This is a genomic window from Sphaerisporangium rubeum, assembly GCF_014207705.1.
GTDB classification, from domain to species: Bacteria; Actinomycetota; Actinomycetes; order Streptosporangiales; family Streptosporangiaceae; genus Sphaerisporangium; species Sphaerisporangium rubeum.
In genome coordinates this window covers 6645557-7104904 of record NZ_JACHIU010000001.1, presented here as the reverse complement: position 1 = coordinate 7104904, position 459348 = coordinate 6645557, and the positions used below count along the sequence as shown (strand labels likewise).

Genomic DNA, 459348 nt, shown 5'->3' with positions numbered 1-459348 from the left:
TCAAATACGCCGACGGCGGCCGCAACGCCGAAGGAATCATGGTGCATCCCCGCACCGGACGGCTGTACGTCGTGAGCAAGGAGTTCGCCGGTTCGGTCTACCGCGCACCCGCGCGGCTGCGCACCGACCGGGTGAACATGCTGAAGCGTGTCGGTCCCGCACCCATCATGGCCACCGACGCCGCCTACGCGCCTGACGGGTCGAGCTTCGTCATCCGCACCTACCTGTCGGCGTCGCTGTACCGTGCCCCCGGCGAGCTGATCAGCCGCGTCACAATGCCGTCCCTGCGGCAGGCGGAGTCCATCGCCTACACCCGCGACGGCAAATCCCTGCTCACCGGCAGCGAGGGTGTGAACAGCCCGGTGTACGAGGTGCCGTTGCCGACCCGCGCGGCCCCGCGCCGCCTGACCGCCGAGCCGCCGCGCACCCCGGCCGCGCCGAACGGCACGGCCGGTGAGGCGTCGGCCGGTCAGGCGGACGGGGACACCGGCGGCGGTGTCCCCGGTTCTCTGATCGCCTTGTGGCTCGGCATCGCGCTCGGCGCGACCGGCATCATCGCGTTCATCGCTCGCCGCGCTCAGTGACCCGTCCGGTCAGCCCGATCCGGTGCCTGCGGGTTTGTCCACGGCTGCCGGAATCGGTGTGCCTGGCTGCACAGCCGAGCTCGGCGGCACCGGCGGTCTCGGCGGTCCAGGTGGCGTCGGCGGCCCTGGCGGCGTCGGGATCGGCGGGTGCGGTGGTGGGGGAAGGATCGGCAGCCGGGTGCAGGAGATCGACACCGCGTCGATGAAGTTGCCGTACGTCGGGCCGCCGACCGAGGACACCGACTGGATGGCGAACCGGGTGGTGTGCTGGCCAGGAGGAATCAGGTACAGGCCGGTCCTCGTGCCCCACGCGGTGCCGCCGTCGGAGATCAGGGGAGTGAGCTGGCCGAGCGGCACCTGCGCGGTCGTGTTCCCCGGCGGCCCGATGCGTACCCGGATCACGTCCTTCAGTGCGCCGCTGGTGGTTCGGGCCCGGTGGCGGAGCCGCCACACCATATAGGACCCTGGGACGGTCGCCAGGTCCTGGTGGACGGTGGAGGGCCCGGTGCTGTTCAGCTCGGCGAACTGCCGTCCCGCCGCGGCGGGCACCTCTAGGCCGCCGTTGGCGCCGGCGTTGCCGGGGCCCCACAGTTCGATGATGCCGCCTGGCGCGCTGCTCTTCCAGGGCAGGACGTCGTTCCTGAGGTGACCGGGTCCGATGAGCGGCCCCGGCGACTCGAAGCTGCCGTTGCCGAGGTAGCAGGGCCGGACGATCGGCGGAGGGATGGTGTCCGCCACAGCGGAGGCGGTGACACCGGACGCGGCCGTCACGGAGGTGACGGCGGCGAGGAAGAGGACACGCTTCGGCAGGGACGCCGGAGCATGGCGGTGGGTCATGGGTTTCCCTTCGATCGACGTGTCACCCCAGAGACATCTGGGGCCGAGCACGCCGGGACCACCGGATCATGGAGGCGTGCAGGTCGATGTATGCCCTGATCATCCGCGGGCCCGTGGATGGAGGAAGAGATTTGGACCCGGTGCTCCGCCACCTTTACCGAGGGGGTCTCCTATTTCCTGACGTGTCCATCCGCGGGGTGAACGGCTCGCCGCGCAGCGCCTGCTCGACCAGCTCGACGGCCGCCGCGAGCTGTACGAGCCGGGGTCCCTCACGGCGGTAGGTCGCGAGCACCGCCTCGACGGCGTGCGGCGGCAGGTGCTCCTTGAGGTCCACGGCCGCGCCGCGGTACCCGGTGCGTGCCGCCTCGACCATGGCGTTGACGTGGTGGCGTGCCATGCGGGCCAGGGCCAGCGGGTGGCGGCGCAGCACGCCGTACGCGCGGTAGTCCGGTGGCACCGCGTCGAGCAGCCAGGCCACGGCGGACGCCTCCCAGTCGGGGCTACCCGGCGGGTGGACCTCCGGCGGCCATCCAGGTGGCAAGTACACAGGAGAATCCTACCCGAATGTCTGTTCGATAGACTGATGTCACCTGTGGGGTAATTTGCAGGTCAGGTGACCCGAGTGATAAAGCCGTGTGGCGCACCGCGGGTCAACCATGGGAGATTTCCTTTGTGAGCAAGCGAATCGGGGTCGTCGGCGCCGGCATCGTCGGACTGGCGGTGGCGCGCGAACTGGCCGAGCGCGGCGCCGACGTCACGGTGCTCGACAAGGAGGACCGCGTCGCCGCGCACCAGACCGGCCACAACAGCGGCGTCGTGCACGCCGGCATCTACTACACCCCCGGTTCGCTCAAGGCGCGCCTGTGCCGGGACGGTGTCGCGATGCTGCGCGAGTACTGCGCCGAGCACCGCCTGCCGTACGAAGAGGCAGGCAAGCTCGTCATCGCCTCCACCCACGCCGAGCGCGCCGGGCTGCGGCGCATCGCCGAGCGCGCCAAGGAGAACGGCGTGCCGGACATCGCCGAGCTGGACGCCATCGGCCTGCGCGAGGTCGAGCCGCACGCCGTCGGCGTGGCCGCCGTCCACTCACCGCGCACCGCCATCGCGCACTTCCCCGCCGTCGCGCGCCGCCTGGCCCGCGACCTCATGGACCTCGGCGGCACCGTGAAACTCGCGCACCCGGTGCGGGCCGTACGCGAGACCGCGAGCGGTGTGCGGGTGCTGGCGGGGGACGACCGGCTGACGTTCGACCGGCTGGTGTGCTGCGCGGGCCTGAGCTCCGACGACGTCGCCGCCATGGCCGGCCGGTCGGGGGACGTGCGCATCGTGCCGTTCCGCGGGGAGTACTACCGGCTGGCCGGCACCGCCAAGGGGCTCGTGCGCGGCCTGGTCTACCCCGTGCCGGACCCGCGTTACCCGTTCCTCGGCGTGCACCTGACCAAGCGCATCGACGGCGAGGTGCTCGCCGGCCCGAACGCCGTGCTGGCGCTCGCGCGCGAGGGGTACCGCTGGCGCGACGTGTCCCTGCGCGACCTGCGTGACATCGCGACGTGGCCCGGCACGCGGCGGCTCGCGGCCCGCCACTGGCGTACCGGCGTCGCCGAGGTGTACGGCTCGATGGCGAAACGAGCCTTCCTGTCCGCTGTGCGGCGTTATGTACCGGCGCTCACCGGGGCCGACCTCGTCCGCACGGAAGGCGGGGTGCGGGCCCAGGCCGTGGCACGGGACGGGAGCCTCGTGGACGACTTCGTGGTGGACGTGCACGGGCCGGTCATCCTGGTGCGCAACGCGCCGTCACCCGCGGCCACGTCCAGCATGGCGATCGCGCGGCACATCATGGGATTTATCCCGGCCTGAGGTGAGCAGGGCCACTATAGGGTGCGTGACCGAAGTGTCAGAGGCGCGCCTGCTGATCGTCGAGGACGATCCGAACATCCTGGAACTGCTCGCCGCCAGCCTGCGGTTCGCCGGGTTCGAGGTGACCCCCGCGTCCGACGGGGCCGAGGCCGTCGCGGCGGCGCGGCGGCACCGTCCCGACCTGATCGTGCTCGACGTCATGCTGCCGGACATGGACGGCTTCGACGTCGTACGGCGGCTGCGCGGCGGCGGCGCGCGCACACCGGTGGTGTTCCTCACGGCGCGGGACGCCACAGAGGACAAGATCCGCGGGCTGACCCTCGGCGGGGACGACTACGTGACCAAGCCGTTCAGCCTGGAGGAGGTCGTGGCCCGCATCCGCGCGGTGCTGCGCCGCACCGCCGGCGACCCCGCGGTGCCGCCGCCACGCCTGACGTTCGCCGACATCGAACTGGACGAGGAGAGCCACGAGGTGTGGCGGCACGGCACCGTGGTCTCCCTGTCGCCGACCGAGTTCAAGCTGCTGCGGTACTTCATGGCCAACGCCGGCCGGGTGCTGTCCAAGGCCCAGATCCTCGACCACGTGTGGGACTACGACTTCCGCGGCGACGCCGGCATCGTCGAGTCGTACGTGTCCGTGCTCCGCCGCAAGATCGACAACTCCACGCCACGGCTCATCCACACCCTGCGCGGCGTCGGCTACGTCCTGCGCACCCCACCGGCGACGTGATCGCGCGGCGGCTCCCCGGCGGACGGCTGGTGCGGCGCACCCCGCTGCGGGTGCGGCTGATCGCCGCCATGCTGGCGCTGGTGGCCTTCGCGCTCGCCGGCATCGGGATCAGCAGCGTGTCCGTGCTGCGCGGCTACCTGGTGGACCGGGTGGACCAGCAGCTCGGCATGTTCACCAGGGACGTCGGCCGGTCCGTGCTCCGCGGCGGCGGCCCGGCCTCGCGCGTGCCACCCAACGGCCTGATCCAGGTACGCGGCCCCGACGGCAAGGTCCTCGTCACCTTGGCCGGCCTGGACGCCGAACGCATCCCCGGCCCCACGCTTCCCCGGCCAGAGGTCCGCCTCATGGAACCCGTCACGGTGCCGGCCGAGTCAGGCGGCGGAAGCTGGCGCACCCGGGTCGTCTCGGTGAACGGCGAAGGCAGCGTGCTCATCGCCATCGACCTGTCCTCCGTCGACCAGATCACCACCCGCCTCGCGCTCACCGAACTGCTGGTCGGCGGGGTCGTGATAATCGTCCTCGCCGTCCTCGTCGTGGTCATCGTCCGCCGCAGCCTGCGTCCCCTGGTCGAGATGGAACACACCGCCGCCGCCATCGCCGCCGGAGACCTGGCACGCCGCGTCCCCGACGCCGACCCCCGCACCGAGGTCGGCAGCCTGGCCGCGTCCCTGAACGGCATGCTGGCCCAGATCGAGGCCGCCTTCCGCGCCAGGGAGATCTCCGAGTCCGCCGCGCGGACCTCCGAGGAACGCATGCGCCGCTTCATCGCCGACGCCTCCCACGAACTGCGCACTCCTTTGACGTCCATCCGCGGCTTCGCCGAGTTCTACCGCCAGAACCCCGCCGGCGACCCCGTCCGCCTCATGCGCCGCGTCGAGGACGCCGCGGCCCGCATGGGGGTGCTGGTGGAGGACCTCCTTCTGCTGGCCCGCCTCGACCAGCAACGTCCCCTGTCGGTCCACCCCGTCGACCTGCTGGCCCTCGCCGCCGAAGCCGTACAGGACACCCGCATCCTCGCCCCCGGCCGCGACATAGCCCTGGAGATCACCGGCGACGTGGCCCCCATCGTCCCCGGCGACGACATCCGCCTCCGCCAGATCCTCACCAACCTCCTGAGCAATGCCCTGACCCACACCCCGGAGAAGACCCCCATAACGGTCCGCGTAGGCACCACCGGCCCGACCGCCTACCTGGAGGTCGAGGACAAGGGCCCCGGCCTGACCGAGCAGGAGGCCCGGCAGGTCTTCGAACGCTTCTACCGCGCCGACCCCAGCCGCACCCGGACCACCGACACCACCGGCACCGGCCTCGGCCTCGCCATAGTCGCGGCCCTGACCGAAGCCCACAACGGCCAGGCCACCGTGACCTCCACCCCCGGCGCCGGCGCGACGTTCCGGATCACCCTCCCCCTGACCCCCGACCTCCACCCCCCTCACCCGGAACCCGGCGCCTCGTACGGCTGAGGTTTCTCGTTGCCAGGAAACCTTCAGGGACGGTGGAGGTTGATCCAAGCGAGGCTTGCCAGGCTTCGGTGTCGTGAAGTTGTCGACGAAACGCAGAGCGCTGGTTGTGAACGGCGTGCTGGCGGTGCTGCTGATAGGTGGCGCGGGTGTCGCGTTCGCCTCATTGACCGGCGGACCGGCGCAGGAGGCCGCGCCGCCGGCGGCCCGGGTGAGCCGGGGGAGTGTCATCGCGACGGTCTCGGCGTCCGGCGCGGTGGAGAGCGCGCGGACGCGGTCGCTGTCCTTCGGCGCCACCGGCACGGTCAAGAAGATCTACGTCGAGGCCGGGGAGAAGGTCGCCAAGGGCAAGGTGCTGGCCCGCCTGGACGACACCGCGGCCCGTGAGGCGGTGGACGCCGCCGAAGCGAGCCTGAACGCGGTGTACGACACCGACACCTCGACGGCGCAGGGCTACTCGCAGTACATCCAGGCGAGGAACGCCTACCGCGAGGCCCGGCGCACCCTGGACGGCACCGTCATCAAGGCCCCGTTCGCGGGAACCGTCACCGCGGTGAACGGCACGGTCGGCGGGGGTTCATCAGGCACCGGCACGTCGAGCACCGGCGACGCGGCGTCGTCCGGCGGCTTCATCGACATCGCCGACACCGGCAGGCTCCAGGTCGTCGGGGACTTCACCGAGTCCGACGTCACCAAGCTGAAGACCGGCGGACCCGCCACCGTGACCTTCGACGCGCTCCCAGGCGTCTCCGCCTCAGGCAAGGTCACCCGTGTCTCCCCGGTGCCGCAGACCACCGACAACGTCGTCCAGTACGCGGTCACGATCTCCCTCACCGGCGTGCCGAAGACCGTACGTCTCGGCCAGACCACCAGCGTGCAGGTCGTCGTGGCCAAGGCCGACGGCGTGCTCACCGTCCCCACGTCGGCCGTCACCACCGCAGGCGGCCAGAGCACCGTCACGGTTCTCCGGAACGGCCGGCGCGTCCCCACCCGCGTCGAGGTCGGCGTACGCGGCGACGGCACCACCGAGATAGTCTCCGGCCTCGGCGAAGGCGACCAGGTGGTGCGCACCGCCACGACCACCGACAGCGGCCGGCAGAACGGCTTCCCCGGCGGCGGGTTCCCCGGAGGCGGCGGCATTCGCGTCGGCGGCGGAGCCGGCCGGTGACCGCCGTGACCGACGCGCCGGTGCTCGACGTGCGGGCCGTCACCAAGACGTACGGCACCGGTGACACGGCTGTGCGCGCCTTGCGCGGCGTGTCCCTGACGGTGCGGCGAGGCGACTACGTGGCCATCATGGGTGCGTCCGGCTCAGGCAAGTCGACCCTGATGAACATCCTCGGCTGCCTGGACGTCCCCACCGGCGGCGGCTACCGGATCGACGGCACCGACGTCGGCGCGCTGGACGAGCGTCAGCTCGCCATCCTGCGCAACCGCAAGATCGGCTTCGTGTTCCAGTCGTTCAACCTGATCCCGAGGATGAGCGCGCTGGCGAACGTCGAGCTGCCGCTGGCGTACGGCGGGGTGGGGGCCGCGGTGCGCCGCCGCCGGGCTCTCGCCGCGCTCGGCCAGGTGGGGCTGTCCGACCGGGTGCACCACGAGCCGAACGAGCTGTCCGGCGGCCAGCAGCAGCGGGTCGCCATCGCCAGGGCCCTGGTCACCGCGCCGGCGCTGCTGCTGGCCGACGAACCGACCGGCAACCTCGACACCCACTCGACCGCCGACGTGCTGCGCATCCTGGACGACCTGAGCGCAGGTGGCCGCACCATCGTGCTCATCACCCACGAGGACGACGTGGCCGCGCACGCCGGACGCGTCATCCGCCTCGTCGACGGCGAGGTCGTCGAGGACCGCCGCCGGACCGGCGTCCCCGGAGCGGCGCGGTGAACGCGCTGGAGGTCATGCGGTTCGCCGTGCGCGGCCTGACCGCCAACAAGCTGCGCAGCGCGCTCACCACACTCGGCATCCTCATCGGTGTCGCCGCGGTCATCCTGCTGGTCGCGGTCGGCGAAGGCACCTCGCGCGCCATCCAGGAGAACATCCAGCGCCTCGGCTCCAACACCCTGACCGTGACGCAGTCCCTGTCCGGCAACGGCAGAGGCGGCGGTGGAGGTGTCTTCGCCGGTGCGGCACAGGAGCAGCAAGGCACCGGCCCCCGCACGCAGGCCAAGGACCTGAGTCTCGACGACGCCAAGGCCCTGGCCGACACCGCCGCCGCACCGTCGGTGAAGAGCGTCTCGCCGGTGGTCGCCGCGGCGGCGCAGACCCTCACCTACGAGGGTGCGAGCCACACCGTGAGCCAGTTCGTCGGCACGTACCCGAGCTACTTCGAGGCGTCGAACAAGCCGGTCGCCACGGGGTCGTACTTCTTCGAGGATGACGTGCTGAACGCGCGCAAGGTCGTCGTGATCGGCCACACCGTGGCGGAGGAACTGTTCGGCGCGGTGGACCCGGTCGGCAAGAAGATCGCTGTCGGCGGTGTGCCGTTCACCGTGCTCGGCGTGCTCAAGGAGTCAGGCTCGTCCGGTTTCCAGGACGCCGACGACGTCGCCGTCGCACCGCTGCAGGCCGTGCAGCAGAGCCTGACCGGTTTCGGACCGCTCGGACAGATCATCGTGCAGGCCAAGGACGCCGCCTCGGTCGACGCGGCGCAGGCCGAGATCACCTCGGTGCTGGACGAGCGGCACGGCATCACCGGCACCGCCGCCGCGGACTACCGCATACTCAACCAGGCGGCGCTGCAGGAGACGGTGGCCACCGCGACCGGCACGTTCACCGTTCTGCTCGGCGCGGTGGCGGCGATCAGCCTGCTGGTCGGCGGCATCGGCATCACCAACATCATGCTGGTGACGGTGACCGAGCGGACCAGGGAGATCGGCATCCGCAAGGCCATCGGCGCGCCTCGTGGCGCGATCCTCGGCCAGTTCCTCGCCGAGGCGACGATGCTCAGCCTCGTCGGCGGGATCCTCGGCGTGATCATCGCGGTGGTCGGCGCGTCGTTCACCGTCGCGGGATTCAAGCCGGTCATCGTCCCCGGTTCGATCGTGCTGGCCCTCGGGGTGTCGGTCGCCATCGGGTTGTTCTTCGGCAGTTATCCGGCCAACCGTGCCGCGAAGCTGCGTCCCATCGAGGCGCTGCGGCACGAGTGACGACAGGAGTGGGTATGGGTCTGAGCAGGCGTAAGGCGTCTGAGCCTGACGGCGGCCTGGGTGACTCGCCGTTCGGCGGCGACCTGGCGGCCGAGCTGACGCCACGGCCGCAGGCGGCGCGCACGCCGAGGCTGACGATGGTCCTCGGCGCCGGTGTGCTGCTGGTGGCCGGCATGATGATCGGCATCCAGGCGCAGAAGACGTTCGGCGGCGGTCGCGCGGCGGCGGCGCAGGCACTGCTCGCCGGCGGCGCGAGCGGCGGGCCTCTCGGGGCCGGCACACAGGGTCAGGAGGCCGGGGGCTCGGGGGCCGGCACGCAGGGCCAGGGGGCCGGGGGATTCGGCCGGCGCGGTGCGGCCCCGGGTCAGCAGGCCGGTGAGGTGACGTTCGGCACGGTGCAGCTCGTGGACGGCCGGAAGATCTACCTGCGGACCATGGCCGGCGAGACGGTGGTCGTCGCCACCACAGGCGACACCAAGGTGCGGATCACCGAGGAAGGAGCGGTCAAGGACATCAAGCCCGGCAGCGCCGTCGTCGTACAGGGAAAGCGGGGCCAGGACGGCACGGTGGCCGCCACCACGGTCGACCAGGGTGGCCTCGGCGGCCGTGGCCCCCGGAACGGTGGGTGAGCGATGACCGGAGAGGCGCGGCTGCTCGTCGTGGACGACGAGCCGAACATCCGTGAGCTGCTGTCGGCGTCCCTCAAGTACGCCGGCTTCGACGTGGTGACCGCCTCGGACGGCCGGGAGGCGGTGCAGCTCGCCGAGCGGGTGCGGCCCGATCTCGTGCTGCTGGACGTCATGCTGCCGGACATGGACGGCTTCACGGTGGCGAACCGGCTCGCCGCGTCGGGCCGGCGCGTCCCCGTGCTGTTCCTCACCGCACGCGACTCCACCGAACACAAGATCACCGGTCTTGGTCTCGGCGACGACTACGTCACCAAGCCGTTCAGCCTGGAGGAACTGCTGGCCCGCATCCGCGCCGTCCTGCGCCGCACCCGCGCCGACCTCGATCTGCCGACTCGCCTCCAGGTCGCCGACCTGGAGATGGACGAGGAAGGCCACCAGGTGTGGCGCGCGGGACAGCGGGTGAAGCTGTCCCCCACCGAGTACAAGCTGCTGCGCTACTTCATGGTCAACGCGGGCCGTGTGCTGTCCAAGACACAGATCCTCGACCACGTGTGGAACTACGACTTCGGCGGCGATCACAACGTCGTCGAGTCGTACGTCTCCTATCTCCGCCGCAAGATCGACACAGTGGACCCCCGCCTCATCCACACCCTCAGAGGAGTCGGCTACGTGCTCCGCGCACCCGCACGCCTTCCATGAGCTGATTGTCCACAGCCTGTGGACGGCCCTGCCGGACCCCTTGGGACTCCGTCGACCCCACGACGACCGCATCACGCTCACCACGACCCCATGTGCCGGCTGACATGGCCTTCCACCTGCGGAAAGTTGACAGCGGACGCTCAGGTTCGCCGAATGTTCCACGGAGATTGGTGAGGTTTGATGGAGCGTGCCGGAATCCCCGGATGTCTTGAGGAGCCGACATCATGATCAACTCGCGTGCGCTGGGTGCCGCCGCCGCGGCATCGGCCGTCCTGCTCGCCTCCGGTTGTGCCGGAGTCGCGAACGGTGCCGCCGGTGCTCCTCCGTCACCGTCACCGTCCTCGTCTCCGTCCGCGTCCGGTGACGGACGCGCCGCCTTCGCCGAGTGCATGCGCGAACACGGCGTCACCCTCCCACCCGGCCACCGGGACGGCCCCCCGACGGCACGGCCGAGCGCGCCGAGCGCCGTACCGCCAAGCGCCGCGCCGTCAGCTCCGCCGAGCGCCGCACCGCCGAGCACCACCCCTTCGGGTCCGCCGAGTGCCGCGCCGCCGGACACTCCGGGTGCCGCTCCGACGGCACGGCCGAGCGGTCCGCCGTCCTCGGCCCCTGGTGGCCCGCCGCACAGGGAAGGCAGAAGAGGCGGCTTCGGCCCCATGAGCCCTGAGCTGCGCGAGGCGCTGGAGGCGTGCCGTTCGCTGCTGCCGGAACCCGCGCGGGGACCGTGGTCGCACGGCCGCATGGACGCCGAAGCCTTCAAGGCGTTCCGCGCCTGCATGAAGGACAACGGCGCCGAGATCACCGGTGAGAACCTCCGCGACCACCACAAACGTGACGACCCCAAGGCGGCCGAGGCACTGAAGAAGTGCCGCACCCTCCTGCCGGCCCCCGGTCCGGGCCACGGAGGACCAGGAAAGCACTGGCACGACGGCCGTCGTGGACCCGGCGCACCCGGCACCAGGCCAGGTGGCCCCGGCGCCACCCCGGCCCCCGGCGCACCCGGCACGACACCAGGCGGCCCCGGAACTCCTGCGGACCCCGGCACCACTCCAGGCGGCCCCGGCCCCACCTCCGCACCCGGCGTTCCCGGCGCCACGCCGAGCCCCGCGAGCGCCGCCGCCGCGTGACCGGTGTGCCGCCTGTGTGCCTCGTTCAGGTGGCATAGTGATCGGTAGGGGTCGTTCACCTGGGGGAACGGCGCCGATCAGATGACCGGCGGATAGCTCGCGGCGGGTGGGGCATGACCGTTCGTATGGTGGGGCACAACGGGCTGCACGCGGCACTCGAAACCCTGCGACGCCGGCTCGATCACGATCTGTTCCCCCTCGCGATCGGCGACGTCGAGGCGCATCGCCGTGACCTGAGGGAGCTCAGGGGCCAGCTCGACGACTATCTGCTGCCGCGGGTCGCGGCCATGGACGCGCCGCTGCTCGCCGTGGTCGGCGGATCCACGGGGGCCGGCAAGTCCACTCTGGTCAACTCGCTGGCCCAGGCCGACATCACCGAGCCGGGGGTGCTGCGGCCGACGACGCTGGCCCCGACCCTGGTGGCCAACCCGGCGGACGAGGCGTGGTTCGGTCGGCCGAACGTCCTGCCGGGGCTCGCCAGGCGCACCGGCGGCGGACGCGGCGAACCCGGCACGCTGCGTGTCGTCACCACCGACACGCTTCCACCGGGCCTGGCCCTGCTGGACGCTCCGGACATCGACTCGGTGGTCACCGCCAACCGCGAGGTCGCGGCGCAGCTCCTCGCCGCCGCCGACCTGTGGCTGTTCGTCACGACGGCGGCCCGCTACGCCGACGAGGTCCCCTGGGGTTTCCTGCGCGTCGCCAGGGAACGCAGCACGGCCCTCGCCGTCGTGCTCGACCGGGTGCCGCCGGAGGCCAGAGGCCCGGTGACGGCCCATCTGCAGCGCCTCCTCGACGAGAACGGCCTCGCGGGGACGCCGCTGTTCCCCGTACCCGAGGTGGCTCTGCCGCACGACAACGCGCGCCTGCCGGGTGAGGCGGTCCGCGCCATCCGCGACTGGCTGTCGAGCCTCGCCGCCGACGCTCAGGCCCGCGCCGAGGTCGTCCGCCGCACCCTCGCGGGTGCGCTGGACAGCCTCGCGGTCCGGGTCCCCGCGCTCGCCGACCAGGTGGAGCGGCAGCGAGCGGGCCTCGCGGACCTGCGCCGGTCGGTCGACTCGGCGTACGGGTCGGCGATGGCCGTGTTCGACGACGGCATCAGGGACGGCTCTCTGCTCCGCGGCGAGGTGCTGACCCGGTGGCAGGACTTCATCGGCACCGGCGACTTCATGCGGTCGCTGGAGTCGCGGGTCGGCCGGTTGCGTGAACGGCTCGTGTCGGTCTTCACCGGCCGTCCCGCCTCCGACACCAGGCTCCGCGCGGCGCTGGAGTCCAGCGTGGAGGCTTTGATCCGCTCCGCGGCGGACGGCGCGGCCGAGCGCGTGCTGGAGGCGTGGTCCGGCATGCCGGCCGGCCGTGACGTCCTGGAGAAGGCCGGGGTGGTGACGGCCGGACGGCTCGGCCGTGCCTCGTCCACACTGGCGGCGCGCGCTGAGGCGGCGATCCGTGGCTGGCAGGGGTACGTCCTGGAGCTGGTCGCCAAGGAAGGCGCTGAACGGCGCACCACGGCCAGGGTCGCGTCGTTCGGCGTGAACGGCGCCGGCCTGCTGCTGATGCTGGCCGTGTTCGCCTCCACCGGCGGTCTCACCGGCATCGAGGTCGGCATCGCCGGCGGCACCAGCGTCCTCAGCCAGAAACTCCTCGAAGCCATCTTCGGCGACCAGGCCGTACGCTCCCTGACCCAGGCCGCACGTGAGGACCTGCGGCACCGCGTCGGTGTGCTGTTCGAGGAGGAGTCCGCACGCTTCACCGACCTGCTCACCGGCGTGGAGCCGCCTGCCGACACCGCGGCCGGCCTGAGAGAGGCGGCTCTGGCCGTACGGAACCGGCGCGACGAGGTGAACGGAGCCGCACCGCCGGCGCCGGTGGACGCTCCGGCCGATGCCAAGCCGGTGGACACCGGTTCGACGCCGGCCGGCAGGCAGATCGGCCCCGGACCTGCGGACGCTCCGGCCGACGCGAAACCGGCGGGTTCTCCCGCCGACTCCAAGCCGATGGACCGGTGATGAGGACGATGCGGCGGCCACGGGCCGTGTCACTGGACGATCGGCTGGAGGCGTTGGCCGAGGCCGTGGAGCTCGCCGAGGGGCGGCTGGATCCGGCGGCGGTGGCGCGAGCGCGGGCCGTGGTGGACCGGGCCGGGGTGCGGCGCGGGTTGTCGGTGGACCACACGGTGGTGGCGCTCGCGGGGGCCACAGGCAGCGGCAAGTCGTCGCTGTTCAACGCGCTGTCCGGCACGTCGCTGTCCCCGGTCGGCGTGACCCGTCCGACGACGTCCACGGCGCAGGCCGCCATGTGGGACCCCGAGGGGTCGGCCGGTCTGCTCGACTGGCTGGAGGTCCCCCGCAGGCACGAGGTCGAGTCGGGCCCCGACGCGCTGTCCGGCCTGGTGCTGCTCGACCTGCCTGACCACGACTCCATCGAGCTCGCGCACCGCCTGGAGGTGGACCGGCTGGTCGCGGTGGTCGACCTGCTCGTGTGGGTCCTCGACCCGCAGAAGTACGCCGACGCCGCCGTCCACGAGCGTTACCTGCGGCGGCTGTCACGCCACCAGGACGTCATGGTGATCGTCCTGAACCAGGCGGACCGGCTTTCCCCCGCCGCCGCCGACCGCTGCCTGTCCGACCTGCGCCGCCTGCTGGAGGAGGACGGCCTGTCCCGTGTCCCGGTGCTCGCCACCTCCGTCACCACCCGCGCCGGTGTGGACGAACTCCGCACGACCCTAGCCAAACGCGTGGCCGACCGCCGCTCCTGGTCGGCCCGGCTGGCCGCCGACGTCGGTGCCGCCGCGGACGTCCTCGCGAACGCCGGCGGCGCGGACACCACGTCCCCGGAGGCGCGAGAGGTCCTGGCGCTGCCGGACGGCCCGCGTGTGAAGGACGCCGGCGAGCTTTCCAAGGAGCTGACCGGCCAGGTGCGTCCGCTGACGGCGGCGCTGGCCGAGGCGGCCGGGGTGCCGGTGGTGGTCGCGGCGGTGGCGAAGGCGCACCGGCATCGCGCGGTGACGGCGACCGGCTGGCCGGTGACCCGGTGGGTCCGGCGCCTGCGTCCCGACCCGCTGCGGCGGCTGCGCCTCGGCGGCCCCACGGGACAGACCCCCGCGCTCACCTCGATCCCGCGCGCCGACATCGTCCAGCGTTCCCGCATGGACCTGGCGATCAGGGACACCGGAGCCGCCGCCTCGGCCGGCCTCGCCGAACCCTGGGCCACCGCCGTACGGCACTCGGCGCGGTCCCACGCGGACGAGCTGGCCGACCGCCTGGACCGCGCCGTCGCCACCACCACGGCCGGCGCCGGCCGCCGTCCCCGCTGGTGGCGCGTCGCAGGCGTCCTGCAGTGGCTGCTGTTCGCCGCCATGGTGGCAGGCGCGCTCTGGCTCGCCGGCCTGTTCTTCGTCGACTACCTGCGTCTCCCCGAGGTCCCCACCCCGACGGTCGGCGACCTTCCCCTCCCCACCACCATCCTGGCCGGCGCCGCCTTGGCCGGTCTGCTGGTGGCACTGCTGTGCCGCGTGGCCGCCGCCATCGGCGCTCGCCGCCGCGCGAGGAAGACCCGCCGCGCGCTCACCACCGCCATCGAGGCGGTGGCGCACGACCTGGTCCTCACCCCGGCCCAAGAAGAACTCTCCCGGGCCCACCGCTTCGACACTCTCCTCGCGACGGCCCGCGGCTGAGCCGGCGGGCCGTGCCAGGCGTCCTCAGGGACGGGTGTCGGGCTTGGCGGCGGGTTCGGGGTTCTGCACGGAGCTCAGACCGGCCAGCGGGTCGGGGACACCCGCGCTGAGCTGGCGCGGAGTGGCCTCGGCGTCGGCGATGGCCTCCTCGGCGGCCTTCGCGGCGGACGACGCCTCCGAGTGGGCCCTGTCCTTGCGCGGCGCCGTGTCACGGGTGGCGTCCGACGGCGGCAGCGACTCGGTGAAGGCCCGGGAGACACCCTGGAGAGCCGAGGTCACCTCGCTCGGGATCACCCAGAAGGTGTTGCCTTGACCCTTGGCCAGCTCGGGAAGCACCTGGAGGTACTGGTACGCGAGCAGCTTGGGGTCGGGGTCGTTGCGGTGCACGGCCTGGAAGACCTCGTCGATGGCCTGCGACTGACCTTCGGCACGCAGGATCGCGGCGGTCCGCTCACCTTCGGCGCGCAGGATGGAGCTCTGCTTCTCACCTTCGGCGGTGAGGATCTGCGACTGCCGTGAACCTTCGGCGGTGAGGATGGCGGCGCGCTTGTCGCGTTCGGCGCGCATCTGCTTCTCCATCGCCTCCTTGATGGTCCGCGGCGGGTCGATGGCCTTGATCTCGACCCGGTTGACCCGGATGCCCCACTTGCCGGTCGCCTCGTCCAGCACGCCGCGCAACTGGCTGTTGATGGTGTCGCGCGAGGTCAGCGTCTTCTCCAGGTCCATGCCGCCGACCACGTTACGCAGCGTGGTCACGGTGAGCTGCTCGACACCCTGGATGAAGTTGGCGATCTCGTACGCCGCGGCGCGCGGGTCGGTGACCTGGAAGTACAGCACGGTGTCGATGTCCACCACGAGGTTGTCCTCGGTGATCACCGGCTGCGGCTGGAACGACACCACCTGCTCACGCAGGTCGATGAGAGGACGTACCCGGTCGATGAACGGGATCACGAAGTTCAGGCCGGGCCCGAGGGTGCGGTGGAAACGGCCGAGCCGTTCGACGTTCCCCGCACGGGCCTGCGGCACGATGCGCACGGACCGCAGAACGATGATCACCGCCAGTATGGCGATCACGATTCCGGCGATGGCTGCGGTGTCCATTACTCACTCCCCCTGAGCTGCTCGCGCGGATAGACCAGGGCCGTCGCACCCTCGATCTCGATGACGTCCACCGTCGCGCCGGCCGGGATGACCTGCGTCTCGTCGTAGCAACGCGCGGACCACTCCTCGCCGTTGATGCGGACCCGGCCGTCATGGCCGGTGACCTCGCGGGTGACGAACGCGGACCTGCCGACGAGCGCGGATATGCCGAACCGCTGCGGCGGCGGCTGCTTGAGGTACCGCTGCGCGATGGGCCGCAGCAACACCAGGCTGGAGATCGACGACACGATGAAAACGGCGAGCTGCACCCCGACCGGCAACCCGATCGCGGCGACCACCGCTGTGAGCAGCGCCGCCGCACCGAGCAGGCCGAGGGCCGCGGTCAGGGTGAAGATCTCCGCCACCCCGAGCACCGCGGAGAGGATCAACCAGAAGATCCACGAGTCCATGCGGCCCTCCTTCAAAAAGAAGAACGCGTTACAGGCTCCGAAGGTTCCCCTGAACCAACCTGAACCCCCGCGTCAGTGACGTGAGGTGACGAACGTCTCACTGCTTCTCACCGGACCCGTTCGGGCCTGCCGGACTGTCTCACGGACCCGTACGGACCGGCTCCTCACGGACCTGTAAAGCCCGGCCGGACCGTCTCTCACGGACCCGTTCAGGCCGGCCGGACCGTCTCTCACTGACCTGTACGGGCCGGCTGGACCGTGCCGGAAACCTCCCCGAGCGCGATGCGCGTGCCGTCCGGCCCCGGAGCGGTCGCGGTGACGGTCACCGTGTCGCCGTCCTCCAGGAACGTCCGCGTGCGGCCGTCGGCGAGCTTCAGCGGCTCGGCGCCGTTCCACGTCATCTCGATGAACGACCCCCGCTGACCCGCGTCCGGCCCCGACACCGTGCCGCTCGCGAACAGGTCACCGGTGCGCAGCCGCGCGCCGTTCACCGTCATGTGGGCCAGCATCTGGTCAGGCGTCCAGTACATCTCCCGGTACGGCGGCCGCGACACCACCTCACCGTCCAGCAGCACCTCCATGGCGATGTCCAGCCCCCACCGCTCCCTGCGCCGCAGGTAGTCAAGCGGCTCGGGCTCCTGCGCGCGGCCCGGCAGCCGCGCGTGCGCGAGCGCCTCGAGCGGAGTGACCCACGCCGACATGGACGTGGCGAACGACTTGCCGAGGAACGGCCCGAGCGGCACGTACTCCCACGCTTGGATGTCCCTGGCACTCCAGTCGTTGACGAGCGCCACCCCGAACACATGCTCGGCGAAGTCCCCCGCCGGCTCCCCGAGCCCCGTCGGAGTGCCGACGACGAACCCGAGCTCCGCCTCGATGTCGAGTTTCACCGACGGCCCGAACACCGGCCGCTCACCACCGGCCGCCGGCGGTCGCTGACCCCGTGGCCGCACCACCGGCGTGCCGGACACCACGACGGTCCCCGACCGGCCGTGGTACCCCACCGGCAGGTGCCGCCAGTTCGGCTTCAACGGGTTCTCGTCCGGCCGGAACATGCGGCCGAGATTGGTGGCGTGCTCCAGCGAACAGTAGAAATCGACGTAGTCCCCGACCTCTATCGGCAGATGCATGCGCACTCGCTCAAGCGGTACCAGATGCGGTTCGAGCGCCGCGCGGTTGGCCGCCGCCTCCGGCGCCTCGGCGTCCAGCAGCCGCTGCACCCGCCGCCGCGTGTCGTGCCACGCCGTACGACCCCGCGCGATGAAGGCGTTGAGGCTGCCGCTCGCGAACACCTCGTCATGCAGCACCGGCGCCAGATCGAGCACCTGGTCACCGACCCGCACCCCCACCCGGGCCCGCTCCCCAGGCAAGGAGAACACCCCGTACGGCAGGTTCGCCGTGGTGTACCCCGAAGAGTCGGCCCCCGGCACCCACGACGACGGCCGCGCGGTGGCCGTGGCCCGGTGACCGTCCACCAGCCCCAGCGTCCGCAGATCCGCGACCGGCGTGCGCGTGTTGCACGACCCGTACGAAACGAACAGCTCCCTGGCCCGCCGTGCCGTCTCCACCGGCACCGCGCCGGCCCGCCGCGCCAGCTCGTGCCGGTCCATGCTCTCCAGCACCGGCACCGGATCGCGTCCTTCCACGGCCGCGCACACCGCGAGCAGCAGATTGAGGAACCCGTGCCGATAGGCGCCGATCGACGGATCGGGATGCCGTACGGCGTGATGCAACCCCGCGGTCGCCTTGAACGGAATGCCGTTCTCCACACAGTGGACGAAGAACCCCGCCAGCTCATGCGCCGTAGGAGTGTGATCGGCCGTCACCCCACCACAACGCACCTTCAACCCCACACCGGCCGGCACATGATGCGTCTCCCCGGCCGGCACCTCCACGAACAACCGCGCGTCCTCAGGAACCTGAACCAGCCGCACGACATCCTCGACACTGCTCCCCGCAGGCAGCCGCACCTCGATCAGCTCGACCTCGATCAGCGGCTCCCCGGCGATCACGTCGAGCCGCACCGGCTCCGGCGCGTCCAGAATGACCCCGAGCCGCACCGGCCGTATCGCCGTGGCCCGCAACTCGTCCAGTCTCCCCGCCGGACAAAGGAACCGATGCGTCAGCACCGGACTCCCTCCGTCCTCATCCTCGGCGTGCCTCCGCACCGCCGCCGACATAGGCAGCAATGACGGCGGGAACAACCCCGCGTCGTCCACCAACGACTCCAGCAGCGGCCCGACCCCACCGACCCCGCCGAACCCCGCGGCCTCTGGCATGATCATCGGGCCCACGTCCACGCATAGTCCGGATCCTCGCAGGCCAGCGCCGCGTCCCCGAGATCCAACGGCCGGAAGGTGTCCACCATCACCGCCAGCTCACTGGTGACCGTGTGCCCCTTCTCCACCGCCGCCACCGCCGCCTCGACGGCCCCCGGCTGCGGTCCGTGCGTGAACCCCGCCGGATGCAACGACACCGACCCGACGTCGATCCCCGACCCCTTACGCGCCGTGTAGTCCCCACCCACGTAGAACATGAACTCGTCGGAGTCCACGTTGTGGTGGTTGTACGGAATCGGCACCGCCTCAGGATGGAAGTCCAGCGGCCGAGGACAGAACGAGCAGATCACGAACCCCGGCCCCTCGAACGTCTGATGCACCGGCGGCGGCGCATGCGTCCGCTTAACGATCGGCTCGAAGTCGGAGATGTTGAAGGCGTACGGATACAGACACCCGTCCCACCCGACCACATCGAACGGATGATGCGCGTAGGTCAGCCGGGTCAACCCACCCCGGGTCCGCACCAGCACCGTCGTCTCCCCGTCCTCCACCAGCCACGGCTCCGACGGCACCCGCAGATCCCTCTCACAGTACGGCGCATGCTCCAGGAACTGTCCGTACTGCGACAGATACCTCCGAGGCGGCCGGATGTGCCCCGAAGCCTCGATCACCAGCCCCGTGACCGCCCCCTGAGGCACCCACCGATGAATCGTCCCGGTGGGAACGACGACATAGTCCCCCTCACCGACCTCCAGCACCCCGTAAGTGGACTCCAGCCGCGCCGACCCCGACGCGATGTAGACACACTCGTCCCCCTTGGAGTCCCGATAAAGCTCACTCGCTCGATCGGCCCCCACGTACGACATGCGGACATCCCCGTTCCCCGCCAGCGGCTGCCGCGAGGTGACCATGTCCCCCCCGACGGGAAGCCGCGAAGTCCGGAAATGCCGAGGAGAAAGCGGCATGTTCGCCGACAGCCCCACCCGAGCTCCTTCGGTGACCGCCTCCGCCTTCACGATCGCCGTAGGCAGATACCGGTGATAGAGCAAGGAGGAGTCCGAGGAGAACCCTTCCTCCCCCATCAACTCCTCCGCGTACAGCCCCCCATCAGGCTTCCGGAACTGCACATGCCGCTTCCGAGGCACCTCACCCACACTGCGGTAGTACGGCACGGCCCACTCCCTCCGTACGCATATCGGACAACGTTGTCCTCTATACGTACGATCCGCCATCCATCAGACGATGTCAACCTCGCCACCGCCATGACCTCGGCCGCCGGCTGAGCGTGGGTTCGGCGGGTGGTGGGGGTCAGGTGGCGGCGCATAATCGGATATGTGGATCACAAGGGGGGGCCGGAGTCGGCGCAGACGTTGGAGCGGGGGTTGCGGTTGTTGCGGCTGCTCGCCGATGGTCATCGGGCTCGTACGCCTACCGAGTTGGCGTTGGAGCTGGGGTTGAGCCGGCCGGTGGTGTATCGGCTGCTCACCACCTTGCAGAACGAGGGGTTCGCGCGGCGGGATGCCGAGGGGAGGGTGCATCTCGGGTTCGGGGTGTTGGCGCTGGCGCGGGCCGTGCAGCCGTTGTTGCGTGCGGCGGCGTTGCCGGCGTTGCGGCGGCTGGCCGAGGAGGCGGGGGCCACGGCGCATCTGACGGTGGCGGAGGGGGACGAAGGGCTCGCCATCGCCGTCGTCGAGCCGAGTTGGACGGACATGCATGTGGCCTATCGGGAAGGGGCCCGGCATTCGTTGTCGCGGGGAGCCGCAGGAGTGGCGATCCTGGCGGCGCGGGACGCGGCGTACGACGGGGGGTACACGGTGACGGAGGGACAACTTCAGGAAGGGGCCCGGGGGGTCGCGGCTCCGTTGACCGGGGTGCCGTGGCTGGAGGCGTCGGTGGGGATCGTGACGTTCGGCGCGCTCGACGCCGCCGCTGTCGGTCCGCGTGTGGTGGCTGTGGCGGCGGAGATCGGCGCGGCGCTCGTCTGAGTGACGCCGTGCACGGTTGAGTGGTGCGGGACCGGCTGCGCGCGGCGTGCACGGTCGAGTGGTGCGGGTCCGGTTGTGTGCGGCGTGCACGGACGAGTGGCGTGAGAGCGGCGGTGCTGCATGAAGGGTCGCGTCACCGCGCTACGTGCACGGGGATTCATGGTGGCCGGTGTGGTGGTGTGGCGCTCATGTCAGGTGTGTCTGAGTGGTGGTGTGCCTCGTTGACGCACGGTTCGGGGCTCACTTGTGAGTGGTGTGGTGGGTGAACTCGGCGGGCCGTGTCGGTGAGGAATCCCTGTGAGTCTCTGGCCGAGTAAAGAAACGGCCGATACAGTCGTTACGCTCGATTCGGACGATCACTGCTTAATCACGACACTGCCGTACGAGGAGACGCTTGATGCGCATCAGGAGAGCCTTCGCCATGGGTGCCGCACTCACCGTGCTCGCGGTGGGTGTGCCGGCCGCTACGGCGTTCTCCGACGACGGCGACGGTGACTGCAAGAACGTCACCAACGGGGCCAAGGAGACCGACCCGCAGTGCTTCTGGATGGCGCCGACCCCGAAGGAAGCGCTCGACATCGTGCGGTTCTGGGCCAAGGACGACGGGGCCAAGCTCAAGGAGGCCACCGAGTACCCGGTCGGGTGGATCGACTGCACCGTCGAGACGTGCAGCGCCGAAGGCGAGGGTGACGGCCAGGCGCACGACGAAGGCGACCCCGCGCCTGAGGGGTACGTCGAGGACGACACGCCGCCGGCCTGTCCGACCGCCGGGGAGACGTGCTCGGTGACGCCGGAGGAGGTCGCCGCCGCCGCGCGTACGGCCGCCGGTCAGGCGATCGCCGCGGCGACGGCCAAGGGCATGCGGGTGTGGGTGGACACCGAGCTGGTGGACGACTACGCGGCGGGGAGCGCGGCACTGGCCGCCGCCGCCAAGCGGGTCGGGGCCCTCGCGGCGCAGCCCGGAGTGGTCGGCATCCGGTTCAGCTCGCAGCTCGGGTACAACGGCGCGGTGAAGACGCCTGAGGAGATGCGGTCGTTCGTGACGGCCGCCGCCGCGGCGCTGCACCAGGTGGCGCCTGGCAAGAAGCTCGGCGTGCACACCGTGGTGCCGGAGTTCGGCTGCGGCGCCAACGAGCTGTGCTCGGCGGAGATGAAGAAGCGGTTCCCGCTGCTCACCGCCGAGAACATCGAGCCGCTGCTGACCTCCGGGTCGGTGGACCAGCTCGTGCTGGACAGCGGGCTGCTCGGCGGGTCGTACGCCGACTGGAAGATCGGGCTGGCCGAGGCGCAGCGCAACCAGTGGACCAAGGTCAAGGCGCTGGCGTGGGACACGCTGGCGATGATCGGCGCCGAGGACGCGAGCCTCGCCGGCAAGGCCGACGCTCCGCTGACCGCCGAGCAGGCCGCGGCGGTCGCGCAGGACCGGGTCGCGTCGCCGCTGAAGGACGGCGCGGCCACCGTCAACCTGTGGACCCGCTGGCAGGACGGCAAGGGTGGCACGTACAGCGTGCTCGGCGCGAAGCTGGCCGCGACCCCGGCGTGGCAGCAGCTCGACAAGCTGGAGCCGCTGCAGCGGCGGTTGTCCACGATCTTCGACCCGGCGGCCCCCGCGGTCGGTGTCACGCAGGACGTGGAGAAGCTGTCCGAGGTGTTCAGCCAGATCTACGTCACCGGCTGACCAGGACGCGGCGAACCCGCCCGGCGGTGCCGGGCGGGTTCGTCATATCAAGGGGGAACCTCAGGCGCCGGTGGCGCTCAGGTAGCGGGAGAACTCGTCGAGCGAGATCAGACCGTCCCCGTCCATGTCGAGCCGTTCCACCGCGGCCTCGGCGGCCTCGGCGGTGACCGGCTGGCCGAGCACCTCCATCAGACGCAGCAGTTCCTCGGCGGAGATGAGCCCGTCCTTGTCGGCGTCGATCAGATCGAAGGTCACCGCGTACTCGCTCATTGCCACTCCTAGGTTCATCGTTCGCCAGCACGATAGCGGTTCCTTATCCCTACATATCGGCTTTTAACGACGCTCTTTCTGGCTCAGTGACCGGTGAACCCAGGGTTAGTCCCCGGTAAGGGGGTATGTGCGCCGTAGGGGATCGATCGCGAGGAGGGGAGAGCCGATGGCCGGGGAAACCGGGACGAACGCCACCTACAGTGAGGACGAACTGCGCGAGAAGCTGCGCGAGGTCGACGAGGACCTGGAACGGCTCCGGGAGTCGGCCAGAGAGCTGCGCGAACGCATCGGCGACCGCTCCGACGCGCCGACCGACGCGGTGGAGATGGCCGCGCTGATCACCATGGCCGAGGAGCAGGAAGGGATCGTGGGGACCCTGGAAGCCCGCAGGGAAACGCTCCGTGAGCGGCTTGAGCAGGTCTGACCCGCCTCTGCTCGGGGATCACCCGACCAGGATCCGAGAAAGGGACGCCGCTCGGGGACCGCTCGACCACGACCTGAGAACGGGACGCCTGGGGTCCTGCACCTGAGAACGGGACGCGGCTCGGCTCAATGCGCGGTCAGGGTCTCCCCGGCCGGGATCGCGGGCTCCTCCTCCGGCTCGGGGGCCGTGGGGAGCGTGCCGGCACGCAGGCGGTTCAGGCCCGCGACCAGCGTGGCGCCGTACACCACGTGCGCGGCGGCCATCACGGCCTGCCGCTCCGGCCTGTCGCGGTGGATCGGCGGCACGACACCGAGCTTCGGCACCCAGCCCTGGTAGCTGACCCCCCAGATCGCCAGGCCGTACACGACACCGGTCGGCAGGCGCGCGTGCCGCCGGTCGGCCAGCAGGCTGAACAGCGCACCGGCCGTGGCGCCGAAGCCGACGTGCGCGACCGCGCCGAGCAGGCCCTCGCCTGCCTTCGGCCGGCGGTCGTGGCCCGGCAGGACGGCGCGGACGATGCGCCTCGGCGGCTGGCCGCCTTTCATCAGGCCCGCACGTTCACCCGCGACCATCGCGGCGCTCATCACGGCCGTGGCGAGCACTCCACTGAGGGCTCCTTGCATAGCATCGCGGATCATTGCCGCATACTGCCCTGGCATTCCCCACGGGAAACCGCCGGTCTCCCCAAGGCTCACGACAGGTGCTCGTCCTCGGCCACGACGTTCAGCACGCTGTCCAGCCCCGACAACGCGGTGACCAGCTCGGTGACCTTTCCGCCACCCCGCACGGTCATGCGCAGGAAGATGCTGAGCGCGCGCTGCCGGTGCGCGGGATGTTCCGCCTCCAGCTCGGCCACGGTGAACCCCCGGCGCGTGCACTCCTCAAGCACTTCACGCAGCGCACCGGGCCGGTCCACGTAGATGAGCCGCAGATGCGAAGGCGCGTACTTGGAGCGCGGCAGGCGGTCCGCGAGCGGCGTGAGCAGCGTCATCGCGACGAAGTGCCCCACGGTCACGGCCACGGCCGGCAGCCACAGGCCCGCGCCGGCCGCCATGCCGACCGCCGCGGTCAGCCACACCGCCGCGGCCGTGGTGAGCCCCTTCACGGCGTCCCGCCGTACGAAGATCAGCCCGGCGCCGAGGAAACCGATGCCGGACACGACCTGGGCCGCGACCCGGGACGGGTCCAGGGTGATGTGCTCGCCGAGCACGTCGTAGAAGCCGTACTTCGACACGATCATGAAGAGCGCGGACGCGAACCCCACCAGCGTGTGCGTGCGCAGCCCCGCCGACTTCTGCCGGATCTCACGTTCCAGCCCGATGGCCGCCGACAGCAGGAACGCCAGGCCCAGGCAGGCGAGCTGAGCCCAGACCTGCCCGTTCATCAGCCCGTACGCGGCCGTCATCGATTCAGGGTAGAACGAAAATGACCATGATGACAGAACGTGACAGGTCAGCGCGCCAGGCGCAGCGCCTCCGACAGCACGGCGGGGGCCTCGGCCAGGGACGGGCCGTACCAGGTCAGATACCGGCCGCTGACCAGTGCGGCGGGGACGCCGGGGAAGAAACCGGGACCGTCGTCACGGGTGAACCGGTACGGCTCGTCAGGTAGCACGACCAGATCCGGAGCGGACGCCAGCAGTTCAGCCAAAGCGATCTTCGGGTAACGCTCCGGATGACCGGCGTAGATGTTGCGCACGCCGAGGCGCAGCAGCACGTCACCGGCGAAGGTGTCACGGCCCGCGACCATCCACGGCTTGCGCCACACGGGGACGACCGCGCGACGTTCCGCGACCACGCGACCTTCCGAGATCCCGCGACCTTCCGAGATCCCGCGATCTTCCGAGATCCCGCGATCTTCCGAGATCCCGCGATCTTTCGCGACCACGCGACCTTCCCCATCCCCGCGACCTTCCACGGCCGCTTGACCTTCCGCGGCCGGAGAGGGCTCGGCCCAGGCTCGCGCGGCGGCCGTCAGCCACGCCGGGTCCGGACGGGACAGGGCCGTGCCGATCATGCGGCGCAGCGAGGCGATCGCGCCGTCGACGGTACGGACGACCGTGACCCAGACCGGCACCCCCGCGGCCCGTAGCGCGTCGAGGTCCGGCACGCGGTTCTCCTCCTCGTTGGCGAGCACCAGGTCGGGCCGCAGCGCCGTGACGGCCGCGAGATCCGGGTTCTTGGTGCCGCGCACCCGTGGCACGTCGAGACCGGCGGGGTGTGAACACCAGTCGGTGACCCCCACGAGCAGCTCAGGCGCGGTGGCCGCCACCGACTCCGTCAGCGACGGCACCAGCGACACGACCCGCCGTACCTCACGCGGCAGCTCCACAGGCAGCCCGAGGTCGTCACGTACGGCCGTCATCGCGTCGTCCTCCTCGTGGCGCGGCCCCAGATGAGCTCGCGTCGCTCCTGCGGCAGCAGCACGCAGTCCTCGCACAGCCCCCCGCCGGGGACCCGGTAGTACAGGCAGCAGCTTCGCCTGACGAAGAAGTACGCGCCAGGCGCCGGCTCGGCGACCTCACCGGTGCCGTGCAGCTCCCCGAGCGCGATCACGTCCGCGACCAGCGCGCTCGCGCGGCCCGCCAGTGCGGACGGCACGGTCTTGAGCACGCCGGCGAGCGCCGCCGACGCGTTGCCGCGCAGCAGGCCCGGAGCGACCCTGGTGAGCCGTCCGACGGTCTCGGCCAGCGGCGTGAGCACGTCGGCCATCACCGCGCGGTACACCGCCGCCGCGAGCCCGGCCGGCGCCTCCTGCCGCCACCGCGCCGAAGGCGGCGACCACAGCGGAAGCGGCCCCGTGGCGGCCGGTCGCCATCGCAACCCCGAGGCGACCGGCACCAGGCCGTACGCGACGGCCGTCCCGACGACAGGGGACCACAGGCGCGCGGCGAGCCCCTGGTACAGGATCGATCCCGCCACCCGGCTCTCACCCGTGCCGAGCCGCCGTCCGTACCCCGCGATCCATTCCCGCAGTCCCGCCTCGTCGGCGGCCAGTCCGTCGAGAGGCCGCCACCCGGGACCCGGTTCGTCCTCCGTGGTGACGGCGAAGTACGGCCCGAACCCCGACACCTCGGCCAGCGCCTCGGCGATCTCCTCGCTCCGCGCGGTTCGCGCGTGGTCGTCGGATGCGGTCACGTCTCCATGATGCCTGGGACGGCTCGCGTGGCTCCGCCGGGTTCCTGAGAGCAGCTTTGTTACTCACAGGTAAGTAACTAGTAATGTGCGCTTGTCAAAAGAGTCAAGCGGGCCGACAGTATGCGCAGTATCGGCGATCGGGGGAACGTCCCTGGAGGCTCGCTTGCACATCCGCCGCACCCTCGTTCTCCTCGCAGCAGTCATCTCCTCCCTGGCCGTCGCGTTCGTCCCTTCCGTGGCGTTCGCACAGGCCCCACCCGTCCCGAGCTCGATGGCGTCCATGGGTGACTCCATCACCCGCGGCTTCAACGCCTGCGGCTTCTACGTCGACTGCACGTCCCGTTCCTGGTCCACCGGCTCCAGTTCGAGCGTCCGCAGCCACGCCGAACGCATCAGGGAGGTCAACTCGTCCCTGCTCACGTACAACGACGCCAAGTCCGGCGCGACGGTGTCGGACATGGCCGGCCAGGCGCAGAAGGCCGTCTCCCAGGGGGTCGGCTACGTCACCATCCTGATCGGCGCCAACGACGCCTGCGCCTCCTCGGAGAGCGGCATGACGTCCGTCGGCGACTTCGAGTCCCGCTTCCGTGCCGCGATGGACATCCTCAGCGCCGGCCTGCCGGATGCCGCGATCTTCGTGGCCAGCATCCCCGACATCAAGCGCCTGTGGGAGGTCGGCAAGGACAACTCCTCCGCACGCACCGCCTGGTCCCTCCTCAGCATCTGCCAGTCCATGCTGGCCCGGCCCCGCTCCACCGACCCGTCCGACACCCAGCGCCGCGACCGCGTACGCCAGCGCGTGGCCGACTACAACACCGTCCTGTCCGGGGTCTGCGCCGAACACGCCAACTGCCGGTACGACGGCGGCGCCGTCTTCGGCTACCCCTTCGCTCTGTCCCACCTGAGCACCTGGGACTACTTCCACCCCAACACCACCGGCCAGCGCATGCTCGCCGACGTCACCTACCCCGCCGGCTTCGGCTGGTGAGACGGCAGGACCGCGAGGACACCGTCACGGCACGAGGTACGCGCTGTCGCGAGCGTCCGTCACCGCCATGTGGCCGGGTGCGTGACCGATCGCGAACGCCGGCCGCGACCTCATGACCGCGGCCTGAGGCGTCACACCACAGGCCCAGAACACCGGCGTCTCACCCGCACGGATCTCGACCGGCTCGCCGAAGTCGGGCCGGTCGAGATCGGTGATCCCGAGCCCCGCCGGATCCCCCACATGCACCGGCGCACCGTGCACCGCCGGATACCGCGCCGTCACCCGCACCGCGTCACCCACCTGCCGGGCCGGCACCGGCCGCATCGACACCACCAACGGCCCGGCGAACCTCCCCGCCGGCGCGCACTCCCGATTCGTCAGGTACATCGGCACATTCGTCCCCGCCTCGATGTGCCGCACCGGCACCCCCGCCTCCAGCAAGGCCCCCTCGAACGTGAAACTGCACCCGATGAGAAAACTCACCAGGTCGTCCCGCCAGTACTCCCGCACCTCACCCACCTCCGCCACCGGCTCCCCGTCCCGGTAGACCCGGTAGGCAGGCAGATCCGTCCGCAGATCCCCGTCGAAGATCGAAGCCGCCACCTCCCCCGCGAGCGCGACGTCCAGCACCGGACAGGCCCGGGCGTTCCGCTGCGCGAACACCATGAACTCCAGCGCCATCTCCCGCGGCAACACCAGCAGATTGGCCTGCGTCCACCCGGCCGACCACCCCGCCGTAGGGGTGATCAGCCCACCCCTGAACAGGCTCCGCGCTTCCCGAGGCGTCAACGCCGCCGGATCCGTGACCGTCGTACCCATGTGATCGTCCTTTCGCGGGGGACCGGCGCGTTCAGCGGCCGATCCGGAAACGGATGTGGTCGCCGGGCCGGGCCTGTGCGGCGCGGTCCACGTGGGAGGTGCGGACCACGGCGATCACCGGGTAGCCGCCGGTCACGGGGTGGTCGGCGAGGAACAAGGTCGGCTGACCGGAGGGGGGGACCTGGAGGGCTCCGGGGACCATGCCTTCGGTGGGGAGTTCGCCGGGGTTGGCTCTGGCCAGGTGGGGGCCGCGCAGGCGCATGCCGATGCGGTCGCTTTGGGTGGTGACCTCGTACGGGGCCGAGCAGAGGGAGTCGAGGGCCTCGGGGGAGAACCAGTCGTGTCGCGGGCCGGGGAGGACCTCCAGGATCGTCTCGCCGGACGGCGGACGGGGGACGGGGGCCAGGTCGATCAGGGGGAACGCGGCCGGAGGCGGGCCCACGGGGAGCAGGGTGCCGGTGGTGGGACGGGGTGGGCCGAGGCCGGCCATGGTGTCGGTGGAGCGGGACCCGAGGACCTCCGCCACGGCGAGGCCACCACGGACGGCGAGGTAGGTGCGCAGGCCGTACGGCGGATGGCCGAGCCGGAGCACCGAGCCCGGCGGCAGGCACTCCACCGCGCTGTGGCCGACACCCCGGGTACGGCCCTCGGCGGTCGTGAGCGACGCCGGGCTCGGCGCGCCGGTGAGCGCCACCAGCAGATGGCAGTGGGACCGCACGACCAGCCCTCCCATCGTCACCTCGAGCCCGGCCGCGCCTTCGGGGTTGGCGAGCAGCCGGTTGGCCAGCCGCAACGCCTCCCGGTCGGCGGCGCCGGACCGTCCCACCCCGAGGTGCGCGAGCCCGGGCCGGCCGAGGTCCTGCACCGTGGTCATCGGCCCAGGAGCGAGCACTTCGAGAACTCTGCGATCGGTCACGGCCCGGCCTCGGTGAAGTGGACACGCGTGCCGGGACGGAGGAGGGCCGGCGGTGAGGCGGTGAGGTCCCAGATCTGGAGGGTCGTGTGGCCGAGGAGGCGCCAGCCGCCGGGGGACTCCCGGGGGTAGACGGCGCTGAATCCGGCGGCCAGGGCCACCGAGCCGGGGGGGACGCGGACGCGGGACTCGGGACGGCGGGGGACGTCGAGGCGGGGGTCGCCGCCGGTCAGGTAGCCGAAGCCGGGGGAGAAGCCGCAGAAGGCGACGATCCAGGGGGTGCCGGTGTGCGCGGCGATCACCTCACGGGTGGTGAGACCGGTCAGGCCGGACACCTCCGCGAGGTCGGCGCCGTCGTACACCACGGGGATCGTCACCTCGCCGCTCACGGCACGCCGTCCGGTGCGCGGCCGTACGGCCAGGACGGCGGCCTCCACCGTCTCCGGCCGGACGCCGTCGAACCGGACGAGCAGTGTGCGCGCGGCGGGAACCAGGTCGGTGACCCCCTGCGGCGGCGCGGCGGCGAGTGTGTCGTACAGCGCGACGACCTCCTCCACCCCGCCGAGCTCCACCAGCAGCGCACCGTCCCCGAACCGCCGCACCCGCACCGTCATCGCGCACCCCCGGACCGGCGGGCCGTCACGCGGCCCCCGGAGACGATCCCGGACCGGCGGGTCGTCATCCGGCCGCCGCGAACGGTGCTCATCTCGGCTCCACGAACGGCGCGGGGGTCACCCCGTGCGCGACGAGGGTCTCCCGTACGGCGCGGGCCGTCTCGACCGCGCCGGGGCTGTCGCCGTGGACGCAGACCGATCGCGCGCGGACCACCAGGAGCGACCCGTCCACGGCCTTGATCGGCTCGCCGCGTGCCATCTGGACGGTGCGGCGTGCGATCTCCTCGGGGTCGTGCAGGACCGCTCCGGGGTGCGAGCGTGGCACGAGGGTGCCTTCAGGGGTGTAGGCCCGGTCGGCGAAGCACTCGGCGACCGTGGTGAGGCCGGCTTCGGAGGCCAGCCGCAGCCACACCGACCCCGGCAGGCCGAGGACCGGCAGTGCGGGGTCGTAGGCGCGGACGGCGGCGACGACGGCGCCTGCGTGGTCCTCGTGGTGGACGATCGCGTTGTACAGCGCGCCGTGCGGTTTGACGTACGCCACCTGGGACCCGGCGAGCCTGGCGAAGGCGTCGAGCGCGCCGATCTGGTACACGATCTCGTCGGCCAGGATGTCAGGCGGCACCTCGATGAAGCGCCGTCCGAACCCCGCGAGGTCCCGGTACCCGACCTGCGCGCCGATCGCGACGCCGCGTTCCACGGCGGTCCGGCACACCCTCCGCATGATGGAGGGGTCGCCGGCGTGGAACCCGCAGGCCACGTTGGCGCTGGTGACGATGGACAGCAACGCGTCGTCGTCACCCAGTTCCCAGCGTCCGAACCCTTCTCCGAGGTCGGAGTTGAGGTCGATGCTCAAGGTCGGTTCATGCACCGTCGTCTCCGTCGAATGTGTCGTCGCGGTTCAGGAGAGGTCGCGTGCGCGGGTCTCCGGCAGCCACAGGAGCGCGGCCACCGCGAGCCCGTACGCCGAGGCGCCGAACGCCATGGCGCCACCCACGCTATAGGTCGTCGCGAGGTACCCGATGACGGCGGGGAAGAACGCTCCGAGCCCCCGCCCCAGGTTGTACGTGAACCCTTGCCCGGTCCCTCTGATGTGCCCCGGGTACAGCTCCGCGAGGTACGCGCCGAACCCGGAGAAGATCGCCGACGAGCAGAACCCGAGCGGGAACCCGAGGATCATCACGTACGTGCCGGCGGACTCGGGAAGCGAGGTGTACAGCACGATCAGGCTTCCGCTGAGCACCGCGAACACCGCGAACGTCGCCTTGCGTCCGATCCGGTCGGTGAAGTACCCGCCGGTCAGATAGCCCGCGAATGCGCCGGTGATCAGGAAGGCCAGGTAGCCGCCGGTCCCGATCACCGTCAGCCCCCGCTCGGTCTTCAGGTACGTCGGCACCCACGTGGCCAGCGTGTAGTACCCACCCTGCACCCCCGTGGCGAGGAGCGTCGCGAAGAACGTGGTCTTGCCGAGCCCGCCTGCGAAGATCCCGAGCAGTGAGCCGTGTCCGTCCCGCCTGCGCCGTTCGGCGTGCGCCGGCGCGTCGGTGACGTTGCGCCGCACCCAGATGGCGAGCAGCGCCGGCAGCGCGCCGGAGAAGAACAGCACCCGCCACGCGACGTCGGGGCCGGCCAGTTCGAACACCACCGCGTAGGCCACGACCGCGAGGCCCCAGCCGACGGCCCAGGAGCTCTGGATGACGGCGAGCGTACGTCCCCGGTGCCGCGCGGCGGCGTACTCGGCGACGAGGACGGCCCCGGCGGCCCACTCGCCACCGAACCCGATGCCCTGCAGCGCGCGAAAGATCAGCAGGGTCGGGTAGTCCGGCGCCAGCCCGCATAAGGCGGTGAAGACCGCGTACGTGACCACCGTGATCATCAGGGTGATGGCCCGGCCGACGCGGTCCGCGAGCACCCCGGCGGCGATGCCGCCGATCGCGGAGCAGACCAGTGTCGCGGTGGCGAGGAGGCCGGTCTCGCCGGTGCCGAGGCCGAAGGTCGCCGCGATGGCGGCCAGGCCGAGGGGGAGGACCCAGAAGTCGTAGGAGTCCAGGCTGTACCCGAGGAACGCTCCTTTGAAGGCGCGGCGGCCGTCCGTGCCGAGCGTGGTGTACCAGGCGAAGGCCCGGGGTCCCCGGTCCTCGGTGGTGGCGTGTTGCGGCGTGCTCGATGTCGTCATGTCACACCTCGATTGCCGTGTGCCCGATCGGAGACGGCTGTCGGGTTCCCCGGCGTCTCCCGGACCCCGGCGGGGTCTCAAGGCAAACGGTAGAGGATCGTTCAACAATCTGACAATACTCTCGTAGTCGAATTCTCGTGAAGGATGAGAAGGTGATACTCGGATCCGACATGCGGATCGGCGGACACAAGGTGCTACGATGCCGGGACCGAGGGCCGCTGAGCTGGCCTTCTGATGCCGTACGGCAGTCGAGTGAAAGGCCACCCGGTCGTGGTTGATGGTGTGGCGGAGGCCGCCGAGCTCCTCGTGCAGGACCGCGGGCTGCTGCGAGGCAGCAGCTCCGCCGAGCGGACCGCCGCCATCCTGCGCAGGCGCATCACCGAGGGCCTGTTCCCGCCGGACACGCGCCTCGCCGAGGACGTCATCGCCGGCGCGCTCGACGTGTCGCGCAACACGCTGCGCGAGGCGTTCCGGCTGCTGTCCCACGAGCGTCTGCTCGTGCACAAGCTCAACCGCGGCGTCTTCGTCCGCGCTCTCACCGCCGCCGACGTGCGCGACCTCTACCGCGTCCGCCGCGTCGCCGAATGCGCGGCGCTCAGGGACGCCGGCTCCGTCGCCGAGGAAGGGCTGGCCGGCCTGCGCGCGGCGGTCGCCACCGGCGGCGAGGCGGCGGCCGAGGGCCGCTGGGGGGACGTCGGCACAGCCAACATGGCGTTCCACCAGGCGATCGTCGACATCATGGGGAGCCCGAGGATGTCGGAGCTGATCTCACAGGTGCTGGCCGAGCTGCGCCTGGGGTTCCTCGCGGTGACCGACCCCCAGGGCTTCCACGGCCGTTACCTGCCGCTCAACCGCGAGATCCTCGCCTTCGTGGAGGCCCGCGACACGGCCAAGGCCCTCGAAGCGCTGGTCCGCTACCTCGACGACGCCGAGAGCACTCTGCTGGGGTCGTACGCCTGAGGTGTCGCCACACAGGTCGCCGGGCATCCCCGTGGGGTGGGGGAGTGGGGGAAGCGCGACGACATGTGCGTGCACAGCACGCATCCGTACAACGCCGAGCCGCCACCGTCCGCGCTGGCCGGCCATCTGATCACCCCCCTCGACACGTTCTATGTGCGTGACCACGGCCCGATCCCGGACATCGACCCGGTCATCTGGCGGCTCACTGTGGACGGACTCGTGGACCGGCCGCTGTTCATCACCCTGGAGGACCTGCGCACCGGCTTCCACGAGCGGACCATGGTGGCGACCCTCCAGTGCGCCGGCAACCGCCGCGCCGGGTTGCTCACCGTGTGCGACCTCGCCGGTGAGGAGCCGTGGGGCCCCGGCGCCACGTCCACGGCGTCCTGGACCGGCGTCGCGCTGAAGGACGTCCTCGCTCGCGCGGGGTTGAGGCCGCAGGCCGCGCACATCGCCTTCCAAGGCGCGGACGTCTCCGGCGACACGACGCCTCCGCAGCCGTTCGGCGGCTCGATCCCGATTCACAAAGCCGTCGCCGATGAGGTGCTGCTTGCCTGGGCCATGAACGGCGAACCGCTGACGCCGGTACACGGTGCGCCGCTGCGGGTCGTCGTGCCGGGCTGGATCGGCGCGCGCAGCGTCAAGTGGCTCACGCACGTCACCGCGCGCCTCACCCCGTCCGACAACTACTACCAGGCCGTCGCGTACCGCCTGCTGCCGGCCGGCGCCGCCGTGGACGACCTCGCCGGCATCCCACTCGGTCCCGTCCCGCTGAACTCGGCGATCCTCAGCCCCGTCGACGGCGCGCGCGTCCCTCCAGGCCCCACGGAGATCACCGGGTACGCCTTCAACGGCGACGGTCGCGCGGTCGCCAGGGTCGAGATCTCGCTGGACGGCGGACACGACTGGCGGCCGGCCACGCTCCGCGCCGCATCCGGCCCGTGGGCCTGGCGGCTCTGGCACGTCACCGCCGACCTGCCGGAAGGCGAGACCGTCATCGCGGCGCGCGCCTGGGACGACGCCGCCGCCACTCAGCCCGAGGACCCGCACACGGTGTGGAACCCCAAGGGCTACGTGAACACCTCCTGGCACCGGGTCACCGTCGCCTGCGGCGCCTGATCAGCTCTCGGGGATGGCGCACTCGACGTACGACAGGCCGCTGAGGTCCAGCCAGGCCCGGCCGGGCCCGCGCACCAGGCGCAGCACCACGGCCGTGCAGTGCGGACACCGGCCCACGAGCCCCGGGGCCCGGTCGTACACCTGCAGCTCGGCGAGCACCCCTGTGCCGCCGCATCCCGCGCAGCGGCAGCGCGCGGCCGTGATGTCCACGGCGAAGACCTCGCGCAGCGGCCCGGCGAGCTCGTTGCCGTCGACACGTGGGTCGGTCATGATGCTCCTCCGGTGGGTCCGAAACGTTCGGTCCTGATGCGGCCGGCCGGATGTCCCTGGTCGACCAGAAGGTCCGCCACGGCCTCGACGAACCCCGTGGGCCCGCAGACGTAGCACAGCGGCATGCGCTCGGGCCCCCATCCGCCGAGCAGCGTGGCGTCCACCCGGCTCGGCGGCCGGGCCGAGCCCGGCGGCGCCTCGCGGGTGTAGGCGAGGACGATCTCCACACCGGTCGCGGCGGCCAGTTCGTCGCCGTACAGCAACGTGGCGGGGGTGCGCGTCGAGTACACCAGCCGGAACGGAGCGAGCCCGTCGCCGGCGGCGGCGCGCGCTCTGATCATCGACATCAGCGGCACCACGCCGGACCCGCCGCCGATCAGCAGCACCGGCGGCGAACCGGCCGCCTGCCAGGTGAAGTACCCGCCGACCGGTCCGCGCAGCTCGAACACGTCACCGGGTTCGGCGACGTCCACGAGGTACGACGACACCTCGCCGTCGTCGACCCGCTGCACCGTCAGCTCCAGCCGTCCCGTGCCAGGCGCCGAGGCGATGGAGTAGCTGCGCTGCGCCGAGTACCCGTCCGGCGCGGTGAGCCGGACGTCCACGTGCTGGCCCGGCACGTGACCCTGCCAGCCGGGGACGTCCAGCACGAGGGTGCGCGCCGTGGCGTTCTCCTGCCTGACGGCCGCCACCGTGGCGGCCCGCCAGGTCAGTCGCCCCAGTACCGCTGCTCGCGCCACGGGTCACCGTAGTTGTGGTAGCCGACGCTCTCCCAGAACCCCGGCTCGTCCTCGTCGGTGAGCCGGATGCCGTTCACCCACTTGGCGCTCTTCCACAGGTAGAGGTGAGGAATGAGCAGCCGGGCCGGGCCACCGTGCTCGGGGTCCAGTTCCTCGCCGTCGTAGCGGTAGGCCACCCACGCCTTGCCGTCCACGAGATCCTCGACGGGGACGTTGGTCGTGTACCCGCCGTAGGAGTGCGCGAGCGCGAAGTCGGCGGCGGTGTCGACCTCGTCGAGCAGCGCCTCGACCGGCACGCCTTCCCAGGTGGTGCCGAGCTTGGACCACTTGGTCACACAGTGCAGGTCCACGGTGAACGTCTCCGACGGCAGCGCGCGGAACTCGTCCCAGCTCCACTCGCGCCGCTCGCCTGACTCGGTGGTGAGGGTGAACGTCCACCGGTCCGGGTCGACCCGGGGTGTCGGCCCGGCGGACAGCACAGGGAAGTCCCTGGTCAGGTACTGTCCCGGCGGGAGGTTGGCGTCGGGTCTGCCTCGTCCGCGAAAGCCGCGCGAGATCACGCTCACGGCGATCACCGTCCTGTTCACTGGTCGCACCGCGCCGGACGACGGCGCCAGAGCCCCAAGGCTAGGACACCATTGTTACGGGCCGGGTAGGGGAGACGGAAAAGGAGGGGCGGCATGAGGATCGTGGCGATCTCCGACACCCATGGCCCGCGCCGCTGGAAGTCCTGTCCGCCGGCCGTGGCCGAGCACCTGCGCGGCGCCGACCTGATCCTGCACGCCGGCGACATATGCACGGCCGCCGTGCTGGACGAGCTGGCGGCCTACGCTCCGGTGCGGGCCGTCAAAGGCAACAACGACGGCCCGGACGTGACGGCCCCCGAGACGCTGGAGCTGGATCTCGGCGGCCTGCGGGTCGCGATGATCCACGACAGCGGCCCGGCGGCCGGCCGCTGGACGCGCCTGCGCCGCCGTTTCCCTGACGCGGACCTGGTGGTGTTCGGCCACTCGCACATCCCGCTCGACCACGAGGAGCAGGGCCTGCGCATCTTCAACCCCGGCTCGCCGACCGACCGCCGCCGCCAGCCGCACGGCACCGTCGGCCTGCTCGACGTGGCGGACGGCCGCCTGCTCGCCGCGCGTATCGTCCCGGTCACCTGAAGAAGCTCAGCTCACCGGCCTGCGGCCGATGACGCCGACCGTCGCCATGCCGGGCTCGCGGAAACCCGGGTCGCGCAGCCGCACCAGCGTGTCGGCCACCATGTCGGGGGTGATGCCGTCCATCTCGCACAGCACCGGCGCGAGCTGCTCCACGGTCAGCTCCCAGAACCGGCCCATGGGCCGTCCGCCACCCGCGAGCGAGTACGCCACATCGGAGTCCAGCTCGGTGAACCCGGCCCGGCTCAGGTGACCTTCCAGGTCACGCGGCCAGTCGCAGTCGGTGCCGATGCGTTCCTCGAGCGCCGCGAACACCCCCATGCCGGTCGTGCGGTAGGCGTGGTCGGGTGAGGCGTCGATGGGGAACCGCGCCGGCTCCTCCAGCACCAGCCACCCGCCGGGGGTCAGCCACCGCATGACCCTGGCGAGGTCGGTGTCGCGGCTGCGCAGGTGGCAGAACAGGTACCTGGCGTGGATCAGGTCGAACGAGCCAGGGGGGAACTCGTCGCGCGTCAGGTCGTGGTGGGTCCAGGTGACCCCGGCGTCGCCGTCGTTGCGGCGCACCAGTTCGAGGTCCAGGTCGGTGGCGACGACCCCGCCTTCGGGGCAGCGGGCCGCCATCCACCTGGCGACGCTTCCCGTGCCGGCGCCGAGTTCCAGGCAGCGCCAGTCGCGCTGCATCGGCAGGGAGCCGAGCCGGCGGAACGTCACGGGGTCGAGCTCGGCGGCCAGCGCGCCGAGGCGCTCGTCCTCGGAGGCGGCGGCGTGGTTGAAGATGTGGTCGCCGTACCGCTCCACGATCTGCTGCGTCATGACTTGAGACCTTCGGCTAGGTGGGTTTTCCTCGGTGCCTCATGCAAGACTCGCGAAATCACCGCGCCTCATCTTCTTCGAGAAAGCCGTTTGACCGGCTGCGGACACGGAAATAGGAAGCGCCGGTATTCCGGTATTCTCACCGTTCTGTTACGGCCGCATGACACCTCGGATAACTGTTTATCCGAATATGAGGCGAAGTCGTGCGCACCCGCATTCTGGAAGATGATCCCGCCGCCGTTCCAGGCCGATGCTTGAGATCCGCGTCTTCCCGGATGGAGCCATCATGATCAGTGCGTTCTCTGTGGCGGATCTCGAATGCCGGTTGGAGCCGCCGGCCGGCGTGCGCGACGGCGGGGTGCTCGGCGCGGTCGAGTACTGCGACCGCGTCGCGGGGCCGATCGTCCGGGACGGCCACCCGTTCATGGCGATGCCGATGGGTGACGAGGACATGCCGCCGTTCGCCGAGGTGTGGCGGGCCGGCGCGAGCGTGGTCACCGGCCAGCACCGGGGCCTCGCGTACGCGTGCGACGGCGAGCACCTGTTCCTGTGCGGCCGCGCCGGTGAGGACTCCGACCTGCTCACCGCCACCGAGGAGGCCTACCTCGCCGCGTTCGAGGTGGTCAGGCTCCTCGGCTACCCGCATCTGGCGCGCATGTGGAACATGGTGCACCGCATCAACGAGCCCGACGGCCGCGGCGGCGACGTGTACGGCCGGTTCTGCCAGGGCCGCGCCATGGCGTTCGAGCGCGGCGGCGTGCCGGCCGAGATGCTCCCCGCCGCGACCTGCGTCGGCAGCCACGGCGGCGGGGTGGCCTTCTACATGCTCGCCACCCGCACCACCCGTCCCGTCCACATAGAGAACCCCCGCCAGACCCCCGCCTACCGCTACCCGCCGAAGTACGGCGTGCGGGCCCCGAGTTTCGCCAGAGCGACCTATCTCGCCGAACCCGGCGGCACGGGACGGCTGTTCGTCTCAGGCACCGCGAGCATCGTCGGCAGCGAGACCGTGCACATCGGCGACATGGCACGGCAGACGACGACCACACTGGAGAACATCGCCGTTCTCGTGGGCCGCGAGAACCTTCTCAGATACGGAATAGACGCCGATCTGTCGCTGCGCGACCTGGACGGCGTGAAGGTCTACGTCAAGCACAAGGCCGATATCCCGGTGGCGAGAAGAATATGCGAGGAGGCTTTCGGCCCCGGCGTGGCGTACGTGAACGTCGACATCTGCCGCGACGACCTGCTCGTGGAGATCGAGGCCGTGGCCCCGATGGTCCGCGCCGCCTGACCGCACCTCTTGCCTCTTCTCGTCTCGTGACCCCAAGGTTGACCCCAAAGTCACCGGAAAGGCGACATACTCCATCGAGACCGTCTGTATCCGCCTGCGGCCGTCACAGTAGGCGGCGACCGTCGAGCCACCGGTGAGGCGAGAGAAGAGAGGCGCGCGTGAGCGGCGGCGCGGGCTGGAGAACGGACGTCGGCGGCTTCGCCGGACGGGAACGTGAGCTCGGTGCGCTCCACGCCGCCTGGGACGCGGCACTCGCCGGTGCGCCACGTGTCGTCGGCGTCGAAGGCGACCCCGGCATCGGCAAGACCACCCTGGTGCGGCGGTTCCTCGAACGGGCCGCGCCGCACGCCGTCCTGTGGGCCGACGCCGACGAGGACGAGGTCCGCCTGCCGTGGTCGCTGCTCACCCAGATCACCCAGAGCCTCGGGCCACCCGCCTCTCATCGAAGGAGCCCCCTCGATGAGCACCGCGACCCCCGGGTGCCGGAACCGGCGGACGCCGACCCGTGGCTGGTCGCGCGGTCCCTCGCACTGGAACTGCGCGCGCGTGGTCCGCTCGTGCTGGTGGTCGACGACGCGCACTGGGGTGACCAGCAGTCCATGACCGCGCTGCGGCTCGCGGCCCGGCGGCTCGCCGACGCGATGGTCCTGCTCGTCCTGGTCCACCAGACCCCCGGTGAACTGTCCCGCGCGCTCACCCGGGGGCCGTCCCGCGACATCGGCGACGGATGGCGGCGGCTGCTCGACACCGGTCGCGGCACCAGGCTGCGGCTCGACGGCCTGGACGCCGCCGACCTGGTACGGCTGGCCGCGGCGTGCGGCCATCCCCGGCTGTCCCCCGCAGGCGCGGCACGGCTGCACGACCACACCGGCGGCAACCCGCTGCATGTGCGGCACCTGCTCGACGAGGTGCCGATGCGCTCCATCGTCTTCGGCCACGGCCCGCTGCCCGCGCCGCGCGGCGTGGCCGCCGCCGTACGCGCCAGGCTGGCGGCCTGCGGCCCGGCCACCCGGGAACTGGTCGCGGCCGGCGCGGTGCTCGGCCGCCGGTTCGGCCTCGCCAGGGTCCGTGAGATGACCGGACACGGCGACCTCACCGCGGCCGCCGTGGAGGCGATCGGCGCGGGGCTCCTCGTGGAGGTGCCGGGTTCGGCGGGCCACGAGCTGGCGTTCACCGGCACCCTGGTGCGCGGCCTCGCCTACCACGACCTGGACATGGCGGTCCGGCGCGGCCTGCACCGGCGTGCCGTGCCGCTCGTCGGCGGTCCCGCCGCGATCTGGCACCGCATCGCCGCCGCCGACGGCACCGACCCCGGCCTCGCCGCCGACGTCGAACACGAGGCACACGTGCAGCGCGCACGTGGCCGTCCCGCGCTCGCCGCCGTCCACCTGCGCCAGGCCCTGGACCTCACCCCGGCGGGCCCCGAGCGCGTGCCACGGCTGCTCACCACCGTCGAGGCGCTGCTGGTGGCGGGGGACGCCGCCACCGCGCGCGAGTACCAGGCCGAGGTGTCCGCACTCGGGCCCGGCGCCTGGCCCGACTACGTGTCCGGCTACCAGCACCTGCTGAACGGCCGCATGGCCGACGCGCGGCGCCTGCTGAAGCGGTCGCTCGCGGCCGTCAGGGACGGCGGACCGGCCGACCTGGAGGACGGAGGACCGGCCGAGCAAGGACGGATTACCGACCTGGAGGACGGAGGACCGGCCGAGCGGGAACGGCCCCCCGACCTGGAGGCCCGGGTGGCGACCCAGCTCGCGATCATGGCGGTGCTCGCCGCCGTGCCGTCGGAGATGATCGAGTACGGCGCGGTCGCCGTCGCCGCCGCGCGGGAACCCTGGGTCGCGGCGTTCGGCTGGTTCGCCGAATGCGTCGGGCTCGCGCTGTCCGGCCAGGCCCCCCGCGCGCTCGCCGCGCTCACCCGCGCCGACGCACCCGGCGCGCCGTCCGGCCTCGAAGGCCTCGTGGCGCGCGGCGTGATCCGATTATGGTCCGACGACCTGCCAGGCGCGCGTGACGACCTCGGCGCCGCCGTGGAGCGCGCCGCGCGCGGCGAGCCGCTGCGCGTCGGCCAGGCACTCGGTTTCCTCGCCGAGACCGAGTACCGCATGGGTGCGCTCGGCGACTCCGTGCTGCACGCCGAACCGGCGGTCGGCGACGCCGAGGAGTACGACCGCGTCTGGGACTACGCCATGGTGCACGCGCTGGCGGCCTACCCCCTCGCCGCGCAGGCGTCGTGGGAACGCGCCGAGGCGCACGCCGCGCAGTCCGCGCGCTGGGCCCGCCACGTCGGCACCGCCGCCGGCCTGACGTACGCCGCCGCGGCCGAGGCGGCGCTCGCGCAGGCACGCGACGACGCGACCCGCCTGCTCGCCGCCGCCGAGGACCTGCCACCCGAGTACCCGTCCCCCGAACCCGGCACCCACCTGCTCGGCCCGCTGCGCGCCGACGCGCTCTCCCTGCTCGGCCGGCCCACCGAGGCGTGCGAGGCGCTGGAGGAGTTCCTGCGCCGGCCCATGCCGCCGGGACGGCTGTCGGTGCAGGTGTGCGTGGCGCGGGTACGCGCGCAGATCGCCGCCGCGTCCGGCGACCTCGCCGAGGCCGTACGGCACTGCCACCGCGCCGTCCCCCTGGCCCGCGCCGCCGGTCTGCGGCTGGAGGAGGCCAGGCTCGACCTGCTCATGGGGGGCTACCTCGACGCCTCAGGCCGGCGCGCCGCGGCCGAACGCGCGCTGCGCGCCGCGTACCACCGCTTCACCGCAATGGGGGCCGCCGCGTACGCCGCGCGCACCCGGCAGGCCGCCGAACGCGCCGGCCTCAGCCTGGACGGCCCTCCGGCGGCGCTCGGCACGCTCACCCCCGCCGAACGCGCCGTGGTCGCGCTGGTCTGCGAAGGCCTGTCCAACCGTGAGATCGCCGAACGCATGGTGCTGAGCCGCAAGACGATCGAGTTCCACCTCACCAACGTGTTCCGCAGGCTCGACGTCCCCACCCGGGCCGACCTGCGCCGGGTCGTCGCCGACGGCACCTGACCTCCTCCCGGGGTGGTGGCCGCGCGATCCCAGGGTGGCCGGCCGGAATGTCACGGGACCGACCCCGAAGCACGCGAGGGAACCGGCGATCTACGCTGGCGCGCGCCACCTCGGAACCCCCACAGGAAGGCACGGTCCGTCATGCGAAAAGGCGTGAGGTACGTGATCTCCGTGCTCGCGGCCGGCGCGCTGGCCCTGGCCGGCGGCCCCCCGGCGGCGTACGGCGCCTCCACGCCGGTCAAAGGCGGCCACGACCCCGGCAGGCCCGCCAACGGCTTCGCCAGGAACGGCCCGTGGAACACCAAGCTGCCGCGCCACGTCCCCCTGGCCCCGAACTCGAGGGCCGTCGTCGCCAACATCAAGTACGACAAGGACAACAACTGGCAGACCTGGGCCGTCAACACCGACACCTACTCGACCCCCGTCTACCAGGTGGACCGGCACACCCCGCGTAAGCGGTGGCGGTTCTCCGACTGCCTGAACCTGCCGCACCTGGCCCCCGTCATCGCCGGCAGCCTCGCCGCCGTGCCGACCCCACCCGACATGATCACCTCGATCGGCACCGACGCGGCCGTCACCATCTACCAGCCGTCCACCGACACCTACTGGGACTTCTGGCGTGCCGAGAAGGACGCCGACGGCAACTGGTCGGCCTGCTGGGGTGGCAAGATCGAGCACTACTCGCGCAACCCCGGCATCTTCGACAACCCCCTCGGCGCCACCGCCACGGGCCTGCCGATGGGGGCCTTCACCATCAGGATCGACGAGCTGCGCCGCGGGTACATCGACCACGCGCTCAACATCGTGACCGTCCGCACCCGCGCCGGCTGCCACTCCTGGCCCGCCACCCGCGACGACGGCTACGTCGAAGGCGCCGACATCCCGTGCGAGGGCCAGCGGTTCCGCCTCGACCCGGCGTTCGACGTCAGCACGCTTACCAGCCCCGCCGCGCGCACCATCGCGCGCGCCATGCAGGAGTACGGGCTGATCATGACGGACAAGGGTGGCGCGCTGGTCACGTACGCCGAGGACCCACGCCTTGAGATGGCGCGCAACGGCGGCGTCGACCCCTACATCAAGCTGTTCGACCCCGACGACCTCGTCCCCGACGGCGCCGAGAAGTACTACGTGCTCAGCGAGATCCCCGTGGAACGGCTCCAGGCGCTGCCGATCGACTACGGCAAGCCCCGGTAGCCCCGCGGTCACCCCGGTGGGTCCCCGGCGGTGGGGCCGGGCTCACCGGGGTTCCGAGAGGCATGGCTGCACACGCCTCATCGGAAAGCCCCGCGGACGGAGGGCCTCACGGGCCGCGGCCCTCCGTCCGCGCCGGAGCGATTGCTCTGGTGAAGTCCAGGGTGAGCCGGGTGCCGAGCGCCGGGTTGTCCACGGTGACGTACCCGGTGCGGCCCCGGCTGTTGACGATCGTGCAGGCCGCCAGCGGCCCCGTGCCGCCGACGCGCGCCGACCACGGCACCCTGTCGATCGACGGCACGCCGGTGGACACCACCGAGTGGTTCCACCAGGTGACCTGCGCGCTGCCGGTGTCCCTGGCGAACACCACCTCGGTGCCGTCCCACTTGGCGTACCGCGAACCCGCGAGACCGAACGTCCGCTTCTCGTTGCGCTCCAGGGTGCGTGCCGCGAAGTCCGCCAGCGGCACCCCCGCGATCACGGCTTTCGGCACCGCCTCGAAGAACGCGATCTCCTTGTCGCTCGCGGCCTTCCGCGCGGCCACGTAGAACCCCCGGTCGCCTCCCGTGCAGGCGGCCGTGGCGGCGTCCACGAACACCCACTGACCCCGCACGATCGAGCAGCCCGGCGTCCGCAGGTAACTCTCGGGGATCACGACCCCCGCGCCGCACGCGAACCCCGGCGCGACGCAGCCGTTGTTGAGCCACGTGGCGATGCGGATCATCTGCTCGGTGCTCACCAGGTGACCCGTCGGCATCAGCGTCGTCGGCACCACCGTGCCGGTGTCCACACTCCTGCCCCGGCCGACCACCCGGTACGCCGGCCGGCTGTGTGCGCCACCCGCTGTGATCAGGAAGTCCGGCGTGGCGGAGTAGGCCTCGATGCCGGCGTGCGAGAACCGCTGGAAGAAGTTCCTGTGGTCGTGGTTCACCACCAGGTCCGCGATCAGGTCAGGCGGCCGGTACCCGCTGATCCCGGCCAGCATGATCTCCCCGGCCGACGACGCCGGCACGAACCCCGGCGGGTCCAGCTCGGTCAGCACGGCAGGCGGCCCGAAGTACGCCAGCATGCGGTCACGCAACGCGTCGCTCTGCGAGTGGAACAGGTCGGGATGCCAGTCGGTCGTCAGCCGGCGGAACGGGCTGTCGCGCCTGCCGTCGTTCGCCGACACCGCGTACTTGGCGCTGACGTAGTCGAGCACCATCTGGGCCGCCAGCCTGACCCGCTTGTCGTCCGCCAGGTCGTACAGGTTCTGGATCGCGGCCAGGCTGTACCGCTGGTAGGGACGCGCGTTGTACTCGATGAAGTCGCCTCTGAGGAAGCTCTGCAGCCACTTCAGCATGAAGGTGTTCATGCCGTTGCGTTCGTTGTCGTACCTCGCGCTGCTGTCGGTGCGGGCCAGGAGCTGGTTGGTGAGGTAACGGGACGACTCGATGAGCAGCCGGTGGTTCTCGCTCTCGTCGACGTTCAGCACACCGCAGATGGTGTCGTCGTCGGTGTCGTGCGGCCCGCGCTTGTTGAGCAGGTGCAGCAGGCGGTACCGCACGTCCGGGTCGAGCAGGCGCTCGAAGGCGTAGTACATGAGCACGTAGCCCTTCAGCGCCACGTCGTACTCGCCTTCACGCTTGCACGGGAAACCCGACTCGGTCCCCGCGTTGCTCTTGATCGTCTGAAGCCGCAGCGCGTTGTTGACCTCGGTCCGCAGCGTGAACCTGATGCCTTCGCAGCGGCGCGGCGCGTCGCTGAAACCCTCGTCGTGGTGCAGGTACAGCTTGGCGAGCGCCGTGGTGACGAACCCGTCCTCGTTGTTGTAGACCTCCAGCGGCATCGGCGCGGGACACGCGAGGTGCGCCGCCGCGATTCGCACCCGTTCCTCCAGGTAGGTCCGCTCCACGCCGGCTCTGCGGACCGGTGAGACGCCGTACGCCTCCGCCGCGGTCCGCGGCACCGGTATCGCGCTGAAGTCCAGGTCCCCCTTGGCGACGTACGGCACCTGCGCCGGCACCGTCCACCCCTGCAGGCAGGGGTCCTTGCCGAGCCCCCCGCCGTCGCACCCCTCCACGACGACCGAGTACATCCCGACGCTGTCCACGATCGGGTCGTCCTCGTCCTTGTCCTCGTAGTGCCGCGGCCGGAACACCCGCGTCCCCCACCGCTCCTTGACGTCGTCGTCCGGGTCGACCTTCACCTGACCGAGGTCCCGGCCGCCGCGGCTCACCCGCACCAGGAAATGGTCGTACATGAACGGATAGGCGTCCCCCCACTCCACCACCACGTCCACCCCCCGCTGGTACGCCGCCACCGTCATGTTCGTCCCCTGCCGGGGACTGGTGACGACGCTGCCGTGCTCGAACGGCATGAACCTGCCGTCCGCCACCTCCCGCTCGTCCCCCGTGGGACACCCGAGCGGCCCCGCCTTGGCCCCCGTCATCACCCACCGGTCGAGCAACAGCTTCGTCACCGGCCGGATCGGACAGTCCTGCGGCGGCACGACCTCGGGGAACGACACCTGCACCGACGCCGGCACCGTCCACTTCTGCTTGCACGACGACGACCGCAGCGTCCTCCCGTCACACCCCTCCACGATCACCGTGTACCGTCCCGGCTTCCCGACCGGCGTGCTCCAGTGCCCCGACCAGCTCTTGGCGTACGTGTCCGCGTCGATGTCCGTCTGGCCCACGTTCCGTCCGTCCAGATCCCACCGCACCAGGAACCTGTCGTAGTGGAACGGCCGCGTGTCCCCCCAGTCGGCGTGCAACGTCCTCCCCTGCTGGTACACCGCCACCGCCATGTCCGGCCCCTGCGCCGGCGAGTGAACGATCTCCCCATGCGCGAACGACATCGCCTCCCCACCCGCGACCTCCCGCGCACCCCCCGCGGGACACCCCATCGGCCCTTCCCTGCCGCCGACATAAGCCCATCGCTGCCCCATGGCCCCCGAAGGCACCCCGTTCTCACAGAACCCGCGCGGCAACGGCGCCTCGTGATCCACGAACACCGGCACCGTCCACCCCTGCCGGCACCTGCTTCCCCCGACGGTGCCGTCACACCCCTCCACCACGACCCGGTACCGTCCCTTCGCCGACACCGGAATGGCGTAGAACCCCCGATCCCTGTCGACATACGAATCGACCGTCACCTGACCGATGTTGAGATCCCCCCGATCCCACCGCACCAGGAACTTGTCATAGTGGAACGGCGCGGTGACCCCCCAGCTCACGATGATGTTGTCGTCCTGCGAATAGGCCGCCACCACCATCTCCGCACCTTGCCCCGGCGAATGCGCCATCTGACCGTTCTCGAACGGCATCACCGCACCCCCCGGCACACTCCCCGCCACTTCCTTCGGGCACCTCATCGGCCCGAGCCACCCGTCCAGCTCCTCCCACCGCTTCGCGAACACCCCGGCAGGTGTGACATCACACCGAGGCTCGCCGGCGCCTCTCCGGCCCTGCACCCCACCGGCCGGCCCAGCCGGGGCCGTACTCTCCCGTGCAAGAACCCCGGCTGGAACCCCCATCGCCCCGGCCGCGGTGGCGCCAGGCGCCACACCAACAGCCAGACAGACGAAGAAGCACGAAGCGGCGATCAGCCGCGAACTCCTGCTCAATGCGACATCCCCGTAGTGATCTCCGCCTCGTAACTCTTCCCGTCTCACGATGGACCGCTGCGACCGACCGGTTCATGAGTAACCCCCTACTCAATCTCTCGCCGTCCCATGGTGTAGAGCTGAAGGGAGGACGAACCTCCGGCACCCGACGTCATCCCGCTGACCGCTCTCGGCCACCATCGACGCGAGCCCGGAGTCACCACCTCTGCCTCTCACCGAAGGAGCCTCCTCGATGAGCACCGCGACCCCCGTAGCGACCCCCGTGGACTTCGAAACCCACGGCGACTACGTCATCAAGTCCTCCACCAGCCGGACCGGCGCCTTCAACCGGCCCAAATACAGCTTCCAAGGCCGCATAACCGCCGACGGCTCAAGCGGCTTCAAAGCCGAACCCGGCCGCTACCACCTGTACGTCTCCTACGCCTGCCCCTGGGCCCACCGCGCCGTCATCGTCCGCGCACTGAAGGGCCTCGAAGACGTGGTGACGATGTCCGCCGTCGACCCCGTACGCGACGGCCGAGGCTGGGCCTTCCGCGAAGGCGACAACCACGGCCCCGACCCCGTGAACGGCTTCCGCCTCCTGCGCGAGGGCTACGAGGCCAGCGAACCCGGCTACGACCGCCACGTCTCCGTCCCCGTCCTGTGGGACCGCGAGACCCACCAGATAGTCAGCAACAACTTTCCCGACATCACGTTGGACCTGAACTCCGAATTCAACGAATGGTCCACCTCGGATCTCGACCTCTACCCCGAACCCCTCCGCCCCGAGATCGACCTCCTGAACGACCTCATCTACCGAACCGTCAACAACGGCGTCTACCGAGCCGGCTTCGCCACCACCCAACAGGCCCACGCCGACGCCGTGACCACCCTCTTCCAAACCCTGGACACCCTGGAAACCCGCCTCGCCGACTCCCCCTACCTCCTGGGTGAATCCCTCACCGAAGCCGACATCCGCCTATGGGTCACCCTGGCCCGCTTCGACACCGTCTACCACACCCACTTCAAGACCAACCTCCACCGCCTCACCGACTACAAGAACCTCTGGCCCTACACCCGCCGCCTCTACGCCATCCCCGCCTTCCACACCACCACCGACTTCACCCACATCAAGACCCACTACTACACGACCCACCCCAACCTGAACCCGTCCCGCATCGTCCCCCTGGGCCCGATCCTCGACTGGTGACGCCGTCCTGCCGAAGCTGCCACCGGCTTCCAGACATGCGCGGACAGGCAAGCATCAAGCACCCGTAGGCAACGATCTCCACCCGCCGCCGCCACAGGTTGGAGTGGTGCGAGTGGCGGAAATTCCGCCGGATCGCGGTAAGGAGATCGCACATGTTCAGGATCAGTCACGCCTTGTCCGCTCTCGTCGTCGGCCTCGTGTCCGTTCCCCTTGTTTTCATGTCGGCCTCACCGGCCGCCGCCGACACCAACTGCGGCTCAAGCAACACCGGCTGGTTCCCCTACGACGTCCGCAGCAGGGTCGTGATCGTCAACCAGTACCAATCCAGTGAACGCGCGGTGAAACTGAACCTGACGAACGACCAGGTGTCCGATCACTCGTACTCGTCATTCAGTTACGGCTACAAATCAGGCGACCAGACCTGGGTGGACCGCAGCTACGACGGCGGCAGCACCTGGACCCAGTGCGGCCCCTTCACCCGCAACTACTCCAACACCTTGAAGAACGTCGGCAACTGGATGCGCGCCTGCTTCCGCCCCGTCGACTACCCCCAGTCATACTGCACCACCTGGTATTACGACAACGACTGACAGAACCCGCCGGCCCAACCCCGATAACCAGCCGACATGACACTCCCAGCCTTCCTTCTCGTGCCGTGCCGACCCTTACGCCGTCGGCACGGCACGAACCGGCCGGAGGAAGAGCACCCGGCAAAGACGTCAAAAGCAAGATGTCAGCTCGAACCAAACGACCCTCCCCGCGCCGTTCCGTTCCCACCCCCATGCCGAGGACAGTTCCCGCACCAGCCACAGACCTCGTCCGCACTCGCTCATCGGATCGACCTGTGCGGGGATCTGCGGAATATCTCCCTCGGAACCCTGGTCGATCACCTCAAAACGCATGGTGCAGCCGTCGCCGTACACCTGAAGCGTCACCACACCCCACGTTCACGTCCCGACCTCGAGTGTTTGATGGCGTTGGCGACCAGTTCCGCGACCAGCAGTTCGGCGTCTTCCACGGCTTCTCGCCTCGTTGCCACGAGGACCGTGTGTATGTACATCCGGGCCACCGTGACCGAGCCCGGCTCTCCTAGGAGATGGACCTTTCCGAGTAGGTCCATGCTCTTCGCCTCCATGCGACGTCTGGCGTCCGCCGGTGCGTGACGGTCGGGTCCACGGGTCATGCTCAGCCCTTCGTCCGGCCGGATCTGTGAACGGTACGAGCAGATTTCTTTCGCCTACATATTTGGACGCGGCGCTTGTGATGTCAGAAAGACCATCGCGCGGAGCAATGAGAATCGCGTTCGCCTTTAATCGCTCAGAGTGATAATCCGCTGGCCGCTCTTCGCGCTCGGCGATACGCTCAGGTGATGGAGGCGCGGACTCTCCCCGAGGCACTTATGAAGATCATGGAAGAGCACGGGTGGACGCAGCTCGACCTGGCACATGAACTGGGGGTTTCCCAGTCGTGGATCTCCGAGGTGTCACGAGGCCGCAAGGACACCGGGATGGCCAAGGCCATCGCTTTGCTGGCGCGTGTGGGATGGGAAGTCCGTATATCGCCGAAAGCGGAGGATCCCGTGAAACGCAGAGAATTCCTGACGGCAGCGGCATCGGTGATTTTTCTGCCGTCCGCACGGACCAACCCCTATCAAGACCCCCAATACGTCGGCACGTTGACCGCGACCATGGCGAGAAACCGGTACGAACTCGGCGGGATCCCCCTGGCTTCGTCCGCTCTTGGACACATGCAGCGAATGGAGCACGTATTGGCCGGAGGCGGTGACCGCCTTCTGCAGGCGGCGTCGTCCCGGCTCGTGGAGCAGGTGACGTTGGTTCTGTACGACGCGGGAAGACTCCCTCAGGCCGAGCGGGCGGGTCGTGTCACTCTCGATCTGGCGACTCGTGCGGAGGACCACGAGGGACGCGCTCGGGCCTATGAGACGCTGAGCCGGGTCGTTCTTGAAGCAGGTGACCACGCGCGGAGTGTCGCGTACGCACAACAGGGGCTGAAGGTGCCGGAGCTCGGGACCGAGCAGCGAGCGACGTTGCACATGAGGCTGGGACGGGCCCTCGCCTCTGTTCCAGGCAATGAGACGGCGTCACGGGACGCGCTCGATCGCGCTCTCAACACCGGCGCTCTTTCTCCGTTCGGCGAGGCCGCTCTACTGGGAGACGTCGCCATCGGGTTGGGTGCCCTCCGGGTGTACAGGGAAGCCGCCGACATGCTCGATACGGCGGCTGAAGCCATCGGGCAGTGGTCGCCGCTGTTCCGTGCGCAGTTCCTGGGGCGCCAGGTCCTGACGGCGTTGCGTGCGTCCGATGCGTCGTTGGCGTCCGAACGCATGCATGAACTGGCGCGAGCCCTGCCGTTCGTGGCCTCGGCGAGGGTCAACAAGCGGGCTGAGGAGATCTTGCGAGCGTCCTTCGACTGGCAGAAGGTCCCGGAGCTCCGCCAAGCTCGCGAGCACGTGGGGGCGATGCTCGTTCCAGGAAACCAGACCTGATCGACGCGACACGGGGGGACCAATGGCAGGTGTGTCGATCCGGGACATGACGGTGAACGATGTCCGGCAGGTGTCGTCGATCCGGATCGCGGGGTGGAGATCGGCTTATGTCGGAATGCTTCCGCAGGATTATCTGGACGGGCTCAGCGTCGAGGAGGACGCCGAGCAGCGGAGGAAGCAGTTCGGCAGGAATCCCAAGGTGCGCAATGTCGTCGCCGAGCGGGACGGCGCGGTGGTCGGGTGGGTCGTCACGGGGCCCTGCCGGGACGTTGGGGCGACCGGCCTGGACGGCGAGATCTACGCCTTGTACGTGGCGCCTGCCATGATCGGGACCGGTGTCGGCCGTGAGCTGGTGCGTCACGTCATCGCTCGCGCGCGGTCAGCCGGACTGGAATCCATGTACCTGTGGGTCCTTGAGGAGAACCACCGGGCCAGGCGCTTCTACGAAGCCGCGGGCTTCGTGCCTGACGGTGAACGGGGCCACTGGCACATGGGAGGAGCGTCCGTGCCGGAGCTGCGGTACATGCAGGTGCTCAGCGGGGTGCCGACGGCAGGGCAAGGAGAGCGAACCGGCTTGTGATGCGCCTGCCAAGCCTCCGACGCTCGCTCAGTGGCAGTGCTCCTGGTGGTGATCACTGGACGAGGTGCCGAGGTCGTCGCTGTGTCCCGCCTTGAGCCGTGGCCACTGTGCGGTCGGCCGGCCGTCCAGCCGGAACTGGCCGCCCCTGGTGTCCCAGTGCTGCGGCCGGCCCGCCGGTGAGTCCTCCCAGAACTCCTGCCGGCCGTAGGCCGTCAGATCGAGCAGCCCGTACGACGGTGCCAGCAGTTCGTTGCCGCGGCCGGTGGTCCAGTAGGTCTCGTAGACCTTGTCGCCGTCCCTGAGATAGGCGACCAGGATGCCGAAGTGCCGGTCGGCGACCAGCCGCTCCACGGCTTCCTCTGTCACCGAATACCAGGGAACCGTCCACCCCATGAAGTCCCGGTACCGCGAGCTCTCCTCGTACGGCCCCTCACAGAAGGTCGCGTAGCTGACGTCCCGCGAATGCAGGTAGGACAACTCGTTGATGTGCGCCGTGGAAAAGGTGCACCCCTCACACTGCTCCGCCGCGGGCCGACCCGTGTGCCACATCTGGTAATAAGCGATCAACTGCGACCGCCCCTCGAAGACCTCGATCAACGGCACCGGCCCACCAGCCCCCACCAGCGGCGTCTGCGCGTCGACCTCGACCATCGGCAGCCGCCGACGCTCCGCGGCCAGCGCGTCCCCGGCCCTGGTGTGCGCCTTCTCCCTGACCCGGAGGCCATCGATCTCCGCCTGCCAGGTCCGCCGATCGACGACCCGCGGAAGGGACTGCTCAGTTGCCGGCGTCTCTGTCATCCGACCTGTATAGCCAAGTCGAAGAGCACGACACAACACCTTGCGGCTGATCGCGTAGTGACGCGGGTGTGGGGTTTTCGGTTGGCGGTCGAGGGGGTCGGGGTTGTGGCCGGATGTGGACGTGGACGGGTTGGCACGGTCCAACGTATGTTCGGGGCCGCAGGAAATTTGGTGATTGTTCGCCATCGGGGTGGATTTGTTAGGGGGCCTTGGTGGCTGATTCCGCGCGCCTGGAGATTCACATCATCAATGTGAGCCAGGGGGACTCGGTCCTGATCATCAACCGGGATCTGGACAAGGTGGCGGCGGCGATCACGAAGGTCGGGTGGAAGGTTCCGGACAAGCCGATCGACTATGTGCCGTTCGCGGTGGCGAAGAACGTGTCGTTGCTGGGGACGGTGAAGAAGGCGCTGCTCATCGACGGGGGGGACAGCTCGTACGGTGAGGACGTCGTGAACATGCTGAAGCGGCACGGGGTGGTGGACGGGCCGGGGTTCTACAAGGACCTCTACATGATGGTCAGCCACTTTCACGCCGATCACCAGGCGGGGCTGCACACGGTGCTGATGGACAAAGAGGTGTCCAAGGTCAAGGGGAAGAAGACGCAGATCGTGCCTCGGTTCATCCCGGGGAAGATGTTCGTCAACCCCCTGTACGACAAGGCCTCGGTGCCGAAGAACCAGATCTTCCCGGCGTTCCGGCGGATCCTCGAGGAGATCAGCTCGCTGTCCCGGAAGTCGAAACGGACCGAGATCGTCGAGGTCCAGCCGGGAGGTACGGAGGCGCACCCGACCCTGATCACCCCGTTGGAGATCGGGCTCGGGGACGGTGTGTCCGACAAGGACGGCAAAGCCATCCCGATCACGATCAAGATGGTGGCCTCGGGGCAGCAGGTGTACGTGCCGGCCACCGTCAAGAGCGGTGTGACGGCCGCCTACCTCAAGGACGTGCCGCAGAAGGCCAGTGCGGTGGACATGAACGACCGGTCGCTCTGTTTCGTGCTCACTTATGGATCGTTCCGATACTTCGGTGGCGGGGACATCGCGGGGGACGGACGAGCCCTTGGCGGTAACGAAGGCACCAAGGCGATGCCTGATCCGCCGAAAGGCAAGAAGAACAAGAAAAAGAAGAAGAACAAGAAGCTCGGGTCGTCCAACAGCCATGGGGACGTCGAGACGGTGCTCGGGCCCTCGCTCGAGTGGGGTTTTCCCGCGACGAAGCTCGGGGACTACGTGGCCGGTGTCGACAAGTATCCGTACTCCGGTGGCTGCACCGTCATGAAGGCGAGTCACCACGCGAGCGCGTCCAGCGTGGACACCTATTTCCTCGCGACGGTCCGGCCGTTCGTGGTCGCCATCTCCTGCGGGTTCAAGGCCAGGCCGCACGACCACCCGACGCAGCAGGTGCTCGACCGGCTCGACAAGACCCTCTCCGCTCAATGGGGTGTGCGCGGTTCGAAGAAGAAGGTCGACAACTCGGTCAAGGGCCTCTATCTCACCGAGGTGATCCAGAAGCGCAAGGGCCGCACGTACGACACCGACGTGCACGACGGATTGTTGCTCGGTGACATCGTCATCCGGCCCGTGGACGAATCGATCGTCGATGCCCGCGCCTCGTCCACGGTCGTGCCGGGACCCGAAGTGATCAAGGTCCAGGTGTACGGGACGGGGGACAAGACCGACACCGTGGACACCGACAACCGCCTGTTCGACGGGGTGACGGTGAGCAAGACCGGCCACTACCCGATCGGCCCTTACTTCCACCCTTCGAGCTGAGGAGCCCGCGAAGTGCCGATCACGACGGTCGAGGACAACGGACGGTTCTACGTACGCGGTGTTACCGGGGAAACGGACACGGCCTACGCCGGCACGAAGGTCATCCCGGTCGGGGGCCATCTGGTCGGGTTCGACGACAGTTTCGCCGACCCTCTGGTGATGCGTGCGTTCTACGACCCGTCACGAATCTCTCTTCCCTCCGGTTTCGTCACCATCGGTTACCTGCAGTACATGCGGATCACCTTCGGCGGCCAGGCGATCCCACCGTCCGTCTTCAGCCCCCGGCTGGCGTCCCGGCAGCTCTACGCCACGGCGAACCAGACGTTCATCGACTTCATGGACCCCAGGGAGGCCAAGGAGAAAGAGATCGAGGTGCCGTACTACGCGCGCAACGGCGCGCTGCTGAACGACCGCCTGTCCGTGGAGTCGGATTTCTACGATCATCCCCTGCCGAACGGGTCGCTGTATTCGATCGACCCGGCGTACCGGGTGAGCCGGTACGCCTCGATCGTGGCCGAGGTGTCGGGTGACCTCGTCGTGGAGTCGGACGTGTTCACGCTCATCGACGGGCTGGCGCCGCTCGCCGAGATCCCGATCACCTCCGGCGACCAGCGGGAGGCGTACCAGATCGCGATCGCCTACCTCACCGACAACAACGTGGACAGCGACGACAGCGAGGACGCGCCGTTGCTGGACTCGATCACCAACTCGGACATGTCGGCGAAGGTCGTCGGGAAGTACGTTCTGCTCACGCTGCCTGACGAGGAGGGTTTCGGGCCGACCCTGGTCATCCAGACATCACAGTCCGGCCCACGGCGAGTGATCGTGCATCTGGTCGGTCAGCACGAGATGGCGACGCTCAACGCCGGGTTCGCGACGGACGCGTTCTGGCGGATCTACGAGTGGCTCAAGGACAACGACCGGCTGACCACCGCGCAGCGGAAGGCGGTGGCCAACACGCATCGGGGCCGGGGACGCGGCGGCCTGGACGCCGATCCGTTCGACCTGAAACCGACGGACGTCGCGGTCGAGGTGAACTACGCGACCGTGCTGGCGGCGTCGAAGCCGCGGCTGCTCCGGGAGGCGCCACGTTTCCTGAACGGTTTCACCTGGTCTGTGCTGCTGCGGTACAACGACGACACCCAGATCATGCAGGCCACGGCGATCCGCGGGCCGAAGGAACTGACGAGCTTCGACGCCAAGCCCCCCACGTCCGCCTACTTCGACGCTCGGACGTCGCCGCTGCTCAAGGACTATCGCATCGACACGAGCAACTTCACCAGAGCCGCCATGCTCCGGGAGAACTTCGCGGCCGGCACCAAACTCACCTACATCTAAGGCGCGAGCATGACCACACCCCCCTCCGAGCCGGATCCGCGGCTCGCGCTCCAGCCTGTCGTGACGTCGCGGTACGCCGGTGGACGGCTGATCGTGTCGTGGACCCCGGTGGCCGCGGCGTACGGCTACCGCGTCGTGGTGACCGGCGGCGACGGCTCCGACTACCGTGCCGAGGTCACCGAGTCACCGTTGACCTGCGACTTCGTGCCACGGCACGGGGTGACGTACACGGTCACGGTCGAGGTGCTCGGGATTCCGGGGGAGGCGGCGGCGCTGACCGTCCCGGACGCGGTGGCGATGCTGCGCGGGCTCGGGGAACGGCTGGTGGCGGCCAGAACCCCGGAGGGGGTGTACACGTTCGGCGAGGACGTGGTCCTGGCGGACGCGGTGCGTGAGCTGATCGGCGCTTACCCGCTGACGGCGGCGGCCGATCCGGTGCTGGACGACGAGGCGGTGCGGCTGAGCCTCGCGGGTGCGTCCACCGGCCTCACGGTGGTCGAGGGTCCGGTCGAGCTGGTGTTCACGGTGTCGGACGAGTACGAGCTTCAGGCGACCTGGACGGCGAGGCCCGGCGACGGGTACCGGCTCGCCGACACCTTCGAAGAGCTCGCCGGGGGGCCGTACGAGTATCTGGACCTGGCGGGGCCGGTCTTCGTGGCGACGACGTACGCGCACACCGAACCGGGGGTGTTCTTCGAGGTCCAGCCGGGGGTGTCGTTCCAGGCCGGGGTCTCGGTGCCGCAGGAGATGTCGGGTGCGTCCGTTCTGGTCGGTGGTGCGCTGCGCGAAGGGCCCGTGTTCGCGTGGCCCGGCGAGCGGGCCTTCGAGGCGCTGACGATCGATCCGATCGGACGGGACGCGCTGACACTGACCGGCGGGCTGGTGAGCCTGACCGAGGACCGGCTGGAGATCAGTGGCACCGTCACCTTGGACGGGATCGAGTTGCCGGCTGTGCTGGACTTCCCGACCGCGATCACGCCGGCTCCGGTGCTGAGGCTGATTGAGCCGCCGCTGACCGGGACCACGTCCGGCGCGTTGCTGACCGCCACCGGTCTGGTGGACGTCGTCGGCGAGCGGCTGCCGGCCACGCTGCTGGACCTCGCGGGGGTCCGGGTGCGTGAGCTGGACATGGCGTTCTCCCCGGCGGGGACCGAACCCACGGTCACGACCGTCGTGCTCGACTTCGGCACGGCCACCTGGACCCTTGTGCCAGGGCTGACGCTGTCGGGATTCCGGCTGGAGACCACCGTGCGCGCGGCCGAGGGGTACGACCCGGCCGGCTCCGTGCTCGTCGCGGGATCCGTGGCCGTGGGGGACGGGGTGTACGAGGTCACGGCCGGCTCGGTCGGCGACGGCACCTGGTACCTGGAGATCGAGCAGGAAGGCGTCGCGGCCGGTGACGTGACGGGGCTGGCCGGCATGGACGTCGCGACGGCCACCGGCATGCTGCCGCGTGCGCTGCTCGACGGTTTCCCACTGACCTTGACCCGTGCGTTCGTGCTCGCCGACCCGGCGGCGGCCGAGATCGCCGAGGTCGAGTTCACGATCGCGCAGACCACGCCGTGGAGCATCGCCGGCGGCACGGTCACGGTGACCGGCTGGACGGCGGACATCTCCGTCGCGCGCGACAAGGACGGCGAGTGGCACCCGAGTGCCGTGCTGTACGGCACCGTCGCCGTCGGCGGGACCGGCTTCGCCGTCTCCCTCGCGATGCCGCCTGGGGAGAACGGGCTGTGGATGCTGGAGATGAACGACGACGCCGTGGTGCGGCTGCCGTCCCTCGGCGAACTGCTCGACCTGTTCGGCGGCACGGCGACGGGTCTGCCGGCGAACGTCGCGGACCTCGGCGACCTGGAGATCACCGGGTTCAAGGTCGGCTTCGACACCGGGCTCAGCCGGGTCGCGTTCATGTTCGTGCGGATCGCGCAGGCCTCCGACTGGGTGATCATCCCGGGTGCCGGTGCGGACCTGCTGGCGCTGCACGACTTCACCGCCGCGCTGTCGGTGACACCGGAGGGATCGGCCGGATTCCTGGAAGGCACGCTGGTCGTCGGCGGGGTGCCGGTCGACACGGGGCTCGTGAAGAACGGCCCCACAGAGGACTGGGTGCTGCGCGCCGGGTGGAACACCAAGGTCGCCGTCCCCGGGTGGAACGCGCTGGAGGGATGGCTGTCGCCGTCGCTGGCCGGCGCGACGCTGCCGGTCGAGATGCCGCTTTCGGATGGGTTCGACGTGTCCCGGGTCTGGCTGCGGCTCAGCGGGACGAGCGGTGCGCTGACCGAGCTCGGGTTCACGCTGTACACGGACAAGCTGTGGAAGCTGAGAGAAGGGTTCTCGCTCACCGAGGTGCGGGCCCAGCTGCGGATGCCGTGGCCGGTGCGGGCCGACGCCATCGACGCCGTGCTCGGCGGGGTCCTCACGCTCGGCGGGGTGGAGATCGCGATCGTGGCCGTCAAACCGGCCGGAGGGCCGTGGGAGTTCGGCGGGTCGTTGCTGTACGGCCTCACGATCGACCTGGTGGAGGCGGTCAACGGCATCACCGGGGGGCACGCGCTGCCGGGGGACGCGGCGGCGTACGGACTGCCTGCGGAGATCACCATCGAGAGCGCCGAGGTGCTCGCGGTCCCCGAGACGGGACGGTTCCACTTCCAGGGGGAGGCGGGGTTCGACTGGGAGTTCCAGATCGCGGGGGTCGATGTCGCGGTCCGGTCCATCGGCGGCACCATCGACATCCCCGCCGCCGGTGAACCGGCCGTCGACGGCACCGGCGAACCGGCCCCGTCCGCCGGCACCGAGGCACCGCTGTTCGCCAGGCTCACCGGAGTCGTCGACGTCGCCTCGATCCGCGCCACCGTGTCCGCCGAACTCGGCACCGTGGACACACCGACCGTCCTGACCGGCACCCTGGAACCCGCCGAGCTCGCCGCGCTCGACCTGGCCTCGGTCACGGCGATGGGTGCGGCGGACGGCGGCTGGCGCACGGTGGCCCCGGAACTCGCCGACGATCTCGCGTTCTCCGGCGCGGCGTTCGCGCTGAACCTGACCGAGCGGCGATTACTCCTGTACGGCGAGATGGCCCACGGCGACGAGTGGACGGTCGCCGGACTCGTCCACTGTGTGCCGAGCGGCGACGGCTGGTCGTACGTCGTGGCGCTGGCCCTCCCCGGCGGGTTCCGGTTCGGGGACCTGTTCGGCGCGCTCTCGGTGGTGGACGACTACCTGTCGGTGGGGGACGCGCGCCTCGTGGTCTGCGACCTCCCCGGCACCACCCTCGGCGACGCGGCCACGCGGACCACCGGCGCGCTCCTGGCGATCGACCCCGAGGCGGAGTCCCCGCTCGACGATCTGGACGGCGACCCGCGCGGCCTGTCCACCGGCGTGTACGTCAGCGCGGACCTCGTGTTCGCCGGGCCGCTGTTCTCGAAGGTCCTGCAGATCGGCCGGGACGGCACGCCGCCGGTCGTGCGCCTGTTCGCCGTGATCGACCAGAGCGTCCCCGGCGACGGCGACGTCCAGAACACGACGGTGTTCGGCGCCACGCTCCCCGACATCGTGGTGCTCGACAGCATCGCCTTCACCGGCCTTGAGCTCACCTACCGGCCCGACCCGGCCGACCGCCTGGAGATCGCGGGGAACGTCGCGCTGACCGGCGTCTTCGGCGACGACTACAGCTTCGGCGTGACCCTGGTGGTGGACAGCACGCGGCTGACCGCCGCCGTCGAGCAGACGAGCCGCGAGATCGTGAACCCGTTCCTGCTCCCCGGCATCGTGCTGTCCGGCCTCAGCATGGACATCGCGTACGTCTGGGCCCAGGGCTCGGTCCCGGCGTCCTCGACGTTCGCGCTGACCGGTCACGTGCTGCTCGGCCGGGCCCCCGCGGCCGGCGAGACCGACGAACGGGTGTCCTGCCTGGCGCGGCTCGCGCTGATCGACGGGTCCCCGGCGCTGTTCGCCGTGACACTGGACCGAGACCTGTCCGTCGGCGGCCTGCTGGCGTCCCTGGTGACCGGACACGGCGCGGACTGGCCGTCCGACTTCGTGGACGTCGTGTTCCGCGCCACCAGCCGGGTCTGCTACGCCACGGCGGACGGCGTGTCGGCCGATCCGACGTTCATCGCCGGGCTGATGGTGGACGCCACGGTACGGCTGACGCTGCTGGTTTCCCTGGAACTGCACGTCGTCGTGACGTTCCTGCGGGTCGGTGACCGGTACGTCGGCATGCGCATGGACGTCGCGCTGCTTGAACCCCTGGACTTGGCGTTCATCACCTTCTCCGGGCCGGAGTTCGGCGGCGGCCCGGTGCTCGCCGTCGAGACGGGGGACAACGCGAAGTTCGAGCTGTCCACCGGCATCAGCTTCCTGCACGAACGGTTCGTCAGGTGGGACGTCACCGTGCGGCAGGGAGCAGACGGCGGGAACGTGTTCGGCGGCCACCTCAAAACCGACGTCGAGCTGGAACCGTTCGGAAAGCTGGCGTGTGACTTCACCTACACGACGCACCCCGGCCGGGACAGTGAACTCGAACTCATCGGCTGGCCCGAGTTCGACTGGGTCCTCGACCTGTTCGACATCTTCGCGGCGATCCGGTCCCTCGGCAGCCAGTCGTCCATCTGCGGCGCGCTCGCGGCCCTGGTGCCGCTCATCGGGTACGACACGACGTTCCGGCTGACCCCCGACGTCGCGATGGAGGGAGACAAGCTCGTCTTCCTGCTCACCGGCACGTACGACTTCACGGTGGAACTCGCCGACGACCCGTTCCTTGAGGTGACGCTGCCGCCGCTGCGTGTGGAGATCGCCGCGGACACGCACTACGACCAGCTTCCCGGCCGGCTGGCGGAGGAACTGCTGCTGGCCGGGCCGAGGTTCGCCGCCGACCTGCTCCGACAGCCGGAGAAGATCGCCATCCTGACCGGCATGCTGATCACCGAGAAGGCCGTCGAGGCGGCGATGCAACTCGCCTGCGAGGGACTGGTCGAAGGCGCGGTCGCCGCGGCGGCCGAGGCCGCGGCCGGTCTCGTCGCCACCACGGTCGGCGGCGCGGCGGCCGTCACCGCGAGTGCGGTGCTGTCGGTGGTGACGGGGTCGCTGTCGGACTCACGGTCGCACTCAGGCGGCGGTGGTGGCGGTGGCGGTGGCGGCTCCGACGACGATGACGACGGCGGCTCCAGCTCCGGTGGCTCCGGCGGCGGCTCCTCCGGCGGCGGGTCCGGGACGGCCAGGCCGGACGTACCCGTGCTCAAGAGCCTCACGTACGCGGAAGGGAACGTCACCGCCAAGTGGGACGCCGCCGCGCGGGCCAGTGCGTACACGTTCGAACTGCTCGGCCCGGACGACGCCGGCCTCGGTTCGGCGGACTTCGCCGCCAGGCTCGACGGGACGCTGCCGCTGCGCGCGGAGGCGTTCGGCGTCTACCACGGCAGAGTGCGGTCCTCCCGAGGCGACGTCCTGAGCGGATGGGCCACGTTGCCGCTGGTCAGGACGGCTCCACCGGAGGCCGCCGTCACACTCGCCGACACGGGTCTCGTGGTGAGCTGGACCGACGCCACCGACGCCGACCGGTACCAGGTGCGTCTCGGCGACGTGGTGACCGAGGTGGCCGGGACGCTGCGTGAGGTCGAACTGCCTGTCCCCGAGCCGGGGACGGTGACCGTGGAGATCCAGGCCGTACGCGCCGGAGAGATCCCCGGCGGGTGGAGCGCGCCGGCGTCCCTGGAGGTCCTTCCCGCGCCGGACGGCGTGACGGTGCGCCAGGAGGAGAGCCGCCTCGTCGTGAGCTGGCGTCCTCTGACCGGCCGGGACGACGAGATCCGCTACGCCGTCGAGATCGCCGGTACCGGGGAACCCGTCGTGCGGCTCGGCGATACGGCGATCTCGATGTCCCTCGACGGGCCGTTCACCGAGCACGTCGTCCACCGCCTGCGTGTCCGTGCGTCCGCCGACGGCGGGCTCGGCCTCTGGAGCGCACCCGCCGAGTTCGTGTACATCGCGATGCCTGGTCCCGAAGGACTGCGGGTGAGCCAACGGGGGGACATGTTCCACCTGAGATGGTGGACACCTGTGGTCCTCGACGAGCCGATGTCGTACCAGGCGCAGACGTACGTCGGGTACGGATACGCGTGGGTGAGCGTCGACGAGGACGGCAACATCGTCGAGAGCGGTTCCCGGTCGTGGGAGGAGATCAGGAGCGAGGCCACCGGCCTGAACACCGGCGAGGCGGACCTCGCGCTCGGCGGATACGGCGTCCGCGTGCGTTTCACCACACCGGTCAGGACGGGCCCGTGGGCCGTCGAGACACCGCGGCTCCTGGAGGTGCCGAACGTCCAGGAGGCGCGTTACGCGTCCGAGGCCATCGGCGTGACCTGGTGGCCCGTCGAGGGTGCCACCTACGAGGTCTCGGTGTCGCCGGGTGACCTGGTGCTGACGTCGCAGGAACCCGCGCTGGAGATCTCCACCGACATGCTGGCGCAGGGCACGCTGTACGAACTGCGGGTGCGGTCCGTCGCGGGGGAGGACTTCGGCACCTGGAGCGACCCGCCGGTCCGGGTGGTCACGGTCGACCCGCCTGCCGGGGTGACCGCGTCGTACGCGGACGGAACGCTGGAGATCGGCTGGCAGCAGGTCAGCGGGGCCGAGCACTACCGGGTCACCGTGCTGGACGCCGACGGCGGGGTGCTCAAGGTGGCGCAGGAGGACGGGCCGGTCACCTGGGACGCCGCTGACCTGCCGCGCGGCGCCGGTTTCGCCGTCCGGGTCGCGTCGATGATCGAGGACGTGGCGTCCGCCGACTCGGCCCCCGTGACGTTCGCCATGTTCGACCCCCCGGCCGGCCTGACCGCCGACCACGACGGCGTCGGCACGCGGCTCTCCTGGTCCGCCGTCCCCGGGGCCGACCAGTACCGGGTCCGGCTGCTCAACAGCCAAGGCACCGTGGTGAAGGCCGTCGTGACCCGGCAGACCACCGCCGAGATCGCCGCGCTCGGTGTCACCGCGCAGGTCAGGGTCGTCGGCCAGGCCTGGTCCGCGGCCGTCCCCGTGGCCCGGTACACGTGCCTGTCCTTCACCGGCGACCGGCCCACCGTGCCGCGCGTCTCGCAGCGTGAGCTCGACACCGTGTACAAACCCACGCAGACCCCCACGAGAACCGGCTGGGTGGCGACGATCCTCGGCGCCGGCGGACCCCTGTCGGTCCTCACGTTCCTCACCGCCGCCGTGGTCAGGAGCGGTCCGATCACCCAGCCGCAGCTCTACCCGGCGCTCAACGGCGGCGACCTCCAGGACCTCCCCGCCGTCCCTGCCGACGACTACACCACCCCTGTCGGCGTGCTTGAGGCGATCCTCCGTCTCGACCGAGTCCTGGCCGCCAAGGGAGTGCTGACCGCCAACGCGCCGTACCACGCCTTCAACGGCAGCCTCACCGTGCCGTTCGCTCGCGAAGGCACCGGCCCGCTGGTCGCCGTCGCCTTCGGCACCGCCACCGACCTGCCTGGCGCCGCGCTTCCCGGCGCCAGAGGAAGCGTGGTCTTCGGCATCCCCGAGGGCCGGGCCACCGTGTACACGCCGAACCCCGAGAACAAGAACTGGCTGGTCTTCACCGACGACCCCGGCCTGCCGCTGACCCTGCTGCGCCGCCTGGTCAAGCTCCTCGCCGACCGGGAGGTGCTCACCGCCGCGGAGGCGGCAGCCGTCCTCTAGTCGTGGCGAGGACCGCCGGACAGCTCGTGGTCGGCGTGCGAGAGGGCCTCGGCGATGAGGGCACGGACGTGGGAGTCGCGCGCGCGGTAGCGGACGCGCCGTCCCTCTCTGCGGGTGTCCACGAGACCGGCGAGCCGGAGCTTGGCGAGGTGCTGCGAGACGGACGGCCGGGGGACGTCGAGTGCTTCGGCGAGAGAGCCGACGTCGTACTCGCCGGCGGAGAGCAGCCACATCAGGCGCAGGCGGGTGGGGTCGCTGAGCATGCGGAACGCCTCCACGGCCGTGGCGACCTGAGCGGCAGTGGGTTGCTCCTGCGAGTGGTTGGCACCTGATACGTTGTCGCGTGCGCACATGGATACATATGATGGGGTCACTGGGACGCCGAAGGCAAATTCGAGGGACCCCTCATGCATGGTCACGGACATGGTCAGGGACATGGTCAGGGACATGGCCACGGACACAGTCACGGTCACGGACGTGTGCGGCGGTTGTTCGTGCCGCACAGCCACGACAGCAAGGACAAGACCGACGCCGCGCTGGAAGCCAGCGCACGAGGCATGCGTGTGCTCGCCGTGTCGTTCGCGGTGCTCATGGCGACGGCGGCCGCGCAGGCCGTGGTCGTCGCCATGTCCGGCTCGGTGGCGCTCCTCGGCGACACCCTGCACAACGTCGCCGACGCGTTGACGGCCGTCCCGCTGGCCATCGCGTTCTCCGTGGGCCGGCGCGCAGCGACCCGGCGGTTCACCTACGGGTACGGCCGAGCCGAGGACCTCGCCGGCATCGTCATCGTGCTCGTCATCGCCGCCTCCGCCGGCTTGGCCGGCTTCGAGGCCGTCACCCGACTGCTCCATCCACAGGATGTGGACGCACTCGGCTGGGTCGCCGCAGCCGCCGTGGTCGGCTTCGCCGGAAACGAATGGGTGGCCCGGTACCGCATCCGCGTAGGCCGCGACATCGGCTCCGCGGCCCTCGTCGCCGACGGCCTCCACGCACGCGCCGACGGCTTCACATCCCTGGCCGTCCTACTCGGCGCCGCAGGCACCTGGCTCGGCTTCCCCTTGGCCGACCCCCTGGTCGGCCTGCTCATCACCCTCGCCATCTGCTACGTCCTGCGAGACGCCGCAAGAGAGATCTACCACCGCCTGATGGACGCCGTAGACCCCACCCTGGTCGAAACCGCCGAACGAATCCTCCTGAACGTCCCCGGCGTCCGCCACACCGGTTCCCTCCGCCTCCGCTGGATCGGCCACGCTCTCCACGCCGAAGCAGAGATCTCCGTCGACCACGACCTCCCCCTGACAGAAGCCCACGCCATAGCCGTCCAAGCCGAACACCACTTGATCCACAACCTCCCCCGCCTACGCACCGCCACCATCCACACCGACCCCCACGACCCCACCGGCCCCGACCACCACGCCGTCCTCTCCACCCACCACTGACCAACCGTCTCATCTGCGACCGACCGTGTGATCTGCGCACGAACTCCGCCTCCCTGGCGCCCCTTCCCGGCGCCGCGTCGGCCGGCACCGTCTACGGCGAATTCGGCGCCGCCGTGCGGTGAGGTAGGTGGGGAACGGGCCGCCGTCGTCATGGTCCTTGCGAAGGAGGCGCTTCGCGCGCGGGCCGCAAGGGCTGTCTTATGTGGGGGACACCCCCACACCCCCGGGCCTGCCGGGCTCATTCTCGCCGCGCCGTTCGGGGCGGTAGTCAAGCAGGCCAGCGGTGATCGTTGATGAGCTCCCGGACTCGTCGAACGTCGCGGTAGGGCTTGAGCCGGTCGAGAACCACGCGTGCGCGGTGGGCGACTCGGTCGCTGGCCACGTCTGCGGACAGCGTCAGCATTCGTACGGCTACGTCGGCCGCTTCCTCGGGCTCGTTGGCGTCGGCCAATGCGACGGCGAGCCATGACAGGTACAGGGCCAGCTCGCGGCTGTGGGTGGCGTCGTATCGACTGAGGATGTCGGTCAGGATCGGGACGGCGCGTAGTGGCCGCCGTAGTTCGGTGTATGCGCGGGCCTTCATGATCTGGAGTTCACCGGTGTTCACCCAGTACAGATATGCGGGTTCGGCCTCTCCGCTGGGGTGAGCGAGTGCTTCGTCCGCTTCCGCGAGTGCACGAATGGCTTCTTGTGCTTGTCCTGCTCGTGCGTGAGCCCATGCGACGCGATCCCAGCACAGCGCGCGCGCTCGGGGTGGAGCATGCGGCCCTGCGGCGTTCAAGGCTGTGTGGGCGAGTGCCACGCCTTCGGCTGGGTCGGCAGAGTTGGTCACCTGGTAGGCGAGCGCGCCGATGAGGTGCCCTGCGAGGGTCCCGTCTCCGGCTTGATGAGCGGCACTTATGCCGAGTCGGTACGTTCCGGCTGCTTGGTCGGATTGTCCTGCGTCGCCGGCCACCCATCCGGCGATGTGGGCGAACTCGCCGATGGTCACGAGGAGACCCCGGCCGACGTCCTCGGTGAAGATCGACTCGCGGTACATCCGTACAGCCGCATGGAGCTCGCGGAACGCGGGTTGGATCAAATCTCGTCCGGCGAGTACGTCGTCGGCGAGCCGCAAGCTGTGGACTCGTGCGGACATGTCGGCAAGTGTCCCGGCGCCGATCCGCCGACCTCTGCGGCTCCGCTCAGGCACCAGAGGGTTTTCCCTGCCGAGAAGCTCCTTCAGGACATCGGCGGGGGGTCGGCGTGGCGAAGCTGCTGCATCGCTGAACAGTTCGTCTTCCTCCATTCCGAACACTCGACAATAAAGCATTGGATAGGGGTCTTTCGGCCGGTGCCTGCCTGCCTCCCAGTATTTGATCATACGGAGCATTGAGTCCCGTTCCGGCAGATACGCGCGGGTGTGTTCGTCGGCTGCTTCCGCGAGTCGCTTGGCCATTTCCCGCTGGGTCCACAGCCTCTCACGTCGTGCGATACGCAGGCGTACGGCCCAGGCGGGCACATCGCTCATCGAATACTCCTCACGGGAAAGGACGGGACGCGAGCCTTTCCTCCAGTTTCCCCCGTCCACTCTGTCGGCGCATATCAATTGACATGTGTGATGGAAGCGGATCACAGAAAAGCGACCCGGAGGCGTTGGCAGTCCGGTACGGGTCCCTGAACCGCGGAGGTGCGATCTATGGCAGATTCTCGGGCCGTGTCCCTATCTGGTCGCGACGCGAGACCGGGGAGGCTGTTCGGCGTCATCGAGTTGGAGGCGGTCCCTGAGTCCGTGTCTGTGGCACGGCGGTTCGTGCGGGAGATGCTGGGCGACGGTCACCCGGCGTTGGACGACGTGACGCTTGTGGTGTCGGAGCTGGTCGGTAACTCGGTGCGTCATTCGGACTCGCGGTGCGGCGGGACGGTGGCGGTCGCGCTCGCCGATGCCTTCGACCGTATTCACGTCGATGTCCTGGACGCCGGAAGCGCGGACGTTCCACGTGTATGTGCCGTTGTCGCAGAAGCGGACGAGAGCGGGGAATTGCCGGTGAGCGGTCGTGGTCTGTGGCTGGTTGCGGAACACTCGCTGGCGTGGGGGGTGTCTGATGACGTGACCGGGCGGACGGTGTGGTGCCAGGTCGGTTACAAGTGGGCGAGTTCGGTCATGTTGGGAGTCCCGGCTCGTACGTGGGCTTGGTGATCTCGGGGAGTTAAGTGCGGGCTCTGGGGGTTGACCTTGACGCCGGTGTCAGGGGCTACGTTGCAGGTGGTCATGGGTCAGGGAGGGTCTGTGCGGATCGGGGAGCTTGCGGCGCTCGCCGGGACCAGTGCGCGGGCCGTGCGGTATTACGAGCAGCAAGGGTTGCTCGCGGCGCGGCGGTCGGCGAACGGGTACCGGGAGTATGACGAGGGTGACCTGCGGGTGGTGCGGGAGATCCGGTCGCTGATGGCGGCGGGGTTCTCGCTGGAGGACGTGCGGCCGTTCGTGGCTTGCCTGCGGGACGGGCATGCGACGGGGGACGCTTGTCCTGAGTCGGTCGCGGTGTACCGGCGGCGGCTCGCGGTGCTCGACGCGGAGATCCAGGCCCTGGTCAGGCAGAGAGCCGAGGTGGCGGAGCAATTGGCACGGGCCTGTCCGGGCTGTGCCGTGGAGGGACACAATGATCACGTTGACGAGCGAGAACTTCGACGAGCGGGTGCTGCGCGCAGGCAAGCCGGTACTGGTCGACTTCTGGGCGGAATGGTGCCCTCCGTGCCGCATGATCGCGCCGATTCTTGAGGATATCGAGAAGGAGTACGGCGATCGGCTCACCATCGGCAAGCTCAACGGCGACGACCATCCGCAGATCGTGGCGAGGTACGGGGTCATGGGGCTGCCGACGCTGAACCTCTACCGGGACGGCGAGGTCGTGCGGCAGGTCGTCGGCGCGCGGACCAAGCGCATGCTGCTGGCCGAGCTGGAAGGCTGTTTCTAGGTCCCGGTGGGTACGGAAGGACGAGGAATCACTCGGAGAAGAGATCGAAAGGTCACGGACGCGTTGGCCGTGACGGTCGTGCGCGCTCCGGCGGGGGAGGCGCTGCCGTAAGGTATCGCCATCTTTCGTGTACTCGGCGCACGAAACTCTTCGCGGGTGAGGAGACACCGATGAGTGGCACGGGGGAGTTGGCCGTACCGGACGTGGTGGACAGTCCGGTACGGCAGAGACCGCCGGAGAGCCGGGCCGGCCGGTGGCTGCTGGAGCACCGCGTGCAGCCGGTGGGGCCGGAGGCGGACGAGGGCCACGCGCATCCCCAGGCCTGGTGGAAGATCATGTGCCTGACCGGGGTGGACTACTTCTCCACGCTGGCCTATCTTCCCGGCATCGCGGCGCTGGCCGCGGGGGTGTTGTCGCCGCTCGCCACGTTGCTGATCGTGGCGCTCACCCTGTTCGGCATGCTGCCGATGTACCGGCGGGTGGCGCGGGAGAGCCCGCACGGCCAGGGCTCGGTGGCGATGCTGGAGGACCTGCTGCCGTTCTGGCAGGGCAAGCTGTTCGTCCTTGTCCTGCTCGGCTTCGTCGTGACCTCGTGGATCGTCACGATCACCCTGTCGGCCGCGGACGCCTCGGTGCATCTCTTGGAGAACCCCTACGCTCCGGGCTTCCTGCACGGCAACGCGGTGCCGCTGACGATCGTGCTGCTCCTGGTGCTCGGCGGGGTGTTCCTGCTCGGCTTCAGCGAGGCGGTCGGCGTCGCGATCCCGCTGGTGGCGCTGTTCCTGGTGCTGAACGCCGTGGTGGTCGTCGTGGGGATCGGCGACGTGCTGGCCGAGCCGGAGGTCCTGTCCCGGTGGTCGGAGGCGCTGACCCACACCGGAGGCGGGGTCGGCGGTGTGCTCGGCCCGGCGGTGCTGGCGTTCCCCCTGCTGGTGCTCGGCCTTTCGGGGTTCGAGACGGGGGTCAGCATGATGCCGCTGGTGGCGGCCGAGGGTGAGGACGCCGCGGCGCGCAGGGAGTCGCGGGTGCGCAACACACGCAAGCTGCTGACCGTGGCCGCACTGATCATGAGCATCTATCTGATCGCCACCAGTTTCGTGACCACGCTGCTCATCCCGCCGGAGCGGTTCGGGCCCGGTGGCGAGGCCAACGGCCGCGCGCTGGCGTACCTGGCGCACGAGCGGCTCGGCGAGGTGTTCGGCACCGCGTACGACGTCGGCACCATTCTCATCCTGTGGTTCGCGGGTGCCTCCGCCATGGCGGGGCTGATCAACATCGTGCCGCGGTACCTGCCGTCGTACGGCATGGCGCCGGAGTGGGGCCGCGCGGTACGTCCGGTGGTGATCGTCTATACGGTGATCTGCGTCGTCCTCACCATCGTCTTCGGGGCCGACGTCAACGCGCAGGCCGGCGCGTACGCCACGGGGATCCTCGCGATGATGGTGTCCGGCGCGGTCGCGGTGGCCATCTGGGCCGTGCGCAGGCGGCGGCGTGCCGCCGCGGCGGGTTTCGGCGTGCTGACCCTCGTGCTGCTGTACGCGCTGGGGGACAACATCAAGGAGAAACCGGACGGCATCGCGATCTCGGCGATGTTCGTCCTCGGCATCGTGGTGGTGTCACTGATCTCCCGGGTGTCGCGCACCACCGAGCTGCGGGCCGACCGCATCGAGTTCGACATGCCGGCTCGCCGTTTCGTCACCGATTCCCTGGCTCACGACGGCGCACTGAACATCATCGCCAACCGCAGGCAGGCCGGCGACGTCGCCGAGTACGCCGCCAAGGAGGCCGAGCAGAGGAGCATGAACCCGGTGCCGAACCCGGCCGACGTGGTCTTCCTGGAGATCGATGTGGTGGACCCCTCCGAGTTCAGCGACGTGCTGCGTGTGAGCGGCGTCGAGGTCGGCGGCCACCGTGTGCTGCGCGCGCAGAGCCCCGCCGCGCCGAACGCCATCGCGGCGATCCTGCTCGCGTTGCGCGACGCGACCGGTGTACGGCCGCATGCCTACTTCGAGTGGTCGGAAGGCGCTCCGCTGACCCATCTGTTCCGTTACCTCCTCCTCGGCCGCGGTGACACGGCACCGGTGGTCCGTGAGATCCTCCGGCAGAGCGAGCCGGAGCCGTCCCGCCGTCCCGGCATCCACGTGGGAGGTTGAGCGGGCCGTCCTCGTGTCACCGTTCGGAGTCGTCGCGTCGGGAAGCCGTCAATAAACGATGGTGCGGCGTATGGAAGCCGTCAAGAGCCGTCAAAACCCCCAAATACCGCGATTTCCTGGACTCAGGCCGCCTCATGAGGCGGCCTGAGGCATGTAAGTCCGGAAATGAGGAGTGGAGATGGCCGACGTCGTCTTCGTCGTCCTGACGATCGCGATCTTCGTGGTCCTCGGGTATGTGGTCAAGGTGGTGGAACGGCTGTGAGTGCCGTCAACGCCGCCGGTCTGGCCGGTGCGGTACTGCTGGTGATCTTCATGGTCGCGGCGCTGCTCTTCCCGGAGCGGTTCTAGATGAGCGTCACCACCGCGGGGATCGTCTTCGTCGCGTCGCTCGTCGCGGCGCTCGCGCTCGCGCACCGACCGCTCGGCGACCACATGTACCGGGTGTACACCGGGACGCGGCACCTCGCCGCGGAGCGTGTGGTCTACCGGCTCCTCGGTGTGCGGCCCGACACCGAGCAACGGTGGGGGGTCTACGCGCGCAGCCTGCTCGCGTTCTCGATCGTCTCCATCGGGTTCGTCCACCTGATGCAGCGTGTGCAGGACAAGCTGTTCCTCAGCCTCGGCTTCCCGGCCGTCCCCGACCACGTCGCGTGGAACACGGCGGTCAGCTTCGTCACCAACACCAACTGGCAGGCGTACGCCGGCGAGAACACCATGGGTCACCTGACGCAGATGGCCGCGCTCGCCGTGCAGAACTTCGTGTCCGCGTCGGTCGGCATGGCCGTGGCGGTCGCTCTGGTGCGCGGGTTCGCGCGCAGCCGCAGTGACACCGTCGGCAACTTCTGGGTGGATCTGGTACGCGGTGTCGTCCGTGTCCTGCTGCCTCTGGCGTTCGTGGCGGCGCTGGTGCTGGTGGCGGGTGGCGTGGTGCAGAACCTCATGGGGCCGTACGACGTCACCACGCTCACCGGCGGCGTCCAGCACATGACCGGCGGCCCGGTGGCGAGCCAGGAGGCCATCAAGGAGCTCGGCACGAACGGCGGCGGCTTCTACAACACCAACTCGGCGCATCCGTACGAGAACCCCACCACGTGGACCAACTGGTTCGAGATCTTCCTGCTGCTGGTGATCCCGTTCAGCCTGCCGCGTACGTTCGGCCGCATGGTCGGCCAGGTCCGCCAGGGCCACGCGATCCTCGCCGTGATGGCTGTGATCGCGCTGGCGAGCGTCGTGCTGACCAACGTGTTCGAGCTGAGCGGCGGCGCGACCGTCCCTCAGGCGGTCGGCGCGGCCATGGAAGGCAAGGACGTCCGGTTCGGCGTGGCGAACTCGGCGACGTTCGCCGCGGCCACCACCCTCACCTCCACCGGGGCCGTCAACTCGGCGCACGACTCGTACACCCCGCTCGGCGGCATGATGACCCTGTTCGACATGATGCTCGGCGAGGTCGCGCCAGGCGGCGTCGGCGCGGGCCTGTACGGCATGCTCGTGCTCGCCGTGATCACCGTGTTCGTGGCGGGGCTCATGGTGGGCCGCACCCCCGAATACCTCGGCAAGCGGATCGGCTCACGTGAGATCAAGCTCGCGTCGCTGTACTTCCTGGTCACCCCGGTCCTCGTGCTCACAGGGACCGCGGTGGCGATGGCCAACGAAGCCGGTCTCGCGGCCATGCTGAACGGCGGCCCGCACGGCTTCTCCGAGATCCTCTACGCCTTCACCAGCGCGTCCAACAACAACGGCTCCGCGTTCGGCGGCGTCACGGTCAACACGCCGTTCTACGACGTGGCGCTCGGCCTGTGCATGGTGCTCGGCCGGTTCCTGCCGATCATCTTCGTGCTCGCGCTCGCGGGCTCGCTCGCCAGGCAGGCCCCCGTGCCGGAGTCGGCCGGCACGCTGCCGACCCACCGGCCGCAGTTCGCCGGGATGCTCGCCGGCGTGACGATCGTGCTGGTCGCACTGACCTTCCTCCCCGCGCTGGCGCTCGGGCCGCTCGCAGAAGGAATCCACTGATGTCCACCCCGGCCGTCCCTGCGGCAGCGCAGCCCGACCGCGTCGGCGGCGGTCTGCTCGACCCCAAGCAGCTCCTCACCTCGCTGCCTGAAGCGGTCCGCAAGCTCAATCCCGCCACGCTGTGGCGCAACCCCGTCATGCTGATCGTCGAGGTCGGCGCGTTCGCCACGACGGTGCTCGCCGCCACCGGTGAGGCGTCGTTCTTCGCGTGGGCCATCGCGGTGTGGCTGTGGCTCACCGTGCTGTTCGCCAACCTCGCCGAGGCCGTCGCCGAGGGCCGCGGCAAGGCGCAGGCCGCCACGCTGCGCGCCGCCAAACGCGACACGGCCGCGCGCAGGCTCACCGGCTGGCGTCCCGGCGCGGACCCGCTCCACTGGGACACCGTCGGCGCGCCTGAGCTCAGGCAAGGTGACTTCGTGGTCGTGGCGGCCGGGGAGATCATCCCCGGTGACGGCGACGTGGTCGAAGGCATCGCGAGCGTGGACGAGTCGGCCATCACCGGCGAGTCGGCGCCGGTGATCCGCGAGTCCGGCGGCGACCGCAGCGCCGTCACCGGCGGCACGAAGGTACTGTCCGACCGCATCGTCGTCCAGATCACCCAGAAGCCCGGCGAGAGCTTCATCGACCGCATGATCGCGCTGGTCGAGGGGGCCGGCCGGCAGAAGACGCCGAACGAGATCGCGCTGAACATCCTGCTGGCCGCACTGACGATCATCTTCCTGGTCGCCACGGTGACCATGCAGCCGATGGCCATCTACGCCAGGAACATCAACCCCGGCATTCCGGACTCGCTCGCGCTGAACGCCGACGGCGTGACCGGCGTCGTCCTGATCTCGCTGCTGGTGTGCCTCATCCCGACCACCATCGGCGCACTGCTGTCGGCCATCGGCATCGCCGGCATGGACCGCCTGGTGCAGCGCAACGTGCTCGCCATGTCGGGCCGCGCCGTCGAGGCCGCCGGTGACGTCGGCACGCTGCTGCTCGACAAGACCGGCACCATCACGCTCGGCAACCGCCAGGCGTCGGAGTTCCTCCCCGTCGACGGGGTCGCCGCCGCCGACCTCGCCGCGGCGGCGCAGCTGTCCAGCCTCGCCGACGAGACCCCCGAGGGTCGTTCCGTCGTGGTGTACGCCAAACAGACGTACGGCCTGCGTGAACGCGCGCCTGGCGAGCTGGCGCACGCGCGGTGGGTGCCGTTCACCGCGCAGACCCGAATGAGCGGTGTCGACGTCGACGACCGGCAGGTACGCAAAGGCGCCGCGACCGCCGTCATGAAATGGGTGCGCGACAACGGCGGACACCCCACCGACGACGTCGGCCACCTGGTGGACGGCATCTCCGCGAGCGGCGGCACACCGCTGGTCGTGGGGGAGCGCCTGGCGGGCCAGGCGCGCGTGCTCGGCGTGATCCACCTCAAGGACGTCGTCAAGCAGGGTATGCGCGAGCGGTTCGACGAGATGCGCCGCATGGGGATCCGCACCGTCATGATCACCGGCGACAACCCGCTGACCGCCAGGGCCATCGCCGACGAGGCCGGTGTGGACGACTTCCTCGCCGAGGCCACCCCCGAGGACAAGCTGGCGCTGATCCGCAAGGAACAGGAAGGCGGCCGGCTGGTCGCCATGACCGGCGACGGCACCAACGACGCGCCGGCGCTCGCGCAGGCCGACGTCGGCGTGGCCATGAACACCGGCACGTCGGCCGCCAAGGAGGCCGGCAACATGGTCGACCTCGACTCCAACCCCACCAAGCTCATCGAGATCGTGGAGATCGGCAAGCAGCTCCTCATCACCAGAGGCGCGCTGACGACGTTCTCGATCGCCAACGACATCGCCAAGTACTTCGCGATCATCCCGGCGATGTTCGCGGTCGTGTACCCCGGCCTCGACGCGCTCAACATCATGCGCCTGGCGAGTCCGCAGTCGGCGATCCTGTCCGCGGTGATCTTCAACGCGGTCGTCATCGTCGCGCTGATCCCGCTGGCCCTGCGCGGTGTGCGGTACCGGCCGGCCGCGGCGGCCAAGCTGCTGTCCCGCAACCTGTACGTCTACGGCCTCGGCGGCGTAGTCACCCCCTTCGTCGGCATCAAGCTCATCGACCTGCTCGTCCAGTTCCTCCCTGGGATGTCGTAATGGAACGTATGCCTGGCTGGCTCCGCCATCATGTCGCCGCGGTCCGCGCGGTCGCCGTACTCACCGTGATCCTCGGCCTGGTCTACCCGTTCGTGGTGACCGGTGTCGCGCAGGTCCTGTTCGACGGCCAAGCGAACGGCTCGATGGCCGGACGGGACGGGAAACCGCTCGGCAGCGCGCTCATCGGCCAGCCCTTCACCGACGCCGCCGGCAAGCCGGTCGCCGCGTACTTCCAGAGCCGTCCCTCGGCCGCCGGGTACGACATGCTCGCCACCGCGGCGAGCAACCTCGGCCCCGAGGACGTCGTGGACGTCCTGCCGAAACCCGGCGCCGAGGGACGGCGGAGCCTGCTCACCCAGGTCTGCGCACGCTCCAAGGAGATCGGCGAACGCGAAGGCGTCTCAGGCGCCAGGCCGTACTGCACGCCTGACGGCGTCGGCGCCGTGCTGAAGGTCCTCCCCGCCACCGGCCCGCCGGCCAGGGTCGTCAGCGTCAACCAGGCCTGTCCCGCCGCGCCGTTCGTCACCGGATACCGCGGCGTTAAAGTGGAGTGCGGCAGGCCAGGCGAGGACTACTCCGCGGGCCGCACCGTCCCGGTGCGCGGCGGCGTCACCCGCGCCGCGGTGCCTCCGGACGCGGTCACCGCGAGCGGTTCCGGTCTCGACCCGCACATCTCGGTGGCCTACGCCGAGCTGCAGGCACCCCGCGTCGCCAAGGCGCGAGGCATCGACGAGAGCAGAGTACGTGCCATGATCGCCGCGCACACCGGCGCACGCGGCCTCGGGTTCATGGGGGAGCCCGCGGTGAACGTCCTGGAGCTCAACCTGGCCCTCGACCGCGGATGAGCAGGGGGCGGCGCCGATGAGCACATCACGCGGACGGCTCCGGGTGTACCTCGGGGCCGCGCCAGGCGTCGGCAAGACCTACGACATGCTCTGCGAGGCCCGCCGCGCCACCGAACGCGGCCGGGACGTCGTGGTCGGTTTCGTCGAGACCCACGGCCGGGCCCGTACCGCCGCGCTGCTCGACGGCCTGGAGGTGCTGCCGCGCAGGAAGGTCGTGTACCGGGGTGCGACCTTCACCGAGCTGGACGTCGACGCGGTCATCGCACGCCGTCCGAAGATCGTCCTCGTGGACGAGCTGGCCCACACCAACGCGCCTGGCCCGGGGAACGTCAAACGCTGGGAGGACATCGAGGACATCCTCGACGCCGGCATCGACGTCATCTCGACCGTCAACATCCAGCACCTGGAGTCCGTCAACGACGTCGTACGGCAGATCACCGGCGTGCCGCAACGCGAGACCGTACCCGACGAGGTGGTCCGCAGGGCCGACCAGATCGAGCTGGTCGACATGTCGCCGGACGCGCTGCGCCGCAGGATGGCGCACGGCAACGTCTACCCGCCGGAGAAGATCGACGCGGCGCTGTCCAACTACTTCCGGGTCGGCAACCTCACCGCGCTGCGCGAACTGGCCCTGCTGTGGGTCGCGGGTAAGGTCGAGGACCAGCTCGACCGCTACCGCGCCGACCACGGCATCGCCGGCACCTGGGAGACCCGCGAACGGGTCGTCGTCGCGCTCACCGGCGGCCCCGAAGGCGACACCCTGGTACGGCGCGCCGCACGCATCGCCGACCGCAGCAAAGGCGCCGACCTGCTGGCCGTGCACGTCACCCGCGCCGACGGCCTCACCGGCACCGACCCCGCCGACCTCGCGCGGCAGCGCGCGCTCGTGGAGAGCATGGGTGGCAGCTACCACCAGGTCGTCGGCGACGACGTGCCGCGCGCGCTGCTGGAGTTCGCACGCGGCGTCAACGCCACTCAGCTCGTGCTCGGCGCGTCCAGGCGTGGCCGGTTCGCGCAGATCCTCTTCCGCGGCGTCGGCGCCGAGGCCACCGCCATGTCAGGAAGCATCGACGTCCACATGGTCACCCACCCGGAGGCCCGGCGTGGCCGCCGCCGCGCCGCCAGGTCGCGCGCCGCGCTGGGCCGCGTACGGCGCCGCACCGGATGGCTGATGGCCCTGGCGGGGGTGCCGCTGCTCGCTGCCGCGCTCGTGCCGTTCCGCGAGCTTCTCTCGCTGCCGAGCGAGATTCTGCTGTTCCTCAGCATGGTGGTGGGGGTCGCGCTCGTCGGCGGCATGTGGCCGGCGATCACGGCGGCCGTCGGCGGCTCGCTGCTCATCAACTACTTCTTCACCCCACCCACCGGCACCTTCACCATCGCCTCGCCGGAGAACCTGCTGGCCCTCGTCGTGTTCGTCGTGGTCGCCGCCGCCGTGGCCGCCGTCGTCGACCTCGCCGCACGCCGTACCCGTGAGGCCGCACTCGCCGGCGCGGACGCCGAAGTGCTGTCCACCCTGGCCGGCCACGTGCTGCGCGGCGGCGCCGCACTGCCGTCCCTGCTGGCCCGCCTGCGCGAGATCTACGGCCTCACCTCGGTCACCCTGCTCGAACGCACCTCTGAGCCGAGCCCCGACGACCGCGGCGACTCCGCCGCGTGGCGCGTCGTGGCGAGCGCCGGCGGCGTCCCCTGCACCAGCCCCGCGTCCTCGGACACCGATGTCGTCGTCGACGAGGACCTCGTGCTGACTCTGCGCGGCCGCCTGCTCGACGCCTCCGACCGGCGCGTCGTCGAGGCTTTCGCCGCCGAGGCCGCCGTCGCGCTCCGTCAGGAACGCCTCAGCGAACAGGCCGAGCGCGCGGGCCCCCTCGCCGAGGCCGACCGCATGCGTACCGCACTGCTGGCCGCCGTCAGCCACGACCTGCGCACCCCCCTGGCGTCGGCCAAGGCCGCCGTGGACAGCCTGCGCACCACCGACATCGAATGGAGCGACGCCGACCGCCGCGAACTCCTCGCCACCGCCGACGAGTCCCTGCGGAAACTGCAACGCCTGGTGGAGAACCTCCTCGACATGAGCCGCCTGCAAGCAGGAGCCCTAGGCGTAGCCCTGCGACCCGTCCCCCTGGAGGAGATCGTCCCCCGCGCCGTCGACGACCTCGGCCCCCTGCGCGACCGCGTCGAAGGAGACATCTCCCCCGAACTCCCCGAGATCATCGCCGACCCGGCCCTCCTGGAACGCGTCCTCGTCAATCTCATGTCCAACGCCGTCCGCCACAGTCCTCCCGGCCAGAAGATCCTGGTCACCGCCAGCCGCCTGGCCGACCACGTCGAGATCCGCGTGGTCGACCGCGGCCCCGGCATCCCCCCAGGCGACTACGACCGTGTCTTCCTCCCGTTCCAACGCCTCGGCGACCGCGACAACGAAACCGGCGTAGGCCTCGGCCTGGCCCTCTCCCGCGGCCTGACCGAAGCCATGAACGCCACCCTCCTCCCCGAGGAAACCCCAGGAGGCGGCCTCACGATGATCCTCACTCTGCCGATCTCCTCCCGCGCCGAACCCGTCCCCGCCGAGGAACCCGCATGACCAGGCACCGCGCCGTGCCGCCGAGAAGACGACACGACCAGGCGCCGCGGATCGCACGAGAACACGACATGACCAAGCACCATGGCATGCACGCGAAAGAAGGTGCCTGAGTTGACCCGTGTCCTGGTGGTCGACGACGAACCTCAGATCCTGCGCGCACTACGCATCAACCTCGCGGCCCGCCACTATGAGGTCGCCGTGGCCCACGACGGCGGCTCCGCACTCCGCGAGGCCGCCGACTTCCGTCCCGACCTGATCCTCCTGGACCTCGGCCTCCCCGACCTCGACGGCGTGGACGTCATCCACGGCCTACGAGGCTGGACCACCGTCCCGATCATCGTCCTGTCCGGCCGAGCCGGCAACGAGGACAAAGTCGAGGCCCTGGACGCCGGCGCCGACGACTACGTCACCAAACCCTTCGACATCCAGGAACTCCTGGCCCGCGTCAGAGCCGTGACCCGCCGCACCGCCAACCAAGGCTCCGAAGAACCCAGAATCCACCTCGGCCCCCACGAGATCGACCTCTCGTCCCGCACCATCTCCGGCGGCCTCCACCTCACCCGCACCGAATGGCACATCCTCGAGATCCTCCTCCGCAACCCCGGCAAACTGATCACCCAACGCCGTCTCCTCACCGAGGTCTGGGGCCCTCAATACCTGAAGGAAACTCACTACCTCCGCCAATACATGGCCCAACTCCGCCGCAAACTCGAACCCGACCCCACCCACCCGGCCCACCTCATCACCGAACCCGGCATGGGCTACCGCTTCACCCCGTGAGCCGAACGGCGGAATGATCTATTCGATATCAGTTGATTTAGACCTTTTGATGCGGTGTGAGGCAATCGCTGGATGGTCATTTTTCGCTGCTATTTCTTTACGCCAGGCGTATGCTGTGGCGCGAAAATGGACTTACGAGTGCCGGGGTGCAAGATCATCCATATTTGATCGATGATCAGCGCGAAGGGGGTTTGGTGGAGAACATCCAGATTGATGGAGTATCCGCTCCTGTTGATCAGGCGCAGGCGATGTCCACGGACGGCGGTCGGCGGGGTGATTCTCCACGCACTCCTGTCCTTGATGTCACAAGATACCTCTGCGCAGCCATGCTGCTCGACGGCTCGTTGGCGCGATCCGCGATCCGCACCATTCTTGAAGATCGGCATCGTGCTGTGGCCACCTCGCCGGGTGTCGACCTTGCTCCCGTGCTGAACTACGCACTACTGGGGCGGCGGCGGCACATAGTGCGGGACTTGATCATAGCCCCGATCGCGGTCGGTGCCCTGGTGGCGTTCTTCTCGCTTTCATTGCCGGATCTCCTGATCTGTCTATTCCTGGTCTGGCTGGTGATTCTGGTAGAGGTCGCCGGTGTCTATCACCTGGTGATCGGCCCCGAACTGGGTCGTGGCACCTTTGACCCCGCTATTTCGCCGGTAAGGGGTTCGTCACGTGTGCTGACACGACTGGAGGACATCGCAGGCCGTGACCACGGAAACGTGACTGTGTTCGGGGAGTACAAGCCCTTCGTCGGGCACGGAATTGTGATCAACGCCTGGTCGTTCGTACTCAACATCGGGAAAGCCGAGGAAGGGGAGGAGGTGACGTCCTTCGGGATAGGCGAGTTGTATGATCACGTGGGGTCGGCGATCTCGGGAGTCGGCCTTCCTCACATGGCGGTCGAGGACCGGATATTCGTCAACGGACAGGATTTAAGGGACCACCTTGATTCCTCGGTCGGCGCGTTCCTCTTACCTGACCCTACCGGTCCTCCTCGCCCTGAGGTCTCCAGAAAGATCATCACCCTCCTTCGTGACAGCCCTCACGACCGTGCCCGCACATACCTCACGATTTCCTTGCCAGGCTGGGATGGTGAGGTCGTCGTCTCCGTCTTCTTACGGTTCGCTCTCCTGCCTGATTCAGACCTGCTTTTCATCGAGGCGAGCTACTCGCTTCTCACACCCCTGCGGGAGCGCTATCGCGAGATTGATGATCTGATCGGCACCGCCGCGCCTGTGCGCCTGCTCAAGCTGGCACGGCAGTCCATAGCTCGGGTGCCCGGTGCCCTGGTGATGGCACTGCCCCATGTGCTGGCCGACTTGGCTGCCCCGTTCGATCGGAGGCAACGAGACAAGGCCAGTCGCAAGGAGATCCGAAACGGGACCTTCAACTACGGGTCGAAGGAAACTTTGCGCGAGAGCGCAGCAGACCAGCGCTACCACCGCTACTTTCAGCAACTCGACAAGGAGATGTACGTCAAGCTTGTCGAGCGCCGGATCATCGACATACTCGTCGATTTTCTGTCCGACCACAACGTCGATGTGAGTGATCTTGTCGAGCGGCGGACAGCCATTCTGAACAACGGCATCTTTGTCACCGGAAAAGGGCAGGTCAGCGCGCAGAGCCTGGCCGCCGGAATCGGCGCCATGGCCCAGGCGGTCACCAGGGTGGGGCAGGCCAAGGGAGGAGAGACGACGTGAAGGACAACCATGGCATTGTCATGCACGACCACGCTCAGTTACAGGCTGACGCGGTAGCGGTCGGTCGAGATGCGAAGGCGGTTTCGACGTCGACCGGGACGCCGGCTCCACCAGGACTCGATGAGCTCCTGGCCGAGTTGGCGGAGCTTGTCGCACACCTGCGTGCGAAAGCCGCCGGGGATCGCGTTCTGCTTGATGCGGCGGACGCCGGAGAGGCGCTCTCCGAGGAACTCGAGACGCAGGATCCTCGCATGGGCAGGGTCCGGGCCCTGCTGCGCCAACTCGGCGCGGGAGTGGAGAAAGCCGGAGAGTATGCCTCCGCGATGGCCTCCATCATGTCGGGAATTCGAACGATCTTTCTTGGCGGTGAGTAGCCACCGCGGCCACACCCCATCGCGGGCCACTCGCTCGCCAGCTGCGGAGGGGAACATGGATGGATTCATTCGCTGAAACATCGGCCGAGAGGATCAGTCGACCTGATAGAGGGCGGCACGGTACGCGCCGTCCGCACAGTCCGCATATGCTCCCGCTCCCAATAGCATGGCCGTTCCAGGCCTTCGTGCGATGGCCGCGATGTTCTGGCTGCAGTCCTTGCCGCCCCCCAACTCCTGCCTTCGCAGTGTGCGTCCCGTCGCGTCCACGTGCCGCAGGAAGGTGTCGTAGGAGTCCCTGATCCAGGCCCCGCCCCTGCCGTCGGCCTCGATCTCCATGAAACCCGTCCCCTCGATGACCTCGTCAGCTCCTACCTCGATCCGCCAGGCGCTGCCGTCCCAGCGGGCCAGCAGCGTCCGCGACCTGTATGGCTCCTCAGGGTCGAAGATCCCGCCGACCGCCCACACCTGTCCGTGGCCGCGTACCAGGACGTCCCAGAAGATGGCGTTGCCACCTTTTGGGAGTTTCTGTGGGGGCAGCGGCATCTTCTCCCACCTGTGACCGTTCCACCGGGCGGCGGTCGGCTGCCGATCTTCCGGGCCGGTGCCGAGGCGCTCCAAGCCCCGGCCGACCGCCCACACTTCGCCGGGGACCTGTCCGTCGAGCCCTTCCCCCGAGATCGGCACCTTGGTGTCCACCCAGGTTCCTCCGGTCAGGCGCTTGACCACGGTGGGGCTTTTCGGATCGTACGGACCGCGCCTGGCCAGGAACCAGATTTCGTCACCCACCGTGACCGCCTCCTTCACGAACAGGCCCGGACCGAGGTCGGTGACCTGCCAAGCCTTGCCATTCCAGCGTGCGGCATAGCTGTGGTCCCGGTCCGGCCAGTTGTCGGGCGGTCCGATGAAGACCCAGACGTTTCCACGGGCGTCAATCGTCGTGGCCAGGCCGAGTCCTTTGACCGGGGGCAGTTTCACCTGCCGCCAGTCGTCCGCCTCGAACCGGCCCAGCCAGGCCGCGCCGTCCTGTTCCCCGATGGCCCACGCGACGCCATCCGGCCGGACCGCCACGTCGTGGAGAATCACGGACTCCAGTTCCCGAGGGAGGATGTGCACGGGCTGCCATGATCCCTTCGTCGTTCTGGCCGGTGGGCTTGGTGTGGCGACGGACGGTGATGGTTCGACGACCGTCTTCGTCGGCGTGGGTGTGCTCGTAGAAGGAGCGGCTTCCGGTGGCGGCACGTCGCCGGCGCAAGCCGCCACAGCCCAGGCGATCATGATGGTGGCGAGGAACCGGGGGACCTGTCGCATGTGGCCAGACAACAGCAGAAGATCACCGGACGCAACGGAGCGCCTTTCCCGGGTCCAGGAGTAGTTGTCCGGCGATCTCCCTGACCTCCCCGAACCGGCTTGACGTGCGATCCGGTTCCGTTGCGGGTCCACCCCCTCGTCCTGCTTCAACTGGAGCACGGACGGACCGTGTGAAGCAATCACGAACCACCACAGGCGGTTACAGGGAAAGGTTCATTCAGCGGGCTGTGCCGATCTGAATCGTTCAAGTTCTCGTGTGGAGCTGTTCTTGTGCGGCATTATCGCGGCGGTGATTCAAGCGGAGAGCCGGATATGCCTTCTGTTTCTCCTGGTGGGACGGTTTTCGTTCGTTCCAGCGGCTGAGATCGGTCAAGGGGGTTTGACCTTGGGTGACGCGCTTCGGAGATCTTTGTCCGGACCTACCACTGATCGGCGCCGCCACCGCTGAAACTTTCAAATTCCACATGTCAGGTTATGTAACGCGAGTGTGTCAGGTAATATCCCCCTTAATTTGATAGGAGCGCTCCTGTCGCCATCCGCAAGCCCTTGTAGTCCCTCCGACGGAAGACGAGGACAGCACATGGATCATCGCGTACAAGCGCACCCCCGCCGCAGGATGCTGCGGCCGCTCGCCGCGCTGTTGACCACGATGGCGCTCTTCCTGGTTCCCTGGGTCGACAGTGCGTCCGCGCACGGGTCGGTCATCAATCCGGCGTCCCGGGTCTACGGGTGTTATCAGCGCTGGGGCAACGACCACCTCAACCCCAACATGCGCACACAGGACCCGATGTGTTACCAGGCGTGGCAGGCCAACGCCAACGCCATGTGGAACTGGAACGGGCTGTACCGCAACGGTGTCGGCGGTAACCACCAGGCGGCGGTGCCGAACGGGCAGCTCTGCAGTGGCGGTCACGCGGAAGGTGGCCGGTACAACGCCATGGACGCGGTGGGGGACTGGAAGACCACCACCATCAGCAGCAACTTCACCATCCAGTTGTACGACCAGGCGAGTCACGGGGCGGACTACTTCCGTGTCTACATCACCAAGCCTGGGTTCAACCCGGTGACGTCGGCGCTGACCTGGAACGACATGCAGCTCGTGACCACGACGGGCCGGTACGGCCAGAGCCAGAACTACTCGATCAACGTGAACGCCGGCAGCAGGTCCGGTCGTGCGGTGGTCTACACGATCTGGCAGGCCTCGCACATGGACCAGGCGTACTACATCTGCAGCGACGTGGTGTTCAGCTAGGCCACATCACCGACAGCAGGCCCTGCCGAGATCCCGGCGGGGCCTGCCTCGTATGACGGATGTCATGCCGTTGCGGCGCGGGATCCACCTCGGGCCGGTGATGTCGGCGACTGCCGCCGGCGGGGGCCGTACGGCGACGATCGGCGCATGCGGACATCACATGACACGGCCGCGGTCGAGGTGGACGGGCTGCGGCAGACGTACGGGGACTTCGAGGCGGTGCGCGGGGTCTCGTTCACAGTGCGCGCCGGAGAGCTGTTCGCGCTGCTCGGCACCAACGGCGCCGGTAAGACGACGACGATGGACGTGCTGGAGGGGCTGCGTCCGGCGCATGGGGGACAGGTACGGGTGCTCGGGTTCGATCCGTACAAACAGCGGCGGCGGCTGCGGCCGCGTACCGGGGTCATGCTGCAGGACGGCGGGTTCGTCGGGGACCTGACGGTGGCGGAGACGGTGCAGGTCTGGGGTGGGCTGTCGGCCGACGCGGGACGGCCGCCGGTGGGGGACGTGCTGGAGACCGTCGGCCTGCGGGCCAAGGGTCGTACGCCGGTGCGGCAGTTGTCCGGGGGGCAGCGGCGGCGGCTCGACCTGGCGCTCGCCGTGCTGTCCCGGCCGGAGGTGTTGTTCCTCGACGAGCCGACCACCGGCATGGACCCCGAGGCGCGCCGCGGCACCTGGGACGTCATCCGCGACCTGCGTGCCGCCGGTACCACGGTGCTGCTGACCACGCACTACCTGGAGGAGGCCGAGCGCCTCGCCGACCACCTGGCGATCATGCACGAGGGGACGGTACGCGCGCACGGCACCGTCGACGAGGTGGTGGCGGAGGCCGGCGACCGCGTGGTCTTCCGGCTGCCGCTGCTGCCTCGCGGCGGGCCGCCGCCGCTGCTCGGCGCCACCCCCGAGATCACCCGCTCCGGCGACGGCGCCACCGTCACCTACACCCTCGGCGGCACACCGCCGGACGGCCGCGCGCACGCCGCGCTGCGTGGCCTGCTCGCCTGGGCCGACGAGCACGACCTGACCCTTGACCGGCTGGAAGTACGCAAAGGAACCCTCGAGGACGTGTTCCTGCGCGTGGCAGGAGGACCCCGATGACCACGATCACCCACGAGGGACGTGCGGAGATCCGCTCCGCCGTACTCACCGACCTCAAGCACGCCGTACGGCTCGCGCGGCTCGACCTCAAGATCCTCTCCCGCAACCAGACGGCCATGTTCACCGTGCTTCTGCTGCCGCTGCTGATGGGCTGGCTGTTCACCCGCGCCGGCGAGGGAACCATCGCCGGCATGCCTCTTGAGGTGTTCGTGCTCACCGGCCTCCCCGGCGTGCTGCCGATATACGCGGTCTTCGTCAACCTCGTGAACTCCTTCACGGCACGGCGCGAGGAACTGGTGCTGCGACGGCTCAGAGGGGGACAGACGTCGGCGGCAGGCATCTTCGGCGGAGCGGTGCTCGGCGGCGCGGCCGTGCAACTCGCGCAAACGGCCCTGATCGTGGCGTGGCTGCAGGCCGTGGACGGCCCGCGTCCCGCCAACATCCCGCTGCTCCTGCTGGCGTCGGTCCTCGGGGCCGGTGTCTTCGCGCTGCTCGCCGCCGCGTGCTCCGGTCTCACCCGCACCACCGAGCACGCGCAGATCACCGTACTGCCGGTGCTCCTCGTCGCCACGATCGGCGCACCGCTGTTCACCCCGCTGTCGGCGATGCCGCCGCAACTCGCGATCCCCGCGGGGCTGATCCCCTCGACTCCCGTCGTGGAGCTCGTCCGCACGGCCGTGACCGGCGCGGACTTCTCCGGCGGCGCCGCGGAGAGGCTGACCGTCGCCGGACAGTGGCTCGCCGCGCTGCCGTCCCTCGGCGTCCTCGTGGTGTGGCTGCTGGTGGCGGGGCTCGCCGCGCGGTGGCTGTTCCGCTGGGACCCGAGACGCGGCTAGCGTGGCAGGTGGCATGAACATGGACCAGCGGTTGCGCGCGATCGGGCTGTGGCCGTCCCGCAGGGAGCGGTCACGGTCGGAGCGGGTGCGCCGGGTCACCGTCTGGACGCTGACCGGCACCGTCATGCTCGCCTGGGGTGGTCCGCTCGCGGGTCTCGGGAACACGGGACAGCACAACGGCGGTGTCCTGACCCCTGCCATGATCGCCGGGCTGGCCGGCATGGTGGTCTTCAGCGTCCTGTACGTCCGTGCCATGCTCGCCGCCGTCGCCGGCCGCCGCGCGGTCGCGGAGGTCGCTCTCGCCGGAGTGATCACCGTGGTGCTCATGCTGACCCAGGACACCGAGACGTGGACCTGGGGGATACTCGGCCCCGCGTGGGCCGCCATGGCCGTGCTCGGCGTCACCACCTCGGCTGCCGTCCTGATCTGCGCGGTCACCACCGTGCTGTCGGCGGTGCTGATCTCACGCGGCCTCCCCGAGCTACCGGTGCTGTTCACCCTCGGCTTCATCTGCGCGGTGATCCCCTGGGCCAACCGGTTCCAGCTGTGGCTCTGGGAGATCGTCCGGGCCGCCGAGGAAGGTGAGGAGGCCCGCGCCAGGCTCGCCGTCACCGAGGAACGGCTCCGCTTCGCGCGCGACCTGCACGACCTGGTCGGCCACAGCCTCTCCGCCATCGCCGTCAAGAGCGAGGTCGCGACCAGGCTCGCCGCCACCGACGACGAACGCGCCGCCACCGAGATGGCCGAGGTCCGCACCCTGGCCCGCCAGGCCCTGCACGAACTCCGCGGCGCCGTCCGGGGCTACCGCACGGTCGACCTCCTCGCCGAACTGCGCGGCGTACGTGCCGTACTGGAGGCCGGCGGCATCCGCTGCGCGCTCGACCCGGTGCCGGACGGCCTCCCGCAGGACGTCGCCACCGTGCTCGCCTGGGTGGCACGGGAAGGCACCACCAACGTGCTGCGCCACAGCAAGGCGGCACATTGCCGCATCGGTCTCACCGTACGGGACGGCTCAGCCATCCTGGAGATCACCAACGACGGCGCCGGCACCCCACCCGCCGACCGCACCGGAGCCCCCGGCGGCAACGGCAGCGGCCTCACCGGCCTGACCGAACGCGTAACGTCCCTAGGCGGCACCCTCACCACCCGCGGCACCGGCGACCACTTCCACCTCTCGGCCGCCGTCCCCCTCCGAGGCGCACAGTGATCCGCCGTCATGCTCCGAGGTGCTCCGCGCTCGATCTCTTGCCGCCGGCCCCGGCCACCCTCCGAGGCGCACCGTGATCCGCGTCCTGCTGGCCGACGACGAGCACCTGGTCCGTACGGCCATCGCCACCCTCCTCGGCCTGGAACCCGACCTGGAGGTGGTGGCCCAGGTGGCCCGCGGCGACGAGGTGGCCGCCGCGGTCGCCGCGCACGACCCCGACGTCGTGGTCCTCGACATCGAGATGCCAGGCATGGACGGCCTCACCGCCGCCGACGCGCTCCCCGGCCGCGCCGTCGTCATCCTCACCAGCTTCGGCCGTCCCGGCCACCTCCGCCGAGCCCTGGCGGCCGGCGTCCGCGGCTTCCTCCCCAAGGACGCACCCGCCGAGGAACTCGCCACCGCCATCCGCAAGGTCCACACCGGGGGCCGCTACCTCGATCCCGAACTGACCGCCACCGCCATGATGGCCGGGGACAACCCCCTCACCGACCGCGAACGCGACGCTCTCCGCTCCGCCGCCGCCGGCGCCTCCGTGGCCGAGATAGCCCGCACCCTCCACCTCACCGAAGGCACCGTCCGCAACTACCTCTCCAGCGCCATCACCAAGCTCGGCGCCACCAACCGCATCACCGCCATCCGCGCCGCCGAGGAGAAGGGCTGGCTCTGACCCTGACGGCCCCGGCGCCTTCCGGCTGAGGCCTTCTCCGGCCGATCACGTGACGCCTAGTATGTGGCAAATGTCCATTTATGGTGCTGTGCCGTGTTGATGCGGGCCTTCGTCATCACCGCGCCTGGCCGAGGCGCCGTCCAGGACGTGCCGTCACCCGTGCCGCCGCGTGGTGAGGTGGTGGTGGACGTCGAGCGGGTGGGGTTGTGCGGTACGGACGTCGAGTTCTTCTCGGGGGAGATGTCCTATCTGCACACCGGTCAGGCACGGTATCCGCTGCGCATCGGCCATGAGTGGTGCGGCGTGGTGAGCGCGGTCGGCGCGGAGGTGGACCCTTCGTGGCTCGGCCGGCGGGTCACCGGGGACACCATGCTGGGGTGCGGACGGTGTGAGCGGTGCGTCGCCGGACGGCGGCACGTCTGCGCGGAACGGTACGAGATCGGCATCAGGAACGGCCGGCCTGGTGCGCTGGCCGAGCGGCTTCCTGTCCCGGAGTCGGCTCTGCACGTCTTGCCTGACGGAGTGGACGCGACGCTCGGCGCGCTGGTGGAACCCGGGGCCAACGCGTTGCGTGCCGTCCGCGGCGCCGGCTTGTCCCCGGGTGAGCGTCTGCTGGTGCTCGGGCCGGGGACCATCGGCCTGCTCGCCGCACGGATCGCGGCCGCGCGGGGTGCGGAGGTGCACCTGCTCGGGGTCACCGGGCCGTCCCTGGCCTTCGCGCGCTCGCTCGGCTTCCCGCACGTGTGGACGCGCGACACCCTGCCGTCCCTGCGCTGGGACGCCGTGATCGACGCCTCCACCGGGCCCGGCATGCCGGCTCTCGCGGCCGAGCTGGTCGAGCCCGGCCGACGGGTCGTCTACATCGGCCTGTCCGTGGCGCCGAGCCCGCTCGACACACGCGCCATCGTGCTGAAGGACGTCACCGCGGTCGGCGTCCTCAGCGGCTCAGGCGCGCTCGCCGAGACCATCGACCTGTACGCCACCGGGGCCGTGGACCCGCGTCCGCTGGTCGCCGCCACGGTCCCGCTCGCGGAGGCCGCCGCCGTCCTGTCCGGCACCCGGCCGCACACCGGCGCACCCAAGATCCACGTGGACCCCCGCCTCTGACGGCGGTGTGGCGGCGTCCGCGTCCGGGTACGGCGCCGATCATGACACGTACCGAAGCGGCGCGCTGGGCCGGCGCCGAGCCGCGGGTGCTGGTGTTCGACGTCAACGAGACCCTCATCGACATCGAGTCCATGAGCCCGGTATTCGAGAAGATCTTCGGTGACCGGCGTGTCCTGCGCGAGTGGTTCGGCCAGCTCGTCCTGTACTCGATGACCCTCACCCTGTCCGGTCTGTACGAGGACTTCCTGACCCTCGGCCAGGGGGTGCTGAAGATGGTCGGCGACGTCCACGGCGTCGAGGTCACCAGCGAGGACATCGAGCGGCTCAGGCAGGCCATGCTCACCATGCCGGCCCATCCCGACGTCGAGGAGGGCCTCACCGCGCTGCGTGCGGCCGGTTTCCGCATGGTGACCCTCACCAACTCACCGCCGGCCTCTGACGGCCGTACGCCGCTGGAGAACGCGGGGCTCGCCGGCTTCTTCGAGCGCCGCTTCAGCGTGCAGGCGGCCCGCGCGTACAAACCGGCGCCGCACGTCTACCACATGGTGGCCCAGGAACTCGGCGTCCCCGCCGTCAACTGCATGATGATCGCCTGCCACGTCTGGGACACCATCGGCGCGCAGTCCGCCGGCTACACCTCCGGCCTGCTCACCCGGCCCGGCAACGCACGCCTCCCCGTCGGCTCCCTCCCGTCCCCCACCTTGACCGCACCCGACCTTCCGGCTCTGGCGGAGCAGCTGACAAGGACATGGCGACGATGACCTGGCACACCAAACGCGTGTACGACCCACCGGCACCGGACGACGGCCACCGCGTCCTCGTGGACCGCCTCTGGCCCCGCGGCCTGTCCAAACAGCAGGCCCACGTGGACCTGTGGCTCAAGGACGTCGCCCCCTCCGCCGAGCTGCGGCAGTGGTACGGCCACCGCCAGGACCGCTTCGAGGAGTTCACCAGGAGATACACCGCCGAACTCTCCACCAACCCGGCCGTCACCACTCTCCTCGACCTGGCGGACACCCACCCGGTCATCACCCTCCTGTACGCCGCCAAAGACCCGGAGAACAACGCCGCCGTCCTCGCGGACCACCTGCGGGCCGGATCGGGCTGACCCCCGGCGCGGAGACCGCCGTCCCACGCGGCACGCGCACTTTCGCAGGAGTTGAGACTTCATCCTCAACCCCCCAGCTCGATCACTCCAAAGCCTCACTGGGAAGTGCAATGGAACACTAGAAGGCATGGATACCTCCCCCCACCAGGCCGGACAGGACGCCGCCATGACCGAGGACGACGTCATCGCCTTCGTCGGCAGCCTCCCCGGCGTGCACACCCTCACCGCGGGAGAGGCCGACGGCTCCCCCGAGATCGCCTGGGGTGACACGTTCTTCACCTACGCTCCAGACGGCCACCCCGGCACCCGCATGCCTTTCGCCACGATCGTCATCAAGGACTACCCCGGCTTCGACACCGCCTCCGACCTGAACCGCCCCGGCGTCTTCCGCGTCAACGTCAACGTGGGCCGCGAGGCCTTCGAGCGGCTCATCGGCCACCCACCCGCCGTACGGCCCGGCCACGACCACACCGCCACGGACCACTTTCTCCCGCATCCGGTCTATGCCACCCAGTCCTGGGTGAGCGTCCTCAACCCGGCCATGGCGACGGCCGAGCGGCTGCGCTCACTGCTCACCGCCGCGCATGCCCGCGCCGTCCGCAGGGATCGCCGGCCGCGGTCGTGAACCGCCGGCTCGGCTCTGTGCGATCGCCTCGCCGTCCTGCCGGTGCGTCCCGGTCAAGATTCCTGTCGCACGGCCTTCCGGCAGGTGTCAGAGCAATAATTCCACGACATTGCCAGACTATTGCAAGACTCTGTCGTTCAGTGTCAGAATGATGTCAGCCCGTCCGCAAGGTGGGGGGACGATGCCGGACCGGCCGCCGATGTCCCCTGACTCAAGGAGCACTCGTGGCAGTCTCCCGGCGCACGTTCCTCGCCGCCTCCGCACTGGCCGGCCTCGCCGGTGGTCAGATCCCCGCCGCGGCCGCGTACGCGGCGAGCCCCCCGGGTGACGTGGTCGGCAAGGTCACGGTGGGGTACCAAGGGTGGTTCGCCTGCGCCGGTGACGGAGCGCCGATCAACGGGTGGTGGCACTGGTCGGGCAACTGGGGGCAGCCGCCGTCCCCGGGGAACAACGCGATCGTGTCCTGGCCCGACGTGCGCGACTACACCAGGACCTACCCGACCGCCTACCCGAACCTCGGCAACGGCCGGCCGGCGGCGTTGTTCTCCTCCTGCGACCAGCAGACCGTCGACACGCACTTCCGGTGGATGCGCGACAACGGGTGCGACACCGCCGCGCTGCAGCGTTTCAACCCCTTCGGCGGCGAGGGGCCGACCCGTGACGCCATGGCGGCGAAGGTGCGGGCCGCCGCGGAGGCGTACGGCCGCAGGTTCTACATCATGTACGACGTCACCAACTGGACGAACATGCAGTCGGAGCTCAAATCCGACTGGACGTCCAAGATGTCCGCGCACACCGCGTCAAGCGCCTACGCCAGGCAGAACGGCAAGCCCGTCGTCTGTATCTGGGGCTTCGGCTTCGACGACCCGAGTCGTCCCTTCGCACCCGGACCCTGCCTCGACGTGGTCAACTGGTTCAAGAACCAAGGCTGCTACGTCATCGGCGGAGTGCCGACCTACTGGCGGCAGGGGATCAACGACTCCCGTGCCGGCTTCGGCGATGTGTACCGCGCCTTCCACATGATCTCCCCGTGGATGGTCGGCCGCACCGGCACGCTCGACGGCCTCGACTGGTTCCACGCCAACCTCACCGTCCCCGACGTCACCGAGTGCGACGCGCGCGGCATCGACTACCAGCCGTGCGTGATGCCGGGTGACCTCCAGTCAGGGCACCGCAGGCACGGCGACTTCATGTGGCGCATGTTCTACAACGTCGTACGGGCCGGGTCGCACGGCGTCTACATCTCGATGTTCGACGAGTACAACGAGGGCAACCAGATCGCGAAGACCGCCGAGACCGCCGCCTTCGTCCCCGCGGGTTCCGGCATCCGCGCGCTCGACGAGGACGGCACCGCCTGTTCCGCCGACTACTACCTGCGTCTCACCAACGACGGCGGACGCATGCTCAAGGGCCTCATCCCGCTGACCGCCGTCCGTCCCACACCCCCCACCACCGGCACACCGCCGGCCGAGACCGACCTGGCCCGCGGCAGACCGGTCTCCGCGAGCAGCCAGACCCAGTGGTACACCCCCGCCTACGCCGTGGACGGCGACGCGAACACCTACTGGGAGAGCGCGAACAACGCCTTCCCGCAGTGGCTCCAGGTCGACCTCGGCGCCGTCGCGACGATCACCCGTCTCGTGCTCAGGCTTCCTCCCCCGTCCGTCTGGCAGACCCGCACCCAGACCCTCTCCGTACAGGCAGGCACCAGTCCTGCGCCTGTCACCACGGTCGTGGCCTCACGCGGGTACACGTTCGACCCGGCCTCGGGGAACACGGTCACCATCACCCTCCCTCAGACCACCGCACGGTACGTACGCCTGCAGTTCACCGCCAACACCGGCTGGCCCGCCGCACAGGTGTCGGAGCTCCAGGTGTACGGCTCCTGACCGGCCCGGCGCCGTCTTCCGGCGCCGGGGTTCCGGTCACGTCGCCGCCAGTGCCTCGGTGGGGGAGAGCCTGGCGGCGCGGATCGCCGGGTACAGGCCGGCGAGGCCGCCGATGATCACGGTGGCGGCGATGGCGCCGGTCGTGGCCCACACCGGTACGACGGCGGGCCACGACTGGTACGCGGCGTAGCCGGCGGTGACGGTGACGCCGAGCAGTACGCCGCCTGTGCCGCCGAGCAGGGACAGCAGGGACGACTCGGCCAGGAACTGGAGCCTGATCTGGCCTCGGGTCGCGCCTAGTGAGCGGCGCAGGCCGATCTCGGCGCGGCGCTCCAGCACCGTGACGATCATCGTGTTGGCGACGCCGATGCCGCCGACCAGCAGGGCCACCGCACCGAGGCCGAGCAGCAGGCCGTTCAGTGTCGTGCCTGCGGCGCGGCGCGCGGCCAGCGCGTCCGAGGGGCGGGACACCTCGACGTCGCCGGGGGACTCGGGGTCGGCGGTGGCGGCGAGCACGGCGTGCACCGCCTCGACCTTGCTGTCGGCCGACCGGGTGTAGACGGTCGTGGCCCGTCCGTCGAAGCCGAAGCGGTCGGTGGCGACGTCCCAGCCGATCAGGACGGCTGTGTCGAGAGCGGGGACGAGGGTGACCTCGTCGAGCACACCGATCACGGTGAACCGTTCGCCGCCGACGAGGATCAGCGTGCCGGGGCTCGGACGTCCGACGCCGAGTCGTTCCGCCGCCGCCGTGCCGAGCACCGCGGCCGGGTAGCGTCCGGTGGCTCCGTTGAGCCACGTGCCGGCGCGCAGGGTGGCGCCGGTGGTACGCGGCAGGCCGGTCCGCGCGGCCAGCACGGTCAGGCCGCCGGTCTCCGCCTTCGGGATCAGGTCCGAGCGGTACACCCTGGCTCCGCGCACCGCGCCGGTCGCGGAGACGGCGGTGACCGGGCCGATCCGCGAGATCATCGCCTCGGCCTCGGCCGGCAACGTCGCGTCCTCGCCGTCAACGGTCCGTCCAGGTGAGACCGTGAGCAGGTCGGTGCCGAGTGCCGCGAGCTGACGGTCGAGCTGCTCGCGTGAGGAGGACGAGACGCCGGTCACCGCGACCATGGCCGCGATGCCGATGGCGACGCCGAGCGCGGACAGCAGCGCACGTGCCGGCCGGCTGCGCAGCCCCGCCGCGCCGGTCCGCACGACGTCCGCAAGAGACATCCGAGCCGGTGTGAGCGGGGCCGGGTTGAGCGGGGTCATCGCGTTCCTTCCTGTCCCTCGCCGGCCACCCGGCCGTCACGCATGCGTACCTGCCGGTCGAGGCACGCCGCGACGTCCGGGTCGTGGGTGATGACCACGACCGTCGTGCCGGAGGCGTGCAGGTCGCGGAGTGCGGACAGGACGGCCGCGCCGGAGGCCGAGTCGAGGTTGCCGGTCGGCTCGTCGGCGAGCAGCAGCGCGGGGCCGCCGGCCACGGCGCGTGCGATGGCCACCCGCTGACGTTCGCCGCCGGACAGCTCGTGCGGCCGGTGGCCGAGCCGGTGGCCGAGCCCGACCCGTTCGAGTGCCACCGCGGCCAGACGCATGCGCTCCTTCCTCGGCACTCCGGCGTACAGCAGGCCGTCGGCCACGTCGTCCAGCGCGGGAACCCCCGCGGCCAGGTGGAAACGCTGGAACACGAACCCGATCCGGGTCGCGCGCAGCGCCGACACCTGCCGGTCCGGCAGGCGCGACACCTCGTGGCCGTCCACGACGAGCCGGCCCGTCGTGGGCCGGTCGAGGGTGCCGAGCATGTGCAGCATGGTCGACTTGCCGGACCCGGACGGCCCGGTCACCGCGACCAGCTCACCCGCCGCGATGGTCAGGCTCACGCCGTCGAGCGCGCGGACGCCGCCGGGGTACACCTTCGTCACCTCAGTCAGCTCGATCATCGCGGCATCCCCACGGTGGTGCCTTCGCGCAGGCCGGGCCCGCTGATCTCGACCCGGCCGTCCGCGAACAGACCGGTCTCGACCCGGACGTACCGCGTGGCGGTGCCTTCGACGACCTCGACGCCGTAGCCTCCCTCCGCGAGGGTCACGAGCGCCGCGACCGGCACGGTCAGCACGTTCTTCCGCTGCGACGCGGTGAACAGCACGGTCACCACGGCGGCCTCGACACCGGCGGCGGCCCTGGGGCTCCTGAGCGATATGACGGCCTCGATCATGGTCTCGGCCGGGCCGTTCCCACCGGACGGCTGCTCGACCACGGTGCGGACCCGGTCCACCCGGCCGGTGACCTGCGTGCCGCGTGGCATCCTGACCCGCACCCTGGTCCCCACGCGGGCCAGCCGTTGCCTGGACACCTCCAGCCTGGCCGTCACCTGGCGGTCGGTCCCGGTGAACCGCAGCACCTCGCCTCCGCCGCCGGTGGACGCGTTCACCCCGGACGCCACGCTGTCGACGCGGACACGGCCAGGCGCGAACACCACCCGGCCGAGCTCGACCAGGCCGGTCTGGGGGAGGCCCCGATCGCGCTGCCACCGTCTCACCGCGGCGGCGGTGAGCGCCGAGTACGTTCCGTCCACAGTGAACCCGTGGTAGCCGAGCGCCTTGAGGTTGCGTTCGAGCTGCCGCACGTCCGTGCCGGTGAGCCCCGGCATGAGGGCCCGGTACGCGGGGACCCTGCCGTACATCAGCACCACCGGATCGTCGTCCACCCGGTAGATCCGCTGTCCCCTGCGGATGACGTCACCCGGCAGCGGCATCTCGGTGACGACCCCGTCGATCCGGCCGGCCACCGTGGTCGCGGCGCCGTAGCCGAGGTCGCCGGACACCTCGTCGGTGTCCACGATCGTGCGGCGGGTCACCTGAGCGGTGTCCGGCGGCAGGACCGCCGCGACCGGCGTTCCGCCGCCGCCGAGCCCGAGCGCCGCCACGACCGCGGCTCCGGCCGCGACCACGGCGACGCAGGTCACCGCGACGCCGAGGACCCGGCGCCGTCGTGTGCCGCTCACCGGCTCGGACGCGCCGACGCCGCCGCGGACCTCTCCTTCGCCTGGCAGATCTCCCTGGCCCGCGGCGCCTGCGGGTCCTCGTCGGCCTCCCTGGTGTCGAAACCGCCGTCGGGTTCGGGGTCGGGGTAGCTCTCCACCCCTTCCTCACGCATGCACCGCGCGAACAGGCGTCCGAGCTCCAGCTTCACCGCCATGTCGGCGGCAGGCAGGACGGGACGATACTTCTTGCAGGCCTGCTCGGCCTTCTTCAGCGCGTCCTTGTCCACCGAGTCCTTCTCGTACGTGCCGAACCGGATGCCGTCGCCGTTCACCACCTCCGGGTCCGGCTGCGCCACCCCGTGCTCGCGCAGGCACCGGGCCCACCTGACCCCTTGCGCGAGCAGGCCGGCGCTCTGGGTCGCGCCGGGTGCGGGGGACCCGCCGGCGGAGGCGACGTCCTTGCCGGGTGCCTGCGCGCAGGCCGCCGTACCGAGCAGCAACGCGAGCAGGAAGGCGGCCGACGGTCGTGTTCTGGTCATCCGATCTCCTCAAGATCCTGGGTGGCCCAGTGCAGCAGCGGCCACGCGACACCACCGTCACGGCGCGTGTAACGCGGGTGTCACCCCCTGTCCGGGAAACTGCAGGGGGAGGAGGATCGAGCGTGTGCGTGTACTGCTCATAGAGGACGAGACCCTGCTGGCGGAGCAGGTCGCCGACGGGTTGCGGGACCACGGCTTCGCGGTGGACCTCGCGGCCGACGGCCTCGACGGCCTGCACAAGGCCGGCGCCAACCGGTACGACGTCATCGTGCTCGACCGGGACCTGCCGGTCGTGCACGGCGACCAGGTGTGCACGGCGCTCGCCGCCGGTGGCGCCGACGCGCGTGTCCTCATGCTCACCGCGGCGGGTGAGGCGGCGGACCGGGTGGCCGGGCTGACCCTCGGCGCCGACGACTACCTGACCAAACCGTTCGTGTTCGACGAGCTGGTGCTGCGGATCCGCGCGCTCGGCCGCAGGGCCAACAACGCGCCGCGGGTCCTGCGGCGCGCCGGCCTGACGTTCGACACGGCCCGCCGCGTCGTCACCCGCGAGGGCCGCGTCATCCCCCTGACCACGAAGGAACTGGCCGTGCTCGAAGTCTTGATGGTCGCGGACGGCGCGGTGGTCAGCGCCGAGGACCTGCTTGAGCGGGCCTGGGACGAACACGCCGACCCGTTCACCACGACCGTGCGCGTCACCGTCGCACGGCTGCGCCGCAAGCTCGGTGATCCGCCTCTGGTCGAGACCGTCGTCGGCGCGGGGTACCGGCTGTGAGGCGGCCGTCGATCCGGCTGCGGCTCACCCTCGTGTACACGGTCATGCTGGTGGTGACCTGCGCCGCGCTGCTCGGTCTCAACTACGCGATGCTGTACCACAGCCTCTACGCCGACGTGAACGCGCCGGCCGAGTCCGAGATGCGGGCCGTGACCGAGGTCGCCGCGCGGGGGGAGGCGCCGCCGCTGGACGGGAAGCTGCTCGCCTTCCAGGAGCACCTGGCGGAGGTCGCGCGGTTGCGCACCGGCACGTTGCTGACGACCGCGGGAACCTCGGCGGTCGCGCTCGCCGTCATCGCCGTCGCGGGTCTCGGCGTCTCCTGGCTCATCGCGGGCCGCGTGCTGCGTCCCCTCCGCACCTTGACGGCCGCCACCAGGCGTGTCTCAGAGGACCACCTCCACGAGCGTGTCGCGCTGGCCGGTCCGCACGACGAGCTCAAGGAACTGGCCGACACGTTCGACGAGATGGTGGCCAGGCTGGAGGCGTCGTTCACCAGCCGGCGCAGGTTCGTCGCCGACGCCTCGCACGAGCTGCGCACGCCTCTCGCCATCGTGCGCACCGGCGCGGAGGTCCTCCTGGCCAAGCGCGCGACCACGATCCCGCAGTGGCGGCTCATGGCCGAGCGCACCCTCACGGCCACCACCCGAGCGGAACGCCTGCTGGACGGCCTGCTGGCCCTGGCGCGCAGCGACAGCGGCGCGCTGGTCCGCGCGCCGTACGACCTGGCCGTCGCCGCGGCGACCGCGTTGAGCGAGACCGACGAGGAGGCGGAGGCCGCGGCGCTGACCGTCACCACGGACCTGCGTGCCGCGCCGCTGACCGGTGATCCCGTCCTCGTCGACCGTCTCGTGCGCAACCTGGTGGACAACGCCGTCCGCCACAACCATCCCGGCGGCCGGCTCCAGGTGACCACGTGTGTCGTCGGCCGTGAGGCGGTGATCGTCGTGAGCAACAGCGGTGAGACGATTCCCTCCGCCGAGGTGGGCCGCTTGTTCGAGCCGTTCCAGCGGCTGGACGCGAGCCGTGGCCCGTCCTCGCGCTCCACGGGTCTCGGTCTGGCCATCGTCGACTCGATCGTCCGCGCTCACGGCGGCACGGTGGCCGCCACCCCGCTTCCGGACGGCGGGCTCACCGTCACCGTCTGCCTCCCCGCCGGACCGGGTGAACAGACGCCGCGGAGCGCCTCCGGAGAGCTGTGCGAATCGCCGCGTGAACATGTCACGCGTAGGTGAAATTTTCATCACCGCGTCCCCGATGACCGTATGCGGCGACCCGGATAACGGCAGTTGAGCACGTCTTCACCGCGCCGGTGTCCGTACGGCCGACGACGGACTCTTGACGGTTTATCCCGTTCTCGTATTTGCTCCGCCTGACCACCTCGTGCCACCGATCGCGAAAGGCAAGAGAGACGCACTGGGTTGTTAGCGATAACAAGCCAAGTGCTGAGTGCGGTGTGCTCGGGGTCGGCATTTCCCTCCACGGTTCGTGTGGAATCACGAGCCAACATGTCCAATATCGGTGAGCGCGTCTCATTACTGAGTGTTAGCGCTAACAAGCCTGCGAAAGGGAAACTCTATGCGTGGGTGGAGACGACGGCTGACTGTGGCGCTCATGGCCGCCACTGTGGTCGCTTCCGGTGCGGGTGTCGCCGCCGCGGAGTCCAACGGCGGGGTGAGGGTGATGCCGCTCGGTGACTCGATCACCGAGGGGACGCAGGTTCCTGGTGGGTACCGGATCGGGCTGTGGCAGCGGCTGGTGAGTGGCCGGTACACGGTGGATTTCGTGGGGTCGCAGTTCAACGGTCCGTCGAGTCTGGGTGATCATGATCATCAGGGTCATCCGGGGTGGCGGATCGATCAGATCGACGCGAATGTGCAGGGGTGGCTGCGGACGCAGAACCCGCGGTCGGTGCTGTTGCACATCGGGACCAACGACATTCTGCAGAACTACAACGTCAGTGGTGCGCCGGGCCGGTTGTCGTCGCTGATCGACAAGATCACTTCCACGGTGCCGAACGCGGATGTGTTCGTGGCGACGATCATCCCGTTGTCGAACTCCGGTCAGGAGAACGCGGCGCGCAACTTCAACGCGCAGATCCCGGGGATCGTGCAGGGCAAGGTCAACAGCGGCAAGAAGGTCCACCTGGTCGACATGCACGCCGCGCTGACCACCGGCGACCTCATCGACGGCATCCACCCCACCGCAGGCGGCTACGACAAGATGGCCGCCACCTGGTACCGCGCACTCCAGTCGGTCTCCGGCAGCATCGGTGAACCCGGCGGCGGCAACCCCACGCCGACCCCGACCCCGACTCCTCCGACGGGGACGACGAGCGCGATCCGCGGTGTGGGCTCCAACCGGTGCCTGGACGTCGCCAACGTCTCCCAGACCAACGGCACGCAGGTCCAGATCTGGGACTGCAACGGCCAGACGAACCAGCAGTGGACCTCCACCGCCGCGACCGAGCTGCGCGTGTACGGCAACAAGTGCCTGGACGTGGCCAGCGCCGCCACCGCCGACGGCTCCAAGGTCCAGATCTGGGACTGCAACGGCCAGAACAACCAGAAGTGGCGCTTCAACAGTGACGGCAGCATCACCGCGGTAGGCGCGAACAAGTGCCTCGACGCGCCGAACTACTCGACCGCCAACGGCGTCAAGCTGCAGATCTGGTCGTGCAACGGCGGTACCAACCAGCGCTGGACGCGCGTCTGACGCGGAAGGAGTCATCGTGCGAAGAATGCTCGGCGTGATCCTCGCCGCGGTCCTGCCGCTGGTGACCGCGATCGTCATGCTCGGGACCGGGCCCGCCACGGCGGCGTCCCTGACCAGGGTGACCGGGTTCGGCAACAACCCCACGAACCTGAACATGTACATCTACGTGCCCGACCGGGTCGCGGCCCGGCCCGCGCTGCTGCTGCTGGTGCACTACTGCAGCGGCTCGGCGAGCGCGATCTTCAACGGCAACGGCCGCGACTTCGTCACCGCGGCCGACCGGTACGGCTACATCATCGTGCTGCCGGAGGCCACCCGCAGCGAGAAGTGCTTCGACGTGTCCACCCCGGCCGCGCTGCGCCGCGACGGCGGCAGCGACTCCACCGGCATCATGTCGATGGTCTCCTACGCGCGGCAGCGCTACAACGTCGACCCCGGCCGCATCGTGGTCAGCGGGTTCTCCTCCGGCGCGATGATGACCAACGTGCTGGCGGCCCAGTACCCCGACGTGTTCTCCGCGGCGTCGGCCTACTCCGGCGTCCCGGCCGGCTGCTTCGCCACCACCAACGGATCACTGTGGAACAGCCAGTGCTCCGGCGGCCAGCTCATCAAGACCGCGCAGCAATGGGGCGACCAGGCCCGCGCCATGTACCCCGGCTACACCGGCCGCTACCCCCGCATCCAGCTGTGGCACGGCACCACCGACACCACACTCCACTACAACAACTACGGCGAAGAGATCAAGCAGTGGACCAACCTCCACGGCCTGAGCCAGACCCCCGCCTTCACCGACCGGCCCCAGTCCAACTGGACCCGCACCCGCTACGGCACCACCACCACCCAGGCCACCATCGAAGGCATCAGCATCAGCGGCGTCGGCCACCAACTCCCCATGACCGGCCAACTCGCCTACGCCATCGCCTTCCTCGGCCTCGACGGCTCCTCCACGCCGGACCCGACCCCGACCCCCACCCCGACGGTCACCCCCACCGTGACCCCCACCCCCACCCCCACGCCGACCGGTGGCGACGCGACCGGCAGGATCAGAGGCGTCGGCTCCGGCCGCTGCGTGGACGTACCCGGATCGAGCACCACCGACGGCACCCAGGTGGCCCTGTGGGACTGCCACACCAACCCCAACCAGCGGTGGACCCTCAACTCCTCCGGTGAGTTCCGGGTCTACGGCAACAAGTGCCTGGACGCCGGCGGCAGTGCCAACGGCGCCAGGGTGCAGATCTACAGCTGCCACGGCGGCAACAACCAGAAGTGGCGCCTCAACTCCGACGGCAGCATCACCGGCGTGCAGTCGAACCTGTGTATCGACGCCGCGGGCAACGGAACGGCCAACGGCACCCTGCTGCAGCTGTACTCATGCCACGGAGGCAACAACCAGAAGTGGACCTTCCCGGCATGACCCTCTGAACGGTCACCGGCAGGCGCCTGGGCGGTCTCAGCCGGCCGGTGACGACGACGGACCACCGCCACCAGGGGAAGGTGGCGGTGGTCCGTCTTTTTCGCACGTCTTCTAGGCGCCACGAAATTTTCACCCTCCCGAGCCGTGCGGACGACGCGTTACGCGTCGTCCGCTCCGTCGTGCGAGAGCGGCCACAGAAGAGGATGTCCGCGTCCGAGCTGCCGAAGAAGCGGTGCCGGTACGCCGGAATGTGAACGCGTGCACGTGGGGAGTTCGACACACGTTCATTGACTGGTCACCTTTCTGGAACTTATGGTGTCGAGTCGATTCCCGAAACTTTATGACCTCGCATGAAAGTTTCGGCGCGCGCTTCCTGGTGGACCCGCGCCGAGGAAGCGTGCGGTGCCTGACCTGTCCCCAATGGCTCAGGAGGACCGAACGTGATCTCACAGCTCGTCCTGTTCGCCGTCGACATCTGCGCGGTGGTCCTGCTCGTCTTCGGTCTCTACTTCCCCCGGCACCGTCGCCGCGACCTGGTCGTCGCCTACCTCGGGGTCAACGTCGGCGTCCTCGCGGTGGCGAGCGCGCTGAGCGCGAGCAACGCCGGCGCGGGGCTCGGGCTCGGGCTGGCGCTGTTCGGCGTGCTGTCCATCATCCGCCTGCGCTCGACCGAACTGGACCAGCACGAGGTCGCGTACTACTTCTCGGCCCTCGCCCTCGGGATACTCGGCGCGCTCAGCACCACCGCGGTGTGGCTCAGCGGCGGACTGATGGCGCTCATCCTCGTGGTGATGTTCCTCGGCGACCACCGGCGCCTGCTCCGGAACTACCGGCACCAGATCCTGGTGCTGGACTCGGCCATCACCGACCACGTCGCGCTGGTGGCGCACCTTGAGCAACTGCTCGACGCACGCGTGCACGCCGTCACCGTCCAGCGGCTCGACCTGGTCAACGAGACCACCGTGGTCGACGTCAGGTACGCGCGGTCGGAACGTCTCGTGACCGCCGAACCCGCGCGCACGGGAGCACGTCCGTGACCGCGGCGTTCCCCGTCGAGGCCCTGGCGGGGCTGGCGCCGGTCGGGCTCGCCGAGCTCGTCGAACGCGCCGCCTTGCAGACCCGGGTGGACCGCAAGTACCTGGTCCCCGAGGCGGTCCTGCCGGCGCTGCTCGGACAGGTCGCGCCGTACGCGCAGGCGCTGGACATCGACGGCGCGCGCGTCTTCCAGTACCGGTCGGTGTACTTCGACACGCCGTGGCTCGCGAGCTATCACGACGCGGCGTACCGCAGGCGGCGGCGTTTCAAGGTCCGCACCCGCACCTACCTCGACTCCGGCCAGTGCGGCCTCGAAGTCAAGATCAACGGCGCGCGGGGGAGCGTCACCAAGCATCGCCTGCTCTACGACCCCCGCGACGGCGAGACCGTCCACCCCGGACGCGGCTTCGTCGACGAGGTGCTCGCACGCGAGTCGCTCGGCCTCGCCACCGGCACCCCGCTCGACCCGGTTCTCGTCACCGAGTACCGCCGCGCCACCCTGCTGCTGCCGGAATCCGAGAGCAGGGTCACCATCGACACCGACCTCGCCTGGCGGTACGGCGGCGCCACGCTGCGGCTGTCCGGCGTCGCCGTCGTCGAGACCAAGTCGGCCTCGGCGGCCACACCGGTCGACCGCGTGCTGTGGCGCGCGGGGACGCGGCCGGCCCGCATCTCCAAGTACGCCACCGGCCTGGCCGCTCTGCGCCTCGACCTGCCGGACGGCCCGTGGCGGCGCACGCTGCGCCGCCACTTCCGCGGCACCATCGCGCCGGCGACCCCGGCGCCGGCACTCTCCCCCCGGCCCGAACAGGAGGCATCGTGCGTCTGATCCCCCGCCGCCACGGCGGCCGCACCGCGAGGGTCGCGGTCGCCGCGACGATCGTCGCGGCGCTCCTCACCCCGTCACCGGCCACCGCCGAACAGCCGCACGTCTCGGCCGCGAGCACCGCCGCGGCCGACCTGACCGGGGACATCACCTTCTCGGTCCCGAGCGGCACCTTCCAGAGCCAGGTGTCGGTGTCGCTGAGCACCACCGTCAGCGGGGCCCAGATCCGCTACACCACCGACGGCCGGCTGCCGACCGCCTCCTCGGCGCTCTACCAGGACACGCCACTGCGGTTCACCAGGACCACCCAGCTGCGGGCCCAGGCCTTCACCGGCACGACGGCGTCCGGCGCGCCTGGCACCGCCATGTACGTGGCCCGTGACGTCACCACGGCGCACGACCTGCCGGTCCTCGTGCTCGACTCCTACGGCGCCGGCAAGCCCGCGCGTGAGTACTTCGACGCCGCCGCCATGCTCTTCCAGCCGCCGGCCGGCGGGACGACGACACTCGGCGCCGCGCCGGCGCTCGCCACCCGCGCCGGTTTCCACCTGCGCGGCCAGTCGTCCGCCTCGTTCGAGAAGGCCCCGTACCGCCTGGAGTTCCGCGACAACGACGATGACGACGCCGACCATCCGGTGCTCGGCATGCCGGCCGACTCCGACTGGGTGCTGCGCGGCCCGTTCCCCGACAAGTCGCTGATCAGGGAGGCCCTGTCGTACGACCTCGGCAGGGAGATGGGCCTGAAGGCGCCGCGGTACGCGTTCGTCGAGTTCTACCTGAACACCGACGCCACGCCGGTCGGGAGCAACGACTACATGGGTGTCTACATGCTCGTCGAGACGATCAAGAACAGCAAGAACCGTCTCGATTTGAAGCAACTGGACGAGGACGACACGACCCTGCCGAAGATCACCGGCGGGTACATCTTCAAGTTCGAGTGGATGGCCGCGGAGGAGCCGACGCTGCCGTGCACCGGCCAGTCCGCCACCTGCTGGAACTACCTGGAGGTGGTGGACCCCGACCCGCTCAACTCTCAGCAGAAGGAATGGCTGCGCGGGTATCTGCAGGAGTTCCACAACGTCCTGCGCGCACCGAACTTCGCCGATCCCGCCACCGGCTACCGGGCCTACATCGACGTCCCGTCCTTCATCGACTACCTGATCATGAACGAGTTCAGCAGAGGCATGGACGCGTACATCCGCAGCGCCTACTTCCACAAGGACCGGGGCACCAAGATCTTCGCCGGGCCGCTGTGGGACTTCGACCTCACGTTCGGCGTCGGCGGGTTCTTCCAGAACGACCAGATCGCGGGCTGGCAGTATCAGCAGACCCGGCAGCCGTCGGCCAACGACTGGTTCATCCAGCTCGTCCGGGACCCGGCCTTCCTCAACGAGGTGCGGGCCCGCTGGCAGTCGCTGCGCCGCGGCATCCTGTCCGACGCGTCCCTGCAGACCAGGATCGACGCGCTCAGCAGGCCGCTGACCAACGCCGCGCAGCGCAACTTCCAGCGCTGGCCGAACCTGACCAGCCGCCAGGTCGCCTTCTTCATCACCCCCACCGCGTCGACCTGGCAGGGCCAGGTGCAGGCCATGCGCGACTGGATGCAGCGCCGCGCGGCCTGGCTCGACACCACGGCCGGCTGGGGCGGCGCGGTCACCACACCGACCCCGACCCCGACACCGACCCCGACACCGACCCCCACACCGACCGTGACCCCGACACCGACCCCGACCGTGACGCCGACCCCCACCCCCACGCCGACCCCGACCGCCGGGGCCCGGTGCACCGCGACGTACACGCTGGTCAACCAGTGGTCCGGCGGCTTCCAGGGTGAGGTCAAGGTCACGGCGGGTGCCACGCCGATCGGCACCTGGACGGTGACCTGGACGCTCGCGAACGGCGAGGCCGTCACCCAGGCGTGGAACACGACACTCACGACGCAGGGGACGGCGGTCACCGCGCGCAACGTCTCCTACAACGGTTCCCTCGCGGCCGGCGCGAGCACCACGTTCGGATTCCTCGGCTCGGCGAGCTCCACCCCCGGCAGGCCCGCACTCACCTGCGCGGGAAGCTGACGGCGCGGCGCGCGTACCCGGAAAGATTCATGCCGGGTACGCGCGCCGCCACGCGGGTCAGACCGGCGTGTCGGGCCGCAGCGCACGCGCGCACACGGTGAGGCCGTTCACCAGCGTCTCGCGGGTCGGCGCGTCGATCTCGGCGAGCATGGCCTGTTCGATGTCGTCGAGCAGGCGGTCGCACCGCCGCAGCAGGGCCAGCCCTTCACGGGTGAGGCGCGCGCACAGGACACGGCCGCCACCGGGGTGCGGATCGCGGCGGATGAGGCCGCGTTGTTCCAGGTCACGGACCACAAGGTTCATGGCCTGCGGCGTGACGAAGGCGATGCGGGCCAGCTCCGCCGACGAGACCCCGTCGCGGGTGCGCAGCTCGCTCAGCGCCATATAGGCGGGGGTGGTCACACCGAGCTCGGAGAGGGCGTCGTCGAGGTGGGCCCGGATGCGGCGCTCCAGGCGGTAGACCAGGTAGCTCAGGCGCGGCGCCTGCGCGGTGGACAGGCGAGGGCGAGTGGTTCGACGCGGGGTCACCGGAAGACCATAACCCGTGGTCCCATGGCTGAAAGTTTCGCGGCTATATCAAGCTACTTGATAACAAGTAGCTTGATATGCAGGGCATTGACCCGAGGCGCTCGCCGACCGTACGGCGACGCCTTGACGCGGGGTTGGCGCACTTCTATACCGGCAGGCGGTGAGTCCTCGTGCGCGGGCACGTGCCGCGGCACCGCACACCAGGCAGTCAAGATCCCCCATCGTCCAAGCAGAGGAGAGCGGATGAAGCGAATCATCACCGCGCTGGCAGGCGCCGGCGCCGTGCTGCTGTCCGCTGTCGCGGCCCTGGTGTTCACACACCCCGCCGCCGCCGCGACACTGACCGAAGTCACCAACTTCGGCGCCAACCCCGGCAACCTGCGCATGCACGTGTACATCCCGGACAACCGCCCCACGAACCCGGCGATCATCCTGGCCATGCACCCCTGCGGCGGATCGGGCCCCGGCTTCTACTCCTCCAGCGAGTTCGCCACCCTGGCCAACCGCTACGGCTTCATCGTCATCTACCCCTCCGCCAGCAAGAAGGGCAACTGCTTCGACAACTGGTCCGAAGCCTCCAAGGTCCGAGGCGGCCAGACCGACCCGGTGTCCCTGATGTCCATGATCACCTGGGTACAGCAGAACCGCGGCGGCGACCCCGGCCGCGTCTACGCCACCGGCAGCTCCTCCGGCGCCATGATGACCAACGCCATGCTCGCCCTCTACCCCGAGGTCTTCAAAGCCGGCGCCGCGTTCATGGGAGTACCGTTCACCTGCTTCCCCAACGAGGCCGCCTACTCACCCGGCGGAAACTCCGCACCCTGCGTCAACATCAGCGCACAGGCCTGGGGCGACCGCGCACGCAACGCCAACCCCAGCTTCCGCGGACCCTGGCCCCGCATGCAGGCCTGGCACGGCACCAGCGACAACGTCGTCGCCTACTCCGAACTCGAAGAAGAAGTCAAGCAGTGGACCAACGTCCACGGCCTCAGCCAGACCCCCACCAGGACCGACACCATCCAGACCAACTGGAACCGCCGCAGCTACGCCGACAGCTCCGGCAACGTCAAGGTCGAAGCCATCACCGTCCAAGGCGCCGGCCACAGCCTCCCCTCCACCGGCATGGCCCAACGCGCCATCGACTTCTTCGGCCTGAGCAGCACCAGTCCCAGCCCCACCCCGACACCGACACCGACCCCCACCCCGACCCCCACCCCGACCCCCACCCCGACCCCCACCCCGACCCCCACCCCGACCCCCACGGTCACGCCGACCCCCACCCCGACGCCGACCACCGGTGGCACGTGCCGCGCCACCTACGTCCCGAACACCTGGAACAACGGCTTCACCGCCAACGTCACCGTCACCAACACCGGCACCGCCACGGTGAACGGCTGGACCGTCACCTGGACCTGGCCGGGTAACCAGCAGGTCACCAACGCCTGGAACGCCACGGTGACGCAGTCGGGTACGCAGGCGACCGCACGCAACGTCTCCTACAACCCCACCATCGCTCCAGGGGCCGAGACGACCTTCGGTTTCCAGGGCACCTACAGCGGCACCAACAACTCACCCGCGCAGTTCGCTCTGAACGGCACCCCCTGCTCGTGAACCGCGGACCCCTCAGTGGTGCGAGCCCCCGGCCCGGGGCTCGCACCACCCCCGCGGGTCACAGGGCGAGTTCGTCGAGCACGGCGTCCGCCAGCTTCCCGGCCCGCGGCTCGTACTCGTGAGCCAGCGCGTGGAACACCTGCTCGGCCCGGATCGCCGGCCAGCCGGCCGGCAGGTGCTCGGCCGGCAGGTGCGGGTCCTGGCGGACGAGCTGCAGCCAGTCGGTGTGCAGCAGGAGCTGGCGCGCGAGGTCGTCCGGCGCGGACGGCAGCGGCCGGCCGGTGTCCCAGCGCGCGAGGAAGGCGAGGTACCGGCCGGCGATCTGCTCGATGTCGAAGGCCTTGCGCACCAGGTCGGCGGCCTCGGTCGGCGCGAGGGCCCGCGCCGTCAGCACCGTCACGCTGTCACCGAGGTCCAGCGGCGCGAGGATCTCGGTGACGTCCCGCATTCCGGGAGCGATCCACAACCCGCTCTGGAGCGGCCCGAAGCCGTCCCAGACCAGGCGGGACCGCAGGTCGTGCCGCGTGCTGCGCCTGCTGTCCGGCAGGGAGAACCCGACGAGCGTCCACGTGCCGTCGAAGGACCGGTTCACCACACCGGTCTCCCAGACGCGCCTGCGTCCGTCGGCGAGCACCTGCGCGGCGTGCGAGGTGAGCCCGAGGTACACCTTGCGTCCCCGCCGGTGCCGTACCAGCAGGTCCCGTTTCACCATGCGAGCCAACGTCGAGCGCACGGCCTCCTCGGAGACGCCGAGGCGCGCGAACACGTCGATGACGCTTCCGGAGTGCACGGCCGTGCCGCGTCCGAGCACGTAGATGCCGAGGAAGCTGAACATGAGGGACTGCGGGCGCACAGACGGCGCGATCTGCTCCTCGCTGGAACTCACCCCAAAAGGTTACGGTCCGCCGATGTGACGCACACCGGCGGCAAGGGCCGTACGGGCTCCGCGCGGGAGCTTGAGCGGCCAGGTAGAGGCGCATACTGAGCAAACTATTGACGGCCGTCACGAAGGTGCCTAGCCTCCGGGTCGAGAAAGCGTTTGCTCGGGTCGCGTCCCCAGACATAGGAGCCCGGTCATGCCGAACCCATCAGTCACCTCCCCCCAGGGCATCCAACTCCGGCGCGCGGTCACGTCCAGCTTCCTGGGCAGCGTCGTCGAGTACTACGACTTCCTGCTGTACGCCACGGCCTCGGCGGTGGTGTTCAGCAAGGTCTTCTTCTCCACGCTCGATCCGCTGAACGCCACGCTGGCGAGCTTCGGCACGTTCGCCACCGGCTACCTGGCCCGGCCGCTCGGCGGAGTGCTTTTCGGCCACTTCGGTGACCGGCTCGGCCGCAAGCGCATGCTCGTCATCACCATGATCCTCATGGGTGTCGCGAGCACCCTCATCGGCCTCCTCCCGACCTACGCGGCGATCGGCGTCCTCGCCCCCGTCGCGCTGGTCGTGCTGCGCGTCCTGCAGGGCATCGCGGTCGGCGGTGAGTGGGGCGGCGCGGTGCTGATGTCCGCCGAGCACGCCACCACCAGACGCGGCCTGTGGGCCAGCTTCACCAGCGCAGGCGCGCCGTTCGGCATGGTGCTCTCCACCGGAGCGCTCACCCTGACCGCGGCCACTCTCTCGGAGGCCGCGTTCCTCAGCTGGGGCTGGCGCATCCCGTTCCTGATGAGCGTCGTCCTGCTCGGGATCGGCCTGTTCGTCCGGCTCCGGGTCGAGGAGACCCCGGTGTTCGAGGCGGAGCGGAGCCGCGCCACCCGTGTGCCGCTGCTCGACGTGCTGCGCAACCACCCCAAGGCCCTGCTGCTCGGCGCCGGTGTCGGCCTGGCGGCGTTCGTGGCCCAGGGCACCCTGACCACCTACCTCATCGCGTACGGCGTGCGCACCGGCTTCACCCGGCAGACCGTGCTGAACGGCCTCACGCTGTCGTCGGCGCTGGCGGTCATCGGTATCATAGGCTGGGCCGCGCTGTCGGACCGGGTCGGCCGGCGGCCGGTCGTGCTGGCCGGCGCGGTGCTCATGGCCGCGTTCGGCTTCGTCCTGTTCCCGATGGTGAACACCGGCAACGCCGCGCTGCTCACCATCGCGCTGATCCTCGGCCAGTCCGTCCTGCACCCCATGATGTTCGGCCCGCTCGCCGCGCTGTACACCGAGCTGTTCGCCACCCGCAGCCGCTACACCGGCGCCTCGCTCGGCTACCAGATCGCCGGGCTCGGCGCGGGCCTCGGCCCGCTGCTGTTCGCGCAGATCGACGCCTCGAGCGGCGGCACGTCGACCACGACCATCTCGGTCATCATCGCCGCCTGCTGCCTGCTGACCGTGGGGTGCGTGCTCGCGCTCCGCGAGACCCGCAGCCAGGACCTGACCTCGGTCTCCCCGGTCGCGCCGGGGACGGAGACCCTGGCGGCCAAGCCGTCCTCCGCCTGACAAAGGAGCGCCTATGCGCAACGCGGGACTCGGCAGCTGGCCGGCCCGCCGGGCCCAGATGAGCCCGGACCGCACCGCGTTCGTCTTCGCCGACCGGCACGTCACCTACGCGCAGGTCTTCGAACGGACGACACTTCTGGCGTCGCGGCTGCGCGCCGACGGGGTGCGGCCGGGGGACCGCGTCGCCTACCTCGGGCCGAACCACCCGGCCTTCGCCGAAGCCATGTTCGCGACCCACATGCTCGGCGCGGTGTTCGTCCCGCTGAACGCGCGGCTCGCGGCCCCCGAGATCTCCTACATGCTGGAGCACTCGGGGGCCTCGGTCCTGGTGTACGCGCCTGAGTGCGCGGCGACCGTACGCGGCCTCGCCGGGCCGCCGCCGCGCACGGTCGTGGCGCTCACGTCGCCGGCACCGGGGGAGCGCGACTTCGAGACCTGGATGGCCGGCGGCGACCCCGCACCGATCGACGTCGACGTGATGCTCGGCGACCCCGCGCTCATCCTCTACACCTCAGGCACCACGGGACGGCCCAAAGGTGCGACGCTCAGCCACGCCAACCTGGTGTGGAACTGCTACAACCTGCTCGTCGGGGTGGACGTGACGAGCACCGAGGTGGCGCTGGTCAGCGCGCCGCTGTTCCACGTCGCGGCGCTGAACCAGACGTTGCTGCCGACGTTCCTCAAAGGCGGCCGTTCGGTGATCATGCCGTCGTGGGACGTGGACGGCTGCTACGACCTCATCGAGCGGCACGGCGTGACCTGGATGTTCGGCGTCACCGCGATGTTCGCCGCGCTCGCCGCGTCCCCACGCTGGCCGCGCGCCGACCTGTCCTCGCTGCGCACCCTGATGTCCGGGGGAGCGCCGATCCCCGTCTCGCTCATCCACACCTACCAGGAGCGAGGCCTGGTGTTCTGCCAGGGATACGGCCTCACCGAGACCGCGCCAGGCGCCACGTTCCTCGAAGCGGGGGACAGTGTGCGCAAGGCCGGTTCCGCCGGTGTGCCGGTCTTCTTCGCCGACGTCCGCGTGGTCGGCCCCGACCTCGACCCCGTGGCACCGGGAGAACCCGGTGAGGTCCAGGTCCGCGGCCCCAACGTCACCCCCGGCTACTGGAACGCACCCGAGGCGACCGCAGCCGCGTTCACCGCCGACGGGTGGTTCCGCTCCGGTGACGTCGCCACCGTCGACGACGAGGGGCACGTCTACATCGTCGACCGCCTGAAGGACATGTACATCTCCGGCGGCGAGAACGTGTACCCGGCCGAGGTCGAGAGCGTGCTGTCGGAGCATCCGTCGGTGGCGGAGGTCGCCGTGGTCGGCGTCCCCGACCGCCGCTGGGGCGAGGTCGGCCGCGCGTTCGTCGTCCCCCGCGAGGACCACGAGCTCAAACCGAGGACCCTGCGCGATTTCCTCGGCCCCCGCCTCGCCAAGTACAAGATCCCGGTGTACTACGACATCGTGTCCACCCTGCCGAGAACGGGCTCCGGCAAGATCCGTAAGCCCGACCTCCGCACCCGTCCCCTGCCGCCGGACCGGATCAGCTGATCCGGCGGCCGTTCGTCCGCTCCGCGCGCACGTCCGCCGTACGCGCGGTACCGTCTTGAGTGGAAATCTTGCTCGCACACCACGGAGGTGATCACGGTGCACCCGGTCTAGTGACGGCCCCAGCCCGGGGCGTCACGGAGCCGAAAGGTGCCCGTATGAGCAAGACCGACAAGACGCGTCCCTGGTGGGTGCGTCTGGCCGACCAGCCGATGATCACCAGTAAGCCCCGGCACGACCACCGTTACGGCCCCTGCACCCTGCCGGATGAGATCACCCGCGACAGCGTGGCCCTCGACCGCCACCGGACCGGCTGCCACTGGGCCTCGTCCCCTCTGTACATCATCGGCAACCTCACCCGAGGCGGCTTCCTGGAGTGGTCCGACTACTGCCGTGAGACCCGTCGCCGTTCCCGCCGCCAGGCCCGCCGCGAACTGCGCGCCTACCTGGCCGAGGTACGCGCCGGCCAGGACTGACCACCCACCTCACGTCGCGCGCGCGGCCCCCTCGCCTGCTCCGGCAGCGGCCCTGATGTCCTCGGCGGCGTGTCGGACACCGCGCCTCATGTCCCGTGCGCGGCACCTTCGCCTGCGCCGACCGCGGCCCTGATATCCCCGGGCAGCGTGTCGAACACCGGGTCAGGTGCCGCGCCGGTCGCGGAGAGGACCCCGCTGAAGAAACGGCGCAGGCAGACGGCGAGCACGATCTGCAGGATCTCGTCGTCCGCCACGCCGTGCCCCCGCAGCGCCGCGACGTCCTCCTCCGCGACCCCGGCCGGGTCGGCGGCGACGCGGCCGGCGAAGTCCATGACCGCCACGTCCACCGGTGCGAGGCCCGCGTCGCCGTGGTCCGCCACGATGGCGCGCAGCTCGGCTTCGCCGTAGAAACGGTCAAGCAGCACGGCCGCGTGCGCGAGGCCGCAGTACGCCGAACCCAGCCGCCGGGCCGCCGCCAGGGTGACCAGCTCGTAGCGCCTCAGGTCCATGCCGGACCGCACCGTCTCGCCGAGCCGCAGCCAGGCTTCGTACACCTCGGGCCGTGGCGCGAAGACGCGCAGATAGTTGGGGACGTAGCCCTGCGCGGCCAGCGCGGCGTCGTAAAGAGGCGATCGGTCCGGTGTGCTCAGGTAGGTCATGTCTTTCCTTTCCGCCTGGCACGCTACGGCCCCGCACCGGTCCCGCGACTCGGGAGAACTCCCTAATTTGCCGACCCACCGAGCAGGTCCAGCCGGTGCGCCGCGGCGACGGCCTGACCCCGGCTGGTCACCCCGAGCTTCGCCAGCACCGCGGAGATGTGATGATCCACGGTCTTCGCCGACAACGACAGACGACCCGCGATCTCGGCGTTGGACAGCCCTTCCGCCAGCAGCGCGAGCACCTCCGCCTGACGCGGCGTCAGCCCGCCGGGATTGGCGGCCGTCGCGCGCCGAGGACCACGCGGCACCCCGGTCACCCCCCGCCGCCGCAACCGGGCCCGCACGTCGTCCGCCACCCGCACCGCACCGAGCCCGTCCAGCACCCGAAGCGCCTCAGTCGCCGCGTCCCTGTCCCCGTCCGCCAGCGCCTCCACACGCGCGTACGGCGCTCCACGCCGCATCCACTCCGCGGCGGCACCGGCCCAGTCACCATCGATCATCATCCGGTACGGCCCCACCACCCCGCCGGGGACCTCGGTGCCACCCGCACGCCAGAGCCGGTAGGCCAGCTCACCGCCGTACACAGGGTGTCGCGCCGCGACCGCCGGTTCCAGGCCGATCCGCGCCTCCTCGGTGGCACGCCTTCTGTCCCCGTACATCAGGAAATACTCGGATCTGACCGACGCGACGGGACACACCCGCTGCACCTCCCCGGTGCGCCTCGCCTGCCGCGCCGCCTCGTCGAGCGTGGCCCGCGCCTCCGGCGCACCGCGGGCCGCCTGGATCCGGCCTCTGGCCAGCAGCGCCGGCACCACGGCCACCCCCGCACGCACCGGCCGGTCGAGCGCCGCGTCGGCGTCCGCGAGCGCACCGGCCCAGTCGCACCGCACCAGCCGAACCCCCGCACGCACCCCGAGCAGATACTGGACATAACCATCGAGATCCTGCTCGACCGCGTAGGCCAGCGCCTCCTCGACCGCCGGCGCCGCCGCGTCGTACTCGGCGAGCTGCACCAGCGTCGTCGCCAGATTCACCAGCGCACGCGCCGCGTGATCCGCGAGCCCGAGCCCCGCCGCGCGCTCATGCGCGTCCCTCAGCCCCGCCGCCGACCCGTCCCCCGCCAGCAGCCGAGCGGTGTGCACGTTGATCGCGGCATGCACCGAGGTCTCCGCGTCCCCCAGCCGATCGGCGAGGTCACGCGCACGCTCACCCCACACGACCGCCTCCTCGCCGTCCCCCGCCAGCATGTGAAGCTGCGACCGGTTGCTGTACGCCATGGCCAGAGCCCGGCCAGGCGGCTCGGCCTCGAGAACCGCCACCGCTCGCACCGCGGCCTCCCAAGCCGCTCGCGTGTCCCCGCTCCACCAGGCGAGCCTGGAGATCCAACGCAGGTTCTCACCCGCGGCCCCGGGTTGCCGCGACTCCTCCCGCACGGCGAGCGCCGACCGCCGCGCACCCAGCCCCTCCTCGGCGAGCCCCGCGAGGTACGCCTGCAACGCGTACTCCTCCAGCAACTCCGCACGCCGAGCCGCCGGCAACCGCTCCACGTGCGGCGCCGCGGCCCGGTAGTGCGCCGCCGCCTCCCGATGGGCCCCCTGCCTGGCCGCCTCGGCCCCCGCGACCTGGCCGTACCGCAGCACCGCCGCGTGATCCCCGGCCCGCGTCGCGTGGTGCACCAGCCGGCCCGGGTCGACCCCCTCGGCGCCGGCCAGCAGCCGGAGTACCCGCCGATGCAGCGCCGCGCGCCGCGCCGGCGGCAACGCGTCCTCCACCGCCTCCCGCAACAGCTCGTGCCGATACGCCACCCCGTCCCCCGAAGGCACGAGCACCCCCGCGTCGACACACACGTCGACCAGCTCAGGAACGTCCGCCACGATGACACCGTCGGCACGCGTCGGAACCACCGACACCAGCCTGGCCAGATCCGCGGCCCCCGGCGGCAGCCGCCGCAACCGATCGAGGATCAGGTCCTGAACAGTAGGCGGCACCGTCCGCCTCTCCGCCTTCAACAGCTCCGTGACCAGCAGCGGATTACCGCCGGACAACCGGTGGACCACCTCCGCGTCCCACCCGGCCCCGGCCGCCTCCCGCGCCACGCACTCCCGCGACAGCGGCGCCAGCGAGACCCGCCGCGTGACCGAACTCGGCAACGCCGCGAGAGCCCCACGCAACGGATGATCGGCCCCCACCTCGTCATCCCGGTACGTCACCACGAACAACACCGGCACCTGCGCGATCCGCCTCCCCGACCACACCAGCCAGTCGAGCGTCCCCTCATCGGCCCAGTGCACATCCTCGACGACGACCACCGGCCGCGGCCCAGGCCCCGAGATCACATCGAGAAAGCCCCCGAACACCTCCTCCCGCGAAGCCCCACCCGCCAACCGCTCAGCGAGCCCCCCACCCACCTGCCGCCCGATGTCCCGCAACGGCCCGAGCACCCGAGGCGTAACCAGCCGATCACACCCTCCACGCAACACCCGAACCCCCACCCCGAACCGCCGCACGAACTCCCCGACCAGCACAGACTTCCCAACCCCCGCCTCCCCGCCGACCACCACGACCCGGCCACCACGCGCGCTCTCCGCCAGCAGCCCACCAAGGAGTTCCAGCGTCCCCGAACGTTCCCACAGCTCCACCTCGCCGATGGTAGGAGGCGGCACGGCAAAGGTGAACGCCGCCTACACGGCCTGCCGGAGCTTGAGCAGATATGTCGCGGTGAGCGCCACGGCACGGTCCTCGTCCTGTGACAGCTCCGCGAGAGCACGTGTCGTCGTGGCTCCCGGGATGTCCGCGAGCGCCTGTGTCAGCCGCCGGCGTACGGACGCGTCGGCGGCGCCGGCCGCGAGGCGGTCGACGAGCATGGTGCCGATCTGGTCCCCCAGCGTGGGATCGGCCGCGAGCGTGCCGAGCGCGTCGGCCGCGTCGACGTCGTTCGCACCGTCGACGATCATGTCGATGAGTGCCGGGACCGCGTCGGCCACCCCGCGCGCGCCGAGGGCCAGGGCCGCGCACCTGCGGACCACGATGTCGGAGCCGGTGAGCGCCTGCTCCAGCAGCGCGGTCGCCTCCCCGTCCGGGACCTCGGCGATGCTCTGGACGGCACGCCTGCGCACCTCGGGTACCGGCGATTCGAGGCCCTCCGCCAGCAGGGCCAGGCCGCCTTCGCCGGATCGCGCGAGGGCCCAGCGGAGAGCTCCGGCGACGTGGGGGTCGTTCTCCTTCAGTGTCGCCTCGACCAGCGCCTCCACCGGCAACGAGCCCTCCTCGGCGGAGGACAGGGCCGCGCGCTGGCGCCTCGCGGCGCTGTCGGAGCCGAGGGCCTGCAGGAGCGCGACGATCTGGAGCACGTCCTCCCAGCCGGACGGCTCGGCGGCGCCGATCCGCTGGAGCCGGGTGAGTAGTTCGGTCTCTCGCGCGATGCGTTCCCGCGTCTGGCGGATGAGGTTCTCGACGAGTCGTGACGGCGTGAAACCGGGATCGTCGAGCGCCTGGCCGACCTCGGCCAGCGACAACCCCAGGGACCGCAGGCTCTCGACGTGGAAGATCCGCCGGATGTCCTGGCTGGAGTACTCCCGGTAACCGGACCCGGTACGGCCGGTCGGCCGCACCAGGCCGAGGGACTCGTAGTGCCTGAGCATGCGGGCACTGACCCCGGACCGCCGCGCCACCTCACCGATCAGCACCGCGCTCTCACCTCTTCCTAGGCGTCCGTGCCGAGGGCCACGACGCGCTTCGCCTCCTCGATCGCGAACTCGAACCCGGCATCGGGATCGTTCAGCAGCCGTTCCGTGGCGACCGCGTGCCGCCGCACCCGAGGTCGGCGATCCTTCGCCGCGGCCTGAAGCACCGGCACGATCACCTCACCGAGCGCGACCAGTGCTCTGCTGAGACTGAGCTGCGTCTCTCGCTGTCCCCGGCCCAATTGCGTGGCCAGCACCGCGGCCAGCTCACCCACCTCATTCTCCGGCACGAGCACGACCGCCGCTCGCCAGGCGCTGCGCTTCACCTCGTCCTCGTCGTCCGTCAGCAGCTCCCGGGTGATCGCCGGCCAGGCACCCCGATCCCCGATCTTGGACAGCGTGTGCAACGCCTGACTCCGCGCCTGAGCACGCTCCGACCGAAGCTCGGCCACAAGCGCCGGCACCGTCACCGACGCCGGATGCCGCGTCAGTGCCCAGGTGAGCATGTCCCGTACATAGAAATCCGGCTCGACCGCGCACCGCTCGACCAGCCTCCCGACATACCGCGGATCCGGCGCCGTACCCAGCGCCAGCGCCGCCTGCAGCCGTGCCGATGAGTCCCCTTCCAGCGCGTGAAGAGCCCGCGTCGCGTCCTCGTCCGACATGATCATTCTCTCTCCCTCGACGGCCACAGTGACGAGCTAAGACCTTGTCACCGTGTCAAGGTCAAGCGGCACGTCGGTTTCCGGAGAGAAACGCGGTGGGCCAGGCGGGGACGACGAACTGCCGGCACCGCCTGGCCCACCGCGGCCCAAGGGCTCACTCCACCGCGGCCCGCTTTCCGACGGGGCCGCCTGTGCTCACGGGCTGGTGCACGTCAGGGTCGGGGTGGACGGAGCGCCGTTGGCGAGGAAACCGAACGTCGTCGTGCCGGAGGCCGGCAGCGACCCGTTGTACGAGGCGTTCGCCACCGTCACCGAGGACCCGCCGGCACTCAACGTGCCGTTCCACACCTGCGAGATCGACTGACCGCTGCTCAGCGTCCATCTGACGCTCCACCGGTTGATCGCCGAACTGCCCGCCGTCACCGTGACCTCGGCCTGGTAGCCGCCGGACCACGAGTTCACCGTGCGGTAAGTGGCGCTGCAGGCACCCGAGGGCTGCGGCGACGGACTGGTGGACGGCGACGGCGACGGCGACGGACTCGCCGACGGCGAAGGCGACGGGCTGACGGACGGCGACGGCGACGTACTCGGCGAGGGAGACGGCGACGTGGGAACGTACGGGCACTTGTTGCGGTACATCGAAATCCCGCTGGAATCCATCAACGGACACAGGAACTGGGTGTACCGCGTGTCATTGTCGACGAAGATCTTCAACCAGGGAATCAGCACCCGCATCATGTTGGTGTTGGCCCGCGTCGGGAACAGGTGGTCCCCGCCGGTCAGCTCCACCCAGGCGCTAGGCGTGCTGGCAGGAATAGTGGGATAAATCCCATTCAGATAGGACTGCGAAACCGTCGTGTCCCGCTGTCCAGAAATGAACATCGTCGGCACCCGGTCGCTCGACAGGTTGTAGTTCCCCACCGGCGACCCCGGCGCGAGCCCCACCGCGGCCTTCAACGTCGGCCGCCGCAACACCGCCGTGAGGACACCGGCCCCACCCGCGGAGTGACCGATGATCGACAACCGACTGGCGTCCACCCGGCTGCGCACCGAACTCCGCTGCGTCAGATAGTCGAGCGCGGCGAGCAGCTGAGTAGCCCTGGCGTCCGCACTGTCGCTCCGGCTGATCGTCTCGATCCCGATCACGACGAACCCGAACGACGCCAGCCAGTGCCCCATCCACGCCTCTTCGACAGAGAACAGCGCGGAGTACCCAGGCACGATCGCGACCGCACCGAATGTCTGACTGGTATCCGTCGGATAGTAGATGACCCCACTGCCGAACCCGTCCCCCGGCACACTCAGCTGCGCGGTGGCGAACGTCCCCCTGTTGGCCGCGACGCTGGCCAGAGTCGGATCGGGGCCGCGCTGGTAGGGATTGTCGGCGGCCGACGCCGGACGGGTGGCGATGGTCACCGTGAGCAGCCCTAGGATGGCCACCATCGCGGCCATGACGCGTCCGGCCGACCATCTCGCGGACCCGGGCCGCGTACGCGGCCCGCCACCGGCGTCAGGCGCCGATGACTCACTCATACGTCGAAGCACTAGCGTTCCTCCACTCATGCACTTGCGGCGCCGTCTCCGGCGTCGAGGAATCCGCGGCCGACGACCCTGGCCGCGTCGGGGTCCCGCTTCCGCGCATCCCGAGGAAGCCGAATGTCCGGCCATGGCCGAGGCAGTTCGTCAGGAGAGAAACGCAGGGCCGGTTTCGGGGACGTACGGACGCCGACCTGCCGCGCCACACTTTGTTAGCGCTCACAACCAATCCCCGCCTTTTCCTCCTCCTCGGCTGACTGAGGCGGTGCGAAAGAGCAAATATGAGGAGAAAGCCCCTGTCAACGGCTGCCGAGTACCGGTGAAGACGGGGCCAGGAGCCTCGGACGTCCATCTGGCATATCAAGCTTGGCGCACAGTGGCGACGAGAAACTTGTGGTGAAAATTTCACCCGTCCACGGCATCGGACGCGACGACCGGGCCGGTCGACTCCCCCTGGTACGGCCGGCAGCGGAAGCCCGTCCGGATCGGTGCGCCGGCGACGCTCGGTCACGACCTCGACCGATGCGACGTCGTTTTCTCGAGCCCTTTCGACCACAACCTTCGGATGCGCTCGGCCGCGGCATTTCGGTTCCCCATGGCGATGTACGTTTCATGAATCCGGTGGCGGCCCGTCCCGAAGGACTTTCGCATCGTCCACGGTCAAGGACGGAAGAAAGCGCCACAGCGGTCCGTTGCCGCTTCGCGAGACGGGGACTCGCCGCCGCGAGCCTGGTTGTGACGGCGGCCAGCCGATACCGTCCGGTCCGGGCGCGTCAGAGCATGGAGCCTGTGCGATCGGCGTCGTACTCCGGCCGTCCAGGAGCGGAATGCGACCGAGCCGGACGTGTGCGAGCTTGGACGCGCTCCAGACCCCGACGAAACCCGTCTCTGGAGCCCGACTTGTCAGGAAATCGCTGGGCAGCCCGCGCGTTGCTCACCTTGTCCCTGCCACTGCTCGCCCCCGCTATCGCGTTCACCCCACCGGCTGCCGCGGCCACACCCCCATCCGTCCCCGCCGCGTCCGTCGCCGGCAGCGGCGCGCCGGCACCCCGCGCCGCCACCGTACCGCTGGAAGAGATCAACGCGACCACCACCCAGGTCGCCTTCGGCCTGCGACGTCCCGTCGCCATCGCCGCACCCGACGACGGCACGAACAGGCTGTTCATCGTCGAGAAGCGCGGCACCGTGCGTGTCTACCACCCCGACACCGGCCTCGCGCAGGACCCGATCATCGACATCACGGCGTCGGTGGACCAGTCCGGCAACGAACGGGGACTGCTCGGCATCGCCTTGGCGCCTGACTTCGCGCAGAGCCACAACCTCTACCTCGCCTACACCGCGCTGCCGGCCGGCGCGGTGACCCTGGCCCGGTACAGACTGAACGAAGCACGCCTCGAACCGCTGCTCTCCCAGGAACACGCCGAGTACGACAACCACAACGGCGGCCAGCTCACCTTCGGCACCGACGGCTACCTGTACTGGAGCATCGGCGACGGCGGCGCCGCCGGAGACCCCTTCGACAGCGGCCAGCGCCTGGACACCCTCCTCGGCAAGATCATGCGCATCGACGTGAACCGGAGATGCGGCTCCCTGGCCTACTGCATCCCCTCGGACAACCCGTTCGTCGGCCGTGCCGGCGCACGCGGCGAAATCTGGATGTACGGCCTGCGCAACCCCTGGCGCTTCTCCATCGATCGCGCCGACGGCTCGATGTGGATCGGCGACGTCGGCCAAGGCAGATGGGAAGAAATCGACCACCTCAAAGCCGGCCGCCAAGCCGGCGCGAACCTCGGCTGGTCCTGCTACGAAGGCCTGGAGATCTTCGACCAGGCCCAATGCCGATCCGACGTCCAGTACACCAAGCCGGTCCTCACCTACACCCCGTACACCGGCGGCTGCGCCGTGATCGGCGGCCATGTGTACCGCGGCGAACAGTTCGCCGACCTGGTAGGCGGCACCTACATCGCCACCGACTACTGCTCCTCCACCGTATGGGCCCTGCGCGAGGACGGCCGCGGCGGCTACCTCCAGGCCGAGATCGGCGAAATGCCCACCCAGGTCACCGCCTTCGGCACCACCCCGAGAGGCGAGTTCTACGTGGTCAACGACCTCCCCGGCGGACTCCACCGAGTGTCGTTCGAACGGGCCGCGCCGACCTGCCGCCTCAAACTGACCAAGCAGGCCTGGGGCACCGGAATGACCGTGGACATCACCATCACCAACACCGGCACCACACCGATCGACGGCTGGAGACTGGTCTTCCCCCTGGCCCTGGGCCAGACCGTGATCTCCGACTGGAACACCGACCTGACCCAAGGCAGCAACCTGGTGACCGCCACGAACGCCACCTACAACGCCTCCATCTCCCCAGGCCGCAGCGTCTCGATCGGCTACCTGGCCAGCCACACAGGCGACGCCTCCCTACCGACCCGCTTCACCCTCAACAAAGACGCCTGCGCCGTCACCAGCTGACCAACCCCGCACCGTTCAAGACCTCGGGCCGGTCCACTCCGGCCCGAGGCCGTGGAAACCGGCCCAGGGTTGGCGCCGTGGGGTCACGGTCTCACTTCTCCGCCGTGCCGGGTCTCCGGCTGATGGACTCCTGGTAGATCTCCGCGTAGGTGCGCGAGTCCTTGATCAGGTCGTCGCAGAAGGCGGCGACGTCGTCGCCGACCACCTCCAGGACCCCCTTGCCGGCCGCCGCTCCCTCCTCGAAGAAGTCGACGATCCCCGAGAGCAGGGACCCGTCGGTCAGTCCGACCGGCCCGACCTTGAAGAAGTACCGCTGCATCTCCTTGTAGACGATCTGGTAGTCCGGCGGGAGCGCCTTGACCCGCGCCATGTGCGCTCGCCACTGCTTCTTGCCTTCAATGATGTCCTGGATGCCCATTTCAGCCTCCCAGCCGGCCCAGTTTCTTCGCGACGTTCCTGTTCAACTGCTCACGCCACCGGTCGCGATAGCTCCGTGCTCCTTCGCCGCCGGCCAGCGCCGCGCAGAAGCCCGCGATGTCGTCACCCAGCACCTCGTGAACGCTCTGCCCATCGGACGACGTCTCTTCGAGCAGCCCCAGAGCACCGTCGAGAATCGGCGTGAGGTTCCGGCCGGTGAAGTCCGAGTACAGAGAAACATGCCCCTTGATCTCTTCCCACGCAGCTCGGTGGTCGGCCGGCAACACCGCGGCCCGTACGTCGAACGCTTTCCATTCCCTGGTGATATCGCTGCCTGTGATGGTCTCCCAGAAATTCATCTGCCGCCTCCTTTGAGCTTGCTGATCCGTGCTGTGATGTACTCCCATTTCTCCCAGAACGTCGAGAGTTCTTCGCGGCCCGCGTCGTTGAGCGCATAGAACTTGCGCGGCGGGCCCAGGCCGGACGGTCGTTTCGTCACTTGGACGAGCCCGTTCTTCTCCAGCCGCAGCAGGATGGCGTAAACCGTCCCCTCGACGACGTCGGCGAAGCCGAGTTCGTTCAACTGCCGCGTGATGGCGTACCCGTAGGTCTCCTCGTTCGCGATGATTTCGAGAACGCAGCCCTCAAGTGTCCCTTTCAGCATCTCCGTCAGGTTGTCCATCGTGGGTCCATTTCCGTCCCTTCCAGGTACTCGGTGCCGCCGAATACCGCTACACGATTACACAGAGTTGAGGGGTCCTTAGGAGATCTTGCGGCGATAGGTGTTCATGGCGAGGACGTACGCGACGACGAGGATGCCGGCGCACCAGGCCAGGGCGATCCAGATGTCGTCACCGACCGGCTGCCCCGCGAACAGGTCGCGGATGGCATTGACGATGGAGGTCACCGGCTGGTTCTCGGCGAAGACCCGCACCACGGTGGGCATGGTGTCGGTGGGGACGAACGCGGAGCTGAGGAACGGCAGGAAGATCAGCGGGTAGGAGAACGCGCTCGCGCCTTCCATGGTCTTGGCCGACAGGCCGGGGATGACGGCGATCCAGGTCAGCGCCAGGGTGAACAGGACCAGGATGCCGATGACCGACAGCCACGCGAGCAGTCCGGCCCCCGTGCGGAAACCCATGAGCAGGGCGACGAGCACCACGACCACGAGGGAGATCAGGTTGGCGACCAGCGAGGTCAGCACGTGTGCCCACAACACGGACGACCGCGCGGTCGGCATGGACTGGAAGCGTTCGAAGATGCCACCTTTCATGTCCATGAACAGCCGGTAGGCGGTGTAGGCGATACCGGAGGCGACCGTGATGAGCAGGATGCCGGGCAGCATGTAGTTCACGTACGACGAGCCCGATCGGGTGTCGATCGCGCCGCCGAACACGTAGACGAACATCAGCATCATGGCGATCGGCATGACCGCGGTCGTGATGATGGTGTCCGGGCTGCGGCTGACGTGACGCAGGGAACGTCCCAGCAGGACGGTGGTGTCGCCGAGGAAGTGCTTGCTCATGATCGTCCTTCTGTCTTCGATCCGACGAGGGTGAGGAAGACGTCCTCCAGGGTCGGCTGCTTCTTGACGTACTCGACCTTGGCCGGCGGGAGGAGCCGCTTGAGTTCGGCGAGCGTGCCGTTCACGATGATCCGGCCCTCGTGAAGGATCGCGATCCGGTCGGCGAGGTGTTCGGCCTCGTCCAGGTACTGGGTGGTGAGAAGTACCGTGGTGCCCTTGACGGCGAGTTCCTTGACGGCGTGCCAGACCTCGATGCGCGCCTGGGGGTCGAGACCGGTGGTCGGCTCGTCGAGGAAGATGACCGGCGGGTCGCCGATGAGGCTCATCGCGATGTCGAGGCGACGGCGCATGCCACCCGAGTACGTCGACGCCTTTCTGCCGCCGGCTTCGGTCAGCGAGAAGCGTTCGAGCAGGTCGTCGGCGATCGTGCCGGGGTTCTTGAGATGCCGCAGTCGTGCGACCAGCACGAGGTTCTCCCGCCCGCTGAGGATCTCGTCGACGGCCGCGAACTGTCCGGTGAGGCTGATGGACTCGCGTACGTCCGCGGCCTGGGTCACGACATCGAAGCCGTTCACCCGAGCCGTCCCGGCGTCAGGCCGCAGCAGCGTGGAAAGGATCTTCACAACCGTGGTCTTGCCCGCGCCGTTGGAGCCGAGCAGAGCGAAGATGCCACCCCGCGCCACGCTGAAGTCCACACCGCGCAGCACCTTGAGTTCCTTGTACGACTTCTCCAGGCCGTTCACCTGGATCGCCGGGGACTGTTGTGTCGTCACACCTGCTCCTGTCTGCTCATCCGCCGGCGTACTCGACAGCGCCGCCGAACCGGCGCCATGCGGCGCCTCAATGGCGATGTCGGACGATCCCGGCCGCGGCAAGCATGCTTCTCTCCCGCTAACCAGTGTTGCTAGGTACTGGTACAAAGTAACACTGACTACCGGTATGTAGCAACACTGAATAGCGATACGGCTGGAGCAGGAGGGAACTGATCCGGGACGCACCGGATGTCAACTTCGCGGCGATCGGCGCGACGTCCTCCCCACCGAGCCGGGACAGCGGCGCCGCGGCCGCCGGCGCGGCGTCCCGGAGAAGTCGACCGTCCCCGCTGGTGGCGCCACCGCCACCGGCAGTTGCGCGACCCCGACGCCCGCGACGAGGCCGCGGACTTCGACGAGGACGACTCCTGGTAGAGACCGGTGCCGGGTGCGTTGCCGGCCGCCGGTTCCCGAGGTCACACCTTCGCCGGCGTGCGAACGTGGTCCGCGGAAGGTGCGGCATGGCCGGGCAGGCGTAGGACGAATCGTGCGCCGCGGGGGCTGTCTTCGAGGGTGAGGGTGCCGCCGTGGGCTTCGGCGATCTGCCGGGCGATCGGCAGGCCGAGCCCGGTGCCGCCTGAGTCCTTTCTGCTGGAGGCCTCGAGGCGGACGAACCGCTGGAAGATGACCTCCTGCTGGTCGGGGGCGATGCCCTGGCCGTCGTCGCACACCTCCAGCGCCGCCGTGCCCGCCTTCAGGGTGAGGCTGATGGTGATGGTGGAGTCGGCGTGGCGTTCGGCGTTGTCCAGCAAGTTGTTCAGCAGTCGGACCAGGCCGATCCGCTCCCCTTTGATCATCACGCCGGAGGTGAGGTGGCGGATCACCGTGACACGGCGAGGGCGCCGGTCCAGCTCGGCCGCCACCAGAGCGGTCAGGTCGATGTGATCGTGTGGACCGCTGATGCCGGCGTCCAGCCGGGCGGTCTGCAACAGGTCGCTGACCAGGTCCTCAAGCCGTTCCACACTGTCCAGCAGCGCGTTCGCCGTTCGCGGCCAGTCTGTCTCCTTCGGGTACATGAGCGCCTCATCGATCTGCACGTGCATGGCGGCCAGCGGGCTGCGCAGATCGTGGGAGGCGTCCGAGGCGAACCGCAACTGCTGCTCGACCGCCGACTGGGCCCGGTCCAGGGTCTTGTTCGCGACCTCGGCGAGGTCGCGCAGCTCGTCCTGGTATTTCGGTACCGGCACCCGGTGGCTGAGATCACTAGCGGTGATCTGGGCGAGCTTGCCGCTGATCGCGCCCACCGGCTCCAGGGTCTTTCCCACGGTCCGGTAGGTGCCCGCCGTGGTCGCCCCGACCAGCAAGAGCCAGCCGGCGGCGAGAGGAATCAGCAGCCGAGGGCCTACGTACCAGGGAACATCGTCAACAGCCATGTTGAGCAACCAGACGCCGTCGGCCTTGTGCACGGGATAGGAAATGACGATCTTGCACTGGCCGGGGAACGCATGCAGATCACACAACCGCGCAATCGTATAAGCGTCGACATCAGGGTGAAGGTTCGTTATCGGCGGCTCGCGTGCCGAGAAGCCCGGGGTGGCAGCGACCAGCGTGCCGGCCGGGTCGAACACCTGGATCCCCTCGTTGCGCCTGCCCGGCGGCAGGTACGAGGGCACGCCGCTGTGGCGTATCTCCTTGGCCGTCTCCACGGCGTGGACGGTGAGCCATTTCGTCTGCTCCTCGACGGAGGCTTCCCGTACCGCAACCAAGGCGAACACCGCGACAACAGTACAGAGCAGCGCCATGACGGCGCCGGCCACGACAGTCAGGCGGGTCCTGATGGAGTACCGATGCCACGCGCTCACCTTGATCACCCCCTCACGACCAGACGCACACCCCCCATGGCGACTCCTTGCCGCTCCTGGGGAGACTCACCACCAAAACCGCGCAAACCTCAGCTGCAAGACACGAAACGCCCATGGCATGGCGAAAGAAGCAAACGGACGGGCCGATCATGCTCGTCGCCGACATCCCAGATCTCCAGCCGGCGCCGCATCCACGCTCGGCAGATGCCGGGTCACAGCGGCCGCTGTCCGCTGCGGGCCGCCGATGACCTGCGGATTGAAAGCTCGGACGATCATGGTTCCAGACAGTTCGATGCAGGTCAGCGGGTACGTGCGGTCCATCTTGAAGCGCCCTGGACCACACTGAACTGCAACCTAGATTGCAACCCTGTGTCCTCTGCGCGAAGCGTTGTTGACAGCGACCAGGATAACTAAGTCATGGAAAGCGACGTCGAGGGATGGCCAGAATCCATTGCTGTGAGAGATCTTCTCTCTTCTCTCTCTCCAACCAAGGGCCCCACCCTGGGGTCACCGGTTCGGAAGTGCCGTAGATCGTGAGATATCGATCATTGCACACGGAACGAATGAAGTACGCGACACCGTCAGCGGATGGCTCCAGTCGCCATCGTTGCCAAGCCTCCCCATTCTTCTGCGACATGGCCAAGTCTTGTCCATCCTTACGTGATTCCTCCAACGCGAATTTATGCGCCACTGATTGGATAATCGTCTCTCCACTTAAACGACGTGGACGCAGATACCAAAGCTGGTGCGGAAACGCGTGCGGCGGCCATAGGAGTGGAGAGCTACCGAGTTCATGGTGTAGTCGCGCGTCGAGTGCAAACCCACATTGTCTGGCAATGATCAAATAGGGTCGGCTTCTAGGGGAAACGTGAAGATCTCGTAGCATGATTCGCTGGCCAAGGACACTGAGGTCTATATCCATGATCCCTCCTTCGAGCCACCTCTAGTCTGTCGGCGGCATGCCGTTTCCGCCAGTCAATCTTCCGTTCCGTATGGGATCGTTGGCGGAACGCAGGCTTATGGCACGTGATCGAGGTCAACGAGCTTGCTGCTGTCCACGGCAGTAATCCACCGCCCCTAGTTCTCTCCCGTCCTCCTCGTAGCCGCCAAACCCAGGGTGGGACCGCGACAATCGACAGCGAGGAGAGTGGGCGTAACCGTCGTCGTGCGCCGTGACCCGGAGTCGCCAGCGGCCAGGCCGCAGCCCGGCCGCCGAGCGTACGCAGGGTCACGCGGCGCGGAGCGCCGCCTTGAAGATCAATACAAGAACAATTCGGCAGTCCACCCGATTTCAACAACACACGGGGCTTCTGGTCCTGCCCGCGCCATTGTCACTTCCCGGCGTTGAGCGCCTGCTTGCAAACGGGAGCCAGCCACGACGTAGTGAGCTACTCGCCCTGCTCGGATGTGTGTTGGCGGATGTCGGTTGAGGTGTAGGTCGGCCTGTTGCTGTACTTTCCTACTGTACGTCTTCCCGCTGGCGTGGCACCTTGAGACCAGGCGGAGGACGGAGAACGCCATGCGTGTCACTGGGTGGAACAACGGTAGCCACCATCCCAACGGCTCGGGCTACGGACTACGAATCTCGAAGGCGGATCGAGATCGGCTCTTCAACCCAAGCTGGCGTATCGTGATCTTGAAGCTAGAAGGTGACCAAGTTGTCATACTTCCTATCGCGCCGTTCTTCTGGCGAGGCTGCACCGAACTCCGAAGCCGAGACATCGGTCAGTGGCTGATCAAGCAAGGTCTTGCCCCGTGGCCCAAGGGAAAGCCGCCGGCACTCACCATAGAGCAGGTGGAAGCAAACCAATTTGCTGTATCGCTGAGCCCTCGTTGAGACGAGAACAAGCGTCCGCTTTAGGCGGACCAATCATCCTGCTTGACTGATCGCGGCTGTGGTCAGGCGCGTATGGACGGTGCCGCCGATGCGTCGACGTGTGGGACGTTGCTGCTGGCGCCTCTTTCACCAGTTCCATGGCCCGCCGGGTAACGGCCAGTTCGACCTCCAGTTGCGCGATCCGCCGCCGCGCAGCCACAAGCTCGACGTGATCAGCAGAGCTCAAGTCCGGCTCCAGGCCGGCATCGATGCGCTCTTGACGCAACCAGACGTAGATGGTCTGGCCAGGCATGCCCAGATCCGCCGCCACCTGCCGGACCGGGACGGCCGGACCTGACCAGGTCGAGCACCCTGCGGCGGAACTCGGGGGGATAACTTCGGGGCACTTGTCGCCTCTCCTCGTGATCAACGACCCGAGGATTCCAGCAAGACGACCCCCCCGAAGCCGGGGCACATCAGAGTCTCCACGAAACCTGGCGTGGTTCAGCCTCCAAAAGCTGTCGGTGCCGTCGACCCCCGTACAGTGATCAGCCCGGTTCAGGCGCGGGCCCTACTCGACGCTGTGAAACTGGTGGTGTCGACGACGCGTGAATGTGGGTTCTGGCACTGATTTCGTGAGGTTGACCCTCGTCAGTCGGCGAGGAGGACGCGTTTGCGCAGGAGGTCGAGGTTGGCCCGGCCGTACATCTGGCGTTTGAGCATCTTGACGCGGTTGACGTGGCCTTCGACCTTTCCTGAGCTGTGAGATAGGGTCAGGGCGGCGTTGAGGTCGCCGCGTAAGCCGATGACGAAGGAGTGCAGTTGCGGCAGGTCATCGGCCAGGACCTGGTTCATCAACTGCTCAAGGTCGCCGCCACGGAGGTTCATCATCATGTCGGCGAAGGCTCGGACGTGGTCGCGGACGGCGGCGAGGTCGGGGCAGGCCGTGGTCCAGCCGGTGGCCTGGCGGACGGTGGGCGGCGATGAGGGTGGCAGGGTCAGGTCGCCTCGCGCGGGCCGTGGGCAGACCTCCCTTGAGGAACTCTAGGCGGGACGGAGCGACACAGCGGCCTAGACAGAGCACCATGCAAAAGGATCATGGGCAATCCCGTAATGCAATGGGTTCCACCGCTGCTCCCCCGGGCTAATGTCCTGTTCGGGCGTCTGTATCCCTGGCTGGGATGTGGCGCCGGACGAAAGGCGGTCTGTTTCGGGGGTGGAAGCCCGTAGGGCCGTCCTTTCGTCGTTCCTCTAACCATTTGGTTAGAGATCTGCCTCCGGCCCTTCTTCTAGTGCGCCAGCGTGAGTTACCGTCGCGATCAACTTGGCTACCGGTCAGCGCAGGGACAGAGGCTTCCACTGAAGCCCACGTAGGGCTCCACCTTCGTCTCTCAGCGTGCCGGTTGCTGGCAAGTCCACATCCCAGCCATGAGATCGGCAAGGAGACGCTCGATGCAACAACCTTCCTCGATGATGATGGCCGGAGTCCTGGTGACCTTGGCGTTATTCGTCCTCATCGGTTACGTAGTACGCACACTGAGCACATCTACACACACACGGCTAGCGGGCGTACTGGCCGCCATAGCCAGCCTGATCATCGCCTTCCCGGCGGTTCTGTACGCGTTGTACGGCGGATGACCTGAGCATGGCCGGACCCACATACCCGGAACCGGCGGTGACTGGTAGTGGCCGCGTTCCGCTCGCCGACGACCGCAGCACCGCGACGGCTGGGGATCTCACTCGGTCCAGAGTGGGAAAGGTCCCTGTCAAATCGGGCAGGTGGCCTTCGGGAACTTTGCTCGGCAGTCTCAATCAGCTCTCCAGAGTCAGGCTCCTTGACAGTGGCGTCCCACGTCAATTCGCGGCGGGGGAGAATTTGATCGTGGAGGGAGACCGCTCTACCGACGTCTGTGTGCTGATCGATGGCTGCGTGAAGGTCACCGCCACCACGGAGAACGGCAGCGTGGTCTTGCTCGCGATCCGTGCAGGTGGCGACTTGGTGGGCGAGTTCTCCAGTTTGGATGGCCGGCCACGATCAGCGACGATCACAGCTGCCGGTCCGGTACTGGTTCGCAGACTGTCCCAGCCCACCTTCATCAAGCTCCTACGGAAGGACTCCGACCTATCGCTGGCCGTCCATCGCGCCGTCGTCGGGAAGCTAAGGGCGGTGACGCAAAGTCGTATCGAGGTGCCGAATTTCCGGGTCCAGACTCGGCTGGCACGTGTTCTCTTCGAACTCGCGACCGCATATGGGGAGGCAGTCGAGGACGACATCGTGATCGGTGTAGCGCTCACCCAGCCAGAGTTGGCAGCGCTCGTGGGCGCGACCGAACCAAGCGTGCACAAGGAACTGGCTCGGTTACGACGCGAGGGGATTATCGGCACGGGTTACCGACGGATCGCCATACACGACATGCACGGCCTGATATCCCTCACTGGCCTGGGCCGCAGCATGCACGAGGAGACGATCGGCTGATCGGCTCGACAGACGTCCGCTGGCCGATGCAGGGTGCCCGCATTCGTGTCACCGGGCGGATCACCGCCCGTGTCGCGCAGGGTCGGCATTATGGACCGCTCCGGGTCTGACGGAGGCTCTGGTGTTCCCCGGGTTCTGTGGAGGTAGGTTGTTAGATTCTTGTGCCGCTTGTTGAGGGAAGAGTGGCATGGGACGGCGCGGCTATCCGCCGGAGTTCCGCCGGAAGGTACTGGACCTGATCGCGTCTGGACGCAAGGTCACCGACCTGGCGCGCGACCTGGACATCAGCACTCAGACGATCTACACCTGGCGGCGGCAGGATCGCATCGACCGCGGCCTGGAGCCAGGGTTGACCAGCACGGAGAAGGTCGAGCTGGTCGCGGCCAAGCGGCGCATCGCCGAGTTGGAGACCGAACTGCAGGCCACTCGCCGGGCGATCGAGCTGGTCCGCCAGGTGGTACCCCCAAAATGCGGTTCGAGGCCGTCGCGGTGATGGCCGGCGAAGGCATCTCCGTCGAGATCGCCTGCCGCGTCCTTCAGGTCTCGGTGTCCGGCTACTACGCCTGGCGGCACCGGCCGCCCTCGCCGCGGGCCATCCGGCACGCCTGGCTGACCGACCTGATCAGGCAGATCCACCAGCGCTCCCGCGGCACCTACGGGGCCCGACGTGTGCACGCCGAGCTGACCCTGGGCCACCACGCGGCGGCTGGCCACGGAGCGGTCGAGCTGCTCGCCGCGCGGCACGGACTCGGCATACACGGCATCCGCCCATACCGGATCGCCGGCACCGGACCGAGTGGTCTCATCTTCGGCTACATCCCTTCGGCGAGGGATCACATTGCTGACGAAGGCCATTGCCGCAGCAGCCTCCGAGGACCGCGTTAACGATCGACACCAACTATGTTCGAGCAGCTATGTAACTGGCTGTTGACTTTGTGAGATAACTCGCCGTAGTCCCTGGCTGACGATCTCGGCATTGACAGATTTGCTTACGCTGATGAATATGAGTGCGTTTGGCCTGCTTTATGCAGGATTTACGGGGGCCGCTGGGCGCGGTGCCGCTGGTTAACGGGGCTTTTCGGAGGATGTGGCGTGCGTCTTCAGCGTGCTCAAATCTGGCTGTTCGCGGTTCTTTCGGTGGTGTTACTGGCGTCCGGTTTCGGTGTCATCACCGATCTTGTATTGCCTTCCTTGCCTGCCCGGCGCGGTTCACGCTGCCGCTGGTGAATCTCCAGGAGCCTCGGGTGGCGCGGACCGCGCTGGACGCAATCACGGTGACATTCGACGGCCACGAGGCCGCGGCCAACACGGTGCGCCGTAAGAGGGAAGTCCTGCATTCCCTGCTGGAACTCGCCGTGGAGCAGAAAGAACTGCCAGCCAACCCGCTGCACGCAATCAAGTGGACTCCGCCAAAGGTCGCCGGTGGCGTCGATCCTCGTACCGTCGTCAACCCCGAACAGGCCCGTGCGCTACTCGCGGCCGTCCCAGCGATCGGCCGGACTCGGGGCCGGCGGCTGCATGGCATGTTCTCTTGTATGTACTACGCGGCGCTTCGGCCTGAGGAAGCCGCGGGCCTGCGTCGGCAGAACTGTGACCTTCCTGAACAGGGCTGGGGTCTGCTGACGGTCGAGAAGGCGCGGCCACAGGCCAACAAGAGATGGACCAATTCGGGGGAGACTCACGACTCTCGGGGCCTCAAGCACCGGGCCAAGGATGAGACTCGGCTGGTTCCCATCCCTCCTGTCCTGGTCGCGATCCTGCGGTCGCATCTCGATCGCTACGGTGTTGCTGCTGACGGTCGTCTGTTCCGGACGGCCAAGGGTCGGCCGTTCTCCTCCTCGGCGTACTCGGGTGTCTGGCAGCAGGCACGCCGGGCGGCCTTCACGGCTGAGCAGGTGGTCTCACCGCTGGCGGCTCGGCCGTACGACCTTCGGCACGCGGCCGTCTCGCTCTGGCTGAATGCAGGGGTACCGGCTACTGAGGTGGCAGAGCGGGCCGGTCACAGCGTTGACGTGCTGCTGCGGGTCTACGCCAAGTGCATCGAAGGGCAGCAGGCGCGCGCCAACGGCAAGATCTCCGAAGCTCTCGACGAGTGATCCACAGCCTTGCGAACCACGGCCCCGGGACATCCCGGGGCCTTTCGCTTTCCAGAGGTGACCTGCGGAAACGTCCCGGATGCTGGTTCGCACATGGTTCGCGATCATTGACCTACGACTGCGTACGGCGGCCTACGGCTGCCGTAGATCACTCAGCAGTGATCAAGGGATGCCCTGGTAGAGGGCTAGATGGCTGGTCAGGAAAGTGCCCCCGGCAGGATTCGAACCTGCGGCACCCGCTTTAGGAGAGCAGTGTCTCTCACTGCCGGATCTCCCCTTGACCTGCCGAAACGCATCTGTGGCTGTCGTCCCGGCTCTTGATCATTGCCTGCATATTGGGCGTCTCGCCTACGGGCGTTCCGTATGCCTTAGCGCTGACGTTGCTGCCATGTGCGATACCGTCGTCATCTCCCGTCGCCTGCAAGATCTCAATGGCCTGGAGTACATCCGTGACCGCGTGGTCGGACTGGTGGTCGACGCCCGGGTAGGTTCCCCCGTCGATCCAGATAGTCCGGAGACCCGCGGCGCGTCCGCCGGCGATGTCGGTGGTTAGGTTGTCACCGATCACCCAACCGCCCCCGGCGAGAGTCATGCCGCATCGCGCGGCCGCGATGCCGAACAGGGCGACATCGGGTTTGCGGATGCCCTCGACTCCCGACAGCGCGTAGGCATCGACTGCTTCGACAAGCCCTGTTTGCTGGATCTTCCCGAGCTGGTTGTCTGCCGTGCCGTTGGTCACGATCGCTACGCGCCACCCTGACGCCCGTAGCCGGGCCAGGCTGTCCAGAACTTCGGGCTTACAGCGCACGAGGTACGGCATGCGCCTCCGATAGCGGCTCCAAAGTTCCTCAACTGAATCTGGCAGTGTGAAGCGCTCACGGATCTTGGCAAAGAACACCTCTCGATGGGGGAAACCCTGGCGGTCAAGAGCGATCAGCCAATCGACCTCTTCGGACCCCAGGCCATGCGCGCCGGCGAACTCTTCGACCCATGCCCGGAACCCCTCGTCAAGGTCCACAAGGGTGTTGTCTAGGTCAAAGAGCGCGAGTCGTTGCACGGACCGATCGTAAGAGTGTGCGTGTCCGGGAGTCACGATCCCGATCGACCCCCGCCCCGGCCCCCGGACCTGACGGATTTAGCTCGGACGAGCATGGTTCCAGACAGGTCAATGCAGGTCAGCGGGTATACGCGGTCCACACTGAACGCCTCAGGATCACCCTGGACTGCAACCCAAACTGCAACCCTCGCGGTTGGGACCTTCCGTTTTCAGGAGTAGGCACCGTGATCGTCGACCTCTGCGTCATCGTTCTACCTTGGCTTGGAGTGATCGCTGACGCGTGGGTGAGTGAGCCGGCGTGCGGCTGGGTTGATGTATCGGAGCGCGTTGGAAGAGCTAGGACAGTTCACGCGGCGACGGCCCTCGCATGCTGATCACCTGTCGCCGTCGTCCCACCCGTCAGAAGGGCCGGTTAGGGTCAGAGCCCAGGTGGAGCGGGTGATGGGGATCGAACCCGCGTTGTCAGCTTGGGAAGTCCTTCATGATCAAATCGCTGCGAAAACGTTGACCTGGGCCTCTGGGGGCGAGTCACCGTGAATCCCCCCGGTTTCCCGCTGCTCGCCAACCGAACGGGCACGCAACGGGCACGCGTCTGGTGTGCCACTGAGCTTCCTGATCAGCCAGGGCTTTGATCTGCTCGGCTTGTCCCAAGTCGATGGCGCGTGGGGTGATCCGATCCTCTACATCGGCCATCTATGGATAGAGATGATGCGCGATCCCAATTTTCACTCCAGAGCTGGAGCGCTACCCGTCTGAGGCGCATTCTCGCGAGAGATGCGGATACTTGTCGTTGGTCATACCTGCACTGGCTATGCTTGGTCCCACCTGTCCACTCTAGGCTGAGGGGTTTCTGTTGTCAGAGGCGCTGTGGGGCAAGCTAATTGACGTAATCCCGTCCCTGCTTTGGGTCCTGTTCGCCTTAATTGCGTTTTTCGCGTTACGAAGACCCTTTATGGAGAAGATTGTGCCGCGCATCTCGACTATTGGAGCTTTAGGGGTAGAGATCACACTGACGGAGGTCGAGCGTCTGTTGAACAAGGCGGCAGAAAATACGGACAGTTCGGCGGATTCGCCACTTCCGGTCACTAGAACAGCGCGAAGAGCGGTCTTGCGGAGACTAGATCATGCTGCTGGATACTTAAAAGGCGGCAGGATCCTATGGGTCGACGATCTTCCTGTGAATAATGTGTACCTCACTGAGGTATTTCGGGAGCTTGGCATGAAAGTCGACCAAGTGACTTCGACGGACGAAGCGTTAAGCCAGCTGAATCGAGCCTCATATGACGTTGTGATCAGTGATGTTAATCGCGGTACCGATGGGCAGGCCGGTATCAAGATGCTGCAGGAGTTCAGAGATCGTGGAATCGATCTTCCTGTTCTTATCCATGCTGCTCGCTTCGATCCGCGACTAGGTGTCGATCCAATGATTTTCGGATACACGCCCTGGTATGACGAGCTCATTCACTATGTGATCGACGTGATGGAGCGGATACATTTGAGCGATGGTTATAACCGTGATGTCCGATATTATCGGATGGATCCTGGATCAGCTTGATTTCAATGGAGCGCATAATAATGTGGCTGTATCGCTCTTCGGGTCACGCGGTAGTCACTATTTCATTCGGCTATGGGCCGCGGATGAGGACTGATGTCCCGGGCCTTATCGTCTCCGACCTCTAAGACGGTTAGCCATATCATGGTGATCGACTTGCTGTGGCGGGTGCTTCGCGTGATTGGCGGCGCGGAGTTCCGTCGCCGGCCGGGACCGGCCGCACGCTTGGCCAGTAAAGCGGGAGTCGGGCCGTACAGCCTCGCGGAGCGCCGTCGCCTTGGTCACCACCGTGGATCGCCGAGGTCTGTGGCGGGTGTGCGCCTGGGGCTGCCTAAGATCGTGACGCCGGTCGGCATCTACTTCTTGACCTAAGCTTTCGTCTGTGAACGGTGACGGGAATCGAACCCGCGCTGTCAGCTTGGGAATTACATGGATCACGGCCCGTACAGGCGTTGACCTGGCCTTGGGGTCGCTCTTGAGTGACCGTGATTGCCCCCTCGTCGCCTTGCCTAATGGCACGCTGATGGCGCGACGATCAGCCCGTGACCTGGCAATACTCGCGCGGCGCGCACGCCTCCGCCTCCTGATCACCCCACGGCCTTGGTCTGCGCGGCTTGTCTCGGGTCGATGGCGGGCGGGGTGATCGGGCCCTACCTCAGCCAGCTACGGTTGGCCACGGTGAGTGAGCCTTTGACGATCACCCCGGAGCCGGAGCGCCCACGCCGGAGGCGTACCACCTTGAAATGTCAGTCGCTGTGAGTACCGTGCTTATCGTGCGCAAGTTCGCGGACGAGGGTATGCCGACCCACGAAGAGATCGCTCGATATTGGTATTGCCGGGCGCTTCCAGGTAGCGACTACATCCCCCTCATCGACCTTGGGGAGCCTGAGTGCTTTGCCTGTGGCTGGTGTCGCCAAGAGCAAGTCTCCTCGAAGGAGGCGTCGGCCAAGGTGTGGAAGGGGCTAGAGCGGGCCCACGTAGTGCCTCGTGCACTTGGAGGACCCGACAGCGTCGAGAACATCATCCTTCTCTGTCAGGCTTGCCACGAGAACGCGCCGGACACAGCTGACGCCGCTCGGTTCTGGCGATGGGTTGTTGATCACCCCAATAGCGGGGGTTTGGGCTACCTCTTTCACCTCTCGGGGCCACAAGATCCACGCGCCCGTAACTACACGGGGCCGCAGGCGAAAGACCTGAATGCGCTTGCCTCTCTACGGGCTGGTGAGCTCAAGGTTCTTGCAGAGATCTACGAGAACAACCCACCGGGAACTTTGCAGCAACGCCTGCATGAGGCAGTAAGGTCCATCGGTGGGGTATCGACCCATTGGGGAATCGGACTTTCATCCGGCACCGTCGCCGAGCTGCTGCGGGAGATAGTTCGGAGTGAACTCGCGTTGCGACAGAATCGGTTTGAAGAGTCGTGATGACCTTTGGCCGCGGCCCGAGCTGCCGGCAGCCGGGACCGGCCCCCAGGCCGCATGACCGGCCGCCGAGCGGACGCAGGGCCGCGAGGCGGCGCGGAGCGCCGCCGCTTGATGATCACACAAGAACAATTCGGCAGTTAACTACTGGCTTATGGTCCAGCCCAAGTCACTGCCACTTCCCACGGCTGAGCGCCTGCTTGCAAACGGGAGCCAGTCACGACGTAGTGAGCTACTCGCCCTGCTCGGATGTGCGTTGGCGGATGTGGGTGTGAGGTGGTGTGCGGCCCTGTTGCTGTACTTTCCTGCTGTACTTCTTGGTTGTCGTCACAGTCCTCAAAGGTCTTTATGTCGCCCGACCGGGTTGCCGAACTGCGTTTACAAGTCGGCCGAAGATCATATCCTGACGTCTCCCGATGCTCCCCGCGCCTGCTCAGGGTGCATCTTGCCTTGATCGTCTTCTCTAGGTGTCTACCGGCGTCCACGGACGTTGTTTAGCACCGGTGTTAGCAAGATCCTCGCAATCCCTGAGTCCCGTTCACTGAGACAGTCTCCCGCTCTGCATGGCCTGGATGACGTCGGCGACGACATGATCCGCACTGTGGTCATAATCAGACCATGTTTCCCGGTCGATCCAGACCGTACGCAGACCCGCCGCCCGGCCGCCGCCAATGTCGGCAACGGGGTGGTCCCCGACCATCCATCCCCCACGGGTAAGGCTCATGCCGCAGCGCTGGGCGGCGACCTCGAACAGACCGATGTCCGGCTTACGGACGCCTTCGATGCCCGATAGCGCGTAGCCGTCCACGACGTCAGCCAGCCCCGTTCGCTGGATCTTGCCGAGCTGGTTGTCCGCTGTCCCGTTGGTGACGATCGCCACCCGCCACCCTGACGCGCGGAGCTGGGATAGCCCGTCTTTCACCTCAGGCCGGCAGCGGACCAGAAAGGGCATGCGCGTACGGTAGCGGCTCCACAGTTGGTCGACCGACGCGGAAAGAGCGAAGTGCTCGCGTGTCTCGGTGAAGAAGACTTCCCGATGGGGGAAGCCGGCACGATCCAGGGCAAGGAGCCAATCAACCGCCTCGAGCCCAAGCTCATGTTCTTCGGCGAACTCCTCAGCCCACACCCGGAACGCTTCGCTCAGGTTGATGAGGGTGTTGTCCAGGTCAAAGAGTGCAAGCCGTTGCACATTGCCTTACCCTATGCGGGTGCGCCGAGGGTTGAGTGCCTGCTTGCAAACTGCAGGCAGCATCAAGGTCAGCGCCTCGTCGTCCAGCTCAAGCGTGTGATAGCGATTGATCGCGTACGGCGTGGTAAGCCTGTGTTGCTGTACTGCGGCTGCTGTACGAGCTGGCGCCATACCAGGGCATGACGCGGGCCTATCACGTCAGACACGACGCGATCCGCATCGTGATCGCCGCTCGGCGCGATGCCACAGTTGATCCATATGGTGCGTAGACCCGCGGCCCTCCCGTCGGCCACATCGGCGACGAGGTTGTCAACGAACCCGCTGAACAAGTGGCAGACCGGCTAGAAGTAGTGAATCCTGGTACTGCACTAGCCAGATCATCGCGAGGATCAAGGACAGTGGCTGAGAGTTTCTTATCCTTACAGGATCTTATCCGACGTAGACAACAGGCAGGATTCGTGGGCCGAGATGGGCAGTTAGCTCAATTTCGGGAGAACCTCACCATACCACTGAGCGATGCCCAGCGCCGTTTCATCTTCAACATCCACGGGAACGCGGGCGTTGGAAAGAGTTTTTTGCTTCAGCAATTAAGGCAAGCCGCAATCGAGCATGAGGGCGTGACGGCTTGCGTAAGTGAAAGTATTTACGGAATCCCTGATACGCTGGCAGCAATCGCAGCGGACTTCGCCTTACAAGGACAGCGCTTGAAAGCCCTGGAAAAACGTCTTGCTGTCTACCAGGAGCTTGTACGTGAGCTTGAGGCAGATCCTAATGCACCGCAGGAGGCAGGGACGTTTTTTACCCACACCGCCGTCAAAATCGGGTTGCACACTGCTAAGGGCATCCCTGTGGTTGGCTCTGTTGCTGAACTAATTGACGCCGACTCCCTTGCCGATCAAGCGAATAAGCTACGCATTTATCTTGGTCGCAAGTTTCGCAGCCATACGGATGTACAACTCTTACTATCTCCATCTGACGAGCTGACCCCTATATTCGTTGAGGAACTAGGAAAGCTCGCAAAGTCGAGTAGCCCGGTTTGCTTGTTTTTTGACACCTACGAGAGAACTTCACCCTTCTTAGATGGATGGCTGCTAGATCTGCTGAATAATCGGCATGGCGCCCTGCCTGGAAGTCTCGTAATCACGATTGCCGGACAGCTTCCCCTTGATCCGAATCGGTGGGCCGCGTACTTAGATGTCATTGCCGACATTCCTCTCGCGCCATTCACCGATTTGGAAGCTCGTCAATTGCTTTCCAGAAGAGGAGTCATGGATGATCGTGTCATCGAGGTAATCCTTGATCTCTCTGGGCGGTTACCCTTGCTGGTGGCGATGCTTGCCGAGAATCGGCCTGCTGATCCTGGCGATGTGGGTGATCGTAGCGGGGATGCGGTGGAGCGATTCCTGAAGTGGGAGGACGATCCGTCTCGGCGTGCGTTGGCACTTGCGGCTGCGCTTTCTCGTCGCTTTAACCAGGATGTGGTTGGCTTGCTCGCCGATGATGTTGAGACGCGTGATGCGTTTAACTGGCTGCGCCGCATGCCGTTTATTACCGACAAGACGGGCGAATGCCACTATCATGATGTGGTTCGCGCATCTATGATCAGATTGCAATATCGTCAGTCTCCGCAATCCTGGATAAAAATCCATATCAGACTGGCCGAAGGATACAAAGATTGGTGCGAGCAGCTTGGGCTACCTGATGACGAGGGCTGGAACAATGACAGTTGGGCGAGTCATACATTAGAGCAGGCTTATCACCGGCTGTGCGCGAGCCCTTCTGGTGCCCTATTCAGCGTGCTGGAGCAGGCCGTTTTTGCTTGTCGAATTGGTAATTCCTTAGCCCGGCGCTGGGCTGAAATGATCATGCAGGCAGGTGTTGATACTGGCGATGGAGATCTTCGCTCTTGGGGCAAGCGATTGTGTGATAGCCTGCCAGCTACTAGTAGCGGCACGACAGATTTCCTCACCGAGTTGATCAACAACGCCAACCTCTCCCAGAAGACTAGGGCGATTGCCCTCGCTCAACGTGGCTGGCAGCAGTACCGTTCCGAAAATGAAGATGCTGCTGTTATTGATTTCAACCGAGCTATCGAACTCGACTCCGAGTATGTCTGGGCCATTGCACGCCGCGGCGAGACCTACCGGTGGATGGGGCGCCATGAGGCCGCCCTCGCGGACTTCAACCGCGCTATCGAACTCGACCCTGAATACGCGTGGGCCATCGCCAGCCGGGGTGAGACCTACCAGGCCATGGGGCGCCATGAAGCCGCCCTCGCGGACTTCAACCGCGCTATCGAACTCAACCCCACAAGCGATTGGGCCATCGCCAGCCGCGGCCTGACCTACCGGTGGATGGGGCGCCATGAGGCCGCCCTCGCGGACTTCAACCGCGCTATCGAACTCAACCCCACAAGCGACTGGGCCATCGCCAGCCGCGGCCTGACCTACCGGTGGATGGGGCGCCATGAGGCCGCCCTCGCGGACTTCAACCGCGCTATCGAACTCGACCCTGAATACGCGGGGGCCATCGCCAGCCGGGGTGAGACCTACCAGGCCATGGGGCGCCATGAAGCCGCCCTCGCGGACTTCAACCGCGCTATCGAACTCAACCCCACAAGCGACTGGGCCATCGCCAGGCGCGGCCAGACCTACCAGGCCATGGGGCGCCATGAGGCCGCCCTCGCGGACTTCAACCGCGCTATCGAACTCGACCCTAACTACGCGGGGGCCATCGCCAGCCGCGGCCAGACCTACCAAGCCATGGGGCGCCATGAGACCGCCCTCGCGGACCTCAACCGCGCTATCGAACTCGACCCTGAATACGCGTGGGCCATCGCCAGCCGCGGCCAGACCTACCAAGCCATGGGGCGCCATGAAGCCGCCCTCGCGGACCTCAACCGCGCTATCGAACTCAACCCCACAAGCGACTGGGCCATCGCCAGGCGCGGCCAGACCTACCAGGCCATGGGGCGCCATGAGACCGCCCTCGCGGACTTCAACCGCGCTATCGAACTCAACCCCACAAGCGACTGGGCCATCGCCAGCCGGGGTGAGACCTACCGGTTGATGGGGCGCCATGAGGCCGCCCTCGCGGACCTCAACCGCGCTATCGAACTCGACCCTGAATACGCGTGGGCCATCGCCAGCCGCGGCCAGACCTACCAAGCCATGGGGCGCCATGAGACCGCCCTCGCGGACCTCAACCGCGCTATCGAACTCGACCCTGAATACGCGTGGGCCATCGCCAGCCGCGGCCAGACCTACCAAGCCATGGGGCGCCATGAAGCCGCCCTCGCGGACTTCAACCGCGCTATCGAACTCAACCCCACAAGCGACTGGGCCATCGCCAGGCGCGGCCAGACCTACCAGGCCATGGGGCGCCATGAAGCCGCCCTCGCGGACTTCAACCGCGCTATCGAACTCAACCCCACAAGCGATTGGGCCATCGCCAGCCGCGGCCTGACCTACCGGTGGATGGGGCGCCATGAGGCCGCCCTCGCGGACTTCAACCGCGCTATCGAACTCGACCCTAACTACGCGGGGGCCATCGCCGGCCGAGGTGAGACCTACCGGTTGATGGGCCGCTATGAGGAAGCGCTAGCCGATCTGAACAAGGTGATTGAGTTTTATCCCGACCTGGACTGGGCGATCACCTACCGTGGCAGAACCTATCGCCAGATGGGGCGCCATGAGGAAGCGCTGGCTGATTTTAACTGTGCCGCGGACCTTGACCCTGAGTACGCCGAGCCGCATTATGAGCGGGCGGTTGTATACCTGCTGCTCGCTGACCGAGACCGTGCTCATGCAGCACTCCACCAAGCAATTGATCTAGGCACCCAGGACATCGCTTGCAGGGGTGCAACGTTGCCACGCTTATTCGATCTTGCGCTCTACCAAGCAGCCCTCGGCGCCGCCGAACAGGCCAAGATCCTCTGGGCCCAAGCCGTCACACTGCCCCACGCTGCGGCGTACATTCGCTGTACTGCCCTCGATCAACTCCGCGACCTCCAGAGAGTCATCCCCGTTAGCGCCCACCTCACTGAACTATCCCAGCTTCTTGCCACCTACGGCTCAGCCGACTGACCCCTCGATCTCATCCTGAAGGTTTGAGAGGACTGATGAAGCGCTACGAGTCTTTCCCGGATGAGCTGCGGGGCGTCACCATGGCTACCCGATGGCAAGGCCTCTCGAAGAGGGCCGCGGCAGCCGATCGCCGCAACCCGTATGGCGAGAGACCGAAGTGAGCGATCGTCACGGCGTTACGTGACTTCTGGCGGTCTTGCGGGCGCGCGGGGCGGTGCGTGCCCGGACCGGCCGAAGAGCCGCAGCCGGGCACGCTTGCCGACCGGCGCGCCCGGCGGGCCGCGCAGCGGGCCGCTTTAAAGACGTGAAGAAAGTCCTCATCCTGTTCAGGTCGATGGCCTGATGCTGGACACCATGCAGCTTGATCCTCTTAGCTGGGCGCTAGCGCCGCTGCGCACTTTTCTCGGAGCTCGGCGATGGGCTTTCGACATCCGAGCAAGCCCAGATATTGGGTTACCGTCCAGGTAGTGAGGTGCCCGAAGCGGGACAGGTAGAGCCCTACCTGCTCGATGCAGTAGCGGTCGTCGTAGTCCAGGAGGACGTACCCGATCAGCTGGTAGAACTCCTCGCGACCCAGCGTGGCTTTGATCTTGGCCTTGATGTCCAGTAGTAGGCCGCCGATGATCAGATCGGCGTCGGCTCCTCCGACGTCCACTGAGCCGGCGAATGTCGGTCCGGCGTGTACTTCCTTGGGGGCATGCGTTGCGCGGAGCTTGGCTAAGGCCGAGATGGCTACCCCTGCTTGTGCGGCCAGGTCCTCGACGGCGTACGCGGGTACCGCTGCCAGGAGTTGGTCCACAGTCATATCTGGGCTGGCATCTCCCAGCGGCGTGCCCGGCCATAGGCGCCCTGTCCGGTAGATCTCCTCGAACCAGGCCATGGCATAGCAGAGACGGCTTAGTCGTGCCTCGGCGTGCTCGGAGAGCAGACCGGGATGCGACCGATCATGAGGACGTTCTTCGCTGAGTAGTTCTGCCAGCGTCTCACACAGCGCCGTGCCCGTTGCGTATATAGCGCCGCAGGCGGTCGGATCGGCCAAATGGACCGCGAGCTCCATGCCACCCTGTACGGCGCCGGACGGGGTGACCTGGTCGATGAACGCGTAGCGGATCCGATGATCGATCGCAGCACCTAAGGTTCCCCATGCCGGCCTGACACCTGGCTGGGCAGACGGACGAAGTGCGCTGCTGTCCGCAGGACGAGTTGAGCGGTAGCTTGCCGAGAGTTCTCGCAGGGCCGGTAACTCCGCTGCTACGAATCGGCTAAACAGGCTATGGCGGTCATCGAGGTTCGACGTAAGCGACATAGCGTAACGGTAACCGCTTAGATACTTTCAGTTATGCAGTTTGCCGAAATGACGCAACTGACGAGCATGCTCGGCATGAGCTGCACCGGACATTCAGGTCATTGATGCGGTGGCTCTTGACGCTGGCCCGCCTCAGTGACGAACGACCCCATGCCGGGTTCGGTGTGGATGAGGCCGTCCGCCCGTAGTGCTCGCATGACCTTCTGGGCGGTGGCGTTGGCGATGCCGAACTCTTCGATGATGGTGATGAGTGAGGGGATGCGTTCGCCCGGCTTGTATTGGCCGGTGAGGATACGTTCGCGCATGATCGCGTGGACCTGGCGCCACCTGGGCTGATTCGGTTTCAGCTCGATCATGTCGGCAACCGTAGGAAGCTGTGGCGCGCTTGGCGATGGACAGCGCGCTATAGCGCGCTATGGCTTTCCGTGCTTATGATGCGCGCATGGATGCACCGGAGCGGGACTCCGTCCGCGGGGTACAGGCTGATGTCCTTCGGCGGCTGGATCTGAGTACGCCGAGCGTGGCGCGGATGTACGACTACTACCTAGGCGGGAAGGACAACTTCCTGGTTGATCGGGAGTGTGCTGAGGAGGTGATCCGCAAGGCGCCGCATGTGCCGTTCATGGCGCGGTCTAACCGTGAGTTCTTGCGGCGGGTGGTGCGGTACCTGGCGCAGGAGTGCGGGGTGCGGCAGTTCCTCGACATCGGGACGGGGTTGCCGACTCAGGAGAACGTGCATCAGGTGGCGCAGCAGGTCGATCCGCGGGCTCGGGTGGTGTACGTCGACAATGACGCGTTGGTGCTGGTGCACGCTCAGGCGTTGCTCGCCGAGAATCCCAACACGCTGGCGATGGGTGGTGATCTGCGCCGGCCGCGGGACATCTTGGATGATCCGCATGTCCGGGGGGTGATCGATTTTCGTGAGCCGGTGGCGGTGCTGTTGTGCGGCGTCTTGCACTTCATCCCCGATGAGGTCGACCCGTACGGGATCGTTGAGACGCTGGTCGGCGGAGTTGTTTCGGGGTCGTATCTGGTGGTGTCTCATGCTGAGCGGCATGGGGACCTGGTGCCGGTGACGGCGGCGTATGACCGGGCGAGTGCGCCGGCGGTGCTGCGGTCGTTGCCGGAGATCGCGGGGTTCTTCGACGGTCTGGAGCTGGTGGAGCCGGGGGTGGTGTACCTGCCGCTGTGGCGGCCGGACTGGGCGGTGTTCACCGAGGATCTGCGGGTGCGTGCCTATGGCGGGGTGGGGCGGAAGTCATGACCTCGGGGCAGGGACCTGCGAAGCATCCCGCGATCGTGGCTGCTTACCGGTTGCGGCATGCTCTGGAGTCGCATGGCATCGCGGCGGACGTCAACGAGGGTGACGGGATCGCCCTGGTGTCGGTGTGGCATGACCTGCTGGTGTGGTGCGGCCCCTGCTTCCTGTGGTGGGCCGGTGAGGTCTCGCCGACCAACGGCCGCAACGTCTACCGCTACAGCCCGGCCAACGACCCGGTCACGGCGGCTCGCCGTATCGCGGCGCGGTACGACCAATTGCGCCGGATCACTCCAGCGGACGTGCCGGCCCCACGTTCCGGGCATCCCCTGTGACGCTCATGCTCGACGGTCGATTATCCACGTGCGAGGACAGCGGTTCTCCGGCCGCGGACTGTGATCATGTGCCTGTGTGCTGGACCTTCATCTGGCCGTACGGCGGGAGCATTCCCGGTGGGGCCATGTGCCGGGACTGCCGGACGTGGTGGCGGTTGGAGCTCATCCCGCCGGCTGTGCTCCAGCGTCTTCCCGGTGGGGTGGCTCCTGGTGAAGGGGACGGCGGGTGAGTGCGCTGAATGCCTGGGCTATCTCGCCGGCGGCCTGCTTGGGGCTGATGCGGTCGGTGTGGAGGCGTAGGTGAAAGAAGCCGTCGTCGGTGTGGGCTTGGAGGTCGGCCAGTGTTTCGTCCCATGCGGTGAGGCGCGCGGCGGTGTCGGCGTCGCCGCGGTGGCGGGAGCGTTGTTCGCAGACCTGGCGGGGTACCCACAAGAGGACGCGCAGCCAGGGGTCTCGGCCGACGAGGTGGCGCAGGTCGGGGATGTTGCCGATGTGTGCGACGGGGATGTGTCCGGCGGCGGTCATGGTGTCGATCTCGGCGCGGTCGATGGCGTAGGTGTTGCCGTACCGGTGGGTCTCGGCGATGGTGCGGCCGGCCTGGCGCAGCTCGTTGAGGCGCGCGGCGGTGACGAGGTGGTATTCCTCGGCGCGGCCGGTGCCGACTTTGAGTTTGCGCAGCAGGTGGAATCGGGGGTCGATGTGGTGAAGGGCTGTGGTGGTCGTGCTTTTGCCGCTGGTGGGTGGGCCGTACAGCACTACGCCGTTAGGGGGTGGGGTCATGTGAGGATGCGCTTCAGTGCGTCGCGGGTCTGGTCTGCGAGGCTGATGGCGGCGCCGAGTCGGTTGTCCACGGTCAGGTGTGCGGTGGCCGGTGGGTTGTCGACGTCCAGGCCGGTCACGTACTGGTCCCAGTTCGCCAGTTTCCAGGCGTCACGTGCGGCGGCGCGGAACTCGATGTATTCGCGCATGGATTCGGGGTCGCAGCGTACCCAGATCGCGGCCAGGTCGATGCCTTTGGCGGCGCATCGGTTCTCCAGGCGGGTGAACCATGCCTCGTCGCGGAGTTCGGCGATGAAGGGGGCCGACAGGATCGCCGAGGTGCCGCAGTTGAGGTTGTCCCATGCGGTTTCCATCAGGCACCGGTACTCCAGTGGGCGGACCTCGGTCAGGTACAGCTCGGTGTGCCGGTCGTTGGCGTCGCTGCCGAGTGAGAGCAGCAGGCGTTCGGCCATGCTGCGGGTGATCGAGTCCTTGTCCAGGAAGGCCCATCCGGTGATGTCGGACAGGAAGCGGGAGAACTCGGTTTTCCCTGATCCGGCGTATCCGCCGACCAGGACGAGGATCGGTCTGGGGTCGCCTGCGCCGTGGCGGCGGCGCCATGCGTCGACCACGCGTTCACGTAGTGCGGCTTGGGGTGAGTCGTCGTCCTTGATGCCGTCGACCGTGACTTTGGTGAATGTCTCCTCGATGACCTGGGCCGCGGCGTTGTCGGCGGCGGGGTCGGAGGGTGCGGGCAGTTCGGAAATCACGATGTCGGCTTTCTGTGATTCTCCGGGCAACGGCAGGCGGAATCCCAGTTCGGGTTCGGTGGCCTGGTACATGAGGCAGTAGGCGCGGCGGTAGTGCGGTCCGGGGTAGATGGTCCCGTTCTCGTGTCCCCACAGCGTTTGGAAGTTGGCGGCGGGGACGGCCAGGCTATGCCGTGTGGCGGTCTCGCGTAGCTTGTCGCCGGCGCTTTCGAGGGTGAGGCCGTGGGCTTCGCGGTGCTCCCGTAACGTCGCGGGGGTCCAGCCTTGGCGCCGGGTCGTCTTCAAGTGCGTTCCTTCACGTTCACGCTCGGGGGACGGCGGGACTGTTCGGCTGTGCATGTGAAAACGCTCGTGTAAACCGCTGATGAGACGGCGTGATGAAGCTTAGCTAGGGCCTCGTGATACAGAAAAGCCGCTGATCACGGTGAACTTAAGGCATCCCACAAGGACACGAGATGCCGGGGAGGTCACTGTGAACAACGGCACTGAGCGCGACGTCGCCGAGGAACTCGCCGCGATCCATGCGGAGCTGGAAGAGCTCACGTGCCGCGTCGGTCAGATCGTCTCGGCTCTTGGAAGACGGCCGTCTCAAGATCGGCGAGACGCTTGCCGAGATCACCGAGAACCGCCCTGATCTCGGACAGCTGGTCAAGGATCTCCCCATGGCCGTCCTTCGCGGGCTGGTCGGCCGGCGGCCGGTCGCGGACGAACACCCCTTTGCCCTGCTGGCCGATCACGTGGCCTTCGGTTCTGAGCACGCTGATGGCTGCTTTGACCACGCTCGCCGACACCTCGTAGCGCTCGCAGAGCTCTCGGATGGACGGCAGCGCCTGGCCGGCGGGCAGAGCGCCGGAGCTGATCTGCGCGCGTAGGTCGTCGGCTATCTGCAAATAGCCGGGCCGGCCGGTGTTCTGGACCATCGCTCTCCTTCGCTCCCCTCAAGTTCACCACGCTTCAACCCTCTCGCCAACCAAGCGCCCATAGAACGCATTGACAACTTAGAATTCCAAGTGTTCCATGAGGTCTAGGCATCCACTCTCGAAAGGACCCCCTTCGTCATGCGCACCATCCCGATCCCCGTCGACACCTCCCGGCTCAACTTCACCTGCGTGAAGCCCGCACGTCCCCGCCTGGTCAACCGGGACACCGGCGAGATCAAGCGCGACAAAGACGGCAAGATCGTCTACGAAGTCACCGTCTCGGTCGAAGACGCCTTCGGCCGACTGGAACTGCTCAAGATCGGCACGAGCGTTGAGCCGGACATCTCCGCCGGCGACGAGGTGACCCCGGTCAACCTGGTCGGCTACGTCTGGGAACAGATGATCGGCGGCGCGGCCCGGTGGGGCATTGCTTACAAGGCCGCGGACTTCATCCGCACCGCACCCGGCATGTCCACCGAGGTGGCCTGATGAACCTCCTCGACGTCATCCCCCGGCCGGCGCTCATCGCGCTCGGCGTCCTGGTCGCGCTGCGCTTGTGGCGGCGGCTGGCCCCGGTCTCGTACTGGTACCTGATCGGCTTCCCGGTCAAGGCGGTACGGCTGCGCTGGACCTGGCGGCACATCGCCTCCGGCTGCGGCCTGACCAAGAAACGTCACCGCTGGTGGTTCACCACCGTTCCCGGCCTGGTCGCCTCGACCGGCGTCGTGAAGGTCAAGCGGCGCTTCCAGCGGGTCGCCGTCGACACCAAGCCATGGATGAAACTCCCCCGGCCCCTGCGGCACGGCTGGCGCGTCACCTTCCACCTGCTCGACGGCCAGGTGCCCGACGATTACGCCAAGGTATGCGAACGGCTCGCGCACGCCTGGCGGGTGGAAGCGGTCCGCGTCGTCGGCTCCCGTCCCGGCCGCGTGACCTTACAGGCCTCCGTCCGCGACCCTCTGACCAACGTCCAACCGGCCACACCCTGCGATGACCCCCCATCGGGGTGGACGGCGGCCGACCTGCTGCGGCCGGTGGTCGGCGTACTGGAGTCCGGCGCATCGTGGTCCCTGGACTTCCGGCTCATCCCCCATTGGATGAACGTCGGCGCCACCCAATCGGGTAAGTCGAACCTGATCAACGCGCTGATTGTCGCGCTGGCACGGCAACCGGTCGCCCTTGTCGGGTTCGACCTCAAAGGCGGCGTCGAGTTGTCCCCCTACGCGCCGCGGCTGTCGGCCCTGGTCACCAACCGCACCGACGCCGTCAAACTGCTCGCCGAACTGATCGGCATCATGGGCCTGCGCATGCTGGCCTGCCGCGAACATGGTGCCCGCGACATCTGGCAACTCCCCGACGCCCTGCGGCCTATCCCTGTGGTGATCCTGGTCGATGAGCTGGCAGAGCTGTTCCTGACCGCCGACAAGGCCGAAAAGGACGAGGTCACCAAGACCGCAACCGCACTGCTGCGCATCGCCCAGCTCGGCAGGGCCTTCGGGATCCACCTGCTGCTGTCGGGGCAGCGCATCGGCTCCGACCTCGGCCCCGGCGTGACCGCACTACGCGCTCAGATCGGCGGACGCATCTGCCACCGCGTCAACGATCCCGAAACCGCCGTGATGACCCTCGGCGACCTTGACCCCGACGCACTGGTAGCCGCCCGGTCCATCCCACCCGGCATGCCCGGTGTCGCGATCGTCACCGGCGCCGACGGCCGATGGTGCCGTGCCCGCTCCGGCTACGTCTCCACCGCCGCGGCCGAGCAAGCCGCTTGCGCCTTCGCGGACCGGACGCCGTCCTGGGACCAGATCAAAGCAAGCGGCCTGGGCCACGAACTCGACAGCACCGATCAGCCCCAGATCGCGGCCTGAACGGAGGACATCACCGATGAACGCACCGCGCGGACGACTGGCCCGGCTGGGGCGGTGGCTGCTGGACTCCGGACCGGTGGCCGTCGTCGCCCTGATCGCCGGCGCGGGCTCCTTCACCCACATCCGCGACACCGCCACCGAACACGGGCAAACCGGCTGGATGGCCTGGGCCGTCGCCGTCTGCGTCGACCTCACCTGCGTCATGGCGGCACGCGAACGTCAGCGCGACAAGCGCACCGGCCGCACCCGTACCGGCCTGATCTCCTGGCCCGCGCTCGTCCTGGCCGGCGGCATCGTGCTGTCCCTGGCGGCCAACCTCGCCCAAGCACACCCCTCGGTATGGGGCTGGGTCACCGCGGCAACCCCCGCCATGGCGTTCCTGGTCGCGGTCTCCATGCTCGAACGCCGCACCGTCCCGCACCGCTCGTCCCCGTCCCCCATGGCCGTACCGGAACCGGTACCCGTCCCGTCCTCGACGACCGTCCCCGTCCCCGCCTCGTCCTCACAACCGGTACCGGCAGTAGTACCGCCGTACTCGGCCGTCCCATCAGCGGCGCCTGCCGTCCCTGGTCAGGACGAACCCCACAGCGGTCAGGACGAACCCGCGCCGGCCCCCGGCGGCCTGCTCGACTACGCGCGGCGCGTCGCCGACGACCACCACGCCAGAAACGGCCGACCCATCACCCGAGACACCCTGCGCGCTCGGCTCGGTGTCTCCAACCAACTCGCCACCGAACTCCTGCGGCAACTACGCAACGCCCCCGACCCCGCCTGACCCGATAGGACCCCCGCCATGACGCACACCCCCGACCGCCTGGCCTACATCAACAGCCTGCGCGACCTCGCCGACTTCCTCGACACCAACCCCGACATCCCCCTCCCTGACGGCACCCTGACCGCCACCTACTACCCCCGCGGCACCGACGAGGAGATCTGCGACCAGGTCACCCACGTCGCCCGCCTGATGAGCGCCGACATCAACGCTCACGACCTGGTGTACGGCCACGTCTCCACCAGCGTCTCCTTCGGCCTAGCCGAATACAAGGCCGTAGGGATACTCGCCGCCGCCCGTGCCCGCTGGGACGCGCGCCGCAGCTACGCCGACAGCATCACCCTCAACCCCACCACGCGCCAGACGGTCACCGTCGAAAACAACATCGCCGTCATCCGCCACCACTGCGGCACCTGCGGCGGAACCGGCGTCGACAGCCTGGCGCAGACCTGCCGCGACTGCGACGGAACCGGAATCGACAACCACGGGGCCTGACCGCCCCGGCGCCCCCGGCGTGGCCACACAACCGCCAAGTTCCGCGCCACGTCGGGGGCCATCCCCACCGATCCAGCAAGAACCGGAAGGAACACGCCCCATCATGCCCAACCCCCGCGCTCAGCACGCGGTAACCGGCATCATCACCCGACTCCACGACCCCCAATACGACCGCTGGGCCGCACAGATCCGCGCCACCGGCGGATGCCGCCAACCCATCCACCTACGCGGCCGAGTCCGCCACATCGACCCCGCCACCGGCAACGTCCTGCACACCTACAGCACCAACACCGAACCCGGCGGCGTCCTGCGCGTCCCCTGTAAAACGCGTCGCGCGTCCCGCTGCCCCGCCTGCGCCGAGACCTACCGCGCAGACACCTACCACCTCATCCGCGCGGGCCTGGCCGGCGGCAAAGGCGTCCCAGACTCAGTCATCGCACACCCGGCGCTCTTCGTCACCCTCACCGCACCCTCCTTCGGCCCCGTCCACACCCGACACGAACACAACGGCAAGGTCCAGCCCTGCCACCCGCGCCGCGACGCCACCCCCTGCCCCCACGGCCGCGTCATCTCCTGCACCGCTCGGCACGGCGACCAGGAAACCCGCCTCGGCGAACCCCTGTGCTCCGACTGCTACGACTACGCCGCGAACGTCCTGTTCAACGCACTGGCCCCTGAGCTGTGGCGCCGTTTCACCCTCGCCCTACGCCGCCACCTCGCCAAGCTCCACGGCCTGACCCTCAAGACCCTCGGCGAACACCTGGTCATCTCCTTCGCCAAAGTCGCCGAGTATCAGCGCCGCGGCGTCGTCCACTTCCACGCCGTCATCCGCCTCGACGGCCCCGACGGCCCCCACACCCCTCCACCGGCCTGGGCCAACCACGACACCCTGACCCAAGCCGTCCGACACGCGGCCAGAGCCGTCAGCGTCCCGGTCCCCGCGCTGCGCGGTGAGCCCTCCCGGACCCTGCGCTGGGGCACCCAGCTCGATATCCGGCCCATCACCACGCACGGAGACCTGACAGACCAAGCCGTCGCGGGCTACATCGCCAAGTACGCCACCAAAGCCGCCGAATGCGTCGGCACCGTCGACCGGCGCATCACCTCCCCCGACGAGCTGACCAGCCTGCGCCTCCGCGAACACCCCCGACGCCTCATCGCCGAATGCTTCCGCCTGGCCCAACTCGACCGCCTCAACGAACTACGCCTCGCCCAATGGGCCCACATGCTCGGCTTCCGCGGCCACTTCTCCACCAAATCACGCCGCTACTCCACCACCCTCGGCGCACTACGAGCCGCCCGTACCGACCACATGCGCGACGAGGAGATCACCACCGGACGGCTACCCCTGTTCGACGAGGACACGGTCCTCGTCGTGGCGCACTGGGAGTACGCCGGTAAGGGCCTGACTGAGGGGGAACAGGTCCTCGCTTCGTACCTGACCGGACGGCCTGAGCCTGCTACGTCGGCATTCGTGGAGGTTGGCCCGTGAACCGCCGGGACGAACTCATGCCCTTGCCTCAGGTGCTTGAAGAGCTGGGCGGTATCTCTCGCCGGACGTTCTACCGCTGGCGTGAGCTGGGCCGCGCACCCGTCTGCGTGAAGCTGCCGAATGGTGATCTGTTGGTCCGGCGCAGCGACTTCACGGTGTGGCTTGAGTCCCGGCGGGAGGCCGCGTGAACTCCAGCTATGACGTGAAGTTCTTCGAGATCTACCGGAACCAGTCGAGTAAGACGCCGTCCTACGTCGCGCGCTGGTCGGTCGCCGGCCGCCGGACGTCGAAGACGTTCCGGACCAAGGAACTCGCCAACAGTCACATGCGTGACCTTCGGCTGGCTGCGAAGAATGGCGAGGCGTTCGATATCGACACTGGGCTACCCGAGTCGATGCTGGCACGTGAGCCGAACCAGAGCGGCCCTACCTTCCTGATCTTCGCGCAGCGGTTCATAGCCCAGCGATGGAAGACATCAGCGGCCCGAACGAGGGAGACGGACGTCTATGCCCTGTTGGCCTTGGTTCCGGCCCTGGTGAAGGACCTGCCCGGCCGACCTGATGTCGATGACATGCGCAGAGTCCTCCGGGAGTACTACCTGCTTCCGGACGAGCGGCGTGGAGAGCTGCGGGCCGCGCAAGCCCCGGTTCTACGCTGGCTCGAAACGGCGTCGCTGCCTCTGGCTGACCTCGAACAGGCGCGCGTGATCCGGCTCGGCCTCGATGCGATCTCCGTTACCTTCAAGAGGGAGAGGGCGGCGGCGAACACGGTCCTACGTAAGCGAGAGGTCTTTCACCATCTCCTCGAACTGGCCGTGGAAGAGAAGATGTTCGGCGTCAATCCGCTTGACGGCGTCAAGTGGACGCCTCCGGAAGCGGTGGACGCGGTTGACCCCCGGACGGTGGTCAACCCTCATCAGGCTCGGGCACTGCTCGATGCCGCGCCTCGTGTCGGCCGGACGCGCGGGGCTCGGATGCGGGCGATGTACGCGTGCATGTACTACGCCGCACTTCGTCCGGAAGAGGCCGCGGGCCTCAAGCGAGCGAACTGCGACCTGCCGCGGGAGGGATGGGGGCTGCTCACCTTGGAGGCGGCACGGCCTTTCGCCAACAAGCGCTATACCGACTCGGGCGCGGCGCACGACGATCGCGGTCTGAAGCACCGGGCGGACAAGGACACGCGGCCGGTGCCGATTCCTCCGGCTCTGGTGAAGATCCTGCGCGAGCACCTCGAAGAGTTCGGCGTGGCCAGCGACGGCAGGCTGTTCGCCACGAGCAAGGGCGGCCTCTACACCAACTCGGCGATCTCCCGCGTGTGGAAGTCGGTACGCAAGCAGGCCTTCACCCCTGAGCAGGTACTCTCTTCTTTGGCGGCTACGCCGTACGACCTTCGACACGCGGCCGTCTCCCTCTGGCTCGCCTCCGGCGTCGCCCCTACTGAGGTCGCCAAGCGGGCGGGCCACAGCGTAGAGGTCCTACAACGCGTGTACGCGAAGGTGATCGACGGACAGAGGGAACTAGCGAACTCCAAGATCCTGAACGCTCTGAACGAGTGATCGCGAGCGGTTGCGGAATGGCCTCGGGTTTACCCCCGGGGCCATTCGCATTTCTGGGCTGACCTGGCGAAACGTCTCCAAGATCATTGCACGTATATTGCACGGGTGCTGACATACGACTGCCTACGGCTGCATGTCGCTGCTCTCGCCTGTCTCTGTCCTGTCGCCTATTCCTGGCAATAGGCGCAGGTCAGGCAGTGAATCGCAAGGTCAACTCGGTGCCCCCGGCAGGATTCGAACCTGCGGCACCCGCTTTAGGAGAGCGATGGTCACACGGCATGCAGATATGTCATGAGCTGCGAGAACGCCCGACCCATACCACACCTTGAACAACATCGTCCCGCGCATGTCCCGCACCGTGAGGCACGGTCGCCACGTTACTCGGTGCAAGCAGTCCCCAGACCAGGGCCGCTAGGTCCGAGCACCGGAGTCCGCGCGGCAACCGATCACCACCACTCCATGAGGCAGTGATCAACGGGCCGGATTCAACGCCCGGAAAAGGTCTTCGTGGAGACGTTCCTTTAAGGAGACGGGGTCGTCGGTCTGCTCGTGCGCAATGCGAATCGTTCGAACCCCACAGCGGTTCCAATGCCGGTCGCGGTCCTCGTCGTCTGCCTTGCGGGTACGGCCGTAATGGTGCGGGCCGTCGACTTCGATGACGACGGCGCGGCCGTTGCCGAGAACCGTGAAATCAGGGCTGCGTACACCCGCGTCACGAAGCTTGGCGGAGGCAAGTGGCAGGATGGCGATCGAGCTCCGCGGAGGACTGTCCCGTTGAATCGCGCAGAGGACCTTGTAGACGACAAGTTCGGCCCGGCTGCCAAAAACCAGGTTGTCCAGTGTTGGGTATCCCTCGCCAACTGCTCTCTCGCGTCGCGCCTGATTGTTGGCAGTAGGCGTGGCGGCTACTTGCCGCCAGTTTTCTGACACCGGAGGAAGCGGGAGAAGGGCGGCCTCGACCACCAGGGAAAAGACATCGGCGCGTTCCAGTCGCTCAAGCACGGTGCCTAGGTGCTGCCAGATCAGATCCCGCACTGCCGGGGTGAACTCAGGGACGAGAACGGGGTCTACGGTGAGTACAGCCTGGTAGCTGGCGTCCCTCCAGTTGTCGCCGGGGATCGGATGGAAGAAGCCACCGTCACGGCGCAGGGTGAGAGTCGCGTCGCAAAGCAGATCGCGGGCCAGTCCGTGACCGTCCGCATCGAGAAGATGATGCGCTTGACCGAGAACGAGATCGAGTTTGCTGGCGTCATCATCCCGGAGTGGCAAAGGGATTACTGGGCTAGCAGGCTTGCCTGTCGCGACTGGAGCGTAGATCGGCCGACCCGACAAGAACTCATGAGCCCGTAGGACCCAGCCATCTGGAATGAGAAGCCGGTTCAGCTCGTCGACCTGCCGGGCGGCCCGGTCCACATCAGGTTGCACCTCGGGATGAACTACCCGTGCCAGGAAGGCTAGGAGGACCTCGTCAGGGCCGTCGAGAAGCTGGAACCGCGAGTCTTCGAAGATCCATTCGTCCTCCCAGTCAAGATTGTTCATCCGATGCTGGATGATGTCGCGGCGCGCTGTCGCGTATCGAGAATCGTTTGAGGGCAACGCGTCCAGGTCGTAGAGACTGTCCAGGAAGGCGATCTCATCGAGACGCCCCCACCATGCGCCGTCCATGCCATGTAGGTAGTCAAAGACGTCGCGTCGAGTCACCCCTGTGATCCTGGTCTGATGGTCATGGGCAGACGGAGTGGAAGGCTGTGCCATGCATCTATGATGGACTTGCATTAGCCCGTCTATCGACCGGTTCTCTGTGACACCTGTGCGGGCTAGTTGTGGGCCTCGGTGTGGTCGGTGGCGGTGTCGGATCCGGTAGCTCCTCGGCGAAACACGAGGGCCTGCGGCTCGCCGGCCCCGCCGGGCTTATCCTCAGCGACCGGTGGGTAGAGGCGGGAAACTACGCGATGGGAGGTCTCCATCAGCGGAAGAGCCGCTGCGTAGGTCAGGTACAGGACTGCGGACGGGTGTGAGAGACTGTTCCGCAATTCACGGCCATAATCGATCAAGTCGCGATCGGCTTCGTCGGGCTCACGGTTGAGTAGTCCAAGAGAGACGGCTCGTTGGAAGAGATTGTTCCAAGCAAGTGGTGCGCCTCGCCTATCAACGCCGGACGCTCCGCTGTCCACGATCCTCTGCCGTAATGCAGCCTCGACAGCATGAAGCGATGAGAGCACGCCGTCACTTAGAAGTTCGCGCCCAACCAAGCTGCAGAGGACGGCGATACGGCTCTTACGGAGCAAGTTACTAATGTTTCCTGGGGTTGTCGGGGTAACTACCCACGTAGCAATCACGTCTTGGAGTACAATTTGGGTGATGTGCCGAGGTAAGCCTGCGTTGTCGAGGCCATAGCACATGCCAGATGTCTCAGGGTCTCTGGGGAAGACAACAAAGCTGTTCACCCACCCAGTATGGGGTCGTAGTGGCCGTCAGTTATCCGCTTCCTGAGTCTCTCCGGGGCCAAGAGCGTTGTGCACATCGCAAAGCGGTTGTACGGAACCTCGCCTTTCGTGGTTTATTTCTCTACATCTGACTGTCTGATTGCAAACGGGAGCCAGTCACGACGTAGAGGGCTCCGCACCCTGCTTGCTAGGTGGTTACGGCTCGGCCGTGGGTGTCTGTGTGAGGTGGTGTTGCTGTACTTCACTGCTGTACACAGCAGTTCGCTATCGCTTCTGGACACGGTACCGCTGCAGTAGTGCGGCGATTTTGTCGCTGTTCTTCTCGCCGTTCAACTCGTTCAGAAGGTCGTCGGGGCATGGCTCGTAGAGGTCACCCCACCAGCGACGGGCCTTGTTGTCCCAGATCCGGTAGCCGCCGGGCACGCCTCTGACGACGTATCGCCTCTTGCTCACACGCACGGCCCTATCGGAACGTTTGGCCTGTAAGCCGGGTTCTAATTCCGTGCGGACAGTGGCTGCCGCCATCTGTGGATGCGATGTGCCCCCACCCTCTGACACGGCGTCACTGCTGTGATTACGGACTAGCCGACTAATCTATTGCACGACTGATGCCCAACACGAGAGCACTCCCTAGTTATAAGTCCGAACGCCCACGCACCTTAGCGTTATATTCATCCCTAAGTGTTGCATAGCGCATGTACGCTTCATTAAGTCGGACTTCAATCTGCTCCAACTCAAAGCTTTCTGCGCCGAATTCCGCCTCCGCCTTGTCGTACTCTTCCTGCACCTTGGCGTGCTCTTCGCGCGCTCTCTCCTTTTCCTCCTTAAGGGATTTCATTTCCTGGCTGCGGGCAAGAGCCTCAGCTAGTGCTGATGTAGATACGCCCTTCACATCGGCAAGATCAGTCAGTAGCCGATTCCGTAAATGGCCGCTAATGTGCTCGTAGTCCAACCAGTTTCGCGGTTCCAACTGTCGGCTGGCATGTAACGCAACCTCCCAAGAGGCGCCATGTAACCGCATCAAATCGACAGCGGTTCCATGACCCATAAGGCGCTCACGCTGACGGACGGCCTGCCAGAACGCGGACTCAACAGCACGCGCCCATCGCTCGTTTGCCTTGCGCTGCATAAAGTCGGAAAAGCCCATATGGCCCCACCTGCCCGAGTCGAAGTCCTTAGAGCATACCGATGAGGGTAAGCATCACCTAGACCTACTGGAGGAGACTTCGCCATGAAGTGCAGTCTTCCTGTGAACCATATTTCGCCACATAACGGGCAAACTGGACATTGGTCCAGGTGTGTGAGCTAGTCGCGAGAGCAGAACGACCGCTATGAAGAAAGCGCCGTTTTTCTCCCTGCCCCCGATAGCTGCCAACTCCGGGACTACCGCCCGGGTTCTGTCAACTGCGGCTTGGCGTGCTCCATGCTCCCGGTGACCTTCCAGCGTGACTGGTTCCCTACGGACACAGCCGAAGTTGACAGGTTCCGGGTGCTCCGGACAATCGTGCAGCGGGGGCAGGCTCACGTGCACCCTTGCATCCCCGGTTTGATGCTGGCCGCATCGCTCATCGGAAGCCAGACAAGTCGCGGGGGAGTCATGGCAGGAGACAGGGCTCGTCTTCACCACCGCGAGTGGACGGCCGGTCGAACCGCCGAACTTCCGTCGCAGCTTCGCCGGCGCCTGTGACAAGGCCAAGGTTCGCAGGGTCCACGTGCAGCAGCTCAGGTGGACATGCGGCAAGGCGAGACACTGCTCTCCTAAAGCAGTAGTGTCCCCGGCAGGATTCGAACCTGCGGCACCCTGAGACGTCCCTTTGGGTATCATCCTAACTTTTGATCATTCCGCACATGCTACGCGCCCTGGTCTCGGTGCCTAGTTACCCTGGCGGACTGCTAGCAGCGCTTGGCCGGCTACCGGGCACTGAGGACGCGGTTTTAATCGGGTCTATCGTAGACGGGGAGGGTGTAGCCTTTGCGTAACGACTCGGCGCATCTGATGCCGATAGACATCGCAACGCATCGACATGACTACGCGGACAAGCCAAGACTCGAACTGATCATCACTGAACTGCTGACTTCACTTTTTAACTGATCACGTAGCTAACGAAGACACGACTACGCCGCTTAGCGAACTCAAGATCACAGGATTCAGCGAACTCAGGATCACAGATCAAACGAGTAGTTCCGTCTCCACGCCCGTGGGCGGCGGTTGGTCATGAGGGACGTCAGGGGCAAGCAGAACCCCTGAGGTGACCCTCGATCGGTGCAAGGACCTTCGATGTCGACTTTCCCCCAGTGGCTGCGTGTGATCGTCGCGGCCCTGATCGCGCTACCTCTTCTGGTGGTGGTGTTAGCGTTCGTTCCAGCCCTGGCCCTGTCCGTCGCACTCCCCAAGGAGCGGCGAGACTGGCTGCTTGAGGTGCTTGACCGATTCGTGGAGTGGGTCAAGGCGATCTTTTCGGGCAGCGCCAAGGCTGAGAACGAAGACGCCTGAGGGAGTGAGCCCCGCAGGTGGCGAGCTTGCGGGGCTCACGCAACGATGCGTGACTGATTGGGCGGCTCGAATTCTACGGATTAAAAGTCGTCCGCGGATAATCCACCGATGTCTACGAATGTAACTGAATCCTGCTCAGAGCGCATCCGTTCGTGATCGCCATCTATCGGAGGGCTACCAGTATCTAGGGATGCTGTTAGCGTCCGTGTTGGCAAGACCAGGGGCTTCTACTGCCAAGCGGCAAACCCGCGCTGTGCAGGTGCTATAAATTGTGCTTCGGATCTCAGGGAGGCAGGCACGTCCGCCTCTCTCCCGACGGACTCGATGCGCTGACCTCAGTTGGCTCCGCACCAAGCGCCAACCTTAGGTGCGGACCGCGGAATCGCGTATAGGCCCTGATCGGCGGGTCCAGGCCGCCGGACACGTCATGACTTGCGGTTGACAACGCCGCCGCAAGCAGAGCAGATGATTAATTGAAACGCTTTGTCACTTCCATTATTCGGGTTAGCTCAGTAACTTCTACCGTTTCATCAACCTCTCTAATGTAGAGCTTGCCGCCAATAGTAGAAGGCTCTCGTTGAGGTGGGACGCGGATCACGATTACTCCGAGGCCATAATAATCAGAATATGCAAGGCTGGAGAGTACGCCATCCTTCAATGCTTGCGGAAGGCTAGACGAACGAATAGCATTCTTCCATCGTGCAACATAATTTTCTGGGAGTTCTTTCAATATTGTTGCCTCTCTCCGTATACCAACGACGTATCGCCGACCCACCTTCCGTGGCTCGATACCGTCCAGGTCGCGAACACGGTCTGCATGCGCTTCTCGATCTGCTACTCCGATCAGGACAGTACCCGCACGACCCTTACCGTTATTGGCGATGGCGCTGATCGTTCTGATAACTGCTTCGAGGGTATCCGAATCAATCTTTCGACTACCTTCCAATCGCAGTATACCCTGCTTCAACTCGTAGTGAGGCGCCTCAATTTCGGATCGGCGAATAATGGCGTCGATATCTGTCACGGTGTGATCGTCGTATAGTTCGCGAGCCTCACTCTCCACGAAGTATGGGCCAATCAAGCCCTTAATAGTGTTAATGTTCTTCCGGCGCTGTTCGGGAGAAGTAGAACCTCTGCTAGTGTCGATACGCTTATCGAGTGCACTGAGCGCGGTCTTGATCGAAGCATAATCAGCGATTTTTTTGTTTTCTCCTATGAGAAGCTCATGAAACGCTATGGCCAGAACTGCGAATAGCGCCGGGAAAGGATTGGTCGTCCTTTTGGAGAAAAGGATATTTCGCAACTTGCTGCTACTGCCGTCAGCGCATACAGAACGGATTTCGTCCAGGCATAGCTTTACCTCCGCTGAGCACCTTTCTGCCCCATAAGAGTCGAGTGCCGTAATTATCCGCTGATTCTCCGGAGAAGCGGTTTCATAGATCTGATCCAATGCGTCTTTGGAGCGCTCAAGAAGCTGTCCCCCGACGATAGATCCGCATATGTCGGCGATACACTGTTCATCCATCGAGTCGCGCAGGTCGGTGGACCTGAGAATGCCATGCTCGACCCAAAAAACCTGATCTGCCTCAACTTCGTAGCCATGCTTTGTCTTAGGTAGATCGATACTGATCGACGGCATCTTTTCCAGAGTTAGAATATCGTTTGAAGCATCTCCGCGGATGTCGCAAGACAAAAGGCGGACAAGGGTAGAGAATTCATCTTGAACCCCTGCCTGTCTGCGTTCCTGCTCGCTTAGCCTATGGCCATATGTATTAATTCGCGAGAATACATCATCAATTTCATCATCACTCGCTCCCCGCATGACATAGATGGCGGTGGAGTAGTCAAGAAATGCACCCACCTCACTAGCCGACAAGACCTTGCCCGCAGTTATCGAAAAGATCTCGGAAGAGGCTCGATTCTTCGCCGTGACGAATTGAGCAACATCGAAATATTCGCCACCTTTAGTGGCGAACGCGGTTTCGATGAATGAGACTATTGTATGCAGACGCTGAAGGCCGTCGATCACTTCATAGGTACCATGTTCCCGCTCGGCCAGTAAAATTGCGGGAATTGGGTATTTTTTCAGGAGGGACTCGATGAGTTTCTGCTTCTCCTCAAGGGTCCATACCAGCTTTCGCTGATATCGGCGATTGATCAGCAGTTTTTGTTCGCTGTACCACCCATAGATGGATTGAATCGACTTTGGTTGTGAATCGAAGTCGGCCATGAGGCAAGTCTGCCACGTTAGCGGCGAGGTTGCACGGATGATTTCTAGACTTGGAGCCACGTCTGTCCGTCTTCCCATGCGTATTGAGCGTGCAGACGGTGCTTGCCGCGACTGGCCGAAGAGTCGCAGCAGGAGAACCACTGTGAGCGGTTGTCATGGTCTCAATTGGTGACGTCTGCCGGCCTCTCGGGCGCGCGGGGTGGTGCGTGCCCGGACCGGCCGGAGAGCCGCAGTCGGGCACGCAGACCGGCCAGCGCGCCGGCGGACCGCGCAGCGGGCCGCCCTTGATAGACGTACAGATAAGTTACTTTTGGATCTTGGTCATGCGTTCTGGATCGCTCGACTGGGTGAGTGGTGTGGCGCTGGCCCAGGTGTGCTCGATGCTGGTCAGGTAGGTCGTGGCGGTGCTGGTGTCGTCTTGGGTGTGGAGGTGCATGACGGGGGCTTGGGCGGCGGGGGTGGCGTAGGCGTGGAGGTTGACGAGGATGTGGTCGTCGGCGCGGTAGATGGAGTTGTAGAGGGTGGTGCGGTGGAGGCGGATCTCGATGCCGTCGGCGTGTTGGAGTGGTTGGTAGAGCTTGATGGCGTTGTTGATGCGGGCGGTCATGAGGTCGGGGCCGATGCCTTCGTCGGTGCCGCGGGCGGCGACGTGGGGGCTAGTGGGGTCGCCGAGCATGATGCGGACTTGTGCGCCGGCTTTTGCTCGTTGGGTGATGAGGTGGAGGATGCCGGTGTTTTCGGCGAGGAAGAGGCCGCTGTAGACGAGGATGTCGATGTGGTGGGTGGCGTTGGCGAAGAGTTGGTGCCAGAGGGGTTGGGGGACGGTCCAGCGGTGGGGGTAGATGGCTTTGATGTCGGGGCCGATGGGGCGGTGGGGTTGGGTGGCTTCGGGCCATAGGTCGGTTTCGTTGGTGTTGAGGAGGTCGGCTACGGCCCAGCGGTGGCGGGGGTGGGGGATTCGGCCTTTTAGCCAGCGGTCGACGGTTTTGGGGTCTACGGCCAGGTGGGTGGCGAGGTCGATGGTGCGCATGCGGGCTTGGGCTAGGGCGTGGCGGAGGTTGTCGTTCATGCGGGTTCCCTCCTTGGCGGATGTACCGGCACGGCGAAGCTAACACAGGACGTCCCTAGACGTCCCTAGGAGTGGTGGAGAGGTTCTGCGGCTCAGAGCAGGCTCGTTGGCACCGAGCGTTACCGGCTGGACGGTGCGCTAGAGCGGAAGGGGTGTCCGATGGGCAAGGTCGATGAGCACGAGCGGTCGGCGATGGATCGGCTGTTGCTGGGGCTGCGGGATCGGCTGGCGGGGCGGGGGGTGGAGGCGCATCACCTGTCCGATCAGGATGACCGGCCGTGTTTGGAGGTGTTCGACGGTCGGCTTCGGTCGCGGCGGGTGTATGTGCACCTGGTGTTCCTGTGGTTCATCTGGGGTGGTCGCAACGATGAGCGCACCTCGTGTCACCAGCTCGACGAGGCGGCGGAGGTGATCGCGGGGGTGGCGCTGGCGGGGTGGCCGCAACAGGAGTTGGAGGACGTTCGGGTCGCGGAGCTTCACAAGATCCTTGACTCGTACAAGTCGTGAGCGGCTTACCGGGCCAGGGAGCGGAGATGGGTGGGACGGTGGGTAGGTGGCTGACCGGGTGGCGGGTGTATTCCCAGGTCGCTGATCGGGTGCGGGAGCGGATCACGGTGGGGGTGTATCCGGCGGGTGCCTACCTGCCGTCTGAGACGGCGCTGGGTGTGGAGTTCGGGGTGGCGCGGAACACGGTGCGTCGGGCTCTGCGGGTTCTGGTGGAGGAGGGGATCGTGGTGACGGTTCCTTCCAAAGGTCGGCTGGTGTTGCGGGAGGAGGTTCGTCATGTGGATCGGGAGTATCTGTATCAGTCGATCGCTGCCGAGTTGCGGGGGCGGATCGCCTCGGGGGAGTTGCCGCCGGCGGGGAAGGTGCCTAGTGAGCGGGATCTGCGGCGGCACTTTGCGGCCTCGCGGACGACGGTGCGTCAGGCGCTCGGCCTGTTGGAGGGGGAGGGGCTGATCGTCGCGGTGCACGGGAAGGGGCGGTTCGTCCGGCCGGATCAGGAGAGACGTATCGAGACGTCTCAAGACGTCTAGGTCGGTTGCCTGGATCAAGGGTGAGGGGGCCTGCGATGGTGAGGGCATGAAGGACATCAACGTCGCTTGGGCTCGTGAGCTGGCACGTAAGACGCTTCAGGACGCGTTGCCGCGTCGGTGGGAGCACTCGCTTGGGGTCGGGCGGCGGGCTGAACAGCTCGCCCCGATCCTGGGTAAGGACGCGGAGCTTCTGGCCATGTCGGCTTATCTGCATGACATCGGGTACGCGCCGGATCTGGTGGATGTCGGGTTTCATCCGATTGACGGGGCGCGGTATCTGCGGGACGTGCACGGGGCCGATGAGTTGCTGTGCAAGCTGGTCGCGCATCACACCTGCGCGGAGATCGAGGCCGGTGACCGGGGGCTGCTGGACGTCTTGGAGGGTGAGTTCCCCAAGCGGCGGGCTGACCTGGTGCAGGCGCTGACGTACTGCGACATGACGACCAGTCCGGATGGGGTGCCGGTGGAGGCGATTGACCGGCTGGCGGAGATCCGGGAGCGCTACGGGCTGGACGACTTGGTCACGGCCACGATCGCCAAGGCGACGCCGTGCATCATGTCGGCGGTGCGGGCCATTGAGCAGCGGATGGTGTCAGCCGATGTACGGCCGGGTTTGACCGCTGAGGTAGTGGCCGATGCGCAGCCGCATCGAACGATCCATCGGGTAGCCCGCGGCTTCGTCCCGGCTTACCCAGCGCACCTCGCGTGACTCGTCGCTTGGGGTCGGCTCGCCGCTGACGGCTTTGGCGGTGAGGACGATGGAGAACTCTTGCCGGGCTTCGCCGTTGCTGGTGTAGAGGATCACATGCTTGGGGTCGCTGTAGGTGCCGACGATGCCGGTGATCTCGCAGTCGATGCCGGTTTCCTCGCGGGTCTCGCGGATGGCGGCCTGGGGGATGGACTCGCCGAGATCGATGGCTCCGCCGGGGACGGCCCAGTTGTCGTTGTCGCTGCGGCGGATGAGCAGGATGTCGCCGGACCGGTTGGTGACCACGACGTTGACTGAGGGGACCAGGCTGTTGGCCTTGGGGGCCTGGGGGTCGTCGTAGTAGTCGATGCGGCGGGCCATGGCTCAGGACTCTACCGGGGTGGCCTCGTCCCAGACTTTCTCGAAGCTGGCGGCGTAGGTGGATACCATGTCGCCGCCGATGACCTTCTTCAGGTGCAGGACCGGGGCGTTGGCGGCGGGCTGGCCGTAGACGTGCGGGTTGATGAGGAATTGGTCGTCGGCGCGGTAGATGGAGTTGTACAAGGTGGTGCCGTGCCGGCGGATCTCCACGCCGTCGATGCCGCGGATCGGCTGGTACAGCACCAGCGCGTTGCGGGCTTTGGCGGCCATCGCCTCGCCGATGCCCTCGTCGGCGCCGCGCTGGGCCACCTGGGGTGAGGTGGGGTCGCCGAGAAGGATGCGGACCCGGACTCCGGCGGCGGCCTTGTCGCCGAGAAGTTTGACCATGCCGGGGTCGTCGGCGATGAACATGCCGCTGTAGATGAGCAGGCCGATGTCTTGTTTGGCTTCTCCGAAGAAGCGTCCCCAGATGTCCCGTGGGACGGACCAGCGGTGCGGGTAGACGTGGATGATCTCGCCTTCGCCGGCTGCGGTCACCTGCTCGGGGCTGAGGGCGTCGGGCCATAGGTAGGCCTCGTCGACCTGGAGGAAGGTGGCGATGACGTAGCGGTGTTTGCGGTAGGGGCGGCGGGCCTGGGTGATCCAGCGTTCGACGGTCTTGGGGTCCACGGCGGTGGCGGCGGCGAGGTCGTTGATCGATACGCCGCGTTCCAGCAGTGTCGCTCGTAACCGCTCGTTGGCCATCGCACCTGCCCGCTAGGACGTCCAGGGACGTCAAAACCCTAGTCGGGACGTCTTGCACACGTCCAGTCGTGTAGTGATCTCGTCCCTACGCTGCGTCGCATCCTCTAACTCGCACCACGAAATGTCCGTGACGAGAGAGGAGAAAACGCAGATGACACACGAGATTCCCCCGCTGGATGAAACCCCGCCGTGCCTGTGCGGGGCCCGGATGCCTGAGGGGGCCGGGGCCTGCCGTAAGTGCACCGCCGTGCTGCGCTGGCAGCGTCGTCAGGTCAAGCGGCGCAAGGGCCGTGGCGGGAGCACGCGGCCGGCCGGTCGTCCCCGTCGTCCCGGTGACAGCGGGCCCGGTGCGGCGGCGGTCATTCTGACCGTGACGCTCGTCGGCCTGGTGGCCTCGGCTTCGCGGTACGCCGGGGTGGTCTGGTCATGAGCACGCTGTTCCCGCTGGTGGTCATCGTGCTCGGGGTCGCGGGGATCGTCGGGTTCCTGGTCGTGCTGGCCGGGGTTCGTCAGGAGGAACGGCGGATGAGCCTGCCGGTCGCGCCGCAGTCGCACTCGGCGGCGTTCGCCCGGCGCGTCATCGGTGTGCATGTCCGCGACACCCGGCCCGGAAGGGACGACGCCGGCGGCGGGACGGTCAGGTTCGCGGTGAGCGGCGGGGCCGGCCGGGTTGCTGTGACAGCGTCGCCTCGACCCGTTCGAGGCGTTCGGTGAGGTCTTTGATGGTCGCGCGGATGTCGGCCAGGTCCTCGGCGGTCGCGGCAGGGGTTCCGGCGGTGGCGGTCTCGCGGACGTACACGCCTTTGCCTTGCTGGCCGATGACCAGGCCTTCGTTCCGCAGGATGCCGACGGCCATCTTCACCACCGACAGCGAGGCGTCGTAGTCCTCGGCGAGCCGGGTCGTCGACGGCAACGGGTCCCCTGGGGCCAGGGTTCCGCGGCGGATCTGCTCGCGCAGCTCGTCGGCTATCTGGAGGTAGCCGGGGCGGCCGGTCTTCTTGACCATTCCCCAAGTTGAGCACACCAGGTCCAACCAAGCCAACCACGCTGTCATTGACAGCCGGGCCAACTAGGTTAACTATGTTGGCTTAGACAGATAGGAGGTATGTGCAATGCGCAACATCCCGATCCCCGTCGACACCGGACGCCTGAGCTTCACCTGCGTCAAGGCGCCTCGGCCCCGCCTGGTCAACACCGACACCGGCGAGATCAAGAAAGACAAGGACGGCCAGATCGTCCAAGAGGTCGTCCTGCTGGTGGAGGACGAGACCGGCCGTATCGAGCTGGTCAAGGTCGGGCTGTCCGGCGACTCCCCGATCGCCCCCGGCGACGAGGTGATCCCGGTCGGCCTGGTCGGCTACGTCTGGGAGATGGGCCAGCGGTGGGGCATCTCCTACCGCGCCACGTCCTTCACCCTCACCGGGGCGGGTGCCCGTGCCTGACCCGCTGAACATGCTGTTCGGGACGCTGGCCTACCTCGCCGCTCTGCTCACGGCTCTGTGGACGTGGCGGCACTGGCACTACCGGTCCTACTGGCTGCTCCTCGGCGGCGTCGTCACCGTGATCCGCGTGCGGCTCACCTGGCGCAAGGTCGCGCTCGGGTGCGGGTTGACCAAGAAACAACACCGCTGGTGGTTCACCGTCGTCCCGCGCGCCGTCGCCTCCACCGGCATCGTCAAAGTGCGGCGTCGTTTCCAACGGGTCGCCGTGGACGTCAAGCCGTGGATGTGGGTGCCTCGGCCCACCCGGCACGGCTGGCGCGTCACCGTCCGGCTGTTAGAGGGCCAGGTCCCCGCCGACTACGCCGATGCCGCCGAACGGCTGGCGCACGCCTGGGGGGTCCACGCGGTCCGGGTCTTCTCCCCGCGGCGGGGACGGGTCGTGCTGGCCGTGACGATACGTGACCCGCTGATCCGCCTGGACCGTGTGCCTGCCTCCGGTGAGCTGTTGAAAGTCGTCGTCGGCGCGCTGGAAAACGGCCGTCCGTGGGTCATCGACTTCCGAACCGTTCCGCACTGGCTCAACGCCGGCGCCACCCAATCGGGTAAGTCCAACCTCGCGAACATCCTGCTCGTCGGACTGGCGTCGCAACCGGTCGCCCTGGTCGGCTTCGACCTCAAAGGCGGAGTCGAGTTCACCCCATACGGGCCGCGGCTGTCGGCACTGGCCACCGACCGCGCCGAGTCGCTCGCGCTGCTGGATGACCTGATCGCGATGATGCTGGACCGGATGGGCCTGTGCCGCGCGGCCGGTGCACGCAACATCTGGCAGCTCCCCGCGGGCCTTCGGCCGGTGCCGGTGGTGGTGCTCGTCGACGAGGTCGCCGAACTGTACTTGATGGCCGACAAGTCCGAGAAAGACGACGTCGCCAGAACCTCCACGGCCCTGCTCCGAATTGCGCAACTCGGCCGCGCGTTCGGCATCTACCTGTTCGTGTGCGGGCAGCGCATCGGGTCCGATCTCGGTCCCGGCGTCACCGCACTGCGCGCTCAGTGCTCGGGACGCATCTGCCACCGGGTCAACGACCCCGAAACCGCCACCATGACCCTCGGCGACCTCGACCCGGCCGCGCTGGTGTCGGCCCGCGCCATCCCCGCCGACACACCAGGCGTGGCCATCGTCGCCTCCCAAGACGGCCAGTGGTACCGCGCCAGGTCCTTCCACGTGGCAGAGCACATCGCCGAACAGGCCGCACGTACCCACGCTCATCTCACCCCGTCCTGGGATGAGCTCACCGCTCCGCAGCACCCCGCAGAGGTCACCACGCCTGACCTCGCCGCGCTGCTTGACGCCTGACACCTGTAGACCCGTCCGCTGATCAGAAAGGGGGGACACGATGCGACGCTTCGCCGCTTGGCTGGCCGACTCCGGACCGGTCATCATCCTGGCGGCCATCGCCGGCGCCGGATCGTTCACCCACATCCGCGACACCGCCATCGCGCACGGACAACACGGCCCGATGGCCTGGGCCGTAGCCGTCTGCGTCGACCTGACCTGCGTCATGGCCGCACGCGAACGGCAACGCGACAAGAAAACAGGACGTCCCCGGACGGGTTTCGCGTCCTGGCCGACCCTTGTCCTGGCCGGCGGCATCGTCCTGTCCCTGGCGGCCAACCTGCACCAAGCCCAACCCTCGGCCTGGGGCTGGATCGTCGCGGCCACCCCCGCGGGTGCGTTTCTCGTCGCCGTCTCCATGCTCGAACGCCGCTCCACCGGTACGCCACATCCCGCACCGTCCCCGATCCCAACGGCGCTCGTCCCGTCGTCCTCGACCGCTTCGGCCTCCGTCCCGGACGGCCAGGACGGCCAGGACGAGAACCCCGGACCGTCCCTCGAACTCCTCGACTACGCGCGAAAGATCGCCGCCGAGTACCACACCCAGCACAGCAAACCGATCAGCCGCGACGTCCTACGCGCTCGCCTCGGAGTGTCCAACCAACTCGCTTCCGATCTCTTGCGCCATCTGCGCACAGCAACCCAACCCACCTGACGAAAGGAGGACCCACCATGACCCCTGACCGTCCCGCCTGCGTCACCGGCTTGCGGGACCTGGCCGACTTCCTCGACGCCCAGATGAGTGGCATCGGCCTTGATGAGGAGGTGATCATCCGGGCTTACCGCTGCTGCACCTGCAACGGCACCGGCGTCGACAGTCTCGGCGACACCTGCGCCGACTGCCTCGGCACCGGCATCGACAACCACGGGGCATAGCCCCGGCGCCCCCGGCCTGGCCGTACATCCGCCAAGACGCCTGCCAGGTCGGGGGCCATCCCTCCACCCCAACGAGCGAAGGGAGGACACCATCTTGCCCGCACCCACCACCGATCCGCACGCGATCACGGCACTGATCGCACGACTCAACAGCCCCGACTACCAACGCCTGGCCACCCAGCTCCACCGAACCGGCGGATGCCGCAACCCCATCAACGTCCGCGGCACCGTCATCCACGTCGACCTCGCGACCAGCCGGCGCCTGCACACCTACACCACCCACACCGAACCCGGCGGCATTCTGCGCCTGCCCTGCAAGACCCGGCGCGCGACCCGCTGTCCCGCCTGCGCCAAGACCTACCGCGCCGACACCTACCAACTCATCCGCGCTGGCCTCATCGGCGGAAAAGGTATCCCCGTCTCGGTCAGCACTCACCCGACCCTGTTCGTCACCCTCACCGCCCCATCCTTCGGCCCCGTGCACTCCAGCCGACAGCACGGAGGCAAGACCCGGCCCTGCCACCCTCGACGCGAGGCCAAGCCCTGCCCGCATGGTCGCGTCCTGTCCTGTGCTACTCGGCACGCCGTTGACGAACAGGTCCTCGGCGAACCGCTATGCCCGGACTGCTTCGACTACTCCGGCGCGGTCTTGTTCAACGCTGCCGCGTCCCTATTGTGGGCCCGTTTCACCGATGCTCTACGCCGCAGACTCGCCGCGGCAGGAGGTCTCGCGCTGCGTGACCTTCGCAACCACCTGGTCCTGTCCTTCGCCAAAGTCGCCGAGTATCAACGCCGCGGCGTCGTCCACCTGCACGCCGTCATCCGCCTCGACGGACCGGACGGACCTTCCTCCTCGCCTCCGGCATGGGCCACCGCCGACACCCTCACAACGGCAGTGCAGAGCGCGGTCCCGGCCGTCTCGGTACGCATCTCCATCACACCAGGCGAACCGGTGCGGGTCCTGCGCTGGGGCAGGCAGCTAGACATCCGACCGATCCACACAGACGGCGGCACCCACGAACGCAACATCGCCGCCTACATTGCCAAGTACGCCACCAAAGCCGCCGAGTGCGTCGGCACCCTCGACCGGCGCATCTACCCCCTCGAAGACCTCGACGCACTCGGCCTGCGGAATCACCCTCGACGCCTGATCGCCGAATGCTTCCGCCTCGGCAGTCTTCCCCACCTGGCCGAACTGCGTCTCACCCACTGGGCTCACATGCTCGGCTACCGCGGCCACTTCTCCACCAGAAGCCGCCGCTACTCCCTCACCATCGGGGGCCTTCGAGCTTTACGCGTCCACCACGCACGACAGGAAGACATTGCCACCGGCCGCCTGCCGGTCCTCGGGGAGGACGAGCCGGTCGTCATCGCTCGTTGGACGTACGACGGCCGCGGCCTGCCGACCGGCGAACAGCTCCTCAATGCCGCACTCACCGGCGGCTCCTCCGCTAGCCCGGACGGTGCGCGATGACGCGCCGAGACGAACTGCTGACCTTGCCCGAGGTGCTCGAAGAACTCGGCGGTGTCTCTCGGCGAACCTTCTACCGCTGGCGTGAACTGGGCCGTGCGCCGGTATGCCTCCAGCTCCCGAACGACGAACTTCGCGTGTGGCGCAGTGACCTCCTCGCCTGGCTCGACGCGCTTCGGGAGGCGGCGTGAACACCAGTTATGACGTGAAGTTCTGGGAGGTCCGGCGAAACCAGTCGAGCAAGCGGCCGTCGTATGAGGCTCGCTGGAAGGTCGGCGGTAAGGCGAAGTCCAAGACTCTGCGCACCAAGACGTTAGCTGAGAACTTCCTCTCGGACCTGCGGCAGGCCGCCAAGGTAGGTGAGGCTTTCGACATCGCCAGCGGATTGCCGATGTCGATGCTTGCCGCGGTTCCAGCCGCGGGGCCGTCGGTCCTGGACTTCGGTCGCTCCTACGTGGTCAGTCGGTGGCGTGGTTCGGCGGCTCGCACCCGGGAAACGGATGTGTACGGGCTGCTGTCGTTGATCCCGGCACTTGTCGCGGATCTCCCTGGCCGGCCGGACGATGCGGTCCTGCGATCGCTGCTGCGGGAGTACGTACTGCTGCCGGCTGACCGGTGTCCCGAGGTGCCGCCGCGTCTTCGGCCTGCCTTGACCTGGTTGGAAAAGGCCTCGTTGCCGCTGGCGGACCTCCATGACTCCCGAGTGATTCGGACCGCTCTCGATGCCATCTCGGTGACCTTCGCCGGTAAGGATGCTGCTGCCAACACGGTGCGCCGGAAGCGTGAAGTTCTCCATCATCTATTGGAACTCGCCGTAGAGCAGAAAGAACTCCAGGCCAACCCGCTGCATGCCATCAAGTGGAAGCCGCCAAAGGCGACCGGCACCATCGACCCGCGCACCGTCGTGAATCCGAAACAGGCGCGGGCGCTGCTGGCGGCAGTTCCGACGATCGGCCGTACGAGGGGAAAGCGGCTGCATGGAATGTTCGCCTGCATGTACTACGCGGCTCTGCGGCCGGAAGAGGCTGCCGGACTGCGACGTGAGAACTGTGAACTGCCTGAGGTCGGATGGGGACTGCTGACCGTTGAGAAGGCACGTCCACAGGCCAACAAGAGATGGACCAACTCCGGAGAGACCCACGACACGCGGGGGCTCAAGCATCGCGCCAAGGACGACACCCGGGAGATCCCGATCCCTCCGGCCCTCGTGGCCGTCTTGCGTGCGCACCTCGACCGGTACGGGGTCGCTGATGACGGTCGACTGTTCCGCACGTCCAAAGGCAAGCCGTTCTCGTCCTCGGCGTACTCGGGTGTCTGGCAGCAGGTTCGGCGTGTGACGTTGACCGCGGAACAGGTCGCCTCGCCGCTGGCTGCCCGTCCTTACGATCTTCGGCACGCGGCGGTATCGCTGTGGCTTAACGCCGGGGTGCCGGCCACCGAAGTGGCCAAGCGTGCCGGCCACAGCGTCGACGTTCTGCTACGCGTCTACGCCAAATGCATCGAAGGTCAACAGGAACCGGCGAATCTCAAGATCGGTGACGCCTTGAACGGCTGATCCGCGTCGCTGTGCTACGGACCCCGGGTCATCCCGGGGTCCTTCTGTTTTCCGTGGCTGACCTGGCAGAACGGCTTACGCTCCATCCCGCGTATATCCCGCGACGGGTGACATACGGCTGCACACGACGGCCTACGGCTGCACGCGATCGTAGAGGCATGGGAGGGAAAGCCCTGCTCAGGCAGGGTTTGTGCTGGTCGGTATGTGCCCCCGGCAGGATTCGAACCTGCGGCACCCGCTTTAGGAGAGCGGTGCTCTATCCCCTGAGCTACGGAGGCTGGGTCTGGGGTAAGCGTACCGAAAGGTGAGGGTGGGTGTGGCGTGGTGGGGAGGGGTGGGGGTGTTGGGGAGGGTGGGAGGAGGTAAAGCGGTGGATGGGTTGGGGGTGAGGGGGTGGTTGGGTGGCTAGGGTGCCGGGGCGTGAGAGGGATCAAGGATCGGTGGCGGGGGCGGGTTGCTGTTGTTGTGCTGGGGGTGGTCGTGCCTGCTGGGATGGGGGGTGGGCTGGTGATGGCTGAGGTTCATGGGTACGGGGATGGGGTGGTTGTGGGGGGGTCTATGGAGGGAGGGCAGGAGTCGGGGGTTTTGGGGGTGGAGGGGAGGAAGGTGCCGCGGTTGGAGCGGGTGCGGGTTTGGGGGCGGGTCGAGGGTGGGCTTGAGAGTAGGGGATCGGGGGGTTTGGGTGGGGAGGGTCGCGGTGGTCTTGGGGAGGTGGGGGAGACGGTTGCTGGGGTCGTGGGGTGTGGCGGTGGTAGGGGAGGGAGTTCAGGGCGGTCGGTACGGGAGGGGGGTGGGGTTCGAGGTGCTGTTGAGGGGGGTGGTGAGCGGTCGGAAGGTCGGAGGCGGGAGGCGGGAGGCGGAGGTCTGCGTGGTGGGGGTGGCTTGGGAGGGCGGGTCGGTGGAGGCGACTTGGGAAGGCCGGTCGGTGCAGGTGGCTTGGGAGGGGGGGTTGGTGGGGGTGGCTTGGGAGGGGGGGTTGGTGGGGGTGGCTTGGGGGGTCGGCTGCCTAGGGGGGATGGAGAGGTTTTCTCGGGTGGGGGAGAGAAGGCAGGAGGTGTGGCGGGTGGAGGGGGCGAGGTTGATTGGGGGTCTGATGGGTGGGTGGTGGTTTGGCAGAGTTGGAGGGGTGGTGTTAGTGGGGGGCCGGGAGTTGTACAAGTGCGTGGGGGCTGAGGGAGTTGGAGTGGAGGGGGTGGATGCGGGGTTGGTGGGTGGGGAGGGTCTCGGGGGGTTGTGATGGAGGGCTGGTGGGGTGTGGGGGGGTTCGGGAGGGCTTTGGGGTGGGGGATTTGGGGTGTTAGTTGCATATATCGGGTGGCTGGAGTTGGGGGCGGGGGCTTGCTGGCTGTAGTAACGTGCGTGCCGGGTGCGGGTCAATCTGGGGTAAAGGGAGGGGGCTTACTGTGCCGGCTCCTCGGGCGGTGGGCCTTGTGGCTGTGGTGATGGCGGTGGTTTCGCTGGTCACGGCTGGGGGGGCTGCTGGGGCGGTGCGGGTGGAGGGGTGGGGTTGGGTGGGGGGTGCTGAGAAGACGGTGGATGCGCCGGGGGATCTTACGAAGCTTCGGCGGGAGGCTGAGAAGGCGTCCAAGGGGCTGGCGGAGGCCACCAAGGCGTTGGAGCGGCGGCAGGCTACGCTCGTCAAGGCTGACAAGGAGCTGAAGGGGAAGCTGGCGGAGCTGCAGAAGGCGAATGTCGAGCTGTCCAAGTTGCGGAAGCCGTTGGCTGATCTTGTGCAGTCGCTGTACCAGGCGCCTTCGGGTGGGGATCTGGCGCCGCTGTTCTCGGGGCAGGAAGAGGGCAGTCTTCGTGCGTTGAGCGATATGACGTATCTCGTGTCGGGGCGGGACGAGGTGCTGGAAGACGCGGGGAGGTTGTATCAGGAGCAGCAGAAGCTGGCGGCGCAGGCGCAGGATCTGCGGGCCAACAAGCTGCTGGTCGAGGCGCAGCTCAGCATGGAGATCGATACGTTGCGGAAGCGGTCGGCGAGTGTGGTGAAGACGCTGACGCGGACGCTGGTGAAGCTTGGGGTGAAGGTCAACGCGGGGGGACGTACGGGGGCGGCTTGTGATCCTACGCAGGTCAACGCGGCGGATGAGTTTCCCAATGGGTTGTTGCCGGTGGATGTGCTCTGTCCGTTGCAGCAGCGGGGGGAGCAGTTGCGGGCGGATGCGGCGATCGCGTTCGTGGCGCTCAATGAGGCTTACCGGAAGCAGTTCGGGAGACCGATGTGTGTGACGGACAGTTATCGGAGCCTGGGGGAGCAGCAGGCGGTGTTCTACCGGCGGCCGGGGTTCGCGGCGGTGCCGGGGCGGAGTAACCATGGGTTGGGGCTGGCGGTTGATCTTTGCGGTGGGGTGGACAGGTTCCGGTCGCCGCAGTTCAACTGGCTTGAGGCGAACGGGAAGAGGTTCGGGTGGATTCACCCGGAATGGGCCTACAGCAGTCCGTTCGAGCCTTGGCACTGGGAGTATGACCCGAAGCTTGGGTCGCTGTTGTAGGGGTTCAGCCTGCTCTGCCGTGGATGGTCACGGAGAGGCGAGATGTCGTGGCGGCGTGGGCCAGGGTGGTGGCCTGGTCGGGGGTGGTCACCAGGACGATCAGGGTGCCGGCGTCGGTCAGCTGGTCGGTGGGTGGTTTCGGGGTGGCTATCACTTTCAGTGAGCGGATGACGGTGGGGGACGCTGGGGCAGAGGTGTCGTCCCATTGGGTGGTGGTGCCGATCACGTCCACCGTGTCGCCGGGGTGGAGGAGGGAGGCGGTGGCCGGGTCGTGGATGCGTACGGGAGTCGCGCGCATGCCGGGGCCATAGGCGTCCACGAGGGTGGGGCCGAGGAGGCGGATGTCGGTGATCGGCTCTCCGCGGCGGAGGGGGGCGGCGAGGAGGCGGCCGGTCACGTCGGTGCCGGGGCGGATGGCGCCGTCGGGGATGGTTGTGGTGGGGAGGTTCACGGTGGTGAGGTCGCCGGTTGTCAGGGGGCCGCTGCCGAGGTCGTGGGCTGCGGCGAGGACGGCGGTGGTGGGTTGTGGCCGGACGGCGAGGGTGGCGCACCACAGGGCGGTGGCTGCCAGAAGGGCCGCCAGGAGCCGGCGATGGCGGACGATCAGCCGGAGTGGGGGTGATGTCGGCCGCATCGCCGGCTCCTGAGGATGAGGTGTGGGTGATGGTTGCGGATCAAGGGAGGGTCAGAGGGAGGGGGATGCCGGTGAGGGTCTCGGGGCAGGGGCAGGTGCGGTCGAGGGAGAGGTCGTTCACCACGGAGGCCACGAGGGTGCGCATGCGTTGGCTGTTGGCGGCGAAGAAGGTGAGGACTTCTTCGTGGGTGACGCCTTCGCCGGCTTCCACGCCGGCGTCGTGGTCGGTCACCAGGGCAAGGGGGGTGTAGCAGAGGGCGAGTTCGCGGGCGAGGACGGCTTCTGGGTGGCCGGTCATGCCGATGATGGACCAGCCGTTGGAGCTGAACCATTTCGACTCGGCTCTTGTGGAGAAGCGGGGGCCCTCGATGATGACCAGGGTGCCGCCGTCGACGGCGGGCCAGTCTTCGGCGACGGCTTTCTCGTAGGCGAGAGCGCGGCCTCGGGGGCAGTACGGGTCGGCGAAGGAGACGTGGACGGCGGCGCCGGCCTCGTAGTAGGTCTGCTCTCGGCCGGAGGTGCGGTCGATGAGTTGGTCGGGGATCACCAGGGTGCCGGGGCCGTAGTCGGCGCGGAGAGAACCTACGGCGCTGGGGGCCACCACCTGGCGGACGCCTAGGGAGCGGAGGGCCCATAGGTTGGCGCGGTACGGGATGCGGTGGGGTGGGTAGCGGTGGTCCCGGCCGTGGCGGGGGACGAACGCCACGGAGCGGTCGCCGATCTGGCCCACTGTGATGACGTCGCTCGGGGGGCCGTACGGGGTGTCTACCTCGATCTCTTTGGCGTCGTCCAGGAGGGTGTAGAACCCTGAGCCGCCGATGACGCCGATGTCCGCTGTCATGACCATGGGCGAGAGATTAGCGCGCTGTGGAAAAGGGGGAAGGGGGCTGGGGTTCATCCTGTGGAAAACCCTGGGGCCGCAGGTCCCGCGCGCGCCGCGGGACTGTCTTTCAGCTCTTCACGGGTGCCGTGCTCGTGTCGATGGCGTGCGCCGGTGGCCGGAAAGGAGCGCCGGTTCCTTTCGGTTCGCCACATCTGCGCCGATTGGCGGTGGCCCAAGGGAGCACAGGCATGGCTGAAGGCGAAGTCCACAGGCCCGAGGTGTGGTACGGCCAGCCGGTCGAGTGCCGGCATGATCGGGACATTCAGGGCCGTATCCCCCGAGTGGTTGTACGGCCGGGGCCGTACAACCGGGGGTCAGGCGGCTGAGGTTGTGGTGGTGCTGGAGGAGGAAGGGGCTGTGGTGGCCGGTTCCTTCTTGGGGGTGGGGTCGGTCGCCGGGGTGGTGGACGAGCCGGGGGTGGTGGTGCTGGTGGTGCTGGACGAGCTGGAGGACCGGTTGTCGGTGCGGTAGAAACCGGAGCCCTTGAAGACGATGCCTACGGCGGAGAAGACCTTGCGGAGCTGGCCTTGGCACTGGGGGCAGGTGGTCAGGGGGTCGTCGGTGAAGCGCTGGACGACCTCGAGGCCCTCACCGCACGCGGTGCAGGCGTACTGGTAGGTAGGCACGCACTCCTCCTTATATGGCTCAAGCCTGATTGGCACTCTACCGGTGCGACTGCTAATGGTACGCAGCCGACTAGGGTAAACGCCACCCGGAAGCTTTCTAATCCCGGTCCAAGGGGTCGTTGCGGGGTGGGGAACCGCTGGTCAGGACAGGCTACTGGGAGGTCGGGGGGCCGAGATCCGCCTGGTGGCCGCCATGTTCGAGGTGCCGGTCGGCCCGGGGTGTGAGCATTGGTCTATGAGGTGGGTTGGTGGTGGACGGTGCCTGGGGCTGCTGGGGTCGCTCGCCGTACGCGCGAGGAGGACGTCAGAGGCCCGTCGGGTGGTCATTCGCCGCGTTCGCCGAACCAGCCGGCGAGTTTGCCGCGGCGGCTGATGGCGCGGAGGCGGCGTTCGACGGTTTGGCGTAGGGCTGCGGTGGTGACGATGAGGAGTTGGTCGCCGGAGCGGAGGCGGGTGGTGGGTTCGGGGACGTAGGAGTGGTTGTCACGGACGATCATGGTGACGGCCGCGTCGGAGGGGAGACGTAGTTCGAAGATCTCGACGCCGTGCAGGAGCGAGCCGGGTGGAATGGCGATCTGGAGGAGCTCGGCGTTGAGCTCCTCCAGGGGAGCGGACTCCACGCCGAGTTCGCGGGCTTCGCCGGGGTCGCTGATGCCGAGGACGCGAGCGAGGTACGGCAGCGTCGGGCCCTGCACCATCGTGAAGACGATCACGATGACGAAGACCTCGTTGAAGATGCCTTTGGCGCCGACGACCCCGGCGGCCCAGGGGATGGTGGCGAGCACGATGGGGACGGCGCCACGCAGGCCGGCCCAGGACAGGAAGATCTGTTCGCGCACGGACAGGGTGTCGATGCGGACGAGCCGGGTCACCAGCGCGGACACGACGACCGACAGGGGGCGGGCGAGCAGTACGAGCGCCAGGCCGCCGATCATGCCGGGGATGATGGTGGACGGCAGTTCGAAGGGGCTGGCGAGCAGGCCGAGCATGACGAACAGCCCGATCTGCGCGAGCCAGGCGGCGCCTTCGGCGAATCCGCGGGTGGCCATGCGGTGCGGCAGGCGTGCGTTGCCGAGCACGAGCGCGGCGAGGTAGACGGCGAGGAAGCCGCTGCCGTGCAGAAGCGTGGCTCCGCTGTAGGTGACGAAGGCGAGCGCGAGCACCGCGATGGGGTAGAGGCCGGACGCGGGGAGCGCGACGCGGCGCAGGGTGTACGCGCCGACGGGGCCGACGACGAGGCCGACGGCGGCGCCGATGGCCAGTTCGAGCACGGCGTCGATCACGACGTGGCCGACGCTCGGCAGGGTGCCGCTGCCGGTGCTCAGCATCATGACGACGATGACGGTCGGCGCGTCGTTGAAGCCGGACTCGGCCTCCAGGATGCCGGCGAGCCGTGGCGGCAGCGGCAGCCGGCGCAGCACGGAGAACACCGCGGCGGCGTCGGTGGAGGCGAGGACCGCGCCGAGCAGCAGGGACGTCCGCCAGTCGAAGGCCAGGAGCCAGTGCACGGCGCCTGCGAGCACGACGATGCTGACGGCGACGCCGATGGTGGCGAGCACCAGGGACGTCGGTACGGCCCGCCGCACGTGCTCCCAGTGGGTGGTGAGACCACCTTCGGCGAGGATCACCGCGAGGGCGATCAGGCCGATCTGCTGGGCCAGGTGCGCGTTCTCGAAGTGGATGCCGAATCCCGCCTCGCCGAGCAGCAGGCCGAGGCCGAGGTAGATCAGCAGGCTGGGGAGTCCCGTGCGGTGGGCGACACGCACTGAGGCGATGGCGACGATGACGACGGCGGATGCGAGCAGCAGCCAGAAATCCAGATCCACCGGCCTCCCATCTAGCGTTTTCCGGCTATTGTGTCGTATTCGTATAGCCCTCTACCACGATGAACTACTTTCAGCTACCGTCACTCGCGACACTCGCGAAACACATCAAGACAGGTCAAACAGGTGACGGACGAGACTTCCCCGGTCGCGGAGAGCGTCGTGGAGGCCGGCGACGAGAAGATCGTCCGGACGGAGCCGAGGAAACGTCCCCGCCTGCTGCGCCGGTTGCTCATCGTGGCGGCGCTCGGTGTGGCGATGGTGGTGGCCGCGGGGTTCGCGCTGGTGATGGAGCGTCAGATCACGCTGAACGGCAATATCGAGCGCGTACCCGGAGCGTTCCCCGAGGAGGCGGGCCGTCCGGCCAAGACGGTCGGTGAGGCGCAGAACTGGCTGCTCATCGGCTCGGACAAGCGGCCGGGTGAGGCAGGCAACCAGCGGGCCGACACCATCATGATCGTACATATCCCCGCAGACCGGGCTCGGCTCACTCTCATCGGCATCCCCCGCGACTCCTATGTCCGTATCCCCGGACACGGAAACAACAAGATCAACGCAGCGTACGCCTTCGGTGGCCCGCAGTTGCTGATCCGTACGGTCGAGAACCTGACCAAGGTCCGCATCGATCATTTCGCGGCTCTCGACTTCAAGGGCTTCGTCACGATGACCGAGGCGATCGGCGGCGTCGACGTCTACGTCGCCAAGAAGGTCTACGACCCGGCCAACAAGGTCACCTGGCCGCAGGGCACGGTGCACCTGGAGGGTGAGAAGGCGCTGCTGTTCGTACGGCAGCGGTACAACCTGCCAGAGGGGGACTTCGACCGCATCAGGCGCCAGCAGGCGTTCATCGGCGCGATGGGTCGCAAGATCATCAGTCGGGACCTGCTCACCGATCCCCTCAAACTCAACGACTTCCTCGAAGCCCTGACGCGCGCGGTCAGCGTGGACGACGGGGTGACGCTCAGCACGCTGCGCGACCTCGCCCTGGGACTACGGGACATCCGGCCCGACAAGGTCGACTCGGCCACCATCCCCAACCTGGGTTCGGTGACCGTGCGTGGCGCGAGCGTCGTACGGCTGGACAAACGGGCCGGTGAGAAGTTCTTCACGGCGATCAGGGACGACAAGCTCGAAGAGTACTTCGGCAGCAGCGGCGGCCTGAACGATCTGACGATCCTTCCCTAACGTGAATCTTTCCCGGGGATCCGCACGATCCCCGAGGGAAGGGCCACCATCGACACCGGCCGGTCGTGCGGCTCCGCGGGGACGTCCACCAGCTCACCTTCGTGCAGCAGCGCCACGGTCGGCACGTTCGGTCCGACGCGCGCCAGCGCACGGTCGTACGACCCGCCGCCTCTCCCGAGCCGGATGCCGGTGACGGGGTCGACGGCCAGCGCGGGGACGATGACCAGCGCCGCCGTACGGATGGCGTCCACTCCTCGCGGGGTGTCCACCGGCTCCATCAGCTTGCGCGGCCCCGGCGCCAGCGAGTCGGGACCGTCGTACACGGCCCAGTCCAGGTCGTCGTCCGGCCGCAGGATCGGCAGGATCACCGTGGCGCCGTGCTTCCACAGCGCGAAGATCAACCCGTGAGTGGCGGGTTCGTCACCGGTGGACCAGTACGCCGCGACCAACCCGGCCATCTGCACCCAAGGCTGGTCGAGTAGCGTTTCCCTGATCGCTGTCGCGGAGCCGCGCGGATCGGCGACGTCCGCTCGTGAGGCGACGATCCTGCGGCGCAGCTCCGCTTTGTCCACTCGGCCCTCCATTAAGGTGCGTCTCATGGCTGACTACGATCCAGTGACCAAAGTCGTCATCCCCGCCGCCGGGCTCGGCACGAGGTTCCTGCCGGCGACCAAGGCGACTCCCAAAGAGATGCTGCCGATCGTCGACAAGCCGGCCATCCAGTATGTCGTCGAGGAGGCGGTGGCCGCCGGGCTGCTCGATCTCCTCATGGTGACCGGCCGCAACAAGCGCTCCATCGAGGACCACTTCGACAGAGCGTACGAGCTCGAGGAGGTGCTCGCCGCCAAGGGGGACGAGGAACGCCTCTCCCAGGTGCTCGAACCGGTCGAAATCGCCACGTTCCACTATGTACGGCAGGGGGAGCCGAAGGGGCTCGGCCACGCCGTCCTGTGCGCCAAGCAGCACGTCGGGGGCAACCCGTTCGCCTGTCTGCTCGGTGACGACCTGATCGACCCGCGTGACCACCTGCTCAAGCGCATGATCGAGGTGCGCGACACCTACGGCGGCAGCGTGGTCGCGCTCATGGAGGTGCCGCGCGAGCAGGTCTCCCTGTACGGCTGCGCCGAGATCGCCCCGACGTCCGAGGACGACGTGGTGCGGGTGACCGGCCTCGTGGAGAAGCCGCCGGCCGACGAGGCGCCGTCCAACTGGGCCGTCATCGGCCGGTACGTCATCGATCCCGCCGTGTTCGAGGTGCTGGAGAACACCCCGCCGGGCCGGGGTGGCGAGATCCAGCTCACCGACGCGCTGCTGGAGCTGGCGGGCCGCGACAACGACGGCGGCGGTCCTGTGCACGGCGTGCTGTTCCGCGGACGCAGGTACGACACCGGCAACAAGCTCGACTACCTGCGCACGGTCGTGCAGTTCGCCGCGGAGCGGCCCGATCTCGCCGGCGAATTCATCCCGTGGCTGCGCGAGTTCCTGGACAACGACGCGAGGTGACCTCATGAAGCCGGTGGACGCGCACCTGGACGAGATCCTTGCCGCGGTACGGCCGATCGACCCGGCCGAGCTGGACCTCGACGACGTTCTCGGCGCCGTGCTCGCCGAGAACGTCACCTCGCCGGTCGCGCTGCCGCCGTTCGACAACTCGGCCATGGACGGCTACGCCGTGCGGGCCGCCGACGTCGAGAAGGCCACCGAGGAGCGGCCCGTGCTGCTCCCGGTGGCCGCCGACGTCCCCGCGGGTGAGCAGGCGCCACGCGTGGTGGAGCCCGGCTCGGTCACCCGCGTCATGACCGGCGCGCCGCTGCCGGAGGGGGCCGACGCCGTCGTGCCGGTCGAGTGGACCGACGGCGGCACGGTGCGGGTCGCGATCCACCGGCCCCCCGCGCTCGGCAACGCGATCCGCCGGTCCGGCGAGGACGTCCGCGCCGGGGACGTCGTGCTCACCGCCGGCACGCTCATAGGACCCGCTCAGCTCGGCATCCTCGCCGGGGTGGGCCGCCGCACCGTGCGTGCTCGGCCGAGGCCGCGGGTGCTGGTGCTGTCCACCGGCGCCGAGCTGGTCGATCCCGGCCTGCCGCTCGGGCCGGGGCAGATCTGGGAGTCCAACAGCTTCATGCTGGTCGCGTCGGTACGGCAGGCCGGTGGTGAGGCGGTGCGCAGGAGCGCCGTGGGGGACGACCCCGCGGCGTTCCTCGAAACCCTGACCGGCCTTCTCGGTGACGCCGACGCGGTGATCACCAGTGGCGGCATCTCGATGGGTGCGTACGAGCCGGTCAAGGAGGCGCTCACGCCGCTCGGCACCGTACGGTTCGAGAAGGTCGCCATGCAGCCCGGCATGCCGCAGGGCTTCGGAGCGGTGGGAACGCGCAACACGCCGATCTTCACGCTCCCCGGCAACCCGGTCTCGTCGTTCGTCTCGTTCGTCCTGTTCGTCCGGCCGGCGCTCGACCGTATGCGCGGGCTCCCTGCCGGTCCGCCGCGCACGGTGACCGCCACGACCACCGAGGCGCTGCGCTCACCTGACGGCAGGCGCTCCTACCTGCGCGGCGTGCTGAACGGCGCCGAGGTCGCGCCGGTGCGCGGCCAGGGCTCGCACCGGCTCGCCGCGCTGGCCGGCGCCGACGCGCTGATCGTGGTGCCTGAGCGCGTCACCGAAGTGCCCGCGGGTACGGCTGTGGAGGTGATCCCGCTGTGAGTGAGCTGACACATCTGGACGAGACCGGCGCGGCACGCATGGTGGACGTGTCCGGCAAAGAGGTCAGCGCGCGTACGGCCACCGCGACCGGCCGCGTGCTGCTGTCGCCGGAGGCGGTGGCGGTGCTGCGCGCCGGGGACGTACCGAAAGGCGACGCCATCGGGGTGGCGCGCATCGCCGGCATCCAGGGGGCCAAGCGCACGCCGGACCTCATCCCCCTGTGTCACCCCATCGCCGTTCACGGTGTGCGGGTCGAGTTGGAGATCGAGGACGACGGCGTACGGATCGTCGCGCGCGTCAAGACCGCCGACCGCACCGGCGTCGAGATGGAGGCCCTGACCTCCGTCACGGTCGCGGCCCTGGCCCTGATCGACATGATCAAGGCGGTGGACCCCGCGGCGGTCATCACCGACGTACGGGTCGAGGAGAAGACCGGCGGCAAGACCGGCGTCTGGACCCGGCCGTGAAGGCGCTGGTGGTGACGGCGTCCAACCGTGCCGCCGCCGGCGTCTACCCCGACAAGTCCGGGAAGTTGCTGGCCGAGCTGCTGACGGAGGCCGGCTGCGAGGTGCACGGCCCCGAGGTGGTGCCGGACGGCGAGCCCGTCGAGGCGGCCTTGCGCGCCGGCGTCGCGGCCGGGTACGACGTGATCGTCACCACCGGCGGCACCGGGCTGACCCCGCAGGACCTCACCCCCGAGATGACCCGCCGCGTGATCGACCGCGAGATCCCCGGCATCGCCGAGGCCGTACGCCTGGCCAACCGCGACAAGGTCCCCACGTCGGTGCTGTCACGGGGCCTCGCGGGCCAGGCGGGCCGCACGCTCATCGTCAATTTGCCAGGTTCCTCCGGCGGGGTGCGGGACGGCATGGCGATCCTCGCACCGATCCTGCGGCACGCCGTCGACCAGATCGGAGGCGGCGACCACTGAACCACTGGTGACCGCCGTTACGCCTCCCACCGGGCCCGCCGAGCCGGTACGCTGCGCCTTCGGCACGGAACCTGTCAGGACCGGCCGTTACCCCGCCAAGCGGGGTCATAAGGTACGCCATGGCGAACATAGGGTTCGACAGGGGATGATTGACCCGTGGATCGACTACGCGGCTGGCCGGCGACCCTGGCAGAGGGACCGGTGGGGCTCCGGCCGCTCCGCCTGCGCGACGTGAGTGTGTGGCGTGAGACGCGGCTGCGCAACGCCAACTGGCTGCGGCCATGGGAGCCGAGCAACCCCGAGACGCCGCTGTTCCGCACCGGCCTCGGCCCGTACATCTCCATGGTCGGCACCCTGCGCAGAGAGGCACGCCAAGGCCTGGCCCTGCCGTGGGTCGTCACGTGGCGCGGCGCGTTCGCCGGTCAGCTCACCGTCGGCGCCATCGTGTGGGGCTCGGCACGCTCGGCCCAGGTCGGCTACTGGATCAGCAGCGCGCTGGCCGGCCGCGGCATCACCCCGACCGCGCTCGCCATGGCCGTCGACCACTGCTTCTTCACCGTCGGCCTGCACCGCCTGGAAGCCAACATCCGCCCCGAGAACCACGCCAGCCGCCGCGTGGTGGAGAAACTCGGCTTCCGAGAGGAAGGCATACGGCGCCGCCACCTGCACATCGACGGCGCCTGGCGCGACCACATCTGCTACGCGCTCACCTCAGAGGACGTCCCGAGGGGTCTGCTCGACCAGTGGCGCCGAACCAGCCAGAAAGCTCCGCACGACGGCATCGCGTAGCCCCGTATAACCGGCTTTTGACTGACGCTTGGCGATAAACAGGTTGACGTTCTCACGACACACCGCAGCGAATACTCGTCAACCAGTGACACACGGTCCTACGGTGCGTCACGTGAACACATTCGCCGCGGCACCAAGCCCCACGCTGTGTTCACGCTGCCCTGAGGAGGCCCGATGAGCAGCGCCTTCCTCTACCTCGGCATCGTGGTGATGTGGCTGTGTGTCCTCGTCCCCATGTGGCTGCGCCGCGACCGCCACGCCGTGGAACACGCCGACGCCTACGACGACGGCGACACCCTCACCGACGTCTCCGTACCGTCCTCCCCACTCCCCGCCGACCCCGACGCCGACACCATGAACCTCCCCCTCCTCACCCGGTCCTCCTCCACGGACCCCGCAACCGAGCCAGAACAAGCGACAGCACCCGACCTCCCCTCGCATACCCACCCCACCACCTCACACACCGATTCCAGCACGCGCACCGAAGCCACCCCGCGCACCGACTCCACCACAAGCACCGAAGCCACCCGTCGTACCGAAACCATCGCGCACACCGAATCCCCATCCACTTCGCGCACCCAGCCCGCCACCACCACCCCACCCACGCCGCACCCCGAGACGTCCACATCCACCACCGACTCCCCATCTCCCACAGACGATCATCAGGACCCCGGCCGCCCCGAGGACCCCGCCTCCACCTCCGAGGCCCGTCGCCGGGCCCGCATCATGGCCAGACGCCGCCAAGGCCTCCTGTGGAGCGTTCTCATCCCCCTCGGCGTGCTCGCCGTAGCCATCGCCGGCCTGCTCCCCTGGTGGTCCGTCCCCCCCTCCCTCCTCCTCCTGGCCGGCTACCTCTCCATCCTCAGAGTCTCCGTCCAGGCCGACCGCGACCAGCGCGCCGCCGCCGAGGCCCGCGCCGCCCGCGACCGCCGTACCCGCGAACTCCAAGAGGCCGAGGAACGCGCCGCCGAGCAGGCCCAGGCCGAGATCCTGGAGTTCCGCTCCCGCATCAAGCTCTTCGACCAGCACGCCGACCGCCGCCGCGCCTCAGGAGATTGATCACCCCACTCCGGTGGCGCGGGCAACCCCCAAAGTTTGCTAACCTGGTCAGGTCCTAGGGGCTGTAGCGCAGTCCGGTAGCGCACTTCGTTCGCATCGAAGGGGTCAGGGGTTCGAATCCCCTCAGCTCCACCCAGGTCAAAGGCCGTTTCCGTCGATCGGAAGCGGCCTTTTTGATCTCCCGGGTGACTAACTGAGTGACTACGAGGTCGGAACGCTCAAGTCTGGCTGGAGCGCAGCGCGTCGCTCCTAGGATCCGACCTGTACGTGTCTAGGAGGATCAGGAGGACTCATGGCCCTAGCTCGACGGTCGAGTGGTTTCCTTGGACAGATCAGTGAGCCGCTCACGCGTATCCGACAGGGAGCTAACGGGGAGGAGCAGGCTGACGTATACGGGTCGGTTCAAGAGGATAAGGCGCTGTTCGGTATCGAGACCGACATCGAAGAGGGTGATCTGATCCAGAAGCCCTTGCCTACAGGAAAGATCAAGACCTATCGCGTCGCTAAGGTCACGTATCACAACCCACCAGGCATGCCGTCGCACATCCACCATGTCGAAGCCCGCATTGAGCCTATGAACGCTCGACCGCCAGTATCTTCACGCCGTGTAGAACTCCCAGGGTTGCACCCAAAGATCTCTGACGCTGCTGGCGCCTTGTTCGTGGATGGGCACTTCAGCAAGGCGGTTCTCGCGGCATTCCAGGCCGTTGAGCATGAGGTGCAGCAGAAGACGCAGCTTAACGACTCGGGTGTCTCACTGATGCACAAGGCTTTTAATCAGGCTAACCCTCACATCAACGTGGCTCGTCATACGGGGCGCAACGCTCAAGACGAGCAAGAGGGCTTTCGCTTCCTGTTCGCAGGTGCCATGGGTGGTCTGCGCAACCCTCGCGCGCACGGCGTTGATCTTCCTGACTCCGAGCAGGAAGCACTGGAGTACCTAGCATTCGCTAGCGCCCTCATGCGACGTCTATAAAAGTGGCCTCCGTCTGAACCAGGGTTGAGGCTTTGACGGAGGCCACCGAATGTAGAACGGCTCGCTAACTGTAGGGATCTGTGTGTGGAAAGATCACATCCATGGCCTCCGCTCCCTCGATAAGGACCGGGCGGAGCTGCTTTCGGTAGACGGTCTCCGTCACCATGGTGTTGCTGTGGCCGACCAAGCGGGAGATCTGCTCCAGAGGGACGCCGCTGTCTGAGAGCAGCGACACGAAGCTGTGCCGCATCTCGCGCGGCGTCCATTCCTTCTCGTTGAGGCCCGCTCGCTTGAGCACGGCGCGGAACGACCGCCGGACGTTGTGCGCGTCCAGCTCCGTCCCGACCGCCGAGGCGAACACGAGGTCATTCTCCATCCACCTGTTGTCGGCCTTCACCCGCGCGTCGTCCTGGCGCTCGCGGTGCCGTCGCAGGGCTTCCACACATCGCCGGGGCATCGCCAGCGTCCGCCGCGACTTCCGGGTCTTGGTGTCGCCGCCGGCCCGCACCGAGTGCCACACCATGATCGACGGAGGTACGGGAGGCGTGGCGTCGGGATCACCGTCAAGGTTCACATGCGACCAGGTGAGCGCTCTCAGTTCCTCCGTCCTGGCACCGATGAGGAGCGAGAGCACGATGTACGCCTCCAGCGTCGTCCCTTCGGCCGCGCTCAGGATGGCTTCCGCCTGGTCCAGCGTGAGGGACTTCGACGGACGACCGTCCTTCCCCTTCGGGATCTCGCAGAGCAGCACGACGTTCCGCTTCACCTTGTCGCGCGCCTGTGCCCGATCCACGGCACGCTTGAGAACCGACCGGACCTCCCGGAGGCTCCGAGTGCTGAGTACCTGAGCCTTGTCCTTGAGCCACCGGTCCACGTCATCAGCCGACAACTCGCGAAGCTTCCGCGCACCCAGATCGGGGATGACGTGCTTGTTCGCCAGAAAGGTGCGGGTCTCGATCGTCGCCTGTTCCCTGCCGCTCAGCCCGAAGGCCAGCCAATCCTGTACGGCGTCGCCAACGGTGTAGTTGTGAGCCGAGGTGGTCAGCCCGTCGTCATGGTCGCGGATGATCTCTTTGAGCTTGGCCTTGGCTTCGGTCTTGGTCTTGCCGCTGGCCTTCTTGACGATGCGCTTTCCGGCGGGGGTGTAGCCGACCGTCACCGACGCGATCCAGCGTTGACGTGCTTCGTCCCAGTGCAGACCGCCGTCTCCCCGGCTGCGTCGCGTGGTCATGATGCTCTCGCTTCCTGCTCCAGTAGGGCGATGTAGTCGGAGATGGCTGAGGCGGGGATCAGCCGGGTACGGCCTTGAGTGACCGAACGGAGGCGTCCGGCCCTGATCTGCTCGTAGATGACGGTGCGGCTCATGCTGAGCAGGCGCATGGCGTCGCTGACGCGGTACAGCCGCGGGGTGTCGAGTCCGGGGGATAGGGTCATTCGGCCGCCCGCTGTGCGGCGATCGCCCGCACGGTCTGGACGCGTTGCCGGATCTGTTCAGCCAAGATCGCCTCACCGGGGGAGTGCCCGATGCCGGCGAAACGCCAGTGACCGATGACCAGCGTTGTGGCGTCACCGAGCGCGGGCAGTCCATGTCGTTCCCGCGACTCCTGCGCACGGTGATCAGAGCGGATGCCGCGCAGCTTGCCGAGCGTGACGGAATAGTGGCGGCTCTTGCTGGAGAAATGGCCGCGAAAGCCCAGCATGTGCGCCCAGGGTCGCAGCCGCAGACCGGCGTACTCGGGATGCGCGCCTAACTCCCAGCACGTGCGGATCATGCGCCGAGCGTGCTCGGTCACCGGAAGCAACTCCAGGTTCAGCCCTGGCCGCAGACCGGTGCCCCGGCAGTGCTCGCAGGGGATGAGATCGCTCACCCGTCCGTCTCCCCGGCACGCCTTGCACGACAGACGGTGATCGACCGTGCCGGAGGCTTCCGCGCCCTTGGTCGCGTACTTGGCGATGTAGCCGGCCACCGCACGCTCAGACACCCCGTCCAGCGCCTCACTCATGACGATGGGCCGGATGTCGAGCTGATCACCCCACACCAGTCGTCGCCGTCCCAGCGGGCTCACAGGGGACAGGACTTCCACACGTCGCGCCGCCGCCGGGATCGCTCGGACGAGCATCCCGTGATCGGTCCACTCCGGGGGAAGATCGGTCGCGCCCTTCGGGCCGTCGAGGCGGATGACCGCATGGAAGTGGACCAGGCCCCGCCGCTGGTATTCGGCGACCTTGGCGAACGACACCCGGACCTGTCTGCCGAACGCCGCCCGGCTCATTCCCGCTTGTCTGGCCAGTTCCCGCCGGACCTCCAGCGTGAACCGGTGCCACAACGCCCCGGCATGCGCCTGCCACAACACGGCTCCGGGGTAGTCGTAGCAGTCCGGACAGATCGGTTGGCCTAAACGATCGTCGTTAGGTTCGTGCCGAGCGAGGCACCCGACGTCGTTTCCATGCTCGCAGTGCTTTCCACGCCTACGCGGACGGCAGGTCCGGACTTTGCCGTTCTTCTCGCGCCGGGTGTGCACCGGACCGAACGAGGGAGCCGTCAGCGTGGCGAACACGCGTGGGTGGCCGCTCACCTGCTCAGGGACGCCCTTGCCGCCGGACAGACCGGCGCGGATGAGTTGGAAGGTGTCGGCCCGGTAGACCGCCGAACAGGCCGCACAGACCGACGCACGCCGGTTGCCGCAGGCCACCAGTAGATGCCCCGAAGGCTCATCCCTGGTGTCGTAGGAGTGCAGGACCTCACCGGTTCCGCCGTGCACGATCGCCGACTCGCCGATCAGGTGTACCGGGCTGGCGCACCCACCCGTCGCCGCGACCATCGCTTGCCACCGGTCGTGCCCCGGAGAGTTGATCACCTGCGCCAGATCGACCAACCAGGCCGGATGTTCCCCGGTGAGCTGCACGGATTCGTCGCCGCCGTCCTGATTGCCCATCGTTCACCACCACCCTCCCGCTTGTCCATTCAACCTGTACTACAGGTTGCCTTACATAGCGATGGCATGTCAACCTGTAGTACAAGTGGGAAGACAGGAGGGCGAGGAGATATGGAAGCAGACGAGAAAGAAGCACGCTGGCGCACCATTGCCACAGCGCTGCGCAACGACATCATCGAAGGTCGTTACACCCCAGGCAGCCCGCTCCCCAGCGAGATCACCCTGGCCGAACAGTTCAGCGTCTCTCGCCCTACCGTGCGCGACGCCATCAAGAACCTTGTGCTGGAAGGCCTGGTCAACGTCATCCGAGGCCGGGGAACCTTCGTTCGACCGCTCCCCGAACGACAGGTGATCCTGATCACTAACCAGGAACGGCCCGACGTCGCCGCACCCGGTTACCACCCCGACATCGTCCGCTATGGCTGGGATCTGGGCCTACGCGACCAAGAACCACCCTTCTTCTCCGATCGCACCCAGGCCAATCGAGATCTGGCGATCGCGCTAGGCGTCCGTTTGGGACATTCCCTGATTCATCGGGAAAGCCTGTGGACGTTCGAGAACCATGCGAAGGTCGAGATCCACTCCTACGCGAACGCCGACATGATCCCCGACTGGGACGACCAGAAGCGCAACGCCCAGTACCGCAAGCGCCCCAAGTTCCTCTACCAGACCCTCGCGCGCGAGCACGGCCCGATGGAATGGATGACTCTCGTCATGGCCCGCATGCCGTCAGACAACGAACGAATCCGACTGAACATGCAGGTAGGAGACGCACTGCTAATAATCCGCCGGCACATGGTCGACCGCCACGGCCGCCGCATCGAGGTCACCGACGTCAAGGCTCCAGCCAACCAGTTCGAGATTGCCTACGCCCTGGAAGTCGCCGACGACCCCAACGCCCTGTTCACCCGCGAAGAGATGGCCGAGAACGGCATAACCCTGGTGATCTAGTTGGCTCAGACTTTCTTTACTGGTTCAAGGCAGCCCGCCTGCGGCGGCCTGCCGCGCGTCGGGCGGTCTGCTGGCCGCGCTGCGGCTCTCCGGCCGGTCGCGGCCAGCACCGCCCACGCGCTGAAAGCCGCTGCAGTGTCAGGCTGCTAATACCTCTCTAAGAGCCTCCGCGAGTGCATCGTCGTCTTCCTGGGATTTCCATTGCACAGCTCGCAGGACGGCGCCAGCATGCTGGGCGGCGGCTATCTCGTCAATTGCGGAGCGTGAGAAGTCCGCATTGCTCACCAACAGACCAACATGCCTGCGATCTGGCGTAGACAGCCCTTTTAGATGACGCACAAGCTGGCGGATTGCATCTTTTGGCACCAGCCACTGCGAAACCTTTGCCTCAACGAAAACTATATGGTCGCCGACGACAGCAATCATATCGGCATGTGAATCATCCAGATTGGCGTGCTGTTGGCTCAAGTCAGCGCCGTCTCCCGCAATCTCTCTTAAGACTCTTTCGAAGGCATCGGCTAGTTCGCGCTCATAGCGATAAGCAGACAGCCAAGCGCCGGGTTGACGGGTCGCTGCGGCAGCAGCCGCTTGGCGGAGCAGCTCAGCGGGAAGTGTCACAGTGTCGGAGGCTGACTCGTCGTCGCTGTCGGAAACGGGGACTCTAACCACTACGCGTTGGCGCGTCCCTGACCCATAAGTGCTAACGACAGTCCCTTCAAGTACATCCAATCCCCACGGAACAGCTACACGATCACCTATGTTGAACGTCTCCGCTGCGTCCTTCTTCGTCACCACGGTCTTCCCACCCCCAACAAGGCGCTGAGGTAGTCGCCAACTACATCGTCCATCGTCTGCGCCAAGGAGTCGAGCGTTCGCTCCCAGGTCTGGACGGTACTGTGATCGAGTCTGTACCCCTGCTGACGCAGCAGGTGCACGCGAGCCTGATCGTCATGTGCAAGAGCATTTCGCATCTGGTTGAACTTGGTCAGCTCAGTCCTCCAACTCTGAGCTTGACGATCAGCCCGCTCCAGTGCAGACCACAGTGTGAGACCGAGCCGGCCGAAGTCGTTCAGCAGACTGTCAGCTTGTGCGTTCTTCTTGTCGAGGTTTCGCTCACTGGTCATGCGTTCCCGCAAGATCGTCTCTACTGCGGCCTTCCCGTTGGCAACATGAACCGCAAAGTAGTCCACGGCCTCATCATGTAGATCGCGTGCGAAGCCTTGGAACTCCGCCGCAAGTTTCAAGACCAGCATTGCTAGGACGACCTCTTCGCTGGCCTGATGTGTCGGACCAGATGGAAGCCCACCGGCGATGCCCCACAGAAGCTGCAACTGCTGTCGACGGGCGCCGATCCATCCGGTGAGGGCTACGGAAGACACGGCCGCAGGCTAGCGGGGACCGGCCATGCATGATCACGATTTACCTGGATTGATACCTCGCTGTGTCACGCGTCGCCTTAGGCTCTCCAAGAATAGGACTTCGCAAGTTCGCCCTACGATCGCCATGCTGTGGCTGGTCTCCACACGGGGTTGGGGGCGATCGGAGGCCCGGCGCTTCGCACCGGTCCACCGGGTGGCATGGTTCTGTCCTGCGCTGGTTCCACACATGGATGAGCCCCCCACCGTCGCTTCCCCGTGGGGGGCTCCGTCGTGCCGGACCGCCTATGTCCCTCGCCTGTCCGGCACGACGTGATCATGGTGTTGGGGGTCAGACGTGTTGTCGTGCGTCGCGTGGATGACACTCCATTCCTGATCCGAGATGGGCGGAAGGCCCAAGGAGGCGGCGGCCCTGTCGAGGTCGGCCCGGGATAGCTGCCACGACTGGATCAGTCCTGCCGCTTGGCATCGCCGGCGCTCGCTCTCCAGAATGTCGGCCACTGCCGCAAGAACCCGTCTGGTCGTTTCGGGGTTCGCCTGGCGCTGGTCGTCCGGTAAGTCGGCGGGATCGTAGTGAGGATGGATCATGGGGTCTCGGTGGAGTCGAGGTGGACCATCCCCGCGATGATCGCGGCCCCTTCGCTAGGGGTGTCCACCGGGCACAGCGTTTGGGGAGCCTGGCCCGGGGGACGCATCGAGAAGGTCGTCTCCTTCTGGTTGTCATCGACCACGACGATGGCGACGGTCGTGCCGTCGTCGGACCATACGGCCAACTCGGGAGCGTCGTAGTCCACGGAGGACCGCGTTCCATGAGGTGTCGTGTCGATCTTGAGCCTGATGCGCTTGCTTACGAGGTTGGGTACGCCACGCTCCCGGAGGTGGCGTGCCAGCTCACCGAGCTGTGCGCTGTGCTTCTCGATGCGTGTGGCACCTCGGCTGACGGCCATGGTCGCCGGTTCCTCTCCGTGTGCGGTCGGTAACTGATACGTGTCACATTCAGCTAACCGCTCGCGAACATCGGACGCAGGATGAGAATTGGGGATAGCAGCAGGCACGGTCGTATCCGCGAATGTCCGGGGGTAGCCGATGAGCACCGCAGCGAGTACGCCTGAGTGGGCCGCCATCCTGCGTGCCGAGCGCAAGGCCCGTGTCGGCAGTGTGGCGGACATGGCTCGGCAACTGCGGAACGTCGCACAGGAGCAGGGGACGCAGCTCCCGACGCTCGCCGACCTCACGCGGACCATCCGAGGGTGGGAGCGTGGTGATCACTATCCCAGTGAGCGTTACCGTCTGCTGTGCGCCAGAGCGCTAGAGATGGCGGAAGCCGACCTGTTCCCACCGGAGCAGGCCACCGTTGTTCCGGTCCCCGCGTTCCCGCTGACGTCCATAGCTCCCGACCCCGACCTGTTCCAGCGGATCACCAAGGCGGTTGAGCAGCCGACCCGCGTGGACGCCGTGACCCTCGAATGGCTCGCGACCTGCCTTGCCGAACATCGCAAGGTCGAGGACAGCATTGGCAGCCGGCCACTGATCGGCGTGGTGCGCCAGCAACTCGGCGTTGTGGCCGACTTCGCCAACAGCGCGAGAGGTCCCCTGGCGGAACGCATCGTGGATCTCGCCGCCCAGTACGCGCAGTTCATCGCATGGATGTCTTTGGACATCGACGACCAGCCCGCCGCCTTGGCCTGGTACGACCGCGCACATGACTGGGCTCTGGAGATCGGCGACGCCAACATGGCCACCACCACCTTGAGCATGAAGGCTCACCAGGCATGGAGCGCGGGCAATGCACGTCGCTGTGTCGGCCTGGCCGAGGCCGCCTGCTCTCACAGCGGCCGGGTCACGCCAGGCGTACGAGGGATGGCAGCGCAGATGGCAGCACGCGGACACGCGCTCGCCGGCACCGCCGACCAGGCGCACGCACTGCTGGACGAGGCCGAAACACTCATCGGCGGAGCAGCGGAGCACAGTGAAGACGAGCCCGCGTGGATGTACTTCTACGACGAGACGTGGTTCACGCTCCAACGCGGCATGGCCGAGCTGCACCTGAGCAACTGGGGACAGGCGGTTGAACTCCTCGCCTCCGGACTCAATCGGCTACCGGAGAGCTATCGGCGCGACCGTGCGTGGTACGCCTCATGCCTGGCACGCGCACACGCGAAGGCAGGCGACGCCGAAGCGAGCCTGAGCACGGCATTGCCGGTCGTGACCGACGCCATTCGACTCAACCGCCATGCGGTCAAGGAACTCGCCGAGACCGCCGGGGAACTCGGCAGCCGAGGCGCGCCACACGCCGTGACCTTGCGCGATGCCCTCGCGGCAGCCCGCTAGCCGAGTGACGAACTGAGTGACAACGGCCCCGTACAAGCCCGGACGGCCGTGAACATCGAGACACGGTAGGCGCAGGTCAGACGAGATTTTGCCGCATCTGGGGATCTCTCTGGGGTTGCTTCGCATCGAAGGGGTCAGGGGTTCGAATCCCCTCAGCTCCACCCGAAGACAGAGGCCCGACAGGCGTCAGCCTGACGGGCCTTTCTGCATGCCGGCGGCCGGAGGCTCAGGAACCAGCCACGTTCGTGGGTGCGGTCCAGCCGGTGGCTCGGATCCACTCGGCCAGGTCCAGGGTGGCCGGCTCGATCGAGCGCACCACCGCGAGGTCCGAAGGGTATTTCGCCGCCTCCGCGAACTGGCGGAACATCGCCTTGTCGAGGTCGTTGGGAAGCACGCTCAACGGGAGGGCCTCGTACCGTGCCGGGAGCCCGGCGCGTGCGCCGAAGGCCGCGGCGATCTGGGGGCCCGTCAGCTCGTCGCCGACGAGTTCGACGGCTCCGCCGGGTGCCTTCGCGGTGTCGAGCAGGAGCGCGGCGGCGACCCGGCCGATGTCCCTGATCGAGATCATCTTCAGGGCGATGTCCTCCGGCAGCGGCAGCCTCAGCACGATCTCCCCATGCTCCAGGCTCGGTGCCATCACGCTCGCGAAGTTCTCCATGAAGGCGGTCGGGCGAACCATCGTGGCCCTCAGGCCGGACTTCCTCAGGTGCTCCTCGATCCAGTGCTTCGAGTCGTGGTGCGGCACACCCGACTCCCGGTCCGCTCCGAAGACCGAGTTGAACACGACGTGCGGGACGTCCGCCTCGACCGCGGCGTCGACGAGCGCGGTACCGACGCGGATCTCCGCCTCGATCTCTTCGAGGCTGTTCGCCTCCGGGGTCATGAAGTAGAACCCCTCGACCGTCGTGAGCGCGGCGGCCAGCGACGCCGGGTCGTCGGTCCGGATGGCCGCCGGCTCGACGCCGCGGGCGGCCAGCGCCTGAGCCCGGTCGGACTGCGGGTCGCGGACCAAAGCCCGCACCCGCGCCTTGTGGTCCAGCAGCGCGTCGACCACCGCCCCGCCTTGTTGCCCCGTCGCGCCGAAGACCGCGATCGTGCCGGTCGTCTGTGTGCTCATCGCTGCCACCCTTCACTAGTTCATGTCGTGAACTAAATTAGTTCATGGCATGAACATCGTCAAGGTGCGGGTCAGCGGGACCTCACGGTGTGATGGGTTGATTCGAGGGGGGCGAAGAGAGGTCCGAGGTGTCCACGATGGCGGTGGCCACGCGCTCGAAGTCGCGCTGGTCGTCGGCGTCGAGGTTCCTCGCGATCTCGGGCAGGCGCTTGGCGACCTCGGCGTAAACGGCCTCGGCGAGCACCTTCCCCGTGGGTGTCGCACTGAGCATGACGACCCGTCGGTCCTGCGCCGAGCTTGTCCGGCCGACCAACTCGCGCCGCGCGGTGCGATCGACCAGTTGGCTCAATGCGTTCTTGGTCATACCCAACGACGCGGCGAGGTCAGCCATCTGCCGCGGCTCGTTCCTGACCGCGCAGATCAGCGTGGCCTGCGAGGGGGTCAGGTCGAACTCGGCGCAGATCTGCGCGTACTTGCGTTGAATCACGACCGAGAGCCAGAAGAGCTTGTCGCCATAGTCCACGCCGGCCTCCCCGGTTCGATGACGAACGATCAGCCTACTCGTCGCAGACCGGCGGACCACGCCACTCACCAGGAGATGCACACCTCTGCGAGACCGGCCTGGCACTCCCACTATCTTCGGAGGCGGCTTTTGGTTTCCATGCATCAGCGCGGTACGGCGAGAGCGCATCGCCGATCGCGTAGGGAACGAGGTGTTCAGCCGGCATCGGGACCGTCAGCGCCTGAGCGTGGGAGTGAACCCTCAAGTGTTCGCCTGCGGTGCCAGGTCTCGGCCAGCAAGGCGTAGGTGTAGCCGTCCACCCAGCCCAGTTCGGTGTGCCAGGAGTCGCGGACGCCGTGTTGTTCGCGGTGCATGCCTAGCTTTTCGAGGATTCGTACCGATGGAAGGTTGTCGGCGTAGCAGCCGGCGGTGAGTCTTCGGAGGTTCAGGTCGGCGAAGGCGTGGGTGATCATCGCGGTGGTGGCTTCGGTGGCGTAGCCGTGGCCGGTGTGGGAGGGGTCGAAGATGTAGCCGAGTTCGGCTTCTGTGCGGAGGGGCATTCCTGGTTGGCCCATGCCGTCGGTCACGGTCAGGGAGACGGTTCCGATCACCACGTTGCCGAGAAGGACGGCGACGCTGTGGTCGTGGGGGTCTGCGGCGGCTCGGCGCCATGCGGCGCGGAAGGAGGTGGGGTCGACCTCGGTGCGCAGGAGCCAGCGGGTGACCTCGGGGAGGTTGCGGTACTCCAGGATTCGGTCGATGTCCTCGTCGCGTACGGTGCGGAGCTCCAGGCGGTCGGTGCGGAGGTTGGTGCTCGCCATGAGATGGGACGGTAGCGGTACGGGGTGCGGCGGAGCATCTGGTTAAGTGGCGGACGGGGTGGGGCCGGCTGAGGTTTATTTGGGGCGGTTGCCTCTTTTTTTGCGGGTGGTCGGCACAGTTCGGCGGGTGGATTTCTGTGCGGGGTTCTGGGGCTTTCGCGGTGTGGGTTTCTTTTGGGGGGGAGTGGGGGTGCGGCCTCGGGAGCTGTTGGCTGTTCGGCCGCGGACGATGCCGATGAAGTCTTCCATCAGGTCGGTGGTGGCGGCGGTGGGCCAGGTCAGGGCCACCTGGGACTGGGGTGCGTCGGGTACGGGGCGATAGGTGAGGTCTTTGCGGTGGTGGAGGCGGGCCAGTGACTGGGGGACCAGGAGGAGGCCGGTGCCGGCGGCCACCAGTTCTATGGCGGACGCTGTGGTGGGGGGACGGGTGAAGGCGGGAAGGCCGGGGAGAGGGGTCCACTCGATGGTGTCGTCCAGGGGGTGCAGCACTTCCTCGTCGGCGAGGTCGGCGAGGGTGACCTCGTCGACGGCGGTCACGGCGTGGTCCTTGGGGGCCACGACCACGGTGGTCTCCACGTAGAGGGGGATCACACTCAGGCCGTCCCGGTCGATCGGGAGCCGTACGAACGCGGCGTCGGCGCCGCCGTCGCGCAGGAGTCGCACCGCTTCGGCGGTGGGGGCGGTGACCAGGGTGATCGGCACGTCCGGTAGGCGTTCGGTCCAGATGTTGACCCATTTCGCGGGGGTCACGCCGGGTGCGTACGCCAGGCGGAACACCTTGGCGGTCTCTTCCTCAGTCACTTTCTCAGCGTAGCGATGTCAGGGGGACCGGTCCGACTGACTACCCTTGGCGCCATGACCTCGTCCAAGCCCAAGAGCATCCAGACGATGAAGCCGGCGACCGCGGCCAAGAAGCTGGGTGTCCTCCTCTCGGCCACCCCCGCCGACTTCCAGGAGGGTGTCATCACCAGGGACGAGTTGAACGCGTTGCAGTCGGCGCCGCCGGAATGGCTGGCCGACCTGCGGCGTAACGGCCCGCATCCCAAGCAGGTCGTCGCGGCGAAGCTGCGGGTCTCCACGTCCGGGCTGCTCAGGAACGGGATCACCGGGCCGCTCACGACCGCGGAGATCGACGCGCTGAAAGCGGAGAATCCGCCGTGGCTGGAGCGTGAGCGGACCATTCATGCCGAGGCGCGCAAGGAAGCACTCCGCCTCAAGCAGCAACGCCAGAACGTCTGAGGTCCCGTACGTCTCCGGCGGCCGGCGTGAGAGCAGGACGGGACGCGTCAGGACCGCACGCGTGAGGCGCGGACGTCGGCGTCTCTGTCGGCTCGCGCCGGAAGAATGTCGTGTCGCTTGATATTCCTTCTTATACGCAACTGTCGGTTTTGGATCGGCCGTCCACTTTGCGGGTCGGCGGCGGTGATGGGATGAAAGTTTCCGCGGGGGTTGTGCGGTCTGTGCAGACGGCGACGCGTTATAGGGACGGCCGGCCGGACGGTTTCGCGGGGTTTGTTGACGCTTTTCGGTGAGCGTGCTGAGACTGTGTTCTCGTTCCGGTTGAAAGGGACAGACATGAATGCTGGCTCGGGTGGACGGCGTCGGTGGGGTTCCGCGGTGCGGGGGCTGGTGGTGATCGGAACGGCTGTGGTCGTCGGTGCGGGGGTGTGCGCGGGGGCCGGGGCCGCCGATGCGGCGGGGACGCTTGGAGCGGCGGCCGCGGGGTCGGGGCGGGATTTCGGAACGGCGGTGCAGGCCGGCCGGCTGGGTGAGGCCGCTTATGTGGAGACGTTGGACCGGGAGTTCACGTCGGTGACGCCGGAGAACGAGATGAAGTGGGACGCGGTGGAGCCGGCGCGAGGGACGTTCGTGTTCACCGCCGCGGACCGGATCGTCGAGCACGCTCGTGCGCGGGGGATGAAGATCCGGGGACACACGTTGGTGTGGCATCCGGGGCTTCCGGGGTGGCTGACGAACCTGTCGTCCGCCGAGTTCCGGATCGCGGTGAACAATCACATCGCGACCGTGATGGGGCACTGGCGGGGACAGATCGACTCGTGGGACGTGGTGAACGAGGCGTTCCAGGACGGTTCGGGAGCGCTGCGGTCCACCATCTTCAGAAGCCGGCTGGGGGACGGGTACATCGAGGAGGCGTTCCGTGCGGCGCGGGCCGCGGATCCGGCGGCCAAGCTCTGCTACAACGACTACAACATCGAGGACGCCGACGCCGCCAAGACGCGGGCCGTGTACGCCATGGTGCGCGACTTCAAGGAGCGTGGGGTGCCGATCGACTGCGTGGGGGTGCAGTCGCACTTCAACGCCTCGATGCCCTTCCCCGCGAACTACCGGCGCACCATCGAGCAGTTCGCGGCGCTCGGTGTGGACGTACAGATAACGCAGCTCGACGTGGACGGAGGGGCCGCGCAGGCCGCCACCTACCGGGCCGCGGTGGAGGCCTGTGTGGCGGTGCCTCGGTGCACCGGGATCACCGTCTGGGGGGTTCCCGACCACTATTCCTGGCGCGCGCCGAACACACCGCTGCTGTTCGACAGGGACTACCAGAAGAAGCCGGCCTACTTCGCGGTGCTTGAGGCGCTCAACGCGGCAGGAGGTGAGCCGACGCCTGCACCGACGCCGACTCCTTCACCGACTCCTACGCCGACACCGACGGTCACTCCGGTGCCGGTGAGCTGCCGGGTCACCGCGGAGCTGTGGGCCCGGTCGCGGACGGGGTACGTCATCAAGCCGGTCACGGTGCGCAACACCGGCAGGGCCGCCGTGTCCGGCTGGACGGTGACGTTCACCCTGCCGCAAGGTCATGTCGTCACCGGGTCGTGGGACGCGGTGCTCACCGTCGCCGGCGGCACGGTGACGGCGAGGAACGCCGGTCATAACGGGACCCTGGCCCCCGGCGCCACCGCGACGTTCGGTTTCCAGGTCCGCCGGGCCTCCGGCGGCACCGCGCTGCCTTCCGGCTACGCCTGCCGGGCCGGCTGAGGCCGGACGACGCAGGCCGTTCCCGGCGACGACCGGGAACGGCCTTGACGGTCACCAGCGCAGGGGGACGGTGGCCAGGTAGTCGCCGAGGCGGCCGGCGATGATCTCGTGGTCGTGGGCCGACGGGTGCCAGTGGCAGCCCATGTAGTCGAGGTCGGTCTCGGGGTAGTACCAGTGGCGGATGCGCTGGTCGCCGCGCGCGTTGCGTTCGCGCACGATCTGGCGGGTGAGGTCGGCGTACGCGGTGGTGCCGGACACGGCCGTGGCGCTGACCACGATGGTGGTGCCCGGGCCGTAGCGTGCGCGGAGTTTGTCGAGGAAGGCGTGGTAGGCGGTGCGGTACGCGGCGGCGAGGGTCTCGGGGGTCCACGGCTCGCCGGGGTTGACGGCGGTGGAGAAGTCGTTGATGCCGAGGCCGATCACGATCAGCTGGGGCCGCCAGGACGGGTCGCGCCAGACGTCGCCTTCGACGTCGAGCAGGGCCCGGTCGTAGTAGGTGCGGTAGTCGGTGCCGGGTTCGATGCCGTTGTAGTTGCGCACCATGCCGCGGCCGGAGAAGGCGTTGATCTGGTAGTCGGCGCCGAGGCGTCGCGCGGCGAGCGCGGCGAAGCTCCGGTCGGCGTTGGTGGTGCGGTTGACCTGGTCTTCTGTGCAGTCCCGCGTGGTGGACATGTTGCCGTACCCGGCGGTGTAGGAGTCGCCGATGAACTCGATCTGCCGGTGGCGCGCGGGGGGTGCGGGGAGGATCGTGCCGCCGGGGACGGGGACGAAGCCGCCGAACGTGCTGGTGGCCCCGGGGCTTTCCGAGCGTTTGACGAGCCGCACGCTGTGCACGCCGTTCCTGAGGCCGCGCACCCAGTACGTGGTGCGGCCGGGGGTGACCAGGGTGGCGGTGGCGGCGCCGTCGATCTGGACGTCGTAGTCGGCGGCGGTGTCGTCGAGGACGACGCCGACGCCGGTGCCGCGGAAGCGGCCTTCGAAGTAGACGCCGGGCCAGCTGTACCGGACGGAGCCGCCGCCGTCCTTCACCCGGCCCGCGGTGTGCGCCTTGGCGAGGACGCCGGTGGACGGGTGGGCCGCGTGTGCGGTGCCGGGAAGCAGGGTGGCGCTCACAAGAACGGCCGCCACCGCGGTCACACGTAAGGGTCGCACGGTTCTCCTTCCCACGGCGTGGCCGTGGTCGCTCGACGGAGGCTGAGGGGAGAGATCGACAGGAGAAGGCGTCACGGACGCCGATGGGACCGGCTGAACGTAACCAGCGGAACCGGACGGCACAACGCTTGATCGTGTGCCGGTAGGGCGATGTCGGCCTCACCACGGGGAACGCGACAGCGCCGCGCCGACCGGGTGAAATGAGCTGAAACAGCGGCCGTGATGAAACTTTCGACAAGGTGTTTCGCGGTTCCTGCAGCAAGACATGATGGTGGCGGCCTATGGGGGCCGAAACGTTTCAGTCGTATGTTGACACTTTTCAGCGGGCCTCCACACACTGTCTCCCTGGGCGGCGCTTCTCATGCCTCGCCCCGGTGGCCGGCGACGTGTCCGGCGGCGTCTCCAGGCCTTCGAGGGGGACGTCGCGGCGGTCGTGCGCCGCCGATGTCCCCCCCGATCTGTGTTCCAGTGGAGGAACAGGCATGATCGATAACGCCACCCCGCGTGCCGCGGGTCGCCGGCTGAGCCTCGGCGTCCGCAGCGCGCTCGTCATCGGAACAGCCGGTGTACTGGCCGCCGGCCTGGCCACGGTCGTCACCGCGCCGGCCGGCGCGGCGGAGAGCACGCTCGGTGCCGCCGCCGCGCTGAGCGGCCGGTACTTCGGCACCGCGATCAGCACGAGCCGGCTCGGCGACTCGCAGTACACGACCATCGCGAACCGTGAGTTCAACATGGTGACCGCCGAGAACGAGATGAAGATCGACGCCACCGAGCCGAACCGGGGGCAGTTCAACTTCACCAACGGCGACCGGGTCTACAACTGGGCCGTGCAGAACGGCAAGCGCGTCCGCGGCCACACACTGGCCTGGCACAACCAGCAGCCCGGCTGGATGCAGTCGCTGTCCGGCAGCAGCCTGCGCCAGGCCATGATCGACCACATCAACGGCGTCGTCGGCCACTACAAGGGCAAGATCTACGCCTGGGACGTCGTCAACGAGGCCTTCGACGACAACAACGGCGGCCGCCGCGACTCCAACCTCCAGCGCACCGGCAACGACTGGATCGAGGTCGCGTTCCGCACCGCACGCGCCGCCGACCCCGCCGCCAAGCTCTGCTACAACGACTACAACATCGACAACTGGTCCTGGGCCAAGACCCAAGGCGTCTACAACATGGTGCGCGACTTCAAGTCACGCGGCGTGCCGATCGACTGCGTGGGCCTGCAGTCCCACTTCAACAGCCAAAGCGCCTACAACAGCAACTACCGCACCACCATCAGCAGCTTCGCCGCGCTCGGCGTCGACGTGCAGATCACTGAACTGGACATCCAGGGCGGCTCCGCACAGACCTACGCCAACGTGGTCAACGACTGCCTGGCGGTGGCCCGCTGCGCCGGCATCACCGTCTGGGGTGTCCGCGACAGCGACTCCTGGCTCGGCGCCAACACCAGCCCCCTGCTGTTCGACAGCAACGGCAACAAGAAGGCCGCCTACACCTCGGTCCTCAACGCGCTCAACAACGCCACCCCCAACCCGACCCCCACGGTGACCCCCACCGTCACCCCGACGGTCACACCGACGGTGACCCCGACCGTCACCCCGACTGTGACGCCGACCGTCACGCCGACGGCCGAACCCGGCGGATGCAGTGTGACGGCCACGACGCAGACCCAGTGGCAAGGCGGATACGTCATCCAGCCGGTCACGGTGCGCAACACGAGTGGTTCGAACATCAGCGGATGGACGGTGACCTTCTCGCTGCCGTCCGGCCAGAACCTCGTCGGCTCGTGGAACGCCAACATCTCCGGCAGCGGCACCATGACCGCCAGGAACGCCGGCTACAACGGCTCCCTGGCGCCGAACGGCACCACGACGTTCGGCTTCCAGGTCGCCAGAGGCGGCAGCGACAGCCAGATCGCGGGTAACTTCACCTGCAGCGCCGGCTGATCTCGACCCCTGGTGCGCGTCCCGGGAGAACCCCGGGACGCGCATCGTCGTCATTTCCGCAGGTCGCTGTCGTCCAGCTTCGCGGTCTCGCTCTCGTTCATCTTCGCGGTGTCGCGCGGCTCCACGTACGGCTCCGCGGCCTCCGGGTGGCCGGCCGCGATGGCGCGGCCCCTGGCCAGTTCGGCGTCGAACTCGACGCCGAGGAGCACCGCGATGTTGGTGATCCACAGCCAGACCAGGAAGACGATGACTCCGGCCATGGCGGCGTAGGTCTTGCTGTACGAGGCGAAGTTGGCGACGTAGAAGCCGAAGGCCGCAGAGGCGACGATCCAGGTGACGACCGCGAGGATGCTGCCGGGGGTGACCCAGCGGAAGCCGGGGTGACTGACGTTGGGTGCGGCCCAGTACAGCAGAGCGAGCACCAGCGTCACCACGATCACCAGCACCGGCCACTTGACGATGTCCCAGATGGCCACCCCCGTCTGGCCGATGCCGAGCAGCCGTCCCGCCTGGTCGGCGAGTGAGCCGGTGAACACGACGGCGACGGCGCCGGCGGCCATGAGGACGACCAGGACGGCGGTGATGCCGAGGCGCAGGGGAAGGGTCTTCCAGATGGGCCGTCCCTCCGGCATCTCGTACATGACGTTCGAGGCCCGCATGAAGGCCGCGACGTATCCCGAGGCCGACCACAGCGCGACCGCGACGCCGATGGCGGTCGCGATCCCGGCGGCCTGCTTGCTGCCCTGCAGAGCGGCGAGCACCGATTCGATGATCTCGCGTGCGGCCCCTGGCGCCAGCGCGCCGAGGTTGTCGATGAGCGGCCCGGTGGCCGACTGGCCGAACAGGCCGAGCAGGGACACGACGGCGAGCAGCGCCGGGAAGATCGACAGCACCGAGTAGTAGGTGAGCGCGGCGGCCCAGTCGGTGACCTTGTCCTCGCGGAACTCCTGGACGGTGCGCTTCAGGACCCCCCACCACGACCGCCGCGACAGTTCCCCCGGCCGCTCGGGACCCTGGTCGCCGTTCGGTGGTGTTCGTTCGCTCATCGGCCCCTCCCGCGCGTCCGTGTCCTCGGCTTCGGCGGCTACCCCGAAAGGTCTTTACCGAACCCGCTGGTCGCGGGTGGTGATACCGGCGGATCCGGGGGAAGCGGTGGGGTGCAGATCCGGCCGAGCACAGGGAGGGACGCGGGATGGACGCCATCGTTCTGCTGAAGGAAGACCACAAGACCGTCGAGAAGCTGTTCAAGGAGTTCGAGAAGGCGGGGGAGAAGGCGTACGCCGAGAAGAAGCGCATCGTGGAGAAGGTCATCGAGGAGCTGACCACCCACGCGTACATCGAGGAGCAGATCTTCTACCCGGCGGCCCGCGCGGACGCACCGGACACCGACGACCACGTGCTGGAGAGCGTCGAGGAGCACCACGTGGTGATGTGGATGTTGTCGGAGCTGAAGGACCTCGACCCGAAGGACGAGCGGTTCGACGCCAAGATGACGGTGCTGATGGAGAACGTGCGGCACCACGTCGAGGAGGAGGAGCAGGAGTGGTTCCCGCAGGTGCGTGAGGCGATGGGCCGCAACCGCCTGCAGGAGCTCGGGGAGCAGATGGCCAAGGCCAAGGCCGACGCGCCGTCCGACCCGCTCAAGGTGGGAAGCGCCGCGAAGTAGCCGCGGGTCATCTCCGTCTCTACTGATTGTGCATATTCCTCTGCTTACGGTGACGACTGGGGCCGAAAGGGAAGGAGTCAGGCGTCAAGTGTCACCACACAGGGGGGCCGGATGATCAAGGCGTTGCACAAGATGGGGATCCGCTCCGGGATGATGTACACGGCGGGGATCATGTCGGTGGGAGCGTCGTTCCTGTCGTGGGTCCTGTCCAAGGAGTACGAGCAGGACATCGCGCGTGCCGACCGCTGGGGCCTGTTCGTGGGGGAGTGGGCACCGACCTTCTTCGCGATGGGCCTCGCGCTCCGCTTCGAGGAGCAGCGGCAGGAAATGATGATGTCCGGCATGGTCGAGCCGGGTTACGAGGAGACGGGTGGCGCGGACGAGCGCATGGCCCGCCGACTCGGTGGCCGGGCCACCGCGCGCACCTAGCGGGGCTCAGCGCGGCGGACGGGTCGCACCGACCCGTCCGCCGCTGCGCGTTCAGTGAGAGGCGACGTAGGTACGCGGTCGCAGCGCCTGGCCGCGCAGCGCGGTCAGCGCGGCGGCGCGGCCCACCTCGGTGAGCTCGGCCATGTGCGGCTGGTCGGCGCGGCCCGCGTGGGCCGGCGAGGTGCACAGGTGCAGCGCGTGCAGACGGAAACACAGGTCGGTCAGCGCACCTTCGACGTCGCCGGGGGTCGCGGTGCGCAACCCCTCGCCGGTGACGACCTCGGCCACCCGGTCGGCCAGCGTCGCGCAGGTCAGCGGGCCGCCGCCGGTGAGCAGCATCAGGCCGGCCTCGCGCACCGACGTCTCCAGCTCGCGCTCCCCCGGCGCCAGCAGCGCGGACGCCGCCGCCTGCCACATCGCGGCCGGGTCGTCGAGCAGCCGCCGACCGGCCGCGGTGATGGTCAGCGCGCCACCGGCGCGCCGCACCGCGCGCATCTCGTGCTCGGCGATGCGGTGCAGCGTGTCGAGCGCGCCGCTCTCGGCGCCGGTCCAGCCGAACCGCTCGGCCGCCACGGCGGCGAACGGCGCGGCGGCGTCACGCGAGGGGAGCACCAGGCCGCCGGGCAGCGCGGCGGTTTCGAGCAGCAGGCGCAGCGCGGTGAAGTGTGCTCCCTCAGGCGCGGGGATGGGTGCGTGCAGCCGCACCTCGAACGGCTGGGCCAGCTCCCTGCGTGCCGCGCCGCGGCCGAGCACCCACCGGTTGAGGCGTTCGCCGTGCACGCGGTCCACCCAGTTGTCCCCGCCGAGCTCGGTGCGCGGCGCGGTGAGCCAGCGCCGGGTGAGGGCCTCGGCGCGGGGTTTCCACCCGCTCGTGGCGGGCCGCAGGTCACCCGCCACCACGGCGAGCTCCAGCGCCGCCGAGCAGGCGACGTGCGCGCCGAGCTCCTCGGGCCCCATGATCGAGCTCCAGCGGAGCTCCGGCACGTCAGGCGGCAGGACACCGGTGGCGTTCAGCGCGCGCTGGTACGCGGCGGCGCCGGCCTCCTCGCCTTCCATCTCGTACGTGCGCAGGATGCGCGACGTGGACGGCGAACCACAGATCGCGGCGTAGCGGTCGAGACCGCCGAGCCGGAGTAAGCGGCCGAGCGCGGCGGCCACGGCCGCGTGATCGTCCTTGACCTTGACCGGCAAGGTGTACCAGAGGAACTCACACACATCGAGCTGCGTGACGGTCTGGAGCGGCTCACCACCGGTGAGCCACTCGACGGCCACCCGCGCGCGGTCGGCGGCGGCGGGGGCGACGCGTTCGAGCTCGGTCAGGAGCGCGGCGACGTCGGGTGCGGGCATGTTTCGCAGTCTGCCGTATAGGCCCGGGCCCTGACGACGGCTTCCGCCACGGACGATTTCCACGTCACCCACCTGATGAAGAACGGTAATACGGAGCTGCCGGTGCGCACCCCGGCGTCATATCCAGCGGTCGAGCAGCATCCTGCTGTGCCAATCCTCGTAGGGAATGATCTCGCCGGTGAGCACGGGGTGCAGCCACCAGAAGTTGATCAACGCCAGCAGGACGAACGCGCCGGTCACGGCCGCGCCGGCGGCCCTGCGCGCCGGCGGCGCCGCCAGCGGGCCGATGACGAGCCCGGCGACCAGCACGATCGCCAGGATCATGAAGGGGATCATGGGGGCGGTGTAGAACAGGAACATCGTGCGGTTGTCGGTGATGGCGTAGTAGAACCACGGCAGCCAACCGACCGCGTACGCCAGCAGCACGCCGCCGGGCCGCCAGTCGCGGCCGGAGACGTACCACGCGATCAGGCCGACCAGCGCGGCGACCGCGCCGTACCAGATGACCGGGGTGCCGACGCCGAGCACGGCCTGGGAGCACTTGTCGGCGCCGCAGCCGGTGGGGCTCTCGTAGAAGAACGCGACCGGCCGCAGCAGCAGCGGCCACTCCCAGGGCCGCGACTGGTAGGGGTGTGAGGAGTCCAGGCCGGTGTGGAAGCTCAGGACCATCCACTGGTAGTCCCACCAGGAGCGCAGCGAGCTGAACACGAAGTACGCCGGACCGCTGGAGGTGGCCTCCGACCAGTTGCGGCCGTAGCCGAAGGCGGTGGCGAACCAGCCGGTCCAGCTCGCCATGTAGGCCAGCACGGGGACCACACCGAGGCTGAGGGTCGCGGCGGGGACGTCCAGGCGGAGCGCGCCGCGGTACGGATAGCGCAGGCCGATGGCGCGCCGTGCGCCAGCGTCCCACATCACGCTCATCACCGCGAACGCGACCAGGAAGAACACACCGCTCCACTTGGTGGCGCACGCGGCGCCGAGGCACAGTCCGGCGCCGATGCGCCACCACCGCACCCCGAGGCGCGGACCGGTGTCGCTCAGCGCCGACGTCTCGTACCAGTCGGCCAGCCGGGTGCGCGCCTGGTCGCGGTCGGCCACCAGGCAGGCGAATCCGGCGAGGACCCACATCATCAGGAAACCGTCGAGCAGCGCCGTGCGGCCGAGCACGAACGCCAGCCCGTCCACGGCGAGCAGCAGGCCCGCCATGCAGCCGAGGATCGTGGAGCGCGTCATGCGCCGCGCCACCCGCGCGATCACCAGGATCGAGATCACGCTCACCACGGCGGCGGCGAACCGCCAGCCGAACGGGTTGGCCCCGAACAGCCACTCACCCGCGCCGATCATCCACTTGCCGAGCGGCGGGTGGACGACGTAGGACGCGCACTCGTGGATCTTGTCGGGAGCGCAGCGCTGCCAGATGTCGGGGTTGCCGGCGAGCAGGACCTTGTCGGCGTCCTTGACCGCGACCCGCTCGACACCCCACCGCACCAGGGACAGCGAGTCCTTGGCGTAGTAGGTCTCGTCGAACACGATCGCGCGGGGGTTGCCGAGGTCCTTGAACCGCAGCACCGCGCCGAACGCCGCCACGATCAGCGGCCCGGCCCACCCCCACATGGCGCTGCCGCTGAACGGCGGGACCAACCGGTCGCGCACGGAGCCCGGCGGAGCCGGGTCGTCCTTCGGCTCCGGCTGCTCGAAGTCCTGGTTAGGGTAGTCCGTCACGGCCACCCGCACATCGTACGGGGCCGTCTCTACGGCCAACCTAAGAAACACCTCTAACGGCCCCAATTGGGGGAGTCGAGGCGGAAAGTAGCCCACATATGACCTCGGGTCCCATGGGAGAGGATGGACGGGTGAGCGGGAACGGCAGGCTGGTGCTCGCGGGAGCCCCCATCGGCCGGGTGGACGACGCGTCCGCGCGGCTGCGTGACGCGCTCGCCGCCGCCGACGTGGTGGCCGCCGAGGACACCCGCAGGCTGCGCCGGCTGGCCGCCGACCTCGGGATCACGGTCGGCGGCCGGGTGGTGTCGTACTACGACGCCAACGAGGCCGTGCGCGCCGAGGAGCTGCTCGGCGCGCTGCGCGGCGGCGAGACCGTGCTGGTGATCACCGACGCCGGCATGCCGGGGGTCTCCGACCCCGGGTACCGCCTCACGCGGCTCGCGGTGGACGCCGGCATAGAGGTGACCGCGCTTCCCGGGCCGTCGGCCGTGACGACGGCGCTCGCGGTGTCCGGGCTGCCGTCCGACCGGTTCTGCTTCGAGGGGTTCCCGCCGCGCAAGGCCGGTGAGCGCGCGCGGCGCCTCGCGACGCTGGCCGACGAGCGGCGCACCATGGTCTTCTTCGAGGCGCCGCACCGGCTGGCCGCCACCCTTGAGGCCATGGCGGAGGCGTTCGGCCCCGGCCGGCCGGCCGCCGTGTGCCGCGAGCTCACCAAGACCTACGAGGAGGTCCTGCGCGGACCGTTGTCCGAGCTCGCCGGCTGGGCCGCCGGGGAGGTGCGCGGCGAGATCACCTTGGTGGTCGCCGGTCACGATCCCGGAGAGACGCCTCCCGACATCGGGGAGCTGGTGGCGGAGGTCGCTCGCATGCAGGAGGCCGGGGTGCCGCGCAAGCAGGCCATCGTGGACGTGGCGCGGGCCGCGGGGGTGCCGCGGCGCACTTTGTACGACGCCGTTCATGGCGCCGGTGGCGTTCGCCCTGCTTAGAGCGGTACGGCATCACGAGGCGCAAAGATCCTCTGGTTGAGTGGGCCTCATGCCCTTTAAGGTGCGCAGGTGGCTCTTCGTGCCTTCCCCCGGCGGATTCCCGGCGTGTCGCGTTTTTTCGCTGATTCCGCGGCTCCTCCTGACCAGGCGTCCCCGTCCCCGGCGTCGGTGCGCGACCGTCTCGTCCCGCCGTTCCAAGGCAGCTTCCTTTGGGGATGGGCCGGTCCGCTGCTGGTCACGGTGTTCGCGGCGGTCCTGCGCCTGTACCGGCTCGGCGAGCCGAAGGCCGTGGTCTTCGACGAGACCTACTACGCCAAGGACGCGCTGTCTCTGCTGCGGTACATGGTCGAGCGGACCACCCTCGGCTCCAGCGATGACCCCATCGCCGACCGGCGGCTGATCGAGGGCGGCACCGACCTGTGGGTGAAGTGCGCGCCGGACAACCTCGATCCGTGCGCGCTGTACGTGGCGCACCCGCCGCTCGGCAAATGGATGATCGCCATCGGTGAGTGGATCTTCGGCTGGACGCCGTTCGGGTGGCGGTTCGCCGCCGCGATGGCCGGCACCGTCTCGGTACTGATCATCGCGCGGGTGGCGCGGCGCATGACGCGCTCCACGATCCTCGGCTGCATGGCGGGCCTTCTGCTGGCGCTCGACGGCATGGCGTTCGTGCTCAGCCGCACGGCGCTGCTCGACGGCTTCCTGATGCTGTGGGTGCTCGCCGGGTTCGCCTGCCTGGTGGCCGACCGCGACCAGGCGCGCACCCGGCTGGCCGACTGGTACGAGACGTCGGCGCTGAGCGACACCGGTCCGCGCCTCGGGGTGCGGTGGTGGCGCATCGGCGCCGGACTGTGCCTCGGCGCGGCCTGCGGCATCAAGTGGAGCGGTGTGTTCTTCCTGGTCGCGTTCGCGGTGATGAGCGTGATGTGGGACGCCGGCGCACGGCGCGCCGTCGGCCTGCGGCGGCCCTACCGCGGCGCGCTCGGCCTCGACGTGCCGCCGGCGTTCCTCGCCTTCGGCGTGGTCCCGGCCGCGACGTACGTGCTGAGCTGGTTCGGGTGGTTCTCCTCGGCGCTCGGCTGGGGCCGCAACTGGTCGGAGGCCACCTCGGCGGGGCCCGCGTACTTCGTGTTCAGCTCGCTGCGCTCGTGGTTCTCCTACCACTTCCAGGTGCTCGGCTACCACACCGGGCTGAGCTCGTCGCATGCCTACCAGTCGTGGCCGTGGGAGTGGCCGCTGCTGGCGCGGCCGGTGGCGTTCCACTACAAGAGCCCGCCATGCCCCACCGGCACCTGCTCGGAGGCGGTGATCGGTGTCGGCACGCCGATCATCTGGTACGGCGCGGTGGTCGCGCTGGTCGGCCTGATCGCCTGGTACTTCTCCAGCCGGGACTGGCGCGCCGGCGCGGTGCTGCTGGCGTACGCGGCGGGCTGGCTGCCGTGGTTCTACTACGCCATCACCGACAAGCGCACGATGTTCGCGTTCTACACGGCCCCCATGATCCCCTTCATGATCCTGGCGATCGTGCTGATCGGCGGCCTGCTCATCGGGCCCGCCGGCGTCGCCTCCAACAGGCGGGCCGCCGGCGCGGCGGGGGTCGGCGCGTTCATGCTGCTCGCGCTGATCAACTTCTGGTGGCTCTACCCGGTGCTGTCCGCCGAGACCATCCCGTACGACGACTGGTACCGCCGCATGCTGTTCCGTAGCTGGATCTAGCTCTCGGGCCGCCGCCTGCGCCATCCGTGGCGCAGGGTGACGGCGGCGGCGAGGAACGCCACCGGCATCGCCGGCAGCAGGTAGCGGTAGTCGAACTCGGCGGTGGCGGCCGGGGCCACCACCAGGGCCGCCGCCGCCACCCACGGCAGCAGCGCGGGCCCGCCGAGCGTGCGCCAGCGCGCCACCAGGCCGGCCGCCGACACCAGCAGCGCGAGACCGAGCACGAGGCCCGGCAGGTAGGCGAACCGCTGGTAGCGCTCCATGATCGTGGCCCAGGGCCAGTAGACGCGGGTGCTGGCCCGGCCCTGCTCGTACGCCACCATGTCGCGGTCGACCGTCCCCTTGTACGACGGCCACGACGGCGGCGACTTCAGCAGCCGCACCGGGTCGCGCGCGCTGACTCCTCTGGCGTCGAACTGGTACTGGTTCCAGGTCAGCGCGTCGGGGAACACCGGCCGGTCCCAGCGGAAACTGCGCAGCAGGTCGCCGGTCACGGCGTCGAGGTAGTCGCCGGGCTGGGCCAGGATGGCGCGCTTGGCGAACCGGCTCGCCGTGTCGTTGATCGACCGGTCCCACTTGTCGGCACCCCAGCGGTGCAGCACCTCGCCTTCGCCTTTCCACCACAGGTAGAGCTGGGAGAACTGGCTGCGCGCGATGCTCGGGTTGTTGCACAGCGGGATCAGGTCCTGCTCGCGCTGCAGATCGGGTTTGATCTTCTTGCAGTCGGCGAACTTGGCGGTGCGCATGTACATGATCAGGCCGTCGCTCTGCGTCATCGCGAACTGGCCGTGCACCGCCGAGAACCACCCCATGTAGGCGATGACCGGCACGGCGCACGCCGTCACCATGGCGAGCACAGGCTTCCAGCCGGTGCGCTTGACCAGCATGTACACCGCGACGACGGCGAGGATCGGCAGGCCGATGCTGCGCGTCAGCGCCGTGAGGGCCATCAGCAGGCCGACCGCGACGCCGACCTTCCACGACATCGTGCGGTGCCACAGCACCATGGTGATCACGGCCACGATGAGCAGCGTGAACATGGTGTCCGACATGATCAGCTGTTCGAGCTGGATCTGGTAGGCGTCGAACAGCACAGGCGCGGCGGCGAGCGTGGCACCCCAGTCCGGCAGGCCAAATTTGCGCCTCAGGAGCGCATAGATCAGCACGGCGGTCGCCAGGCCCATCACGTGCTGCGTAAAGACCACCAGAGCGAAGCTGTGGAAAGGCTTGAGCGCCAGCAGCCAGAAGCCGTACCCGTCGGGCCGGATGGGGTGGGGCCGCAGGTGGAGCGCCACCGAGACGTACTCGTAGGAGTCGTTGAACCACATGGCCGGCCGGTAGCCGAGCATCGTGATCACACGCAGCGCGGCGCCGAGCGTGACGGCGATCACGAACAGCCTGCGCCGCCGCAGGAAACCGAGCAGTCGCGTGCCTCTGCCGGTCGCGGACGCGCCGGCGTTCGCCTGTTCGGCAACGGTCACCATGGATTACAGGATGCCAGCCGTTTCGGAGACTTGACCCGAGCACCGGAGGGCAGGGGGCATCATGGTTGGACTACTCAGCCGATGATCGAGGCACGAACGAGGGGTTTCGTCGTGGAACTGACCGTGGTCATGCCATGCCTGAACGAGGCGGAGACCGTCGAGACGTGCATCCGCAAGGCATTGGCGTGCATGGCCGAGCACGGCATCGACGGCGAGGTGGTGATCGCGGACAACGGCAGCACCGACGGCTCGCAGCAGCTCGCACGTGACGCCGGTGCCCGTGTGGTGCACGTCGACGCCAAGGGGTACGGCAACGCGCTGATCGGCGGCATCCGCGCCGCGCGCGGCCGGTACGTCATCATGGGGGACGCCGACGACTCCTATGACTTCACCGCGCTGCTGCCGTTCGTCGAGCAGCTCCGCGACGGGGCCGACCTCGTCATGGGGAACCGCTTCCGCGGCGGCATCGCGCCTGGCGCCATGCCTCCGCTGCACAAGTACCTCGGCAACCCGGTGCTGTCGTTCGTCGGCCGCCTGTTCTTCCCCAGCAAGATCCGCGACTTCCACTGCGGGCTGCGCGGGTTCCGCCGCGACTCGATCCTCAACCTGGGGCTCCAGACCGGTGGCATGGAGTTCGCCAGCGAGATGGTCGTCAAGGCCACGCTGCAGGGCCTGGACGTCCGCGAGGTGCCGACCACGCTCAGCCCCGACGGCCGGTCCCGGCCGCCGCACCTGCGTTCCTGGCGGGACGGCTGGCGTCACCTGCGCTTCCTGCTGCTGTACAGCCCGCGGTGGCTGTTCCTGATCCCCGGCGCGGTGCTGATGTGCCTCGGGCTGGTCGCGGGTGCGGCGCTGACGTTCGGGCCGGTGTACATCGGCAAGCTCGCCTTCGACGTCGACACGCTCGTCGGTGCGTCGGCGATCGTGGTGATCGGCTTCCAGGCCCTGCTGTTCGGCCTGTTCACCAAGGTCTACGCCGCCGAGGAGGGCTTTTTGCCGGAGGACCGCCGGGTGCGGCAGCTCGTCGACATCGTCACGCTGGAGAAGGGCCTGGTCGCCGGCGGGCTGCTGGCGCTCGCGGGTCTCGGCGGGCTCGTCGCCTCGCTGGCCCACTGGCAGGTGCGCAACTTCGGTCCGCTGATCCCCGCCGAGTCGCTGCGTCTGGTCGTGCCGTCGGCCACCGCGCTGATCATGAGCTTCCAGACCATCTTCGCGGCCCTGTTCATCAGCATCCTCGGCATCCGCCGCACCAAGGAGACCCCGGCGGACGTCGCCGCCTCCGCCGCCGAGGAGGCCGCGCAGGCCGTCCGGCGCGAGTCGACCCCCGCCTGACGACACGCTGACGACACGCCTGAACCACCGGGGCCTCGCCACGGCCGTCCACAGAACCGGGTAATCGGTTCGATGAGCCATGGCGGGGCCTCTAGTCTTGGTGGCATGTCCCAGCACATCTTGACCGCCGTCGCGTGGCCGTACGCCAACGGCCCCCGCCACATCGGGCACGTCTCAGGTTTCGGCGTGCCGTCCGACATCTTCAGCCGCTACCAGCGGATGGCGGGCAACAAGGTGCTGATGGTCAGTGGTACCGACGAGCACGGCACCCCCATCCAGGTGCAGGCTGACAAGGAAGGCGTGACGGCCCGCGAGCTGGCCGACCGCTACAACCGGGTGATCGCCGAGGACCTCACGGCCCTCGGCCTGTCCTACGATCTGTTCACCCGCACCACCACCGAGAACCACTACGCCATCGCGCAGGAGATCTTCAAGGGCCTCCACGCCAACGGCTACGTCTTCCCGCGCACCACCATGGGTGCGGTCTCCCCCACCACCGGCCGCACGCTGCCCGACCGCTACATCGAGGGCACCTGTCCCATCTGCGGGTACGACGGCGCGCGCGGCGACCAGTGCGACAACTGCGGTAACCAGCTCGACCCGGTCGACCTGATCAACCCGCGCAGCCGCATCAACGGCGAGACGCCGAAGTTCATCGAGACCGAGCACTTCATGCTCGACCTGCCGGCGTTCAGCGAGGCCCTCGGCACGTGGCTGCAGTCCAAGCAGGGTGAGTGGCGGCCCAACGTCCTGAAGTTCTCGCTCAACCTGCTCGGCGACCTTCAGCCGCGCGCCATCAGCCGCGACCTCGACTGGGGTGTGCCGATCCCGCTGGACGGCTGGCGCGACCGTGAGGACAAGCGGCTGTACGTCTGGTTCGACGCCGTCATCGGCTACCTCAGCGCGTCGATCGAGTGGGCCCGCCGCTCCGGCGACCCCGACGCGTGGCGGCAGTGGTGGCAGAACCCCGAAGCGCGCGGCTACTACTTCATGGGCAAGGACAACATCGTCTTCCACTCCGAGATCTGGCCGGCGATGCTGCTCGGCTACAACGGCGAGGGTGCGCGCGGCGGCACACCGGGGTCGCTCGGCAGGCTGGAGCTGCCGTCGGAGGTCGTGTCCAGCGAGTTCCTCACCATGGAGGGCCGCAAGTTCTCCTCCAGCCGCCAGGTCGTCATCTACGTGCGCGACTTCCTGTCGCGCTACGACGCCGACGCTCTGCGGTACTACATCGCGGTGGCCGGCCCGGAGAACCAGGACACCGACTTCACCTGGTCGGAGTTCGTCAACCGCAACAACGGCGAGCTGGTCGCGGCGTGGGGCAACCTCGTCAACCGCTCCATCTCGATGGCCGCCAAGAACTTCGGCGCCGTCCCCGGGCCCGGCGACCTCACCGACGCCGACCGTGCGCTGCTGGCCCGCAGCCGCGCGGCGTTCCCCGCCGTCGGTGCCGAGCTCGGCAGGTCCCGGTTCAAGAACGCCGTCACCGAGGCGTTCGACGTCGTGCGCGACGCCAACCGTTACCTCGCCGAGCAGGAGCCCTGGAAGCTCAAGGACGACCCCGAGCGGGTCAAGTCCATCCTCCATGTGGCGCTCCAGGTGGTGGACGACGCCAAGACGCTGCTGACGCCGTTCCTGCCGACGTCCTCCAACAAGATCCACGCCATGCTCGGCGGCGAGGGGGTCTGGTCCGGCATGCCGGCCATCCAGGAGGTCGACGAGGACGGCGGCCCGGCCTACCCGGTGATCACCGGCGACTACACCGGCGCGGCCACGTGGGAGTCGCGGCCGATCCGGCCCGGCACTCCGCTGGCCCCGCCGACCCCGCTGTTCCCCAAACTCGACCCCAAGATCGTGGACGAGGAACTGTCCCGGCTCGGCCAGTGACCATGCGCCTCACCTGCTCGCGTCCCGCCGGAGCGTCGCGCTCCGCCTGCTCGTGGCTCACCGGAGCGCTCGGGTGAGCCGCGACACGACGCCACCCCCCGTCCCGCCGCCGCTGGACGGGGAGGTGTTCGACAGCCACTGCCATCTGGACATCATGGTGGGGGAGCGCCAGGCCTCCACCGCCGATCCCGCCGGCACGGCGGCCCAGGCGACCGGCGTGACCGTCCAGGACATCCTCGGCGCGGCCCGCTCGGTCGGGGTGACCCGGCTCGTCACCATCGGGTACGACCTGCGGTCCTCCCGGTGGAACGCCGCGACCGCGCGGGACGTCGAGGGTGTCTACGCCGGGGTGGCCGTCCACCCCAACGAGGCGCACCACGCCACACCGGAGACCCTCGACGAGATCGAGCGGCTGGCCCGCGAGCCCCACGTGCGCGCCGTCGGCGAGACCGGGCTCGACTACTACCGCGACTGGTCGCCGAAGCAGGCGCAGCACGCGTCGTTCCGCGCGCACATCGAGATCGCCAAGCGCACCGGCAAGGCTTTGGTCATCCACGACCGCGACGCGCACGAGGACGTCCTGAAGGTCCTCGCCGACCAAGGCGCACCGGACGTCGTGGTCTTCCACAGCTTCTCCGGCGACGCCGACTACGCCGGCCGGTGCGTCAAGGAGGGCTACCACCTGTCCTTCTCCGGCCCTGTCACCTACAAGAACGCCACCGCGCTGCGTGAGGCCGTCCAGGTGACCCCGCCGGAGCTGATGCTGGTCGAGACCGACGCGCCGTACCTGCCACCGGTCCCGCACCGCGGCAGGCCCAACGCTCCCTACCTGATCCCGCTCACGCTGCGCCTGCTGGCCGAGCTGAAGTCGCTCACCGAGGCCGAGCTCGCCGCCACGATCAGCGCCAACGGCGAGCGGGTCTTCGGCGCCTGGTAGGCCGCGCGGATCAGCCCTGTGCCTGTGGGCCGCGCGGACCACGCGGCGTCCGTCACCCTCCTACGGCGGCGCCGAAGTCGGCGGGAAGCGGATCTTTGGCGGCGGGACCGAGCACGCGGGGGGTGGCGTCCGGCGCGAACAGCGTCAGAGCGCCGGTCCCGGCGGACTGGTCCGGTGACCCCACGAGCAGGGTCGTCGCCGCGGACAGCCTGTCGGAGACGCCGGCCGTGCCGAGCGACCAGCCGAAACGGTCGTGCGCGGCTGATTCAGGCGGCGAGAGCATGAGGATCGGCGCGTCGCCGGTCACGGGGATCCGGCGGACGGCCCCGCTCTCCTCGGCGTCCCGCGACTCGAAGGGGCTGCCGACGGCGAGTGCCAGACCGTCGGGGGTGTCGACCATGGCCAGGGACCAGCCGAACGCCGATCCCTCGGTGAGAGCGTCGAGGCCGTCCACGCCGGGACGGATGGTGCGCGCCGGCGCGAGCACGCCGTTCTTGCCGGCCTGGAAGAGTTGCACGACACCGGTGTGCGGTGCGCCGGGAACGCCGGCGAGCGGCGCGCTGACGGCGAGGTAGGGGTTGCCTCTGTGCTCGACGTAGGCGAGCGCGTGGCCGAAACGGTCACCCTCGGCTTCCTTCACCCCGCGCGCGGACTCGGTCAGCGTCCATTTGGCGGCCGACAGCGCGCCGTCCGGGGTGACGTCGAACAGGACCTCCACGGCCCCGGAGTTGTCGGTCCCCGTGCTGCCTTTCTGCTTCCCCGCGCCGTCGTTGTTCTCGTACGGGGTGCCGATCGCGATGTCCAGCGTGCGGAGCTTGCCGCCGAGCCGGCCGACCGCCAGCGACCAGCCGTACAGGTCGCCTTCCTCGCTGTTGCCGATGACCCCTTCTGCCTCCTGGGTGATCCTGCGCGGCTTGGCCGGCTCCGGGCCCTGGTAGACGTACACGGCGCCGGAGTCGGTGGTGTCGTCGGCGTCCTCGTACGGCGCGGCGACCACCAGGGTCGCCGGCTGTCCCGGGATCCGGCCGGCCGCGACGGACCAGCCGAAATGCGCGTCCCGTTCCGGCGAGGACGCCGTCAGTCGCACCGGTTCCCGGCCCGCGCCGCCGTAGAAGACGTACACCGCTCCGGCCCCCGCCTCGCCGTCCACGGTGGCGTACGGCGCGCCGACCACGACGTCCATGCAGCCGTCGTCGTCGAGCTGCTGGGTGCGGACCGACCAGCCGAAGGCGTCGCCGGCCGCCGCGTCCGGCGCGGTGAGCACGGCGCCTGTCCCGTCCCCGAGCGGCAGGACGTGGACCGCGCCGGCCCCGCGCAGTCCTTTGACGACGGCCAGCGGGTCGCCGGCGACGACGTCCGGCCTGCCGTCGCCGTCGAAGTCCGCGGCCCCCGCGCACGTGGCGGTGCGCGCGGCACCGGGGGGTGCGCCGGAACCCGCGACCAGCAGCGCCGCCGCGAGCAGGGTCGTCAGGACAGAGCGCGTGTTCACAGCCGTACCTCGATCGTCTTGCCGCCGGAGTCGAACGTCAGCGTGGCGGGCCGGCTCGCCGGTGCCAGGTCGTAGACCAGCACACCGTCCACCTTGGCGCCGGGTGGCATGGCCGAGGGGAACGCCGTGGAGACCTGCGAAGGCCGGTGCTCGGCCCCGCCGTCGTCCACGAGCGCAGGCGGCTCGGCCGAGATCTCGGCCCGCGTGCCGCCGGGGTTGGTGAGCGTCCACGCCACCACGCAGAACCGTCCCTCCTGCGGTGTGGCCCCCTGGTAGGTGGTCAGGCCGCACCGAGGCGCGTCGGGAACGGCGAACTGCGCTCCGGCGTACGGAGCCGCCAGGGGGAACCAGCGGGCCACGTCGGTGACCCGCGCGGGTGCGACGACCTCTTTGCCGGACGCTGTGCTCGCCGCCGCGCTCGCCCCGACGTTCCGGCCGTCCGGCTGGTCACGCCGCACCACGATGATCGACAGCACCGCGGCCGACACGACGACGGCCCCGACGACGGCGAGCACCGGCAGCAGCCATCTGCGTCCCCGCCGACCGGGACCGGTCCCCGCCGCGGTCGGCACGGTCGGCGCGGTCGGTACGGTCGGCATGGTGCCGGTCACCGGCGGCCGCGTCTCCTCGACGGCGGGCCGGTACGCGGGGGCACCGGCCGGGTACGTCGCCGGATCGGTCACCGGCCGCTGGGCCGCGACGCCGGCCGGGTACGGCGGGGGTTCGGCCGCCGGCCGCTGCGCGCCGACGCCGGCCTGGTACGGCGCCGGATCGGCCACCGGCCGCGGCGTGGCGGCGCCGTACGGCGCCGGTGGGGGAGTCGGCGGGTCGGGGTGGGCCAGGTTGGCGGGGGGCTGCCAGGACTCCAGCAACTCGCTGGCGACCAGCGTGGGGGCCTGCGGCTGCGCGACCAGGGTCGGCGGGTCCAGCGGCACCGGCGATGCGCCGCCGACCAGCGCGATCAGCAGCTCCTGCGCCGTGGGCCGCCTGGCGGGGTCGGGGCCGGTGGCCATGCGCACCAGGTGGCCGAGCGGCGCAGGCAGCTCGCCGAGGTCGGGACGGCCGTTCAGCACCCGTGACGCCAGCGTCATCATGTCGCCGCGGCCGTAGGGGTGCCGTCCGTTCCCGGCGTACGCCACCAGGCACCCCCAGGCGAACACGTCGGCCGCCGGGGTGATCTCCTCGCCGCGCACCTGCTCGGGGGCCCACCACCCGGGGCTGCCGAGCAGCTCGCCGGACCGGGTCACGCCTTGCGTGGCGTCGAGCGCACGCGCGATGCCGAAGTCGATGACCCTCGGCCCCGACATGGACAAGATGACGTTGGCCGGCTTGAGGTCGCGGTGCACCAGCCCGGCCACGTGGATGGCGGCGAGCGCCGCGGCGACGCCGAGCGCGACGCCGTGCAGCGTGCCGGCCTCAAGCGCGCCGTACCGGGAGATCTGCCGCGACAGAGGGGTGCCGGGGATGAACTCGGTGATCATGTAGGGCCGGCCGTCGTCGGCGTTGCCGTTGTCGAGCACCTGCGCGGTGCAGAACGACGCGACACGCCTGGCGTTGGACACCTCGGTGTGGAAGCGGGCCGCGAAGCCCTCGTCCACGGTGAACTCGGCCTTGACGACCTTGACCGCGACGAGCCTGCCGGTCCCCGGTGTCTCGGCCAGATAGACCGTTCCCATGCCACCTTCGCCGAGCCGGCCGCGCAGCACGTACGGCCCGATCCGTTCGGGATCGTACGGGCGCAGGGGCTGCGCACCGGTGGGGTCCATTGACGACGCCTCCTCGGGGGCTAAGGGCGTGGTCACGTTAACCATGCCCACTTTCCTCTGGCTTGAAGATCGGTTGAGACGGGTGGGACGTCCGAGGTGGTCCGTCGCCTGCCTCATCGAAGTCTTCGATGCGGGACACTGGGTGGATGGGGAGCTCAATTGTGGACCTGCTCGGGCCCTCGGAAATACGTCACCTGGCGGACAGGCTCGGCTTACGGCCGACCAAACGGCTCGGGCAGAACTTCGTCATCGACGGCGGCACCGTGCGGCGCATCGCACGCCTCGCCGAGGTGGCCTCCGATGACGTCGTGATCGAGGTCGGGCCCGGCCTCGGCTCCCTCACGCTGGCGCTGCTCCCCGAGGCACGACAGGTGGTGGCCGTCGAGATCGACCCCGTGCTCGCGCGGCAGCTTCCGCTGACCGTGGCCGAGCGAGCGCCGTCGCTGGCCGGCCGGCTCACCGTCGTCGAGGCCGACGCGATGCGGGTCCAGGCGGAGCGGCTCGGCGCCGAGCCGACCGTGCTCGTGGCCAACCTGCCGTACAACGTGGCGGTGCCGGTGGTGCTGCACCTGCTCGACGAGCTGCCGTCGCTGCGCGGCGGCCTCGTCATGGTGCAGTCCGAGGTGGCCGAGCGCATGGCGGCCGGTCCCGGCTCCAAGGTGTACGGCGTGCCGTCCGCGAAGGCCGCCTGGTACGCCGGGGTGCGCAGGGCCGGCGCGGTCGGCCGCACCGTCTTCTGGCCGGTGCCGAACGTCGACTCGGGGCTCGTGGCGTTCACCCGCCGCGACCCGCCGCCGACGTCGGCCACCCGCGAGCAGGTGTTCGCCGTCGTGGACGCCGCCTTCGCGCAGCGCCGCAAGACGCTGCGCGCCGCGCTCGCGGGCTGGGCCGGTTCGGCGGACGCCGCGGAGAAGGCCCTGCGTGCCGCAGGGGTGGACCCGTCGCTGCGCGGCGAACGCCTCGCCATCGGCGACTTCGCGCGCGTCGCCGAGCACCGGCCCTGATCGCGTCGTTCCTCCCGGCGGGCCGGGTCGCCGACTACGATCGGTGCCTGTGACTTCCGTGACCGTTCGCGTGCCGGCCAAGGTCAACCTGCAGCTCGCCGTGGGTCCCCGGCGGGACGACGGCTACCACGACCTGGTGAACGTCTTCCAGGCCGTCTCGTTGTTCGACGAGGTCACGGCCACCACAGGTCCCGGCGCGGGTGGGCCGCTGACCTCGGGTGACGTGACCGCGAGCGTGGTCGTCGAAGGCGAGGCCGCCGACCAGGTCCCTCTCGACGCGACCAACCTCGCGGTGCGCGCCGCGTTCGCGGTGGGTGCGCGGGCTGGCCGTCCGGTGGACGTCGCGCTGCGCATCCGCAAGGCCATCCCCGTGGCCGGAGGCATGGCGGGAGGCAGCGCGGACGCCGCGGCGGCGCTGGTCGCCTGCGACGAGCTGTGGGGCCTCGCGCTGCCGAGGGACGAGCTGATGGACATCGCCGCCGATCTCGGCAGCGACGTGCCGTTCGCGCTGCTCGGCGGCACGGCGGTCGGCACCGGCCGCGGCGAGCGGCTCACCTCCCTCGCCGGCGGCGGCGAGTACCACTGGGTCTTCGCGCTCGCCGACGGCGGCCTGTCCACGGCCAAGGTGTACGCCGAGTGCGACCGTCTCCGTGAGGCCACCGGCGAACCGGCCGCCTGGCCCGAGGCCTCGGCACGCCTGCTCGCCGCGCTCGAGGCCGCCGACGCCAAGGAGCTCGGCGAGTCCCTCACCAACGACCTCCAGCCGGCCGCCGTGCTGCTCCACCGGCCCCTGTCGCGCACCCTGGCGGCGGGCCGTGAGTACGGCGCGCTCGGCGCTCTGGTGTCCGGCTCCGGCCCCACCTGCGCGTTCCTGGCCGGTTCCGCCGACCACGCGCGGGAGCTGGCGCTGGCGCTCGACGTGGCCGGTGTGTGCCGCGCCACCGTCACCGCGCGCGGCCCGGTCCCCGGCGCCACCGTGATCGGCGCCACCGCCTGAGCCGGGGCCACGCGCGCCGGTGAAGGCCCGCGAGAGGCCCACTAGGCTTTGAGTGCGATGAATCTGGTGAATCTGGAATCGGTCTCCCTGTCCTACGGGCCCAAACCGCTGTTGCGGGACGTGTCGCTCGGCATCGAGTCGGGGGACCGCATCGGTGTCGTGGGACGCAACGGCGACGGCAAGACCACGCTCATCTCGGTGATCGCGGGGCTGGTGGCCCCCCATGAGGGCCGCGTCACGCACAACCGCGGGCTGCGGGTCGGGGTGGTCGCGCAGGCCGACGACATGGCCCCCGCGCTGACCGTCGGCGACGTCGTCCTCGACGGCCGCGCGGAGCACGAGTGGGCCGGTGATCAGGGGATCCGTGAGATCCTCGCCAACCTGCTCGGCGGCATCGACCTCCAGGCGCGCGCCGGTGAGCTGTCGGGTGGCGAGCGGCGCCGCACGGCGCTGGCACGGGTGCTGATCGGCGACCACGACCTGATCGTGCTGGACGAGCCGACCAACCACCTCGACATCGAGGCCATCGCCTGGCTCGCCGGCCACCTCGCCGGCCGCCGCTCGGCGCTGCTGGTGGTCACGCACGACCGGTGGTTCCTCGACGCGGTGTCGACCCGCACGTGGGAGGTCGTGGACGGCGCCGTCCACCGCTACGAAGGCGGCTACGCGGCGTACGTGCTGGCCAAGGCCGAGCGGGCCCGCATCGCGCAGGCGACCGAGGAGCGCAGGCAGAACCTCATGCGCAAGGAGATCGCGTGGCTGCGCCGCGGCCCGCCGGCGCGCACGTCCAAGCCGAAGTTCCGCATCGAGGCGGCGCAGGCCCTGATCGCCGACGAGCCGCCGGCGCGCAACACCGTCGAGCTGCTGTCGTTCGCCTCCGCCAGGCTCGGCAGGACGGTGTACGACCTGGAGCAGGTCACGCTGCACGCCGGTGGCCCCGGCCAGGGCCCGCTCGTGCTGGACGACTGCACCTTCCAGTTCGGCCCCGGCGACCGCATCGGCCTGATCGGCGTGAACGGTTCCGGCAAGTCGTCGGTGCTGCGGCTGCTGTCCGGCTCGGTGGCCCCCGACGCCGGCCGGGTGACGCGGGGCCGCACGGTGCGCCTGGCCCACCTGTCGCAGGAGCTGGCCGAGCTGGACCCCACCCGGCGGGTGCTGGAGACCGTCGAGGAGGTCAAGCAGTTCATCAAGGTCGGCAAGCGCGAGTGGACGGCGTCCCAGCTGCTCGAACGGCTCGGGTTCCGTGGCGACGCGCAGTGGAAGGTCGTCGGCGACCTGTCCGGCGGCGAGCGGCGGCGCCTGCAGTTGCTGCGCCTGCTGATGGACGACCCCAATGTGCTGCTGCTCGACGAGCCGACCAACGATCTCGACATCGAGACCCTGAACGAGCTGGAGGACCTGCTCGACGCCTGGCCCGCCACGCTGGTGCTGGTCAGCCACGACCGTTACTTCCTCGAACGCGTCACCGACCGCTGCGTGGCCCTGCTCGGCGACGGCCGCCTGTCGCTGCTGCCGGGTGGCGTGGACGAGTACCTCCAGCGCCGCTCGGCGGGGACCGCGCTGACGGCGCGGACCGCCTCTCCCGCGGCGGCGCAGGCGCCTGCGGCCGTCGCCGAGGCGGCCCCGGAGATGAGCGCCAAGGAGCTGCGTGAGGCCCAGAAGGAGCTGTCCCGGCTGGAGCGCCGCCTGCAACGCATCGGGGAGCAGGAGGCCTCGCTGCACGCCGCCATGGCCGCGTCGGCGTCCGACTACGGCAGGCTCGCCGAGATGGACGCCGAGCTGAAGAGCCTGGCGTCGGAGCGCGAGTCGGTCGAGCTGGAGTGGATGGAGCTGGCCGAGCGCCTGGAGGGGTGAGGGTCAGGCGCCGTTGTGGGCCGCGTCGAACGGCGCGAGGATCGTGCGCAGCAGGCCCGCCAGGGTGCGCTGGTCGGCGGGGGCGAGGCCGGCGAGCAGTTCGCGTTCGCGGCGCAGCAGGTCGGCGAAGGCCGCGTCCACCCGCTCACGGCCGGCGTCGGTGAGGGAGACCAGCACACCGCGCCGGTCCTCGGGGTCGGGTCGTCGGCGCACGAGGCGCGCGGCGGCGAGACGGTCGATGCGGTTGGTCATGGTTCCCGAGGTGACGAGGGTGGCGCGCAGCAGCGCGCCGGGGCTGAGCTCGTACGGCTCCCCGGCCCGGCGCAGCGTGGTGAGCACGTCGAACTCCCACGGCTCCAGGTCGTGCTCGGCGAACGCGGCGCGCCGCGCGCGGTCGAGGTGCTTGGCCAGCCGGGACACGCGGCTCAGCACCTGGAGGGGGGTGACGTCGAGGTCGGGACGCTCCTGGCGCCAGGAGGCCACGAGCTGGTCCACCTCGTCCCGCACGGGCCGGCCGTCGGCGTCGTCGCGCGTCGTCATGGAGGGGAGTCTATCTCTCTTGACATCGAGACATCTCGGCCGTTACGAATTATCTTGATGTCAAGAGATATGTGGGACCCCGAGGTGTACGGCAGGTACGCGGACGAGCGTGCCAGGCCCTTCTTCGAGCTGCTGGCGCGGGTGCGCGCCGACGCTCCCGAGCGTGTGACCGACCTCGGCTGCGGCTCCGGCGAGCTCACCCTTGAGCTGGCCCGCCGCTGGCCGCGCGCCGTCGTGCACGGCATCGACTCCTCACCCGCCATGATCGCCAAAGCGCCGCCGGGGCCGTCCTTCACGGTGGGGGACGTCCGCGACTGGCACCCCGACACTCTAGTGGACGTGATCTTCTCCAACGCCGTCCTGCAGTGGGTTCCGGAGCACCGCGAGCTGCTGGCCCGCTGGACCGGCTTCCTGCGGCCCGGCGGCAGCCTGGCGTTCCAGGTGCCCGGCAACTTCGACGCGCCGAGCCACGCGCGGGTGCGCGAGGTGTGCCGTTCGGCGAAGTGGCGGGACGAGCTCGGCGATCTGGCGCGCTACGACCCGGTCGACGGCCCCGAGGACTACCTGCGGCTGCTCGCCGGGCCCGGCCGCGAGGTGGACGCCTGGGAGACGACGTACGTGCATGTGCTCCCCGGTGAGGACGCCGTGCTGAAATGGATCAGCGGCACGGCGCTGCGGCCCATGTTCGACCGGCTCGGCCCCGAGCGGAGCGGCGACTTCGTGGCCGACTGCGCCGCGGCGCTCGCCGAGGACTACCCGCGCGAGCCGTTCGGCACGGCGTTCCCGTTCCGGCGCGTTTTCGTGGTGGCCAACAAAAAATGATAAAGGTTGCATAACGGCAAAAAGCGGTGACGGGGGATGGCGCATGGCGCTCGAAGTGGAAGACAAGTTCGACGTCCCGGCGGGTTTCCTGATCCCCGACATGTCCGGTGTCCCCGGCTGCGCGGTGGTCGCCGGGCCGAAGACCTACCGCATGGTGGCCGTGTACTTCGACACCCCCGACCTGCGCCTGGCGTCCCGTGGCATCACTCTGCGCCGCCGCCGCGGCGGCGACGACGCCGGATGGCACCTCAAGCTCCCCAAGGCCAAAGGCGCGCGTGAGGAGATCGGCGTACCGCTCACCCGCAGCGCGACGGTCGTGCCGCCGGAGATCGCGGACATGGTCCTCGCCTACAGCCGCCGCGAGCCGCTGGTGCCGGTGGCCGAACTCGCCACCCGCCGCGAGGTGACGGTCCTGCGCGACGCGGACGGCCGTCCCCTGATCGAGATCGCCGACGACACGGTCAAAGGCACCGTGTACGGCGACGTGTGGGGAGGCGCGCGGCGCGTCGAGCGGTGGCGCGAGGTCGAGGCCGAGATCAAGGACGGCGACACCGGCCACCTGAAGCGGACCGGCAAGGCGCTGCGCAAGGCCGGGGCCACGCCGGCCGCGTCCGGCAGCAAGCTCGGCCGCCTGCTCGGTGACGCCGTCCCGGTGTCCCCGCTCGCCGAACCGGCCGGCGGCACCGCGGGCCGGGTCGTGGTCGACTACCTGAAGTCGCAGGTCGACGCGCTGACCGCGCAGGACCCCCAGGTGCGGCGTGAGGGGTACGACGCGGTGCACCAGATGCGGGTGGCGAGCCGCCGCCTGCGCAGCGCCATGAAGTCGTTCGGCGGCGTGGTGGCCGGGACCGACGAGATCCAGGAGGAGCTGCGCTGGATCGCCGCGGTGCTCGGCGAGGCCCGCGACCTGGAGGTCATCCACGAGCGTTTCGGCACGCTGCTGCGGTCCGTCCCCGCCGGTCTGGTGGTCGGCCCGATCCGGGTGCGCCTGGACGACGACCTGCTCGCGCGGCACCGTGAGGCCCTGGTGCGGGTGGACGAGGCGATGCGCGGCGAGCGGTACTTCGCGCTGCTCGACCGGCTGGACGCGCTGGTCGCCAACCCGCCGCTCACCCCGCTCGCCATGAAGCAGGCCGACAAGGTCCTCGGCAAGGTGGCGGTGAAGAGCTGGGGCCGCGTGGTGCGCAGGTACGACATCGCGCAGAGCACCGCGGACCCCTGCGAGCGCGAGATCGCCATGCACGACGTGCGCAAGGCCGCCAAAAGGGCCCGCTACACCGCCGAGTCCCTCAAGTCCCTGCTCGGCGACCGTGCGACGGCCATGGCCAGGCGCGCCAAGACCGTGCAGGAAGTGCTCGGGGTGCACCAGGACGGCGTGGTCGCGCAGGAGATCCTCGTCGAGGAGGCCGCCAGGGCCCGCGCCGCGGGAGAGGACACCTTCACCTACGGCGTGCTCGTCGGGCTCGAGCACGCCGAGGCGAAGCGTTCCCACGAGGACTTCCCCCGCGTGTGGGCCGAGGCCCAGATCTGACCGCTCAGGTGTTGTAGCGCTCGACCGCCACGACCTGCCCGTCCTTGTGGTGCAGCACGGCGATGCCGCCTTTTCGCAGGTGGGTGTCCTCCACGTGGCCGCTGTACCGCCGCTCGGTCATGGTGGCGATCAGCTCGGGGAGCACCTTGCCGTGGCCGCACAGCGCCGCCGGCCCTTCGGCGTCCAGCCAGCCGAGCACCATGTCCGGCCCGTGCGCGGCGTCGTACTCGGTCTCGCTGAGCAGCCGCTCGGTGCGGATCGGCAGGTCGCGCGTCGCGGCGTACGGCAGCAGCGTCTGCACGCACCGCTTGCTCGGTGAGCTGATCAGCGACCCGGGGCGGTACCCCGGCAGCACGGTGGCGATGGCGGCGGCCTGCGCGACGCCGTTGTCGTCCAGGGGCCGCAGGTCGTCGTCACCTTGCCACTCGTGCCGCGCGCCGGCGTACCCGTGCCTGACCAGCAGGAACGGTGTGGTGTCCAGCGGCGCCGCCATGAGCGCGCGCAGCAGCGCGCCGTCCCACTCGTAGGTGAGCCGGGACCGCACCTGCTCGATCGGCAGCCATTCGGTGCGGTCGACCTCGTCGGACGGCTCCGACGCCACCTGTTCGACGGCACGCGCGGCCCAGTAGTCGACCCGCTTGAGCCTCCCGCCTTTCAGGTAGTGCACCGGCGGCAGGTGGCGGCCGAGCGCGACGCTGAGCCCGGTCTCCTCGGCGACCTCGCGCAGCGCGCCGGCGATGACGTGCTCACCGGCCTTCACCTTGCCTTTGGGGAAGGTCCAGTCGTCGAATCTCGGCCGGTGGACGAGCGCGATCTCCGGCTCGGCCGGGTCGCCGCGCCACACCAGCGCGCCGGCGGCGTGGATGAGAGCGGTGGGGTGCACCTGCTGGTCAGTCATCCACGGTCCTCCACCGTCTGCTGCCGACCAGATGGGATTGCAGGTCGAGCAAGGGTCTGCCGTCCTCGTCGGTGTGGTGGCGGGTCCAGGTGCCGTCGGGGCCGAGCCACCAGGTGCTCGTCGTGTCCGCCATGGACAGGTCGAGCAGCTCCGACAGGTAGGCCCGGTGCTGGGGGCTGCTGACCTTCACCAGCGCCTCGACCCTGCGGTCGAGGTTGCGGCGCATCAGGTCGGCGCTGCCGATCCAGATCTCCGGCCGCCTGCCGTACCCGAACTCGTAGATCCGGGAGTGTTCGAGGAACCGTCCGAGGATGCTGCGTACCCGGATGTTCTCCGACAGCCCCGGCACACCCGGTCGCAAGGTGCAGATGCCGCGTACTACCAGGTCCACCGGCACACCGGCCGTCGAGGCGGCGTACAGCGCGTCGATCACGGGCTCGTCGACCAGTGAGTTGGTCTTGATCCGCACGTGCGCGGGCCGGCCCGCCATGTGGTGCGCGATCTCGCGCTCGATCCTGGCGAGCAGTCCGCCGCGCAGCGAGTGCGGCGCGACGAGCAGCCGGCGGTACGCCGAGTGGTAGGAGTACCCGGTGAGGTGGATGAACAGGTCGGTGAGGTCCTCGCCGACCAGCGGGTCCGCGGTGAGCAGGCCGATGTCCTCGTACTGCCTGGCGGTCTTGGGGTTGTAGTTGCCGGTCCCGATGTGACAGTACTGCCGCAGCTCGCCTGAGGCCTCCTGCCGGACGACCAGGCACAGCTTGGCGTGCGTCTTCAGGCCGATCACGCCGTACACGACGTGGCAGCCGGCGCGCTCCAGCTTGCGGGCCCACGAGATGTTGGCGTGCTCGTCGAACCGCGCCTTGATCTCGACGACCACCACGACCTGTTTGCCGGCCTCGGCCGCGTCGATCAGCGCGTCCACGATGGGGGAGTCGCCGCTGGTGCGGTACAGCGTCTGCTTGATGGCGAGCACGTTGGGGTCGGCCGCGGCCTGCTCCAGGAAGCGCTGCATGCTCGTGGAGAAGGAGTCGTAGGGGTGGTGCAGCAGGACGTCGCGCTCGCGCATGGTGGAGAAGATGCTGTCCTCACCCGGCACGGCCTCGGCCGGCACGAACGACGGGAACAGCAGCTCGCCGCGGTCGAGGTCGGCGATGGCGTGCAGACCGGACAGGTCCAGCGGCCCCTGGAGCCGGAAGATGTCGTGCTCGGAGACGTCGAGCTCCTCCACCAGCAGGTCCAGCACCGCGGGGGTGATGGTGTCCTCGACCTCCAGGCGCACCGGCGGGCCGAAGCGCCGCATCAGCAGTTCCTTCTCCAGGGCCTGCATGAGGTTCTCTGTGACGTCCTCGTCGACTTCGAGGTCCTCGTTGCGCGTGACGCGGAAGACGTGGTGCTCGACCACCTCCATGCCTTTGAACAACTGGCCGAGGTGCGCGGCTATCACGTCCTCCATCGGCACGAACCGTTCGGCGGAGGCGGCGACGAATCGGGGGAGCTGCGAGGGGACCTTGACCCGCGCGAACACGGTGTGGCCGTTGCTCGGGTTGCGCACGGTGACGGCGAGGTTGAGCGACAGGCCCGAGATGTACGGGAACGGGTGCGCCGGGTCGACCGCGAGCGGCGTGAGCACCGGACGGATGCGCTCGCGGAACAGTTTGCGCATCGCGGTGCGTTCGTCCCGGCCGAGGTCGTCCCAGCGGACCACCTCGATGCCGACGGCCGCCAGTTCCGGCGAGATCTGCTTGTGGAAGGCCGCGGTGTGGCGCTTCGCCAGCTCGCCGGCGACCCGCGCGATCCTGGCGAGCTCCTCGCGGGGCTTCAGCCCGCTCTTGGTGCGCCGCAGCAGTCCGGTGGCCATGCGGCGTTTCATCCCCGCGACACGTACCCGGAAGAACTCGTCGAGGTTTCCTGCGAAGATCGCTAGATAGCGCACCCGTTCCAGCAAGGGGATCGAGGGGTCCTCGGCCAGTTCCAGCACGCGCTCGTTGAACTGGAGCATGCTCTCCTCGCGGTTGAGGAAGCGCTCGTGCTGGGGTAGGGGTTCCTCCGGCTGGTCAGGCGTCAGAGAGGCGGTGTCAGCGGACATATGTCCAAAATGCCCTACTTAATTGAACGAAACGTTAACTTCTTAGCAACGGGAGCCTCTACTTAATCGCGAACCCCAAGTTGCCGCGGCGTCTCATCGGCCTGCTCGGCGACCTTGGCCTCCTGGGCTCGGAGGCGCTCGGCCTCGCGTCGCTGCCGATCACGCAGCCGCTCCTCCTCACGTAACTCCCTGACCCGCTGCTTCTCCTGCTCGCGCTGCAGCTTCTCCTGCTCCCGCTGCTCGCGCTGCCGCTGCTTCTCCTGCTCCTTGAGCTCGCGCTCCCTGGCCTTCTCCTGCTCGCGGAGCTCCTTCTCCTGCTCCTTGAGCTCACGCTCACGGGTCTTCTCCAGCTCGCGCAGTTCTCTGGCCCGGGCCTTCTCGCGTTCCTTGGCCTCCTTCTCGGTGGCCGGAGGCAGCGGTGGGAACTCGAAGTCCGGTGGAGGGGTGATGACGGCGCGCTCGGAGGCGGCGGTGAGGCGCGGCTGCGGGTCCAGGCTCGTCAGACCGTTCCAGGCCAGGTTGACCAGGTGGGCCGCCACGTCCTTGCGGTCGGGGCTGCGCACGTCCAGCCACCACTGGCCGGTGAGCGCGACCATGCCGACCAGCATCTGCGCGTACATCGGCGCGTGGGTCGGCTCGAAGCCGCGCTCGGCGAACTGGTCGGCGAGGACGTCCTCGACCTGGCTCGCGATGTCGCTGATCAGGCTGGCGAAGGTGCCGGTCCCCGACGCGGCGTGCGAGTCGCGCACCAGGATGCGGAAGCCCTCACTGGACTCCTCGACGTACTGCAGCAGGGCCAGCGCGGCGCGCTCCAGGCGGATCTTGGGGTGACCGGTGCCGAGCGCTCCGGCCACCAGGCCGAGCAGCCGCTGCATCTCGCGGTCCACGACCACCGCGTAGATGCCTTCCTTGCCGCCGAAGTGCTCGTAGACGACGGGCTTGGAGACCTTCGCGCTCGCGGCGATCTCCTCGATGGACGTGCCGTCGAATCCCTTCTCCGCGAACAGGGTGCGGCTGACCCCGATCAGTTGCTCCCTGCGCTCCTTACCGGTCATGCGTACGCGTGCGCGGGACTCGGTCATGGGTTCCATAATGGCTGGCCGTGCAGGGCCGGCCAACGTCAACGTCCGGGTTTGGGGGGATACGTCGGCATTCCGGGGAGAATTTGAGGAAGACAAGCGGGCCGCCACGGGGCGGCCCGCCGGAGCGCCTGGCTCAGGCAACTCGCTTCGCCGCCAGACGCTCAGGCGTCGGCCAGCGCACGTCGTAGGCCCATCCGGCCTGCTCGAACCAGCGGATCACGCGTGCGCTCGGGTCGAGCTGACCCTTGAGCGCGCCGTGCCGCGCGGAGGTCGGGTCGCAGTGGTGCAGGTTGTGCCACGACTCGCCGAAGGACGGGATGGCCAGCCACCACACGTTGCGCGACTTGTCGCGGACCTCGAAGTCCTCCTTGCCGAACACGTGGCACACCGAGTTGATCGACCAGGTGACGTGGTGCAGCAGCGAGATGCGCACCAGGCTGGCCCAGAAGAACGCGGTGAGCGCGCCGGTGATCGACCAGGTGAACAGGCCGCCGAGCACCGCCGGCAGGATCAGCGAGGTCGCGACCAGGTACGGGAACGCGTTGTGGATGCGGTTGATGTCCTTGTCGTTGATCAGGTCACGCGCGAACCGCTCGCGGTTGGTGCGCTCGGAGGAGAACATCCAGCCGATGTGCGCGAAGAGCAGGCCCTTGGTCAGCGCCTTCCAGTCGTTGCCGAAGCGCCACGGCGAGTGCGGGTCACCCTCCTTGTCGGAGTACTTGTGGTGGCGCCGGTGGGTGGCCACCCAGTCGATGACACCCATTTCGAGCGACAGGCTGCCCGCGATGGCGAGCACGATCTTGAGGGGCCGGTTGGCCTTGAACGAGCCGTGCGTGAAGTAGCGGTGGTACCCGACGGTGACGCCGAGGCCGGTCACCACGTAGAAGACCAGGCCGATCACGACGTCGCTCCAGCCGAGGAAGCTGCCCCACGCCATGGGGACGGCCGCGACCAGGGCCAGGAACGGTACCGCGACGAAGACGACGAGCAGCACGCGCTCGAAGTTGCTCTTGGGCTCGGGCTCCAGGTCGGGCCTCGGTGGTGGTGTGGCGCGATCGGCGACGACTGTCATGGGCTACCTCACGTGTTTCTCGTTGTACGAACAGGACGTGTCCGCAGCTACGTAACCGTAACCTACGCCATCGTAAGTTAGGAATCCCTAAGCTCGGAATGTGGGGAAGATGACGCTTCCGGCGGTGTGCCGTGGCGGATCCATGCCTTGCGGAATCGTGCCCCTATCTGGTAAAGGGATGACCCGCACGGAAGCAAAGAACAGGCTGATATCTGCGTGAACCCATCCGTGTCACCCTCCTGGGGCGTCTCAACGGCGGTCCGGCGCGGAAGGTTCCCGCCGGTGAAAGCCCGAGGACAGTCACCTGCCCGCCGGAGGCGAGGTAATGCGTTGAGCGCCGCAGGGGTGCGATGGGTATCCTTGTCACCGCGGTCCCGAAGGTACGGGAAGCGGTCCGGCGTAGGGTAATTGGCAGCCCACCTGCCTTTGGAGCAGGGTTGTCCTGGTTCGAGTCCAGGCGCCGGAACTTTTCATCACCCCTGGCGATCCCCGCCGGGGGGCTCGTCACCGCCGGGGCGGGGCTGGGTTACCGGCCGTGTCCAGGTATCCTCGCGATGTCGGGCGGGTGGCGCTCAGGTGCCCTTGGAGGGGCCACGCCGCGCCGGCCCGAAATGTCCTTAGCGACGCCGAGGGAGCTCAGTTCCGTGAGTGTGCCGCGTCCGGCTGCCGTCATCGTCCTCGCCGCCGGTGAGGGCACCCGCATGAAGTCCGCCACCCCCAAAGTCCTGCACGAGCTGTGCGGCCGCGCGCTGGTCGACCACATGCTCGCCGCGGCACGCGGGCTGGCCCCCGAGCGCCTGATCGTCGTCATCGGCCACGCGCGCGAACAGGTCCAGGCCCACCTCGCCGCCAGCGGCCCCGACGCGCGGCCCGTCGTCCAAGAGGAGCAGAACGGCACCGGCCACGCCGTCCGCTGCGTGCTGGAGGCCGTCGGCGCCATCAGCGGCACGGTGCTCGTGACGTACGGCGACACGCCGCTGCTGCGCACCGAGACCCTCGCCGAGCTGCTCGCCACCCACGCCGGCGAAGGCAACGCCGTCACCGTGCTCACCGCCGAGGTCCCCGACCCCGCCGGGTACGGCCGCATCGTCAGGGACGCCTCAGGCGCCGTCCTCGCCATCGTGGAGGACCGCGACGCCACCCCCGAGCAGCGGGCCATCCGCGAGATGAACTCCGGGGTGTACGCCTTCGACGGGCTGCTGCTCGCCGACGCCGTCAAGCGGGTCTCCACCGCCAACGCGCAAGGCGAGGAGTACCTCACCGACGTCCTCGCCATCCTGCGGCAGGACGGCCACCGCGTCGGCGCGTACGTCGCGGCCGACCACGTCGAGGTCGAAGGCGTCAACGACCGGGTGCAGCTCTCCTTCGCGCGCCGCGTGCTGAACGACCGTCTGCTCGAAGCCCACATGCGCGCCGGCGTGACCGTCGTCGACCCGGCCACCACCTGGGTCGACGTCGGCGTCACCATCGAGCCCGACACCGTGCTCCACCCCGGCACCCGCCTGCACGGCCGCACGTCCATCGGCGCCGGCGCGCAGGTCGGGCCGGACACCACGCTCACCGGCACCACGGTCGGCGCCGGCGCGGTCGTGCGCAACGCGGTGTGCGACGGCGCCGAGATCGGCGAAGGGGCCTCCGTCGGGCCGTACGCCTACCTGCGGCCCGGCGCCGTGCTCGCGCGCGGCGCCAAGGCCGGCACGTACGTCGAGCTGAAGAACGCGCGCGTCGGCGAGGGCTCCAAGGTGCCCCACCTGACGTACGTCGGGGACGCCACCATCGGCGAGGGCAGCAACATCGGGGCTTCCAGCGTCTTCGTCAACTACGACGGCGTGGAGAAGCACCACACCACGATCGGCGACCACGTGCGCGTCGGCAGCGACAACATGCTCATCGCCCCCGTCACCGTCGGGGACGGCGCGTACACCGCCGCCGGCTCGGTCATCACCAACGACGTTCCGCCGGGGTCGATGGCGGTCGCGCGATCGCGGCAGCGCAATATCGAAGGGTGGGTGACCCGCAGGCGGGCCGGCACGAAGTCCGCCGACGCGGCGCGGGCCGCTCAGGCGGTCGCCGAGGCCGGCGGCGGGGAGCCCGGTGGGCCAGGGGAAGCAGTCCGGTGAAGCAGGCCGGACGGCTGTCGGGAAGGAGAGGTACCCGGTGCGAGTGTCAAGCGGACCGTCAGACGAGGAGGGGCGCATGACCGGCAAGAAGACCACCGGCGAGAAGCACCTGATGTTCTTCTCCGGCCGGGCCTACCCCGAGCTGGCCGAGGAGGTCGCGAGCCACCTCGGCATCGAGGTCACCCCGACCCGCATGCACGACTTCGCCAACGGCGAGATCTACGCCAGGTACCTCGAATCGGTGCGTGGCAGCGACGCGTTCGTCATGCAGTGCCACACCGTCCCGATCAACAAGTGGATCATGGAGCAGCTGATCATGGTGGACGCGCTCAAGCGCGCCTCCGCCAAGCGCATCACCGTGGTCCTGCCGTTCTTCGGCTACTCACGCCAGGACAAGAAGAGCCGCGGCCGCGAGCCCATCACCGCGCGCCTCATGGCCGACCTGTTCCGCAGCGCCGGCGCCGACCGCCTGATGTCGGTCGACCTGCACACCCCCCAGATCCAGGGCTTCTTCGACGGCCCCGTGGACCACCTGTTCGCCATGCCGGTGCTCCACCGCTACATCGGCGGCAAGATCGACCCCGCGACCTCCACGGTCGTGTCCCCCGACACCGGCCGCGTGCGCCTGGCCGAACGCTGGGCCGACCAGCTCGGCACCGGCGTCGCCTTCATCCACAAGCGGCGCGACCTCGACGTCGCCAACCAGGTGAAGGTCCACGAGGTCGTCGGCCAGGTCAAGGGCCGCACCTGTGTGCTGATCGACGACATGATCGACACCGGCGGCTCCATCTGCAAGGCCGCCGACGCGTTGTACGAACAAGGCGCGACCAATGTGATCGTCGCGGTGACCCACGCCATCTTCAGCGACCCCGCCGTGGACCGTCTGAAAAACTCTCGCATTTCCGAGGTCGTCGTCACCAACACTCTTCCCATTCCCGAGGAAAAGCGTTTCGACAAGCTCACCGTCATGTCCATCGCACCACTGCTGGCCCGCGCCATCAGCGAGGTCTTCAACGACGGCTCCGTGACCAGCCTCTTCGAGGGGGACGCCTGACGCCGGGGCGCACATGCGGCGGATGTGTGCCTACGGTTGACGGGGATATGTTTTTCCGGCCGGTTGCTTGTTGACTGGACCGGTTGTCTCCGAGTTAGTGTCCGGAAGAGGACATGTATGGTGGTCGTGACGATGCTTTCTCAGGGTAAGCACCGATTTCCGGTGTCATTTCCTGTGAAAGGGGCATCATGCGCCAGCCGGTCACCCGTTTACTCGTCCTGTTGCTCATGATCGTGACCGCGATCACGGGGGCGTCGTTTCCAGTGAACGCCGCGTACGCCGAGAGCGCGTACACCTGTACCACAGGACAGACCATTCCGCACTGGCCACTGTGGGACCTCATAGACACGGACTTCATCGGCACCGGCTGCACCGGGTCCGGAACGTACGACATCGTCATAACGGTCACCGGGCACATCGCCGGCCAATACCGATGCGGCACACTCGCGCATGCCGGCTCCTCCGTCCCCTTCACCATGCAGGCTTACGACTGTTTCCTTGTCACACCCTGAGCCGGCCGGGAAGCCTGATGACGTCGTCGCGTCGGGTAGTCTGGTGAAGTTGTGCGCTCGTAACGCCTTCCGCTAGGGCGGGTGAGGGTGAGCGCGTTCCCGTCCTGATACTCCCTAGGAGATCTCGTGTCCGAAGTACGTCTCGCCACCGAGCCCCGCACCACGTTCGGCAAGGGTGCCGCTCGCAAGATCCGCCGCGCGGACCGGGTTCCCGCTGTCCTGTACGGCCACGGGATCGAGCCCAAGCACTTCACGCTTCCCGGACACGACCTCCTGCTCGCGCTGCGCACGCCGAACGTGCTGATCCGCCTCGAAGGCGAAGGCATCGACGAGCTGGCGCTGCCGAAGGGTGTGCAGCGGGACCCGATCAGGGGGTTCCTTGAGCACGTCGACCTGCTGCTGGTGAAGCGCGGCGAGAAGGTCACCGTCGACATCCCGGTCACGACCACCGGCGACATCGCGCCGGGTGGGCTGTTCGACCAGCAGCTCGTCTCGATCACGGTCGAGGCCGAGGCGACCCACATCCCGACCGGCGTCGAGGTCGACGTCGAGGGTCTTGAGGTCGGCGCGGTCGTCACCGCCGGCGACCTCAAGCTGCCGAAGGGCACCACCCTGGTGGCCGACCCGGAGACCGTGGTGCTCCAGGTCACGACCGTCCCGACCACCGCCGAGGCCGAGGAGACCGAAGGCGGCGCCGAGACCGAGGCCTCCGCCGAGCAGGCCGAGTAACACGCTTTCGACGGACGGGACGGCAGGCCGTCCCGTCCGTCATCATGTGAGCAGTTCGTTGTCCGACGCGGAAAGGTGTCGTCGTGGACCGCTGGCTGATCGTCGGCCTGGGCAACCCCGGTCCGGAATACGAAGGCAACCGCCACAATGCCGGTTTCATGGTCGCCGACGAGCTGGCGTCCCGCATGGGGGGCCGGTTCAAGAGCCACAGGTCGCGCGCGGAGATCGTCGAGGGACGGCTCGCGGGGCAGCCTGTGGTCCTCGCCAAGCCGCTGTCGTACATGAACCTCTCCGGCGGGCCCGCCAAGGCGCTCGCCGACTTCTACAAGGTCGACGCCGCGCACGTCATCGCCGTCCACGACGAGCTCGACATCCCCTACGGCGCGCTGCGCGTCAAGATCGGCGGCGGGGACAACGGTCACAACGGCCTGCGGTCCCTGACCAAGTCGTTCGCCACCCGCGACTACCTGCGCCTGCGGTTCGGCATCGGCCGGCCACCCGGCCGCCAGGACCCGGCGGACTTCGTGCTGCGCGACTTCGCCACCGCCGAGCGCAAGGACCTGCCGTTCCTGGTGGACCGCGCGGCCGACATCGTGGAGTCCCTCATCACCTCCGGCCTGGAGGCCACGCAGAACGCTTTCCACGCCGGCGACCTCAAGCCGATCAAGCCGCCGCGGTAATCCACAGTTCTCCACGATTTCCTCAAGGCCGGGCCACTGTGCGGCTAACATCCATCACCGTGAGTATCAGATCGGCTACGCAGCGGATGCCGAGCCTCCATCGGGGCCGGCCCGCGCCGCCTGGCTGGGTGCGCAAGTACCGGTTGGCCGCGGTGGCGGCCGACCTCGGTTGCGGCTTCCTCGCCGGCGCGGCGGCCTTCGCCGTGCGCTTCGGCGACATCACGCCGTACGTCGTGCCGTATGTCGTGCTCAGCCTGGTGCTGCCGCTGGTGTGGGCCGGCATGGTGGGGCTCAACCGGGCCTACGAGGCACGGCTGGTCGGTGTGGGGCCGGAGGAGTTCCGCAGGATCAGCCAGTGCGGGTTCCTGCTGACGGCAGGGGTGGCGATCGCCGCGTACGTCACCAAGACCGAGCTCGCCAGGGGCTACGTCGTGGTGGCACTGCCGCTGATGACGGTGCTCACCCTGACCTGCCGGTACGGCCTGCGGCGGCGGCTGCACCGGCTGCGGGCCGCGGGCCGGTGCATGCGCAGGGTCGTGGCGGTGGGCCACGGGCCGTCGGTCGCCGACCTCGTCGGGAAGTTCCGCAGGGAGCCGTACCACGGCATGCACGTCGTCGGCGCCTGCCTCCCCCGGCACGGCGCCGCCGAGGAGGTGCGAGGGGTGCCGGTGCTCGGCGACTTCAGCGACGTCCCCCTGGCGGTGGTCCAGGCCAGGGCCGACACCGTCGCCGTGCTCGCCTGTCCCGAGCTCGACGGCACCGCGCTGCGCCGCCTGGCGTGGCGCCTGGAGCGCACACACACCGACCTGGTGGTGGCGCCGGCCCTCATGGAGGTCGCCGGCCCGCGCACCACGATCCGGCCGGTCGCCGGGCTGCCGCTGCTCCACGTCGAGCACCCCGAGCTCTCCGGCGTGCGCCGCCTGCTCAAGAACCTCTTCGACCGCACCGGCGCCGCGGCAGCCCTCGCCGTCCTCGCACCTGTTCTCGTGGCACTGGCCGTGGCGGTCCGCGCCACCAGCCCCGGCCCGGCCCTGTTCCGCCAGACCCGCGTCGGCAGGGACGGCGCCGAGTTCACGATCCTCAAGCTCCGCACCATGCGCGTGGACGCCGAGCGGCACCGCGTCGACCTGGTCAGCGACCTGGACGGCGTCCTTTTCAAGATCAGGGACGACCCGCGGGTCACCCCGCTCGGCGCCTGGTTACGCCGCTTCTCCCTCGACGAGCTCCCCCAGCTCGTCAACGTCCTCACCGGCGACATGTCCCTCGTCGGCCCCCGGCCGCCGCTCCCCGAGGAGGTCGCCTGCTACGGCGACGACGTGCGGCGCCGGCTGGTGGTCCGTCCGGGAATGACCGGCTTGTGGCAGGTGAACGGCAGGTGTGATCTTTCCTGGGAGGAATCGGTACGGTTGGACCTGCGTTATGTCGAGAACTGGTCTCTCACCTTGGATCTCCAGATCCTCTGGAAGACCTGGTCCGCCGTGGCGCGCGGCTGGGGAGCCTACTGACCCCCGGCACATCAGCGGCAGACGTACGAGGAAGGACATCGTGACGATACGCGACGACCACGCGCTCGCGGGAGACCTGGCCACCGAGGCGGGTGCGCGGCTGCTGGCCCTGCGCGAAAGGGACGGCTTCGCCGACCCCAAGGCGCTCCGCGACGCCGGGGACCGCGAGTCCCACGCCTACCTCACCGAGTCCCTGTCCCGTCTGCGGCCGAGCGACCTGGTGCTGTCGGAGGAAGGCACAGGCGAGGAGCGCCACGACCCCCGCCGCCAGGCCGCCGACCGCGTGTGGATCATCGACCCGCTGGACGGCACCCGCGAGTTCGGCGAGGAGGGCCGCGCCGACTGGGCCGTCCACGTCGCGCTGTGGCGACGCGACCCCAGGAAGCCGGGGGAGACCTCAGCCACCGGACCGGCGGGAAACGGCGCGGGCCCGGCCCCCGCCGGCCACGGCACGCTCGTCGCAGGCGCCATCGCCTTGCCGGCCCAAGGTGTCACCCTCACCACCGCCGAGCCTCCCGTGCTCCCTGTTCCCCGCGACGGCCAGGTCCGCATCGCGGTCAGCCGCACCCGTCCGCCGGAGTTCGTCCGCAAGCTCGCCGCCATGATCGGAGCCGACCTGGTCCCCATGGGCTCGGCCGGCGCCAAGATCGCTGCCGTGCTCACCGGCGAGGTGGAGGCATACATCCACGCGGGGGGGCAGTACGAGTGGGACTCGGCCGCACCGGTCACCGTCGCGCTCGCGGCCGGGGCCTTCGCGAGCCGGATCGACGGCTCGGCGCTGGAGTACAACCAAAGCATCCCGTCGCTGCCGGATATCCTGGTCTCCCTACCGGATCTGGCGCCGACGCTGCTCGCCGGCATCCGAGACGTGCACCGCTAGGCCGACCCGGCCGACCCCTTTTCCGGAGGGAACGAAGAGATGCTGCAGAGCGACTACACCACGTCGCAATTGGACGTACTCGAAGCCGAGGCGATCCACATCATGCGAGAGGTCGCGGCCGAGTTCGAACGTCCCTGTCTGCTCTTCTCCGGCGGAAAGGACTCCATCGTCATGCTCCGCATCGCGGAGAAGGCGTTCTGGCCAGCCCCCATCCCGTTCCCCCTGATGCACGTGGACACCGGCCACAATTTCCCCGAGGTCATCGAGTTCCGTGACCGCAGGGTCGCCGAGCTCGGCGCGCGTCTCGTCGTCGCCTCCGTCCAGGAGTCCATCGACGCGGGCCGGGTCACCGAGCAGACCGGCCGCCGGGCCAGCCGCAACCGCCTGCAGACCACCACGCTGCTCGACGCCATCGAGGACAACGAGTTCGACGCCGTCTTCGGCGGCGCGCGCCGCGACGAGGAGAAGGCCCGCGCCAAGGAGCGGGTCTTCTCGTTCCGCGACGAGTTCGGCCAGTGGGACCCCAAGAACCAGCGGCCCGAGCTGTGGAACCTCTACAACGCGCGCATCCGCAAGGGCGAGCACATCCGGGTCTTCCCGCTGTCCAACTGGACCGAGCTGGACGTCTGGGACTACATCCGCCGCGAAGGCATCGAGATCCCGTCCATCTACTACTCGCACACCCGCAAGGTGTTCGAGCGGGACGGCATGCTGCTGCCGGACGACCCGGTGACCCACCGCGGCGACGACGAGCCCGTCTACGAGGCCGTCGTGCGTTACCGCACCGTAGGCGACATGACCTGCACGGGAGCGGTCGAGTCGACCGCCGCGACCGTCGAGGACATCATCGCCGAGATCGCCGCCACCCGCATCACCGAGCGTGGCGCCACCCGGGCCGACGACCGCACGTCGGAGGCCGCGATGGAGGACCGCAAGAAGGAAGGCTACTTCTGATGGACATCCTGCGTTTCGCCACCGCGGGCTCGGTCGACGACGGCAAGTCCACGCTCATCGGCCGCCTGCTGTTCGACTCCAAGGCGATCTTCGAGGACCAGCTCGAAGCCGTCGAGCGCACCAGCCGCGACCGCGGCACCGAGTACACCGACCTGTCGCTGCTCACCGACGGCCTGCGCGCCGAGCGCGAGCAGGGCATCACCATCGACGTGGCGTACCGCTACTTCGCCACCCCCAAGCGCAAGTTCATCATCGCCGACACCCCCGGCCACATCCAGTACACCCGCAACATGGTCACCGGCGCCTCCACCGCCGACCTCGCCATCGTCCTCATCGACGCGCGCAAGGGAGTCCTGGAGCAGTCCCGCCGCCACGCCTTCCTGACGAGCCTCCTGCGTGTCCCCCACCTCGTGCTGGCCGTCAACAAGATGGACCTCGTCGACTACTCCTACGAGCGCTTCGAGGAGATCCGCGAGGAGTTCACCCAGTTCGCCGCCAAACTCAACATCGGCGACCTGACCTTCATCCCCATCTCCGCGCTCCACGGCGACAACGTCGTCTCCCGCTCGGAGAACATGCCGTGGTACCAGGGCACCTCCCTGCTCCACCACCTGGAGAACGTCCACATCGCCTCCGACCGCAACCTCGTGGACGTCCGCTTCCCCGTGCAGTACGTCATCCGTCCCCAGCGCGCGACCGACCCCGCCTTCCACGACTACCGCGGCTACGCCGGCCAGGTGGCAGGCGGCGTGCTCAAGCCCGGCGACGAGGTCATGCACCTCCCGAGCGGCCTCACCACCCGCATCGCCGCCATCGACACTTTCGACGGCCCCCGCGAGGAAGCCTTCCCCCCCATGTCCGTCACCCTCCGCCTGGAGGACGACATCGACATCTCCAGAGGCGACATGATCTGCCGCCCCAACAACCAGCCCCGCTCCGCGCAGGACCTCCAGGCCATGATCTGCTGGATGACCGACACCCCCAAACTCGGCCCGAGATCCAAGCTGACCATCAAACACACCACCCGCACCGCCAGAGCGATGGTCCGCGACCTCCACTACCGCCTGGACGTCAACACCCTCCACCGCGACGAATCCGCCACCACCCTGTCCCTGAACGAAATCGGCCGCGTCTCCCTGAGAGTCACCCAGCCGCTGTTCGTCGACGACTACGCCAGAAACCGCCTCACCGGCGGCTTCATCCTCATCGACGAATCCACCAACACCACCGTCGCCGCCGGCATGATCGTCGAAGCCCACTGACCCGGCCCGTCCGTCTCCTGGACCATGACCGCAGAGTGGTCATGGTCCAGGTCTCGACGCGATGAAGTGACCGCGCCGTGGCCATGGTCCTGCGAAGTGGCGCTTCGCGCAGGCCGCAAGGGCTGTCTTATGTGGGGGACTCCCCCACACCCCCGGTGACAACCACCGCCGCCGCAACCAGCCGGCGCCGGCCACGGCCTCATTCACCCGTGGCACGGATGGTCACGACCGGCTGGACGGAGATCTCACACCACACCGTGCGACCAGGGCCGTCCGGGTTGGCGTAGGTGTCCCAGCGGCCCTCGGAGAGCAGATCGACGATGAGCAGCCCCCGGCCGCCTTCCGCCAGCGGCGACGCCTCCTGAGCGCAGGGCCGCGACGCGACGCCGGTACGTCCCTGGTCGGTCACCTCGATGCGGACGCGGTCGGTTGTGGCGACCAGACGGAGGTTCACCCGTCCCGGCGGCTGCGCCGGGTCCTGACGCGGATGCCGGATCGCGTTCGTCACCAACTCCGAGACCGCCAGCCGAGCCTGCTCGTACGCCGGGTGGCTCTCCCCGAGCCAGTCACGAACCTCCTCTCTGGCACGAGAGGCCGAGTCGGCGGTAGCGGGTAGCGTCAGTTCGCGATGCGTGTCCGGAGTCATGGAATGCCTTTCCCGGGGATTTGCGGACGGCTCGGTCGTGGCCATCACACGGTCGCAAAGACCCCGGGATCGAGAACGGCTTTCTGGGTCCGCATTTCATTCACAGTTGTGCGGACCCGGTCGCGACGACAGGAGAACTGCCTGATGATGTGCAGGTGAGGTGACCCCGAACGCGAGAGAGGAGCCGGTTGATGACTGTCCCTTTGGAGCCGGATACATCCATATCGCCGCGTCTGCAATTCGGGACAGAATTACGAAAATTCCGCCTATCTCAAGGTGTCACCCAACGCCGGCTGTGCGAAACGATCCACCTGTCCATCAGCCACCTCAGCATGATCGAGAACGGCCACCGCGGCCCCACCCCCGACCTCGCACGCCGCATGGACGATGCACTGAACCTCGGATCCACCCTCACCGGCCTACTCGACCGCCTCAACCGCGCGGCGGCCCAGTTGCCGCCATGGTTCCGGCCATGGCTGGAGTATGAGCAGGAGGCAGAGGCCCTGCGGGTGTGGGAACCCTTGATGGTTCCCGGGCTGATGCAGACGGAGGACTACGCGCGCGCCATTCTGAGTCGTAGGCCTGGGGTCACGCCTGAGCAGGCGGAGGAACGTGTAGCAGCGAGAATGGAACGGCAGAAGATTCTCCATCGATCGATACCGCCACTGCTATGGGTCATCATCGACGAGGGTGTCCTTAATAGACCCATCGCGGATCCAGAAATCATGAAGGCGCAGTTCGAGTACCTTCTCGAAATGGGAGGAAACTCCCATGTGTCCCTGCACGTGCTACCGCACAAGGCCCGGAGCGTGCTTGGGTTGCTAGGTGGTTTCGCCATCGCGGACATGCCTAAGGGTGCTTCCCCTGCGGCTTACATCGCATCGCAGAGTACAGAGGATCCGGTGAGCGTTCAGTCCGATGAGGTGAGTTTTCTATCGATGCGGTACGACTTGATCCGAGTGGACGCACTTGCCCGGCATGAGTCGAGCGACATGATCAAGGAGAAGATACGGAAATGGACCGGGTGAACGAAGAGCTCACTGCAGCGCAATGGCGTAGATCCAGCTTCACTGGTGACGATGGGGGGAACTGTGTCGAAGTAGCGATCCTAACCGGACGGCGTCGAGCAGTCCGGGACAGTAAGGATCCCGCCAAAACCACTGTCGTTTTCTCATCCGGTGCGTGGACGGCCTTTCTCGATCACCTGAAGTAGTCAGGAGCGAACGGTGACTCAGGATCTTATGAAGTCAGGATGGCGCCGATCAAGCTTTTCTGGTCATGATGGCAGCAACTGCGTAGAAGTGGCGAACGTCACAGGTGGGAACCGGGCCGTACGGGACAGCAAGGATCTCAGTCGACCGGCCGTCGTGTGCAGCTCCGAGATTTGGGCCACGTTCCTCGGCTTCCTGAAAGGTCCTTGGCGATGGGGAGAGGTGCGGATGGACGAGGAGTACCAGAGGCCGGGAACGCGGTGGCGGAGATCCAGTTACTCTGGTGACGATGGAAGCAACTGCGTCGAGGTGGCCGTCTTGAGCGGTGCTAGGCGGGCTCTTCGAGATAGTAAAAGTCGCGGTGTTCCCGCCATTGTCTTCACCTCTGATGCTTGGAGGGGACTCCTCGATCACTTGCGAGGCCGTTAGTGTCTGTTCTCATTTCTCGATGAGGCTGACTCTGGACAGGGACCGCGCCGTGATCATGGTCCTTGCGATGAGGCGCTTCGCGCGTGAGGCGCAAGGGCTGCCTTGTGTGGGGGACACCCCCACACCCCCGGGCCTGCCGGGTTCATGGGTTCCGGTCAGTGGTGGTGGGTGTACTCGTCGCGGCGCCAGAGCATGGCGGCGAGCATCAGGGGGAACATGACGACGTGAGCGACGATCATCAGGGTCATGCCGTCGATGGCGTTCAGCCACAGTAAGGGGAACAGCGGCACGATGGGGACGAACATGGCGCCGCACATCTCCAGGGTGGGGAGCCAGGCGTGGCCGCGGATACGCATCCAGGCGGCCATCCCCACCGACATGTCGAAGGCCATCAGCAGGTAGGCCAGTTCGGGGTCGGTCGCGTACGACAGGTCTACGCCTACCGCGGACCAGGCCAGGTCGAGGACGAACATGCCGACGAACATGGCGATGATCATCTCGACGTAGTGGAGCGCGAAACGGCCCCAGTGGCGGGATCGAGGGGGGAGCGTCGTGTCGGTCATGGGTCCAATGTGCGCGGCACGGGACGCGGCGGCCAGATACGATGTCTGAGTAGGTCTGGATACTTGGGATCCCGGTCTTTCTGACATACGGTCAAGGGCATGACGGTACGACGCGTGCTTGTGGTCGGGTACCACGCGGCGGAGTTGCTGGACATCGCGTGTGTCACGTCACCGTTGATCGTGGCGAACTTCTACGCGAGAGAGCACCTGTACGACGTGGCGCTCGCCACGCCGTCGGCGCGGCCCATCGTCTGCGGCACGGGGCTGACCCTGCAGGGCCAGCAGGCGCTGGAGAAGGTCACCGGGCCGTTGGACACGCTGATCGTCTCCGGGGGCATCGGCTACGAGGACGCGGCGGACAGCAAGGTCGTCGTGGGGCATGTCAGGCGGCTGGCGCGGGAGAGCCGGCGGGTGGCGTCGGTCTGCACGGGAGCGGCGGTGCTGGCGGCGGCGGGGCTGCTCGACGGACGGCGGGTCACGACGCACTGGAAGTACGCGCGCACGCTGGCCGAGTGCCATCCGGCGATCCAGGTGGACGCCGACCCGATCTTCATCAGGGACGGCCACATCGCCACGGCCGCCGGCGTCACCAGCGCCATCGACCTCACCCTCGCCTTCATCGAGGAGGACAACGGCCCCGCGCTGGCCCGCGAGGTGGCCCGCGAACTGGTGACGTACATGCAGCGTCCCGGCAACCAGGCCCAGATGAGCATGTTCACCGAGGCCCCACCGCTGAGCGACGACCTGGTGAGACGAGTGGTCGACCACGTCGCCGCCAACCTGGACGCGGACCTGACCACCGCCACCTTGGCCGCCGCCGCCGGCGTCAGCGAACGCCACCTGACCCGCCTGTTCCTCAAACACCTCGGCCTGCCTCCCGGCCGCTACGTCCGCCGGGCTCGCACCGAAGCCGCCGCGCACCTGCTGGCGTCCACGTCTCTCCCCATGGCCACCATCGCGTCGCGCTGCGGCTTCGGTACGGCGGAAACCCTCCGCCAGGCCTTCGTCGACCGGTACGGCCTCCCGCCGTCCCGGTACCGCCTGGCCCAGTCCACCGTGTAGGCCGCCGCGAACCGGCGGTCCGGCCGGCCGGGAGATGCACGAGCAGGCCCTGGTGTGCCGCCAGAAATATGTATGACCGGAGAATTTACCGTCATCATGTGTTATGACTACTGGCCGAGATCCATACGGCGGCGATGACCGTCTTGCCTGTCAGCGCATCGAGTATTGCCGATGCGCGCAAATGGCAGAGCCAATGATCCGGGCTGAGAAGCGGGTGCCGATGTCATTGTGGGGAGATTATCATCGGTAAACCCTTAATGGAGGCCCCTAACTCCGGGAAAGCCGTGGCGAAAATCAGCCGTAGGTCTAACTGGACGGTCAGATGACGCTTTTGGAGGTGTGGGGCTCTGGAACTCCGGCCACGTTCTGGTCATTCTGTACGTGCGAGGACGGGGGTCGGCGTGATGTGGCGCCGTTGCGGTCTCGTTGATCGGATTGTTGGAGAACGGGGGAGAATTGATCATGCGCACTGTGATGTCCACGGAACACGTGCCTGATGCCGAGCGCCTGGAGCGCTTCAGGGAGGTGTTATTTCAGGACAGCGCTCCAGCGGCACCGTACGTCGATGACGATCAATCGCCGTTGCAGGGGAAATTGGACGTCGGCGCGCTGGGGCCGATCGGTTTTCTCCGGTTGATCAGCAGCAGCGAGGCGCGCCGGGGAATGCGCCGCGGTCCTGAGTTGATCCGCCGGTCCGATCCGGAAGACTATCGGCTGACCTTCGCTCTGCACGGGAACATCATGCTGGACCACCATGACCGGCAGACCCTGCTGCGGCCCGGTGACATGACGCTGCTCGACACCTCACGTCCTTACGACGCGTGGCATCCGATCGGGTCGGCCGGTTTCCTGTACTTCGCTGTGTCGAAGCACCGGCTGCCGTTGCCACGCAGGTACGCCGACGCCTTCGTCGGGGCCCGCCTGTCCTGCCGGTCCGGCATCGCCGCGCTCCTGCGCACGGTCGCCGGCCAGACCGCGCGAGACCTCGGCACCTACGCTCCGGACGAGGCCGCGCGCCTGTCCGCCGTGCTGTTCGACCTGGTCGCCGGCGTGCTGGCCCACGAACTCGGGGTGACCGGCGCGCTCCCGTGCGAGTCGCAGAAGCAGATCATGCTCCAGCGTGTCCAGGGGTTCATCCAGCGGCGACTCGGTGACCCCGGCCTCTCACCCGCGACGATCGCGCAGGCGCATCACATCTCCGTGCGGACCCTGCACCGTCTGTTCGAACCCGGCGGCTGCACGATCGGCGAATGGATCCGGTCCCAGCGTCTCGACCGAAGCCGCCGCGACCTGGCCGACGTCCTGCTGGCCGACCAGCCCGTCCACGCCATCGCCACCCGCTGGGGCTTCACTTCTCACGCTCACTTCACCCGCTCCTTCAGCGCCGCTTACGGCATGAGCCCTCTTGAGTACCGGAACCGGAGGCCGAAGGCCTGAGTTGTGAGAGATCAAGCCGTCCGGCCCCAGGCAGATCGTCCCGCCATCGGGGTAATGGAAAGGACGCCGTCGTCGTTCCGGACGTTGAATGCGGACCGGGCCGTTCTTCTCGCCGAATGGGGTTTCGATCAGGCGGTCTCAGGTTCAGGCGGCCGGACGCAGGCCGGTCGGGGTGGTCATCGCGTCCCTGATCAGATGGTCGATCAGATCCTCGTACGGCAGCCCCGCGGCTTTCCACATCTGGGGGAACAGGGAGCCGGCGGTGAAGCCCGGCATGGTGTTGACCTCGTTGAAGAGGACTTCTCCCTCGGGAGTCACGAAGCAGTCGACGCGGGCCAGAGAGCGGCAACCGAGAGCGTGGAAGGCCGTCGTGGCGAGCTGTCGCACCTTGTGGGTGGTGGCTTCGTCCAGGCGTGCCGGGACGGTGAACTGGGGCCGGGAGGCGGTGTACTTGGCGGCGTAGTCGAAGAAGTCGGCCCCGTCCAGGGCGATCTCGGCGAGAGGGCCGGCGACGGGTTCGCCGGACAGCTCCAGGACTCCGCACATGACCTCCATGCCGCGTACCCCCGCCTCGACGATCACCTTGCTGTCGTAAGCGGACGCGATGCGGAGCGCGGCGTCCAGTTCCTCCCGGGTGGAGGCAGGAGAGACCCCGATGCTGGAACCACAGCGAGCCGGTTTGACGAACACCGGCGACCCGAGCCGCTCCAGCAGATCGTCCTCGACCGCCCCGTCGAGCACCACGTACGGCGTGACAGGAAGCCCCGCCGTCACCGCCACCCGCTTCCCCCAGGCCTTGTCCATGCACGCCGCACTGGACAGCACCCCGCACCCCACGTAAGGCAGCCCGGCCAGCTCCAGCAGCCCCTGCACCGTGCCGTCCTCCCCCATGGGCCCGTGCAGCACAGGAAAGACGACATCCGGCCGTCCGAGCGAGTACACAGGCCGCCCGGCCCGGTACCCGAGCAACTCCCCGCTCGACGGATCGAGCACGACAGCGGCACTGTGACCGGGGACGGTCCACGCTCCTTCCGCGGTGATGAGCACCGGCAGCGGATCGTACGCCTGAGGGTCCAGCGCCGCGAGCACCCCCCGTCCGCTCGCGACCGACACCGGATGCTCAGGACTCCGGCCCCCGTACAGCACCGCGACCCGAACCCGCACGGACCCTTGCCCGGAGGCACGAAGACGGGAAGCCATGGCGATCTCCCTTCGGCGAGCGGCCGCTGACATTGAGATGCCCGCTCGGCGCCACAGCGAAGGCCACGCACCCACCAGATAGGGCAAAGCCACATGACCCTGCGGAACACGTCACCTTCGACGTGTCCGGTGCGTCTCCAGTGAAATAGGATCACGACCCATGACACGCCGCCTGATGCGCCGTCTGGCCGTGCTCACGATCCGGCAGCGGTGGGTGGCGATCAACCGGCGTCTGTCCCGGACATGAAAGTCCCCTTGTCCAGGTGAACGTCCGGATCAACCATTCCAAGCATTGACCGAGAGATCCTGCGCCTGGGTGTCGTAGCCGGCACGTTCGACCCTGTCCACAACGCGCATCTGTCCAAGGCGGTTGCGGTCGCGCATACCGCGGAGCATGGTCTTCATCGGGCGACCTCCAGCAGTACCTCGTGCACCGCCGCGGCGACTCGCTCCGGACTGTAGGCGGCGCGCGTGCGGGCCATCTGCCTGGCCGCCAGATCACGACGCGGCTCAGGTCGTCCCACGAGGTCCACTAAGCGGGACAACAACTCCCCGGTGTCGTCGTACAACGCGTCGGGATCGGTGATCTCGGGGTACGCGCCGACGCGCGGCAGCAGGCAGCACGTGCCGGTGGCCATGGCCTCAAGGGTGGCGACGCCGAGGCTCTCATGGATGGCCGTGCTGACCTGGATGTGCGCCTTCCACAAGGCGGCGTAGTACTCGTCGACCGGCAGGTCATCGCCGAGCAGTACGCGGTCCGGGTCCAGCCGTCCGAGGAAAGGGTTCGGCGGGATACGGCGGGTGATCAGCAGGCGGGCCGGGGTGCGGCGAAGCAGTTCCTCGGCCAGCTCGAAGAACACCTCGGGGCGTTTCGCGGTGACCGGCGCGTGGTTGAACACGACGATCGGTGGCCCCGGATCCTGCGGGCACCTGGCGGCGTCGATACGTGGCAGGTCCAGCGGCAGCCCGACCGGCCGCAGACGCGGCACCAGTTCCGCGGCGGCGGACGGCGCGGCGGCGCTCACCTCGGTGGTGAGTGCGGCGGCCATCCACCTGCTCACCACGAGCACCCGGTCGGCGCACATGAGGTTACCGAGATCGGCCCATGCCAGACGCGGGTACCGCTCGAAACGGAACAGATCCGTCCGGTCCCAATGACTGCCATGCGTGTATGTGACCAGCGGTCCGCCGTACCCCGCGTCGTCCATGACCCGCCGCAGTTCGACGGTGAAGGGCCAGAACGCATGAAACGCCAACACGACGTCCGGCGGACGCATGACGAGCATCCGCTCGAACTCCGTCAGCACCGCCCCGACCCACGCCGTACGACCGTCCCCGCCTCCCACGACGGAGGACACTTCCACACCCCGTGCCGTGAGCCCTGTCTCCAACGCGTCGGCGCAGGTGACGTTGAATCCGATGCTGTCACTCGCGAGCGCGGGCCCGGAGTCTCGATGCGTATAAGGGCGGACATACAGGACGCGCATGGCCGTGCCTTTCGAGGTGCTCGTCAATACACTTTCTTGACGGTCACAATGCCTCCGGCTCAAGGATGGCGCATGTCGATTTTCGATGAGCTCGGTCACGAGAGCACGGCCGGCGTCCCGGTGAGGTCTGGGGAGAGCTGCGGCGACGTCGGCGTTCGGTGTTTCGGGTGAGGACTGTGCCGGTGGAGGTGCTGGCGGACGGCATGGGTTCGGCGGGGCGGCCGGTGGTCGTGCTCGCGGGAGCTGGGGCGTCCCACTCTGCGGGAGTGGCCACCGGGGAGGAACTGCTGCGGCTGGTCGCGGCCGGGTGCGGTGAGGAGCCCGGTGACGATCCGGTCGCCTGGTACGTCGCCAGGTTCGGTCGCTTCCCGGACTACTTCGCCATGCTCCAGGGAGAGGCGGGACATCGGCTCACGCTGCCTCGTCGGCTGTTCGAGGGGTTCGGGCCGACGCCGGCCCATCGGGTGCTCGCGGACATGGCCGCTCACGGGCTGGCCGGGCCGTTCCTCACCACGAACTTCGACCGGCTCCTCGAACAGGCGCTGGCCGAGGCCGGCGTGAGGGCTCGTGTGGCGCATGACCTCGACACCATGGCCATGGCCGATGTCCAGGAACCCTTGGTGGTGAAGCTGCATGGGGACTACCGGGATGTCCGGATCCGGGACACCGCCGCCTTGCACACCTACCATCCGGTCGTCGACGCGCTGCTCGACCGTGTGCTGACCGGTGCGCCGCTTCTGGTCTGCGGGTGGTCCGCGAGCTGGGACCTTCCGCTCGGTGAGGCCTTGCTCCGTACCGCCGGGTGCCATCCGACGTACTGGCTGCAGTGCGGTGAGCCAACCCCGCGTGCGCTACGGCTCATCGAGGGCCGGAAGGCGCTGGTCGCGCGGGTCGAGGGCTCTGATGCCGGCTTGTGCGAACTACGGTCGGTCTTGGCGCGCTCAGGAAGATAGATCCTTTACTGTTCCGGCACCGGCTGATTACTCTCCGCGCTAATCTCGGTACGTTCTGTATTCGAGACGCCTCGGGGGAGTCAAGCAGTGGCCGTTCGGGTGATCTTCATCGGTGGGCTGGGGCGTAGTGGGACGACCTTGTTGGAGCGGTTGCTCGGGGAGGTTCCCGGGGTGGCGCCGCTCGGGGAGGTCGTGCATCTGTGGGAGCGGGGGGTGCTGGGGCGGGAGCCCTGTGGGTGTGGGGAGGCGTTCACGGCGTGCGCGTTCTGGCGGCGGGTGGGGGTGCGGGCCTTCGGGGGGTGGTCCAGCGGGCTGGCCGATCGGGTGATCATGTTGCGGCGGCGGGTGGATCGGACGCGGCGGATCCCGGGGCTGGCGGTGCGGCGGCGGCATCCCGACCTGAGTGGGTACACGCGGGCCTACTCCAGGGTGTACGAGGCGGCGGCGCAGGTCGCGGCGCGGCCGGTGGTGGTCGATTCGAGCAAGCACGCTTCGCTGGCGTTCTGCTTGCTGACCTCGCCGGTGGTCGATCTCAGCGTGGTGCATCTGGTGCGTGATCCGCGGGCCGTGGCGCACTCGTGGCAGCGGCATGTGCGGCGGCCCGAGGACGGGGCTCCGATGACGCGGTGGCGGCCGTGGCGTACGGCTGTGCACTGGGTGGTGCAGAACCTCGCGTTCGAGTTGCTGGCGTTGCGTAACGGCACGGTGGTGCGGGTGCGGTACGAGGACCTGCTCGCCGATCCGCCGGCCGTGCTCGTCCCGTTGCTGGCGCAGTTGGGGCTGCCTACGGGGCCTCGGGGGGATCCTCCTGGTCTTTCCGGGTTCGCCGCGGGTCATCGGGTGGCCGAGCTGTCGATGGCGCACACCTGCTCGGGGAACCCTATGCGGTTCACGACGGGGACTCTCGAGCTGCGGCTGGACGACACGTGGTGCGACCGGCTGCCTCGGCATCACCGGTGGCTCGTGACGGCCCTCACGTGGCCGCTGATGATCAGGTACGGCTACCGTCCGTGCGACTCGCGCGGGCCGGTGCCGTGGCTGCCGCCGGGTGTGACGGCTTCGGGATGCCGATGAGCCCGCCGGCTGTGGGGGTCGTCGTGCCGACCCGGGGCGACCGGCCGTCCCTGCTGCGTGAGGCGGTGCGGGGGGTGCTGGCCCAGGCGTATCCGCGGGTGTCCGTGGTGGTCGTGGTGGACGGCGGGGACGTGGTGGCGGTGCGCCGGCAGCTCGCGGGGCTCGTCACCGCGGGTGGGGTGGCAAGGCGGGTGGTCGTGGTCGGCAACCGGTTCACCCCCGGCTTGCCGGGTGCTCGGAACACCGGGATCGCGGTGCTCGACACCGAGTTCGTGGCGTTCTGCGACGACGATGACGTGTGGTTGCCGGGGAAGCTCGCGGCGCAGGTGGTGGCGTTGCGTGCGGAGCCGGGGGGTGAGTTCTGCTCGTGCGCCATCGAGGTCGAGTACGGCGGACGGCGGGTGGCGCGGACGGCCGGGAGTGACCGGGTGACCGAGGCCGACCTGACGCGGTCGCGCATGGTGATGGTGCATTCCTCGACGTTCCTGTTCCGGCGTGGCGCGGTATGGGTGGACGAGAGCGCGCCGGCCGGCCAGAACGAGGACTGGGATCTCGCGCTGCGGGCCGCGGGCCGGCGGCCGCTGGTGTACGTCGACCGGCCGCTGGTGCGGGTGCGGTGGGGGGCTTCGGCGTACGTGACCCGCTGGGCCGAGCGCATCGCGGGGCTCGAGTGGATGCTGGCCAGGCATCCCGCGCTCGTCCGCGACCGGCGTGGCGCGGCGCGGGTCTACGGACAGCTCGCGTTCCTGCACGCGGCCCTCGGCCACCGGCGCGAGGCGGCCCGCTGGGCCCTGCGCGCCTTCGGCACCCGGTGCGGCGAACCCCGGGTGCCGATCGCGGTGGCCGTCGCTCTCGGCCTGCCGGCACGGCTGGTGCTCCACCGGCTGCACGCCTGGGGACACGGCATCTGATGTCGCCGGCAGACGCGCACGCCACATTCATGCACGGGTTGCATGCACGGGTTTCATGCACGGTCCGATGTCGCGGTGGATGTCCGTGGCCGCTCCGCGCACGCGGAGGGTCGGCGGACGCGTGCGGTCTTTCATGTCGCGGTGGACGTTCGCCGTCGCTCCGCATCCTTGGAGGGTTTGATGTCGCAACGGACGCTGGCCGGTAGGTCGCGTGATCCGCGGCCTGTCGTGGAGCGGGTGCGGGTCGGTGGGGTGCTGGTGGACCGGCTCACCGAGCAGGAGGTGGTGGACCGGGTCGTGGTGGCGTCCTTGCGGGGAGAAGGCGGACACGTCGTCACACCTAATGTGGACATCTGCCGCATGTGCGCGCGGGACCCGGTGGTGCGGTCCGTCGTGGCGCAGGCCGAGATCGCCGTGCCGGACGGCATGCCGCTGGTCTGGGCCTCGCGGTTGCTGGGGGCGGCGGTGCCGGCGCGGATCACGGGGGCCGATCTCATCTGGTCGTTGTCGGAGGCCGCGGCGCGTGCCGGGTTGCCGATCTATCTGCTCGGCGGGCCGCCGGGGGTGGCGTGCCGGGCCGCCGAGGTGTTGCGCGGCCGGTACGCGGGGCTGCGGGTCGCGGGGGTCGCGGCGCCGCCGTACGGGTTCGAGGCGTCCGCCGAGGCCGTGCGGGAGGTTCGTGCGGCCTTGGTGGCGGCGGCGCCTCGGCTGGTGTTCGTCGGGCTCGGGTTCCCCAAGCAGGACCGGTTGATCGTCACGTTGCGGGAGGACCTGCCGGGTACGTGGTTCGTCGGCTGCGGCGCGGCCATCGCGTTCACAGCCGGCGCGGTCCGCCGCGCGCCGGAGTGGATGCGGCGCGCCGGGCTGGAGTGGTTGTTCCGGCTGGCCGCCGAGCCGACACGGCTGGCACGCAGGTACCTCGTGGACGATCTGCCGTTCGCGCTCCGCATGCTCGTCTGCGCCGCCGTGACGCGAGCGTGGCGTTCTCACGCGGTGAGGGCCAGTATCCGGCTGATGTCCGCCGCGGTGAGGTTGCCGGGACGAGCGGTCACGGCCTGCCGGGAGTTCATGGGACGGTAGGCCGTGCGGGACAGGCCGTTCCAGGTGAACGGTGTGTCCCGGCGGCCGGTGGTGGACGCGGTGCAGGCGCGCACGACGCGACGTTCGGCCCGCGGCGTCCAGGGGAGGCCGCACCAGTCGTACAGGTCGCGGTAGGCGGGAACCGGGTCGGTGGCCAGGTCCTCGTAACGGACGACCCTGATGCCGGGGTGGCCGGCGAAGGTGTGCGCGGTGGTGCGGGCCAGCTTCCAGAGGGTCGCGATGTTCGCCAGGTGGTCGGGGCAGCCGTCCAGGCGACCGGCGGCGGCCACGTGGGGGTGGTCGCGCAGCAGCAACGGCTGGTCGAGCAGGTCACGGAACCGGACCCGCCAGCCGAGCCGCCGCCAGCTCCCCGCGAACGGCACCGGGTCACGCACCAGCAGCACCACCCGGCAGGCCAGCCGTTCGGCGAACCACGTCGCCGAGAAAAGCGCGAACGGGTCGTCCAGCAGGGCCGTCCGGCCGCGCAGCCTGCCGTACGTGAACGCCGAGCCGTACCTGACCATGCGGGCCAGGTCGCGTGGCCGGCGGTTGCGCCGCAGCTCGGCGGCGAAGCGGTACCGCAGGGCCACGGTGTCGGTGAAGGCCCGCAGCCACGGCGCTTCGTTGTCGCGGCAGATGTACTGGAAGCGGTGCGTGACGGTGGCGTTCAGCACGCCGGGGGAACGGCCGGGGGGCCGCTGCGGGTTCAGCGGTTCGTTGACGTACACCGCGTCCCCACCGGCCGCGAGCATCGCCCCGGCCCAGCTCGTGCCACTGCGCGGCAGCCCGGTCACGAGGACGGTCACCGTCCCCCCTCGGAGGTCGAGCCGGCTACGTGCGGGCCGGCGGCCTTGTGCGGACCGGTCGCGTGCGGGTCGGCCAGGTGCCGGTCGGTCGGGTACGGGTCGGACAGGCGTGCGCCGGTGGGGTGTGGGCCGGTGAGGTGTGGATCGGCTGGGAGGCGGGTGGGGAGGGTGTGCGGGCCGAAGGGGTGCAGGCCGTAGCGGTGGGACAGGTGGGTGAGAGGGAGGAGGTTCTTGGTGAGGACTCCGGCGGACCAGCCGAGCGCGGCGCCTGGTGCGCCGAGGGAGGGGACGAGGGTCACGTCCACGGCGACGGTCACGGTGATGGCGGCGAGGACGTAGGCCATGCTGGCTGTGGTGTGACCGGCGGCGATGAGGACGACGTCCACCATGCCGGCGGCGGTGGCGGCCATCATGGTGACGGCCAGCACCAGCGCGACCGCCGTGCCGTGGCGGTACTGCTCGCCGAACACCGCCGCCAGCCAGGGGGACAGCGCGGCGTAGCCGAGCCAGACGGGCCAGGTGAGGACGACCAGCCAGGCGGTCGTGCGCTGGTACAGCACGCGGGCCCGCCGCAGGTCGCCGTCCGCCATGGCGCGGACCAGGTCCGGCTGCGCGGCCTGCGCCAGGCCCTGGTTGACGAGCTGGCCGACGACCTTGAACCGGGTCGCGGCCGTGTACACCGCCGCCTGTGCGGCGCCGGCGAGCATCGCGACGATCACGATGTCGAGCCGCTGGAACACCGCCTGCGCCGCGCCACCCACCGCGCGCGGCGCGACGTGCCGCCAGAACTCCCGTGCGGACGTGGTCTCCGGACGGTGGCCGCGACGGCGCAGCCAGAGCGCGCTGAGGACGAGCACCGGCAGGTACGGCACGGCCCAGGCGGCGGCGAGCAGCGGCGCCGGCGCGCCGAGCACCGCCGCCGTACCGGTCAGCAGAAACTGGGCCCCCGGCTGGAGCAGGCCGCTGAGCAGCACCGTGGGCCGCATCGCGCCGTGGCCCCGCGTCGCGGCGACCAGGACGTCGGCGCAGGTCACGACAGGCAGGGCCACGGCGAGGACCCGCAGGGCCGAGGCGACGCCGGGTGCGCCGGGAAGCAGGATGTGCGCGATGTCGTCGGCGAGACCGTACACGGCCACCGACACGAGGACCGCTGAGGCCACGATGGGGGACAACACGTGCCTGAACCGGACGCCGGACGAGCGGGCCAGCAGGTACACCAGGCCGTTACCCGCGTCCAGCCGCAGCACAGTGGCCGTCATCAGGCACAACGTCGTCGTGCTGAACAACACACCGGCCGTGCCGGCATCCACTCCCCGCGTGACGACCACCACGAGGAGGAACTGGCCCCCGGCCCCTGCAACGGCCGCCGCCACTCCAGCCACGCCACGTCGTGTCACTGTCGCCGGCACCGGCATTCACCTCGCGCGGGTCTAATTCGGGGAGGTGTCAGGGACGCCATGACGGACGGGTGCCGAGCCACAGTTCCAGGCGGTGGTCCCACATGGCGAAGCGTTCGTTGAGGTCGGCGCGCAGGGACGCGGGAAGCGGGGCCGGTCGGGGTCGTGCGTTGTGCCGGTCGAAGACGGGGTCTCCTAGGCGGGGGAGGCCGAGGAATTCCAGGACGCGGTCGTACGCCGGCTCGGGGTCGGCGAAGAAGCGGCCGCTGTCGACGACGAGGATGCGGTCCCGGCCCACGAGGGCCTCGGCGCGTGCCAGTTGCTCGGCGTACCGGCCTCTCGCGAGGTACGCGTGGTGGCGGTGCGCGTGGCTGACGGCGTACGGGTTCCTGGTCAGGTGTTCGGTGGTGCCGGCGAGCCGTTCCTGCTCCAGATCCACTGCGCGCTCGAAGGACGGCTCGGGTTCGAAGCCTCTGGCGTACTCGTGGGTGTGCGCGGAGTAGGCGCGCTCGACGGGGTCGCGTACCAGGACGACGAGCTTCACCCCTGGCAGGTCGTGCGCGGCGCGGGTGAGCGCGTGCGGATGGAACAGGTAGTACGGCGCGGACTCGAACGCGAGGGGACGCACGCCGTACCGCCGGGCCAGGCGACGTGCCGTGGCCGCCAGGGGGAAGTGGGCCCGGTACCACTCGGGCCCACGCTCGTAGGCCACGTCGAAGTAGTGCACCCCCTTGCGCAGGGTCGGCTTCAGCACCAGAGGATGCTGCGCCAGCGCACGGTACAGCGAGGTCGTCCCGCACCGCTGCGCTCCCACGATCAGGAACGACGGGGTCACGCGGACCCCGGCGCTCAGCCGTCCCGCCACACCGGACACGGCGTGCGCCGAGCGTTTCACCACCGAGGTCACCACAACGCCTCCAGCGAGGTCATCAGGAGGTCTCCTGCGCCTGGGGCACGGTGCGAGGTCACCACAACGCCTCCTGTGCGTCGGCCACCGGGGTGAGCCACTGCGACGGTGGGCCGAGTGGCTGGTGGCCGTCGGTTTCGTAGCGGGTCGCGAGGGTGGCCAGGTAGTGGACGGCGGTGCGCCGGGCCGGGGACGCGGCGACCGCGAAGGACTCCAGTGTGCGCGGGGCCTGGGCCACGCACGCCTCGGCGGCGACCCGAGGTGGCATGCGGCGCAGCGCGCGCTGGAAGAAGTGGTGCAGCGCGTCGAAGCCCAGGGGAACGCCGGTGCCGAAGCGTTCCCAGTCCCACACCAGCAGTCGTCCGTCCGCCGAGGCGGCCATGTTCCACGGTGCGAAGTCGCCGTGCCAGCTGAACGCGGCGCCGGCCGGCAGCCGTGCGATCTCCTCGGCGGCGCGGGCCAGCAGCGCGGGCCGCACCCGGCCACGGGTGACCGGCAGCGGTGAGAGGGCCAGTACGTCCATGTCGCGCCACAGGCCGTGGTACAGCACGGACGGCGCGACCACGGTGCGCGGCGGTGCGGCGGCCAGCATGGCGAGGGTCGTGCTCTCGTGCCGCACCAGCGCACGGACCCGCTCGGTGTGGCCGACCTTGACGAACGCGAGCCGCTCACCGTCCGGCCCGAACACCGCCAGCACCGGTTTGCGGTTGGCCCGCCGCGCCGGCCGTACGTATGTCACGACCCGGACGGGCCTGCCGAACACCTCACCGAGGTGTCCCTCGATGGTGCCGGGCCCGCGCGGCAGCCGCCGCCGTCCCGGCAGCCACCGGGACCGCGGCACCAGCCGCCGCGGCGCCAGGCGGGAGGGGACGACCGCGTACGCTCCCCGGCCGGGCCCGGCCGACGCCGGGTAGAGCAGGGCCGTCACCTCGTCGAGGTGGCGCAGCCGCGCCTGGAAGTCGCTCATGGGTGTCGTGCTCCCGCGTTGCGCCAGAGGATGGCGAAGGAGATGAGGTACAGGGTCAGCGCGGTGATCAGGCCGTCGTAGACGAACATGTAGAGCAGCGCGAGGATCATCACGAGCGTCCCCGCCTGACCGATCGGCGTGCGGTCGTGGCGGAACCGCCGGATCGTCCCGGCGAAGAACGCGACGTACAGCAGCGCGCCGGTGAACCCCTGGGTGATCAGCAGCAGCCACAGCTGACCGTCGCTGCCGAGCGGAGGATGGCCGCACTCATGACACCAGGACGTCTTGCCGGTCGTGACGCTGCGGTAGTTGCCGTACGCGTTGCGCGTGTTGCCGTACCCGATGACCGGCGAGTGCGCCGCCGCCGCGACCGTGGCCGACACGGTGAACGCTCTGATCTGGTTGCTGTGCGGGCTGTCGAGCCGCTGCGCCACGATGGACCCGAGCGGCCCCGCCAGCATCGCCGCGACCGCCACCGGCACCGCCGCGGCGGCGAGCCTCGCACGGCTCCTGACCATCAGGTGGACCATCGCGACCGCGAGCCCGATCCACAGCCCGCGGTTCAGGGAGTACACCACCGGCACGGCCGCCGCCGCGACCACGACGACGCACAGCACCCGCCGTCGCGGTCCGCCGTACACCCACCAGCCCACCACGAACCAGATCAGCAGCACCGAGCAGTTGCCACCCCAGGCGTTGGCCCACTCGAACGGCGCCTCGGGCCGCGGCGCGGCGTGTCCCAGCACGTGCTGCGTCTGCGCGGCGGTCGGGTGAATCAGGTTCCGGACGAACGGGTTCCCGCTGACCCACTCGGGGAGCACCATCTCGACCGGCGAGGTGAACTCGAACCGTGGCGCGAGCACCCCGAGCAGTCCCCCCGCCACGGTGGTGAGGAACAGCGCACCCATCATGCGCACGAGCGCGCGCTGGGGCAGCTCGGCCTCGGTCAGGTTCGCCAGGTACAGCACGAGCACGACGAGCGACACATAGAGGACGAGCCGCATCAGGTAGCCCGCGATCCGTCCCGTGCCGAGCTCCCCGTACGTGCCTGGCGGAGTCTCCGCCAGCATCGCGGCGCTGACGGCGTACCCCGCGACCAGCAGCAGCCACAGCCCCATCCCCTTGGGGACGACGACCGGCCGCCGCCGCCACAGGACCAGCCCCATCGGCACCGCGAGCACCACGACCGCCAGCCCGCCGAACCCGAGGGCCCACCACACCGGGTACCCCACGAGCAGCGCCGCGACCGGCCACGCCACGCGACCCGGCCGGGTGGACGCCGCCGCGGCACGCGGCGCGGCGAAGGGACGGGTGACGGCGGTCACGACTCACCACGGGGCAGCGCGGCCGGGGAAGGCAGGAGGATCACGCCGAGCGCGGCGGTGTCGGTGCGGCGGAGCTGGCGTACGGCGTGCGCGAGCTGGGTCGCGCGCGCGGCGCGGCTCTCCACGAGCAGGACGGCGGCGTCGGCCCGCGCCGTACGGTCGGTGCGGACCCAGATCGGAGCGAGCCCGGTGAGGGCCACTCTGAGGTCGTCGGCGATGGGCTCGGGGTCGGTGCCGGGGGTGACGCTGCGGACGAGGAGCTCGCCGCCGTCACGCAGATGGGTGGCGACGGCCATGGCGAGCTCGCGCAGCTCACGCGCGTTCTCACCTTCGCACAGCACCGGCAGGCCGGTGAGCCGCTCCACGTCGGCGGCGGTGCGCAGCCTCGTGTCGAAGCGGTCGCGGACCATGGCGACCCCGGCGCCGGCGAGCAGGCCGAGGAACAGGCCGCTGCCGAAGTACAGCGGGGGCCGGGGTGCGGCCGGCGCGGCGGGGGGACGCGCGTCGGTGATGACCTGGCCGGGGGTGACGGCGATGGTCTTCAGCGCGTCCTGCTTGGCGGTGAGGGTGAGGATCTGGCGGTTCAGGACGCTCTGCCGCTGCACGGCGATGACGCGCTCGGCCGAGCCGGCGGCCAGGCGGGAGAGGCCGGTGACGGTGGCGGACAACTGCGTGCCTGCCTCGCGGAGCTTGGCGGCGAGCACCTTGAGCTGAGCGGCGACTGCCTGGTTGGCGGCGGCGGCGCGCTGGCTGAGGTAGGCCTTGGCGAAGGCCTGCGCGCCTGCGGCGGCGCTCACCGGGTCGCCTGAGGCGTACGAAACGGTGAGAACGGCCGAGTTCGGCGGCACGGTGACGGTGACGCGCTCGCGTAACGCCGTCGGGTCGTCGATCTTCAACATGCGGGCCGCACGGGCCGCCACCACCGCGGAACGCGCGACATGTGCCTCGGTGTCGAGGTTGAGCGGCTCGCGCTGACGTGGCGTGACCGGGTTGGTCTGATCCTGCACCCCGGTCGGGGACACGAGCACCTCGGCCGTCGCGACGTACGTCGGCGGCGTGGCGGCCAGCGCGACCCCGCCGGCGCACAACCCGGCGATCAGGCACCCGGTGACGGCCGCGCGCCGCCGCAGCAGCATGGGGCCGATCTCGGCCCTGGGGCTGGCGGTGGCCGGCTGGCTCATGGATCAGAAACGCCTCTCGGTACGGGGGCCGGCCGTCCCGCTCGACGCGGGGTGCTCGGGTGTCTTCACTGCGGTGGTGCGGGGGTGTCCCGGTGCGGTGGTGAGGAGGTGTCCCACGGCCGTGCCGGGATGTTCTGCGGCGGCGGTGCTCGGGTCGTGCAAGGGGTGGTGCCGGGGTGTTCTGCTCCGGCCGTGCGGTGCTGTGCAGGCGTTTCACGGTGGCTGTGCTCAGGAGTCCCACAAGGGTGCTCAGATGTTTTCGCGGCGGTGTCGGATTCGGTGTCGGATTGACAGAACTATAGGCGCGCCGGCATGTCCCGGGGGCCGGATATCGGCTTTTTCCTGGAGGTTGGCTGACCGTCTCTGACCCTTATGGTCGGACATTTCCATAATTGTGTAGACGCAGCTCAGCAGGAGGGTGCCGAGTTTCCCCCACTTGTGCGGCGATTAGTGGGAAGGTGATTAACAGCCTTCCGGGGGGAAACCGTATAAGGGGGTTTGGCCGCCTTGCGAAAAGTGACGGGAATATGGGTTTTCGGCGCCGGCATCCTCGCCGCCTGCGGCCTGCTCGTCTACACCATGGCGGCCGTGCGTCCCGGCCGGGACACCACGGGCCGGCCTCCTGTCGCCGCCGCCGGCATCCCCGGCGACACCCCTCGCTGCGCCGCCACGGCCAAGCTCATCCCGAGTTGCGGCGCCTGGTGGGGTGTGGCCCCTGACGTCTTCGGCGGGCTTCCCCCGGCCAAGGCCCTGGCCGCCGCCGAGGAACGCATGGGCCGCAAAGCCGACATCGTGCACGTCTACCACCGCGGCGGCGACGCCTTCCCCACCCGCGCGGAACGCCGCCTCGCACGCACCCGCCTGCTGCTCGTCAACTGGAAGCCGTCCGTGCACCACACCTGGGCCGAGATCGCCGCCGGCGCCGTGGACCACCGCATCGACCGCCTGGCCGACTCGATCAAGCGCCACCTGCCGCACCGGTTCTTCCTGACCGTCCACCACGAGCCCGAGAACGACGTACGGCCCCGTCCGGGCTCCGGCATGACCGCCGACGACTACGCCGCGATGTACCGCCACGTCGTCCTGCGCCTACGCTCCGAAGGCGTCAGGAACGCCGTCACCGTCATGACCTACATGGGGGCCCCCAACTGGGCCACCAAGCCGTGGTTCGAACGCCTCTACCCCGGCGACGACGTCGTCGACTGGATCGGCGTCGACCCCTACGCCGACCGCCGCGTCGACGACTTCGCCACCCTGATCGACAAGATCCGTCCCGACCACGCCAAATGGCCGGGTTTCTACCGCTGGACCCAGGCCCGCTTCCCCGCCAAACCCATCATGATCGCCGAATGGGGTGCCTTCCCCCGCCAGGACGACCCCCACTTCAAGACCACCTTCTTCAACACCGTCCGCCGCCAGATCCGTGGCTACCCCCAGATCAAGGCCCTCGTCTACTTCGACTCCCCGAGAGCCCCGAGAGGCGACACCCGCTTCGACACCACCCCGGACACCGCACGCGCCTTCACCGAACTGGCCCGCGCTCCTTACTTCAGCTCCACCCCGGTACCCGGCGACTGACCGTGCTCACGGAAGGGCTCACAGAAGGGCTCACGGAAGGGCTCAGGACGGGCTCACCTGAGCCAGCCACCCGAGCGCAGCAGCGCGAGCACCCTGTCGACGGCCTGGCCGACCGGCACGCCGGTGGTGTCGATGGCGAGGTCGGCGTCGTCCGGCGTCTCGTAGGGGTCGGAGACGCCGGTGAACTCGGGGATCAGACCGGCGCGGGCCTTGGCGTACAGCCCCTTGCGGTCTCTGCGTTCGCACTCCTCCAGGGGGGTGGAGATGTGGACGAGCAGGAAGTCCGCGCCTACGCCTTCGACCATGTGGCGGACCTCGGCGCGGGTGGCGGCGTACGGCGCGATGGGTGCGCAGATGGCGAGGCCGCCGTGCCGTGCGACCTCCGAGGCGACGAAGCCGATTCTGCGGATGTTGAGGTCGCGGTCCTGCTTGGTGAACGTGAGTCCGGACGACAGGAGTCGGCGGACCTCGTCGCCGTCCAGGTAGGAGAGGGTGCGGGTGCCGTCTTCGAGGAGCGCGTCGCGCAGGCCTCTGGCCACGGTGGACTTGCCGGAGCCGGAGAGGCCGGTGAAGAAGACGACGACGCCGCGGCGGTGCGGGGGGCCGGGGAGCGTCACGGGCTCCGGAGCGGCGATGTGCTCCTCGGCGCCGTAGGCGGTCGCCACGTGTTCGCGCAGCTCCAGGTCGATCTCCGGCTCGCGGGGGGCCAGGGGGACGGCGGCGAGAAGGGTGCCGGCGGGGAGGCGGTCGCGGGCCTTGAGCGCCGCGCGGACGACGGCGGGGCCCTTCTCGCCGTACGCGAGGGGGAGAAGCAGGATCGTGGCGTCCAGCTCGCGCGCGGTGGCCGTGATCTCGTCCAGGTCGTCCAGCGGGCCACGCATGGTGACGGCCAGCAGGGGAGCACCGGCCTGGTCCTTGATCTGGTCCGGCGTGAGCCGCAGCCGCGCGAACGGCCCGTGTTCCGGAGCTCCGAGAGAGGTCACGGGGCCGGCCACCAGGCCATGGTCGCGTTCGGTCACGGTGAGCGTCGCGACCCCGGCCCCTTCCGGGTCACGCAGCACAAGCTCCTGTCCCGCCGTCACCGGGTGATCGTCCGGCACCTCGAGCGTGATCGGATCCGGCCACGGCGTGCCGTCCGCGAGCCTGCCGGTCTCCTCCACGGAGACGACGTCCGCCGCCCCCATGAACCCGGTCAACGGCGCGAACACACCGGACAACAGCAACTCGAGGTCGGCGAGCTCCCGCTCGCCGGGAGTCCACTCCAGATCAGCCACCGGCACAGGATATTTGCATCGCGGCCTGGTGCGTGGTGGTCGGCGGTGACGGGGATGGTCAGATGAGGCGTGCGAAGTGGTTCTGGGGTTTGCGGATGACGAGGGTGATCTCGTCGTGGGTGGTGGGGAGGCGGCCCGCGGTGAGTTTGGAGAGGGCCTGGCAGGCGGCTCTGGTCAGGGGTGCGTGGGGGCCTCGCAAGGCGGAGCCGCTGGTGGCGCTGTAGTCCTCGGCGATCATCAGGCCGCGCATCAGGCAGTAGGAGTGGAGGCCTTCCCGGGAGGCGACCTGTTCGTAGACGGCGGGGAGGGGGCCGACGGCGTCTTCGGGGGCCAGGTGGGGCCACAGGAGGCGGCGGGTCCAGCCGGGGAGCAGGCGGTCGTAGCAGCCGTAGGCGGTGTCGCGGTCTCTCATGCGGATGAGGAGCAGGCCGCCGGGACGCAGCGCGTTGACCATGCGGTCCAGGACGAGCTCGGCGTGGTGGACGCGCTCCAGGAGGAACGGCACGTGGACCACGTCGAAGGTGCGGGGGAGCAGGGGAGCGTCGCGCAGGTCGCCGAGGAAGCGCGCGTCGAGGTCGGTACGTGAGTGGACGGCGTCGCGGACCTCGGGGAGGTCCTCGTCTATGCCGGTGAGGCGGGTCTCCACGCGGTCGAGCTCGATGGTGTCTCCCCGGCCGCAGCCGGCGATGAGGATGTCGAGCCGGCGGCCGAGGTGCTCGGTCCACAGCTCGCGGATGCGGAGGCTGAACACGTCGCCTTGGGTGGCGGGCCACCATCGAACCTCAGACATGCCACCCAGGGTAGTCAGTCGATCTCTCTGTGTGGGCTACTTGGGCCGCTCGGCGGCTTTCCGCGCCGGGAGGCTCCCCACAGTCCGGACGCGCTGCACCGATATTTCGGTACATGCACCGACATGAGCATCGGTGCGGCTCTGCTCCATGTGCGGTTCGCTGTGTGTCGGAGAGGTGCGGTAGTGGAATGAGTGGAAATTTCGGTACACGGGACACAGAGGTGGTTCCCGGCGTGGCGGGGGCCGGGGGGAAGTAGCCTTGAGGGGGTCCCGGTGGCCTGTGGAGCCGGGGATCACGCGTGCCGCCCCCTGCGCTGTGGCCGGCCGGTGGCGCGCGGCCAAGTCGTCACGTGGAGCATTCATGGCCGCACCAGGCCGTCCGCGAGGCGAGCGGAGGCGGCGTGATCATGTGGGGGCATTTCTGAGATGAGTCTTTCCGGGCTGCTCGACCTTGTCGTGGCCGAACAACCTCTCGCCGGTGTGCTGGAGCGCACCGGCGAGGACATCGACCTGATCGCGCCACCCGCGCTGCGGCCGTTCGCGGTCGCGGCGCTGGCGCGGCACCGGCCGGTGCTGGCGATCACGGCCACCGGCCGTGAGGCCGAGGACCTCGCCGCCGCGCTCACGGGGCTCGTGGGTGAGCACACCGTGGCGGTGTTCCCCGCCTGGGAGACGTTGCCGCACGAGCGGCTGTCCCCCCGCAGCGACACCGTGGGCCAGCGGCTCGCGGTGCTGCGCCGGCTCGCGCACCCGGTGCAGGGAGATCCCGCCGCCGGCCCGCTCGGCGTGGTGGTGGCCCCGATCCGGGCCCTGCTGCAGCCCTTGGTGAGCGGGCTCGGCGACCTGACCCCGGTACGGCTGCGCGCGGGGGACGACGCCGAGCTGGACGAGGTCGTGGACCTGCTGGTCGCGGGGGGCTACCACCGGGTGGACATGGTGGAGAAGCGCGGCGAGGTGGCCGTGCGCGGCGGTCTGCTCGACGTCTTCCCGCCGACCGAGGAGCACCCGCTGCGCCTTGAGTTCTGGGGTGACACCGTCGAGGAGATCCGCTGGTTCAAGGTCGCCGACCAGCGCTCCCTGGAGGTCGCCGAGGACGGCCTGTTCGCGGCCCCGTGCCGTGAGCTGCTGCTCACCGACGAGGTCAGGACCCGCGCCAGGGATCTCGCCGAGCGGTACCCGGCGCTGAAGGAGACCCTCGACCAGCTCGCCGACGGCATCCCCGTGGAAGGCATGGAGGCGTTCGCGCCGGCCCTGGTGGACGGCATGGAGCTGCTGATCGACCACCTGCCGTCCCGCGCGTCGGTGTTCGTCTGCGACCCCGAGCGCATCCGCGGCCGCGCGGTGGAGCTGGTCGCGACCAGCCAGGAGTTCCTCGAAGCGTCCTGGATCAACGCGGCGGCCGGCGGCGAGGCCCCCATCGACCTCGGCGCGGCGGCGTTCCGCTCGCTGCGCGAGGTGCGCGACCACGCGCGTGAGCTCGGCCGGCCGTGGTGGACGATCGCGCCGTTCGCGGCGACCGACGCCGAGGGGGCCGGCCGTCCCGACGACGAGGACGCGCTGGACCGCGGCGACCGGGTGGAGCTCACGGTCCGCGAGGTGGAGTCGTACCGCGGCGACACCCAGCGGGCTCTCGGCGACATCAAGGGCTGGCTCGGCGACGGCCGCTCGGTCGTGCTGCTCAGCGAGGGCCACGGCCCGGCCGAGCGCATCGTGGAGCTGCTGCGCGGCGTGGACGTCGCCGCGCGCCTCGTGCCGGGGCTCGACGAGGCCCCCGGCAGGGACGTCGTGCACGTCACCACGGGCCGCATCGAGCACGGTTTCATCTCCGCCACGGTCGCCGTGCTCACCCACCTGGACCTGGTGGGCCAGAAGGCCTCGACCAAGGACATGCGCCGCCTGCCGTCCCGCCGCCGCAACATGGTGGACCCGCTGCAGCTCAAGGTCGGCGACCACGTGGTGCACACCCAGCACGGCGTCGGCCGGTACGTCGAGATGGTGCAGCGCTCGGTGCAGGGTGCCACACGCGAGTACCTCGTGATCGAGTATGCCAAGGGTGACCGGCTGTACGTGCCCACCGACCAGCTCGACGAGGTCACCCGGTACGTCGGCGGCGAGTCCCCCTCGCTGAACCGCATGGGTGGCGCCGACTGGGCCAAGGCCAAGTCGCGAGCGCGCAAGGCCGTCAAGGAGATCGCCGGCGAGCTGATCCGCCTGTACAGCGCACGCATGGCCTCTCCCGGCCACTCCTTCGGCGCCGACACCCCGTGGCAGCGCGAGATGGAGGACGCCTTCCCGTACGCCGAGACCGGCGACCAGCTCGAAGCCATCGACGAGGTCAAGCGCGACATGGAGCGCTCGATCCCGATGGACCGGCTGATCTGCGGCGACGTCGGCTACGGCAAGACCGAGATCGCGGTGCGCGCGGCGTTCAAGGCCGTGCAGGACGGCAAGCAGGTCGCGGTGCTCGTGCCGACGACCCTGCTGGTGCAGCAGCACCTGTCGACGTTCGGCGAGCGGTTCGCGAGCTTCCCCGTGATGGTGAAACCGGTGTCGCGGTTCCAGACCGACGGCGAGGTGCGCGCCACGCTGGAGGGCCTGCGCGACGGCGGTGTGGACATCGTGATCGGCACCCACCGGCTGCTCAACCCGGACGTGCGGTTCAAGGACCTCGGCCTGATCATCGTGGACGAGGAGCAGCGCTTCGGCGTCGAGCACAAAGAGGCCATGAAGCACATGCGCACCCAGGTGGACGTGCTCGCCATGTCCGCCACCCCGATCCCCCGCACGCTGGAGATGGGCCTCACCGGCATCCGTGAGATGTCCACCATCCTCACGCCGCCGGAGGAGCGCCACCCCATCTTGACCTTCGTCGGCCCGTACGACGAGAAGCAGATCGCCGCCGCGGTGCGTCGTGAGCTGATGCGCGACGGCCAGGTGTTCTTCGTGCACAACCGCGTGTCGTCCATCAACCGTGTCGCGGCGCGGCTGCGTGAGCTCGTGCCTGAGGCGAGCGTCGCGGTGGCGCACGGCCAGATGAACGAGGCGCAGCTCGAGAAGATCATGGTGGGGTTCTGGGAGCGCGAGTACGACGTGCTGGTCAGCACCACGATCGTCGAGTCCGGCCTGGACATCCCGAACGCCAACACCTTGATCGTGGACCGCGCCGACAACTACGGCCTCTCGCAGCTCCACCAGCTGCGCGGCCGGGTGGGCCGTGGCCGCGAGCGGGGCTACGCCTACTTCCTCTATCCGCCGGAGGCGCCGCTCACCGAGACGGCGCACGAGCGGCTCGCGACGATCGCGCAGCATACCGAGATGGGTGCCGGCATGTACGTCGCGATGAAGGACCTGGAGATCCGCGGTGCCGGCAACATCCTCGGCGCCGAGCAGTCCGGCCACATCGCGGGGGTCGGTTTCGACCTGTACGTCCGCATGATGGCCGAGGCGGTGCAGGAGCAGAAGGCCAAGCTCGCCGGCGAGGAGGTCGCCGAGGAGCGCGCGGACGTCAAGGTCGAGCTGCCGGTCAACGCGCACATCCCGCACGACTACGTGACGTCGGAACGGCTGCGGCTCGAGGCGTACAAGCGTCTCGCGGCGGTCGGCGGGGACGACGACATCACCGCGGTGCGCGAGGAGCTGGTCGACCGGTACGGCCGTCCGCCGCAGGAGGTCGACAACCTGCTCCAGGTCGCGAGTTTCCGCGTGCGGGCCCGCAGGGCCGGGCTGACCGACGTCGCGTTGCAGGGGCAGTACATCCGGTTCGCTCCGGTCTCCCTGAAAGATTCGCAGCGGGTGCGGCTGGACCGGCTGTATCCGAAGTCGGTCTACAAGGCCGCCGCCGGCACGCTGCTCGTGCCGGTGCCGAAGACCAAGCCGGTCGGCGGCCGTCCGCTGCACGACCTCGAGCTGCTCACGTGGTGCGGTGACCTGGTGGACGCCATGTTCCTCCAGACCGCGCAGGCGGCCGGCCGGTGAACCGCCGGGCCGCCGTGGCGGCCGGTGACCGCACTCGCGGGTTTGAGTAGAGTTACCCGCGTCTGTTGAAGGGACCTCACGTGAAGTCGAACGCTGTGCGCGTGCTGCTGGCCGCGGTGGCCGCGGGTGTCGCGCTGACCGCCTGCTCCTCGTCCCCGGTCGGGGTCGGCACGGCGGCCACGATCGGCGACGCCCGGATCACCTCCAAGGAGCTGACCGCGGACGTCACCGAGTACCGTGCCGCGCTGCAGAAGGCCAAGATCCCCGAGAGCCAGCTCCAGATCGAGTCGGTGCCGAAGGCCGTGCTGCTGCAGCTGATCAACTTCAGGCAGTTCGAGCAGTTCGCGGCGCGCAACGGCCTCACGGTCACCGAGGGCGACGTGGACAAGTTCATCGCCGAGCAGGGTGGCCTTGAGCGCATCGGCCCCGCGGCGCTCACGCGCGGCGTGCCGCCGTCGGAGACCCGCCACTGGATCCGCACCGCGGTGATCTACCAGAAGTCCCTGGAGAAGTTCGGCGCCAACCTGTCCGACCAGACGTCGACGCAGGCCGCGCAGCAGAAGCTGTTCGAGCAGATGGACCAGATCCCGGTCGCCGTCTCCCACCGCTTCGGCGAGTGGAACCTCCAGCAGGGCCTGGTCCCGTCCGACCGCTTCGGCACCGCCGCCGCTCCGGAGCAGACTCCTCAAGATCCCGGCGCCGTGCCGCAGGAGCAGCAGGGCCAGTGACGCTCGTCGTCGTCACCACCTCGCCGCGGGTGGCACCCGGCCTGCTCACCGGCCGCGCGTGGGCCGTGCTGAAGGACGGCCCCGTGCTCACCGGCACACCGGACCACCCCGCGCTGCCCTACCTCGCCGAGGAAGGCGTGGCCGTCGAGGTGGTGACGCCGGACCCGGCGGGCCTGGCCCGCCGCGGCGCCGAGGGCACGGTCGTGTGGCTCGCCTCGCCCGAGGGGGACGAGGCGCTCATGCGGGCCGTCGGCCACGCGGCGCTCGCCATGCCGGAGCCGCCGGTGATCGAGGCGGTCCCCGGGTCGTACGACCTGCCGGGTTCCCGTGTGCTCGATCTGGTCACCGTGATGGACCGGCTCCGCCGCTCGTGTCCGTGGGACCGCCGGCAGACCCACGAGTCGCTGATGCCGTACCTCATGGAGGAGGCCTACGAGGTCCTGGAGACCATCGAGGAAGGCGACCACGCGGCGCTGCGCGAGGAGCTCGGCGACCTGCTGCTCCAGGTGGTCTTCCACGCGCGTCTCGCGCAGGAGCGCTCGGCCGATGACGGCGGTTTCGACGTGGACGACGTGGCGGCCGGCATCGTGGACAAGCTCGTGCGCCGCCACCCCCACGTGTTCGCCGACACGGTGGTGAGTGGCGCCGGCGAGGTCAGCGACAACTGGGACGCCATCAAGGCGGCCGAGCGCGCTGCCAAGGGCTGGGAGTCCCTGCTGGACGGCGTGCCGATGGGCCAGCCCGCGCTGTCTCTGGCCGCCGGCCTGCGCACCCGCGCGGAGCGGGCCGGTGTGCCGCCCTCGCTTTCGCGCGCCGTCGGCCAGGGCATCGGCCGCGAGCTGTTCGACCTGGTGGGAAGGGCACAGGCCGCCGGTCTGGACCCCGAGGCCGAGCTGCGGGCCGCGGCGCGCGACTACCGCGACCGGGTGCGCGCCTGGGAGCGTTCGCAAGGGTCAGGCGGCTGACGTACGTCGTTGGTGGGGAGCGGTCGCGTGGCAGGTCGCGGGTCCCGATAGGCTCGTGCGGCAAAACGTCGAAACCTGCGTCGCGCACCGTGGCGCGACGACCGGGGGGAGCCCCCGGCCTGACACTTTCTAGGAGAGCTTCGTGGCTGCGATCGAGGCTGTTACCGCACGCGAGATCCTCGACTCCCGGGGCAACCCCACCGTCGAGGTGGACGTCCTGCTCGACGACGACAGCGAGGGCCGCGCCGCGGTGCCGAGCGGCGCGTCCACGGGCCAGTTCGAGGCGGTCGAGCTGCGCGACGGCGATGAGCGGTTCGGCGGCAAGGCCGTGCAGAAGGCGGTGCTGAACGTCACCGACGAGATCGCCGCCGAGATCCTCGGCATCGAGGGCACCGACCAGCGGTTCGTCGACCAGACGATGATCGACATGGACGGCACCCCCAACAAGGCCCGGCTCGGCGCCAACGCCATCCTCGGCGTGTCCCTGGCCGTCGCCAAGGCCGCCGCGCAGAGCGCCGACCTGCCGCTGTTCCGCTACCTCGGCGGGCCGAACGCGCACGTGCTGCCGGTGCCGATGCTGAACATTTTGAACGGCGGCGCGCACGCCGACAGCAACGTCGACATCCAGGAGTTCATGATCGCGCCGATCGGCGCCTCGACGTTCTCCGAGGCGCTGCGCATGGGTGCCGAGACCTACCACGCGCTCAAGAGCGTGCTGAAGTCCAAGGGATACGGCACCGGCCTCGGCGACGAGGGCGGCTTCGCGCCGAACCTGCCGAGCAACCGTGACGCGCTCGACCTGATCCTCGTGGCGATCGAGAAGGCCGGCCTCACCCCCGGCACCGACATCGCGCTCGCGCTGGACGTCGCGGCCACCGAGTTCCACGAGGCCGGCGTCTACACCCTGGACGGCAAGGGCCACAGCGCGCAGGAGCTCGTCGCGTTCTACGAGGACCTCGTCCGCTCCTACCCGCTGGTCTCCATCGAGGACCCGCTGGACGAGGAGGACTGGTCCGGCTGGAAGGCCATCACCGACACCCTCGGCGGCAAGGTGCAGCTCGTGGGGGACGACCTGTTCGTCACCAACCCCGAGCGGCTGGCCCGCGGCATCGAGCAGGGCATCGCCAACGCGCTGCTGGTGAAGGTCAACCAGATCGGCACGCTCACCGAGACCCTCGACGCCGTGGACCTGGCGCACCGGAACGGCTACCGCTGCATGATGAGCCACCGGTCCGGCGAGACCGAGGACACCACGATCGCCGACCTCGCGGTCGCCACCAACTGCGGCCAGATCAAGACCGGCGCGCCGGCGAGGTCGGACCGCGTCGCCAAGTACAACCAGCTCCTGCGCATCGAGGAACTGCTCGACGACTCCGCGCGTTACGCGGGTCGCGGAGCTTTCCCGCGCTTCCAGGGCTAGTTTGTCCTCCTGTGGCCCGTGCCGCCGCACCGTGGCGGCGCGGGTGACGGGAGAACCCCGGGGAGGAGCATGAAGAAGCGTCCGCAGCTGACAGGACGAGCGGCGATCCTGGCCGTCGTGGTCTGCGCCATCGCGATGAGCCTCGCCTACCCGATCCGCGAGTACGTCGCGCAGCGGCGCCAGATCGCGCAGCTCGAACGGCAGCAGGCACAGGCGCTCCAGGCCCTCGCGGACCTGGCCGAGCGCAGCAAGCAACTGGACGACCCGGCCTACATCCGGCAGCAGGCCCGGGTGCGGCTGCACTACTGCGGCACCGGCGAGAAGTGCTACGTCGTGCGCGACCCCGAGCGGCCGGCCGGCAGCCGGCCGAAGGCCGAGGGGACGCCGCGGGCCAAGGCGCCGTGGTACCAGACGCTGTGGGAGTCGATCGAGGCCGCCGACCGCGGCGACGGCCGGCGAGTGGAGGCGGGTCGCACACCCGCCCCGTGACGGGAGCGAGATGATGGATCCGGCCGACGCGGTCGCGGTGGAACGGCAGCTCGGCAGGCCGCCACGAGGGCTGCGCGCGGTGGCGCACCGCTGTCCGTGCGGACTGCCGGACGTGGTGGAGACCGCGCCGCGGCTGCCTGACGGCTCGCCGTTCCCCACGCTGTACTACCTGACGTGCCCCAAGGCCGCCTCGGCGATCGGCACCCTGGAGTCGACCGGCATGATGGCCGAGATGCGGGAACGCCTGGCCGCCGACCAGGCGCTCGCCGAGGCGTACGCCGCGGCGCACGACGACTACGTGGCGCGGCGCGACCACGCGGCGGAGGAGCTCGGCATCGAGCCGCTGCCGCGCGGCACGCAGAGCGCAGGCGGCATGCCGGACCGCGTGAAGTGCCTGCACGCGCTGGTGGGGCATGAGCTGGCCGCACCGGGGAGCAACCCCCTCGGCAGGCAGGCGTTGGACGCGCTCCCCGACTGGTGGAAGGACGGCCCCTGCGTGCCGCACGCCGCCGGCGGGGCCACGGAGGAGGACGCATGACGCGGGTGGCGGCGATCGACTGCGGGACCAACTCGGTGCGGCTGCTCATCGCCGATCTCGACGGGGGAGACCTGTCGGACGTCGAGCGGCGCATGGAGATCGTGCGCCTCGGCGCGGGGGTGGACCGCACGGGGAAACTGGCCCCGGAGGCGCTTGAGCGCACGTTCACCGCGATGCGCGGCTACGCCGAGCTGGTGCGCTCGCACGGCGCGACGAAGGTGCGTGTGGTCGCCACCAGCGCCACACGCGACGCGAGCAACCGTGACGAGTTCGCCGGCGGCGTCCACGAGATCTTCGGCGTACGGCCCGAGGTGGTCACCGGCGCCGAGGAGGCCCACCTGTCGTTCCTCGGCGCGACCGCCGGGGTCCACGGCGCGGAGCCGCCGGTGCTGGTGGTGGACATCGGCGGCGGGTCGACCGAGTTCGTGCTCGGCACCGCCGACGTGGACGCCGCTATCTCGGTGGACATCGGCTGCGTGCGCCTCACCGAGCGCCACTTCTCCGGCGGGGAGCCGCGGGTCGCGGCGGCGACCGCGGACATCGACGCGGCCCTCGACCAGGTGGCGGCCGAGGTGCCGGTGTCCCGTGCGCGCACCCTCGTCGGCCTCGCGGGTTCGGTCACCACGGTCGCGGGGATCGCGCTCGACCTGCCGGCGTACGACCCGGCCCGCATCCACGGCTCCCGCCTGCCGGCCGCCAAGGTCCACGAGGTGTCGCGCCGGCTGCTCGCCATGACCCACGACGAGCGCGCCGCGATCCCCGTCATGCATCCCGGCCGGGTCGACGTGATCGGCGCCGGCGCGCTGATCCTCGACCGTCTCGTCGAGCGGTTCGGTTTCGCGGACGTCCTGGTCAGCGAGCACGACATCCTGGACGGCATCGCGCGCGGCCTCGGTGAGGAGCCGCCGTCGTGACGTGCCGCGCGGTGGCCGCGTGAGCTTCGTCCCGCCGGGGAGCGGCTGGCCCGAGGACCCGGCCGCGCCGGACACCCCGGTGGCGCGGACCTCGGAGGAGGTGCGCGAGCTGGCCCGGTCCAGCGGCACGCTCGCGGAGCTGACGGCGCGGCAGTCGGTGTGCCGGGCCTGTCCGCGCCTGGTCGCGTGGCGTGAGGAGGTCGCGGACGTGCGGCGGCGCGCGTACCGCGACGAGATCTACTGGGGACGGCCCATCGCGGGCTGGGGTGACGACGAGCCCAAGGTGCTGCTGGTGGGCCTGGCCCCGGCGGCGCACGGCGGCAACCGCACCGGCAGGGTGTTCACCGGGGACCGCAGCGGCGACTGGCTGTTCGCGTCCCTGTACCGCACGGGTCTCGCGGCGCTGCCGACCAGCACGCACGCGGGGGACGGCCAGCGTCTCATCGGCGCGCGCGTGGTGGCCGCCGTCCGCTGCGCGCCACCGGCCAACAAGCCCACCCCGCAGGAGCGGGCCACCTGCTTCCCCTGGCTGGCCCGTGAGCTCGAGCTGGTGGCCCCGTCGCTGCGGGTGGTGGTCTGCCTCGGTGGCTACGCCTGGCAGGCCGTGTGGCCGGCGCTGGGGGCCGCGGGGTACGCCTTGCCGTCCCCTCGTCCGCCGTTCGGCCACGGCGCCGAGGTCGCGCTGAGCCGGGACGGCGCCGCCGTCCACCTGATCGGCTGCTACCACCCGAGCCAGCAGAACACCTTCACGGGCCGGGTCACCGAGCCCATGCTCGACGCGGTCTTCAGCCGTGCTACGGCTCTCGCCGGCTGATCTACCGCGTACGGAATATCCGATTGGCCCTGAGGCTTGTACGTGGCGTAGGCTTGTGAATGGTTTCACAAGCAACGATGCCAAAGGGGCACTGACGTGAACCATAAGGCCAAGCACATCCTCATCGTCGGCGGCGGGTACGTCGGGCTGTACACCGCACTCCGGTTGCAGCGCAAGCTGCGGCGCGAGCTGCGGACCGGACAGGTGCGGATCTCCATCGTCGACCCCCAGTCCTACATGACCTACCAGCCGTTCCTCCCGGAGGCCGCCGCGGGCAACCTGTCCCCGCGTCACGTCGTGACGCCGCTGCGGCGGGTGCTTCCCGGCGTGCGCCTGCTCAACGGCAAGGTCACCAAAGTGCACCACGGCAACAGGTCCGTCACCTTCCAGCCTCTCGTCGGTCCCGCCATGGACCTGGAGTACGACGTCATCGTGATGGCCGCGGGCTCCATCTCGCGCACGCTGCCGATCCCCGGCCTGGCCGACGCCGCCATCGGCTTCAAGTCGGTCGGCGAGGCCATCGCGCTGCGCAACCGGGTGCTCGGCATGCTCGACCGCGCCGACGCCACCGACGACGAGCGGGTACGCGGCCGCGCGCTCACCTTCGTCGTGGTCGGCGGCGGCTTCGCCGGTGTCGAGGCCCTGGCGGAGCTGGAGGACATGGCGAGGGACGCGGTCAAGTACTACGGCACCCTCAGCGAGAAGGACCTGCGGTGGGTCCTGGTCGAGGCCAGCGACCGCATCCTGCCGGAGGTCGGCCCGGAGATGGGCCTGTGGACGATCGAGGAACTGCGCGCACGCGGCATCGAGGTCAAGATGCGCACGCTTCTCGAATCCTGCGTCGGCGGCCACGTGAAGCTGTCGGACGGCGACGAGTTCGAGTCGGCCACCATCGTGTGGACGGCCGGCGTCAAGGCCAACCCGGTGGTGAACTCCGGTGACCTGCCGCTGGACGAGCGCGGCCGGGTGAAGACCACGCCTCAGCTCACCGTGGTCGGCGCCGACGGCGCGTTCGCCGCCGGCGACGTCGCCGGGGTGCCGGACGTGACCAACCCCGGCAAGTACTGCGCGCCGAACGCGCAGCACGCCGTGCGGCAGGCCAAGGTGCTGGCCGACAACATCGTGCGTCACCTGGCGGGCCGTCCGCTGCTGACGTACCGGCACAAGTACGCCGGCTCGGTGGCCGGTCTCGGCCTGCACAAGGGTGTGGCCAACGTCTACGGCGTCAAGCTGCACGGCCTGCCGGCGTGGTTCATGCACCGCACCTACCACCTGTCGCGGGTCCCCACCCTGAACCGCAAGGTGCGTGTGGTGGCCGACTGGACGCTCGCGTTGTTCTTCAAACGCGAGACCGTCTCGATGGGGGAGATCGAGTCCCCGCGTGAGGAGTTCCGCGCCGCGGCCGCCACAGGCTGAGGTCCGCGGGAGCGGATGGACGGGGTACGGCCCGCGCCGGATCGGTGCGGGCCGTACTGTTGCGTCGAAGGCCGTACAAGGGGAAGCGCGGGGGAACGGGAGGAGGGAGAAAATTGGGCTACTTGAGCGGTCTGTTGTTCATTGCCCGAGTCGAGGGGGCACGCGCCGTATATCGTTATCCAGCGGACTACAGACAGAAGTCGGTAGACGTGGGCTCTGACCCGTTACGCAAGTGTGGTCCGTTACGTATGATTACGGCGCCCCCGTAGCCCAATGGCAGAGGCAAACCCCTTAAAAGGGTTCCAGTGTGGGTTCGAGTCCCACCGGGGGCACCCTCCGCCGTCTGAACAAACGCCTCTGCCGCGCATGTCGCGCCGAGTTCCGATATCCTCGACGGTTCAGTACACCCCCGCCAGGCATTATCCGGGGGGTTCTCCGCTGGTCAAGCCCCCGGTTGCTCCCCACCCACGGTAAATCGTTATCATTCCGTGCCGCTCCGATGCACATCCGATCCGATGCACTCCGTCATCTTCGCCGCCGGTAAGCGAACCTCGCGCTAATACCTCGCGAGTAACTCGAAAAAGGGATTATCGCCGAACATCAGGAAATTTCCCTCACGAGAGGTGAATATCGGCTGTCTCTTCCACGCCTCCCTGGACGGCGCCGCCGGCCACCGCCGGAGGGTCCCCGGCGTCCTCCCACAGGGCCGGCCCGCCATGGCCGCCGCGGCGGGGAGCGGACGACGTGATCGAAACGCAATCCGGCGGCGCGGAACTCCCCGCCGAGCTCCTTCGTTGTACCGGTGCCGCCGGGCCGATCACACGTCACCCGGTGGCCTGTCGCGGCCGGGTCCTCCCGGCACCCGCGGCCGATGGAAGGCTTATGGCAACTGGCGCACTCCTGTGCGGCTCGACCGACTCGACCGAACAGGCTGATCGCAGGTCGCAGTGGAGGCAGTTAATGCAGAGCAGGAACCCGGTCCTCAGCCGGCTGGGACACAACAACCAGCAGCAGTACGGCGCGGGCCCGATGGCGAGCCCGCAGCACCTGCGGGACATGTACGACGCGCCGTCGTACGCCCCGCCGACCGCCGCACGGCCGATGACGATCGACGACGTCGTCGTGCGCAGCGCCATCACCCTCGGCACCCTGGTGCTGTCCGCGGCCCTCGCCTGGTACCTCGACCTCGGCATGGGAGCCGCGATCGCCGGCGTGATCGTCGGTCTGGTGCTCGGCCTGATCGTCTCGTTCCGGCAGAGCACCAACCCGGTGCTGATCCTCGGCTACTCCGTCGCGTACGGCGTGGCCATCGGTGTGATCAGCAATGTGTACAACTCGCTGTACGACGGCGTCGTCGTCGCGGCGGTCTTCGGCACGATGGTGGCGTTCGGCGGCATGCTGGCCGTCTACGCACTGAAGATCTTCCGGCCCACACCGAAGTTCACCAAGTTCGTCATCGCGGCGGCGTTCGCCGCGATCGGCCTGGTCGTCCTCAACTTGATCTTCGGGTTCTTCATCGAGGGTGGCCTCGGCCTGCGCTCCGACAGCCCGATCGGCTGGATCTTCAGCATCGGCATGATCCTGCTCGGCTGTTTCTTCCTGCTGCTGGACTTCGACGCGGTCGAGCAGGGCATCAGGGCCGGGGTGCCGGAGAAGTACTCCTGGCTGATGGCGTTCGGCCTCACGGTGAGCCTCGTCTGGCTCTACCTTGAGATCCTCCGCTTCGTCAGCTTCTTCTTCAACAACGATTAACGGCCGATTTCGGGCACTACCCGAGCAGGCAAAGCGTGTGCCCCGCCGGACCCCGGCGGGGCACACGCTTTGCCCGGCACCTGGTGAGCCTTTGATCATCGCACGCTCCGCCACCGACGATCTACGTTTTGTAAGAGAAGGCTGGCCATTTGGGGCTTGCCATCGGCGGCCGGGTGATGCAGTGTCGTCCCAAAGAGGCTTACTCATGGAGGTGCCCATGTCGTTGAACCACTCACCGGAGACGCAGAACAAGCTGATCGCCAGGGTTCCGGACATCACCGGACGCGCACTCCCCGAGTGGTTCCAAGCCATCGACAACGGCCCGGCTTTCCTACGGTGTGACGAGCGGGCCAACTGGCTCGCCGACGAGCACGGGCTCACCCACGGCTACGCCGCCGCGATCGTCATCGAGCACGAGCGGAACCGCCGTTCCCGCATGGGGTTCCTGTAGCCCCAGCCCCACCCCAGTGCGCCCACGCCGTCCCATGGCGTGGGCGCTGTCCTGCCCCCGGCGGGGTCATCATGGGGGCATGGATCTCGACAAGGCCCGTGATTACATCAGGAAAAATCATCGTGCGGTGATTCAGACCTGGCGCTCGGACGGTCACCCGCAGATGTCCCCCGTGCTCGTCGGCATCGACGCCGAGGGCCGCGCCATCGTCAGCACCCGTGAGAGCGCGGCCAAAGCCAAGCAGCTGCGCCGCAACCCCGACGTCTCCCTGTGTGTGATGGTCGACGAGTTCCTCGGGGAGTGGGTCCAGATCGAGGGGGTCGCCGAGGTGATCCCCATGCCGGAGGCCGAGGAAGGACTCATCGAGTACTTCCGCGTCGTCTCCGGCGAGCACCCCGACTGGGACGAGTTCCGCGAGGCGATGCGGACGCAGCGCAACGTGCTGGTCCGCATCGACATCAAGCGGGCCGGTCCCGACTACATGGGCTGAGCGGCTCGCCTCCTGCGCCGGAACCGAGCCGGCCGCGATCCCGCTCCGGCTCAGCTCAGGCGTTCGAGCAGCATGGCCATGCCCTGGCCGCCGCCGACGCACATCGTCTCCAGCCCGATGGTCTTGTCGTGGAAACGCAGGCCGTTGAGCAGGGTCGAGGTGATCCGGGCACCTGTCATGCCGAACGGGTGCCCGACGGCGATGGCGCCGCCGTTGACGTTCAGCCGGTCGAGGTCGATGCCGAGCTCGCGGTAGGACGGGATCACCTGCGCGGCGAACGCCTCGTTGATCTCGACCAGGTCGACGTCGTCGATGGACATGCCGGCACGGCTCAGCGCCTGGCGGGACGCCTCGACCGGGCCGAGCCCCATGATCTCCGGGGACAGGCCGCTGACGCCGGTGGACACGACGCGGGCCAGCGGCGTGATGCCGAGTTCGGCGGCCTTGACGTCGCTCATCACGATCACCGCGGCGGCGCCGTCGTTGAGCGGACAGCAGTTGCCGGCGTTGACCGTGCCGTCGGGCCGGAACGCCGGCTTGAGCTGTGACACGGCCTCGTAGGTGGTGCCGGGCCGCGGTCCGTCGTCCTTGCTCACGACCGAGCCGTCCGGCAGCGTCACCGGGGTGATGTCCTGCTCCCAGAAGCCGTTCGCGAGGGCCTTCTCCGCGAGGTTCTGCGACCGTACGCCGAACTCGTCCTGCTCGCGGCGGCCGACCCCCTTGATCTGCGCGACGTTCTCGGCGGTCTGGCCCATCGCGATGTAGACGTCCGGCAGTTCGCCGTCCTCACGCGGGTCGTGCCACGGCGGCGCGCCACCTGCGGCGCGCGCGTCGGTGCGCTCCTTGCCGCGCTCGAACAACGGGTTGGCGGTGTCCGGCAGCGAGTCGCTGCTGCCCTTGGCGAACCTGGAGACGGTCTCCACGCCGGCCGAGATGAACACGTCACCCTCACCGGCCCTGATGGCGTGGAAGGCCATGCGGGTGGTCTGGAGCGAGGACGAGCAGTAGCGGTTGACGGTGGTGCCGGGCACGTCGTCCAGGCCGAGCAGCACCGAGACCACCCTCGCCATGTTGAAGCCCTGCTCGCCGCCTGGCAGGCCGCAGCCCAGCATGAGGTCGTCGACGTCGTGCGGGTCGAGTTGCGGCACCTTGTCCAGCGCCGCCTTGATCATCTGGACGGTCAGGTCGTCGGGACGCATGTCCTTCAGCGACCCCTTGAAGGCTCGGCCGATCGGCGAACGTGCGGTCGCGACGATGACTGCCTCGGGCATCTGGCTCTCCTGGGTTCGTCGGCAGGGCTCCCTGTTGCGGAGATTACCGCGCCATCGTCCGGATTCCGCGGCCGGGGCCACCGCGAACAGAACTTTGTACTACCCGACCCGGCACGGCCTGGCGCGCACCGGCTGATCCGGTGCGGCCCGGCCGGGCCACGGGTCTCAGCCGTACATGCCAGGGGTCGTGCCGGTGGCGTCCCTGACGGCGTGCAGGCCGCCTTTCTCGTCGCGCCAGAGCCGCCAGCCGTCCTGGCTGCCGGTGAACCACTGCGGTGGCACGGCGCCGGTGGGGGCCCTGACGCCGGTCGCGAGGTCGAACTCGCACAGCGACGCGACGGGGAAGAAGCCCTGCGGCGTCCTGGTCAGGGCCAGCGGCTTGGGATCGGTGACGCAGAACGACCACCCGCGCTGTCCGGTGACCGGCACGGGACGGCCGGACGCCAGCTCGAAGGACGCACCGGCGTGGCTCGGCTTGAGGAACCCCAGCCGTGCCATGTCGCCGGGGAACGCCAGCCACCAGCCCGTGCCGGGGACCTGGTCGGCGGTGATCTGGCCGACCACCCGGCCCGAGCCCGGGTCCAGCCGCGCGAAGCCGCCGAACCGGCCCTTCTCGTCCACCGGACGCACCACAGGGGCGAAGCCGGGGCTGCCGCTCGGGTAGACGCGCACCACCGAGGGCCGCAGCCAGTTGACCTTGCCGTCGGCGAGCCGCACGGAGAACACCCCGAAGACGGACGCGCGGCCGGTGCGCGGGCTCGTGTACGGCGCGACGTACCCGATCAGGTCGCCGCCCGCCGAGCCGAACGACCACCCGCCTGACAGGTCCACGCCAGGAGCGAGCGCCTGCTCCACCGGCAGCTCCCAGACCGTCTTGCCGGTTCTGAGGTCGTGCGTGGACAGCGCCGGGTGCTTGGCGAGGCGCAGCACGACGACCTTGCCGGTGTCGGACCACTCGGCCTCGGCGATGCCGGGAAGCCGCCACAGCTCCGCGCCGGTGAGCGGGTCGAGCACGACCATGCGCGCAGTGGCGAGCGCGGTGTGCTCGGACACGCACAGGTAGGGTCCGCAGGCCTGCGGGCCGAACGTCGTGCGCACGGGACGGCTCCACAGCTCGTGTCCGGTGCGCGCGTCGGCGGCCACCAGCAGGGCTTCCTTGCCGCTCTTCCCGGACGGCGCGGCGGCGGCCACGACCCCCTTGCCGCCTGCGGCGGAGACGGCGGCGGGGGGTGGCACCCCCATGCCGGGGAGGCGGCCGGCGAGCGACGCGGGCCGCCGCCACAAGGCCCGGCCCGAGCTCAGGTCGAGAGCGGCGGTCTCCAGGGTGCCGTCCGGCTTCATCGAGGTCACCGCGGCGACTCCGGTGGCCACGGCGGCGCGGCTGACGGCGTTGACCTCGGTGGTGTGCCAGGCCGGCCGAGGCGCCTGCGCCGCCGCTCCGCCACCTGAGCCGCCTGAGCAGCCGGCGAGGACGAGGACGGCCGCGAGCGCGACGACCGGTGTCGCAAGAGGCCGGAACACGGACATTCCACTCCAATGCGGGGAGACGGTGACGACCCCGTCGCGGAGGGTGGCCGGATCTAGGCGCCGTGCGGCATCGGTCCCGGCCGTCGGCGAAGCAGCGTGGCCCATCTTCCGTAGGGGCCGGTCGCCCGGCCGGCGACACGGGCCGCGGTGACCTCGGTCCCGGGCTCCTCCGCGGCGATGGCCGCCGCGAGGTAAATCGGTTGCGATCCCTCGCCACGCTCGGGCCGGGGTTCCGCCCGCAGCCCGAGCGCGGCGCATACAGACGGTAGCACCGCGTGCGCGGCGCGTTCATAACCTCTGGCAGATGGGTGGAAACGATCCGGTCCGAACATTTCGCCGGGGTATGAGGCGAATTCCGGCCCGAGCAGGTCGGCGAACGCCACCGTCCGGCCGCCTGCCTCGACCACGGCGACGGTCTGCGCCGCCGCGAGCTGACGGCTCCACATGCGGGTCATCCACCGCAGCGGCTGGCCGATCGGCCGCACCGTGCCGAGATCGGGACAGGTGCCGACCACCACCTCGGCCCCGGCCTCCCTCAACCGGCGCACGGCGTCCCGCAGGTGCCGTACGGCATGCGCGGGCTTGGTCTTGGTGGTCACGTCGTTGGCGCCGATGAAGATCACCGCGATGTCCGGCTCGGTCCTCAGCGCGCGGTCCACCTGCCAGACGAGGTCGGCGGACACTGAGCCCGACCTGCCGTGCACCCCGAGCCGCACCGGCCGGCCCGCCACCTCGGCCAGGCCGCGCGCGATCACCACGCCAGGCGTGGTCGCCGGGTCCCGCATGCCGAGCCCGACGGCCGTGGAGTCCCCCAGCATGGCCAGGCGCAGGGGCCGGCTCGCCTCCGCGCCTGGGTCGGCCGGGTCGCGCGGGTCGTGCCACGCGCCGTAGAGGCCGTCGGCCCGCGGGCCGTTCATGCCGTACCTGCGGCCGATGGACCTGCGCGCGATCACCGCCTCCACCTGGACCAGCCCGTACACGGCCACACCCAGCGCGGTCGCCCCGCCGCCGCCGACGGCGGCCGCGGTCGCGATCCGGCGTGCCGCTCTCGCGATTCCCGGCGTCCACATCTCCTTCGTCAGCCCTCCCACAGTGACCAGTAGATCGTCCGTCCCGTCCCGCCCCGGCGGTTTCCGGGGTGACGGCGGACCGGCTCAGGGGGTCCCCGGCGGTCCGTCGGCCTCCGGCCGGACGGGGGCTTGCGGTACATGTCCGGTGCTGTCGTAGTCGTGACGGTACGGTGAGGAGTTGAACGGCCGGGGAACAGCCACCAAGCTCGGTCCGGCCGGTCAAGCTCGCAAAACTTGCAATTCAAGTGATCGAGGAGACATTCCCGGTGCGCGTACACAACTCGCTCATCGAGCTCATGGGCAACACCCCGCTCGTCAAGCTGCACAAGGTGACGGCGGGCCTGTCGGCCCAGGTCCTCGCCAAGGTGGAGTACTTCAACCCCGGCGGCTCCGTGAAGGACCGCATCGCGCTGCGCATGGTCGAGGCGGCCGAGCGGTCCGGCGCGCTGCGTCCCGGCGGCGTCATCGTGGAGCCCACCTCGGGGAACACCGGTGTGGGGCTCGCGATCGTGGCGCAGCACAAGGGCTACCGCTGCCTGTTCGTGGTGCCGGACAAGGTCGCCTCCGACAAGATCGCGGTGCTGCGCGCGTACGGGGCCGAAGTGGTGGTGTGTCCCACCGCCGTGTCCCCCGACCACCCCGACTCGTACTACTCGGTGTCCGACCGGCTGGCCCGCGAGGTGCCGAACGCCTGGAAGCCCGACCAGTACTCCAACGAGGAGAACCCGGCGAGTCACTACCACTCGACGGGCCCGGAGATCTGGGAGCAGACCGAGGGCAAGATCACCCACTTCGTGACCGGCATCGGCACCGGCGGCACCATCAGCGGCACCGGCCGTTACCTCAAGGAGGTGTCCGGCGGCCGGGTGCGGATCATCGGCGCCGACCCCGAGGGCTCGGTGTACTCCGGCGGCACCGGCCGGCCCTACCTGGTGGAGGGTGTCGGCGAGGACATCTGGCCCGCCACGTACGACACCACGGTGGCCGACCAGGTCATCGCGGTCTCCGACAAGGACTCCTTCGGCATGACCCGCCGCCTCGCGCGCGAGGAGGCCCTGCTGGTCGGCGGCTCCTGCGGCATGGCCGTCGTCGCGGCCCTGCGCGTCGCCGCGACGGCCGGGCCCGACGACGTGATCGTCGTCCTGCTTCCCGACGGCGGCCGGGGCTACCTGTCCAAGATCTTCAACGACGACTGGATGGCCGACTACGGCTTCCTGACCACCAGCAGCGACGAGGGCCTCGTCGGCGACGTTCTCGGCCGCAAGGGCCAGGGCCTGCCGGAGTTCGTGCACACCCATCCGCACGAGTCCGTCGGCACCGCCATCGCGATCATGCGGGAGTACGGCGTGTCCCAGCTCCCCGTCATGAAGGAAGAGCCTCCCGTGATGGCCGCCGAGGTCGTCGGCTCCATCGTGGAACGCGACCTGCTCGAGGCCCTGTACCACGGCCGCGTCAAGGCCGAGGACCCCCTCGCCGGCCACATGTCCGCTCCGCTCCCCAACATCGGCTCCGGCGAACCCATCTCCGTCGCCATCGAGGCCCTGGAGAAGGCCGACGCCGCCGTGGTCCTCGACGACGGCAAGCCCGTCGGCCTCGTCACCCGCCAGGACCTGCTCGCCTTCCTGGCCGGCAACAACGGCTGAGCCCGTCACCGGCGGCCTGCGACGCCGTCATGGGGCCGTTCCCGGTCCGCGTCCCCCGCCGTGGCATGGGTGACGCGGATCGTGGTCCCCGGCCGAGGCGATAGCGTTGGGGGATGATTGAAGGCTTCGAGACGTTGGCCATCCACGCAGGCCAGGCTCCTGATCCGCGCACCGGGGCCGTCGTGCCGCCGATCTACGCCGTGTCCACCTACAAGCAGGACGGCGTCGGCGGGCTGCGTGAGGGCTACGAATACAGCCGGTCGGCGAACCCCACGAGGACCGCGCTCGAAGAGTGTGTCGCGGCGCTCGAAGGCGGCACGCGGGGGCTGGCGTTCGCGTCGGGTCTCGCGGCCGAGGACGCCGTGCTGCGCGCGCTGTGCCGGCCGGGTGACCACGTCATCATCCCCGGCGACGCCTACGGCGGCACGTGGCGGTTGTTCGACAAGGTCTACGAGGGCTGGGGGCTCCACTACGACCCGGTGCCGCTCGGCGACCTGGACGCGGTGCGGGCCGCCGTGCGCCCCGACACCCGGATCATCTGGGTGGAGACCCCCACCAACCCGCTGCTCGGCATCGCCGACATCGAGGCGCTCGCCGCCATCGCGCACGCCGCAGGCGCGGTGCTCGTCGTGGACAACACCTTCGCCACGCCGTACCTCCAGCAGCCGCTGGCCCTCGGCGCCGACGTGGTCGTGCACAGCACCACCAAGTACGCGGGGGGTCACTCCGACGTCGTCGGCGGTGCGCTGGTGGCGCGCGACAAGGAGATCGGTGACCGGCTGGCGTACCACCAGAACGCCATGGGGGCGGTGGCCGGGCCGTTCGACGCCTGGCTGACCCTGCGCGGCCTGAAGACCCTCGCGGTGCGCATGGACCGCCACTGCGACAACGCCGAGCGGGTCGTCGACCTGCTGCTCTCGCATCCGCGTGTCACCGAGGTGTACTACCCGGGGCTCGCCGGCCACCCGGGCCACGAGGTGGCGGCCAAGCAGATGCGCCGCTTCGGCGGCATGGTGTCGTTCCGGGTCGCCGGCGGCGAGGAGGAGGCCGTGGCGATCTGCGACCGCACGAAGATCTTCATACTCGGCGAGTCGCTCGGCGGGGTGGAGTCGCTGATCGAGCACCCGGGCCGCATGACGCACGCCTCGGTCGCCGGGTCGGCCCTGGAGGTGCCCGGCGACCTGGTGCGCCTGTCGGTCGGCATCGAGTCGGTGAGCGACCTGCTCGCCGACCTCGGCCAGGCGCTCGGCGGCTGAGCGCACGGCCCGGCCGGCGGCCGGGCACACGGCTCAGCTGTTGGGGTTGAACCACACCATCAGCACCAGGATGATCAGCCACATGAGCGCCATGATGGAGGCCAGCATGGCGATGCGGCCGGTCTGCACCTGAGCGTCGTCCTCTTCGGACGCGCTGGACAGCACGCGGATGGCGGTGCGCTGGTCACGCTCGATCATGACCAGCAGCACCGCCCCCACGATGAACAGCGTCATCGACACCGAGAGGTACGGCTTGGCGAGCGCGGCACGGCCGAGCGCCAGACCGAAGAGGAAGACCGCGATGGTGAGCAGTCCGAATATCCGCGTGGTGCGGTTGAGGAACCGCAGCACGCCGACGTCCTTGGCGCGGATGTACCGCGGCGTGAAGTGAGCGGCCACTGTCGCCGGCCCGAGCGCGAAGATCGCGAAGCCGATGTGCAGCCAGAGCAGAAGGTAGTCGAGGAACGACATGCCGTCGAGGCTATCGCCTTGGTGATCAGCAAGGGAACGTCCCCCGGCCCCGGATGTGTGACGATGACCGGCGCGAACCCCTGCGAACGGGACGTCTCAACGGCTTCCGGCGGGCACCCGCCGCACGGCCGGCACGCGTCCGGCCGGCTCGTGTGGCGCTGCCGGACGGCGTGGCGTGCCGTCCGGCCGCACCGGGCCGGACGGCGGGTGGCGCCGTCGCGGCCTGTGGTGCACGGTGATCTCGTACAGCGGCACCGTGACGACCATGGTGATCAGGATGAACGCCGCCGCGAACATGACGTGCTCCCTTCGTGGGAGGAGGAAGCCGGCGGTTTCCTGAACGGACGTCCCCCGAGCGCCTCCTGTGAAAAGGGTGTGCCATCGGGAGGTGGAACGGCAACGAGTTAACGACCCGCGTACCGTTCCGACTCCTCCTTCCCATGCGTCTCATCCGGCTCGGAGTCGTGCGCCTCATCCGGCTCTCGCGAACCCTCCGGCCGCTCAGAGTCGCGGGGACGCTCGTCGTCCGGCCGCGACGAGGGAGGCTCTGTCCGGAACAGCCCCGCCATCAGCCGGATCCCGAGCACCCGCGCCAGCAGATGCGACCGTCCCGCTGACACCGGACCGAGCACGGCGAGCACGAGCACGTAGCCCGCGATGAACGGCGCGAGGCGGCGGTCGAGGTTCGCGCCTGCGGCCATGGCGCCGAGGATGAGCGCGAACTCACCCCGCGCGAGCAGCGTCGTGGCGATGTCCGCGGCGGGTCCCGGGCCGTAGCTGTGCAGGCGTGCGGCGAGCAGGCCCGCGGCGATGTTCATGACGATGGTCAGCGCGACGGCGCCGACCACCAGCCACGCGACGGACGTGACATCGCCTGGGTCGATCGACAGGCCGAAGCCGAAGAAGAAGATCGCGGCGAAGGCGTCCCGCAGCGGGTGGACGAGCTCGCGGATGCGCGGGCCCGACGAGGTGCCCGACAGGATCAGGCCGACCATGAAGGCGCCGATGGCGTCGGCGACGCCGAGCGACTCCGACACCCCGGCCACCAGGACGGCGAGGCCGAGGAAGCTCACCACGAGCAGTTCGTCGTCCTTGACCGCGATGAGGCGGCCGATCAGCCGGGTGCCGTACCGTGCGGCGATCGCCAGCAGCATCAGGAAGCCGAACGCCTTGGCCCCCTGGAGCAGGAACTCGGCGGTTCCCTGCGCGCCGCTGAGCACCGGCTGGAGCGCGGCGAGGTACAGCGCGAGGAAGATGTCCTCCACGACGGTGACGCCGAGGATGAGGCGCGTCTCCGGTCTGCCGATGCGTCCTGTGTCGATGAGGACTTTGGTGACGATCGCTGAGGACGAGATGCCGACCACCCCGGCCAGCACGACCGCCTCACGTGTGCCCCAGCCGAGCGCGAACCCGAAGCCGAGCCCGGCGCCGACGTTCAGCAGCAGATAACCGCCACCGGCGGCGAACAACTGTTTGCCGCCGCGCCGCAGGTCATCGAGGTGGAATTCAAGACCAAGGTAGAACAGCAGGAGCACGAGGCCGAGCGCGGTGAGCATCTCCAGCTCGTGCGGGTCCTCGACCAGGATGATGCCCGGTGTGTGCGGGCCGAGCAGGATGCCCGCGAGCATGAACAGCGGAATCGTCGGCAACCCGATGCGCCGGCCGAGCCGGGCGAGCAGGGCTGCTGCGAGGAAGGCGCCTCCCATGGCGAGCAAGGTGTCGGCATGTCCCACGGGTCACCACCTTCCGTGCGGGTCGGGACTGCGCCATGTGTGTACGCGGTGCTGGATGGGTCCTCCTCGGAGGGCAGGCGACCGGAATTTCCGGTTGAGCCGGTCGTATGTCGTTATAGGGGGATATGGGGTCTTTGTGGAGTTTTCAAACTGATCGTGGCCGGGAAGGCCGGGGCCGTACGGCCTCCCGCCCGTTACAGGAGTCCGTAACGGCCCCGGCCAGGTTCGTCGCCGCCGCGGCTCCGGTCAGGTGCCGCGGGGTACGGTTCCGGTCCGGTCAGGTGCCGTCGGGCCGGTCGCGGTCCGGTTCGGGAGTCGGCACGGCTCCGTAGGGTCACGTGCCGTCGGCACTGTCCCGCACCGGTTCAGGCGGTCGGTACGGTTCCGGTTCGGTCGCGTGCCGTCGGCACGGTCCGCACCGGTGCTGTACCGCCGGTCACGGAACCGGCCGGGTTCAGGACCGTCGCTGCGGCCCCGGCCCGGTGCCAGGGCTGTCGCCGCGGCCGGGACCGGCTCCGTTGCCGGTGGTACGGCCGGGGCCGCCACCGCGGCCGGTCCGCTCACGGGCCCACCGAGCGGCCCACTGAACGGCTCCGTCGCCGGTCAGGGAGCCAGGCGGGCTCCGGTGCCACTGATGTGGCTCCTGGTCGCGTGTGCGGTACCGGTTGACCACGACCTCGACGAGACCGGCCATGATGAGGCCGACGGCGATCAGCGCGCCGGTGCCGCGCAGCAGGCCCACGGTCAGGAGCGTGAGGCCCACGAGCAGGAACAACGACAGCCACGTACGTTGGCGCCTCCCCGGCGGGACCTGGACGGGTGGAGTGACGCTGTCCTGCGTCCGCGCCGCGAGACCGGAACGGGTGCGGTCGTCGGCGTGCGTCATGGCTCCCTCCCCCCGTAGGCTCGCCGCCGGTGAGGCCCTTCCAGGTTCTCCCGCGCACGGGGGTGCGCGCCATCCGTGCCACCCCCCATTTCGGCCGGTGGCCGACATGTAGACCGGTACCACTTATGGGTGCCGGCACCGATGGCGCGCGGCGGCGGGCATCGTCATAGTGGAGGGGAGAGGGGGACACGGGGTGTCGTTGTTCTGGCGGATCTTCCTGCTGAACGCCGTCGTGCTGGTTCTGGCCATGGTGATGCTGCTCGGGCCGGTCACGGTGTCCACCCCTGTGCTGCTCACCGAGGCGGCGATCCTCGTGGTGGGACTGGCCGCCATGCTGGTGGCCAACGCCGCGCTGCTGCGCGTCGGCCTCTCCCCGGTGCGGCGGCTGACCCGCGCCATGTCGACCACCGACCTGCTGCGGCCCGGACAGCGGCCGGTGCCGGACGGCCGCGGCGAGGTGGCCGAGCTGATCCGCACGTTCAACACGATGCTCGACCGGCTGGAGGCCGAACGGGCCGGCAGCGCCGCTCGCGCGCTGTCGGCGCAGGAGGCCGAGCGGCGGCGCATCGCGCAGGAACTGCACGACGAGGTGGGGCAGACCCTCACCGCCGTGCTGCTGGAGCTGAAGCGTGTCGCGGACCACGCGCCGCGGCCCGTACAGGAGGAGATCCGCCAGGTGCAGGAGACCACCCGCACCGGGCTCGACGAGATCCGCCGCATCGCGAGGCGCCTGCGGCCCGGCGTCCTCGAGGAACTCGGCCTGTCCAGCGCGCTCAAGGCGCTCGCCGGTGAGTTCTCCACCCCCGGCCTCGCCGTGCACCACCACCTCGAACCCGGCCTGCCGCCGCTCGACGAGGACACCGAACTCGTGCTGTACCGCGTGGCCCAGGAGGGCCTCACCAACACCGCGCGCCACGCGCACGCGAGACACGTCGACCTGACGCTGCGCCGCACGCCGGGTGGGGTCGAACTGCACGTGCGCGACGACGGCCGCGGGCCGGGGAACGCGCCGGAGGGGTCCGGCATCAGCGGCATGCGCGAACGGGCCCTGCTCATCGGCGCCGACCTCACCGTCGGGCCGTCCCCCGGCGGCGGCATGCAGGTCCGCCTGGCCGTCCCGGTCCCGAGAACCACCGAGGAGAGCCGATGAGCGTGCCGGACGGACCCGTCACCCGCATTCTGCTCGCCGACGACCACGCGCTGGTCCGGCGGGGTGTGCGGCTCATCCTGGACGGCGAGCCGGGGCTGACCGTCGTCGCGGAGGCCGGTGACGGCGCCGAGGCCGTGGCGCTGGCCCGCGAGCACCGGCCCGACCTCGCCATCCTGGACATCGCGATGCCGCGCATGACGGGGCTGCGCGCCGCGCGCGAGCTGTCGCGGCAGTGGCCGGACATGCGCATCCTCATCCTGACCATGTACGACAACGAGCAGTATTTCTTCGAGGCGCTGAAGTCCGGCGCCTCAGGGTACGTGCTGAAGTCGGTCGCCGACCGCGACCTCGTGGAGGCCTGCCACGCCGCGATGCGCGGCGAGCCCTTCCTGTACCCCGGCGCGGTCACCGCCTTGATCCGCGACTACCTCGACCGGGCCAGAGAAGGCGGCGCCGTGCCGCCGAGAGCGATCACCGAGCGCGAGGAGGAGATACTCAAGCTCGTCGCCGAGGGCCACACCTCGCAGGAGATCGCCGACATGCTCGTCATCAGCGCCAAGACCGTCGAACGGCACCGCGCCAACCTGCTGCAGAAACTCGGCATGAAGGACCGCCTGGAGCTGACCCGGTACGCCATACGGGTCGGCCTGATCGAGCCGTAGCCGGCGACGGACACGGCACGTGGGTCGCCGAGGCGGCCGGTCGCGCGGGAACGGCGGACACGCGGGAACGGCGGGCACGCGGGTCGCCGGTGACGTGCTCGCCGAGGCGGCCGCCGTCAGCGGGAGCGGCGGACCCGCAGGAAGTCGCTGACGACGTACTCGCCGAGGCGGTCGGCGCTCGGGGAGAAGACCCGGCCGCCGTTGCGGCGCGCGACCTCGTCCACGAAGTCCTTCAGCCGTTCGTCGGTGGCCAGCATGAACACGTTGAGCGTGGCCCGGCGCCTGGTCATCTTGTCCACCTCGGCGAGGGTCAGCTCCAGGGTCTCGCGCGACGGCGGCCACTCGAACCAGTACCTGCCGTTGCGCATGAGGTGGGCCGTCGGCTCGCCGTCGGTCACCACCAGCACGACCGGCTCGAAGTCGGGGTGGCGGTCCAGGTGGCGTCCGGCGATCAGCAGCGCGTGGTGCAGGTTGGTGCCCTGCACCATGTCCCACTCCAGCCCCGCGAGCTCCTCGGGTTGCAGCACTCTGGCGTAGTTGGAGAACCCGATGATCTGCACCGCGTCACCGGGGAACTTGGACGCCACCAGCGCCTGCAGAGCGAGCGCGGTCTGCTTGGCGGGGGCCCACGTGCCGCGCAGGGCCATCGAGTACGACAGGTCCACCAACAGGCACACCGCCGCGGCCGTGCGCCGCTCGGTCTCGGCCACCTCGAAGTCGTCGACCGACAACGCGACCCTCTGCCCCGCGCCGGCGCCGCGCCGCACGCCGTTCACCAGGGTGCGCACCACGTCGAGGGGCTGCTCGTCGCCGAACCGCCACGGCCGCGACGTGCCGGTGAGCTCCCCGGCGGCGCCGGCGTCCCGCTGGTCGTGGTCGCCGCGCCTGCCGCCGTCGAGGGAGTCGAACACGCGCCGCAACGCGGTCTCGCCGAGCCGTCGCACGGCCTTCGGGGTGAGTTCCAGCTTGCCGCGCTGGCGCCGCAGATAGCCCTGCTGCTCCAGCTCCTGCTCGATGCGCTTGAGCGCCGCCAGGTCGTCCACGGCCGACCGGCCGAGCGCGCGGCGGACCGCCGCCTCGTCCACGTCGTCGAGCCTGGCACCCGGGTAGTCCTGCCGCAGCGACTCCTCCAGCCGGCTCAGGTCGGCCAGCTCCTCCAGCGCGGTCACGGCGTCACCCATGCCGAGGGGCTGCTCGCCGTCCATGCGCTCCGAGCCGTCCCAGGGGAGGTCGGGACGCCGCGCGTACAGGGCCTGGCCGAGGCGGTCCATCTGCTCGCGCAGGCCGGCCTGCTCCATGGTCTGGTCGATCAGGGCCTGGAGTTCCTCACGCTGCTGCGGGGTCATCGAGGCCAGCATGCGCTGCGCGGCGGCGGCACGGCGGGCCAGGATGTCGACCAGCTCGTTGAGGTCGCGGGGACGCTCGGGGAAGAACTCCCCGTGCTTGTCCATGAACCGGTCGAAGTCCTCCTGGGTGTGCTCGCCGCGCGCGTCGCGGTCGAGCATGTCGTTCAGGTCGGACATCATCTGGCGTACCCGCTCCATGGCCTGCGGGTCGGGGTTGGTCAGCGCGTCGCGCATGCCGCGGAACCGGCTGTCGAGCACCTCGCGGCGCAGCAGGTCCCGCAGCTCCTCGAACGTCTGCCTGGCGGCGGCCGAGCGCCACTCGTACGAGCCGAGCTCCCGCACCGCGCTCGCGGTGTCGGACGGCACGGCGTCCAGCTCGGCCTCACGCAGGCGCGCGTCGTCGGAGGGGTCGGGGAACAGCTCGGCGCGCTCCTGGCCGATCGCCTTGTCCAGCAGCGCTCTGGCCCGGTCGAGCGTGCCGGACAGATCGCCGCGCTCACGCAGCTCGCGGCGGCGTTTGCGCACCTCGCGCAGCAGCTCGTCGAGCCCACGCCGGTCCGGCGCACCCGGCAGGCCACGCCTGAGCAGCTCACGCAGGGAGTCCTGCGGGGTGGAGCCCGACAGGATCGAGTCACCCATCTCGTCGAGCGCGGCCCGCACGTCGTACGGCGGTGCCAGGGGGTCGGGTCCGTCGTGATACTCGCCGTATCGGTAACCGCTCATCTCTTCGGAGCCTAACCGTCGTGTCCGATATGCCTGACCTAGGTCCGGTAGACGGCGCCTCCGTCCATCTCGTCCTTGGACAGGCGGCGCATGAGGTACAGGCCCTCCAGCGCGAACTCCAGCGCGGCGGCGGCGTGACCGGGGGACTCCTCACCCTCACCCATGCCGACCTGGGACATGATCTTGGACAGGCCGTTGACCGGCCCGATCTGCCGCAGCAGGTCGGTGGCCGTGGTCAGCTCGCCGGTCTCGATCTTCGCGCCTTCGGTGAACTTGTCGAGCAGCGCCGACAGGTCCATGCCGCCGAGCGTGCGGCGGAAGGTGTCGGCGACGGCGCGGCGCAGCAGGTGGGCCAGCACCTCGACCTCGCGGCCCTCCTCGCTCACCTCGAACTCGACCTTGCCGCGCAGTGTCGGCACGGCACCCGGCAGATCGGCAACTCGCGTGACGGGCCGTTCCTCGCCGGTGAGCGCGGCACGGCGCACGGCGGAGGCCGCGGCGGTCTCGGCGGCGGCGATGGCGAAACGGGCCGAGACGCCGGAGCGGGAGTCCACGGCTGTGGACTCGCGCACCAGGCGGGTGAAGCGCGCGATGACCTCGATCAGGTGGTCGGGCAGCTCGGCGCCGCCGGTGTCGGTCCCCTCGCCACCCCACAGGACCGAGGCCTCCTGGCGGATCAGCGCCAGCTCGCTCTCCAGGCTGAGCGGGTAGTGGGTGCGGATCTCGGCGCCGAAGCGGTCCTTCAGCGGCGTGATGATGCGGCCGCGGTTGGTGTAGTCCTCGGGGTTGGCGCTGGCGATCAGCAGGATGTCCAGCGGCAGGCGCAGGTTGTAGCCGCGCACCTGGATGTCGCGCTCCTCCAGCACGTTGAGCAGCGACACCTGGATGCGCTCGGCGAGGTCGGGAAGCTCGTTCACCGAGAAGACGCCGCGGTTGGTGCGGGGGACCAGGCCGTAGTGCACGGTCTCGGGGTCGCCGAGGGTGCGGCCCTCGGCGATCTTGATGGGGTCCACGTCACCGATCAGGTCGCCGACCGAGGTGTCGGGGGTGGCGAGCTTCTCGCCGTACCGGTCGTCGCGGTGCTTCCACGCCACAGGCAGGTCCGCGCCGGTCTCGGCGGCGAGACGCACGCAGCGCACGCATGTCGGCGCGTACGGGTGGTCGTTGATCTCGCAGCCCTCGACCACCGGGGTCCACTCGTCGAGAAGGCCCGTGATGGTGCGGATGAGGCGGGTCTTGCCCTGGCCTCGCTCACCCAGCAGCACGAGATCGTGTCCGGCCAGCAGCGCGCGCTCCAGATGCGGCAGCACCGTGTCGTCGAATCCCACGATGCCCGGGAATCTCGGCGTGCCTGCGCGTAGTCTGGCCAGCAGGTTCTCGCGGATCTCCGCCTTGACCGAACGGTAGGTGTGTCCGCTTTCGCGCAGCTCATGGAGAGTGCGCGCTTGCGGGGTTTCACTTCGCGGTGAGGGCGATTCATGCACGAAGACGAGACTACGTCTCCTGGGAAGCTTGTGGCGGCTTATACACATCTCGGAGCTTGACCATTGTGTGACGCTGCGGGGGCGTCGTTACTCCCGTAGTGGGGAGAATCCGGCCAAGAGGGGCAATGTATGACACACGATGACTCCCGTCATAAGAGGAGGCGAGGCGTGTGGCGGTCTTGACGAGCCGGTTCTCGGACGGTCTCGCCGTCGGGTCCGACCTGGTGGTGGCCGCCGAGACCGCCGTGCGCCAGGCGCTCGCCGGCCTGTCGGGACCACCCGACCTGCTGTGCTTCTTCATCTGCGGCGACGACCCCGACGACGTCACCCGCGCCGGGCTGCGGGCCATGCGCATGGCGCCGGGGGCCCAGGTGATCGGGTGCAGCGCCACCGGGGTCATCGGCGACGGCCAGGGGGTGGAGCTGACCCCCGCGGTCAGCGCCTGGGCCGCCAGCCTCGGCGGCGGACGCGCCACCGCGTTCGTGCTGGAGACGCTGCGCATGGAGGACCGTTTCGTCATCATCGGCCTGCCGGACCGCGGCCCCGACGACCAGGCGGCCATCCTGCTCGCCGACCCCTACACCTTCCCCACCGACGCGTTCGTGGAGCACTCCGCCGACGTGCTGGGGGACCTGCCGCTCGTCGGCGGCCTCGCCAACGGCATGAACGGCCAGGGCTCGGTGCGCCTGTTCGCCGACGGCGAGATGTACACCGAGGGCGCCATCGGCGTCATGCTCAGCGGCGCCGTCAACGTCGGCACCGTCGTCTCCCAGGGCTGCCGTCCCATCGGCCCCACCATGGTCGTCACCCGGTCGGAGGACAACCTGCTGCTGGAGCTGGCCGGCCAGCCCGCGCTCGCGCGGCTCGAGGACATCGTCAGCGACCTGGACGAGGAGGACCGCGAGCTGGTCGCGTCCGGGCTGCAGATCGGCGTCGCCATGGACGAGTACGCCGAGAGCCACGAGCGGGGAGACTTCCTCATCCGCGGCATCCTCGGCATCGACCCCGAGCGCGAGGCGGTCGCCGTCGGGGACGTCCTGGAGGTCGGCCAGAGCGTCCGCTTCCAGGTGCGGGACGCCGCCGCGGCCGACGAGGACCTGTACGAACTGCTCGACGCGCACGTGGAGCAGCGCGGCCGGGTGGACGGCGCGTTGCTCTTCTCCTGCAACGGCCGGGGCTCGGCGATGTTCGGCAGCTCCGACCACGACGCGCTCGCCGTCCAGGACACGGTCGGCCCCATCGGCATGGCCGGCTTCTTCGCCGCCGGCGAGGTGGGCCCGGTGGCCGGCCACAACCATGTCCACGGCTTCTCTGCCGCTTTGCTGGTCTTCGGCGCGTCCCCGCCGCCTTCGTCCACCACCAGGCCCCAGAAGACCATCCGCAGCACATGACCGCGGCCGATCCCCCCGCGAGCGCGGCCGGGTCCGTGCTGGCGATCGACATCGGCGGCACCAAGTTCGCCGCCGGCCTGGTGGACGTCTCCGGCCGGGTCCTCGCGGCCGAGCAGGTCGCCACGCCACCCGGCGCGAACGCCGGCACGCTGTGGAAGACCCTGCTGGCCCTCGTCGAACCCTTGGTGGCGAACGGCCCGGGGCTCGGGGTGGGGGTGGGCTGCGGCGGCCCGATGCGCTGGCCGGACGGCGTGGTGTCCCCGCTCAACATGCCGGGCTGGCGTGACTTCCCCCTGCGCGCCGCTCTGGAGGAACGGTTCCCAGGCGTCCCGGTCCGTGTGCACAACGACGCCATCTGCCTCGCCGTGGCGGAGCACTGGCGCGGCGCCGGCCAAGGCGTCGCCGACATGCTCGGCATGGTCGTCTCCACCGGCGTCGGCGGCGGCCTCATCCTCGGCGACCGCCTGATCTCCGGCCCCACCGGCAACGCCGGCCACATCGGCCACGTCGTCGTCGACCCCGCCGGCCCCGAGTGCGGCTGCGGCGGCCACGGCTGCCTGGAAGCCGTCAGCCGGGGCCCCGCACTCGCCGCCTGGGCCATCCGGCAGGGCTGGATCCCCGGCGCCGCCACGAGCGGCCGTCCGGAGGCGAGCCGACTCCATCCGGTCGACGCGCGCGAGTCCCTGCCTCCTGCGCCGAGCGACCCCTCTCACGAAGCCGGTGACGCCGGCTACGAAGAAGCAGGCACGGCCACCGCTCGCCGATTGGCCGCGGACGCCGCCGCCGGTGACGAGATCGCGCTGCGTGCCATGACCCGGGCCGGTCGTGCGCTCGGCACGGCGATCGCCTCCACCACCCACCTGTGCGACCTCGACCTCGTGACCATCGGCGGCGGCCTGTCCCAGGCCGGTCCCCTGCTGTTCACCCCGCTGGAAGAGGCCCTCCGCGCACACGCGCGCATGCCGTTCTCCCGCCGCCTCCGCGTCGTCCCCGCCTCGCTCGGCCGGCGCGCCGGTCTCATCGGCGCCGCCGCGCTGGTCCTGGCCCCCGGCCCCTACTGGACGGCACCCTGACGACGTGCGGCGACGCGGGTGGGGGAGTGAGCGGGTGATCGGGCCGGCAGTGGGAGACTGCCGACATGGGGCGTGCAGAGGTCGGTTATGACGATGTCGTGGCCGCGCGGGAGTTGCTGGCGGATGTCGCGGCGCGGACGCCGGTCCTGCACTCGCGGGTGCTGTCGGAGATCGTCGGCGGGCCGGTCCACCTGAAGCTCGAGAACGTCCAGCGCGGCGGGTCGTTCAAGGTCCGCGGCGCCTACGTGCGCATCGCGCGCCTGACCGACGCCGAACGCGCGCGTGGCGTGATCGCGGCCAGCGCGGGGAACCACGCGCAGGGGGTGGCGCTGGCGTCGGGACTGCTCGGGTGCAAGGCGACGGTCTTCATGCCGTACGGCGCGCCGCTGCCGAAGGTCGAGGCGACCCGCGCGTACGGGGCCGAGGTGGTGTTCGCGGGGACGACGGTGGACGAGGCCCTGGCCGCGGCGCGGGAACACGCGGAGCTCACCGGTGGCGTGTTCATCCACCCCTTCGACCACAGGGACGTCGTCGCCGGTCAGGGCACCGTGGGGCTGGAGATCGTCGAGCAGGTGCCGGACGTCGCCACCATCGCGGTCGCCGTCGGTGGCGGGGGCCTCGCCGCCGGGGTGGCGCTGGCGGTGAAGTCGATGCGGCCCGGCGTGCGGGTCGTCGGCGTGCAGGCCGACCGGGCCGCGTCCTACCCCGCGTCGCTCGCGGCGGGCCACCCGGTGCCGGTCGAGCCGCAGTCCACGATCGCCGACGGCATCGCCGTCGGCCGGCCGGGTGACATCACGTTCGAGATGATCCACTACCTGGTGGACAGCGTCGTGACCGTCACCGAGGAGACGCTGTCCCGCGCGCTGCTGCTGTGCCTGGAGCGGGCCAAGCAGGTCGTCGAGCCCGCCGGTGTGGCCGGTGTCGCCGGCCTGCTGGACCAGCCGCACGCGTTCGAGCCGCCGGTGGTCGCGGTGCTGTCCGGCGGCAACATCGACCCGCTGCTGCTGTCCAAGGTCCTGCGGCACGGCCTGTCCGCGGCCGGCCGGTACCTCGCCTTCCGCATCCGCCTCCCCGACCGGCCCGGTGCGCTCGCCGAGCTGCTCGGCCGGGTCGCGGGGCTCGGCGCCAACGTCATCGACGTCGTCCACGAACGCATGGCGCCGCGGCTCCAGATCGACGAGGCCGAGGTCCTCATGCACCTGGAGACCCGCGGCCCGCTCCACTGCGACGAGGTGCTCGCGGGCCTGCGCCGCTACGGCTACAAGCTGTCGTTCGGCTGACCGGGGAGGCTCAGCGCACGATCGTGGGGTGCGTGGGGCTGAACAGCCAGGCGTCGAACAGGTCCTTCACCGGCTTGCCGCCGACTTTCTCCGCCATCGCGATGAACTGCGGTGTGGTGGCGTTGGAGTGCGCGTATGTCCTGGTCCAGGTGCGCAGCAGCTCGAAGAACTTGTCGTCGCCGATGCGGCGGCGCAGCACGTGCAACGTCATGGCGCCGCGCGTGTAGACCGAGTTGTGGAACAGGTCGTCGCGGCGCGCCTCACCTGGCGGGTACCCCCACATCTCGGAGCGGTCGGCGCCGTTGTACCCCTCGAAGGTCTGGTCGGCGCTCGCGCCGCCGTTGCGCTCGGCCCACAGCCACTCGGCGTAGGTCGCGAAGCCCTCGTTGAGCCAGAGGTCCTTCCAGCGGGTGATGCTGACGCTGTCGCCGAACCACTGGTGGGCCAGCTCGTGCGCGATGATGCTCTGGTCGGGGGCGAAGCCGCCGTACATGGGCTTGGTCTGGTTCTCCAGCGCGTAACCGGCGGAGAAGTCGTCGATCACGCCGCCGGTGGACGAGAACGGGTAGGGGCCGAAGACCGTGGACCAGTAGTCGGTGACCTTGGCCGAGGTGGCGAACAGCGAGTCGAGCTGGTGGGAGTACGCCGGGTCGGTGGCGGCGTACACGGGGATGCCGCGCGTGCTCTTGCCGGTGCGGACCTGGAACTTCCCGAGGGTGATCGTGGCGAGGTAGGTCGTCATCGGGTGCGACTCGCGCCACGTGAACGTGGACTTGTCACCGGAGGTGGCGGGGGGCCTGGTCATCTCGCCGTTGGCGATGACGGTGAGCCCCGCGGGGACGGTGACGTCGAAGTCGAACGTCGCCTTGTCGGCCGGGTGGTCGTTGCAGGGGAACCACGTCTTGGCGCCGTTCGGCTCGGCGGTGACGAACGCGCCGTCCTTGGTGGGGATGAAGCCGTAGGTGCCGAGGTTGGAGGAGTTGCGCACCGGGTCGGGCTTGCCGCCGTACTCGACGGCGACGGTGAAGGACGTGCCCTTGGCGATCGGCTCGGCCGGCGTCACGACCAGCTCGTCGCCGTCCCTGGTGAACGTGGCGGCGGCGCCGTCCACGGTGACCGCGCGCACGGTGAAGCCGTGCAGGTCGAGGTGGAACAGTGACAGGTCCTGCGTGGCGGCGGCCTTGACGGTCGCGGTGCCGTCGAGGGTCCGCGACGACGGGTCGTATCCGAGCCGCAGGCCGTAGTGCGCGACGTCGTACCCGCCGTTGCCGTCACGGGGGAAGTCGGGGTCGCCGATGCCGGCCGCGCCGGGAGTGCCTGCGGAGCCGCCGGAGCGCTCGGTCGCCGCGGGGGCCCCGCTCGGCGCCGTCGCGCCGTTCGAGGCCGAGCAGGCGCCGGTCGCCATCACGACGGCGGCGAGCGCGGCCGTCACACGCGTTGGCGTATGCATGCCGTGCAGCCTACGCGAGAAAGGGCAGGTCATCCGGCATCCTCGGCATCACGTGGCCTGGACCGCGGAACTTTCCCGGCCGGAAGCCGGCCCACGAGGTCGTTTTCTCCCTCTCCGGCACGGTAGATCCACCCCGGGGGACCGGCCCCGTACGGGGGGGAGGGGCCGGTCCCTTGAAGAGGCGGCGCGGGCCGCCTGCGGGAAGGGTCAGAGGTTGCCGCGCCGCTCCTGCTCGCGCTCGATGGCCTCGAACAGGGCCTTGAAGTTGCCCTTGCCGAAGCCGAGGGAGCCGTGGCGCTCGATGAACTCGAAGAACACGGTGGGACGGTCCTGCACGGGCTTGGTGAAGATCTGCAGCAGGTAGCCGTCCTCGTCGCGGTCCACGAGCACGCGTTCCCGCTTCAGCTCCTCGACCGGCACCCGCACCTCGCCGATCCGCGCGCGCAGCTCGGGGTCGTCGTAGTAGGAGTCAGGCGTGTCGAGGAACTCGATCCCCGCGGCCCGCATCTCGCGCACGGTGCGCAGGATGTCGTTGGTCGCGAGCGCGATGTGCTGCACCCCGGGGCCGCCGTAGAACTCCAGGTACTCGTCGATCTGCGACTTCTTCCGGCTGAGCGCCGGCTCGTTCAGCGGGAACTTGACCTTGCGGGTGCCGTTCGCGACGACCTTGGACATCAGCGCCGAGTAGTCGGTCGCGATGTCGTCGCCGATGAACTCCGCCATGTTGGTGAAGCCCATGACGTTCTTGTAGAACTCGACCCACTCGTCCATCTTGCCGAGCTCGACGTTCCCGACGCAGTGGTCGACGGCCTGGAAGTACCGCCGGGACGGCGGCGCCACGATCGGTTCGGCAGGCACGTACCCCGGCAGGTACACACCGCTGTAGTTGGACCGGTCGACCAGCGTGTGCCGCGTCTCGCCGTACGTCGCGATGGCGGCGAGCACCACCTTGCCGCGCTCGTCCTCCACGACGTGCGGCTCCACGAGCCCGCGTGCGCCGGCCGCCACGGCGTGCGCGTACGCCTCCTCCACGTCCGGTACGTCGAGGGCCAGGTCGATGACCCCGTCGCCGTGCCGCGCGACGTGGTCGGCGATCTCGGTGCCGGCCCGCACCGAGCCGCGCAGTTCGAACCGAGCGCCGCCGGAGGTCAGCACGTAGGCCACCTCGTCACGGCTCCCCGTCTCCGGCCCCTTGTAGGCGACCAGGCGCATGCCGAAGGCGGTGGAGTAGTAGTGCGCCGCCTGCTTGGCGTTGCCGACGGCGAAGACCACGGAGTCCATGCCATGCACGGGAAATACATCGCTCATGCCCCTCACCCTCCGATGTGGTGGCCTATGTGTGCAAGCGTTGGAAATTTCAGTAGTCATCTTGACCAGTCGAAACCGGACTTCGCCGGTAATGCTGTACAGCCTGATGATCGACCAGCCGGTCCGTGTCCGACTGCACCGCCGCGCAGGGCCCGAGGACCGGTGACCGTGTCCTTTTCGCGGCTCCGGTTGTGCGTTACTGTGCACGTTCACAGGGGGTTTTCGGGGGTTCTGTCCACATTCCTCACCTGACCGGAGGAAAGAATGAAGAAGATCCTGGCGGCACTCACCGTGCTCGCCGCCGCGGTGTTACCCGCCGCGACGCCGGCGCACGCCGCCACCCCGCTGAGCATGCTCGGCGCCGACGTGTCCACCTTGCAGCGCGCGCTCGACCTCGGCGCGCGGTACTACGACGCGAACGGCAACCAGCGGGACCCGCTGGACATCCTCAAGAGCGTCGGCGTGAACTACGTACGCCTGCGTGTCTGGAACTCGCCGCGCAGCGGCTACAACAACAAGTCGAAGGTTCTCGCGTTCGCGCGGACGGTCAAGGCCAAGGGCCTGAAGCTGCTGGTCGACTTCCACTACTCCGACACCTGGGCCGACCCCGGCAAGCAGTACAAGCCGGCCGAGTGGTCGAGCCACGGCATCGGCCAGTTGCAGAGCGACGTGTACAACTACACCTACGACGTGTGCAACAGCCTCAAGGCGCAGGGCACGACCCCCGACAGCGTGCAGATCGGCAACGAGATCAACACCGGCATGCTGTGGAACGACGGCAAGGTCGTCAACAGCGACTTCACCAACCTGAGCCTGCTGCTCAAGGCCGGCTACAACGCCACCAAGGCCTGCAACTCCGGCACCCAGGTGATGATCCACACCGCGCTGGCGGACAACCTCACCGCCGCGCGCTGGTTCTACGACGGCATCAGGGCCAAGGGTGTGCCGTGGGACATCACCGCATTGTCGTACTACTGCATGTGGCACGGCACCCTGTCCAACCTGTCCGGCGTGATCTCGGACCTGCGGTCCCGCTACGGCAAGCCGCTCGTCATCGCCGAGACCGCCTACCCGTTCACCGCCGGCAACGCCGACTCCACCCCCAACGCCGTCACCACGGGATGCTCGGGGTACGGCCTCACCTGGCAGGGGCAGGGGTCGCAGTTCGCGGCGGTGCAGAACACGGCACGCAACGCCGGCGCCATCGGCGTCTTCTACTGGGAGCCGACCTGGTACGCGGTCCCCGGCAACGGCTGGGACCCGGCGGACATCAACGGCAGCGGCGACGGCTGGGACAACATGGCGATCTTCAACTGGACCGGCCAGATCAACCCCAACGTCCGATGGATCCCCTAGCCGCCTAGGCAGGTTGCCTGGTCGTAGCGGGGGTTCGTCCGCGAGGCTGTACAGCATGACGATCGACGAGCTGGACGTACGCCTGATCACGCTGCTGCACGCCGAGCCCCGGGTCGGCGTGCTCGAGGCGTCACGCAGGCTCGGGGTGGCGCGCGGCACGGTGCAGGCCAGGCTCGACCGCCTGACGGCGAACGGCGTGATCACCGGCTTCGGCCCCGACGTGGACCCGGCCGCGCTCGGCTACACGGTCACCGCGTTCGTCACGCTGCACATCCGGCAGGTCAGCGGCCACGACCCGGTCGCGGGCCTGCTCGCGAGGATCCCCGAGGTGCTGGAGGTCCACACCATCACCGGCGGGGACGACATGCTGTGCCGCGTCGTGGCGCGAAGCAACGCCGACCTGCAGCGGGTCATCGACCTGATCGTCGAGGTCGAGGGTGTGGTCCGCACGTCATCGGTGATCGCGCTCGACACACCGGTCGTCTATCGTGTGCTGCCGCTGGTCGCCGCGGCGCCGCGCCACGGCCCCCGATGAAGCGCTCCCACCGGTTTGACGGTCCGCGGGGTGGCCCTTCACCCGCCACGGCGCGTCCCATGGCGTCCCCTGGCCGTTCGCATAACCTCGCGATACGAAGTTCGACAGCCGCCTCGACGGGCAGAGCACGGCTATCTATGGTTTAAATTGGACGGTCCGCCCAGCTTACGGGGGTTTAGCTGAGCATCGGGGGTGACACCGTGGGGGAACCGCGCAAGACCGGCAGGGCCGGACGGCGGCTCCTCCGCCGACTTCTGATCGCGTTCGCCTTCGTGCTCGTCGCCGCAGGCGGCGCGCTCGCCGTCGCGTGGATCCTCACGCCGATCCCCGACACCACGCAGAAGCTCGCCACCGCGCAGGGCTCCACCGTCTACTACCGCGACGGCAAGACCGTGCTGGCCCGCCAGGGGGTGAACCGCAAGAACGTCCCGCTGGACACCGTGCCTGAGCACGTCAGGAACGCGGTCATCGCCGTGGAGAACCGCACTTTTTACCAGGACCAAGGCGTTTCCCTGCAAGGCACCGTGCGCGCCATGTGGTCGACGGTGACCGGCAGCCAGCTCCAGGGCGGCTCCACGATCACCCAGCAGCTCGTGCGCAACTACTACAGCGGGCTCAGCCAGGAGCGCTCCGCGACGCGCAAGCTCAAAGAGATCATGATCGCGTTGAAGGTCGACCGCTCCAAGTCCAAGGCGTGGGTGCTGGAGCAGTACCTCAACACCATCTACTTCGGCCGCGGCGCGTACGGCGTCCAGGCCGCCGCGCAGGCGTACTTCGGCAAGGACGTCGGCAAGCTCACCCCCGCGGAAGGCGCCTATCTCGCCGCGGTGATCCAGCAGCCGTCCCGCTTCGCGTCCCCCGAGGGGGCCGACCTCGCGGCGGCGCAGGCGCGCTGGCGGTCGGTGCTCGGCGCGATGGCGCAGACCAAGGCGCTCACGGCGTCCGAGGCCGCCGCGATGACGTTCCCGAAGCTCGCCAAGCTGAAGAACCCTCTGACGCTGAGCGGCCAGAAGGGCTACATCATGGCCCAGGTGCGGGCCGAGTTGAACCGCCGCGGGTTCACCGACGAGGAGATCCAGCAGGGCGGTCTCAAGATCACCACGACGTTCGACAAGCGCCTGATGGCCGCCGCGGCGCGCGCCGTCAAGGACACGCTGCCGGACGACACCCCCGGCAAGGTCCGCACCGGCCTCGCCGCGGTGGACCCGGCCACCGGTGAGGTGGTCGCGTTCTACGGCGGCAAGGACTACCGCGACAACCAGTACGACAACGCGTTCTCCGCCAAGGTGCAGGCCGGGTCCACCTTCAAGCCGTACGCTCTGGCGGCGGCGCTCGAGGACGGCATGGGTCTCGGCACCCGCGTGAACGGCAACTCGCCGATCCGGGTCGCCACGGCGCGCGAACCCATCCCGAACTCCGGCGGCACGTCGTACGGCGCGTCGATCGACCTGGTGGCGGCCACGCGCGACTCGGTGAACACGGCCTTCGTCGACCTCGGCCAGAAGGTCGGCCTCGACAAGATCGCCAAGGTGGCCGAGGCGGCCGGCATCCCCGCCGACCAGCTCGCCGTGCAGAAGAGCTTCCCGACCTTCCCGCTCGGCACCGCCTCGGTGAGCGCCGTGCAGCAGGCGTCGGGCTTCGCGACGTTCGCCGCGCAGGGTGTGCACCGTGAGGCGCACGTCATCAGGGCCGTCACCGACGCCAAGGGAGTGACGCGCAAGTTCGCCGCACCCGCCGTGCGCGCGTTCAAGGCGGACACCGCCGCCGACGCCACGTACGCGATGCGGCAGACCGTCGAGGGAGGCACCGGCACCGGCGCGCGGCTGTACGACCGGCCGGTGGCAGGCAAGACCGGCACCAGCGACGCGTCCAGCTCGGTGTGGTTCGTCGGCTACACCCCCCAGTTGTCCACCGCGGTCAACATGTTCCGCGACGACAACAAGACCGTCCGCGTCCCCGGGTACGGCGCGCTGTTCGGCGGTTCACTGCCGGCGCAGGTCTGGAAGGCCTTCATGACCGACGCCATGGACGGCAAGCCGGTCAAGGAGTTCCCCGAGCCCGTGACCTACAACCGCGGCGGCTGGAACGACCAAGGCTGGAACGACCAGGGCTGGAACGACCAGGGCTGGAACGACCACGGCTGGAACGGCGGCAACGGCTGGGGTGACGACCCGCAGGGTCCGCCGCCGAGCGGCGGCCCCGAGACCACCCCGCCGGACCAGCCGCAGCCGTCCGGCCCGCCGGACCCCCGGCCCACCGGTGAGCCGTCGGGGCCGCCGAGCGATCCCGGCCCCGATCAGAACCCGCCGCCGGACGACCCGGGGAACCCGCCGCCACCGCCGCCGCAGGACCCGCCGCCGCAGCAGCAGGAGTTCACCGCGCCGCGCCGCTGACCCGCAGTTCCTCCGTGAGGCCGGCCGGCGTCGTGACCGGCAGCCGGCAGGTGAAGTTCCGGCACACGTACGCGGCGGGCTCGCCGCCGACCAGGCCACGGCCCCGCATCAGCGGCACGTCGCCGTCGCCGAGCGCGATCACCAGGCCCGGCACGCCGGACATCAGCGCCGCATGGCGCAGCGCCGAGGTGCGGGGGTCGTCCGGCGTGCCGGAGATGGCGACCTCCACCGGGCCGGACAGGGCCGCCTCGGTCACCGCGAGACCCCAGCCGGCGAACCTCGCGTGCCGGGAGGCCAGCGTGGTCACCAGGCCGAGCGCCTCCTCGGCGGCGGTGCGGTGGCGCGCGGAGCCGGTGAGCGCGGCGTACGTCAGCAGGGCGCCGGCGGCGGCGAACCGGCCCGAGGGGGTGGCGCCGTCGGTGGACTCACGGGGACGCTGGAACAGCCGCTCGCCGTCGTCCGGCGTGTCGTAGAAACCCCCCTCGCCGTCGGGGAACCGGTCGAGCACGGTGCCGAGCAGCGCTCCGGCCCGCTCGAACCACCGTGCCTCACCCGTCACCCCGTACAGCGCGAGGTACCCCTCGGCCACGTCGGCGTAGTCCTCGAGCACCCCGGCGTTGCGGCCCGCGCGGCCGTCCCGTGAGGTGCGCCACAGCCGCGCGCCGTCGGTGTGCAGCGTGTCGATCAGCTCGGCGGCGCCACGGGCCGCGTCGACCAGGTCGGGACGGCGCAGCAGCGCGCCGGTCTCGGCGAGCGCCGCGACGGCGAGGCCGTTCCACGCGGCCACGACCTTGTCGTCCCTGCCGGGCCGCACCCTGGATGCTCTCGCGGCCAGCAGCTCCGCACGTACGACGTCCAGTTCCTCCCGGTCGTCGGGGTCGGCGAGCAGTTGCAGCACCGACGCGCCATGCTCGAACGTGCCGGACGGCGTCACCTCGAACACCGACGCGGCCCACGCGCCACGCTCCTCACCGAGCACCTCACGCAGCTCGGCCGGGGTCCACACGTAGAACCGGCCCTCTTCACCCTCGCTGTCGGCGTCGAGCGCGGACGCGAAACCGCCCTCGGCCGTGCGCATCTCGCGCAGCATCCACTCGGCGGTCTCGATCGCGACCCGGCGGGCCAGCGGCGAGCCGGTGGCGCGCCACCAGTGGGTGTAGACGCGCAGCAGCAGCGCGTTGTCGTACAGCATCTTCTCGAAGTGGGGCACCACCCACCCGGCGTCCACGCTGTACCTGGCGAACCCGCCGCCGAGCTGGTCGTAGATGCCGCCTCTGGCCATCGCCTCCAGCGTGACGGCCGCCATCTCGGCGGCCTGGCCGGTGCGGTGCCGCAGCAGGAACTCCAGCACCATGGACGGCGGGAACTTCGGGGCCCCGCCGAACCCGCCTCTCGCGGCGTCGAACGTCGTGGCGAGGTCGCGCACGGCCTGCTCGGTGACCTCGGCCGTGGGGACGGGCCCGCCGGCCGGCAGGGCCGCCTCGTCGAGGGCCGCCACGACCTTGCCGCCTTGCGCCAGCACGCTTTCGCGGTCCCGCGTCCAGGCGTCGGAGACGGCCGCGAGCAGACGCTGGAAGTGCGGACGCGGGAAGTAGGTGCCGGCGTAGAACGGGTGGCCGTCCGGGGTGGCGAACACGGTCATCGGCCAGCCGCCCTGTCCCGTCATGGCGGTGGTGGCGTTCATGTACACGGCGTCCACGTCGGGCCGTTCCTCACGGTCGACCTTGACGTTGACGAACGCGTCGTTCATCATCGCCGCCGTCGCGGGGTGCTCGAACGACTCGTGCGCCATCACGTGGCACCAGTGGCAGGCCGAGTACCCCACCGAGATCAGCAGCGGCACGTCACGCCTGCGTGCCTCGGCGAACGCCTCGTCACCCCACTCGTACCAGTCGACGGGGTTGCCGGCGTGCTGGAGCAGATAGGGGCTCGTCGCGTCCCGCAGCCTGTTCATCGGTCCTCCCGGCGCCGTCGTCCCTTGCAGGACGACTCCATCATGTCCGCCGGACCGGACCGCCTCCGGGGGGCTCGCGCCTGGCGTCAGCCGGCGGTGACCAGGTACGCGACTCCGAGCAGGATGACCACGGGAATCAGCCACACCACGACTTCGATCGCGAACTCTTTGTACATCTCCGGCGAACTCCTCAGCTCATCAGATCGGCTTCGGAGCATCCTAACGTCCTGCTCGCACCGCTCACAGCCGCCGCTCAGGCGGGGAACAGGTGCGCGTTGACCGCGCGGACCTCGGCGGCGAGCTCCGGCAGCTCCACGACCGTGCGGCCGGCCTCTCGGAGGGTCTCGGCTCCGACGCAGTCGGTGAAGACCCCCGGCTCGCGCCAGGCGAGCACCACGCGGGGGATCCCGGCGGCGAGGATCAGATCGGTGCAGCTCACCGGCCGGGAGGCGCGGGTGGTGCAGGGTTCGAGCGAGGTGTACACGGTGGCCGCCGCCAGGCGTGGATCATCTGGCGCGATCTTGGCCAGCGCGGCCTCCTCCGCGTGGTCGTGGGGGCTGCTTTCCCGTGAGTGGCCGGTGGCCAGCACCTCGCCGTCCGCCGCCACGACCACGGCGCCGACGGCGAACGCGCTGTCCGAGCGGGGACACCGCCGCGACAGCTCCACCGCTTCGCGCAGCCACGCCAGATCGGTGCGCGGCCCGGGGACACCGGACGCGGGAGGCGGCAGGTACCGCAGGAGGACGACGTCCCCGAGCGGCCGGGCCTCGGCCAGCCGCAGAGGGTTGCCGGGGCCGTACGGGTAGGCGCCGGCCGCGAGGAAACGCGGCGCATCGGGGTCGCCGACGAGGAACGGCGCGATGACCAGGTGGAGCTCGTCGAACAGCCCCGCGCTCAGGAACATCGTGTGGACGGCGCCACCCCCCTCGACCATGAGGCGCCGCACCCCGCGCGCGGCGAGGTCGGCGAGCACACCGGGAAGGTCCAGGGGGTCGCCGGCGTCGACCACGGTGGCGACGGCCCCCACCGCGCCGGCGGCGCGCGCGACGGCGCCGCTCGTGGCGTACACGAGCTTGCCGGTGTCGCCGAGGGTGAAGAACCGCGCCGAGGGGTCGAGATCGCCGCGGCCGGTCAGGGTGACCTTCAGTGGTGTCGGGCCGAGACCCCGCGCGACCCTGGCGGCCCGCCGGTCGGGGGACCGGACCAGGAGGCGGGGGTCGTCCGCTCTGATGGTCCCCGCGCCGACGAGGATCGCGTCACATCCGGCCCGCACCTCGTCCACGCGGTCGAAGTCGGCCTCGTTGGACAACGCCAGCGGCATGCCGGACGTGTCGTCGATGTGACCGTCGATCGACGACGCGACCGACAGAAGGACGTACGGCCGCACCGTCACCGGTCACCTCCACCACGGAAACCCCCATCATGGCCCACCGTCCCGGTGGTGGTCCGGGACGGGGGCCGTCGAGGGTCAGGCGGCCTGGGGTGCGGTGCGAGTGACCCAGACCTGGACGAGACGGATGACGAGCGCCTCAACGATCAAAACGGCTGCCTTGGCGAGTACGCCGGCCAGGAAGTCGGACACCAGATACCTCACAGTTGGGGACTTTCGCCTGCTTTCTACATGATTAAGCAGGTTTCTAGCTACTTGTAACGTTCTGGGTGTCCGGAAGGTGAATTTTCAGTGACCGGAGTCACCGTTCGGCTCCAGCGTGCTCACCCACCGGCTCAGCACCCCGGCCACCACGCCGCAGGTGATCCCGATCGTCCAGCCCACCGGCCCCACGGGCCGGCACCCGAACAGCCGGCTGACGCCGGGGATCGACACCGCGAGCACCAGCGCCGCCATGGACGCGCCGGTGGCCGCCAGCACGGTACGGTCCAGCCCGCCGAGGCCGAGCGTCTGGATGAGCTGCGCCGACACCAGCCCGATCAACCCCACCGTGTCGGCGCGGCCCTCGCTGCCGGTGGTCCGCGCCATCATCCAGGCGGCCGACGCCGCCGCGGCCGTCACCCCGGCCCGCAGGTAGATGTCCCGGGTGAGCGCGGTCCCGAGCGACGCCTCCGGCCCCTCGGCCAGCAGCTTCTCGGGGTTGGTGGCCCGCGGCGGCCGTACGGCGATCGCCAGCGCCGGCAGCATGTCGGTCAGCAGGTTGACCAGCAGCAACTGGCGCGCGTTCAGGGTGTTGCGGCCGGCGACCAGGTTGGACCCCACGGTGAAGGCGATCTCGCCGAGGTTGCCGCCGAGCAGGATGCCGAGCGCGTCACGCACCGAGCTCCACATCGCGCGGCCCTCGACGATGGCGTCCACGATCGTCTCGATGCGGTCGTCGGTCACCACGACGTCCGCGGCGGCCCGCGCGGCCGGCGTGGCCCGCGTGCCGAGCGCGATGCCGACGTCGGCGAGCTTGATGGCCGGCGCGTCGTTCGCGCCGTCCCCGGTGACCGCCACGATGCGTCCGGCCCGCTGCAGGCCGTCCACGATCCTCGCCTTGTGCGAGGGGGTGACACGAGCGAACACCGACACCCCGGGGAGCGCCACGGCGAGCTCGGCGTCGTCGATCCTGTCGAGCTCGGGGCCCGTCATGATCTGGCCGCCGTTCATCGCGCCGAGCTCGGCGGCGATGGCCTCGGCCGTACTGGGGTGGTCCCCGGTGATCATCACGACGCGCACCCCGGCCTTGCGCAGCTTGCGCACGCTCTCGGCCGCCGTGGGCCGCACCGGGTCGGCGAGACCGAGGAACCCGAGGAAGCACAGGCCCTCGATCCGCGACTCGTCCAGGTCGCTGCGGTCGGACGCGATCCGTTCCGCCACGGCCAGCACCCGGTACCCCTGCTGCGCGAGCCGGTCCATCTCCTTGACCAGCGGCCCGGTGCTCTCGGGGTCGAGCGGCAGCACCTGGCCGTCGTGCACCATGGTGGTGCACCGGTGCAGCACGACCTCAGGCGCCCCCTTGACGCTCAGCACGTGCGTCGCGCCGCCGCGCGGAGCCCTCCCGTTCCCCGCGGACCGCAGCGCCGTCAGCTCAGGCGCCTCTTCCGGGAACGGCGTCGCTCCCGCCGGTACGAGTCCGAGCACCGCGTGGTAGCCGCGGGTCGGCTCGAACGGCAGCTCCGCGACCCTGTCCCACGTGCCGAGCCCGTCGGCGTCGCGCACCCCGGCCCGCCGCGCGCCGTCGAGCACGGCCCTGTCGGTGAGGTGGGCCGGGGGCCGGTCCCCCTCGACGCGCGGCCCGGCGCGCAGCGCTGCGGCGAGGATGCGCCGGAACTCCGGCGTCAGCTCGTCCACCGAGCGCTCCATCCGGCCGTCGGAGACACGGCCGAGGGTGATGTGCCCCTCGGTGAGAGTGCCGGTCTTGTCGAAGCACAGCACGTCCACCCGGCCGAGCGCCTCGATGGTCGACGGGTTGCGCACCAGCGTCTCGCGGGTGGACAGCCGCCTGGCCGCCGCCAGCTCGGCGAGCGTCGCGATGAACGGCAGCCCCTCGGGGACCGCGGCCACCGCGAGGCTCACCGCCGGCGCGAGCGCGACACCGGCCGGCACCCGCCGGATCAGGTTGGTGATCATGAGGAGGACGCCTGAGCCGATCGCGACCGGCATGATCTGCCGGCCGAGCGCGCGCAGCCGCAGCTCCACCCCGGTCGGCGGCTTCTGCCGGGCCTCCAGATCCGCGGTGCGACCGACCTCGGTGGCCGTCCCGGTGGCGACGACGACCGCGGTGCCGTACCCGGCGGCGACGGTCGTGCCGGCGAAGACCATGGAACGGCGGTCGGCCACCGAGATCGCGGCGGACGGCGCCGCCGACTTGGCGACGAGCTGCGACTCCCCGGTCAGCGAGGACTCGTCCATCTCCAGCCCGCGCGCCTTGATCACGCGGCAGTCGGCGGGAACCGCGTCGCCGGACCGCAGCTCGATGATGTCGCCGCGCACGAGCTGGTCGGCGACCCCCGCCGACGTGCCGTCGGGACGCCGCAGCCGTACCGGCACCGCCGTGGCGTCGGCCAGCCGGTGGAGCGCGCGGTCGGCCCCGGTGCGCTGCGCGCCGCCTATCAGGCCGTTCACCGAGAGCACCCCGGCGATCAGCACGGCGTCCAGCGCCGACCCCACGGCCGCCGAGATCCCCGCCGCCACGCCGAGCACCGGCGTGAGCGGGTTGGCGAGTTCCTCGGCCGTGGCGCGCAGCAGCGACGGCGGCTTCGCCGGTTCGTCGCGCTCGGGCCGCTTCCTGCGGTGCGCCGCCTCGGCCTCGGTGAGGCCGGACGCCGAGGAGGCGACCCGGTCCAGGACGTCGGACACCGGCAGCGCGTGCCACGGCGTACGGTCGTCGCGCGGCGGCAGCCGCAGCTTGCCGAGGTCGCGACCGGCCCACACGCCGGTGGCGAGCGTCACCAGCGACGTGCAGTCGGCGGCGAGCTGGACCCGGCGCAGCGACCGGTCCTGCGGCCCCATGGCGGCCAGCAGGCCGCCGGCCGCCGCACCCGCCGCGGTCACCCGCACCCCGCGCCTCGCGGTCGACCGCACCAGGGGGAACGACCTCATCAGCAGGTACGCGGCCTCCGTGGAGCACAGCACGTCGGCGTCCCATGCGGGATGCGCGGCGCGCGTGAACAGGCCGATGCCGAGGTCGGCCTCCGCGAGGCCGCGGCCGGTGCGCCGCGCCACCATCGCGACCGCGTGTCCCTCGGCCTGGAGCTCGCGCACCAGAGCGGCGGGTGCGTCGCCGGACCGCTGCTCCTCCACGCCGAGCCGCCACAGCAGGCTGGGGTCGCCGCCGGCCAGCACCACACGGCAGGCCGCGCGTGCCGCACGCACCAGCGTCTCGGCGTACGGATGCAGCTCAGGCACCATGCCGGCGAGCGCCACCTGCTCGCCGTCGTGGGTGATGGAGACGGCCCGCACGCCGAGCTCGCGCCAGCGCGCCGCGCGCTCGGGGACGTCGGCCGTCGGTCTGGCGGCCCAGCCGTCCTGTTCACGTGGCGTCGTCGCGTCGCCGCCTTCGAGCAGCGTGTACGCACGCGCGTGCAGCTCGTCGCGGCCGTCCACGAGCGGCAGCACCTCGTGCACCGTCCACAGGCCCATGGTGAGCGCCTCGGCGTCGAAGACCACGGTGTCGACGCGGTCCATCAGGCGCAGCGACTCACGGTCGAGTATGAGCGCGCCGCGATGCGCGGCCACCCGGCCGACCGCGCTGGTCAGCGCGTCACGGCTGAGGCGGGCCGCCTTCGGGGTGCCTGCCACGAGCATCGCCAGAGCGCGCTGCGGCCCCGACAGCGCGGTGATGACGCCGTACGAGGCCAGCGCGCCTGCGCTGATCGAGTCCGCGTAGCGCTCCACCGGCCCGTACGGCAGCGGCATCGGCCGGCGCCGGACATGACGCCGTATGTAGCGGTAGGAGCCCTTCTTGCGCGCGAACTCGGCCTCCTGCGCGTGCCACGCGTGCCGCGCCGCCTGCGACTCGGCGACGTGACCGAGCGCGGCCAGCGAGTCGATGAACAGGCCGAAGGGACGCAGCGCCAGCGTCTGCGCGGTGAACCGGGTGGAGGCGAACACGACGTTGGACGCCGGACGGCCGATTCTTTTCTCCAGTTCGTGCCGGATGCGCGGCGTGGCCTCCATGAGCTGGAGCAGCGCGGGCAGCGCGGCGGGTGCCTTGGTCACCTGGGTGACCTGGCCGACCACCGCCACGCCGACGCCGACCATCCCGGCGCCGAGCTCGACCAGTGCGCGGGCCTGGTGCTCGACCGCGTGCCGTGCCGTGCGCACGGGATGGCGCGCGGGGTGGCGGCGTGCCTCCTCGTCATCCTCCTGCGGTGGTTCCTCCTCGCCGGCCTTCTCGGGGGTGTCGAACGCGGCGAGGATCGCGAACACCTCGTCCATCGAGACGACGTCGGTGTCGCAGGCGACGTAGACGAACCGCAGCGCGCCGTTCACCTCGGCCCGCGTCACGCCGTCCATGGCGCACAGCCGTTCCTCAAGGGTGCGCGCGGCGGACGCGCTCCCCGGACGGCCGATGTGGTGAAGCTCCACCCGCACCCCGCCGGCGCACGGATGCACCTGGCGCACCCGGGGCAGCATGCCGCGCACGGCGTCGGGCACCAGGGAGATCAACGCGGCCGCCGGGCCCCTGAGTTCTTTGAACAGGAACACCACGCCTCCAGGACGGACCTCGGTCTTCGGCACGCTCGGCGCCGCGCGAGGCGGCGTGATCGTTCCGATCATAGGTCTGACCAGGTCAGAGGCGATTCAAGGTCTTCCTGGGGAGCTCTCCAGTTTGGGTGCGGAAGTGGATCTCGCGGGTCGAGGCGCTCTATGTGCCTGTCATACCCGAGGTCCCGGTCGTCCCCGTCGCGCCGCTCGTCTTGTTCGCGGCCGTACGTGAGGCGCCGGCCCCCGCGCGTGTGCCGGTGGAGCGTGCGCGAGTCGTCCCGGTGGAGCGTGCGCGCGTCGTCCCCGTGGAACGGGTCGTCCCCGCGGACCGCGCGCGGGTCGTGCCGGTCGTCCCGGTGCTCCGCGACGTCGTGGCCCGGGCCGGACGTGACGTGGCGGCGCGCGCCGGGGACTTCGCCGCGCGCTCGGCGGTACCCATCCCCTGCTCCCGGCGCTCCATCCCCTCGCGGCGCGCGCGCTGCGCGAGCATGGTGCCGGCGCCGATGGCGGCGGCCACGGGCCACTCCACCAGCCCGAACACCGCCAGTGCGCCGAGCGCTCCGTAGTACAGCATGCGCTCGGGTGGCGGAAGGAACGTGCGCGCCGTCTCCACCGCGCGGGCCGTCTCCTGCATGGTGCCTTCCGTCATCCGCCTCATCTGCGGCATACGAGGCATCCGCGGCATGTGCGGACGGTGGAGATGGAGACTGACGACAGGGGTGTCCAGGGCGATCAGATCACCGTTGTGACTCGATCGCTCCTGGCTTCTTTGCCTGCTCATGCGTGACGTCTCGGTCACCGCCATGGTCCCTCCTCGGTGCGGAAATTCGCTTCTGTCCAACCTTTCCCCAGGTCAGCGGCTATCTATAGCGATCGCGGCCCAGTCATGACCCGACGCGCACCACCGCGGACGTGCCGGACCGGACGCGCGGACGCGTCGGCGGTCGCGCTGTCCCCGGCGGACGGCGAGGCGTAGTCTCACACAGCGTGAACGTTGATCTGGAGTTCGTCAGCGAGCACGCGGGCCGGTCCGCCGCGGAGCTGACCCGGCGCGACGTCGCCCGCGCGCTGCTCGCCGTGCCGAGCGGCCAGGCCCTGGTCTGTCTCCCCGACCTGCGACGCGAGATGAGCACCGCGGGCAACCCCCTGTCGGCGCCGTTCTGGGACTCGGCCAAGGCCGCACTCACCGGCATCGAATCCGGAGCCGCCACCGTCGGGGACGTGCAGCGCTGGCTGGAGGCCACCGGCACCGAACCCATCCTCATCACCCGTGGCCGCTTCGTCTGGCCCGACGAGGGAGAACGCGGCCCCGTGGCGTCCGAGCTCTACGACCTGCTCGTGACCCACCTCGAGGAGCACGTCACCCGAGGCGACATCGACCCCGACCGGCTGGCCGCCGGAGACCACGAGGCGCGCGAGGTGTACGAAGAGGTGCAGGACCGCTGGCTGCGCACCGCGCTCCCCGACGGCCGCCTGCCTGGCGCGCTGGTGGACGAGGAGCTCAACGAGGGCCTGTTCGCCGCCTGGGACGAAGAGGAGGCGTTCGCGCTCAGCGAGCTGAACCGCGTGCTCGCCGACCTGCCGGAACCCGGCCTGCCGCTGGCCGACCTGGAGGCCGCGGCGGCACGCCTGCGCGTGCTGCTCGGTGAGCCCGGCTACCCCGCGTCGGTGCTGCGGGCCTGCGCCGGGTTCGACGACGGGCCGCTGCCGGAGAGCGACATCGAGCTGTGGCTCATCGTGGCGGCCGGCATCGCGTCCCCCCTCTCCGACCTGGAGGAGGACGACGAGGACGACCACCGCTTCTGGGACCTCGAAAGCGAGCTGAGCGCCGAGGACGCCGCGCTCGCGGCGCTGTGCACCATCCACCACGCCGACTGGCTCGCCGCCGTCGTCGAGCTCGCGCGGCGCGGCCCCGGGGTGCTGGCCTCGCCGGAGCGCATCGCGCGGTTCGTCGCCGAGTCCGAGGACATCGACGTCGACATGGACGACCCCGAGGACCTGGAGATGACCGAGTCGCTGTTCGCGGCCGTCACCCCGCTGTGGGAACGGCTCGGCATCGTGGACGAGCACGCCGTGCTCACACCGCTCGGCTGGTGGGGCCTGCCGAAGGCCCTGGAGCGCGCCTGGTCGGCGCGCTGACGCCTCACGCGTCCCCCGGCTCCTCGGCGATCACGTCGCGGTACTCGGGGTGACGCTCGACGTACTTGGCCACGAACGGGCACACCGGCACGACGGTCACCCCCGCGTCGCGGGCCGCGCCGAGCGCGGCGCCGACGAGCCTGCCGCCGAGACCCTGACCTTCGAACTCCTCGTCGATCTCGGTGTGCGTGAACACGAGCTGCCCCGGCCTGCGGCGGTACCTGACGAACCCGGCGAGCCGTCCGTCGACGGTGATCTCGTAACGCCGGGCCTCTTCGTTGTCCGTGACCTCGGCCGCCTGCTCCATGGGGGTTTCCTCTCGTGGGCCCGTGCTCGTGACGGGGTCGATCAGCGGGACCCGTCCGGCCGCGCTCCGGGCTCGGAGCGCTCCTGCTCGTCCTCGCGCGGAACCTCGATCTTCGACATCTGCTTGTTCATCGACTTGATCAGGAAGTACAGGGCGACACCGATGGCGGCGACCACGATGAAGCCCAGCAGGCCTGGGCCGTACGGAACGGGTGGGGCGGCCGCAGCCGCGGCGTGGACGGTCACACCGTCAAGTCTGCCACCGCGGGGCCCCGCCCCCGTTCACGGGTGGGTGGACGTGCGGTCGCAGACGTCGATGCCGGCGAACAGGTCGTCCTCCGGCGTCTCGGTGTCGACCAGCGAACGCGCCAGGTGGTAGTCCTCGGTGGGCCAGATCTCCCGCTGCAGCTCACGAGGACAGACGAACCAGAAGCCGTCGGGGTCCACCTGGGTGGCGTGCGCGATCAGCGCCTGGTCGCGCACCTCGAAGTACTCGCCGCACGGCACCCGCGTGGTCACGTCCCACTTCTGCGGCCGGTCCTCCCAGCGGGCGATCCAGTCGGCGTACGGCGACCCTATGCCGCGGTCGGTCATGGCCTGGTGGAGCGCCTCGAAACGCTCCCTGGTGAAGCCCATGTGGTAGTACAGCTTGAGCGGCTGCCACGGCTCGCCGAGACCGGGATAGCGGTCCGGGTCGCCGGCCGCCTCGAAGGCCTCCACCGACACCTTGTTGGTCATGATGTGGTCGGGGTGCGGGTAGCCGCCGTCGTCGTCATAGGTGAGGATCACATGCGGCCTGAACTCGCGCACCGCCGCCACCAGCGGGGCCGACGCCACCTCCAGCGGCTGCAACGCGAAACAGCCGTCGGGCAGCGGCTCGTTCTCGTCCTCGGGCAGGCCCGAGTCGACGAACCCGAGGAACGTCTGCCGCACCCCGAGGATCTGCCGGGCCTTCTCCATCTCCTGCCTGCGCACCTCGGAGATGTTGGCCACGATCTCGGGCCGGTCCATCTTGGGGTTCAGCACCGAGCCACGCTCACCGCCGGTGAGCGTGCAGACCAGCACCTCGGTGCCTTCGGCCACGTACCTGGCCATCGTGGCGGCGCCTTTGCTCGACTCGTCGTCGGGGTGCGCGTGTACGGCCATCAGCCTCAGCGGTGCACTCACGGCTCGGTTTCTCCTCAGGTGTCCCGGGTGCCGGCCCGGGGAACGTCGGGTTCGCTCAGGGGTGAAGCGGGGGCCGCCGCCTCCGCGGGGGACAATTGTGTCGTGCAACGACGAGTGACCGCTTGGAGATTCCACCATGACCGATAGTGGCGCGGGTGCCCGCGTCGACCAGCCGGTTCTCGGCCCGATCCCCGATCCTACGCAGAGCGGGGGACGGCTCGGGCGAACCGCGCGGTTCGTCGTGCTCGCCGTCGTGGGGGTGCTGGTGGCGCTCGCCATGGCCGGCTGGGGCTACGTCATGATGTCCGCGCGGGGCAACCCCGAGGCCCTCAGCCAGGTGATCTCCTTCGAGGTCGGCGGTCCCGACTCGATCACGGTAACCTTCCAGGTGACCAAGCCGGAGGACCGCGCGGCCGTGTGCCGGGTGCGCGCGATGGACAGCCGGCAGGCCGAGGTGGGTGCGCGCGACGTCACGGTGCCGCAGGGCTCGTCCGCCGTCCAGCTCACGGAGCGGCTGCGCACGAGCGCGCCAGCCGCATCGGGCCACGTCCAGTACTGCTATCTCGTACAATAAGACTTTTGGGAAAGCGTTCGAGCGGGTTAATTTGTAAGTCTCCCGCAATTCGGACGCTCGCAACTCTCACCTGCACGCAAGGAGAACCCGTGGTCGACTCCCGCGACGAGAACGTCACCTGGCTGACGCAGGAGGCGTACGACCGCTTGAAGGCGGAATTCGAGTATCTCTCGGGGCCCGGGCGCGTCGACATCGCCAAGAAGATCGAAGCGGCTCGCGAAGAGGGCGACCTCAAGGAGAACGGCGGCTACCACGCCGCCAAGGAGGAGCAAGGCAAGATGGAGGGCCGCATCCTCCAGCTCCGCCAGCTCCTGGAGCAGGCGCGCGTCGGCGAGGCCCCCCGCACCGAAGGCGTGGTCGGGCCCGGCATGACGGTCACCATCCGCTTCGACGGCGACGACGACGAGGTCACCTTCCTGCTGGCCTCCCGCGAGGAGAGCGGCTCACCGATCGACGTCTACTCGCCGCGGTCCCCGCTCGGCGCCGCGATCAACGGCAAGAAGATCGGCGAGCGCGCCACGTACACGCTGCCGAACGGCCGCCAGAACACCGTCGAGATCCTCGAAGCGGTGCCGTACATCGGAGGCTGACCCCCGCGACGCAGGCACACCGCCGAGACCCCTGACGCGGCCGTACATCGGTCGCCTGCCTCCGACGGAGGCTGACGCGTCCGCCACACGAATGTGACCCGATCCGCCGGAGCCCGGCTCCGGCGGATCGCGGTTGTTCAGGGGGAATCCCGGACATCGGCCGCGATCTCCGGGAAAATCGGTGACGAGGGGACGCGTGCGCGGGTGGACGGAACCGTGTGACATGCGGCACCCTCAACTGTGGCCCTCGGGCCGTGCGGGGCCGGTTCCCCATGGACCGCTCCGCTGGGCCGGTGGCCCGTGACGACGGTGACCAGGAAGCTCGGAAGGGGTGGATGTGCTCGATCGGCGACCGCGTGGCTCTACCGTCGTCAGAGAGGGCCCGTCCAGAGCACCCGCCTGGCTCGCGGAGGCGTTGTCCGAGGTCCGCCAAGACCTCACCTTCCGCGCGCCGCGCCGCCGCTCCCCGTACCGCCGGCCGCCGTCCCCGCTGCTGCGCCGCGTCGTGCCGGCCCTGGCCGTCGCGCTCGTCGCGGTGGTGTCCGCCGACCTCATGGTCCTCGGCGACCTGGAGGCCCACAGCCCCGCCACCCCGCGCACCAGCGTCGCGAGACCCGGCACCGGACCCGCCGCCAAACCCGGCTACGTCGCCGCCACCGGCACGTTGCCGCCGTCCGCCTCACCGGCGCCGGTCGCGCCGCTCACGACGGCACGCAAACCCCACCTGTTCGTCGTGGCCCCGCGTGAGCTGTCCGACGACGCCGTCCGCGCCGTGAAATCCCGGCCCGGGGTCGGCGCCGTCGAGGTCGTCGGCGCCGCCGACGTGATGATGGGGGGCAAACGCGTCCAGACGATGGGTGTGGATCCCTCGACGTTCCGTGCCTACACCCCGAAGTCCACCGCGAGCTCCGACCCTCTGTGGAACGGCGTGGCGGCCGGCGACGTCGCCGTGTCGTTCACCCTCGGCAACGACGGCGGCGTCCCCCTCGGCTCCACCCTCGACGCCGGCAGCCGAAAACTCCGCGTCGGCGCCTACGCCACCATGGGCATGGGCCTGATCAACGCCGTCGTGTCCCGCGACACCGCCAGAGCCCTCGGCATGCCGGAACGCAACGCACTGGTGATCAGCGCTCCCGACGCCGACTCCCGCACCCTGCGCCAACGCCTCCTGAAAGCCCTCCCCAAAGGCACCCAGGTGGCCCTGATCAACCCCACCCTCCCCACCCCCGTCCAGCAACGCCGCAACTGGCCCACCGGCTCCTTCATGACCCCCGACCAGGTCCAGACGGCTCTCGCCGCCGCCGTGAGCAAACTGGGCCGGCCCTACGTCTGGGGCGCCGAAGGCCCCGACACCTTCGACTGCTCCGGCCTCGTCCAATGGGCCTTCGCCCAAGCCGGCGTCCGCATGCCAAGAGTCACCCACCAGCAATGGGTCACCGGCCCCCAGATCCCCCTCTCCCAAGCCCAACCAGGCGACCTCCTCTTCTGGCGCAACGACCCCACCAACCCCGGCTACATCTCCCACGTCGCCATCTTCTGGGGCAACGGCAAAATGCTCCACGCCCCCCGCACCGGCGACGTAGTGAAAATAGCCCCCCTGAACACCAGAAACCTCGCCGGCGTAGTCCGCGTAAGCCCCTGGGCCGCCTCCCAGGCCCGCTGACCCCAACCCAACCCAACAACCACCACCACGCCGATCCCGGTGACCCGCCACCACGCGATCCCGGTGACCTACCACCACGTGATCTCGGTGGCCCGCCACCACGCGATCCCGGTGACCTACCACCACGTGATCTCGGTGGCCCGCCACCACGTGATCTCGGTGACCTACCACCACGTGATCTCGGTGGCCCGCCACCACGTGATCTCGGTGGCCCGCCACCACGTGATCTCGGTGGCCCGCCACCACCCGCCGTTTTGGTCTGTTTTGCCGGCGCCGACGCGGCGGGACGTGGTACGGCGAATCCGGCGCCTCAGCACGGCCGCCAACCGGTGGTCCCGGGGAGTGCACTACATCCATGGACCCTCACCGGATGGCCCGGCACCACCACCACCCGCCGTTGTGGTCTCTCTTACCGGCGCCGACGCGGCGGGACGTAGTACGGCGAATCCGGCGCCGTCGAACGGTGCTCAGCCGATCCTTTCCACTTCGACCAGCCACGCAAGCACCGTGAGACTGCTCCTTTCGGAAGAACTCGCGCCTCTTCGAATGGTCAACCCCCACTTCGGTTCTGCGGTCCATGCCGGCCCATCAGAGTCGGCCCACTCCATGAGACCGGCCCACCCACAACCCCCACCTTGACCGACACCGCCACAAGCCCCCGTCCGTCAAGTCGGCCATTCCTCAGTGTCGGCTGCGCCGTGACCCGCTCTAATCCCCGCGAGCCGACCGCTCCTGGAGTCGGTCGTTTCACTTGAGCACCGTGAGACTGCTCCTTTCGGAGGAACTCGCGCCTCTTCGAATGGTCAACCCCCACTTCGGTTCTGCGGTCCATGCCGGCCCATCAGAGTCGGCCCACTCCATGAGACCGGCCCACCCACAACCCCCACCCTGACCGACACCGCCACAAGCCCCCGTCCGTCAAGTCGGCCGTGCCGGTCCACCCGGCTCACCGGACAACGGAAGAACCCACAGCCGACACCGGACCGCTACGACGTCGGTGACATGACCGGCTCCTCGGTAAGGCGTTCGCACGGAGTATCCGGAGAAGTCGATCAGTACCTGCCGTCTTGTGCCGTCCGCATAGCGGTGTAATCATCATTACATGGATAAAGATGAAACGATCATCACCTCATGGTTCACCGGCAGACTCCCCGACGGCTGGTTCACCGACTCCCCGGAGATCGTGCTCGACCGGGAGGAGATCGCCGTGGTCGGGACCATCCCCGTGCCGGCCTCGGCGGGAGACGCCACCGGTGGGGAGCGGGCCGCGTTGATCGACGGGCATGTGCAGCGGTTCAGGGAGGAGACGCGGGAGCGGCGGATCGAGATCGCGAGGGAGGCCGAGCACCGGTTCCGGCGCAAGGTGTCGTGGGGGGTGCGGTGTGAGGACGAGACAGTGATGTTCACCACGTTGTCCATCCCGGTCATGACGCGGTTGCGGCAGTCCGAGCGGCGGGTGCTCGACACGCTTGTCGCGGCGGGGGTGGCGCGGAGCCGTAGTGACGCGCTGGCGTGGTGTGTGCGGCTGGTCGGCAGCCACACGGACACATGGCTCGCTGACCTGCGTGATGCTCTCCAGCAGGTGGACCGCGTGCGGTCCGCGGGGCCAGGACTCTCTTGATGAATTGGTTTAAACCATTTCCCGAACCGGTTTAGACCATTCGAACTGGCCTATACCAATCCGCTGAAGCGACCCGGCCACCTCACCCGAGGTGATCGGGTCGCTTGCTTTTATCTTGGCAAAAGATGGGTAAACTCCGACGGACCATCACGCCATCTGCCTGCGGCTACACCCCCTGGAGTGACCTCTGGGACGGCGGCGGCAGCGTCCCATGAATTCACAGGCGGGAAACAGAGCTGAAATCTCGGGCATGGATCTCCTCTTTTGGGATGCTCTTGAACCCGCGTTTCATTGACTGGTCTACGCCAATTGGATTCAGGCCCGCATGTCGTTAATGATGACTGGCCTGAGAGTAAGGAGTCGGACCTGTGTCCGTGTCAACCGAGATGACCGCCCCCACCACGCATGCCGGGCTCGTCGCGTGGGTCCGGGAGATCGCCGAGCTGACCCGGCCCGACCGTGTCGAATGGTGTGACGGATCGGAGGCGGAGTGGACCCGCCTCACCAACCTGCTGGTCAAGCAGGGCACGTTCACCCGCCTCACCAAGCGGCCCAACAGCTTCCACGCCGCCTCAGACCCCTCCGACGTCGCACGTGTCGAGGACCGCACGTTCATCTGCTCGGAGCGGCCCGAGGACGCCGGGCCGACCAACAACTGGATCGCGCCGGACGAGATGCGCGCCACGTTCGCCGAGCTGTTCGACGGCTGCATGCGTGGCCGCACCATGTACGTCGTGCCGTTCTGCATGGGGCCGCTCGGCGGTGAGATCTCCCAGCTCGGCGTGGAGATCACCGACTCGCCGTACGTCGCGGTGTCCATGCGGATCATGACGCGCATGGGGGAGAAGGCGCTGCGCCTCATCGAGGAGCGCGGCGACTTCGTGAAGGCCGTCCACTCGGTCGGCATGCCGCTGGCTCACGGCCAGGAGGACGTGCCGTGGCCGTGCAGCGACACCAAGTACATCAGCCACTTCCCCGAGACCCGCGAGATCTGGTCCTACGGCTCGGGATACGGCGGCAACGCGCTGCTCGGCAAGAAGTGCTACGCGCTGCGCGTCGCCAGCGTGATGGCCAGGGACGAGGGCTGGCTGGCCGAGCACATGCTGATACTCAAGCTCACCCCGCCGAGCGGCGAGACCCGGTACGTCGCGGCGGCGTTCCCCTCGGCGTGCGGCAAGACCAACCTCGCCATGCTCAAGCCGACCATCCCCGGCTGGAAGGTCGAGACCATCGGCGACGACATCGCGTGGATGCGGTTCGGCGCGGACGGCCGGCTGTACGCGATCAACCCCGAGGCGGGGTTCTTCGGCGTCGCACCCGGCACCGGTGAGACCACCAACGCCAACGCGATCAAGACGCTGTGGGGCAACAGCATCTTCACCAACGTCGCGCTGACCGACGACGGCGACGTCTGGTGGGAAGGCATGACCGATCAGCCCCCCGCTCACCTCACCGACTGGCGTGGCCGCTCCTGGACACCTGACTCACCGGACCCGGCCGCGCACCCGAACGCTCGTTTCACCACCCCGGCCGGCCAGTGCCCGATCATCGCGCGCGAGTGGAACGACCCCAAGGGTGTGCCGATCTCGGCGATCCTGTTCGGCGGACGCCGCGCGACGGCCGTACCGCTGGTCACCGAGTCGTTCTCGTGGCGGCACGGCGTGTTCCTCGGCGCGAACATCGCCTCGGAGAAGACGGCGGCGGCCGAGGGCAAGGTCGGCGAGCTGCGCCGCGACCCGTTCGCCATGCTGCCGTTCTGCGGCTACAACATGGGTGACTACTTCGCGCACTGGCTGAAGGTCGGCGCCTCGGCCAAGCCGGGCACGCTGCCGCGCCTGTACTACGTCAACTGGTTCCGCAAGGACGCCTCGGGCCGCTTCCTGTGGCCGGGGTTCGGCGAGAACAGCCGGGTGCTCAAATGGATCGTCGAACGGCTCAACGGCCGGGCCGACGCCGTCGAGACCCCGATCGGGCTGCTGCCGCCTGCGGAGGCGCTCGACACCAAGGGCCTGGACATCGCCGACGAGGACCTGGCGACCCTGCTGACCGTGGACCGCGACGCCTGGCGCCAGGAGGCCGAACTGATTCCTGAACACTTCGCGACCTTCGGCGACCACCTCCCCGAAGGCCTGTGGGAGGAGTACCACACCCTGGTGGAACGGCTGGGCTGACGACGCGCGGCCGGCGTCGGGGGACGCCGGCCGAGGGCCGTCCCCCTCGTGCGGTACGGCGAGAACGGGGCGGGCATACGCCGGGGCACGGGATAATTACCGATGTCGACGCGAGAGCGTGAAGGGGAGGCCTCCATGGGCGGCGTGCGCGATCTCGTGTACCGGCTGTACGAGCGCAGGCTTGAGGCCAGGCTGTCCGGGGACCAGATCCCCCGGCACGTCGGCGTCATCGTGGACGGCAACCGCCGCTGGGCCCGGGCCATGGGGCTGGCCGACGTCAGCCACGGCCACCAGAAAGGCGCCGACAAGATCTCCGAGCTCGTGGAGTGGTGCCGCGAGGCCGGGGTCGAGATCGTCACGGTGTGGCTGCTGTCGAGCGACAACATGACCCGGCCCAAGCAGGAGCTCGACCCGCTGATGGAGATCATCGAAGACACCGTGCGCGGCCTGGTGGCCGGTGGGTGGCATGTCAACCCGATGGGTGCCTTGGACCTTTTGCCCGATCGTACGGCCCGCATCCTGAAAGATGCGAAAGAAGTAACATCACGGCGGCCTGGGCTGATTGTGAACGTTGCAGTTGGGTATGGAGGAAGGCGTGAGATCGCTGATGCGGTGCGCTCCCTCCTCCAGGAGCACGCCAGCAAGGGCGCGAGCATCGAGGAACTCGTCGAGGTCCTCGACGTCGAGCACATCGCGGAGCATCTCTACACGCGCGGCCTCCCCGACCCGGATCTCCTCATCCGGACCTCGGGAGAGCAGCGACTCTCCGGATTCCTGCTCTGGCAGAGTGCCCACTCCGAGTTCTACTTCTGCGAGGCCTACTGGCCTGACTTCCGCAGGGTCGACTTCTTGCGAGCACTGCGGTCCTACGCCGCGCGGCACCGGCGGTACGGCAACTGAAACTCCGCGTGAACACCCCTACCTCGCCATGCACCGGCTGTTGGGTAGTGGCAGTTCACGACGTACCGTAAGGAGTAGGCAGTTCATACGGCCTACTTCGGGAAAGGGTCCGCCCTTGCGTCGCGTTCGTGCGAGGAGGGCCGGGCACCGGCACCGCCTCGCGCGGGTGGGGGTGGGGCACCGGGCCCGGTCCGTTCACCACCTCATCTGGCAGGGCGCCGCAGTTCGGCGCCCGGGGGAGAACGCGTGGCAGTGTCCTCTAGCAACCCGTCCACGACCTCGCGCGAAGGCGAATCAGCCAAGCGCACCTACGTTGTGGACACCTCTGTCCTCCTGGCCGACCCGGCGGCGGTGAGCCGCTTCGCCGAACACGAGGTAGTCCTCCCGATCGTCGTCATCACAGAGCTGGAGGCCAAGCGGCACCATCCAGAGCTGGGATACTTCGCAAGGAAGGCACTTCGTTTCCTCGACGACCTGCGGGTACGGCACGGCAGGCTGGACGAGCCCATGCCGATCGGCGAGGGGACCATCAGGGTAGAGCTCAACCACAGCGATCCCGCGATCCTGCCCGCCGGTTTCCGGCTCGGCGACAACGACACCCGCATCCTCACCGTGGCCCGCTCACTGGCCGCCGAGGGCTTCGACGTCGTCCTGGTGTCCAAGGACCTGCCGATGCGGGTCAAGGCCGCGTCCATCGGCCTCGCCGCCGAGGAGTACCGCGCCGACCTCGTCGTGGAATCCGGCTGGACCGGCATGGCCGAGCTCCAGGTCACCACCGAGGACGTCGAGACCCTGTTCGAGGCCGGCACCGCCGAGATCGAGGAAGCCCGCGAGCTCCCCACCCACACCGGCCTGCGCCTGCTGTCCGCCAGAGGCTCCGCCCTCGGCCGCGTCCTCCCCGACAAGTCGGTCCGCGTGGTCCGCGGCGACCGCGAGGTCTTCGGCCTCCACGGCCGCTCCGCCGAACAGCGCATCGCCCTCGACATCCTCATGGACCCCGAGGTCGGCATAGTCTCCCTGGGCGGCCGCGCCGGCACCGGCAAATCCGCTCTGGCCCTGTGCGCCGGCCTGGAAGCCGTCCTCGAACGCCGCCAGCACCGCAAGGTCGTCGTCTTCCGCCCCCTGTACGCCGTAGGCGGCCAGGAACTCGGCTACCTCCCCGGCTCCGAGAACGAGAAGATGAGCCCCTGGTCCCAGGCCGTCTTCGACACCCTCGGCGCCATCACCACCCCCGAGGTCATCGAAGAGGTCCTCGACCGCGGCATGCTGGAAGTCCTCCCCCTGACCCACATCCGCGGCCGCTCCCTCCACGACGCCTTCGTGATCGTCGACGAGGCCCAATCCCTGGAACGCGGCGTCCTGCTGACCGTCCTCTCCAGAATCGGCGCCAACTCCCGAGTAGTCCTCACCCACGACATAGCCCAACGCGACAACCTCCGCGTAGGCCGCCACGACGGCGTAGTAGCCGTGGTCGAGAAACTCAAGGGCCACCCCCTGTTCGCTCACATCACCCTGACCCGATCCGAACGCTCCCCGATCGCGGCCCTGGTCACCGAAATGCTGGAGGACCTGTCGATCTGACCGGCACGCCGCGACCCGACGCACTGGCCTGAGTGATCGCGGTTCTGACGGACCGGGTCTGAGTGATCGCGGGTCTGACGGACCGGGTCTGAGTGATCGCGGGACTGACGGACCGGGCCTGAGTGATCGCGGGACTGACGGACCGGGCCTGATTGATCGCGGGACTGACGGACCGGGTCTGAGTGGCAGTGATCTGCGGACCGGTCTGAGGAACGGGTGGTCGGAGGGGACTCGCCGTCCGACCGGCCACCCTCCACCCGCCACGTCGAGCCGCTTTCCGGCGCCGACGCGGCGGGATGTGGTACGGCGAATCCGGCGCCTCCGTACGGTCGCCAACCGGCCGTACGGGCTCCGAGCCGCTACTGCTGCGTTGTCGCTTCAGCCGTCGAACGACCTCGTTCCGCCAACCCCGAAGAGGCTTGCGCCTCGGGATCAAACCCCCATGTGGCTGTTGTGGTCAATGCCCACCCATCGAGTCGGCCGACTCCAAGTGACCGGCCCACCCAACCCCTCACCACTCCATGTCGACGTGGAGTTCCCCGCGCAGTCGCGGTCAGCCGAGGACCCGGCCGGCGGGTAGGTCCCGGTACTCCATGCCGACCCAGAGGCCGCCGTACGATCGCAGTCGGCCGTACGACTCTGACCTGCCAGTGTTGCTTTGTCGCCGACTCTCCGGCGTCGTGACGGTCCTGTCTGGAGCCTTCAAGAGGCTTGTGCCTCTTCGGGGAAACCCCTTGTGGCTGTTGTGGTCAATGCCCACCCATCGAGACGGCCGACCCCAAGTGACCGGCCCACCCAACCCCTCACCATTCCATGTCGACGTGGAGTTCCCCGCGCGGCCGGGGCCAGTCGAGAGCCCGGCCGGCGAGTAGATGCCGGTACTCCATGCCGACCCACAGATCCTCACGCAGAGGGCCCCGGACGGTCCCCGCACAGGTGATCCGGCGCAAGTGGTCCCCACAGAGTCCCCGCACGGAGTTCCCACACGGCCGTTCCGACCACGGTCCCGCTTCACAGCGCACCCGGAGCAACCTCCCCTCACCGCCGGCCAAGGCCGCCAGGGTCGTGACCGGCGAGCAGCCATCGAGCCCACACCGTCTTGCCAGGCCCGTCAGGAAGCGCGGCGACCCCGGTGTCGTCGGCGAGCGCGGCGACGATGCCGAGGCCTCGGCCGTGCACGGCTTCGACGTCAAGGTGCAGGTGACGGGGCCGTTCAGGACCGTGATCGGTGACGCGGACGCACAGGCCGTCCTTCCCGAGCCACAGCGACACCCGGATCGGCGCCTCGCCGTAGGTGACGGCGTTCGCGAGTAACTCGCCGACAGCCAGGACCACATCGTCAGCAAGGCTGAGCAGACCCCAGGAGGCAACCACTTCCCTCACCATGGCCCGCGCCTTGCCGATCATGGCCGGATCGTCGGACAGGTCCCAGCAGACGGTACGAAGACCGCCGTCCTGCGTCGATGGCATCGATGCTCCGTGAGTCAAAGGCGATGCGATGTGTTCACGGCGAAGCCGGAACAAAGAAGACCGAACAACTGGGAGATCATCCACGGAAATACTCCCTTCTAACCGGACGAGCGCGACAATCCGCCAGCATCGACGTCGCGGATCATCAATGAACGACAAGCCAGATAAACGAATTCACACCCGCCCCTCCGGCTGTCAGGACTAGCGTTGTCACCAGGAGTAGTCCGGTCCAGAGAATCGCGTCCGCTGTCGTTCCGCTCGTAACCGGCGAACGGCGGACATGGACGAGGCAGGGTGCGTGCTGATGGACGAAGCCGGCGAGACGTTCGGCGAGGTACTGCGACGCCTACGCGGAGACCTGCCGTTACGCGAGGTCGGCCGACGCGCGACAGTGAGCCTGAGCCACGTCTGGGACCTGGAGAAAGACCGCAAACGACCTTCACCCCGGGTAGCCGAGTCCCTGGACAGAGCACTAAACGCCGACGGCGCACTTATCGCAGCGATGCACACCGGTAAACGTGCTGACCAAAACCCAGATAACCCTCGCCTCATTGCCAAAGCCAACAAGTCACATAATCTGGACAATGTCCATCACGGCGATGAGGAGGACCCCACGAAACGCCGACGATTGTTGCAATTGGCCGCAGGCGTGGGAGTCGGTGCTGTCGGTTCCCCTGAGCCACTCCGCCAACTGATCGACCTTGCCGCGAACGCGCACCGCACTCCGGAAGACTGGGATGCCGCCGCTACGGCTCACCTGCATGCCCTGCGGACACGTCCGCCGACGGAGGTCATCAAGCAGCTCAGCATCGACCTGTACTTCCTGCGCGAGCAACTGGCGCGACCTCGGTCCGATGCCGACAGACGCCACCTGTTCCAGGTGGCGGCCCTCCTGGCAGGGATACAGGCCAATGCGTTCACCCGCACAGGTGATCACGGAGACGCCATCCGCTGGAGTTACACAGCCCGCAAGGCGGCTGACATCTCCCAAAACCTTGAGGTGCGCCTGCTCGTCCGAGGAGAGGAGGCCATCTTGGGCCTCTACGGACAGCGAGCCCCCGAGGACGTGCTCACACTGGTCCGCAACGCCACACAGATCATCGCCACGCCATGGCCCAGACTCGTGGCAGCGAAGGCCAAGGCCCTGGCGATGCTCGGCCGCCACGACGAGGCGGCAACGGCTCTTCGCGCTCTGCACGACCTCGTAGAGCGCGGCATCAGGGGCGACCGCCTTGGCTGGTGGATGGATGATCAACTGTTCTTCGCGCAGAGCTGGGTGTATTCGGCAGCCGGCCGCGAAGCCGCAGCCGACACCGCTCGTGATCATATGCTCAAGGTCACGGCAGAGAATTCTTTCCAGTACCGCACCAACATCCACCTGCACGAGGCGATCTGCACGGTGACCCAAGGCGGAGTGACCCGCGGCGTCCGGCAGGCCACGGAGCTGCTCGATGCCCTGCCGGCCGCCAACCGCACCGTCCCCATCCTGGAGACCGCACGTCGCGTACTGCACGCCGTCCCCTTCGACCAGCGATCCAATTCGTCCGTCCGCGATCTGCGGTCACTACTGACAACCGCCGATTGACATCACGACGAGGAAAACGTCACCTGGCGTCAACGACTGTTGCAATGGGCCCCGGTCGGTACTCGGGCTGTGAGGTCTCTGCGCCGCCTCAACGATCCGATCCGTGTGTCCGGTCTGCGCGGTCGGTTACTCGCTCACGGCTGATGCTGTGCGAGAGCGCACATCCAGCCCTGTCGGTCGGCTCGCAGACTGCTTCACAGACGTGGTGGCAGGTCTTTTGCGCTCACAGTCAGCCTGTTACAGGAGCGTCGTGCAGGCGGATGCCTACACTTGAGCTATGACCGCAGTGCCGGAGGAGTACGAAGAGCTGCACCGCTTGGTGGACCGGTTGACGCCGGACCAGATGCGAGAGGTGCGTGCTCACACTCTGCGTCTGGTGCGTCCGAACGAAGACGACCAGGGTGAGGAGTGGCCGCCGGCGTGGTTCGGTTCGATCACGGCCGGTCGCGATGACTATGCGGAACGTGCTGAGGAGTTCCTCCGGGAGGAGTACGGTCGTGAGGCGTGATTGTTGTCGACACCGGTCCGATCGTGGCTGCGGCCATTGCCAATGACCGTAAGCATTCCGCTTGCAGGAGGATCTTCGAACGGCTCCACAGGGAGCGACGCGATCTTCTGATCCCAAGCTTCGTGGCCGCCGAGGCATGCTACATGCTCGGACGTCTCGGTGGCGCGAAGGTCGAAGCCGCGTTCCTGCGCTCACTACGTTTCGGTCGCCTCAAACTCGTGGACCTGACGCCGGACGACCTCGACCGGGTCTCTGATCTGGTGGAACGTTACGCGGATCTCCCGTTGGGATCAGCCGACGCATCGGTGGTCGCGCTTGCGGAACGGTTTCACCTACCTGAGGTCTTCACTGTCGACATCAGGGATTTCACGGTGGTCAGACCGGCCCACATACCTGGCTTCATCATCCTGTCCGCGTGAGTGCCTGCACGAGGTGCGGGAACGACGGCAGGGTGAGAGCGCGGGTCAGTACCAGCCGACGGACTGGGAGTGGGCCCAGGCGCCGCAGGGGGACTTGTAGCGGCCGGCGATGTAGCCGAGGCCCCACTTGATCTGGGTGGCGGGGTTGGTCTGCCAGTCGGCGCCGGCGCTGGCCATTTTGCTTCCCGGGAGGGACTGGGGGATGCCGTACGCGCCGCTGCTGCGGTTCATGGCGCGTTCGTTCCAGTGGGATTCCTTGTCCCAGAGCTTCTCCAGGCAGCCCCATTCGGCGGACCAGCCTCTGGCGGCGGCCATCTGCTGGCCGAGGGCCTTGTTGCTGCCGGGGTTGGGGCGGGAGCCGGGGGGGAAGGCGGCGGGGTCGAAGCCGGCGCCGCCGGGGGCCTTCTTGACGATTTTGACCGGGTCGAAGTCGGGGCGGTTCTCTCTGGCGGCCTTGATGGCTTCGGCGCGTTGGGCCTGCGCGGCGGCGGCCTTGAGTGCGTCGATCTTGGGGTCGGGGGCCATGGGGTTGTCGAGCATGCGGGCGAGCTCGGGGAGGGTGAGGCCGTCCTTGGGGGCGGCTTCGTTGTCCTTCATGGTCTTCACGGCGTAGGCACCCATGCCGGCGAGGACGACGACGGTGAGGGCGATGTACGCGATGCGCTTGGGGGTCAGGAGGGAGCCGTTGCGCGCGCGTCCGCGCGGTGGAGGCGGAGGCTCGTTCTCCTCGCGCTTCGACCGTCTGTCTCGCACCTGCTGACCTGAGCTCACGGTTTATGAGCTTGCCGTCATGTGGGGGGTGGTTCGCAACCGATACGTGAAAGTCGGTTGATTAACTCTTGGTGCTGGAGTGACCAATCCTTGGGGTTACGTGCAGATATCTCCCCCAGTGTGATTTTCGTCACACCGGGGAGAAGATCCGCCCTCCGGACCCCCGCGCCGGAGGGCGGCACCTGGCCCGCGCGGCGCTGCGGATCGGCAGGCCAAACCGGCGTGGAATCCGGAGCGAGGCGCGGACGACCCAAGCGTGCCCGCTCTACTGTGGGGTTACCGTGCGTGGCCGGTCACAGTTCCATGACATAGAAGGGCATACCAGGATCTGCGGAATACTGTTCGGGTGGCTGGCATCCTCCTTGTCGAAGACGATCCGTCCGTCCGCACGGGTCTCGAACTGGCGCTGACCCGCCAGGGCCACTCCGTCACCTCCTACGCCACCGGCGAGGAGGCCCTGGACCACGTACGCGCACGCCGTCCCGAGATCGTCATCCTGGACGTCATGCTTCCCGGCATCGACGGCGTCGAGGTGTGCCGGCGCATCCGCAGGCTCGACTCCCTGCCGATCATCCTGCTCACCGCGCGCGGCGACGACCTGGACACCGTGGTCGGACTGGAGGCCGGCGCCGACGACTACGTGGTCAAGCCGGTCGAGCCGCGTGTGCTCGACGCGCGCATCCGTGCCGTACTGCGGCGGCTGGAGTCCGCGTCGGCCGACCGCATCAGCTTCGGCGACCTGGTGGTGGACCGCGGCGCGCTGAAGGTCACCCTGGAAGGCCGTGAGATCCACCTCACCCCGACCGAGCTGCGGCTGCTGCTGGAACTGGTCCGCCACCCCGGCCAGGTGCTCAACCGCCGCTACCTGCTGCGCGCGGTGTGGGACCACAACCATGTCGCCGACTCGCGCCTCGTGGACGCCTGCGTGCAGCGCATCCGCGCCAAGATCGAACCTGTGCCGGCTGAGCCGGTGTACATCCACACGGTCCGCGGCTTCGGGTACCGTTTCAGCCCGCCATGACCGGTGGCCGGTGGCGTCCCACCGGCCTGCGCGGCCGGCTGATCGTCACGTTCATCCTGGTCGCGGTCACCGCCTCGGCCCTGGTGGCCGGCATCGGCTACCAACTCGTACGCCGCGCGCTGCTGGACCGCGCCGAGAACAGCGCCACCGCCGACGTGCGTGACGTGCTGCAGCGCATCCCGCTGCCGGTCGGCACCCCCGACCTGCTGTGGCCGCCGTCCGTCATCACCGACCGGGACCTTGAGGACCTCGTGGGTTCGCTCGGCGGCCCCGGCCGTCACGTGATCCTGCAGTACGGCGAGCAGCAACGGTTCAGCGCGGGCTCCGGCTTCGTCCTGGCCGACGTGCCTGAGGACTTCCGCAGGTCGGCCTCGGCGCGGCTGGTACGGCAGCGGCTGATCATCCACGACCAGCCGTGGCTGCTCATCGGCACCCAGGTGTACCGCGTGACCGGCTCAGGGGCCGTACGGCCCACCGGTATGACCGTCTACGTCTTCCTCTCCCTGAGGGAGGAGGAGAGCGTCCTGATCCGCCTGCGGGTCGCGCTGGCGCAGGCAGGCGGCATCACGCTGGCCCTCGCGCTCACCGTCGCGCTGGTGTCGGCGCGCAGCGTGCTGCTGCCGGTACGCAGGCTCGGCGAGGCCGCACGTGCCCTCGGCGCGGGCCGCCTCGACACCCGCCTTCCGGTGCACGGTCAGGACGAACTGGCCCACCTGACCGCGACGTTCAACGACACCGCGTCCGCGCTCGAACAGACCGTGTCCGAGCTGCGAGCACTTGAAGCCATGTCACGGCGTTTCGTGGCCGACGTGTCCCACGAACTGCGCACCCCCCTCACCACCATGACCGCGGTCACCGACATGCTCACCGAGGAGGCCGAACGCATGCCTCCGGACGCGCGCCAAGCCGTGGACCTCGTCGTCCGCGAGATCAACCGGCTGCGGGTACTGGTCGAGAACCTCATAGAGGCCAGCAGGCTCGACTCGGGGACCGTCGTGCTGAGCAGGGAGAACGCCGACATCGGCGTGGCGCTCGCCGACTGCCTGGAGATCCGCGGCTGGACGGGCCGGGTACGGCTGAATGTGCCGGCCGGGCTGACGTTCTCGGTGGATCCGCGGCGGTTCGACGTCATCGTGGCCAACCTCATCGGCAACGCGCTCACCCACGGCGCGCCGCCGGTGTCGGCGTCGGCGCGCACCACCCCCGAAGGCCTGGTGGTGCGGGTACGCGACCGCGGCAAAGGCATACCGCGGGAGGCGCTGCCGCACGTCTTCGACCGGTTCTACAAGGTGGAGGCCGGCCGCGCGCGCAGCGAAGGCAGCGGGCTCGGCCTCGCCATCGCCAGGGCCAACGCCGAACTGCACGGAGGGACCATCGACGTGCAGCTGATCGACCCCGGCACACTGTTCACGGTCCGGATCCCATGGCCATGACCCGGCGCATGACGACACGCGCCGCCGCTCTCGCCGCCGTCCTCGCGACCGTCGCGGCGTGCGGCGTGGACCCCTCAGACATCGCCGACGCCGGCTCCGCGCCGGTGATCAGCGCACGCGCCGCCTCCGCCAACGTGTACCTCCTGAGCGACGGCCGCCTCACCTCCCGTACCGTCCCCACCGCCTCCGACGGCGCGCAGGACGTCCTCGCCGCGCTGTTCCAGGTCGGCCAGAGACCGCAGAGAGAGGCCACCGCGCTCGGCGGCTTCCGGCTCGAACAGACCGTGCTCGGCCGGTACGGCGTGGAGCGCGGCGTGCGCAACGACCCGGAGAACCCCGTCGGCCTGCGCCTCCATGTGATCGTGTACGGCCCAGGCCGCCTCCCCCGTACGGCGCTGGCACAGATCACCTGCACGGCGCGCCTCAGCGAGGAGATCTGGGCCGTCAAAATCACCCAGACCACCTCGAAAGGCCCGCTGGCCATGGGGGAGCACACCTGTAGCGAGTACCACGACCTGGCGGCCCCCGGCGTCAACCTGCCGCCGTGAGCCGGGCCAGGCGTGCGCGAACTCTTGGTCAGGGTTGGTTGAGGGTTCGGCAAGCCTGACGGTGTTTCACCCGGTAGCGGCGCACGCTGACCCGCATGGGTGTGAAGGTCAGCGTGGTGGTGCCGGTGTCCGAACCAGGCCCGGACGATGACGCGTTCGACGCGTGTGTGCGGTCGCTGCTCGAGCAGACGATGCCGTCGGACGAATACGAAGTGATCTTCGCCGACGACCACTCGGACGACGGCACTAGAGAACGGCTCGACGCCGTCGCCGCGGTACGGCCCAACGTCCGCGTGCTGCACCTGGAGCACACCGGCTCCCCGACGCGCGGCCGCAACGTCGGCCTGGCCGTGGCCCGCGGGGAGTACGTCTATCTGCTCGGCCGGCGTGACCGGCTGGAACGCGTGGCGCTCGAAGCCATGTACCACGCCGCCGTGGAGACCGACGCCGACGTGCTCATCGGCCGCCTGGTACGCGGCGACGACCCGCCGTCCCGCGCGTTCTCCCGCAACCGTGAGCGCGCCGACCTGTTCCGCGACCGCCTGCTCGGCCTGCCGACCGCGCACAAACTGTTCCGCCGCGCGTTCCTCGACACCAGGGACATCCGCTTCCCCGACATCGAACCCCAGATGTCCGAGCAGGCCTTCGTCATCAAGGCCTACCTCACCGCCAAGGTCGTCGCCGTGCTCGCCGACCAGGTGTGCTGCCACATGGCCCCACCGCAGCCACCCCAGAGCACCCCCGCGGAATGGGCCACCGGCCTGCGTGCCGTCCTGGACGTCATCGACACCCACAGCGACCCCGGTGAGCAGCGTGAGCGGCTGTACGCGCACTGGTTCCGCACCGGCGTACTGCGACCGCTCGGTGGCCGCCGCCTGGCGAACGCCACCCCCGGCCGCCGCGCCGCCATGTTCTCCGCGCTGCGCGACCTCACCCTGGAACGCTTCCCCCCCGAACTCGACCGCCACCTCCCCGTCCACCTGCGCACCCGGGCCATGCTCCTCAGATCAGGACAACTCGGCCGCCTGATGGCCCTCAACGAGGCCACCACCGGCACCTACCTGCGCGCCGAACTCCGCGACGTCCGCTGGGACGAGAGCATCCTCACACTCGACCTGGCCGTGGAGATCGTCAACGCCGCCGGCGACCCCATGACGTACGAGTCCGCCGGTGACCGCCTCCTGTGGACCCCGCCGCTCGCCGGCCTGAACCTCCCCCCGGCCCTCGCCGACGTCACCGACGCCGTCGCCAAGGCCCGCATGGAGGTCTACATCCGCCACACCGGCAACGGCCTGATCTTCTTCATCCCCGTCACCGGCGAGGTCTGCCGCGCCGAGGAGAACGGCCGCGTCCGCGTCTGGGCCGTGGGCCGGGCCCGTCTCGACGTCGGCTCCGCCGCGCTCGGCCGGCCCCTGCGTCCCGGCGAATGGGAGGTTCACGTCCGCATGCGCGGCGGCACGCACCAGGCCCGCACCCGGGTCGCCGGCCACAAAGGAGCCCAGCTCAGCTGCGTAGGCGTCCTCGCCGGCCACCCCCGCAAACTCGTCATCCCCTGCTGGTCCGAGCAAAGAGAACTCAGCGTCTACGTAGAACCCAAATCCTTCGCCGACTCCATAGTCCTCGTCTCCGCCGGCGCCACCGTCACCCACCGCGACGGCGAACTCTTCATCGCTCTCCCCGTCCCCTACGTCCCCCCGAGCGGCGGCCCCGCGACCGAACTCCTCCTCCGCCAGGCCACCACCCGAGCCCGCACCGTGACCGTCCCGGCCCTGGTCGAACCCGGCGTCCCCGGCCGCTTCCCCGGCCAGTTGGTAGCAAAGTTCCCCCTGGCCAGAATCCCCTCGGAAACCCACCTCACCCCCGGCCTGTGGACCCCCCACCTGAAGGTGGACGCGAGAGAACACCCCCTGCGCTTCGCCATGGACCTCTCCCGCTCCCGCCGAGCCAGAATCCGCCCCACCCAAGACCCCACATCCCTGACCCGCCCCCCCTCAGCCCTGACCCGCCTCCTGAACCACCTCCCAGGCGGCCCCCAAACCCTCCGAGCCCTACAGAAACTCAGAACCCGCTACCTCCCCCCACCCCAGTAGCGGCCTCTTGATCGATTGAGCTTGGTTACTTAAGGGTACGCCGCGCACACGTAGCGTGGTTTCGATATGTTGCCAGGGTCGCATCCAGCTTGATGATCGAGGTCACCCGCTAGATGACAATCATCCCCTGGCCCCGGACAGGGTTCCTGGCGAGGCAGAGACGGCTGGGAGCGCCGAACGGAAGGATGCGTTGGCAGAGCCTCTCGGGTGATGAATACTACGAGTGGGACAGTCAACACGGCCATGTAGAGGTGTACAACAAGCGAGGACGACATATCGGCGTCCTCGATTGCGAAGGTGTCGTGATCGGCAAGCCGGTACAAGGACGGAGGATCGATGTCTAAATCACCCACATATATCGAGGCATGCCTCCGGGGTGAGGCCGTATGGACAGACATCGACGACTGGGTTGACGCCTGGCACGAGTCCGGTGAGGACATAGACCTCCATGAGTTCTTGGGGATGTCCTGGGACGAATACTGTCTGTGGGTCGAGCGTCCGCAGTCACTCAGAGGCATCCTCGCCGCACACCATGGGAATCCAGAACCCATCACCATGGATACGCTGGCGAACGAGTTCGCGCTCGCGGCGAGATCCAGTAACGACTCGGCCGCGACCGAGGTACTCGACTGGCTGCGCTCTACGGGTCGTATCGCCTGAAGTGACCACACCGGAAAAGCTCGCTGCACTGCTTGTCGAGCGTCACGGACTCAAACCGCCTGTGAACATCGAGCAGGTACTTAGAGAGTACTCAGACGTAGAACAACATGAGTGGACTCAAGACTGTGACGGCTTCGCCATCTTCGGCGGCAATCAGTCTCGCCCTCGGGTGTACATCAAGGCGAACGTACCGGCCCGTCGTAAGCGGTTCACTTTCGCCCATGAACTGGGGCATATCGTCTGCTACTGGCACACGGGTAAAAAATGTGCCTCGATACCGAATCCAGGTGGAGCGGCCCTCGGCACCGAAGAAGCCGAGGCGAACAGCTTCGCCTCGCACATCTTGCTACCAGATTCGTTTCTCGCTCAGTTTCAGGATCAATATTTACCAGCTCCGGAGATCTTGGACGCCGTCGCGCAGGCGGATGTCTCCGCTTCCGCCGGGATCCTCGCACTGCGACGTGTGTTGCTACCGGGCTATGTGTTCCTGGTACCGGGCCTGGATCACGCTGTTGTCAGTACCGGTACGTACGTGCCACCAGGGGCCGAAGACTACAGTCAGCTCGCCAAATTCTCTGGTAGGCATCCGCATCAAGGCAGCCTGATCAGGTGGTATCAACTCAGTGTCACCGAACCTCTTCCCGCGACACTCCAGACGTCGGTGACCACGACAGAGATGCTCCGACGGGCCCTCACGGCGGCGAGGCCCGAGGAGAACGTGTCCTCTTTGATGAAACAGATCAACGGAGTGGTGGGTGGAACGCTGACTCGAACTCGCGCCACAGTCTCCGCTGAAACGATATTCGCTGCCCTGGAGCAGAGGTTCCGGAATAATCCATTGTACGAGGACCTCATGGCCACCGATGAGTTCCGGCGCTACCTACGACAAAAATCTGTCGATGTGGCCCAAAAACGAGTGTCGCGCTCCTAGGGAGACCGGCATAAGTTCGGCGACCAGTCGACGGGTGAGGCCGCGTCGGTGTGGTGGGAGAACATTGCCCGCAGTCCCACCGGCTTTGATCGACTGGCGATTCAATGACGGCGTCGCGGACCGGTCAGGTCGGCCGGGTCGAAGGTGACGGCGAACGGGGTTGTCAGGGACAGGGGACGGCCGGGGCGGGCCTCGGTCAGGGGATGAAGCCCTCTTCACCGACCTGGACGTTGGGGCCTTCGATCACTTCCAGGTCCAGTGGCGCGGCGTCCAGCAGGATGCGGACGAGGCGCTGCGCGCACAAGGCGTGGTCGGTCGCGGGGCGGGACTCACCACGAAACTCCCGTCGATGAGCTCGACGCGCTCCTTGGTCTCAGGAAGCGCGAGCCAGTCCTCGACGGTGTACGGCCCGGGGTGCGCGGGGAGCGGCACCAGGTGGGTCCGCTCGCTTCGCGGGTCACGCCACCCTTCGTAAGGGAGCGCGCTCATCGGTTCCCCTTCCACACCCCGAGTCTGCACCGTCGTACGGCAACAAGCCAGTCGACACCGAGACCAGGACCATCACCGTGCGTAGATCAGTGAAAAGCAGAAAGTCACCTTTATGATGTCTTGGGGGGGCTGGTCATGTTCAGGACGTCCAAGGCGGCGTCCAGTTGTTGTTCGGTGAGTTTGCCGGAGGTCAGGTGGCCGCGTTCTATGGTGACCTGTTTGATGGTTTTGCGTTCCTTGAGGGATTGTTTGGCTATGGCGGCGGCTTCCTCGTAGCCGAGGTGGCGGTTCAGGGGGGTGACGATCGAGGGGGAGCTTTCCGCGTATTCGCGGAGGCGGTCGGGGTTGGCGGTGAGGTGGTGGACGCAGCGGTCGGCCAGCAGGCGGCTCACAGTGGTGAGCAGGCGGATGGATTCCAGGATGTTGCGGGCCATCACCGGCATCATGACGTTGAGTTCGAAGGTGCCTGAGGCGCCGGCGAAGGTGATGGCGGCGTCGTTGCCGATGACCTGAGCGGCGACCATGCAGGCGGCTTCGGGGACCACGGGATTGACCTTGCCGGGCATGATGGAGCTGCCGGGCTGGAGGTCGGGGAGGTTGATCTCCGCCAGGCCGGTGCGGGGGCCAGAGCCCATCCAGCGGAGGTCGTTGGCGATTTTGTTGATGGAGACGGCTGCCACTTTGAGCTGGCCGGAGAGTTCGACCAGTGCGTCTCTGGCGCCTTGGGCCTCGAAATGGTCGCGGGCCTCGGTGAAGGGGAGGCCGGTGGCTTCGTTGAGTTTCTCTATCACTTTCGCGGCGAAGCCGGGTGGGGTGTTGATGCCGGTGCCTACGGCGGTGCCGCCGAGAGGGAGTTCGGCCAGGCGGGGGAGGGTCGCGCGGATGCGCAGGCCGGCGTTCTCGACCTGGGTGGCGTAGCCGCCGAATTCCTGGCCGAGGGTGACGGGGGTGGCGTCCATCAGGTGGGTGCGGCCGGCTTTGACGGTCTTGTCGAACTCGACGGATTTCTGGCGGAGGGCCACGGCCAGGTGGTCCAGGGCCGGCAGGAGTTCGTAGACGACGTCGACCATGGCGGCCACGTGGATGGACGTGGGGAAGACGTCGTTGGACGACTGGGAGGCGTTGACGTGGTCGTTGGGGTGGACGGGACGGCCGAGGCGTTCCTCGGCGAGGGTGGCGACGACCTCGTTGGCGTTCATGTTGGACGACGTGCCTGAGCCGGTCTGGAAGACGTCCACGGGGAACTCGCCGTTCCATTCGCCTTCCGCGACGTCGGTGGCGGCTTCGGAGATGGCTTCCGCGACGTCCTGCGGCAGGACGCCGAGTTCGCCGTTCACCTCGGCGGCGACGGCCTTGATCAGGCCGAGGGCCGATATGTGCGCGGGTTCGAGTCCGCGGCCTGAGACGGGGAAGTTCTCCACGGCCCGCTGCGTCTGCGCGCGCCACTTGGCGGCGGCGGGGACCCGTACCTCACCCATCGAGTCGTGTTCGATGCGGAAATCGTCCATACCTCCAGTCTTGCCGCTGGCGCCGCCGGGTGCGCCGGCCCGGGGTGGACTAGGAACCGCCGGGTGCGTCGGGACGTACCGGCCGGAAGGAGGACAGTACGGCGGTGAGCTGGGGGCTGTGGGTGCGCCAGGCGGCTTCCGGAGCGGTCCAGTAGATGGCGTAGCTGGAGCCGCCGGGGACGGCGACCCAGCGGGAGAGGACGCGCAGCGGGCCGCTCGCGCCGGTGTAGGTGAACTCCCAGTCGGCGACGTCGGTGCCGGTGTACGGGGTGGGCCGGGTGAGGTCGAGCGCGAGGCGGCGGTAGCCGGGGTAGGTGCCGGCGGCGACGGCGCGGGACTCCGCCGCGCGGACGGTGGCGAGGATGTCGGTGCTGCCGGCGGGGGACCGGCTGACGCGCACGGTGCGCGGGTCGCCGTCGGCGGTGAACGTGACGGTACGGCCGCGGGTGGCGTCCTGCAGGGAGGTCGGCACGTCGATCACGTAGCCGGAGCTGTCGGTGTGGCGGCGCAGGCCGGCGGCCGGTTCCGCGGACACGGCGTCGGAGACGGTGGCGGCCCCGGAGGCGGCTCCGCCGGTGGCCTGGCCGGACGTGGTGACGGCGGGGCCGCTGGAGCCGGCTCTGGCGCTCGACAGCGCGGCGGCGGCCAGCATGATGATCGTGCCGAGGCCGAGGAGCGCGATCACCACCAGCACGATCATGCCGACGGGGCTGCTGGTCCGTGGCGCCGCGGGCCCTTGGAAGGCGAACAGGTCCGTGCCGAGCCCGCTCCCCGGGTCCCGCATGGTGTGGAGCTCCTGTCCCGGGTCACCGTACGGCTGGGCCGCCGCGGGACCGGGGGGTGCGGGGGAGGACGCGGCCTGGCCGTACGGCGCCGGGGTGGGACGAGGGCCGGTGGAAGGCGGCGGGGCGGGACGAGGTCCGGCGGGTGCGTCTGGACGGGACGTGGGACGGGAGGCCGGCGCGTCGGCGGGGACGGGGAGGGGGCCCACTGTGGGGGGACGGGGGCCGAAGCGCGCCGGTGGTCCCTGGGTGCGTGCGGGAGGAGGCGGCGGCGGGGACGGCGAACGCCGGGGGGAGACCGGCGTGGTGGGACGTCCGGCGGAGGGCTTGCCGGGTGCCGGGGGACGTGCGGTCGTGTTCTGGCCGGGGGAGGCCGAGGAGCGGGGTTCGGCGGGGTGGGCCGAGGCGGCGCCGGGTGGCGCGGACGCGGCGGAGCGCGGTGCGGCAGGAGGAGGCGACGAGGTCACCGGGGGTAGGCCGATCATGGTGGGCTCGTCGTCGTCCGCAGGCGGCGCGGGGATGCGCAGGCCACCTTTGGGACGGATCACGGTGATCGTCTGGTTCGGGTCGACGTCCTCAGGTTCGTCCGTCGCGGGGGACGCGGCGGGCCGGGTGACCGGCGGTGTAGGGGTGTCCAGGCCTTTGGCGCCTGGCTTGGCGGTTGCCTTGGTCCCCGGCTTGGTGGTGGCGGATCGGCCGCCGTCCGATCCCGGGGTGGCGTCGGGACGGCCGCTGCCGGATCCCGGCGAAGTGGCGGGTCGGCCGCTGCCGGATCCCGGGGTGGCGGTGGGTCGGCCGCCGTTGGGGCCGGGGGTGGCGGGACGGCCGGTCGGTGCGGCGGTGCCGTTGGACGTGGTGGGCCGGGCCGGGGTGCGTGCGATGGTGCGCAGGACCGTGGTGGCCTCGGCGGCGGTGAGGCGCCTGGTGTAGTCCTTCTCCAGGAGGGCTTCCAGGACGGGACGCAGCGGGCCCGCCTGGGTGGCGGGTTCGGCTTCCTCGGTCATCAGGGCCGCCAGGGTCTCCGAGACCGTGCGGCGTTCGTACGCGGGCCGTCCCTCCACGGCGAAGTACAGCGTGGCGCCGAGGGACCACAGGTCGGACTCGGTGCCGGTGTGGTCGCCTCTGGCACGTTCCGGCGCCGTGTAGCCGGGGGAGCCGATCACCATGCCGGTCTTGGTGATGTTCGCGTCGCCTTCGGCCTTGGCGATGCCGAAGTCGGTGAGCACGACCCGGCCGGTCTCGGTCAGCAGGACGTTCCCGGGTTTGACGTCCCGGTGGAGGATCCCCTGCTGGTGCGCCGCCTCCAGCGCGCCGAGCAGATCGAGGCCGATCTCCGCGACGAGCCGTGGCGGCAGCGGCCCTTCTTCCTCGATGACCTGCTCAAGGGAGCGCGCCTCGACGAGTTCCATGACGATCCACGGCCGGCCGTCGACGACGATCGTGTCGTGGACGGCGGCCACCGACGGATGTGTGATCTTCGCCGCCGACCGGCCCTCGCGGATCATGCGTTCGCGCAGCTCGGCCCGCTGCTCCTTGTTGAGACCGGTGTCCTGCCGGATCTCCTTGACCGCGACGTCCCGGTCGAGCAGCCGGTCGTGGGCACGCCACACCGTTCCCATGGTGCCCCGGCCGATCTGGGCCACCAGCTCGTACCTGTCGGCGAGGACCCGCGGCTGCTTTTCCGGCATGGGTAAGAAGATAGCGATTCCGGGTAGATAAATGCTTTCGCCGCACTTACCGCATCGAACTCAGCCCCGCAGTGTCGCCAGCAACCCCCGTACCACCCGCACCAACCGGTCGAGGAAGGTCGCCGGCTCGGGGACGCGGCGGCGTGCCGACGAGTCCGACGGTTTGCGGTGGAGGCCCTCGATGGAACGGCGCTGACCGCGAGCCACCGGAGCGCCGTCACCCGGCGGCGGCACGTACACCGCGCGCTCGGCACGGTCGGCACGGTGCTGACCACGGTGCGAGCTGCGGCGCGGCGCCGTGGTGCCGGCGGAGGGCCGCGGGGACGGCATCGACCCCCCGGCGGACGGCCGCGCGGCCGCACCGACCGAGCGCGCGGCCGTGGGACGCGACGCGCGGTGGGCCGGCCCGCCAAGAGGCTCCTCGGCGGAGCCGCCTGCGGCGACACGCGCGAGCATCAGCGAGGCCCTGCTGTCGTCCAGCCGGGCCGCCGGGTCGATCTGCAGCAACCCCCGCAGGACCGGCGCGAGCGGCCCCGCGAGCTCCATGGGGATCGGCTCGCCGCTGGTCAGCGCGGCGAGCGCCGCGGCGGCCGTACGGCGGCCGTGCAGCCCACGGCCCTCGACGGCGGTGTAAAGCGTGGCGCCGAGGGACCACAGGTCCGCGGCGGGGCTGGCCCGGTCGCCGAGGACCCGTTCAGGCGCGATGTAGCCGGCCGACCCGAGCACGATGCCGGCCTGTGTGATGGAGGTGTCGCCTTCGAGCGCGGCGAGCCCGAAGTCGGTGAGCACCGCGCGGTCCTCGGTGACCAGCACGTTGCTGGGTTTCACGTCGCGGTGCAGGATGCCTTTGGCGTGGACGGCACGCAGCGCGCCGAGCACCTGGTGGCCGATCTCGGCCACGCGGCGCGGCGGCAGCGGCCCCTGCTGCCGTACCAGCTCGTCGAGGGACTGCGCGTGCAGCAGCTCCATGACGATCCACGGCCGGTCGTCCTCGGTGACCACGTCGAAGACCGTGATGACCGACGGGTGCGCGACCATCGCGGTGGCCCGGCCCTCACGCTCGGTGCGCGCGCACAACTCCGCGCGCAGTTCCTCGTCGAGCACGAGCGGCAGCCTGACTTCCTTGACAGCCACCTCTCGGCCGAGCAGTCCGTCGTGCGCGCGCCACACCGTACCCATGCCGCCACGGCCGATCGGCTCCAGCAGCCGGTATCGCGAGGCCAGCTCGTAGCCGGACGGGGCACGCATGGGTGGCAGCTTACCGATTTGTTCAACGTCGCCTGTAGAGGCCATGCCGATTCTTTGTTGAGATCTTCTGTCAGGATCAGTCAGATTCTGCGACCGATCGTGAGCACCGGTCCGGTGGTGTCCTGAAAGAAGTCGTTCCCCTTGTCGTCGACGACGATGAACGCCGGGAAGTCCTCGACTTCGATCTTCCAGACGGCTTCCATGCCGAGCTCGGCGTACTCCAGGACCTCGACCTTGCGGATGCAGTCCTGCGCGAGACGTGCGGCGGGGCCGCCGATGGAGCCGAGGTAGAAGCCGCCATGGGTGTGGCAGGCGTCGGTGACCTGCTTGGAGCGGTTGCCTTTGGCCAGCATGACCAGGGAGCCGCCTGCGGCCTGGAAGCGTTCGACGTAGGAGTCCATGCGGCCGGCGGTGGTGGGGCCGAAGGAACCGGAGGCGTAGCCGGTGGGGGTCTTGGCGGGGCCGGCGTAGTAGACGGCGTGGTCCTTGAGGTACTGCGGCATGTCCTCGCCGGCGTCGAGCCGTTCGGCGATCTTGGCGTGCGCGATGTCGCGGGCCACGACCAGCGGGCCGTTGAGCGACAGGCGGGTCTTGACGGGGTGGCGGGACAGCTCGGCGAGGATCTCCGGCATCGGCCGGTTGAGGTCGATGGTCACGACGTCGCCGGACAGATGCTCGTCGGTGGTCTCGGGGAGGAACCGCGCCGGGTCGGTCTCCAGCTTCTCCAGGAACACCCCCTCCGACGTGATCTTGGCGAGGGCCTGCCGGTCGGCGCTGCACGACACGGCGATCGCGACGGGGCAGGACGCGCCGTGGCGCGGCAGACGGATGACCCGTACGTCGTGGCAGAAGTACTTGCCGCCGAACTGCGCGCCGATGCCGAGCCGCTGCGTCAGCTCGAAGACCTTCTTCTCCATCTCCAGGTCACGGAAGCCGTGGCCGGCCGGCGAGCCCTGCGTGGGGATGGAGTCGAGGTAGCGCGCCGAGGCGTACTTGGCGGTCTTCAGCGCGTACTCGGCGCTGGTGCCGCCGACGACGACGGCCAGATGGTACGGCGGACAGGCCGCGGTGCCGAGGGAGCGGATCTTCTCTTCCAGGAAGGCGAGCATGCGCTTCTCGTTGAGCACCGCCTTGGTCTCCTGGTAGAGGAACGACTTGTTGGCGCTGCCGCCGCCTTTGGCCATGAAGAGCAGCTTGTACTCGTCGGGGTGGCCGTGGGGGTCCTCGGCGTACAGCTCGATCTGCGCGGGGAGGTTGTTCCCGGTGTTGCGCTCGTCCCACATGGTCAGCGGCGCCATCTGCGAGTACCGCAGGTTGAGCTCGGTGTAGGCGTCGTACACGCCGCGCGCGACGTGCTTGGCGTCGGCGCCGTCGGTGAGCACGTGCCTGCCGCGTTTGCCCATGATTATGGCCGTGCCGGTGTCCTGGCACATGGGGAGCACACCGCCGGCGGAGATGCTCGCGTTCTTGAGCAGGTCGAGCGCGACGAACCGGTCGTTGCCGCTGGCCTCGGGGTCGTCGATGATGCGTCGCAGCTGAGCGAGGTGGCTCGCGCGCAGGTAGTGCGAGATGTCGTGGACGGCGGTCGCGGTGAGCAGCCGCAGCGCCTCGGGGTCGACCTCCAGGAACGTGCGTCCGGCCGCTTCGACCGTGCGGACCCCCTCCGCCGTGACCAGACGGTACTCCGTCTCGTCGTGGCCGAGTGGCAGCAGATCGGTGTAGTCGAACTCGGGCATCGGTGGTGCTCCTGTCGTCTTCGCTCGCCGTCCGATGTGCAGATTACGGCGTCCGCGTCCCTCCTCCGGCCGCGGGGTTTGACGAAAGGATGGGGTGAGCTGTGCGTCCTGGGGTAACGAAAAAGACGAAGGGCTTAAAACCAGACAAAAGCCAATGGATCTGGAGGAGAGCCATGGACCCTGGATACATCGTCGTGGTCGTGTTCGGAGTGCTGGTCGTGGCGTCGGCCCTCGGTGTCGCACTGGTGGCCATCGTGCTGAAAGGCATCCGCAGCGACCCCGTGGAGTGGCCCGTCAAGCCGGATCCGCGCGGCCCGCGCCGCCGCGAGATCACCCGAAGCCGGCCGGCGGCCGTGGAGGAGGCGCCGTACCGCGAGGGGGAGCACCACGAGTGGACCGGTCAGGACCTCGCGGGTGACGACATGCGTCCCGTCGGCACCCACGACGAGAAGCACGCCACCCCCGGCCGCGCGCGCTCCTGGTGAGAGTGCCACTCGCCCTGGTTTATCCACATGTCAGGACAAAGTCTTGACTCCCGTCGCTCCGGTACTTAGAACTGGGACGGGTGCGATGAGCTGATCGAGGCGGAGGCGGCATGCGTGTGGGTCTGTTGGGTCTCGGCAGGATCGGTGCTTTCCACGCGGCGACACTGTCGGCCCACCCCAGGGTCGAGGAGCTCGTGCTCGCCGACGCCGACGAGGCGCTGGCCGCCGACGTCGCGGCCCGCGTCGGCGCCAAGGTGGGTGACGCGTTCGACGCGGACGCCGTCGTGATCGCCACGCCGACCGGCACGCACGCCGAGCTGATCCTGCGTGCCTGCGCCGCCGGCCTGCCGGTCTTCTGCGAGAAACCCGTGGCGCTCGGCGTGTCCGAGACCCGGCGGGTCGCGCAGGAGGTGGAACGGCACGGCGTCCTCGCGCACATCGGGTTCCAGCGCCGCTTCGACGCCGGGTACGCCGCCGCGCGCCGCACGCTGAGCGCCGGCGACCTCGGCGACCTGCACCGGGTCCACCTGCTCACCGCCGACCCCCGGCCGCCGGCGGCGGCGTACATCGCGTCGTCCGGCGGCATCTTCCGCGACTGCCACATCCACGACTTCGACATCCTGCGCTGGGTGACCGGCAGGGAGGTGGACACCGTGTACGCGACCGGCGCCAACCGTGGTGCCGGGTTCTTCGCCGAAGCCGGGGACGTGGACACCAGCGCGGCCCTGCTCACCCTGGACGACGGCACCCTGGTCACCCTTCAGGGTTCCCGCTACAACGGCGCGGGTTACGACGTGCGCATGGAGCTCGCCGGCTCCCTGAGCACCGTGGCCGTGGGCCTTGCGGACCGTGTGCCGCTGACGTCGGCCGAGCCCGAGGCGACGTTCCCCGCCAACGAACCGTGGCCGGACTTCGGCGCGCGCTTCGAGGCCGCGTACGTCGCCGAGATGGACGCCTTCCTCGCGCTCGCCGCCGAGGACGGCGACAGCCCGTGCACCGTTCAGGACGCGCTCGCCGCGCTGCTGATCGCCGAGGCCGCCGAGCTGTCCCGCCGCGAGGGACGGCCGGTGCGGGTCGCGGAGGTGACCGCGTGACCATGCGTCTGGCGGCGGCGCCGATCTCGTGGGGTGTGTGCGAGGTGCCGGGCTGGGGACACCAGCTCGGCAGGGACCGGGTGCTCGCCGAGATGCGGTCGCTCGGCCTCACCGCCACCGAGCTCGGCCCCGACGGCTTCCTGCCGGCCGATCCACGTGAGCGCGCGGAACTGCTGGAGACGTACGGCCTGCGCGGCGTCGGCGGTTTCGTCCCGCTCGTCCTGCACGACCCGGCGCACGACCCGATGCCGCAGGCCGAGGCGGTGCTGCGGTCGTTCGCCGAAGGCGGCGTCGGCATGGTGGTGCTGGCCGCCGCCACCGGCACCGACGGCTACGACGCGCGTCCCGTGCTCGACGACCGCGGCTGGGCCACGCTCCTCGGCAACCTCACGCGGGTGCGCGAGGCCGCGGCGCGGGCCGGCCGCGCGGTGACGCTGCACCCGCACGTCGGCACCATGGTCGAGACGCGCGACGACGTCGACCGTGTGCTCGACGGCTCCGACATGCCGCTGTGCCTGGACACCGGTCACCTACTCATCGGGGGCACCGACCCGCTCGACCTGGTGTCCAGGGCAGCAGCAAGGGTGGCACACGTGCACCTCAAAGACGTGGACGCCACGCTCGCCGGCCGGGTCCGCGGGGGAAAGCTGACCTACACCGAGGCCGTGCGCGAGGGGATCTACCGGCCGCTCGGCCACGGCGACGTGGACGTCGCGGGGATCGTGGCCGGGCTCGGCGCGGCCGGGTACGACGGCTGGTACGTCATGGAGCAGGACGTGGTGCTCGACACCGAGCCCCCCGGCGGCGCCGGCCCGGTGGCGTCGGTGCGCCGCGGTCTCGCCTACCTGGCCGGACTGACATGACCGAGGCGCTCACGACCGTCGATCACCGGGGGCCCGGGTGACCGAGGTGCTCACGATGGGCCGGGTGGGTGTGGACATCTACCCGTTGCAGGTCGGCGTCTCGCTGCGCGAGGTGGAGACGTTCGGCAAGTACCTCGGCGGCAGCCCCACCAACGTCGCGGTCGCCGCGGCGCGCCTCGGCCGGTCCGCCGCCGTGATCACCCGCACGGGGGCCGACCCGTTCGGCCTTTTCGTCCACGACGCGCTGCGTTCGTACGGCGTGGACGACCGGTACGTGACCGAGGTCCCCGGCCTGCCGACACCGGTGACGTTCTGCGAGATCCGGCCGCCTGAGGACTTCCCGCTGTTCTTCTACCGCTACCCCAAAGCCCCTGACCTGGTGATCCGTCCCGAGGAGCTCGATCTCCAGGCCGTCAGGAAGGCCGGGTTGTTCTGGGCCACGGTCACCGGTCTGTCGCAGGAGCCGTCGCGCGCGGCCCATTTCGCCGCCTGGCGGGCCAGGGGCCGCGCGCCGCTCACCGTGCTCGACCTCGACTACCGGCCGATGTTCTGGGGGTCGGCGGCCGAGGCGCGCGAGCAGGTACGCGCGGCGCTGCGGCACGTCACCGTGGCCGTGGGGAACGTCGAGGAATGCGAGGTCGCCACCGGCGTGCCGGACCCGTACGAGGCCGGCAAGGCGCTGCTCGACCTCGGCGTCGAGCTGGCCGTGGTGAAGCGGGGCTCAGGCGGGGTGCTCGGCATGACACGCGACGGGGTCGTGGAGGTGCCGCCGGTGCCGGTGGAGGTCGTGAACGGCCTCGGCGCGGGTGACGCGTTCGGCGGCGCGCTGTGCGACGGGCTGCTCGCGGGACGGGACCTCGGCGACGTGCTGCGGTTCGCCAACGCGGCCGGCGCGATCGTCGCGGGACGGCTGGCCTGCGCGCCTGCCATGCCGACGAGCGCCGAGGTGCGTGCGCTGCTAGGAGAGAACGATGCGTGACGAGGACCGCAGGCTGCTGACCGGGACCCGGGCCCGCCACCCCGGCATGATCGCCGAGATGGCCGCGGCCCGCCGCCGCCGTTCCCCGCACGAACGGGACGGTCAGCTGCTGGTCATCGCGGCCGACCACCCCGCGCGCGGCGCGCTCGGCGTGCGGGGCCGGCCGCTCGCCATGGCGAGCCGTACCGACCTGCTCGACCGGCTGCGTACCGCGCTGGCCCGGCCCGGGGTGGACGGCCTGCTCGCCACACCTGACGTCGTGGAGGACCTGCTGCTGCTCGGCGCGCTGGACGACAAGATCGTGATCGGCTCCATGAACCGCGGCGGGTTGCACGGCGCCGCGTTCGAGTTCGACGACCGGTTCACCGCCTACGACACCGAGTCGATCGCCGGCATGGGCCTGGACGGCGGCAAGATGCTCCTGCGCATCGGCCTGCGCGCGCCGGAGACCGCCGCCACCCTGGAGTCCTGCGCGCGTGCCGTCACCGCGCTGGCCCGCGCGGGCCTGGTGGCACTGGTGGAACCTTTCTGGTCGGACCGCGACGAGACCGGTGTTCATCACGACATGTCCGCCGAAGGCATGATCCGAGCCGTCAGCGTCGGCCAGGGACTCGGCGCGACGTCCGCGTACACCTGGCTGAAGCTCCCTGTGGTCGGCGAGATGGAACGCGTCATGGAGGCCACCACACTCCCCACGCTGCTGCTCGGCGGCGACCCGTCGGCGGCCCCCGACGAGGTGTACGCCTCGTGGGACGCGGCGCTGCGGCTGCCAGGCGTGCGGGGGCTCGTGGTGGGCCGCGCGCTGCTCTACCCTCCTGACGATGACGTGGCCGCGGCCGTGGACACCGCCGCCGGGCTGTTGGAGGTCAGCCGATGACGTACATCCCCGCCGGCGCCACCGCCTCGGCCCCGTGGTCGCTGGCCGTCACGCCGAAGCTCGCCGGATGGACGTACACCGGGCTGCGCACACTCACCCTGTCAGGCGAGACCGTCGAGTTCGCCACCGGGGACGAGGAGATGCTGGTGCTGCCGCTGTCGGGGTCGTGCGCCGTCGAGTGCGACGACGTGCGGCTGCGCCTGCACGGCCGGGTCTCGGTGTTCGACGCGGTCAGCGACTTCGCGTACCTGCCGGTCGGCGCCACGGCCCGCGTCACCGGGTACGGCCGCTTCGCGCTGCCGTCCGCGGTCGCCACGCGGCGGCTCGCCGTGCGGTACGGCGCGGCCGCCGACGTGCCGGTGGAGGTGCGCGGCGCGGGACAGGCCAGCAGGCAGGTCAACAACTTCTGCGCGCCTGACGCGTTCGACTGTGACAAGCTGGTGGCCGTCGAGGTGCTCACCCCCGGCGGCAACTGGTCGTCGTACCCGCCGCACAAGCACGACACCTGCTCCGAGCACGAGGCGGAGCTGGAGGAGATCTACTACTTCGAAGGCGGCCCCGGCTACCAGCGGGTGTACGGCACACCGGACCGGCCCATCGACGTGCTGACCGAGGTGAGCGGCGGTGACGTCGTGCTGGTGCCGCACGGCTACCACGGCCCGTCGATGGCGGCCCCCGGCTACGACCTGTACTACCTGAACGTGCTCGCCGGGCCCGCGCAGGTGCGCACCATGGCCTTCCGCGACGACCCCAGGCACACGTGGATCCGGTCGAGCTGGGCCGGTGAGCAGGTGGACCCCCGGGTGCCGATGACCGCGGCCCCCCTGCCGCAGGAGGATCCCGCATGACGACGGTACGGCTGACCGCGGCGCAGGCCCTGGTTCGGTTCCTCGCCGCGCAGTGGAGCGAACGCGACGGCGTGGAGCAGCGGCTCGTCGCGGGGTGCCTCGGCATCTTCGGCCACGGCAACGTGGCCGGGATCGGCCAGGCGCTCGCCGAGCAGGGCGGCGGGCTGCGCGACCCGTTGCCGTACTATCTGGCGCGCAACGAGCAGGCCATGGTGCACACGGCTGTCGGGTTCGCACGCACCCGTGACCGGTTGTCCACATTCGCTTGCACCAGCTCGATCGGGCCCGGGGCCACCAACATGGTGACCGGCGCGGCGCTCGCCACCATCAACCGCATCCCCGTGCTGCTGCTGCCGGGTGACGTGTTCGCGACGCGGCGTTCCGGCACGGTGCTGCAGGAACTGGAGGACCCCCGGTCGTACGACGTCACCGTCAACGACTGCCTGCGTCCGGTGTCGCGGTTCTTCGACCGGATCCACCGGCCCGAGCAACTGCCGTCCGCGCTGATGGCGGCGATGCGGGTGCTCACCGACCCGGCCGAGACCGGCGCCGTCACGCTCGCGCTGCCGCAGGACGTGCAGGCCGAGGCGTACGACTGGCCGAGCGAGCTGTTCGAACGGCGCGTGTGGCACGTCGCGCGGCCGCTGCCGGACGCCGCCGCGGTGGAGCGCGCCACCGAGACGATCAAGGCGTCCCGGCGACCGCTGATCGTCGCCGGTGGCGGCGTCGTGTACAGCGAGGCGTGCGACGAACTGTCCGTGTTCTCCGTCGCGCGCGGCATCCCGGTGGGGGAGACCCAGGCCGGCAAAGGGGTGCTGCCGTACGACCACCCGTGCGCGCTCGGCGCCATCGGCCACACCGGCACGACGGCCGCCAACGCCATCGCCAGGGAGGCCGACCTGGTCATCGGGATCGGCACCCGGTACACCGACTTCACGACGGCCTCCCGCACCCTGTTCGGTGACGTGCGGTTCGTCAACGTCAACGTCGCGGCGTTCGACGCGGCCAAGCACGCCGGCGTCATGCTGGTCGGCGACGCGCGCGAGAGCCTGGCGCTGTTCGACCTCGGCGGCTGGAAGGCCGACCCGTCGTGGACGGCCCGCGCGTCCCGGCTCGGCCGCGAGTGGCGCGAGCGGGCCGCGTCGGTCACCGAGGGGGACCGGCTCACCCAGCCGGTGGTGCTCTCGGTGCTCAACGACGTCGCCGGCACCGACGGCGTGGTGGTGAACGCCGCCGGGTCCATGCCTGGTGACCTGCACAAACTGTGGCGGCCTTCCGGACCGAAGAGCTACCACGTCGAGTACGGCTACTCGTGCATGGGGTACGAGATCGCGGGAGGCCTCGGGGTGAAGCTCGCCGCGCCGGAGCGCGAGGTGTTCGTGCTGGTCGGTGATGGTTCGTACCTCATGATGGCTCAAGAGATCGCCACCGCCGTCCAGGAAGGCGTCAAGCTGGTCGTCGTGATCGTGGACAACCGGGGGTACGCCTCCATCGGCGGCCTGTCGGAGGCCGTCGGCGCGCGGCGGCTCGGCACGGCGTACCGCGCGAGGAGCGCGTCCGGTCACCTCGACGGCGGTTTCGTGCCGGTGGACCTGGCCGCCAACGCGGCCAGCCTCGGCGCCGACGTGCTGCGCGCCACCGACGCCGCGTCGCTGCGTACGGCGCTGTTCAAGGCACGCGAGGCCCGCACCACGACGGCCGTGTACGTCGAGACCGTTCCCGGCCCGTCGCCGGAGACCAGCGCCTGGTGGGACGTGCCGGTGGCCGAGACGTCCCCGCTGCACGACGACTACACCAGGGCCCAGCGGGACCAGCGGCCCTATCTGTGACCCCTGTGCCGTTCGACGCGTGCCGCCGGGCCGGGGAGGAGTGGACCCGGCCCGGCGGCACACGTCATATCCGGACTGGTCTTGGCGCGGCAGCCGGCTGGAAGCCGCGCGCGAGGAGCACGATGGCCGCGGCGAGCACCAAAGGCGCGGCGAACGCCACCTGGTAGTCCGCGGCCTCCGCGATGCCGCCGACGAGGGCCGCGCCGACGATGAAGCCGACATAGTTGAACATGTTGACCCGCGCGATGGCGACACCGGTGCCTGCCGGGTCCAGCCGTCCCGCCGCGGAGAACGACTGCGGCGCCACCACCGACAGCCCGACCCCCGCCACGCCGAACGCGGCGATCGCCAGTGTCTCGTTCGGCGCCGCGACGATCCCGGCGAACCCGAGCGTGGCGAGCGCGCCGCCGATCCGCACGATGGCCGCCGGGCCGTACCTGCGCACCGCGAGGTCCCCGCCGACCCGCACGAGGAACGTCGTGGCCTGGTAGGCGGCGAGCGCGAGCGGCACCACGGCCGGGGCCGCGTGCATGATCTTCTCCATGTAGACGGACCCGAAGTTCGAGATCGACGCGTCCCCCACGTACAGAAAGGCCATCGCCAGGCACAACGGCAGGATCGGCCGCCAGGGGAACCTCGCGGCCTTCGGCGACTCCTCCCGCGCCGGGCTCGCCACGTGCTCCTCGGCGGCCCCGAACAGCCCGCCGGCCGCGGCCGCACTGACCAGCACCCCGACGGCCATGGCGATCGCGAACGTCACCCCGAGCCCGAGCCCCATGCCACCCGCCACCGAGGCCCACACCGCGCCGAGTACCGCCGCCGCGCTCCACAGCGCGTGGAACCCTGTGAGAACGGCTCGTCCGTACCGCCGCTCCACGGCCACGGCCTGCATGTTCATGCCGGCGTCCACCGACCCGAGCCCGATGCCGAACAGCACGTTCGCCGCCACGAGCGTCGGCACGTTCGCCGCGAGCCCCGCGAGCACCACGGCCAGGCACGCCACCGGCTGCGCCACCCGGAGCACCACCCTGCTCCCGTACCGCTTGGCGACCTCCCCGGCGGCGACGCTCCCCACCCCGGCGATCACCGGCACGACGAGCAGCAGGATGGACAGCTCACCGTCGCTCAGTTCGTGCTTGCGCTGCAACGCGGCGACCTGCGTGAGCAAGGTGGCGAACGTCAGCCCCTGCACGAAGAACACTGCGAAAGTGGCGAACCGTGCCCGCCGTTCACGATCCGATGGCACCGCGGCCTCCGCACGAACATGAGGCGGAATCAAGTTCGGCAAGGCTATGACCGCCTTGTTCTCCGGGTCAATAGCCTCAGGGGCCATCGTGATCAAAGTGATCCGGGTCCCCGGCCCGCCGGGTGCTCAGGCCGCGGACCTGGGAAACACCTGCGCCGGGTCCAGGGCCGGCAGCCCCTTGACCCGCACGCTGACCTCGTCGGCCAGCACCTCGGCCGCGTCCGACTCGATGCCGTCCAGGGCCTTGCGCGCGACGTCCGCCACGGGGTTCTTCTGGACGTCCAGGCCGCGGGTCATGTCGGTGTCGGTGAAGCCGACGTGCAGGCTGGACAGGTCCACGCCGCGGGCCGGGAGGATGTCGCGCAGGCCGTTGGTGGCCATCAGGAGCGCGGCCTTGGTGGCGGCGTACGCCGTGAAGGCGCCGAAGCCGGGGGCCACGGCCAGGCCGAGCGCCGAGTTGACGTTCTGGATGTGGCCGCCGCCGTTGGCCTCGATGATCGGCGCGAACGTCTGGATCATCCGCAGGGCCCCGAGGTAGTTGACCTCCAGCTCCTGCCTGACCTGGTCGAGGTCGGCGGTCAGGATGTCCAGCGACAGGCTGACGCCGGCGTTGTTGACGAGCACGCGGACGTCCCCCGCCTGCCGCGCCGCGGCGGCGACCGACGCCGGGTCGGTGACGTCGAGCCGCAGCGGCACCGCACCCGGCGTGGTCACGGTCTCCGGATCACGCGCACCGGCGTAGACCGTGCGCGCACCGCGCGCCAGCGCCTCCTCCACCAGCGCCTTGCCGATGCCGCGGTTGCCGCCGGTGACGAGCACGACAGAGTCCTGGATCTTCATGGGGCCACCCCACACGTAGGAAACAGATCGGTTTCCAACGAATGTACACCGATCTGTTTCCTACGTCCAACCGCCTCAGTCGATCATGCGGGCCCGCATCTTCCACACCGCGAGCCCCCACATCAGCGCGCCGAACCCCAGCAGAAACCCCAGATGTCCGAGATCATCCAGCCCCAGGCGGCCGAAGACCGACCCGCGCACCAGCTCCACGCAGTGGTACAGCGGATTCAGCCGGGCCGCCGCCGCGGCCCACGGCGGCAACTGGTCGATCGGGAAGAACGTGCCGGCCACCAGCAGCATCGGCGCCAGCACACCGCTGATCACGTAGTCGAACGTGTTGATGGACGGCACGATCGCCGACATCCAGATGCCGAACAACGCGAACGCCAGCCCTGTCACGAACCCGATGAACGGCACCAGCAGCATGCCGGGACTCGGGTCCAGACCGAACGCGATGCCGACCAGGATCGGCGCACAGCCGTACAACCCGGCCTTGGCCGCCAGCCACGACGCCTCGGCCGTCACCAGCTCGTGCACATCCACCGGCGTCGCCAGCACGGCGTCATAGGTGTGCTGGAACGTGCGCCTGATGAAGCTGCCGAACATCGCGCCGAACGCGCTGATGAACAACACCGACGTGGCCACCACCCCGGTCGCCACGAAATCGCGGTAGTCGTACCCGTAGGCCGCACCGACCACCGACCCGAAGCCGAACCCGAACGCCAGCAGCCAGATCGTCGGCTCCACCAGCGCCGCGAACGACGTGGACGTCCAGTACCGCCGGTACAGCGCGGTCTCCCGGCTCCACACCCCCCGCACCGGAGCCCACTCGAACCACCGCGGCACGGCCTCCCTCAACGGCTCCGCACTCATTCCACACTCTCCCCGGTGAGGATCACGAACACGTCCTCCAAGCTGGCGGGCCGCCGGACGGCCGGAGCGCCGAGTTTCTCGCGCAACGACTCCGGCTGCCGCTCGGCCGCCAGCACCGCGATGGCCGGCCCCGTGCGCCGTGTCCGCACCCCGGCCGCCGCCGCCAGCTCCGCGATCTCGGTCAGCCGCTCCGGCGAGCCGTGATGCTCGTCCACGTGCTCTCCCGCGTGCTCGGTGATCAACGCACCCGGCGTGCCTCTGGCGACCACCTTGCCGTGCGACATCAGCGCGCACTCGTCGGCGAGCCGCTCGGCCTCCTCGATGTAGTGGGTCGACATCAGCGTCGTCACCCCCTCGGACCGCAACGCCGCCACCAGCGACCACAACTCCTGCCGTACCTGCGGGTCGAGCCCCACCGTCGGCTCGTCGAGCAGCACCAGCCGCGGCCGGTGGACCAGGCCCCTGGCGATCAGCAGCCGGCGCCGCATGCCGCCGGACAGGTCGTCGGCCTTGGTGTCGGCACGATCGGTGAGCTGCGCCACCCGCAGCGCACGGCTCACCGCCGCCGCGCGACCGGCCTTCGGCACGCGGTACAGATGAGCGAACACCGCGAGGTTCTGCCGAGCCGTGAGCTCCTCGTCGATGTTGTCCTGCTGGGGGACCACCCCCATCAGCGCACGGGCCCGCTTGGACTCCTGCGGCAGCCGGAGGCCGAGCACGGAGATCTCACCGGCGTCCGCACGGGACTGCGCCGTGAGCAGGCGCATCGTCGTGCTCTTGCCGGCGCCGTTCGGACCGAGCAGACCCAGGCAGACGCCGTACGGCACCTCCAGGTCGAGGCCGTCGACAGCGGTCACGTCGCCGTAGCGCTTGACCGCGCCGCGAATCGAGATGGCGCTCCGCGTGGCGGAGGCCGAGGCGGTGTCCGTGGACCGCCGGCCATCGGTGGACATGCGGCCACGATAGAAATTTCCACCGACATAAATCCATCGAGTTTACGGCCGTGTCACCGGCCACCCCGCCATCCCTCTCGGCGGGTTAGTGTCAAGGAGTGGCGACGCGGAACGACCGGTGGGGCGAGCGCTGGAACCAGCACGGGGCCCCCGCACTGCGGCAACTGATCACCGGGGTCCTCGGTGGGGAACAGCGCGCCGACGGCCCGGGCCCGGCCCAGCTACGGGCCTCCGACGAGGACCGTGAGCGTGTGATCGACGTGCTGCGCGACGCCGTGGCCGACGGCAGGCTCACCCATGCCGAGCACGAGGAACGCGTCGAAGGCGTCTACGCGGCCCGCACCCTCGGCGAACTGCTGACATACACCGCCGACCTGCTCCCCGAGGACCGCCAGCCCCTACGCGCCGACGGCCGTCCCGTGACGGCCCTGTTCCGAGCCGAGGAGCGCGGGGGACGCTGGGTCGTCCCCACCCACTACCCCGTCACCGCCGTCGGCACCGGCGTGACCCTGGACCTGCGCGAAGCCCTGCTTCAAAGCAGCCACATCACCGTGCACGCCACCGTTATGGGAGCCACCCTCACCTTGATCGTCCCCGAAGGCGTCCGCGTCATCATGCCGGCCTCCGCCGTACTCGGCGGCAAGAAGAACCAAGTCCCCGAGTCGGCCCCACCCGGCGCCCCGGTCATCGAGATCACCGGCATGATCATGATGGGCAACGTCGTGGCCAAGTGCCCCAAGCCACCGAAACGAGGCAGACTCCGCCGCGGCCGGTCCTCGTGACAGGCCCTAGCTGGCGCTGTCGAAGTTGATCGCGCTGTAGGCGCCGAGCTTCCAGAGCTGGTGCTCGCTCTCGACCTTGCGCACGGTGCCGGAACGGCCGCGCATCACCAAGGAGTGCGTGACGGCCGCACCTGCGCGGTACCGCACGCCGTACATCAGCTCGCCGTCGGTGATGCCTGAGGCCGCGAAGAACACGTCCTCCGAACTGACCAGGTCGTCGGTGGAGAGCACCTGATCGAGGTCGTGACCCGCGTCCAGCGCACGGCGGCGCTCGGCGTCGTCCCTCGGCCACAGCTTGCCCTGGATCACACCGCCGAGGCATTTGAGCGCGCACGCCGCGATGATGCCCTCGGGGGTGCCGCCGATGCCGAGCATCAGGTCGATGCCGGTGTCGTGCCGCGCCGCCATGATGGCGCCGGCCACGTCGCCGTCGGTGATGAACTTGATCCGCGCGCCGGTCTCCCGGATCTCCTTGACCAGCCGCTCGTGCCGCGGACGGTCCAGGATCACGACCGTCACGTCAGAAGGCCGGGCCCCCTTGGCGCGGGCCACCGCGGCGACGTTCGCGGCCACCGGAGCGTCGATGTCCACGACGCTCGCCGCCTCGGGGCCGGTGACCAGCTTGTCCATGTAGAAGACGGCGGACGGGTCGTACATCGAGCCGCGCGGGCTCACCGCGATCACCGAGATGGCGTTCGGCATGCCGAGAGCCGTCAGCCGCGTGCCGTCGATCGGGTCCACGGCCACGTCGCAGTCGGCGCCGGTGCCGTCCCCGACCCGCTCGCCGTTGTACAGCATCGGCGCGTTGTCCTTCTCACCCTCGCCGATCACCACCACACCGTCCATGGAGACCGTGTTGATGAGCTGGCGCATGGCGTTCACCGCCGCACCGTCGGCGCCGTTCTTGTCCCCCCGGCCGACCCAACGGGCCGCGGCCATCGCGGCCGCCTCGGTGACCCGGACCAGTTCCAGAGCCAGGTTGCGATCCGGTGCGTGTCTATCTGTAGCGAGTACCGGCGGTACCGACGTCTCTTCCGACATAGTGCCAAGCTCCCTTAGATATCCCGCCGAAGTGCCTCGGGACGGCGGCCTTACACCCCGGTTCCTGCCCCGTTTCCTGTCCGGCCGACTCCAACGATCGTAGTTGCCTCACCTCGGCGCGCTCCGGCGGCTACTGTCACCAGCATGAGCAGCGACACGGAACGATCGGTGACAGTGCGCACCTCCGAACGCGGCGCCGCCACCCGAGGGGCACTCCTTGACGCAGCCCGAGAGATCTTCGTCACCCGAGGCTTCGCCGAAGCCGGCGTCACCGACGTCGTCTCCCGCGCCAACGCCAGCGTCGGCAGCCTCTACCACCACTTCTCCGGCAAAGCCGACCTCTACCTGACCCTCTTCGACGACTTCCAGACCCGCCAGACCACCCGCACCAGACAAGCCGTCCAAGCCGCCAGAACCACTGGAGAAACCGACCCCATGCGCCTCTTCATAGCCGGCGCACGCGCCTACCTCGACGGCTGCTTCGCCGAACGAGAACTGGCCGCTCTGTTCCTCCGCGGCGACGGCCCCCCCGGCTTCGAGGTCATGATGCGCGACCGGCTCCGCCAATGGGCCCACCGCAACGCCGCCTTGTTCGACAAAGACAGCGGCGCTCTGGTCCTGGTGGTGACCGGCGCTCTCGCCGCCGTGGTCTCCGAGGTGGCCCTCTCCGACAACCTCCCCCACACCCGAACCCTCGCCGAAGAAGCCCTGACCATAATCTCCAGCCTCAACCACCTCTGACGTCCCCACCCCAGGCCCGACCTCCCGTCAAGAACCGAGCCCTGGCCTGTGCTTGTTCGAGACCTCACGCCTGTCCTCCTGGACGCCGCGCCTGTCCCCCAACACCCACAGGCGCTGTGGCGATCTCATGCCTGACGCTCACCAGTAGATGACGTCCCGCCACATGCCATCCGAGATCGGGACCGCCTCCATCTGGCGCTATCCTCCCTGGTTGTGCGCCGTTTCAGCGAAGGATTCCTCGGCTATGCCCTGGCCGTCCTCTTCTGCCTGGCGATCGTCGGCCTGTTCCTCCTGATCACCCCCCAGAGTCGCACCGAGCACATCCCCAGGGTCGACTACTCCATGACCCTCGCACAGCTCCGCCGCACCGCTCCGTACGAGGTCCGAGCCCCCGAGCCGGTCCCCGCCAACTGGGTCCCCAACAGTTCGACTCTCGACCCCGGCGGCCACACCACTTGGCGCCTCGGCTTCGCGACCGCCGATCGTTCCCACGCGCTCCTGGCCCAGAGCGACGAGCCCGCCGCGTCGTTCGCCTCCCGTATGGCCAACAGCGACAGGACCACCGGCACCCGTCAGATCAACGGCGTCACCTGGCAGGAACGCGTCCGCCCCGACAAGAACCAGCGCACCCTGGTCAACGTCCAGCCGGACGTCACCATCGTCGTCACCGGCCAGGCCGACTGGCAGGAACTCACCACCCTCGCCGCCAGCCTGAGACCCCGGCTGACATCCCGCTGACCGGCCACCGGGTCCGGCACGGTCATCCTGAACGGCAGGAGCGAAGCGGTCCTCGCCTCCAGCAGGTGATCTCCGCCGTCTCGCCGATGTAAAGGACACTTGACATCGCGGCGAGCCCTCTCCTACCGTGTCAAGTGTCCTTTACATCGCGCCGCAGGAGGGCGACCGTGCAAGCACACACCATGACCGGGGACTACCGGGAGTCGACCAAGGCGACCATCCGGCTCGTGCTCTGGACACTCGCCTGGACGGCGACCCTCGCCTCGGCCAAGTTCGGTCCCGAGCTCTTGTGGGGCTCTCGGCAGCCGGTGGCGAGCTGGGCCGCGGTCGCGGTCAACCTGGCCATCGGCGTCGGATGGATCGTCGCCTTCACTCGCTTTCTTCAGCGAATCGACGAATTGCAGCGCAAGGTCATGCAGGAGGCTCTGGCCATCTCCCTCGGAGCGGGGTGGGTCGGCGGATTCGCCTATGTCGTCGCGGATGCCGCCGGCCTCATCACCTTCGACGTCAACACCGCGGTCCTGCCTGCGCTTCTCGGAGTCGTCTTCGTGATCGCCTTCGCCGCCGGCATGATCAGATACCGATGAAGAACCGCATCACGGACCTCCGGGCCGAGCGCGACTGGACACAGGCCGATCTGGCTCAGCGGATCAGTGTGTCGAGGCAGACGATCATCGCGATCGAGAAAGGCAAGTTCGACCCCAGCCTTCCCGTCGCCTTCCGCATCGCCAAGGTGTTCGGCCTGGCGATCGAAGAAGTCTTTCTCGACGAGCAGTAGAAGGTCGTCTCCAGGCGGCCGAACACCGATCGGACGGCGGCGGAGGCGTCCGCACCGGTGATCCTGGACGCGTTCGTGCTCGGAAAGAGCATCCGCCGGCGGACACGGGCCCGGTGGCGGCGGGTCGTCAAGTGGAGAACCACCAGGACAGGGACGTCTGTCACGATTACGTCGTCATCCAAACTGGGGACATTCGCTCTCTTGAATGATTCGTGTTTAGGGCGGTAGGTTGGTCGCATGACCGCATCCCAGACCCCGACCACCGCCGAAGAGCTGCGTGGGGTCGGCCTGCGGGTGACGGCCGCCCGCGTCGCGTTGCTTGAGACCGTGCGAGGGGGGGATCACCTTGATGTCGAGGCGATCGCCTCCGGGGTGCGGGCTCGTGTCGGGCATGTGTCCCTTCAGGCGGTGTACGAGGCTCTGCACGCGCTTACGGCGGCGGGGCTGGTGCGTCGCATCGAACCTGCCGGGAGCCCTGCCCGGTATGAGGGGCGCGTGGGGGACAACCACCATCACATCGTGTGCCGGTCGTGTGGGGTTGTCGCCGATGTCGACTGCGCGGTCGGTGAGGCGCCTTGTCTGACGTCCGCCGACGACCGTGGGTTCTCGATCGACGAGGCCGAGGTCATCTACTGGGGCCTGTGCCCTGACTGTTCCATCGCCCGCAGTTCGTGAGCACCCTGATCCGACCTAGTCCAGAAAGATTTTCTATGTCTGAGAATCATGACGCGATAGTCACCGACGCGCAGCCTGAGGGTGAGGGCGGCTGCCCGGTCGCGCACACGCGCGCCGCGCACCCCACCCAGGGCGGGGGGAACCGTCAGTGGTGGCCCGACCGGCTGAACCTGCGGATCCTCGCCAAGAACCCCGCCGTGGCCAACCCGCTCGGTGCGGACTTCGACTACGCCGCCGCGTTCCAGTCGCTCGACCTCGCGGCCGTGAAGCGGGACATCGCCGAGGTCCTGACGACCTCGCAGGACTGGTGGCCCGCCGACTTCGGTCACTATGGGCCGTTCATCATCCGCATGGCGTGGCACAGCGCCGGCACCTACCGCATCAGTGACGGCCGTGGCGGCGCCGGTGCGGGACAGCAGCGGTTCGCGCCGCTCAACAGCTGGCCCGACAACGGCAACCTCGACAAGGCGCGCCGCCTGCTGTGGCCGGTGAAGAAGAAGTACGGCCAGAGCCTGTCGTGGGCCGACCTGATGATCCTCGCGGGTAACGTCGCGCTGGAGTCGATGGGCTTCAAGACCTTCGGCTTCGCCGGCGGCCGTGAGGACGTCTGGGAGGCCGAGGAGGACGTCTACTGGGGCCCCGAGTCGATCTGGCTCGACGACCAGCGCTACACCGGCGACCGCGAGCTGGAGAACCCTCTCGCCGCCGTCCAGATGGGGCTGATCTACGTCAACCCGGAGGGGCCGAACGGCAACCCGGACCCGCTGGCCGCGGCCCGCGACATCCGTGAGACGTTCCGCCGCATGGCGATGAACGACGAGGAGACGGCCGCGCTGATCGCCGGCGGTCACACCTTCGGCAAGACCCACGGCGCGGGCTCCGCCGACCACGTCGGCCCCGACCCCGAGGCCGCTCCGATGGAGAACCTCGGCTTCGGCTGGAAGAACAGCTTCGGCACCGGCAAGGGTGGCGACACCATCACCAGCGGCCTTGAGGGCATCTGGACGAACACCCCGATCACCTGGGACAACAGCTTCCTTGAGATCCTCTACGGCTACGAGTGGGAGCTGACCAAGAGCCCCGCCGGCGCCAACCAGTGGCGGCCGAAGGACGGCGCAGGCGCCGGCACCGTCCCCGACGCGCACGACCCGTCCAAGACGCACGCGCCGACGATGCTGACCACCGACCTCGCGCTGCGCGCCGACCCGATCTACGAGCAGATCACGCGTCGCTGGCTGGCCAACCCCGACGAGTTCGCGGACGCCTTCGCGCGGGCCTGGTACAAGCTGACCCACCGCGACATGGGCCCGGTCGTGCGTTACCTCGGCCCGGAGGTTCCGTCGGAGGTGCTGCTGTGGCAGGACCCGCTGCCGATGCGCACGTACGAGCTCGTCGACGCCGCCGACGTCGCCGCGCTCAAGGAGCGGATCGCCGCGTCCGGCCTGTCGGTGCCGCAGCTCGTGTCCGCCGCGTGGGCCTCGGCCTCGTCGTTCCGCGGCAGCGACAAGCGCGGCGGCGCCAACGGGGCTCGGGTGCGCCTGCAGCCGCAGATCGGCTGGGAGGTCAACGACCCCGACCAGCTCGCCACGGTGCTGCGCGTGCTCGAGGGTGTCCAGCAGGACTTCAACGCCGGCCAGTCCGTCAAGCAGGTGTCCCTCGCCGACCTGATCGTGCTCGCCGGCGGCGTCGGCGTCGAGCAGGCCGCGAAGGCCGCCGGCTTCGACGTCGAGGTCCCGTTCGCCCCGGGCCGGGTGGACGCCTCGCAGGAGCAGACCGACGTCGAGTCGTTCGCCGCTCTCGAGCCGGCCGCGGACGGCTTCCGCAACTACCTCGGCAAGGGCAACCGCCTCCCCGCCGAGTACCTGCTGCTCGACAAGGCCAACCTGCTCACCTTGAGCGCTCCGGAGCTGACCGTCCTCGTCGGCGGACTCCGCGTCCTCGGCGCCAACCACGGCGGGTCCACTCACGGTGTCCTCACCACGACCCCTGGTTCCCTGACCAACGACTTCTTCGTCAACCTGCTCGACATGAGCACGACCTGGAAGTCCACCTCCGAGGACCAGACCACCTTCGAGGCCCGCGACACCGCCACCGGCGAGGTCAAGTGGACCGGCACCCGCGCCGACCTAGTCTTCGGCTCCAACTCCGAACTCCGGGCCCTCGCCGAGGTCTACGCGAGCGACGACGCCAAGCAGAAGTTCGTCACCGACTTCGTCGACGCCTGGGTCAAGGTCATGAACCTCGACCGCTTCGACCTGGCCTGATCAGCACAATGACGTGCGGGCCGGCCTCCATCGGGGCCGGCCCGCACGGCGTCAGAAGGGGGTTTCCTCCGAGGAGGCGTCGGGGGACTGGTCGCGGCGGGCCATCGCGGCGGCGAGTTTCACTCTGGCGCCTTGGAGCCATTCCTCACAGATGGCGGCCAGGCGTTCGCCGCGTTCCCACAGCTCTATGGACTGCTCCAGGGTCAGGCCGCCGGTTTCGAGGCGGCGGACGACCTCGGTGAGTTCCTCGCGGGCTCGTTCGTAGGACGGGGTCTCTGCGTCGGACACCTTTGCCACCTTAGGGGGTGGGGTCGGCGGTGGCGGTGACGGTGACGCGGGAGTCGGGGAAGCGGAGGGTCAACAGGTCGTTTTCCTTGATCTCGGCGGCTTGGCGGACGACTTCGCCGTCGGGACGCTGGACGATGGCGTAGCCGCGGCGGAGGGTGCCGGCGGGGGAGAGCGCGTCCAGGCGGGCTCTCAGGTGGGTGAGGGAGTCCTCGGCGCGGTCCAGGGACGAGGACAGGCTGCGGCGGGTGCGGTCCTTCAGTGCGTCCACCTGCTCGGCGCGGCGGTCCAGTTCGCGTACGGGGTCGGCGAGCGCGGGGCGGGAGCGTACGGCGGTGAGCCAGGCGTGTTCGCGGTCGAGCCAGCCGGTGACGACACGGCGGCCGCGGTCGCGGAGCTGGGTGATCAGCGTGAGTTGTTCGCCTACGTCGGGGACGACCTTCTTGGCGGCGTCGGTGGGGGTGGAGGCGCGGACGTCGGCCACCAGGTCGATCAGGGGGTTGTCCTGCTCGTGGCCGATGGCGCTGACGACCGGGGTCAGGCAGGCGGAGACGGCGCGCACCAGGGACTCGTCGGAGAACGGCAGCAGGTCCTCCAGGGAGCCGCCGCCTCGCGCGATGACGATGACGTCGACCTCGCGGTCGGCGTCGAGTTTGCGCAGGGCCTCGGTGACCTCGGTGACGGCGTAGGGGCCCTGGACGGCGACCTGTTCGACGGTGAAGCGGACGGCGGGCCAGCGGCGGCGCGCGTTCTCCAGGACGTCGCGTTCGGCGGCGGAGTCGCGGCCGCAGATGAGCCCGACGACGTGCGGCAGGAACGGCAGCCGGCGTTTGCGGTCGGCGTTGGCGAGGCCCTCGGCGACGATGATCTGACGCAGGCGTTCCAGGCGGGCCAGCAGCTCGCCGACGCCGACGGGCCGGATCTCCAGGGCCGTGAAGGCGAACGACCCGCGGTTGACCCAGAAGTCCGGCTTGACCAGCATGACGACGCGCGCACCGTCCACCGGCCGCGGCACGGTGGCCTCGTACACGCCGCGCGGGCAGGTCACCCGGGCCGACACGTTGGCCACGGGGTCGCGCAGTGTGAGGAACACCGTGCCGCCGCGCGAGGAGAACTCGGTGATCTGGCCCTCGGCCCAGACCACGCCGAGCCTGCCGATCCACTGCGCCACCATCTGGAGCACCGAGCGGATCGGCAGCGGCTGTTCCGGAGAGGTCTTCGCCGTCATGCGGGAAGCCTACAAAGCGATCGCCTATTCGCCGCTTTCCATCTTGGCGAGGCGCTTGGTGAACATCTGCACGACCTCGGGACGGGCCGTGGTGGCCTGCTCGTACGCCAGCAGGTCGCGTACCTGCTCCACGGTCTTGCCGCGCAGCCGGGCCCGGAGCGACGCCAGGGTGAGGCCGGCGTATCCGGGAAGCGGCTCGGGGAGGGTCGTCGTGGGGGCCGCGTCCGTGGAGGGTGTGGTGGCGACGGCGTCCGTGGAGAGTGGTGCCGCGGCGGTCGCGTCCTTGGAGACGGGTTCCGCTGCGGTGGCGGGGGGGCCGGCGGCGGGTTCCGCGGGTGCGGCGGCAACGGTCTCGGCGGGCTTGGCCGGGGTGGGTACGGCCGGGGTGATGTCCTCGGCGGGGGTGGCCGGAGCGGTGGCTTCGACGGGGGTCACCGAAGCGGCGGTCTCGACGGGGGTCGTCGGTGCGCCGGCTGCGGGGGTGGCCGAGGTCGAGGGGTCCGGGGTGGTGGGGGACGGGTCGGGCTGCGCGGGGGAGGGGCGGGGGGCGAAGATGACGGGCTCGCGGCGGGCCGGCTTCGCGGAGGGCTCCTCGGTGGCGGTGGCCCAGGTCTCGTGTTCGGCGGCGGGCTTGTCCTCCTCCGGCTCGCGGCCGGTGACCAGGTTGCGCAGGCGGGTGCGCACGCGGTCGCTGAGCATCAGGGCCTGGCCGACACCCGCCACCGCCGTCTGGAGCACGTTGAGGGGGAGGTCCTTGGCCTTCTCCTTCAGCTCACCGGGGTCGGAGACGGTCTGCCGGACATTCTTGGCTACGGTGCGGACGATGTCGGTCAATGACATGCCGGCTCCTAGGGATCTGCTGTCGGGCGGCGAGTCTTGGACGGATCATGCCGCGTAAGGTCACAGGGGGGCGGGGACACGGTACCGTCCCGGACGCACACTCCCCTCAAGCATAGGAAAGCAGATATACCTCCCAGGCCGGGGGAGCTACGCCAGGGACTTGGGATTATCCATCAACCGTCCACAGGCGCGGCGAGGAACCGAATCGCCTGCACGTACGATGGACCCATGATTTCGCAGACCACCGCGACCAAGCGGGTCCTCGTCGCCAAGCCACGCGGCTACTGCGCGGGGGTCGACCGTGCGGTCCAGGCGGTCGAGAAGGCCCTTGAGCAGTACGGCGCGCCGATCTACGTGCGCAAGCAGATCGTGCACAACACCCACGTGGTGAAGACCCTCGAGGAGCGCGGCGCCGTCTTCGTCGAGGAGACCGAAGAGGTCCCCGAGGGCGCGATCGTCGTCTTCTCCGCGCACGGTGTGGCCCCCACCGTCCACCAGGAGGCCGAGGCGCGCTCGCTGCGGACCATCGACGCGACCTGCCCCCTGGTCACCAAGGTCCACAACGAGGCCAGGCGGTTCGCCGCCGGCGACTACGACATCCTGCTGATCGGCCACGAGGGCCACGAGGAGGTCGAGGGCACCGCGGGTGAGGCTCCCCGCCACGTCCAGCTCGTGGACGGGCCGGAGGGGGTCGCGTCCGTCCAGGTCCGCGACCCCGAGCGGGTCGTCTGGCTGTCCCAGACCACCCTTTCGGTCGACGAGACCACCGAGACCGTCGCGCGCCTGCGGGACCGTTTCCCCGCGCTGATCGACCCGCCGAGCGACGACATCTGTTACGCGACGCAGAACCGCCAGGTCGCGGTCAAGGACATCGCCGCCGAGGCCGACCTCGTCATCGTCGTCGGTTCCGGCAACTCCTCCAACAGCAAGCGCCTGGTCGAGGTCGCTCTGGACGCCGGCGCCGGCGCGTCCTACCTCGTGGACGACGCGTCCCTCATCGACGACGCGTGGCTGTCCGGCGTCACCACGGTGGGGGTCACGAGCGGCGCCTCGGTCCCGGAGTCCCTGGTCGAGGGGGTGCTCGCCTACCTGGCGTCCCACGGCTTCACCGACGTCCAGGAGGTCGAGTCGGTGCGCGAGAGCGTGCGCTTCGCTCTGCCGCACGAGCTACGGCGCGACCTGCGCGCGAGCCCCTGACCGCTGGTGGTGCGGGCCCGGTGTTCCGAAGAGCCGGCTCCGCTGCTCCAGAGGGCCGGGGTGCGCGGCCCTAGAGGCCGTTCTGCGCGCCGGGCCGTTCTCTCTCGTCGCGCGGTTTGCCGTACACGCGCGGCTCGAAGTACCCCTCGGGTTCGGGTGCGAACTTCGGCCCGGCGGGGGTCCTGGGACGGACGGCGGGACGGGACGGCGGGTCGGAGCGCAGCTCGGACCTGAGCGCGGTGATGTTGGCCGGCAGGCCGCGGAACCACGCGATGACGAGCATGACGGCCGAGGTGCCGAACAGCCACGGCGCGGCGGCGCTGAGGTCGGTGAACATGCCGAGGCCGAGCGCCTGGATCATGGACGGCGCGCCGAGGGCCGACACGACGGCCGAGATCAGCGTGACGACGAAGAACAGCAGCGGCGGTGTGACGGCCAGCGCGAGCAGGTCCTTGGGCTGCACCAGCAGCACGCCGGCCACACATGCGACCGCGAAGGTCACACAGGTGACGGTGATCGACCCGGTCAGCTCCGACAGCAGCGTGACGACCAGCACGAGCGCGGCGGCACCCCTGGCGGTCAGCCTGACCCCTGGTCGCGTGCGCTGCTGAGCTACCACTGCCGTCCCCTCCAGGCCCGGCCCCACCCGGCCAGGGCCGCCCTATGACGAGCCTGGCGCAAACCTACCCCCAGGAAGCGGGCCCCGGTACGCCCTTGCCGTCTCTTCACCAGCGGCTTGCGGCCTCTCGGTGGACACACCTCCCACCTGGCCGCCTGCGGACGTCTCCGGTGCCGATGACGTCCCCACGGTGGGGTCACCGGGTACGTCCGCCTCGAGGTCCGGCTCGGTCTCGGTCACGAGTTCCGGTACCGACGGTGAGCGCGGCAGGTCCTCGATGAGGTCGGGGGCCGGCAGCGGCCCGTCGACCACCCCGAGGTCGTTGAGTTTGCGTGCCGACACCAGCACGCGGGTCTCCAGCGACCCCACCGTCTGGTTGTACGCGGCGACGGCCCGCGTGAGGGACCGGCCGAGGGTGTCCATGGTCCGGCCCATGGCGCCGAGCCGGTCGTAGAGCTCCTTGCCGAGGTCGAAGACCGCGCGTGCGTTCTCGCTCAGCGCCGCCTGCTGCCAGGCGTACTGGGCCGTGCGCAGCATGGTGATCAGCGTGGTCGGGGTCGCGATGTGGACGCGCCGTCCCATGGCGTACTCCAGCAGCTGCGGGTCCCGTTCGAGGGCCGGCGCGAGGAACGCCTCACCGGGGATGAACAGCACCACGAACTCCGGCGCCGGTGTGAACGCCTGCCAGTACGACTTGGCCGCCAGCCGGTCCACATGCTCACGCAGGTGCCGTGCGTGCGCGTCCAGTCGCACCTCCTGCGGCCCGCCTTCCGCGGCCTCGGCGGCCTCCAGGTACGCGGCGAGCGACACCTTGGAGTCCACGACGATGTTCTTGCCGCCGGCGAGCCGCACCACCATGTCCGGCCGGACGACGCCGCCACGGGTGACGGCGCTCGCCTGCTCGTCGAAGTCGCAGAACCGCGACATGCCGGCGATCTCGGCGACGCGCCGCAGCTGCAGTTCCCCCCACCGTCCCCGGGCCTCGGGCCGCCGCAGCGCGCGCACCAGGGCCCCGGTCTGCGCGCGCAACTGCTCGGAGCTCTGCCGGACGAACTCCATCTGCTTGCCGAGCTCGGCGTGCGCCACCTTGTACCCGGTCTCGCTGCGCCGGAGCTGGTCCTGCACCTGCGCCAGCGTGTCGCGCAGCGGCGCCACGAGGTTCTCCACCGCCTGCCGCCGCTGTTCCAGGTCGCCGGCCGCGTCCGACCGCGAGGCGGCGAGCCTGCTTTCCGCCAGTTCGAGGAACCGCAGGTTGTTCACGTCGAGCGCGCGGTTGGACAGCGTCTGGAAGCGCTGCGTCATCTGTTCCTCGACGTAGGACACCTTCTCCTCGGCGGCCTGCGCGGCGGCTTCGGCGAGCGTGGCACGGCGTTCGGCCTCGGCGGCCCGCGCGTCGGCGGCGGCGGCCCCGGCGGCGGCCCTGGCCCGGCCGAGCGAGAACCCGACGACCAGCCCGGCCGCGAGGCCTGCCACGAGTTGGAAGAGGAGTGCCGTGACGTCCATCCGTCGCATGATTCCAGGCCCGCGTCCCCGTGCGGTACGGCGTACGGTCCAGGGCTCACTAAACTCGGCGTACGTGAGCCTGAGCATCGGCATCGTCGGCCTGCCCAACGTCGGCAAGTCCACCCTTTTCAACGCGCTGACCAAGAGCGGCAACGCGCTCGCGGCGAACTACCCGTTCGCCACGATCGACCCCAACGTGGGGGTCGTCGGCGTGCCGGACCCCCGTCTGGACGTCCTCGGCGAGCTGTTCGGCTCGGCGCGCGTCCTCCCCGCCAAGGTCGAGTTCGTGGACATCGCGGGCCTGGTGCGCGGCGCCTCGGAGGGCCAGGGACGCGGCAACCGCTTCCTCGCCAACATCCGGGAGACCGACGCCATCTGCCAGGTGATCCGCGTCTTCGCAGACCCCGACGTCACCCACGTCGACGGCGAGATCTCCCCCCGGCGGGACATCGAGACCATCAACACCGAGCTGATCCTGGCCGATCTGCAGACCCTGGAGAAGGCCGTCCCACGCCTCACCAAGGAGGCGAGGACCAACAAGGACGCCAAGGCGACCCTGGAGGCGGCCGAGGCCGCCGGCAAGGCCCTCGACTCCGGCACCACCCTGTTCGCCTCAGGCATCGATCTGGAGCCGCTGCGCGACCTGCACCTGCTGACCGCCAAGCCGTTCCTGTACGTCTTCAACCTCGACGCCGACGAGCTGACCGACGACGACCTGCGCGCGCGCCTGTCGGCCCTGGTCGCCCCGGCCGAGGCGGTGTTCCTCGACGCCAAGATCGAGTCCGAGCTGGTGGAGCTTCCGGACGACGAGGCCCTTGAGCTGCTGCAGTCGGTCGGCCAGGAGGAGTCCGGCCTCACCCAGCTCGCCAGGGTCGGCTTCGAGACCCTCGGCCTGCAGACCTACCTCACGGCGGGCCCCAAGGAGGCCAGAGCGTGGACCATCCGCAAGGGTGCCACCGCGCCTGAGGCCGCCGGTGTCATCCACACCGATTTCCAGCGCGGTTTCATCAAGGCCGAGGTCGTGTCCTTCGAGGACCTGGTCGCGGCCGGTTCCATGACGGCCGCGAGGTCCGCGGGGAAGGCCAGGATCGAGGGCAAGGATTACGTGATGCGGGACGGCGACGTGGTGGAGTTCCGCTTCAACGTTTGAGACCTGTGTTTCGCGGGGGCTACCAATGCGTGGCCCGCAGGTAATCGAGTGCGGCGCGCGGTCGGCGTACCCTCCTTTGTTTGGGTCGTCCTGTGCCGTGCGCGGGGCAGGCGGCCGTCCGGTCGTCGTGGGCCGTGCGCCGAGGGGCGTTGCGGCGGGAGGGAGGGCGGTGCGTGCGGATGGTTCGTCGCCTGCCGGCCGAGCCTGACGCATTCGTCACTGCGGGAGTGAAAGGCCCCGTGAACAGCGGTAATGTCGTCTTCCCCAGCCGTTGTCCTAGTGATTACCTGTCCGGTGCGAGCTTTGTCCCGAATGCGAAATTTGTCGCGGAGGTGAATGGTGGCTCGCCAATGGACGACGGCTCCATGTCCCGCGTTAACCCCCGTCACGAGGCCCCTACCAGGGACAAGACCCAGTCGGTCTGTCGCGGCGATGCCTGCGGCATGGGCGTGGCTTTCCTGGAACAATTGGTGAGGCCGCTAAGGTGAATACTTCACCATGGATAACGGGATTGATGGTAAGACGACACCGCGCCAGCCGGGGGGATCGGCGCGAGCGGAGGCGTGATGGCTCGCAGGTCAGACGTCCAGCACGGTCCGCGGACCGCTGGCGAACCCGAGCATTCGACGTACCCTCCGTCGCCCTACGACCCGGATCCTGATCCCGTGCGGGTTCGGGGACGCAGTGCCCCGCGGCGAGGCTGGTCCGGCGGGGGCGGACGGTGGCTGGTGTGGCTCGGCCGCGCCGTGCTGTGGGCCGTCATCATCGTGATCGTCGTGAACGGCGTGCGCGCGCCGATCGAGCGGTTCGCCGCCGGCGACCAGCCCGGCCAGACGGCCGTCACCCCCACCGGCAGCGGGTTCCCCGAGACCGAGGCGGCGGCGTTCGCCGGTCAGTTCGCCGCCGCGTACCTCAACTTCGACGGCGCGAGGCCCGACGACCGGGCCGACCGGCTCGCGCCGTTCCTCCCCGAAGGCGCCGAGCGCCAGTTCGGCTGGAACGGGTTCGGCAAGATGAGCACCGGCGGCATCCAGTTCTCCGGCATCGACATCGGCGACGCGCAGAACGCCGTCGTCACCGTGGTGGCCCAGTCAGGCGCGCAGCGCTGGAAGCTCTCGGTCCCGGTCCACTACGCCGACGGCCGCTTCGTCGTCTCCGGCCAGCCGGCCCTGCTGCCGGCCGGCGGCCCCGCCGGGCTGCCGCAGGCCGCCGAGCCCGAGCGTGACGACGTCACCGAGAGCGAGCTGCGTCCCCAGCTCGAAGGCTTCTTCAAGGCCTTCGCCGCCGGCGACGCCACGCAGCTCCAGCGCTTCGTCGTGCAGGGCATCACGCTCGACGGCTTCGGCGGCAAGGTCACCCTGGCCGAGCTGAAGAGCGTCATCGCGCCGCCGGGAGGCACGAGCCGCGACGTCACCGCCGTGGTCGTGTGGGGTGTGCCGACGAGCGCGACCCCCTCACCGGCGGCGACGTCCACCGACCCCACCGGCCAGCCGGCGGGCCTGGAGCAGGCCTACCGCCTCTCCATGGAGAAACAGGGCGACAACTGGTACGTCAAGAGCATCAGCGGCGCGACCAGGTCTGTGGGGTGAGGCCGCCACCATGGAGGAGGGCGAGGGTGGACCGAGGGGAGCGCATGGCGGGCCCTGAGCGGCACCGGCGGCGCGACCAGGAGCAGGAGGACGAGAGTTGGTTCTGAGAGTAATCGTGGAGAGCGCCTTGGAGCTCGTGACGCCGACGGCACCGGCGACCGGCGGGGTGAACACCGCGGGCCTGGCGGACTTCCTGCGGAAGTTCTTCGCCCCGCTGTTCCTCGTCGTCGTCTCCGTCGTGGCGATCTTCTTCCTCTTCACACGCGAGATCACCAGGTTCGTGCAGTTCATCATCCTGGCGATCGCCATCGGAGTGATCTTCTACGTGCCCAACATCATCGAGGTGACGGCGAGGGCGATCGCGGGGGCGCTCGGCATCAAGTGACCGTGACCGCGAGGCCGTGACAGGGAGAGGAGGATCATCGGGTGGACCTGCCTACCTATACGAACATCTGGCGGATCGAGAAGCGGCTGTACAAGCTGTACGATCTGCGGTTGCCGACGCCGCTTCCGATCGTCTGGGTCGGCGTGTTCGTGGGTGTGGTCGTGCCGTGGTCGGTCCTGCTCAGACTGGTCGGCGTCCCCTTCGAATCCCCCTGGCACGTGCTGTACATGGTGCCGCCGGGTGTGGTGACGTGGCTGTCGACCCGTCCGGTGATCGAGAGCAAGCGGCTCAACGAGCTGTTGCAGTCCCAGGTCCGCTACCTCGGTGAGCCGCGCACCTGGTGCCGCCTCGCCCCCGTCGAGGAACCCGACGAGATCACCCTCACCGCGCGCGTCTGGCGCACCTCCCCGGTGCCGGTCCGCGCCGGCGCGACCGCTGCGGCCGGCGCCAGGTCACGCCGCGGCACCCGGGCCAAGCCCCGGCACACGGCGCCGCGCCGCCGGCCCCTGGAGGCGTGGAACGCCGCACGTGCCGTGCCGTCGGTGAAGCCCGCCGCGCGCGTGGAGCCCGCTCCGCTCCTCGCCGGCGAGGTGCGGCCCGCCGTGGCCGCCGCCGCGGCCGCCGTGACCACCACCGCGGCGGAGGCCCCGGCACGCGTCCAGGAGCGGCCCCGCGTCACCTGGGGCGGCCTGGTCACCGAGTCCGCCGCGCCTCCGGCGTCCCGTGCCGCCACCCCGGCCGCACCCGAGCGCCTCGCCATCGGCGCCGTGCCGCCGGCCGCCGAGACCCTCGGCCCGCTGGCGCCGCCGGCTCCGGTACCTGTGTCCCGTCCCGCCGCGCGCGCGCTGCACCTGCCCTCCTCGCAGCCGCCGGCCACCACGCCGCCGCCTCCCGAGCCCGCCGCGGCCCCGGAGCCTGCCGCGTCCGGTGAGGCGGAGCAGCAGCCCATCGGCACCGAGGCCCTGCGCCGCCTGCGCAGGCTCGCCGCCTCCGCCGAGGCCAGGCGGACCGCCGAGCACCCCGCTCCACCCGGGCCGGCCGCCGTCCCGAATCCCACGACCTCGGAGCAGGCGGCCCCGGAACGCGCCGTCCCCAGCAGGGGCCTCGCCGTCGAGGCGCCGCGGCCGGGTCAGGAACGCCTGGTGTCGGCCAAGGACGCCGAGTTGCTCGCCACGCTCGGCGCCGAGGCCGCCGAGGCGGCCGAGCAGCACCGCAAGGGCCAGCCGCCGCGGCCCGCGCAGGCGGCGCGGGTGCCTGAGGTGCGCACGGCACGCTCGGGCCGTCCCCTCCCCGGCGAGACCGCCGCGTCGCGCGGGCCGGCCACGCCGCAGCGGTCCGCCGGCCGCACACCGGTGCGGCCCGGCAGCCGCGAGCCGGCGCCTCCGCTGTCCATCCGCGCCGTTCCGACGTCCCAAGGCGCCACCGCCGACCCGGCCGCGCCGTCGGTCCCCGTGCCGGTGCCGCGTCCCGGTGACGAGCCCCGTGTGCGCCGCGTCGAGTCGGTCGTCGGCCGTGACCAGTCCGGCGGGTGGCGCCGCATCGCGCAGGTCGTGGTCGGCGGCGGCGGTCCCGGCCGCGGCGACGGCACCGACAGCGACGAGGCCAGGGCCCGCACTCCGCTCACCGGCAGCCGCCGCGTCCTCGTGCTCGGCTGCAGCGGCGGCGCGGGCCAGACCACCACCGCGCTCATGCTCGGCCACACCCTGGCCCGGCACCGCGACGACCGCGTGCTCGCCGTCGACGCCAACGTCGGCGACCACACCCTCACCTCCCGCGTCCCCATCGACTCCCCCGAGACGCTGACGTCCCTGCTGGCCGGTCTGGACGGCGTGAACGGCTACCTCGGCATACGCGCCTACACCACCCGCTGCGAGTCGGGCCTGGAGGTCGTGGCCTCCGACTCCGACACGGCGGCGTCCCGGCGGCTCGCCGACCGCGGCCTGTTCTCCGACCAGCGCCTCGCGCAGACGGTCCGCCTGCTGGACCGCCACTACCGCCTCGTCCTCATGGACCCGGCCGCCGCGGTGGCGGCCCGCCTGCTGCCGTACGCCGACCAGCTCGTCCTCGTGGCCCCGGCCAGCGAGGACGCGTCCGAGGCCGTCGCGATGACCCTCGACTGGCTGGACGGCCACGGGGCCGGCGAGCTGCGCCGCCGCGGCGTCCTCGTGATCAACGGGGTGAGCCGCCGCAGCATGGGTGGCGTGGAGCAGGCGGAGGCGGTGGCCAGGGGCCGCTGCCGCGCCATCGTGCGGGTGCCGTGGGACGACGAACTGGCTCCCGGACGTCCAGGCGCCGCCGACCCGGCCCATGTGCGGGCCGGCACGCGGCGCGCGTACCTCGCACTGGCGGGGGTTGTGGCAAGCGGCCTGGCGGTGGCGAACCGCCCGAGCGAGGAGGAAGTGGCCCAGTGACGACCAGACGACGTGACCCGGTGACGGCGCGGCGGTCCCGCTGATGGCGCGATCGTCACGGTCGAGGAGCAGGCTGGCCGTCCGGTACTTCGACGACCGCGTCCTCCTCACCGACTCGGCGGCGTGGGCCTACTTCCGGCTTCCCACGGTGAGCTACGAGTTCGTCACCGCCGAGGAGCGCGAGGCGCTGGCCACCAACATCACCATCGCGCTCGCCGCGATCCGCATGTCCGACGCCGAGGTGCACCTGCGGGTCGCGCACCGCGCCTACCCGGCGGCCGAGTGGGCCATGACGCTGAACGCCACGTCCGACGAGGGGGACGGCTGGCGCGACTACCTGGAGGAGATGTACCGCCACGTCTGGGCCAAGGACTTCTGGAGCAAGGAGGTCTACCTCGGCGTGCGGCTCGGCAACCGCGGCGCTCAGCTCGGCACCGGCGTGCTGGCCCAGCTCATCGGCTTCTACCAGCGCAGCGAGAAGACCCTCGGCCTTGAGGACGACCACGTCCCCGAGAGCGAGATCGACAAGTGGACCGAGCAGGCCGAGCGCCTCGGCCGCGCGCTCGCCGCGAGCGCGCTGTACGCGAGGCACGCGAGCTCCGGCGAGATCGCCTGGCTGTTCCGTCACGCCGCCGCCGGCTCGGTCGGCGACCCGCCCGCGTCGGCGTCACCGACGCGCCGCTGGGGCCAGGGTGAGATCGAGTCGCTGGTCGAGGGCCAGATCCACAACGGCCGGTCGTTCCTGCGCATCCAGCAGCCCGGCGGCGACTCGTTCGTGGCGCACCTGTCGTTCGCGCGGTTCCCCGACCTGATGCCGTTCCCCGACGGCGAGCCGTGGCTGCACTTCGTCGACCAGTTACCTTTCCCGGTGGAGGTCAGCTCCCGCATGCGCCTGATCCCGCCGATCAAGGCGAGCAAGGACGTCGCGCGCAAGCTCGCGCACGCCAGGGACATGGACATCCACATCCGCGAGGCCGGGGCCGAGGCCCCCATCGCGCTGGCCGAGCAGATCGACGCGGCCCGCATGCTGGAGCACGGCATCACCAAGGAGCGGCTGCCGTTCGTGTACGGCTGGCACCGGCTGATCGTGGCCGCGCCGACCGAGGAGATGTGCCTGCAGCGGGTCGAGGCGGTGGTGGAGCACTACCGCGACATGGGCATCGACATCGTGAACTCCACCGGCGACCAGTTCTCGCTGTTCTGCGAGGCGCTGCCGGGGGAGCGGGTCCGGGTCAACGCCTACGCGCAGCGGCAGCCGCTGCGCACCATCGCCGGCGGCATGGCGACCGCCACCGTCGACCTCGGCGACCGCATCGACGAGTCCGGCGCGGGGTGGGCCGGGCCGTACATCGGTGAGACCCTCGGCCGGGCACGTTCCATCGTGCACTTCGACCCGCTGGTGGCCGCGACCCGCAACCGGCCGACGGCCATCGCCATCACCGGCGAGCCGGGTGGCGGCAAGACCACGCTGGCGCTGCTGCTGATGTACCAGATGGCGCTGCGCGGCGTGACGGTCGCGGTGATCGACCCCAAGGGGGACGCCGAGTCGCTGGTGCGGCTGCTGCAGGACCGTGGCCGCAAGGCGCGCGTCATCCCGCTCGGGTCCGCCGCGCCGGGCCTGCTCGACCCGTTCTCGTTCGGCGACGACATCGCGGCCAAGAAGACCATGGCCACCGAGACGCTGCGGCTGCTGCTGCCGCGCATGTCGGAGGAACGCGAGTCCGCGATGATCCAGGCCGTGGCCACGGTCTCCAACCAGCCCGAGCCGTCCCTCGGCAAGGTCGTGGACCACCTGGAGCAGGCCGAGGACGCCGCGTCACGCAACCTCGGCGCGGTGCTGCGGTCGATGTCCGAGATGCACCTGGCGCGGCTGTGCTTCGACCCCTCAGGCGGCGGCCAGATCGACACTGAGGGCTGGACCACCGTGTTCACCCTCGGCGGCCTGACGCTGCCTGACGTGTCCGCGGCCCGCGACGACTACTCCTACGAGCAGCGCCTGTCGGTGGCGATCCTGTACCTGGTGTCGCAGTTCGCGCGGCGGCTGATGAACGGCCTCGACCGGCGGGCCCCCAAGGCGATCTTCCTGGACGAGGCGTGGGCCATCACGTCCACCCCTGAAGGCGCCAAGCTCGTGCCTGAGGTGTCCCGCATGGGCCGGTCACGCAACACCGCGCTGGTGCTGGTGTCGCAGAACGCCGGTGACCTGCTCAACGAACAGGTCACCAACTGCCTGTCGTCGGTGTTCGCGTTCCGCTCCTCCGAGCGGGTCGAGGTGGAGCACGTGCTCGCGCTGCTCGGCGTCGAGCCGTCCGAGGAGCACAAGGCGGCGCTGCGCGCTCTCGGCAACGGCGAGTGCGTCTTCCGCGATCTGGACGGCCGCGCGGGACGTATCGGGGTGGACCTCATCTCCGACGATCTGCTGCGTTGGCTGGACACGAATCCGACGCATGACAAACCCGGCGAGAGAAGTGATGATCGCATTGGGACCAGGTCCGGCATGGCACAGGAGGTGCGGTCATGAGGCGTGGCGGACGGCGGCTGCGGCGCAAGATCCTGCTGGTCCTCGCGATCATCGCGGCGGTGGTCGTGGTGCCGATCGCGTTCTCGCCGACGGTGGCGAGCGCGGCCGGCCCGTGCGACCTGTCACCCGACCTCGCACCCGAGATGGTCGGCGGCGGCGTGGACGGCCTGGTCAAGCCGCCGCTGCCGGACGACGCCGTCCAGCCGACCACCGCGCCTGACGGCTCGGCCAGCACCACCACCGGCAAGATCGCCAACCCGGCGACCAACTACGAGCGGTACGGCATGGCCGGCCAGTTCTGGCACACCTACGAGCTCGGTTGCACCGACGTCGCCGCGGTGCTCGGCAACGCCTGGGCCAACACGGTGTTCTCCTGGGCCAAGGCCATCGACCGCATGACGATCACGACGTACGAGGCCGCGGCGACCGAGGGGCCGCTGCAGTCCATCAAGGACGTCGTCGACGACATCGTCACCAACCTGGCGAACGCGATGTACTGGCCGTACCTGCGCATCATCGTGCTTCTCGGCGCGGTGTGGCTCGCCTGGTACGGCTTGATCCGCAAGCGCGCCAGCACCACGGCGGAAGGCGTCATCTGGATGATCCTCGCCGTCACGGTCGCGGTGTGGTTCTTCAGCCGTCCCGGCGACTTCACCGGCCTCGGCAAGGCCGTCACCGACAAGACCGGCGAGATCGTCAACTCCGCGTTCAGCGGCCTGCCGGGAGCCGGCGGCGCGTCCTGCCTGCCGATGAAGGGGGAGACCACCCCCAAGGCCGGTCCCGGCGGGTACGGCCAGACCGGCACGCCAGGCGTCAGCCAGAACGCCGACGCGCTGTGGTCCACCCTGGTCTGCAAGCCGTGGCTCATGGGTGAGTTCGGCACCGCCGACGCGAGCGCGCCGGTGGTCGCCACGATGGGGCCGAAGGTCCTCGACATCCAGGCCTCCGACCTGCAGGAACAGGCGTCCGGTCAGAAACCGTCGTCAGGTGCGCACCAGACGCGCTTCAAGGACGAGGTGGCCGAGCCGCTGCGCGACACCCCGATGTTCTTCCTGTTCCAAGGCAAGGACTGGACCAGCAGGCTCGGCATCGCCATCGGCGCGCTCATCGCCGCCATGGTCGCCGGCGTGCTGATCTTCCTGGTCGCGGTGTCGCTCATCGCGCTCAAGATCGGCTTCCTGCTGCTGCTGATACTCGGCCCGGTGTTCCTGCTGATCGGCGTGCATCCCGGCACGGGCCGGATCATCGCCATGCGGTGGGTCGAGATGCTGATCGGCACCCTGCTGAGACAGGCGGTGCTCGCGCTCGTCCTAGGTGTGCTCGTGTACGGCTACGCGCTGATCATCTCGACGGCGCTGCCATGGGGCATGCAGATCATGTTCATGGCGTTGCTGACCATCGCCGTGTTCTTCTACCGGCGGCCGTTCCAGCACCTGTTCGCCTCGATGGACGGCCACACCCTGGCCACCCGCGTGCTCGGCGAGGCCGCCACGGCACCCACCCTGTCGCGCGCCGCGAACGTCCTGCCGCCGGTCGCCGCGGCCCGCATGGGCCGCTGGGGCATGCGCAAGGCCGAGCCGCTGGTCAACGCCGCCGCCGCCGTCAGCGCCGGCACCGCGGCGGCCACCGCGGCGAGCGTCGCACAGGGCCGGGTCCGCGGCGAGGAGGTCGCCGGAACCGGCCAGCAGAGCGGCACCCGTGTGCCTGCCGGAGCGCAACCCGCGCCGCTCGACGGGGACGGCCAGGCGGGGGTCCGCCGCAAGGCCACCGGCCGCGGCACGGCCGTGTCCCGTCCGGGAGCCGCGCCGCCGCTCAACCTGTCCGGCCGTCCCGCCGGCCCCGGCACGGCGGGTCCCGCGCTCCGCGGCGCCGCGCGAGGCGGCGGCGGCACCACGGCGGGCCCCTCGCAGCGGCCCGCGGCGGTACGCAACGGATCACCTGGCGCGCCGGTCTCCGCCGCCGGGCCCTCTGGATCGTCTGGTTCGTCCGGCTCCTCGGGTGGTTCCTCCGGCGGAGGCAGCTGGTTCGGCGGCGGCGGAGGCGGCGGATGGGCCTCGCGCGGTTCGCGCCGCGCCGACGCGCCACAGCGCACCACCGCGGGTGGGCCACGCGGCTCGTCCGGCGGCTGGCTGTCCGGCGGCGGGTCCTCGGGACGTTCCTCCTCGGGTGGTTCCTCCGGCGGCGCACGCGGCTCGTCGGGGGGACGTTCCTCCGGCGGCAGCCTGTTCGGCGGCTCCGGCGGCTCCACCCGCGGCTCAGGTGGCCCCGGCATCTTCGGCGGCTCCGGCGGACGGCAGGCGCCGAGGCCGTCCGGTGGCGCCGGTGGCGGCCGGCCGGGGGCCGGCGAGCCGCCGCCGCTGTGGCTGCCGCCGCGCGCCGACAGCGGACGCGGCGAGGAGGAGAACTCCCCGTTCTGGCTGAGGCCCTCCGGCCCGGGCAAGGACTGACGCATGGCCCAGCTTCGCGACCGGCGCGGGCTCGCCTTCGCCGGGGTGGTCGTGGCGCTGGCGGCCGTCGGCGTCTACCTGACGCTGCGGCCCCCGTCGCCGGGCCAGACCGGCGCGGCACCCGAACGTTCCGCCTCCGTCGTCACCACCGGCCCGGCCGAGCCCCCGGCCGGGTCCCCGGCCCCTCGTGTCTCGCCGGGGTCGTTCGACATCTACAAGTACCTTCCGTTCACCCGTGACCAGATCGCCGCCGCCGCCGACGCGGCCCAGCGGTTCGCCGTCTCCTACGCCACCTACCGCTACGACGAGGACCCCGTGTCGTACGCCGAGCGGCTGAAGGGGTTCACCACCGCCGAACTCGGCACCGTCCTGTCCCGTGACGTCACCACCCCCGCGCTCGTGGAGCAGAACCGCGCCGGCGAGATCGTGTCGTCCGGTTCCGCGCGGCTGAAGAACATCCGCGACATGGCAGGCGGGTCGATCGTGTTCGTGGTCACCGTCGTGCAGCACATCACCGCCAAGGACGGCCCGCAGGACCGCAGTTCCGACTACGCCGTCACGCTCACCCAGGTCGGAGCGGAGTGGAAGGTGTTCGACATGCAACCCGCCGATCTCGGCCAGGAAGGTGATCCCGGGCAGGGGTCGATCCAGTGACGTCGCGGCTGCGCATCGCGTTGATCGTCGGCCTCGCCGGTGTCGTGCTCGTCACCTTGATCATGGCGCCGATGCTGATGAGCACGTTCCCGTCGTTCCTCGGCGGCGGCAGCGTCACCGACTGCGCCGACGACTCGCCGAAGTTCGCCAACGTGTCCGACACCGCGCAGTCCGACATCCCCCCCGAGTACCTCGCGCTGTACAAGAAGTGGGGCCAGAAGACCGGGGTGCAGTGGACGGTCCTCGCGGCCGTCGGCAAACGCGAGACCGACCACGGCCGGTCCAACCTGCCAGGTGTGAAGAACGGCACCAACTACGCCGGCGCCGCGGGCCCCATGCAGTTCCTCATCAGCACCTGGGGCGGCAAGTCCAAGATCAAGGTGTCGAGCAAGTTCAACGGTTACGCATCCGACGGCGACAACGACGGCTACGGCGACGTCTACAACCCCGCCGACGCCATCCTCGGCGCCGCCAAGATGCTCAAGCGCAACGGCGCACCCGGGGACCTGCGCCGCGCGCTGTTCACCTACAACCGCGCCATCTGGTACGTCGAGCAGGTCCTGGAGATCGCCAGGAAGTACGCCTCCGACGGCACCCTCGACCTGCCTCCCGAGGCCGACCCCGCCTGTGACCCGCCGATCGTCGAGGCCGCACCCACCGACGTGGTCCGCAAGATCCTCCAGTACGCCTTGGCGCAGCGCGGCAAGCCGTACCGCTGGGGTGGCACGGGACCCGAGGGCTACGACTGCTCCGGCATCATCTACATGGCCTACCGCGAGGCGGGCCTGTCCATCCCCCGCACGACCTTCGGTCAGTGGCCCTTCGGCAAGAAGATCTCCGAAGGCGACGAGCAGGCCGGCGACCTGGTCTTCTTCAACGCCGGCCCCGGCACCTCGTCCAACAACCCCGGCCACGTCGGCATGGTCGTCTCACCGGGCAAGATGGTCGAGGCCCGCTGCACCCTCTGCGGCCCCATCAAGGTCACGACCTACCGCGACCGTCCCAACATCGTCGGCTACACCCGTCCCCTGCAGAACCCCAAGGTCCTGGAGCAACTCCGCAGCCTCGGCGTGACCTGACCCCGCCTGTCACGCACCGCACTCGCCATGGGTCTCCCTTCCGGCACGGACCGGCCACGGCTCGGGGACGGTGTGCGGTGTTGTTGAGGACGGATCGGCGCGGTGGTCCCTAGGCTTTACGCGCATGGAGAGGATTGTTGTGGCGGCGGCGATCATCGACGGCGGGAGGCTTCTGGCGGCGCAGCGTGCGGGGCCGCCGGAGATGGCGGGAGGGTGGGAGTTTCCCGGGGGGAAGGTCGATCCGGGGGAAAGCGACCATGACGCGCTGGTCAGGGAGTGCCGTGAGGAGCTCGGGGTCGGGATCTCGGTGGGGGAGCGGGTGGGTGGGGACTGGCCGCTGAGCCCCGGGTACGTGATGAGGGTCTGGCTGGCCTGTCTGGTATCGGGAGTTCCGTACCCTCATGAACATTTGGCGTTGCGATGGCTCGGCCGTGACGAGATCTTCGACATCGCTTGGCTGCCGGCCGACCTTCCTGTTGCCAAGGCCGTGTGGGATCTGATCATCGAAGATTGAAGTCGTTCCCCTGTGAGATAACTGCTACGCAGAGTGACTATGCTGAGGCGTAGCGTATCGGGGAGTGGGGTACAGACAATGGCCGGTTGGTTGAGACATGCCCGGATTGCACCAATTGTGGGTGCCGGAGCGCTGGTCCTGAGCGGCCACGGTGCCGCGATGGCGGCCGACGACCCGATGGCGGGCCTCGCGGCGGGCAGCCGCCTCAGCGTCCGCCTGGTGGACGCCGGCGGGCCTCTGCGTCCGGGCGACTCCATCAACCCCGGCGCGGTGGCGCACTTCCACGTGCGCATCGAGGGCCCCGCACGCGAAGCTCTGCTCACTGTCATCTCCAACCCGCAGGACGCGCCGGTCACGGTCCGCTGCACGTCCAAGCGGCACATCCTGCCTGCCTCCGGCGTCGTGCCGGACGCGGCGCAACCGGTGAACGTGTGCAGGTTCGACGAGATCACCGGTGCGCGCACCGTGGACGTCAAGGTGACCGTCCCTGAGAAGGCCGAGGAGATCGGTGTCACCGCCGTCGCCGAGATGCGCGACCCCGGGGGAGTGCAGTGGGTCAAGCGCATGGCAGGCGCCGAGTACCCCGTCGGCCGTCCCCTCCCGCTCTTCGCGCTCGAAGGCACCGCCACCTGGCAGGACGCCGCACAGGCCGGCATCACCGCAGCCACCCCGGAACCGGAGCACTCGGCACCGCTGACCGAACCCACCCTCACCGGACCGGCCGCCTCCGCGGAAGCCGCCACCCCCGGCTCACCCGGAGCCGGCGTCCCCACGGCGCCGGACGCGGCCACCCCGGCCGACGAGAAGGCCGAGCCACCGTCCGGCGGCACGCACGACGCGGCGAAGCAAGCGGCAGACAAGACGGCCGAGCCCCCACAGCCCCAGGCCGGCGCACAGCCCCAGGCCGGCGCACAGCCCCAGGCCGGCGCACAGCCCCCGGCCGGCGCACAGCCCCCGGCCGGCGCACAGCCCCCGGCCGGCGCACAGCCCCCGGCCGGCGCACAGCCTCCGGCAGAAGCACAGCCCCCCGCCGGTGCGCTCACCCTGGCCGGCTCTCCCACGGACGCGGCCTTGGCCGCCGGGAAGTCCCCCGACGCGCTCACTAGCGAGACGGCTGCCTTCGCGCCGCCGGCCCGGAGCCCTCTGGCCGCCGCGGAAGCCGGTGCGGCGACGGGTGGGGAGAAGGCCGGTACGGCGAGCGGTGCCGGCGCGGCCCCCGTCCGCGGGGAGACCGGCGCGGTACCCGGCGTCGAGAACACCGCGGCGGTACCCGGCCTGGAGGAGGTCGGCGCGGCACCCCGGCGGGTCATCTCGACGTCGTTCCCCAAGTCGGCTGTCGCCGTGCCTCGTCCGGCCCCCGGCGCTCCGGCCCGGCCGGCGGCGTCCACCGGTGCACGGCCGGCACCGGCGCACCCGAAGCAGGTGACGCCGAAACTGCCGGCGCCGCGTCCTCTCCCACCCCCCGTCCCCTTGACCGCGCCGTTGGCCGCTCCAATGGCGGCCCCCATGGCACCTCCGATGGCGCCCCCCATGGCCGCTCCCATGGCCATCCCGAACGCCGGCGCCGCGCAGGTCCCACCGGCGACCCCGGGCCCGATCCTCGCTCCCGGGGCCCCCGAGGCACCGCCGGCGTTCCCGCTGACCCCTGCCGGGCCGCCGAAGCCCGCCATGCCGGTCGACCCGCTGACGCCGGGAGGCCAGGCGCCGCAGGCACAGCCGCAGAACCCCGCCCCGCCGCGGCAGCCCGCCGGGAACCGTCAGGACCTCATGGCCGGTGCCGAGGACGAGATGACCGGCGTGCGGGGTTTCCCGGCCGTCGCCGCCGCGGTGGTACTCCTGCTCGCCGCTCTGTGGCTCCAGTCGGCCCTGCGCCGCCGGGCCGCGAAGAAGCCTCCGGCGCTGTAGGAAGGCCGGGATCCTTCTGAAACTTGACCCGGTGTGACGAAGAGCCGCAACCATCGGCACGTACCCGAACCCGGGCCGCGACGGGCCGCCTGCGCCGCTGAGCGGCCCGGGACGTCCGAAAAAGCGTCCGGTACGACGCAGGCACGCGTCCATCGGGACGTGCCGGAACACCGGTATCGGTCCGGCGGCCCGCCGGACCGATACCGGTGACCTCCGCGCTGGGTTTGTATGACTTGTGTCGTGGATTGGGCTTTACTGTTACGTTGCCCCAACTAAGATTTCCCTTGGATTGATCGGCTTCGAGGGAGAGACCCGGGGGGCGAAAGTGAGCGGACGCGTTCGCGTGACGGCCGTGTCCGCAGTGGTGGCGTCACTGGGGCTGACGGGAGTCGTGCTGCTGGCGGTGGCGCCGATGACGACCCCGAGGGCCAACGCCGCCAACGCCGCGGTGGCCGACCCCACGTCGGTCGAGCCCGAATGGGGAGACGTCACCGACAGCGGGACACCCGAACCCGACCCCGAGGTGACCGTCACGGTCACCCAGGAGCCCGACCCGACGGTCACCAAGACCCGGACCGTGGCCCCCGACCCGACCAAGACGATCAAGGTCACCAAGAAGCCGAAGCCGCCGGCGAGCAACACCGCGCCGGTCGTGCCGCCGGCCGCCACGCAGCCACCTCCCACGTCCATGCCGGTGCTGCCGACGAACGCGCCGGTCGACTCCCCCACGCCGCCGGCCACCGAGTCCCCGGTGCAGGACCCGCAGCTCTCCCTGGCCCCGGTGGACCCCCCGTCCGACCCGGGCCCCACGCCGGCCGCGTCGTTCGAGGAGCCGACCCCCGACTCGGTGCCGATCGAGATCCGCAACGCGTCCCCCGAGTACGACCAGCTCACCCTGAGCCGTAAGCTCGCCATCCCCGGTGTCCTGCTGGCCGTGCTCGTCATGCTGGGTGTCCTGGTCTTCGAGGGCCGCATGCGCCGCATGGCCCACGCCGCGGCCGTCCGCAGGGCCGGGCCGCGTTCGCCGGGCCGCCACCGCGGCGACCCCGAGATGCCTCCGATGCCGGGTTACCCGATCTACCAGAACGGTGCGGCCTACGCGCCGATCATCAGCTTCGTCCCGGTGCACCCGGGCCACTACGGCGACCCGCAGCAGCAGCCGTACGGCTACCAGTACGTCTACGACCCGAACGCCGCCTTCGGCCAGCACGGCGTCCCGCACCCCGGCATGGGGATGCCGACCGGCATGTACGGCCCGGCGGAGCCGTGGCCGCGTACCGCCGACCCCGGCGCCACGACGGGCATGCCGGCCGACCCGCAGCAGGCGCCGCACGGCCCCACCGGCACCGTGCAGGCCCCCATCCCCGGCGCACCGGCGGCGGGCCGGCACCGCGGCGTCGGCAGGTTCTTCCGCCGCCGCTCCTGACGTCAAGACACAAGGAAAGGGCCCGGCCCCACCAGGGGGACGGGCCCTTCGCCGTAGGAGTCAGGACTTCTGGCCGGAACCCGACCGCTTGAAGATCTTGCTGCCGAGCCACACCAGCGGGTCGTACTTGCGGTCCACGACCCGTTCCTTCATCGGGATCAGCGCGTTGTCGGTGATCTTGATGTGTTCGGGGCACACCTCGGTGCAGCACTTGGTGATGTTGCAGTACCCGAGCCCGTGCTCCTCCTGCGCGGCGTTCTTGCGCTCCGCCACGTCGTACGGGTGCATGTCGAGCTCCGCGATCCGCATGAGGTACCGCGGCCCCGCGAACGCCGTCTTGTTCTCCTCGTGGTCACGGATCACGTGGCAGACGTTGTTGCACATGAAGCACTCGATGCACTTGCGGAACTCCTGGGACCGCTCGACGTCGATCTGCTGCATGCGGTACTCGCCGGGCTTGACGTTGTCCGGCGGCGTGAAGGACGGGATCTCCCTGGCCTTCTGGTAGTTGAACGACACATCGGTGACCAGGTCCTTGATCACCGGGAAGGTGCGCATCGGCGTCACCGTGATCGTCTCGTCCTCGGTGAACGTCGACATGCGCGTCATGCAGCCGAGACGCGGCTTGCCGTTGATCTCCATCGAGCACGACCCGCACTTGCCGGCCTTGCAGTTCCACCGCACCGCGAGGTCCGGGGCCTGCGTGGCCTGCAACCGGTGGATGACGTCGAGCACGACCTCACCCTCGTTGACCTCGACGGTGAAGTCCTCAAGCGAGCCCTCACCGCCTTCGCCGCGCCACACGCGGAACTTGGCCTTGTAACTCATCAGGACTCCTTCACGAGCGCGTCGAATTCCACCATCTCGTCGGCGGTGAGGTACTTGCTGAGCTCCCCGCGCTCGAACAGCGTCAGCAGGTCGTCGCGCATGGAGGGCTGCTCCTGCTCCTCGACCGTGATCCCGCCGTCCGCGGCGAGCGCGCAGACCAGCAGCTTGCGCCGCCAGTCGGCCGACATGGCGGGGAAGTCGTCACGGGTGTGACCGCCGCGGCTCTCCTCACGCAGCAGCGCCGCGCGCGCCACGCACTCGGACACCAGCAGCATGTTGCGCAGGTCGAGTGCCAGGTGCCACCCCGGGTTGTAGATGCGGCCACCGGGAGCCCCGGTGTTGGCCGCACGCTCCTTGAGCTTGGTGACGACCTCCAGCGCCTCGCTGATCTCACCGGCCTTGCGGATGATGCCGACCAGCTCATGCATGGTGCGCTGCAGCTCCTGGTGCACCTCGTACGGGTTCTCGGCGCCGCCGCGCGACAGCGGAGCCAGAGCCTCCGCCTCGGCCTCGGCGAGCTTCTCGGGGCCGGCCACCGGCCGCGCCGCGAGCCCGTCGACGTACGCCGCGGCCCCCGCGCCGGCCCGCTGGCCGAACACCAGCAGGTCCGACAGGGAGTTGCCGCCGAGCCGGTTGGAGCCGTGCATGCCGCCGGACACCTCACCGGCCGCGAACAACCCCGGCACCGACGACTGCGTGGTGTCGGCGTCGACCTCGACGCCACCCATCACGTAGTGGCACGTCGGCCCGACCTCCATCGGCTCGGCCGTGATGTCGACGTCCGCCAGCTCCTTGAACTGGTGGTGCATGGACGGCAGCCGCCTGACGATCTCCGCCGCCGGCAGACGGCTCGACACGTCCAGGAACACCCCGCCGTGCGGCGACCCGCGACCGGCCTTCACCTCGGAGTTGATCGCGCGCGCGACCTCGTCACGCGGCAACAGCTCCGGAGGACGGCGGTTGTTGGCCTGGTCGGTGTACCAGCGGTCGCCTTCCTCCTCGGACGTCGCGTACTTGTCCTTGAACACGTCGGGGATGTAGTTGAACATGAACCGCACACCGTCGGAATTGCGCAGCACACCGCCGTCGCCGCGCACCGACTCGGTGACCAGGATGCCGCGCACCGACGGCGGCCACACCATGCCGGTCGGGTGGAACTGCACGAACTCCATGTTGATGAGCTTGGCCCCGGCCAGCAGCGCCAGCGCGTGACCGTCCCCGGTGTACTCCCAGGAGTTCGACGTGACGCTGAACGACTTGCCGATGCCGCCGGTCGCCAGCACCACCGCCGGCGCGTCGAAACAGATCAGCCGGCCCGTCTCCCGCCAGTACCCGAACGCGCCGGTGATCGGCGCTCCTGGCTCGTCGCCGTCCTGGAGCAGCCGCGTGATCGTGCACTCGGCGAACACCTTGAGGTACGCCTCGGGGTCGCCGTGCAGCCGCTCGTCCTCCTGCTGCAGGGCCACGACCCGCTGCTGCAGCGTGCGGATCAGCTCAAGCCCCGTGCGGTCGCCGACGTGCGCCAGCCGCGGGTATTCGTGACCGCCGAAGTTCCGCTGGCTGATCTTGCCGTCCTTGGTGCGGTCGAACAACGCACCCCACGCCTCAAGCTCCCAGACGCGCTCCGGCGCCTCTTTGGCGTGCAGCTCCGCCATGCGCCAGTTGTTCAGGAACTTGCCTCCGCGCATGGTGTCGCGGAAGTGCACCATCCAGTTGTCGTCGGAGTTGACGTTCCCCATGGCCGCGGCGGCGCCGCCTTCGGCCATGACGGTGTGGGCCTTGCCGAACAGCGACTTGCACACGATGGCCGTGCGCTTGCCCTGCTGCCGGGCCTCGATCGCCGCGCGCAGCCCGGCGCCTCCCGCGCCGATGACGACGACGTCGTATTCGTGACGCTCGATTTCCACAGTGATCCTTAGGCGAGCGGGAAGTTGATGATGCCCTTGGCGACAAGGCGCACGTACAGGTCGGCCGCCATGACGGAGTACATCGACAGCCAGGCCAGCAGCATGTGACGGCGGTTCAGCCGCGACACGAACGTCCACATCTTGTAGCGCAACGGGTGCTTGGAGAAGTGGTTGAGCCGGCCCGCCGTGATGTGACGACACGAGTGACAGCTCAGGGTGTAAGCCCAGATCAACACTACGTTGACCCACAGGATCACCGTGCCGAGCCCGACGTGACCCCAGTTGCCCTCGTGGTCGCGCAGCGCCAGCACCGCGTCCCACGTCAGCACCAGCGCGATCAGCACGGCGCCGTAGAAGAAGTAACGGTGGATGTTCTGCAGGATCAGCGGCAGCCGCGTCTCACCGGTGTACTTCCCGTGCGGCTCGGCCACCGAGCACGCCGGCGGCGAAAGCCAGAACGCGCGGTAGTAACCCTTGCGGTAGTAGTAACAGGTGAGACGGAAACCCGCCGGCAGGCCGAGGATGAGCAGGCCCGGCGGCAACACCCACCAGTCACCGACAGGAGCGAGGCCGAACAGCCGCGCACCCTCGGGACACGAGGTCGCGAGGCACGGCGAGGAGAACGGGGCGATGTACGGCTCGACGAAATAGCTCTTGTCGAAGATCGCCCAGAAGCCATATATCAAGAACGAGGTGAGTGCCGCGAACGTGATGGCAGGGGCCAGCCACCATCGATCGGTCCGCAGAGTGCGGGCCTTGATCTGGGCCCGCTGCTTGCGCTGAGCCGGCTCACCGGCCGGCCGACCGGCCGTTGTCTGGGTCATCGGAGAACTCTCCACCTCCGGCGGATCACACCGTCCGGTTACACGGCGTGTCCGGCTTTTCACGTGGTCGCTGGGTGCCTGCCGCGTGCGTGAACGTGTCGCGCAGGAGCACGAAACCGCGCGCGTGCCGGTGGGCGTCTACGTTACGAGGCCTGAGACCGTGGTGTGTGCGCAGGCGATCACTTTTTCCGCTGACCAGGTGTGATTCCTGTCACGTCGGAAACAGGCCTACGGACGCTGGTCCGTCCTAGGCAGTTTAACGACACTCACGAAGAAGTCATCGATCTGGCGTACCACCTTGATGAACTGGTCGAAGTCCACGGGCTTCGCGACGTACGCGTTGGCGTGCAGATGATAGCTGCGCAGGATGTCCTCCTCGGCCTCCGACGTCGTCAGCACCACCACCGGGATGCTCCGCAGGGTCGCGTCCGCCTTGATGTCCTCGAGCACCTCACGGCCGTCCTTACGCGGCAGGTTGAGGTCCAGCAGGATCAGGTCCGGCCGCGGCGTGTCGGCGTACTCGCCTTCGTTGCGCAGGAACGCCATGGCCTGCTCGCCGTCGCTCACCACATGAAGCTTGTTCTGCACCTTGTTGTGCTCGAACGCCTCCTTGGTCAGCAGCACGTCACCCGGGTCGTCCTCCACGAGAAGGACGTCGATGAAGCGGTACTCAGTCATTGGGGCTCTTCTCCGGGTAGCGCGGGCAGGGTGAAGCGGAACGTCGTGCCCGGGTTGTCAGGGTCGGGGTCGTCAAGCCAGATCTTGCCGCCGTGATACTCGACGATCTTCCTGCACAGCGCCAGGCCGATGCCGGTTCCGGGATACACATCTCGTGGGTGCAGGCGCTGGAAAATCAGGAAGATACGGTCAGCGTACTTGGTGTCGATCCCGATGCCGTTGTCCGCGCACGCGAACTCCCACATGTCACCCTGCCGCGCCACCGAGATGTTCACCCTCGGCGGCCGCTCGCTGTGGAACTTCAACGCGTTGCCGATGAGATTCTGGAACAACTGCGTGAGCAGCACACGGTTGCCGAACACCTCAGGCAACGGATCATGCGTCACCGTGGCCCCGATGTCCTCGATCTGCGCCGACAGGTTCCCCACGGCCGTCTCGTACACCGTGCCGACCTTGGTCGGGGCCTTCTCGCCACCCACCCGGCCGACCCGCGACAGATCCAGCAGATCATTGATCAGCAACTGCATGCGCTTGGCGCCGTCCACCGCGAACCCGATGTACTGCTGGGCCCGCTCATCGAGCTGGTCGCCGTACCGCTGCTCCAGCATGCGGGTGAAACTCGCCACCTTGCGCAGCGGCTCCTGCAGGTCGTGACTCGCGACGTACGCGAACTGCTCCAGCTCCGCGTTGGACCGCCGCAGCTCCACCGCCTGGTCCGACAACTGCTGCTTGGCGTCCGCGGCCCGCCGCCACTCACGCACGATGCGACCCCGCATCGCGTCCACCCGGCCCGACAACTCCGCCAGCTCCGCCGGCCGGTCCACCGTCAGCGGACGGTCGAAGTCACCACCCGCCACGGCCCGCACCTCGCTGGTCAGCCGCGAGATGGGCCGCAGCACGACGTACCTGATGATCAGCGTGAACGCGACCGCTGTCGCCAGCAGGATCACGCCGAGAGCGATCAGCACGTAGTACAGCGTCTGCCAGCCCTGCTCCAGGTACACGCTGCCCCGCTGGTGCATGTCCGACAGGTTGGCCTGCTGCGCCGCCAGCACGGCCTGCACCGCGCGGAACCGCTCGGCGTTGACGTTGGCGAACTGCGCCGACGTCTGCGTCTTCAGCCGCGGCACCTCCGCGATCACCCTGTCGGCATAGTCACGGTGCCACGCCGCACTGGTCTCCTTGAGGTGGGCCAGGTTGGTGCGGGCCAGCAGCACACGCGGCGACTCACCCGGCAGCTTCGCGATCAGCCGGCTCAGCTCCGCCACCGCTGCGTCCTCCCGCGCCATCGCGGCCCGGAAGTCCCGCAGATACTGCTCGTCGTTGGTCCGGCCGTACGTCCGCACGGCCGTCTCCTGCGCAGTGACCGCCGTGGACACCTCCAGCGTGCGCAGCACCGCCGGGTCGATCACGTCGATCACCGCGTCACGCGCCAGCCGCGTGACGTTCACCGCCAGCACCGTCAGCCCGGCCGCCACGACGAAGAAGAACGTCGCGATCGCACCCGCGATGAGGAACCACCGTCCGACACGCAGGCGGCCGAGCCCTTTGGGGGGCTCAGGCGCGGGCAGGGGGGGAAACTCGGTCATGGGTCACTGCCGTCTCCGGCCGACCATCACGGCGGCCAAGTCGTCGTTCAGTGCGTTCTCGTGCATCTCCTGGACGGCGGTGATGATGCGGTCGAGGTCGATCTCACCCTGCTCACGGATGAGGCGGATCAGCCCCTCGGTACCCAGCAGGTCCGGGCCGCCGCCGACGGTCGCCTCGATCAGGCCGTCGGTGTACAGCAACATCGACCAGTCCTCGCCGAGCGGCAGATCGATCGTCGTCCACTCGACGTCACTGAAGATGCCGAGCGGCGGCCCCGACGGCGTACCCGGCACCAGGTCCAGCACGCCGCCACGCACCCCGCCACGTACGAACAGCGGCGGCGGATGGCCCACCACATGGAGCTGAGCGTTCCGCAGCTCCGGATCGATCGTCACCGTGCACATTGTCGTGAAGATTTCAGGCGACTTGCGCTCGTGCTTCAGCACGGTCTCCAGCGTCACGAGCAACTCGTTACCCGTGTGCCCCGCCAGCACCAGCGTGCGCCACGCGATGCGCAACGCCGCACCGAGCGCCGCCTCGTCCGGCCCGTGGCCGCACACATCCCCGATCACCACGTGCACCGCGCCGTCCTGCGTCTGCACCGTGTCCCAGAAGTCACCCGCCAGCAACGCCTGCCGCCGGCCAGGCAGATAACGCGCCTGATGCAGGAGCGTCTCGCGGGTCTGCTCATCCCGCAGCATCGGCACCGGCAGCAGGCCACGCTCCAGCCGCGCGTTCTCACTGCTGCGGTGCTGCGCCTCGGCCAGCTTGCGCTGCGTCAGATCGGCGCGCTTACGCTCGATGGCGTAACTGATGGCCCGGCCGAGCAGCCGGTCGTCCACATCCTGCTTGATCAGATAGTCCTGCGCACCGGCCGCGACCGCCTCGACCCCCATGTGCGCGTCGTTCAACCCCGTCAGCACCAGCACCGCCGTGTCCGGCGCGATGGTCAGCACCTGACGCAACGCCTCAAGCCCCGACGCGTCCGGCAATGAAAGATCCACCACCACACAGTGGACGTCGTCGGTCAGCCGCTCACGGCTCTCGGCCAGCGTACGAGCCCAAATGATCTTGGTGGGCTCCGGGGACCCCGCGAGAAGCTCCTCGACCAGAAACGCGTCACCCGCGTCGTCCTCGATGAGGAGAATGGTGAGCATCTCGGCCGGATCCGCCGGCGGGCCAGGCGAGAGCGCGGTCACTGGTCCCTCTTGTGAAGTGTTGGCCTGATGCCCTGCACCTTATAAGCAAAGCAGCCCGGCCGCATGGTCACCCGCAACCATGCCATATGGGGCTCAAGCATCCCGAATCCGCTCGCACCCAAGCTGTTAACGATCATTCCATCGGCAACCCCGCCAGGCCCACCCCCTGCGGCAGCGCCCCCTCCTCAGCGGCCTCCGACAAATAAGAAAGCAGCGTAGCGCGAAACGCCTGCGCCGCCCGCGTCGGCTCCACATCCTTCCGATGCGCCAACGCAACAGTCCGCCGCAACCCCGGCGGCGCCAACGGCACCCCCCTCAACCCCGGCCTCCCGTCCAACACCATGGAAGGCACCACCGCCACCCCCAACCCCGCCTCCACAAACCGCAAAACCGCATCCATCTCCCCACCCTCAACCGCGAACCGCGGCTCAAACCCCGCTTGCCGACAGGCGGCAATAGTCGCCTCCCGCAGGTCATACCCCCGCCGGAACATCACCAGCGGCTTCCCCCGCAGGTCCTCAATCCGCACAAAAGCCCTCCGACCCCTACCGGCGACAGGAGCCAACCCCTCTCCTTCCGCCGTCGACCCCACATCACCCGCCGAATCGCGGGGGCCGACCGTTCCAGCACCGGCAGGCGAAGCCACAACAAGGCTCTCCACCAGGATCTCCTCGGTGACCAACGCCGGATCACTACTGTGCAACGGCAAAATGATCAATGCCAGATCAAGCCGCCCCCGCGCCAGATCCCCCACCAGATCCCGCGACCCCCCCTCCTCAACGATCAAATCGATCCCCGGATAATCCCGGTGATACCGAGCCAACGCATCCGCCAGCAACCCCGCACACAACGACGGCGTAGCCCCCAGCCGCACCCGCCCCCGCCGCAACCCCGCCAACTCCGCGACCTCCCGCCGAGCCGTCTCCGCATCCGCCAACATCCGCCGAGCCAACGGCAACAACGCCTCCCCAGCCGGCGTCAACGCCACATTCCCCCGAGCCCGGCTGAACAGCCGAGCCCCCAACTCCATCTCCAACGCCTTGATCGACTTACTCAACGACGGCTGCGCCACCCGCATCCGCTCCGCCGCATGCGTGAAGTGCGCCGTCTCCGCCACCGCCACAAACGAGGCCAGCTGCTGAAGCTGCACACCCAGCAGCCTACGCCCCCCAAGATCACCACCCCCACACCACCACCGTCCACACCACCACCGTCCACACCGACCACCGCCCGTACCGGCCATGTTCCACACCGGTCACCACCGGCACCCACGGCCACCTTCTCACCGTCCTCAGTACTCTCCTTCAACGGCGCCGACGCGGCGGGACGTGGTACGGCGGTCCCGGCGCCTCACTACGGCGCTCCACCGGCCGAACACACAACTCCGCCGGTCACACCGACCCCCAACCACAACCAACCCACACCCCAATCCGCGATGTGAGATTCCTCGCACCTGGCGTCCCCTTGTGCAACCCCAACATCCCCAGAGCCACACTGCATAGCCGCCAGCTATCGTGACGAGGCATTCCATGACTTGGACGGCAACCGTCCTCCCTACCTACCGTCCGAAGGTGTGACTTCAATCATCGAGAGGGGCAGGGCCACCGCCGCCGTACCGACCCCACCCCCCGCGCCGACCACCGGCCGCACAAAGGGTCCCCGGCCCGCGCATCGCTCGTCCAACGGCCAGAAAGCCGTAATGGCGATCTCCGGCGCCGTGCTCGTCCTGTTCCTCATCGGTCACATGCTCGGCAACCTCAAGATCTTCCTCGGCGCCGAGTCCTTCAACGCGTACGCCGAATGGCTCCGCACAGTAGGCGAACCAGCCCTCCCCGGCCGTACCCTGCTGACGCTCACCGAGATAGCCCTCGTAGCCGCCGTACTCCTCCACATGACCTCGGCAGTGGCCCTGGCCAGACGAGCCGCCAAGGCCCGCCCCGTGAAGTACGCAGCCCGCCGCAAACCCCAAGCCCGCGGCTACGTGGCCCGCACCATGCGCTACGGCGGCGTCATCATCCTGCTGTTCGTCATCTGGCACCTGCTCGACCTCACCTTCGGCGTAGTGAACCCCGAAGGAGCCACCGCCACCCCGTACGACCGCGTAGTGGAGGGCTTCGCCCCGGCCCGCTGGCCGGTGACCCTCTTCTACGTCATAGCGCTGATCATGGTCGGCCTGCATCTCCGCCACGGCCTGTGGAGCGCCTTCCAGACCCTCGGCCTGGCCCGGGGCCGCACCCGCCACATCCTGAGCGTCTCAGCCGCCGCCGGCTCCGCCGTCCTGATCCTCGGCTTCCTAGCCGTCCCCCTCGCCGTACTGATCGGGGTACTGAAGTGAACTACACCACCGGCACCCCCATCAAAGACACCAAAGCCCCAGAAGGCCCCATAGAAGACCGCTGGGACCGCCGCCGCTTCACCGCACGCCTCATCAACCCGGCCAACAAGCGCAAACTCCACGTCATAGTCGTAGGCACCGGCCTGGCAGGCGGCTCCGCCGCCGCCACCCTCGGCGAACTCGGCTACCAGGTCAGCTCCTTCTGCTACCAGGACTCCCCACGCCGAGCCCACTCCATCGCCGCACAAGGCGGCATCAACGCCGCCAAGAACTACCGAGGCGACGGCGACTCCATCCACCGCCTCTTCTACGACACCGTAAAAGGCGGCGACTTCCGCTCCCGCGAATCAAACGTCTACCGCCTGGCCCAGGTAAGCGTGAACATCATCGACCAGGCCGTAGCCCAAGGCGTCCCCTTCGCACGCGAATACGGCGGCCTCCTCGACACCCGCTCCTTCGGCGGCGCACAGGTCTCCCGCACCTTCTACGCACGAGGCCAAACAGGCCAGCAGTTGCTCCTAGGCGCCTACCAGGCCCTCGAACGCCAGGTAGCCGCCGGCACCGTGAAGACCTACACCCGCCACGAAATGCTCGACCTCGTCATCAGCGACGGCAGAGCCCGCGGCGTAATAGTCCGCGACCTCGTAACCGGCGAAATCGAAACCCACCTGGCAGACGCCGTAGTCCTCGCCACCGGCGGCTACGGCAACGTCTTCTTCCTCTCCACCAACGCCAAAGGCTGCAACACCACCGCCATCTGGCGAGCCCACACCAAAGGCGCCTACTTCGCCAACCCCTGCTACACGCAGATCCACCCCACCTGCATCCCGGTCAGCGGCGACTACCAGTCCAAACTCACCCTGATGTCAGAATCCCTCCGCAACGACGGCCGAGTCTGGGTCCCCCTCAAAGCCGGCGACACCCGCGCACCAGGCGACATCCCCGAAGCCGAACGCGACTACTACCTCGAACGCATCTACCCCGCCTTCGGCAACCTCGTCCCCCGCGACATAGCCTCCCGAGCCGCCAAAAACGTCTGCGACGAAGGCCGCGGCGTAGGCCCCGGCGGCCTAGGCGTCTACCTCGACTTCGCCGACGCCATCACCCGCCTAGGCAGAGCAGCCGTAGAAAAGAAATACGGCAACCTCTTCGAGATGTACGAACGCATCACCGGCGAGGACCCCTACACCCGCCCCATGCGCATCTACCCGGCAGTCCACTACACAATGGGCGGCCTATGGGTCGACTACGACCTCCAATCCACCATCCCCGGCCTCTTCGTCATCGGCGAAGCCAACTTCTCCGACCACGGCGCCAACCGCCTAGGCGCCTCAGCCCTGATGCAAGGCCTCGCCGACGGCTACTTCGTCCTCCCCACCACCATCGGCGACTACCTGGCCGACGGGCCCTTCAACGCCGTCCCCCAGGAAGCCGTAGAAGAAGCCCGCACCCAGGTAACCGACAAACTAACCAGGCTCCTCTCGGTCAACGGCACCCGAACCGTCGACTCCTTCCACCGCGAACTAGGCCAGCTCATGTGGGACCACTGCGGCATGGAACGCACCGACGAAGGCCTACGCAAAGCCCTCGACCGCATCCCCGAACTCCGCAAAGAATTCTGGCGCGACGTCAAGGTGACGACCGGCACCGGCGAAGGCCTGAACCAGTCCCTGGAACGAGCCGGCCGCGTAGCCGACTTCTTCGACCTGGCCGAACTCATGTGCCTGGACGCCTTGCACCGCACCGAATCCTGCGGCGGCCACTTCCGCGCCGAATCCCAGACCGAAGACGGCGAAGCCCTCCGCGACGACGAGAACTTCGCCTACGTAGCCGCCTGGGAACACACCGAGACCGGCACCCCGACTCTCCACAAAGAACCCCTCACCTACGACTACGTCAAGCTGACCCAGCGCAGCTACAAGTGACGCCACCCCTTACGCCTCGGAGCCTGTCGTGAACCTCACCCTGAAGGTCTGGCGCCAGTCCGGCCCCACCGACACGGGCCGAATGGCAACCTACAACGTAGAAGACGTATCGCCGGACATGTCCTTCCTGGAAATGCTGGACGTCCTCAACGAACGCCTGACCCTCGACGGCGACGACCCGATCGCCTTCGACCACGACTGCCGCGAAGGCATCTGCGGCATGTGCGGCATGGTCATCAACGGCGTAGCCCACGGCGAACAACGCGCGACAACCACCTGCCAACTCCACATGCGCCACTTCAAAGACGGCGATACCATCACCATCGAACCCTGGCGCGCCGCCCCCTTCCCAGTAATCAAAGACCTGGTAGTAGACCGCAGCGCCTTCGACCGCATCATCCAGGCCGGCGGCTACATCAGCGTCCCCACAGGCTCAGCCCCCGACGCACACAGCATCCCCGTCAAAAAAGAAGCAGCCGACGACGCCTTCGACGCCGCCACCTGCATAGGTTGCGGCGCCTGCGTAGCCGCCTGCCCCAACGGCAGCGCAGCCCTATTCACCGCCTCCAAGATCACCCACCTAGGCAACCTCCCCCAAGGCTCCCCCGAACGCGAAACCCGCGTAGTAGCCATGGTCGACCAAATGGACCTAGAAGGCTTCGGCGGCTGCACCAACACCGGCGAATGCACCGCCGTCTGCCCCAAGGGCATCTCCCTCGACGTCATCACCCAGATGAACCGCGACTACTTGAAGTCCGCCAGGTGAGCGCAGAGGTAGGGGAGTAGGCCAGCCGCTCGGAAATGGTCCTCGCTACGCTCGGGCTGTGTTCATTAGGGCCCTACCGGGCCAACCCGTGGTGACGGCCTCACGGATCGGCTCTCGACACCGACCCTGTCCTACTCCCCGCCGATGATGCTGAAGACTAGATCAACCCTCTTCGTAATCCGTCCGCGAACACATGCCATGTATCGCGATCGACGATGATCTTTTTCCCATCGGGAAGCTTGGAGTCTCTGATAGCAATACACGTACCAAGCCACGCCGTCTCTACGCAGTTTCCCCCTTGAGCGCTGCTCCGTGAACTCTTCCGCCAGGTGACCTCGACACGATCCACAGCAGCTCCATTCCGAGGGGCGATCACACATCACACCAGGTCTTCGGCCGCCTTGTCGATCAACGACCTTGACTCGTCCGGTCCGTATGCGCGGGCCCGTAGATGATCGAACATCAAGCTATAAGTATCCACCTCAAGTGGATCCTCCAGGTATAGGACCTCCCGCGTGACTCCCTCACCCCGCAGTGCTCTCCGCGCACGCGGGGATGATTGCGGCCGGGTCTGCCAGGGGGGACGTCTTCGCTCAGGGCCGCACGGGTCTAGTGCCGACTAGGAGTGGGCCTCGCTTCTTCGTGGGTCGTGAAGAGGGGGGCGCTCCGTCGGTTCGGGGGTGGGTCGCGGGATTGGTTCGGAGGGCTGTGCTGTGTGGCTGGATTGCTGTTCCGGTTTGGATTGTGAGGGGATTTGATGGGCTTGTCGTAGTCGGGTCGGCGGTACGGAGGAAAAGTATGGCGACTTCGCAGCCGTTGTCGGAGGATGCCGTTCTTGCTGTGGTGGAGCGGGATCGGCCGGTGAACAGGACGGTTGATCTGGGGTTGTTCCAGGTGGCGGTCAAGCATGGGGATGTGGCGGGGTGGGGGGACGTGCAGGTGGGGGAGACGTTGGGGCGGTTGTTCAAGGCGGCGGGGCAGGAGCCGGGGTTGGCGAGTGGGGTGACGGACAGGCAGTTGCGGTTGTGGCTGGTGTATGCGACGAACATGCTGGTGGGGGCTCGGGAACTGGTGCCGGGGTTCGATGTGAAGAAGGCGCTGACGTGGCTGGTGGCCAATGTCGGTGGTGTGCGGCCGGTTCTGCCGTCGGCTGTGGGGCGGGAATTCGAGTTGACGGTGTTGGGGAGGACGGGGTGGTTACGTGCGGCGTTACGGGGGCGGATGCAGCAGAAGAGGTTGACGGAGGCGGAGGTCAAGCGGGTCGCGGGGTTCTACGGGCCGCCGGCCGCGGGGGGAGCGGGCGGACAGGGGGTGCCGCTCAAGGGGGAGGTGCTTCGGGGGGAGTTGCTGCCGAAGTTGTACCGGCATCTGACGGATCACATCGCGCAGTGGTATCGGCCTTCGGGGGTGGAGGCGCGGTTCCAGGGGTTGGGGGATTTCCGGGTCATCGCGGAGTTTGCTCAGGCCGCTGCGTGGTCGATGCTTCAGCCGTATGTGGCGGCCAACGAGAACAGTCCGTTTTTTACGGGTTTCACTTACTTTGAGAATGTTTTCGATAAGACGGCGGTGATGCCGACGGACGAGGACATCGTCAAGCACCTGATGAACCGCGCTCATGTGGTGGGGGAGGACACTACGGGAGGGCAGTCGATCTTCGCGGTCGCCGGGTACGACAGCACGCGCAGGGAAGACAGGCAGTTCCTGTGGGATCTGCTCAGTGAGTGGAGCAAAGAGGACAAGGCGCGGAGGGCCGCGGTCTACTTCTGCCGGCATGTCGGGTCGAACTCTCATGGGGAGCCGGGTGGGGGGATCGGGCTGGTCACGGAGTTCAAGACCGATCGGCCGTTCTCGCAGCATCGGTGGGAGATCGTCGAGGTGATCGTGCACGAGATGGTGCACACGCTCATGCATCCGGACGTCAAGGCCAAGGCGAGCAAGATCACTAGGCCGTTGGTGGTTTTGGAGGGGTTCGTCGAGGTGGTCACCCGGGAGGTCTTCAACTGGATGATCGACCATGGGGACGACGAGACCACGAAACGGCTCATGATCGGGGTGCCGGGGCCGCTGGTGGCGCCTGCGAGGAAGACCACCCTGGGGTACGGGGCGGCCGGGGGGTACGCGGACGACGTCCTCGGGGCCGTCGGCCGTGAGCGGTTCCTCATCGGGTTCATGACCGGGGACACCGAGTTGCTGGGGCTGCCTGCCTGACCTGCGGGGTGCCTGTGTGGACACGGTTTCGCTCTACCATGATCGGCGGATTGTGGTGCGTCGATAAAGGGGACGGGGTCGTGTCCGGGCGAGAGCGTGTGCGTGTCGTTCTGGAGCTGCCGGTTGTGCAGCGGGTGGTTGTCGGGGTGATTGTGGTCAACTCGGTGACTATTGGGATGGAGACGAGTCACTTTTTGATGGAGCGGGTCGGTGGGGTGTTGCATCTTGTCGATCGGGTGGCGTTGGGGGTGTTCGTGGTGGAGTTGGTGGCTCGGGTGTACGGGTATGGGAGGGAGTTTTCCAAGGATCCTTGGAACTGGTTCGATGTGGTGATCGTGGGGGTGGCGTTGGTGCCGGCGTCGGGGCCTACGTCGGTGTTGCGGGCTTTGCGGATACTTCGTGCATTGCGGCTGGTGTCGGCGGTGCCGAGTATGAGGCGGGTGGTGTCGGCGTTGCTGGCGGCTGTGCCGGGGATGGCGTCGATCATCGGGTTGATGGTGTTGATGATCTATATCGCGGCGGTGATCGCGACCAAGTTGTTCGGGGCGATCGTGCCGGAGCGGTTCGACGAACTGCCGCAGTCGTTGTTCACGTTGTTCCAGATCATGACGGGGGACGACTGGGGGAACGTGGCGCAGGAGGTGATGGCGCACCGGCCTTGGGCTTGGGTGTTCTTCATCGTGTACATCCTGGCGTCCACGTTCGTGGCGTTGAATCTGTTCATCGCGGTGGTGGTGAACGCGATGAACGACACGGAGCCGTCGCCGGCGGAGAGTCGTGCGCAGGATGATCTGGTGGCGATGCGGCAGGAACTGGCGGCGGTGAACGCGAAGCTGGATCAGATTCTGATGCGGGATCACGCGCCGGAGGACCAGCGGCGGGGGCGGTAGGGGCTGGAGCGTCGGTGTTCGGATCTGGCGGGGCCAGGCTGAGCGGTACGTGAGGGCGAGGGGACGTTGTCGAGATCGGGTCGCCGCACGTGTCGCCGCACGTGTCGGCTGATGTCGGTCCGAAGCCGGAGAGGGGGTGTGGGGTTCTCGGGTCGGCGGCCGGGTGGCGGCGGAGCTGTCGGGTCATGTCGGCCGGGGAGTGGGGTCATGGGCTGTCGGTGCTCGTGTCGGCTGGGTCGGGTGTTGGTGGGGGTGCCGGGAGTTGATGTCGGTCCGGAGCCGAAGATCGGCTGGGAGTGGGGTCCTCGGCTGGAGGTGCGGGTCGTGGCGGCGGCCGGGTGGGGGTGGGGCTGTCGGGTGATGGTGGTCCGGAGTGGGTTATCGGCTGTGGGTCATGGGGGCTATGTCGGCGGTGTTAGTGGTGCTTATGTCGGCTGAGGGAGGGCGGCGGTGGGGTTTGGGGAGCTGAGAACGTTGGTGTGCTGGTTCTGGTTCTTTAGTGAGGCGCGTCACGGCTGTCCGGTTATATGCCTGGTTCGAGGTTTTTGGGCCCGGGGCCCAAAACGAATTGTTGAACCTTCATATAAACTGGCAATTTTGCGCGAAAGTTGCTACTCCTGTAACGCTCACTTAACCCGTTCACTCGGAAGGAATGGGTTGATAGTGGCCTACGGGAGGAGTACTTTGTCATTACAAATCAGGCGTCTCGTGGCCGGTGCGGTCGCGACCGCGATGGCCGTCGTGCTGGCGGCGAGCCCTGCGCATGCCGTCTTCAACCCCATCGGGACCGAGGCGCAGGCCCCCTACGCGCAGCCGGTGGACGCCGACGTCCCGAAGCGCGGCTGTACGACCACGCTGTCGGACCCCAAGAACGCCTCGTCCAGCACCCCGGCCATTCAGGTGATCTACGCCTGGCATGACGGCAACGGGAACAACTACTCGACCTACGTCAACCAGATCGCCAAGATGGTCGACCGCATGGACTGGATCCTCGACGAGTCCACCAACTACGACCAGCACATCAAGACGAGCTGCCGGACCGGCTACGACACCTCGACCTACTCGGGGTACGCGCAGGCGCTCGTCATCCCGGTGAAGATCCCGAACGGGGTCATCGGCGGCGAGACCTCGCCGTACATCGTCGCCGACGACCTGGCCGCGGCCGGGTGGGGCAACGCGAACCGTAAGTACGTGGTGTTCGAGGACTTCGACGGCACCGCGACGGCGCACTGCGGCACGGTGTGTGTGGCGACCACCGACGACTGGGACGCCGCCACGATGATGCACGAGCTGATCCACCTGTACGACGTGGACCACGCCAAGGTGAGCGAGGTTCCCAACAGCTTCTCGCTCAACGACATCATGATCAGCCAGTACAACGACTGGCAGCTCGACCAGGAGTTCAACACCTACTACGACCCGAGCGAGACCACGGCGTCGTTCTACACCTCCGCCTATCCCGACACCCGGTACCTGAACCTCGCCAACTACTCGATGTTCACCACCCCGACCTGTTGTGACGTGGGGTACAGCAACGACCTGCTGACCGCGCAGGAACGCACCATCGAGGCCAACACGCCGTACAGCACCCCGACGGCCTTCTCGGTCTCCGGTGGCGGCTGGATGCAGGTCACCCCGCCGGGCCCGGACTCCAACACCTCGGCCCGCTACTACGACGGCCGCCGTTCGCTCACCATGAACGTCCAGGCGTACGCCGACGGCTTCGTCTCGGTCACCCGCAAGCCCGCGGTGACCGCCGGCCAGCGCTACAAGTTCTTCGCGCGCCTCACCACCGGCACCTCAGGCAACGTCAAACTGCGGATGTCCTGGTACAACTCGTCCAACACCCTGCTGTCCAACAGCGACAGCTCCCTGATCGCCCTCACGACCGGCTGGCAGGAGTACAACGTCTCCGCGCTGGCCCCCACCGGAGCCACCTCCGTCCAGCTCTCGGTCGTGAGCCCCTCGGGCCAGACCTTCGCCTACATCCTCGACAGTCTCCAGCTCAACCAGTGCAACAACGGCAAGACCACCGACGGCTGCCGCCTCAACGGCTGACCACATGTCGACCGGCACCCGTTCCGCTGGGGCGGGTGCCGCTTGCTTTGGTGAGTCGGTATGGGGCTGCCGATTAATAACGCGAAGTGCCTGACTGGGGACAACGCGTGATCGTATCCTTATCTTTGCTGACCGTGTGTGTAAGGAAACGCCTTATCCTTTCATGGAAGGCGGAGGAGTGAAGGGATAAGACGCCATGGCCAGGTATCTGGAGGCATCCTGGCCTGCGGCATGGGACGCGCCGTCCCGTCGGGACAGGCGAGGTGGTGTCTACCGGCCTTATGTTCCCGATCGGCTCGTCCGAAGAGAGTTGGTCCTCTCGGAGGGGACGGCACGGCTGGCCGCCGACGCGGAGGCGGCGGTGAGGCGGCTCGCTGGGCATCCTGCCGGGCATGGCGTTGACGGCTTGGCGAGGTTCCTGCTCCGGTCTGAGGCGATCGCCTCGTCACGGATAGAGGGTTTGCAGGCGTCCCCGCAGCAGGTCGCGCTGGCTGAACTCGCGGATCAGGACGCGGGAGTCTCGAAAGGGTTCACGGCGACGGCGCGGCTCGTCGCCAACAATGTCGCGGCGCTACAGCGTGCGGTCACGGACCTGGTCGGTCGCGATGTGGTTTCCGTGGACGATGTGATCGATCTCCATCGTTCGCTGCTCCCAGAGGAGCGTCACCATGGGCTGCGCGACGTTCAGAACTGGGTCGGCGGCAGTTCGTGGCATCCTCTGGACGCGGAGTTCGTGCCACCTCCGCAAGGAGAGGTTCCGGGACTGATGGGTGATCTCGCGACCTACCTCAACGGCGCGGAGCATGCGCCGCTCGTGCAGGCAGGACTGGTGCATGCGCAGTTCGAGACCATCCATCCGTTCACCGACGGGAACGGCAGAGTGGGCCGAGCGCTGATCCACACGGTACTGGCGAGGCGAGGGCTGACCCGTGGCGCGGTTCTGCCTATCAGTCTGGTGCTGCTCACCAGGTCGGACACGTACGTTGAGGGGCTGACCGCGTACCGATACAGCGGTGCTGCCACCTCGCCGGAGGGGCAGACCGGCGTGGATGGCTGGTTGCGGGTTTTTCTCACGGCGGCCGCCACCGCGGCCGAACAGGCCGAGGCCTTCGCGGACGAACTCGGCGAGTTGCGTGAGGAATGGGATGAGCGGCACAGGGCTCATAGGGAATCGCGAGGACTTCGGCCCGTTCCCAGGGCCGGTTCTGCGGTGACCCGGCTGCTGGACCTGCTGCTGGCGGCCCCGGTCGTTACTGCCCGTACCGTGCAACGTCTCCTGTCGATCACGCATCCCGCTGCGCGCCAGGCTCTGGAGGAACTGGCCGGGGCAGGCATCCTTCAGCCCAAGCAGGTGGAGCGGAACACCACCGGATATCTCGCTCTTGACGTTTTCGACCTGCTCACACTCACCGAACGCCGCCTGGCCAGTACCCGCTGGGATACCCGGGAGTCGGCACCAAGGCGCGTGGTCCCAGCCCGTCCCCAAAGATGAGAGATGGAACTCAACGTAGCTCGGCCTTGATCTCCTGGCGGAGGGCCGGGAGGTCCACGTGCGCGTCGGTGAGGACCTTGGCGGCGAGGCCCTGGCCTTCGCGGATGAGGCCGAGGAGGAGGTGGCCGCTGGTGATCTCGCGGTGTTTGAGGGCTATGGCTTCGCGGAGGGAGAGTTCCAGGACCTTCTTGGCGCGGGAGGTGAAGGGGGTGTGGCCGACGAGGAGGCGGCGGCGGGATGGTGTGGGTTTGCGGTCGAGAGCGCCGGGGCCGAAGGCGGCTTCGACTTTCTCGCGGATGGCGTCGAGGTCGATGCCGATGGAACTGAGGGCTTCGGCGTCGAGGTCTTCTGCTTTGGGGACGAGGTGGGTTATGGCTTCGGCGGCGGTGGTGTGGGTGACGCCGTGGCGTTGGAGTACGCGTGCGGGTAGGGAGTCGGGTTGGTGGAGGAGGGCTAGGAGCAGGTGTTCTGTGCCGATGTGAGAGTGGCCGAAGGGCTTTGACTCCTCTTGGGCCCGTACGACGGCCTGGCGGGCTTCCTGGGTGAAGCGCTCGAACATGGAAGGGCCTTCCCGATAGGTGGGGTCAGTTGTCGTGGCGGCGGAGGAGGCCGCGGCCGCCGGCGTATTTCTTGTGGACGGCCTGGCGGGTGACGCCGAGGAGGACGGCGATCTCCTGCCAGGACCAGCCCTGGTCGCGCGCGTTGTCGACCTGGAGGGCTTCGAGGCGGTCGACGAGGACGCGCAGGGCTCGTACGGCGCGGAGGCCGACGGCGGGGTCGCGGCTGCTCGCGTCGGAGGCCAGCTGGGCTGTGTCGCTCATAAGTGTCAATATAGGTTGACAGTCTTGAGGTGTCAACCTTGGTTGACGGATCGGTCGGGGGCCGGACGGAAGGGCCGGTGAGCGGCTGCGGGGTGGACCACGGAACGGCCGCGACCTCTGTCCGGTCGCTCACGGCAGGGGTCGTGGTCTGACCCGCCGTGACCTGCTGCCGGGGGGAAAATGGTTTGCCGCTCCGGCTGCCGGTGCCTCAGCCTGGATAGGCCATGCGCTCCCTGCCTCTCGCCGATCCCGGCGTTCCCGATGCCCGCGGACCCTTCCACTACCTGTGGTGGATCGTCCGCGGTCAGCCCGTGCCGCTGTTCAGCGGCATCGGGTTCGCGATTCTGTGGTGGCTCGCTCAGGCTCTCGTGCCGGCGGCCGTCGGCAGGGCCGTCGACAGTCTCACCGTCCAGGACGCCGGGGGGCTGGTCCGCTGGTCGTTCGTCGTGCTCGGTCTCGGCTGCTTCGGCGCGTTCACCGGCGTCATGCGGCACCGGTCGGCTGTGTACAACTGGCTCTGCGCGGCGTACCGCACGGTGCAGGTGACGGTTCGCCAGGCCACCAGGCTCGGCGCGACGTTGCCGAAACGGCTGTCCACCGGTGAGGTGATCAGCGTCGGCAACTCCGACATCGCGCACATCGGCAACGCCTTGGAGATTTTGTCGCGTGGTGTCGGCGCGCTGGTGGCGATCGGCGCGGTCACGGTGATCATGCTGAACACTTCCGCGCGGCTCGGCCTGATGGTGCTGATCGGTGTGCCGCTGATGGCGGCGGCGGTCGCGCCGCTGCTGCGGCCGTTGCATCGCCGGCAGCACGCGCAGCGTGAGCTGCAGGGAGATCTCGCGACCCGGGCCGGGGACATCGTGGCGGGGTTGCGGGTGCTGCGTGGCATCGGTGGCGAGCAGGTGTTCACCGAGCGGTACCGCGAGGAGTCGCAGCGGGTGCGTGCGGCCGGGGTGCGGGTCGCGTCGGTGGACGCGGCGCTGGAAGGCGCGCAGTTGCTGCTGCCCGGCATCCTCATCGCGTTCGTCACGTGGCAGGGGGCACACCTCGCCATGGACGGCGCCATCACCGTGGGCCAGCTCGTGTCGTTCTACGGGTACGCGTTGTTCCTGGTGGGGCCGTTGCGCACGCTGACCGAGTCCGCCGACAAGATCACCAAGGGGCACGTGTCCGCACGCAGGGTGGTCCGCGTTCTCACCCTGGAGCCGGAGATCACCGGCGGTACAGCACTCGGGCCGCGCGAACCGGGGGACCTGGCCGACGCCGCGTCGGGTGTGGTCGTACGGCCGGGACGGCTGACGGCGCTGGCGTGCGCGATGCCGGAGGACGCCATCGCGGTGGCCGACCGGCTCGGCCGGTACGCCGAGGGTGACGTGACGTACGGCGGGGTGCCGCTGAAGGACATGGCGCCTGCCGAGGTGCGCGAACGCGTCCTGGTGGCCGGCAACGACGCCAGGCTGTTCAGCGGACGGCTGCGCGACGAGCTCGACCCGAAGGGGACGGCGACCGACGACGAGGTGGCGGACGCGCTGCACGCCGCCGCGGCCGAGGACATCGTCGAGGCGCTGCCGGACGGGCTGGAGTCGCGGGTCGCCGAGGCAGGCAGGGAGTTCTCCGGCGGCCAGCAGCAGCGGCTGCGCCTGGTGCGCGCGTTGCTCGCCGACCCCGAGGTGCTGATCCTGGTGGAGCCGACGAGCGCGGTGGACGCGCACACCGAGGCGCGCATCGCCGACCGGCTCGCCAAGGCCCGCGCGGGCCGTACGACGCTGGTGTGCGCCACCAGCCCGTTGATGCTGGACCGCGCCGACCACGTGGTCTTCGTGAAGGACGGCACGGTGCTGGCCGAGGGCTCGCACCGCACACTGATGGCCACAGAACCGGCCTATGCCGCGACCGTCACCCGAGGGGAGGACTGAGCATGAGCCAGGCGACGATTCTGCCGGTCGCCGACGAGGCGCAGGTGCGTGCGTACGCGCGGCGGCTGACGCTGAAGTACCCGCGCCGCCTGGCGGTCGCGCTCGGGCTGCACGGCCTGGCGGCGGTCGCGGGGCTCGCGGCGCCGCGCCTGCTCGGCGAGCTGGTGGAGGGGGTCCGCGACGGCACAGGGATCGGCGTGGACACCGTGGCGCTGGCCATCGCGGGGTTCGTCGTCGCGCAGGCGGTGCTGATGCGCTTCGCGGTGTACAACTCCGCCAAGCTCGGCGAGATGGTGCTGGCCGAGCTGCGCGAGGAGTTCGTGGACCGTGTGCTGGCGTTGCCGCTGTCCACGGTGGAGCGCGCCGGCACCGGTGACCTGGTGACGCGCACGTCCCGTGACGTGGACTCGTTGTCGCGCACGGTGCGGCACGCCGTGCCGGAGACGCTGATCGCGGTGGTGGCCGGCGCGTTCGTGCTCGGCGCGCTCGCCCTGGTGGGGCCGTTGCTGCTGGTGCCGTCGCTGGTCGCGGTGCCGCTGCTGTGGATCTCCACCCGGTGGTACCTGAAGCGGGCCAGGGACGGCTACCTGCGGGAGAACGCCGCGTACGCGGAGATCACCGAGGGTCTGAGCGAGACCGTGGAAGGCGCGCGGACCGTCGAGGCGTTCGGGCTGGCCCGGCGCAGGCACCGCCGCACCGACACCGACATCGCGCGGTCGTGGGCCGCCGAGCGGTACACCCTCAGGCTGCGCACGGTGTGGTTCCCCGCGGTCGAGATCGGCTACGCGGTGCCGGTGGCGTCGACGCTGCTGTTCGGCGGCCTGTTCCACATCAACGGCTGGGTGTCGCTGGCCCAGGTCACGGCGGCCACACTGTACGTGCAGCAGCTCATCGACCCGCTGGACCGGCTGCTCTCCTGGGTGGACGAGTTGCAGGTCGGCGGCGCGTCGATGGCGCGGCTGCTCGGGGTGGCCAACGTGCCGGACGACCGTGCGGCGGGTTCGGACCGGCCCGAGGGGGAGCGGATCGCCGCCACCGATGTGCGGTACGCCTACCGTGAGGGCCGTGACGTGCTGCACGGCGTCTCGCTGGACGTCGCGCCGGGGGAGCGGATCGCCGTCGTCGGGCCGTCAGGCGCGGGGAAGTCCACGCTCGGCAGGCTGCTCGCCGGCATCCACGGCCCGCGCAGGGGGTCGGTCACCGTCGGCGGCGTGTCGCTGGTGGAGCTGCCGCTGGACGATCTGCGGGGCCATGTCGCGCTCGTCACGCAGGAACATCACGTGTTCCGCGGCACGTTGCGCGACAACGTGCTGATCGGCCGTCCCGGCGCGGACGACGACCAGGTGCGGGCCGCGCTGGCCGCGGTGGACGCCTTGGAGTGGGTGGAGGCGATGCCGGACGGGCTGGACACGGTGGCCGGTTCAGGCGGCGCCGCGGTGTCGCCGGCGCAGGCGCAGCAGATCGCGCTGGCCCGTCTGGTGCTGGCCGATCCGCACACGTTGGTGCTGGACGAGGCCACGTCGCTGATCGACCCGCGGGCCGCGCGTCACCTGGAGCGGTCGCTGGCCGCCGTGCTGGAGGGCCGCACGGTGATCGCCATCGCGCACCGCCTGTACACCGCGCACGACGCCGACCGGGTGGCCGTCGTCGAGGACGGCCGGGTCAGCGAGCTCGGCTCGCACGACGAGCTGGTCGCCGCAGGCGGCGCGTACGCCGCTTTGTGGGAGAGCTGGCACGGCACGCCGCGCCGGCCGTGAAAAGAAGGCCCGTCCCCGTTCCGCGCTGCATCGGAACGAGGACGGGCCGGCTCTTTCAGGTGGCGGCCGGGTTTCCCCTGCCGCCGTGAATTCGGTCGGCCCCTTACCGGGGTCCTGCGAATTCGGCCTCGGCCGGTGCCTGTGCGGTTGGCCCGTGCCGTTCTATTCTCCCTCCGCACCTGGTGCGGTGCACATTCGGAGAACGTCTATTAGAGGGCAAAGGATTATCCGCCGTCAATGAATCCGGCGAATCAGGATCGATGAAATCCTGCGGAGTGCGGCTGTGAGGCACAGGCGCTACGATCCGCGTGTCAGATGTCGCCGTGCGGAATATTTCGGAAAAGGAAAGACCCCGCCGCGGCGGGGTCTTTCGATGTGCGTGGGTCAGGCCCGCAGTGCCTTCTTCAGGAAGTCGACCTGGAGAAGCAGCAGGTTCTCCGCCACGACCTCCTGCGGCGTCATGTGCGTCACGCCGGACAGCGGCAGCACGGTGTGGGGACGGCCGGCGGCCAGCAGAGCCGACGACAGGCGCAGGGTGTGCGCCGCCACGACGTTGTCGTCGGCGAGGCCGTGGATGAGCAGCAGGGGACGTTCGAGCTTCTCGGCGTCGGCCAGCAGGGAGGACCGCTCGTACACGTCGGGCCGCGCACCGGGGTCGCCGAGGTAACGCTCGGTGTAGGCGGTGTCGTACAGGCGCCAGTCGGTGACGGGGGCCCCGGCGATGGCGGCGTGGAAGACGTCGGGACGGCGCAGCACGGCCAGCGCGGCGAGGTAACCGCCGAACGACCAGCCCCTGATGGCGACCCGCGTCAGGTCGAGGTCGTCGGGGTGGAGGCGCGCGGCGCCGTGCAGCGCGTCCACCTGGTCCTCAAGGGCCGGGGTGGCGAGGTCGTCGAGCACTTCGCGCTCGAACGCGGGGCCGCGGCCCGGGGTGCCGCGGCCGTCGGCGACGACGACGGCGAAGCCCTGGTCGGCGAGCCACTGCGGCTCCAGGTAGGCCCGGCCGGCGGCGACGGCGCGCTGCGCGTGCGGGCCGCCGTAGGGGTCCATGAGGACCGGCAGCCGCGCGGAGCCCGGCACGTGGCCGCTCGGCAGCAGCACCGCGGTGGTCAGCTCGCGGCTGCCGGTGCGCACCAGCGACACGCGTGGTTCGAGCCGCGGCGGCTCGGTGAGGGACCGCACGGTGCGGCGGTGCTCGCCGCTCACCACGCGCACGGTGGTGGTGGGGGAGTCGAGGGTCTGGCCGAGCTGGACGAGCACGCCGTTGCTCAGCCGGCCGTGGTGCACGCCGGGGGTGTCGGCGGTGAGCGGGGTGAGCGTGCCGGACGACCACGTCCACAGGTGGGCCTCGGCCGGGTCGGTGCTCGCGCGGAACAGCACCGTGCCGTCGTGCACGCCGAGCACCTCGCGCACCTGGAGCTCCGGCGGGGTGACCGCGCCGCCGTCCACGAGCAGGCGCCGCGCGTCGCCGTCCACGGCCGTCCACACCAGTTCGCCGCCGGACAGCCGGGCCGGCACGCCGGGGACGACGTCCACCCAGGCGGGGTCGGTGTCGGTGCGGACCTCGGTGGTGGCGCCGGTCGCGGGGTCCACGGCGAGCAGGCGCATGGTGCGCTGGTCGCGGGACAGGGTGACGATGAGGGGGCCGTGGCGGTCCCAGACCGCCGACACGAGGTACTCCTCGTCGAACGGCACCGGCACGCGCGAGCCGTCGACGCCGAGCACGAACAGCTCCACCACGGCGTTGGGGGTGCCGGCGGCCGGGTACGCGACCGTGGCCGGGGTGCGGTCGGGGTTGGCGGGGTCGGCGATGTGCCAGCGGTTCACCGGGGACTCGTCGGCCCGCTCCACCAGCAGCGCCGTGCCGTCCGGTGACCACCAGTGGCCGCGCAGGCGCTCCAGCTCCTCGGCGGCGATGAACTCGGCCAGGCCGTACGTCACGCCGCCGGCCTCGGGTTCGGCCAGCGCGCGGTCCTCGCCGGTGGCGAGCTCCTGCACGCGCAGCGCGCCGCCGCTGACGTACGCCACGCGGGTGCCGTCGGGGGAGACGCGGGGGTCGATCACCGGGCCGGGGGTGGTGAGCGCGCGTGTGCGCGCGGCGGCGACGTCCAGCACGTACAGCGCGCCGGACAGCGCGAAGACGATCGTGGTCAGCGCGGCGTCGGCGTCGTACGCCACCACTCCGCCGGCCGACTCCCTGGCACGCTCGCGGCGGGCCCGCTCCTCAGGGGGAAGGTCCTCGTCGGCGGGGCCGAGCTCGGCGGGGTCCACGAGCAGCCGCTCCTCACCCGACCCGAGGTCGAGCTCCCACAGCAGGGTCACGGCGTCGGTGCCGGACCGGCTGCGCAGGAAGGTGGCGCGCTCGCCGTGCGGCGCGACGGTGAAGCCCCTCGGCACGCCGAGGGTGAAACGACGGGTGCGTGCGTACATGCGCGGGAAGCTCTCACTCATGCCCACATCCTGCCAGCCCGTCGCAAGAGGGCCACGCGGCCTGTGGACAGGCGGACGTAGTCTCGGGGAATGACTGATCGCCGTTTGCTTCTCGTCCACGCACACCCCGACGACGAGTCGTCGAGCACCGCCGCGACGATGGCCAAATACGCCGCTGAAGGCGCGCACGTGACCCTGGTGACCTGCACACTCGGTGAGGAGGGGGAGATCGTGGTGCCGGACCTCGCGCACCTGGCGTCCAGCCGGGAGGACCGGCTCGGTGAGCACCGCATCGAGGAGCTGGAGGCCGCGTGCAAGGCCCTCGGTGTGGACGACCACCGTTTCCTCGGCGGGCCGGGACGCTGGCGCGACTCCGGCATGATGGGGGAGCCCACCAACGACGACCCCCGGTGTTTCTGGCGTGCCGACCTCGACGAGGCGGCGGCGGAACTGGTCACGATCATCCGTGAGGTGCGGCCGCAGGTCATCGTGACCTACGACGAGAACGGCTTCTACGGTCACCCCGACCACATCCAGGCGTACCGGGTGGCGTGGCGCGCCTACGAGTTGTCGGGGGACCCGTCCCACGGCACGGGGGAGCCGTGGCAGGTCGCCAAGTTCTACTTCATCGCGATGGCCAAGTCCGGCATGCGGCGCATCGCGCAGCAGATGCGCGGTACCGACTTCGACTTCTTCACTGAGGACAGCATCGACGACCTGCCGTTCGGGTCCGAGGACGCCGAGATCACCACGGTGATCGACGCGCGGCCGTACGGCGCGGCCAAGCTGGACGCGCTGCGGGCCCACCGTTCCCAGATCGCCGCGGACATGCCGTGGTTCGTGATGGCGGACCGGTTCGGCACCGACGGCCTCGGCGTGGAGCACTTCCGGCTGGTCGCGGGGGAGCGCGGGCCGGCGGGACGGCAGATGCCGCCGGAGGAGTGGGGGCTCGGCGAGCCCTTCGACCGTGAAGACGATCTCTTCGCGGGCATCGGATAGCCTTCTGACCCATGGAGGAAGAGCAGGCCGGCCGGGGTCACCCGGTGGTCTCCGCCTTGGTCGGCGGCCTGGCGTACGCCGTGCTCTTCGTCCTCGGCGTGGTCTTCGGCGCCGTCGCCGGCCTCGAGCATTCCTGGGACCGCGGCGGTTCCGTCCCGCTGGTGCCTCTTGTCCCGATCGGCCTGTGCGTGGTGCTGTTCGGCCTGCTCTACGGCGCGGGGCGGCTGATGTCGTCCAAGCTCGGCGCGTTCGTGCCTGGCATGGGGTGGATGCTGGTGGCGCTGCTGTTCTCGGTGCAGCGGCCCGAGGGCGATCTGGTGATCGCGGCCAACCCGGCGGGGTACTGGTATCTGGCGGCGGGGGCCCTGGCGCTGGTGGCGGCGGTGCTGCTGATCCCGTCGTCGGGGTCGTGGCTGCTCCACCAGGGGAGTTACCCGAGCAAGCACCCGGTCAACTTCCCGGATGGTCGGTCCGCTTAAGCTGACAGCCGTGCGATCTGTGGACAAAAAGGTGACCCAGGAGCTGTTCCGGACGGTGGCCGGACGGTTCGCGACGGGCATCGCGATCGTCACCACCCATGGCGACGGCGTGGACCACGCGATGACGGTCAACGCCTTCACCTCGGTGTCGCTCGACCCGCTGCTCGTGCTGATCTGCGTGGAGAAGGTCGCGAGGTTCCACAGCGCGGTCATCGCGGCCGGCGAGTGGGGGGTGTCGGTGCTCGGCGAGGACGGCGAGGAGGCGTCCCGCGCGTTCGCCACCCGCGGCCGGATCCTTGAGGGACAGCTCGACCGCTGGGCCCACCGGCGGGGGACGCTCGGGCTGGCGCTGTTCGACTCCGCGATCGCCACCCTGGAGTGCAGGACCACGGCCGTGCACGACGGCGGGGACCATTCGATCATCATCGGCGAGGTCGTCAGCGCGGGGCTGCCCCGCGAGGCCGAGCCGTTGATCTACCACAAGGCCCACTACCGTCACCTCGCTCCTGGTGCGCCTCCCGGTACGCCGCCCGACCCGGGGCCGTGAGGGGTGACGGGACGCCTCCGGCGGGTGACAATCGAGACATGCACCGGCGGCATCGGGCTCGGCAGGTGATCAACTACGTCAACCTCTCCACGCCGCTCGGCGTGGTGATCGCGCTGGTCGGCGGGGCCACCGTCCGCCGCGGCGAGTACGGCCTGCTGTACGCGCACGGTTACCGCCTGCGCTTCCCGGTCGCGGGTGCCTTCACGGTGGGGAACGTCGTGCTGACCGCCTACCCCGAGGGCCACCTGACCGGGGCCTTGCTGCGGCACGAGTCCCGGCACGCCACGCAGTACGCCTTCTGCGTCGGCCTGCCGATGCTGCCGCTGTACGGGCTCGCGGTGGTGCTTTCGTGGGCCCTGAGCGGACATCCCGCCGCGTGGAACGTGTTCGAACGTCTGGCCGACCTGGACGACGGGGGCTACCCGCGGCACCCTTCGCGATGGCGACGAGGCACCCTGGAGTAGGAAAACTGGGCATACCTACTCCGATCGGGGGAGTCCTCCACTTCAGGAAGTACATGCCGGATACATCGGACGGTTGACGCATGTTTTCCGTCCACGGGTAATTATCAGATCCAGAGTCTGATCGCCTCATTCGCCGCGTGACTCGCACCTGGCCTGGCACGAACAGGAGGGGTCGTATGTCGCAGACCGTCAGCCCTGAGATCTCCCCTTCCACTCCGCCACGCACACGCACCTGGCCCGCCGGCTTCAAGGACCGCCTGACGTGCCCGCTTCCCGACTTCCGCGAAGTGCTGAGCGTGACCTGGCACGGGGGCCTGCGACCCGACATCGGTGACGCCGACCAGATCCCCGTGATGCGGGCCGGACTGCCGCCGGTGGGGCCACGGGACACCGCCGCGACCTGGGTGGGGCACGCGACGTACGTGCTGCGCATCGGCGGGCTCACCGTGCTCACCGACCCCGTCTGGTCGAGGAAGATCCCCGGCGTGCGGCAGCGGCTCACCCCGCCGGGGCTGGCCTGGAGCGACCTGCCTCCCGTGGACGCCGTCGTGATCAGCCACAACCACTACGACCACCTGGACGCGCCGACGATCAGGCGCCTGCCGCGCCACACTCCGATGTTCGTGCCGGCCAACCTCGGACGCTGGTTCACCCGCCGTGGCTTCACCGACGTCACCGAGCTGGACTGGTTCGAGAGCGCGAGCATCGGCGAGGTCTCCTTCGACTTCGTGCCGTCCCATCACTGGAGCCGCCGCGGCCTGCGGGACACCTGCCGCAGCCTGTGGGGTGGCTGGGTGCTGACCTCGCCGCACCAGCGGGTCTACTTCGCCGGCGACACCGCGTACGGTGATCGGTTCAAGCAGATCGGGGACCGCTACCCCGGCATCGACCTGGCCCTGATGCCGGTCGGCGCGTACGAGCCGCGGTCCTTCATGCACGTCACGCACGTCGACCCCGCCGAGGCCGTACAGGCCTGTCAGGACGTGGGGGCCCGGCGGATGGCCACGATGCACTGGGGGACGTTCGTGCTGTCGGGTGAACCCCTCATGGCGCCGGTCCGCGAGGCGCGTGAGGCGTGGACGGCGGCGGGCCGCGCGTCCGCCGATCTGTGGGACCTCGCCATCGGCGAGACCCGCGTCCTCACCGGCTGAGCGGGCCGCCGCAGGAGCCCTTGACCACCTGTGCGGCCGTCCCTGGGGATGGCCGCATGGGTCCCTGGCCGGCGGGCCCGGTGCCCCTGGCCTGCGGATATTCCGATCTACGCGTGGCATGGCGGCACGCCTCAGGGCTGTCCGGATGCGGACAGCGTCCGGCCGGTGTCCGTATCGGGATTTTCAGGCTGCCGCGAATGGGAGTCCCAGCTTGCGGCAAAGATCCGGTTTTTTTGCCGCGATAAGCGTCTGACCAGAACAGGGCCATGTGGATGAAAACTAATGGCAGTTATCATCTCTGACGAAGCAGGTCAAGGTATTGATCGGACGGCGTGACTCGCATGCAATACCGGGGTGAATCACCGTAATTCCCCAAGGAGGATCACAACGGTGAACAACCCCCCCAGCACTCTCAAGAGCCGTCGGTTCCGTCACCTCGCGGTGAGCATGGGAATCGCGATCGCCGTCGCCGGCGTCGGCACCGCACAGGCCGCCACCGCGCCGGACCCGGTCAAGCCGAGCACCACCGGTGCCGTCGAGCACACCGGTGCCGTTCCGGGTGGCTTCGCCTCCTGGAAGGACCTCCTGCTGTTCCAGCAGAAGCTGACCACCGCCGCCGACCGGATCACCGCCGCCGCGAAGAACGGCGGCGGCTACGCCGGCATCATCGCGGCGCCGGAGAACCGTGAACTGCGGGTGTACTGGAAGGGCAAGCCTTCCAAGGCGATAAACGACCTGGTGGGCCAGCTCCGCCGCGACGTGTCGATCAGCGTGCTGCCCGCGCAGTACTCCGCGCGTGAGCTGGAGCGCGAGGCCGACCGCCTCATCCGCGCCAACAGCGCCACGCTCACCTCGACCGCGCCGCTGCAGGACGGCTCCGGCCTGAAGGCCTCCACCGCCGTGCTCGGCGCGGCCCGCTCGGCGATCGCCGGCGCGTCGGTGCCGGTCACCCTCGAGTACGGCGCCAAGCCCGAGCTGGCCTCCCGCTGGGACGACTCCCCGCCGTGGTGGGGTGGCGGCGCGTGGCGCAACACCAGCACCGGCGGCGGCTGCTCGACCGGCTTCGCCGTGACCTACGGCGGCGTGCAGAAGATGCTCTCCGCCGGGCACTGCGGCGACGTGGGTCAGACCGCCACGGACCCGACCGGCCAGACCATCGGCTCCATCACGCAGGACAACAACGGCCGTGACGTGCTGCTCATCGGCACCAGCGCCGCCGGCCGCGTCTTCAACAACCCGGTCGGCAGCGTCGCCACGGAGTTCAGCAACCCCGTGATCGGCACCATCGGCTCGACCGTCGGCATGTTCATCTGCACCTCCGGCGCCTACTCCGGCACCAACTGCAACATCAAGGTCACCGCGGTCGGCGTCAACATCAACGTCGGCTACATCATCTCCGGCACCGTCCAGGCCGAGCAGCAGGCGCACACCAACGCCGTCGGCCAGGGCGACAGCGGCGGCTCCGTGGAGGTCGTCAACCCCTCCAACACCCTCCAGGTGTACGCCGCGGGTGTGAACACGGCCATCGACACCAGCACGGCCGTCGCCTGCACCGGTTACGTCACCAGCGGCCGTACCTGCGCCTGGCGCATGTACTACTCGCCGTGGAGCAACGCGACCACCGCGTTCCCCGGCATCGCCATCATCACCGGATGACCGGCGAAGCCACAGTGATCTGATTTCAGCGATCAGGGGGCCGGCGCTCATGCGCCGGTCCCCTTTTCGTAGCCCTAGGCAAGCAAATGTGGAGTACCGGCCGGTCCGCTTGTCCAACAAATGGGTCGCTGACCGGGTTCGTTATACCTATTGCGAAGTTTGTGGCTATTTAATGCCTTGAGGAGGACGGTACCAGTGAGCACCCCCCGAAGAATCGTGAGTTCACTGTCCTTTCGCCATCTCGCCGTGACGATGAGCATCATGATCGCCGCCGGCACCGGCACGGCGCAGGCAGCGAGCGCACCCGACCCGGTCAAACCTCCGGCGACCGGAGCCGTCGAGCACACCGGCCCGGTGCCTGGCGGCTACGCCACATGGAAGGACCTGCTGCTCGACCAGCAAAAGATGGTCAAGGCCGCCGACCGCATCACCGCACTGTCGGCTGACGGCTACGCCGGCGTCGTGCTGGCGCCGGAGAACCGTGAACTGCGCCTGTACTGGAAGGGTGACACCCCCAAGCGGGTCGGCGACCTCATCGGTGTGCTGCGCCGCGACGTGGCGATCAGCGTCCTGCCGGCGCGCTACTCCGCGCGCGAACTCGCACGTGAGGCCGCTCGCCTCATCGCCGCCAACCGCGACCTGATCACCTCGGTCGAGCCGAACCAGGACGGCTCAGGCCTGCGGGCCACCACCGCCGCGACCGGCGTGGCCCGTACCGCGATCACCGGCACGTCCGTCCCCGTCACCTTCGAACACGGGGTACGGCCCAAGGTGGCGAGCCGCTGGGACGACAGCCCGCCGTGGTGGGGCGGCTCGGTCTGGGGGGTCCCCACGGCCGCCTGCACCACCGGCTTCGCGGTGACCTACCAGGGGGCCAGCAAGATCTGGACGTCGGCGCACTGCGCCAACGTCGGCCAGACCGCCGTCGACCCCACCGGCCAGGTCATCGGCCCCGTCACCCACGACGACGCCACCCGCGACTCGCTGCTCATCGGCGCGAGCGCCGCGGGCCGCGTGTTCAACAACCCCGTCGGCAGCGTCGCCACCGAGTTCAGCAACGCCGTGGTCGGCACCCAGAGCTCCTTCGTCGGCATGTTCGTCTGCACCTCCGGCGGCTTCTCCGGCACCAACTGCAACATCAAGGTCACCGCGATCAACGTCACCATCAACCCGGGCTGGATCATCACCGGCACCGTACGCGCCGAACAGCAGGCCTTCACCAACGCGGCCGGCGGCGGCGACAGCGGCGGCCCGGTGGAGGTCACCAACCCCGCCAACACCAACCAGGTCTTCGCCGCCGGCATCATCACCGCCACCGACTTCGGCACCCAGGTCCCCTGCACCGGCTACCGCCCCACCGGCCGCGTCTGCACCTGGCGCATCTACTACTCCCCCTGGACCAACGCCACCACCGCCTATCCCGGCATCGCCATCGTCACCGGATAGCCCACCAGATCGTGAGAGGCCGGGGGCCGGGAGACAACGGCCCTCGGCCCCTGGCGAGGCCGGACACACCGCACGCGAACTTTCTCAGGGCTGGTAGGACATGTCCATGAACACGGTCGCCGTGCTGAGTGACGGCGGCCAGGCGGAAACGGGCTGATTCGGCCTGGAAAAGGTCTGAGCCGAATTATCGGAACACCACGGATCGTTCCCCTGAATTTAACGACGCGTAACCTGGGGTTCCTGCCTCCTTCCGGGAATCCGGTCGGAAATCGTGATTCATCTGGTTGAGTCGTCCTGCTTTCCGCGTATAGTGGAATCGCGCGCCGTGAACGCAGCAGCTGCCGAAGTCGATCGGTTATGCCCGCGAGACAGGAGCACTTCTTTAATGGGTACAGTGGTCACCAGCGGAATATGGTCGCGTGTCGGCCTTGACGATGTGTCGCTTTTCGCCGGCATCGGTACTGAGCACATCAGATGGGGTGACGTCCCGGACGACAAGAGGAGCGGCTACATCTTCGAAGGCACCGTCGTCGAAGCGCAACTCGACGGCAGCGATTTTCTGCTCGGTACGTTCACGCACCAGAACCGCGTGATCCCGATGCCGACGAGCGAGCAGTTCTGGGTGTACCTCACGGTCAACGTCGCGTTCGAGGACGAAGGAATCGAGCACGATTTCACCGTGCGTTTCCGCCACGACGAGACGCCGAACGAGGGGCCGCACCCGAACGACGTGGTGAAGCTGCCGAAAGTCCACGAGAACGAGATCGTGTACGTCGACAATGTCGAGTACAAGGTGTCGATCACCGGTTTCCTCCGGAACAAGCGGAAGGTGACCCAGTTCGACAGCCCCGAAGGCGGCTCCAACAGCGCGGGCATCTTCGCGCGGTTCGAGCGGTCGGGTTCGCCGTCGATCTCCTGAGTCCTGGACGAGCCGAGCGTCTGGCCGGCGGTTCTCCCACCTCTGCGGAGCGCCGTGAACGCATCGTCCGCACTTTTCGTCTCACAAGTAGGAGAGCCGACGATCGGGAGGCGTTCATCGTGAATCCGAACCGTCACATCCGTTCCGCGACCACCGTCCTCGGCGCGACGTTCATCGGTTGCCTGATCACCGCACTGACGGCCTGCGCCGCTCCAGGCACACCCTCCGGCGACACCGGTGCCTCCCCCGAACCCCCCACGGCACCCACATCCCACCCCGCCACGACGAACCCCGCACAGAGCCAACTCCTCACTCTGGCCGGCCGGGTCACCGAGTACCTCCGCCAGACCCACCCCGCGCAGTACGCCGGCGTGGCACTCGACGGCGCGAAACTCGTCGTCTACCGAATCCCCTCCACATCCCTGGACGCCTCTCTGGCCGCCAAGTTCCCCGACGCTCCCTTGACCCTCCACGACGCCGACCACTCCGCACGCCAACTGGAGGCCCTGGCCGGCCGGATCACCGCCGACATCGACCACTGGAACAGACAAGGCGTCCCCATAACGACCGTCGCCCCCCTGGTCGACGGCTCCGCCGTGGAAATAGGCACCACCGACGTGGAAAGAGCCACGGCCGAACTCCCCGAACGCTACGGCCCGGCCCCTCTGAAGTTCACCGAGGCCAACCCCACCCTGCTGTCCACCACGTCCCCGGCCGGCTAGCCGTTCAGGTCCAGGTCTGGCCTTCCGGGGTGTCGGTGACCTTGACGCCGAGGGAGGCGAGCTCGTCTCTGAGGCGGTCGGAGGTCGGCCAGTCCTTGGCTTCCCTGGCCTTGGCGCGGGCCTCCAGGAGTTCGGCGGCGCCTTCGGGGAGGACGGGGACGGTGGGGGGTTTGCCGATGTCGGCGGAGAGGTCGAGGCCGAAGAGGTGGTCGAGGTGGAGGAAGGTCTCGAAGCGGGAGCCGGGGGGGATGGACTCGTCGCGTTCGAGCTCGCGGAGGATGCGCAGGGCTTGGGGGGTGTCGAGGTCGTCCTCGAAGGCGGCGGTGACGCGGGTGGCGTAGGTGGTGTCCAGAGCGGCGCTCGGGGACTCGGCCCAGGTGGCGACCTGGGTGCGCCAGCGGCGCAGGGTGCGGTCGGCGGCGGTGATGGTGTCCCAGGTGAGGTTCATCTGCTGGCGGTAGCGGTGCTCAAGGAGGGCCAGGCGGACGGCCAGGGGGTCCAGGCCGGCGTCCTCGACGTCGCTCAGCAGGACGACGTTGCCGGTGCTCTTGGCCATCTTGCGGCCGTCGAACAGGATGTGCTCGCCGTGGACCCAGTGGGAGACCACATCGTGACCCACGGTCGAGTTGGACTGGGCCCGCTCGTCCTCGTGGTGGGGGAACCGCAGGTCCTTGCCGCCGGTGTGGACGTCGATGTGCTCACCGAGGAAGCGCAGGGACATGGCGGAGCACTCGATGTGCCAGCCGGGGAAGCCGAGGCCCCAGGGGCTGTCCCAGGTCATCTCGCCGGGGGTCGTGGCGCCTTTCCACAGGGCCCAGTCGGCGTGGAAGCGCTTGCGCTCGTCGGGCTCGATGCGGTGGCCGGGCTTCAGCGCGTCGAGGCGGTTGCCGGAGATCTCGCCGTACGTGGGGAAGCTGGTGGCGTCGAAGAAGACCGAGCCGTCGGAGGCGGCGTAGGCGTGGCCGCGCTCGATGAGCTTGGCGATCATCTCGATCATCAGGTCGATGCTCTCGGTGGCACGAGGGGTGTGGTCCGGCGGCCTGATGTTGAGCTTCAAGGTGTCCTGGCGGAAGGCCTCTTCGTAGAAGCGCGCGATCTCCAGCGCGGAGCGGCCCTCGCGGCGCGCCTGCGCGAGGATCTTGTCCTCTCCGGTGGCGTCGATCTGGTCGTCGTCGGCGAGGTGGCCGACGTCGGTGATGTTCTGGCACACGACGACGCGGACGCCGCGGCGCTCGAGCACCCGGCGCATGAGGTCGGGAAGCAGGTAGGAACGGAGGTTGCCGACGTGAGCGTAACGGTAGACGGTCGGCCCGCAGGTGTAGTCGCGCACCACGCGCGCACCCTCTGGAACGATCGATTCCGCCTGCCTGGTCCGTGTGTCGTACAGCCTCAACATGACCAAGAGCTTAGGACATGTCGGGTCACCTGTCCGGAGCCCGCCGCAGACCTGTGGACGGCGGGGGAGGGCAACCCCGGGTGCCGGTGCGGCCGGATGTGTCCCGAGGCCGCAAGAGGGTGGACGGTCAGGGCCGGGGGGTGGACGGTCAGACGGTCTCGGGCTCGATGAAGGCGAGGATGTCGCGGTCGCCGCGTTCGCGGAGACGAGCGACGATCTCTTCGCGGGACGCGCCGTCCGGCAGGCCGATGCGTGCGCCGATCAGGCGCAGGGCCTCGGCCTCCGAGGCCACCGGCGCGGTGTAGCCGATGAGGTGCAGGGCCATGTTGATCGGCGGCAGGCCGGAGGCGGCCTGGGGGAGGTAGCGCGTGAGCAGTTCGCCGCCGTCCGACACGGTCAGGAAGATCGAGTCGCCTTCCCCGGCGCTGTAGTCGGCCAGTATGGCCCGGATGGAGCCCATGGTCGGCTGGTTGTGCCAGCTGATCACGACGTCACCCGACGGGGTGGACGTGGTGAGCTGACCGCCTGGCGCCATGCCGAGGTGCGCGGCGAAACCGGTCGGCAGCGGGGAACCCGAGCCGCGCAGGTGCTCGCCGTTGACGTCCACCCGGTGCCACCACCGGCCGTCGCGGCTGCGGAAGGACCGCCGCGTCATCGACACGTCCCTGCGCGGGCTGTACGGCTCGGCCTGCTCCGGCGCCGCGACCCTGATCCACCCGCGCTGGGTGCGCTCGAAACCGGGGCCGCCGGCGTACGCGCGCACCGAGCTGTCGCTGACCTCGTACTTGGCGGTGAGCTTGGCGACGACGTCGTTCACCGACACCTCGCCGCCGGCCCGCTCGATCTCGCGCACGATCATCTCGCGGATGCCGATGTACTCCTCGCCACCCCAGCGCGCCAGCCCGTACCGGTTGCGGTCCACCCGCAGGAAACGGCTGTCGGCGGTGAGCTGGTTGCGTATGCCGACGATGCTGTAGTCCTCGCCGATCCGCGCCTGGATCTCCTCCGGCGTGAGCGGCGCCTCGGCGACGGCGAGCACCGCTTCGGCCTTGTCGTTGACGCTGCGCGGCCACGGCACGACGTGGCCTTCGAGCACACGCAGGTGCGGCACCGAGGCCAGCCACCGCTCGGCGACGTCCTCGCGCACCCCGAGCCGCGCCACCATGCCGACCGCCTCGGGAAGCTTCACCGGGCCGTCGGTGAACAGGCGGCGCGTCTTGTCCTTCAGCTCGTCGGCGCCACCGGCGACCAGCCAGCCGTCCACCTGGTCGTACCCGGTGAGCAGGCTGCGCACGAACCGCCAGGCCGGCACGCCGAGCGTCGTCAGCTCCGCGCGGTGCCAGGGTACGGCCGCGGCGAGGTCGTCGGCGGGTACGGCGGTGCCGAGCCGGCCGCGCAGCCACGTCAGGTGCGCGGCGAGCGGCGCGGCCTCGGGGGCCGCCAGCCGGGCCTGCACGTGGTCGCGCAGGTCACGCTCGATCTGCCTGATGCGTTCACGTGTCACCGAGAACCGCTGCGCCAGGTCGTCCAGCGTGACGCGATGCTCGGCGTACACCCGGTCCCTGGCGATGGCCCGCTGCCGGTCGTCGAGCGCCGAGAAGATGTCGTCGATCAGCTCGGGGATCGGCCGGTCCTGCCGCACCTGTGCGGCCGGCGCGGCGATCGACTCGTGGCTGCCGGAGGCGACCAGCCGTTCCAGCACGTCGGTGAAGACCGTGCGCACCGTGTCCCTGGCGTCGGGGGTCCGCGCGGACCGCTTGGGATCGATCATCCTGAGCGGCGGCAGGATGTCGCCGAGCGGCAGGTGTCCCCAGCAGGCCATGGTGAGGTCGGCCAGCCGTGCGGCCACCTGAGCGGTCCCCGCGATCAGGCACGCACGGTCGAGCGGCAGCGCCTGCCACCACGCGTCCGGCAGACGAGGATCGCTCGCGATCGGCTCGACCTGGCCGGGCGGGGTCCAGCGCAGGGGAGGCACGATGTCGCTAAGGCTCAGATTCATGAAGGTCCAAACCGGCATGGGGCATGTGGTGGCATCGGACGGGTTCCGCCGGGTTCAGGGTATTGGGTCAGGGCGGTAGAAATGGACTTGCTCGCCCGGAATAGGACACGTAAAGGCGTTCGGTGGCCCGGGTGCAGGCCATGTACAGAAGCCCCCGTTCCCGTTGCAGATCGTGTGCCCTGGCGGTCGGGTCCTCCTCGGCCGGCGTGAGGGAACCAGGCGCGGGGACGACGCCTTCCGCGACGCCGATCAGTGCGACCCGGCGGAACTCCAGGCCCTTGAGCCCGTGCAGCGGGGTGGCGCGCACCGCGAGGCCCGCTTCGCGCAGCGCCGCCTTGACGTCCCTGACGAGGCCGGCCGAGCGGGCCGCGACGGCCACGGCCCTCGCCGGCACCCCCTCGGCCAGCCACTCCCCGACCTGCGTGACCAGCCCGGCGAGCTCCGCCTGCGGCGAGACGTACTCCCGGACGACGGGACGCGGGCCCTCCTGTCCGGCGCGGAACCCCGCGAGCTCGGTGACGCCGTCCACCAGCCCGTCCACCGGACCGCCGCCGCGCAGCCGCACGGCCCAGGTGAGGATCTCCCGCGGCAGGCGGCGCGACACGGTGAGCCGGTAGGTCTCGGCCTTCACCCCGAGGCTGCTGAGCGCGACCCGGGTGTCGAAGACCCGCTGATGGGGGTCGCCGACGATGAACAGATCGTCCGGGCCCGCCGGCACGGCGGCCCGCAGCAGCCGCCACTGCGCCGGGTGCAGGTCCTGCGCCTCGTCGACCACGATGTGCCGGTACGGCTCGCCGCCTGGCGCGTCGTCGAGCAGGTCGCCGGTGGTGCGGCCGAGCAGCGTGCTCGCGCGTGTCGCGAGTTGCAGCAGGGTGCGCCTGCCGGTCTCACGCAGCCGTCCCGTGACGTGCTCGATGGCACGCCACACCTCGGCTCGCTCGCCGCGGTCGAGGTCCACGCCGCGGCCGGGACGGGCCGCCGACAGGTACTCCTGCAGGGTGCACAGGTTCTGCGCGAGGATCACCTGTTCCCACTCGCGCAGCAGGAACGCGGGGCTGTGCGTCGTGCCGTACAGCTCGGCGGCCTCCTGCCACAGCGAGGCGAGGTCGGGGGGGCCGACCAGCAGCGGGGGCCGGCCCTCGGCCTCGGCGACGACGCGGTGCGCGAGACGTTCGACGTTCCCGACCTCGATGCGGTCGCGCACCCGCGTGTCGTCCACGAGCAGGTCCAGCTTGGCGGTGAGGTCGGCGGCGGTGGCCTGGGAGAACGTCACCACGAGCACCCGGCCGCCGCCGGTGCGCGCCAGATGCGCCGCGCGGTGCAGCGCGAGCACGGTCTTGCCGGTGCCGGCGCCGCCGGTCACGAGCACCGGGCCGTCGTGGACGTCGTGGTAGGCGATGCGGTACTGGACCGCGTAGGGGAAGCCGCACCACTGCGGCCGGTCCAGCAGGTGGTCGAGCTCCTCGGCGTCCGCGACGAACACCGCGCGGCTCGGCGTGCGGTCGAGCGCGGCCCCGAGGTCGCTCACGTCGATCGGCCCCGCCGGTACGGCCGCGCACGCGTCGAGCGCGCGCCACGCCTCGGCGATCGACCCGCCGGCGGCGAGCACCGACAACGGTGCGAACTGGCTCTCGGGGATCAGCGGCTCCACCGCGTCGAGGGCCGTCTCGCTCGCCATGAGCCGCACCAGCGGCAGCAGCCACGTGTCGATGCCGAGCCCGAGCAGGTCGGTGTCGCAGACGTGCGCGAACAGCCGCCGGGCCGCCGACCCGGCGGCGCGGCGCAGCGCGGGCTCCACCGACTCCAGCGCCGCGGCGTCCCAGATCTCCGCCATCCCGGCGGCGGCGTTGACCGCGAACCTGTGCCGCTGCGCGTACGACCACGCCTCGGCGTCCGGCTGGACGGTCAGCATCCAGTACACGTCGCGCTGCCGCACCACCACGCCGCGGTGCCGGTCGGTCAGCCGCATCGTCGCGACGCGCGGGTCACGCGTGTTGCGCACCCGCTCGGGATGCGGCGCGGAGGTGGCGCCGCGCAGGAACCGCCGCAGCGACACCACCGCCTCCTCGCGTGCCGGGGATGCCAGCGCGCCGAGGTCGCTGTGGACCTCTGGGGCGATGGCGAGCCGGGGCACCGGGGCTCCTGTCAGACCATCAGGGACAGCAGATCGCGGTCCCCGCGTTCACGTAGCCGGTTCATCAGGTCCGGCAGGCCGACCGGGCCGGTCATGCCGATGCGGGTGGCGAGCACGCGGATCGTCTCCTCCAGCGACTCGGTGCCCCCCGAGGTGTGGCCCGCGAGCCGCAGCGCCATCGCCCCCTTGTCGGAGTCGCCGGACGCCGCCGGGACCAGGCGGGTGCGCAGCACCTCGTCGTCCTCGGCGACCGTGAGGAACAGATGGGCCCCCGGCGTGGCCTCCATGTCGGTGAGGAGGCCGCCGAACGACTCGATGACCGGACGGGTCTGCCAGCTCAGCGTGACCTCGCCTGCCGCGCTCCCCACCGTGCGGCTCTCGCCGGGGGCCATGCCGAGGTAGGCCGCGAAGCCGCTCGGCAGCGGGCACTCTCCGCCGTTGATCTGCTCGGGTGCCACGTCGACCCGTAGCCACCACAGGCCGTCGGGGTGCCTGAAGCACCTGCGGGTCATCGACACGTCCTTCAGGCGGCCGTCCGGCGCGGAGTGCGCGACCTCCTGCTGCCTCTGCCGTTCACCCTCCTGGCCCGGCACGGGTTTCGGGCTCTGGATGCGCAGCTGCGGCACGCTCTCCAGCCACTCCTTGGCGACCTCGGGGTGGATGCCGAGCGTGGTCACCAGTTCCAGCGCGCGGGCCACCGTCGGCGGACGGTCGGCGTCCAAGATCAGTGCGCAGGTGCGTTCGCGCAGGTCGTTGACGTCCTCCGACACCAGCCAGCCTTCCTGCACGGTGTAGCCCGGCAGGGTGCTCAGCACGAACTGCCACGCCGGCACGTCGAGCGAACGCAGCTCACGTGTGTGCCAGGGGGCCGCGGCGATGAGGCGCGACCTCGGTGCGGCGACGCCGAGGGTGCCGGGCAGCTTCTCCAGGTACTGCGCGTAGGGGGCGGCGTCCGGGCTCTCCAGCCATTCGGCGAGGCGGTGGCGCAGCTCGTGCTCGAGCGCCACGATCTCCTCGGCGGGGACGGCGAACAGCTTGGCGAGCTCCTCGGGGGCGGCGGGAGCGTCGGTGAAGACGTGGTTCTGCGCCACCGTCCACGTCTTGTCGTCCAGGTCGGCGAAAGCGGCGTCGATGATCGCGACCATGTCACGTTCCTCGCCGTCGGCCCCGGTCCCGCCGGCCGGCTCCGCGCCGGCCGCGTCCGCCGTGTCGGACGTGTCGGCCAGGTGGTCGGCCGGGTGGTCGGCCGGTACGGCGTCCGTGGAGTCGCCGGGTTGCGTGCGCTCGGGCTCCCCGGCGGACTCCTGGCCGGGCCGCTCGTCGGCGGCGCGCGGGGTGTCGGGGCCGAGCGGGCCGGGGGCCGGCTCGTCCCGTGGATCGGGGGACGGCTCCCGGTGCGTGCGATCGGTGCCGAGGGGGTCGGGGTCGTGCTCACCCTGCGCCGGGACGGGGGCCGGTTCCGAGGTGGGGACCGGGGCCGGGATCGGCACGGGGAGCGGCACGGCGAGCGGCGCCGGCATGCCGTTCGGCACCGGGCTCGACACCGGGCTCTGCGGCGGGAAGGGGACGGCGTTCGGCGCCGGCGGGGTCGGGGACGGCTCGTACCTGGCGGGACGCTCGGGACGGGGGGGAGGAGTGAACATCGAGGGGCGGGACGTCGCGGGGGTGCCGGCGACGGCGTCGCCGAAGACCCGCTGCTCCAGCGCGGCGGCGGCCATGCGCGCGGCGGCCAGGCCGAGCGGGTCGCCGGGGTCGATGGCCTGGCTCTGGCGCGACTGCCGTTTCGGCAGCGCGGGACGGCGCACCGGCAGCGGCTCACGCTCGGCGGGGGCCGGGGCCCGCAGCGCGGCGGGGGCCCGCTCCTCCTGCGCGTTCTCCGCGGGGGCCTTCTCCGCGGGTGTCTTCGCGCCGGCGGTCATGCGGGTGAACACCGCGGTGAACAACGCGGCGAGCACCGGACGGGGCCGGATGAACGGCTGGTCGGTCAGCTCCCTGCCGGTCAGCGCGAGCAGACCGTGCCAGGAGCCCACGCGGTCCAGCGCGATGGACACCTGCGGCTCGTCGGCCTCCTCGGGGTCCATGACGTGCAGCGCGGGCAGCACGTCCCCCACGGCGGCGGCCGGCCAGTGCTCCAGCGCCAGCTCCGTCAGCAGTTCACCGAGCGCCTCCGGCCCGATCACGGCGAACACCTGGGTGACCGGCAGCGAACGCCACCAGGCGTCAGGCAGTCCCGGCAGGTCGCGCAACTGCGAGAACCCCGCCGCGTCACTCCAGCGAAGCGGAGGCACGAGATCACTCAGGCAGAAGTTCATCCCGTTCCCTCTCCGGTGATTTCAGGACCAGAACATAGTCTGGCAAACCGCACGATCGTCGGCGCCGTTACGCTCGTACGGCGGCGAAGCGCAACCGCACGTAGTCGGCGACCCACCCCGACTCCCGGCGCAGCGCGGGGGCCGCCAGCTCGTTGACCCGCCGCAGCAGCGGCTCCACCGTCTCGGCCGGCACATCGTCCAGCAGGTGTCCCGCGAACATGCGCACCCAGTCGGCCGCGCCGTTCTGGCACTCGTCGAGCGGGGTCGGCCGGTCGAAGTACTCGAGCAGCCGCACCGTGAAACCGCACTTCTCCAGCCGTGTGGCGTACTCGGCGGGGGTCGGGAAGTACCACGGCAGGTCGGGCTCGCGCAGGCCGTGCTCACGCCACGCGGTCATCATCGCCGACGTCAGCGCGGCGCAGTTGCCGGCGCCACCCATCTCGGCCACGAACCGGCCCCCAGGCGCGAGCGCCGTGCGCACACAGCGGATCACCGCGTCGGGGTCGCGGCCCATCCAGTGCAGCGCCGCGTTGGAGAACACCGCGTCGTAGGTGTCGAGCAGCCGGAAGTTGGCGCCGTCCCCCACGATGAAGTCCAGCCCCGGATGGTGCCGCAGCGCGACCTCGATCATCGCGGCCGAGCCGTCCATGCCGAGGACCGTCGTGCCCCGTGCCGCGATGTCCGCGGTGAGCACCCCCGTGCCGCAGCCGAGGTCGAGGATGCGCTCACCTGGCTGGGGATCCAGCAGTTCGATCAGCGGCGCGCCGTGCGCCGAGACGTAGCCGAAGGAGCTGTCGTAGGCGCGAGCGTTCCACCGCATCAAACTCGGCGTGTCGTATCGCACGGCCATCAGCTCGCATTCTCCGACATCGCTTGTCCGTGTCCTTACCGGTCCTCACGGGTCCTTATGGGTAGAGACACTTTAAGGCTTCGATGTCCGGGCCACACATCGGTCGCGATGGTTGCTCTGGCCCGTTCGCGAGCGTGCGGACTCAGCCCACGGCGGTGGCCCAGGTGGACTTCAGGTACGTCCGGCCGGCGTCGTACTGCGGGATCGTGAGCATCACCGGCCGGCCGGGGACGGCAGGCATCCGGGCCGCGGCCTGGCGGTCGAGCGCTCCCTTCATCTCCAGCGCCTCCATGCGCACGGGACGCGCGAAGCCCTTCAGCAGCAGGTTCTGCGCCTCGTCGCCGAACAGGAACTCCTCCCACAGGCGGGCCGCCGCGGGGTGCGGGGCCTTCTTGTTGATCGCCTGCACGTAGTAGGACGCCAGCGCCGCGTCCTTGGGGACCACGACCTTCCAGGCCGGTCTGTCGTCGCCGGCGGTCTGCGCGGCCTTGGCGGCGTTCACGTAGTCCCAGTCGACCAGCGTGTTGGCCTTGGACGGCTTGCTGAACGCGCCTGACTTCTTCAGCCGCGCGAACAGCTCGACGCCGCGTTTCGCCTCCGGCGTGCCGTTACGCAGCGAGGCCGCCATCACGCCGTGGAACGCGGCGGCGGTACGAAGCGGGTCGCCGGCCAGCGCGACGGCGTACCCCGGCCGCAGCAGGTCGGCGAAGGTGCGCGGCTCCTTCACCTTGCGCGGGTCGTAGCCGATGGACATGTAGCCGCCGTACGCGCCGTACCACCGGCCGCCGAGGTCCTTGACGCCGTCCGGCACGTCCTGCCACGCGGCGACGCGGTACGGCGCGAACCGCTCGGCGTTGGCGGCGGCCACGTCCAGGCCGAGGTCGAACACGTCCGGCGCGTCCTGCGGCCGCGCGGCCTTGGCGATCTCGATCTCCCTGTGGCTGCTCGCCTTGGGCTCGGCCACGTTGATCCTGATGCCGTAGTGGCCGGTGAAGCGGTCCATCACGGCGCCGAAGTTCACCCAGTCGCGCGGCACGCCGACGAGGTTCAGCGCGCCTTCGCGCCGCGCCGCCTCCACGAGGCGGTCCATCGTGCCGAACCCCTCGGCGAGCCCGGTGGCGCGGGGGTCGATCGGCTGCTCCCGCTTCGGCTCGGCCGGTGAGGACGAGCACGCGGCCACGGCGGCGGCGAGGAGCATGAGACAGACTGCGGATGCGGCACGTGTGGTCACGTATCGAATACTCGGCGTCACATCGGCGTGGGTCGAGGAGGCACGCGGGGCTTTGACCGGTGTTGGGCCGGCGCCTGCCGGGTCGTTGCGGGGAGCCGGGGATCAGCGCGCGCGGCCCGGCGCGTCGGGGACGACCTTGCCGGCCACCACGGACGTCTCGGAGATCTCGACCAGCTCGCCGTCGCGCCTGCGCACCCGGAGCACCCCGTGCTCCCAGGAGACGAGCACCCCTACGGTGTCACGGAAACCCCCGGTATCGGCACGCCGGATCGTGACACGACGGCCGATGTCGGACGGGGTGACCGCGATGACCAGCCTGCCCGCGAAACGCGCAGTCAACGGCTTTGCCCCCCTCCGTTTCGGACACGTGGCCCACGCGGCAATACTAGGTCTAGCAACCCGCGGTCGTCGTCATGCGGAAAAGAAGGAGTCCGAGGTGACCTACGTCATCGCGCAGCCTTGCGTGGATGTGCTGGACAAGGCGTGCATCGAAGAGTGCCCCGTCGATTGCATCTACGAGGGCAACCGCATGCTCTACATCCACCCAGACGAGTGTGTGGACTGCGGCGCGTGCGAGCCCGTCTGCCCGGTCGAGGCGATCTTCTACGAGGACGACACGCCGGACCAGTGGAAGGACTTCTACAAGGCCAACGTGGAGTTCTTCGAGGAGCTGGGCTCGCCGGGTGGTGCGTCGAAGGTCGGCAAGATCGAGCGTGACCACCCGATCGTGGCGGCGCTGCCGCCGCAGGCGGAGGCACACTGACCACCTCGCGCTTCGCACGTGGTGCCACAGGTACCGTGACTCAGGTCGCGGTACCACCCGTCCATGCCTGTGCCATGCCCCGTGAAGCGCGCTGTGACGTGCCGCGGGGCCGGTGCGGCTGGAGTGTTCGCAACTCAGGAGTGATGCGGTGATCGGCCTGCCGGACTTCCCGTGGGACCGCCTGGCGTCGTACAAGGAACGCGCCAAGGCGCACCCCGGCGGCATCGTCGACCTGTCCGTCGGCACCCCCGTGGACCCGGTTCCCGCCGTCGCGCGCGAGGCGCTCGCCGGCGCGGCCGACAGCCCGGGGTACCCCCTGACGTACGGCACGCCGCGCCTGCGCGAGGCGGCCGCCGGCTGGCTGGCGCGCCGCCACGGCGTGAGCGTCGGCCCCGAGGCCGTGCTCCCCACGATCGGCTCCAAGGAGCTGGTCGCGTGGCTGCCGACGCTGCTCGGCGTGGGCCCCGGTGACCGCGTGGTCCACCCCACGCTCGCCTACCCCACCTACGACGTCGGCGCGCGGCTGGCCGGCGCCACGCCGTACGCCGCCGACGGGCTGCTCGCGCTCGGCCCCGAGCGGGTGCCGCTGGTGTGGGTGAACTCCCCGTCCAACCCCACCGGCCGGGTGCTGCCGCCTGAGCACCTGCGCAAGGTGGTCGACTGGGCCCGCGAGCACGGCGCCGTGGTGGCGTCCGACGAGTGCTACATCGAGCTCGGCTGGGAGGACCAGCCGGTCTCGATCCTCCACCCCGACGTCTGCGGCGGCTCCCACGAGGGGCTGCTCGCGGTGCACTCGCTGTCCAAGCGCTCCAACCTCGCCGGGTACCGCGCCGGTTTCGTCACCGGCGACCCCGCGCTGGTCGCGCGGCTGCTCGAAGTACGCAAGCACGCCGGCATGATCGTGCCGGAGCCGGTGCAGGCCGCGATGGCCGCCGTGCTCGACGACGACACCCACGCGGCCGAGCAGCGCGAGCGGTACGCCGCGCGGCGCGCGCTGGTGCGTCCGGCGCTGGAGAAGGCCGGCTGGCGCGTCGAGCACTCGACGGCGGGGCTCTACCTGTGGGCCACCGACGGCCGTCCGTGCTGGGAGCAGGCCGGCGCGCTGGCCGATCTCGGCATCCTCGTGGCCCCCGGTGATTTCTACGGACCGGCCGGCGCTTCTCACATTCGTGTCGCGATGACCGCGAGTGACGAGAGGATCAATGCGGCGGTGCTCCGGCTCCAGTAATATCCCGCGGCATGACCGTTGCGGTCGTGCTCGCCGTGAGCGCAGCCATCCTGGTCGTCGTGCTGGGCACCTACCTTGGCACGCGGCGTACCGAACGCGGGGCCCGTGCGGCTCGCGACGCGGCTCCGTCGTTCGCTGAACCGGTCCAGCCCGAGGCCGCTCCCCACGTGGACCCCGACTACCTCGATCCGCGCACCATCAAGGTCGGCGACACGGTGGACCGGCGCGGCGTGCGCGCCAGGGTCATCGGCGCGCTCCACCTGTCGTGGCAGGGTGACCAGTGGGTCGAGTACCTGCTTGAGGAAGGCATGCGCCACTACCAGTGGCTCTCGGTCCGCGAGCGGGGTGACGCGCACGGCGAGCTGTCGCACCTGGAGGTCCACTTGTGGACACCGGTGCCGACCGAGGGCATGGTGCCGGCCAAGAGCATGCTGATCATGCAGGGGGTCGAGTTCTTCCCCATCGAGCGCGGCACGGCGGCGTTCCGCTCCGAGGGAACGACGGGGTACCCCGAGCGCGGCCTCATCGACTTCGCCGACTACCGTGCCGGCGACGGCCGCTTGCTGACCTTCAACCGCGTGCAGGGCCAGGCGTGGACGGCGGCGCACGCGCAGCCGCTGGCCCCGGGGTCCATCAAGGTGGACCGCCTGACCTGACCGCCGCGCAGGACTTCGAGGCCGGTCAAGGCGGCCGGCCCGTACGCGGGTCCGTCCCCGGCAAGGTCGTCGTCACGATCTGACCGCGGCCCGGCGCCTCGGCGTCCGGCCCGGTGCCGCGGGCTCGTCAGAAGACTCAGGCGATGACGACCTGGCCGGCGCCGGCCTTGGCGTCGGCGAGCCAGCCGTCGTGGCCGGCGGTGGCGGTCCAGGAGACGCCGGCGTAGCGCACCTGGTGGAGGCCGTACTTCTGCGCGTGGGCCACCGACCAGGCGGCGATGAGCCAGCCTCTGCGCTGGGACGCCGCGTCGATCTGGTTGCTCTGCGGCGCGCCGCCGCCGAGGGCCCTGCCGAGCTCCTTGCGCGCCTTGGCCGCCTCGAACGCGACCGGTTTGTCCGGCGGCGGGTACCAGCAGTGCACGGCCTTCGGCACCTTGCCGGTGAACGCGTCGGCGAGGATGCGCGCGTCGGTCTCGTGCTGCGCGTACGCCGAGCCGTCCGCCGAGCGCTGCACGGCCTGTGCGGCGTCGTGCAGCGGCAGCTTCAGGTAGCGCTTGACCTTGACCAGCGCGGAGAAGAACTTGTTCGTCGCGTACACCGGGTCCTGGAGCTGCTCCACGGTGCCCCACCCCTGCGAGGGCCGCTGCTGGAAGACGCCGACCGAGTCGCGGTCGCCCCACGTCAGGTTGAGCAGCTTGGACTCCTGGATCGCGGTGACGTACGCGATCTGCACGGCACGCTCCGGCAGCTTGCGGCGCGCGGCCACCGCGGCGATGGTGGCGGAGATCTGGGCCTGCTCGATGTCCAGGTCGAGGGTGCCGAGTGCGGTGGTCACCTGGCAGTGCTCACCGAGGGCGAAAGGCTTCGCTCTGTTCAAAAGGTGATAAATGCCGAAAAATATTGCCACGCTGAGCACGACAACTATCGCGATGATCGTCAGAACCGCTCGTGAGAAACGCCGTGCCACGCACAAGAACCTACCGGCCCGATCGCGGTGTGTGTGCGGCACTAAGCTCCCGTTCCATGAGCGAGACCTTCGAGAGCCCCCTTCCCGCCGCCGTAGAGGACCTGTGGAAGCGCCGCGACGAGCTGTCGCCGGCCGACACCGAGGCGCGTGACGTCGTCGTCGGCGCGGTCGACATGCTGGACACCGGCCAGGCCCGGGTCGCCTTCGTGGACGACGCCACCGGTGAGGTGGTCGTGGACGAGCGCGCCAAGCGCGCCATCCTGCTCGCCTTCCGCGTGCTCGGCATGGCCGAGAGCCAGGTCGGCGACTTCCGCCACCACGACCGCGTGCCGCTGAAGACCACCCTGGACGGGGTGCGTGTGGTGCCGGGTGCCATCGCGCGCTGGGGTGCGCACCTCGCACCCGGCGTGGTGCTCATGCCGTCGTTCACCAACATCGGCGCGTACGTCGCCAGCGGCACCATGGTGGACACCTGGGCCACCGTGGGTTCCTGCGCGCAGATCGGCAGGAACGTCCACCTGTCCGGCGGCGTCGGCATCGGCGGCGTGCTCGAGCCGCCGAACGCCGTGCCGGTGGTCGTCGAGGACGAGGCGATGATCGGCAGCCGCGCGATGATCGTCGAAGGCGCACGGGTCGGCAAGGGCTCGGTGGTCGGCGCCGGCACGATCCTGTCGGCCTCGGTGCCGGTCATCGACGTGGAGACCGGCGAGGAGATCAGCCGCGGCCACATCCCCGACTGGTGCGTGGCGGTCGGCGGCACCCGGCAGCGGGAGTTCCCCGGCGGCACCTTCGGCCTGCCGTGCGTGCTGGTGCTCAAGCGCCTCGAGCCGGGACAGCGCCACAGCAAGTCCGAGCTGAACGACGTGCTGCGCAGGCACGGCGTCAATGCCTGACGCCGCGCCGCTCGACCTGTCCGCCGACGTCAGGGACCTGACGGCGGCCCTGGTGGACGTCGAGTCGGTCAGCGGCGGCGAGAAGGCCCTCGCGGACATGATCGAGGCGGCCCTCGCGCCGCTTCCCCACCTGACGGTCGTGCGGGACGGCGACGCGGTCGTGGCGCGCACCGAGGCCGGCCACGCCGAGCGGGTCGTGATCGCCGGCCACATCGACACCGTGCCGGTCGCCGGCAACCTGCCGTCGCGCGTCGAGGACGGTCTGCTGTACGGCTGCGGCACCTCGGACATGAAGAGCGGCGTCGCGGTCGCGCTCAAGCTCGCCGCCACGGTGGAGCGGCCGGCCCGCGACGTGTCGTACGTGTTCTACGAGTGCGAGGAGATCGAGGCCGCACGCAACGGCCTCGGCCGGCTGAGCCGCACGAGGCCCGAGTTGCTGGCCGGTGACTTCGCCGTGCTGATGGAGCCCACCGACGGCGAGATCGAAGGCGGCTGCCAGGGCACGCTGCGCGCGGAAATCGTCACCACCGGCCGCCGCGCGCACAGCGCGCGGTCCTGGCTCGGCGTCAACGCCGTCCACGCCGCGGCCGCGGTGCTGGAGACGTTGAACGCCTACCGGCCGAGGGAACCGGTCGTGGACGGGCTCGCGTACCACGAGGGCCTGAACGCCGTCGGGATACGCGGTGGGGTGGCGGGGAACGTCGTCCCCGACGAGTGCGTGGTCACGGTGAACTACCGCTTCGCACCCGACCGTTCCCTGGAGGAGGCGCAGGCGCACATCAGCGACCTGTTCGCCGGCCACACCGTGCGGTTCACCGACGGAGCCCCCGGCGCGAGGCCCGGCCTCACCCACCCGGTCGCCGCGGCCTTCGCCGAGATGATCGGCGGCGAGCCCCGTGCCAAGCTCGGCTGGACCGACGTGTCGCTGTTCTCCCGCCTCGGCGTCCCCGCCGTCAACTACGGCCCGGGGAACCCGCACCTGGCGCACCAGCAGGGGGAGTACGTGACGCTCGACACGATCGTGGACTGCGAGCGGCGCATGCTGCGCTGGCTGGCCGGCTGAGCGGTCCAGGGGGCCCAAAACCACCTGAACGGGCTGTGTGTCCCTCATATCGCTCATGTGGCGCCACGCAGGACGGCACAAAAGAAAGTGGCTTTCCTCGCCGGCCATTTGGCGGGGAAAGCCACTTTCAGTCCCGAGCAGCACCCTCGTCACTTAGACGTGGCCTACCGGAGATCCGGTTCCCCGGTTCTTCGCGGATTTTTCAAGATTCTTTCATGGGCCGGGCAACCTACGGGCGTCCCGCGCGTCGTCCCGGCCCGTTAGCGTGAGCGGCATGACCGAAAGTACACGTGAGGAGCGCCGCCAGGGCCCCGCCCTGGTCCGCGGCAAGTTCCTCCCCCAGTCCACCTATGACGCGCGCCTGCTCGACCAACGCGGCTCCACCGAGTGGCTCCACATGGACCCCTGGCGCGTCCTGCGCATCCAGGCCGAGTTCGTCGAGGGCTTCGGCCAGCTCGCCGAGCTCCCTCCCGCCGTGACCGTCTTCGGCTCGGCCCGCACCCCCGCCGGCACCCCCGACTACGAACTCGGCGTCCAGCTCGGCCGCTCCCTCGTCAAGGCCGGCTTCGCCGTCATCACCGGCGGCGGCCCCGGCTGCATGGAGGCCGCCAACAAAGGCGCACGCGAAGCAGGCGGCATCTCGGTGGGCCTCGGCATCGAGCTCCCCTTCGAGCAGAGACTGAACGATTATGTGGACCTCGGCATCGAGTTCCGCTATTTCTTCGTCCGCAAGACCATGTTCGTCAAGTACGCCGACGCCTTCGTCGTCCTCCCCGGCGGCTTCGGCACCCTCGACGAACTGTTCGAGGCCGTGACCCTGGTGCAGACCGGCAAGGTCACCCAGTTCCCCATCGTCCTCATCGGCACCGAGTTCTGGCGTCCCCTGATCAACTGGATCAACGAGACCCTGCTGGCCAACGGCATGATCTCGCCGCACGACCCCAAGCTGCTCCACGTCACCGACGACCCCGAGGAAGCCGTGCGCCACATCGTGGACGGCCGCCGCCGAGCGGAACAGGCCGTCGTCGAGGCCCGCGTCCAGGCCGCCGCCGAACAAGAGGCGAAGTCCTGACGGTGTGCTTCGGATCGTTCCGGCCAGGGCGATCCGGCGCTCCGTGCGGGCCAGGGTGGGCCGAGGCGGCGACGGACTCCAGGTCCGAGACCCGGCGCCGTGATTCCACGGCCTCACGGTGTCGTCCCGTGAGGCCGTGGGGTGCGGCCGGCTCAGGCCGGGGTGCAGGTCACCGGTGAGGGGACGGCGTTGGTCCCCGACCACGAACCGTTGAAGCCGAACGATGTCGTGGCGTTGGCAGCCAGCGTTCCGTTCCAGGAGAGGTTGGTCGCGGTCACACCGGCGCCGGAGGAACTGTAGGAGGCGCTCCAGAGCTGAGTGATCCGCTGGCCGGACGGGAACGTCCAGGTGACGGTCCACCCGGTGATGGGGGTGGTGCCGGTGTTCCGTACCGTGACATCGGCCCCGAAGCCGGTCGGCCACTGGTTGTTGATGTTGTAGGTGGCGGAACACGCCTTACCGGCTGTGGGGGTGGGGGTCGGCGTGGGTGTCGGCGTGGGGGTGGGAGTCGGTGTCGGGGTGGGTGTCGGGGTGGGAGTCGGTGTCGGTGTCGGTGTCGGTGTCGGTGTCGGTGTCGGTGTCGGTGTCGGTGTCGGCGTGGGGGTGGGGGTCGGTGTGGGGGTGGGGGTGGGGGTGGGAGTCGGGGTGGGGCCGGTGCCGCCTGCCTTTTCCCTTGTCCAGGCGCTCACCCAGACCAGTACGGCGTTCCAGTTGACGGCCACCTCGTTGACCGACCAGGCGTCGATGTCGTCCAGGTAGCACTTCTGGGGACGGCATCCGCTGAGACGTTGCTGGGCCACGGGGTCCTGCAGGCCGCTGTTGGGTCCGCCGGCCAGGGCTCCGGGGGGTGCGATGGGGAGGGAGGAGTTCAGCTGGTTGGCCCAGAAGCGGTGGTGGACGTTGCGCGACGGCTTGTCGCCGTACTGGGTGACGTAGGAGTAGCCGAGGGGGTTGCGGCCGAGCTCGTACGCCATCGTCTCGAACACGCCGGTGCGGAACCGTTCGGCCTGGGTGAAGTCGTAGGCGAGGGCGAGCAGCACGGCGTTGTTGAGGATCAGGTTGTTGGAGCCCCAGATGTAGCCGCCACCGGGTGGCTGGAACGGCACCGGGTACGCCTGGCCGCGCATGATGTTCAGCAGGTTGTCGGCGTTGGAGACGAACGCGCCGCGCAACTGCTGGCCGATGGAGGACGTCAGGCCGTTCGGGACCAGGGCCAGCGTGATGTCACCCAAGCTGCCGACCTCCCCCCACTGCGCGCCTTCGGTGGTGAAGCTCCTGCCGTAGTACAGCGACGACGAGGTGAGGTCGGTGCGGTAGGTCTGCTTCCCGGTGGTGGCGTACAGCTCCGCGGCGGCCCAGTAGAACTCGTCGGTCACCTTGTTGTCGGAGTAGGAGCCGCCGCCGACGTCGTCGGAGGTGGGGGCGAACCGCGACGGGTTGGCCTTGGCCGCGGCGTACGCCTTCTCCGCCGCCGTGAGGCAGCGCGTGGCGAAGGCCGAGTCGATGCCGGTCCACACCCGCGCGCACTGCGCGGCGGCGGCGGCGAGATTCAGCGTCGCGGCGGTGCTGGGGGCCGACAGCAGCCGGGTCTGCGGATCCTGAGCCGGCAGCAGCGGCAGCCCGGTCCAGTTCTGGTCGTGGATCTTGTGGTGGGCCATGCCGGCCAGCGGACGGCCGTCGGGGACCTGCATCTTCATCATGAAGTCGAGTTCCCAGCGCGCCTCGTCCAGGATGTCGGGCACACCGTTGCCGCGCTCCGGGATGGACATGGTGCCGTCGCCGAAGGCCGAGATGTCGGCACCCGGGATGTTCTTGGCCCGTTCGTAGACGTTGACGAGCTGCCAGGCGGACATGCCGCCGTTGATCACATACTTGCCGTGGTCGCCGGCGTCGTACCAGCCGCCGCGCACGTCGAGCGAGTAGCCGCAGCTGCTGCGGCAGGCCACGTTGTTGTCACCCTGGTTGGGGGAGACGTTGAGGTGGCCCGCCGCGCGCGCGTACTGGCTGCCTCCCGCGTACTGCGCGGTGATCGCGATGCCGCTGCGCTGGTGGTAGAAGAACGCCAGCGCGTCGTAGGGGAGCTTGCGCCAGGCGTCGGTGCCGATGTCGAACGGGTGACTGGACTCACCGTTCACGGTCAGCACGTAGTTGCTGCCGGATCCGGTGTAGGAGGAGAAGTCGATCTTGTGAGCGTTGTCCCCGGACGGCGCGTCGGCGCCGACGACGGTCGTGGTCCCGCTCGCCACCACCTGGTCGGCGCCGTCCAGGAGGTTCCACGTGAGGGGCGAGCCGGAACCGCTCACCACGGTGGCCTGTTTGGCGGCGGTGGGTGCGTAGGCGACCTGGTTGACCTTGATGTTCTGACCGAGCGGCGGCCGCGCGGCGCGCGCCATCCCCGTCCCGGTGACCATGACGAACGACACCGCTCCGACGAGCAGCGCCAACGCGGCTCGCGGCAGCACCGTCCGGTGTGATCCTTGCACGGCGGGTCCCTTCTGCTGTGCGCTTCAAGGTTCGCCATCGTGGACCCGGGACCGGGACAGGAACAGCACCGGCGGAAATGGAACGACGTTTCCGCAGTTCAACCGCGATGATTCACGGTAAGATTCTGCACTTTTCACGAACGTTTCCTGGTGGTCCGTAGAATCTTCGCGTGACCCGTACCCCCGACGATCCGCCGCCGGGACCGTCCGCTCGGCAGGCCGTGACGCTGGCGCACATCGCGAGGCTGGCGGGTGTCTCTCCCCCCACCGTGTCCAAGGTGATCAACGGTCATCCCGGGGTGTCGACGGGGACGCGGCGCCGGATCGAGGACCTCGTCAGGGAGCACGGCTGGCGCAGGCCGGAGACCGCGGGGGCCGGCGTGGTCGTGGAGGTCCTCTTCCAGTCCCTGGACAGCCTGTGGGCCCTGGAGATCATCCGCGGCATCGACGAGGTGGTCCAGGCCCGCGGCATGGTCGTGGCCCTCATCGACATGCGGGGACGGCGTTCCCCGCACGGCGGCTGGATCGACCAGGTGCTGGCCCGGCGTCCGGCGGGGGTGATCGCCGTTTCCGCCGACCTCAGCGAACGCCAGCAGGTACGGCTCGCCAGCAGGTCCATCCCGCTGATCGCCTTGGACCCGCGTGGCGAGCCCGACCACCGGGTGCCCTCGGTCGGAGCCACCAACTGGAACGGCGGCCTGACCGCCACGCGCCACCTGCTGGAGCTCGGTCACCGCAGGATCGCCATGGTCAACGGCCCGGACACCTTGATGTGCTGCCGGGCCCGGGTGGACGGCCACCGCGCGGCCCTGGACGTGGCCGGCGTCCCGGCCGATCCGGCGCTCCTGCGTACGGCGCCGCTCTACGTCGAAGGAGGCCGGACCGAGGCGGAGGCGTTGCTCGCGCTGCCGGATCCGCCGACCGCCGTGTTCGCCGCCAACGACCTGCAGGCCCTCGGGGTCTACCAGGCCGCGCAGCGGCGCGGGCTCCGGGTCCCCGGCGACCTCAGCGTCGTCGGGTTCGACGATCTGCCGCTGGCCCAGTGGGCGGACCCTCCGATGACGACCGTGCGGCAGCCGCTGGCCAGGATGGGTGCCGTCGCCGCCGAGATGGTCATGGCCGCCGCCGGCGGCCGCGCACCGGCCGACCACCGGGTGGAGCTGGCGACCACGCTGGTGGTCCGGGCGAGCACGGCCACGCCACGCTAGCGCCGGAGTGAAAGTTCCACGGCATCGCGTCCCGGGGGCGGAACGCGTCACGACAACAGCCCAGGCGGCGCACCGGGGGCACCCGGACGTCCGAGAGATCAGATCCGCGTTCTTGACGCCGGGACCCTCATTCATTTGACTCCGCGTACTGCCAACCGTAAATCGGTGTCGGACGAAAGTGAATGTTAGCGCTAACATTCACCGGGCCCTTGTTCCTGTGCCGTCCGATCACGATTCCTGATCGAGAGAAGGCATGATGTTCTTCCGGAGCCTGAGAAGAGTGCTCACGGCCGGGGCGAGCGCGTTGCTCGCCGCCACCTGCCTGGTCGGCGGCGGCACGGCACGAGCCGCCGCCTCGCAGCCGTGTGACATCTACGCGGCAGGCGGTACGCCGTGTGTGGCGGCGCACAGCACGACCCGTGCGCTGTTCGGGGCGTACAACGGCCCGCTGTACCAGGTGCGCCGGTCCTCCGACAACACCACCCGGGACATCGGCGTGCTGAGCGCCGGCGGAGTCGTCAACGCCGCCACGCAGGACTCGTTCTGTGCCGGCACGAACTGCGTGATCACCATTCTCTACGACCAGACCGGCCGCAACAACCGGCTCACCCAGGCGCCTCCGGGCTACTGGAAGGGCCCGGCCGCCGGCGGATGGGACAACCTCGCCGACGCCAAGGCGGCGCCGATCACCATCGGCGGCCAGAAGGCGTACGGCGTCCGCGTGGAGCCCGGCACCGGGTACCGCAACAACAACACCAACGGTGTGGCGACCGGTGACCAGCCCGAGGGCATCTACGCCGTCGTGGACGGCACGCACTACAACCAGTGGTGCTGCTTCGACTACGGCAACGCGCAGACCGACGGCCAGGCCGACGCTCCCGCCATCATGGAGACGGTCTACTTCGGCGCCAACAAGCAATGGGGCTACGGGGCCGGAGCCGGCCCCTGGATCATGGCGGATCTGGAGTGGGGCCTGTTCTCCGGGGTGAACGCGGGCTACAACAACATCGCCTCCATCAACCACCGCTTCGTCACCGCCGTCGTCAAGGGCGAGTCGAACCACTGGGCGATCAGGGGTGGCAACGCGCAGTCGGGTGGCCTGACGACCTACTACGACGGACGGCGTCCGAACGGCTACCACCCGATGAAGAAGGAAGGAGCCATCCTGCTCGGCATCGGCGGCGACAACAGCGTCTCCGGCCGCGGCACCTTCTTCGAGGGGGTGCTGACCTCCGGCTATCCGACGGCCGCCACCGAGGACGCCGTGCAGGCCAACATCGCCGCCGCCGGGTACGCGCCGTCGGGAGGCGGCACACCGCAGCAGGGTGTCCAGATCGTGGGGGGCCAGTCCGGCCGGTGCGTCGAGGTGCCGAACTCCAGCACCACCAACGGCACCCAGGTACAGATCTGGGACTGCGGGAGCGGCACCAACCAGCGCTGGACCAGCACCTCCGGCAGGCAGCTCCAGGTGTACGGCAACAAGTGCCTGGACGCCAACGGTCAGGGCACCGCCAACGGCACCCAGGTGATCATCTGGGACTGCAACGGCCAGTCCAACCAGCAGTGGAACGTCAACTCCAACGGCACCATCACCGGCGTGCAGTCCGGGCTGTGTCTCGACGCCAACGCCGCGGGCACGGCCAACGGCACGAAACTCATCCTGTGGTCCTGCAACGGTCAGGCCAACCAGCGATGGACCCTGCGCACGTGATCCCGGCCATCCGGCTCGGCACAGCGATCGGGTGAGACGTCTCGGGCGGAGGTCTGGATGCTGGTGGCCACGGGCTGCCGGGAACAGACCTCCGCTCGTTCTTTCCCTCGATTCGTGCCTTCTCCTGCAAAGCGGAATAACCCTGAATGTGACCGCTAACATCGGCGTGGATTCTCGACACGGTTCTGATTCCGGTCGCGGGTTCCCGCCGGCTCGTCCCCCATGCGAGCTACCCGGAGGTGTCCACCGCGCGGTGACGATCAGGGGTGCCTCGCATCCATAGCGTTCTCGGCACGGCGCGGCACACGGCCGCGGGGAACGCACAAGGAGTCGTCATGCGGCTGTTGAAGCAGCTCGGGGCCGTCGCGGTGGTGGCCTTCATCGGGGGTCAGCTGGTCGGCGCGGTGCGGGGGGTCGCCTGGCCGGCGCTGGTCCTCGGCGGCGCGACGGCGGTGCTCGCGGTCCTGGCGTACGCGTGGGTGGTGCGGCGCACCGAGCGGCGTGAGCCGGTGGAGGTCGCGAGGACGGGGGCCGGGGCGGCCCTCGGCAGAGGGGTGCTGCTCGGTGCGGGGATGTTCACGGTGGTCATCGGGCTGATCGCCGCGTTCGGCGGCTACCACGTGACCGGGTTCGGGTCCGTGGCGGGGCCGGTGGCGCTGATCGGGGTCATGGCCGCGGCGGCCGTGACCGAAGAGCTGATGTTCCGCGGCGTGCTGTTCCGCATCGTCGAAGAACGCGTCGGCACGTGGGTCGCGCTGGTGCTGACCGGCCTGGTGTTCGGCATGGTGCACCTGGTCAACCCGCACTCCAGCCTGTGGGGTGCGCTCGCCATCGGCATCGAGGCCGGCTGGATGCTCGCCGCGGCGTACGCCGCCACCCGCACGCTCTGGCTGCCGATCGGGCTGCACTTCGCGTGGAACTACAGCGGGGCCGCGATCTTCGGGGCCGACGTGTCGGGTAAGAGCGGGTCGGACGGGCTGCTCGACGCCGTGACGTCGGGGCCGGTGGCGCTGAGCGGCGGCGCCTTCGGGCCGGAGGCGAGCGTGGTGACGGTGATCGCCGGCCTGGTGCTGACGGCCCTGTTCATGCGGCTGGCCCGCAGGCGCGGCACCATCGTCCCCCGCCGCGGCCGTTCCGGCGCCACCGGCCGTGACGCTACCCTCGTCCCGTGATCGGCTTCCGGCGCGTCCCGGACCTTTGGCGGGGATACGACGTCACGGTCCGGGATCTCCCCGTCGCGCTCCTGCTCGCCGTCCTGTCGTTCGTGCCGGCGTTCCAGGAGCAGGGGACGCAGCTCGGCGACCTGCCGGACCGGCCGTTCGACACGCTGACCTTGGCCGTCGTCGCGCTTGAGTGCCTGCCGCTGGCCGTACGCCGCCGGTGGCCCGCCGCCTGTCTCGCGCTGGTGTCGGCCGGTTTCGCCGCCGACCAGCTTCTCACGTACCACACGTTCTCCGGCGCCGCGCTGGCCGTCGCGCTGCTGAGCGCGGGGGCCCACCTGGAACGTCACCGGCGCGAGGTCGCGGTCGTCCTGTCCGCGGCGTACGTGCTGCTGGCGGTCACGCTCAACCGGCTCGGGTCCCCCGAGGACCTGGCCGGGTTCGCGACGTTCTACCTGGTGCTTGCGGTCGCGTGGGGGGCCGGCGCGTGGCTGCGGACCGCACGGGCCGCCGAGGCCGAGCGCCGCCGCCACGTCGCCGAGGCCACCCGCGCCGCCGAGCGCACCCGCATCGCACGCGAACTGCACGACGTCGTGACCCACCACGTGACGGCGATGGTCGTGCAGGCCGAGGCCGCGCGCTACCTGACCGCGGCCCCCGAGCGCCTGGACCAGAGCCTGACCGCCGTCACCGACACCGGGAGGCGAGCCATCACTGACCTGCGTCACCTGCTCGACCTGCTCGACCCCGGCCATGGCCCCGGGCCGGTGACATCGCGGACCGGCGAGTTGCGCGAGCTCGTGGAGCAGACCCGTCTGGCCGGCCAGCCGGTGGAGCTGTCGGAGGAAGGCAGCCCACGGGAGACGACCGGCGGCGCCGAGGCCACGGCGTACCGTGTCGTGCAGGAGGCCCTGACGAACGCGCTCAAGTACGCGCACGGCAGCCGTACCGAGGTCCACGTGCGGCACCGCGCCACCGAGATCACCGTGGAGGTCGGCACCGAGGGCCCGGGGTCGCTCGCCGCCTCACCTGGCGGAAGCGGTCGCGGTCTCATCGGGCTGCGGGAACGGGTCGAGGTGCTCGGCGGCGAGTTCAGCGCGGACCGGCGGCCCGGCGGCGGCTTCGTGGTGCGGGCCCGCATCCCGGTGGCGAGCGCCGCGTGACCGCGCCGACCGGAGTGCCGATCGGGGTGCCGATCCGGGTGCTGGTCTGCGACGACCAGGCCCTGATCCGCACCGGTTTCGCGACCATCATCGACGCGCAGCCCGACATGGAGGTCGTGGGGGAGTGCGGGGACGGCAAGGCCGCGGTCGAGCTCGCGGGACGGCTGCGTCCCGACGTGGTCGTGATGGACGTGCGGATGCCGGTGCTCGACGGCATCAAGGCGACCCGCCTGCTCGCCGGCGCCGGTGTGGCCGACCCCGTGAAGGTCCTCGTGGTGACGACGTTCAACCTCGACGAGTACGTCTACGAGGCGCTGCGCGCCGGCGCCAGCGGTTTCCTGCTCAAGGACGCGCCGGCGCCGCAGCTCCTGCACGGCGTCAGGACCGTCGCCACCGGCGCCGCGCTGCTGGCCCCGGAGGTGACTCGGCAGCTCGTCGGCAGGTACGCCGCACGGATACGTCCCGCCGACGGCGACCCCGCCGACGTACCGCTCACGCCGCGCGAGCTCGAGGTGCTGCGCCTCATCGCCGACGGCCTGTCCAACAACGAGATCGCCGCGACCCTGGTCATCAGCCACGAGACCGTCAAGACCTACGTGTCGCGCATCCTCACCAAACTCGACCTGCGCGACCGCGTGCAGGCCGTGGTCTACGCCTACCGCCGGGGTCTCGCGACCTGAAGCACCCGCACGGCTGCCGTCACGTGGGAGAGCTGCCGAGCCAGGTGCCGACGCGGCCGAGGGTGCCGGGGCCGCTGGTGATCTCGACCTGTGCGGCCAGGTCGGCGATGGTCGTGGCGCGCAGCGCGGCGCGGCGGGCCGACTCGGCCTCGGCCATGGCGCGGGAGATGGGACACGGGGTGGTGCAGGCCTCGGCGGGGGTGGCGAACGGGCCGCGCTGACGGATCTCGGTGCACACGAAGGCCGGGCCGAGGCCGTCCACGGCTTCGACGACGTCGAGCAGAGTGATCGTCTCCGGGGGACGCGTCAGGACGTAGCCGCCGGACTTGCCCTGCACGGACGCCACGAGGCCCGCTCTGGCGAGGGCCTGGAGCTGCTTGGCCAGGTAGGTCGGCGACACGTCGTGGAACTCGGCGAGCCGGGCCGCCGGCACCGGTTCCGCGACGGACGTGAGCACCACGCAGCAGTGCAGGGCCCACTCCACGCCTCCTGACATCTTCACCCTGCCATTATCCGCACCCCGGTAACTCGGACAAAACTTGTCCGAGTATGGTGGGTGGTGAAGAGACGACATCGACGGAGAGGGACCATCATGAAGATCGCGGTAATCGGCGGGACCGGCCTGATCGGCTCGCGGGTGGTGCGCGACCTCACGGCCGCGGGCCACGAGGCCGTGCCGCACGCGCTGTCCACAGGTGTGGACGTCGTCACCGGCGCGGGTGTGGACGACGCGGTGGCGGGTGCGGACGTCGTCGTCAACCTCACCAACTCGCCGACGTTCGACGACGCCTCCCCGGCCTTCTTCCAGACCTCGATGGACAACCTCCTCGCCGCGAGCGCCAAGGCCGGCGTCGGTCACTTCGTCGTCCTGTCGATCGTCGGCGTCGACCAGGTGCCGGACCTGGTGTACTACCGGGCCAAGGTGCTCCAGGAGGACGTGCTGCGGGCCGGGCCCGTGCCGTACTCGATCGTGCGCGCCACGCAGTTCATGGAGTTCGTGGACGCCGTCCTGTCGTGGACCTCCGACGGGACGACCGTCCGCCTGCCGCGCACCCCGATCCAGCCGATCGCCGCCGCGGACGTCGCCGCCGCCGTCGCCGAGGTCGCCGCCGGTGACCCGCTGAACGGCGTGCGCGACGTCGGCGGCCCGGAGGTCTTCACGCTCGACGAACTCGGCAGGATCACCCTCGCGGCCAAGGGTGACGGCCGCACCGTCGTCGCCGACGACACCGCCGGCATGTTCGCCGAGGTCAAGGGGGACGTCCTCACCGCTCCGGCCGGCGCGGTCATCGCCGCCACCCGCTACCGCGACTGGCTCGCCAAGGCCTGACCCGCCACGCCGACCGGCTCGCCGAGGGTGACCGCCGCTACAGCGCGAACCCGCCGGCCGCCGGCGGATGGCCGCCGTCACCGGCGGGCCGTCCGCCGGCCTTGGCGTGGAAGCGCACCGTGCGGCCGTCCACGGTGAACCTGGCCCGGCCCGCGAGCGGCCCCTCCTCACTCTCCCCGGTGAGCGTGAACGTCGCCGTGAGGGACTCCCCGGGTTCCAGCACCTCGGCGCGGCCACCCTTGCGGGTGCTGCGGCGGCCGCCGGCGTCGAGGCTCAGGCGGACGTCGCGCCAGGGCCTGGCGGAGCCGTTCATCAAGGTCACCTCCACCTCGGCCCCCTCCTCGTAGGCCGTGAGGCCGTACGGCAGGCGGGGGTCGGGGCCGATGGAGGCGTCGAGCAGGTCGTTCAGCTCGATGACGCGGTCCGGGTGTGTGACCGAGACGTCGTGGCGCTCCCCGCGGTCGTCGCGCAGGTCGTACAGCTCGACCCGGCCCTCGGGACCGGCTCCCGCGATCTCCGGCGCGAAGCGGATCATCTTCCAGTGGCCGCGCCTGACGGCCTGCATCTTGCGCGGCCGGTTCCACACCAGGTGGTCGTGCCGCTTGTGGTTCCCCCCGGTCAGCAGGCCGAGGAACGACCTGCCGTCCAGGCCGGCGGGGACGGGGACCCGCGCGATCTCCGCGACCGTCGGCAGGATGTCCCACAGCGCCACCGGGTCGTGGACGACCTTCGGGCTGAGGAACGGGGCCCAGGCGACCATCGGCACCCGGATGCCGCCTTCGTAGAGCTGGCGCTTGACGCCGCGGAACGGCCCGTTGGAGTTGAAGACCTCCGGGGTCACACCCTTCTCGTGGTGCGGCCCGTTGTCGGCGGTGAACAGCACCACGGTGCGGTCGGCCACCCCGGCCTCCTCCAAGGCGCGCACGATGTCGGCGACGTGCGCGTCCATGCGCGTCACCTGTGCGGCGTGGCGGCGGTTGGAACGGGTCCACGGCTCGTGCGCGTACCGGCCGGCGTCGCCGGGGATCTCGCTGGGGGAGTGCGGCAGATTGGTCGCGAAGTGCAGCAGGAAGGGATGGCCCGCCGACTCCTCGATGAACTCGACGGCCCGGTCGCGCAGCACGTCAGGCGCGTACTGAGCGCGGCCGAAGGTGACCTTCTCCTGGTTGTGCCACAGATAGGCGGGCCAGTACTGGTGCGCGTGCGCGTGGGTGATGTAGCCGAAGAACTCGTCGAAGCCCCGCGCGTTGGGGTGCGACACCTGGCCCGGCTCCTCGGGACCGAACCCCCACTTGCCGATGCAGGCCGTGCGGTACCCGGCCAGCCTGGCGATCTCGGCGAACGTGAGGTCGGCGGCGCCGAGCGAGCGCTGCGGCCCGCCTTCGGGGTTCTCGCGCACCGTGCCGTGGCCGGAGTGCAGGCCCGTCATCAGCGCGCACCGTGACGGCGCGCACAGCGACGACCCGGCGTACGCGTCGGTGAACCGCACGCCGCGGGCCGCGAGGCGGTCGATGTTCGGGGTGACGATCTTGCGCTGTCCGTAGCAGCCGATCTCACCCCAGCCGAGGTCGTCGGCGAGGATCAGGACGAAGTTGAGCGGTCCGCGGGCCGCGGCGGCCGCGGGCTCGGCCGCGCTCGCGGTGGCGAGCCCGGCCGCGAGCAGGCCTCCGGTGCCGGCGAAGAACCCGCGTCTGGTGGTCGGCGGCATCGGTCCTCGACCGGTGTCGGGAGAGGTGGCGTTCACAGCGTCACACGTCGTTCCAGGGAGGCGGGGGCTCGGGTCGTCGCGGCGGCCGGGACGCCGTCCGCCGTGCTGGACCGTACCGAATCCGATCATCTGCCGCCAGTCGCCACCGCGGCGGATTTTCCTGGCACTTCATCGGCCGCCATCAGGACGAGTGCCGGGAAACCAGGGTGAGACGGTCTGATCCGGGTGGATAAGGTGGCCGGGTGGCATTGGCTATCTGCGTGTTCTGCTCGTCGAGTCAGCGGATCGACCACCGCTACCTGGAGCTGGCGGCCGAGGTCGGCACCGAGATCGCGAGGCGAGGTCACACCCTGGTCAGCGGCGGCGCCGTGGTCTCCACCATGGGTGCGGTGACCCGCGCCGCCAGAGCGGCGGGTGGCCGCACGGTCGGCGTCATGCCGCAGGCCCTGGTGGACATGGAGATCGCCGACACCGACTCCGACGAGCTGATCATCACGGGGGACATGCGTGAGCGCAAGGGCCTGATGGACGCGCGCTCCGACGCGTTCCTCGTCCTTCCCGGCGGCATCGGCACGCTGGAGGAGCTGTTCGAGATCTGGACGTCCCGCGTGCTCGGCCTGCACGACAAGCCGCTGGTCATCCTGGACCCCTGGGGCCTGTACACGGCGCTGCGCGGCCTGGTCACCGACCTCTACGACGCCGGCTTCACCAGGGCCGACGTCTTCGACGCGATCTCGTGGACCACCACCGTCGACGAGGCCATGGACCACCTGGAGGCCCCCGCGCGCGTGCTCTCCCCGGCCCCCGAGGAGATCGGCGAGTCCGCGGCGGGCTGACCGGGGAGAGTTCCCGGCCGTCTTGCCGGACGGCCGGGACGCGCTCATCGGGTGACGGGGTCCCGCCACATGGGGTACATCACCGGGCCGTCGGGAAGCCGGAGCCGCACCGGCATGTCCACGTAGCCGTGCCGCAGGTACAGACGGCGGCTGGCCTCGCTGCTGGCCTCCAGGTAGGCGGGGACGCCGTCGTCGTCCAGCCGCCTGTGGCGATCCTCCAGCAGCATGCTGCCGAGCCCGCGGCCGGTGCGTCCCCGCACCAGCGCGATGAAGGCCAGATAGTGGTGCGGGTCGTGCGGGTGCAGCTTCTCCATCTCCTTGCCGAGCACGTCGTACCGCTCGGCGTGCTCACCGGCGAACTCCGCGATGGCCTCCTCCTCGCCGGGTATCGGCGGGAACGGCGCGGCGAACCACACCGCGGCGCCGGACAGCTCGCCGTCCTCCAGGATCCCGTACACCTCGCCGTGCTCCATGGCGTGCGTGGTGTACATCGTGAAGAACCGCCGCTGGATCGGCAGCCGCTCGTGCTCCGGCGGGATGAGCCAGCGGCTGATGTCGTCGCCGCTGAAGGTGTCCGCGATGATCTCGCCGGCGGGGACGGGGTCGTCCAGGCGGACGATCTCGATCACTTGGCACCTCCGCCGACCGCCTGCGGCCCGAGGCCGATGCCGGCGTACACCTCGGGCCGTGTCGACTTCAGCACCCGGGCCCAGATCACGCCGAAGACGATCGCGACGACGAAGATGCCGGGGAGGATCCACCGGATGGCCGAGTCGGACGGCACGCCGAGCACCGTGTCGAAGTTGATCAGCGTCATGCCGATGATCACGCTCAGCGCGACGATCGAGAGCGCCGGCGCGACGCGGGTGCGCCAGGTCGTCTCACCCGCGGGGTTGCGGGAGAAGTACACGATCACCGCGACCGAGGTGACGGTGAGCAGGGTGAGCAGGCCGAGGCCGCCGAACGCGCCGAACGTGAAGAACAGCTTCGTGACCGGGTCGAGGCCGCTGACGGCGTACACGGTGATCACGATGAGGCCGAGCGCCGTCTGCAGCAGTGAGCCGGTCATCGGGGCCGCGGTGCGCGCCGAGGTGCGGCCGAAGACCGAGGGCAGCACGCTCTCGCGGCCGAGCGCGAAGATGTAGCGGGCCGTGGTGTTGTGGAAGGCGATCATGCAGGCGATGCTGCTGGTCACGAACAGCACCGAGCCGAGCGTCGCGACGAACGAGCCCATGTGGGTGGCGGCCTGGTTGAAGATCAGCAGCGGCCCCTCGTCGGTCGCCGCCTTCACGATGCCGTCCGGCCCCGTCGGGACGGTCTGGGCCCACGCGGACACCGAGTACAGGATCGCGATGATCGCGATGCCGAGGTAGGTGGCGAGCGGCACGGTGCGCCTGCGGTCCTTGGACTCCTCGGCGAACACCACCGACGACTCGATGCCGGCGAACCCCGCGACGACCGTGGCGAGCGCGGCGCCGACACCCGGCACGAACAGCGACCCCGGGGTGAAGCCCTCGAAGCTGATGCCGCTCGGCGCGGCGTTCAGCAGGTCGCCGAGGTCGAAGAGCAGCACGACGGCGATCTCGCTGACCAGCAGCACGGAAAGGATCCTGCCGTTGATGTCCACGCGCAGCAGGCCGAGCACACCGGTCAGGGCCCACGCGACCAACGCGATCACCCACCACGGGGGTGAGGCGCCGAACCAGTCGTTCAGCAGCGGCTCGGCGGCCGACCCGATGATGCCGTAGAGCCCGAGTTGCAGCGCGTTGTACGCCAGCAGCGCCACCCACGCCGTCGCCACACCCGCCGTCTTGCCGAGGCCCTGCGCGGCGTAGGCGTAGAAAGCACCCGCGTTCACGACATGCCGGGCCATCGTGACGTACCCGACAGCGAACAACGCGAAGATCGCGCCGAGCATCAGGAAGGCGAACGGCACGCCGATGACACCCGTCACCGCGTACGCCGTCGGGACCGACCCCGCGACGACCATCAGCGGCGCCGCGGCGGACACGACGAAGAAGACGACCGACGGGACGCCTAAGCGGTCCTTGGCCAGTGCGGCGGAGACGGCGCTCGGCCGCTGTTCAGTGAGGGGCATCCGGAACTCCGTGAGAGAGGGAAGAGGGCTGCTTGGTCACCGGCGGCTGATGACGGCTTTGCCGACGGCGACCTCGGTCTGGACGATCAGTCGGCGCAGCGGCACAGGGAGTGTGGCGATCGTGGCGGCCACGAACGCCGGGTCGTGCTCCCACAGGGCCCGCTGCGCGCCGCCTGTGGCGGCGAAGAGCCCGTACAGCACGTCGTCCGGCGCGGCAGGCGGCTGCTTCTGCCGTACGGCGAGGTTGAGACGGGCGAGCGGCCAGGCGGCCGTGTTGGTGCTCACGGGGACGGGAGGTTGCTGCTTGAAGAGATTCTTCGACGGCGGGTTGAGCAGCCCCGCGGCGATCATCCGGTCCGTGACCCCCGCCGGCACCGTCTTGGCGAAGAACACGAGCCAGGTGAGCACCGGATGCTGGGGTTCCGCGACGACCTGGTCGAGCACGCTCTGCGTGAGCGGATCACCCGTGGCCGTCCGCGACGTCACGTACAGGCGATCCTGTCCGGACGCCAGCTCGATGGTGACCCGTTCGGCGAGCATCAGTTCACCGACGACGGCCGCGGCCAGACCGAGCCCCGCGAGGCGGGGATGCAGCCGTGGACGGCCTGTCACGTCGTCATGCATGACAAAGTACAGATCGTCGGCCAGCGACGGGCGCGAAAGATCACCTTTAGCCACGAGGCGTGATGATATAGGCGAATTGTCAATTCGTCATCGACGAAAGTTCTGATCGTTATAGGAAATACCTCTGACCAGATATGGAGTGGAACATAACTCTTCTGGTTTTAGGTTTTCGCACGGGGTCGTCGGCGAATCCCCCGCCGGTGATTTCCCCCATCCGGCACAAAAGGGACTTCTCATACCGAACGCCTCCCGCCCCAGGTGGAAGCGGTCACGATGAGGTCAACGACCCCTGTCATGTCGGCATCGCGGCACGACCCTATGCTCCGATCTGCACATTCAGCACAAATCGGTCAGACCACTTCCGCCTCACGCGAGCCCCCGACGCGTAACAGCCGGCGGCCGCCGCCCCGCCAGCGACTCGACCATGTCCAGCGCCGTACGCACCTCCTCGGGAAACGCCGTACGGAACACCCGAGCCCCCAGCCACCCGTAAACAGAAGCCGCCGCCACCTGACCGGACACATCCCCCTCCAACACCACCAGCACCACCCTCCCCTCCCCGGCCAACCGCTCGACCTCCTCCGGTGACCCTCCCTCCACCCAGGCCTCGTCCCCACCCTCGTCCCAGCCGACCACCTTCACCACGTCCACACCACCGATGCTCGCACACCCCCGCAGGCAGGGTTCCGGTGGCCAGGGTCGGCAGAGATCTTTCCTTGAGAGGCAACCGCGCGCGACCAAAGGCCGCGATGTGGCACGATTCGTGTGTGCTGGTCCTTATAGCGATCGCCGCGCTGGCGGTGCTGTACTGCGTGGTGATGGTCTCCCAGGGACGTGGCGGGGAACTCGCGGAGTTCGTCCCCGACGTGCCTTCCTTGGACCTGCCCGAGCCGGGGCAACTCGCGGCTGTGGACGTCATGGCGCTGCGGCTTCCGGTGAGCCTTGTGGGCTACCACACCCCCAGCGTGGACGAGGCGCTGCACCGCGCGGCCACGGCACTCGGGGAGCGCGACACGCGCATCGCGGTCCTGGAGCAGCGGCTGGCCGAGCTGATGGCCGACCGGGTGCAGGCGCGCAAGGAGTCGCAGCCACGTCCTGAGTGGGCCCCGGTGCCTGTGCCGGAGGACGCGCGGCCGTCGGGTACGGTGCCTGAGAAGGTCTCCGGGGGGCTTTTCACCAGCGGTGACATCGCGGCGGATCGTTCCGGCGGCGATGACGCCACGGCGGGTCCCTCAAGCGGTGGCGACGCCGATTCCTCGAGCGGTGGTGACACCGCGGCGGGTCCGTCGAGTGGTGTCGCCGCGGCGGAGTCGTCGAGCGACGCCGCCGCGCCGGAGGCCGGGATGCCGGCCGAGGAGCGGGTCGTGAACGGGGCCGATGTGCCGGCCGGTGAGCGGTCCGCGTCTCGGGAAGTCTGAAGCTTCACCGAGGATGTAACCCGACATGGGAGAAATCGAGGTCGTCCGCTGCGGCTGGGCGAACGGGTCGCCTGACTACGTCCGCTACCACGACGAGGAGTGGGGGCGGCCGGTGCGCGGGGACGACCAGGTGTACGAACGCCTGACCCTGGAGGCCTTCCAGTCAGGGCTGTCGTGGCTCACGATCCTGCGCAAACGGGAGAACTTCCGCGCCGCGTTCGCCGGTTTCTCCATCACGGCCGTGGCGGCGTTCGGCGAGGACGACGTGGCACGCCTGCTCGCCGACCCCGGCATCGTGCGCAACCGGGCCAAGATCGAAGCCGCGGTCGCCAACGCGCGCGCCGCCGAGGCCCTGCCAGGAGGGCTGTCGGACCTGGTCTGGCGGTACGCCGACCCCGCCTCCCCGGTCCCCGCCACCCCGGCCGACGTCCCCGCCACGACCCCGGCCTCCACCGCCTTGAGCAAAGAGCTCAAACGCAACGGCTTCCGCTTCGTCGGCCCCACCACGGCCTACGCGATGATGCAGGCCATCGGCCTGGTCAACGACCACCTGGCCACCTGCTGCACCCGCCTGCCCCGGTAGCCGCGCCGGTGTCAGCGGCCCTCGAAGACGGGGGCCCGCCTGGCCAGGAAGGCCTCGGTGGCCCTGATGTGGTCGGTGCTCTTGGCGCAGGTGTCCTGGAGCTCGGCCTCCACCTCCAGGGAATCCTCGAGGGAGTGCGCGGCCGAGAAGTCCAGGGCCCGCTTGATGGCGCCGAACGCCAGCGTCGGGCCCTGAGCGAGCCGTACGGCCAGTTCACGCGCGCTCGCGGCCACGGACCCGCCGGGGACGACAGAGGTGACGAGACCGAGCCTCAGGGCCTCGGCGGCGTCCACCTCACCCCCCAGCATCAGCAGCTCCCTGGCCTTGGCGGGGCCGACCAGGCGCGGCAGCGTCCAGGACGCGCCGGAGTCGGGGGCGAGGCCGATGGAGCCGAACGCGGTCACAAAGCGGGCCTCCTCGGCCGCCACGCGGAAGTCGCACGCGAACGCCAGTGAGGCACCCGCGCCGGCCGCGACGCCGTTCACGGCGGCCACCACCGGCTTCTCCATGGTCATGATGGTCGTGACGATCGGGTTGTAGTGCGAGCGCACGGTGTCGTCCAGCCCGACCCCCGCCTCAAGGTTCGCGGCATGCTCACGCAGGTCCTGACCCACGCAGAACGCTCCCCCCGCGCCGGTCAGCAGCACGGCACGCACACCGTGGTCGTCCCTCACCCGTTCGAGCGCCTCAAGGAGCCCGGCCTTCATCACCAGGGTCAGCGCGTTCATGGCCTCGGGCCGGTTCAGCGTGATCGTGGCCACCTGGTCCGCCACGGTGGTCACCACATGGTCGTGGCCGTGCACGTCGGCGGTGGACGACAGGGGGCTCGGTGACGTGGCGGATGGCTGATCCATCAATGGACTCCCTTGTCCAGGTTGTGGTCGACGAAACGGGCCGCCGCCGGCAGCAGCCGCGCGGCCTCCTGCTCGAAGTAGGCGCGGGCCCTGTCACCCGGCCACCCCGGCGGCAGCAGCTCCTGCGGCAGTCCGGGGTCGCGGAACAGGAAGTTGCGCCACCCGTGGACCAGTCTGCTACGTACGGCGAACACGTGGTCGTCGGGGGCGGCGGGGGGCAGCTCGCCGATCAGGCCGGCGGCGGACGTCATCCACTGCTCGTACGCGTGCGCGATGGCGTGCAGATCCCACGCGCGCGCGACGAGCGCACGGGGATCGCCGTCGAGGGTGCTGTCGAACCGGTCGGCGGACAGGGCCTGGCCCTCCAGCAGCGCGTCGAGCTCGGGGGAGGGCCGCGGACCGATCCAGGTGTTCTCCGACAGCGGCGCGTACCCGAGGAACGACAGGTCGGCACGGAGCCGTTCGCGTGGGCCGCGTTCGCGCACCGGCTGGAAGACGAGCACGTGCCAGCGTCCCGACCACGGCGCCGAGCCGCTGCGGTAGACCCGCAGCGCCGTCTCGTCCAGCCGCCGCGCGCACTTGCGCGTCAACGCGTATCCGGGCCCCTGCGGCAGCCGTACCGGTGTCAGCCAGTCCTGACGCACCATGCGGGAGATCGCGGTGCGTACCGCCGGCGGAGCGATGTCGAGCGGCGCGAGCAGCCGCACCAGAGCGGCCACCGACGCGCGTCCGGAACGGATTCGCAGATGGTCTCCATAGAGATCGAATAGCGCGGCACGGGCGTTCACACAGTCAAGTCTCGTCCGAGCGGGGGCCGCGGACAACGCATTCTGGGAGGAGATCGTTACCCATGCGCGCTCGCGAGGCGGGATAATAGGACGTCACAGAAGACGTGAAAGCGGCGAGCGGCCGGATACGAGGAGCGTGTTCGGCGTCGCACAGGCCGAGGCAGGAAGGGAACAGACGCATGGCGGCGATGAAGCCGCGGACCGGCGATGGTCCGCTGGAGGTCACCAAGGAAGGACGGGGCATTGTCATGCGGGTCCCTCTGGAGGGTGGCGGCCGGCTCGTCGTCGAACTTTCACCGGATGAAGCCAGAGCCCTTGGCGACGCTCTGAAGAACGTCGTCGGCTGACATACCCCTGACACACCCACTTCGACACAGACGAGTCGACGGCCCCGGCGGCCGGGCCGCGTGCCCCCCAGCCGGGGCCCTCGCATATCCAGGCAGGGGAGACCATGCCCATCGAGACCGCGATCCGCCTGACGGAGGCGGCGTCCGGCGACCAGGACGACGCCGAGCTGACCGCCGTGCCGTTCGGCGGTGACCTGACCGTCGACGTGCCGCTCCCCGTCCCCGTGCCGGCCCTGCTCGTGCACCACGACGCCAAGGGCGACGCCGGCGAGATCATCGAGGTCCCCGTGAGCCACGGCGACGCCGTGCGCCGCGTGCTGCTGTACGGCGTGGGTGACCTCTCCTCCGCCGCGCTGCGCAAGGCCGGCGCCGCGGTCGCGCGCCGCGCCAAGGGCCGGCGGGTCCTGGACCTCACGCTGCCGCGCGGCGCCGGCGAGGAGGGGTGGACGGCGATGCTGCAGGGAGCACTGCTCGCCTGCTACACCTTCCGCGTCGGGGCCGAGCGCGCCAAGGCGGTGGCCGAGATCAAGGTCCGCGGCCCCGAGCAGGCCGCGTCCGCGCTGCGCAGAGCCGAGGTGACGGCCCGCGCCACCGCGCTCACCCGCGACCTCGCCAACACGCCGTCGTCGGAGAAGAACCCTGCCTGGCTGGCCGCGCGCGCCACCGAGGTGGCCGAGCGGTCCGGCCTGGACATCCGCGTCTGGGAGCCCGCCGACCTCGTGGCCGGCGGCTTCGGCGGCATCCTCGCCGTCGGCCAGGGCTCGGTGAGCCCACCCCGCATGATCGAGCTGTCGTACACGCCTGACGACCACGACGGCACCCACGTCGTGCTGGTCGGCAAGGGCATCACGTTCGACAGCGGCGGCCTGTCGCTCAAGCCGACCGACGGCATGAAGTTCATGAAGACCGACATGGCGGGTGGCGCCGTGGTCATCTCCGTGCTCGGCGCGTTGCGCGACCTCGGCGCGCGGGCCCGCGTCACCGGTCTGGTCGCGGCGGCGGAGAACATGCCGTCCGGCTCGGCGCAACGGCCGGGGGACGTGATCAGGCACTACGGCGGCAAGACCGTCGAGGTGCTCAACACCGACGCCGAGGGCCGGCTGGTGCTGGCCGACGCGCTGGCGTACGCCGACGAGGTGCTCGAACCCGACACGGTGCTCGACATCGCCACGCTGACCGGCGCGATCGGCATCGCGCTCGGCCGCGACCTCGGCGCGGTCTTCTCGGCACACGAGGACCTGGTCGACGAGCTGACGGCCGCCGGCGGAAGAGGCGGCGACCGGCTGTGGCACATGCCGCTGATCGACGACTACCGCGCGGCACTCAACTCCCCGGTGGCCGACCTGTCCAACATCGACGCCGAAGGCAAGTACGGCGGCGGCGCGATCACCGCGGCGCTGTTCCTGCGCGAGTTCACCGGCGGCCGCCGCTGGGCCCACCTGGACATCGCCGGCGTCGCGCGCAGCACCGCCGACGACGGCCTCTACAGCAAAGGGGCCACCGGCTTCGGCACCCGCCTGCTCCTTGAGTGGCTGACCGGCTGAGACCTCAGTCGGAGATCTTCACGGCGGTCAGCAGGCCGTCGCCGAGAGGGATCATCAGGGCACGGAGGCGGTCGTCGGCGCGGATCAACTTGCCGAGCTCGCGGATCGCCACCGTGTCCGGGTCACGCTGCGCCGGGTCGGCGACACGGTTGTGCCACAAGGCGTTGTCGAACGCCACGATGCCGCCGGGCCGCAGCAGGCGCACCGCCTCGGCCAGGTAGTCGCCGTACTCCTGCTTGGCGGCGTCGCAGAACACCAGGTCGTAGCCGCCGTCGGCGAGCCGGGGCAGAACGTCCAGGGCCCGGCCGCTGATCAGCCGTACCCGGCTGCCGGAGAACCCGGCCGCGGTGAACGCCTGCCTGGCCAGACGCTGATGCTCAGGCTCGACGTCGACGCTGGTCAGCGTGCCGTCCTGCCGCATGCCACGCAGCAGCCACAACCCGGACACGCCGCAGCCGGTGCCGATCTCGACGACCGACCTCGCGCTGATCGCCGTCGCCAGGAAACACAGAGCGGCACCGCCGCCCGGCAGGATGGGGACCGCCCCCACCTCCGCGCCGTACCGCCTGGCGGCGAGCAGGATCTCGTCCTCGGTATGGAACTCCTCGGCGTAGGCCAGCGTGGCCTGCACCGGACTGGTCGGTGTCGGGGCCATCGGCCTCTCCTTCCCGCTCTTGCGACACGTTTTGGTCGCAGCCTAGGGGAGTCGGGCCCGAACGGGAACTCACGCCACATCGCGTACGTTGCACGCTTTGAATGACCTTTGTACGACGGCATCCACGGACGTTTCCAAGACATGGGCCGAAGGCATCGGCCCACGGGTACGCGGGAAGGGACGAAAGCAGGCACTATGGCTGTAGCGGTGGTCCCGGAGAGAGGAGTCCTGGTGGACGATAACCACCAGACCGATACTCCCGACAGTGCGTTCCCGGGGGGTGACCCCCGGCTGCCAGGTGCGGACTGGAAGCCTCCCACATGGGAGGAGGTCGTCCGCGAGCACTCGGCGCGCGTCTACCGCCTCGCGTACCGCTTGACCGGCAACGTCCACGACGCCGAGGACCTCACTCAGGAGGTCTTCGTCAGGGTCTTCCGATCCCTGTCCAGCTACACCCCCGGCACGTTCGAGGGGTGGCTGCACCGCATCACGACGAACCTCTTCCTGGACATGGCGCGCCGCAGGCAGCGCATCCGGTTCGAGGGCCTCGCCGACGACGCCGCGGAGCGGCTGCGCGGGCGGGAGCCGTCCCCGGCCCAGGTGCTCGACGACGCGTACATGGAGCCGGACATCCAGGCGGCGCTCGACGCGCTCGCGCCGGAGTTCCGCGCCGCCGTGGTGTTGTGCGACATCGAAGGCCTGTCCTACGAAGAGATCGCCGCGACGCTCGGCGTGAAGCTGGGCACAGTACGCAGCCGAATCCATCGCGGTCGCAGTCAGTTGCGCGAGGCGCTCGAACACCGTGCGCCGCGTCGCGACGAACTCCCCCCGACCGTAACCAGGGAGGGAGCATGAGTCATCTTGGAGAGCGCGCGTCCGCGCTCGTCGACGGTGAACTCGGGCACGCCGAGCGCGAGCGCGCGCTGGCGCACCTGACCTTCTGCGCCGACTGCCGCGCGGAGCTCGACGCGATAAGGGCGCTGAAGAGCCGCCTGCGTTCCCTGCCGCCACCCGGCATGCCGGGGGACCTCACGGCGTCGCTGCTCCGCATGGCGGAGCCCGGGGGGCCGCTCCCGCCGAGAGTGCGGCCCTTTCCGGCACCTGCCTCTTATTCGCTGACCGGCGCGCCGGCAGACAACCGGCCACGGCGCGGCGCGTCCCTGCGCGGCCCCGGCCGCACCGGTCCCGGCCGCAGAGCCGGGTACGTCGCGGTGGGGGTGGCCTCGGCGGCCGTGGCCATCGGCACGTTGTTCATGGTCGGTGGCCCGGAGAACCGTCCCGCGGCCCCGGTCGAGATGTTCGCCAACCAGCACAGGACCACCACGACCCCGTCGGGTGGCATCTGGCACGGGCGCGCGGGAGTACCCACCCCGCACCCGTGACGGTCGCCGTCCGGCGTCCTGCGAGCCCCCGTCTGTCCACAGACGGGGGCTCGTTCGTTCCCCGGCGGGCATACGATCGGATGGGGCGTCTGTCCTGGCGTTTACGCCCCGCGTATGGGGTCACACGGAAAATCTGGCGTAGCCGAGTCGACTGTGTTCCGGGAGTGAGCGATCGATGAGCGACGACACACGTGCCTTCGAGGACGAGGACGTGGCCGGTCCATCGCACCGCTCGGGGGGCGGCGAGACGCAGCCCGCCGGGGACGGCGATCGAACCGCGCGTCCGGGTTTCCTGCCGGCCGACCAGGTGGTGTCCGAGCGGGCCACCCCCGCGGGTCGCTCCGGTACCGGCTCCTACTCCGACGACCTGTTCAGCACGGGGTCGTACGCCACGCCGCCGGAGAGGCTCGCCGGCTCGGACGACCGGGGCTCGTGGGGCAACCCCGCCGGCGGCCCGCTGCCGTCCTACCCGAGCGGCGGCCAGGACACCTACGGCCGCTCCGGCGACCCGTACGGCGGTCAGGGCCACTTGTCCGACCCGTACGGCGGCCAGGGCCGCTCCTCCGACCCGTACGGCGCCTACACCACCGGCGCGCACCAGGTGCCGCCGTCCTACCCGGCGTCGCGAGGTGACGGCCTCGGCGGCTCGTCGTCCTACGGGGGCCGCACCGAGACGTACGGCTCCACCGACGTCTTCTCCTCCCCGTCCGACACCTCCTCCTTCGGCCCGCCGCCGCCGCGCGCCGCGTCCGGCATGGGCCGTGGCTGGGCTCCGCCGCCTCCGGGCAGCCGTCCCTTCGGCGAGCCGGGTGGCATGGGCCCGGGGCTTCCTCCGGGTCAGAGCGCCGGCCCGGCCCCGCGCGGCCCGCGCACCGGCACGCTCGCCGCGTTCGCCGTGGTGATCGCGCTCATCGCCTCCACCGCCGGCAGCCTCGGCACCTACCTGCTGACCCGCGGCGACGGCCCCGGCCGTGACCCTTCGTACTCCCTCGGCACGCCGACCGGCGCCATCGTCAACCGGGCCCCCGACTCGGTGGCCGGTGTCGCGGCCAAGGTGCTGCCGAGCGTCGTGTCGCTCGACGTGCGAGGCAACAGCGAAGCCGGCACCGGCTCCGGCTTCCTGATCAAGGGTGGCTACATCGTCACCAACAACCACGTGGTGGCCGCCGCCTCCTCGACCGGCACCATCAAGGTGACCTTCAGCAGCAAGAAGTCCACGCAGGGACGCATCGTCGGCCGCGACCCGAGTTCCGACATCGCGGTGGTCAAGCCCGACACGACCTTCGGCGCACCCGAGATCGTGCTCGGCAACTCCGACAAGGTCGTCGTCGGCGACCCCGTGATCGCCATCGGCTCGCCGCTCGGCCTCACCGGCACCGTCACCACCGGCATCATCAGCTCGCTGAACCGTCCGGTCACCGCCGGCGGCGAAGGCGGCTCGGAGTCGTCGTTCATCAACGCCATCCAGACCGACGCCGCCATCAACCCCGGCAACTCCGGCGGCCCTCTGGTGAACGGCGCAGGCGAGGTCATCGGCGTCAACTCCGCGATCGCCACCCTCGGCGGCTCCCTCGGCGGCGGCCAGAGCGGCAGCATCGGCCTCGGCTTCTCCATCCCGATCAACCACGTGCGCCGCATCGCCGAAGAGCTCATCACCACCGGCACCGCCAAGAAGTCCCGCATCGGTGTCCAGCTCGACGAGAACTACCAGGGCGAAGGCGTCCGCATCGCCACCGAGGCCGTCGCCGGCCAGGAACCCGTCATCCCCGGCGGCCCCGCCGACAAGGCCGGCCTGAAAGCCGGTGACATCATCCTGGAGATCGACGGCAACCCCATGACCCAGCCCAGCGAGCTGATCGTCACCGTCCGCAGCAAGGCCCCCGGCACCAAGATCAACGTCAAGTACCAGCGCAACGGCGAAACCCGAACCACCAGCCTCACCGTAGACGCCGTCTCCGTCCCCACCCCCCAACCCTCCTGACCCACCCCGACCCCGGGCCCACGCACCGAACCGGACCCGGGGTCCACTCCCCACCCCGGACCCCGGGCCACGCACCACCCCGGATCCGGGTCCACGCACCACCCCGGACCCGGGTCCACGCACCACCCCGGACCCGGGGTCCGCGTACGCCACCGGCCCGGACCCCGGCGGCAGGCGCACCGGACGTCGCATCGCACCTCGTCCCCGAGTTTCCCACCGGCCCGGACCCCGGCGGCGTCCCAGAGACGCGAGGCCGGTGACCCCGGCGCGGTGTGGCCGGCGGCCGAGCCCCAGGCAGGCCGTCTGTGCCGCCGACACCACGGCGAGCGACCACGGGGTCGGACCCATCAGCCCCACAGTTCAGCCCCACGGTCCGGTCCAGGACGAACCTTCACCGGCCTCGTCCCACGCGTCCCCACCACCCATCCTGAACCGGACATAAACACCACATGGCGCTCCCGCCGTCCGGGCACATTAGTCTGGGTGTTGCCCCGGCGAGACGCCGGTGCGCAAGACACGAGGAGCATGCGGTGTTCGGACTCGGCTGGGCTGAAGTCTTGGCCCTGGTAGTCATCGCACTACTGGTACTAGGCCCAGAGAAACTTCCCCAAGCCGCCGCGCAGGCAGGCCGTGCCCTACGCCAGATCCGCCAGATGGCCACCAACGCACGCAACGACCTCCAGGACAACCTGGGCCCGGAGTTCGCCAACTTCGACCCGACCGACCTCCACCCCAAGAACTTCGTCCGCAAACACCTGCTCTCCGACCTCGAAGACGACTGGAACCGCACCCCGGGCTCCCAAGACCCCCAGCCCCTGATAAACGACCACGAACCCGCCTACGCCACCACCACCCCCACCCCCGAACTCGGCTACGGCGAAGTCCCCCCCTACGACCCCGAAGCCACCTGACCGAACTTCTTCTCCGCCGTCTGTAGCGGCCACCGCGCCGTCTCATGTGACCACCGCGATGCCTTCCGCCTCACGTCGCGGTCCTCCCCTCCAGGCGCCAGAGCGCCTTCCGGCTCGGGCTGTGTTCTCCCAGGGGGCTCCGCCCCAATGCCGGGAAGTTAGGCGGCGAGGGTGAGTGTCAAGGGGCTGCGGATGGTGATGGTGTAGCTGGCGGTTTTGGGTTTGGGGTCGGGGTGTGTTTGTCGGAAGGGGTAGCGGACTTTGGGACGGTTTTTGACGCGTGGGCTGGTCCTTGGGCGTCGGGTTGCGGGCATGGGCCGGTTGGTGAGCATGGTGAGGGTGTAGGCCCAGTCCTGGGGGGCGTGGCGGGGCTGGGTGCCGTGTGCGGTGATGATGGTGTCGCGGGTGGTGTGCAGGGTGGTGGTGAAGCTGATCTGGTCGGGGTCCAGGCCGGTGTCCAGGGCGGCGTGGCAGGCCAGGCGGCGTAGCAGGTGGTGGGTGAGCAGCAGGGCGTAGAACTCCTGGACGATGCCGGGGACGGTGCGTGATCGCAGGGGTCGCAGTGATCCTTTGTGGATGGCTTTGAGGCCGTATAACGCGGTTTCGATCTCCCAGCGCTGGTGGTAGCAGGCCACAAGGTCGGCGGCGGGGTGGGTGCGGTGGTCCAGCAGGGTGGTCATGAGCTTGTAGGTCTGGTGGCGTGTGGTGCCGTCGGCGAGGGTCACGGTGATGGTGGCCTCGATGATGCGCACCATCTCGCGCAGGTGCCGTTCGTGCTTGTGGCCGCGGCGCATGGCCAGGTAGGACCCATCGGGGAGGTGTGCGATCACGGTGGGGGCCAAGGTAGCGGTGGCGCGCCACAAAAGGTGGGCCCCGGTCTGGCGGGCCGACCGCCACAGCCCAAGACCGATGAACCGGCGATCGGCAAGCAGCAGCATCCCCGGCGCAAGAGCGCCCAGCATCCGTTCCACCAATGCCGACTCACTCGTGCGGCAATGCCCGAACACCGCGTCCATGACGGCCCGGGTCCCGCACTCGATGGTGAGCGCGAACGCCATCTGCGGCGCACCCTCGCGCCCGCTGCCGTGCACCGGAGCCCCGAACTCCTTACGCACCGCCGCCTCATCGGCCAGATCCAGCGTGGAACCGTCCCAGGCCACCAGCCGCAACCCCCGCCACCACACCCCCGGCGTCGCAACCGGGGCAACCGGACCGCGCAGCCGATCGAACAACATCCGTACCGGCGCCTCACCCAGCCGTGCTCTGGCCTGACGCAACGCCGCCGCCGACGGCACCCCCACCCCCCGCACCGAACAACACAACGCCCGCCACACCCCTGCATACCCCCGCTCCGGGAACAAGGTCATCGCCAAGACGAAAAACACCACCACCCGTGCAGGCAACACCCGCACCCGCCGCTCACCTCGCCGGCACTCCACAAGCACCTCATCCACCAACTCCACCGGCACCCCGTCACTCAGCACCCCAAGATGCGCCGGAGCCCACACACACCCACCCACCGGCATGACACACTCACACACACGGAGCTCCTGCCTACGAACGAGATCTTGGTCGATCAACGTTCTAGCAGGAGCTCCATCCTCATCTCAGCGCTATTGACAACCAACCCCCCGCCTTAACTTCCCGGCATTGGGGCTCCGCCCCTCTCGCCCCCCGAAACCCCGTACGGGTCGGCGACGCCGGAGCTGTTTTCGTCCTTCGTCGGCGTCCTTCGGAAGACGCCGAACATGGCCGTGGCCTCCAGGTCGTGGCGGCCTTGAGCACTCGGTGGGGTGTCGAGCCTCAGGGAACCGGTGGCAAGACGGTGTGGTTCACCGTCTGCTGGTGAGGCGTGCGTCCCACCGCTTCAGGGAGCGGTGGGATGTGGTGAGGGTGGGGTCAGCGGCCTGAAGGAGACAGGTTCAGGCGCATGCCTTTCAGGGAGCCGGGTTTTTTGCTGAGGGTGTTGGCTATTTGGCGGAGTTCGGTGGCGGCGGGGGAGTCGGGGTCGGTGAGGACCAGGGGTTTGCCGTTGTCGCTGCCTTCTCTTAGGCGGAGGTCCAGGGGGATCTGGCCGAGGAGGGGGACGTTGGTGCCGAGGAGGCGGGTGAGGCCGTCGGCCACGGTCTGGCCGCCGCCTTCGCCGAAGACAGGGATGCGTTCGTCGCAGTGGGGGCAGGGGAGCCAGGCCATGTTCTCGATGACGCCGGCTATCTGCTGGTGGGTCTGGAAGGCGATGGAGCCGGCGCGTTCGGCGACCTCGGCGGCGGCCTGCTGGGGGGTGGTGACGACGAGGATCTCGGCGGTCGGCATGCGCTGGGCCACGGAGATGGCTATGTCGCCGGTGCCGGGGGGGAGGTCCATGAGGAGGACGTCCAGGTCGCCCCAGAAGACGTCGGCCAGGAACTGGTGAAGGGCCCGGTCGAGCATGGGGCCGCGCCAGACCACGGGGTGGTTGTTGCCGGGGGGCTTGAACATGCCTACCGAGATGACTTTGATGTCATGCGCCACGGGGGGCATGATCATGTCTTCGACCTTGGTGGGTCGTTCGTCCGTGCCGAGCATGCGGGGGACGGAGTGGCCGTAGATATCGGCGTCGACGATGCCGACCTTGAGGCCGCCGGCGGTCATGGCGGCAGCGAGGTTGACGGTGACGGAGGACTTGCCGACGCCGCCCTTGCCGCTCGCGACCGCGAAGACGCGGGTCAGGGAACCGGGCTTGGCGAAGGGGATCTCCTTCTCCGGGCCGCGGTCGCCGCGGAGCTTGGTCTGGAGCGTCTTGCGCTGGTCGGCGCTCATCACGTCGAGGTCGACGTGGACCTGGGTGACGCCTTCCACCTTGGCGACGGCGTTGGTGACGTCGCGGGTGATGGTGTCGCGCATGGGGCAGCCGGCGACGGTGAGATAGACGCCGACCCGCACCACCCCGTCGGGGGAGACATCGACGCTTTTGACCATGTCGAGCTCGGTGATCGGCCGGCGGATCTCCGGGTCGTTGACCGTCGCCAGAGCGGCCGTCACCAGTTCTGGGGTGGGTGCCATGGATCCATGCTACGAACCCAGGGCCGTCAAAACGAAACCGGTGGCGCCATGTGGTGCCAAAGGGGAGTCAATGGACGGACTGTGCCGGTGCGCGCAGTAAGGGTGAGGCGGTGGTGGCCTGGGAGGTGGGTGGTGTCGTCCGGGGAGACGGTGGCCGGCCGGAGGGGGTCGGTGGTCGTCCGGGGGGGGTGTGGTTCGGGGGTGGTGGCCGGTCGGGTGGGTCAGTGGTCGTCGGGGGTGGGGTGGCGGAGTTCTTCTATGAGGTGGTCGAGTTCGCCGCGGATGTAGTCGCGGGTGGCCAGTTCGCCGAGAGCGTGGCGGAGGCCCGCGATCTCGCGGGTGAGGTATTCGACTTCGGCCTGGTTGCGTTCGGAGGCCAGGCGGTCCCGTTCGGCCTGGACGCGGTCGCGGTCGGCCTGGCGGTTCTGGGCCAGCAGGATCAGCGGGGCCGCGTAGGACGCCTGGAGGGACAGGATCAGGGTCAGGAAGATGAAGGGGTAGGGGTCGAAGACCAAGGGGTCGGGGACGAGCCAGTTCCAGGAGACCCAGACCAGGATGAAGACGGTCATGTAGACCAGGAATCTGGCGGTGCCGAGGAAACGCGCGAAGCGTTCCGAGAGGCGGCCGAAGGCTTCCGGGTCGTAGTGGGGACGGATGCGGCGCAGTTCCCGCGGCTGGTCCAGCCGGTTAACCACCACCGCGCACCTCCGGCCCGGCGTGGCCGGTCGTCTCGCCCTCGTGGGGCTGCTCGTCGTGTTCGCGCCAGTCCTCAGGCAGCAGGTGGTCGAGGACGTCATCAACGGTGACGGCGCCTACCAGGCGTCCGTTCTCGTCCACCACAGGCGCCGCGACAAGATTGTACGTGGCGAGGTAGTACGTGACCTGGCGCAGCGGAAGATCGGGACGTATGGGGTCGATGCTGGTGTCGATGGCGCCGCCGAGCAGGGACGACGGGGGTTCGCGCAGGAGGCGCTGGAAGTGCGCGACGCCGAGGAACTTGCCGGTGGGGGTCTCGGCGGGGGGCCGGGTGACGTACACGGCGGCGGCCACGGCGGGGGTGAGGTCCTGTTTGCGGATCTCGGCGAGGGCCTCGGCGATGGTGGCGTGCGGCGGCATGACGACGGGTTCGCTGGTCATCATGCCGCCGGCGGTGTTCTCGGGGTAGGTCAGCAGCCGCCGTACGGGGTCGGCCTCGTCGGGCCGCATGCGGGCCAGCATGGCTTCGGCCTGCGCGGGTGGCAGGTCCTGGAGGAGGTCGGCGGCGTCGTCGGGGTCCATGGCGCCGAGGACGTCGGCGGCGCGGTCGCCGTCGAGTTTGCCGAGGATGGCGATCTGGTCGCGTTCGGGGAGTTCCTCCAGCACGTCGGCGAGTCGTTCGTCGTCGAGCGCGGCGGCGACTTCGGCGCGGCGTTTGGCGGTGAGGTGGCGCAGCGCGTTGGCGAGGTCGGCGGGCCGGGTCTCCTCGAAGGCGGCGAGCAGGTTGGCGGCTCCCTGGTCGGCCTGTACGGCGGCGAAGCCCTGCACGTCGGCCCAGTCGACCACCAGGGTCTCGCCGCGCCTGCGCAGGCCGCGTCCCGGACGCCGTACGGCGACCTTGGTGATGAGCCATTCGCCGGTCCTGGTGCGCTCCATGGCGAGGTCGAGCACGGTCACGCGTTCCCCGGAGACCTCGACGGCGAGGTCCAGCATCTCGCCGATGGCCAGGGTCTCGACGGCGCGTTTCTCGAAGCGCCTCATGTTCAGTGTGCCGGTGAAGACGACGGCGTCGGCTTCGATGCCCCGCACGCGGGTGATCGACAGGAACACCCTGCGGCGCGGCATGACCTCGACGACGAGGCCGTGCACACGTGGCGGGTCGTTGGGCCGCATGGCGACCACGACGTCCCGGACGCGGCCGATGCGGTCTCCGGCGGGATCGAACACCGCGGTCCCCGCCAGCCGGGCGATGAAGATCCTCACCTTGGAAGCGTACGAGGGGGGTGGGGGACGCGCACCGGTGGGGCCGGTAAAAGCAACCCCAATCCGGGTCGTTTCACCCCGCGAAACCGGGTTGCCGCCGTCGGAGCGGCTATGACAGCATCAAAAAGCGTGAACGGTAATTACGGTACGCGCGGCGCGGCACTCGTGGCGGCGGTCGTCTCGGCATGGTGTTTCGGCTTCTCCGGAACCGCGGCGAAGTTCGTGGGGGCCGCCGGGCTGACCCCGTTGCAGGCGGTGTGGGTGCGCATGGCAGGCGCCGCCGTGCTGCTTATCGTGATCCTGGCGGTGGTGCGGCCGGGAGCGCTGCGTGTCCCGCGGAGCCGCGGGCCGTTCTTCGCCGCGTACGCGCTGATCGCGGTGGCGGGGGTGCAGGCGCTGTTCTTCCTGGCGATCACCCGGCTGCCGGTCGGCGTCGTGCTGCTGCTGGAGTACAGCTCTCCGGTGCTCGTGGTGTTGTGGGTGCGCTCGGTGCGGCGGGTCCGGCTGCCGCGGGCCGCGTACGCGGGTGCGGCGATCGTCGTGGTGGGGTTGTGCGTGGTCGTGGAGGTGTGGCGGGGGCTGGCCCTGGACGGGCTCGGGCTGGCGCTCGGACTGGTCGCAGCGGCGTGCTGCGCCGGATATTTCCTGATGAGCGATGGATACGCGGACGACGTCCAGCCCCTCGGCCTGATCGCCTGGGGCCTGGCCGGCGCCGCCGTTGTGCTCACCCCGCTGGCCGCGCCGTGGGACATCCCGTGGGAGGCGTTCGGCGGCACCGTCACGCAGGCGGGGCTCACGCTGCCGGCGGCGGTCCCCACGCTGGTCCTGATCGGCGTGGCGACCGTGCTCGCGTACGGCACGGGGGTGTACGCGGTGCGGCACCTGTCG

The 459348-nt window shown here is 69.4% G+C and carries 417 protein-coding genes, 4 tRNA genes and 1 pseudogene (2 of these 422 only partly in view); 250 read left to right on the top strand and 172 right to left on the bottom strand.

Annotation, left to right across the window (positions count from 1 at the left end):
- Positions 1-584, top strand: partial view of a hypothetical protein gene (locus tag BJ992_RS30155; RefSeq protein WP_184986743.1) — the 3' portion only. The gene continues 469 nt to the left of window position 1, outside the view; the window shows 584 of its 1053 coding nt (coding positions 470-1053); the start codon falls outside the window, past its left edge; the stop codon is at positions 582-584.
- Between the two features lie 9 nt (positions 585-593).
- Here the strand turns inward: BJ992_RS30155 and BJ992_RS30150 are convergent, their stop codons facing one another.
- Together BJ992_RS30150 and BJ992_RS30145 are read right to left on the bottom strand one after the other, a co-directional pair.
- A complete protein-coding gene (locus tag BJ992_RS30150; protein ID WP_184986741.1) occupies positions 594-1421 on the bottom strand; it encodes a hypothetical protein in 828 nt (275 codons plus the stop codon).
- 154 nt (positions 1422-1575) lie between these two features.
- Positions 1576-1968 (bottom strand): hypothetical protein, encoded by a 393-nt coding sequence (locus BJ992_RS30145; protein WP_184986739.1) that lies wholly within the window; start codon positions 1966-1968, stop codon positions 1576-1578.
- A 125-nt stretch (positions 1969-2093) separates the two neighbouring features.
- Between BJ992_RS30145 and lhgO the strand changes: the two genes are divergently transcribed.
- The 12 genes from lhgO (at position 2094) to BJ992_RS30085 (ending at position 14745) form a co-directional block, all read left to right on the top strand.
- Positions 2094-3278: an L-2-hydroxyglutarate oxidase gene (gene lhgO, locus BJ992_RS30140; protein WP_343072936.1), complete on the top strand. Its 1185-nt coding sequence runs from the start codon at positions 2094-2096 to the stop codon at positions 3276-3278.
- A 25-nt stretch (positions 3279-3303) separates the two neighbouring features.
- Positions 3304-4008, top strand: coding sequence for a response regulator (locus tag BJ992_RS30135; protein ID WP_184986737.1), 705 nt, complete (start codon positions 3304-3306; stop codon positions 4006-4008).
- A complete protein-coding gene (locus BJ992_RS30130) occupies positions 4005-5471 on the top strand; it encodes a sensor histidine kinase (protein WP_343072935.1) in 1467 nt (488 codons plus the stop codon). The genes BJ992_RS30135 and BJ992_RS30130 overlap by 4 nt, the downstream gene beginning before the upstream one ends.
- A gap of 73 nt (positions 5472-5544) precedes the next feature.
- Positions 5545-6636 carry an efflux RND transporter periplasmic adaptor subunit gene (locus BJ992_RS30125; RefSeq protein WP_184986735.1) on the top strand — a complete coding sequence of 364 codons (1092 nt, stop codon included), beginning with the start codon at positions 5545-5547 and terminating at the stop codon, positions 6634-6636.
- Positions 6637-6641: 5 nt separating this feature from the next.
- Entirely contained in the window at positions 6642-7355 is a 714-nt protein-coding gene (locus BJ992_RS30120) for an ABC transporter ATP-binding protein (protein ID WP_343072998.1), read from the top strand.
- Complete coding sequence (locus BJ992_RS30115) at positions 7352-8617, top strand: ABC transporter permease (protein ID WP_184986731.1); 1266 nt, start codon at positions 7352-7354, stop codon at positions 8615-8617. The genes BJ992_RS30120 and BJ992_RS30115 overlap by 4 nt, the downstream gene beginning before the upstream one ends.
- A gap of 14 nt (positions 8618-8631) precedes the next feature.
- A complete protein-coding gene (locus tag BJ992_RS30110) occupies positions 8632-9246 on the top strand; it encodes a hypothetical protein (RefSeq protein WP_184986729.1) in 615 nt (204 codons plus the stop codon).
- 3 nt (positions 9247-9249) lie between these two features.
- Positions 9250-9945, top strand: a complete 696-nt coding sequence (locus BJ992_RS30105; RefSeq protein WP_184986726.1) for a response regulator transcription factor — start codon at positions 9250-9252, stop codon at positions 9943-9945.
- A 385-nt stretch (positions 9946-10330) separates the two neighbouring features.
- The gene (locus tag BJ992_RS30100) at positions 10331-10612 is read left to right on the top strand and encodes a hypothetical protein (protein WP_184986724.1); all 282 of its coding nucleotides are present in this window, start codon (positions 10331-10333) and stop codon (positions 10610-10612) included.
- Positions 10602-11072, top strand: a complete 471-nt coding sequence (locus BJ992_RS30095; RefSeq protein WP_184986722.1) for a hypothetical protein — start codon at positions 10602-10604, stop codon at positions 11070-11072. Before BJ992_RS30100 ends, BJ992_RS30095 begins: the two co-directional genes overlap by 11 nt.
- Before the next feature lie 113 nt (positions 11073-11185).
- Positions 11186-13078: a GTPase family protein gene (locus tag BJ992_RS30090; protein WP_246496825.1), complete on the top strand. Its 1893-nt coding sequence runs from the start codon at positions 11186-11188 to the stop codon at positions 13076-13078.
- Complete coding sequence (locus BJ992_RS30085) at positions 13078-14745, top strand: GTPase (protein ID WP_184986720.1); 1668 nt, start codon at positions 13078-13080, stop codon at positions 14743-14745. The genes BJ992_RS30090 and BJ992_RS30085 overlap by 1 nt, the downstream gene beginning before the upstream one ends.
- Before the next feature lie 24 nt (positions 14746-14769).
- Here BJ992_RS30085 and BJ992_RS30080 read toward each other — a convergent pair whose 3' ends face one another.
- From BJ992_RS30080 to BJ992_RS30065, 4 genes are all read right to left on the bottom strand, one after another.
- Complete coding sequence (locus BJ992_RS30080; protein ID WP_184986718.1) at positions 14770-15846, bottom strand: SPFH domain-containing protein; 1077 nt, start codon at positions 15844-15846, stop codon at positions 14770-14772.
- Entirely contained in the window at positions 15846-16295 is a 450-nt protein-coding gene (locus tag BJ992_RS30075) for an NfeD family protein (RefSeq protein ID WP_184986716.1), read from the bottom strand. The genes BJ992_RS30080 and BJ992_RS30075 overlap by 1 nt, the downstream gene beginning before the upstream one ends.
- Before the next feature lie 230 nt (positions 16296-16525).
- Positions 16526-17725 carry a fumarylacetoacetase gene (fahA, locus tag BJ992_RS30070; protein ID WP_343072997.1) on the bottom strand — a complete coding sequence of 400 codons (1200 nt, stop codon included), beginning with the start codon at positions 17723-17725 and terminating at the stop codon, positions 16526-16528.
- 851 nt (positions 17726-18576) lie between these two features.
- The gene (locus BJ992_RS30065; protein WP_184986714.1) at positions 18577-19746 is read right to left on the bottom strand and encodes a homogentisate 1,2-dioxygenase domain-containing protein; all 1170 of its coding nucleotides are present in this window, start codon (positions 19744-19746) and stop codon (positions 18577-18579) included.
- A 162-nt stretch (positions 19747-19908) separates the two neighbouring features.
- Here BJ992_RS30065 and BJ992_RS30060 point away from each other — a divergent pair, with 162 nt between their 5' ends.
- Together BJ992_RS30060 and BJ992_RS30055 are read left to right on the top strand one after the other, a co-directional pair.
- Complete coding sequence (locus BJ992_RS30060; RefSeq protein ID WP_343072934.1) at positions 19909-20559, top strand: helix-turn-helix domain-containing protein; 651 nt, start codon at positions 19909-19911, stop codon at positions 20557-20559.
- A 397-nt stretch (positions 20560-20956) separates the two neighbouring features.
- The gene (locus BJ992_RS30055; RefSeq protein ID WP_184986712.1) at positions 20957-22237 is read left to right on the top strand and encodes a hypothetical protein; all 1281 of its coding nucleotides are present in this window, start codon (positions 20957-20959) and stop codon (positions 22235-22237) included.
- Between the two features lie 60 nt (positions 22238-22297).
- On the opposite strand, the gene BJ992_RS30050 is transcribed toward BJ992_RS30055, so the two are convergent.
- A complete protein-coding gene (locus BJ992_RS30050; RefSeq protein WP_184986710.1) occupies positions 22298-22507 on the bottom strand; it encodes an EF-hand domain-containing protein in 210 nt (69 codons plus the stop codon).
- 166 nt (positions 22508-22673) lie between these two features.
- Between BJ992_RS30050 and BJ992_RS30045 the strand changes: the two genes are divergently transcribed.
- Entirely contained in the window at positions 22674-22931 is a 258-nt protein-coding gene (locus BJ992_RS30045) for a hypothetical protein (RefSeq protein WP_184986708.1), read from the top strand.
- 125 nt (positions 22932-23056) lie between these two features.
- Here the strand turns inward: BJ992_RS30045 and BJ992_RS30040 are convergent, their stop codons facing one another.
- Genes BJ992_RS30040 through BJ992_RS34470 form a run of 4 tightly spaced genes read right to left on the bottom strand, consistent with a single transcriptional unit; the run spans position 23057 to position 26068 of the window.
- Entirely contained in the window at positions 23057-23569 is a 513-nt protein-coding gene (locus BJ992_RS30040; RefSeq protein WP_184986706.1) for a DUF6789 family protein, read from the bottom strand.
- Positions 23570-23622: 53 nt separating this feature from the next.
- Positions 23623-24336, bottom strand: coding sequence for an MgtC/SapB family protein (locus tag BJ992_RS30035; RefSeq protein WP_184986704.1), 714 nt, complete (start codon positions 24334-24336; stop codon positions 23623-23625).
- Between the two features lie 47 nt (positions 24337-24383).
- Positions 24384-25295 carry a helical backbone metal receptor gene (locus BJ992_RS33475; protein WP_184986703.1) on the bottom strand — a complete coding sequence of 304 codons (912 nt, stop codon included), beginning with the start codon at positions 25293-25295 and terminating at the stop codon, positions 24384-24386.
- The gene (locus BJ992_RS34470; RefSeq protein ID WP_184986702.1) at positions 25292-26068 is read right to left on the bottom strand and encodes a (2Fe-2S)-binding protein; all 777 of its coding nucleotides are present in this window, start codon (positions 26066-26068) and stop codon (positions 25292-25294) included. The genes BJ992_RS33475 and BJ992_RS34470 overlap by 4 nt, the downstream gene beginning before the upstream one ends.
- Positions 26069-26231: 163 nt before the next feature.
- Between BJ992_RS34470 and BJ992_RS30020 the strand changes: the two genes are divergently transcribed.
- Positions 26232-27056 (top strand): SGNH/GDSL hydrolase family protein, encoded by an 825-nt coding sequence (locus BJ992_RS30020; RefSeq protein WP_184986701.1) that lies wholly within the window; start codon positions 26232-26234, stop codon positions 27054-27056.
- 24 nt (positions 27057-27080) lie between these two features.
- On the opposite strand, the gene BJ992_RS30015 is transcribed toward BJ992_RS30020, so the two are convergent.
- From BJ992_RS30015 to BJ992_RS29995, 5 genes are all read right to left on the bottom strand, one after another.
- Positions 27081-27875 (bottom strand): putative hydro-lyase, encoded by a 795-nt coding sequence (locus tag BJ992_RS30015; RefSeq protein ID WP_221475041.1) that lies wholly within the window; start codon positions 27873-27875, stop codon positions 27081-27083.
- Positions 27876-27906: 31 nt separating this feature from the next.
- On the bottom strand, positions 27907-28791 hold the full coding sequence (locus BJ992_RS30010) for a 5-oxoprolinase/urea amidolyase family protein (protein WP_184986700.1): 885 nt from the start codon (positions 28789-28791) through the stop codon (positions 27907-27909).
- Entirely contained in the window at positions 28788-29396 is a 609-nt protein-coding gene (locus BJ992_RS30005; protein WP_425503740.1) for a 5-oxoprolinase subunit B family protein, read from the bottom strand. The genes BJ992_RS30010 and BJ992_RS30005 overlap by 4 nt, the downstream gene beginning before the upstream one ends.
- A gap of 94 nt (positions 29397-29490) precedes the next feature.
- Complete coding sequence (locus BJ992_RS30000) at positions 29491-30255, bottom strand: LamB/YcsF family protein (protein ID WP_184989320.1); 765 nt, start codon at positions 30253-30255, stop codon at positions 29491-29493.
- A gap of 45 nt (positions 30256-30300) precedes the next feature.
- Complete coding sequence (locus BJ992_RS29995; RefSeq protein WP_184986698.1) at positions 30301-31575, bottom strand: MFS transporter; 1275 nt, start codon at positions 31573-31575, stop codon at positions 30301-30303.
- Between the two features lie 270 nt (positions 31576-31845).
- Between BJ992_RS29995 and BJ992_RS29990 the strand changes: the two genes are divergently transcribed.
- Both BJ992_RS29990 and BJ992_RS29985 read left to right on the top strand, forming a co-directional pair.
- Positions 31846-32535: a GntR family transcriptional regulator gene (locus BJ992_RS29990; protein WP_343072932.1), complete on the top strand. Its 690-nt coding sequence runs from the start codon at positions 31846-31848 to the stop codon at positions 32533-32535.
- A 36-nt stretch (positions 32536-32571) separates the two neighbouring features.
- Entirely contained in the window at positions 32572-33654 is a 1083-nt protein-coding gene (locus BJ992_RS29985) for a sulfite oxidase (protein WP_221475040.1), read from the top strand.
- On the opposite strand, the gene BJ992_RS29980 is transcribed toward BJ992_RS29985, so the two are convergent.
- Genes BJ992_RS29980 through BJ992_RS29970 form a run of 3 tightly spaced genes read right to left on the bottom strand, consistent with a single transcriptional unit; the run spans position 33655 to position 35230 of the window.
- Positions 33655-33924 (bottom strand): DUF6510 family protein, encoded by a 270-nt coding sequence (locus BJ992_RS29980; RefSeq protein ID WP_184986696.1) that lies wholly within the window; start codon positions 33922-33924, stop codon positions 33655-33657. It abuts the gene before it with no gap.
- Positions 33921-34664: an FAD-binding oxidoreductase gene (locus BJ992_RS29975; RefSeq protein ID WP_184986695.1), complete on the bottom strand. Its 744-nt coding sequence runs from the start codon at positions 34662-34664 to the stop codon at positions 33921-33923. Before BJ992_RS29975 ends, BJ992_RS29980 begins: the two co-directional genes overlap by 4 nt.
- A complete protein-coding gene (locus BJ992_RS29970) occupies positions 34634-35230 on the bottom strand; it encodes a molybdopterin-dependent oxidoreductase (protein ID WP_184986694.1) in 597 nt (198 codons plus the stop codon). The genes BJ992_RS29975 and BJ992_RS29970 overlap by 31 nt, the downstream gene beginning before the upstream one ends.
- Before the next feature lie 114 nt (positions 35231-35344).
- Here BJ992_RS29970 and BJ992_RS29965 point away from each other — a divergent pair, with 114 nt between their 5' ends.
- Complete coding sequence (locus tag BJ992_RS29965) at positions 35345-35827, top strand: metallophosphoesterase family protein (RefSeq protein WP_184986693.1); 483 nt, start codon at positions 35345-35347, stop codon at positions 35825-35827.
- Positions 35828-35833: 6 nt separating this feature from the next.
- Here the strand turns inward: BJ992_RS29965 and BJ992_RS29960 are convergent, their stop codons facing one another.
- Positions 35834-36637, bottom strand: coding sequence for a class I SAM-dependent methyltransferase (locus BJ992_RS29960; protein WP_184986692.1), 804 nt, complete (start codon positions 36635-36637; stop codon positions 35834-35836).
- A 286-nt stretch (positions 36638-36923) separates the two neighbouring features.
- Between BJ992_RS29960 and BJ992_RS29955 the strand changes: the two genes are divergently transcribed.
- From BJ992_RS29955 to BJ992_RS29945, 3 genes are all read left to right on the top strand, one after another.
- Positions 36924-37931 carry an FkbO/Hyg5 family chorismatase gene (locus BJ992_RS29955; RefSeq protein WP_184986691.1) on the top strand — a complete coding sequence of 336 codons (1008 nt, stop codon included), beginning with the start codon at positions 36924-36926 and terminating at the stop codon, positions 37929-37931.
- A gap of 158 nt (positions 37932-38089) precedes the next feature.
- The gene (locus tag BJ992_RS34465) at positions 38090-40960 is read left to right on the top strand and encodes an AAA family ATPase (RefSeq protein ID WP_184986690.1); all 2871 of its coding nucleotides are present in this window, start codon (positions 38090-38092) and stop codon (positions 40958-40960) included.
- 141 nt (positions 40961-41101) lie between these two features.
- Entirely contained in the window at positions 41102-42154 is a 1053-nt protein-coding gene (locus tag BJ992_RS29945; protein ID WP_184986689.1) for a protein-tyrosine phosphatase family protein, read from the top strand.
- Between the two features lie 106 nt (positions 42155-42260).
- Here the strand turns inward: BJ992_RS29945 and BJ992_RS29940 are convergent, their stop codons facing one another.
- Positions 42261-45461, bottom strand: coding sequence for an LGFP repeat-containing protein (locus BJ992_RS29940; protein WP_184986687.1), 3201 nt, complete (start codon positions 45459-45461; stop codon positions 42261-42263).
- Positions 45462-45993: 532 nt separating this feature from the next.
- Here BJ992_RS29940 and BJ992_RS29935 point away from each other — a divergent pair.
- Together BJ992_RS29935 and BJ992_RS29930 are read left to right on the top strand one after the other, a co-directional pair.
- Positions 45994-46950, top strand: coding sequence for a glutathione S-transferase family protein (locus tag BJ992_RS29935; RefSeq protein WP_184986685.1), 957 nt, complete (start codon positions 45994-45996; stop codon positions 46948-46950).
- 152 nt (positions 46951-47102) lie between these two features.
- Positions 47103-47540: a hypothetical protein gene (locus tag BJ992_RS29930; RefSeq protein ID WP_184986683.1), complete on the top strand. Its 438-nt coding sequence runs from the start codon at positions 47103-47105 to the stop codon at positions 47538-47540.
- A gap of 129 nt (positions 47541-47669) precedes the next feature.
- Here BJ992_RS29930 and BJ992_RS29925 read toward each other — a convergent pair whose 3' ends face one another.
- Complete coding sequence (locus BJ992_RS29925) at positions 47670-47885, bottom strand: ATP-binding protein (protein ID WP_184986681.1); 216 nt, start codon at positions 47883-47885, stop codon at positions 47670-47672.
- Complete coding sequence (locus BJ992_RS29920) at positions 47882-48070, bottom strand: hypothetical protein (RefSeq protein ID WP_184986679.1); 189 nt, start codon at positions 48068-48070, stop codon at positions 47882-47884. Before BJ992_RS29920 ends, BJ992_RS29925 begins: the two co-directional genes overlap by 4 nt.
- A gap of 279 nt (positions 48071-48349) precedes the next feature.
- Between BJ992_RS29920 and BJ992_RS29915 the strand changes: the two genes are divergently transcribed.
- Positions 48350-49456, top strand: coding sequence for a tetratricopeptide repeat protein (locus tag BJ992_RS29915; protein WP_184986678.1), 1107 nt, complete (start codon positions 48350-48352; stop codon positions 49454-49456).
- A 115-nt stretch (positions 49457-49571) separates the two neighbouring features.
- A complete protein-coding gene (locus BJ992_RS29910; protein WP_221475039.1) occupies positions 49572-50036 on the top strand; it encodes a GNAT family N-acetyltransferase in 465 nt (154 codons plus the stop codon).
- Between the two features lie 27 nt (positions 50037-50063).
- On the opposite strand, the gene BJ992_RS29905 is transcribed toward BJ992_RS29910, so the two are convergent.
- Positions 50064-50834: a DUF899 family protein gene (locus tag BJ992_RS29905; protein WP_184986674.1), complete on the bottom strand. Its 771-nt coding sequence runs from the start codon at positions 50832-50834 to the stop codon at positions 50064-50066.
- A gap of 212 nt (positions 50835-51046) precedes the next feature.
- Here BJ992_RS29905 and BJ992_RS29900 point away from each other — a divergent pair, with 212 nt between their 5' ends.
- Genes BJ992_RS29900 through BJ992_RS29890 form a run of 3 tightly spaced genes read left to right on the top strand, consistent with a single transcriptional unit; the run spans position 51047 to position 61639 of the window.
- Entirely contained in the window at positions 51047-52609 is a 1563-nt protein-coding gene (locus tag BJ992_RS29900) for a ComEC/Rec2 family competence protein (protein WP_184986672.1), read from the top strand.
- 12 nt (positions 52610-52621) lie between these two features.
- Entirely contained in the window at positions 52622-53947 is a 1326-nt protein-coding gene (locus BJ992_RS29895) for a hypothetical protein (protein ID WP_184986670.1), read from the top strand.
- Positions 53948-53956: 9 nt separating this feature from the next.
- Positions 53957-61639, top strand: coding sequence for a hypothetical protein (locus tag BJ992_RS29890; RefSeq protein ID WP_184986668.1), 7683 nt, complete (start codon positions 53957-53959; stop codon positions 61637-61639).
- Here BJ992_RS29890 and BJ992_RS29885 read toward each other — a convergent pair.
- Entirely contained in the window at positions 61636-61992 is a 357-nt protein-coding gene (locus tag BJ992_RS29885; RefSeq protein ID WP_184986666.1) for an ArsR/SmtB family transcription factor, read from the bottom strand. The genes BJ992_RS29890 and BJ992_RS29885 overlap by 4 nt on opposite strands.
- A gap of 126 nt (positions 61993-62118) precedes the next feature.
- Between BJ992_RS29885 and BJ992_RS29880 the strand changes: the two genes are divergently transcribed.
- On the top strand, positions 62119-63078 hold the full coding sequence (locus BJ992_RS29880; protein WP_343072931.1) for a cation diffusion facilitator family transporter: 960 nt from the start codon (positions 62119-62121) through the stop codon (positions 63076-63078).
- Positions 63079-63346: 268 nt separating this feature from the next.
- On the opposite strand, the gene BJ992_RS29875 is transcribed toward BJ992_RS29880, so the two are convergent.
- Positions 63347-64588 carry a helix-turn-helix transcriptional regulator gene (locus BJ992_RS29875; protein ID WP_184986662.1) on the bottom strand — a complete coding sequence of 414 codons (1242 nt, stop codon included), beginning with the start codon at positions 64586-64588 and terminating at the stop codon, positions 63347-63349.
- A gap of 168 nt (positions 64589-64756) precedes the next feature.
- Between BJ992_RS29875 and BJ992_RS29870 the strand changes: the two genes are divergently transcribed.
- From BJ992_RS29870 to BJ992_RS29810, 12 genes are all read left to right on the top strand, one after another.
- Complete coding sequence (locus BJ992_RS29870) at positions 64757-65257, top strand: ATP-binding protein (RefSeq protein WP_184986660.1); 501 nt, start codon at positions 64757-64759, stop codon at positions 65255-65257.
- Positions 65258-65329: 72 nt separating this feature from the next.
- Positions 65330-65836, top strand: coding sequence for a MerR family transcriptional regulator (locus BJ992_RS29865; RefSeq protein ID WP_246497690.1), 507 nt, complete (start codon positions 65330-65332; stop codon positions 65834-65836).
- A complete protein-coding gene (gene trxA, locus BJ992_RS29860) occupies positions 65718-66032 on the top strand; it encodes a thioredoxin (RefSeq protein WP_184986658.1) in 315 nt (104 codons plus the stop codon). The genes BJ992_RS29865 and trxA overlap by 119 nt, the downstream gene beginning before the upstream one ends.
- A 170-nt stretch (positions 66033-66202) precedes the next feature.
- Positions 66203-68185 (top strand): APC family permease, encoded by a 1983-nt coding sequence (locus BJ992_RS29855; protein WP_184986656.1) that lies wholly within the window; start codon positions 66203-66205, stop codon positions 68183-68185.
- Between the two features lie 258 nt (positions 68186-68443).
- A complete protein-coding gene (locus tag BJ992_RS29845) occupies positions 68444-68533 on the top strand; it encodes a potassium-transporting ATPase subunit F (RefSeq protein ID WP_184986654.1) in 90 nt (29 codons plus the stop codon).
- A complete protein-coding gene (gene kdpA / locus BJ992_RS29840) occupies positions 68534-70195 on the top strand; it encodes a potassium-transporting ATPase subunit KdpA (protein ID WP_184986651.1) in 1662 nt (553 codons plus the stop codon).
- Entirely contained in the window at positions 70195-72327 is a 2133-nt protein-coding gene (kdpB, locus tag BJ992_RS29835; protein ID WP_184986649.1) for a potassium-transporting ATPase subunit KdpB, read from the top strand. The genes kdpA and kdpB overlap by 1 nt, the downstream gene beginning before the upstream one ends.
- Complete coding sequence (locus BJ992_RS29830; RefSeq protein ID WP_184986647.1) at positions 72327-73172, top strand: potassium-transporting ATPase subunit C; 846 nt, start codon at positions 72327-72329, stop codon at positions 73170-73172. The genes kdpB and BJ992_RS29830 overlap by 1 nt, the downstream gene beginning before the upstream one ends.
- Positions 73173-73188: 16 nt before the next feature.
- Positions 73189-75753, top strand: coding sequence for a DUF4118 domain-containing protein (locus tag BJ992_RS29825; protein WP_184986645.1), 2565 nt, complete (start codon positions 73189-73191; stop codon positions 75751-75753).
- A 111-nt stretch (positions 75754-75864) separates the two neighbouring features.
- On the top strand, positions 75865-76533 hold the full coding sequence (locus BJ992_RS29820) for a response regulator (RefSeq protein ID WP_184986643.1): 669 nt from the start codon (positions 75865-75867) through the stop codon (positions 76531-76533).
- A gap of 164 nt (positions 76534-76697) precedes the next feature.
- Positions 76698-78230 carry a hypothetical protein gene (locus tag BJ992_RS29815; protein WP_184986641.1) on the top strand — a complete coding sequence of 511 codons (1533 nt, stop codon included), beginning with the start codon at positions 76698-76700 and terminating at the stop codon, positions 78228-78230.
- Positions 78227-78604, top strand: coding sequence for a hypothetical protein (locus tag BJ992_RS29810; protein ID WP_184986639.1), 378 nt, complete (start codon positions 78227-78229; stop codon positions 78602-78604). The genes BJ992_RS29815 and BJ992_RS29810 overlap by 4 nt, the downstream gene beginning before the upstream one ends.
- 93 nt (positions 78605-78697) lie before the next feature.
- On the opposite strand, the gene BJ992_RS29805 is transcribed toward BJ992_RS29810, so the two are convergent.
- On the bottom strand, positions 78698-79717 hold the full coding sequence (locus BJ992_RS29805) for a hypothetical protein (protein ID WP_184986637.1): 1020 nt from the start codon (positions 79715-79717) through the stop codon (positions 78698-78700).
- A gap of 775 nt (positions 79718-80492) precedes the next feature.
- On the opposite strand from BJ992_RS29805, the gene BJ992_RS29800 reads away from it, so the two are divergent.
- From BJ992_RS29800 to BJ992_RS34460, 10 genes are all read left to right on the top strand, one after another.
- Entirely contained in the window at positions 80493-81164 is a 672-nt protein-coding gene (locus BJ992_RS29800; protein ID WP_184986635.1) for a lytic polysaccharide monooxygenase auxiliary activity family 9 protein, read from the top strand.
- A gap of 147 nt (positions 81165-81311) precedes the next feature.
- Positions 81312-82262, top strand: coding sequence for an ABC transporter ATP-binding protein (locus BJ992_RS29795; RefSeq protein ID WP_184986633.1), 951 nt, complete (start codon positions 81312-81314; stop codon positions 82260-82262).
- On the top strand, positions 82259-83098 hold the full coding sequence (locus BJ992_RS29790; protein ID WP_184986632.1) for an ABC transporter permease: 840 nt from the start codon (positions 82259-82261) through the stop codon (positions 83096-83098). The genes BJ992_RS29795 and BJ992_RS29790 overlap by 4 nt, the downstream gene beginning before the upstream one ends.
- A gap of 13 nt (positions 83099-83111) precedes the next feature.
- Positions 83112-84305, top strand: a complete 1194-nt coding sequence (locus BJ992_RS29785) for a sensor histidine kinase (protein WP_184986630.1) — start codon at positions 83112-83114, stop codon at positions 84303-84305.
- A gap of 73 nt (positions 84306-84378) precedes the next feature.
- A complete protein-coding gene (locus tag BJ992_RS29780; protein ID WP_184986627.1) occupies positions 84379-84972 on the top strand; it encodes a response regulator in 594 nt (197 codons plus the stop codon).
- Between the two features lie 99 nt (positions 84973-85071).
- A complete protein-coding gene (locus BJ992_RS29775) occupies positions 85072-86079 on the top strand; it encodes a zinc-dependent alcohol dehydrogenase (RefSeq protein ID WP_184989312.1) in 1008 nt (335 codons plus the stop codon).
- A 41-nt stretch (positions 86080-86120) separates the two neighbouring features.
- Positions 86121-86840, top strand: coding sequence for a haloacid dehalogenase type II (locus BJ992_RS29770; RefSeq protein WP_184986625.1), 720 nt, complete (start codon positions 86121-86123; stop codon positions 86838-86840).
- Positions 86828-87187, top strand: a complete 360-nt coding sequence (locus tag BJ992_RS29765; protein WP_221475038.1) for a DUF488 domain-containing protein — start codon at positions 86828-86830, stop codon at positions 87185-87187. The genes BJ992_RS29770 and BJ992_RS29765 overlap by 13 nt, the downstream gene beginning before the upstream one ends.
- A gap of 127 nt (positions 87188-87314) precedes the next feature.
- A complete protein-coding gene (locus tag BJ992_RS29760; RefSeq protein WP_246496821.1) occupies positions 87315-87812 on the top strand; it encodes a DUF6194 family protein in 498 nt (165 codons plus the stop codon).
- Positions 87813-88036: 224 nt separating this feature from the next.
- Complete coding sequence (locus BJ992_RS34460) at positions 88037-89701, top strand: galactose-binding domain-containing protein (protein WP_184986622.1); 1665 nt, start codon at positions 88037-88039, stop codon at positions 89699-89701.
- A gap of 36 nt (positions 89702-89737) precedes the next feature.
- Here BJ992_RS34460 and BJ992_RS29750 read toward each other — a convergent pair whose 3' ends face one another.
- From BJ992_RS29750 to BJ992_RS33450, 4 genes are read right to left on the bottom strand one after another with little or no spacing between them, the layout of a single operon-like run.
- The gene (locus BJ992_RS29750; protein WP_246496819.1) at positions 89738-90913 is read right to left on the bottom strand and encodes an ABC transporter permease; all 1176 of its coding nucleotides are present in this window, start codon (positions 90911-90913) and stop codon (positions 89738-89740) included.
- A gap of 35 nt (positions 90914-90948) precedes the next feature.
- Positions 90949-91623, bottom strand: coding sequence for an ABC transporter ATP-binding protein (locus BJ992_RS29745; RefSeq protein WP_184986619.1), 675 nt, complete (start codon positions 91621-91623; stop codon positions 90949-90951).
- Positions 91620-92687: a peptidoglycan-binding protein gene (locus tag BJ992_RS29740; protein ID WP_184986617.1), complete on the bottom strand. Its 1068-nt coding sequence runs from the start codon at positions 92685-92687 to the stop codon at positions 91620-91622. The genes BJ992_RS29745 and BJ992_RS29740 overlap by 4 nt, the downstream gene beginning before the upstream one ends.
- Entirely contained in the window at positions 92684-93205 is a 522-nt protein-coding gene (locus BJ992_RS33450; protein WP_184986615.1) for a hypothetical protein, read from the bottom strand. Before BJ992_RS33450 ends, BJ992_RS29740 begins: the two co-directional genes overlap by 4 nt.
- Positions 93206-93329: 124 nt before the next feature.
- On the opposite strand from BJ992_RS33450, the gene BJ992_RS33445 reads away from it, so the two are divergent.
- From BJ992_RS33445 to BJ992_RS29700, 7 genes are all read left to right on the top strand, one after another.
- On the top strand, positions 93330-93980 hold the full coding sequence (locus BJ992_RS33445; protein ID WP_184986613.1) for a response regulator: 651 nt from the start codon (positions 93330-93332) through the stop codon (positions 93978-93980).
- A complete protein-coding gene (locus BJ992_RS29725) occupies positions 93977-95212 on the top strand; it encodes an ATP-binding protein (RefSeq protein WP_221475035.1) in 1236 nt (411 codons plus the stop codon). The genes BJ992_RS33445 and BJ992_RS29725 overlap by 4 nt, the downstream gene beginning before the upstream one ends.
- A gap of 379 nt (positions 95213-95591) precedes the next feature.
- A complete protein-coding gene (locus BJ992_RS33440; protein ID WP_184986611.1) occupies positions 95592-96692 on the top strand; it encodes a ricin-type beta-trefoil lectin domain protein in 1101 nt (366 codons plus the stop codon).
- Positions 96693-96717: 25 nt separating this feature from the next.
- Positions 96718-98106, top strand: a complete 1389-nt coding sequence (locus BJ992_RS29715) for an extracellular catalytic domain type 1 short-chain-length polyhydroxyalkanoate depolymerase (RefSeq protein ID WP_184989302.1) — start codon at positions 96718-96720, stop codon at positions 98104-98106.
- A 440-nt stretch (positions 98107-98546) separates the two neighbouring features.
- Positions 98547-99143 (top strand): DUF4956 domain-containing protein, encoded by a 597-nt coding sequence (locus BJ992_RS29710; protein WP_343072930.1) that lies wholly within the window; start codon positions 98547-98549, stop codon positions 99141-99143.
- Entirely contained in the window at positions 99140-99970 is an 831-nt protein-coding gene (locus BJ992_RS29705) for a polyphosphate polymerase domain-containing protein (RefSeq protein WP_221475034.1), read from the top strand. The genes BJ992_RS29710 and BJ992_RS29705 overlap by 4 nt, the downstream gene beginning before the upstream one ends.
- Positions 99961-102042 carry a CotH kinase family protein gene (locus BJ992_RS29700; protein WP_221475033.1) on the top strand — a complete coding sequence of 694 codons (2082 nt, stop codon included), beginning with the start codon at positions 99961-99963 and terminating at the stop codon, positions 102040-102042. The genes BJ992_RS29705 and BJ992_RS29700 overlap by 10 nt, the downstream gene beginning before the upstream one ends.
- Positions 102043-102099: 57 nt before the next feature.
- Here BJ992_RS29700 and BJ992_RS29695 read toward each other — a convergent pair whose 3' ends face one another.
- A complete protein-coding gene (locus BJ992_RS29695) occupies positions 102100-102570 on the bottom strand; it encodes a MarR family winged helix-turn-helix transcriptional regulator (protein WP_343072929.1) in 471 nt (156 codons plus the stop codon).
- Positions 102571-102813: 243 nt separating this feature from the next.
- On the opposite strand from BJ992_RS29695, the gene BJ992_RS34055 reads away from it, so the two are divergent.
- Positions 102814-104181 carry an extracellular catalytic domain type 1 short-chain-length polyhydroxyalkanoate depolymerase gene (locus BJ992_RS34055; protein WP_184986609.1) on the top strand — a complete coding sequence of 456 codons (1368 nt, stop codon included), beginning with the start codon at positions 102814-102816 and terminating at the stop codon, positions 104179-104181.
- 58 nt (positions 104182-104239) lie between these two features.
- On the opposite strand, the gene BJ992_RS34455 is transcribed toward BJ992_RS34055, so the two are convergent.
- A complete protein-coding gene (locus BJ992_RS34455) occupies positions 104240-105067 on the bottom strand; it encodes a PaaX family transcriptional regulator (protein WP_343072928.1) in 828 nt (275 codons plus the stop codon).
- A gap of 190 nt (positions 105068-105257) precedes the next feature.
- On the opposite strand from BJ992_RS34455, the gene BJ992_RS29680 reads away from it, so the two are divergent.
- The 3 genes from BJ992_RS29680 to BJ992_RS29670 all read left to right on the top strand — a co-directional run bounded on the left by BJ992_RS29680 (position 105258) and on the right by BJ992_RS29670 (position 108623).
- Positions 105258-106604: an MFS transporter gene (locus BJ992_RS29680; protein ID WP_184986608.1), complete on the top strand. Its 1347-nt coding sequence runs from the start codon at positions 105258-105260 to the stop codon at positions 106602-106604.
- Between the two features lie 13 nt (positions 106605-106617).
- Positions 106618-108150 carry an acyl-CoA synthetase gene (locus tag BJ992_RS29675; RefSeq protein ID WP_184986606.1) on the top strand — a complete coding sequence of 511 codons (1533 nt, stop codon included), beginning with the start codon at positions 106618-106620 and terminating at the stop codon, positions 108148-108150.
- Between the two features lie 155 nt (positions 108151-108305).
- Positions 108306-108623, top strand: a complete 318-nt coding sequence (locus tag BJ992_RS29670; protein ID WP_184986604.1) for a hypothetical protein — start codon at positions 108306-108308, stop codon at positions 108621-108623.
- An 86-nt stretch (positions 108624-108709) separates the two neighbouring features.
- Here the strand turns inward: BJ992_RS29670 and BJ992_RS29665 are convergent, their stop codons facing one another.
- The 5 genes from BJ992_RS29665 to BJ992_RS33425 form a co-directional block, all read right to left on the bottom strand.
- Positions 108710-109282 carry a carboxymuconolactone decarboxylase family protein gene (locus tag BJ992_RS29665; RefSeq protein ID WP_184986602.1) on the bottom strand — a complete coding sequence of 191 codons (573 nt, stop codon included), beginning with the start codon at positions 109280-109282 and terminating at the stop codon, positions 108710-108712.
- 62 nt (positions 109283-109344) lie between these two features.
- A complete protein-coding gene (locus BJ992_RS29660) occupies positions 109345-111921 on the bottom strand; it encodes a LuxR C-terminal-related transcriptional regulator (RefSeq protein ID WP_184986600.1) in 2577 nt (858 codons plus the stop codon).
- A 42-nt stretch (positions 111922-111963) separates the two neighbouring features.
- Positions 111964-112968: a HEAT repeat domain-containing protein gene (locus BJ992_RS29655; protein WP_184986598.1), complete on the bottom strand. Its 1005-nt coding sequence runs from the start codon at positions 112966-112968 to the stop codon at positions 111964-111966.
- A gap of 17 nt (positions 112969-112985) precedes the next feature.
- Positions 112986-113636 (bottom strand): HEAT repeat domain-containing protein, encoded by a 651-nt coding sequence (locus BJ992_RS29650; protein ID WP_184986596.1) that lies wholly within the window; start codon positions 113634-113636, stop codon positions 112986-112988.
- Between the two features lie 189 nt (positions 113637-113825).
- Positions 113826-115163, bottom strand: a complete 1338-nt coding sequence (locus tag BJ992_RS33425) for a poly(ethylene terephthalate) hydrolase family protein (protein WP_246496818.1) — start codon at positions 115161-115163, stop codon at positions 113826-113828.
- 903 nt (positions 115164-116066) lie between these two features.
- On the opposite strand from BJ992_RS33425, the gene BJ992_RS33420 reads away from it, so the two are divergent.
- Positions 116067-117638, top strand: coding sequence for a PQQ-dependent sugar dehydrogenase (locus BJ992_RS33420; RefSeq protein WP_246496817.1), 1572 nt, complete (start codon positions 116067-116069; stop codon positions 117636-117638).
- A 91-nt stretch (positions 117639-117729) separates the two neighbouring features.
- Here the strand turns inward: BJ992_RS33420 and BJ992_RS29635 are convergent, their stop codons facing one another.
- The 9 genes from BJ992_RS29635 to BJ992_RS32360 all read right to left on the bottom strand — a co-directional run bounded on the left by BJ992_RS29635 (position 117730) and on the right by BJ992_RS32360 (position 124904).
- Positions 117730-118056, bottom strand: coding sequence for a DUF1048 domain-containing protein (locus tag BJ992_RS29635; RefSeq protein WP_184986592.1), 327 nt, complete (start codon positions 118054-118056; stop codon positions 117730-117732).
- 1 nt (position 118057) lies between these two features.
- On the bottom strand, positions 118058-118414 hold the full coding sequence (locus BJ992_RS29630; protein WP_184986590.1) for a DUF1048 domain-containing protein: 357 nt from the start codon (positions 118412-118414) through the stop codon (positions 118058-118060).
- Entirely contained in the window at positions 118411-118737 is a 327-nt protein-coding gene (locus BJ992_RS29625) for a PadR family transcriptional regulator (RefSeq protein ID WP_184986588.1), read from the bottom strand. The genes BJ992_RS29630 and BJ992_RS29625 overlap by 4 nt, the downstream gene beginning before the upstream one ends.
- A 78-nt stretch (positions 118738-118815) precedes the next feature.
- The gene (locus BJ992_RS29620; protein ID WP_184986586.1) at positions 118816-119580 is read right to left on the bottom strand and encodes an ABC transporter permease; all 765 of its coding nucleotides are present in this window, start codon (positions 119578-119580) and stop codon (positions 118816-118818) included.
- A complete protein-coding gene (locus BJ992_RS29615) occupies positions 119577-120353 on the bottom strand; it encodes an ATP-binding cassette domain-containing protein (protein WP_184986584.1) in 777 nt (258 codons plus the stop codon). Before BJ992_RS29615 ends, BJ992_RS29620 begins: the two co-directional genes overlap by 4 nt.
- A 455-nt stretch (positions 120354-120808) precedes the next feature.
- Positions 120809-122203 (bottom strand): ATP-binding protein, encoded by a 1395-nt coding sequence (locus BJ992_RS33415; protein ID WP_184986582.1) that lies wholly within the window; start codon positions 122201-122203, stop codon positions 120809-120811.
- A 406-nt stretch (positions 122204-122609) separates the two neighbouring features.
- Positions 122610-123080 (bottom strand): RICIN domain-containing protein, encoded by a 471-nt coding sequence (locus BJ992_RS34600; RefSeq protein ID WP_425503739.1) that lies wholly within the window; start codon positions 123078-123080, stop codon positions 122610-122612.
- An 895-nt stretch (positions 123081-123975) separates the two neighbouring features.
- The gene (locus BJ992_RS29600) at positions 123976-124323 is read right to left on the bottom strand and encodes a hypothetical protein (protein ID WP_184986578.1); all 348 of its coding nucleotides are present in this window, start codon (positions 124321-124323) and stop codon (positions 123976-123978) included.
- A 338-nt stretch (positions 124324-124661) separates the two neighbouring features.
- Positions 124662-124904: a hypothetical protein gene (locus tag BJ992_RS32360; RefSeq protein ID WP_221475924.1), complete on the bottom strand. Its 243-nt coding sequence runs from the start codon at positions 124902-124904 to the stop codon at positions 124662-124664.
- 751 nt (positions 124905-125655) lie between these two features.
- Between BJ992_RS32360 and BJ992_RS29590 the strand changes: the two genes are divergently transcribed.
- The 5 genes from BJ992_RS29590 to BJ992_RS29575 all read left to right on the top strand — a co-directional run bounded on the left by BJ992_RS29590 (position 125656) and on the right by BJ992_RS29575 (position 128582).
- Positions 125656-126486 carry a Crp/Fnr family transcriptional regulator gene (locus BJ992_RS29590; protein WP_184986576.1) on the top strand — a complete coding sequence of 277 codons (831 nt, stop codon included), beginning with the start codon at positions 125656-125658 and terminating at the stop codon, positions 126484-126486.
- A gap of 187 nt (positions 126487-126673) precedes the next feature.
- Positions 126674-126979, top strand: a complete 306-nt coding sequence (locus BJ992_RS29585; protein WP_184986574.1) for a transposase — start codon at positions 126674-126676, stop codon at positions 126977-126979.
- Positions 126955-127371, top strand: a complete 417-nt coding sequence (locus BJ992_RS29580) for an IS3 family transposase (RefSeq protein ID WP_184986572.1) — start codon at positions 126955-126957, stop codon at positions 127369-127371. Before BJ992_RS29585 ends, BJ992_RS29580 begins: the two co-directional genes overlap by 25 nt.
- 207 nt (positions 127372-127578) lie before the next feature.
- Positions 127579-127713, top strand: a complete 135-nt coding sequence (locus tag BJ992_RS34450; RefSeq protein WP_343072927.1) for a hypothetical protein — start codon at positions 127579-127581, stop codon at positions 127711-127713.
- On the top strand, positions 127710-128582 hold the full coding sequence (locus BJ992_RS29575; RefSeq protein ID WP_343072926.1) for a tyrosine-type recombinase/integrase: 873 nt from the start codon (positions 127710-127712) through the stop codon (positions 128580-128582). Before BJ992_RS34450 ends, BJ992_RS29575 begins: the two co-directional genes overlap by 4 nt.
- Before the next feature lie 259 nt (positions 128583-128841).
- Here BJ992_RS29575 and BJ992_RS29570 read toward each other — a convergent pair whose 3' ends face one another.
- Positions 128842-129639, bottom strand: a complete 798-nt coding sequence (locus tag BJ992_RS29570; protein ID WP_184986571.1) for an HAD-IA family hydrolase — start codon at positions 129637-129639, stop codon at positions 128842-128844.
- Between the two features lie 597 nt (positions 129640-130236).
- Here BJ992_RS29570 and BJ992_RS29565 point away from each other — a divergent pair.
- The 3 genes from BJ992_RS29565 to BJ992_RS29555 all read left to right on the top strand — a co-directional run bounded on the left by BJ992_RS29565 (position 130237) and on the right by BJ992_RS29555 (position 132615).
- Positions 130237-130395 carry a hypothetical protein gene (locus tag BJ992_RS29565; RefSeq protein ID WP_184986569.1) on the top strand — a complete coding sequence of 53 codons (159 nt, stop codon included), beginning with the start codon at positions 130237-130239 and terminating at the stop codon, positions 130393-130395.
- A gap of 97 nt (positions 130396-130492) precedes the next feature.
- Complete coding sequence (locus tag BJ992_RS29560; protein ID WP_221475031.1) at positions 130493-131194, top strand: response regulator; 702 nt, start codon at positions 130493-130495, stop codon at positions 131192-131194.
- A gap of 770 nt (positions 131195-131964) precedes the next feature.
- Entirely contained in the window at positions 131965-132615 is a 651-nt protein-coding gene (locus BJ992_RS29555) for an HNH endonuclease (protein WP_184986567.1), read from the top strand.
- A 535-nt stretch (positions 132616-133150) separates the two neighbouring features.
- Here the strand turns inward: BJ992_RS29555 and BJ992_RS29550 are convergent.
- Positions 133151-133801 carry an HAD-IA family hydrolase gene (locus BJ992_RS29550; protein ID WP_184986565.1) on the bottom strand — a complete coding sequence of 217 codons (651 nt, stop codon included), beginning with the start codon at positions 133799-133801 and terminating at the stop codon, positions 133151-133153.
- A gap of 458 nt (positions 133802-134259) precedes the next feature.
- Between BJ992_RS29550 and BJ992_RS34445 the strand changes: the two genes are divergently transcribed.
- Positions 134260-137886: a tetratricopeptide repeat protein gene (locus BJ992_RS34445; RefSeq protein WP_184986563.1), complete on the top strand. Its 3627-nt coding sequence runs from the start codon at positions 134260-134262 to the stop codon at positions 137884-137886.
- 370 nt (positions 137887-138256) lie between these two features.
- On the opposite strand, the gene BJ992_RS29540 is transcribed toward BJ992_RS34445, so the two are convergent.
- Positions 138257-138943, bottom strand: coding sequence for a hypothetical protein (locus BJ992_RS29540; RefSeq protein ID WP_184986561.1), 687 nt, complete (start codon positions 138941-138943; stop codon positions 138257-138259).
- A 347-nt stretch (positions 138944-139290) separates the two neighbouring features.
- Positions 139291-139548, bottom strand: coding sequence for a GntR family transcriptional regulator (locus BJ992_RS29535; RefSeq protein WP_184986559.1), 258 nt, complete (start codon positions 139546-139548; stop codon positions 139291-139293).
- A gap of 86 nt (positions 139549-139634) precedes the next feature.
- On the opposite strand from BJ992_RS29535, the gene BJ992_RS29530 reads away from it, so the two are divergent.
- Positions 139635-140456 (top strand): SAM-dependent methyltransferase, encoded by an 822-nt coding sequence (locus BJ992_RS29530; RefSeq protein WP_184986557.1) that lies wholly within the window; start codon positions 139635-139637, stop codon positions 140454-140456.
- A 35-nt stretch (positions 140457-140491) separates the two neighbouring features.
- Positions 140492-140785, top strand: coding sequence for a hypothetical protein (locus tag BJ992_RS29525; protein ID WP_184986555.1), 294 nt, complete (start codon positions 140492-140494; stop codon positions 140783-140785).
- Between the two features lie 162 nt (positions 140786-140947).
- On the opposite strand, the gene BJ992_RS29520 is transcribed toward BJ992_RS29525, so the two are convergent.
- The 3 genes from BJ992_RS29520 to BJ992_RS29510 form a co-directional block, all read right to left on the bottom strand.
- Positions 140948-141565: a nucleoside/nucleotide kinase family protein gene (locus tag BJ992_RS29520; RefSeq protein WP_184986553.1), complete on the bottom strand. Its 618-nt coding sequence runs from the start codon at positions 141563-141565 to the stop codon at positions 140948-140950.
- Positions 141562-142599 (bottom strand): P-loop nucleotide/nucleoside kinase family protein, encoded by a 1038-nt coding sequence (locus BJ992_RS29515; protein WP_221475030.1) that lies wholly within the window; start codon positions 142597-142599, stop codon positions 141562-141564. Before BJ992_RS29515 ends, BJ992_RS29520 begins: the two co-directional genes overlap by 4 nt.
- 254 nt (positions 142600-142853) lie before the next feature.
- Positions 142854-143234 carry a winged helix-turn-helix domain-containing protein gene (locus BJ992_RS29510; protein WP_184986549.1) on the bottom strand — a complete coding sequence of 127 codons (381 nt, stop codon included), beginning with the start codon at positions 143232-143234 and terminating at the stop codon, positions 142854-142856.
- A gap of 138 nt (positions 143235-143372) precedes the next feature.
- Here BJ992_RS29510 and BJ992_RS29505 point away from each other — a divergent pair, with 138 nt between their 5' ends.
- The 7 genes from BJ992_RS29505 to BJ992_RS34040 all read left to right on the top strand — a co-directional run bounded on the left by BJ992_RS29505 (position 143373) and on the right by BJ992_RS34040 (position 149419).
- Positions 143373-143723: an SCO3933 family regulatory protein gene (locus tag BJ992_RS29505; protein WP_184986547.1), complete on the top strand. Its 351-nt coding sequence runs from the start codon at positions 143373-143375 to the stop codon at positions 143721-143723.
- Positions 143723-145105, top strand: coding sequence for an FtsK/SpoIIIE domain-containing protein (locus BJ992_RS29500; protein WP_184986545.1), 1383 nt, complete (start codon positions 143723-143725; stop codon positions 145103-145105). Before BJ992_RS29505 ends, BJ992_RS29500 begins: the two co-directional genes overlap by 1 nt.
- Before the next feature lie 16 nt (positions 145106-145121).
- A complete protein-coding gene (locus BJ992_RS29495) occupies positions 145122-145880 on the top strand; it encodes a DUF2637 domain-containing protein (protein WP_184986543.1) in 759 nt (252 codons plus the stop codon).
- 18 nt (positions 145881-145898) lie between these two features.
- A complete protein-coding gene (locus tag BJ992_RS29490; RefSeq protein WP_184986541.1) occupies positions 145899-146372 on the top strand; it encodes a hypothetical protein in 474 nt (157 codons plus the stop codon).
- Between the two features lie 103 nt (positions 146373-146475).
- Entirely contained in the window at positions 146476-147864 is a 1389-nt protein-coding gene (locus BJ992_RS29485; RefSeq protein ID WP_184986539.1) for a replication initiator, read from the top strand.
- Positions 147861-148052: a helix-turn-helix transcriptional regulator gene (locus BJ992_RS29480; RefSeq protein ID WP_343072925.1), complete on the top strand. Its 192-nt coding sequence runs from the start codon at positions 147861-147863 to the stop codon at positions 148050-148052. Before BJ992_RS29485 ends, BJ992_RS29480 begins: the two co-directional genes overlap by 4 nt.
- Positions 148049-149419: a tyrosine-type recombinase/integrase gene (locus BJ992_RS34040; RefSeq protein WP_184986537.1), complete on the top strand. Its 1371-nt coding sequence runs from the start codon at positions 148049-148051 to the stop codon at positions 149417-149419. The genes BJ992_RS29480 and BJ992_RS34040 overlap by 4 nt, the downstream gene beginning before the upstream one ends.
- Positions 149420-149890: 471 nt before the next feature.
- Here the strand turns inward: BJ992_RS34040 and BJ992_RS29470 are convergent, their stop codons facing one another.
- The 3 genes from BJ992_RS29470 to BJ992_RS29460 all read right to left on the bottom strand — a co-directional run bounded on the left by BJ992_RS29470 (position 149891) and on the right by BJ992_RS29460 (position 153013).
- Positions 149891-151120: an AbiJ-related protein gene (locus BJ992_RS29470; RefSeq protein WP_221475029.1), complete on the bottom strand. Its 1230-nt coding sequence runs from the start codon at positions 151118-151120 to the stop codon at positions 149891-149893.
- A gap of 1010 nt (positions 151121-152130) precedes the next feature.
- Positions 152131-152319 carry a hypothetical protein gene (locus tag BJ992_RS29465; RefSeq protein ID WP_184986532.1) on the bottom strand — a complete coding sequence of 63 codons (189 nt, stop codon included), beginning with the start codon at positions 152317-152319 and terminating at the stop codon, positions 152131-152133.
- Between the two features lie 181 nt (positions 152320-152500).
- Positions 152501-153013, bottom strand: coding sequence for a hypothetical protein (locus BJ992_RS29460; RefSeq protein ID WP_184986530.1), 513 nt, complete (start codon positions 153011-153013; stop codon positions 152501-152503).
- Between the two features lie 1131 nt (positions 153014-154144).
- On the opposite strand from BJ992_RS29460, the gene BJ992_RS29455 reads away from it, so the two are divergent.
- Positions 154145-154360, top strand: coding sequence for a hypothetical protein (locus BJ992_RS29455; RefSeq protein ID WP_184986528.1), 216 nt, complete (start codon positions 154145-154147; stop codon positions 154358-154360).
- 469 nt (positions 154361-154829) lie between these two features.
- On the opposite strand, the gene BJ992_RS29450 is transcribed toward BJ992_RS29455, so the two are convergent.
- Both BJ992_RS29450 and BJ992_RS29445 read right to left on the bottom strand, forming a co-directional pair.
- Positions 154830-156590 (bottom strand): DUF262 domain-containing protein, encoded by a 1761-nt coding sequence (locus BJ992_RS29450; RefSeq protein ID WP_184986526.1) that lies wholly within the window; start codon positions 156588-156590, stop codon positions 154830-154832.
- 304 nt (positions 156591-156894) lie between these two features.
- Positions 156895-157659 carry an XRE family transcriptional regulator gene (locus BJ992_RS29445; RefSeq protein ID WP_184986524.1) on the bottom strand — a complete coding sequence of 255 codons (765 nt, stop codon included), beginning with the start codon at positions 157657-157659 and terminating at the stop codon, positions 156895-156897.
- Between the two features lie 159 nt (positions 157660-157818).
- Between BJ992_RS29445 and BJ992_RS29440 the strand changes: the two genes are divergently transcribed.
- The 3 genes from BJ992_RS29440 to BJ992_RS29430 are packed head-to-tail and all read left to right on the top strand — an operon-like array spanning position 157819 to position 159405.
- Positions 157819-158166 carry a hypothetical protein gene (locus BJ992_RS29440; RefSeq protein ID WP_184986522.1) on the top strand — a complete coding sequence of 116 codons (348 nt, stop codon included), beginning with the start codon at positions 157819-157821 and terminating at the stop codon, positions 158164-158166.
- 26 nt (positions 158167-158192) lie between these two features.
- Positions 158193-158696 (top strand): GntR family transcriptional regulator, encoded by a 504-nt coding sequence (locus BJ992_RS29435; RefSeq protein WP_184986520.1) that lies wholly within the window; start codon positions 158193-158195, stop codon positions 158694-158696.
- Between the two features lie 46 nt (positions 158697-158742).
- Positions 158743-159405, top strand: coding sequence for an HD domain-containing protein (locus BJ992_RS29430; RefSeq protein WP_184986518.1), 663 nt, complete (start codon positions 158743-158745; stop codon positions 159403-159405).
- Here the strand turns inward: BJ992_RS29430 and BJ992_RS29425 are convergent.
- Positions 159289-159765: an NUDIX hydrolase gene (locus BJ992_RS29425; RefSeq protein ID WP_184986516.1), complete on the bottom strand. Its 477-nt coding sequence runs from the start codon at positions 159763-159765 to the stop codon at positions 159289-159291. The genes BJ992_RS29430 and BJ992_RS29425 overlap by 117 nt on opposite strands.
- A 3-nt stretch (positions 159766-159768) precedes the next feature.
- Positions 159769-160509 (bottom strand): helix-turn-helix domain-containing protein, encoded by a 741-nt coding sequence (locus BJ992_RS29420; protein WP_184986514.1) that lies wholly within the window; start codon positions 160507-160509, stop codon positions 159769-159771.
- 151 nt (positions 160510-160660) lie between these two features.
- Between BJ992_RS29420 and BJ992_RS29415 the strand changes: the two genes are divergently transcribed.
- Positions 160661-160939 (top strand): hypothetical protein, encoded by a 279-nt coding sequence (locus BJ992_RS29415; RefSeq protein WP_184986512.1) that lies wholly within the window; start codon positions 160661-160663, stop codon positions 160937-160939.
- A gap of 207 nt (positions 160940-161146) precedes the next feature.
- On the opposite strand, the gene BJ992_RS29410 is transcribed toward BJ992_RS29415, so the two are convergent.
- Positions 161147-161515, bottom strand: coding sequence for a GntR family transcriptional regulator (locus BJ992_RS29410; protein ID WP_184986509.1), 369 nt, complete (start codon positions 161513-161515; stop codon positions 161147-161149).
- 106 nt (positions 161516-161621) lie between these two features.
- Between BJ992_RS29410 and BJ992_RS29405 the strand changes: the two genes are divergently transcribed.
- The 7 genes from BJ992_RS29405 to BJ992_RS29375 all read left to right on the top strand — a co-directional run bounded on the left by BJ992_RS29405 (position 161622) and on the right by BJ992_RS29375 (position 167246).
- Positions 161622-161951, top strand: coding sequence for an SCO3933 family regulatory protein (locus BJ992_RS29405; protein ID WP_184986507.1), 330 nt, complete (start codon positions 161622-161624; stop codon positions 161949-161951).
- A gap of 10 nt (positions 161952-161961) precedes the next feature.
- Positions 161962-163305 (top strand): FtsK/SpoIIIE domain-containing protein, encoded by a 1344-nt coding sequence (locus BJ992_RS29400; protein ID WP_184989279.1) that lies wholly within the window; start codon positions 161962-161964, stop codon positions 163303-163305.
- A gap of 40 nt (positions 163306-163345) precedes the next feature.
- Positions 163346-163999 (top strand): DUF2637 domain-containing protein, encoded by a 654-nt coding sequence (locus tag BJ992_RS29395; RefSeq protein ID WP_184986505.1) that lies wholly within the window; start codon positions 163346-163348, stop codon positions 163997-163999.
- 17 nt (positions 164000-164016) lie between these two features.
- Positions 164017-164220: a hypothetical protein gene (locus tag BJ992_RS29390; protein ID WP_184986503.1), complete on the top strand. Its 204-nt coding sequence runs from the start codon at positions 164017-164019 to the stop codon at positions 164218-164220.
- Positions 164221-164314: 94 nt separating this feature from the next.
- Positions 164315-165694: a replication initiator gene (locus tag BJ992_RS29385; RefSeq protein WP_246496816.1), complete on the top strand. Its 1380-nt coding sequence runs from the start codon at positions 164315-164317 to the stop codon at positions 165692-165694.
- Positions 165691-165882, top strand: coding sequence for a helix-turn-helix transcriptional regulator (locus BJ992_RS29380; RefSeq protein WP_184986501.1), 192 nt, complete (start codon positions 165691-165693; stop codon positions 165880-165882). The genes BJ992_RS29385 and BJ992_RS29380 overlap by 4 nt, the downstream gene beginning before the upstream one ends.
- Positions 165879-167246 carry a tyrosine-type recombinase/integrase gene (locus BJ992_RS29375; RefSeq protein ID WP_184986499.1) on the top strand — a complete coding sequence of 456 codons (1368 nt, stop codon included), beginning with the start codon at positions 165879-165881 and terminating at the stop codon, positions 167244-167246. The genes BJ992_RS29380 and BJ992_RS29375 overlap by 4 nt, the downstream gene beginning before the upstream one ends.
- Positions 167247-167451: 205 nt before the next feature.
- Here BJ992_RS29375 and BJ992_RS29370 read toward each other — a convergent pair.
- Positions 167452-167524, bottom strand: a tRNA-Arg gene (locus BJ992_RS29370).
- Between the two features lie 404 nt (positions 167525-167928).
- Here BJ992_RS29370 and BJ992_RS29365 point away from each other — a divergent pair.
- Together BJ992_RS29365 and BJ992_RS29360 are read left to right on the top strand one after the other, a co-directional pair.
- Entirely contained in the window at positions 167929-168483 is a 555-nt protein-coding gene (locus BJ992_RS29365; protein WP_184986497.1) for a hypothetical protein, read from the top strand.
- Between the two features lie 193 nt (positions 168484-168676).
- On the top strand, positions 168677-169744 hold the full coding sequence (locus tag BJ992_RS29360) for a D-alanyl-D-alanine carboxypeptidase family protein (RefSeq protein WP_343072923.1): 1068 nt from the start codon (positions 168677-168679) through the stop codon (positions 169742-169744).
- 4 nt (positions 169745-169748) lie between these two features.
- Here BJ992_RS29360 and cpaB read toward each other — a convergent pair whose 3' ends face one another.
- From cpaB to BJ992_RS29340, 4 genes are all read right to left on the bottom strand, one after another.
- Complete coding sequence (cpaB, locus tag BJ992_RS29355) at positions 169749-170378, bottom strand: Flp pilus assembly protein CpaB (protein ID WP_184986495.1); 630 nt, start codon at positions 170376-170378, stop codon at positions 169749-169751.
- 40 nt (positions 170379-170418) lie between these two features.
- Positions 170419-171225, bottom strand: coding sequence for an S-methyl-5'-thioadenosine phosphorylase (locus BJ992_RS29350; protein WP_184986493.1), 807 nt, complete (start codon positions 171223-171225; stop codon positions 170419-170421).
- Between the two features lie 350 nt (positions 171226-171575).
- Positions 171576-171887, bottom strand: a complete 312-nt coding sequence (locus BJ992_RS29345) for an FmdB family zinc ribbon protein (protein ID WP_184986491.1) — start codon at positions 171885-171887, stop codon at positions 171576-171578.
- Positions 171888-172210: 323 nt separating this feature from the next.
- Entirely contained in the window at positions 172211-173713 is a 1503-nt protein-coding gene (locus BJ992_RS29340; protein ID WP_184986489.1) for a potassium/proton antiporter, read from the bottom strand.
- Between the two features lie 123 nt (positions 173714-173836).
- Here BJ992_RS29340 and BJ992_RS29335 point away from each other — a divergent pair, with 123 nt between their 5' ends.
- Positions 173837-174895, top strand: coding sequence for an LCP family glycopolymer transferase (locus tag BJ992_RS29335; protein WP_184986487.1), 1059 nt, complete (start codon positions 173837-173839; stop codon positions 174893-174895).
- Here BJ992_RS29335 and BJ992_RS29330 read toward each other — a convergent pair.
- Entirely contained in the window at positions 174892-175467 is a 576-nt protein-coding gene (locus tag BJ992_RS29330; protein ID WP_343072922.1) for a 5-formyltetrahydrofolate cyclo-ligase, read from the bottom strand. The two genes, BJ992_RS29335 and BJ992_RS29330, sit on opposite strands and share 4 nt — an antisense overlap.
- A 25-nt stretch (positions 175468-175492) precedes the next feature.
- Here BJ992_RS29330 and galU point away from each other — a divergent pair, with 25 nt between their 5' ends.
- From galU to BJ992_RS29290, 8 genes are all read left to right on the top strand, one after another.
- A complete protein-coding gene (galU, locus tag BJ992_RS29325) occupies positions 175493-176398 on the top strand; it encodes a UTP--glucose-1-phosphate uridylyltransferase GalU (RefSeq protein ID WP_184986485.1) in 906 nt (301 codons plus the stop codon).
- 4 nt (positions 176399-176402) lie between these two features.
- Positions 176403-177599, top strand: coding sequence for a molybdotransferase-like divisome protein Glp (glp, locus tag BJ992_RS29320; RefSeq protein ID WP_184986483.1), 1197 nt, complete (start codon positions 176403-176405; stop codon positions 177597-177599).
- A gap of 38 nt (positions 177600-177637) precedes the next feature.
- On the top strand, positions 177638-178066 hold the full coding sequence (gene moaC, locus BJ992_RS29315; RefSeq protein WP_246497672.1) for a cyclic pyranopterin monophosphate synthase MoaC: 429 nt from the start codon (positions 177638-177640) through the stop codon (positions 178064-178066).
- Positions 178063-178530 carry a molybdenum cofactor synthesis domain-containing protein gene (locus BJ992_RS29310; RefSeq protein WP_184986479.1) on the top strand — a complete coding sequence of 156 codons (468 nt, stop codon included), beginning with the start codon at positions 178063-178065 and terminating at the stop codon, positions 178528-178530. Before moaC ends, BJ992_RS29310 begins: the two co-directional genes overlap by 4 nt.
- Positions 178531-178686: 156 nt before the next feature.
- Positions 178687-179319: a GNAT family N-acetyltransferase gene (locus BJ992_RS29305; RefSeq protein WP_184986477.1), complete on the top strand. Its 633-nt coding sequence runs from the start codon at positions 178687-178689 to the stop codon at positions 179317-179319.
- 174 nt (positions 179320-179493) lie between these two features.
- Positions 179494-180378, top strand: coding sequence for a hypothetical protein (locus tag BJ992_RS29300; protein WP_184986475.1), 885 nt, complete (start codon positions 179494-179496; stop codon positions 180376-180378).
- A gap of 58 nt (positions 180379-180436) precedes the next feature.
- Positions 180437-180510: transfer RNA gene (locus tag BJ992_RS29295), tRNA-Ala, on the top strand.
- A 160-nt stretch (positions 180511-180670) separates the two neighbouring features.
- A complete protein-coding gene (locus BJ992_RS29290; protein WP_184986473.1) occupies positions 180671-181354 on the top strand; it encodes a TIGR02391 family protein in 684 nt (227 codons plus the stop codon).
- 64 nt (positions 181355-181418) lie between these two features.
- Here the strand turns inward: BJ992_RS29290 and BJ992_RS29285 are convergent, their stop codons facing one another.
- From BJ992_RS29285 to BJ992_RS29275, 3 genes are read right to left on the bottom strand one after another with little or no spacing between them, the layout of a single operon-like run.
- Entirely contained in the window at positions 181419-182585 is a 1167-nt protein-coding gene (locus BJ992_RS29285; RefSeq protein WP_184986471.1) for a site-specific integrase, read from the bottom strand.
- The gene (locus tag BJ992_RS29280) at positions 182582-182788 is read right to left on the bottom strand and encodes a helix-turn-helix domain-containing protein (protein WP_184986469.1); all 207 of its coding nucleotides are present in this window, start codon (positions 182786-182788) and stop codon (positions 182582-182584) included. The genes BJ992_RS29285 and BJ992_RS29280 overlap by 4 nt, the downstream gene beginning before the upstream one ends.
- Positions 182785-184290 (bottom strand): replication initiator, encoded by a 1506-nt coding sequence (locus tag BJ992_RS29275; protein ID WP_184986467.1) that lies wholly within the window; start codon positions 184288-184290, stop codon positions 182785-182787. Before BJ992_RS29275 ends, BJ992_RS29280 begins: the two co-directional genes overlap by 4 nt.
- Before the next feature lie 111 nt (positions 184291-184401).
- Between BJ992_RS29275 and BJ992_RS34035 the strand changes: the two genes are divergently transcribed.
- Positions 184402-185241 carry a GntR family transcriptional regulator gene (locus tag BJ992_RS34035; RefSeq protein ID WP_184986465.1) on the top strand — a complete coding sequence of 280 codons (840 nt, stop codon included), beginning with the start codon at positions 184402-184404 and terminating at the stop codon, positions 185239-185241.
- Positions 185242-185379: 138 nt separating this feature from the next.
- On the opposite strand, the gene BJ992_RS33395 is transcribed toward BJ992_RS34035, so the two are convergent.
- The 3 genes from BJ992_RS33395 to BJ992_RS29255 all read right to left on the bottom strand — a co-directional run bounded on the left by BJ992_RS33395 (position 185380) and on the right by BJ992_RS29255 (position 187564).
- Positions 185380-185859, bottom strand: a complete 480-nt coding sequence (locus BJ992_RS33395) for a restriction endonuclease (protein ID WP_184986463.1) — start codon at positions 185857-185859, stop codon at positions 185380-185382.
- Positions 185860-186029: 170 nt separating this feature from the next.
- Entirely contained in the window at positions 186030-186620 is a 591-nt protein-coding gene (locus BJ992_RS29260; protein WP_184986461.1) for a hypothetical protein, read from the bottom strand.
- A 581-nt stretch (positions 186621-187201) separates the two neighbouring features.
- A complete protein-coding gene (locus tag BJ992_RS29255; protein ID WP_184986460.1) occupies positions 187202-187564 on the bottom strand; it encodes a hypothetical protein in 363 nt (120 codons plus the stop codon).
- Between the two features lie 139 nt (positions 187565-187703).
- On the opposite strand from BJ992_RS29255, the gene BJ992_RS29250 reads away from it, so the two are divergent.
- On the top strand, positions 187704-188948 hold the full coding sequence (locus tag BJ992_RS29250; protein ID WP_184986458.1) for an NsdA family TPR-like regulatory protein: 1245 nt from the start codon (positions 187704-187706) through the stop codon (positions 188946-188948).
- Positions 188949-189174: 226 nt separating this feature from the next.
- Here the strand turns inward: BJ992_RS29250 and BJ992_RS29245 are convergent, their stop codons facing one another.
- The 4 genes from BJ992_RS29245 to BJ992_RS29230 all read right to left on the bottom strand — a co-directional run bounded on the left by BJ992_RS29245 (position 189175) and on the right by BJ992_RS29230 (position 192189).
- Positions 189175-190065: an NmrA/HSCARG family protein gene (locus BJ992_RS29245; RefSeq protein ID WP_184986456.1), complete on the bottom strand. Its 891-nt coding sequence runs from the start codon at positions 190063-190065 to the stop codon at positions 189175-189177.
- Between the two features lie 82 nt (positions 190066-190147).
- Positions 190148-190588 carry a MarR family transcriptional regulator gene (locus BJ992_RS34030; RefSeq protein ID WP_184986454.1) on the bottom strand — a complete coding sequence of 147 codons (441 nt, stop codon included), beginning with the start codon at positions 190586-190588 and terminating at the stop codon, positions 190148-190150.
- Between the two features lie 194 nt (positions 190589-190782).
- Positions 190783-191388, bottom strand: coding sequence for a GNAT family N-acetyltransferase (locus BJ992_RS29235; RefSeq protein ID WP_184986452.1), 606 nt, complete (start codon positions 191386-191388; stop codon positions 190783-190785).
- Between the two features lie 75 nt (positions 191389-191463).
- Positions 191464-192189 carry a LysR substrate-binding domain-containing protein gene (locus BJ992_RS29230; protein ID WP_184986451.1) on the bottom strand — a complete coding sequence of 242 codons (726 nt, stop codon included), beginning with the start codon at positions 192187-192189 and terminating at the stop codon, positions 191464-191466.
- 54 nt (positions 192190-192243) lie between these two features.
- Between BJ992_RS29230 and BJ992_RS29225 the strand changes: the two genes are divergently transcribed.
- Together BJ992_RS29225 and BJ992_RS33390 are read left to right on the top strand one after the other, a co-directional pair.
- Positions 192244-192627: a DUF5997 family protein gene (locus BJ992_RS29225; protein WP_184986449.1), complete on the top strand. Its 384-nt coding sequence runs from the start codon at positions 192244-192246 to the stop codon at positions 192625-192627.
- Between the two features lie 378 nt (positions 192628-193005).
- Positions 193006-194385 carry a glycoside hydrolase family 10 protein gene (locus BJ992_RS33390; RefSeq protein ID WP_343072921.1) on the top strand — a complete coding sequence of 460 codons (1380 nt, stop codon included), beginning with the start codon at positions 193006-193008 and terminating at the stop codon, positions 194383-194385.
- A gap of 51 nt (positions 194386-194436) precedes the next feature.
- Here BJ992_RS33390 and BJ992_RS29215 read toward each other — a convergent pair whose 3' ends face one another.
- Complete coding sequence (locus BJ992_RS29215) at positions 194437-195537, bottom strand: GDSL-type esterase/lipase family protein (RefSeq protein ID WP_221475028.1); 1101 nt, start codon at positions 195535-195537, stop codon at positions 194437-194439.
- 482 nt (positions 195538-196019) lie between these two features.
- On the opposite strand from BJ992_RS29215, the gene BJ992_RS29210 reads away from it, so the two are divergent.
- Positions 196020-197483: a glycoside hydrolase family 10 protein gene (locus BJ992_RS29210; protein WP_246496815.1), complete on the top strand. Its 1464-nt coding sequence runs from the start codon at positions 196020-196022 to the stop codon at positions 197481-197483.
- 50 nt (positions 197484-197533) lie between these two features.
- On the opposite strand, the gene BJ992_RS29200 is transcribed toward BJ992_RS29210, so the two are convergent.
- Positions 197534-198529: a YihY/virulence factor BrkB family protein gene (locus BJ992_RS29200; protein ID WP_184986444.1), complete on the bottom strand. Its 996-nt coding sequence runs from the start codon at positions 198527-198529 to the stop codon at positions 197534-197536.
- A gap of 146 nt (positions 198530-198675) precedes the next feature.
- Here BJ992_RS29200 and BJ992_RS29195 point away from each other — a divergent pair, with 146 nt between their 5' ends.
- Both BJ992_RS29195 and BJ992_RS29190 read left to right on the top strand, forming a co-directional pair.
- Positions 198676-199149: a hemerythrin domain-containing protein gene (locus BJ992_RS29195; protein ID WP_184986442.1), complete on the top strand. Its 474-nt coding sequence runs from the start codon at positions 198676-198678 to the stop codon at positions 199147-199149.
- A gap of 111 nt (positions 199150-199260) precedes the next feature.
- Positions 199261-199578, top strand: coding sequence for a hypothetical protein (locus BJ992_RS29190; protein ID WP_246496814.1), 318 nt, complete (start codon positions 199261-199263; stop codon positions 199576-199578).
- A 51-nt stretch (positions 199579-199629) separates the two neighbouring features.
- On the opposite strand, the gene BJ992_RS29185 is transcribed toward BJ992_RS29190, so the two are convergent.
- Together BJ992_RS29185 and BJ992_RS29180 are read right to left on the bottom strand one after the other, a co-directional pair.
- Positions 199630-200925 (bottom strand): hypothetical protein, encoded by a 1296-nt coding sequence (locus tag BJ992_RS29185; protein WP_184986440.1) that lies wholly within the window; start codon positions 200923-200925, stop codon positions 199630-199632.
- A gap of 117 nt (positions 200926-201042) precedes the next feature.
- Positions 201043-202647 (bottom strand): dolichyl-phosphate-mannose--protein mannosyltransferase, encoded by a 1605-nt coding sequence (locus tag BJ992_RS29180; protein WP_343072920.1) that lies wholly within the window; start codon positions 202645-202647, stop codon positions 201043-201045.
- A 113-nt stretch (positions 202648-202760) separates the two neighbouring features.
- Between BJ992_RS29180 and rsmI the strand changes: the two genes are divergently transcribed.
- Together rsmI and BJ992_RS29170 are read left to right on the top strand one after the other, a co-directional pair.
- The gene (gene rsmI, locus BJ992_RS29175; protein WP_184986436.1) at positions 202761-203633 is read left to right on the top strand and encodes a 16S rRNA (cytidine(1402)-2'-O)-methyltransferase; all 873 of its coding nucleotides are present in this window, start codon (positions 202761-202763) and stop codon (positions 203631-203633) included.
- Positions 203634-203702: 69 nt separating this feature from the next.
- Positions 203703-205349 carry a dolichyl-phosphate-mannose--protein mannosyltransferase gene (locus BJ992_RS29170; RefSeq protein ID WP_343072919.1) on the top strand — a complete coding sequence of 549 codons (1647 nt, stop codon included), beginning with the start codon at positions 203703-203705 and terminating at the stop codon, positions 205347-205349.
- Here BJ992_RS29170 and BJ992_RS29165 read toward each other — a convergent pair.
- The gene (locus BJ992_RS29165; RefSeq protein WP_184986434.1) at positions 205346-206833 is read right to left on the bottom strand and encodes a hypothetical protein; all 1488 of its coding nucleotides are present in this window, start codon (positions 206831-206833) and stop codon (positions 205346-205348) included. The genes BJ992_RS29170 and BJ992_RS29165 overlap by 4 nt on opposite strands.
- Before the next feature lie 111 nt (positions 206834-206944).
- Here BJ992_RS29165 and BJ992_RS29160 point away from each other — a divergent pair, with 111 nt between their 5' ends.
- The 3 genes from BJ992_RS29160 (at position 206945) to BJ992_RS29150 (ending at position 210989) form a co-directional block, all read left to right on the top strand.
- Positions 206945-208165: a glycosyltransferase gene (locus BJ992_RS29160; RefSeq protein ID WP_184989262.1), complete on the top strand. Its 1221-nt coding sequence runs from the start codon at positions 206945-206947 to the stop codon at positions 208163-208165.
- Positions 208166-208270: 105 nt separating this feature from the next.
- Complete coding sequence (gene metG, locus BJ992_RS29155; RefSeq protein WP_184986432.1) at positions 208271-210052, top strand: methionine--tRNA ligase; 1782 nt, start codon at positions 208271-208273, stop codon at positions 210050-210052.
- 73 nt (positions 210053-210125) lie between these two features.
- Positions 210126-210989 (top strand): TatD family hydrolase, encoded by an 864-nt coding sequence (locus BJ992_RS29150; RefSeq protein WP_343072918.1) that lies wholly within the window; start codon positions 210126-210128, stop codon positions 210987-210989.
- 52 nt (positions 210990-211041) lie between these two features.
- Here the strand turns inward: BJ992_RS29150 and BJ992_RS29145 are convergent, their stop codons facing one another.
- Both BJ992_RS29145 and BJ992_RS32350 read right to left on the bottom strand, forming a co-directional pair.
- A complete protein-coding gene (locus BJ992_RS29145; protein WP_184986430.1) occupies positions 211042-212478 on the bottom strand; it encodes an FG-GAP repeat protein in 1437 nt (478 codons plus the stop codon).
- On the bottom strand, positions 212475-214244 hold the full coding sequence (locus BJ992_RS32350) for a serine/threonine-protein kinase (RefSeq protein ID WP_221475025.1): 1770 nt from the start codon (positions 214242-214244) through the stop codon (positions 212475-212477). Before BJ992_RS32350 ends, BJ992_RS29145 begins: the two co-directional genes overlap by 4 nt.
- A gap of 146 nt (positions 214245-214390) precedes the next feature.
- On the opposite strand from BJ992_RS32350, the gene rsmA reads away from it, so the two are divergent.
- From rsmA to BJ992_RS29125, 3 genes are read left to right on the top strand one after another with little or no spacing between them, the layout of a single operon-like run.
- Positions 214391-215248: a 16S rRNA (adenine(1518)-N(6)/adenine(1519)-N(6))-dimethyltransferase RsmA gene (gene rsmA / locus BJ992_RS29135; protein WP_184986428.1), complete on the top strand. Its 858-nt coding sequence runs from the start codon at positions 214391-214393 to the stop codon at positions 215246-215248.
- 49 nt (positions 215249-215297) lie between these two features.
- Entirely contained in the window at positions 215298-216245 is a 948-nt protein-coding gene (locus BJ992_RS29130) for a 4-(cytidine 5'-diphospho)-2-C-methyl-D-erythritol kinase (RefSeq protein WP_184986426.1), read from the top strand.
- A 57-nt stretch (positions 216246-216302) separates the two neighbouring features.
- Positions 216303-218099, top strand: a complete 1797-nt coding sequence (locus BJ992_RS29125; protein WP_184986424.1) for an ABC-F family ATP-binding cassette domain-containing protein — start codon at positions 216303-216305, stop codon at positions 218097-218099.
- A gap of 3 nt (positions 218100-218102) precedes the next feature.
- On the opposite strand, the gene BJ992_RS29120 is transcribed toward BJ992_RS29125, so the two are convergent.
- Entirely contained in the window at positions 218103-218606 is a 504-nt protein-coding gene (locus BJ992_RS29120; protein ID WP_184989256.1) for a MarR family transcriptional regulator, read from the bottom strand.
- Positions 218607-218696: 90 nt separating this feature from the next.
- Here BJ992_RS29120 and BJ992_RS29115 point away from each other — a divergent pair, with 90 nt between their 5' ends.
- Together BJ992_RS29115 and BJ992_RS29110 are read left to right on the top strand one after the other, a co-directional pair.
- Entirely contained in the window at positions 218697-219461 is a 765-nt protein-coding gene (locus tag BJ992_RS29115; protein ID WP_246496812.1) for a trans-aconitate 2-methyltransferase, read from the top strand.
- A 43-nt stretch (positions 219462-219504) separates the two neighbouring features.
- Positions 219505-220992: a CYTH and CHAD domain-containing protein gene (locus BJ992_RS29110; RefSeq protein WP_184986422.1), complete on the top strand. Its 1488-nt coding sequence runs from the start codon at positions 219505-219507 to the stop codon at positions 220990-220992.
- Between the two features lie 4 nt (positions 220993-220996).
- On the opposite strand, the gene BJ992_RS29105 is transcribed toward BJ992_RS29110, so the two are convergent.
- The 4 genes from BJ992_RS29105 to BJ992_RS29090 all read right to left on the bottom strand — a co-directional run bounded on the left by BJ992_RS29105 (position 220997) and on the right by BJ992_RS29090 (position 226130).
- Entirely contained in the window at positions 220997-221890 is an 894-nt protein-coding gene (locus tag BJ992_RS29105) for an NUDIX hydrolase (RefSeq protein WP_184986420.1), read from the bottom strand.
- The gene (locus BJ992_RS29100; protein ID WP_184986418.1) at positions 221883-223976 is read right to left on the bottom strand and encodes an RNA degradosome polyphosphate kinase; all 2094 of its coding nucleotides are present in this window, start codon (positions 223974-223976) and stop codon (positions 221883-221885) included. The genes BJ992_RS29105 and BJ992_RS29100 overlap by 8 nt, the downstream gene beginning before the upstream one ends.
- A 62-nt stretch (positions 223977-224038) precedes the next feature.
- On the bottom strand, positions 224039-225058 hold the full coding sequence (locus BJ992_RS29095; protein ID WP_246496811.1) for a TetR/AcrR family transcriptional regulator: 1020 nt from the start codon (positions 225056-225058) through the stop codon (positions 224039-224041).
- A gap of 133 nt (positions 225059-225191) precedes the next feature.
- Positions 225192-226130 (bottom strand): acyl-CoA desaturase, encoded by a 939-nt coding sequence (locus BJ992_RS29090; RefSeq protein WP_184986414.1) that lies wholly within the window; start codon positions 226128-226130, stop codon positions 225192-225194.
- A gap of 393 nt (positions 226131-226523) precedes the next feature.
- On the opposite strand from BJ992_RS29090, the gene BJ992_RS29085 reads away from it, so the two are divergent.
- From BJ992_RS29085 to cysN, 10 genes are all read left to right on the top strand, one after another.
- A tRNA-Gln gene (locus tag BJ992_RS29085) sits at positions 226524-226596 on the top strand.
- A gap of 178 nt (positions 226597-226774) precedes the next feature.
- A complete protein-coding gene (glmU, locus tag BJ992_RS29080) occupies positions 226775-228250 on the top strand; it encodes a bifunctional UDP-N-acetylglucosamine diphosphorylase/glucosamine-1-phosphate N-acetyltransferase GlmU (protein WP_184986412.1) in 1476 nt (491 codons plus the stop codon).
- A 76-nt stretch (positions 228251-228326) separates the two neighbouring features.
- Entirely contained in the window at positions 228327-229304 is a 978-nt protein-coding gene (locus BJ992_RS29075) for a ribose-phosphate diphosphokinase (protein ID WP_184986410.1), read from the top strand.
- 188 nt (positions 229305-229492) lie between these two features.
- Complete coding sequence (locus BJ992_RS29070) at positions 229493-229816, top strand: hypothetical protein (protein ID WP_184986408.1); 324 nt, start codon at positions 229493-229495, stop codon at positions 229814-229816.
- A gap of 126 nt (positions 229817-229942) precedes the next feature.
- Complete coding sequence (locus BJ992_RS29065) at positions 229943-230545, top strand: 50S ribosomal protein L25/general stress protein Ctc (RefSeq protein WP_184986406.1); 603 nt, start codon at positions 229943-229945, stop codon at positions 230543-230545.
- A gap of 83 nt (positions 230546-230628) precedes the next feature.
- Positions 230629-231225 (top strand): aminoacyl-tRNA hydrolase, encoded by a 597-nt coding sequence (gene pth / locus BJ992_RS29060; RefSeq protein ID WP_184986404.1) that lies wholly within the window; start codon positions 230629-230631, stop codon positions 231223-231225.
- An 86-nt stretch (positions 231226-231311) separates the two neighbouring features.
- Positions 231312-232730 (top strand): sugar transferase, encoded by a 1419-nt coding sequence (locus tag BJ992_RS29055; RefSeq protein ID WP_184989250.1) that lies wholly within the window; start codon positions 231312-231314, stop codon positions 232728-232730.
- A 40-nt stretch (positions 232731-232770) separates the two neighbouring features.
- A complete protein-coding gene (locus BJ992_RS29050) occupies positions 232771-233610 on the top strand; it encodes a 3'(2'),5'-bisphosphate nucleotidase CysQ (protein ID WP_425503710.1) in 840 nt (279 codons plus the stop codon).
- Between the two features lie 39 nt (positions 233611-233649).
- A complete protein-coding gene (cysD, locus tag BJ992_RS29045) occupies positions 233650-234564 on the top strand; it encodes a sulfate adenylyltransferase subunit CysD (protein ID WP_184986400.1) in 915 nt (304 codons plus the stop codon).
- Positions 234564-235826 (top strand): sulfate adenylyltransferase subunit CysN, encoded by a 1263-nt coding sequence (cysN, locus tag BJ992_RS29040; RefSeq protein WP_184986398.1) that lies wholly within the window; start codon positions 234564-234566, stop codon positions 235824-235826. The genes cysD and cysN overlap by 1 nt, the downstream gene beginning before the upstream one ends.
- A 199-nt stretch (positions 235827-236025) precedes the next feature.
- Here the strand turns inward: cysN and BJ992_RS29035 are convergent, their stop codons facing one another.
- Complete coding sequence (locus BJ992_RS29035; protein ID WP_184986396.1) at positions 236026-236472, bottom strand: ATP-binding protein; 447 nt, start codon at positions 236470-236472, stop codon at positions 236026-236028.
- 191 nt (positions 236473-236663) lie between these two features.
- Between BJ992_RS29035 and BJ992_RS29030 the strand changes: the two genes are divergently transcribed.
- Genes BJ992_RS29030 through BJ992_RS34440 form a run of 3 tightly spaced genes read left to right on the top strand, consistent with a single transcriptional unit; the run spans position 236664 to position 238112 of the window.
- Positions 236664-237500 (top strand): helix-turn-helix domain-containing protein, encoded by an 837-nt coding sequence (locus BJ992_RS29030; RefSeq protein WP_184986394.1) that lies wholly within the window; start codon positions 236664-236666, stop codon positions 237498-237500.
- Positions 237488-237685, top strand: coding sequence for a DUF397 domain-containing protein (locus BJ992_RS29025; protein WP_184986392.1), 198 nt, complete (start codon positions 237488-237490; stop codon positions 237683-237685). The genes BJ992_RS29030 and BJ992_RS29025 overlap by 13 nt, the downstream gene beginning before the upstream one ends.
- A gap of 28 nt (positions 237686-237713) precedes the next feature.
- Positions 237714-238112, top strand: coding sequence for a DUF397 domain-containing protein (locus BJ992_RS34440; RefSeq protein WP_343072995.1), 399 nt, complete (start codon positions 237714-237716; stop codon positions 238110-238112).
- Positions 238113-238267: 155 nt separating this feature from the next.
- On the opposite strand, the gene BJ992_RS29010 is transcribed toward BJ992_RS34440, so the two are convergent.
- Positions 238268-238675 (bottom strand): hypothetical protein, encoded by a 408-nt coding sequence (locus tag BJ992_RS29010; RefSeq protein WP_184986390.1) that lies wholly within the window; start codon positions 238673-238675, stop codon positions 238268-238270.
- 99 nt (positions 238676-238774) lie between these two features.
- Between BJ992_RS29010 and BJ992_RS29005 the strand changes: the two genes are divergently transcribed.
- Positions 238775-239737 carry a GlxA family transcriptional regulator gene (locus BJ992_RS29005; protein WP_184986388.1) on the top strand — a complete coding sequence of 321 codons (963 nt, stop codon included), beginning with the start codon at positions 238775-238777 and terminating at the stop codon, positions 239735-239737.
- A gap of 462 nt (positions 239738-240199) precedes the next feature.
- Complete coding sequence (locus BJ992_RS29000) at positions 240200-241174, top strand: helix-turn-helix domain-containing protein (RefSeq protein WP_184986386.1); 975 nt, start codon at positions 240200-240202, stop codon at positions 241172-241174.
- 144 nt (positions 241175-241318) lie between these two features.
- Here the strand turns inward: BJ992_RS29000 and BJ992_RS28995 are convergent, their stop codons facing one another.
- The 3 genes from BJ992_RS28995 to BJ992_RS28990 all read right to left on the bottom strand — a co-directional run bounded on the left by BJ992_RS28995 (position 241319) and on the right by BJ992_RS28990 (position 243861).
- Entirely contained in the window at positions 241319-242374 is a 1056-nt protein-coding gene (locus BJ992_RS28995) for a D-alanine--D-alanine ligase family protein (protein ID WP_184986384.1), read from the bottom strand.
- Positions 242375-242650: 276 nt separating this feature from the next.
- Positions 242651-242779 carry a hypothetical protein gene (locus BJ992_RS34025; protein WP_281390486.1) on the bottom strand — a complete coding sequence of 43 codons (129 nt, stop codon included), beginning with the start codon at positions 242777-242779 and terminating at the stop codon, positions 242651-242653.
- Complete coding sequence (locus tag BJ992_RS28990; RefSeq protein ID WP_184986382.1) at positions 242776-243861, bottom strand: glycosyltransferase family 4 protein; 1086 nt, start codon at positions 243859-243861, stop codon at positions 242776-242778. Before BJ992_RS28990 ends, BJ992_RS34025 begins: the two co-directional genes overlap by 4 nt.
- Positions 243862-244043: 182 nt before the next feature.
- On the opposite strand from BJ992_RS28990, the gene BJ992_RS28985 reads away from it, so the two are divergent.
- From BJ992_RS28985 to BJ992_RS28970, 4 genes are all read left to right on the top strand, one after another.
- Entirely contained in the window at positions 244044-244814 is a 771-nt protein-coding gene (locus BJ992_RS28985; protein WP_184986380.1) for an SIR2 family protein, read from the top strand.
- Positions 244815-244901: 87 nt separating this feature from the next.
- Positions 244902-245888: a sulfotransferase family protein gene (locus BJ992_RS28980; protein WP_343072917.1), complete on the top strand. Its 987-nt coding sequence runs from the start codon at positions 244902-244904 to the stop codon at positions 245886-245888.
- Positions 245885-246799: a glycosyltransferase family A protein gene (locus tag BJ992_RS28975; protein ID WP_246496810.1), complete on the top strand. Its 915-nt coding sequence runs from the start codon at positions 245885-245887 to the stop codon at positions 246797-246799. The genes BJ992_RS28980 and BJ992_RS28975 overlap by 4 nt, the downstream gene beginning before the upstream one ends.
- A 180-nt stretch (positions 246800-246979) precedes the next feature.
- Positions 246980-247879: a WecB/TagA/CpsF family glycosyltransferase gene (locus tag BJ992_RS28970; RefSeq protein WP_184986376.1), complete on the top strand. Its 900-nt coding sequence runs from the start codon at positions 246980-246982 to the stop codon at positions 247877-247879.
- On the opposite strand, the gene BJ992_RS28965 is transcribed toward BJ992_RS28970, so the two are convergent.
- From BJ992_RS28965 to BJ992_RS28940, 6 genes are all read right to left on the bottom strand, one after another.
- Positions 247786-248685, bottom strand: coding sequence for a sulfotransferase (locus tag BJ992_RS28965; protein WP_184986374.1), 900 nt, complete (start codon positions 248683-248685; stop codon positions 247786-247788). The two genes, BJ992_RS28970 and BJ992_RS28965, sit on opposite strands and share 94 nt — an antisense overlap.
- Positions 248682-250067 carry a lipopolysaccharide biosynthesis protein gene (locus BJ992_RS28960; protein WP_343072916.1) on the bottom strand — a complete coding sequence of 462 codons (1386 nt, stop codon included), beginning with the start codon at positions 250065-250067 and terminating at the stop codon, positions 248682-248684. Before BJ992_RS28960 ends, BJ992_RS28965 begins: the two co-directional genes overlap by 4 nt.
- A 64-nt stretch (positions 250068-250131) precedes the next feature.
- Positions 250132-250989, bottom strand: a complete 858-nt coding sequence (locus BJ992_RS28955) for a sulfotransferase (protein WP_184986370.1) — start codon at positions 250987-250989, stop codon at positions 250132-250134.
- A 58-nt stretch (positions 250990-251047) separates the two neighbouring features.
- The gene (locus BJ992_RS28950; protein ID WP_184986368.1) at positions 251048-251956 is read right to left on the bottom strand and encodes a phosphotransferase; all 909 of its coding nucleotides are present in this window, start codon (positions 251954-251956) and stop codon (positions 251048-251050) included.
- Entirely contained in the window at positions 251953-253281 is a 1329-nt protein-coding gene (locus BJ992_RS28945) for a hypothetical protein (RefSeq protein ID WP_343072915.1), read from the bottom strand. Before BJ992_RS28945 ends, BJ992_RS28950 begins: the two co-directional genes overlap by 4 nt.
- Positions 253278-254462 carry a YveK family protein gene (locus BJ992_RS28940; protein WP_184986366.1) on the bottom strand — a complete coding sequence of 395 codons (1185 nt, stop codon included), beginning with the start codon at positions 254460-254462 and terminating at the stop codon, positions 253278-253280. The genes BJ992_RS28945 and BJ992_RS28940 overlap by 4 nt, the downstream gene beginning before the upstream one ends.
- 516 nt (positions 254463-254978) lie before the next feature.
- Here BJ992_RS28940 and BJ992_RS28935 point away from each other — a divergent pair.
- On the top strand, positions 254979-256040 hold the full coding sequence (locus BJ992_RS28935; protein WP_184986364.1) for a glycoside hydrolase family 26 protein: 1062 nt from the start codon (positions 254979-254981) through the stop codon (positions 256038-256040).
- A 53-nt stretch (positions 256041-256093) separates the two neighbouring features.
- Here the strand turns inward: BJ992_RS28935 and cysC are convergent, their stop codons facing one another.
- Together cysC and BJ992_RS28925 are read right to left on the bottom strand one after the other, a co-directional pair.
- A complete protein-coding gene (gene cysC / locus BJ992_RS28930; protein ID WP_184989238.1) occupies positions 256094-257305 on the bottom strand; it encodes an adenylyl-sulfate kinase in 1212 nt (403 codons plus the stop codon).
- 67 nt (positions 257306-257372) lie between these two features.
- Positions 257373-258104: a class I SAM-dependent methyltransferase gene (locus BJ992_RS28925; protein ID WP_184986362.1), complete on the bottom strand. Its 732-nt coding sequence runs from the start codon at positions 258102-258104 to the stop codon at positions 257373-257375.
- Between the two features lie 426 nt (positions 258105-258530).
- Between BJ992_RS28925 and mfd the strand changes: the two genes are divergently transcribed.
- The 13 genes from mfd (at position 258531) to BJ992_RS28860 (ending at position 272056) form a co-directional block, all read left to right on the top strand.
- Positions 258531-262079, top strand: a complete 3549-nt coding sequence (gene mfd / locus BJ992_RS28920) for a transcription-repair coupling factor (RefSeq protein ID WP_184986360.1) — start codon at positions 258531-258533, stop codon at positions 262077-262079.
- Positions 262080-262159: 80 nt separating this feature from the next.
- Complete coding sequence (locus BJ992_RS28915) at positions 262160-262807, top strand: SurA N-terminal domain-containing protein (RefSeq protein ID WP_184986359.1); 648 nt, start codon at positions 262160-262162, stop codon at positions 262805-262807.
- Positions 262804-263772, top strand: a complete 969-nt coding sequence (locus BJ992_RS28910) for a MazG family protein (protein ID WP_184986357.1) — start codon at positions 262804-262806, stop codon at positions 263770-263772. The genes BJ992_RS28915 and BJ992_RS28910 overlap by 4 nt, the downstream gene beginning before the upstream one ends.
- Before the next feature lie 142 nt (positions 263773-263914).
- A complete protein-coding gene (gene eno, locus BJ992_RS28905) occupies positions 263915-265192 on the top strand; it encodes a phosphopyruvate hydratase (protein WP_184986355.1) in 1278 nt (425 codons plus the stop codon).
- Positions 265193-265261: 69 nt separating this feature from the next.
- Positions 265262-265681, top strand: coding sequence for an FtsB family cell division protein (locus BJ992_RS28900; RefSeq protein WP_184986353.1), 420 nt, complete (start codon positions 265262-265264; stop codon positions 265679-265681).
- A 10-nt stretch (positions 265682-265691) separates the two neighbouring features.
- Positions 265692-266219 carry a DUF501 domain-containing protein gene (locus BJ992_RS28895; protein ID WP_184986351.1) on the top strand — a complete coding sequence of 176 codons (528 nt, stop codon included), beginning with the start codon at positions 265692-265694 and terminating at the stop codon, positions 266217-266219.
- Entirely contained in the window at positions 266216-267133 is a 918-nt protein-coding gene (locus tag BJ992_RS28890) for a Ppx/GppA phosphatase family protein (protein WP_184986349.1), read from the top strand. The genes BJ992_RS28895 and BJ992_RS28890 overlap by 4 nt, the downstream gene beginning before the upstream one ends.
- Positions 267134-267152: 19 nt before the next feature.
- Positions 267153-267947 (top strand): uracil-DNA glycosylase family protein, encoded by a 795-nt coding sequence (locus tag BJ992_RS28885; protein WP_184986347.1) that lies wholly within the window; start codon positions 267153-267155, stop codon positions 267945-267947.
- Between the two features lie 96 nt (positions 267948-268043).
- Positions 268044-269363 (top strand): FAD-dependent oxidoreductase, encoded by a 1320-nt coding sequence (locus BJ992_RS28880; protein ID WP_184986345.1) that lies wholly within the window; start codon positions 268044-268046, stop codon positions 269361-269363.
- A gap of 259 nt (positions 269364-269622) precedes the next feature.
- A tRNA-Leu gene (locus BJ992_RS28875) sits at positions 269623-269695 on the top strand.
- Positions 269696-270323: 628 nt separating this feature from the next.
- Positions 270324-271115: a Bax inhibitor-1/YccA family protein gene (locus tag BJ992_RS28870; RefSeq protein ID WP_184986343.1), complete on the top strand. Its 792-nt coding sequence runs from the start codon at positions 270324-270326 to the stop codon at positions 271113-271115.
- A gap of 217 nt (positions 271116-271332) precedes the next feature.
- Positions 271333-271566, top strand: coding sequence for a DUF4287 domain-containing protein (locus BJ992_RS28865; protein ID WP_184986341.1), 234 nt, complete (start codon positions 271333-271335; stop codon positions 271564-271566).
- A gap of 34 nt (positions 271567-271600) precedes the next feature.
- Positions 271601-272056 (top strand): PPOX class F420-dependent oxidoreductase, encoded by a 456-nt coding sequence (locus tag BJ992_RS28860; RefSeq protein ID WP_343072914.1) that lies wholly within the window; start codon positions 271601-271603, stop codon positions 272054-272056.
- Positions 272057-272106: 50 nt separating this feature from the next.
- On the opposite strand, the gene BJ992_RS28855 is transcribed toward BJ992_RS28860, so the two are convergent.
- The 3 genes from BJ992_RS28855 to BJ992_RS28845 form a co-directional block, all read right to left on the bottom strand.
- Positions 272107-273327, bottom strand: a complete 1221-nt coding sequence (locus tag BJ992_RS28855; protein WP_184986337.1) for an acetyl-CoA C-acetyltransferase — start codon at positions 273325-273327, stop codon at positions 272107-272109.
- Between the two features lie 165 nt (positions 273328-273492).
- Positions 273493-274854, bottom strand: coding sequence for an outer membrane protein assembly factor BamB family protein (locus BJ992_RS28850; protein ID WP_184986335.1), 1362 nt, complete (start codon positions 274852-274854; stop codon positions 273493-273495).
- A gap of 53 nt (positions 274855-274907) precedes the next feature.
- Positions 274908-275945, bottom strand: coding sequence for an SGNH/GDSL hydrolase family protein (locus BJ992_RS28845; protein WP_343072913.1), 1038 nt, complete (start codon positions 275943-275945; stop codon positions 274908-274910).
- Between the two features lie 245 nt (positions 275946-276190).
- Here BJ992_RS28845 and BJ992_RS28840 point away from each other — a divergent pair, with 245 nt between their 5' ends.
- Positions 276191-277567, top strand: coding sequence for a cystathionine beta-synthase (locus tag BJ992_RS28840; RefSeq protein ID WP_184986333.1), 1377 nt, complete (start codon positions 276191-276193; stop codon positions 277565-277567).
- A gap of 113 nt (positions 277568-277680) precedes the next feature.
- Positions 277681-278823 (top strand): cystathionine gamma-synthase, encoded by a 1143-nt coding sequence (locus tag BJ992_RS28835; RefSeq protein ID WP_184986331.1) that lies wholly within the window; start codon positions 277681-277683, stop codon positions 278821-278823.
- Between the two features lie 33 nt (positions 278824-278856).
- On the opposite strand, the gene BJ992_RS28830 is transcribed toward BJ992_RS28835, so the two are convergent.
- The 4 genes from BJ992_RS28830 to BJ992_RS28815 all read right to left on the bottom strand — a co-directional run bounded on the left by BJ992_RS28830 (position 278857) and on the right by BJ992_RS28815 (position 281913).
- On the bottom strand, positions 278857-279294 hold the full coding sequence (locus BJ992_RS28830) for a hypothetical protein (RefSeq protein WP_184986329.1): 438 nt from the start codon (positions 279292-279294) through the stop codon (positions 278857-278859).
- 96 nt (positions 279295-279390) lie between these two features.
- Positions 279391-279591: a hypothetical protein gene (locus tag BJ992_RS28825; RefSeq protein ID WP_184986327.1), complete on the bottom strand. Its 201-nt coding sequence runs from the start codon at positions 279589-279591 to the stop codon at positions 279391-279393.
- A 107-nt stretch (positions 279592-279698) separates the two neighbouring features.
- Complete coding sequence (locus BJ992_RS28820; protein WP_184986325.1) at positions 279699-281027, bottom strand: cation:proton antiporter domain-containing protein; 1329 nt, start codon at positions 281025-281027, stop codon at positions 279699-279701.
- Positions 281028-281481: 454 nt separating this feature from the next.
- Complete coding sequence (locus BJ992_RS28815; RefSeq protein ID WP_184986323.1) at positions 281482-281913, bottom strand: hypothetical protein; 432 nt, start codon at positions 281911-281913, stop codon at positions 281482-281484.
- A 193-nt stretch (positions 281914-282106) separates the two neighbouring features.
- On the opposite strand from BJ992_RS28815, the gene BJ992_RS28810 reads away from it, so the two are divergent.
- Together BJ992_RS28810 and BJ992_RS28805 are read left to right on the top strand one after the other, a co-directional pair.
- Positions 282107-283063 carry a histidine kinase gene (locus BJ992_RS28810; RefSeq protein WP_184986321.1) on the top strand — a complete coding sequence of 319 codons (957 nt, stop codon included), beginning with the start codon at positions 282107-282109 and terminating at the stop codon, positions 283061-283063.
- Entirely contained in the window at positions 283060-283725 is a 666-nt protein-coding gene (locus BJ992_RS28805; protein WP_184986319.1) for a response regulator, read from the top strand. Before BJ992_RS28810 ends, BJ992_RS28805 begins: the two co-directional genes overlap by 4 nt.
- A gap of 116 nt (positions 283726-283841) precedes the next feature.
- Here BJ992_RS28805 and BJ992_RS28800 read toward each other — a convergent pair whose 3' ends face one another.
- Both BJ992_RS28800 and BJ992_RS28795 read right to left on the bottom strand, forming a co-directional pair.
- Positions 283842-285794 (bottom strand): vWA domain-containing protein, encoded by a 1953-nt coding sequence (locus tag BJ992_RS28800; RefSeq protein WP_184989493.1) that lies wholly within the window; start codon positions 285792-285794, stop codon positions 283842-283844.
- 38 nt (positions 285795-285832) lie between these two features.
- Entirely contained in the window at positions 285833-287278 is a 1446-nt protein-coding gene (locus BJ992_RS28795) for a sigma 54-interacting transcriptional regulator (RefSeq protein WP_343072912.1), read from the bottom strand.
- A 170-nt stretch (positions 287279-287448) separates the two neighbouring features.
- Between BJ992_RS28795 and BJ992_RS28790 the strand changes: the two genes are divergently transcribed.
- The 3 genes from BJ992_RS28790 to ilvA all read left to right on the top strand — a co-directional run bounded on the left by BJ992_RS28790 (position 287449) and on the right by ilvA (position 291022).
- Positions 287449-288669 (top strand): FIST signal transduction protein, encoded by a 1221-nt coding sequence (locus BJ992_RS28790; RefSeq protein ID WP_343072911.1) that lies wholly within the window; start codon positions 287449-287451, stop codon positions 288667-288669.
- Positions 288666-289742, top strand: coding sequence for an ROK family protein (locus BJ992_RS28785; RefSeq protein WP_184986315.1), 1077 nt, complete (start codon positions 288666-288668; stop codon positions 289740-289742). Before BJ992_RS28790 ends, BJ992_RS28785 begins: the two co-directional genes overlap by 4 nt.
- Before the next feature lie 65 nt (positions 289743-289807).
- Entirely contained in the window at positions 289808-291022 is a 1215-nt protein-coding gene (ilvA, locus tag BJ992_RS28780) for a threonine ammonia-lyase (RefSeq protein WP_184986313.1), read from the top strand.
- A 10-nt stretch (positions 291023-291032) separates the two neighbouring features.
- Here the strand turns inward: ilvA and BJ992_RS28775 are convergent, their stop codons facing one another.
- The gene (locus BJ992_RS28775; protein ID WP_184986311.1) at positions 291033-292472 is read right to left on the bottom strand and encodes a M1 family metallopeptidase; all 1440 of its coding nucleotides are present in this window, start codon (positions 292470-292472) and stop codon (positions 291033-291035) included.
- A gap of 207 nt (positions 292473-292679) precedes the next feature.
- The gene (gene hppD / locus BJ992_RS28770) at positions 292680-293753 is read right to left on the bottom strand and encodes a 4-hydroxyphenylpyruvate dioxygenase (protein ID WP_246496808.1); all 1074 of its coding nucleotides are present in this window, start codon (positions 293751-293753) and stop codon (positions 292680-292682) included.
- Between the two features lie 291 nt (positions 293754-294044).
- Here hppD and BJ992_RS28765 point away from each other — a divergent pair, with 291 nt between their 5' ends.
- The 3 genes from BJ992_RS28765 (at position 294045) to BJ992_RS28755 (ending at position 298064) form a co-directional block, all read left to right on the top strand.
- A complete protein-coding gene (locus tag BJ992_RS28765) occupies positions 294045-295136 on the top strand; it encodes a glycoside hydrolase family 53 protein (protein WP_184986307.1) in 1092 nt (363 codons plus the stop codon).
- A gap of 55 nt (positions 295137-295191) precedes the next feature.
- Complete coding sequence (locus tag BJ992_RS28760; protein WP_184986305.1) at positions 295192-295671, top strand: Lrp/AsnC family transcriptional regulator; 480 nt, start codon at positions 295192-295194, stop codon at positions 295669-295671.
- Positions 295672-295871: 200 nt separating this feature from the next.
- Positions 295872-298064 (top strand): transglycosylase domain-containing protein, encoded by a 2193-nt coding sequence (locus BJ992_RS28755; protein WP_184986303.1) that lies wholly within the window; start codon positions 295872-295874, stop codon positions 298062-298064.
- Here the strand turns inward: BJ992_RS28755 and BJ992_RS28750 are convergent.
- The 5 genes and pseudogenes from BJ992_RS28750 to BJ992_RS28735 form a co-directional block, all read right to left on the bottom strand.
- A complete protein-coding gene (locus BJ992_RS28750; protein WP_184986301.1) occupies positions 298045-300018 on the bottom strand; it encodes a thioredoxin domain-containing protein in 1974 nt (657 codons plus the stop codon). The genes BJ992_RS28755 and BJ992_RS28750 overlap by 20 nt on opposite strands.
- A gap of 253 nt (positions 300019-300271) precedes the next feature.
- Positions 300272-300757 carry a deaminase gene (locus BJ992_RS33380; protein ID WP_425503738.1) on the bottom strand — a complete coding sequence of 162 codons (486 nt, stop codon included), beginning with the start codon at positions 300755-300757 and terminating at the stop codon, positions 300272-300274.
- 30 nt (positions 300758-300787) lie between these two features.
- Positions 300788-301405: pseudogene (locus BJ992_RS33375) on the bottom strand (RibD family protein); the annotation flags it as partial.
- Between the two features lie 291 nt (positions 301406-301696).
- Positions 301697-306235, bottom strand: coding sequence for a cation-translocating P-type ATPase (locus tag BJ992_RS28740; protein WP_184986296.1), 4539 nt, complete (start codon positions 306233-306235; stop codon positions 301697-301699).
- An 88-nt stretch (positions 306236-306323) separates the two neighbouring features.
- Entirely contained in the window at positions 306324-306821 is a 498-nt protein-coding gene (locus BJ992_RS28735) for a hypothetical protein (protein ID WP_184986294.1), read from the bottom strand.
- A gap of 329 nt (positions 306822-307150) precedes the next feature.
- On the opposite strand from BJ992_RS28735, the gene BJ992_RS28730 reads away from it, so the two are divergent.
- Positions 307151-308302: a hypothetical protein gene (locus BJ992_RS28730; RefSeq protein WP_184986292.1), complete on the top strand. Its 1152-nt coding sequence runs from the start codon at positions 307151-307153 to the stop codon at positions 308300-308302.
- A gap of 4 nt (positions 308303-308306) precedes the next feature.
- Here the strand turns inward: BJ992_RS28730 and BJ992_RS28725 are convergent, their stop codons facing one another.
- Genes BJ992_RS28725 through mca form a run of 3 tightly spaced genes read right to left on the bottom strand, consistent with a single transcriptional unit; the run spans position 308307 to position 309775 of the window.
- Positions 308307-308609 carry a GNAT family N-acetyltransferase gene (locus BJ992_RS28725; protein WP_184986290.1) on the bottom strand — a complete coding sequence of 101 codons (303 nt, stop codon included), beginning with the start codon at positions 308607-308609 and terminating at the stop codon, positions 308307-308309.
- Positions 308610-308650: 41 nt separating this feature from the next.
- A complete protein-coding gene (locus tag BJ992_RS28720) occupies positions 308651-308854 on the bottom strand; it encodes a hypothetical protein (RefSeq protein WP_184986288.1) in 204 nt (67 codons plus the stop codon).
- Positions 308855-308890: 36 nt separating this feature from the next.
- Complete coding sequence (gene mca / locus BJ992_RS28715; RefSeq protein WP_343072910.1) at positions 308891-309775, bottom strand: mycothiol conjugate amidase Mca; 885 nt, start codon at positions 309773-309775, stop codon at positions 308891-308893.
- A gap of 136 nt (positions 309776-309911) precedes the next feature.
- On the opposite strand from mca, the gene BJ992_RS28710 reads away from it, so the two are divergent.
- The 7 genes from BJ992_RS28710 to phoH2 all read left to right on the top strand — a co-directional run bounded on the left by BJ992_RS28710 (position 309912) and on the right by phoH2 (position 318875).
- On the top strand, positions 309912-310349 hold the full coding sequence (locus BJ992_RS28710) for a DUF4307 domain-containing protein (RefSeq protein WP_184986286.1): 438 nt from the start codon (positions 309912-309914) through the stop codon (positions 310347-310349).
- A gap of 89 nt (positions 310350-310438) precedes the next feature.
- Entirely contained in the window at positions 310439-310939 is a 501-nt protein-coding gene (gene greA, locus BJ992_RS28705) for a transcription elongation factor GreA (RefSeq protein ID WP_184986284.1), read from the top strand.
- A 337-nt stretch (positions 310940-311276) separates the two neighbouring features.
- Entirely contained in the window at positions 311277-312602 is a 1326-nt protein-coding gene (locus BJ992_RS28700) for a C40 family peptidase (protein ID WP_343072909.1), read from the top strand.
- A gap of 1102 nt (positions 312603-313704) precedes the next feature.
- On the top strand, positions 313705-314223 hold the full coding sequence (locus BJ992_RS28695) for a hypothetical protein (protein ID WP_184986282.1): 519 nt from the start codon (positions 313705-313707) through the stop codon (positions 314221-314223).
- A gap of 386 nt (positions 314224-314609) precedes the next feature.
- A complete protein-coding gene (locus BJ992_RS28690) occupies positions 314610-316394 on the top strand; it encodes a phosphoenolpyruvate carboxykinase (GTP) (protein WP_184989222.1) in 1785 nt (594 codons plus the stop codon).
- 135 nt (positions 316395-316529) lie between these two features.
- On the top strand, positions 316530-317294 hold the full coding sequence (locus BJ992_RS28685; protein WP_246496807.1) for an isoprenyl transferase: 765 nt from the start codon (positions 316530-316532) through the stop codon (positions 317292-317294).
- 252 nt (positions 317295-317546) lie between these two features.
- Entirely contained in the window at positions 317547-318875 is a 1329-nt protein-coding gene (gene phoH2 / locus BJ992_RS28680) for an RNA 5'-3' helicase PhoH2 (protein ID WP_184989220.1), read from the top strand.
- A gap of 1038 nt (positions 318876-319913) precedes the next feature.
- Here phoH2 and BJ992_RS28675 read toward each other — a convergent pair.
- Positions 319914-320345 (bottom strand): ATP-binding protein, encoded by a 432-nt coding sequence (locus BJ992_RS28675; RefSeq protein ID WP_184986279.1) that lies wholly within the window; start codon positions 320343-320345, stop codon positions 319914-319916.
- A 280-nt stretch (positions 320346-320625) separates the two neighbouring features.
- Here BJ992_RS28675 and BJ992_RS28670 point away from each other — a divergent pair, with 280 nt between their 5' ends.
- The 3 genes from BJ992_RS28670 (at position 320626) to BJ992_RS28660 (ending at position 322857) form a co-directional block, all read left to right on the top strand.
- A complete protein-coding gene (locus BJ992_RS28670) occupies positions 320626-321930 on the top strand; it encodes a helix-turn-helix domain-containing protein (RefSeq protein ID WP_184986277.1) in 1305 nt (434 codons plus the stop codon).
- Positions 321931-322207: 277 nt separating this feature from the next.
- The gene (locus BJ992_RS28665) at positions 322208-322438 is read left to right on the top strand and encodes a hypothetical protein (protein WP_184986275.1); all 231 of its coding nucleotides are present in this window, start codon (positions 322208-322210) and stop codon (positions 322436-322438) included.
- Positions 322435-322857, top strand: coding sequence for a PIN domain-containing protein (locus BJ992_RS28660; protein WP_184986273.1), 423 nt, complete (start codon positions 322435-322437; stop codon positions 322855-322857). Before BJ992_RS28665 ends, BJ992_RS28660 begins: the two co-directional genes overlap by 4 nt.
- Before the next feature lie 45 nt (positions 322858-322902).
- Here BJ992_RS28660 and BJ992_RS28655 read toward each other — a convergent pair whose 3' ends face one another.
- Positions 322903-323610, bottom strand: coding sequence for an aggregation-promoting factor C-terminal-like domain-containing protein (locus tag BJ992_RS28655; RefSeq protein WP_343072908.1), 708 nt, complete (start codon positions 323608-323610; stop codon positions 322903-322905).
- A gap of 364 nt (positions 323611-323974) precedes the next feature.
- Here BJ992_RS28655 and BJ992_RS28650 point away from each other — a divergent pair, with 364 nt between their 5' ends.
- The 7 genes from BJ992_RS28650 (at position 323975) to BJ992_RS28620 (ending at position 330311) form a co-directional block, all read left to right on the top strand.
- Positions 323975-324649, top strand: coding sequence for a response regulator (locus BJ992_RS28650; RefSeq protein ID WP_184986271.1), 675 nt, complete (start codon positions 323975-323977; stop codon positions 324647-324649).
- Positions 324646-326082, top strand: coding sequence for a sensor histidine kinase (locus BJ992_RS28645; RefSeq protein WP_184986269.1), 1437 nt, complete (start codon positions 324646-324648; stop codon positions 326080-326082). The genes BJ992_RS28650 and BJ992_RS28645 overlap by 4 nt, the downstream gene beginning before the upstream one ends.
- 8 nt (positions 326083-326090) lie before the next feature.
- Positions 326091-326630, top strand: coding sequence for a hypothetical protein (locus BJ992_RS28640; protein WP_184986267.1), 540 nt, complete (start codon positions 326091-326093; stop codon positions 326628-326630).
- 95 nt (positions 326631-326725) lie between these two features.
- A complete protein-coding gene (locus tag BJ992_RS28635; protein WP_184986265.1) occupies positions 326726-328720 on the top strand; it encodes a glycosyltransferase family 2 protein in 1995 nt (664 codons plus the stop codon).
- Between the two features lie 113 nt (positions 328721-328833).
- Positions 328834-329064 (top strand): colicin E3/pyocin S6 family cytotoxin, encoded by a 231-nt coding sequence (locus BJ992_RS34595; protein ID WP_184986263.1) that lies wholly within the window; start codon positions 328834-328836, stop codon positions 329062-329064.
- Positions 329057-329380, top strand: coding sequence for a hypothetical protein (locus BJ992_RS28625; RefSeq protein WP_184986261.1), 324 nt, complete (start codon positions 329057-329059; stop codon positions 329378-329380). The genes BJ992_RS34595 and BJ992_RS28625 overlap by 8 nt, the downstream gene beginning before the upstream one ends.
- Before the next feature lies 1 nt (position 329381).
- Positions 329382-330311 (top strand): ImmA/IrrE family metallo-endopeptidase, encoded by a 930-nt coding sequence (locus tag BJ992_RS28620; protein ID WP_184986259.1) that lies wholly within the window; start codon positions 329382-329384, stop codon positions 330309-330311.
- Positions 330312-330554: 243 nt separating this feature from the next.
- On the opposite strand, the gene BJ992_RS28615 is transcribed toward BJ992_RS28620, so the two are convergent.
- The 5 genes from BJ992_RS28615 to BJ992_RS28595 all read right to left on the bottom strand — a co-directional run bounded on the left by BJ992_RS28615 (position 330555) and on the right by BJ992_RS28595 (position 337762).
- Positions 330555-330800: a hypothetical protein gene (locus tag BJ992_RS28615; protein ID WP_184986257.1), complete on the bottom strand. Its 246-nt coding sequence runs from the start codon at positions 330798-330800 to the stop codon at positions 330555-330557.
- A gap of 110 nt (positions 330801-330910) precedes the next feature.
- Complete coding sequence (locus BJ992_RS28610; RefSeq protein WP_184986255.1) at positions 330911-332308, bottom strand: class II fumarate hydratase; 1398 nt, start codon at positions 332306-332308, stop codon at positions 330911-330913.
- 49 nt (positions 332309-332357) lie between these two features.
- A complete protein-coding gene (locus BJ992_RS32345; protein ID WP_221475020.1) occupies positions 332358-334778 on the bottom strand; it encodes a serine/threonine-protein kinase in 2421 nt (806 codons plus the stop codon).
- Positions 334779-334838: 60 nt separating this feature from the next.
- Entirely contained in the window at positions 334839-336026 is a 1188-nt protein-coding gene (locus BJ992_RS28600) for a serine/threonine-protein kinase (protein ID WP_184986253.1), read from the bottom strand.
- A gap of 80 nt (positions 336027-336106) precedes the next feature.
- Positions 336107-337762, bottom strand: coding sequence for a fumarate hydratase (locus tag BJ992_RS28595; protein WP_184986251.1), 1656 nt, complete (start codon positions 337760-337762; stop codon positions 336107-336109).
- 173 nt (positions 337763-337935) lie between these two features.
- Here BJ992_RS28595 and BJ992_RS28590 point away from each other — a divergent pair, with 173 nt between their 5' ends.
- From BJ992_RS28590 to iolD, 7 genes are all read left to right on the top strand, one after another.
- Positions 337936-338247 (top strand): hypothetical protein, encoded by a 312-nt coding sequence (locus BJ992_RS28590; RefSeq protein ID WP_184986249.1) that lies wholly within the window; start codon positions 337936-337938, stop codon positions 338245-338247.
- Positions 338248-338357: 110 nt separating this feature from the next.
- Entirely contained in the window at positions 338358-339341 is a 984-nt protein-coding gene (locus BJ992_RS28585; protein WP_184986247.1) for a Gfo/Idh/MocA family protein, read from the top strand.
- A 2-nt stretch (positions 339342-339343) separates the two neighbouring features.
- Positions 339344-340204: a TIM barrel protein gene (locus BJ992_RS28580; RefSeq protein WP_184989214.1), complete on the top strand. Its 861-nt coding sequence runs from the start codon at positions 339344-339346 to the stop codon at positions 340202-340204.
- Between the two features lie 37 nt (positions 340205-340241).
- Positions 340242-341183 (top strand): 5-dehydro-2-deoxygluconokinase, encoded by a 942-nt coding sequence (gene iolC / locus BJ992_RS28575; RefSeq protein WP_343072907.1) that lies wholly within the window; start codon positions 340242-340244, stop codon positions 341181-341183.
- Positions 341176-342060, top strand: coding sequence for a Cgl0159 family (beta/alpha)8-fold protein (locus BJ992_RS28570; protein WP_184986245.1), 885 nt, complete (start codon positions 341176-341178; stop codon positions 342058-342060). Before iolC ends, BJ992_RS28570 begins: the two co-directional genes overlap by 8 nt.
- Positions 342057-342908, top strand: a complete 852-nt coding sequence (gene iolB, locus BJ992_RS28565; protein ID WP_184986243.1) for a 5-deoxy-glucuronate isomerase — start codon at positions 342057-342059, stop codon at positions 342906-342908. The genes BJ992_RS28570 and iolB overlap by 4 nt, the downstream gene beginning before the upstream one ends.
- On the top strand, positions 342905-344737 hold the full coding sequence (gene iolD, locus BJ992_RS28560) for a 3D-(3,5/4)-trihydroxycyclohexane-1,2-dione acylhydrolase (decyclizing) (protein ID WP_184986241.1): 1833 nt from the start codon (positions 342905-342907) through the stop codon (positions 344735-344737). The genes iolB and iolD overlap by 4 nt, the downstream gene beginning before the upstream one ends.
- A gap of 64 nt (positions 344738-344801) precedes the next feature.
- Here the strand turns inward: iolD and BJ992_RS28555 are convergent, their stop codons facing one another.
- The 4 genes from BJ992_RS28555 to BJ992_RS28540 form a co-directional block, all read right to left on the bottom strand.
- Positions 344802-345983: an MFS transporter gene (locus BJ992_RS28555; RefSeq protein WP_184986239.1), complete on the bottom strand. Its 1182-nt coding sequence runs from the start codon at positions 345981-345983 to the stop codon at positions 344802-344804.
- A gap of 126 nt (positions 345984-346109) precedes the next feature.
- Positions 346110-346823 carry an SDR family oxidoreductase gene (locus BJ992_RS28550; protein WP_184986237.1) on the bottom strand — a complete coding sequence of 238 codons (714 nt, stop codon included), beginning with the start codon at positions 346821-346823 and terminating at the stop codon, positions 346110-346112.
- Positions 346824-346898: 75 nt separating this feature from the next.
- Positions 346899-347696: an ABC transporter permease gene (locus BJ992_RS28545; RefSeq protein WP_184986235.1), complete on the bottom strand. Its 798-nt coding sequence runs from the start codon at positions 347694-347696 to the stop codon at positions 346899-346901.
- Positions 347693-348649: an ABC transporter ATP-binding protein gene (locus tag BJ992_RS28540; protein ID WP_184986233.1), complete on the bottom strand. Its 957-nt coding sequence runs from the start codon at positions 348647-348649 to the stop codon at positions 347693-347695. The genes BJ992_RS28545 and BJ992_RS28540 overlap by 4 nt, the downstream gene beginning before the upstream one ends.
- 98 nt (positions 348650-348747) lie before the next feature.
- Here BJ992_RS28540 and BJ992_RS28535 point away from each other — a divergent pair, with 98 nt between their 5' ends.
- The gene (locus BJ992_RS28535) at positions 348748-349431 is read left to right on the top strand and encodes a DUF1707 SHOCT-like domain-containing protein (RefSeq protein WP_343072906.1); all 684 of its coding nucleotides are present in this window, start codon (positions 348748-348750) and stop codon (positions 349429-349431) included.
- A 6-nt stretch (positions 349432-349437) separates the two neighbouring features.
- Here BJ992_RS28535 and glpX read toward each other — a convergent pair whose 3' ends face one another.
- Positions 349438-350472, bottom strand: a complete 1035-nt coding sequence (glpX, locus tag BJ992_RS28530; protein ID WP_184986231.1) for a class II fructose-bisphosphatase — start codon at positions 350470-350472, stop codon at positions 349438-349440.
- A gap of 144 nt (positions 350473-350616) precedes the next feature.
- Here glpX and BJ992_RS28525 point away from each other — a divergent pair, with 144 nt between their 5' ends.
- The 6 genes from BJ992_RS28525 (at position 350617) to katG (ending at position 355668) form a co-directional block, all read left to right on the top strand.
- Positions 350617-351213 (top strand): TetR/AcrR family transcriptional regulator, encoded by a 597-nt coding sequence (locus BJ992_RS28525; RefSeq protein ID WP_184986229.1) that lies wholly within the window; start codon positions 350617-350619, stop codon positions 351211-351213.
- A gap of 213 nt (positions 351214-351426) precedes the next feature.
- Positions 351427-351951 (top strand): DUF4245 family protein, encoded by a 525-nt coding sequence (locus tag BJ992_RS28520; RefSeq protein WP_184986227.1) that lies wholly within the window; start codon positions 351427-351429, stop codon positions 351949-351951.
- Between the two features lie 182 nt (positions 351952-352133).
- Positions 352134-352538, top strand: a complete 405-nt coding sequence (locus BJ992_RS28515) for a hypothetical protein (RefSeq protein WP_184986225.1) — start codon at positions 352134-352136, stop codon at positions 352536-352538.
- Entirely contained in the window at positions 352535-352729 is a 195-nt protein-coding gene (locus BJ992_RS28510) for a helix-turn-helix transcriptional regulator (RefSeq protein WP_184986223.1), read from the top strand. Before BJ992_RS28515 ends, BJ992_RS28510 begins: the two co-directional genes overlap by 4 nt.
- A 237-nt stretch (positions 352730-352966) precedes the next feature.
- Complete coding sequence (locus BJ992_RS28505; RefSeq protein WP_184986221.1) at positions 352967-353404, top strand: Fur family transcriptional regulator; 438 nt, start codon at positions 352967-352969, stop codon at positions 353402-353404.
- Positions 353405-353439: 35 nt separating this feature from the next.
- The gene (katG, locus tag BJ992_RS28500) at positions 353440-355668 is read left to right on the top strand and encodes a catalase/peroxidase HPI (RefSeq protein WP_184986219.1); all 2229 of its coding nucleotides are present in this window, start codon (positions 353440-353442) and stop codon (positions 355666-355668) included.
- A gap of 51 nt (positions 355669-355719) precedes the next feature.
- Here the strand turns inward: katG and BJ992_RS28495 are convergent, their stop codons facing one another.
- Genes BJ992_RS28495 through BJ992_RS28485 form a run of 3 tightly spaced genes read right to left on the bottom strand, consistent with a single transcriptional unit; the run spans position 355720 to position 358021 of the window.
- Positions 355720-355965: an exodeoxyribonuclease VII small subunit gene (locus BJ992_RS28495; RefSeq protein ID WP_343072905.1), complete on the bottom strand. Its 246-nt coding sequence runs from the start codon at positions 355963-355965 to the stop codon at positions 355720-355722.
- 1 nt (position 355966) lies between these two features.
- Positions 355967-357181: an exodeoxyribonuclease VII large subunit gene (gene xseA, locus BJ992_RS28490; RefSeq protein WP_184986215.1), complete on the bottom strand. Its 1215-nt coding sequence runs from the start codon at positions 357179-357181 to the stop codon at positions 355967-355969.
- A gap of 24 nt (positions 357182-357205) precedes the next feature.
- Complete coding sequence (locus BJ992_RS28485) at positions 357206-358021, bottom strand: hypothetical protein (RefSeq protein ID WP_184986213.1); 816 nt, start codon at positions 358019-358021, stop codon at positions 357206-357208.
- 228 nt (positions 358022-358249) lie between these two features.
- On the opposite strand from BJ992_RS28485, the gene BJ992_RS28480 reads away from it, so the two are divergent.
- Positions 358250-359218: a 4-hydroxy-3-methylbut-2-enyl diphosphate reductase gene (locus tag BJ992_RS28480; RefSeq protein WP_184986210.1), complete on the top strand. Its 969-nt coding sequence runs from the start codon at positions 358250-358252 to the stop codon at positions 359216-359218.
- 70 nt (positions 359219-359288) lie between these two features.
- On the opposite strand, the gene BJ992_RS28475 is transcribed toward BJ992_RS28480, so the two are convergent.
- Both BJ992_RS28475 and BJ992_RS28470 read right to left on the bottom strand, forming a co-directional pair.
- The gene (locus BJ992_RS28475; RefSeq protein ID WP_184986208.1) at positions 359289-359837 is read right to left on the bottom strand and encodes a DUF6542 domain-containing protein; all 549 of its coding nucleotides are present in this window, start codon (positions 359835-359837) and stop codon (positions 359289-359291) included.
- 42 nt (positions 359838-359879) lie between these two features.
- A complete protein-coding gene (locus BJ992_RS28470; protein WP_184986206.1) occupies positions 359880-361340 on the bottom strand; it encodes a DNA recombination protein RmuC in 1461 nt (486 codons plus the stop codon).
- Between the two features lie 73 nt (positions 361341-361413).
- On the opposite strand from BJ992_RS28470, the gene ychF reads away from it, so the two are divergent.
- The 11 genes from ychF to BJ992_RS28415 all read left to right on the top strand — a co-directional run bounded on the left by ychF (position 361414) and on the right by BJ992_RS28415 (position 377421).
- Positions 361414-362490 (top strand): redox-regulated ATPase YchF, encoded by a 1077-nt coding sequence (gene ychF / locus BJ992_RS28465; RefSeq protein ID WP_184986204.1) that lies wholly within the window; start codon positions 361414-361416, stop codon positions 362488-362490.
- A 665-nt stretch (positions 362491-363155) separates the two neighbouring features.
- Positions 363156-364079, top strand: a complete 924-nt coding sequence (locus tag BJ992_RS28460; RefSeq protein ID WP_343072904.1) for a conjugal transfer protein — start codon at positions 363156-363158, stop codon at positions 364077-364079.
- 115 nt (positions 364080-364194) lie between these two features.
- Positions 364195-364464 carry a hypothetical protein gene (locus tag BJ992_RS28455; protein WP_425503737.1) on the top strand — a complete coding sequence of 90 codons (270 nt, stop codon included), beginning with the start codon at positions 364195-364197 and terminating at the stop codon, positions 364462-364464.
- Positions 364465-364505: 41 nt separating this feature from the next.
- The gene (locus BJ992_RS28450) at positions 364506-366875 is read left to right on the top strand and encodes a TcpE family conjugal transfer membrane protein (protein WP_184986198.1); all 2370 of its coding nucleotides are present in this window, start codon (positions 364506-364508) and stop codon (positions 366873-366875) included.
- A 43-nt stretch (positions 366876-366918) separates the two neighbouring features.
- Positions 366919-369396 carry an ATP-binding protein gene (locus BJ992_RS28445; protein WP_184986196.1) on the top strand — a complete coding sequence of 826 codons (2478 nt, stop codon included), beginning with the start codon at positions 366919-366921 and terminating at the stop codon, positions 369394-369396.
- The gene (locus BJ992_RS28440) at positions 369393-371843 is read left to right on the top strand and encodes a type IV secretion system protein (RefSeq protein ID WP_184986194.1); all 2451 of its coding nucleotides are present in this window, start codon (positions 369393-369395) and stop codon (positions 371841-371843) included. Before BJ992_RS28445 ends, BJ992_RS28440 begins: the two co-directional genes overlap by 4 nt.
- A gap of 3 nt (positions 371844-371846) precedes the next feature.
- Positions 371847-372497: a hypothetical protein gene (locus BJ992_RS28435; protein WP_184986192.1), complete on the top strand. Its 651-nt coding sequence runs from the start codon at positions 371847-371849 to the stop codon at positions 372495-372497.
- Positions 372494-373576, top strand: coding sequence for a C40 family peptidase (locus BJ992_RS28430; RefSeq protein WP_343072903.1), 1083 nt, complete (start codon positions 372494-372496; stop codon positions 373574-373576). Before BJ992_RS28435 ends, BJ992_RS28430 begins: the two co-directional genes overlap by 4 nt.
- A gap of 124 nt (positions 373577-373700) precedes the next feature.
- Positions 373701-374090, top strand: coding sequence for a (deoxy)nucleoside triphosphate pyrophosphohydrolase (locus tag BJ992_RS28425; protein WP_184986190.1), 390 nt, complete (start codon positions 373701-373703; stop codon positions 374088-374090).
- Between the two features lie 159 nt (positions 374091-374249).
- Positions 374250-375995, top strand: a complete 1746-nt coding sequence (locus BJ992_RS28420; RefSeq protein WP_184986188.1) for a hypothetical protein — start codon at positions 374250-374252, stop codon at positions 375993-375995.
- Between the two features lie 352 nt (positions 375996-376347).
- On the top strand, positions 376348-377421 hold the full coding sequence (locus tag BJ992_RS28415) for a hypothetical protein (RefSeq protein WP_184986186.1): 1074 nt from the start codon (positions 376348-376350) through the stop codon (positions 377419-377421).
- A 60-nt stretch (positions 377422-377481) separates the two neighbouring features.
- On the opposite strand, the gene BJ992_RS28410 is transcribed toward BJ992_RS28415, so the two are convergent.
- The 7 genes from BJ992_RS28410 to BJ992_RS28380 form a co-directional block, all read right to left on the bottom strand.
- Positions 377482-378249 (bottom strand): succinate dehydrogenase/fumarate reductase iron-sulfur subunit, encoded by a 768-nt coding sequence (locus BJ992_RS28410; protein WP_184986184.1) that lies wholly within the window; start codon positions 378247-378249, stop codon positions 377482-377484.
- Positions 378249-380156 carry a fumarate reductase/succinate dehydrogenase flavoprotein subunit gene (locus BJ992_RS28405; RefSeq protein WP_184986182.1) on the bottom strand — a complete coding sequence of 636 codons (1908 nt, stop codon included), beginning with the start codon at positions 380154-380156 and terminating at the stop codon, positions 378249-378251. Before BJ992_RS28405 ends, BJ992_RS28410 begins: the two co-directional genes overlap by 1 nt.
- 8 nt (positions 380157-380164) lie before the next feature.
- Positions 380165-380980 (bottom strand): hypothetical protein, encoded by an 816-nt coding sequence (locus tag BJ992_RS28400; protein WP_184986180.1) that lies wholly within the window; start codon positions 380978-380980, stop codon positions 380165-380167.
- Between the two features lie 228 nt (positions 380981-381208).
- Positions 381209-381658: a response regulator gene (locus BJ992_RS28395; protein WP_184986178.1), complete on the bottom strand. Its 450-nt coding sequence runs from the start codon at positions 381656-381658 to the stop codon at positions 381209-381211.
- Positions 381655-383247 carry a sensor histidine kinase gene (locus BJ992_RS28390; RefSeq protein ID WP_184986176.1) on the bottom strand — a complete coding sequence of 531 codons (1593 nt, stop codon included), beginning with the start codon at positions 383245-383247 and terminating at the stop codon, positions 381655-381657. Before BJ992_RS28390 ends, BJ992_RS28395 begins: the two co-directional genes overlap by 4 nt.
- Positions 383248-383250: 3 nt before the next feature.
- Positions 383251-384405, bottom strand: a complete 1155-nt coding sequence (locus tag BJ992_RS28385) for a PP2C family protein-serine/threonine phosphatase (protein WP_184986174.1) — start codon at positions 384403-384405, stop codon at positions 383251-383253.
- Positions 384406-384580: 175 nt separating this feature from the next.
- On the bottom strand, positions 384581-385597 hold the full coding sequence (locus tag BJ992_RS28380) for a LysR substrate-binding domain-containing protein (RefSeq protein WP_184986172.1): 1017 nt from the start codon (positions 385595-385597) through the stop codon (positions 384581-384583).
- A gap of 423 nt (positions 385598-386020) precedes the next feature.
- Between BJ992_RS28380 and BJ992_RS28375 the strand changes: the two genes are divergently transcribed.
- From BJ992_RS28375 to BJ992_RS28365, 3 genes are read left to right on the top strand one after another with little or no spacing between them, the layout of a single operon-like run.
- Positions 386021-386782 (top strand): succinate dehydrogenase/fumarate reductase transmembrane subunit, encoded by a 762-nt coding sequence (locus BJ992_RS28375; protein WP_184986169.1) that lies wholly within the window; start codon positions 386021-386023, stop codon positions 386780-386782.
- Complete coding sequence (locus tag BJ992_RS28370) at positions 386779-388707, top strand: fumarate reductase/succinate dehydrogenase flavoprotein subunit (RefSeq protein ID WP_184986167.1); 1929 nt, start codon at positions 386779-386781, stop codon at positions 388705-388707. The genes BJ992_RS28375 and BJ992_RS28370 overlap by 4 nt, the downstream gene beginning before the upstream one ends.
- Positions 388708-388735: 28 nt before the next feature.
- Complete coding sequence (locus tag BJ992_RS28365) at positions 388736-389473, top strand: succinate dehydrogenase/fumarate reductase iron-sulfur subunit (RefSeq protein ID WP_184986165.1); 738 nt, start codon at positions 388736-388738, stop codon at positions 389471-389473.
- A gap of 157 nt (positions 389474-389630) precedes the next feature.
- Here the strand turns inward: BJ992_RS28365 and BJ992_RS28360 are convergent, their stop codons facing one another.
- The gene (locus tag BJ992_RS28360; protein WP_184986163.1) at positions 389631-389822 is read right to left on the bottom strand and encodes a DUF397 domain-containing protein; all 192 of its coding nucleotides are present in this window, start codon (positions 389820-389822) and stop codon (positions 389631-389633) included.
- A 449-nt stretch (positions 389823-390271) separates the two neighbouring features.
- Here BJ992_RS28360 and BJ992_RS28355 point away from each other — a divergent pair, with 449 nt between their 5' ends.
- From BJ992_RS28355 to BJ992_RS28340, 4 genes are all read left to right on the top strand, one after another.
- The gene (locus BJ992_RS28355) at positions 390272-391681 is read left to right on the top strand and encodes a hypothetical protein (RefSeq protein WP_184986162.1); all 1410 of its coding nucleotides are present in this window, start codon (positions 390272-390274) and stop codon (positions 391679-391681) included.
- A 98-nt stretch (positions 391682-391779) separates the two neighbouring features.
- A complete protein-coding gene (locus BJ992_RS28350) occupies positions 391780-392571 on the top strand; it encodes an ion transporter (RefSeq protein WP_343072902.1) in 792 nt (263 codons plus the stop codon).
- A 708-nt stretch (positions 392572-393279) separates the two neighbouring features.
- Positions 393280-394629, top strand: coding sequence for a hypothetical protein (locus BJ992_RS28345; RefSeq protein ID WP_184986158.1), 1350 nt, complete (start codon positions 393280-393282; stop codon positions 394627-394629).
- Positions 394630-394825: 196 nt separating this feature from the next.
- Positions 394826-396121, top strand: coding sequence for a Fic family protein (locus tag BJ992_RS28340; protein WP_184986156.1), 1296 nt, complete (start codon positions 394826-394828; stop codon positions 396119-396121).
- 10 nt (positions 396122-396131) lie between these two features.
- Here the strand turns inward: BJ992_RS28340 and BJ992_RS28335 are convergent, their stop codons facing one another.
- Together BJ992_RS28335 and BJ992_RS28330 are read right to left on the bottom strand one after the other, a co-directional pair.
- Positions 396132-396680 carry a Clp protease N-terminal domain-containing protein gene (locus tag BJ992_RS28335; RefSeq protein ID WP_184986154.1) on the bottom strand — a complete coding sequence of 183 codons (549 nt, stop codon included), beginning with the start codon at positions 396678-396680 and terminating at the stop codon, positions 396132-396134.
- A 25-nt stretch (positions 396681-396705) separates the two neighbouring features.
- Positions 396706-396942 carry an RNA polymerase subunit sigma-70 gene (locus BJ992_RS28330; protein WP_184986152.1) on the bottom strand — a complete coding sequence of 79 codons (237 nt, stop codon included), beginning with the start codon at positions 396940-396942 and terminating at the stop codon, positions 396706-396708.
- 224 nt (positions 396943-397166) lie between these two features.
- Here BJ992_RS28330 and BJ992_RS28325 point away from each other — a divergent pair, with 224 nt between their 5' ends.
- Positions 397167-398861: an ABC transporter ATP-binding protein gene (locus tag BJ992_RS28325; RefSeq protein WP_184986150.1), complete on the top strand. Its 1695-nt coding sequence runs from the start codon at positions 397167-397169 to the stop codon at positions 398859-398861.
- A gap of 2 nt (positions 398862-398863) precedes the next feature.
- Positions 398864-400618, top strand: a complete 1755-nt coding sequence (locus BJ992_RS28320; RefSeq protein WP_184986148.1) for an ABC transporter ATP-binding protein — start codon at positions 398864-398866, stop codon at positions 400616-400618.
- Positions 400619-401002: 384 nt separating this feature from the next.
- Here BJ992_RS28320 and BJ992_RS28315 read toward each other — a convergent pair whose 3' ends face one another.
- Positions 401003-403069, bottom strand: coding sequence for a S9 family peptidase (locus BJ992_RS28315; RefSeq protein WP_184986146.1), 2067 nt, complete (start codon positions 403067-403069; stop codon positions 401003-401005).
- A 69-nt stretch (positions 403070-403138) separates the two neighbouring features.
- Between BJ992_RS28315 and mshB the strand changes: the two genes are divergently transcribed.
- The 9 genes from mshB (at position 403139) to BJ992_RS28270 (ending at position 411431) form a co-directional block, all read left to right on the top strand.
- Positions 403139-404047 carry an N-acetyl-1-D-myo-inositol-2-amino-2-deoxy-alpha-D-glucopyranoside deacetylase gene (gene mshB, locus BJ992_RS28310; protein ID WP_184986144.1) on the top strand — a complete coding sequence of 303 codons (909 nt, stop codon included), beginning with the start codon at positions 403139-403141 and terminating at the stop codon, positions 404045-404047.
- Between the two features lie 11 nt (positions 404048-404058).
- A complete protein-coding gene (locus BJ992_RS28305; protein ID WP_184986142.1) occupies positions 404059-404526 on the top strand; it encodes a DUF6113 family protein in 468 nt (155 codons plus the stop codon).
- 10 nt (positions 404527-404536) lie between these two features.
- Positions 404537-405073: a flavin reductase family protein gene (locus tag BJ992_RS28300; RefSeq protein ID WP_343072901.1), complete on the top strand. Its 537-nt coding sequence runs from the start codon at positions 404537-404539 to the stop codon at positions 405071-405073.
- 38 nt (positions 405074-405111) lie between these two features.
- The gene (locus tag BJ992_RS28295) at positions 405112-405537 is read left to right on the top strand and encodes a hypothetical protein (protein WP_184986138.1); all 426 of its coding nucleotides are present in this window, start codon (positions 405112-405114) and stop codon (positions 405535-405537) included.
- Between the two features lie 176 nt (positions 405538-405713).
- Positions 405714-406688 carry an MBL fold metallo-hydrolase gene (locus BJ992_RS28290; RefSeq protein WP_184986136.1) on the top strand — a complete coding sequence of 325 codons (975 nt, stop codon included), beginning with the start codon at positions 405714-405716 and terminating at the stop codon, positions 406686-406688.
- 390 nt (positions 406689-407078) lie between these two features.
- On the top strand, positions 407079-408344 hold the full coding sequence (locus tag BJ992_RS28285; protein WP_184986134.1) for a chymotrypsin family serine protease: 1266 nt from the start codon (positions 407079-407081) through the stop codon (positions 408342-408344).
- 246 nt (positions 408345-408590) lie between these two features.
- Positions 408591-409790 (top strand): chymotrypsin family serine protease, encoded by a 1200-nt coding sequence (locus BJ992_RS28280; protein WP_184986132.1) that lies wholly within the window; start codon positions 408591-408593, stop codon positions 409788-409790.
- A 325-nt stretch (positions 409791-410115) separates the two neighbouring features.
- On the top strand, positions 410116-410709 hold the full coding sequence (locus BJ992_RS28275) for a choice-of-anchor K domain-containing protein (RefSeq protein WP_184986130.1): 594 nt from the start codon (positions 410116-410118) through the stop codon (positions 410707-410709).
- A 119-nt stretch (positions 410710-410828) separates the two neighbouring features.
- Positions 410829-411431, top strand: a complete 603-nt coding sequence (locus tag BJ992_RS28270; protein ID WP_184986128.1) for a hypothetical protein — start codon at positions 410829-410831, stop codon at positions 411429-411431.
- A 4-nt stretch (positions 411432-411435) separates the two neighbouring features.
- Here the strand turns inward: BJ992_RS28270 and cysS are convergent, their stop codons facing one another.
- From cysS to BJ992_RS28235, 7 genes are all read right to left on the bottom strand, one after another.
- The gene (cysS, locus tag BJ992_RS28265) at positions 411436-412827 is read right to left on the bottom strand and encodes a cysteine--tRNA ligase (protein ID WP_184986126.1); all 1392 of its coding nucleotides are present in this window, start codon (positions 412825-412827) and stop codon (positions 411436-411438) included.
- A gap of 148 nt (positions 412828-412975) precedes the next feature.
- Positions 412976-414826, bottom strand: coding sequence for a sigma factor-like helix-turn-helix DNA-binding protein (locus tag BJ992_RS28260; protein ID WP_184986124.1), 1851 nt, complete (start codon positions 414824-414826; stop codon positions 412976-412978).
- A gap of 67 nt (positions 414827-414893) precedes the next feature.
- Positions 414894-416960, bottom strand: coding sequence for a UvrD-helicase domain-containing protein (locus tag BJ992_RS28255; protein ID WP_184986122.1), 2067 nt, complete (start codon positions 416958-416960; stop codon positions 414894-414896).
- Between the two features lie 11 nt (positions 416961-416971).
- On the bottom strand, positions 416972-419272 hold the full coding sequence (locus BJ992_RS28250) for a hypothetical protein (RefSeq protein ID WP_184986120.1): 2301 nt from the start codon (positions 419270-419272) through the stop codon (positions 416972-416974).
- 67 nt (positions 419273-419339) lie between these two features.
- Positions 419340-420122 carry a class I SAM-dependent methyltransferase gene (locus tag BJ992_RS28245; RefSeq protein WP_184986118.1) on the bottom strand — a complete coding sequence of 261 codons (783 nt, stop codon included), beginning with the start codon at positions 420120-420122 and terminating at the stop codon, positions 419340-419342.
- 142 nt (positions 420123-420264) lie between these two features.
- Positions 420265-421353: an ABC transporter substrate-binding protein gene (locus tag BJ992_RS28240; protein ID WP_343072900.1), complete on the bottom strand. Its 1089-nt coding sequence runs from the start codon at positions 421351-421353 to the stop codon at positions 420265-420267.
- Positions 421354-421455: 102 nt separating this feature from the next.
- On the bottom strand, positions 421456-421692 hold the full coding sequence (locus BJ992_RS28235; protein WP_184986115.1) for a hypothetical protein: 237 nt from the start codon (positions 421690-421692) through the stop codon (positions 421456-421458).
- Positions 421693-421789: 97 nt separating this feature from the next.
- Here BJ992_RS28235 and fdxA point away from each other — a divergent pair, with 97 nt between their 5' ends.
- The 3 genes from fdxA to BJ992_RS28220 all read left to right on the top strand — a co-directional run bounded on the left by fdxA (position 421790) and on the right by BJ992_RS28220 (position 424000).
- Positions 421790-422116, top strand: a complete 327-nt coding sequence (fdxA, locus tag BJ992_RS28230) for a ferredoxin (protein ID WP_184986113.1) — start codon at positions 421790-421792, stop codon at positions 422114-422116.
- Positions 422117-422264: 148 nt separating this feature from the next.
- A complete protein-coding gene (gene dapC / locus BJ992_RS28225) occupies positions 422265-423344 on the top strand; it encodes a succinyldiaminopimelate transaminase (protein ID WP_184986111.1) in 1080 nt (359 codons plus the stop codon).
- 11 nt (positions 423345-423355) lie between these two features.
- The gene (locus tag BJ992_RS28220) at positions 423356-424000 is read left to right on the top strand and encodes a DUF4178 domain-containing protein (protein ID WP_184986109.1); all 645 of its coding nucleotides are present in this window, start codon (positions 423356-423358) and stop codon (positions 423998-424000) included.
- 136 nt (positions 424001-424136) lie between these two features.
- Here BJ992_RS28220 and BJ992_RS28215 read toward each other — a convergent pair whose 3' ends face one another.
- The gene (locus tag BJ992_RS28215) at positions 424137-424835 is read right to left on the bottom strand and encodes a hypothetical protein (protein ID WP_343072899.1); all 699 of its coding nucleotides are present in this window, start codon (positions 424833-424835) and stop codon (positions 424137-424139) included.
- A gap of 188 nt (positions 424836-425023) precedes the next feature.
- On the opposite strand from BJ992_RS28215, the gene BJ992_RS28210 reads away from it, so the two are divergent.
- The 3 genes from BJ992_RS28210 (at position 425024) to BJ992_RS28200 (ending at position 427995) form a co-directional block, all read left to right on the top strand.
- Positions 425024-425860, top strand: coding sequence for a 2,3,4,5-tetrahydropyridine-2,6-dicarboxylate N-succinyltransferase (locus BJ992_RS28210; protein ID WP_184986107.1), 837 nt, complete (start codon positions 425024-425026; stop codon positions 425858-425860).
- Complete coding sequence (gene dapE / locus BJ992_RS28205) at positions 425853-426923, top strand: succinyl-diaminopimelate desuccinylase (RefSeq protein ID WP_184986104.1); 1071 nt, start codon at positions 425853-425855, stop codon at positions 426921-426923. Before BJ992_RS28210 ends, dapE begins: the two co-directional genes overlap by 8 nt.
- 274 nt (positions 426924-427197) lie before the next feature.
- Entirely contained in the window at positions 427198-427995 is a 798-nt protein-coding gene (locus BJ992_RS28200; protein ID WP_184986102.1) for an LOG family protein, read from the top strand.
- Positions 427996-428147: 152 nt separating this feature from the next.
- Here BJ992_RS28200 and BJ992_RS28195 read toward each other — a convergent pair whose 3' ends face one another.
- Positions 428148-430457 carry a glycoside hydrolase family 9 protein gene (locus BJ992_RS28195; RefSeq protein WP_221475015.1) on the bottom strand — a complete coding sequence of 770 codons (2310 nt, stop codon included), beginning with the start codon at positions 430455-430457 and terminating at the stop codon, positions 428148-428150.
- A 191-nt stretch (positions 430458-430648) separates the two neighbouring features.
- Here BJ992_RS28195 and BJ992_RS28190 point away from each other — a divergent pair, with 191 nt between their 5' ends.
- The 5 genes from BJ992_RS28190 (at position 430649) to BJ992_RS28170 (ending at position 436400) form a co-directional block, all read left to right on the top strand.
- Entirely contained in the window at positions 430649-431686 is a 1038-nt protein-coding gene (locus BJ992_RS28190; RefSeq protein WP_343072898.1) for a LacI family DNA-binding transcriptional regulator, read from the top strand.
- Positions 431687-431939: 253 nt separating this feature from the next.
- A complete protein-coding gene (locus BJ992_RS28185) occupies positions 431940-433397 on the top strand; it encodes an arabinofuranosidase catalytic domain-containing protein (RefSeq protein ID WP_184986100.1) in 1458 nt (485 codons plus the stop codon).
- A gap of 335 nt (positions 433398-433732) precedes the next feature.
- A complete protein-coding gene (locus tag BJ992_RS28180; RefSeq protein WP_184986098.1) occupies positions 433733-434569 on the top strand; it encodes a CPBP family intramembrane glutamic endopeptidase in 837 nt (278 codons plus the stop codon).
- Positions 434566-435720, top strand: a complete 1155-nt coding sequence (locus BJ992_RS28175) for a histidine kinase (RefSeq protein ID WP_184986096.1) — start codon at positions 434566-434568, stop codon at positions 435718-435720. The genes BJ992_RS28180 and BJ992_RS28175 overlap by 4 nt, the downstream gene beginning before the upstream one ends.
- Positions 435721-435740: 20 nt before the next feature.
- Positions 435741-436400 carry a response regulator gene (locus tag BJ992_RS28170; RefSeq protein ID WP_184989191.1) on the top strand — a complete coding sequence of 220 codons (660 nt, stop codon included), beginning with the start codon at positions 435741-435743 and terminating at the stop codon, positions 436398-436400.
- 19 nt (positions 436401-436419) lie between these two features.
- Here BJ992_RS28170 and BJ992_RS28165 read toward each other — a convergent pair whose 3' ends face one another.
- Positions 436420-436896, bottom strand: a complete 477-nt coding sequence (locus BJ992_RS28165) for an RrF2 family transcriptional regulator (RefSeq protein WP_184989189.1) — start codon at positions 436894-436896, stop codon at positions 436420-436422.
- Between the two features lie 96 nt (positions 436897-436992).
- On the opposite strand from BJ992_RS28165, the gene BJ992_RS28160 reads away from it, so the two are divergent.
- A complete protein-coding gene (locus BJ992_RS28160; RefSeq protein WP_184986094.1) occupies positions 436993-437730 on the top strand; it encodes an SDR family oxidoreductase in 738 nt (245 codons plus the stop codon).
- Between the two features lie 37 nt (positions 437731-437767).
- On the opposite strand, the gene BJ992_RS28155 is transcribed toward BJ992_RS28160, so the two are convergent.
- Positions 437768-439438 carry a sulfatase-like hydrolase/transferase gene (locus BJ992_RS28155; protein ID WP_184986092.1) on the bottom strand — a complete coding sequence of 557 codons (1671 nt, stop codon included), beginning with the start codon at positions 439436-439438 and terminating at the stop codon, positions 437768-437770.
- A 242-nt stretch (positions 439439-439680) separates the two neighbouring features.
- On the opposite strand from BJ992_RS28155, the gene BJ992_RS28150 reads away from it, so the two are divergent.
- On the top strand, positions 439681-440274 hold the full coding sequence (locus BJ992_RS28150; RefSeq protein ID WP_425503709.1) for an LOG family protein: 594 nt from the start codon (positions 439681-439683) through the stop codon (positions 440272-440274).
- Positions 440275-440318: 44 nt separating this feature from the next.
- Here the strand turns inward: BJ992_RS28150 and BJ992_RS28145 are convergent, their stop codons facing one another.
- The 4 genes from BJ992_RS28145 to BJ992_RS28130 all read right to left on the bottom strand — a co-directional run bounded on the left by BJ992_RS28145 (position 440319) and on the right by BJ992_RS28130 (position 443647).
- Positions 440319-440903 (bottom strand): GNAT family N-acetyltransferase, encoded by a 585-nt coding sequence (locus tag BJ992_RS28145; RefSeq protein WP_184986090.1) that lies wholly within the window; start codon positions 440901-440903, stop codon positions 440319-440321.
- Positions 440900-442372: an APC family permease gene (locus BJ992_RS28140; RefSeq protein ID WP_184986088.1), complete on the bottom strand. Its 1473-nt coding sequence runs from the start codon at positions 442370-442372 to the stop codon at positions 440900-440902. The genes BJ992_RS28145 and BJ992_RS28140 overlap by 4 nt, the downstream gene beginning before the upstream one ends.
- A 36-nt stretch (positions 442373-442408) precedes the next feature.
- Positions 442409-443050: a GOLPH3/VPS74 family protein gene (locus tag BJ992_RS28135; RefSeq protein ID WP_343072897.1), complete on the bottom strand. Its 642-nt coding sequence runs from the start codon at positions 443048-443050 to the stop codon at positions 442409-442411.
- A 312-nt stretch (positions 443051-443362) separates the two neighbouring features.
- Positions 443363-443647, bottom strand: coding sequence for a hypothetical protein (locus tag BJ992_RS28130; protein ID WP_221475014.1), 285 nt, complete (start codon positions 443645-443647; stop codon positions 443363-443365).
- A gap of 116 nt (positions 443648-443763) precedes the next feature.
- On the opposite strand from BJ992_RS28130, the gene BJ992_RS28125 reads away from it, so the two are divergent.
- Both BJ992_RS28125 and BJ992_RS28120 read left to right on the top strand, forming a co-directional pair.
- Positions 443764-444414, top strand: a complete 651-nt coding sequence (locus BJ992_RS28125; protein ID WP_184986084.1) for a hypothetical protein — start codon at positions 443764-443766, stop codon at positions 444412-444414.
- Between the two features lie 25 nt (positions 444415-444439).
- Positions 444440-444997 carry a DNA-3-methyladenine glycosylase I gene (locus BJ992_RS28120; RefSeq protein WP_184986082.1) on the top strand — a complete coding sequence of 186 codons (558 nt, stop codon included), beginning with the start codon at positions 444440-444442 and terminating at the stop codon, positions 444995-444997.
- Positions 444998-445008: 11 nt separating this feature from the next.
- On the opposite strand, the gene BJ992_RS28115 is transcribed toward BJ992_RS28120, so the two are convergent.
- Positions 445009-445851, bottom strand: coding sequence for an enoyl-CoA hydratase-related protein (locus BJ992_RS28115; protein ID WP_184986080.1), 843 nt, complete (start codon positions 445849-445851; stop codon positions 445009-445011).
- On the bottom strand, positions 445851-446639 hold the full coding sequence (locus tag BJ992_RS28110; protein ID WP_184986078.1) for a PaaX family transcriptional regulator C-terminal domain-containing protein: 789 nt from the start codon (positions 446637-446639) through the stop codon (positions 445851-445853). The genes BJ992_RS28115 and BJ992_RS28110 overlap by 1 nt, the downstream gene beginning before the upstream one ends.
- Positions 446640-446818: 179 nt before the next feature.
- Between BJ992_RS28110 and BJ992_RS28105 the strand changes: the two genes are divergently transcribed.
- Both BJ992_RS28105 and BJ992_RS28100 read left to right on the top strand, forming a co-directional pair.
- Positions 446819-446986 carry a DUF3117 domain-containing protein gene (locus BJ992_RS28105; RefSeq protein WP_114033903.1) on the top strand — a complete coding sequence of 56 codons (168 nt, stop codon included), beginning with the start codon at positions 446819-446821 and terminating at the stop codon, positions 446984-446986.
- A gap of 104 nt (positions 446987-447090) precedes the next feature.
- A complete protein-coding gene (locus tag BJ992_RS28100; RefSeq protein ID WP_184986076.1) occupies positions 447091-448530 on the top strand; it encodes a leucyl aminopeptidase in 1440 nt (479 codons plus the stop codon).
- Between the two features lie 4 nt (positions 448531-448534).
- Here the strand turns inward: BJ992_RS28100 and BJ992_RS28095 are convergent, their stop codons facing one another.
- Complete coding sequence (locus tag BJ992_RS28095; RefSeq protein WP_184986074.1) at positions 448535-449185, bottom strand: O-methyltransferase; 651 nt, start codon at positions 449183-449185, stop codon at positions 448535-448537.
- Between the two features lie 195 nt (positions 449186-449380).
- On the opposite strand from BJ992_RS28095, the gene sigE reads away from it, so the two are divergent.
- The 4 genes from sigE (at position 449381) to BJ992_RS28075 (ending at position 453459) form a co-directional block, all read left to right on the top strand.
- Positions 449381-450040, top strand: coding sequence for an RNA polymerase sigma factor SigE (sigE, locus tag BJ992_RS28090; RefSeq protein ID WP_184986071.1), 660 nt, complete (start codon positions 449381-449383; stop codon positions 450038-450040).
- A complete protein-coding gene (locus BJ992_RS28085; RefSeq protein WP_184986069.1) occupies positions 450037-450567 on the top strand; it encodes an anti-sigma factor family protein in 531 nt (176 codons plus the stop codon). The genes sigE and BJ992_RS28085 overlap by 4 nt, the downstream gene beginning before the upstream one ends.
- A 175-nt stretch (positions 450568-450742) precedes the next feature.
- The gene (locus tag BJ992_RS28080; RefSeq protein WP_184986067.1) at positions 450743-452548 is read left to right on the top strand and encodes a S1C family serine protease; all 1806 of its coding nucleotides are present in this window, start codon (positions 450743-450745) and stop codon (positions 452546-452548) included.
- 449 nt (positions 452549-452997) lie between these two features.
- Complete coding sequence (locus BJ992_RS28075) at positions 452998-453459, top strand: sec-independent translocase (protein WP_221475012.1); 462 nt, start codon at positions 452998-453000, stop codon at positions 453457-453459.
- A 158-nt stretch (positions 453460-453617) separates the two neighbouring features.
- Here the strand turns inward: BJ992_RS28075 and BJ992_RS28070 are convergent, their stop codons facing one another.
- The 4 genes from BJ992_RS28070 to BJ992_RS28055 all read right to left on the bottom strand — a co-directional run bounded on the left by BJ992_RS28070 (position 453618) and on the right by BJ992_RS28055 (position 458460).
- A complete protein-coding gene (locus BJ992_RS28070) occupies positions 453618-454985 on the bottom strand; it encodes an IS4 family transposase (protein WP_246497042.1) in 1368 nt (455 codons plus the stop codon).
- A gap of 373 nt (positions 454986-455358) precedes the next feature.
- Positions 455359-456501, bottom strand: a complete 1143-nt coding sequence (locus BJ992_RS28065; RefSeq protein ID WP_184986063.1) for an Mrp/NBP35 family ATP-binding protein — start codon at positions 456499-456501, stop codon at positions 455359-455361.
- A gap of 221 nt (positions 456502-456722) precedes the next feature.
- Entirely contained in the window at positions 456723-457199 is a 477-nt protein-coding gene (locus BJ992_RS28060) for a DUF1003 domain-containing protein (RefSeq protein WP_343072896.1), read from the bottom strand.
- Positions 457189-458460, bottom strand: a complete 1272-nt coding sequence (locus tag BJ992_RS28055; protein ID WP_343072895.1) for a magnesium transporter MgtE N-terminal domain-containing protein — start codon at positions 458458-458460, stop codon at positions 457189-457191. Before BJ992_RS28055 ends, BJ992_RS28060 begins: the two co-directional genes overlap by 11 nt.
- A 129-nt stretch (positions 458461-458589) precedes the next feature.
- Here BJ992_RS28055 and BJ992_RS28050 point away from each other — a divergent pair, with 129 nt between their 5' ends.
- Positions 458590-459348: the 5' portion of an EamA family transporter gene (locus BJ992_RS28050; protein ID WP_343072894.1), read on the top strand. The gene runs 273 nt beyond the window's last position; the window shows 759 of its 1032 coding nt (coding positions 1-759); the start codon lies at positions 458590-458592; the stop codon falls past the right edge of the window.

What these genes read in the sequence shown, in the direction of transcription:
- BJ992_RS30150 (WP_184986741.1), bottom strand. Translation starts at nt 1,421, where the DNA reads ATGACCCACCGCCATGCTCCGGCGTCCCTGCCGAAGCGTGTCCTCTTC.
- BJ992_RS30110 (WP_184986729.1), top strand. Translation starts at nt 8,632, where the DNA reads ATGGGTCTGAGCAGGCGTAAGGCGTCTGAGCCTGACGGCGGCCTGGGT.
- BJ992_RS30105 (WP_184986726.1), top strand. Translation starts at nt 9,250, where the DNA reads ATGACCGGAGAGGCGCGGCTGCTCGTCGTGGACGACGAGCCGAACATC.
- BJ992_RS30095 (WP_184986722.1), top strand. Translation starts at nt 10,602, where the DNA reads ATGAGCCCTGAGCTGCGCGAGGCGCTGGAGGCGTGCCGTTCGCTGCTG.
- BJ992_RS30090 (WP_246496825.1), top strand. Translation starts at nt 11,186, where the DNA reads ATGACCGTTCGTATGGTGGGGCACAACGGGCTGCACGCGGCACTCGAA.
- BJ992_RS30085 (WP_184986720.1), top strand. Translation starts at nt 13,078, where the DNA reads ATGAGGACGATGCGGCGGCCACGGGCCGTGTCACTGGACGATCGGCTG.
- BJ992_RS30080 (WP_184986718.1), bottom strand. Translation starts at nt 15,846, where the DNA reads ATGGACACCGCAGCCATCGCCGGAATCGTGATCGCCATACTGGCGGTG.
- BJ992_RS30075 (WP_184986716.1), bottom strand. Translation starts at nt 16,295, where the DNA reads ATGGACTCGTGGATCTTCTGGTTGATCCTCTCCGCGGTGCTCGGGGTG.
- BJ992_RS30055 (WP_184986712.1), top strand. Translation starts at nt 20,957, where the DNA reads ATGCGCATCAGGAGAGCCTTCGCCATGGGTGCCGCACTCACCGTGCTC.
- BJ992_RS30050 (WP_184986710.1), bottom strand. Translation starts at nt 22,507, where the DNA reads ATGAGCGAGTACGCGGTGACCTTCGATCTGATCGACGCCGACAAGGAC.
- BJ992_RS30045 (WP_184986708.1), top strand. Translation starts at nt 22,674, where the DNA reads ATGGCCGGGGAAACCGGGACGAACGCCACCTACAGTGAGGACGAACTG.
- BJ992_RS30040 (WP_184986706.1), bottom strand. Translation starts at nt 23,569, where the DNA reads ATGATCCGCGATGCTATGCAAGGAGCCCTCAGTGGAGTGCTCGCCACG.
- BJ992_RS30035 (WP_184986704.1), bottom strand. Translation starts at nt 24,336, where the DNA reads ATGACGGCCGCGTACGGGCTGATGAACGGGCAGGTCTGGGCTCAGCTC.
- BJ992_RS33475 (WP_184986703.1), bottom strand. Translation starts at nt 25,295, where the DNA reads ATGACGGCCGTACGTGACGACCTCGGGCTGCCTGTGGAGCTGCCGCGT.
- BJ992_RS30015 (WP_221475041.1), bottom strand. Translation starts at nt 27,875, where the DNA reads ATGGGTACGACGGTCACGGATCCGGCGGCGTTGACGCCTCGGGAAGCG.
- BJ992_RS29995 (WP_184986698.1), bottom strand. Translation starts at nt 31,575, where the DNA reads ATGACGACATCGAGCACGCCGCAACACGCCACCACCGAGGACCGGGGA.
- BJ992_RS29980 (WP_184986696.1), bottom strand. Translation starts at nt 33,924, where the DNA reads ATGACCGACCCACGTGTCGACGGCAACGAGCTCGCCGGGCCGCTGCGC.
- BJ992_RS29965 (WP_184986693.1), top strand. Translation starts at nt 35,345, where the DNA reads ATGAGGATCGTGGCGATCTCCGACACCCATGGCCCGCGCCGCTGGAAG.
- BJ992_RS29960 (WP_184986692.1), bottom strand. Translation starts at nt 36,637, where the DNA reads ATGACGCAGCAGATCGTGGAGCGGTACGGCGACCACATCTTCAACCAC.
- BJ992_RS29955 (WP_184986691.1), top strand. Translation starts at nt 36,924, where the DNA reads ATGATCAGTGCGTTCTCTGTGGCGGATCTCGAATGCCGGTTGGAGCCG.
- BJ992_RS29945 (WP_184986689.1), top strand. Translation starts at nt 41,102, where the DNA reads ATGCGAAAAGGCGTGAGGTACGTGATCTCCGTGCTCGCGGCCGGCGCG.
- BJ992_RS29940 (WP_184986687.1), bottom strand. Translation starts at nt 45,461, where the DNA reads ATGCCGTTCGAGAACGGTCAGATGGCGCATTCGCCGGGGCAAGGTGCG.
- BJ992_RS29935 (WP_184986685.1), top strand. Translation starts at nt 45,994, where the DNA reads ATGAGCACCGCGACCCCCGTAGCGACCCCCGTGGACTTCGAAACCCAC.
- BJ992_RS29930 (WP_184986683.1), top strand. Translation starts at nt 47,103, where the DNA reads ATGTTCAGGATCAGTCACGCCTTGTCCGCTCTCGTCGTCGGCCTCGTG.
- BJ992_RS29920 (WP_184986679.1), bottom strand. Translation starts at nt 48,070, where the DNA reads ATGGACCTACTCGGAAAGGTCCATCTCCTAGGAGAGCCGGGCTCGGTC.
- BJ992_RS29915 (WP_184986678.1), top strand. Translation starts at nt 48,350, where the DNA reads ATGAAGATCATGGAAGAGCACGGGTGGACGCAGCTCGACCTGGCACAT.
- BJ992_RS29910 (WP_221475039.1), top strand. Translation starts at nt 49,572, where the DNA reads ATGCTTCCGCAGGATTATCTGGACGGGCTCAGCGTCGAGGAGGACGCC.
- BJ992_RS29905 (WP_184986674.1), bottom strand. Translation starts at nt 50,834, where the DNA reads ATGACAGAGACGCCGGCAACTGAGCAGTCCCTTCCGCGGGTCGTCGAT.
- BJ992_RS29890 (WP_184986668.1), top strand. Translation starts at nt 53,957, where the DNA reads ATGACCACACCCCCCTCCGAGCCGGATCCGCGGCTCGCGCTCCAGCCT.
- BJ992_RS29885 (WP_184986666.1), bottom strand. Translation starts at nt 61,992, where the DNA reads ATGTGCGCACGCGACAACGTATCAGGTGCCAACCACTCGCAGGAGCAA.
- BJ992_RS29875 (WP_184986662.1), bottom strand. Translation starts at nt 64,588, where the DNA reads ATGAGCGATGTGCCCGCCTGGGCCGTACGCCTGCGTATCGCACGACGT.
- BJ992_RS29870 (WP_184986660.1), top strand. Translation starts at nt 64,757, where the DNA reads ATGGCAGATTCTCGGGCCGTGTCCCTATCTGGTCGCGACGCGAGACCG.
- BJ992_RS29865 (WP_246497690.1), top strand. Translation starts at nt 65,330, where the DNA reads ATGGGTCAGGGAGGGTCTGTGCGGATCGGGGAGCTTGCGGCGCTCGCC.
- trxA (WP_184986658.1), top strand. Translation starts at nt 65,718, where the DNA reads ATGATCACGTTGACGAGCGAGAACTTCGACGAGCGGGTGCTGCGCGCA.
- BJ992_RS29855 (WP_184986656.1), top strand. Translation starts at nt 66,203, where the DNA reads ATGAGTGGCACGGGGGAGTTGGCCGTACCGGACGTGGTGGACAGTCCG.
- kdpA (WP_184986651.1), top strand. Translation starts at nt 68,534, where the DNA reads ATGAGCGTCACCACCGCGGGGATCGTCTTCGTCGCGTCGCTCGTCGCG.
- kdpB (WP_184986649.1), top strand. Translation starts at nt 70,195, where the DNA reads ATGTCCACCCCGGCCGTCCCTGCGGCAGCGCAGCCCGACCGCGTCGGC.
- BJ992_RS29830 (WP_184986647.1), top strand. Translation starts at nt 72,327, where the DNA reads ATGGAACGTATGCCTGGCTGGCTCCGCCATCATGTCGCCGCGGTCCGC.
- BJ992_RS29825 (WP_184986645.1), top strand. Translation starts at nt 73,189, where the DNA reads ATGAGCACATCACGCGGACGGCTCCGGGTGTACCTCGGGGCCGCGCCA.
- BJ992_RS29800 (WP_184986635.1), top strand. Translation starts at nt 80,493, where the DNA reads ATGGATCATCGCGTACAAGCGCACCCCCGCCGCAGGATGCTGCGGCCG.
- BJ992_RS29795 (WP_184986633.1), top strand. Translation starts at nt 81,312, where the DNA reads ATGCGGACATCACATGACACGGCCGCGGTCGAGGTGGACGGGCTGCGG.
- BJ992_RS29790 (WP_184986632.1), top strand. Translation starts at nt 82,259, where the DNA reads ATGACCACGATCACCCACGAGGGACGTGCGGAGATCCGCTCCGCCGTA.
- BJ992_RS29785 (WP_184986630.1), top strand. Translation starts at nt 83,112, where the DNA reads ATGAACATGGACCAGCGGTTGCGCGCGATCGGGCTGTGGCCGTCCCGC.
- BJ992_RS29775 (WP_184989312.1), top strand. Translation starts at nt 85,072, where the DNA reads ATGCGGGCCTTCGTCATCACCGCGCCTGGCCGAGGCGCCGTCCAGGAC.
- BJ992_RS29770 (WP_184986625.1), top strand. Translation starts at nt 86,121, where the DNA reads ATGACACGTACCGAAGCGGCGCGCTGGGCCGGCGCCGAGCCGCGGGTG.
- BJ992_RS29765 (WP_221475038.1), top strand. Translation starts at nt 86,828, where the DNA reads ATGGCGACGATGACCTGGCACACCAAACGCGTGTACGACCCACCGGCA.
- BJ992_RS29760 (WP_246496821.1), top strand. Translation starts at nt 87,315, where the DNA reads ATGGATACCTCCCCCCACCAGGCCGGACAGGACGCCGCCATGACCGAG.
- BJ992_RS29750 (WP_246496819.1), bottom strand. Translation starts at nt 90,913, where the DNA reads ATGTCTCTTGCGGACGTCGTGCGGACCGGCGCGGCGGGGCTGCGCAGC.
- BJ992_RS29745 (WP_184986619.1), bottom strand. Translation starts at nt 91,623, where the DNA reads ATGATCGAGCTGACTGAGGTGACGAAGGTGTACCCCGGCGGCGTCCGC.
- BJ992_RS33450 (WP_184986615.1), bottom strand. Translation starts at nt 93,205, where the DNA reads ATGACCAGAACACGACCGTCGGCCGCCTTCCTGCTCGCGTTGCTGCTC.
- BJ992_RS33440 (WP_184986611.1), top strand. Translation starts at nt 95,592, where the DNA reads ATGGCCGCCACTGTGGTCGCTTCCGGTGCGGGTGTCGCCGCCGCGGAG.
- BJ992_RS29715 (WP_184989302.1), top strand. Translation starts at nt 96,718, where the DNA reads ATGCTCGGCGTGATCCTCGCCGCGGTCCTGCCGCTGGTGACCGCGATC.
- BJ992_RS34055 (WP_184986609.1), top strand. Translation starts at nt 102,814, where the DNA reads ATGAAGCGAATCATCACCGCGCTGGCAGGCGCCGGCGCCGTGCTGCTG.
- BJ992_RS29680 (WP_184986608.1), top strand. Translation starts at nt 105,258, where the DNA reads ATGCCGAACCCATCAGTCACCTCCCCCCAGGGCATCCAACTCCGGCGC.
- BJ992_RS29675 (WP_184986606.1), top strand. Translation starts at nt 106,618, where the DNA reads ATGCGCAACGCGGGACTCGGCAGCTGGCCGGCCCGCCGGGCCCAGATG.
- BJ992_RS29670 (WP_184986604.1), top strand. Translation starts at nt 108,306, where the DNA reads ATGAGCAAGACCGACAAGACGCGTCCCTGGTGGGTGCGTCTGGCCGAC.
- BJ992_RS29665 (WP_184986602.1), bottom strand. Translation starts at nt 109,282, where the DNA reads ATGACCTACCTGAGCACACCGGACCGATCGCCTCTTTACGACGCCGCG.
- BJ992_RS29650 (WP_184986596.1), bottom strand. Translation starts at nt 113,636, where the DNA reads ATGATCATGTCGGACGAGGACGCGACGCGGGCTCTTCACGCGCTGGAA.
- BJ992_RS33425 (WP_246496818.1), bottom strand. Translation starts at nt 115,163, where the DNA reads ATGAGTGAGTCATCGGCGCCTGACGCCGGTGGCGGGCCGCGTACGCGG.
- BJ992_RS29635 (WP_184986592.1), bottom strand. Translation starts at nt 118,056, where the DNA reads ATGGGCATCCAGGACATCATTGAAGGCAAGAAGCAGTGGCGAGCGCAC.
- BJ992_RS29630 (WP_184986590.1), bottom strand. Translation starts at nt 118,414, where the DNA reads ATGAATTTCTGGGAGACCATCACAGGCAGCGATATCACCAGGGAATGG.
- BJ992_RS29625 (WP_184986588.1), bottom strand. Translation starts at nt 118,737, where the DNA reads ATGGACAACCTGACGGAGATGCTGAAAGGGACACTTGAGGGCTGCGTT.
- BJ992_RS29620 (WP_184986586.1), bottom strand. Translation starts at nt 119,580, where the DNA reads ATGAGCAAGCACTTCCTCGGCGACACCACCGTCCTGCTGGGACGTTCC.
- BJ992_RS34600 (WP_425503739.1), bottom strand. Translation starts at nt 123,080, where the DNA reads ATGCTACGAGATCTTCACGTTTCCCCTAGAAGCCGACCCTATTTGATC.
- BJ992_RS29600 (WP_184986578.1), bottom strand. Translation starts at nt 124,323, where the DNA reads ATGCCTGGCCAGACCATCTACGTCTGGTTGCGTCAAGAGCGCATCGAT.
- BJ992_RS32360 (WP_221475924.1), bottom strand. Translation starts at nt 124,904, where the DNA reads ATGATGATGAACCTCCGTGGCGGCGACCTTGAGCAGTTGATGAACCAG.
- BJ992_RS29590 (WP_184986576.1), top strand. Translation starts at nt 125,656, where the DNA reads ATGGCCGGACCCACATACCCGGAACCGGCGGTGACTGGTAGTGGCCGC.
- BJ992_RS29585 (WP_184986574.1), top strand. Translation starts at nt 126,674, where the DNA reads ATGGGACGGCGCGGCTATCCGCCGGAGTTCCGCCGGAAGGTACTGGAC.
- BJ992_RS29580 (WP_184986572.1), top strand. Translation starts at nt 126,955, where the DNA reads ATGCGGTTCGAGGCCGTCGCGGTGATGGCCGGCGAAGGCATCTCCGTC.
- BJ992_RS29540 (WP_184986561.1), bottom strand. Translation starts at nt 138,943, where the DNA reads ATGGAGCTCGCGGTCCATTTGGCCGATCCGACCGCCTGCGGCGCTATA.
- BJ992_RS29535 (WP_184986559.1), bottom strand. Translation starts at nt 139,548, where the DNA reads ATGATCGAGCTGAAACCGAATCAGCCCAGGTGGCGCCAGGTCCACGCG.
- BJ992_RS29530 (WP_184986557.1), top strand. Translation starts at nt 139,635, where the DNA reads ATGGATGCACCGGAGCGGGACTCCGTCCGCGGGGTACAGGCTGATGTC.
- BJ992_RS29520 (WP_184986553.1), bottom strand. Translation starts at nt 141,565, where the DNA reads ATGACCCCACCCCCTAACGGCGTAGTGCTGTACGGCCCACCCACCAGC.
- BJ992_RS29510 (WP_184986549.1), bottom strand. Translation starts at nt 143,234, where the DNA reads ATGGTCCAGAACACCGGCCGGCCCGGCTATTTGCAGATAGCCGACGAC.
- BJ992_RS29505 (WP_184986547.1), top strand. Translation starts at nt 143,373, where the DNA reads ATGCGCACCATCCCGATCCCCGTCGACACCTCCCGGCTCAACTTCACC.
- BJ992_RS29500 (WP_184986545.1), top strand. Translation starts at nt 143,723, where the DNA reads ATGAACCTCCTCGACGTCATCCCCCGGCCGGCGCTCATCGCGCTCGGC.
- BJ992_RS29495 (WP_184986543.1), top strand. Translation starts at nt 145,122, where the DNA reads ATGAACGCACCGCGCGGACGACTGGCCCGGCTGGGGCGGTGGCTGCTG.
- BJ992_RS29490 (WP_184986541.1), top strand. Translation starts at nt 145,899, where the DNA reads ATGACGCACACCCCCGACCGCCTGGCCTACATCAACAGCCTGCGCGAC.
- BJ992_RS29485 (WP_184986539.1), top strand. Translation starts at nt 146,476, where the DNA reads ATGCCCAACCCCCGCGCTCAGCACGCGGTAACCGGCATCATCACCCGA.
- BJ992_RS29460 (WP_184986530.1), bottom strand. Translation starts at nt 153,013, where the DNA reads ATGGGCTTTTCCGACTTTATGCAGCGCAAGGCAAACGAGCGATGGGCG.
- BJ992_RS29455 (WP_184986528.1), top strand. Translation starts at nt 154,145, where the DNA reads ATGTCGACTTTCCCCCAGTGGCTGCGTGTGATCGTCGCGGCCCTGATC.
- BJ992_RS29450 (WP_184986526.1), bottom strand. Translation starts at nt 156,590, where the DNA reads ATGGCCGACTTCGATTCACAACCAAAGTCGATTCAATCCATCTATGGG.
- BJ992_RS29445 (WP_184986524.1), bottom strand. Translation starts at nt 157,659, where the DNA reads ATGAACGACAACCTCCGCCACGCCCTAGCCCAAGCCCGCATGCGCACC.
- BJ992_RS29440 (WP_184986522.1), top strand. Translation starts at nt 157,819, where the DNA reads ATGGGCAAGGTCGATGAGCACGAGCGGTCGGCGATGGATCGGCTGTTG.
- BJ992_RS29435 (WP_184986520.1), top strand. Translation starts at nt 158,193, where the DNA reads ATGGGTGGGACGGTGGGTAGGTGGCTGACCGGGTGGCGGGTGTATTCC.
- BJ992_RS29430 (WP_184986518.1), top strand. Translation starts at nt 158,743, where the DNA reads ATGAAGGACATCAACGTCGCTTGGGCTCGTGAGCTGGCACGTAAGACG.
- BJ992_RS29425 (WP_184986516.1), bottom strand. Translation starts at nt 159,765, where the DNA reads ATGGCCCGCCGCATCGACTACTACGACGACCCCCAGGCCCCCAAGGCC.
- BJ992_RS29420 (WP_184986514.1), bottom strand. Translation starts at nt 160,509, where the DNA reads ATGGCCAACGAGCGGTTACGAGCGACACTGCTGGAACGCGGCGTATCG.
- BJ992_RS29415 (WP_184986512.1), top strand. Translation starts at nt 160,661, where the DNA reads ATGACACACGAGATTCCCCCGCTGGATGAAACCCCGCCGTGCCTGTGC.
- BJ992_RS29410 (WP_184986509.1), bottom strand. Translation starts at nt 161,515, where the DNA reads ATGGTCAAGAAGACCGGCCGCCCCGGCTACCTCCAGATAGCCGACGAG.
- BJ992_RS29405 (WP_184986507.1), top strand. Translation starts at nt 161,622, where the DNA reads ATGCGCAACATCCCGATCCCCGTCGACACCGGACGCCTGAGCTTCACC.
- BJ992_RS29400 (WP_184989279.1), top strand. Translation starts at nt 161,962, where the DNA reads ATGCTGTTCGGGACGCTGGCCTACCTCGCCGCTCTGCTCACGGCTCTG.
- BJ992_RS29395 (WP_184986505.1), top strand. Translation starts at nt 163,346, where the DNA reads ATGCGACGCTTCGCCGCTTGGCTGGCCGACTCCGGACCGGTCATCATC.
- BJ992_RS29390 (WP_184986503.1), top strand. Translation starts at nt 164,017, where the DNA reads ATGACCCCTGACCGTCCCGCCTGCGTCACCGGCTTGCGGGACCTGGCC.
- BJ992_RS29380 (WP_184986501.1), top strand. Translation starts at nt 165,691, where the DNA reads ATGACGCGCCGAGACGAACTGCTGACCTTGCCCGAGGTGCTCGAAGAA.
- cpaB (WP_184986495.1), bottom strand. Translation starts at nt 170,378, where the DNA reads ATGCGGCCGACATCACCCCCACTCCGGCTGATCGTCCGCCATCGCCGG.
- BJ992_RS29350 (WP_184986493.1), bottom strand. Translation starts at nt 171,225, where the DNA reads ATGGTCATGACAGCGGACATCGGCGTCATCGGCGGCTCAGGGTTCTAC.
- galU (WP_184986485.1), top strand. Translation starts at nt 175,493, where the DNA reads ATGGCTGACTACGATCCAGTGACCAAAGTCGTCATCCCCGCCGCCGGG.
- glp (WP_184986483.1), top strand. Translation starts at nt 176,403, where the DNA reads ATGAAGCCGGTGGACGCGCACCTGGACGAGATCCTTGCCGCGGTACGG.
- moaC (WP_246497672.1), top strand. Translation starts at nt 177,638, where the DNA reads ATGGTGGACGTGTCCGGCAAAGAGGTCAGCGCGCGTACGGCCACCGCG.
- BJ992_RS29300 (WP_184986475.1), top strand. Translation starts at nt 179,494, where the DNA reads ATGAGCAGCGCCTTCCTCTACCTCGGCATCGTGGTGATGTGGCTGTGT.
- BJ992_RS29290 (WP_184986473.1), top strand. Translation starts at nt 180,671, where the DNA reads ATGGCCCTAGCTCGACGGTCGAGTGGTTTCCTTGGACAGATCAGTGAG.
- BJ992_RS29285 (WP_184986471.1), bottom strand. Translation starts at nt 182,585, where the DNA reads ATGACCACGCGACGCAGCCGGGGAGACGGCGGTCTGCACTGGGACGAA.
- BJ992_RS29280 (WP_184986469.1), bottom strand. Translation starts at nt 182,788, where the DNA reads ATGACCCTATCCCCCGGACTCGACACCCCGCGGCTGTACCGCGTCAGC.
- BJ992_RS29275 (WP_184986467.1), bottom strand. Translation starts at nt 184,290, where the DNA reads ATGGGCAATCAGGACGGCGGCGACGAATCCGTGCAGCTCACCGGGGAA.
- BJ992_RS34035 (WP_184986465.1), top strand. Translation starts at nt 184,402, where the DNA reads ATGGAAGCAGACGAGAAAGAAGCACGCTGGCGCACCATTGCCACAGCG.
- BJ992_RS29255 (WP_184986460.1), bottom strand. Translation starts at nt 187,564, where the DNA reads ATGGCCGTCAGCCGAGGTGCCACACGCATCGAGAAGCACAGCGCACAG.
- BJ992_RS29250 (WP_184986458.1), top strand. Translation starts at nt 187,704, where the DNA reads ATGAGCACCGCAGCGAGTACGCCTGAGTGGGCCGCCATCCTGCGTGCC.
- BJ992_RS29245 (WP_184986456.1), bottom strand. Translation starts at nt 190,065, where the DNA reads ATGAGCACACAGACGACCGGCACGATCGCGGTCTTCGGCGCGACGGGG.
- BJ992_RS29235 (WP_184986452.1), bottom strand. Translation starts at nt 191,388, where the DNA reads ATGGCGAGCACCAACCTCCGCACCGACCGCCTGGAGCTCCGCACCGTA.
- BJ992_RS29225 (WP_184986449.1), top strand. Translation starts at nt 192,244, where the DNA reads ATGACCTCGTCCAAGCCCAAGAGCATCCAGACGATGAAGCCGGCGACC.
- BJ992_RS29210 (WP_246496815.1), top strand. Translation starts at nt 196,020, where the DNA reads ATGATCGATAACGCCACCCCGCGTGCCGCGGGTCGCCGGCTGAGCCTC.
- BJ992_RS29200 (WP_184986444.1), bottom strand. Translation starts at nt 198,529, where the DNA reads ATGAGCGAACGAACACCACCGAACGGCGACCAGGGTCCCGAGCGGCCG.
- BJ992_RS29195 (WP_184986442.1), top strand. Translation starts at nt 198,676, where the DNA reads ATGGACGCCATCGTTCTGCTGAAGGAAGACCACAAGACCGTCGAGAAG.
- BJ992_RS29190 (WP_246496814.1), top strand. Translation starts at nt 199,261, where the DNA reads ATGATCAAGGCGTTGCACAAGATGGGGATCCGCTCCGGGATGATGTAC.
- BJ992_RS29185 (WP_184986440.1), bottom strand. Translation starts at nt 200,925, where the DNA reads ATGCCCGCACCCGACGTCGCCGCGCTCCTGACCGAGCTCGAACGCGTC.
- rsmI (WP_184986436.1), top strand. Translation starts at nt 202,761, where the DNA reads ATGGGAGAGGATGGACGGGTGAGCGGGAACGGCAGGCTGGTGCTCGCG.
- BJ992_RS29165 (WP_184986434.1), bottom strand. Translation starts at nt 206,833, where the DNA reads ATGGTGACCGTTGCCGAACAGGCGAACGCCGGCGCGTCCGCGACCGGC.
- metG (WP_184986432.1), top strand. Translation starts at nt 208,271, where the DNA reads ATGTCCCAGCACATCTTGACCGCCGTCGCGTGGCCGTACGCCAACGGC.
- BJ992_RS32350 (WP_221475025.1), bottom strand. Translation starts at nt 214,244, where the DNA reads ATGGACCCCACCGGTGCGCAGCCCCTGCGCCCGTACGATCCCGAACGG.
- rsmA (WP_184986428.1), top strand. Translation starts at nt 214,391, where the DNA reads ATGGGGAGCTCAATTGTGGACCTGCTCGGGCCCTCGGAAATACGTCAC.
- BJ992_RS29125 (WP_184986424.1), top strand. Translation starts at nt 216,303, where the DNA reads ATGAATCTGGTGAATCTGGAATCGGTCTCCCTGTCCTACGGGCCCAAA.
- BJ992_RS29115 (WP_246496812.1), top strand. Translation starts at nt 218,697, where the DNA reads ATGTCAAGAGATATGTGGGACCCCGAGGTGTACGGCAGGTACGCGGAC.
- BJ992_RS29110 (WP_184986422.1), top strand. Translation starts at nt 219,505, where the DNA reads ATGGCGCTCGAAGTGGAAGACAAGTTCGACGTCCCGGCGGGTTTCCTG.
- BJ992_RS29105 (WP_184986420.1), bottom strand. Translation starts at nt 221,890, where the DNA reads ATGACTGACCAGCAGGTGCACCCCACCGCTCTCATCCACGCCGCCGGC.
- BJ992_RS29100 (WP_184986418.1), bottom strand. Translation starts at nt 223,976, where the DNA reads ATGTCCGCTGACACCGCCTCTCTGACGCCTGACCAGCCGGAGGAACCC.
- BJ992_RS29095 (WP_246496811.1), bottom strand. Translation starts at nt 225,058, where the DNA reads ATGACCGAGTCCCGCGCACGCGTACGCATGACCGGTAAGGAGCGCAGG.
- BJ992_RS29090 (WP_184986414.1), bottom strand. Translation starts at nt 226,130, where the DNA reads ATGACAGTCGTCGCCGATCGCGCCACACCACCACCGAGGCCCGACCTG.
- BJ992_RS29075 (WP_184986410.1), top strand. Translation starts at nt 228,327, where the DNA reads ATGACCGGCAAGAAGACCACCGGCGAGAAGCACCTGATGTTCTTCTCC.
- BJ992_RS29070 (WP_184986408.1), top strand. Translation starts at nt 229,493, where the DNA reads ATGCGCCAGCCGGTCACCCGTTTACTCGTCCTGTTGCTCATGATCGTG.
- BJ992_RS29055 (WP_184989250.1), top strand. Translation starts at nt 231,312, where the DNA reads ATGCCGAGCCTCCATCGGGGCCGGCCCGCGCCGCCTGGCTGGGTGCGC.
- cysD (WP_184986400.1), top strand. Translation starts at nt 233,650, where the DNA reads ATGCTGCAGAGCGACTACACCACGTCGCAATTGGACGTACTCGAAGCC.
- cysN (WP_184986398.1), top strand. Translation starts at nt 234,564, where the DNA reads ATGGACATCCTGCGTTTCGCCACCGCGGGCTCGGTCGACGACGGCAAG.
- BJ992_RS29035 (WP_184986396.1), bottom strand. Translation starts at nt 236,472, where the DNA reads ATGACTCCGGACACGCATCGCGAACTGACGCTACCCGCTACCGCCGAC.
- BJ992_RS29030 (WP_184986394.1), top strand. Translation starts at nt 236,664, where the DNA reads ATGACTGTCCCTTTGGAGCCGGATACATCCATATCGCCGCGTCTGCAA.
- BJ992_RS29025 (WP_184986392.1), top strand. Translation starts at nt 237,488, where the DNA reads ATGGACCGGGTGAACGAAGAGCTCACTGCAGCGCAATGGCGTAGATCC.
- BJ992_RS34440 (WP_343072995.1), top strand. Translation starts at nt 237,714, where the DNA reads ATGAAGTCAGGATGGCGCCGATCAAGCTTTTCTGGTCATGATGGCAGC.
- BJ992_RS29010 (WP_184986390.1), bottom strand. Translation starts at nt 238,675, where the DNA reads ATGACCGACACGACGCTCCCCCCTCGATCCCGCCACTGGGGCCGTTTC.
- BJ992_RS29005 (WP_184986388.1), top strand. Translation starts at nt 238,775, where the DNA reads ATGACGGTACGACGCGTGCTTGTGGTCGGGTACCACGCGGCGGAGTTG.
- BJ992_RS29000 (WP_184986386.1), top strand. Translation starts at nt 240,200, where the DNA reads ATGCGCACTGTGATGTCCACGGAACACGTGCCTGATGCCGAGCGCCTG.
- BJ992_RS28995 (WP_184986384.1), bottom strand. Translation starts at nt 242,374, where the DNA reads ATGGCTTCCCGTCTTCGTGCCTCCGGGCAAGGGTCCGTGCGGGTTCGG.
- BJ992_RS34025 (WP_281390486.1), bottom strand. Translation starts at nt 242,779, where the DNA reads ATGAAGACCATGCTCCGCGGTATGCGCGACCGCAACCGCCTTGGACAG.
- BJ992_RS28990 (WP_184986382.1), bottom strand. Translation starts at nt 243,861, where the DNA reads ATGCGCGTCCTGTATGTCCGCCCTTATACGCATCGAGACTCCGGGCCC.
- BJ992_RS28975 (WP_246496810.1), top strand. Translation starts at nt 245,885, where the DNA reads ATGAGCCCGCCGGCTGTGGGGGTCGTCGTGCCGACCCGGGGCGACCGG.
- BJ992_RS28970 (WP_184986376.1), top strand. Translation starts at nt 246,980, where the DNA reads ATGTCGCAACGGACGCTGGCCGGTAGGTCGCGTGATCCGCGGCCTGTC.
- BJ992_RS28950 (WP_184986368.1), bottom strand. Translation starts at nt 251,956, where the DNA reads ATGAGCGACTTCCAGGCGCGGCTGCGCCACCTCGACGAGGTGACGGCC.
- BJ992_RS28940 (WP_184986366.1), bottom strand. Translation starts at nt 254,462, where the DNA reads ATGAGCCAGCCGGCCACCGCCAGCCCCAGGGCCGAGATCGGCCCCATG.
- BJ992_RS28925 (WP_184986362.1), bottom strand. Translation starts at nt 258,104, where the DNA reads ATGTCTGAGGTTCGATGGTGGCCCGCCACCCAAGGCGACGTGTTCAGC.
- mfd (WP_184986360.1), top strand. Translation starts at nt 258,531, where the DNA reads ATGAGTCTTTCCGGGCTGCTCGACCTTGTCGTGGCCGAACAACCTCTC.
- BJ992_RS28900 (WP_184986353.1), top strand. Translation starts at nt 265,262, where the DNA reads ATGAAGAAGCGTCCGCAGCTGACAGGACGAGCGGCGATCCTGGCCGTC.
- BJ992_RS28895 (WP_184986351.1), top strand. Translation starts at nt 265,692, where the DNA reads ATGATGGATCCGGCCGACGCGGTCGCGGTGGAACGGCAGCTCGGCAGG.
- BJ992_RS28890 (WP_184986349.1), top strand. Translation starts at nt 266,216, where the DNA reads ATGACGCGGGTGGCGGCGATCGACTGCGGGACCAACTCGGTGCGGCTG.
- BJ992_RS28870 (WP_184986343.1), top strand. Translation starts at nt 270,324, where the DNA reads ATGCAGAGCAGGAACCCGGTCCTCAGCCGGCTGGGACACAACAACCAG.
- BJ992_RS28865 (WP_184986341.1), top strand. Translation starts at nt 271,333, where the DNA reads ATGTCGTTGAACCACTCACCGGAGACGCAGAACAAGCTGATCGCCAGG.
- BJ992_RS28860 (WP_343072914.1), top strand. Translation starts at nt 271,601, where the DNA reads ATGGCGTGGGCGCTGTCCTGCCCCCGGCGGGGTCATCATGGGGGCATG.
- BJ992_RS28855 (WP_184986337.1), bottom strand. Translation starts at nt 273,327, where the DNA reads ATGCCCGAGGCAGTCATCGTCGCGACCGCACGTTCGCCGATCGGCCGA.
- BJ992_RS28850 (WP_184986335.1), bottom strand. Translation starts at nt 274,854, where the DNA reads ATGTCCGTGTTCCGGCCTCTTGCGACACCGGTCGTCGCGCTCGCGGCC.
- BJ992_RS28835 (WP_184986331.1), top strand. Translation starts at nt 277,681, where the DNA reads ATGATTGAAGGCTTCGAGACGTTGGCCATCCACGCAGGCCAGGCTCCT.
- BJ992_RS28830 (WP_184986329.1), bottom strand. Translation starts at nt 279,294, where the DNA reads ATGTCGTTCCTCGACTACCTTCTGCTCTGGCTGCACATCGGCTTCGCG.
- BJ992_RS28825 (WP_184986327.1), bottom strand. Translation starts at nt 279,591, where the DNA reads ATGTTCGCGGCGGCGTTCATCCTGATCACCATGGTCGTCACGGTGCCG.
- BJ992_RS28815 (WP_184986323.1), bottom strand. Translation starts at nt 281,913, where the DNA reads ATGACGCACGCCGACGACCGCACCCGTTCCGGTCTCGCGGCGCGGACG.
- BJ992_RS28805 (WP_184986319.1), top strand. Translation starts at nt 283,060, where the DNA reads ATGAGCGTGCCGGACGGACCCGTCACCCGCATTCTGCTCGCCGACGAC.
- BJ992_RS28800 (WP_184989493.1), bottom strand. Translation starts at nt 285,794, where the DNA reads ATGAGCGGTTACCGATACGGCGAGTATCACGACGGACCCGACCCCCTG.
- BJ992_RS28785 (WP_184986315.1), top strand. Translation starts at nt 288,666, where the DNA reads ATGACCGCGGCCGATCCCCCCGCGAGCGCGGCCGGGTCCGTGCTGGCG.
- ilvA (WP_184986313.1), top strand. Translation starts at nt 289,808, where the DNA reads ATGGGGCGTGCAGAGGTCGGTTATGACGATGTCGTGGCCGCGCGGGAG.
- BJ992_RS28775 (WP_184986311.1), bottom strand. Translation starts at nt 292,472, where the DNA reads ATGCATACGCCAACGCGTGTGACGGCCGCGCTCGCCGCCGTCGTGATG.
- hppD (WP_246496808.1), bottom strand. Translation starts at nt 293,753, where the DNA reads ATGGACTCCGTGGTCTTCGCCGTCGGCAACGCCAAGCAGGCGGCGCAC.
- BJ992_RS28765 (WP_184986307.1), top strand. Translation starts at nt 294,045, where the DNA reads ATGAAGAAGATCCTGGCGGCACTCACCGTGCTCGCCGCCGCGGTGTTA.
- BJ992_RS28760 (WP_184986305.1), top strand. Translation starts at nt 295,192, where the DNA reads ATGACGATCGACGAGCTGGACGTACGCCTGATCACGCTGCTGCACGCC.
- BJ992_RS28750 (WP_184986301.1), bottom strand. Translation starts at nt 300,018, where the DNA reads ATGAACAGGCTGCGGGACGCGACGAGCCCCTATCTGCTCCAGCACGCC.
- BJ992_RS28740 (WP_184986296.1), bottom strand. Translation starts at nt 306,235, where the DNA reads ATGATCGGAACGATCACGCCGCCTCGCGCGGCGCCGAGCGTGCCGAAG.
- BJ992_RS28735 (WP_184986294.1), bottom strand. Translation starts at nt 306,821, where the DNA reads ATGAGGCGGATGACGGAAGGCACCATGCAGGAGACGGCCCGCGCGGTG.
- BJ992_RS28725 (WP_184986290.1), bottom strand. Translation starts at nt 308,609, where the DNA reads ATGGAGCAGGCGGCCGAGGTCACGGACAACGAAGAGGCCCGGCGTTAC.
- BJ992_RS28710 (WP_184986286.1), top strand. Translation starts at nt 309,912, where the DNA reads ATGACCGATAGTGGCGCGGGTGCCCGCGTCGACCAGCCGGTTCTCGGC.
- BJ992_RS28695 (WP_184986282.1), top strand. Translation starts at nt 313,705, where the DNA reads ATGGATAAAGATGAAACGATCATCACCTCATGGTTCACCGGCAGACTC.
- BJ992_RS28690 (WP_184989222.1), top strand. Translation starts at nt 314,610, where the DNA reads ATGACCGCCCCCACCACGCATGCCGGGCTCGTCGCGTGGGTCCGGGAG.
- BJ992_RS28685 (WP_246496807.1), top strand. Translation starts at nt 316,530, where the DNA reads ATGGGCGGCGTGCGCGATCTCGTGTACCGGCTGTACGAGCGCAGGCTT.
- BJ992_RS28675 (WP_184986279.1), bottom strand. Translation starts at nt 320,345, where the DNA reads ATGCCATCGACGCAGGACGGCGGTCTTCGTACCGTCTGCTGGGACCTG.
- BJ992_RS28670 (WP_184986277.1), top strand. Translation starts at nt 320,626, where the DNA reads ATGGACGAGGCAGGGTGCGTGCTGATGGACGAAGCCGGCGAGACGTTC.
- BJ992_RS28665 (WP_184986275.1), top strand. Translation starts at nt 322,208, where the DNA reads ATGACCGCAGTGCCGGAGGAGTACGAAGAGCTGCACCGCTTGGTGGAC.
- BJ992_RS28645 (WP_184986269.1), top strand. Translation starts at nt 324,646, where the DNA reads ATGACCGGTGGCCGGTGGCGTCCCACCGGCCTGCGCGGCCGGCTGATC.
- BJ992_RS28640 (WP_184986267.1), top strand. Translation starts at nt 326,091, where the DNA reads ATGACGACACGCGCCGCCGCTCTCGCCGCCGTCCTCGCGACCGTCGCG.
- BJ992_RS28635 (WP_184986265.1), top strand. Translation starts at nt 326,726, where the DNA reads ATGGGTGTGAAGGTCAGCGTGGTGGTGCCGGTGTCCGAACCAGGCCCG.
- BJ992_RS34595 (WP_184986263.1), top strand. Translation starts at nt 328,834, where the DNA reads ATGACAATCATCCCCTGGCCCCGGACAGGGTTCCTGGCGAGGCAGAGA.
- BJ992_RS28625 (WP_184986261.1), top strand. Translation starts at nt 329,057, where the DNA reads ATGTCTAAATCACCCACATATATCGAGGCATGCCTCCGGGGTGAGGCC.
- BJ992_RS28615 (WP_184986257.1), bottom strand. Translation starts at nt 330,800, where the DNA reads ATGAGCGCGCTCCCTTACGAAGGGTGGCGTGACCCGCGAAGCGAGCGG.
- BJ992_RS28610 (WP_184986255.1), bottom strand. Translation starts at nt 332,308, where the DNA reads ATGGACGATTTCCGCATCGAACACGACTCGATGGGTGAGGTACGGGTC.
- BJ992_RS32345 (WP_221475020.1), bottom strand. Translation starts at nt 334,778, where the DNA reads ATGCCGGAAAAGCAGCCGCGGGTCCTCGCCGACAGGTACGAGCTGGTG.
- BJ992_RS28600 (WP_184986253.1), bottom strand. Translation starts at nt 336,026, where the DNA reads ATGCGTGCCCCGTCCGGCTACGAGCTGGCCTCGCGATACCGGCTGCTG.
- BJ992_RS28595 (WP_184986251.1), bottom strand. Translation starts at nt 337,762, where the DNA reads ATGCCCGAGTTCGACTACACCGATCTGCTGCCACTCGGCCACGACGAG.
- BJ992_RS28590 (WP_184986249.1), top strand. Translation starts at nt 337,936, where the DNA reads ATGGACCCTGGATACATCGTCGTGGTCGTGTTCGGAGTGCTGGTCGTG.
- BJ992_RS28585 (WP_184986247.1), top strand. Translation starts at nt 338,358, where the DNA reads ATGCGTGTGGGTCTGTTGGGTCTCGGCAGGATCGGTGCTTTCCACGCG.
- BJ992_RS28580 (WP_184989214.1), top strand. Translation starts at nt 339,344, where the DNA reads ATGCGTCTGGCGGCGGCGCCGATCTCGTGGGGTGTGTGCGAGGTGCCG.
- BJ992_RS28570 (WP_184986245.1), top strand. Translation starts at nt 341,176, where the DNA reads ATGCGTGACGAGGACCGCAGGCTGCTGACCGGGACCCGGGCCCGCCAC.
- iolB (WP_184986243.1), top strand. Translation starts at nt 342,057, where the DNA reads ATGACGTACATCCCCGCCGGCGCCACCGCCTCGGCCCCGTGGTCGCTG.
- iolD (WP_184986241.1), top strand. Translation starts at nt 342,905, where the DNA reads ATGACGACGGTACGGCTGACCGCGGCGCAGGCCCTGGTTCGGTTCCTC.
- BJ992_RS28550 (WP_184986237.1), bottom strand. Translation starts at nt 346,823, where the DNA reads ATGAAGATCCAGGACTCTGTCGTGCTCGTCACCGGCGGCAACCGCGGC.
- BJ992_RS28545 (WP_184986235.1), bottom strand. Translation starts at nt 347,696, where the DNA reads ATGAGTGCGGAGCCGTTGAGGGAGGCCGTGCCGCGGTGGTTCGAGTGG.
- BJ992_RS28540 (WP_184986233.1), bottom strand. Translation starts at nt 348,649, where the DNA reads ATGTCCACCGATGGCCGGCGGTCCACGGACACCGCCTCGGCCTCCGCC.
- glpX (WP_184986231.1), bottom strand. Translation starts at nt 350,472, where the DNA reads ATGTCGGAAGAGACGTCGGTACCGCCGGTACTCGCTACAGATAGACAC.
- BJ992_RS28525 (WP_184986229.1), top strand. Translation starts at nt 350,617, where the DNA reads ATGAGCAGCGACACGGAACGATCGGTGACAGTGCGCACCTCCGAACGC.
- BJ992_RS28515 (WP_184986225.1), top strand. Translation starts at nt 352,134, where the DNA reads ATGACCGGGGACTACCGGGAGTCGACCAAGGCGACCATCCGGCTCGTG.
- BJ992_RS28510 (WP_184986223.1), top strand. Translation starts at nt 352,535, where the DNA reads ATGAAGAACCGCATCACGGACCTCCGGGCCGAGCGCGACTGGACACAG.
- BJ992_RS28505 (WP_184986221.1), top strand. Translation starts at nt 352,967, where the DNA reads ATGACCGCATCCCAGACCCCGACCACCGCCGAAGAGCTGCGTGGGGTC.
- katG (WP_184986219.1), top strand. Translation starts at nt 353,440, where the DNA reads ATGTCTGAGAATCATGACGCGATAGTCACCGACGCGCAGCCTGAGGGT.
- xseA (WP_184986215.1), bottom strand. Translation starts at nt 357,181, where the DNA reads ATGACGGCGAAGACCTCTCCGGAACAGCCGCTGCCGATCCGCTCGGTG.
- BJ992_RS28485 (WP_184986213.1), bottom strand. Translation starts at nt 358,021, where the DNA reads ATGTCATTGACCGACATCGTCCGCACCGTAGCCAAGAATGTCCGGCAG.
- BJ992_RS28480 (WP_184986210.1), top strand. Translation starts at nt 358,250, where the DNA reads ATGATTTCGCAGACCACCGCGACCAAGCGGGTCCTCGTCGCCAAGCCA.
- BJ992_RS28470 (WP_184986206.1), bottom strand. Translation starts at nt 361,340, where the DNA reads ATGGACGTCACGGCACTCCTCTTCCAACTCGTGGCAGGCCTCGCGGCC.
- BJ992_RS28445 (WP_184986196.1), top strand. Translation starts at nt 366,919, where the DNA reads ATGGCGCGATCGTCACGGTCGAGGAGCAGGCTGGCCGTCCGGTACTTC.
- BJ992_RS28440 (WP_184986194.1), top strand. Translation starts at nt 369,393, where the DNA reads ATGAGGCGTGGCGGACGGCGGCTGCGGCGCAAGATCCTGCTGGTCCTC.
- BJ992_RS28435 (WP_184986192.1), top strand. Translation starts at nt 371,847, where the DNA reads ATGGCCCAGCTTCGCGACCGGCGCGGGCTCGCCTTCGCCGGGGTGGTC.
- BJ992_RS28425 (WP_184986190.1), top strand. Translation starts at nt 373,701, where the DNA reads ATGGAGAGGATTGTTGTGGCGGCGGCGATCATCGACGGCGGGAGGCTT.
- BJ992_RS28420 (WP_184986188.1), top strand. Translation starts at nt 374,250, where the DNA reads ATGGCGGCCGACGACCCGATGGCGGGCCTCGCGGCGGGCAGCCGCCTC.
- BJ992_RS28410 (WP_184986184.1), bottom strand. Translation starts at nt 378,249, where the DNA reads ATGAGTTACAAGGCCAAGTTCCGCGTGTGGCGCGGCGAAGGCGGTGAG.
- BJ992_RS28400 (WP_184986180.1), bottom strand. Translation starts at nt 380,980, where the DNA reads ATGACCCAGACAACGGCCGGTCGGCCGGCCGGTGAGCCGGCTCAGCGC.
- BJ992_RS28395 (WP_184986178.1), bottom strand. Translation starts at nt 381,658, where the DNA reads ATGACTGAGTACCGCTTCATCGACGTCCTTCTCGTGGAGGACGACCCG.
- BJ992_RS28390 (WP_184986176.1), bottom strand. Translation starts at nt 383,247, where the DNA reads ATGACCGAGTTTCCCCCCCTGCCCGCGCCTGAGCCCCCCAAAGGGCTC.
- BJ992_RS28385 (WP_184986174.1), bottom strand. Translation starts at nt 384,405, where the DNA reads ATGCTCACCATTCTCCTCATCGAGGACGACGCGGGTGACGCGTTTCTG.
- BJ992_RS28355 (WP_184986162.1), top strand. Translation starts at nt 390,272, where the DNA reads ATGGCGACTTCGCAGCCGTTGTCGGAGGATGCCGTTCTTGCTGTGGTG.
- BJ992_RS28340 (WP_184986156.1), top strand. Translation starts at nt 394,826, where the DNA reads ATGGCCAGGTATCTGGAGGCATCCTGGCCTGCGGCATGGGACGCGCCG.
- BJ992_RS28335 (WP_184986154.1), bottom strand. Translation starts at nt 396,680, where the DNA reads ATGTTCGAGCGCTTCACCCAGGAAGCCCGCCAGGCCGTCGTACGGGCC.
- BJ992_RS28330 (WP_184986152.1), bottom strand. Translation starts at nt 396,942, where the DNA reads ATGAGCGACACAGCCCAGCTGGCCTCCGACGCGAGCAGCCGCGACCCC.
- BJ992_RS28325 (WP_184986150.1), top strand. Translation starts at nt 397,167, where the DNA reads ATGCGCTCCCTGCCTCTCGCCGATCCCGGCGTTCCCGATGCCCGCGGA.
- BJ992_RS28320 (WP_184986148.1), top strand. Translation starts at nt 398,864, where the DNA reads ATGAGCCAGGCGACGATTCTGCCGGTCGCCGACGAGGCGCAGGTGCGT.
- BJ992_RS28315 (WP_184986146.1), bottom strand. Translation starts at nt 403,069, where the DNA reads ATGAGTGAGAGCTTCCCGCGCATGTACGCACGCACCCGTCGTTTCACC.
- mshB (WP_184986144.1), top strand. Translation starts at nt 403,139, where the DNA reads ATGACTGATCGCCGTTTGCTTCTCGTCCACGCACACCCCGACGACGAG.
- BJ992_RS28305 (WP_184986142.1), top strand. Translation starts at nt 404,059, where the DNA reads ATGGAGGAAGAGCAGGCCGGCCGGGGTCACCCGGTGGTCTCCGCCTTG.
- BJ992_RS28295 (WP_184986138.1), top strand. Translation starts at nt 405,112, where the DNA reads ATGCACCGGCGGCATCGGGCTCGGCAGGTGATCAACTACGTCAACCTC.
- BJ992_RS28290 (WP_184986136.1), top strand. Translation starts at nt 405,714, where the DNA reads ATGTCGCAGACCGTCAGCCCTGAGATCTCCCCTTCCACTCCGCCACGC.
- cysS (WP_184986126.1), bottom strand. Translation starts at nt 412,827, where the DNA reads ATGTTGAGGCTGTACGACACACGGACCAGGCAGGCGGAATCGATCGTT.
- BJ992_RS28260 (WP_184986124.1), bottom strand. Translation starts at nt 414,826, where the DNA reads ATGAATCTGAGCCTTAGCGACATCGTGCCTCCCCTGCGCTGGACCCCG.
- BJ992_RS28250 (WP_184986120.1), bottom strand. Translation starts at nt 419,272, where the DNA reads ATGAACTTCTGCCTGAGTGATCTCGTGCCTCCGCTTCGCTGGAGTGAC.
- BJ992_RS28245 (WP_184986118.1), bottom strand. Translation starts at nt 420,122, where the DNA reads ATGGCCGTGCGATACGACACGCCGAGTTTGATGCGGTGGAACGCTCGC.
- BJ992_RS28220 (WP_184986109.1), top strand. Translation starts at nt 423,356, where the DNA reads ATGACCGTTGCGGTCGTGCTCGCCGTGAGCGCAGCCATCCTGGTCGTC.
- BJ992_RS28210 (WP_184986107.1), top strand. Translation starts at nt 425,024, where the DNA reads ATGAGCGAGACCTTCGAGAGCCCCCTTCCCGCCGCCGTAGAGGACCTG.
- dapE (WP_184986104.1), top strand. Translation starts at nt 425,853, where the DNA reads ATGCCTGACGCCGCGCCGCTCGACCTGTCCGCCGACGTCAGGGACCTG.
- BJ992_RS28200 (WP_184986102.1), top strand. Translation starts at nt 427,198, where the DNA reads ATGACCGAAAGTACACGTGAGGAGCGCCGCCAGGGCCCCGCCCTGGTC.
- BJ992_RS28185 (WP_184986100.1), top strand. Translation starts at nt 431,940, where the DNA reads ATGATGTTCTTCCGGAGCCTGAGAAGAGTGCTCACGGCCGGGGCGAGC.
- BJ992_RS28180 (WP_184986098.1), top strand. Translation starts at nt 433,733, where the DNA reads ATGCGGCTGTTGAAGCAGCTCGGGGCCGTCGCGGTGGTGGCCTTCATC.
- BJ992_RS28165 (WP_184989189.1), bottom strand. Translation starts at nt 436,896, where the DNA reads ATGTCAGGAGGCGTGGAGTGGGCCCTGCACTGCTGCGTGGTGCTCACG.
- BJ992_RS28160 (WP_184986094.1), top strand. Translation starts at nt 436,993, where the DNA reads ATGAAGATCGCGGTAATCGGCGGGACCGGCCTGATCGGCTCGCGGGTG.
- BJ992_RS28155 (WP_184986092.1), bottom strand. Translation starts at nt 439,438, where the DNA reads ATGCCGCCGACCACCAGACGCGGGTTCTTCGCCGGCACCGGAGGCCTG.
- BJ992_RS28140 (WP_184986088.1), bottom strand. Translation starts at nt 442,372, where the DNA reads ATGCCCCTCACTGAACAGCGGCCGAGCGCCGTCTCCGCCGCACTGGCC.
- BJ992_RS28120 (WP_184986082.1), top strand. Translation starts at nt 444,440, where the DNA reads ATGGGAGAAATCGAGGTCGTCCGCTGCGGCTGGGCGAACGGGTCGCCT.
- BJ992_RS28115 (WP_184986080.1), bottom strand. Translation starts at nt 445,851, where the DNA reads ATGGATCAGCCATCCGCCACGTCACCGAGCCCCCTGTCGTCCACCGCC.
- BJ992_RS28105 (WP_114033903.1), top strand. Translation starts at nt 446,819, where the DNA reads ATGGCGGCGATGAAGCCGCGGACCGGCGATGGTCCGCTGGAGGTCACC.
- BJ992_RS28100 (WP_184986076.1), top strand. Translation starts at nt 447,091, where the DNA reads ATGCCCATCGAGACCGCGATCCGCCTGACGGAGGCGGCGTCCGGCGAC.
- BJ992_RS28095 (WP_184986074.1), bottom strand. Translation starts at nt 449,185, where the DNA reads ATGGCCCCGACACCGACCAGTCCGGTGCAGGCCACGCTGGCCTACGCC.
- sigE (WP_184986071.1), top strand. Translation starts at nt 449,381, where the DNA reads ATGGCTGTAGCGGTGGTCCCGGAGAGAGGAGTCCTGGTGGACGATAAC.
- BJ992_RS28085 (WP_184986069.1), top strand. Translation starts at nt 450,037, where the DNA reads ATGAGTCATCTTGGAGAGCGCGCGTCCGCGCTCGTCGACGGTGAACTC.
- BJ992_RS28080 (WP_184986067.1), top strand. Translation starts at nt 450,743, where the DNA reads ATGAGCGACGACACACGTGCCTTCGAGGACGAGGACGTGGCCGGTCCA.
- BJ992_RS28075 (WP_221475012.1), top strand. Translation starts at nt 452,998, where the DNA reads ATGGCGCTCCCGCCGTCCGGGCACATTAGTCTGGGTGTTGCCCCGGCG.
- BJ992_RS28070 (WP_246497042.1), bottom strand. Translation starts at nt 454,985, where the DNA reads ATGCCGGTGGGTGGGTGTGTGTGGGCTCCGGCGCATCTTGGGGTGCTG.
- BJ992_RS28065 (WP_184986063.1), bottom strand. Translation starts at nt 456,501, where the DNA reads ATGGCACCCACCCCAGAACTGGTGACGGCCGCTCTGGCGACGGTCAAC.